We start from the raw sequence: 452,774 nt of genomic DNA on the forward strand, positions 1-452,774 counted from the left end.
CTGGTGTGGCCTCGGGCCGCTGTTTTGGGCGTGCTGAAACGAGAACATGGTCACTCTGCGATCGACGTATGCTTGCACGCGGAAGTATAGGTGTCGCCGGTTAATAGAAGGTTCGCCGGAAGTCTGGATAAATCCGCTTTTCAGCCACCTTTGCCACCATCGAGAATGCGTAGATGGAACAGCTTGCGATTGTTGCGACCGCCCGACCCTGCAACGCTGGCGGCATTCCCATAGGGCCGCTCGATCGGCAAGTTACGGGCAATATCGGGAACGCTGAGCCCGGTTGCGACCATATGAGTGAGCGGCGTCATGTGCAGCCATGCCGGGCGGGCCAGGGCGGAGAGGGCGCCGAGCACCCGGTCGTTCGTGCCGTCGGACGATGCGAGCGGTGCAAGCAGCAGTTCGAGGTCGAGCTCGTCACCGGCCTCCGTGGCGCCGCGGCCATAGAGCAGCATGGGCGTGCATTGCCTCATCACCTGGTCTGCAGTCCGGGTGATCCCGTCCCCTTCCGAGCCTGACCAGAGGGCGGAGAAGTGCTGCTCGCGCAATTCACGGCCGAACAGGGCACAGAGTCGCGTGCCTGCAAGGCGGAAGCAAATGTCGCCGCTTGCCCTCCTTTGAAGAATGAACAAATCCGGCAGCAGCGCACGGATATGCGCCGGGTCGATTTCATCCCGGCGGGGAAGGTCGCGTTCGCCTCGAACTGCGTTCCAGTATTGGAACAGTTCCATTGTCGTTCTGCTGTGCATCAGGGCGATTCACTTCGCTGTTAAGTGGCCGGCTGTGCCGGAGTGATACAGGCGGCGCTTTTCGCTCGATCCTGGAAAAGACGGAGCGAATTCCGTGCCACGCCGAAATTAAGGTTAATGATCGGTTTCGCTTGCTCGCGAGGCTGCCGGCTGGCATTCCGTCGCTATCACTTCACGAAGGGTTGCCTTCGGCACATCGACTGGAGCACCGGATTTGGGCTCGACGGCCGTTCAGTTTTTGCTGGACGGCCTTTTTTTGTTTGCTTATCCCTTTGCGCGGCGTCGCCTGCATCGGTCGAGGCGGCAGAGACACGACCGCCAACGGCGCGTGAGCAGGAAGAGAGTGATGGAACAGGATCAGCCGGTCACGCCGGTCGATGGCGAAAGCACGGTCACCCGCAGCCGGGAACCCGCCTTCAATCTTCCGCAAGGCCTGACCTTCGTCCTGCTGTTCCTGATCGCGATCCACGCGATCAGGACCTACCTACTGCCGGAGACCCTGGATCAGGAAGTGATCCTCAACTTTGCTTTCCTGCCGGCGCGCTACACGATCCCGCTTGGCGAGCAGGGTCTCGTCTGGCTCTGGACTCCCGTGACCTATTCCTTCCTGCACGGCAGTTGGGAGCATCTGATCTTCAACATCTTCTGGATGGTCGCGTTTGGAGCACCGGTCGTGCGGCGGATCGGCGTTGCGCGGCTCGCCGTCTTCTGGTGTCTATCGGCGGCAGCGGCGGTCGCATTGCATGTCGTTTTCCACTGGGGGGAGATGGCGGTGGTCGTCGGCGCCTCCGGTGTCGTCTCCGGCTTCATGGGTGCCGCGGCGCGCTTCGTCTTTTCGCCGAGCGGCCGCATCAGCCGTCAGTTCGCCCATCTCAACCGGCGGCTCTCGCTTGCGGAGACGCTGACAAACCGCTCCGTGCTGGTCTTCACGGGGATTTGGTTCCTGACCAATTTCCTCATCGGACTCGGCCTCTTCTCGATGGGTGGTGCCGGTAGTGTCGCCTGGGAGGCGCATATCGGCGGTTTCCTCTTCGGTTTCCTCCTGTTCGGGTGGTTCGATCCGCGCGACTGAGGCGGATCGCCCCGACCTTCCGCCCACCGCTACAGCGCCGCGCGCCTTATTAGGCGCGCAAAGGTCGCTGTAGCACTTTGAATTGCTCCATGTCTTTGTCCTTAACTCAAGGTCGATTTAAGGAGACATGCAGTAGGCGAGGATGGATTGTTTCAACAAGAGAACCATTGTGATGGTCGTATCTCTCGAAGAGACGGAAGGCGCCGCGCCAAGGCTTGATTTCATTGGAGTACTGACGCACCATTCCCCACGGTCGCCGTACGTCTGACGTGCAGCGGCCGCTGAAAGGCCGGGTATCGATGCGGTTTCGTGTGGAGAGGCATGAGCGCATATCGGGTGCAGGTTCCGGCGGCCGACCATGTGCACGCGACCCAACGGCTGGACGCGGGCGCAGCAACGGTACGGCCAGAACCTCTTCCCGCGAGCCCCGGAATTGTCGAAACGGGAGATGTGCGTATGTCAGTGAAAGCGATCCTCAATGAAAAAGGCTACAACGTTGTAACTGTCACCCCGCAAGTGACGGTGCAGCAGGTGGCGACCTTTTTACATGACAATCATATTGGTGCCGTCGTTGTCCTCGATACGGATGATACCATCGTCGGAATCATGACGGAGCGAGATGTCGTCGCCGCGATCGCCAAACATGGCGCTGCCTGTCTCGACAAGCCTGTATCGTCCGTGATGTGGCAGAACGTCTATTGCTGCCGCGAGGAAATGTCCGTTCAAACCCTGATGGAGATGATGAGCAAGTTGCGCGCGCGCCACCTGCCCGTCGAGCGGGAGGGGCGCCTCGCCGGCATTGTATCGATCGGCGACGTGGTCAAATACCACATTCGCGCGATCGAACGGGAGACCGAGGAAATCAAGGCCTATATTGCCGGGTGAAAGGCGAGGGCGGTGCAACGCCGCCCTCTATCGCACGAGCCGAGCCGCTCGAAATTCCGTCGCTGGGATCAAGCCAAACCGATACGCACTTTTGGGCGACATGCGCTAGATCACGATGATTTTAGGTCGGATCGACCTAAAATCATGAACGTGATCGCTTCTAATAGGTTAGAGCGGGATGCGGGCGGAAAACCGCACACACTTTTCCTCATCCCGCTCTAGCGGGTAAGCGCTTCCTGCATTCGCCTGATCTCGGCGAGCTTGCCCTTTGCCTCCAGATAGCCGCGCTCGATCGCTTCGCCGGCCCGGTGAAACTCGGATAGGCCGATGTCGTTGAGCCTGGGATGTAGTGCGAGATCCGGCGGATCGCCAGCCAGACGAGCGCGCGAAATACGGTCCTGGATGATGTTGAAGGCCTGCACCATGACGCTCGTCATGCCGAGTCGGGCCGAATAGGCGCCGCCAGTCTTGACGGGAGCATCGGGGGCCTCCATGCCGGCATTGTGCTTGACGACCGCGGAGCGGCCATAGAGGTCGTAGTTGAGGTTGACGGCAACGACGAGCTGCTGCTCGTGGGCTCGGCAAACAGAGACGGGGACGGGATTGACGAGCGCGCCGTCCATGAGCATGCGTCCATTCGCCTGGATCGGCTCGAAAATGCCCGGCAGCGCGTATGAGGCACGAATGGAAGTGATCAGCGAGCCTTTTTCCAGCCAGACTTCGTGGCCGCTGTGAACTTCCGTGGCGACCGCGATGAAGGGGCGGTCGAGGTCCTCGATGTTGAAATTCTCCAGATGCTCCTGCATGCGCTTGGTGAGCCGCAGGCCGCCGAAAAGGCCGCCGCCGCCGATCGCGAAATCGAGCAGGCTGGCAATGCGGCGGACGGTGAGGGAACGGGCGAAGGCCTCCAACTCGTCGAGCTTGCCGGCGAGATAGCAGCCGCCGACGAGCGCACCGATCGATGTGCCCGCGATCATGCCGACCTCGATGCCCTCTTCATCGAGCGCTCTCAAAACGCCGATATGCGCCCAGCCGCGCGCCGCGCCGCCGCCGAGTGCTATGGCGATCTTCGGTTTCGCAGGGAGCGAGACTGGCTCTGGGGGAGTGGTTGTCAGCGATGTGCCATTGGGGCCGGACAGGTCGGCGATCTGGTTGTTGCGCGTAAACGTCCAGTTTAGCATCCGGCACCTCCAACACCGCCGAACCGATTACTCGCGCGTCTTGTAGGAGAACCTGTCAAGCCGGCGGTGGTGCCGGCCTTGTACATTCATAGCTGAAAGACTGGCACCAGGATTGAGATTAGCACCGAACCTGTCGCCAATGCGGCTGGCCCAGTAAACATTGGATACAATTTGCAACACATCTCGGCACGCTGCAGTTACCGCAGGAGCCGACTTCACAATCAATGATTAAGCGCCCGTTTAGTTTCTAAAGAATGAATATAACACGGGGATGCCCCATGAAAATCCAGTCGGTTTGGGCTAGCCTTTTTTTTCAGCGTAGATCTGTGCCGGATCGAAATGCCTGTGCTCGTCCGTGATTGTCACTCGCGCCTTACCGTTCTCGACCCCAACGGTCCGGTAGAAGCAGGAACGGCGTCCCGTGTGGCAGGTGGCGTCATGGCCGGCCACGGTAACCTTCAGCCAGATGGCGTCCTGGTCGCAATCGGTCCTGATTTCCTGGACGGCCTGCGTGTTGCCGGAGCTTTCGCCCTTCTTCCACAGGCTGTTGCGCGAGCGGCTGTAATAGTGTGCGATGCCGGTCTCGATCGTCAGTGCCAATGCCTCGGCATTCATATGCGCGACCATCAGCAATTCGCCATCGCGGGCGTCTGTCACGACGGCCGTGACCAATCCCTTCTCGTCGAAGCGGGGGGTAAAGGCCGGGCCCGTTTCCAGTTCGGCCTTGTCTTTTGAGGGGGCGGGAAAAGTCAGCGTCATCGCGAAAGCTCCGCTACAGCGCCGTGCGCCCACTCAGGCGCACGCTATAGGACTTTGGCTGTAATACTTTGAGTGCCGCATATTCTTATCCCCAATCTGTCACGATTTGAGGAACATGCAGCGGCGGTGCTTACTTGAAGCCCCTCAACAGGGTCATGAAACGGGCCTGCTCGGCCGGCTCGGTCTTGAACGCACCGGTAAAGGTGGTCGTCAGCGTAGTCGAGCCGTGCTTCTTGATGCCGCGCATCGCCATGCACAGGTGCTCGGCCTCGATCATCACGGCGACGCCGCGCGGAGCAAGCGTCTCGTCGATGGCCCTGGCGATCTGTGCCGTCATTGCTTCCTGCGTCTGCAGGCGGCGCGCGTAAATGTCGACGACGCGGGCGATCTTGGAGAGGCCCAGGACGCGGCCGTTCGGCAGATAGGCGACATGTGCCTTGCCGATGATCGGCACCATGTGGTGTTCGCAATGCGAATAGAACGGAACGTCCTTCTCGAGCACGATGTCGTCGTAGCCGGAGACTTCCTCGAAGGTCCGGCCGAGCACGTCCTCGGCGACGAGATCGTAGCCGCCGAAAATTTCGCGATAGGATTTGATGACACGCGCCGGCGTGTCCTTGAGACCCTCTCGGGTGGGGTCTTCGCCTGCCCAGCGCAGCAGCACGCGAACAGCTTCCTCGGCTTCTTTCTGCGTCGGCCGACCGCTGGTGTCGTCGAGCAGAGGGAAATTCTTTACTATGGCGTCCATATGGCCTCTTTTGAGCAACGCGGGATTGCTGACGTTTTATCTTTCGGACAACTCGCCATTGGCCATTCGCCTATCCCTGCAGGCTTGGGTTCCGTTGGCGGGCTCCGGGGCTTTCGGGCCCTGGCTTAGCAGTGCACTGGACCGTCCGGCACGGTTTCCCAAACAACAGGCGACACTTATCCTCTTGCGGAACTGTCGCCCCAACACGACATAGCATATAGTATGGTGCCACATGGATGAAAGAGGCCCAACGGAGTGCGCCGTGCTTTTTTCCCCTCTACCGGAGAAAATCATGCGCCGATCACTCAGAACCGCGAAAAATCAGCCGGATCGCGTCAAATGATGGATGACATTTATAACAGCAGGATTCTCGAGTTCGCCGGCAACATTCCCCGCATCGGCATGCTCCCCGATGCCGACGCTGAAGCCGCGGCGCATTCGAAGCTCTGCGGCTCGAAAGTGCGGATCTGGTTGAAGATGGATGGGGACGTCGTGACCGACTTTGCCCATGACGTGAAGGCCTGCGCACTTGGCCAGGCCTCGTCCTCGATCATGGCCCGCCACGTCGTCGGCGCGCATGCGGCGGAAATCCGCAAGGCACGCGAGGATATGCTGGCCATGCTGAAGGCGGACGGCGAGGGGCCCATCGGCCGCTTCGAGGACATGCGCTTCCTGATGCCTGTTCGGGACTACAAGGCGCGCCATGCTTCGACGATGCTGACCTTCGACGCTGTCGTCGATGCGATCGGCCAGATCGAAGCAAAGCGCCTCGCGCCTGCAGTGTGAACGATGTGCGGAAAGCCGCAATCCGACCAGGTTCCCGGAGGCAGCCAGAGCGTCATCGCCGGCAGTGGCCGCAATTGGTCCGGGCCGTTCCGCAAGACGCCCGGCCGGCTCTTCGGCATGGGGGCCATCCGCGCCTACCAACTGACGCTGTCGAGTTTCATCGGCAATTCCTGCCGGCATCTTCCGACCTGTTCGGAATATGGCTATGAGGCGATAGGCCGGCACGGTCTCTGGACCGGGGGATGGCTGACGCTGTTCCGCGTCGTGCGCTGTGGTCCCGGCGGGAGTCATGGATTCGATCCGGTGCCGGATAGGCTTGCGCTGCGGCAGCGATGGTATGCACCATGGCGGCTTTGGCGGCGTTCGTCAGAGGACGCGTGAGCATCATGACGATCCCCATGGAATATCGGCAGGCGTCCGTCGATTTTGACCGCTTCATCCTCGATGCGCGCGACACGGCCGGCCTGCAGACGACCAATCAGGCCTATACGATGGTGCAGGCGGTGCTGCAGACCTTTCGACGCCGGCTCGAGATTTCCGAAGCGCTGATTTTCGCCAACGCACTGCCGCCGGTGCTGCGGGCGATCTTCGTCGCCGATTGGGATCTTGAGGAGCCGACGGTGCCTTTTTCCGGCCGTGTCGCGATGACGCGCGAGGTCCAGGCGTTTCGCGTCAACCACAATGTGTCGCCGGATTCGGCCATCGCGGACGTCGCGGCGGCCCTCCGGCGAAACATTGACGAAGCGAAGTTGGACCGCGTACTTGTGCAACTTCCGCAGGGCGCCGTGGATTTCTGGCGGGCGTGATTTCGAGGCGCGAATGACAAGCTACGTGGCGCTGCTCTATAGCATCATACTGGGCGAGGGGCGGCGCGTCGTGATGGCGGATCTTCGCCAGATGGCGGAGCGGCTCGGCTATCGCTCTCCACGCACGCTTGTCGCCACCGGCAATCTCATCTTCGAGGCACGTGAACAGCCGCTCGCAGATGTCGAATCGGCCCTTGAGAGGGCATTCCTGGAGACATTCGGCCGGCATGTGGACATCATCGTGCGGAGGGCCGATGACTGGCTGAAGCTCGCCGCCGACAATCCATTCGTCGCTGCAAGCGAGGAGGATCCGGCTCGCGTCCACATTCGCGTGATGCGTTCGCCGCTTCGGCCGGATGTGGCCGATGGACTCCGCAGCTATTGCACGAGAGGCGAACGCCTCGAGATCGTCGGCGGTGATCTCTGGGTCGATTTCGGCGGCAAGGCGAGCGAGTCGAAACTGCTCGGCGCCGCAACCCCGAAACGGCTGGGCATCGGGACGTGGCGCAACTGGAACACGGTCAGGGGTTTGCGCGCCATGCTTGACAGTTGAGAGGCTGCCGCGCCTTTACTCGCCAGTCAAAAACCTTTATCAGGCCCGCGTCAATTCACCGGCCCGTCCGGAAAACCATACCACCCGCATTCGTTGGCGGGACTGGATAGGAGATCATGATGTCGCATTCCGTTTCCCTTACATTCCCCGATGGCTCCGTCCGCGAGTTCGCCGCCGGCACGACCGGCCGCGATGTGGCCGAGTCGATCTCGAAGTCGCTGGCCAAGAAGGCTGTCGCGATCGCACTCGACGGCGAGCTTCGTGACCTTTCCGATCCGATAGCTGACGGCAAGATCGAGATCGTCACGCGTGAAGACAAGCGCGCGCTGGAGCTCATCCGCCACGATGCGGCCCACGTGATGGCCGAAGCCGTGCAGGAATTGTGGCCGGGAACGCAGGTGACCATCGGTCCCGTCATCGACAACGGTTTCTACTACGACTTCGCCAAGAACGAGCCCTTCACGCCCGACGACCTGCCGGTCATCGAGAAGAAGATGAAGGAGATCATCGCGCGCAACAACCCTTTCTCCAAGGAGGTTTGGTCGCGCGACAAGGCGAAGGAGGTCTTTGCTGCGAAGGGTGAGAGCTACAAGGTCGAGCTCGTCGACGCGATTCCCGAAGGGCAGGACCTGAAGATCTACTACCAGGGCGACTGGTTCGACCTCTGCCGCGGCCCGCATATGGCGTCCACCGGCCAGATCGGTACGGCCTTCAAGCTGATGAAGGTGGCCGGCGCCTATTGGCGCGGCGACAGCAACAATCCGATGCTGACCCGCATCTACGGTACTGCGTGGCATACGCAGGAAGAGCTCGACCAATATCTGCACGTGCTCGCCGAAGCCGAGAAGCGCGACCATCGCCGTCTTGGGCGCGAGATGGATCTCTTCCATTTCCAGGAGGAAGGTCCTGGCGTCGTCTTCTGGCACGGCAAGGGCTGGCGCGTGTTCCAGAGCCTCGTCGCCTATATGCGCCGCAGGCTTGAAGTCGACTACCAGGAGGTCAACGCGCCCCAGGTCCTCGACAAGTCGCTCTGGGAAACCTCCGGTCACTGGGGCTGGTATCGCGACAACATGTTCAAGGTGACGGTTGCCGGCGACGAAACGGATGACGATCGGGTCTTCGCGCTCAAGCCGATGAACTGCCCAGGGCACATCCAGATCTTCAAGCACGGTCTGAAGTCTTACCGCGAACTGCCTGTGCGGATGGCCGAATTCGGAGCGGTGCATCGTTACGAACCGTCCGGCGCGCTGCACGGCCTGATGCGCGTGCGGGGCTTCACGCAGGATGACGCGCACATCTTCTGCACCGACGAGCAGATGGCGGCCGAATGCCTGAAGATCAACGATCTGATCCTCTCCGTCTATGAGGACTTCGGCTTCAAGGAGATCGTCGTCAAGCTTTCGACGCGGCCCGACAAGCGCGTCGGCTCCGACGCGCTCTGGGATCGCGCCGAAGCGGTGATGACGGACGTGTTGAACACCATCGAGGCCCAATCCGAAGGCCGCATCAAGACTGGCATCCTGCCGGGCGAGGGCGCCTTCTACGGGCCCAAGTTCGAATACACGCTGAAGGATGCGATCGGCCGCGAATGGCAGTGCGGAACGACCCAGGTCGATTTCAATCTGCCGGAACGGTTCGGGGCCTTCTACATCGACAAGGATTCGGAGAAGCGCCAGCCGGTTATGATCCACCGCGCCATTTGTGGTTCGATGGAGCGGTTCCTCGGTATCCTGCTCGAAAACTACGCCGGCCATATGCCGCTCTGGATCTCGCCGCTGCAGGTGGTGGTCGCAACGATCACTTCGGACGCGGACGATTACGGCCGCGAGGTCGCGGCGCGGCTGCGCGAGGCCGGGCTTACCGTCGAGACCGACTTCCGCAACGAGAAGATCAACTACAAGATCCGCGAGCATTCGGTAACGAAGGTCCCGGTAATCGTCGTCTGCGGCAAGCGCGAGGCGGAAGAGCGCTCGGTCAACATCCGGCGCCTCGGCTCCCAGGCGCAGACGGCGATGTCGCTCGAGGAGGCGGTCGCCGCCCTTTCGAGCGAAGCGATGGCACCTGACCTCAAGCGCAAGATGGAACGCAGCGCGCGGGCGGCCTGAGCCCGGCTCTGGCTCTTGAAACAGTTTGCGCACGCCTGGACGGACGTGCGCCAACATGTCGGAACTCGAAAAGGCCGGCCCGGGTTTCCACAAGCGTTCCTGCGTTCATCCCGCCGTTAACCATGGCTCTTAATCGGCCTTACATGATCGGACGCTAAAGAAGGAAGCGCAGCGCATTGCGCGGACATGATGTCTCCTGCAGTCCGAAAGGCATGGCCCTTCAATCCTCGTCCGCAGACACATCATGTCGCTCAATTTCGCCGAACGGCGCATGCGCGCCCAGACGTCCGTCATCGTCGCTGCAACAATCTGCTTTCTTGTAATCGCTTTGTTGCTGACAGGCCTCATGGCCTACGTCGTGGCGGAGATGACCCGCTCGGCAAACGAGATCGATGACGCCAGGGCCAGTCGCGCTGCACAGACGGCCATTGCAGCTTTTACCGACCGGCTGAGCACGACCGTTAGGGACAACGCAGTCTGGGACCAAGCCTACGAGGCAATCATTACTGCCGAGGCCAAGGACTGGGCATATGACAACTGGGGATCGACCTCGGAGGACTACCCGCTCTATGATGGGGCGATTGTCACCAGCCCGGACGGTAGCGTGGTTTCGGCCTACAGGAAGGGTAAGCCCTTCGAGCCGCGCGGCTATTTCGGCGAAGCATTCGCGCGTCAAATCCGGGCCGCCGAAACTGCCGGCCAATCGCCTTTGCTCAACTTTTTCGAGACCGACGATGGCGTCGCGCTGGTCGGATCTCAGGCAGTTCAACCATATCGGTCCGGTGCCGAACTTCCGAAGCTCAGTGTCCTGACCTTCTATAAGCTGCTGACCCCCGACGTTATCGCCGCGCTGTCCAACGAACACGGGCTTGACGGGCTGCGCCTCCAGGCTGGACCGCCATCGGGCCTTCTGAACACTGCCGTCAGGAGCATCGACGGTACGGCGATAGCCTATCTCGCCTGGCCCAGCACGGCCCCGGGAAGCGTTGTCTTCAACAAAGTCTATCCCTATGTGGCCTCTGCCGCCGCTATTCTCGTCGTGTTTCTGGGGGGCGTCCTCTTTGCCGGCGGATCCGAAGCGCGGCGCCTCCATCGCCTGGCGGAAACAGCTCGGTTTCAAGCGAATCACGACAGCCTGAGCGGATTGCTGAACAGGCACGGACTTCTGGACTTCCTGGAACGATCGGAGCCCACGGCTTCTTCGATGCTGTCGCTGTATCTGGTCGATCTCGATGGCTTCAAGGCCGTCAATGACGCCTGGGGCCATGCGGTGGGCGATGCCCTGATCCGCCTCGTCGCGAAGGCGCTGCCGGCCTGCCATCCGGAGATCGTCGCGGCGGCGAGACTGGGTGGCGACGAATTCGCCTTGGTGCAGGTCGGAACGGCGCCGCATGGCGAAATCGAGCGCGCAATACTTGCGCTTCTGGTCGAACCTTTCAAGATAGACGACCGCACGATCGAAGTCGGTGCGAGTATCGGCGCCGCCGTCCGTGCGGATAGTCTGGCATCGTTGGAACTGCTCCGCCGAGCCGATATGGCTCTCTATCGCGCCAAGGAAAATGGCAAGGGGCAGGCGGTTCAATATGACCTGGAACTGGATCGGGAACGCCAGCGTATTGCGGAACTCGAAGGAGATTTGAGGCGCGCCATAACCAGTGGAGCCATCGAGCCGGCCTTTCAGCCGCTCGTCTCAGCGGCCACGGGAGAGATCGTCGGTGTGGAAGCACTGGCCCGTTGGCCGAGCCCGGCCGGAAACATCAGCCCCGAAATATTCATTCCGCTTGCCGAAAAGTCCGGCCTCATCGACGTCCTCGGCGTGCACATGCTGCGGACAGCCATTCGCCATACGAAAAATTGGCCGGGCTTGGCACTTTCGGTCAACGTCTCGCCGATCCAGCTGTGCAATCCCGACTTCGCCGCCCAGGTGATTGCCGTCCTCAAGGAATTCGATTTCGATCCGGGCCGCCTGACGCTGGAAATAACCGAGGGCGTGCTGATGACGAGCCCCGATCAGGCGCGCCGGTCGATCGATCATCTGAAGTGCTTCGGCATCAAGTTCGCTCTCGACGACTTCGGTTGCGGTTATGCGAGTATCGGTGCCTTGCGGCAGTTCGGCTTCGATCGCATGAAGATCGACCGCTCGCTTGTGTCCGGTGTGGAGAATGCCGTCAACGGCATAGAGGTGCTTCGCGCGACGATCTCCTTGGCGACGGCCCTCGATATCCCCGTCACGGCCGAGGGGATCGAGAACGCTCGTCAGGCGGCGATACTTCGGGAGACCGGCTGCGACCAATTGCAAGGCTACCTGGTCGGCAAGCCCATGTCGGCTCGCGACATTTCTATCAGATTGCTTCATGAGGCGTCGGCGGCTTGAACCTGCTGCGCTTAAATTGGTGCCGGCAACGGGACGGATTCGAACTCACCCCTACCTTCCCGCAACGGGAATGCATTGACGCCGAGTGAGCTCGTTGCGGTCAAGCCAGGCTGCAGATGTCGTCAATCCTGGGCGCTGGCGTTCGCGGTCTCGTTGGGCGCGGCATTGCCGTTCAGCAGGACTTCCACATCGGTATTGACGCCGGCCTTCACGGCGAAGTCGCGCTGATAGATCTTGTCCTTGTTGCGCGCCACGGCCGTGTAACTGCCTTCCGCAAGCACCAGCGTTGGGAAGGCGCCGACGCTTTCGCTCACGACGTCGCCCGACGACGTCAGGATCGACCAGGCGGTATCGGCGATCGCCTCGCCGCCCGCTTCCGAGACGAGCTTCAGTGTGAGCTTCGCGGCGCGATGCTGGATGGTTGCTTCGGTCAGCTTGCCGGCCTCCACCTGAATATCGGCGCGGATCACCGCATTGACCGAGCCATAGTCGGAGACGACATGATAGGTGCCGGCGCCGAGCCGGACCACCGTGCTGGGCTTCACGTCGGCGACGATCAGGGCGCGCTCGCCGTCTTCCTTCTCATCGGAGGAGAAGATCGAAAAGCTGAGCTCGGTCGGTGGAATACGCACGTCGCTGCCGGAGACGGCATTCAGCATGACGCCGCCGGCATCGAGCACAAGGATCTGTTTGTCCAAGGCGCCTTGCTCCGGCACGCGAATTTTGCGGGTGGCCGCGGCGCGACCGAAGGCGACGTTGACGAAATATTCGCCGGGCACGAGATTGAAGGCCGTGGAACCGCCTTCCGAGGTGGCCAGCAGCGGGAGTTTTCCGTCGCCGCCGGGAATGGGACTGAAGACCCGCCAGGTCAGGCCCGACTCGACCGGCTGACCGTCCGCCGTCAGCAGGGCCTCGAGCTTCACGTCCTTCAGTTCGCCGTTCTGCGTGGGGTCGCTGACGAGCGGATTGAAACTCGTAAGCTTTGGCATCTTCCGGCTGCCGGAGATCGACGGAAAGCTCTTGAAGGCGTCGGTCGCGTCTTCGGCAAGTGCCCGCTCCGCACCGGAACCGGCGAGGATGATCGCCAAGGCGGTTCTCAGCAGAATACGAGGGCGGATGCGCATGAGGACAGTTGACTTCCTGACTTGATGACTCCACTTGAGACGCCGGTATGGCATTTTCGTGGCTGTCGATCCGGCGGCAAGTTAGTGGAATTCGCTCGATATGAAAACCGAAATTAAGCTCGTCGACTATCTCGCTTCCCGCAGGTCTATTCCAGCCTTCCAGATGGGGTCGCCCGGGCCGGGCAGGGCCGAGGTGGAGGAGATGCTGAGGCTCGCCTCCCGCGTGCCGGACCATGGCAAACTCGCTCCCTGGCGCTTCATCGTCTATCGCGGCGAGGAGAGGGCGAGGATCAGCGCCGAGTTGAAGAGGATGGCGCTTGCCGCCAGGCCGGATCTCTCGGAGGAACTGATCAAGGTCGAGGAGACGCGGCTGACGCGCGCCCCGGTCGTCGTCGCCGTCGTCAGCAAGGCCGCGCCGCATTTCAAGATTCCCGAATGGGAGCAGATGATGTCGGCCGGCGCCGTGTGCCTCAACCTGTTGATGGCAGCAAACGCGCTCGGCTATGCTTCCAACTGGCTGACCGAATGGTATGCCTTCGACGAGAGAGCCTATCCGCTGCTGGGCGTGGCGCCGGGCGAAAGGATCGCCGGGTTCATCCACATCGGCACGGCAATGGTGCCGCCGACCGAGCGGCCGCGGCCGGAACTGGCCGAGATCGTCACCTGGGTCGGGAAAGACGCCTGATGTTCTACGAAACCGCTTCCAATCAGCACGGCTTGCCGCACGACCCCTTCAAGGCGATCGTGTCGCCGCGGCCGATCGGCTGGATTGGCACGCGTGCCACGGACGGCGCGTTGAACCTCGCGCCCTATTCCTTCTTCAATGCGATCAGCGACCGGCCGAAGCTCGTGATGTTTTCATCGAGCGGCTACAAGGATTCGGTGCGCAATATCGAAGCGACAGGTGAATTCACCGCGAGCTTCGCCAGCCGCAACCTGAGCGAGGCGGTCAACATGACCTCGATGGCGGCGCCGCATGGCGACAGCGAGTTCGAGATCGCCGGATTGACGCCGGTCGAGGGGACGCTCGTCAAGGCGCCTTTCGTCGGCGAGGCCTTCGCCGCGCTCGAATGCCGGATGACGGAGATGTTCCAGCCGAAGGGCCTCGATGGCACGGCGTCGGACAGCTATGTCGTCATCGGCGCGGTCGTCGGCATCCATATCCGCGACGAGGCGATCCGCGACGGACGTTTCGACGTGACGGCGGTGAGGCCGCTCGCGCGCCTCGGCTATATGGATTACTGCGATGGCGGCGATGTCTTCCAGATGACGCGTCCGGTCCGCTAGAGCCTTTCCTGGTTAAATTGAAGCATTCTGCCGAGCAGGTTTTCGTCAGGGCAGAGGCGATTGTCGAAGGTCGTACCCGAAGGTACGGCCGAGGCGATCGCCTCTGATCCTGGCGGAAAGATGCCCGGCCCTTCGGGTTGGCTGAAGCGGGCGGCCTGTTTGCTCGGCTGGCTTGGCCGTATGCGTTGGCTACGCCGCGCGCCAGCCGAGCAAACATTCCACTCCGCTTAAGCCAACAGAATGGTTCAATTTAACCAGGAAAGGCTCTAGGTTTCCGGCTGCGCCCGCGCCTCGGCGAGAAGATCGATCTGCAGCGATGAGCGGGCAGCCACGGCCGAGAAGCCGTTTTCCAGGCTGTTTGTCTCTAGCCGTTGCACCGCCGCCTCGTCGACGGCATCGGCGGGCAGCATGTCGTAGGCCGCGATGCCGGCTTCCCAAGCCCGGAGCACCACCGCGGCGCGCCCGGCCCGGACGACAGCCGGCACATCGCCAGTCCCGGTTACGCGCCGGCAACCGCACGCTTCCGCGAGAGCAGAGGCGTCGAATATCAGTGCCGATAGGCGCGGGGAAACGCCTGCCATCGAGTGAGGTGAGAGCACGCTTTCGGCAACCGTGGCATATTCCGCAAGCAGTGCCGTTCGGCCCTCGTGTATTCCTGCGGCTGCTTCGGCGACTTTCAGCATCACTTCGACCTTCTGGATATCGGCCGGTCCCCGGCACGCCGTCAGCACGACGCCGTCGATATCGGCGAGGAGGCTCGAAAGACCCTCGACATCGGTGGCGTCCGCGAGCTCGATCCGCGCGAGAAAAAGGCAGGCCGACTGCCCTTTGCCGGCGTGCCGCACGCTTGGCCGGCTTTGAAGCGTCGTCGCATCGACAACGATCGCTCCGACGGCCTGCAGCACCTTCTCGGTGGGAGGCGGATCGCCCGCCGCAAGATACAGCAGAGGCTTCATGGTTTGTGCGCGGTTAACGGACATGGTGAACCAATCTTAAACCTTTGACCGCTAATATTCGGACATTGGGGCTGTCGGGTGTCTAGTGGGGCATAGGTGATCATACAAGCATTTCTTCGCTGGGTCGAAACGGCGAGAACCGGCGATCGCGCACGCGCGGCCAGCGCGCTTGGGCGAGCCTATGCCCAGGCCGAGATGAACGGCCTCGATCGGCATGCCGCCGAGATGGCAATGACCTTCCTGTTGGACGATCCTTCGCCACGGGTGCGTCTGGCGCTGGTCGAAGCCATGGCCGATTGCCCGACGGCGCCGCGAGCGATCGTCCGGGCGCTGGCCGAGGACCAGCCCGAAATCGCTTTCGCGGCAATCGCCCGTTCGCCGGTGCTTACCGATGTAGATCTCGTCGACCTCGCGGCGCGCGGCACGGCGGAGACGCGTGCGCTGATCGCGGCGCGGGGCGCCGTGTCCTGTTCCGTCGCCGCTGCGATCGCCGAGATCGGCGACGAGGAGGAGGTTTCGGTCCTTCTCGAAAATAGCGGCGCGGTGCTCCTGCAGGGCTCTCTCAGGAGGATCGCGCATCGCCTCGGGCATGCTGCGGCCGTCCGCGACCGGCTGCTCAGTCGCGCCGACCTGCCGAGCGACGCGCGGCATGCGCTTGCCGAGAAGATCGGTGCGGCGCTCTCGGCTTGCGAACTCGTCCAGGCGGTCATCGGTTCGGCTCGCGTGGAGCGGGTCACGCGAGAGGCGTGCGACGCCGCGGCCTTGGCAATGACGGCAGCCGCGTCGCCGAATGACTTGTCCCAGATGGTCGCCCATTTGCGCGAGACAGGGCGCTTGACACCTGCCTTTCTGATGAGGGCACTCTGCGGCGGTGCCACGGAATTCTTTACCCTGGCGGTGGCCGATCTTTCCGGTCTGGCGGAAAAGCGTGTACGCTCGATCCTTTTCGGTGGGCGTGTGCATTCGATCCGCGCACTCTTGCAGAGCGCCGGCCTGGCGCGCGATATCAGCGAAGCCTTCGCTGATGCCGTTCTGTATTTGCAGGCGCAGGCGGGCGAGGGCGCCGCGCCGCTCGCCGCTCTCCTCGAGCGCCTTCGTCGGAACCCGTCCTCGACGTCGGCCTCCGTCGCCGAATTCGTTGAACGATTGGGCTTTGCTGAACAACGGCAGATCGCCCGGGACTATGCCCTGCTTGCTTCGCGCCAGGCAGCCTGATCAGAGGCTCAATCGCCGAACCGACGCGCCACCCAGGAATAGCCGTCTTCCATGTAGTGTACCGGAGCACTGACGATCGCTTGCAGCTTCTCGCGGTCCGGCACCGCGCCGCCGAGCCATGTCAGGGCGCGCTTCGGCAGGCCGGGTTTTTCCTCCTGCTTTGCGGGAGCCGTTGCCGCTTGCTGCGGCGCCGCGTTGATCTCCGGGGTGGCCGTGGGAGCCTGCTCCGGATCGGCGGCCGCCATGTCCGTGCCCGAGGTTTCGCAAACGGCCACGACGACCGGATAGTTCTTGTCGGAGAACTTCGGCAGCTCCTTTTGGGATTCCCTATCGCACTGGGCGATCGACGGCCATGTGCCGTTCACGGTCGAGATGTAGTGGCATTGCGTGACATTGTCATCGCAACCGAGGATGGTCATGACGATCAGGGCGGCTTTCATATCTTAGGTCCGTTTACAAGTCTGTTGTCATTATCTTATGGAGCCTGGATTGTTTCCGAAGTAGGGCAGAATTGCCGCCCAACGAAACAATTTGTTTCGGTCCGTCACTCGGATTGATTGCAAGTCCTCCTGCGCCGTTTGACGTATTGGCGCCGTTCGCCATCGCGGATAGTTTTCGCCCGGGTCGCTCGCGCATGGGCGACAGATTTGCGTTGAGGTTTTGGAATGACCGCCATCACTATTGCCGAGGAGCCGCCGCGCCAGCCGCCTATCCTCCGCCTGCTTGAACTCTCCGATGCCTATGCGGCATCGCTTTATCCGGCCGAAAGCAATCATATGGTCGATGTCTCGGCCCTGGAAATGCCGACGGTGTCCTTCTTTGTCGCGCGATCGGACGGCGAGATCGTCGGCTGCTGTGCGTTGGTGGAAGCCGGCGATGGTACGGCGGAGATCAAGCGGATGTTCGTCGATCCGGAGGCGAGGGGACTGAAAGTCGGCAGGCGGCTTCTTGCCGCGATGGAGGCCAAGGCGGAAAGGCGGGGTCTGACCGCTATCCGGCTCGAAACCGGCATCCACCAGCCGGAGGCGATCGGCCTCTACAAGTCGTCCGGTTATGTGGAGCGGCCGCCGTTCGGCAGCTATCTGGCCGATCCGCTGAGCTTGTTTATGGAGAAACGGGTCGGGTAGGACGCGCGGCACAACTGCCCCTCACCCTAACCCTCTCCCCGCTCGCGGGGAGAGGACTCCCCACCGTTTAGCAAGAGAGTTTCTGCTCGGCCAAGGAAGGATTGAAGGTGGTGCCGGTTTTCAGCATTGCGCATGCGACGTTGAGGAGGCGGTCGGCGACGGATCGCAGGGCACGACCGTGGCTGTGACCTCGGCTTCGAAGGGCGGCGTACTTCAAACGGCTCCGAGAGTCGTGCTGAATGGCGACGCGTGCCCAATGGTACATGGCGTTGGCGAGCCGGTCGTGGCAGGCCTGTCTTCTGATGACGATGCAGCTCTTGCCGGACCGCTTGGTAACGGGCGCGACTCCTGTCAAACTGCGCAAGGCGGCGTGGTCACGTCGCTGCAGGGCATCGAAGGCTTCTGCGAGCAGCGTGGCGAGGACGATCCTTCCCACTCCCGGCAAGGATGCGAGGATCTCCACGTCATGCTGCTTCCTCTGCCCCGGCTCGGTCTCCTCGGTCGGGACAAGGCGGGCAGTCAGGGTATCGAGCCGCTGATGCGCTTGCTTGAGCTGCCGGTTCACGAGGCGAATGCGGGCAATGAGCGTGGCAATGTGGGCGCTGGCGGCTTCGGTCGTCCCGGCGGCGACCTTGACGGGCGGCGTGCGCAGCACGGCGAGCACATGGGTGGCGTCGACGCGGCGGATGCGGTTGCGTTTGAGAAGCTTGGCGATCGTCGCCGCGCGGATCCGCGCGGCTTTGGCCGGCGTCGGCACGGCTTCCCAGAGATCGAGCAGCCACTCGGCCCCGAGGTCGTTTTCGAGCTCGAGCAGCGCAGGAAAGTAGCGCCAGAGCTGCTCGCGCATGCGGTTGGTCAACCGGTTGCGCTCGGCGCCGAGGTCCTCGGCCATGCGCGACCATTCGCGCAATTCGATGACGACAGGATCGGCGGCGGCAAGCAGCCGGAAGCACCGGCGATCGGTGCGCAAGGCCGAGGCCATCACTTCGGCATCGCGGCTGTCGTCCTTGGCGCCGGCCAGGGTGAACCGGTCGCGAAAGCGATCCATTTGTTTCGGGTTGATGGCATGCACCTGGCAGCCGCGCTCGATCAGCGTCTCGACCACGGGCCCGTGCGGCACCTCGATCGCGACCTGGATTTGCCCGGCCTCGGTTGCACCGCTGGTTGCCGTCAGCCAGGCCGCCAGCTCGGCGAGCCCTTCGCCGCCGTGCCTGAAGACCCTTTCGCCGATTTTCCGGCCATCACCATCCGTGAGGAACACATGATGGCTCTCCGACGCCCAGTCGACGCCGGCATAGAATTGTTTCTGATCGGTCATCCCTTCTCCTCGTCCAAGCCTGCGAGCCACCGCGATCTTCGCCGATCCCTGTACTGGCGCTCGGAAACGGATACAGCTCCGGCGCGGACTCCCCACGGGGCATCGATCACGGCCAATCCGACGGGGCACGCGTCCTCTCCAGGTGGTCGGGCCACAGGGGACAATTGGTTGCTCCCGACGAATCGGCTCGGTTCAGGAAGGCTACGCCAATTTCGGCCATCGTCGCGGGTCATGCTTCATTCCGCTACGCTTCACTTCGCACGACACGCGACGACGGCGTGCAACCCAAGAACCGCCGGAAAAAGGTACAGGGGACTTGGGGGCGGAGCGTTGCCGCGAGTCCCTTCGCCCCGCGTGCGGGGAGAAGGTGGCCGGCAGGCCGGATGAGGGGCAAAAAATACGTGCTGGTTCAAGGAGACCGGCGGCAATGACCGCCGCCGCTCTCAAATATCCAGATTCTCCACAAACACGGCGCGCTCCTGGATAAAGCGGAAGCGCGCGTCGGCCTTCGTTCCCATCAGGTTGTCGACGGCCTCGCGCGTCCCCTCGAAATCAACGTCGTCGATCTCGACCTTGAGCAGGGTCCGGTTGGCCGGATCCATGGTCGTTTCCTTGAGCTGTGCCGGAAGCATCTCGCCCAAACCCTTGAACCGGCCGATCTCGACCTTGCCGCGGCCGTTGAATTCGGTGCGCATCAGTTCTTCGCGATGCGCGTCGTCGCGCGCATAGAACGTCCTGGAGCCCTGGCTCAATCGGTAGAGCGGCGGCACGGCGAGGTAGAGATGGCCGCCGCGAATGAGTTCCGGCATCTCCTGATAGAAGAAGGTGATCAAGAGCGAGGCGATGTGGGCACCGTCGACGTCCGCGTCGGTCATGATGATGACTCGCTCGTAGCGAAGATCCTCCTCGCGGTATTTCGACCGCGTACCGCAGCCGAGCGCCTGGACGAGGTCGGTGATCTGCTGGTTGGCGCCGAGCTTTTCGCGGCCGGCACTGGCGACGTTGAGGATCTTGCCGCGCAGGGGCAGGATGGCCTGGTTGGCGCGGTTGCGCGCCTGCTTGGCCGAGCCGCCTGCCGAGTCGCCCTCGACGATGAAGAGTTCAGCGCCTTCCGCGGTGTTCTGCGCGCAGTCGGCGAGCTTGCCTGGCAGGCGCAGCTTGCGCACCGCGGTCTTGCGATTGACTTCCTTTTCCTTGCGTCGGCGGACGCGCTCCTCGGCACGCTCGATCACCCAGTCGAGAAGCTTCGCGGCTTCGCCCGGATTGTCGGCGAGATAGTGGTCGAAAGGGTCGCGCAGGGCGTTCTCGACGATGCGCTGCGCCTCCACGGTCGCAAGCTTGTCCTTCGTCTGGCCGACGAATTCCGGCTCGCGGATGAAGACCGAGAGCATGCCTGCCGCCGAGATCATCACGTCGTCGGTGGTGACGATCGCGGCCCGCTTGTTCTGCGTGAGCTCGGCGTAGTTCTTCAAACCCTTGGTGAGCGCGATGCGCAGGCCCGCCTCGTGCGTGCCGCCTTCCGGCGTCGGGATGGTGTTGCAGTAGGAGTGGATCTGCTGGTCGCCGCCATACCAGGTAACGGCCCATTCGAGCGAGCCGTGGCCGCCGGACTTTTCCGACTTGCCGGCGAAGATCTCGCGCGTGACGGTGAATTCCTTGCCGAGCGTCGCGGCGAGATAATCCTTGAGACCGCCGGGGAAATGGAAGACCGCCTTTTCCGGAGTTTCCGAACCTTCCGGCAAGAGCGACGGATCACAGGACCAGCGGATCTCGACGCCGCCGAACAGATAGGCCTTGGAGCGGGCCATGCGGAACAGCCGCGCCGGCTCAAAGCGGGCATGCGGGCCGAAGATTTGCGGGTCCGGATGGAAGCGGACCTTCGTGCCTCGGCGATTGTGCACCTCGCCGAGCTCTTCGAGCCCACCCTGTGGAATGCCGCGGGAGAAGCGCTGGCGGTAGAGCTTGCGGTTGCGCGCCACCTCGACCTCGACCGAGTCCGACAGCGCGTTGACGACGGACACGCCGACGCCATGCAGGCCGCCCGAGGTCTCGTAAGCCTTGCCGTCGAACTTTCCGCCGGCATGCAGCACCGTCATCACCACTTCGAGGGTCGACTTGTTGGGGAACTTCGGGTGGTTTTCCACGGGAATGCCGCGGCCGTTGTCGGTCACCGTCAGGAAGCCCTCGGCGTCGAGGTATACTTCGATGAAGTTGGCGTGGCCGGCGACGGCCTCGTCCATCGAGTTGTCGATCACCTCGGCAAAGAGGTGGTGCAGCGCCTTCTCGTCCGTTCCGCCGATATACATGCCCGGCCGGCGGCGCACCGGCTCCAGCCCCTCGAGGACCTCGATGGCGGAAGCATCGTAGTCGCTGCCGTCGCTCCCCTTCGGCGTAGGCCGCGGCGCATCGCTGCCGGCGGCAGGCGCTGTCGGCTTGCGCGGCGCGTCGGCCGGCTTCGGCTGCAAGGGCATGGCGGAGAAGAGGTCGCTGCTGTCGTCCATGGAGTGGTTCAGATCATTCCTGTCGTCTCTGTCGGCAAGGCCATAGCAAGAGCAGAGCGCTGCCGCCATCTCTTGCCGCGCGAATCACCGGAATTCTGCCAGACTCTTGCGCAAAGCGCGAACAAAAGGCGAATTTCCGATGTGCCGGATGGGCGAATGGCCCGGCAACGCGACGAATTGCTCGCTTCAGTGTTGCGTAGCGAATGTCCCGGTGGCAAGGCATGGGCCGAACCAGGGAGCCCGTCGGGTGTCTATGTCCACAATTGTTTTTTCCGTCCGACTGCTGGTAGGCGCGGTGCTTTTCTTGAGCGTCGCGGCCTCCGCCATAGCCAAGCCCCTGCAGCCCTACAAGGATGCACTGTTCGGCTATCCCGCAATCCTGCGGGAGGAGGACGGCGGTGATTTCCGCGTCGTCGACTATCAGGAACTGAGGGACATCAACGGGCGCGACCAGATTCCGGAGCGACGTGTGAAGCGGGCCTATCTGTCGCTTGGCGTGAAAAGTTCGCAGGTCAACGAGACTCTCGACCTCGGTGGTCGCTCTCTCGACGTGACGCGCATCGGCCCGGATCGCGGCGCAGCCTTCACGGTAATCTTTGTCCATGGGCGCGGCGGCGACCGGCGCCTCGGCGCCAACGATTTTTCATTTGGCGGCAATTTCAACCGCCTCAAAAATCTGGCGGTCGGCAATGGCGGTGCCTACTATGCGCCGAGCATACGCTCCTTCGATGCGGCCGGCGTCGCCGATATCGCGGCGCTGATCCGCCTTGCCGCCGAGCGATCCGGCGGCCGGCCCGTGGTGCTGTCCTGCGCCTCCATGGGAAGCTTCATCTGCTGGGGCATCGCGCGCGACCAGAGGGCCACGGCAGCGCTGGGCGGCATGATGGTGATGGGCGGCGTCGCCGACCCCGCGTTTGAAGAGAGCGCGGCTTACAAGGCAAGGCTGCCGATGTTCTTCAGCCATGGCAGCAACGACAGCGTCTATCCGGCCGAGGCACAGGTTGCACTCTATCGTTCGGTGCGCAGCAAGAACTATCCCGCTCGCTTCGTGTTGTTTGAGACTGGGTCGCATGGGACGCCGGTGCGCATGACCGACTGGCGGGATGCGTTGAACTGGATTCTTGATCGATAGCCGAGAGCGCGGGCCGCATTTTGGAAAATTAGCATGGAAAAGTTTGAAAGCTGGGGGCGGCTCGACAAGCGGCCTGAAGGCGCCATCTCGCCGGATGACTACGAGGACCGGCTCGGCGCGGTCGCCCCCATGGCCTATCTCCCCTTCGGCAACGGGCGGAGCTATGGCGACGTCTGCCGCACGGATCGCGGCACGCTGGTCGACAGCGCCAGGCACGGCCGCATCCTCACCTTCGATCCGGGAACCGGGGTGATGACCTGCGAGGCCGGTGTCACATTGCGTGAAATTCTCGTGAAGGCGATACCGCACCGCTTCTTCCTGCCCGTGACGCCGGGCACGGGTTTTGTTACCGTCGGCGGGGCCGTCGCCAATGACGTGCACGGCCGGAACCATCATGCCCGCGGCTCCTTCGGCAATCATGTCCGGCGCCTGACGCTGCTGCGCTCGGATGGCCAGCGCCTAGTCTGCTCTGCCGACGAGAATGCCGAGCTCTTTGCCGCCACGATCGGCGGCCTGGGCCTGACGGGACTGATCCTCGACGTGGAACTGCGGCTGATGAAAGTTCCGTCGCCGCATGTCCAACAACACGCGATTCGTTTCGAAAACCTCGACGAATATTTCGCGCTCGTCGATCGCGTCGGCGAAGAGCACGAATATTCCGTCGCCTGGATCGATCAGCTCGCGGGGGGCCGACGTACAGGAAGGGGTGTGCTCTGGGCTGGGGACCATGCGGATGCATCCTGCGAATATCCGGACGTACCCAAGGGGCTGAAGCTCTCATTGCCCCTGTCTCTGCCGTTCAATCCGTTGAATTCCCTGACGCTGAAGGCGCTCAACGAGTACCGCTTTCGCAGGGAGGTGCCGGGGGAAACGGTTTCGACGATAAAGTGGACGTCCTACTTCCATCCGCTCGACCGGCTCGGTGCCTGGCATCGGCTTTACGGGCCGCAGGGTCCTTGCCAGCACCAAAGTGTTTATCCGGTAGAGAATGCCCAGCAGACCACGGTCCGGCTCCTGGAGACTGCCCGCAAACACGGCCACGCCTCTTTCCTGACGACAGTGCATCGTTTCGGAGACACTGCAGCCCGAGGCTTACTTTCCTTCCCTCGGCCGGGTTTCTCGCTGATCTTGGACTTCGCCAATCAAGGTGAAGCGACCGTCAAGTTGCTCGATGCTCTCGACCGGATTGTCGTCGAGGTCGGCGGCGCGGTGAATCCAAGCAAGGATCTCCGCATGGGCCCTGATGTTTTCCAGGCGTCCTTCCCGTCGTGGCGAAAGCTCGAAGCATTGCGCGATCCGGCCCTGGTCTCGGATTTCTGGAAGCGCACCGCGCTCGCGCTCAACTGCTGAGAACGGTCAGCGCCTCATTCCCTTTATGTCCATGTCGAACTCGACCACGTTCGAGTAGATGGGCGTGCCGACGTCCATGCCGTAGGGCGCACGGCGGATGCTGCCGCGGATGGTGAAGGAGATCGAACCCTTGTTCCAATCGGTCAGCGTGACGGCAAAGCGCTCCTTGCGTGTCTTGCCGCGCGCCGTCAGCGCACCCTCGACGGTTGCGCTGTCAGGCCCGGTCTGCGTCACGCTCGTGGAACGGAAGGTCACCGTCTGATAGTTGGCCGTATCGAAGACCGCGCTGGAACGCAGGAAATCCTCGATTCGGCGCTCTCTCGCCCTCACGCTCTCCGGATAGAGCGTGAACTCGACCGACGATCGCCCGACATTGCCGCCGTCTATCCGGAACCTGCCGGAGAACTTCGCGAAGTTGCCGGCGATACCGCCGCCACCTGTCTGCCCGACATTGAATTGGATGCGGGAGGAACTTGCGATGCTGTAGCTGCCGGCTGCGTCGGCGAGCGACGCAGCCTTTGCGGCCACAGGTAGAGCGGCAGCGAGCAAGGCCAATGGAAGGGCTGCCTTCAGTGAGAGAGTGCGTGGAGCGTTCATGAATCATTTCCTTCCGGCAGCGGCTTCATTGCTTCTCGAACATCGGCTGCGTCTGCATCGCTCGGCCGAGAGCCGGCGCCCAGCATGCGTTTCAGCACCGCGTCGCCTCGAATGAATTGGTGGTAAAGCGCTGCTGCAGCGTGGACGACCACCAGGGCGAGCATGGCATAGGCGAGCAATGCGTGGGCAAAGGCCCAGAACGCTTCGGAGCTCTCCGATTGCGGCACGGGCAGGTGCGGAACGACGACGATGTTGAAGTAGAAGCTCGGGATGTTCAACGTCGAGGCGGAAGCGACAGCCCAGCCGGCTAGAGGAGTTGCGAGCCCGAGGATGATGAGCATACGGTGCGCTTCGCCTGCCGCCACATGTTCGAACGGGCGGAGCCCCGGGGCCGGCGGCGGGCTGCGTTCTACCAGCCACCAGATCGCCCTCACGAGCGCCAGGCCCAGAGCGGTGAAGCCGAACGACTTGTGCCATTGGTAGAGCGAAAACTGCAGTGCGGGGTCGATTTCGGTGCGCCGCATGAGGAAGCCGATCAGCATCAGACCGAGGATCAGCAGCGCCATCGTCCAGTGCAGGACGATCGTTACGCTTCCGAAACCACTCTCGCTGTTGCGCAGCATCGAACGACCAATTCGTTTGCCTTGCCGGTGGGCAGTCTGCTGACATGAGACGCCCGAAGCCTGGGTTTTATTCGGAACGTTGCATCCATTCCAGGCGGCATCGGGCATCGATAGCGCAACTCGCCCGCTTTGTCCTGCCGTTGGGTCGGCCCGGAATCTGCGGGCGGGTGCTTTCATTTGCCCGACCGATTTGCTAGGCCGCTTGCCCGAGAGCCCTGATCCCGGAGGAAGTTTCATGACGCCCGATATCCGCCCGCTGGTTGCCGGCAACTGGAAGATGAATGGCACGCGTGCATCGCTGGACCAGATCAAGGCGATGGCCGAAGGCGTCAAGGGCGCACTTTCCGCAAAGGTGGAGACGCTGATCTGCCCGCCGGCGACGCTGCTCTATGTTGCGACCGCGCTTTGCGACGACAGTCCGCTGATGATCGGCGCCCAGGACTGCCACCAGAAACAGTCGGGTGCCCATACCGGCGAGATTTCCGCCGAGATGATCGCCGATTGCTTCGGCACGCACGTCATCGTCGGCCACTCGGAACGCCGCACCGATCATGCCGAGACCGATGCGCTGGTCAGGGCGAAGACGGAAGCCGCGCACGCCGCGGCGCTCGTCGCCATCGTCTGCATCGGCGAGACCGAAGAAGAGCGCAAGAGCGGCAAGACGCTCGACGTGCTGAAGCGCCAGCTCGCCGAAAGCCTGCCAGATGCCGCGACGGCTGAGAACACCGTGATCGCCTATGAGCCGGTCTGGGCGATCGGTACGGGCCTGACGCCGACCGTCGGAGATGTCGAGGAGGCGCATGCCTTCATGCGGCGTGAACTCGTCTCCCGCTTTGGTTCGGAAGGCGGCAAGATGCGGATCCTTTACGGCGGCTCCGTCAAGCCCTCCAATGCCACGGAATTGATGGGCGTCGCCAATGTGGACGGCGCCCTGATCGGCGGCGCCAGCTTGAAAGCGGAAGACTTCCTCGCCATCTACGGGGCCTATGAAGAATTGACTGCGTGACCGGCGCGCGGGTCCGGCGGGGGCTTGGAATAGCCGCCTGCTTGGTATAAAGAGGCGCGAAATTTGGCCGCGGCCCGTTACGTGGCCGCGATCGTTCGATTCGAATGCCCCGCAGAGGGCAGGACTGGAAGCTGATGCAGACCGTACTCCTCGTCATCTATCTCATGGTCGTCGTCGCCCTGATCGGCGTCGTCCTCATTCAGCGTTCCGAAGGTGGCGGTCTCGGTATCGGCGGCGGTTCGGGCTTCATGTCCGCCCGTGGCACGGCCAATGCGCTGACCCGCACGACGGCGGTTCTCGCCGTGCTGTTCTTCGGCCTGGCACTTGCGATGGGTATCCTGGCGCGCTACGAGCCGCAGGCGACCGACATCCTCGAGCGTATTCCGGGCACGAGCTCGAGCGGCGGCGTGCTGGATTCGCTCGGCGGCGGCCAGCCGGCACCGGCCGGTGGCAACACGCAGGCTCCGGCGTCCGGCAATGGCGCCAACAACACGGTTCCGGCTGACGGCGCGGCTCAGCCCGCTCAGGCTCCGGCTGCTCAGCCGGCCGCGCCGGCCAACGGCAATACGGGATCGCAGGTTCCGAGCGGCCAATAAGGTCGAAGTTCAGAAGAACCCGCCGGCGGATGTTTCATCCGCCGGTTTTGTTTTGTGTGAAATCTGCCGCGGCAAAAAACGGAAAAATTCGGGAAGACGAATTTTTTCGGTGGCGGAATCGTTTGTGAAAAGGTATCCGGTGACTCCCATGGCGCGATATGTATTCATCACTGGCGGCGTGGTCTCCTCCCTCGGAAAAGGCATCGCTGCGGCCGCTCTTGGAGCGTTGCTGCAGGCGCGTGGCTACCGCGTGAGGCTGCGCAAGCTCGACCCCTATCTCAACGTCGATCCGGGCACCATGAGCCCGACCCAGCACGGCGAGGTGTTCGTCACCGACGACGGGGCGGAAACCGACCTCGATCTCGGCCACTACGAGCGCTTCACCGGCCGTTCGGCGACCAAGACCGACAACATCACCACCGGCCGGATCTACAAGAACATCATCGACAAGGAACGCCGCGGCGACTATCTCGGCGCGACGGTCCAGGTGATCCCGCACGTCACCAACGAGATCAAGAACTTCGTCACCGAAGGCAATGAAGACTACGATTTCGTCATCTGCGAGATCGGCGGCACCGTCGGCGATATCGAGGCGATGCCCTTCATGGAGGCGATCCGCCAGCTCGGCAACGACCTGCCGCGCGGCACGGCCGTCTATGTCCACCTGACGCTGATGCCCTACATTCCGGCGGCGGGCGAACTGAAGACCAAGCCGACCCAGCATTCGGTCAAGGAACTGCAGGCGCTCGGCATCCATCCCGACATCCTGCTCGTTCGCGCCGATCGCGAAATTCCGGAGGCCGAGCGCCGCAAGCTGTCGCTCTTCTGCAATGTGCGGCAATCGGCCGTGATCCAGGCGCTCGATGTGGCGTCGATCTACGACGTGCCGATCGCCTATCACAAGGAAGGGCTCGACAACGAAGTGCTCGCCGCCTTCGGCATCGAGCCGGCACCGAAGCCGCGTATGGAAGCCTGGGAGAATGTCGCTCACCGGATCCGCACGCCGGAGGGCGAAGTGACGATCGCGATCGTCGGCAAATATACCGGCCTCAAGGATGCCTATAAGTCGCTGATCGAGGCGCTCTATCACGGCGGCATCGCCAACCGCGTCAAGGTCAAGCTCGAATGGATCGAGTCGGAGATCTTCGAGAAGGAGGACCCGGCGCCCTATCTCGAGAAGGTCCACGGCATTCTCGTTCCCGGCGGTTTCGGCGAGCGCGGTTCGGAAGGCAAGATCAATGCGGCGCGCTTTGCCCGCGAACGCAAGGTGCCCTATTTCGGCATCTGCTTCGGCATGCAGATGGCGGTAGTCGAAGCCGCGCGCAACCTCGCCGGTATCGATAAGGCCTCCTCGACGGAGTTCGGCCCCACCAAGGAACCGGTCGTCGGCCTGATGACCGAGTGGGTAAAGGGCAACGAGCTGCAGAAACGCTCGGCCGCCGGCGATCTCGGCGGTACGATGCGCCTCGGCGCCTATCGCGCTGCACTCAAGCAGAACACCAAGATCGCCGACATCTACGGATCGGCCGACATCTCCGAACGCCATCGCCATCGTTACGAGGTCAATGTCGACTACAAGGATCGCCTGGAGTCCTGCGGCCTGGTCTTCTCCGGCATGTCGCCGGACGGCGTGCTGCCGGAGACTGTGGAATACAACGACCATCCGTGGTTCATCGGCGTGCAGTACCATCCGGAGCTGAAGTCCCGCCCGCTGGAGCCGCACCCTCTGTTCGCGAGCTTCATCGAGGCGGCGCTCGAACAGTCGCGGCTCGTGTAGGCTGGCACTGTTCAGCACCCGGCGGCGAAGGCTCTTCCTTTACGTTGCCGGCGAGTGGAGGCGAGGAGCGTGCGTCCTGCCAATCTCCCGTGGGGGAGATGCCCGGCAGGGCAGAGGCGTCGACCGCACGGGGGGGCGAACACGCCCCCACATCGACCATGGACCGGATTATCGAGCTGAGCAGGGCCCAGACTGGGATAAATCAGCAGTTTAGAGGTAGCCGGCAGCACCCCCCTCTGCCCTGCCGGGCATCTCCCCCACAAGGGGGGAGATGGGCAAGACGCACGCTCCACGTCTCCTCGACAACCGTTTGAATGATACTCATCAGCGTTGATCGCCGCCCTACGACCGCCGCGCTTGCAATCGGCCGTCAAAAGTTGCAAACAGCGGCAAACCGGTCATCAGGGAAACCGCCATGAACCTGCCCACGCGCACCGCCCGCCCGCTCGATCATCTCGTGCTGCCGGTGGCGGAACTCGGGCAGGCAAGGCGGCGCCTGGCCGATCTCGGCTTCACGGTTGCCGAGGACGCACGCCATCCCTTCGGCACGGAAAACGCCTGCGTCTTCTTTCCTGACAATACCTATCTGGAGCCGCTCGCCATAGCCTCCCGCGAGGAGTGCGAGGCTGCTGCGCTCGCCGGAAATGCCTTTGTCGCGCGCGACCACGCGTTCCGCTTTCGGCAGGGCCCCGAAGGCCTATCGGCAATCGTGCTCGGGACGCCCGATGCCGCCACCGATCACATCCGCTACCGGTCCTGCGGCATCTCCGGCGGCGAGATGCTGGAATTCTCGCGGCCCATGCGTCTGCCGGACGGACGCGAAGGGCTCCGCTCTTTCCGGTTGGCCTTCGCCGCGGATCTGCGCGCGCCGGATTTCTTCCTGTTCAGTTGCCAGCGTATTCGCGCCCTGCCGGTCGACAGCGCGCTGCACAAGCACGAAAATGGTGTGGTCGGCATTGCCGAAGTCGTTCTTTCGGAGCCCAATCCGACGGACTTCCAGTATCTGCTGCAGGAAGCCGTCGATGAGCGCGAGGTCTCGGCCCATTCCTTCGGGATGGACATCCAAGCCGGCAGCGCCAAGCTGTCGGTCATGAACCCTGCCGGGATGGAGGCCTTCTACGGGCGCCCCGTCAGCGCGACCGAACGCGGCCTGCGCGGCCGTGCCGTGGTGTTCCGCGTCACCGATCTCGAGGCGACCCGCGCGCTGTTTGCGCAGAACGATATCGAATTTGCAGAAATGGGCGGACGCCTCATTGTTCCGGAAGCGCCGGGGCAGGGGGTGATTTTCGCGTTTGGAGTGTGACAATGGAAACGAATGCAAGGGTCGTCGTCGGCGAGGGTATCGGCCAGGTGGTATTCTCGCAGAAGGAGCGGCTGACGCTGATCGCCGGCCCCTGCCAGATGGAGAGCCGCGAGCACGCCTTCATGATGGCCGGCAAGCTCGCCGAGCTCTGCAAGTCGCTCGGTCTCGGCCTTGTCTATAAGTCTTCCTTCGACAAGGCGAACCGCACCTCGCTCTCCGGCAAGCGCGGCATCGGCCTTGAGAAGGCGATGGAGATCTTTGCCGATCTCAAGCGCGAATTCGGCTTTCCGGTGCTGACCGACGTCCATACGGAAGAACAGTGCTCGCAAGTCGCCGGGACCATCGACATCCTGCAGATCCCGGCCTTCCTGTCGCGCCAGACCGACCTGCTCGTCGCGGCGGCGAAAACAGGGCGCGCGATCAACGTGAAGAAGGGCCAGTTTCTCGCGCCCTGGGACATGAAGAACGTGCTCGCCAAGTTCACCATGAGCGGCAATCCGAACGTGCTTCTCTGCGAGCGCGGCGCGTCCTTCGGCTACAACACGCTCGTTTCCGACATGCGCTCGCTGCCAATCATGGCGGGGCTCGGCGCGCCCGTGGTCTTCGACGCGACCCATTCGGTGCAGCAGCCTGGCGGGCAGGGCGGCTCCTCGGGCGGCCAGCGTGAGTTCGTCGAGACCTTGGCGCGTGCGGCTGTCGCTGTCGGCGTCGCCGGCGTCTTCATCGAGACGCATGAGGACCCGGACAGCGCCCCCTCCGACGGCCCGAACATGGTGCCGCTCAAGGACATGCCGCGTCTCCTCGAAAAGCTGCTCGCCTTCGACGCGATATCCAAGGCCTGAAGCCGGCGCATGAAATATTCATGAACTGCGATGCCGCTCGGGACATTGCCACCGGCGCGCCATTGTAATTTCAGGGCCATGAATTAAGACAGGCCCACCATTATCATCGTCCACAAGCAGGGAAGAGATCATGACTGCAATCATCGACATCATCGGCCGCGAGATTCTCGACAGCCGCGGCAACCCGACCGTCGAGGTCGATGTCCATCTCGAAGACGGCAGTTTCGGCCGCGCCGCCGTTCCCTCGGGCGCTTCGACCGGCGCGCATGAAGCAGTCGAACTGCGTGACGGCGGTACCCGCTATCTCGGCAAGGGCGTCGAGCGCGCCGTCGACGCCGTCAACGGCGAGATCTTCGAAGCGATCGGCGGTCTCGACGCCGAGAACCAGATCCAGATCGACAAGACGATGATCGAGCTCGACGGCACGTCGAACAAGTCGCGCCTCGGCGCCAACGCTATTCTCGGCGTGTCGCTTGCCATCGCCAAGGCCGCCGCGGAAGCTGCCGGCCTGCCGCTCTACCGCTATGTCGGCGGCCCGAATGCACATCTCCTGCCGGTTCCGATGATGAACATCATCAATGGCGGCGCCCATGCCGACAACCCGATCGACTTCCAGGAATTCATGATCATGCCGGTTGGCGCCGAGACCCTGAAGGACGCCGTCCGCATGGGTTCGGAAGTTTTCCATACGCTGAAGAAGCAGCTCGCCGCCGAAGGCCACAACACCAATGTCGGCGACGAGGGCGGCTTCGCGCCGGGTCTCGCCTCGGCTCCGGCAGCACTCGACTTCATCATGAAATCGATCGAGAAGGCCGGCTACAAGCCGGGCGAAGATATGTATGTCGCGCTCGACTGCGCCTCGACCGAATTCTTCAAGGACGGCAAGTATGTGCTCGAAGGCGAAGGCCGTACGCTGGAGCCGGGCGCGATGGCCGAATACCTCGCCGAACTCGCTGGAAAGTACCCGATCATCTCGATCGAAGACGGCATGGCCGAAGACGACTGGGACGGCTGGAAGGCGTTGACGGACCTCATCGGCAACAAGTGCCAGCTTGTCGGCGACGACCTGTTCGTCACCAACTCGGCGCGCTTGCGTGACGGCATCAAGATGGGTGTCGCCAACTCGATCCTCGTCAAGGTCAACCAGATCGGTTCGCTTTCCGAAACGCTGGATGCCGTCGAGACGGCGCACAAGGCCCGCTATACCGCCGTCATGTCGCACCGCTCCGGCGAGACCGAAGACTCGACGATCGCCGATCTCGCGGTCGCCACAAATTGCGGTCAGATCAAGACCGGCTCGCTGGCCCGTTCCGACCGGCTCGCCAAGTACAACCAGCTGATCCGCATCGAGGAGCAGCTCGGCCTGCAGGCGGCATATGCGGGCCGCTCGATCCTGCGCGGTTAAGCAAAAGACGTCTGGCTACCGCGCGGCCCCTCATCCCGCTGCCGCGACCTTCTCCCCCTTGCGGGGAGAAGGGAGATGCCGCGCCGCCTCAGTCCCCTCTCCCCGCGAGCGGGGAGCGGGTTAGTCCTCGGGTTAAACCCGAGGAGAGGGGCGATCCGCCACATCTCGATCGACGATTTAGTATCCAAAACCCGCCCGCCTCACGGCCGGCGGGTTTCCCTTTCCTTGCCGTTCATGGTCAACGGTCGGTTAATCAATCGACGCTAGTCTGCCTTGGTATTGCGTAGCAGGGCATTGACGATGTGGACACGGCATCACAAGAAACGGAGACTGGGGCGGCTGGTAGTGCCGGTGATCGCGGTCGCCTTTCTATCCTACTTCGGCTATCATTCGATCCATGGCGGTTACGGCTTGAGGGCGACGGAGGAGTTTGATCGCCAGATCGCCGAGCGGCAGGCACGGCTGGACGAGCTTACTCAGAAGCGGCAAATCCTGGAAAAGGAGGTCGAACTGATGAGTGACGGTTCGTTGGAAAGAGACATGCTGGATGAGAAGGCTCGCCTCGCGCTCAACATGTCGCGCAGCGATGAGATCGTTATTTTTCACCGCCCGGCGAATTAACTGAAATTCAGTTAACTAAAAATAATGATTTAAAATCAGTGCATTACACAGAATGATAGCCATGCAAATATGGCATTGCTGCGGCGCTCTTCTTTCCCTATGGTAGCCCACCAAAGGCTAACCATTGGGAGGAATGAATGGCTCCGCGAAAAACCGCGTCCGTCTCCAGCCGCAAGGCCGCTGCCAAGACGTCCAAGAAGGACTTCGCCGGCGGTACGATCGCCGAATTTTCCAAGGAAGATGAATTGAAGGCCTATCGCGAAATGCTGCTGATCCGGCGTTTCGAGGAGAAGGCCGGCCAGCTTTACGGCATGGGCTTCATCGGCGGCTTCTGTCACCTCTATATCGGTCAGGAGGCGGTCGTCGTCGGCATGCAACTGGCGCTGAAAGAGGGCGACCAGGTCATCACCGGTTACCGCGACCACGGCCATATGCTGGCCTGCGGCATGAGCGCCCGCGGCGTGATGGCCGAGCTTACCGGTCGCCGCGGCGGTCTTTCCAAGGGGAAGGGCGGCTCGATGCACATGTTCTCCAAGGAAAAGCATTTCTATGGCGGTCACGGCATCGTCGGCGCGCAGGTATCGCTCGGCACCGGCCTTGCCTTTGCCAACAGGTATCGCGGCAACGACAATGTCAGCCTCGCCTATTTCGGTGACGGCGCCGCCAACCAGGGACAGGTCTACGAGAGCTTCAACATGGCGGCGCTCTGGAAGCTGCCGGTAATCTACATCGTCGAGAACAACCGATACGCGATGGGCACCTCCGTGTCGCGCGCTTCGGCGCAGACCGATTTCTCGCAGCGCGGCGCTTCCTTCGGCATTCCGGGCTATCAGGTCGACGGCATGGATGTGCGCGCCGTCAAGGCTGCGGCCGACGAGGCTGTCGAACATTGCCGCTCCGGCAAGGGACCGATCATCCTGGAGATGCTGACTTATCGCTATCGCGGCCACTCGATGTCCGATCCGGCGAAATATCGCTCGAAGGATGAAGTGCAGAAGATGCGCTCGGAGCATGATCCGATCGAGCAGGTGAAGGCCCGCCTCGTCGAAAAGGGCTGGGCGAGCGAGGACGAACTGAAGCAGGTCGACAAGGAGGTTCGCGACATCGTCGCCGACAGCGCCGATTTTGCCCAGTCTGATCCGGAGCCGGATGTAGCCGAGCTCTATACCGACATCCTGCTTTGATCCGGGGAGGGACGAATATGCCAGTAGAAATTCTCATGCCTGCCCTTTCCCCGACGATGGAGGAAGGCACGCTCTCCAAGTGGCTGAAGAACGAGGGCGACAAGGTCGCCTCGGGCGACGTCATTGCCGAGATCGAGACCGACAAGGCGACGATGGAAGTCGAAGCCGTCGACGAGGGCACGATCGGCAAGCTGCTGATCGCCGCCGGCACCGAAGGCGTCAAGGTCAATACGCCGATAGCCGTGCTGCTCCAGGACGGCGAAGCCGCCGGCGATATCCCCGCCGCCAAGGCGGAAGCGCCGAAGCCGGCAGCGGCCGAAGCTCCGGCGCCGGCCGCGGCCCCCGTCGCGGCCCAGCCGAAGGCGGAAATCCCGTCCGATCCCGCCATTCCGGCCGGGACGGAAATGGTGACGACCACCGTCCGCGAAGCGCTGCGCGACGCGATGGCCGAGGAAATGCGCGCCAATGACGACGTCTTCGTCATGGGCGAGGAGGTTGCCGAATATCAGGGCGCCTATAAGATCACCCAAGGGTTGCTTCAGGAATTCGGCCCGCGCCGGGTGGTCGACACGCCGATCACCGAGCATGGCTTTGCCGGCATCGGCGTCGGCGCGGCGATGACCGGCCTGCGGCCGATCGTCGAGTTCATGACCTTCAACTTCGCCATGCAGGCGATCGACCATATCATCAACTCCGCCGCCAAGACGCTCTACATGTCCGGCGGCCAGATGGGCGCACCGATCGTCTTCCGCGGTCCGAGCGGTGCTGCGGCCCGCGTCGCCGCCCAGCACTCCCAGTGCTATGCCGCCTGGTACAGCCACATTCCCGGCCTGAAGGTCGTCATGCCCTATACGGCGGCGGACGCGAAGGGCCTCTTGAAGGCCGCCATTCGTGATCCGAACCCGGTGATCTTCCTCGAGAACGAAATCCTCTACGGCCAGTCGTTCGAAGTGCCGAAGCTCGACGATTTCGTCCTGCCGATCGGCAAGGCCCGCATCCACCGCGTCGGCAAGGACGCGACCATCGTCTCCTTCGGCATCGGCATGACCTATGCGGTCAAGGCCGCCGCCGAACTTGAGGCACAGGGCATCGATGTCGAAATCATCGACCTGCGCACCATTCGCCCGATGGACCTGCCGACCGTCATCGAATCCGTCAAGAAGACCGGTCGCTTGGTCACCGTCGAGGAAGGTTACCCGCAGTCCTCCGTCGGCACCGAGATCGCCACCCGCGTCATGCAGCAGGCCTTCGACTATCTCGACGCGCCGATCCTGACCGTCGCCGGCAAGGATGTGCCGATGCCCTATGCGGCCAACCTCGAGAAGCTCGCTCTGCCGAACGTCGCCGAGGTCGTCGAGGCGGTGAAAGCCGTCTGCTACAAATAAGCAGGGGGTGGCAATGGCAACTCTGAAGGAGACCAGGCGTATTGCCTGGTCGCTCTATTGGAAATCGAGTTTACTTTGCTTGCTGACTGGTGCAGTAGCGGGTGCGGTTTTCGGCTTCATTGTGGGGTTTATTGGCGGGTTCGCCGGTGTGCGTTCGGAGATACTTGCGCCGATTTATACGTGGGGCGGTTCGATAGTTGGCCTGCTTGCAGGTTTCGTAGCGTTCAACTTCGTAGTGGCATGGACAATTGGAAAATCGATCGGTGGACAGCAGCTTGAACTAGCCGTCGCCACTTCGTTTCGGGAGGGACAATAATGCCAATCAACATCACAATGCCTGCCCTCTCTCCGACCATGGAAGAAGGCAATCTCGCCAAGTGGCTGGTCAAGGAAGGCGACAAGGTCAAGTCCGGCGACGTCATCGCCGAGATCGAGACCGACAAGGCGACGATGGAAGTCGAAGCCGTCGATGAGGGCACCGTCGCCAAGATCGTCGTCCCGGCCGGTACCGAAGGCGTTAAGGTCAATGCCTTGATCGCGGTTCTGGCCGCCGATGGCGAGGACGTCGCAACGGCGGCGAAGGGCAATGGCGCCGCCGCGCCGGCGTCCGCCGCCAAGGCAGAGGCACCTGCTCCGGCAGCGCCTGCCGCAGCACCTGCGCCGGCCGCGGCCCCGACCGCTCCGGCCGCAGCTTCAGCGCCGGCCGCCGCCGGGGGCGACGGAAAGCGCGTCTTCTCCTCGCCGCTCGCCCGTCGCCTTGCCAAGGAAGCGGGCATCGACCTCTCCGCAGTTGCCGGTACCGGCCCCTACGGCCGCGTCGTCAAGAAGGATGTGGAATCCGCGGTCTCCGGTGGCGCCGCCAAGCCGGCCGCAGCACCGGCTGCCGCTCAGGCACCGGCCGCGGCACCGCTCGCCAAGGGCATGTCGGAAGACGCCGTCCTCAAGCTCTTCGAGCCGGGCTCGTACGAGCTCGTCCCGCATGACGGCATGCGCAAGACGATTGCCAAGCGCCTGCAGGAATCGAAGCAGACGATCCCGCACTTCTACGTCTCCCTCGATTGCCAGCTCGATGCGCTGCTGGCGCTGCGCGCCCAGCTCAACGCCGCTGCACCCGAGAAGGACGGCAAGCCGGTCTACAAGCTCTCGGTCAACGACATGGTGATCAAGGCGCTGGCGCTGGCGTTGCGCGACGTTCCGGATGCGAATGTGTCCTGGACCGACACGAACATGGTCAAGCACAAGCATGCCGATGTCGGCGTTGCCGTGTCGATCCCGGGCGGGCTGATCACGCCGATCATCCGCCAGGCGGAGCTGAAGAGCTTGTCCGCCATCTCCAACGAGATGAAGGACTACGGCAAGCGCGCCAAGGAGCGCAAGCTGAAGCCCGAGGAATACCAGGGTGGCACCACCGCGGTTTCCAACATGGGCATGATGGGCGTCAAGAACTTCGCAGCCGTCGTCAACCCGCCGCATGCGACGATCCTCGCGGTCGGCGCCGGCGAGGAGCGCGTCATCGTCAAGAACAAGGAGATGGTCGTCGCCAACATGATGACCGTCACGCTCTCGACCGACCATCGCTGCGTCGATGGCGCGCTCGGCGCCGAACTGCTCGGTGCCTTCAAGCGCTACATCGAAAACCCGATGGGCATGCTCGTCTGATGCGAACCGGACCGGCATAACGCCGGTCCGTCCTCTCCCTGACATGCGAGTGGGCAGATGAAGACAGTCCTTTGCTATGGTGACAGTCTGACCTGGGGCTATGACGCGAGCGGCGCGGGTCGCCATCCCCTGGAAGATCGCTGGCCGACCTTGCTTCAGAAAGCGCTGGGCGTCGGCGTCAACGTCATCGCCGAGGGGCTAAACGGCCGCACGACCGCTTATGACGATCATCTCGCCGATTGCGACCGCAACGGCGCGCGCGTCCTGCCGACCGTGCTGCACAGCCACGCGCCGCTCGATCTCGTCGTCTTCATGCTCGGCTCCAACGACATGAAGCCGATAATCCATGGCACGGCCTTCGGCGCCGTCAAGGGCATCGAGCGCCTAGTCAATTTGGTTCGCAAGCACGACTGGCCGACGGAAACGGAGGAGGGGCCCAGTATCCTGATCGTCTCGCCTCCACCGATTTGCGAAACGGCCGATAGCGCCTTTGCCGCCATGTTTGCCGGCGGCGTCGAGCAGTCGGCGATGCTGGCGTCGCTTTATCGCGACCTCGCCGACGAGCTCGATTGCGGTTTCTTCGACGCCGGCTCGGTCGCCGGGACGACGCCGCTCGATGGGGTGCATCTCGACGCCGAGAATACCCGCGCGATCGGTCGCGGCGTGGAGCCGGTCGTCCGGATGATGCTCGGGCTTTGACGATGGCGGCTGTCGCAACCCTGAGACCCGCACAACGGAGCGAGGCGGCGGAACTGGCGGTCCTCGTCGATGTCGCCTCGCACGGCTTTGCCTCGTGGCTGTGGTACGGCGGCGTCTTGAGCGGATCGGCGGATACCGCTTTCGAACACGGCCGCAACCGGCTGCGCCAGGATGAGGGCTTGGGGACGTGGCGCGACGCGGTGGTCGCCGTCCTCGAAGAAGAGATCGTTGGCGTTTCGGTGTCCTATGGCATCGATGCGTCGGTGCGGGACATCGAGCCGAAGCATCCGGTGCTCGGGCCGCTGCTTGCCCTTCAGAGCGAGATTGTCGGCCACTGGTTCATCGACAGCCTCGGCGTCTACAGCGCGCATCGCGGCAAGGGGATTGGCCGGGCACTGCTCGGAAACGAATTCATACGCGCCGGCGCGGCGCCGGTGAGCCTGATCACCGAGAGCCACAATGAAAAGGCGCAGGCGCTCTACAAGAGGAACGGCTTCGAAGAGGTGACGCGCGCCGAGGCCGTACCGCTCTTCGAAGACAGCAGGAAACATGACTGGGTGCTCTTCACCCGCAAGGTCGCTTGAAACAAAGGTAGGAAACACATGGCTGAGAATTACGACGTCATCGTTATCGGTTCGGGCCCGGGCGGCTATGTCACCGCCATCCGCTCGGCGCAACTGGGCTTGAAGACGGCGATCGTCGAGCGCGAGCATCTGGGCGGCATCTGCCTCAACTGGGGCTGCATCCCGACCAAGGCGCTGCTGCGCTCCGCCGAAATCCTCGACCATGCCAATCACGCCAAGAATTACGGCCTGACGCTCGAAGGCAAGATGACAGCCAATGTCAAGGATGTCGTCGCCCGCTCGCGCGGCGTTTCGGCGCGGCTGAACGGCGGCGTCGCCTTCCTCATGAAGAAGAACAAGATCGACGTGATCTGGGGCGAGGCGAAGCTGACGAAACCCGGCGAGATCGTTGTCGCCGCGTCGTCGAAGCCGGCCGTCCAGCCGCAGAACCCGGTTCCGAAGGGCGTCAAGGGCGACGGGACCTATACGGCCAAGCACATCATCATCGCGACCGGCGCACGGCCGCGCGCGCTGCCCGGCATCGAGCCGGACGGCAAGCTGATCTGGACCTATTTCGAGGCGATGAAGCCCGAAGAACTGCCGAAGTCGATGGTCGTCATGGGCTCCGGCGCGATCGGCATCGAATTCGCAAGCTTCTACCTCTCGATGGGCGTCGATGTGACCGTCGTCGAGCTCCTGCCGCAGGTAATGCCGGTCGAGGACGCCGAGATTTCCGCCCTGGCCCGCAAGCAGCTCGAGAAGCGCGGCATGAAGATCTTCACGGACGCCAAGGTAACGAAGGTCGAAAAGGGCGCCAACGACGTCACGGCCCATGTCGAGACGAAGGACGGCAAGACAACGCCGATCAAGGCGGACCGTCTGATCTCCGCCGTCGGCGTCCAGGGCAATATCGAAAACCTCGGGCTCGAAGCGCTCGGCATCAAGACCGATCGCGGCTGCATCGTCACCGACGGTTACGGCAAGACCAATGTGGCCGGCGTCTATGCGATCGGCGATGTCGCCGGCCCGCCGATGCTGGCGCACAAGGCCGAGCATGAAGGCGTGATCTGCGTCGAGAAGATCGCCGGCGTTCCTGGCGTCCATGCGCTCGACAAGACCAAGGTCCCGGGCTGCACCTATTGCGACCCGCAGGTTGCCTCCGTCGGCCTCACCGAGGCGAAGGCCAAGGAACTCGGTCGCGATATTCGCGTCGGCCGCTACAGCTTCGGCGCCAACGGCAAGGCGATCGCGCTCGGCGAGGACCAGGGCATGATCAAGACGATCTTCGACAAGAAGACCGGCGAACTGCTCGGTGCCCACATGGTTGGCGCGGAAGTCACCGAACTTATCCAGGGCTTCGTCGTCGCCATGAACCTGGAGACGACCGAGGAAGAGCTGATGCACACGATCTTCCCGCATCCGACGCTCTCCGAAATGATGAAGGAAAGCGTACTCGACGCCTACGGAAAGGTGTTGAACGCTTGATGACGTGCGGCCGCCCGAAACTTGCGCTATATTCACGCATTGCTTGCGTGACATCTTCAGTGCTCGGAGGGTTTCATGAGCGTGAACGGCGTGGGTATTCTGGCGGCAATCATCATCGGCGGTCTCGCCGGCTGGCTGGCGGAGAAATTCATGAACAGCCAGATGGGGCTGTTTATGAACATCATTCTCGGCATCATCGGCGCGGTCGTCCTGAACTTCATCCTGGCGGCATTCGGAATGGCCTATGCCGGCTGGGTTGCCTATCTGATCGTCGGCTTCATCGGAGCCTGCCTGCTGATTGCGGTAGGTCGAGCGGTCCGAGGATAGAGAAGCCTCTACTATTCACTACAGCGCCGCGCATCTGCCAGACGCGCAAAGGTCGCTGTAGCACTTTGAATTGCTGCATGTTTTTATCCTTAAATCGGCTAGGATTTAAGGAAACAGGCAGGACCGGTCAGGCTGCCATGCAAATGACGGCCTGACTTTTCATGTCTGGCTGTTTATATAGATCGAAAAACCAGCGGCCCTCGGCCCGCTTGCTCGATACGACGAAGGAAGACAGATGGTAACGGTTTTCGATGCGGTCTCGGATCGGGCTCAACGCGTTCGCCACCCGGAAAAGGCGCACAGGCCGGATACGGAAGTGCTGCGCAAGCCGGACTGGATCCGAGTCAAGGCACCGACCTCGAAGGGCTATCAGGAGACCCGTTCGATCGTGAAGAGCAACAAGCTCGTCACCGTCTGCGAGGAGGCCGGCTGCCCGAACATCGGCGAATGTTGGGACAAGAAGCACGCCACCTTCATGATCATGGGCGAGATCTGTACGCGTGCCTGCGCCTTCTGCAATGTCTCGACCGGCAAGCCGAACGCGCTTGACCTCGACGAACCCGAGAACGTCGCCAAGGCGGTCAAGCAGATGGGCTTGAGCCACGTCGTCATCACCTCGGTCGACCGTGACGACCTCGACGACGGCGGTGCGGAGCACTTCGAGAAGGTGATCTTCGCGATTCGCGAAGCCTCGCCCTTGACGACGATCGAGATCCTGACACCGGACTTCCTGAGGAAGCCCGGCGCGCTGGAGCGGGTCGTCGCCGCCAAGCCGGATGTCTTCAACCACAATCTCGAAACCGTTCCGTCGAACTATCTGACGGTGCGCCCCGGGGCGCGCTATTTCCATTCGATCCGCCTCTTGCAGCGGGTGAAGGAACTCGATCCGACGATGTTCACCAAATCCGGCATCATGGTCGGCCTCGGCGAGGAGCGGAACGAGGTCTTGCAGCTGATGGACGACCTGCGCACCGCCGATGTCGACTTCCTGACGATCGGCCAGTACCTGCAGCCGACGCGCAAGCACCACAAGGTCGAGAACTTCGTGACGCCCGAGGAGTTCAAGTCCTACGAGACCGTCGCCTACACCAAGGGCTTCCTGATGGTCGCGTCGAGCCCGCTGACCCGCTCGTCGCACCACGCCGGCGACGATTTCGCGCGGCTGCGGGCGGCGCGGGAGAAGAAGTTGCTGGCTGCAGCGGAATAGTCCGCTCGCCATCGTTGCGGGAATGACAGCCGCGGCGCTCGCGCGTCGCGGCTGTCATGTCTTGGAGGCGGAATGGCGAACCACCTGTCCGATATGGCTGAGGCAGCCTCTCATCTCTCGAGGGCGAAGCGGATTCTGGTGATCGGCTGCTCGGGCGGCGGCAAGACGACTTTGGCGCGGTGGCTTTCGGCACGGTTCGATCTGCCATTCGTCTCGATGGACCAGGAGTTCTTCTGGCTACCCGGCTGGGTTTCGAGAGCGCGTGCGGAACAACGGACATTGATTGCGGCCAGGGTCGACGAGCCGCGATGGGTCATGGACGGAACAAACCCGTCGAGCTTCGATCTGAGGATGCCGCGCACGGACGTCGTCGTCTGGGTGCGTATGCCGCGCCTGCTGTGCCTGTGGGGTGCAGCGAGCCGCTGGCTGAAATGGCGTGGGCAGGCGCGACCGGAAATGGCCGACGGTTGCCCCGAACGATTAAGCCCGGACTTCATCCGCTACATTTGGACTTTCGAGCGCAAGTTCGCACCGGCGATCGCCATCGGCCTTGAGGCGTATTCCGTTCCGGTCATTCAGATAAGAAGCCGGGCACAAATGCGTCGGCTCCTTGATCTTCTCGCGCCTCGGCCTTAACTCCAAATCATGCCGCATTTCGAAACCAACCACGTCGTCAAGCACTCGGCCGAAGAGATGTTCAACCTCGTTGCCGATGTCGAGCGCTATCCGGAATTCCTGCCGCTTTGCGAGGCGCTCAGTGTCCGCTCGCGCAAGGAGCGCGACGGCAAGGTGCTGCTGCTTGCCGACATGACGGTCGGCTACAAGGCGATCCGCGAGACGTTTACGACGCAGGTCCTGCTGAAACCCGCCGAGCGGATGATCGACGTCAATTATATCGAGGGGCCATTCAAGTATCTCGATAATGTCTGGCGTTTCGAGCCTGTGAACGACAGCCAGTCGATCGTGCATTTCTACATCGACTACGAATTCAAGAGCCGCATACTCGGCGCCCTGATGGGCTCGATGTTCGATCGCGCTTTCCGCATGTTCTCGGAAGCCTTCGAGAAACGCGCCGACGCGGTCTACGGCGCCTGAGCGATCTCCTTCAGGAGATCGAGCGCCGTTCTCACCGTTGCCAGGCGCACCGCATCGCGACCGATATCGCCGTAGCGCATCTCCCGGTGAAGGAGATTGCCCGATCGCCCTGCGGCAGCCAGGTGGACAAGCCCGACCGGCTTCTCAACCGAGCCGCCGCTTGGGCCCGCAATGCCCGTGACTGCGACCGCGAGATCGGCAGCGGAGTGCGCGATGGCGCCCCGCACCATTTCTATGGCCGTTTCGCGAGAGACCGCGCCATGGGCCGCAAGCGTCGCGGCATCAACGCCGAGCATGTCGATTTTCGCCTCGTTGGAATAGGTGACGAAGCCGCGGTCGACGACCGAGGACGAGCCGCCGATCTCGGTCAGCGCGGCGGCGATCAGGCCGCCGGTACAGGATTCGGCGGTGGCGACCTTCAGCCCCCGCTCGGTGAAATCGGCAATGATGGCCCGCGCCGCCGCTTCGATGTAGGCCGGCCACATCAGGCTTTGGTCCCCGGCGCATAGACGACCGTCGCCGTGGCGATTGCCGCGATACCTTCGCCGCGCCCGACGAAGCCGAGCCTCTCGTTGGTCGTCGCCTTGACCGAGCAGCGGTCGAGCCCGATGTCGAGTATGGCGGCAAGATTTTCGCGCATCTGCTGGCGGTGCGGGCCGACCCTCGGGGCTTCGGCGATCAGCGAAATGTCCGCATTGGTGACGACGCCGCCGCGCTCGCGCACGATTCGCGCCGCGTGCTCCAGGAAGATGCGCGAGGCGGCGCCCTTCCACTGCGGATCGGACGGCGGAAAATGATCGCCGATATCGCCGGCGCCGCAGGTCGCGAGAAGCGCATCGGTCAAGGCGTGCAGGGCGACATCCGCATCGGAATGGCCGGAGAGCTTGCGGTCATGCGGTATGAACACGCCGCAAAGCGTGACGCCGTCGCCCTCGACGAGCTGATGCACGTCATAACCGTTGCCGGCGCGCACATCCGGGATTGCGTGGCGGGTCAGCCTTTCATCGGCCATCGAAATATCCTTTTGAAGGGTGAGCTTCACATTGTCCGGCGACCCTTCGACGAGCACCACCGGGATGCCGGCCCATTCGGCGATGGAAGCGTCGTCGGTAAAGTCGCTCCGGCCGCTGGCATTTGCGGCGCGGTGGGCGGCGAGGATCGCCTCGAGGCGGAAGCATTGCGGCGTCTGGGCGGCATAGAGGCCGCTCCTGGGCACCGTCTGCTCGACAAGGCGGCCGTCTGGCGCCCGTTTCAGCGTGTCGGCGACGGCGGTTGCCGGAAGCACCGCCTCCGCTCCGCCTTCGAGCGCCGTGCGGCAGCGGTCGAGCAGGGCGTGGTCGATGAAGGGACGCACGGCGTCCTGGATCATCGCGTGCCGGACGCCCGCCTTGGCGAGCGCCTCGATACCGGCAAGAACCGAGAGCTGCCGCGTCGCACCGCCGTAAACCACCGACACCGCGATCGGACGCGACATCCGCTCGAGTGCCGCGGCGAGAAGCGCCTCATCGTCCGGATGGATGACGACGACGACCGGTCCGATGCTCGCCCATGTCGCGAAAACGTCAAGCGTATGGGCGATAACGGGGCGATCGCCGATCGTTCGGTACTGCTTTGGCCCTTCCGCCGACTGGCCGGCGCGCTCGCCGCGGCCGGCCGCGACGACGACGACGCCACAGGAGAACTGTTCTTTCGGCTGCATTTTCTGTATGGGGTCCCGCAATTTTCCAATCTTCGCCGTCATGTACCGCGAAGGCCTCGCCATTGCCAGCCATCTGTCCATCGCGCTCAAAGAAGGCCGCGCTTTTCGGGCTATCGACAGGCATGAAATGGAATATCTGAAGCGCGTCGAAGCACCGCAAGGAATTTTGTGGGGCGCGTGGAAATCGCTTGGCAAGCCGAACAACAATGTCTAAAAATAGTGCAAGATACACATGTGCCTGAAAGATATGCATTTGCCACCATCGGCCCTGTCATCGTCTCTCCGCGTCGGGAATGTCGAAATCCGCAATCGGGTGGCGCTCGCTCCGATGTCCGGAGTGACCGATTTGCCTTTCCGCATGCTTGCCTGGCGCTTCGGTGCCGGGTTTGTCGTGACGGAAATGGTGGCGAGCCGCGAACTAGTCGGCAATGCCGCCGAATCCTGGGCGCGGCTGAAAAACTCCGGGATCGATCCCCACATCGTGCAGCTTGCCGGACGGGAGGCTCACTGGATGGCGGAGGCGGCGAAGATCGTCGAAGCCAACGGCGCCGACATCGTCGACATCAACATGGGCTGCCCGGCAAAGAAGGTCACCGGCGGCTATTCCGGATCGGCGCTGATGCGCGACCCGGATCACGCCCTGTCGCTGATCGAGGCGACGGTCAAGGCTGTCCGCGTCCCGGTGACGCTGAAGATGCGTCTCGGCTGGGACGAGAATTCGATCAATGCGCCGCTGATCGCGCGCCGGGCCGAAGAGGCGGGCGTGCAGGCGATCACCATTCATGGCCGCACCCGCATGCAATTCTACAATGGCAACGCGGATTGGGACGCGATCCGCGCGGTTCGCGACGTGATTTCCATTCCCCTGATCGCCAACGGCGACGTCGATACGATCGCCGACGCCATGGAAATCCTGCGCCGCTCCGGTGCCGATGCGGTCATGCTGGGCCGATCGTGCCAGGGACGACCGTGGCATGCGGGCGCGCTGGCCGGTGCCGCGGATGAACCGGCTGCGACGGAAATCGCGGCAATATTTGTCGAGCACTACGCGATGATGCTCGACTTCTACGGGCCGGAAATCGGCCTTCGCCATGCCCGCAAGCATGTCGGCTGGTATCTCGAGCGTTTCGCGCCGGACCTTCTGACCGAGCGGAAAGCGGAGATGCTGACGTCGAAGGACGTGAAACTTGTGAGCGATCGGGTAGCGACGGCGATTGCTCGCTCCGGCCTGGAGCCGGCGAGGGGAGAGATGGCGGCATGACCGAAAAGTCGATGATCCAGGAATCGGCGGAAGCCGCAAGCGACCTCTCGATGGCTGTCCTGAACGCCATACAGAACCCGGTCATTCTCGTTGACGAGAACGGCCATGTCGCCTTCGCGAACTGGGAGGCGGAATCTTTCTTCGGGGCGAGCGCCAGCCATCTCGCTCGCCACGACATCAGCGCCTTCATTCCCTTCGGCAGCCCGCTGCTGACGCTCATCGAACAGGTGCGCGAGCGGCGCGCCCCGGTCAACGAATACCGGGTCGATCTGAGTTCGCCGCGCCTCGGCGCCGACAAGCTCGTCGACCTTTACGTGGCGCCGGTGCTGTCGCAACCGGGATCCGTGGTGATCGTCTTCCAGGAACGCTCGATGGCCGACAAGATCGATCGGCAGCTCACCCATCGGGCCGCGGCGCGCTCGGTGACGGGGCTTGCCTCGATGCTGGCCCACGAAATCAAGAACCCGCTATCCGGCATCAGAGGCGCGGCGCAACTCCTCGAAACTTCGGCCAATGACGAGGACCGGGCGCTGACGCGGCTGATCTGCGACGAGACCGACCGCATCGTCTCGCTCGTCGATCGCATGGAGGTATTTTCGGACGAGCGGCCGGTAGACCGCGTGCCGCTCAACATCCACTCCGTCCTCGACCACGTGAAGGCGGTCGCCAAGGCGGGCTTTGCCCGCAACATCAAGATCTCCGAAAACTATGACCCCTCGCTTCCGTCGGTCTATGCCAACCGCGACCAGCTCGTCCAAGTGTTCCTCAACCTGGTCAAGAACGCCGCCGAGGCGATCGGCGATCGGCCCGAAGGCGAAATCATGCTGACGACCGCCTATCGCCCGGGCATCCGGCTCTCGGTGGCAGGAACGCGCGAAAAGATCTCGCTGCCGCTGGAATTCTGCGTGCACGACAACGGACCGGGCGTGCCCTCCGACCTGCTGCCGCATCTCTTCGACCCGTTCATCACGACGAAAACGAACGGCTCCGGTCTCGGGCTGGCGCTGGTGGCCAAGATCATTGGCGGCCATGGCGGCATCGTCGAATGCGACAGCCAGCATAGCCGCACGACGTTTCGCGTCCTGATGCCGGCCTCAAAGGGGCGGGCGGCAGACGACGTAACACCGATGACAAAAGGAACCACTGCATGACCGGCGCCACGATCCTTGTCGCGGATGACGACGCAGCCATTCGCACCGTGCTCAACCAGGCCCTGAGTCGTGCCGGATACGATGTGCGCATCACCTCGAACGCCGCGACGCTCTGGCGCTGGATCGCTGCCGGCGACGGCGACCTGGTCGTGACCGATGTCGTGATGCCGGACGAGAATGCCTTCGATCTCCTGCCGCGGATCAAGAAGGCGCGTCCCGACCTGCCGGTCCTGGTGATGAGCGCGCAGAACACCTTCATGACCGCCATCAAGGCTTCGGAGAAGGGCGCCTACGACTATCTTCCGAAACCCTTCGACCTGACCGAACTGATCGGCATCATCGGCCGGGCGCTCGCCGAGCCGAAACGCCGGCCCTCGAAGCTGGATGACGATTCGCAGGACGGCATGCCGCTCGTCGGTCGCTCCGCCGCCATGCAGGAAATCTACCGCGTGCTGGCCCGGCTGATGCAGACCGACCTGACGCTGATGATCACCGGCGAATCGGGAACGGGCAAGGAACTGGTCGCCCGCGCGCTACACGACTACGGCAAACGCAGGAACGGTCCGTTCGTCGCCATCAACATGGCGGCGATCCCCCGCGACCTTATCGAATCGGAGTTGTTCGGTCACGAGAAGGGAGCTTTCACCGGCGCACAGACGCGCTCCACCGGCCGCTTCGAGCAGGCTGAGGGCGGCACGCTCTTCCTCGACGAAATCGGCGATATGCCGATGGATGCGCAAACGCGGCTGCTGCGCGTCCTGCAGCAGGGCGAATACACGACCGTCGGCGGCCGCACGCCGATCCGCTCCGACGTGCGCATCGTCGCTGCGACGAATAAGGACCTGAAGCAGTCGATCAACCAGGGTCTCTTCCGCGAGGACCTCTACTACCGCCTGAACGTCGTGCCGCTCCGCCTGCCGCCGCTGCGGGACCGAGCCGAGGATATTCCCGATCTCGTCCGGCATTTCGTCCAGCAGGCCGAAAAGGAGGGGCTCGACGTCAAGCGCTTCGACCAGGAGGCGCTGGAACTGATGAAGGCGCATCCCTGGCCCGGCAACGTCCGCGAGCTCGAGAACCTCGTGCGTCGCCTCACCGCACTTTATCCACAGGATGTGATCACCCGCGAGATCATCGAGAACGAGCTGCGCTCCGAGGTGCCGGACAGCCCGATCGACAAGGCTGCGGCGCGGCCCGGCTCGATGTCGATCTCCCAGGCGGTCGAGGAGAACATGCGGCAGTATTTCGCAAGCTTCGGCGAGGCCCTGCCGCCGACGGGCCTTTATGACCGCGTGCTTGCGGAGATGGAATATCCGTTGATTCTCGCGGCCCTGACGGCGACGCGCGGCAACCAGATAAAGGCTGCCGATCTCCTCGGGCTCAACCGCAACACGCTCCGCAAGAAAATCCGGGAGCTGGGTGTCTCGGTCTATCGGAGTTCACGCACCGCTTGACTGCTTTGCAACACCGTTGCATTTTCGCCACAATGCGTTGATTGAAGGGCTCAGGGCGGCCGATTCGAACCGCACGTGGGCAATGACGGCTCGTGTGACACGGTGAATGCCGACGTCCGTCCGGGCCGGCACGTTCAAGATTTTTGGTCCGGAATTGCAGGCGGGTGCCGGTGTCTTCGGGCGCCGGTTTTAGGGGAAGCTTTTTTCATGGTGGATGGAATGGCCTTGCCATTGGGCACCGAGGAGCGTGTTGCGGCTGCCCAGGATCGGCGAGCCTCCTTCGCGTTCCCGGGTCTGATGCTGGCCACCGGTGCACTGGTCTGCGCCACCCTGTCGCTGCTCGTCCTTCTCGGCCTTACCCCGGTCCGTCCGGAACGAAACATCGTCATCGCCTGCGCCGGCATCAACGGCGTCTTCGTCGTCGGACTGATCTATCTCATTGCCCGCGAAATCATCCGGCTGCTTCGTGCCCGCAGCAAGGGCAGGGCCGCGGCGCGGCTGCATGTGCGCATCGTCGCCCTGTTCTCGATCGTCGCGATCACACCGGCCATCCTCGTCGCGATTTTTGCCAGCATCACCCTCGATGTCGGCCTCGACCGCTGGTTCTCGCTGCGCACCCAGGCGATCGTGCGCTCCTCGCTGAACGTCGCCCAGGCCTATGTGCTGGAGAATGCCAGCTATCTGCAGGGGCAGACGGTGTCGATGGCCAATGACCTCGAGCGCAACCGGCAGCTCTACGCCCTCGACCGCACCGGCTTCACCGAACTGATGACGCGGCAGGCGAGGGGGCGCGGCATGCTCGGTGCATTCCTCGTTCGCGCCGACGGCAGTGCCATCCTCCAGGCCAATATCTCGACCGAGCGGCCCTTGCCCGCCATCCCGCAGGACGCGCTGAAAAGCACGGTCGCCGGACAGCCGACGCTCATCCCTCCGGGGGTGACCAATCTGGTAGGCGCGGTCGTTCCGCTCGAGAATTTCCCCGGAATCTATCTCTATACGCTTCGAAACGTCGATCCCGAAGTCATGCGCTCCATGCGGCTGATGGAGGAGAACACCGCCGAGTACAAGGCACTCGAGGCGGGGCGCACGTCGCTGCAGATCGCCTTTGGCGTCCTCTATATCGGCTTCGCGCTGATCGTGCTCCTGGCGGCGATCTGGACAGCTATCGCCGTTGCCGACCGCATCGTCCGGCCGATCCGGCAGCTGATCGGCGCGGCCGACAGCGTCGCCTCCGGCAATCTCGACGTCGTCGTGCCGGTGCGTGCCGTCGACGGTGACGTCGGCAACCTGTCGCGCACCTTCAACAAGATGGTCAGCGAGATCAGGACGCAGCAGGATCAGATCCTTGTCGCCAAGGACGAGGTCGATCAGCGCCGCCGCTTCATCGAGGCGGTGCTGTCCGGCGTCACGGCAGCCGTGATCGGTGTCGGCCGGGACCGGCGCATCACGATCGCAAATCCCTCGTCGGAGGAATTCCTGCGCAAATCGGCTCCCGGACTGCTCGGAGCGAGCCTGCGCGACGTAGCGCCGGAGATCGAGGAAGTGCTGGTCGAGGCGGAAAGTCGCTATCGCAACGACTACCGCAAGCAGATCAACATCATGCGCGGTGGAACCGAGCGAACCCTCAACGTTCAGGTGACGCGTGAGGAGGGCGAAGGGTCGCTCGGCTCCTACGTCATCACCATCGACGACATCACCGACCTGGTCATTGCCCAGCGGTCGACGGCCTGGGCGGACGTGGCTCGGCGCATCGCGCATGAGATCAAGAACCCGCTGACGCCGATCCAGCTTTCCGCCGAGCGCTTGAAACGGCGCTATGGCAAGCAGATCGACCAGCAGGACAAGGCGGTATTCGACCAGTGCACGGATACGATCGTGCGCCAGGTGGAAGACATCGGCCGGATGGTCGACGAGTTCTCGGCCTTCGCGCGCATGCCGAAACCGACGAAGGAAAAGTCCGACCTGCGTGCAATCCTCAAGGATGCCGTCTTCCTGCGCGAGATGGGCAACAGCCACATCACCTTTATCAGGGATTTCGGCGATGAGGCGCTCGAGGGCCAGTTCGACGGGCGCATGCTCGGCCAGGCCTTCGGCAACATCGTCAAGAATGCGGTGGAGGCGATCGAAGCCGTCCCGGCCGAGGCGGCCCGCGGCGCGCCCAGGATATTGGTGCGCTCCCGCCGCGACGGTGCCACAGGGCGCTTCGTGGTCGATGTGATCGACAACGGCAAGGGGCTGCCGACCGAAAACCGGCACCGGATTCTGGAGCCATACATGACGATGCGCGAGAAAGGCACCGGGCTGGGACTCGCTATCGTCAAGAAGATCATTGAGGACCATGGCGGACAATTGGAATTGCACGATGCACCGGCGGATTTCGACGGCGGCGTCGGGGCGATGATCCGCGTGATCCTGCCGCTCGCCGGCGAAACCGGGGGCGATGAGACTGTGAAGGATAAGGGTAATACCAATGGCGGCTGACATTCTTGTTGTGGACGATGAGGAAGATATCCGCGAGATCGTCTCGGGCATCCTCTCGGACGAGGGCCATGAGACACGGACGGCTTTCGACAGCGACAGCGCGCTCGCGGCCATCAACGACCGCGTGCCGCGGCTCGTCTTCCTGGACATCTGGATGCAGGGCAGCCGGCTGGACGGGCTGGCGCTGCTCGACGAGATCAAGGGCCGTCACCCCGACCTGCCGGTGGTGATGATCTCCGGCCACGGCAACATCGAGACGGCCGTTTCGGCGATCAAGCGCGGCGCCTACGACTTCATCGAGAAGCCGTTCAAGGCCGACCGGCTGATCCTGATTGCCGAGCGGGCCTTGGAAAACTCCAAGCTGAAGCGCGAGGTCTCCGAGTTGAAGAAGAGGTCCGGCGATCCGGTGGAACTGATCGGCACCTCGGTCGCGGTCTCGCAGTTGCGCCAGACGATCGAAAAGGTCGCCCCGACCAACAGCCGCATCATGATCCAGGGACCCTCCGGCTCCGGCAAGGAACTGGTGGCGCGCATGATCCATCGCAAATCGACGCGCGCGACCGGCCCCTTCGTGGCCTTGAATGCGGCCGCCATCACGCCGGACCGCATGGAAATTGCGCTCTTCGGCACCGAGGGCACGTCCGGTCAGCCGCGGCGCACCGGTGCGCTGGAAGAAGCCCATGGCGGCATACTCTATCTCGACGAGGTCGGCGAAATGCCGCGCGAGACGCAGAACAAGATCCTGCGCGTGCTCGTCGATCAGCAGTTCGAGCGTGTCGGTGGTTCGAAGCGCGTCAAGGTGGATGTCCGCATCATTTCCTCGACCGCCTACAACCTCGAAAGCATGATCGCGGATGGCCTCTTCCGGGAGGATCTGTACCACCGGCTGGCCGTCATCCCGGTGCGCGTTCCGGCGCTGGCGGAGCGACGGGAAGATATCCCCTTCCTGGTCGACATGTTCATGCGCCAGGTGAGCGAACACGCCGGCATCCGTCCACGCAAGATCGGCGAAGATGCACTCGCGGTGCTCCAGGCACATGACTGGCCCGGCAATATCCGGCAGTTGCGCAACAACATCGAACGCCTGATGATCCTTGCCCGCAGCGACGGGCCGGATACGCCGATCAGCGCCGACATGCTGCCGAGTGAGGTGGGCGACACGCTGCCGAAGATTTCCGCCAAGGGCGACCAGCACATCATGACGCTGCCGCTGCGCGAGGCTCGCGAAATGTTCGAGCGGGACTATCTGATTGCCCAGATCAATCGCTTCGGCGGAAACATTTCACGCACGGCGGAATTCGTCGGCATGGAGCGCTCGGCCCTGCACCGCAAGCTGAAATCGCTGGGCGTCTAGGAATCTCCATGCCGAGAACCGCCTATGTGAACGGCGCCTATGTGCCGCACTCCGAAGCTGCAATCCATGTAGAAGATCGCGGCTTCCAGTTTGCCGATGGCGTCTACGAGGTCTGCGAAGTGCGTCACGGCGTTATCGTCGATCTCAGCCGCCACCTCGACCGCCTCGACCGGTCGCTCAGCGAACTCAGGATAAGCTGGCCGATGAGCCGGGCGGCGCTCATCCACATCATCCGCGAAGTGCTGCGCCGCAACCGGGTCAGCAATGGGCTCTTCTATCTTCAGGTGACGCGCGGGGTCGCCCGGCGCGATCACGTCTTTCCGGCGAAGGGCACGCCGCCATCGATCGTCGTCACGGCCAAGCGGACGGATGCCGCCGCGATCGCTCGGAAAAATGCCGTAGGCATCGCCGCGATAACCGTACCGGAGAACCGCTGGGACCGGGTCGATATCAAAACGGTGGGGCTTCTCCCGAATGTTCTCGCCCGCCAGAGGGCGAAGGAACTCGGCGCGCAGGAGGCGATCTTCGTCGATGCGGACGGCATGGTCAAAGAAGGGGCGGCGACCAATGTGTGGATCGTCGACGGTGAGGGAATGCTGCGCACCCGCCCGGCCGAACATGGCATCCTGCGCGGCATCACGCGCACGACGCTGATGGACGTGGCGAAGCCGCTCGGCTTGACGATCGAGGAGAGAGCCTTTTCCGTCGAGGAGATGCTCGGCGCCCGGGAGGTGTTCGTCACGGCCGCGACGAGCATCTGCTTTCCGGTCGTTTCGATCGATGGAAAGACGATCGGCAACGGCCATCCGGGAAGCATAGCACAGAATATTCGTGAAGCCTTTTTCGACGTTGCGGAAAAGACGGCGATTTGATACCAAACTTCAAGAGGTGTCGGGGGAAGGCTTCTGTGACACTTCGGATCGCAAATTTGACAAAATGCACCGGCGCCAAAGCCGGCAAATAAGAAAGAAGCGGCGCGATGGCGGAACGTTCTCAAAACTTGCAGGATCTTTTTCTTAATACGGTTCGCAAGCAAAAGATTTCATTGACCATTTTCCTTATCAATGGCGTGAAGCTGACGGGTGTTGTGACATCTTTTGACAATTTCTGTGTCCTGTTGCGCCGTGACGGCCATTCTCAGCTCGTCTACAAGCACGCCATCTCGACCATCATGCCGGGCCAGCCCCTGCAAATGTTCGAGAATGAGGAAGCGGCATCCTGACGGGACCTGAGGATCATTACCAAACGCAATTCGAAATCGCCGTCGTCGATCATTCCGGAGCTTGAGAAGCGCCGCGACGACATGCGCGCGGTCGTTGTCGTGCCGGTCCTGAAGAGGACGGGCAAGCCGGCTGCTGAGTTGACTGCCGCGAGCGGGCGCTCCGACGAAAGCCGGCTGGAAGAGGCGACCGGCCTTGCGCTCGCCATCGATCTCGACGTCGTGCACGGCACGGTCGTTCCCGTCGCGCAGCCGAAACCCGGCACGTTGCTCGGCAGCGGCAAGATCGAGGAGATCGGCCACATCCTGAACGAGAAGGATGCGGGCCTCGTCATCGTCGACCACCCGCTGACGCCGGTGCAGCAGCGCAATCTCGAGAAAGAGTGGAACGCCAAGGTCATCGACCGCACCGGCCTCATTCTGGAGATTTTCGGCCGGCGGGCCTCCACCAAGGAAGGCACGCTTCAGGTCGATCTCGCGCACCTCAACTATCAGAAGGGCCGGCTGGTTCGAAGCTGGACCCACCTCGAGCGCCAGCGCGGCGGTGCGGGCTTCATGGGCGGCCCGGGCGAAACCCAGATCGAGGCCGACCGCCGTCTTCTGCAGGAGAGGATCGTGCGGCTGGAGCGCGAACTGGAACAGGTGCGGCGGACGCGCCAGCTGCATCGTTCGAAGCGCAAGAAGGTGCCGCACCCGATCGTCGCGCTGGTCGGCTACACCAACGCCGGCAAATCGACGCTCTTCAACCGCATGACCGGTGCCGGCGTGCTGGCCGAGGACATGCTCTTTGCGACGCTCGATCCGACGCTCCGGCGGCTGAAGCTGCCGCATGGCCGGATGGTCATTCTGTCCGATACGGTCGGCTTCATCTCCGACCTGCCGACCCACCTCGTCGCGGCCTTCCGCGCGACGCTAGAGGAGGTGCTCGAAGCCGACTTGATTCTCCACGTGCGAGATCTCTCCGACCCGGACAATCAGGCGCAGGCGAGCGACGTGCTGCGCATCCTTGCCGATCTCGGCATCGACGAGAAGGAAGGTTCCGAGCGCATCGTCGAGGTCTGGAACAAGATCGACAGGCTTGCGCCTGAAGTGCGCGAGGCGCTCGTGAAGAAAGCGGCGAGCGCCGACAACACCGTCGCCGTATCGGCGATTACCGGCGAAGGCGTTGACGATCTGCTCGGCGAGATCGGCGGACGGCTGTCCGGTGTCATGACCGAGTGCACTGTCGCGCTGGGATTGGACCAGCTGCAGCTCCTGCCCTGGATCTATGAGCACGCGATCGTCGATGGCCGCGACGATCTCGAAGACGGAAGGATCAGCCTCGACCTGCGCTTGACCGAGGCCGAGGCCGCCGAGCTCGAAAGGCGGCTGGGCAACGGCCCCAAGCCCGTCGAAGAGGATTGGTGAGCGTATTGACGTAACGGCATGCCGTTACGTCAATTGCCTTTCGATCGCCTTTGCCGCCTGCCAGAGTTCTTCCATGCGCTCCAGCGATGCGGCATCAAGGGTCTCGCCACCGGCATGCAGTTCCTGCTCGATATGGCTGAAGCGGCGCCGGAATTTCGTGTTCGTGCCACGCAATGCCATTTCCGGATCGGTGCCGACATGGCGGCCGATATTGACAAGCGCAAAGATCAGATCGCCGAGTTCGTCGGCAACCTTGCGCCGGTCGCCATCATTCAGTGCCTGCCGCAACTCGCCGATTTCCTCCTCGACCTTGTCGAGGATCGGTGCGGGCTCCGACCAGTCAAAGCCGACCTTGGCGGCGCGCTCCTGAAGCTTCAGGGCCTCGACCAGGGCCGGAAAGCTGCGCTGCACGGAACCGAGATGGCCGGAATGCTCCTCCAGCGGCAGGCCGCGCCGCATGCGGCGTCTGTGCCGGTCGGCTTTCTCGGCCTGCTTGATCTCGTCCCACTGCAGCTTGACCGCCTCGGGTGTATCGGCATCGGAGCGGGCAAAGACATGTGGATGGCGGCGGATCATCTTGCGGGTGACGGCTTCGACCACGTCGCCGAAGGAGAACTCGCCGACCTCCTCCGCCATCTGCGCGTGATAGACCACCTGCAGCAGCAGATCGCCGAGCTCGTCGCAAAGATCGTCCATGTCATGACGCTCGATCGCGTCGGCGACCTCGTAGGCTTCCTCAATCGTGTAGGGCTTGATCGTCTCGAAGGTCTGGACGATATCCCAGGGGCAGCCGGTCTTCGGTTCGCGAAGTGCTGCCATGATAGCGATGAGGCGTTGAATATCGCGAGAAGGTTCCATTGGCTCAATTCAGCGGTATGGCGTTGTTGTCCTTGCCCGCCTGATAGGCTTCCGACAGGCGGTTGTAGCGTTCGCGGATGCGGGTGTCCTGGGCCGCGAGCCGCTTCGCCGTTTCCGGGTCGGCATCGCGCATCAGCGCCGCAATCGAGGCCGATTTCCAGAACGCATTTTCCTGGGCATAGCCGCCGGGTTCAAGCCGGAAGACTTCCTTGAGGATCTTCAGGTCGTGAGGGATCGAGAAGCTGTCGCGCGAATCCTCGTGGCTGAAGAAGTAGTAGAAATTGTCGAAGCCGGCCCAGGTGATTGCGGAGAGGCACATGGAGCAGGGCTCGTGCGTCGACAGGAAGATCAGGTCGCGCGTGTCGCGCTTCTCCGCCATTTCATAGAAGCGCTTCAGCGTGTGGACCTCACCGTGCCAGAGCGGATTTTCGGTCTCGTTGTTGGTCTCGGCCAGCACGAGCGAGAGATCGGCCTTGCGCAGGATCGCGGCGCCGAACACCTTGTTGCCGGCCGCGACACCCTTCGCCGTCAAAGGCAATATGTCGTTCTCGATGACCGCCAGCAGGCGCTCGGCCAGTTCGGATTGATTCATGTCTGCAGTCTCCCGCGGATCGCTGCCGGCATTTAACGGAGGTCTTGCCGCAGGCGCAATGGCGCTGCCGATCTGCCCACGCTCTTCCTCCGGAGATATTTGCTCAAAAAGATTGGCTGTCGAGCAAAACAATACGTGGCCGGAAAGCCATAGAAATTTCTGTTTCTTCAATTGTCTGCGGCTATGAGGGATATTCGCCGCAGCCTGTAGAAGGAGCCGCCCTCTCGATATGTCGCAGCAACTGTCCGTTTTTCCGGCATTCTTTCGCGTCGCGCAGAAGCGCGTGGCGGTATTCGGCAATGGGGACGAGGCCTTTGCCAAGGTGCGGCTGCTGCTGAACACCGAGGCGCACATCCGAGCTTATGCGGAACAACCGGAGTCGGCCTTCGAGGCTTTCCTGAAGGAAAAGGGCATCGAGACGGTTCGCGCAGCCTTTGCCGATCATCAGGTCGAAGGCGCCGTACTGGTCTTTGCCGCCACCGGCAATGCGGCTGCCGATCGGGTGATCGTCACTGCGGCACGCGAGCGCAAGATCCCTGCAAACGCCGTCGACCAGCCCGACTATTGCGATTTCCTGACGCCGGCACTCGTCAATCGCGCCCCGGTCGCCGTCGCGATCGGCACGGAAGGGGCAGGCCCGGTTCTGGCGCAGATGATCCGCGCGCAGATCGATCAGTTGCTGTCGCCTTCGCTCGGCATCGTCGCGACCTTGGCCGCAAGCTATCGCGAGGCCGTCGATCGCCTCGTTCCGCGCGGCGTGGCACGCCGCGTCTTCTGGCGGCGCTTCTTTTCGGGGCCGGTCGCCGATCATGTGGCGCTCGGCGATCTCTTTTCCGCCCGTCGCGAGGCGTCGCGGCTGCTGGACTCTGCCGACCGCGTTTCCGGGCATGTCTGGCTGGTTGGTGCCGGTCCGGGTGCTGAGGATCTGCTGACGCTCAGGGCGCAGCGAGTGATGATGGAAGCCGACGCGATCGTTTATGATGCGCTTGTCCCGCAAGCAATCGTCGACATGGGCCGCCGCGACGCCGAGCGGCTTTCGGTCGGCAAGCGCAAGGGCTGCCACACCAAATCTCAGGACGAAATCAACCACTTGCTGGTCAGGCTCGCCAAGGAAGGCAAGCGCGTCGTGCGGCTGAAATCCGGCGATCCGCTGATCTTCGGCCGGGCCGGCGAGGAGATGGCCGCCCTGCGCGAGGCCGGCGTGACCTACGAGATCGTCCCCGGCATTACCTCCGCCTTTGCCGCGGCCGCGGATTTCGAGCTGCCACTGACGCTTCGCGGTGTCGCATCGTCGCTGGTCTTCACGACCGGCCATGATCTTGCCGGGGAAGTGCTTCCCGATTGGGCGCGGCTTGCCGTTTCCGGCGCGACGATTGCGGTCTATATGGGCCGCACGGTGGCCGCTTCGGTTGCCGGTCGGCTGATGCAGGCGGGGTTGCCGGCGGAGACGACCGTCGCCGTCATCGAGAATGCCAGCCGCGCCGAGCGGCGTCTGCTGCACGGCATCCTTCGTGAACTGCCGGATATCGAGAACCGGACGGAGCTCGACGGCCCGGTCATGGTGATCATCGGCGACGCGGTCGCCGGCGCGAACTTCGACCGCTCGGAGCCGCTTGCTGCCGGTCGGCGTCACGGTGCAGATGCAAGTGATACTTCCGGCGCCAAACGCGCCGAACAGATGTTGAATTGAGGACGAGGTGATGGTGAGCAAGGTTTTGACGGCAAATCGCTTGGCGGACGGCATTTCCGTCTGGCTCGATGCCTCCGGCAACTGGGTGGAGTCGCTGCAGGATGCCTTCATCGCCCGTCATGCGGAGGCCGTCGCCGCCCTCGAGGCAACCGGCAAGACAGCCTTCGCCGACAACAAAGTCGTCGACGTCAATGTCGTTGACGTGGAAGAAGTAGACGGCATACTCCGGCCGCTCCGCATGCGCGAGCGGATCCGGGCGGAAGGCCCGTCGATCGCCTACGCTGCCGGTTATCATGGGCTTTCCGGCCCGAAGAATTTTGCTGCCTGAGGACCTGAGCTTCCATGTACCGTTACGACGAATTCGACCACGCCTTCGTTTCCGCACGCGTCGAGCAGTTCCGCGATCAGGTCCAGCGGCGGCTGTCCGGTGAACTTGCCGAGGATGCCTTCAAGCCGCTGCGGCTGATGAACGGTGTCTATCTGCAGCTTCACGCCTACATGCTCCGTGTCGCCATTCCCTACGGCACGCTGTCGAGCCGCCAGATGCGCATGCTCGCCCATATCGCCCGCAAATACGACCGTGGCTACGGGCATTTCACCACCCGCCAGAACATCCAGTACAACTGGCCGCGCCTTTCCGACACGCCGGACATCCTGAACGACCTGGCGAGTGTCGAGATGCACGCGCTTCAGACCTCCGGCAACTGCATTCGCAACGTTACGGCCGATCATTTCGCCGGTGCCGCGGCGGACGAAGTCGCCGATCCGCGTCCCTATGCGGAAATTCTGAGGCAATGGTCGAGCGTCCATCCGGAATTCTCGTTCCTGCCGCGCAAGTTCAAGATCGCCGTCACCGGTGCCGAGCGCGACCGCGCCGCCATCCAGGTGCATGACATCGGCCTTCATCTGAAGAAGGACGAGAACGGCAAGCTCGGCTTTGCCGTCTATGTCGGCGGCGGGCAGGGCCGCACGCCGATGATCGCCAAGAAAATCCGAGACTTCCTGCCGGAAGAGGATCTGCTTTCCTACACGACGGCGATCATGCGCGTTTACAACCTTCATGGTCGACGCGACAACAAGTACAAGGCGCGCATTAAGATCCTCGTGCACGAGACCGGCGCGGAGGAATTGGCGCGTCAGGTCGAGGTTGAATTCGCCACCCTCAAGGATACCGAACTGAAGCTGCCCGACGCCGACATCCAGGCGATCGCCTCCTATTTCGCGCCGCCGGAACTACCGAATCGTGCGGAAGGCTGGGGCAATCTTGCCCGCTGGAAGAAGGCCGACGAGGCCTTCGCTCAGTGGGTCCACCAGAACGTCCAGCCTCACAAGCATCCCGACTACGGCATGGTGACGATTTCGCTGAAGCCGATCGGCGGCATTCCGGGCGACGCGACCGACAGCCAGATGGATCTCGTGGCGGATATCGCCGAGGAATATGCCTTCGACGAGATCCGCGTCAGCCACGAGCAGAACCTGATCCTCCCACACGTGGCGCTGGCCGACCTCGAGCCGGTCTACCGGGCGCTGGTCGCCTCAGGCCTCGCCACCGCCAATGCCGGACTGATCACCGACATCATTGCCTGTCCGGGGCTGGACTATTGCGCGCTTGCCAATGCGCGCTCGATCCCCGTCGCGCAGGAGATTTCCAGCCGCTTCGGCTCGTTCGAGCGGCAGGCCGAAATCGGCGAGCTGAAGATCAAGATTTCCGGCTGCATCAATGCCTGCGGGCACCACCATGTCGGCCATATCGGCCTCTTGGGCGTGGAGAAGAAGGGCGCAGAACTCTATCAGATCACGCTCGGCGGCTCCGGTGACGAGAACACTTCGATCGGCGAGATCATCGGCCGCGGCTTCGAGCCGGAGAAGGTGACGGATGCGGTGGAGACGATCGTCGACACCTATCTCGGCCTGCGCCGCGACAAGTCTGAAACCTTCCTCGAAGCCTATCGCCGCGTCGGGCCGCAGCCTTTCAAGGACGCCCTCTACGGCGGCGGCGCTCAGGAAGCCGCGTGAACGAAGCCGCATAAGGATTTGAGAAGATGACGAAAATCTGGAAAGAAGGCGGCTTCGTGAATGATGACCCCTGGGTCGTCGAGACCGAGGAGGTGAAGGCCGGCACGAACGAGAAGGCGATCCTCGGCCTCGACGCGTTCGTGGAGCAGGCAGCAAACGGTGCTTCGGGTCTCGGAGTCCTGATCGGCCCGGCGGACGACGTGACGCGGCTGGCACCGCATCTGGACCGGATCGCGCTGGTGGCATTGGCCTTTCCCGCCTTCAACGACGGGCGCGCCTTCAGCCATGCCTCGCTCTTGCGCAGCCGTCTGGGCTTCGAAGGCGAAGTCCGCGCGGTCGGCGATGTCTTGATCGACCAGATCCCGCTGATGCTGCGGTGTGGCATCGACAGTTTCGCAGTGACGAATGCGACGGCGATCAACAGGCTCTCGGAAGGGCGCCTGCCGGGCATCGCAAATCACTATCAGCCGACCGCAAAACCCTCGACCGACGCCAAATCCTACAGTTGGCGCCGCGTTTCTTAAAAAAACGCGGTCCGCGACAGTGTGAAGCAAGCCGAAATGTCAGAAAGAGCCTATATTTGGAAGGGAATTCCTTTCAATTTGCCAAGGCTTGGAATATCCGCTCGTAGTTGATAAAAAGCCTCACCATTACAGGACTGAAGCCACGATGAATGCGCCGGCAAAAAAGGAAGAATTCGCGGTACAGATACCGGCGGGTGTTTTCGCCGAAACGGTCACGAGCGTCGAACACTACACGGACCGGCTCTTCCGCTTTCGCATGACGCGCCCGCAGGAGTTCCGCTTCCGCTCCGGCGAGTTCGCGATGATCGGGCTGATGGTCGGCGACAAGCCGGTCTATCGTGCCTATTCGATCGCCAGTCCCGCCTGGGACGAGGAACTGGAGTTCTTCTCGATCAAGGTGCCGGACGGACCGCTGACCTCGCATCTGCAGGGCATCAAGCCCGGCGACCAGGTGCTGATGCGCAAGAAGCCGACCGGCACGCTGGTGCTTGATGCGCTGGTGCCCGGCCGCAGGCTCTACATGTTCTCGACCGGCACCGGCATCGCTCCCTTTGCGAGCCTCATCCGCGACCCGGAGACCTTCGAGAAGTTCGAGGAAGTCATCCTCACCCATACCTGCCGCGATGTGGCCGAACTGAAGTACGGCTTCGATCTCGTCGAGGAAATCCGCAATCACGAGTTCTTGAACGAGATCGTCGGCGACAAGCTGCGCCACTACGCAACGGTGACGCGCGAGGATTATCCCTTCAAGGGCCGGATCACCGACCTGATGACCAACGGCGAGTTCTTCTCCGACCTCGGCCTGCCGCCGCTCGACCCGGCGATCGATCGCGGCATGATCTGCGGCTCGACGGCCATGCTGAAGGACACCAAGGAAATCCTCGAGGCAGCGGGCCTTACAGAAGGCGCCAACAACAAGCCTGCCGAATTCGTCATCGAGCGCGCTTTCGTCGGCTGAGCCGGTAACCGACAAACTGATCGGAAGGGGAGGTGCATCCTGCGATGCGCCTCTTTTTCATTTGCCGGCCGTGCAAGAGGAACAAACGCTACGCGTCCGCCAGATAGTCCATTAGCTGCGACATCGAGGCGGCAGCACCGGCAGGGTCCGCCGTCTCGATCGCGCGCATGACCTTGACGTGGCGCGCCACCGAGCCTTTCATCTTTTCCGGCGAGGCGGAAGCGAACCAGATGCGGCGCGCATGCGTCTGGAGCGGAGCCAGTGCCGCCGTCAGGTAGCGGTTCGGGCAGGCCTCTTCCATCACCTCGTCGAACATCTTGTCTGCGACCAGAAAGCCCTCCAGATCGCCGCGACCGGCGCAGTCCTGCATCAACTGCCTGCAGTCGCTTATCACTTGGCGGGCCTCGGTGCTTGCATGCTCGGCCACAAGCGCCGCTGCCAGGGGTTCGAGCTGTTGACGCGTTTGCATCACATGGACACGATCGTCCGGTCGGATGCGGCTGATCTGCAGCCCGACCCGCGGGCGAACCTCGATCAGCCCCTGCCAGGCGAGTTTCTGGATCGCCTCGCGGACCGGCGTGCGGCCGTGGTTGGCGAGCTCCAGCAGTTGTCGTTCGGTAACGAGTGTTCCCGGCTTCAGCTTCAAGGTGACGATCAGACGTTCGAGCGCCAGATAGGCGAGGTGGGCCTGCGATTGCAATGACATGAACGTCCTCGGATGTGATATATCAGAGATTGACACAGTTTCGAAATCGTGGCAAGTAAGCTGATATATCAGCACCAAGGAGGCTTGCCATGTGGCGCGGCGTATTTCCGGCAGTAACGACAAAATTCACGACTGAGGGCGATCTCGACAAGGCCGAGATGGAGCGCTGCTTCGCGCTGCAGTTCGACGCAGGCGTCGACGGCATGATCGTCTGCGGTTCTCTCGGCGAGAACATGACGCTGGAGGCGGAAGAGAAGGTCGAGATCCTGAAGATTGCAAAGTCGGTCGCCAGCGGCAAGCCGGTGCTGATGACCATCTGTGAAAGCGCCACGCGGCGCGGCGAGGCTGCGGCGAGGGCGGCAGCCAAGGCCGGGGCCGACGGTCTGATGGTTCTGCCAGGCGTGCCCTACAAGTCCTCGCCGGCGGAAACGCTCGCTCACGTCCAGGCGGTCGCCGCCGCCGGCGGGTTGCCGATCATGGTCTACAACAATCCGGTCGCCTATGGCGTCGACGTGACGCTTGCGATGTTCGATGAACTCGCCAGGAACGAACTCGTCGTCGCGATGAAGGAGTCGACCGACGACATCCGCCGCGTCACCGACGTGCTGACCCGCTTCGGGGAGCGTTTCGACTGCTTCACCGGCGTCGACAACCTGGCGCTCGAAAGCCTGCTGATGGGAGCCCACGGCTGGGTCGCCGGCCTTGTCGTCGCCTTCCCGAAGGAGACGGTTGCGATCTGGAAACTCTCCCAGGCCGGTCGTCTGGAAGAGGCGAGGGCGATCTACCGCTGGTTCCGTCCGCTGCTCGATCTCGACGTCTCCACCAACCTCGTCCAGAACATCAAGCTCGCCGAGGTCTTCGCGATCGATTCCAACGATCGCGTCCGCGCCCCGCGCCTGCCGCTCGCCGGCGGAGAGCGTAAGCGGGTCGAAGGTATCATCGAATCCGCGCTTGCCAAGCGGCCGGCGCTGCCGGTGCTCTGAGTGGGGTTGTATACGACAGTGTCTGCCCCTTGTGTGTCGCGAATCAGCGATTGTGTTTCCGTCACGGAGCGCAGGCGCGCCTGCGCTCCGTGACGGCGGCCGAGAGCCCGTCGCCCCTCAGGAGCCTAACCCGTGGATGAGCTGGGGCCCGACCGCCTTCTTTTAGAACCCGAACAGTTGCAAGGGGCAAGGCCCCCGAACCGCAAGGATGGGACGAAAGATGGTCGAAGACGGTCTGGTGGTTGGAATCGATGTTGCCAAGGGATGGCTGGACGTTGCCGTGCTGCAAACCGGCGAGAGCTTTCGCGTCGATAACGACGCGGCCGGCTGGGCGGAGCTTGTTAAGCGGTTGAAGCGCCGCCAGGTACGGGCGGTCGGGCTGGAGCCGAGCGGCGGCTACGAGCGCGGCCCGAAACAGGCGTTGCAAAAGGCTGGCCTACCGGTCAGGAACGTCAACCCGCACAAGCTGCGTCACTTCGCTCGTGCGCTCGGCAGGCTGGCCAAGAACGACCGCCTCGATGCGGCGGTCATCGCCCGCTACACCGCCGACATGCCGACGCGGGAGATGCGCGTCGATCCGTTGCGCGAGCAGCTCGCCGAACTGGTCGGCGCCCGCCGGCAGCTCAGCGACGACAAGGTCAGCCTCAAGAACCAGCTCGATCAGGTGCGCGACCCGGTGGTCCGGCGCATTTTTACCCGCCGCCTGCGCAGCATCGAGGCCAACATCCTGTTGCTGGAGAAGCGCCTGGCCGAGCTCGTCGCCAGCGATGCCGGGCTGGCCGAAAAGGATCGGCTGATCCAGTCCTTCAAGGGTGCCGGGCCGGTTCTCAGCCACACGCTGCTGGCGCTCGCCCCGGAGCTCGGCCAGGCATCAAGGCGCGAGATCGCCGCGCTTGTCGGTCTGGCGCCCTATGACCACGACACCGGCGTCTTCCGCGGCCGGCGCAGCATCTGGGGCGGCCGTGCCGAGGTGCGCGGCGTGCTCTACATGGCGGCCCTGACCGCCTGCCGCGCGAATCCGCTGCTCAAGGCATTCCACCAGCGCCTGCTTGCTGCCGGTAAGAAGCCGAAGGTCGCACTCATAGCCATCGCCCGCAAGATCCTCACCATCCTCGGCGCCATGCTGCGCAACGGCCAATCGTGGCAGCCTACGCTTAGCTAAAAAACACAGTTGCTCATCCCGCTGCCGCGACCTTCTCCCCGCAAGCGGGGAGAAGGGGACTCGCGGGAACGCTGTGCCCCAACAGTCCCCTCTCCCCGCCCTGAGGGGAGAGGGTTAGTCCTCGGGTTAAACCCGAGGAGAGGGGCAATTAAGTCACGGTCTCTGAACTGAAAACGGCCCGCCTGTTCAGGCGGGCCGTTTGCGTTGGCATCTGTCTGCCCAAATCAGTGCAGGATCTGGCTCAGGAACAGCTTGGTGCGTTCGTGCTGCGGATTGTCGAAGAACTCGGCCGGCGAATTCTGTTCGACGATCTGGCCCTGGTCCATGAAGATGACGCGGTTGGCCACCTGGCGCGCGAAGCCCATTTCGTGGGTGACGCAGAGCATCGTCATGCCTTCTTCGGCGAGGCTGACCATGGTGTCGAGCACTTCCTTGACCATTTCCGGGTCGAGCGCCGAGGTCGGCTCATCGAACAGCAGGATCTTCGGCCGCATGCACAGCGAGCGGGCGATCGCGACGCGCTGCTGCTGGCCGCCCGAGAGCTGGCCCGGATATTTGAGGGCTTGCTCGGGGATCTTGACGCGCTTGAGGAAATGCATGGCGATTTCCTCGGCTTCCTTCTTCGGCATCTTGCGCACCCAGATCGGTGCGAGCGTGCAGTTTTCCAGAATCGTCAGATGCGGGAAGAGGTTGAAGTGCTGGAAGACCATGCCCACTTCGCGGCGCACTTCGTCGATCTTCTTCAGGTCGTTGGTGAGCTCGATGCCGTCGACGACGATCTTGCCCTTCTGGTGCTCCTCGAGCCGGTTGATGCAGCGGATCATCGTCGATTTGCCGGACCCCGACGGGCCGGCAATGACGATGCGTTCGCCGCGCATCACTTTGAGATTGATGTCGCGCAGGACGTGGAAGTCACCATACCACTTGTTCATATTGCTGATTTCGATCGCGACATCCGTCGTCGATACGGTCATTTTCGATGCAGCGGCAGTGTTTGCCATATGTTTCCCCTTTTATCGTTGGCTCTTGTCGAGCAGGCGTTCCATGAAGCCTGAATAGCGCGACATGCCGAAGCAGAAAAGCCAGAATACGAAGCCCGCGAAGATCAGGCCGGTGATCGGCGTTACGGCGGTAGCCCAGTTTGCGTCGGTAAAGTTGAAGCGAACGATGCCGAGCAGATCGAACATGCCGATGATCGAGACGAGTGACGTGTCCTTGAACAGGCCGATGAAAGTATTGACGATGCCCGGGATCACCAGCTTCAGCGCCTGCGGCAGGACGATGAGGTTCATTTTCTGCCAATAGCTGAGACCCAGCGAATCGGCGCCCTCATACTGGCCCTTCGGAATGGCCTGCAGACCGCCGCGCACCACTTCCGCCATATAAGCCGAAGCGAAGAACGACACGCCGATGAGCGCCCGCAGGAATTTGTCGAAAGTGACGCCCTGCGGCAGGAACAGCGGCAGCATGACGCTTGCCATGAACAGTACCGTGATCAGCGGAATGCCGCGCACGATCTCGATGAACACCGTGCAGAGCATCTTGATCACCGGCATGTCGGACCGCCGGCCGAGTGCCAGCAGAATGCCCAGCGGCAATGAAACCGCGATACCGACGAAAGACAGGGCAAGTGTGACCATGAGGCCACCCCAGAACGCCGTCTCGACATAGACGAGGCCGAGCCAGCCGCCGGGAAGCAGGATGGTGGCGACGATCGGCAACGCGGCAAACAGAAGGATCGCGTTCAATCCCTTGTAGGGGATCTTGGGGATCAACATCGGCACAAGGAACAGGACGAACAGGATTCCGACCAGAGCCGGGCGCCAGCGTTCCTCGAGCGGATAGCGGCCGAAGACGAATTGTCCGAACTTCGCATTGACGAAGGCCCAGCAGGCGCCGCTCCAGCCGTCCGGCTGCGAACCTCCTTGGGAGAGGGTGGCGCAGACGCCACGACCGCCCCCCGTCCAGGCCGCGTCGATGAAGAGCCACTGAATTGCAGGCGGCACCAGCCATGCCAGGATGAGCAGGCTGATGATCGTCAGAACGGTGTCCTTCGGTGTTGCGAAGAGGTTTTTCCGCAGCCACGAGACAACGCCGCTTTCCAGTGCCGGGGCAGGCGAAGCGTCGACCATGGAGGAGCGGACAAAAGCTGCTTGATTCGTGCTCATGATCTCACCTCTCCACCAGCGCCATGCGGGCGTTGTACCAGTTCATGAACAGCGAGGTGGCGAGGCTCAGGCTGAGATAGACGATGATCCAGATGCTGACGACTTCGATCGCCTGTCCGGTCTGGTTGAGGATCGTGCCGCCAACGGCGACGAGATCCGCATAGCCGACGGCCACCGCGAGCGATGAGTTCTTGGTGAGGTTGAGATACTGGCTGGTCAATGGTGGGATGATGATGCGCATTGCCTGCGGCACGACGACCAGACGGGTCGTCAGCCTCGGACGGATGCCAAGTGCGTGAGCCGCTTCCGTCTGCCCCTTTGAGACCCCCCGGATGCCCGCCCGAACGATCTCTGCAATGAAGGCTGCCGTGTAGAACGAAAGCGCGAGGAAGAGTGATATGAATTCCGGTCCGACGACCGAACCGCCCGTCAGATTGAACTTGCCGGCGATCGGAATGTCGAAAGTCAGCGGAGCTCCGGTTGCAAGGAAAGTTATCAGCGGTAGACCGATGAGCAAGCCGAGTACGATCCACAAAACGGGCAGCCGCTGACCGGTTGCCTCTTGCCGTTGCCGGGCATAGCGGGCGAAGACGACGCTTGCGACGGCGGCGATGATCAATGCGAACAGCGTATATTGGGAGCCCTCTCCGAAGATAGCTCTCGGGAAGGCGACGCCGCGATTGCTGACATAGATGTCCAACGGCAGGGCGAGCGCCTCCCGCGCCTGGGGCAGGATCGCCAGAACGCCGCTATACCAGAAGAAGATAACCAACAGCGGCGGAATGTTGCGGAACACCTCGACGTAGGCGAGCGAGAGTTTGGCGATGATCCAGTTGTGCGACAGACGTCCAATACCGACGATGAAGCCGATGATGGTTGCCGTGATGATACCGGTGACCGCCACCAGCAGTGTGTTGACGAAACCAACGACCAGAGCGCGGCCGTAGCTTGAATCGCTCGTGAAGGCGATCAGTGATTGTCCGACATCGAAGCCCGCCCGGCTGTTCAGAAAGCCATAGCCGGATGCGATGTTCGCGCGCTGCAGGTTCTCGACCGTGTTTTGAACGATCCAATAGACGAGAACCGCCAGAATGATGATGGTGACTGCCTGGTAGAAGATCCCGCGCACCTGTGGATCGTTTATTATCGATCCGGAGGATTTGCTTCTCTCAGGCGCGTTGGTAACGCCAATGGCCATACAATGCCTCTTTCCCCAATCCGCCCTTGTTGGGCGTTCTTATCGTTGCGGCGGAGGGGCGGCATGCCGCCCCTCCGCTGTTTTCGAACCGATCAGCGAACCGGCGGAGCGTACTGGATGCCGCCCTTGTTCCACAGCGCATTCAGGCCGCGCTCGATCTTCAGCGGGCTGCCTGCACCGATGTTGCGGTCGAAGACTTCGCCATAGTTGCCGACGGCCTTGATCACGTTGACCGCCCACTCGTTGGTGAGCCCGAGGTCCGTGCCGATCTTGCTGTCGGCTTCGACGCCGAGGAAGCGCTGAACGTCAGGGTTCGGCGACTTCTTCATTTCCTCGACATTGGCTTGCGTGACGCCGAATTCCTCGGCCTGGATCAGGGCATAGTGAACCCAGGTGACGATATCGAACCACTGGTCGTCGCCTTGGCGGACGGCCGGACCGAGCGGCTCCTTCGAGATGATCTCCGGCAGGATCATGTGATCGTCCGGCTTGGAGAGGGTGAGGCGCAGCGAATAGAGGCCGGACTGGTCGGTCGTGTAGACGTCGCAACGGCCCGCGTCGTAAGCGGCGTTCACTTCCTCGAGCTTCTCGAAGACGACCGGGTTGTACTGCAGGTTGTTGGTCTTGAAGTAGTCGGCGAGGTTCAGCTCGGTCGTCGTGCCGGTCTGGACGCAGACGGCTGCGCCGGAAAGTTCGAGCGCGGACTTCACGTTGAGGCTCTTGCGAACCATGAAGCCCTGGCCGTCATAGTAGTTGACCGGGCGGAAGTTGAAGCCGAGCGCCGTGTCGCGGTTGATGGTCCAGGTCGTGTTGCGGGCGAGCACGTCGACTTCGCCGGACTGCAGCGCCGGGAAACGCTCCTTCGCGGAGGTCGGCGTGTACTTCACCTTGGTGGCATCGCCGAAAACCGCTGCAGCGATCGCCTTGCAATAATCGACGTCGAAACCGCTCCAGTTGCCGGATGCGTCAGGGGCTGCGAAACCGGCGAGACCGGTGTTCACGCCGCACTGGACAAAGCCCTTGGCCTTCACGTCGTCAAGGGTCGCGGCCGATGCCGCCTGTGCGCCAATCCCCATGACAGCAGCGCCAAAAAGAGCTGTCAGAATTCTTCTTGCCATTTTTTGAACCTTTTCGGTTGTTCGTAAGTTCCCGTCTGCACCGTGCGTTCTGTCGGCGCGTGCAGCCTCAGCCACCCTCCTGGCATGAGTGCAATCTATCTCATGCTCAAAATCCATGAGGGTCAAGTGATGTTGCTGATTTTCTGATTTTCCATGTGAAAAACTGAAAATTCGCCAGAACTTTAAGCAGATTCTGCCGGAAATCGTCCGCTTCTGGATAAAAAACCGTCAGATGTACGCATTTGGGAGCTTAACGCCGCGGCGTCGAATTTTTCCTTGACCCCACCCGTGCCGCGTTCGATGAGTTTCCATCGAGTTTTCAACGGCGGATTCGTTAAAATGGCAGACAAAATAAACGCGCGTGGCGAGATCGGCATCAACACCCGCCTCGCGCACACCGGCAACAATCCTTCCGACTTCCATGGATTCGTCAATCCGCCGGTGGTCCACGCCTCCACCGTGCTGTTCCCGAATGCCAAGGCAATGGAAACGCGGGCGCAGAAATACACCTATGGCACGCGCGGCACGCCGACGACCGATGCGCTCTGCGACGCAATCAACGAACTTGAGGGAGCCACCGGAACGATTCTCGTGCCTTCGGGTCTCGCCGCCGTCACGGTGCCCTTTCTCGCCTATCTTTCCTCCGGTGACCACGCCCTGATGGTCGATTCGGTATATTTCCCGACCCGGCATTTCTGCGACACGATGCTGACCCGCCTGGGCGTTACGGTCGAATATTACGATCCGATGATCGGTGCTGCCATTGAGAGCCTGATCAGACCGAACACGCGGCTGGTGCACACGGAGGCGCCGGGCTCGAACACATTCGAGATGCAGGATATCCGGGCCATTGCCGATGCCGCCCACCGCCACGGCTGTGTCGTCACCATGGACAACACCTGGGCCACGCCGCTCTACTTTCGGCCGCTCGACCACGGCGTCGACGTGTCCATCCACGCGGCGACCAAATACCCGTCCGGACACTCGGACGTACTGCTTGGGACCGTTTCCGCCAACGCGACGCATTGGCCGGCCCTGACCGAGGCGATGGTCACGCTCGGCGTCTGCGTCTCGCCGGACGACAGCTACCAGATCCTGCGTGGCCTCAGGACCATGGGCATTCGCCTCGAGCGCCACCAGGAAAGCGCGCTGGCGATTGCCCGTTGGCTCGAAAGTCGTGAAGAGGTGGCGCAGGTGCTGCATCCGGCTCTGCCGAGCTTCCCCGGGCACGAGCTCTGGAAGCGCGACTTTGGCGGGGCGAGCGGCATTTTCTCATTTGTCCTGAAGGCCGAGCCGGAAACAGGCAAGGCGAAGGCGCATGCCTTCCTCGATGCGCTGTCTTTCTTCGGCCTTGGCTATTCCTGGGGCGGCTTTGAGAGCCTCGCGCTCCATGCAAACCTCTCCGATCGCAAGGTCGCCAAGGCTCCGTCCGGAGGCCCGGTCATCCGGCTGCAGATCGGCCTTGAAGATGTTGCCGACCTGCGACGCGACATCGAAGCGGGACTAGCTGCGGCCAACGCCGTCTGAGCGATGAAGAGGCCGTGCGGTGCAGGCGGAGAACGTTTGCCGCCTGCCGCCTATGCCTTCTGGCGGCCCGAGGCGCCATATCCATAGAGCCAGTCGAGATCGGCGGCGAGCGCTTCCGGTCCCTTGAGAGCAAGGACCAAGTCTCGCGCGACCCGTACCGGCCCACGGGCGTGATAGGCGAAACGGTTGAAGGCCGCGCGTTTGCGCACCCGGGAAATCCGAGCCCGGCGCGCCTGCTCGTACCGACCGAACGCGGCCGGAGCGTCGACACATTCGGCAAGACAACACGCCAGTTCGCTGGCATCCTCGATTGCCATCGCTGCACCCTGAGCAGCAAAGGGCGTCATTGCATGGGCGGCGTCGCCGATGAGGACAAGGTCTCGCCCATTGTGCCAAGCCCCCTCGTCGACGGTGCACAGGGGCCAATAGGTGGCTGACGCGGCGCTTTCGATCATTGAATGCAAATCCGGGTGCCAGGTCTCGAAAGCAACGGCAAATTCGCGTCGTCTTTCCCTAGAGTCTTTGCCTGTCCAGACGGCCCCGGCCGGCTTGCCACCAACAATCGCGACGAGATTGAAGCCGTCGATCTCGCGGAGCGGGTAGGCGACCAAATGCGCCTTTGACCCAAGGAAGGCAGTGACGCGATCTGCCGAAAGGTAGGCGGACGCTTCGGCGCGCGGCAGCAACAGCCGCCAGGCGATATTGCCCGAGAACCGGACGGTGCCGGCCCCGGCGATCGCGGTTCTTGCCTGCGACCAGAGACCATCGGCGCCGATGACCACGGAAGGACGGCGTCCGACCGCTTCCCCAACCGCAGCGGCCGGATCACCAGCAATTCGGGTTTCCAGATGGAGACGGCAGTGTGGCTCCGATCGTACGGCGTCCAGGAGGATTTTCTGCAGACTGGCGCGATGCAGCACCCCATAGGGGGCCGCCCAACGGCTCCTCGCTTTGGCACCAGTTGGAACTTCCGCGAGCGATCGCAGCGTGCGTCCGTCGACAAGCGCGATCGAGTCTGGTTCGCTCCACACGTCCTCAAGCGCAGGGAGCAGGCCGAGTTCCATCAGGATGCGCGAGGCGTTCGGCGACACTTGCAGCCCGGCGCCCACTTCGTCCAGGGCGTCCGCCTGCTCGAAAACATCTGCAGGAATCCCGTGCCGCGCAAGGCACAGCGCCATTGTCAGTCCGGCAATGCCGGCGCCAACGATCGCGACCGGTTCAGCCTTTTGCATCGGCGTCGCGCCAGCAGCTCGGGTTGGTCAGGCGGCCTTGGTCTCGAAGAGACAGCCCGGCGGGATTGTCTCGGTCGCCTTCAGGCTCGCATTGTAGCGATAGAGCGTCGAGCAATAGGAGCAGACCTTTTCGTTGTCGTCGCCCATGTCGATGAAGATATGGGGATGATCGAAGGGAACGGATGCGCCGGTGCACATGAATTCCTTGACGCCGATCTCGATGACCTGGTGCCCGCCGTCATTCTGGAAATGGGGGATGCTGTGGCCGGCCATGTCGTACTCCGATGAATGCAAGTCTGGTGTCGATTTTGCCGGCACCATAGTGAGCTTTGGTGCAAATGTGTAGCAACAATCACGACGCGCTTGTGGTTTTTGCCGGGGCGGGGGTTTTCGGCCATACCATTCCCGCCTAGTTTTGCGGCGAAAACGATCGATGTCTGGGAAAACCATGGATTTGACCCCTCCGCCATTCTCGCGCTTCACGCATGACGACCTGGAAATCGCCTATTTCGACGAGGGCGACCCGTCGGGAGATCCGGTGCTGCTCATTCACGGGTTTGCCTCGAGCGCCAACGTCAACTGGGTTTATCCCGGCTGGCTGAAGACGCTCGGCGATGCCGGCTATCGGGTCGTCGCGTTCGACAATCGCGGTCACGGCGCAAGCAGCAAGCCTTATGACGCCTCGGTCTACCATCCGCACCAGATGGCCGGCGACGCCGCCGCCCTTCTCGTCCATCTTGGCATCGGCGAGGCGCATGTCATGGGCTATTCGATGGGCGCGCGCGTCTCGGCATTTCTGGCGTTGCATCACCCGCATCGCGTCCGCTCGCTCGTGTTCGGCGGTCTCGGAATAGGCATGGTGACCGGGGTGGGGGATTGGGATCCGATTGCCGATGCGCTGCTGGCGCCGTCGCTCGAAGACGTGACGCATGCGCGCGGCCGCATGTTCCGCGCCTTTGCCGACCAGACGAAAAGCGACCGTCAAGCACTTGCCGCCTGCATTTCGACCTCGCGCGACCTGCTCTCCGCCGAGGATGTCGGGCGCATCGATGTGCCCGTTCTGATCGGGGTCGGCACCAAGGATGATGTCGCCGGATCGGCGCTGGAACTCGCCGCCCTGATGCCGCAGGCCCGGGCGCTGGATATCCCGGGCCGTGACCATATGCTGGCGGTCGGCGACCGCGTCTTCAAAAAGGCGGTTCTTGAGTTTTTCGGCGAGGTCGGTCGCGCATAGGCTCGTAGCGATCGCCGACTGAAACCCTGCGAGCCCATTTATGTCGTTCGGAAATTGCCCTATATAAGGGGCAGCGCGGGCAATAGATTGACCAGGCTATGTTGACAGGAAGGAGCGCGACTATGGTCGCCAAGACCGAACTTCGCCACACGGAACCGCTGAAAGCGGTCGACCCCATCTGGGACAGCCTGCGCGAAGAGGCGCGCCTGGCAGCCGAGCGCGATCCGATGCTTGCCGCCTTTCTTTATTCGACGGTGGTCAACCAGCATTCGCTGGAAGAGAGCGTGGTCTACCGGATCTGCGAGCGGCTCGACCATCCCGACCTGCAGGCCAATCTGCTCCACCAGACCTTCCTGGAAATGCTCGAGGATTGGCCTGAATGGAGCACGATCCTGCGCGTCGACATCCAGGCCGTCTACGACCGCGACCCGGCCTGCACGCGGTTCCTCGAGCCCGTGCTCTATTTCAAGGGCTTCCACGCGATCCAGACGCACCGGCTCGCCCACTGGCTCTGGACCCGCGGGAGGAAGGATTTCGCCCTCTATCTCCAGAGCCGCTCCTCGAGCGTCTTCCAGACCGACATCAACCCGGCCGCGCGCGTCGGGCGCGGCATCTTCCTCGACCACGCGACGGGTCTCGTCGTTGGCGAAACGGCGGTCATCGGCGACAATGTATCGATCCTGCACGGCGTGACCCTTGGCGGCACCGGCAAGGAGGGCAGCGATCGGCACCCGAAGATCGGCGACGGCGTGCTGATCGGCGCCGGGGCGAAAATCCTCGGCAATATCCATATCGGCCATTGCTCGCGGGTGGCGGCCGGATCGGTCGTGCTGAAGGCGGTTCCGCCGAAGACGACGGTGGCCGGCGTTCCCGCCAAGGTGGTCGGCGAGGCTGGATGCTCCGAGCCCTCGCGGCAGATGGACCAGATCCTGGCGAGCTTCGATATCTGAGGGCGCGCGCGGAAAAATCTCAGCGATAATCCAATGCGTTACGGCTATTCGCTATCATCTTCATGAGTGCGCGCCGGCGTGTGGGTTTACACCTGGCAACGCCGCATGCGAGAAGCGCCGCAAATCAACCGGATACGGAGAAGAGATTTGAAGCCCGAAGAAATCCGCAAGCTTGAGGCCTATTTCAAGCGCACTTTGAATCCCGCGATGGTCGTCAAGGCTCGTCCCAGGAAGGACGAATCCGCGGAGGTTTACCTTGGCGATGAATTCCTTGGCGTCATATTTCGCGACGAGGAAGACGGCGAGCTTTCCTATAGTTTCTCGATGGCAATCCTCGACGTGGACCTGTGATCGGAACGCCGCGCGGTCGATCGACAACTGCGCGCTCCATCATTCACTTAAGCCGGCCCTGAGCAACGGGCCGGCTTTTTCTTATAAAGTCATATTTTTACAGAAAATGGTCGGTCGCGGCCGGATCTTCATCAAGTCGTTGCAAGAATTGTGTTTTATTGCATCGCACACTGAACTTGACTTTTTGTGCAGTGCACCTAGACTGACGCTTGCCCACCGCCCACAAGGAGAAGCTTGATGTTTAATTTCGACGACGCAAACAAGAAAAGCAAGGAAGCACTGGACGTGGCCGTGAAGAGCTACTCGGCGCTGACCAAGGGCTATCAGGCCATTGCGACCGAAGCAGCAGACTACTCGAAGAAGTCCTTCGAAGACGGTATCGCCCATCTCGAAAAGCTGTCGGGTGCCAAGAGCCTCGAAGCAGCCTTCGAACTTCAGACGAACTATCTGAAGTCGAGCTATGAGGCTTTCGTCGCCGAAGCATCGAAGATCGGTGAGATGTATGCGGATCTCGCCAAGGACGCCTACAAGCCCTACGAGGCGCCGGTCGCCAAGGCAACCGCAGCCGTGAAGTCTGCTGCCGCCGCCTGACGATATAGACCATCGCTATCGCAAGAAGGCCGGTCGCGGTTGCCGCGGCCGGCCTTCTTGTTCTCGGCTGCTCCATTTATCGAGCCGCATCGACAGTTTGGGACAAGGCATAATGCCAATCACAATGGCCGAAGAAATTTGATCAATCTTGTGCTTGGCCGTGCGAATATGATTGCAGTGCGTCGGTTCGGTCTTAAAATCCAAGAACGAACCATTAGATAAAGGCAAGCAGGCCGCAGCCACCTTCATGGATTGCGGCTGTCAAGGGAATGAAACAGAATGATCGCCATGCCGGTCCGGATGCAGCAGGGAAGCGAAGGAAACGGAGGCGGCCCCAGTCGTGGCACGTCCGTTATCACACGCACCAAGCCGAAGACCAAGAAGCCGAGTTTGTACCGCGTTCTGCTTTTGAATGACGATTACACGCCGATGGAGTTCGTCGTCCATATCCTGGAACGGTTTTTTCAGAAGGACCGGGAACAAGCGACGGTCATTATGCTTCATGTCCACAACCACGGCGTTGGAGAATGCGGCGTCTTTACCTACGAAGTCGCCGAAACCAAAGTGACGCAGGTAATGGATTTCGCCAGGCAGCATCAGCATCCGTTGCAATGCGTCATGGAAAAGAAATGAGGAACTAACGTGCCAACATTTTCGCCCAGCCTCGAAAAGGCGCTGCATCAGGCACTGACTTTTGCCAACGAGCGCCATCATGAATATGCGACGCTCGAGCACCTGCTGCTGGCATTGATCGATGATGCCGATGCGGCGGCCGTGATGGGCGCATGCAATGTAAATCTGGAAACACTTCGCAAGACCGTGACGGACTATGTCGACAACGAATTGTCCAATCTGATCACCGGCTATGATGAAGACTCCAAGCCCACTGCCGGCTTCCAACGCGTCATCCAGCGTGCCGTCATCCACGTGCAATCCTCCGGCCGTGAAGAGGTGACGGGAGCCAATGTGCTCGTCGCCATCTTCGCCGAGCGCGAGAGCCATGCGGCCTATTTCCTGCAGGAGCAGGAAATGACGCGTTACGATGCGGTGAATTTCATCTCGCACGGCATCGGCAAGCGCCCCGGCAGTTCGGAGTCGCGGCAGGTGCGGGGCGCAGAAGATCAGGAGTCGGAGCAGAAGGCACCGCGCGAGAGCGAGGAAACCGGTCCGAAAAAGCAGCAGGATGCGCTGACGGCTTACTGTGTCAACTTGAACGAAAAGGCCAAGTCCGGAAAGATCGACCCGCTGATCGGCCGGCACGCCGAGGTAAACCGCACCATCCAGGTCCTTTGCCGCAGGTCAAAGAACAACCCGCTCTATGTCGGGGATCCAGGCGTCGGCAAGACGGCGATCGCCGAGGGTCTCGCCAAGCGCATTGTCGAAAAGCAGGTGCCGGAGGCACTTCAGGACGCCACGATCTTTGCCCTCGACATGGGGACGCTGCTCGCCGGTACGCGTTATCGCGGCGATTTCGAAGAGCGCCTGAAGCAGGTCGTCAAGGAACTCGAGGAATACCACGGCGCGGTCCTCTTCATCGACGAGATCCATACGGTGATCGGCGCCGGCGCGACATCGGGCGGTGCGATGGATGCATCCAACCTCCTGAAGCCGGCGCTCTCGTCCGGCTCGATCCGCTGCATCGGTTCGACCACCTACAAGGAGTATCGCCAGTTCTTCGAGAAGGACCGGGCCCTCGTCCGCCGCTTCCAGAAGATCGACGTCAACGAGCCGACGGTTGCCGACGCGATTGAGATTATGCGGGGGCTGAAGCCCTATTTCGAGGAGTATCACCACCTCAAATATTCGAACGAGGCGATCCGGGCGGCCGTCGAGCTTTCGGCCCGCTACATCAATGACCGCAAGCTGCCGGACAAGGCAATCGACGTCATCGACGAATCGGGTGCGGCGCAGATGCTTCTGCCCGTGCACAAACGCCGCAAGCTGATCACCGAAAGAGAGATCGAAGCGACGGTTGCTACCATGGCCCGCATTCCGCCGAAGTCGGTGTCCAAGGACGACGAAGCCGTTCTTGCCAACCTCGAGAAGGAGCTTCGGTCGGTCGTCTATGGGCAGGACCTGGCGATCGAGGCACTCGCCTCGTCGATCAAGCTCGCACGCGCCGGACTGCGCGAACCGAACAAGCCGATCGGCTGCTATGTGTTCTCCGGCCCGACCGGCGTCGGCAAGACGGAAGTGGCGAAACAACTGGCCACGTCGCTCGGCGTCGAACTGCTGCGCTTCGACATGTCGGAGTACATGGAGCGGCACACGGTTTCCCGTCTGCTCGGCGCACCGCCCGGCTATGTCGGCTTCGACCAGGGCGGTCTCCTGACCGATGGCGTCGACCAGCATCCGCACTGCGTGCTGCTGCTCGACGAGATCGAGAAGGCGCACCCGGATCTCTTCAACATCCTCTTGCAGGTGATGGATCACGGTTCGCTGACCGACCATAACGGCAAGAAGATCGACTTCCGCAACGTCATCCTGATCATGACGACCAATGCGGGCGCCTCCGACATGGCCCGGCCGGCGATCGGCTTCGGCTCGTCGAAGCGCGAGGGCGAGGACATCGAGGCTCTGAACAAGCTCTTCACGCCGGAATTCCGCAACCGGCTCGATGCGGTCATTCCGTTCAACTCGCTGCCGACACCGGTCATCCATCAGGTCGTGCAGAAATTCGTCATGCAGCTCGAAACGCAGCTGGCCGAGCGCAACGTCACCTTCGACCTCGCGCCGGAGGCAATCGCCTGGCTTGCGGACAAGGGCTACGACGAGAAGATGGGGGCGCGGCCGCTGGCGCGCGTCATCCAGGAAAACATCAAGAAGCCGCTTGCCGACGAAATCCTCTTCGGCAAGCTCAAGAAGGGCGGCGTCGTCAAGGTGACGATCGGCACGAAGGAGGACGGCACCAAGGGGCTGATCCTCGACGCCGTGCCGGAGACCGCACCGATCAAGCCGAAGGCGGAAGTGTCGCGGCCTGGCGGCAAGAGCGCCAAGTCGAAGAAATCGGAAGAGAAGGAGACCGTTGGCGCCGAGGCGGGTCCGAAACCGAAGCCGAAGAAGGCCGCCAAGGCCGCTTCGGAGGCGGCTCCGCTGAAGGGAAGAACGGTTCCCAAGGTCCCGCGCAAGAAATAGCGCAATCGCGATTTTCGCCTGACGGTGCCGGGTGGCTTCACCCGGCACCGTCTTGTTGAGGGGCGCTCCCCATTCCGCGTGATTTTCATGGATGATGTCGAAGACGAACGCTCAACGCTTGCCTGGTTTCTGACGGGTGCGAGGGGGATTTTCAGCCTTCCCGCCGTCATTCTGATGCTTTCTTTCGTCGGCTTCTGCTCCCTGACGGTCCAGGCGGGCATTCCGCCGGAGCAGGTGGTCTTCATGACCGGCATCGTCTGGGCCTTGCCGGCGAAGGTCATCCTCGTCAGCTCGATCATGAGCGGCGCGAGCCTGGCGACGGCGTTCCTGGCCGTCAGCCTCTCGTCCGTCCGCCTGATGCCGATGGTCGCGGCGCTCGTTCCGGAATTGCGCAGCTCGAAGACGCCGACCTGGCTGCTGCTGCTCCTGTCGCATTTCGTTGCCATTACCGCATGGGTCTTCGCGATGGAGCGCGTGCCAAAGGTGCCGCGAGACCGTCGTGTCGCCTTCTTCGCCGGCTTCGGCATCACCCTGGTTGCGGCGAACATGGTGCTGGTCGGCGTCGTCTATCATCTTGTCGCCGAGTTTCCGCCGCTGGTGGCAGGCTGCCTGTTCTTCCTGACGCCGGTCTACTTCCTCGCCTCGATCTGGCATTCGGCCCGTCATCCCGTCATCTATCTGGCGCTGGCGATCGGCCTCGTTGCCGGGCCGCTGTTTTACTGGATCGCCCCGGAGTTCGACATCCTCTTGGCCGGCGTCGGCGGCGGCACGCTTGCCTGGGGCGCGGAGCGCCTCTGGCGGTCGCGACGGGAGATACGCCCGTGACCTGGACGGACGGATGGTGGGCCTATGCCTTCATCGCGATAGCCGGTTGGCTCGCTACCGATCTCTGGCGCTGGCTTGGAGTGCTCGCCGGCAAGCGGCTCCGCGATGATTCGGAGGCATTGAACTGGGTGAGGGCGGTCGCGACGGCGCTGGTTGCTGCCGTGATCGCCAAGCTTATCCTCTATCCGACCGGAGTCCTGGCGCAATCGCCGCTGTGGCTGCGGGTGGGCGCCGTCACCGTCGGCGCCATCGCCTTCTTTCTCGCGCGGCAGAAGCCGGTGGCGGGTATTGCGACGGCGATCGCCGTTCTCGCCTTCGGACTATGGTGGCTGGGTTTCTGAGGAGGCATGGCGCCTAAAGCGCCCGCCGGATCCTCTCGGCATTCGCTGCCAAAACCTCGCCATCCTCCATCTTTCCGGAATGCGGCTTCAGCGGCATGCCCTCCCGGCGCGGGATCACGTGGAAATGCAGGTGGAAGACGGATTGGCCGGCCGGGGCCTCGTTGAATTGCATGATCGTCACGCCATCCGCGTCGAAGGCCTCCCTGGCCGCGACGGCAATCTTCTGGACCGTCGCGATCAATGCCGGCAGGGTAGCGGGATCCGCATCGAGGATGTTGCGCGATGGCGACTTCGGCAGGACGAGCACATGCCCTTCCGCCTGCGGCATGACGTCCATGAACGCTACCGTCGCTTCGTCTTCGTAGACCCGGTGCGAGGGAATTTCGCCGCGCAGGATCTTGGCGAAAATATTGCTGGTGTCATAGCCGCTCATGTCGTTTCCTCTTGTTGCTTCGCCGCGGAGGTCCGCTGCTGGTCAGTCTTGTTGGCGCTCGCCCTTGCGGAAAGGCCCATGCTCCGTAAGAAATTCGCCGGTCTCTTCCACGTCGCGGCGCTCCTGCTCGAGGTAGTCCGCAACGGCCCTTGCCAAGCCCGCATGGGTAATGAAATGGGCCGAATGGGTCGTCACTGGCATGTAGCCGCGCGCCAGCTTGTGCTCGCCTTGCGCGCCCGCTTCGACGCGCCGCAGGCCCTTCGCGATCGCGAAGTCGATCGCCTGGTGATAGCAGACTTCGAAGTGCAGGAAGGGATGGTCCTCGATGCAACCCCAATGCCGGCCGTAGAGCGCATCGCCGCCGATGAAATTGATCGCCCCGGCGATATACCGGCCGCTACGCCTGGCCATGACCAGCAGAACGTCGTCCGTCATCCGCTCGCCGATCAGCGAATAGAAAGTTCTGGTCAGATAGGGCCGGCCCCATTTGCGCCCGCCGGTATCCATGTAAAAGGCGAAGAACTGGTCCCAAATGGCTTCGGTGAGATCGCTGCCGGTCAGCCAGTCGATGGTGATCCCGTTCTCGACGGCGGCTCGGCGCTCCCTTTTCAGCGCCTTGCGCTTTCGCGACGCGAGCGTGGCGAGAAAGTCGTCATGCGAGCCGTAGCCCTCGTTGATGAAATGGAACTGCTGGTCGGTCCGGTGCAGGAACCCGGCCCGCTCGAAGATCGGCATCTCCTCGGCGGGCACGAATGTGACGTGGGCGGAGGAGACGCCATGGCGGCGCGAGAGTTCCTTGAGACCGGTGGCGAGTGCCTCCCGCACCGGCCGCGGATCACCACTTACGGCGCTGAGCAGGCGCGGGCCGGTCACGGGCGTGAACGGTATCGAACATTGCAGCTTCGGGTAATAGCGGCCGCCGGCGCGCTCGAAGGCGTTCGCCCATCCGTGGTCGAAGACATATTCGCCCTGGCTGTGGTTCTTCATGTAGCAGACGAGGGCACCGCGCAGAAAACCGTCCGCATCCTCCATCAGCAGGTGCTGGCCAAGCCAGCCCGTTTCCGCCGTCGCCGATCCCGACTCTTCGAGCGCCGACAGATAGGCGTGCGACAGGAAGGGATTATAGGGCACACCGGATACGTCCTTCGAGGCGCTTGCGAGCCTGTTCCAGCTCGCCGGCGGGATCGAAGAGAACGAATGCTCTATGCGGATGTTGATCGCGTCTGACATGCGCCTAGGAAATCATGGTCTCCCGTGGATCGAAACCCTCGAAGGTCATCTGGTCGGCGTGGGCAAAAGTGTGCTCCTGGGCCCGGCCGTCGCGCACCGTCCAGGTAATGACGGTACGGCCCAGGGTGCGCTCCTTGGTTATGAAGGGGTTTGGCAGGTCGCCGTAGAAATAGGAGATGAAGTCGAGCCCGAGCTGCATGGCTTCCTCGTGCACGAAGAATTTTTCGGGATCTATGCCGTCGGCGGTAAGGCCGAGGGGGTAGGGGGCATCGAGGGCCTTCAGGTCCTTCAGCAGCCAGTGGTCGAAGCTCATCAGCGCGACGGGCCCCTTGTAATCCTCGAGCGTGTCGAGCACGGCCGCTGCAAACCCTTCGTCGTCGCCCTTGCGCCCCTTGAGTTCGATGACGAGCGGCACCCGTCCGTCGACAAGGCGAAGCATCTGCTTGAGCGTCGGCACCTTGTCCTTCGTGCCGCCGATCGACAAAAGGCCGAGCTCGCCGGCGGTCTTCTCCCGAACGTCCCCTCTGATGCCGCAGAGGCGCTGCAGGTCGTGGTCGTGGAAGACGACCGGCACGCTGTCGGCTGTGAACTGCAGGTCACACTCGATGGCAAAGCCCGCTTCCGCGGCGCGCGAAAAGGCCGAAAGCGTGTTTTCCCACACCTCCCGGTTCATGTCGTGATAGCCGCGGTGGGCGATCGGCTGGGCTTTGAGCCAGGAAATATCCTTCATGGAGCGTCCCCGATCAGGCGATTTCGAGGATGGCGTCGATTTCGACCGCCGCATTGAAGGGCAGGGCAGCCATGCCGACGGCGGCGCGCGCATGCTTGCCGGCTTCGCCGAGCACGTTGGCAAGAAGGTTCGACGCGCCATTGATAACCAGGTGCTGCTCGGTGAATTCGGGAACCGAGGCGACGAATCCGTTGATCTTGACGAGGCGGCGAATACGGCCGAGGTCACCGCCGAGCGCGGCTTTCGCCTGCGCCAGGATGTTGATCGCGCAGAGCTCTGCGGCGCGCTGCGCAGCCGCAACATCGACATCCTTGCCGACATGGCCCGTCACCGCGACCTTGCCGCTTTCTATGGGCAACTGGCCGGAGATGTAGAGCGTCGAGCCGGTGATGGCGTAAGGCACGTAGTTGGCGACCGGCGCGACCGCCTGTGGAATGACGATACCAAGTTCGTTGAGACGCGTTTCGATCTCTGCGGACATGGAGGGCTCCCTTGTTGTCTTTTGTGATAAAATCCTGCATGCGGAAACAGGATCGGGACAGGCGGACCGGATCTGCCTCGCTTCTGCCGAATGTTTGTTTAACCCATTGCCGGCGAGTCCAACAGGAGGAAACGAATGTTTCGAAAAGGCTTCGGTCTTCTCACTCTGGGGAGCGCCTGCCTCGCCGCCGTGACCGTCGCGGGCGCTGCCTATGCGAGTGCATTGGCGCCGCACCGCGCTGTCTATGATCTCGAACTGAAGAATGCTTCCGATCGCTCCGGCATCACCGGCATGTATGGACGCATGGTCTATGAGTTCAACGGATCTGCCTGCGAGGGATATACGGTGAGCTTCCGCTTCGTCACTCAGGTGGACACCGGCGAGGAAGTTCGCCTGACCGACCAGCAGACCACCACCTACGAGGACTTGAAGAACAGGAGCTTCCGCTTCCTCACGCGTTCCTTCACGGACGAGAAGCTCGACAAGGAGGTGCGTGGAAACGCCCATGACGACAAGTCCGGCGTGAAGGTCGAACTCACCGCACCTGACAAGCGCGAAGTGGCGCTGGCCCAGAGCCGCTTTCCCACCGAGCACATGCTGGAGGTGATCGAGCGGGCGAAGCGTGGCGAGACCTTCTTCGAATCCCGTATCTTCGACGGGTCCGACTCGGGCGACAAGACGCTGATCACCTCGACCTTCGTCGGCAAGCCGAGCAAGCCTGCGCCCGACGATGCGGACGCCGGCAAGGCAGGGAAACTGGCAGGCGAAAGCTCCTGGCCGGTGACGATTTCCTATTTCAACGACGAGGCGAGCGGCGACGCGCTGCCCATCTACCGCATGTCCTTCAAGCTTTACGAGAACGGCGTCACGCGCGATCTGACGATGGACTATGGCGACTTCGTGCTCTCCGGCAAACTTGCCGATCTCGAAGTCTTCAACGCGGAAGAGTGCAAATAGCGCATCTCACCCAAGCCGCGCATCGCTCGTTGGCCTACGACCGGCGACAAGCTTTGGGAGCGATAAAAAGAGGCTTCACGTCTTGATTTGTCGAGCAGTTGCGGCTAAGGGGCTGCCATTCCACACGTGAGGCATGGGATTATCCGGGAGACATCCGGATCGTTCCGCCGGTGGGCGCAATCAAGAATGCGCTCTACGCCTTGCGGAGGTTCAACCGGAAAAGGAGAAAAAGGCATGGCATTGCCTGACTTTACCATGCGCCAGCTTCTCGAAGCAGGCGTACACTTCGGTCACCAGACGCACCGCTGGAACCCGAAGATGAAGCCGTACATCTTCGGCGACCGTAACAACGTTCATATCATCGACCTCGCCCAGACCGTGCCGATGCTGTCGCGCGCTCTCCAGGTCGTCAGCGACACCGTCGCCAACGGCGGCCGCGTGCTCTTCGTCGGCACCAAGCGCCAGGCTTCGGAGATCATCGCCGACGCTGCCAAGCGCTCTGCCCAGTACTACGTCAATGCTCGCTGGCTTGGCGGCATGATGACCAACTGGAAGACGATCTCGAACTCGATCCAGCGCCTGCGCAAGCTCGATGAAATCCTGGCGTCCGAAGCCTCCGGCTTCACCAAGAAGGAACGCCTGAACCTCGAGCGCGAGCGCGAGAAGCTGAACCGCGCCCTCGGCGGTATCCGTGACATGGGCGGCACGCCGGACTTGATGTTCATCATCGATACCAACAAGGAATCGATCGCGATCGAAGAAGCCAAGCGCCTTGGCATTCCGGTCGTTGCCGTCATCGACTCCAACTGCGATCCGGACCAGATCGACTATCCGATCCCGGGCAACGACGACGCATCGCGTGCTGTCGCTCTCTACTGCGACCTCATCGCCCGCGCTGCCATCGACGGCATTGCCCGTCAGCAGGGCGCTGCTGGCCGCGACCTCGGCGCATCTGCCGAGGTTCCGGTCGAGCCGGCTCTCGACGAATCGTCCGAAGCCTGATCGGGCGCAGCAGCTTAAGCTGCCGGACCCAGAAATAGCGGGACGAGGCCGTTTGGGATTAAAATCTGAACGGCCTCGTTCTTTTCAGCAAGGGAATGGCTCGGCTGGGGCCACCCTTACCCGCGCAAGCATCGGATGACGGCGTCATAACGATGTCACACTGTAGGGCCATTCCCTGCCAAACCTACTGGCACGGCGCCACGCGCGGTTGGCGCGCCAGCGAAACAGACAAAGAGGCAAGAAGATGACTGTTACTGCCGCAATGGTGAAGGATCTGCGCGAAAAGACCGGCGCAGGCATGATGGATTGCAAGAAAGCCCTTGCCGAAACCAACGGCGATATGGAAGCCGCCATCGACTGGCTGCGCGCCAAGGGCATTGCCAAGGCCGACAAGAAGTCCGGCCGCACGGCTGCCGAGGGCCTCATCGGCATCGCGAGCGCCGGCAACAAGGCCGTCGTTGTCGAAATCAACTCCGAAACCGACTTCGTTGCCCGCAACGATGCCTTCCAGGACCTCGTCCGCGGCATCGCCAATGTCGCGCTCGGCACGGACGGCACTGTAGAAGCCGTTTCCCAGGCGACCTATCCGGCGACCGGCAAGTCCGTCGAGGACTCGGTCAAGGACGCCATCGCAACGATCGGCGAAAACATGACGCTGCGTCGTGCTGCCGCGCTCAAGGTTGAGGACGGCGTGGTCGCGACCTACATCCACAATGCCGCTGGTGACGGTATCGGCAAGCTTGGCGTCCTGGTCGCCCTGAAGTCGACCGGCAACAAGGAAGCGCTGAACGCGATCGGCCGACAGGTTGCGATGCATGTTGCCGCGACCAACCCGCTTGCCGTCCGCCCGAGCGAGATCGACCCGGCGGTCGCCGAGCGTGAACGCAACGTCTTCATCGAACAGTCGCGCGCTTCCGGCAAGCCGGACAACATCATCGAGAAGATGGTCGACGGCCGCATGCGCAAGTTCTTCGAAGAAGTCGCACTTCTGTCGCAGGCCTTCGTCATGAACCCCGACCAGACGGTCGAGGCAGCCATCAAGGAAGCCGAAAAGACCGTCGGTGCGCCGATCGAGGTTGCCGGTATCGCGCGCCTGCTGCTCGGCGAAGGCGTTCAGAAGGAAGAGTCCGATTTCGCGGCGGAAGTTGCAGCAGCCGCAAAGGGTTGATTTCTTCTTTCCGATTGGGAAAAGCTGGGGGCATCGCGTGACAACGCGATGCCCTTCGTGTATCCGGCATGCGTTATTGCGGTGGACCCGCCGGGGCTGTGCCAGTGGCGGTCGATACCACGCAAGACGATTTGCCCTCACGCCGCTGTGCGCGTCTGTCGCGCTTGCGTGCCGATCTGCTCAGGAGTGATGATGTCGGCCAAGCCAATCTATAAGCGTGTTCTTCTCAAAGCCTCCGGCGAAGCCTTGATGGGAAGCCAAGGCTTCGGCATCGATGTGGCCGTGGCCGATCGGATCGCTTCGGACATTGCCGAGGCCCGTGCCATGGGCGTCGAGGTCGGCGTCGTCGTCGGCGGCGGCAACATCTTCCGCGGCGTCGCCGTTGCCTCGAAGGGCGGCGACCGGGTCACCGGCGACCACATGGGCATGCTGGCGACGGTCATCAATGCACTTGCCCTTGCGACCTCGCTGCGCAAGCAGGACATCGATACGGTCGTGCTGTCGGCGATCGCCATGCCGGAGATCTGCGAGAGCTTCTCGCAGCGCGCCACGCTCTACCATCTGTCGCTGGGCCGCGTCGTGATCTTCGCCGGCGGGACCGGAAACCCCTTCTTCACGACGGACTCTGCGGCGGCACTCCGTGCCGCGGAAATGGGCGCCGAGGCGATCTTCAAGGGAACGCAGGTCGACGGCATCTATTCCGCCGATCCGAAAAAGGACCCGCTGGCGACGCGCTTCGATCGGCTCACCCACAGTGAGGTTCTCGAAAAGGGCCTCGCCGTCATGGACGTTGCCGCCGTGGCGCTGGCGCGGGAAAATGCCATTCCGATCGTTGTATTCTCGATCCACGAGAAGGGTGGCTTCGCGGACATATTGACCGGTGGCGGCCGCGCCACCATCGTGTCGGATAGTTGATAATCTGAAGAGGCGCAAACGGCCCTCGAGTTCAAGAATGGGAGTCTGAACCATGAGTGAAGGTGTGGAGCTGAAGGAATTGAAGCGCCGCATGGACGGAGCGATCGCCGCTTTCAAGCACGACATCGCATCGCTGCGTACAGGCCGCGCCTCAGCAAACGTTCTCGATCCGGTGACCGTCGAAGCTTACGGTTCGCGCATGCCGCTGAACCAGGTCGCGAACATTATGGTTCCGGAGCCGCGGATGCTCTCGGTTTCCGTTTGGGACAAGACCATGGTCGGCGCCGTGGATCGGGCAATACGGGAGTCCAACCTGGGCCTCAACCCGATCATCGACGGCCAGAACCTGCGCATTCCGCTGCCGGAACTGAACGAGGAGCGCCGCAAATCCCTGGTCAAGGTCGCGCATGACTATGCCGAAAAGAGCAAAGTCGCCGTGCGCCACGTCCGCCGCGACGGTATGGACGGCCTGAAAAAAGCCGAAAAGGATGGTGACATCGGCCAGGATGAGAGCCGTGCTCAGTCCGAGCGGGTACAAAAGATGACCGACGAAGTGATTTCCGAGATCGACCGCTTGCTCGCGGAGAAGGAAAAGGAAATCATGCAGGTCTGACCGCGGAAAATCGAGTCTCTAGTTTCGGACAGCCCATGCAAGAATTCGTTTCCACAAACGTGCCGGCGCACGTCGCCATCATCATGGACGGCAACGGTCGTTGGGCGAACGCGCGTGGACTGCCCCGCACGATGGGACACCGCAAAGGCGTCGAGGCGGTACGCGGTGCCGTCAAGACGGCCGCCGAACTCGGCATCCGCTATCTGACGCTCTTCGCGTTTTCCTCGGAGAACTGGAGCAGGCCGGAAGACGAGGTCAGCGACCTCATGGGCTTGCTCAAGGCCTTCATCCGGCGGGATCTCGCCGACCTTCATCGCGAGAATGTCCGTATCCGCGTCATCGGTGATCGCGCCAATTTGAGCGGCGACATCCTGCCGCTCCTGATCGAGGCCGAAGAGACGACGAGTGCCAACACCGGGATCACCCTGGTGATCGCATTCAATTACGGCGCACGTGACGAATTGGCGAGAGCGATGCGGCGTCTCGCAGAGGAGGTGGCCACGGGCCGTCTTCGGCCGGACGATATCACCGCCGACCGGATCGCGGCGTCGCTTGACACGGCAGGCATTCCCGACCCCGATCTCATTCTTCGGACGAGCGGCGAGGAGCGTCTTTCCAACTTTCTGCTTTGGCAGGGGGCCTATTCCGAGTTGCTGTTCGTGCCCGAACTCTGGCCGGATTTCACGCGCGACACATTCATCGCCGCAATCGAGAAATACGCCGCCCGCGAACGCCGATTCGGCGGGCTGCCGCAGCCGACACTGGCGGTCGGGTCCTGATGCAGACAGAACTCAAGCTTCGCATCGCATCGGGTTTTGTGCTCGCCGCGGTAACCCTCGGTGCCACCTGGGCAGGTGGCTTTGCCTTCCAGCTTCTCTCCGTCGCGATCGGTCTGCTCGTCTACTATGAATGGTCGACGATCACGAAGCTTGCCGAGCAGGATTTTCAGGGCAATGCCGTGGGGTGGCTTTCGCAGGTCGTCATCGCCGCCTTGGTGCTGATGGACTATATGCCCTATAGCCTGCCGGTGCTGGTCGGCAGCGTTGTCCTCTCCGCGCTTTGGGTGCTCGTCAAGAAGACGAGTCGGTGGCTGCCGGCTGGCGTCGCCTATGCCGGACTGACGGGCATATCGCTGGCGGCCATCCGCGGTGCGGACTATCTGGGGCTGATCGCCATGCTCTTCGTGTTCGCCGTCGTCTGGGGAACGGATATTTTCGCCTATTTCGTCGGGCGGGCGGTCGGTGGCCCGAAACTGGCCCCGGCGATTTCGCCCGGCAAGACCTGGTCGGGGGCGATCGGTGGCGCGGTTTGCGGCGTTCTCGCGGGCGTCGCCGTCTTCATGGCGCATTTCTCGCTCGACGATGTGCGCATCCCGACCGTGGCGCTGCTGCTCTCCGTGGCAAGCCAGATCGGTGACCTGTTCGAATCCTTCGTCAAGCGCCGCTTCGGTGTAAAGGATTCGAGCCGGCTGATCCCGGGGCACGGCGGCGTCATGGATCGGGTCGACGGGTTGATCTTCGCCAGTGCCGCGGCGCTGCTGCTGGTCCTCGTCCAGCTCCTCTTCGGCGGCGGAGGGAACGAAAATTTCGCTTCCGTCCTGTTGGGCCTCTAACCCGGAATACGCCTCACGCTTCTGTCATCGCATCCGGGGCCGCTGGATAGTTTCTTAAATACCGGTAGAAATCAGGGTAAGATCGCGCGGCAATCCGAAGTCTGACGGCGGCAACGCGGATGCGATAGGAATTGATATGAGCCTTCTGCTAGACAATCTGCAATACACCATTCCCACCTTCCTGTTTCTCCTGACCCTGCTGGTCTTCGTCCATGAGATGGGGCACTATCTCGTGGGTCGCTGGTCCGGCATTCGCATCGTTGCCTTCTCCGTCGGCTTCGGCCCGGAACTGTTCGGCTGGACGGATCGCCACGGAACGAGATGGAAGTTCTGCGCAATCCCGCTTGGCGGCTATGTGAAATTCTTCGGCGACGAGGATGCGGCAAGCACGCCCGACTACCGGCGCCTGGAAACGATCAGGCCGGAAGAGCGCGCCCGCACTTTCCTGGGAGCCAAGCTGTGGAAGCGGGCGGCAACTGTCGCGGCTGGCCCAATCGCCAACTTCCTCCTGGCGATCGCCATCTTTGCCGTTCTCTTTTCGATCTACGGCCGTGCCGTCGCCGATCCGGTGGTGGCCTTCGTCGCACCCGGCAGTGCGGCCGAAAAGGCGGGCGTCCTGCCCGGCGACAGATTGATTTCGATCGACGGCAAGAGGATCGCCACCTTCGACGATGTCCGCCGTTACGTCAGCGTTCGCCCCGACCTCCCGATCAAGGTTCGCATCGACCGCGCCGGCGCCGAGGTCGATCTCGACATGGTGCCGCAACGCACCGAATCCGTCGACCCGCTCGGCAACAAGGTCGAGGAAGGAAAGATCGGCATCGGCACGAATCAAGAGGCGGGCAACTTCCGCGTCGAGACTTATGGCCCCCTCGAAGCGGTCGGGCAGGGCGCCTTGCAGAGCTGGCGGATCGTGACCGGGACGTTCGACTATTTGTCGAATCTCTTCGTCGGCCGGATGAATGCCGACCAGGTGGGAGGGCCGATCCGCATCGCGCAGATGTCCGGACAGATGGCAAAACTGGGCATCGCCGAAGTCCTCAACTTCGCTGCCGTCCTTTCGGTTTCGATAGGATTGCTTAACCTCATGCCGGTGCCGGTTCTTGATGGCGGCCACCTGATGTTCTATGCGGTCGAGGCGCTGCGCGGCAAGCCGGTTGGTCCGGCCGCCCAGGAGCTCGCATTCCGGATCGGCTTCGCCATGGTGCTGATGCTCACTGTGTTTGCCGCCTGGAACGACATAAATTGGCTGTTCGGTTAGGACTGCCGGGGTTGAACGAGGGGGATCCGTTCTTTCAGGAAAGCTGTGAACGATCGGGCTTCACAAGCTTGCTTTGCAACGATTTGTTTACGATAACGCAACGCCGTAGTGGCTGTTAAGCCACGGTTCGAATTGAAGTAAACAGAAATTAACGAGCTGGCTTGCTTGTATGGGAAAAGCGGGTAAAACGGCAACCGTGACCGGAGTCGGTACGAAATTGCCGCGGGACGTTGGAAAAAGGTAAGAATTGCAATGAAAGCTGGTTCAAGGTTTTTGAACGCGGTGTCGGCGTTTGCGCTGTCGGCAAGCATGGTTGCGACAGGAACGGGTGCGGCACTGGTTGCCAGCACGTCGGTCGCCCAGGCAGCGGTCATCAGCCGCGTTGAAGTGCGTGGTGCTACGCGTGTCAGCCCGGAAACCGTTCGCGCGAACATCACGATCGTCCCCGGCAAGAGCTTCAGCAATGCGGATATCGACGCGTCGGTGAAGCGCCTCTACGCAACCGGCTATTTCTCCGACGTCAGCATCAGCATCTCCGGCGGCACGCTCGTTGTGAACGTCAGCGAGAACCAACTCGTCAATCAGGTCGTCTTCAACGGCAACCGCAAGATCAAGGACGACAAGCTCCAGGGCGTCGTCCGCACGCAGCCGCTCGGCCCCTACAGCGAAGCGACTGTCGAGACCGACATCCAGGCCATTAAGGACGCCTACGCCGCAATCGGCCGCAGCGACGTCACCGTGACGACGCAGGTCGTGCCGATCGCCGAGGGCCGGGTCAACCTCGCCTTCGTCATCAACGAGGGCGAGCGCACCAAGATCACGCAGATCAATTTCGTGGGCAACGAGGCCTACAGTGACGGTCGTCTGCAGTCGGTGATTGCGACCAAGGAATCCGGGATCTTCTCGTTCCTGACGCGCAAGGACGTCTACAACCCCGACAAGCTGCGCGCCGACGAAGAGCTGCTGCGGCAGTTCTACTACAACCGCGGTTACGCGGACTTCAACATCATCTCGTCCGAAGCGACGCTCAACGAGGCGACCAACGAATACACGGTGACGATCACCGTCGAAGAAGGGCCGCGCTACGACTTCGGCGCAATCAACGTTGAATCGACCGTCGAGGGCGTCAATGCCGAGGAGTTGAAGGGGCTCGTTCAGAGCCGCGAAGGTTCCGTCTACAAGGCCAAGGACATCCAGGACACGATGAGCGAGATCTCCAAGCGTGTCGCATCGGCGGGCTACCCCTTCGCCCGTGTGACGCCGCGCGGCAATCGTGACCTCGCCAACCACACGATCGCCGTCGACTATCTCGTCGACCAGGGCGAGCGTGCCTATGTCGAGCGCATCGAAATCCGCGGCAACACCCGTACGCGCGATTACGTCATTCGTCGCGAATTCGATGTCGGCGAAGGCGATGCCTTCAACCAGGAAATGATTGCACGCGCCAAGCGCCGGCTCGAGGCGCTCGGTTACTTCTCGTCGGTCAATATCACGACGGCGCCGGGCAGCGCGGCTGACCGCGTCATCGTCGTCGTCGACGTGCAGGACCAGTCGACGGGTTCGTTCGGCATCGGCGCCGGCTATGCGGCCGGCAGCGGCGGCGGCTTCCTCGTCGAAGCCTCGATCGAAGAGAAGAACTTCCTCGGACGCGGCCAATATATCCGTCTGGCCGCCGGCAAGGGCGAAGACAGCCAGACCTACAACGTCTCGTTCACGGAACCGTATTTCCTGGGCTACCGCCTGGCTGCAGGTTTCGACCTCTTCAAGAACGAGCACGATTTCGACGACGACAACTACAGCTACAACGACCAGGGCTTCAGTCTGCGCGTCACCGCGCCGATCACCGAGAACCTGTCGACGACGCTGCGCTACAACTACACGGAGCTCGAATATTTCGGCGATCAGGACGAGCTGTCGTCGCCCTATGACCGCGTTGTCGAGGACAGCCCGTGGACGCGTTCGTCGGTATCGCAGTCGGTCACCTACAACACGCTTGATGACGCCCAGCTGCCGCACGAGGGTATCCTCGCATCGGTAACGCAGGAGTTCGCCGGCCTCGGTGGCACGTCCGATTTCTACAAGCTGACGGGTAAGGCCAAGTGGTATTACACGGTGAACGACGAAGCGGACATCATCGCCTCGCTCGCCGGCAGCGCCGGGCACCTGTTCAAGACCTCGGGCTCGATGGAAGTCTTCGACCAGTTCCAGCTGGGCAGCAACGACATCCGCGGCTTCGAGCGCAATGGTATCGGTCCGCGCGTCAACAATGGCGATGCGTTGGGCGGCACGACCTACTTCACGGCTTCCGCCGAAGCGTCGTTCCCGCTGCCGGGTATCCCGCGTGACAGCGGCTTCCGCGGCGCCTTATTCGTCGATGCCGGTACGCTTTATGGCAACGACGTGGCGCTGACAGGCGCGGGCGAATTTGCTGAGGGTACGGATGCCTCCTTGCGCGTCTCCGTCGGCGTCAGCCTGATCTGGGCTTCGCCGTTCGGCCCGCTTCGCGTCGACTACGCAGTGCCGGTTGCAAAGGAAGACTTCGACGAGATCCAGAACTTCAAGTTTGGTATCAATTCGTCGTTCTGATAAGTGCAGTCCAGAACTGCCAAGAAATCGTTCTGGAGTGTCCATGGAACAGAACTGGTTTTTTCCGCCCCATCAGGGGATTCGCCTGGGTGACCTCGCGGATCGGATTGGGGCGGAACTTTCCGATGCGAGCGTGGCCGATCATCCCATCCATGGGGTGGCACCGGTTTATCGCGCCAAGGCCGGCGATGTCTGCTACATGCTGTCGCGCAAGAGCCGCGATGAGTTGGAGAGCTGCCAGGCATCCGCGATCATCTGCGACAAGGCGATCGCATCGATCGTACCGAGCCGCATTCCCGTTCTCCTGACCCAGAAGCCGCACACGGCATTCGCTCTTGCCGGTGCGTTGCTGCATGGGGAGGCGCTGCGTCCCTCGTACAACACCAGCCTGCGCGGCATAGCGCCTGGAGCTTTCATCGATCCGACGGCCCGCCTCGAGCCGGGGGTCGAGGTAGAGCCGACGGCGGTCGTCGGCGCCGGTGCGGAGATCGGCAGCGGTACGCGGATCGCGGCCGGCGCGGTGATCGGGCCGCAGGTTCGGATCGGCAGGGATTGCACGATATCGGCTGGTGCCAGCATCCTCTGTGCGCTGATCGGCAACAATGTCATCATTCATCCCGGTGCGCGCATCGGCCAGGACGGCTTCGGTTATGCGCCTGGTCCAAAGGGCGGGATGATCAAGATCGTTCAGGTCGGCCGGGTGATCATCCAGGATCATGTGGAGATCGGTGCCAATACGACGGTCGATCGCGGCACAATGGACGACACGGTGATCGGCGAGGGCACGAAGATCGACAATCTCGTCCAGATCGGCCACAACGTCCGCATCGGCCGCTATTGCGGCATCGTCAGCCAGGTCGGCATCGCTGGCAGCGCGCGGATCGGCGACGGCGTGATGATCGGCGGCAATGCCGGTGTCAACGGACATACCACGATTGGAGATGGAGCGCAGATCGCCGCGATGAGCGGTGTGGCGAGCGACGTTCCGGCAGGCGAGCGTTACGGCGGAATTCCGGCGCGGCCGATGCGGGACTTTCTGCGGGAAGTCGCGGAAATCGCCATGCGGTCAAGTGAACGGCATAAGAAAAAGGGTGGCAAGGATGAATGACGCTGCGACAGTTCTCGGCACGGCGGACCTTCAGGAGATCCTCAGACTTCTTCCCCATCGCTATCCGTTCCTGCTCGTCGACCGCATCATCGAGATCGACGACGACAATTCGGCGATCGGCATCAAGAACGTGACGGCGAACGAGCCGCATTTTACCGGCCATTTCCCGGAAAAGCCGATCATGCCGGGCGTGCTGCTGATCGAGGGCATGGCGCAGACTGCGGGTGCAATCTGTGCACGCAAGACAGGCATCGGCAGCAACCTCGTCTACTTCATGACGATCGACAACGCGCGGTTCCGCAAGCCCGTGGTGCCCGGCGATCGGGTCGAGTTCCATGTCACGAAGCAGAAGCAGCGGGGCAATATCTGGAAATTTCACTGTGACGCAAAAGTTGACGGGCAACTTGTCGCGGAAGCTGATATCGGCGCGATGATTGTCAGCAAGGAAGACGCCTGAACATGGTTGTATCAAGTGCCAAGATCCATCCGGCGTCCGTTGTCGAAGACGGCGCGGTGATCGGTGAGAACGTCAAAGTCGGCCCGTTTTGCCATATCGGGCCGAATGTCGTTCTGGGCGATGGCGTTGAACTTCTCAGCCATGTGGTCGTGATCGGGCGCACGACGATCGGAAAGGGGACGAAGATCTTCCCCGGTGCGGTGATCGGCGGGGATTCCCAGAGCGTGCATCACAGCGCCGTCGATACGACTCTGGTGATCGGTGAGAACTGCACGATCCGCGAAGGCGTCACGATGAACACGGGCACCGTCGAACATGGTGGAACAACCGTGGTCGGCAACAACAACCTGTTTCTTGCCTATTCGCATGTGGCGCATGATTGCCGGCTTGGAAACAACATCATCCTGTCGAACAACGTGATGCTTGCCGGCCATGTGACCGTCGAGGACCGTGCCATTCTCGGCGGCGGCTCGGCCGTTCATCAGTTCACCCGCGTCGGCAAGCAGGCCTTCATCGGCGGGCTGTCGGCGGTCAGCTACGACGTCATCCCCTATGGCATGCTCAACGGCAATCCGGGCGTGCTGAGCGGTCTCAATGTCGTCGGCATGACGCGCGCCGGCTTCGAGCGTCCGGTCATCCACGCGGTGCGGCGCTGCTACAAGCAGATCTTCGAGGGACCGGAATCGATTCGCGCCAACGCAGCTGCCGTGCGCGACGAATATCTCGATTGCCCGCCGGCGATGGAGATTCTCGACTTCATCGCAGCGGAAAGCGACCGCGCTCTGTCATCGCCTAACCGCGGCGGCAAGGGTTGAAGGCCATGGCCGTTTCGCACCTGCCGCGTACGAGCGGCAGGCTTGCCATCATCGCAGGCGCCGGCGCCCTCCCGCACCATGTGGCGGAGGCCGCCCGCCGGCAGGGAGAAGACCCGTTCATTATTGCGCTGTCGCGGGAGGCTGATGCCGATTGGAGCGGCTTCGACCACGCCACTCTGGCCATTGGTGATTTCGCCGCCATCAGCAAAGCCTTTGCGGCGGAGGGAATCGATCGGGTCGTGCTTTCCGGCGCGGTCCGGCGGCGGCCGGATTGGCGCGACATCCGCCCGACCCTGAAAACGCTGGCAAAAGTACCGAGCGTGCTCAGGACGCTGGTCTCCGGCGGAGACGACGCAGTCTTGCGCATGGCCATGGACCTGATCGAAGCAAGTGGCGCCCGGGTCATCGGCGCGCACGAGGTCGTTCCCGGCCTGCTTGCGGACATTGGCCCCATTGGAGAACACACGTCGACGGACGACGACCTGCGTGACATCGAGGCGGGTATCGCTGCCGCCAACGCCCTGGGGACGCTCGACGTCGGACAGGGGGCCGTCGCCATCGGGGGCAGGGTGGTGGCACTGGAAGGCGCCGAGGGAACCGACGCCATGCTGGCGCGGGTCGCCGAACTGAAGGCGGACGGCCGTGTGTCGAGCCGACGTCGCGGCGTTCTCGTCAAGCTCTGCAAGCCGCAACAGGACGAGCGTGCAGATCTGCCGTCGATCGGTCCCTCGACCGTGGCGGGCGCCGAAGCGGCAGGGCTCGCCGGCATAGCCGTCGAGGCCGGGCGCGCACTCGTCCTCGAACGGCCGGCGGTCATCGAGACGGCGAACCGAAGCGGTCTTTTCGTTCTGGGGATCGAGCGCAATGCTCGTGAGCGGCCGCGATGACAGGGCGGACCTACCGGCTGGCGATCATAGCCGGCGAGGTTTCCGGAGACCTGCTCGGCGCCGATCTGGTGCGCGCTCTTCGGGGGCGGATCGACGGGGCGATTGAACTCGTCGGGGTTGGTGGGGATGCGCTGGAGGCCGAGGGCCTTGTTTCCCTGTTCGATTATTCCGAACTGTCGATCATGGGCTTCTCGCAGGTCCTGGCACGCCTGCCGCAACTTCTCTTGCGCATAAGACAGACCGCCCGCGCCATTGCGGCGGCGCGCCCGGATGCCCTCGTCATCATCGACAGCCCCGATTTTACCCATCGTGTCGCCCGCCAGGTGCGCGCCGCCCTGCCTGATCTGCCGATCATCGACTATGTCTGTCCGAGCGTCTGGGCCTGGAAGCCGGAGCGGGCGCCCCGGATGCTCGGCTATGTCGACCATGTGCTTGCCGTGCTTCCCTTCGAGCCGGAGGTGATGGCAAAGCTCGGCGGGCCGCCGACCACCTATGTCGGCCATCGGCTCGCCTCGGACGCCAATCTGATCGCGGTTCGGGAGCACCGGCGTCAGAGGCAGCAGGTGGAGCAGGTGGAGGGAACCAGGACCTGTCTGCTGCTTCCGGGCTCGCGCGCCAGCGAGATCAGCCGCTTGCTGCCGGTCTTCGACGAAGCCGTCCTGGAAATCGCGGCACGCAATCCGGGCACCCGTTTCCTGCTGCCGACGGTACCGCGGCAGGAGCGGCGCGTGCGAGAGCTGACCGCAGCCTGGAAGGTTCAGCCGGAGATCTCCGTTGAGTCGGAAATGAAATGGCGAGCCTTCAGCGAGGCGGATACGGCGATCGCCGCTTCGGGCACGGTCATCCTCGAATTGGCCCTGGCAGGCGTTCCGGTTGTTTCGACCTATCGTGCGGACTGGCTGGTTACGCTCCTCCATGAAAAGATCCGCATCTGGACGGCGGCACTGCCGAACCTCATTGCCGATTTTCCGGTCGTTCCCGAATATTTCAACAAGTCCATTCGGCCCGGAACGCTCACCCGCTGGTTCGAGAGGCTTTCGCGCGACACGCCGCAGCGCGCCGCCATGCTTGACGGCTTCGCGATCGTGCAACAGCGCATGGCGACCGACAGCCCGCCGGGCGAGAAGGCGGCAGAAATCGTCCTCAGCTATCTCCAAAGCAAAAAGCCCGGCCATTCCTGACCGGGCTTTTTCAAAGGTGGGCTGTTGCGATCAGCGCTTGGAGATCGGCACGTAGTCGCGAAGCGGCGCGCCGACATAGAGCTGGCGCGGTCGGCCGATGCGCTGTTCCGGATCTTCGATCATCTCGTTCCACTGGGCGATCCAGCCGACGGTGCGGGCAAGCGCGAAGAGAACGGTGAACATCGTGGTGGGGAAGCCGAGTGCCTTCAGCGTGATGCCTGAGTAGAAGTCGATGTTCGGATAGAGCTTCTTCTCGATGAAGTACTCGTCGGTCAGCGCGATGCGCTCGAGCTCCATCGCCACTTCGAGGAGCGGATCGTCCTTGTGACCCAGTTCGGCCAGGACCTCGTGCGTCGTCTTCTGCATGATCTTCGCACGTGGATCATAGTGCTTATAGACCCGGTGACCGAAGCCCATCAGGCGGAACGGATCGTTCTTGTCCTTGGCCTTGGCGATATATTCCGGAATGCGATCGACAGTGCCGATCTCGGCGAGCATGTTGAGGGCCGCCTCGTTGGCGCCGCCGTGAGCGGGACCCCACAGGCAGGCAATGCCGGCGGCGATGCAGGCGAACGGGTTGGCACCCGACGAGCCGGCCAGGCGCACCGTCGAGGTCGAGGCGTTCTGCTCGTGGTCGGCGTGCAGGATGAAGATGCGGTCCATGGCGCGTGCCAGAACCGGGTTCACGACATATTCCTCGCAGGGTACGGCGAAGCACATGCGCAGGAAGTTCGCGGCGTAGTCGAGGTCGTTCTTCGGGTAAACGAAAGGCTGGCCGATGTGGTACTTGTAGGCCATTGCCGCGATCGTCGGCATCTTGGCGATCATGCGCAGCGAGGCGACCATGCGCTGATGCGGGTCGGTGATGTCGGTCGAGTCATGATAGAAGGCCGACAGCGCGCCGACGCAGCCGCACATGACGGCCATCGGATGGGCGTCGCGGCGGAAGCCGGTGAAGAACCGCGACATCTGTTCGTGAATCATCGTGTGATGCGTCACGCGATAGTCGAAGTCGTCCTTCTGCGCCTTCGTCGGCAGCTCGCCGTAGAGAAGGAGATAGCAGACTTCCAGGAAGTCGCCGTGATCGGCAAGCTGTTCGATCGGGTAGCCGCGGTGCAGCAGCACGCCCTCGTCGCCGTCGATATAGGTGATCTTCGATTCGCACGATGCCGTCGACGTGAAGCCGGGATCGTAAGTGAACATCTTGGTCTGCTTGTAAAGCGAGCCGATGTCCACCACGTCCGGACCGATGGATCCCGATCTCACTGGCAGGTCAGCTGCTTTTCCATCGATTGAGATTGTCGCGCTAGTTCCTGACATGGGACCCTCCGTCTTTTGGCGCTGTGGCACATCGTCCTATGCCACCAAATTAAGCGTTGCGAATTTGCTATATGATTTAGTTTCGACTGCCAAGCTGTACGAAAGGCAAATTGTGCGATGCGAAAATGTGCATATGGCGGCGCAACAAACACATGTTATGGCAATATATCCGCAAAGATCAATGATCGCTAATCTCGCGGTAAAGCCATGCGCGGTTAGCTCTGCCTATTTTTTCGGCAGCTAGTCTTCCGATTGCAATGCGGTTCCTTTGGTTGCAGGATCGGCGCAGGCAGCCAGAGGGGTAAAGCAGGGCGAAATGCGGGAGGGGCGGGGACCGGCGAGGCTGCGCGACGCGGAGCGCGGCGCATGGCGTCTATCAGGCCCCGTTGTGGTGCTCGATACTCGCGAACCCGTGCAGATCCAGGTGGCTCAAGATCCCCTTGTGCGGCTCGATCGCCGCTTTTCCGCCAGCCAACTTCGAACTTCGGCAGGCTCCATCGCCGATGGTCTACGCGCGAAGTTGCGCGAGGAAGATGATTTCGGCCATGGCTTCGTGTTGATTCCGGTGCTTCTGGCGCTTGGTGCGATCCTTTGGTTTTCCCTGCCGGAAGACGTCGGACCTGCCAAACTCGCAGCGCTGCTTTGCATTTTCGGCATATCTGCATTGTTCTGCCGGGGAGATTTGCGTGCGTGGCGGCCGCTCGCGCTCGCGCCAGCCATCCTCGTCGCCGGCATGCTGCTTGCCGCGATAGAGACGCGCCGTGTCGATACCGTCATCCTCGATGGTTCGGTGACGACGAATCTGCGTGGCACGGTGCTGTCGCGTGAGCCGGACGACAGAGGGCGCTGGCGCTACCTGGTCGAGATCGGCGGGACTTCGGGGCCGAAGCTTCGCAGGCCGCCCGGGAAAGCGACGCTTTTGGCACGCAGTCGGCACGAACCCTTTCCCATCGGTTCCGCCATCGAGGGCAAGGTTCGTCTCTCGCCGCCCTCCGGCCCGGCGCTGCCGGGTCTCAACGATTTCGCATTCGATGCCTATTTCAAAGGTGTGGGCGCCGTCGGCTTCTTCTACGGTGCGCCGCGCAGGCCAGGGGAGGGCGATGGCAGTCTCTCGCTCTCCCTTCAGATGGCCGCCCGCCTGGCGGCTTTGCGCGAAACGGTGGGCAATCGGATTCGTTCGGCGATCGGCGGCGATACCGGCGCCATCGCCGCAGCGCTGGTGACCGGTGAGGAACGCGCCATCAGCCGCGAGACCGTCGAGACATTGCGGGCCGCCGGGCTTTCGCACGTCCTTGCGATCTCCGGGCTTAACATGGTGCTGGCAGCCGGCACCTTCCTCATCGGCGCGCGAACGCTGCTGAGCCTCGTTCCAGGCCTTGCGGCGAGGCGCCCGATCAAGAAGTTTGCCGCCGCCGGCGCGCTCACCATGGTTTTCCTCTATATCCTGATTTCCGGTGGGGCGGTGTCGGCCCTCAGATCCTGGATCATGATCTCGATCATGCTCGTCGCCGTCCTTTTCGACCGCGTCTCCATCAGCCTGCGCAACGTCGCGCTTGCCGCCCTCATCATCATCGCATGGTCGCCCTCGGCCGTGGCCGGGCCCGGCTTTCAGATGTCCTTTGCCGCGACGCTGGCACTCGTCGCCGGCTATGCGCGCTGGCGGGACCATCGGCTGCGGAATGCGGATGCCAAGTCATCTCGACTGGGCCAAGTCTCCGGTCCCGTCGTCGCCACCGTCGCGACGTCGCTCATTGGCGGTCTCGCCACGGCCGTCTATGCGGCAGCGCACTTCCATCGGCTGCCCGCCTACGGGCTCCTCGCCAATGTCCTGACGACGCCGTTGATCGGCATTCTCATCATGCCGTTCGGGCTCTTTGCCATGCTGCTCATGCCCTTCGGGCTGGAACATTACCCCTTGATGGTGATGGGGCAGGGGCTGGATTGGATGCTTGGCGTCGCGCGCTATGTGGCGACGCTCGACGGCGAGTGGGTGACGGGTCGGATCGGCGTCACGGGTTTCTTCCTGCTCGCTTTCGGCGGAGTGTTGCTCTGCGTGCTGAGAACCCGACTCGCCTTCCTCGGCGCGGCACTCATCCTTCTGGGCGGGTCATCGATTGCGCTGGAACGCCAGGCGGTACGGCCATCGATTACGATATCCGAAGACGGCCAGTTGGTCGGGCTGATCGTGGGAGACGCGATCGGCACCAACAAGTCGCGGCCGCCGGAGTTCATCTTCTCGCAATGGCGACGGGCGCTTGCTCTCGACAGCCACGTCGCGCCGGTCGAGACGGCCGCCGGCGGCCGGAGCACCAATGATGTTGAACGCCGCCCGCCGCGGAATTCCGCGGGCACGCAACCGGTCGACGCAAGAGCGAGCGCGGCCGAAGCGGCGACGGCCTTGACCGCTGCGAAGCCGGGAAACTTTTCTTGCCGCAAGGGCGAGTGGTGCGTCGGTCGCAGCCGGGAGGGGTGGGCAGTAGCCGTCGTCGATGTGCCGGAGGTTTTCGCGGTGCTCTGCGGCCGTGTCGATCTGCTGATCGCCGCAACGCGGCGGACGCTGCCGGCCTGTTCGTCAGGCAAGTCGCTGGTCGTGACCGGTGCGACATTGCGACAGACTGGTGCGATCGAGATCTATGCCGATGCGGCGGCGCCTGAGCGCATGCGCATCGTAACGTCGTTCCCGTCGACGCAAAGGCCTTGGCAGCGGCACCGGCGCTATGACTGGCGCAGCGATAGTTTTTCCTCGGAACAGGCTGCGTTCTAGGAGGGATCAGGCATATAGCTTCGGTCTGGCGTTGCCACGCTGTTATTCATGATTATTATACTCCAGATATCCTTGTCATCCGAACCCGGTTTGTCGTAAGGAGCATGCCGGCGAGGAAAGCCTGGCTTGCCCGACGCGCCGAAGCCGATCGGGTCAGCGCACGATTTATGAGGAACGAGATGTCGAATCGGAGCCGACCGACTTTGAACATGCTGCTGGCGGCCACGCTCGCCATTCTCCTTTCCGGTCCGGCCGTGGTCGCCGCCCAGACGGCACCATCGGCGACGGTCGAAGCCCAGGCGGCGGTCCAGATGCCGGCTGAGGCTGCGGGCCAACCGGCCCCCATAACCGCGCCTCCGCCGGCCGAAGGCGGCGCGATCGCCGGCGCTCCGGTCCTTCCGCATGACCTGTCACCGGTCGGCATGTTCCTGGCCGCCGACATGGTCGTCAAAAGCGTGATGATCTCGCTCGCTCTTGCCTCTGTGGCCACCTGGGCGATTTTCTTGGTGAAGACCCTGGAGCTTGCCTTTGCGAAATCGCGGATGAAGCGTGCACTTCGCGTCCTTGCCGCAGCAAGGGGCTTGGCCGAGGTGGAACTCGACCGCAAGGCCGGAGCCGCGGGCCAGATGATCGCTGCCGCTGTCGATGAGGTCGCTCGTTCCGAGGCGGTCCTGGATCATGCCCCCGTAGCAGGCATCAAGGAGCGTGTCGCCTCGCTGCTTGCCCGCATCGAGGTCCGCGCCGGCAAGCGGATGAGCGCAGGCACCGGCATCCTGGCATCGATCGGTTCGGTCGGCCCCTTCGTCGGCCTGTTCGGCACGGTCTGGGGCATCATGAATTCCTTCATCGGCATCAGCAAAGCGCAAACGACCAATCTGGCGATTGTCGCGCCGGGTATCGCCGAAGCCCTGCTGGCAACCGCCATCGGCCTTGTCGCCGCCATCCCGGCAGTGGTGATCTACAATTACTTTGCCCGCTCGGTCGGGGGGTACAAGCTCGTCCTGGCGGATGCCGCCGCAGCGGTTGAAAGGCTGGTGAGCCGCGATCTCGACCATCGTCATGTCCGCAAGGCGCAACCGCGTCGCCAGGACGGCTACGGCGCCGATGCGTCGATCGCCAGGATCGGGTGAGGGCCATGGCTGGGCGTGTATCCGAAGACAGCGGCGATCTCGACGAGAACAGCGAGATCAACGTCACGCCGTTCATCGACGTGATGCTGGTTCTCCTGATCATCTTCATGGTGGCCGCCCCCCTGGCGACCGTCGACATGAAGGTGGATCTGCCGCAATCGGTCGCCGCGCCGACGCCGCGCGACGACAAGCCGGTCTTCGTGACGTTGAAGGCGGACCTCTCGCTCGCGATCGGCAATGAGGAGACGGCACGGGACGCCTTCGTCGCTGAGCTCGAGCGCATCACCAACGGAAGCAAGGAAACCCGCGTCCTGCTTCGCGCCGACCGACTGGTCGACTACGGCGAGTTGATGGCAGTCATGAACCTGATACAGGGAGCGGGCTACGGCAAGATAGCGCTCGTCGGGCTCGAGGCCGCACCCGGCCGCTGACGGCTCTCGCCGTACCAGTCGCCATCATCCAACCGCATCGAGCCGCCAGCCTTGCCCGCTGGCGGCTCTGCTTTTTGCGGTCCGAACGCCGCGGTCGCTTGAAACCGGCGGTGCGGCGAATTATGAGCTTAGGCAAGAGGCTGTCACGCAGCCAGGCTGAGATCGCGCGCAGGTTCCGGGTTGGCGGCGCCGCGCCCATTCGCACATGAGGCAGAATCATGAACTTCGAAGCAGCGCGCATTAAGATGGTGGACAACCAGATCCGAACGACGGATGTGACCTCCCATTCGGTTCTGACTGCCTTCCTCACCGTGCCACGCGAGGAATTCGTGCCGGCGAAGATGAAGGAACTGGCCTATATCGACACCGATATCGAGCTTGTCGGCGGGGCCGCGCCGCGCCACCTCATGGAGCCGTCTCCATTGGCGAAATTGCTGCAACTCGCCCGAATCAGCAAATCGGACAAGGTCCTCGAGATCGGTTCCGGGACGGGGTACGCTTCCGCCTTGCTGTCGCTGATCGCCGGCTCCGTGGTGGCGCTGGAAAGCGATGAGTCGCTGATTGCCGCAGCGACTGAAACGCTGGCGCGTCTCGGCTATGGCAACGCTGCGGTAACAAGCGGCGATCTCACCAAGGGATATGCAGCCGAAGCCCCCTATGACGTGATCTTTATCAACGGTGCGGTCGAAGCTATCCCAGCCCCGCTCTTCGAGCAGCTTCGTGATGGCGGTCGCCTCGTCGCCGTTGAAGGGTTTGGTAACGCCTCGCGTGCAAAACTCTACACGCGTGAATCGGGCAGGACTTCCGAGCGATCCGATTTCAACACGTCCGTGAAGCCGCTGCCTGGCTTCCATCGCGAGCGGTCGTTTATTTTCTGAGGTGCCTCTTATTGAGGCAACTCAGCATGCGCGTGTTAAGGCCAAATTCTGCAATGTTGCCAATCGGCAACGTATCATGTGTTTCTTTTTGAAATACCCCCCTCGAATGCAGTGTACGGTTGTCGTAAGTTCGAATCCGGGGTTCAAAGTGGAAAGAAGCGGTGATTTGCCCGCCGAGGGGCGGCAGGGCGCTTCGTCGCATTTGGATTGAGCGGGTCACCCATGGGGGATTTGATCCGCTGAAAATTGCCGGGCGCGTGCCGCTCGGCTGAACGGAGGGAAGATGGTGTCGATTGTCCGCAAAGCAGCCTTGTGGGCGGCTGTCTCGACCAGTGTATTGCTTGCGCCGCACGCTCTGCTCGCTGAGACGATCTCCGGGGCAATGGCCAAGGCCTACGGGAACAATCCGGATCTCAATGCCGCGCGTGCCGGTCTGCGTGCCACCGACGAAGGCGTTCCGATCGCCAAGTCCGGTTACCGCCCGCAGATTTCTGCCGCGGCGACCGGCACGCTGACACGCGTCGATCAGGAGAGAACGGGGACCCGCGATTTCCATGACGGGCAGGTCGGCATTTCGATCACCCAGACCATTTTCGACGGATTTCAGACCCTGAACAACGTCAGGGCAGCGCAATCGGACGTGTTCTCCGGCCGGGAGACGCTGAAGGCCAACGAGATCCAGATTCTTCTGGCCGCCGCCCAGTCCTATGCGAATATCGCCCGCGACCAGCAGATCGTCGCCATTCGTCGCCAGAACCTGGCCTTCCTCAGGGAGCAATTGAATGCTGCCCAGGCTCGCCTCGATGTCGGCGAGGGGACCCGGACCGACGTGAGCCAGGCTGATGCGGAACTCGCCAACGCCCAGTCGCTGCTCGTCACCGCAATTGCACAGTTGAAGCAGAGCGAAGCGGTCTATGTGCAGATCGTCGGCGACGCCCCGACGGGTATCCGGCAGCCGCGGCCGGCAACGAAGGCCATGCCGAGGTCGCTCGATCAGGCGGTTGCCACCGGCCTGCGGGAGAACCCGCAGATTCTCGCAGCGCAGTACAACGTCGATTCGGCTGGTTTCCAGGTGAAATCGGCCGAGGGCACGATGCTGCCCGGTGTCGTCCTACAGGGATCGGTGACGCGCAACACCGGCAATTCCGGGACAGCGGGTCTTGACGACACCACGGCGAGTGTTACCGCCCGCCTCGAAGTGCCGATCTATCAGGGCGGCGCTGAATACGGTCAGATCCGCCAGGCGAAGGAAGTCCTGGGTCAGCAACGCATTCTCGTCGATTCGGCGCGCGCATCGGTGCAGCAGACGGTCGTTTCCGCCCATGCGCAGCTCGAATCCGCGCTCGCCCGGATCACCGCAAGCCGGTCGCAGATTTCGGCCGCGAACCTTGCTTTGGAAGGCGTCATCGAAGAACGCAAGGTTGGCCAGCGCACCACCCTCGACGTGCTCGACTCGCAACAGGATGTTCTGGATGCCCAGGAAGCGCTTGCCGCCGCTCAGCGCGATGCTGTGGTGGCGAGCTACGCTCTGCTCGCGGCTATGGGCAAGCTGACCGTCAGGGACCAGGGACTGCAAGTGGCCGAGTACCGCCCCGAGCAGCACTACGAAGCCGTCAAGGACAAGTGGTTCGGCCTGCGTACCGTCGACGGGCGCTGAGGTTATCGAGCGTTGCTTTTCTTGAGCTGACGACTTCGGTTCAGGAAATCTGATCATATTGCAAAGAAATATCGCGCGCCCGTGATTGCCACGGGCGCGCGATTTGCTTTCGATGCTGCGGAACCTGCTGCAAAAAAACAAATCTGTGCAAGAATTTCCTCAACTGATTCGCGACATTTGTTTCGTTCGCGGACTCACATAAGGTCTTTCGAAATCGGCACGCGGACCGCTTCCGACACGCGCTTGTCCGCAGCAAACGAGGATTGAAATGGCACAGCTCAATGTCGCACGAGAACCTTCGATGGATGAGATCCTGGCATCCATTCGCAAGATCATCGAGAACAACGAGCCTGAGCTTGCCGGCGCAGGGCAAAGCTTCGAGGACGGTACGGACGACGCGATCGAATTGACGATCGACTCTGAAATCGATGCCGCGATATTCGATTCATCCGACACTCCCTCCCACATGTCGTCATCGAGCGCGGGGCCGGCCAGCATCGGCGCGGAAGTGCCGGCATCCTCTTCGTCGCCGCTTTCCCTTGCCGACGTGGCGGCACGGGTGCGCGCGGCCTCCGAGCGACATGCATCGCACTACGCCACCAAGGAGCCGACCAATGCCGAGCCGACCGGCCCGGTAGTGGACAGCCCGGTGATCACGCAGCGAATGGCGGCAGTTTCGTTTTCGAAAGCCCCCTCGGCTGCCGCCGAATCGGCGCCCGAGGGTGATTCGTCGCGCAGCCTTGCTGAAGAACCTGCGTCGATGTCCGCCGCGCCAGCGGCGCCGGCTCACTTGCCGGCTTTGGAAGCGGCGGAGAAGGGCGACAACGGCGGGGCGATCGTTTCACCGGCCGTCGGCCGTCAGGTGGCGCGTGCTTTTGATGACCTGGCGCACGCCGTGGACTACGGGCCGAGGCGCTCATTCGACGAGATTGCCGAGGCCATGCTTCGTCCGATGCTGCAGGAATGGCTCGACGACAACTTGCCGACGCTGGTCGAGAGACTGGTGCGCGAAGAAATCGAGCGGGTCGCACGCGGTCCCCGTCGCTGATCCGTTGCCGGAGGGCGGCTCGCAGCGCTCGAAAGAGCGACGAGGCGCCGGTCCTGATGCTTGCTTGGCGCCTGAGCTGTCTAGCCCGCTTCTCTCACCGCCTTTAGCGCCGGTGGCGCAACTCGGCCCGCCGGGACGCCTGTTTGGCGCTCCGGCTTCGAAGACGAACGGAGTCGGCGCCACTGTGAGCGGCGGGTCTGGGTTCGGCGATGTCTCCTGTTCTGGTTGCGGAAGGGTTTCAGGCCGGCGGCATCAGCGGGCCGCGGCACGTATTCGGGCGTGTGCCAGTGCAAATTCGTCGGCATAGGGACAGGCGGATGCCATCGCGATTTTGATGCGACGCACCGAGACGCGGACCTGGGCGCCGATCTTTAACAGCTTCAGCCGGATGGTGCCGCAGGTCGCCTCGGCGAGCCGCGTATGGGCAAGGCCAAGGCGGCGCAGGGCGCAGATCAGCACGTAGGCCAACGAGGCGAACCAGAGGCGCAGTTGATTGGCGTGCATGGTGTGGGCGCTGGTGCGGTCGGCGTAGAGATCGAGCTGGCATTCTTTGATGCGGTTCTCCATGTCACCGCGGGCGCAGTAGAGATCCTCGTAAAGCGTCTGTGCCGCCCAGCGCTCTGACTTAAGGGAGGTGACGATGAAGCGCGGATTGGCGCCCAGCAGCGTCCATTCCGCTTTTCCAACGACCCGCCGTCGTCGTGTCCAGCTGTCCTTGGTCGACCACAGGAAGTCGCGGAAGACGCGGGTCGCCTGGGCGCTTGCCTGGGATAACAGGCTTGCTTCCTCCATGGCCGGCGCGATTTGCCTTTCCAGCCGCGGGTTGCGAGCAAGGCCAAAGACATAGTCGACCTTGTTGGTCTCGCACCAGTCCATCAGTTCGTCGCGGGCGAAGCCGGAATCGGCGCGCAGGATGATGCGCACGTTTGGCCAGCTTTGGCGGATCTGCCCGATGATACGATCGATTTCGGCGACCGAGCCTGCGCTGGCGTCGATGTTCGAACGCCGTAGCTTGGCCGAAAGCAGGTGGCGGCCGCAGAAGATGTACAGCGGCAGATAGCAATAGCAGTTGTAATAGCCGTGAAAGAACCGACCCTCCTGGTGACCGTGCAGCGGATCATCGGTGGCGTCGAGATCGAGCACGATTTCCTCAGGCGGGCTGTCGTGCGCGTCCAGGAACAGCTCGATGAACAGCGCTTCCAGCGCTTGCCTGTCGTAAGCGATCTTGTGATAGCGCGTCGGCTGGCCGAGACGGCCGTGCTCCAGCCGGTTCAAGGTGGATTTGCCGGCAAGCACCGCACAGTCTTGCCGCTTCGGCGTCAGCCGCTCCGACAGAAGCGCGAGCACCGGGTCGTGGCGCAGCCTGTCGTGGTCATCGACATCCTCGTAGCCCAGCGCGATCGCCGCAACGCGCTGCCCGACCAGCGTGCGCACGCTGTGGACCGTGCACGTCGGATCGCGGTCATCAACGAAGCAAGCGGCCACCCGGTCGAACAGTCCGATGACCCCATCGACATGGCGAAGCAGCAGGGCGCCGGCATCCGAGGTGATCGCTCCGCCGTCGAAACCAGCTACCACTTTGTGACCGTCGAAGCCTTCAAATTCGAGCTGCTCGGCGATACAGTGTGTTTGCATCGGACCCCCTCAACGAATCTGATAACCCTTTGTAGCAAAAGAAGTTTCTCAGATTCGCGGGCCCGATGCACCTCTTACTTTGAGATATTCAGGCTAGCAAAGCCGCAACCAGAACACCTTTGAGTTGACACGACGGCGCTGCAATCGTTGCGGCTTTTTCCGTGTTTGTGTTGACTTGCGCGGGCCGTTCCGGTTTACAAAACGCTGACATCAATCTCCAAAATTGGTCAAAGAATGCTCGATAAGACCTACGATTCCGCATCCGTCGATCCGCGTATTGCCAAGAAGTGGGACGATGAAAACGCGTTTCGTGCCGGCGCCGGCGTAAAGCCGGGCGCCGAAACCTTCTGCGTCGTGATTCCGCCGCCGAATGTTACCGGCTCCCTGCACATGGGCCACGCCCTCAACAACACGCTGCAGGACGTCATGGTGCGCTTCGAGCGCATGCGCGGCAAGGATGTGCTCTGGCAGCCGGGCATGGACCATGCCGGCATTGCCACGCAGATGGTCGTCGAGCGGCAGCTCGCGCAGCGGAAGTTGCCGGGGCGCCGCGAGATGGGGCGCGAGGCCTTCATCGACAAGGTCTGGGAATGGAAGGGCGAGTCCGGCGGCTTGATCTTCAACCAGTTGAAGCGCCTCGGCGCCTCCTGCGACTGGTCGCGCGAGCGCTTCACCATGGACGAGGGCCTTTCCGAAGCGGTCATCGAGGTCTTCGTCAGCCTGTACAAGGAAGGGCTGATCTATCGCGACACGCGTCTCGTCAATTGGGATCCGAAGCTGCAGACGGCGATTTCCGACATCGAGGTCGAGCAGGTCGAGGTCAACGGCCATCTCTGGCACCTGCGCTATCCGCTCGAAGAGGGCGTCACCTATCAGCATCCGGTCGGTTTCGACGACGACGGCAATGCCACCGAGTGGGAAACCCGCGATTATCTGGTCGTTGCCACGACGCGTCCGGAAACGATGCTCGGCGACACCGGTGTCGCCGTGCACCCCGATGACGCGCGCTACAAGGGGATCGTCGGCCAGCACGTCATCCTGCCGATCGTCGGACGCCGCATACCGATCGTTGCCGATGAATATCCTGACCCGACGACCGGCACAGGCGCGGTGAAGATGACGCCCGCCCACGACTTCAACGACTTCGAGGTCGGCAAGCGCAGAGGGCTTCGTCAGGTCAACGTGTTGACGCCGGACGGCCGGATCGCGATCAAGAACAACGAGGATTTCCTGGAGGGCCTGGATCACCCGGCTGCGCTCCACGGCGCCTGGGATCAACTCGACGGCAAGGACAGGTTCGAGGCGCGGCGGCTGATCGTCGAAATTCTCGAGGCGGCAGGTCTCGTCGACCACATAGAGCCGCACCGGCATACGGTGCCGCACGGTGATCGCGGCGGCGTGCCGATCGAGCCGCGTCTGACCGAACAATGGTATGTCGACGCAAAGACGCTGGCCAAGCCGGCAATCGCCTCGGTCAGGGAAGGACGGACGACCTTCGTCCCCAGGAATTGGGAAAAGACCTACTTCGAGTGGATGGAGAACATCCAGCCCTGGTGCATTTCGCGTCAGCTCTGGTGGGGCCATCAGATCCCGGCCTGGTACGGTCCTGACGGCCAGGTTTTCGTCGAGAAGACCGAGGAAGAGGCGCTGCACGCCGCAATTCAGCACTACATCGCCCATGAAGGGCCGATGAAGGCCTATGTCGAGGACCTGCTCGAGAACTTCAAGCCGGGTGAAATCCTGACGCGTGACGAGGATGTGCTCGACACCTGGTTCTCGTCCGCCCTCTGGCCGTTCTCGACCCTCGGCTGGCCGACGGAGACGCCGGAGCTCGAAAAATACTACCAGACCGATGTCCTGGTCACCGGCTTCGACATCATCTTCTTCTGGGTGGCCCGGATGATGATGATGGGCCTGCACTTCATGAAGGATGCCGACGGCACGCCCGTCGAGCCGTTCCACACCGTCTATGTTCACGCGCTGGTTCGCGACAAGAACGGTCAGAAGATGTCGAAGTCGAAGGGCAACGTCATCGATCCGCTCGAACTGATCGACGAATACGGTGCCGATGCGCTGCGCTTCACGCTGGCGATCATGGCGGCCCAGGGGCGCGACGTGAAGCTCGATCCGGCCCGCATTGCCGGTTATCGCAACTTCGGCACCAAGCTCTGGAACGCCACGCGGTTTGCCGAGATGAACGGCGCCACGAGCAGCGACGGCTTCATTCCGGAAGCCGCCTCGCTGACGGTCAACCGCTGGATCCTCACCGAACTATCGCGCACGATCCGCGACGTCACCGAAGCGGTCGAGGGATATCGCTTCAACGACGCTGCCGGAAGCCTCTACCGCTTCATATGGAACCAGTTCTGCGACTGGTATCTCGAACTGTTGAAGCCGGTCTTCGGCGGCGAGGACGAGGCCGCCAAGCGCGAATCGCAGGCCTGCGTCGCCTATGTGCTGGACGAGACCTACAAGCTGCTGCATCCGTTCATGCCGTTCATGACCGAGGAGCTCTGGGACAAGACCGCCGGACCGGGGCGCGACCGCGCCACGCTCCTGTGCCACGCCGAATGGCCGGCGGCCTTCTACGCGGACGACCTAGCCGCCGACGAAATCAACTGGCTGATCGACCTCGTGTCGGGTATTCGCTCCGTCCGGGCGGAAATGAACGTCCCGCCGGCGGCAATGGCACCCCTGGTCATTGTCGGCGCGAAGGGTTTGACGAGCGAGAGACTCGATCGTCATGGCCCGGCGATCAAGCGGCTGGCGAGGGTCGAGAGCATCGAGCACGCCGCAACGGCGCCGCGCGGCAGCGCGCAGATCGTCATCGGCGAGGCGACGGCCTGCCTTCCGCTCGGCAGCCTCATCGACCTGGCCGCCGAGAAAAACCGCCTCGAGAAAGCGATCGCCAAGGTCGATGTCGAGCGCGAGCGAATTCTCGGCAAACTGGCCAACGAGAAATTCGTCGCCAACGCAAAGCCTGAACTGGTCGAGGCGGAACGGGAGCGACTTGCCGAGCTCAACCTGCAGAAGGACTCGCTCGGCGTCGCGCTAAGCCGCGTTTCGGAAGCAGGTTAGTCCGCTGATGCCTGAATGCTTGTGAAAATCCGCGGCAGCATTGCCGCGGATTTTCTTTATCGCGATGCAACTTCGAATCGCTCCGCTGTTGCGCGATCACGCTTGGAATTGCACGCGTGGGTTTTGATGAAGGCTTTTCCAAGGGAAAGGGGACGGACTGTTTTGCAAAAAGCAATATTGTTGTCGTCACGTCACACGCTGCTCGTTTATTGGAATATTTTTCTTATTTTAGCAATTTTATACTGGAGATAAGGAAACGCATTTTCCCATACTCGGAATATGGCCGAATCGTGAAATCCTTACGTAAATTTGATGACCGAGTTGGTCGGGTTTAGGCCGGGCTTGCGAATTGCCAATCCGGGGATCGTGTCGAATATTCGGGTCCGAGTACGGCGGCGCGAGGTGAACCGCCGCATTCATGAAATACGAGGGGAGGAGCTGAATGGCTCAAAATAGACTGAAGAAGAGCATTCTCGCAGCGGTTGCTGGAGTGCTTGTCGCGTCGGCTGCGCAGGCTGGGGGGCTGGAGCGCAGCGGTTACAATATCGATCTCTTGTTCGATCCGTCGGACTACGCCGCCGAAGCGACGGCGACTTACGTAAATCCGCAGCGAGATCTCAAGAACGTAACCGATATCAATCCTGCCAATGGCATCGGCTCCAATGGATTGGGCGGCGGCAGCACAAGCGTTCGGGATACCGAAGGGTATTGGGCGCCCCGTGTGGGCGTAAAGGCTGGTTTGGGTGACAGTATTGACTGTATGGCGGACTACTCCCAGCCTTGGGGCGCCCACGCCAATCCGGGTAGGAACTGGATGGGTGCCAACGATAATATCGAAACAAAGGTCGAAAGCGATAACTACGCAGCCACCTGCTCGTACAAATGGGATATGGGTCCGGGCTTCGTCCGTCTGATTGGCGGTGCGTTCTACCAGGAAGTCGGCGGTTTCAAGGAGCGCCTCGTTGCGCCAGATTTCGCGGTGCCGGGGAACGGCATCGGCCGTCTCGATCTTGAAGGTACCGGATGGGGCTGGCGCACCGGTGTCGCCTATGAAATCCCCGAATACGCGATGCGCGCAAGCCTCGTGTACAACAGCGCCGTCGACCTGGACGACCTTTCGGGTTCGATCGATCTGAGGCAACTCGGCCTGACCAAATACGAGGTCTCTGGCTCCGCGTCGATGCCGGATTCGCTGGAGCTTAAGGTGCAGTCCGGTATCGCTCCCGGATGGCTGGCATTCGGTTCGGTCAAATGGACCGACTGGAGCCAGTTGCAAGTCCTCAATTTCTGCCCTGCGACTGTAACGCTGGCAACGCCGTGCACGAGCCTTGATCTGCTCTATCGGGACGGCTGGACGGTCACCGGCGGCATTGGCCACAAATTCAACGATCAATGGAGCGGCGCTGTCAGCCTGGCCTGGGACCGGGGCACGAGCACAGGCATCGGTACGCAGACCGATACCTGGACGCTGGGTACGGCCGTTTCGTACACTCCGACGCAGAACATCGAACTGCGGCTTGCCGGTGTTGTCGGCATCATGACCAGCGGGGAGTCCGGTCCGACGACCTACCAGGGACAGGTCTACGGCGACGAGGTTACCTATGACTTCGACAATGATTTCGTCGGGGCGATCTCGACATCGCTAAAAGTCAGGTTCTGATCTCCATCGATCAGCGTCTCAGGGCCCGGTTCTGCCGGGCTCTTTTTTTGCCTGAGCGATCCGTTTCGGCCGCTGCTTATAAGCAATCGCGAATGTGACGATTCAGCAACACATTTATTACTATGCTTTGCTAGTATCCGGCCCGTGTCGAATATGTCCATTTCCCGCCACAAAATGGGAGCAGCGATAATAGCGACAAACGTGCGAGTGCCGTGTTTGCGTTTGAGGTGAACTGAGTTTGTGTACCGCCATGACATCCCCTAGCAACTGGCGCTTGGCGCGTGGTCGGGCCGATATCGATCGCGAGATGGCTGACGCGCGCGGTGCCCGAATGGGCCGACCGGCGTCGCTGCAAGTGAACGCTCGAACGACACGATGCTCCGGACTGGTCGATGTTGTGCGTGGTGGTTGGGTCGGCGTTGCCGGCTGGAACGGAAGAAACTGATTGTGATGCGCGCGGGTGAACTAAAGTCGCTTAGGATGGCGGTACTGGGCATGTCACTGGCGGTGGGCGCCACCGCTGCCGGGCCGGCGCGGGCCTTCGATCCGTCTGCGGGCGTGACGAAGGAGTCGGGTCCGTTCGCGCTCTTCAAGTTCGGCTTTTCCGCCTACAAGAACGGCCGCAAGGACGAGGCGGTCGAGGCCTATCGCTATGCCGCCGAGAAGGGCCACACGGGTTCGCGCTGGGCGCTCGCCAATATGTATGCCTATGGCGACGGCGTCGCCGAGAATGACCTCGAAGCGTTCAAGATCTACAGCGAAATTGCCCAGCAGGGCGTCGAGCCCGGTTCCGAGGACACCGGCTATTTCGTCAACGCGCTGATCGCGCTTGCCGGCTACTACCGGCGCGGTATTCCTGATAGCCCGGTGCAGGCGGACCTGCCGCAGGCGCGACAGCTGTATTTCCAGGCGGCCTCGACCTTCGGCATCGCCGAGGCGCAGTTCCAGTTGGCGCGGATGCTGCTCTCGGGCGAGGGCGGCACCGTCAATGTCCAGCAGGCCAAGAAATGGCTGAACCGGGCGCGTAAGAACGGCCATGCTGGTGCTATGGGCGTCTTTGGCAACGTGATCTTCCAGGAAGGCCAGACCGTGCGCGGGCTTGCCTACATGACGGCGGCGCTCGACCAGTGTTCGCCGAAGGACAGGCCGTGGCTCCAGTCCATGCAGGAACAGGCCTTCTCGCTCGCCACCGAGGACGACCGCCGCGTCGCGATCGCTATGGCGCAGAACATGCATCCGCAGGCCGACGAGTGAGCCTGCCGAGCCGGTTTCTGTGAATCTGTCAGGGCATGCAGCGAGACGGGAAGTCTCGCCTTCCGCTTCTCAAGCCATTCCGCTTAGAAAGCAAACTGGGCAGCGACCGGCACGTGGTCGGATGGCTTTTCCCAGGCGCGCACATGCTTTTCGATCGATGTCGATACGAGCTTGTCGACCGCCTCGGGCGACAGCATCAGATGGTCGATGCGGATGCCGAAATTCTTCTGCCAGCATCCGGCCTGGTAGTCCCAGAAGGAATAGAGCGGCACTTCGTCCGTCGTCGCACGAACGGCGTCGGTAAGGCCGAGATTGCGCAATTGCCGGAAGGCGGCGCGCGTCTCGGGGAGGAACAGTGCATCGTTGCGCCAGACATTCACGTCCCAGCAGTCATGGGCCTCGGGGATGACGTTGTAGTCGCCGGCGAGGATAAGCGGCTCCTCGAGCAACAGCCTCTCCTTTGCGAAGGAAGCGAGCCGCTGCATCCATCCAAGCTTGTAGGGATACTTCTCCGTTCCGACCGGATTGCCATTCGGCAGATAGAGGCAGCAAACGCGTACCGCGCCGCCAGCGACAGAAAAGACGCCCTCGATGAACCGGGACTGCTCGTCCGAATCATCGCCCGGCAACCCGCGGTTGACCTCGTCGGGACGCAGCTTCGAGAGCAGCGCGACGCCGTTGAATCCCTTCTGTCCATGCGTTTCGATATGGTAGCCGAGTGCCTCGATCTCCTCCCTCGGGAAGGCGTCGTCGACCGACTTGATCTCCTGCAGGCAGGCGATATCCGGGTTCGATGCCTTGAGCCAGGCAACGAGACCATCGAGCCGCGCCTTGACGCCGTTGATGTTCCAGGTGGCGATCTTCATGGGCCGCATCCGTCTTTCTTTTAGGTCTTGCGTTGGCGCCGAGTCGTTGTAGCGACTGCGATTTCTTTTGACAAATCCGATGGCGGCAAGATTCGCGTTCGGTGCGATCGCACAGGGAAATGCAGCCGTCGGTAGTGGAATTGATTCCTCATTCGGTCCGTCTATAGTCCCGCGCATGATCGCATTCATCGAGAACTATTGGCCGCATTTCCTGGCGCTCCTGTCCTTCGCGCTGGGGGTGCCGGCGATTATTCATGCGGCCATGACGAAGGACGATGTACGGGCGGCGGCCGGCTGGGTGGGCGTCGTCCTCCTTTCGCCGGTGATCGGCGCAGCCATCTATGCGGTCGCCGGCATCAACCGCATTCGGCGGTCCTCGATCGGCCTGCAGCGCTCGCTGCTGCGCACGAGCGGGCCGGATCCGTTCGTCGCTTCCGATGTCACGGACGAGAACGTTGCGGTTCGGTTCGGGCAGCGATTCGCGGCGATGAAGATTCTTGGCGACCGGGTGTCGCGTTTCTCGATGTCGACCGGCAACCACATCGCCATGCTGGAGGGCGGCGACGCGGTCTATGGGGCGATGCTCGAAGCGATTGCCGGCGCTCGGCGCAGCATCCTCTTCGAAAGCTATATCTTCGATCGCGATCCGATCGGGCTTCGTTTCGCCGATGCGCTGATCGCCGCGGTCAAGCGCGGCGTCAGCGTGCGGGTGCTGATCGACGCCGTCGGCGCTCGCTATTCCGTGCCGAGCATTGTCAGCTACCTGCAGGAAGGCGGCGTCACCACTGCGGTTTTCAACGGCAACATCATCATCGGCCTGAGGCTGCCCTATGCCAATCTCAGGACGCACCGAAAGATCATCGTTGTCGACGGCGCAGTCGCCTTCACCGGCGGCATGAACATCCGGGCCGGATTCACGGCGGAGATCGCAGGCATCGCCGCTTCGTTCGACACCCATTTCCGCGTTACCGGACCGATCGTCGCGGACATCTTCCAGGTGGCGGCCGAAGACTGGCAGTTCGCAAGCGGAGAACTGCTCGCCGGCGAAGCCTGGCGGCTGGGGGAGATCGAGGAGCGAGGCGATGCGCCATCGGTACTGATGCGAGCCGTTCCCTCGGGCCCCGACAGCACCAATGAAACCAACCACAAGATGTTGATGGGAGCCTTCTCGATCGCGCGCAAGCACATCCGGGTGATGTCGCCCTATTTCCTCCCGGACAGGGAATTGATCAGCGCGCTGGTGACCGCGGCGCGAAGAGGCGTCGAAGTCGACATCGTCGTGCCGGCCGTCAACAACCTCACCCTCGTCGATCGCGCCATGACCGCGCAATTCGACCAAGTGCTCGAAGGTCATTGTCGCGTGTGGCGGGCGAAAGGAAGCTTCAACCATTCGAAATTGATCGTCGTCGACGATCTTTGGACCTATGTCGGGTCGAGCAATCTCGATCCACGCTCGCTTCGCCTCAATTTCGAATTCGATGTCGAGGTCCTCGACGATGCCTTTGCGCAGGCGATCAGCGACAAGTTTTGCGCGGTGCGCGAGACGGCCGCCGAGGTGACGCTCGCGAGCCTTGAGGCTGAACCCTTGCTGAACCGCCTGGCGAACCGCCTTCTTTGGCTCGGTTCGCCCTATCTCTAGAACGGGAAGATGAGTGAAGGAGGCTTCTAGACCGAAAAGCTAGTTCCGCAGCCGCAACTGGCGACGGCATTCGGATTCTTGATCTGAAAGGACTGGCCGAGCAGATTGTCGACGAAGTCGATTTCCGAACCGCCCATATACACCAGCGAAAGGCTGTCGATCAGCACTTTGGCATTGCCCTTTTCGAGAACGAGATCGTCGTCGTTCTCCTGATCCACCAGGTCGAACTTGTAGGAGAAGCCCGAGCAGCCGCCGCCCTCGACGGAGACGCGCATCGCCGTCTTGTCGTGTTCGGTCTGAAGTATGGCGGCGATGCGCCGGGCGGCCGCATCCGAAAGGGTCACTGTTTCCTGCATCATGTCTGGCCTCCTGCCGGGGTCAAGAACCGGAGAGATTCGTTTGCGTCCTGGCGTTACAATTGCTGGGCTTGAGAAGCGAGCCTCGGGATCGCCCGTGATGACCGCAGCTATTCCCTCGTCGCTTTCATGCAACGCATACTATAGGTATGAAGGCTGGAATGTCCCGTCAATGGGATGGCATCACAGGTGTGAAATGGCTTTCGAGAGACAGGCCCTGGGCTTCGGTTATGGTGAGCACGCAGGCTTCGCTTCCAATCCCTGGGCGTCGCGCGGCAGGCTCTATCCCGAAGCCTCCAGCCCAACGCGTTCCGACTTCCAGCGCGACCGCGACCGCATCGTCCATACGACCGCGTTCCGCCGCCTGAAGCACAAGACCCAGGTATTCATCGCCGCCGACGGCGACCACTACCGCACCCGGCTCACGCACACGATCGAAGTCGCGCAGATCGCGCGCGCTTTGGCGCGGGCATTGAAGCTCGACGAGGATCTGGCCGAAGGGGTCGCGCTGGTGCATGACTTCGGCCACACGCCGTTCGGACACACCGGCGAGGATGCGCTGCATGAGGTGCTGAAGCCCTATGGTGGTTTCGATCACAATGCCCAGTCGCTCCGTATCGTCACGAAGCTCGAGCGCCGCTATGCCGAATTCGACGGCCTGAATCTCACCTGGGAGAGCCTCGAAGGGTTGGTCAAGCACAACGGGCCGCTGATGACGCCGGAAGGCGAGGGCACCCGCGGTCCGGTGCCGCAGCCGATCCTCGATTATTGCGCCCTCCACGATCTCGAGCTGGCGAGCTTCGCAAGCCTCGAAGCCCAGGTCGCGGCGATCGCCGACGATATCGCCTATAACACCCACGACATCGACGATGGATTGCGAGCCGGCTACCTGACATTCGAGATGCTGGAGGAAGTGCCGTTTCTCGCCCGGCTGATGCGCGAGGTCCATGACCGTTACCCGGGACTCGAAAGCAGCCGCTTCACGCATGAAATCATGCGCCGGCAGATCACCGCCATGGTCGAGGACGTCATTGGCGTCGCCCAGGCACGTCTGCGCCAGGTTCGACCGAAGAGCGCCAGCGACGTGCGCAACGCCGGCACGGTCATCGCGACCTTCTCCGAAGCGATGAGCGAAACGGACCGGCAGATCAAGAACCTGCTGATGACGCGCATCTATCGCCACCCGGAGGTCATGCGCGTGCGGCAGGGGGCGGCGTCGATCGTCACCGACCTCTATCGGGCATTCATGGCCGACCCGCTGTTGATGAAGGAGCACTACTGGATCGACCAGATCGCCGGGATGGCCGAGCCGGCCCGGGCGCGCCATGTCGGAGACTATCTCGCCGGCATGACCGATACCTTCGCGATCAGCGTGCACCGGCGCTTGTTTGACCACACGCCCGATTTGCGGTAGTGACGCGCCGCGCGGAGGCTGCAGGTTCCCCCTGGGACCCGGCCTCCTTTTATAGTTTTGCGCCATTTTCCAGTTGGACTGGAAACAGCGGATGGATCAGATGAACCTCTTCACAGACTTCGAATCAAGAATTAAGAACATTCTGGAATCACTTGATATCGTTCGTGAAAAGCGATCAGACGTTGACTTCGGTCGAGTCAGCATAGAGCCGCCGCGTGATCCGAGCCACGGTGATGTCGCGACCAACGCGGCGATGGTTCTCGCAAAGTCACTGGGCACGAACCCGCGCGCCCTTGCGGATCTCATCGTCGACAAGTTGCGCCAGGATCCTGAGGTGGCGGAGGTTTCGGTTGCCGGGCCGGGCTTCATCAATGTCCGGTTGTCGGTTTCCTACTGGCAGAAGCTGCTTTCGGCGATGGTGAGCGCGGGAACCGACTTCGGGCGCAGCACCGTCGGCGCCGGTCGGAAGGTGAATGTCGAATATGTTTCGGCGAACCCGACGGGGCCGATGCATGTCGGTCATTGCCGTGGCGCCGTCGTCGGCGACGCGCTCGCCAACCTCCTCGCCTTCGCCGGCTATGACGTCGCCAAGGAATACTACATCAACGACGCCGGCTCCCAGATCGACGTGCTCGCCCGTTCCGCATTCCTGCGCTACCGGCAGGCGCTCGGCGAGGAAATCGGCGAGATCCCGGCCGGGCTCTATCCCGGCGACTACCTCGTGCCGGTCGGCGAGGCGCTTGCCGACGAGTTCGGCACGAGCCTCAGGATCATGCCGGAAGACAAATGGATGCCGCTCGTCAAGGAACGCGTGATCGACGCGATGATGGCGATGATCCGCGAAGATCTGGCAGCGCTGAACGTCAACCACGACGTGTTCTTTTCCGAACGGACGCTGCACGACAACGGTGCGGCGCGGATCCGCACGGCCATAAACGACCTGACCTTCAAGGGGCACGTCTACATCGGCACGCTGCCGCCGCCGAAGGGCCAACTGCCGGAGGATTGGGAGGACCGCGAGCAGACGCTCTTCCGCTCGACCGAGGTGGGCGACGACATCGACCGGCCGCTCATCAAGTCCGACGGCAGCTATACTTACTTCGCCGCCGACGTTGCCTATTTCAAGGACAAGTTCGACCGTGGCTTCCAGGAGATGATCTACGTCCTCGGCGCCGATCACGGCGGCTATGTCAAGCGCCTGGAGGCGCTGGCGCGGGCAATATCCGAAGGGACGGCGAAGCTGACGGTGCTGCTGTGCCAGCTCGTCAAGCTCTACCGGAACGGCGAGCCGGTGAAGATGTCGAAGCGTTCGGGCGACTTCGTGACGCTGCGCGACGTGGTCGACGAAGTCGGTCGCGATCCGGTCCGGTTCATGATGCTCTACCGGAAGAATTCCGAGCCTCTCGACTTCGACTTTGCCAAGGTGACGGAACAGTCGAAGGACAATCCGGTCTTCTACGTGCAGTACGCGCATGCGCGCTGCTGCTCGGTGTTCCGCCAGGCGAAGGAAGCTTTTCCCGATCTTGATTTGTCTTCGGTCGATCTTGCCGGCGCAGTCATCGGGGCAATCGTTGATCCTGCCGAGCTGCAGCTCGTCGCCAAGCTCGCAGAATATCCTCGCGTCGTCGAAGCCGCAGCACTCTCGCAGGAGCCTCACCGAATCGCTTTTTACCTGTATGATCTTGCTGCAGCCTTCCACGCACTCTGGAACAAGGGTAAGGAAAATCCGGAATTACGTTTTGTTAACGATAAGAACAGAGAATTAAGCATTGCCAGACTCGGGCTGGTGCATGCTGTCGCCTCGGTATTGAAGTCGGGTCTGTCCGTTACGGGCACATCGGCGCCGGAAGAGATGCGGTAAGTAGTGTCACCATTTCCCCACAATGCGCTGGCATTCAACGCAGCAGTTGTGAGTGGAAACTATGGCAGACAAACAATTCGCACGAAGCGGGCCGGCAGAATTCGATAAATTGGCCGATGACGATCCGTTGAGCGAACTTGCCCGCATTGTCGGTTACGATGCTCGGCCAGCAGTTCAGCAGCTGCAGGAGTTGCAGCGCCACCAGGAGGCGATCCGGCGCGATCCCACCTTTGATCTCGAAGACGAGCTGCTGCGCGCGTTTGACAGCTATGACGCGCCGCGGGCGACGCCGGTCCACCCGGACAGCGGACTCGTCGAGCACCCGGTCGCCGACGCGGCTGCTGGCTCACCTGCCGAGCCCGTGCTGGAAATCCAGGAGCCTGCAGTTGCAGAGCCTTTTGTGCCGGACGCAGAGATCGCCGAAGATGCGCCCCATGAGCCGGTAGCCTTTTCTCCGGCTTCCGATGACGATCAGGTCCCGGCCGATCACGAGCCTGCTGCGGTGCAGGAGGTCGATTCCACCGTTGATCTGGAGCGTGAACTCGAACTGTCGCTCGGCTATGAAGATTTGTCGGCGGAACCGGCGCAACGCGACGATGTGGTGCAATCGGATCTGCAGTCCGAGACGGCGGAGCTGCCGGCTTTCGAAGACTGGCAGGAGCCGCTTGCCTCCAGGCTCGCTGCCGCCGGCAAGGCTGCCGAGCGCGCGGAGATCGCGGAACCGGTTTACCTGGATATGGCCGAACCCGACCTGCCGCAGGAGGCGTCCGTCACCGAGGCGATTGCTGCGCATGTGTCGCCGACCATGCCGTCCGAGCCGGCTGCCTCCGATCACGTCGATCGGCTGCTCGCCGACGTGGAGCGGTTTCCGGTAATCCCGGTCGCCGCTGCTGCAGGCTTGGCGGCCACGGCCGCCTCGGCGCAGGCGGCGCCCGCCGCTTCCGCTCCTGTCGCAAAGAAGAACACCTATCCTTTCACGCCGATGTTCAGCCGCGCGACGCCGGTCGCGTCGACCGCCGGTGCGTCCCAGCAGCGAGCCTTCGCTACCCCTCTGCCGGCTCCGACCGCCGTGCAGGCACCGGTCGCCCCGGTCGCCCCGCCGGAGGTGCTCGCCGAACCGGCCCTTGAGATCGCACAAAACAAGCTTCCGCAGGGTGAGACCGAGCCGAGCTTCGATCTCGACGATTTCGAGCTTGAACTCGCCGACATCGCGCTGGAGATGAATGTATCTGAGGACGATAACGCGGCGGCGGATGTGCCGCCGGTGGTAGGGCATCCCGCTCTGGTGGAGCCGGAGGCTCAGCCATTCCTGCAGGCACTTGCCCCGGTGAGTGAGCCGGAGCCGCGTCGCGAACCGGCGGCGGCGCCCACGGTTGCCCCAGCGCCCACGGTTGCTCCGGCGCCCGCGATCTCCGGGACCGAGGAGGCATCAGCCGAAAGTCCGCTGCCTTTCGACCCCGCCATGATCGGCGAGATGGAGAGCGGCGTCGCGCCGATCGCCGATCTCGATGTCCCGCAGTTGCCGTCGCTGGAGGCCGAGGAGAAGCCGGCCTCCTATCCGGGCGATTTCGACCTGGATATCGACGCGGAAATGGCGCAGCTCTTCAGTACGCCGGCCCCGGTCGCCAAGAGCGCAGTACGTGCCGGCCAGCCCGATCTTGCTCCCGCGGCGCGCGCCGGTTCAGCGGGCGCCGCTCCGCTCGCCTCGCTCGACGACTTCGCAGAATTCGAGAAGGCGATGGAAGAGGACTTCCAGCGTTCGATGTCGGAGCGCCGAAGCGCGGCGCAAGACGTCGAGCGACCGGCGGCAGTGCGGGCAGAGACCGACGACTTTGCCGAGCAGGGCTATGGCCGCCGCTCGCAGCGGACGATGCTGTTGGCCGCAAGTGTTGCCGGTGTCATCATCCTCGGCGGCGCCGCCGTCTACGCCTGGATGGGTGGCAGCAGCGCAGTCCTGTCCGGCGACGGCCCCAGGATCATCCTCGCCGACAAGGATCCGGTCAAGGTCGTTCCCGAACAGAAGGGCGGCAAGTTGGTGCCGAACCAGAACAAAGCCGTCTACGATCGCGTCGCGGGCGATCAGAGCAACGCGCCGCGTCAGGAGGCCCTCGTCTCCTCGACGGAAGAGCCGATGGACGTGGTCCAGAAAACGCTGACACCCGAAACCCTGCCGCTTGAAGGCAGTGACAACGGGGATGCTTTGCCAGGCGTATCTCCTCCGGCAGAGGACGAAGTCGCGCGTCTGACGCCAGATGCGTCTGCGGATGATGTCGCTGCCGAGGAGGAAAGTGCCCCGGCTGTTGCGCCGCGCAAGGTTCGGACCATGATCGTCAAGCCGGATGGCACGCTCGTCCCTCGTGACGAGTCGGCGGCTGAAGCGAGCAACTCGGTTGCTGATGCGAACCAGCCGATCCCCGCCAATGCTTCGGCGGAAGCCGGCGCTGCCGGCTCCCAGGGCAAGGCCGCTGCCGCCGTTGCTGCAGGCGAGCTGCGCGTCGCCGAACAGCCGGCTCCTGCCGAGAGGGTCGCGCTCGCTGCTCCCAGCGAGCCGACCCAAAACGATGTTGCTCCCGTCCGCAGCGTCAAGACGACGGCCGTTGGCGGCGAACCGGTCCCGCAGGCGCGCCCTGCGGCCCAAAAGCCGGCGGCACCGAGTGCGGCGCCTGAAGGTCAGGTTGCAACGGAAACGGCCGCAGCGCAGCCCTCAGCGCCGCTCGCGACCGCATCCGTTCCGGCCGGCAGCTACGTTGTCCAGATTGCCTCCCTGCCTTCCGAGGCCGAGGCGCAGAAGAGCTACAACAGCCTCTCGGCCAAGTTTGCGAACGTCATCGGCGGTCGCGGCGTGGATATCCGCAAGGCGGAGATTGCCGGCAAGGGTACCTATTACCGGGTGAGGATACCGGCCGGCTCGCGGGATGAAGCGAACGCGCTTTGCTCGCGCTACAAGAGCGCCGGCGGCAGCTGCCTCGTGACGAAGTAGTTAGGGCAGGCCAGGTTTAACAAACGAAGCGGGTGCGGCAGGATTGTCGCGCCCGTTTCTTTTCACCAGGCGTTTGCCTGTGCATGGAGCGGCCGGGCGCCGGTTTGCGGCTTCGCGGTTCGGCCGCGGAACACTATGATCCACGTATGAGCGAATCAAAGGCATTCATCTCGGGCTGCAAAGGCCTTTCCCTGACGGCGGAGGAGCGCAGCTTCTTCGCCGGCGAACGCCCCTGGGGCTTCATTCTCTTCGGCCGCAACATCGGTGAGAAAGAACAGATCTGTGATCTCGTCGCGGCCCTGCGCGACAGCGTCGATAATCCGAAAGCGCCGATCCTGATCGATCAGGAGGGCGGCCGCGTCCAGCGCATTCGCCCGCCGCTCGCGCAACAATATCCGAGCGGTGCGGCGATCGGCGAGATTTACCGTCGCGACGTTGAGATGGGGCTGCGTGCCGCATGGCTGCTTGGGCGCCTCCACGCGTTCGATCTCATGCGCTTCGGCATCACGGTGGATTGCCTGCCGGTGCTCGACGTGCCGGTCCCCGGCAGCCATGACGTCATCGGCAACCGGGCCTATGGACACGATCCGGCGACCGTGACGGCGATCGGCCGTGCGGTCGGCGAGGGCCTGAAAGCGGGCGGCATGCTGCCGGTGATGAAGCACATGCCGGGTCACGGCCGCACTTTCGTCGATTCGCATCACAACTTGCCGGTGGTCGACGCATCGCTGGAAGAGCTGAAGCGCGTCGACTTCCAGCCTTTTGCCGCCATGAAGGACGAGGCGATGGCCATGTCGGCCCACATGGTCTTCACGGCGATCGATCCGGACAATCCGGCGACGACATCTGCAAGGCTCGTGCGGGAGATCGTCCGCGACTATATCGGCTTTGACGGCTTGCTGATGTCCGACGATGTTTCCATGAACGCACTTGCAGGAGATATGACCACCCGCGCCCGTGCGATTATCGGGGCAGGGCTTGATCTCGTCTTGCATTGTCACGGGATTATGGAAGAAATGAAGGCCGTCGCCGATGTCGTGCCGGTTCTTTCGCGCGATCGGTTGCGCAGGGCGAAAGCGGCCGAGGCGGCCTTCCGGCAGCCGGATGGTTCGGATGAAGACACAATGCGAGCGGAGTTCAATGCGATGTTCGCGCTCGCCTAGGGCATCCCGCTTTCAGATAAGATTACTGAAAGCGGAAAAGGTGCTCTAGATGCAAACTGCTGGAACGTCCTAAGCGCATTCATATGAACGCGCGGCGCTCTGAGGAAGAAGGCGGCGCCGGCCGCGTTACGGGGGCATGGTAGCGATGGGTTCTGACGAAAGGCAGGGACAGCCTGTGGCAAAGGCGCCGATGGAGCCTTTGTGGCAGGATGAATCCGCCGGTCGCGGCCTGCACGAGGAAGAGCTCGTCGTCGACATCGGCGGCTTCGAGGGTCCGCTCGATCTGCTCCTCCATCTCGCCCGCAGCCAGCGAGTCGATCTTTCGCGCATCTCGGTTCTCGCGCTTGCCGAGCAATACATCGCCTTCATCGAACGCGCTCGCTCCATCCGCATAGAACTCGCCGCCGATTACCTCGTCATGGCGGCGTGGCTTGCCTATCTGAAATCGCGCCTGCTGATCCCCCAGCCGTCGAAGGACGAGGGCCCCTCAGGCGATGAGATGGCTTCCGCCCTCGCATTCCGGCTAAAGCGCCTCGAGGCGATGCGCGACGCCGCGACGCGGCTGGTCAACCGCAGCAGGCTGGGTCGCGACGTCTTCGCGCGTGGCGCACCGGAGCATCTCGTATCGGAGAGAAAGTCCGACTACGACGCTTCGCTTTACGACCTGCTGACGGCCTACGCCACGCTCCGGCAGCGCCAGGCGATAACTCAGGTGACGATCGAGAAGCGCCACGTCTGGTCGCTTTCGGACGCGCGCCTGATCCTGGCGAGAATGGTCGGGAGCCTCGACGACTGGACGGCGCTCGACCATTTCCTCATCCGCTACATGACGAGCCCCAAGGAGCGCGCAACCGCCCTCGCGAGTTCGTTTGCCGCGTCGCTCGAACTGGTGCGGGAGGGGAGGCTGGAAATCCGCCAGGAAAGCGCTTTCGCGCCGATCTACTTGCGGCGCGGACCGAAACCGATCGATGCCGCGAGCTTGGCGGAAATGGAGGCGGCGCGTGGCTGAGGCGCAAAAATACCTGCCCGGGATACCCGTCGATGAGGACGAGTTCGAGGAGGTTCTCATCGATCGGCGGCTCGAGGAGGAGGCGGAGCGGATTGCCGAAGCACTGGTCTTCGCATCGGCGCAGCCGATCTCAGAGGCCTATATCGCCAGCCGGATTCCGCGTGGGATCGATGTCGGAAGGGTCATGTCGCGGCTGAAAGCTTCCTATGCGAGCCGCGGCGTCAATCTCGTGCAGGTCGCCGACCATTGGGCGTTCCGTACCGCGGCCGATCTTTCCTTCGTGGTTGAAACGGATGAGCAGGAAGTCAAGAAGCTCTCCCGCGCCGCTCTCGAAGTGCTGGCGATCATTGCCTATCACCAGCCGGTCACCCGAGCGGAGATTGAGGATATTCGCGGCGTACAGACTTCAAAGGGTACGCTCGATGTTCTGATGGAGGCGGGTTGGGTGCGTTTTCGCGGCCGCAGGCGCACGCCGGGGCGGCCGGTGACTTTCGGCACGACGCGGGATTTCCTCGACCATTTCGGGCTGGAGGAAATCCGCGATCTTCCCGGCATCGAGGAATTGAAAGGTGCCGGTCTGCTGTCCGGCCGCGTTCCCTCCAACCTGCATATCCCGGTGCCCGCCGGCGAGGACGAGCTTTCCGACAACGAGGATCCCATCACCCAGATGGACCTCGAGGAACTGGGCCTCTTGACTCCGAAGCCTGAAGGAGACGATTAAAAATCCTGAGTGGGCGTATCGGCTTTAAAGCCGCTATGCCCGCCGAAAGCCTTCGGTTCAAGGAATGCAGATATGGTTTCAGACACGCTCAACGGCGCCGTTCAGACGACGCGACGGCCCGGCGTGTCGTTTGCGGCAAGCCTCGCATTCGAAAACATCAGCCACCGCTACCATTCCAAGGAGACGATCAGGAACGTCTCGCTGAGTGCCGAAGCCGGCGAAGTGTTGTGTCTGCTCGGCCCCTCGGGCTCGGGCAAAACAACCTTGTTGCGGATTGCGGCCGGTATCGAGATGCAGACCGGCGGCCGGCTTCTGCTGAATGGCCAGGAAATATCGGGTCCGTCCGTGTTTTTGCCGCCGGAAAAGCGCGGCGTCGGGCTGATGTTCCAGGATTTCGCGCTCTTTCCGCACATGACCATTCGCGACAATGTCTGTTTCGGGCTGAGCGATTTGCCGAAGAAGGAGGCTTTGATCCAGGCTGATGCGGCGCTCGACCGCGTGGGCCTGTTTCACTACGCGGATCGATACCCGCATGTGCTTTCCGGCGGCGAGCAGCAGCGGGTGGCGCTCGCCCGGGCGCTCGCGCCGCGGCCGGCGGTGCTGTTGATGGACGAGCCTTTCTCCGGGCTCGATTCCCGCCTCAAGGACTCGATCCGTGCCGACACGCTAGCGATCCTGCGCGAGACGCGGGCAACGGCGATCGTCGTCACCCACGACGCGGAAGAGGCGATGCGCATGGCCGACCGGATTGCGCTGCTGAGGGACGGCTGCCTGGTTCAGGTCGGCACGGCCGACGAACTCTATCGCAAGCCGCGCAATCTCTTTGCCGCCGGATTTTTTTCCGAGATCAACGTCTTCGATGCGCGCGTGCGCGGCGGCCGCGTCGAAACGCCGCTCGGCGGCGTGCCGGCCGGAGAGTACGCGGAGGGGCAGCCCTTGAGCGTGGCGGTGCGGCTCTCCGGTGTTCAACTGAAGCCGGAAGGCGGCGACATCCCGGCCCGCATCCTGTCGCGGCGTTTTCTGGGCGTGGTCGAACTCCTTGAACTCGCCGTGCCGCAGTCGGAACGGACGGTCCGGGCCCGCATCCGCGCCGATCTGTTGCCGCAAGGATTGCGTGACGTCACGCTTTCCGTTAACGAGCGCGACATATTGGTGTTTGAAAAAGACGCCTCGACATCTTAGGTTCGGTCAGAATGACGGCGCGCCTTCGAGCCGCGCCTGAAAAATGACAACGTGATGGCTTTAAATCGATAAAGCCTCGAGGGAGTAAGTGGATGGGTTCGTTTAGCATCTGGCATTGGCTGATCGTCCTGGTGGTCGTGCTGCTGTTGTTTGGCCGCGGCAAGATTCCGGAACTGATGGGCGACGTTGCCAAGGGCATCAAGAACTTCAAGAAGGGCATGACCGACGAGGAAGCCGCCTCGGCCGACAAGACGATCGACGGCAAGACCGTCGAGCACAAGTCCGACGAAGTCCGCTGACGATCGAAAGATGGCGAAACCGGTGCGACGTTAGCTGCGTGCCGGTGAGTCGCATTACGGGATTGTAGGGCGTGTCGGATGCTTGATATCGGCTGGACCGAGCTTGTTGTTATTGCAATCGTCTTGATCGTCGTCGTTGGACCGAAGGACCTGCCGCCCATGCTGCGGGCTTTCGGGAAGACGATGGCTCGGATGCGTGGCATGGCCTCTGATTTCCGCCGTCAGTTCGATGACGCGCTCAGGGAGGCCGATCTCGACGAGGTCCGCAAGACGATCAGCGACGCGCAAAGTCTCAATCCGACCACGGCTTTGCGCGACGCCATGAATCCGCTGCGGCAGCTCGGCAACGAGATCAAATCGGATCTGCAGAAGGCCACGACGCCCGACGCGCCGGCTCAACCGGTAACGCCGGAGCCGCCTGTGGCGCAGTTCGAGCCGGCGAGTGTGCCCGCCGCGGCGCCTGCGAAGCCCGTCGACACGGTGGCAGCCGCGGCAGTCGGCTCTGCCTCCCGGCAGATGGAACGTGCCGAGGCAAATGAGGTGGCGGCCGCCACCGAGGCGACGCCGAAACGCGCCGCCAAGCCCAGGGCAGGAACAGCTGCGCAGAAGACGCCGCGTGCAAAAGAAGTCACGTCAGCTCCGAAGCGCGCCGCGTCTGCGGCACCGAATAAAGCGGCCGCCAGGAAGGCCGCAGCAGGCGAAGGCCCGATTGCTGTCAAGACCGGGACGACAAGCGCTTCCACGCGCAAGAAAAAAGGTGACGCATGAGCGGCGACATCGAGGACAAGCCGCAGCCGTTGATCGAGCATCTGATCGAGCTTCGCGCGCGGCTGATGTGGGCGGTCGGCGCGTTCTTCGTCGCCTTCCTTGTCTGCTTCTATTTCGCCAAGCAGTTGTTCAACCTCCTCGTCCTGCCATTCAAGTGGGCGGTGAGCTGGGCTGGCCTCAGCCATCGCAACGTCGAACTGATCTACACGGCCCCGCAGGAATTCTTCTTCACCCAGATCAAGGTGGCGATGTTCGGCGCGCTGGTGATCGCTTTTCCGGTCATCGCTTCGCAGGTCTACAAATTCGTCGCGCCCGGTCTCTACAAGAACGAGAGAGCCGCCTTTCTGCCGTTCCTGGTTGCCTCTCCGCTCCTTTTCCTGCTTGGCGGGGCGCTGGTTTATTTCTTCTTCACGCCGATGGTCATGTGGTTCTTCCTGGCCATGGAGCAGGGCGGCGGAGAGGGGCAGGTGGCGATTCAACTGCTGCCGAAGGTTTCGGAATATCTGAGCCTGATCATGTCGCTGGTGTTCGCCTTTGGCCTGGTCTTCCAGCTGCCGGTCGTCACCACGCTGTTGGCGCGCGTCGGTTTCGTCACCGCGCAGGGGCTCGCCGAGAAGCGCAAATATGCCATCGTCATCGCTTTCGTCGTCGCCGCCGTGCTGACACCGCCGGATCCGGTCTCCCAGATCGGTCTTGCGCTGCCAGCCATCCTTCTCTACGAGATTTCAATCTATACGGCGCGACTCGTTGAAAGACGGCGGGAAGCTGAGGCACTTGCAGGCGAGTCTGCGTCTTCGCAGGAAGGTTCTTCGGGGACGGTCGGGCCCGCCCAGGGCTGACGTTCTTGCGCCGTGACCTGACCAACGCGTGGGACGACTATGCTCGATATCAAATGGATTCGTGAGAATGCTGGCGTGCTCGACAATGCCCTGGCGAAGCGGGGCGCGGAGCCGCTATCCGCATCGCTGATCGCCCTTGACGAGCGCCGCCGCACGGTCTTGCAGTCGCTCCAGGAGATGCAGTCGCGCCGCAACGCCGCCTCGAAGGAAATCGGCGCGGCCATGGCGCAGAAGAACAGCGAACTGGCCGAAAAACTCAAGGCCGAGGTTGCCGAGCTGAAGGACGCTCTGCCGGCCGCCGAGGAGGAAAGCCGGCGGATGGAAGCCGAACTCACCGATATCCTGTCGCGCATTCCGAACGTTCCACTCGAGGACGTGCCCGTCGGTCCGGACGAGAGCGGCAATGTCGTCAAGCGGCTCGTCGGCAGCAAGCCCACCTGGAACCACAAGCCCCTTGAGCATTTCGAGATCGGCGAGGGCCTGGGGTTCATGGATTTCGAGGGGGCGGCGCGCATTGCCGGCTCGCGTTTCACCATTCTGAAAGGGCAGCTTGCCCGCCTGGAGCGCGCGCTTGGCCAGTTCATGCTGGACCTGCACACGCAGGAGCACGGCTATATCGAGGTGCAGCCGCCGCTGCTTGTTCGTGACGATGCGATGTACGGGACCGGTCAGCTGCCGAAATTCGCGGAAGATCTCTTCCGCACGACGGACGGTCGCTGGTTGATTCCGACCGCGGAGGTTCCGCTGACGAACATGGTGCGCGAGCAGATCCTCGAGGGCGAGAAGCTGCCGCTGCGTTTCACGGCCCTGACGCCGTGTTTCCGCTCGGAAGCAGGTTCGGCCGGGCGCGACACGCGCGGCATGCTGCGCCAGCACCAGTTCAACAAGGTCGAACTGGTGTCGCTCACCGACGCCGAGACTTCGGTCGATGAGCACGAGCGGATGACCGCCTGCGCCGAAGAGGTTCTGAAGCGGCTCGGCCTGCATTACCGCGTCATGACGCTCTGCACCGGCGACATGGGCTTTGGCGCCCGCAAGACCTACGACCTCGAAGTCTGGCTGCCGGGGCAGGATGCCTACCGCGAAATCTCTTCCTGCTCGGTCTGCGGCGACTTCCAGGCACGGCGCATGAACGCGCGCTATCGCAGCAAGGAAGAGAAGGGCACGAAGTTCGTCCACACGCTGAACGGTTCCGGCGTCGCCGTCGGCCGCGCGCTGATCGCCGTCATCGAGAACTATCTGAACGAGGATGGCTCCGTCTCCGTGCCGGAAGTTCTGGTTCCCTACATGGGGGGCCTGCGACGCGTCGAGAAAGCGGCCTGAAGCGCGGGCAAGCGAAAGAGACGGCAATGCGCATTTTGCTGACCAACGACGATGGCATTCATGCCGAAGGGCTCTCCGTCCTCGAACGGATCGCGCTGACGATCTCCGACGACGTCTGGGTCGTCGCACCGGAAGTGGACCAGAGCGGGCTTGCCCATTCGCTGACGCTCTCCGAACCGCTGCGGCTGCGGCAGGTTTCGGAGAGGCATTTCGCACTTCGGGGAACGCCCACCGACTGCGTGATCATGGCGGCGCGGAAGATCCTCGACCGCAAGCCGGATCTCGTTCTTTCCGGTGTCAATATCGGCGCCAATCTTGCGGACGACGTCACCTATTCCGGCACGGTAGCCGGTGCCATAGAGGGCACGCTGCAGGGAATCCGGTCGATCGCCGTCAGCCAGGCGTACCACCATGCCGTCGGTGGTGCCGTTTCGTGGGATGTGGCCGAAACCCATGCGCCTGCTTTGATCCGCACCTTGATGAATGTCGAGCTTCCGGATGGAACTCTTCTCAATGTGAACTTCCCCAACTGCGCGGCGGACGCCGTGGCAGGCGTGGAAGTGACCTCGCAAGGCAAGCTCGAATTCGGCCTCAGCATCGACGAGCGTATCGATGGTCGCGGCTATCCCTATTTCTGGCTCCGCTTCGGCGAGCGCTACGGCGACTTCCGCTCCGGAACGGACATTCATGCCGTGCGCGAAAACAGGATTTCGGTAACCCCGCTTAAACTGGACCTGACCGACTATACCGTCCAGGAGCGCATAGCGCGCGCACTGCGGGAAGGGACTGGCGCTTGAACGGACGCGTTTCGCAGCAGGAAGGCTTTGCAGCGATGGCGCTGCGCCTTCGATCGGCCGGCGTGGTCAATCACGATTTGCTGAAGGCCGTCGAGCAGACCCCGCGCAGCAATTTTTGTCCGCCGCAGCATCAGGACGACGTCTATTCCAAGCGGTTGATACCGCTTGATTGCGGTTCGTTCATGGAGGGCTGCGACTTCGCCGTTCGCCTCCTGCACTGTCTCAATATCAAGCCGGGCCAGCGTATCCTGGAAGTCGGGACAGGCAGCGGCTTCACCGCGGCAGTGATGGGGCGCATCGCCGAACGCATCCTGACGATCGACCGGTATCAGACCTTGGTGAGTTCGGCGCAGAAGAACCTCGAAAAGGCCGGCATCCGCAATGTCGTTGCCAGGCACGCGGACGGTAGTTCCGGGGTGCCGGGCGAGGGAACCTTCGACCGCATTCTCATCACCGCCGCCTTCAACAGCCTGCCTCGCATGTTTTCCGACCACCTCGTCTCCGGTGGTACGCTGCTGGTGCCTATCATGATGAGCGAAACGCAGTGCCGAATCGTACGGGTCAGCCGGACGGGTAGCCGTTTCGATCGCGAGGATCTGTTCGACGCACCCTATCTGCCGATCGTGCCGCAGCTCGCCTCGTTTCTCTGATGCGGCCGCTTCTCAAGACGTCGATTTAACGAATTCTTAACGAAATCCAGTTTCGCGCAAGCTTACGCCCTTAGCCCGGACAGGCACGATGGCTGAAGGCGCGTTTGCGTCGCGCTTGCGCGTTGATCCGCTCCATCGTGTCAGTGACGGAGACGGTGGATGGAGATTGCAAACAGGCTGACTGCAGCAACAACCGGTGACGGTCTGGGCAATCTCGCCGGCCGTCCCGCCGGGCAGGTTGTCTCCGGAAGCAAAGACGATGGCGGGGGCCAGGCGGCGCCGGCAGGATTCTTCGATCCGACGCCGCGTATTTCGCTGTCGGTGGACGCGCTGCTCTATCTCAGCCGGACAAGAAAGGTGCCTGAGAAGCTGCCGCCGTTGACCCGGGACGAATGGAACAACGCGCTTTCACCGCAACTGGCGGCGCGCGAATATCAGGCCTTTGGGAAGCATGCCGAGACTGGCGACTACAGGGCCTACTATAGCGCCTTCATCGACTACTACGATAATCTCCGTTCGGAGGACCAGAACAGTCTGCGCTACTTCGGTACGCGAGAGGCGGCCGTGGCCGGCTTGCGGTCACTTGAGTACGATGCCGAGAGCGGATTGGACATCGGCGGAAATTTCGAAAGGCTCGTCAGCGTCTTCCTGGACCAGGATAAGGCTGTGTCTTCAGGAGGCCCCGCCGATTTGCTGACGCAGGAAGTCCCGTTCGTCGGCTGGGATGTCGGCAGTGTCAGCTATGAGGAGCAACCGCCTGAATCGCGGGCGCTGTCGGAAATCGAACGCCTCTATTCCGAGCTCCTTTGAGCTTCAGCCGCTGCGCTTTCTCATACGGAGCGGATACCGCCGCACGGGCGGGCGGGCATCACATGGTTAGCATTTCGTCAAATCAATGCCGTCCTTAACCGGCCGGTAACTCTAATGCGCTTTAATCATTCCACAGCGAGTTGCGTTCGGAGTGGGTAAGCGTCATGCGTAAGTTTTCATCTCCCAGTGCAGGGAAGTCCTTGGTCCGTCTCAGTGGGGCGATCCTGCTGGCAAGCGTTGCGACGGGTTGCAGCTCCGACGTAAGCCGTTTTAACGGGCTCTTTTCGAGTTCCGACGACATAACCACAAGTTCCATCCCCGGAAACGTGCCGCGTGGCGATGTCTCGAGCGGCCAACTGGCTTCATCCGCCGGTGCTGGCGGCGGGTCCTATGGCCAGGCTTTCCCGAGTTCCGGCCAGAGCGCTTCCTACGATCCGATGAGCACGGCGAGCACGCCGGTCTCCAGCGCCCGCGCCGCCTCCACTCCGGTTAGCGTTCAGCGTACCGCTTTGGCTGAGCCGACGGCCGCGATGCCGCGTCAGCCGCAGCCGCTTCCTGCTGCCCGTCAGCCGCAGCCGGTGCTTGCGAAGGCGGAGCCCTTGCCTTCATCTTCGAGCGGGGCTTCTGGCAAAGGTGGCTGGACGACCGCGAACGCGCCTACGATCATGGTTCGCCCGGGAGATACGGTTGCCGGATTGGCTCGCCGCTTCGGTGTTCCGGAAAAGGAAATCCTCAAGGCGAACGGCTTGAAGTCCGCGAGCCAGGTGGAGCCGGGGCAGCGTCTCGTCGTGCCGACCTTCGGCGGTGCGAGCAGTGCGGCGAAGGCTGCAGCGTCTGGTTCGATCGCCGACTTCGAAGGCGGCAAGAGGCAGCCTTCGCCGTTGCCGGAAGGCCAGCGCGAAATGGCGATCCTTCCTGGCCAGTCTCAATCCCGCGAGAAGAGCGAAGGTCGCAGCGACGTAGCTGCGGGCAAACTCAATAATGCCGGTGCGGGTGACGGCTCGGATGGTGCCTACACCGTCAAGCCTGGGGATTCGCTGAACAAGATTGCGAAGGCCAACGGCGTGTCGGTTGCGGCCCTGAAGCAGGCAAACGGCCTGACAGCGGAATCCATTCGCATCGGCCAGAAGCTGAAGATGCCCGGCGCCGCTGGATCGGCGACCGACGCGGTCGTCACGGCCTCCGTTCCGGCGAAGTCGGAAACGAAGGTGGCATCGCTCGATCAGGGCAAGCCGGCGGAATACAAGCCGCCGGTTGCCAAGGAAAGCGTCTCCGACGTCGCCATCAAGACCGATATCGATCAGGAGTCTCCGAAGTCGACCGGCATTGGCAAATATCGCTGGCCGGTCCGCGGCGCGGTCGTTGCCGGCTATGGCGCCAATGTGGATGGCAATCGCAATGACGGCATCAACATCTCGGTGCCGGAGGGCACGGCGATCAAGGCGGCCGAGAACGGCGTGGTCATCTATTCCGGCAGCAGCCTGAAGGAACTGGGCAATGCCGTGCTGGTTCGCCACGATGACGGGACGGTCACGGTCTATGGCAACGCTTCGCAGCTCAAGGTGCAGCGCGGCGAAAAGGTTCAGCGCGGCCAGACGCTCGCCGCCTCCGGCATGACCGGGAAGGCGAGCCAGCCGCAGGTCCATTTCGAAGTGCGCAAGAATGCAACGCCGGTGAACCCGGCGACATTCCTCGAGTAATCGTCATAATCCGCCGCTCTTCGCGCCCCGATCAGGTCGTTTCGTCCAGTTGACGGCGCAGACGGCCGGCCAGATCCTGAATGAACTGCCAGGCGACGCGGCCGGATCTCGATCCCCGCGTCGTCGCCCATTCGAGGGCTTCCGCATGAAAGGTCTCGGGCTCGACAGGCAGGCGGAAATAGCGCGCATAGCCGTCGACCATGGCCAGATAGTCGTCCTGGCTGCACTTGTAGAAGCCAAGCCATAGCCCGAAACGATCCGAGAGAGAGACTTTTTCCTCCACGGCCTCCGAAGGATTGATGGCCGTCGACTGTTCGTTCTCCATCATATCCCGCGGCAGAAGGTGCCGGCGGTTCGAGGTCGCATAGAGCACGACATTCGCCGGGCGCCCCTCGACGCCGCCGTCGAGAACGGCCTTGAGCGATTTGTAGGACGTATCGTCGTGGTCGAAGGAAAGGTCGTCGCAGAAGATGATGACCGGCATCGGGGCTTGCCGCAGGATGTCCATCAGGGCAGGGAGCGAGGCGATGTCCTCGCGATGCACCTCGACGAGCTTCAGGCCGCTGCCGCTATCGCCCGCCACCTTCGCGTGGACCGCCTTGACCAGCGAAGACTTGCCCATGCCGCGGGCGCCCCAGAGGAGCACATTGTTCGCGGGGTAGCCCTCGGCGAAACGAAGCGTGTTGTCGAAGAGAATGTCGCGGACATGGTCGACACCAGTGATCAGCGAAAGATCGATGCGATTTGGCCTGGCCACCGGTTGCAAATGGCGCGCGGCGGGAGCCCAGACGAAGCAATCGGCCGCGTTCCAGTCGTTGTCCGCGGCCGCCGGTCCGGCAATGCGGTCGAGCGCAGCCGAAAGCTTCTGCATTTCGTTGATCAGAATGTCGAGCTTGCTTTCGCGCATCTCCATGCCTCCCGGAGTCTTGGTCTGCCGCCGTGGCGAGTGTGCACGGCCGCTGCAATTGCTTGATTCATGGACCGCTTTCCCGCGGGCGGTGACGATTTTGTCGGTAGCACGGCGGTTTGCGCTGGAAAAGCCCAGCTCTCCGCCCTCAAGGGGTTCTCCTGTTGCGGAAATTGTGTCAGAGGCAGGAGCAACGGAGAAGGGTGCCGACATTTGTGTCGTGGGATTGCGTCCCTATATTCCCGACGGATTTCGCGCGGGCAGGTAACCGCGTGGGTTGAACTCAAGGAGTGATCGATGTTCATTACCGAAGCTTTTGCGCAGACTGCCGCTCCCGCTGCCGGCGGGGCCGACATTTTGATGTCTATCCTGCCGTTCATCCTGATCTTCGTCGTCATGTACTTCCTGATCATTCGCCCACAGCGTGCGCAGATGAAGCGTCGCGAAGAGCTCTTGAAGAACATCCGCCGCGGCGACCAGGTCGTTACCGGTGGCGGTATTGTCGGCAAGGTGACGAAGGTCGTCGATGACACGGAACTCGAAGTGGAAATTGCCGAAGGCATCAAGGTCCGCGTCGTTCGCAGCGGCGTTTCCGAAGTTCGCGTGAAGGGTGAGCCTGTCAAGGAATAAACTCACCAGCCACGACCACCGGGTCTGGCGATGGAGCATTTCAAGGCATGCCCAAATTCTCGCCGTTGAAGAACACCCTGATCTGGCTGGTCGTTCTGGCCGGTTTTGCCTTTGCATTGCCGAACATCATTCCGAGAGAGCAGCTTGCCGGTTGGCCGGCATGGCTGCCGCATCGGCAGGTGCCGCTCGGGCTCGATCTGCAGGGCGGCTCCGACATCGTTCTGAAAGTCGACCGCGACAGCCTTGTCGCCGACCGCCTGGAGGCCACGATCGCGGCGATTGCCCGGGCGCTGAGGGACGCCGACATCGGCTACACCGGGCTTTCCGGCAGTGGCCAGGAGATTCAATTTCGGCTCCGCGATGCATCGAAATCGGCGGCAGCCCGCGCGGCGCTCGCCGCATTGACCGCGCCGGTTGAAGCGCCTGACGACACTGGAAGCCCGGTCCGCGAGTTGATCGCGGACGAGACCTCGGGGCAGGAGCCGTTAAGGCTTCGCCTGACCGACGAAGGAATCGATTTCCGGCTGTCCGCAGCGCTGACGCAGGCGACCGAGGTCGTGCGCCGCCGCATCGGCGAGGTCGTGGCCGTGGAGCCGGTGATCCGACGCCGCGGCGACGACCGGCTGAGCATCCAGATACCCGGATTGGAGGATCCGCAGCGGCTCAAGGATCTCCTGGGCCAGCGCGGCAACCTCGCATTCCGGTGGCTCGATTCATCGATGCCGCCGCAACAGGCCCTCGATACGCAGCCACCCGCCGCGTCGGAGATTCTTTATTCGCTGGACGATCCGCCGGTTCCCTACCTCGTCGAAAGGCAGGCCCTCGTCTCCACCCCCGACTTTGCCGATGCCCAACCCGGGCTTGATCCGAAGACCGGCGAGCCCGTCGTCGATCTCAAGCTGACGGCCGATTCATCGCAGCGGATCGCGTCGCTGCTGCAATCCGCGTCTCGACGACAATTTGCCATCGTGCTCGATGGACAAGTGGTCTCGACACCTGCGCTTGGAGACGTCATCGAAGGCGATACGGCCCGGCTTTCCGCCGACTTGTCGGAGGAGGGGGCAGAGGATTTCGCCGCATTGCTCAGAGCCGGGCCGCTTCCCGTCTCGCTGACGGTCATCGAAGAGCGCACTGTTGGTCCGGAAGTCGGAACGGATGCCATCGCCACCGGCCTGAAAGCCGGACTGGTCGCGGCAGCCGCGGTCGCCTTCTGCATGATCGGGTTCTACGGCTTCTTCGGCCTCGTCGCGGTGATTGCCGTGATTGTCAATGTCGTGCTGATCATCGCCGTGCTGTCACTTCTTGGGATCACGCTGACCTTGCCGGGGATCGCTGGGATCATTCTGACGATCGGGGTCGCGGTCGACTCGAATGTGCTGATTTACGAAAGACTGCGAGAGGAGGTGCGCAGCAGCAGCGAGCCCTTGCGCAAAGCTCTCGACAACGGTTTTTCGCGCGTACTGACGAGCATCTTCGATGCGAATCTGACGATGCTGATCGCCGGCGCCATGCTTTTCCTGGGCACCGGGGCCATCAGAGGGTTTGCGGCGACGCTTGCGATCGGTAGCGTCACAACCATCCTGACGGCGCACAGCCTGACGCGCCGGCTGATCCGCGGATGGTATCGCCGCCGCCGGCCGAAACACCTGCCGAGGGGAATCCGCACGGGCTTCTTTGCCGAGGCCGACATCCGCTTCATGGCTCTCCGCAACCCCGTCTTCATCCTGATGGCGTCGCTCTCGCTTGCTTCGCTCGTCTTGCTGGTGAGCCTCGGCCTCAATATGGGCGCCGATTTCAAGGGCGGATCGCTCCTGGAGCTCCGGTCGAAGGCAGGCGCCGCCGATGTCGCGGACCTCCGCGCCCGCCTCGACGAACTGAACCTCGCTGAGGTCCAAATTCAGGAACTTGGCTCGGCACGGGATATCCTCCTGCGCATCCCGTCGCAGGAAGCCGGCGACAATGCGGACCAGACAGCGATGGGATTGGTTCGCGCCGAACTCGAAGATGACTATATCTTCCGGCGCGTCGAGGTGGTCGGCCCGGCCGTTTCCGGAGAACTGACGCGCGCCGGAACGCTCGCCGTCGCAGCTGCGATACTTGCCATCATCTTCTATGTCTGGCTGCGCTTCGATTGGAAGTTCGCCGCCGGTGCGGTCATCACCACGCTTAACGACGTGCTGCTGACCATGGGCTTCCTCGTGGTGACCGGCATCGAGTTCAATCTTGCCAGCCTCGCCGCGCTGCTGACCATCGTCTGCTATTCGCTGAACGACACAATGGTGGTCTACGACCGCGTCCGCGAGAATCTGGCGCGCTATCGTCGGATGCCGCTTTCGGTCTTGATCGACACGTCGATCAACCAGACCCTTTCGCGTACCATCCTGACGGCGATAACCACGGCCTTGGCCCTCGTTGCTCTCTATCTGTTCGGCGAGAGCCGCGTCGTGCAGTCCTTCAGCGCGACGCTCCTCTTCGGGGTGGTTATCGGTACGATTTCGTCGATCTATATCGCCGGGCCGGTCCTCATTCTCTTCAACCGCCGAAACAATAGCCTCGACGGGACGTTGGGAGGACGCGGTACGATCCGGCAAGACAAGGCAACGGGTGCAGCCTGATGGCAAAGGGTATCGAAATGCGCGAAGCGCACTTCCCCGGACGTGCGCCGATCGACGCGTATGGCAATGGCGGTTTTCGCTTCGCCGACATGTCGCACCGCGGCTCGGTTCTGCTGTTGCCCTCCGGCGTCTACGCCTGGGACGTCGTCGAGGGCGACCCGTTGGCGATCGAAAAATTCCGGCGCGTTCTGGACGAGGCTCAAGAAATCGAGGTGCTGCTCGTAGGAACCGGTCGCGACATCAGACCGTTGCCGGCAGATTTGAAGGCAACGCTTAAAGCGGCCAACATCGCATCCGATCCGATGAGTACCGGCGCAGCCGTCCGCACCTACAACGTCATGCTGGTGGAATCGCGTGCCGTCGCTGCCGCATTGATTGCGGTTTGACCGCGTATCGAAGGAATCCCAGCTTGCAAGACCTCGATGCCCAGATCCTCGCGCCCCTGCGGGACACCGATCGCGATCGATATCTTGCATGCCTGCTGGCCCCGCGGGAAAAACGGCATTCGCTTGCCTGTCTCTATGCCTTCTATGCCGAGATTGCCCGCATCCGCGACGTGATACGTGAGCCGCTCCCCGGCGAGATCCGGCTGCAATGGTGGCGTGACCTGCTGGAGAGCCGATCCGGGGGCGAGGGCCACCCGCTGGCGGAGGCGCTCCTCAGTTGCATTGACGAGCATCGGCTGCCCGTCGCCGTTCTGCAGAACATGATCGACGCCCGCGTCTTCGACCTCTATGACGACCCGATGGAGGACACGACGGCGCTGGAAGGGTACGCCGGCGAAACCGCGTCGGCACTCATTCAGCTTGCCTCGCTGATTCTCGACCCGATAGATGCCGCGAAGTCGGCGGACGCTGCCGGACATGCCGGCGTTGCGCAGACCATCGCCGGCCTGCTGCTTCTCCTGCCGATCCACTCGCGGCGGGGCCAGGTTTATTTCCCGGCCGACCTCTTGCGGGCGACCGGGCTCGACAGGGAGATGCTGCTGGACGGGCGCGACGACGTGGCGATCGGCAGGGCTGTTCGCGCGTTCTGCGGGCTTGGCCGTGATCACCTCGTCAAGGCTCGCAACAGCCTGGATTCGATCTCTGCGCAGAATTTCTCGGCTTTCCTTCCCGTCGCTCTCGCGGAGCCGGTGTTCGCGCGTGCCGAAGCCGCCGGAGCTCGGATTCTGCGGCACTCGATCCAGCCGCCCCAGTGGCAGCGGCAATGGCGGATGTGGCGCGCAAGCCGCCGCCGCCGCTTTTGACGCGTCTCGTTGTTCAAGCTGGCGCAAGCCTCGAGCGATAGAGATTGGTCCTCACGGAATCCTGTCGTCCGAAAGGGACGGATATATGCTCTGGTTGATTCTCATCGCTGTAATTGCGGTCGTCGGTGCGTTTTATGTCCGGATGAACGCGCGCGCCGAGCACGACGCCAGCAATCCCGACACCGGCTCGGCGATGGTCGAGTTTGGCCGAGCCTTTCCGGACGAGGCCATACGGGCGTTGCATTCGACGGTCGATGGCAAGGCCATTTTTCTTCGACTGCATGACGGCAAGGCCGGCTTCATTCAATCCCACGGCACGCACTATGTGTGCCATGTCATTCATCCGGGAAAGCTGCGGGTGAACAGTTCCGAAAGCGGGCAGGGGCTCATCGTCCATTTCCCCGATTTCGCTTATCTGGACAACAACTTCGAATTCCGAACCGCGGCTGAGGCGGCCGAGGTCTCGCTGTGGCTGCTCGGCAGCTTCAGCCCGAAATCCGAGATCGGCGCGCCGATCGCTGGGAAAGCGGCGACGCAGACGATCGACTGAAGCCGGTAATCAGACCAAATCTGGAGTCGGTCTATTCGGGTCATATCCGGCTGCAGCGAAGTCGTTGGCGCATAGCGGGGCTCAAACAGTTTGACGACGGGCTGTAAGCTCCTCGTCTATGCACCGCCCTTCATACTCGGTAGCGTCAGCCTGCCGGACCGCGCCAACTCCAGGAGGCGGGCGGTGAACGACTGCACCCCACGCCGTCTGGCTCCAAATCCGGTCACCACCCAGAAATGCAGGGGGCTTACGACCGTATGCCCGCCAAGCCTCTCAAGGCTGCCGCAGTTCAGAAACGAGGCCCCATAGGGCTCGCGCATGAGTGCGACGCCGCTCCCCGCTGCCGCGGCTTGAAGACCGAGATCGTAGTCGGGAAAGCACCGGTCCTGGGGACGAAGGTGATAGCGGCACCCGTGCTCCGCGAGCCACAGCCGCCATGCGTCCGGATAGGCATCGTGGATCAGCGGAAGTGCCAGAAGGTTGTCGACCGAGAAGCAGTCTCCCAAGTCAGCCGCAATCCCAGGCGATGCCACGGGAAAGAGCCTTTCCTCGAACAGCGCCGTCGCCGATCCATCCTTCCAGGGGCCCCGGCCGTAGCGAATGGCGACGTCAATCTCGTCCAGCGGGACGAATCGATGGTCGAGGTCGAGATCGATGCGCAGGTCGGGTGGAGAGCCTTCCAGCACGGCGAGGTTGGGAAGCAGGCACAGCCGCGCGAAGGACGGCAGCACGCTGACGCGAATCGCTTCGGGCAGTTTGCTTTCCCGCCATTCTGCGCCGCCGCTACCGATCGTATCGAGCCCCTGTTGCAGCAGGCGTACAAGATGCTGCCCCTGTGTCGTGAGACGAACACCTCTCCCGTGCCGCTCGAACAGGGGCATCCCGGCCCACTGTTCGACGGCGGCAACCCTGCGGCTGACGGCGCCATGGGTGATGTCGAGGTCATCGGCGGCGCGGGAGAACGAGCCGGTGCGCTCGGAAGCAAGCACGGCGCGCAGAGCATCCAGGGATGGAAGATTGCGCCAATATGAGCTGTGATCCATTCTCACACTTCATGTCCGTGTGGTGGTCTATGTCAAGGCATGACGTTGTTCTATTCAGTCGCTATGACCAAGTCCACCTTTCCCCTGATTCCCACCCTCTCGGTCGCTACGACGATTTTCGTCTGGGCGGCCGCCTTTCCCGCGATTACCCTGACCCCCAAGGAGATCGATCCCTTGCCGCTGGCATCGGTGCGGTTTGCCATCGCGGCGTCATTTGCCGTGATCTGGCTGGCATCGGCGCGCCCCCGCATGATGCCGCTGGCCGATCTCGCCCTTTGCATCGCCTGCGGCATCGTTTCTGGCGTGGGCTACAGCGTGTTTCTCAATCTCGGCCAGGAGACAGTCTCTGCTGGAGCAGCCGGCTTCCTTGTCAAGACGGAGTCGCTTTGGATGGCCGCATTCGCAGTGTTCTTGCTCAAGGAGCGGTTCACCGCATGGGCATGGGCCGGCATGCTGGCCTGCGTCGTCGGCGTCGGCCTGATTGCTGCCGCCCAGCCCGGCGGCATCACGTTGGGGACAGGAGCACCCCTGGTTCTGGCCGCAGCCTTGTGCTCGGCGGCGGGCTTCACCCTGCAACGCGGACTGGCACTGCGTCATGGCGCGTTGTACGTAGCGGCCGTCACCTTCATCGTGGCGGCGCTCGCCCTGTCTCCGTGGCTGCCGCAGGCCGCGACGCAGATGCAGACGGCATCCACCGCGACGGTCGCATGGGCCATCTTTCTCGGGGTTTTCCCGACGGCGATCGGCCTTGCATGCTGGGTCTATGCGCTCGGATACTTCGGAGTCGCCCGCTCAGGCAATTTGCTCTACCTGGTCGCGCCCCTCGCCATGCTGATCGCATGGGCCATCGCCGGGGAAACGCCGGCTCTTGTGACGGTGATCGGCGGGCTGCTGATTCTGTCAGGGGTAATCGTCGTCAATTCTCTCGGCCGGAAGCAGGCGGCGCGCATCGATTCGACCGACAAGAGGGAGGCGGTTCCGGTAGAGGGCTGATTTACGCTGTTTCGTGAGCCAGCCACGCGGCGCAGTCCTTGAGCGCCCGTGCTGACGTCGCCTGCTTCTTGGCCACTGCCTTCTCCTTGCCGCGGAAGCGCTTCGCACCTTCCGGCTTGGTGAGGGCGCCCGCCTCCAGTGGCGGAAACAGCCCGAAATTGATGTTCATCGGCTGGAACGAGCGCTTGCCGGGTTCGTCGTCGGAAACGATGTGCCCGCCGGTGATGTGATTGAGGAGCGCGCCGAAGGCCGTCGTGGCCGGCGGCAGCGACGGTTTTTCACCCTTGCGCTCGGCTGCGGCAAACCGCCCGGCGAGAAGGCCGATGCTGGCACTCTCCACATAGCCCTCACAGCCGGTGATCTGCCCGGCAAAGCGCAGGCCAGGCCGGGATTTCAGCGTCAGCGAGCCGTCGAGCAGGATCGGCGAGTTGATGTAGGTGTTGCGGTGCAGGCCGCCGAGCCTGGCGAATTCGGCGTTCTCGAGCCCCGGGATCATCCGGAAAACGTCCGTCTGGGCGCCGTACTTCAGTTTGGTCTGGAAGCCCACCATGTTGTAGAGCGTGCCCAGCGCATTGTCCTGGCGCAGTTGGACGACGGCATAGGGCTTGACCGAGGGATTGTGGGCATTGGTCAGCCCCATCGGCTTCATCGGGCCGTGGCGCAGCGTCTCGCGGCCGCGCTCCGCCATCACCTCGATCGGCAGGCAGCCATCGAAATAGGGCGTGCCTTCCCATTCCTTGAAGCCGGTCTTGTCGCTGGCGATCAGCGCATCGACGAAGGCGTTGTACTGCACCTCGGTCATCGGGCAGTTGATGTAGTCCTTGCCCGTGCCGCCGGGGCCGACCTTGTCGTAGCGCGACTGATGCCAGCATACGTCCATGTCGATCGTCTCGGTGTAGACGATCGGCGCTATGGCATCGAAGAAGGCAAGCGCGTCGGCGCCGGTCTCGCGGCGGATCGCTTCGGCGAGCGCGGGGGCGGTGAGCGGACCGGTGGCGACGATCGCCAGGTCCCACTCCCGCGGCGGCAGGTCGTCTATTTCCTCGCGGACGACGGAGATCAGCGGGTGGCTTTCGATCTGGGCGCCGACCGCCTGCGAGAAGCCGTCCCGGTCGACGGCCAGCGCGCCACCGGCCGGCACCTGGTTGTGATCGGCGGCCCGCATGATCAGCGAGCCTGCAAGGCGCATTTCCGCATGCAGCACGCCAACCGCATTGCTGGTCGCATCGTCGGAACGGAAGGAGTTGGAGCAGACGAGTTCGGCGAGGCCGTCGGTCTTGTGCGCGTCCGTGCCGCGCACCCCGCGCATTTCGTGCAGGATGACCGGGACGCCTGCCTCGGCGATCTGCCAGGCGGCCTCCGAGCCGGCAAGCCCGCCGCCTACGACATGAATGGGTGAATAGGGAGAGGTCGTCTTGTCCATGCGCGGCTTCCTACCACAGCCATTCCGCGCTTCCAACAAAAACGGCGCCCTTGGGCGCCGTCTTTGAAGTCCAGGCTTCGTTCCGATTAACGGAAGGAACGGGCCGCAATGTTGCGGATATCGTAGCGGGTGATGCCGATATCGCTCAGCGCGTGGTTCGAAAGGCCGCCGAGTTCGGCGACAGTGCGGCGGTAGTTGATCCAGCTCTTTGCAATGCGAATGGGGTTCATGGTCGTTCCTCAGATCAGTTGGGCGCGACAGTGATTTGTCTGCGTCGTTGAGGTTCTTATACGCCTGTCTAATTGCAAGGTGGAGTGCAAAGAAAATGCATCTGCTATGCATTTGTGCACTGCATCGATGATTTGCTGGGCAGGGGGAAGAGGAAGCCCGAAAATGCATCAATGTCACAAGGGCAGATCAAAGGTCCCAAACGCCGTGCGGGGCCGGCCTTGTTTCACCGCGGTTTCCCGTCGCCTTCGCTTTCGCGAAGCGGAAACCGGCTAGGCGGAATTGTGGGCCGATTTCGCAGTGCAACAAAGCGACGCCGCCCCGTCTCTTCAAATTAGGGATCTCCGCAAGTCATGACCTCCACCAGAGGTGGAGGTTTGAAACGCTGCGCTTGAACCGCTAGAAGCGGTTTTGCTATAAGTTAGTAGCTACGGTTAAAGAGGTCGGCAAAGTCGGAAGCTTTGTCGGCCTTTTCTTGATTACGGATATAGCGTCTGACGACCTGCTCATCATAGCCAGCCGTTGAGACGAAGTACCCACGCGCCCAAAAGTGATAGCCTTTGTAGCGCCGCTTGCGGGCATATTTGTTGGCCACGTAAAGGGCTGTCTTGCCCTTCAGGAAGCCCACAATGTGCGACACCGAGTACTTCGGCGGGATCGAGATCAGCATATGCACATGGTCGGGCATAAGGTGCCCTTCCTCGATCCGGCAATCCTTTTGCAGAGCAAGCCGATGCAAAAGGTCACCCAATTCACGGCGCAAGTCACCGTAAAGACGTTTCGTTCGGTATTTACTTGAAAAGACCACATGGTATTTGCAGTCCCACGTCGCGTGTGATTGCGATCGTTCATCCATAAAACCTCCGTTCTATGTCTCGGCCAGCCTAGCGGTCCAAGCACGGAGGTCTCTCAATCACAATGTAGAACGCGTCCAGTCCTCCACCGGAGGTGGAGGTTTATTTTGCTTACAACGAAAAACGCCCGCCGGCGGGGCCGGCGGGCGTTTTGAAACTGTACCTGTCGTGTCGCTTACTTGACTGCCTGGCGAGCGACGTACGGGATGTCGGAGCGGCCGATGCCGAGGTCGTTCAGCTCGCGGTCGCTCATGCGGCCGAGTTCGCTGCAGGTCTGACGATACTTGCGCCAGTTGTTGAAAGAACGTGCGAGGTTCATGATCCTATTCCTTTCAGGGTCGTTTGCCAGCGCTCTATCTCTCATGCTGGCCGTCATCTTATGGCTCTGAATATAATCGTTTTGAGCGCGGAAAACAGAGACGATGCTGCATCGCACCCATGCAAGCCTTGCAAGCCTCGGTCGGCCAGTAATCCAGTCTGAATCCATGGGCAGGCGGCGCAGGTCGAACTGTCCCCAGGGGCTAGGAGACAAGGATTGAAATGCTGCTGGAACGGCGCAAAAAACAACGCCCACTGGGGGAGGAGGTCCAGCGGGCGTTGCCTGTTCTGATTGGCAACCGGGAGGAGGAGTTGTCGCCAATCCGTATCGGGAGCGCTGGGAGGAGGAGTGCGCTGCCGACCGATGCTCTGAAGATAAGCCCGGACCCCTAATTTGTGTAGGGATACTGCGGAATGGCACATATGCGCTGGATGCATGGCTGAGGGCTCGCGCCCACAAAGAATGCTTCAAAACCGGGCAATTTGCTCAGCGCCGCTCACGAAACAGGGAAGGGTATTTCGCACCTGCGAAAACGAACGACGCCCGCCGAGGGAGGAGATCCGGCGGGCGTCATAAGAATGATTGGCAACCGGGAGGAGGAGTGTTGCCAATCCTATCGAAACAGCGCTGGGAGGAGGAGTGCGCTGTTTCGAATTCCGTCGAGCTTTCGGCTCGGGTCTTTCGGAAGTCTGGGCGGAGACCAATCCGCGGGCCCTTTGGTTCTTCACCGCCGACGCCTTTTGATGTCTTGAATATAGTGCGGCCGAGCGGACTTGTGCAGTGCGATATCGGCATGGAAGATGTGCATCTCGCGCAGATCGGTTGTTGCGATCGGCATATGAGGACGCGTCGCGGTACCCAAGCGTAGAAGTGGCGAGCATCGCCGCGGCCACACCCCGCCCGATCGGCGACGATGGTGCCCGGTGAGGGACTCGAACCCCCATGCTCTCGCGCTTGGACCTAAACCAAGTGTGTCTACCAATTCCACCAACCGGGCAACGGAGGGGGCTTGCGAAGCCTGTAGAACAATGACGGGCATTTTGGCAAGTCTTGCGTGGCGGCGGCGGGCGGCGGCTCGGAGCGGGGCGTGCGGTTCTGCCGCTTTGTCGATATGTGACGCCGCCGGCGCCGCCGGGAACTCCAGGCGACTCCCGCATCGGAAATACTTGCCATTCGGCGGCCATCGGGTGTATTTGGCGCCCGTGACACACCGCGAAATGTGCGATGGCTTCGTGACGCCTTGTCGAGAGCGACCTGGCGGTCGTGGTTAAGTGATTGAATTCACTGTCCTCTGGTAGGCCGGCATTGCGTGGCGAAGGCGAGAAGCCGCAGGTCTCGCGCGTCGGACCGGCACGATATCGCGGCCATATGTCGGTATTCGACGGTGAGGAGGGCAGGCAAAATGCCATTTTGCTTGCAAAACGGTCGCGGAATTGCGTAAAGCCACTCCCGGCAAATGGATCGGCTCAAGTGCTCGCCAGGCCTTTCGGGGCAAGAGCACTCTCAACGTGAAGTGAAGGTTTGAACATGCAGGTTATCGAAACGCTCGCTGAAGGGCTGAAGCGCGAACTCAAGGTCGTAATCCCGGCCGATGAAATGCAAACTCGGATGAACGAGCGCCTGGCCGACGTGAAGGACCGCGTCCGCATCAACGGCTTCCGCCCCGGCAAGGTGCCGGTTGCGCACCTGAAGAAGGTCTACGGCAAGTCGATCATGGCCGAACTCGTCAACGAGATCGTCCGGGACAAGCCGACTGAAATCTTGACGAGCCGCGGCGAGAAGTCGGCCACCCAGCCTGAGGTCGCCATGACCGAGGACGAGGCCGAAGCCGACAAGATCCTCAAGGCCGAAGCCGATTTCGAATTCACGCTCGCCTATGAGATCATCCCGGCGATCGAGCTCAAGGATGCGACCGGCATCAAGGTCACCCGCGAAGTCGTCGAGATCGCCGAGGACGAAGTCAACGAACAGATCCTGCGCATCGCCGAAAGCGCCCGCACCTATGAATCGAAGAAGGGCAAGGCCGCCAACGGCGATCGCGTCACTATCGATTATCTCGGCAAGGTGGACGGCGTCGCCTTCGACGGCGGCAAGGACGAGGACGCCGAACTGGTGCTCGGCTCCAACCGCTTCATCCCCGGCTTTGAAGAACAGCTCGTCGGCGTCAAGGCCGGCGACGAGAAGACCATCACGGTTACCTTCCCGGCCGATTATCCGGCCGCCAACCTCGCCGGCAAGGAAGCGACCTTCGACATCACCGTGAAGGATGTCGCAGCAGCCGCTCCGATCGAGATCAACGACGAGCTCGCAACCAAGCTCGGCCTCGAATCGGCCGACAAGCTGAAGGAAATCGTCCGCGGCCAGATCGAAAGCCAGTACGGCTCGGTCACCCGCCAGAAGGTCAAGCGCCAGCTTCTCGACCAGCTCGACGAGCTCTATCAGTTCGAAACGCCCGAGCGCCTCGTCAACGCCGAATTCGAGAACATCTGGCGCCAGATCAACACCGACCTCGAGCAGGCCGGCAAGACCTTCGCCGATGAGGATACGACGGAAGAAGAGGCCCGCGCCGAGTACCGCAAGCTCGCCGAGCGCCGCGTTCGTCTCGGCCTCGTTCTCTCCGAGATCGGCGAGAAGGCCGGCGTCCAGGTGAGCGACGACGAAATGCAGCGCTCGCTGTTCGAGCAGCTGCGTCAGTTCCCCGGCCAGGAAAAGCAGATCCTCGACTACTTCAAGAACACGCCTGGCGCGGCCGCTTCGCTGCGCGCCCCGCTCTTCGAGGAGAAGGTCGTCGACCACCTGCTTTCGGAAGTCGCGGTGACCGACAAGACGGTGTCCAAGGACGAACTGATGGCCGAGGACGAAGCCGAAGACAAGCCGGCAAAGAAGGCGCCGGCCAAGAAGAAGGCGGCCGCGAAGGCCGAAGCTGGCGAAGGCGAAGAAGCCGCAGCTCCGAAGAAGAAGGCTCCGGCCAAGAAGAAGGCCGCGGACGACAGCGCCGAGTAATCGGCACGCTCCAGACATTCAAGGCCGCCTCCGGGCGGCCTTTTCATATCGGCAAAAGGAACGCCGCCGAGGTCGGCGGCCCGGACCGCAAGGCGGCGGCCAGAGCGCAAGCGCTGTTCTGGCTCCATCTTCCGGTTCTTCGTTTCTGCGACACCTGCGCACTCTTCCCGGAGAGACGATGACGCTGTAGGGTGGCCGAACGCGTGCCCGACCATCCCACCGGAGGCTCCGTATGGCCGAGGTCTTGTTGTTCCACCACGCACAGGGGCTGACCCCGGGTGTGCGCGCGTTCGCCGACGACTTGCGGGCCACCGGTCACGTCGTGCACACGCCGGACCTGTTCGACGGACGCACGTTCCGGAGCATCGATGAGGGTCTTGCCTACATCGGTGAGATCGGATTCGACGACATGCGGGAGCGCGGCGTCCGCGTCGCCGACCAACTGCCATCCGAGCTCATTTATGCCGGGTTCTCGTTCGGTGTGCTGCCGGCGCAGAAGCTGGCACAGACACGGCCCGGAGCCCGCGGAGCCCTGCTCTTCTACTCTTGCCTGCCGATCAGCGGCGAGTGGGCCTTCGGACCCTGGCCAGACGGCGTCGCGGTCCAGATTCACGGTATGGACAACGACCCGATCTTCGTCGGCGAGGGCGACATCGACGCCGCCCGCGAGATCGTGGAGAAGGTGGAGGACGGGGAGCTTTTCCTGTATCCCGGCGATCAGCACTACTTCGCCGACAGCTCGCTCCCGTCATATGACGCGGATGCGACGGCACTGCTCACCATCCGCGTGCTTGAGTTCCTGGACCGCGTTTGATCCATGCCGGCGTCTTGGTTCGAGCTCAGTCCGAAAGGTAGGTCCCGCGACTGCGCTTACGCCAGAACTACACGGTTTTGATCTCGCCCATCCGGTTCCAGGCGTCGAGCCCGGCAATCTTGTAGGCCTCCGCAAGCGTCGGATAGTTGAACGTGTTCTCGACGAAATATTCGACCGTCCCCTTCAGGTTCAGGACCGCCTGGCCGATATGGACGAGTTCGGTGGCGCCTTCGCCGATGATGTGCACGCCAAGGAGGCGCCGGGTCTTCAGCGAGAAGATCATCTTCAGGAGGCCCGCATCGAGCCCCATGATGTGGCCACGCGATGTTTCGCGGAACCGGGCGATGCCGCACTCATAGGGGATGCCGCGTTCCTTCACTTCTTCTTCGGAAAGCCCGCAGGTGGAGATTTCAGGCACCGCGTAAATGCCGTAGGGGAAATACTTCTGCGGCTCCTTGGCGATGGCGCCGACGGCGACGCGCGCTGCGACGCGGCCCTGTTCCATCGACGTCGAGGCGAGACTCGGAAAGCCCACCACGTCACCGGCGGCATAGATGTTCGGAACGGTCGTCTGGAATGTTTCCGGATTGACGCTCAAGCGCCCGCGGCTGTCCGCTTCGAGACCGGCAGCCGGGAGGTTGAGCGCTTCGGTGGCTCCCATGCGGCCGGCGGCAAACAGCACCATATCGGTCGTGATCCTGCGGCCATTGTCGAGTGTAAGCGCAACCTTACCGTCATCGAGCCGCTCCACCTTCTCGGCTTTCTGGCCGAGATTGAGCTTCATGTTGCGGTCGCGCAGCTGATAGGTGAAGTCCTCGACGATCTCCTTGTCGATGAAGTCGAGCATCGTCGGCTTGGGGTCGATCACCGTCACCTGCGTGTCGAGCGCGCTGAAGATCGTCGCATATTCGATGCCGACGACCCCGGCGCCGATGACTACCAACGATCGCGGCAGGTCCTGGATATCGAGGAGCTCGTCGCTGTCGAGAACGGTCTTCTCGTCGAACGGAATATAATCCGGCCGAAAGGGCTTCGTGCCGACGGCAAGCAGGACGCTGGTGCCGGAAACGTGCAGGCTCTCGCCGTCGTCCTTGACAACTTCGAGCGTGGTCGGATCGATGAAGCTCGCCTTGCCGCGGATGTGCTGCACCCGGTTTCGCGCGAACTGGTGCTCCAACACCTCGACTTCATGGTTCAGCGTGATGATCAGGCGCTGGCGCAAATCCTCGGCGCTGATCTCCTGCTTCACCCGGTAGGAGCGCCCGTAGAATCCGCGCTCGCGCCAGCCGGAGAGGTTGAGCGCCGTCTCGCGCAGCGTCTTCGAGGGAATCGTACCGGTGTGGACGGATACGCCACCGACGCGTTTGCCCTGCTCGATGACGAGCACTTTCTTGCCGAGCTTGGCCGCCTGGATTGCGCCTCTGCGGCCGGCCGGGCCACTGCCGACGACGATAAGATCGAACTGGTTCATGAACGTTCCCCTGAGCCCAAGCGAGAATCGTTTTTGCGATGCGGCAAAAATCGCGCAGGGACACCTATATCGTCAATCGGACGATTTGATGAAGTGGCAATGCCGCAATGATCTGTCCTGGATGCGTCCGATGCCAAATATCGCTATGCTGCCCGCGTTCGGCGACGAGAAAAGAGGAGGACGGATGGGCATGGCGCTCGAATGGATGAAGGGTCCGGCGGATATCTCGCCGGCCGCGCACGGTGATGATGGCGCGCCAGCGGTTGAAGGAACGGCGGGCAATCGGCCGGGCGTCGTGGCGGCCGCCGTCTACCAGAACGGGCGGCGCCTTCGCGACATCCATATCGAAGAGGCGGGAGAGTGGCGAAACCGCGAGAACGTTGTAATCTGGATCGGTCTGCACGAACCGGACCCGGCCCTGTTGCGGCAGGTGCAGAAGGAGTTCGACCTGCACGACCTGGCGATCGAGGATGCCGGCAAGGCGCATCAGCGTCCGAAGCTTGAAATCTACGGTGACGCGATCTTCGTCGTGGCCCGCACCGCCCATATGGTCGAGGAGGAGATCGCCTTCGGAGAAACCCACCTCTTCGTGGGGCGCGGCTACGTCGTTTCCGTTCGTCACGGCGCGTCGACGTCCTACATGGCGGTGAGGCAGCGTTGCGAGTCGTCGCCGGCCGCCTTGGCTCATGGCGAGAATTACATCCTCTATTCGATCCTCGACTTCATCGTCGACAACTACATGCCTGTGGTGGAGGCGATCCACACGGAGGTGGAGGAGCTGGAAGATCGTCTGCTGCGCTCCCGGTTGGACAAGGCACATATCGAGCGGCTCTATCTGATGCGGCGCAATCTGCTCAAGCTGCGCAATGCGGTCGTCCCGCTGGTCGATGTCTGCCGCCGCCACGAGCATCTCGAACTGCCGGGCATGGACGCGGCCATGGAGCCGCTTTTTCGAGATGTCACCGATCACGTTCGCCGCGTCCAGGAGGACATCGACGCACTGCGCGAAGTGCTGGCCTTCACCTTCGAGGCAAGCCTGATGATCGGCCAGTCCGAGCAGACGGAAATCTCCCGCAAACTCGCCTCCTGGGCGGCGATCCTGGCGGTGCCCACGGCGATCGCCGGAATCTACGGCATGAACTTCGACGATATGCCGGAGCTCAGGTTCCGCTATGGCTATTTCGTCGTATTGGCGGTGATCTTCGGGCTGTGCGCGATGCTCTACCGGTTCTTCCGGCGGGCGCGCTGGCTTTAGTCAGGGGAGCCACTGCAGGTCCTCGTTCAATGCCTGGTACGCCTCCGCGATCAGACTTCGTGCGCCGCTAGTTTGATCCGTCTCAAAGAGTCCGTTTCTACCGGCCAGCGACGTGCTAAGCTTGTTACATGACGGCGGCCGACCAATACAGTTTTCGCAAAGCGACGTTGGATGATCTCCCGTTGCTTACAGCATGGCAATCGAACCCGCATGTCCGCGCATGGTGGGACTCGGATGAGCCGTACGATGCAGCAGACTTGGCTGATCCTCGGGTAGCGCGTTGGATTGTTTCAACCGCCGAACGCCCCTTTGCTTTCATGCAGGACTATACCGTCCACGGCTGGGAAGATCACCATTTTGCCAAGCTTCCCAGTGGATCGCGGGGAATCGATCAATACATAGGAGACCCCGAAATGATCGGTGTTGGGCACGGATCAGCATTTATCGGGGCGAGAATGAGGGCTCTCTTCGATGTGGGTGTATCCGTTATCGCGACCGATCCTCACCCGGCCAATGAACGGGCGATTGCCGTCTACAAGAAACTGGGTTTCGAACCGTTCGGATCACCTCAAGAGACACAGTGGGGCTTGGTTTTGCCAATGCTTGCGAGGCGGTAAGCGGCACACTGCGGCTTCGTCCGAATCTGAGATATGGCCGACCGCGCAGTACCTATCCGCTCGGTGGCTGAAACCAAGCGTGACCGTTTATGAGTATGAGCCTAGAACAGTCGCAGTCCCTTCATGCTGACGTGTCCGTCCTTGCCGATGATCACGTGGTCGTGGACGGTGATGCCGAGCGGTTTGGCCGCTTCGGCGATCAGCTTGGTCATTTCGATATCGGCACGCGATGGCGTCGGGTCGCCGGATGGATGATTGTGCGCCAGGATCAACGCGGTCGCGGAGAGTTCCAGGGCACGCTTGACCACCTCGCGGGGATAGACGGGCGTATGGTCGATCGTTCCCTGCTGCTGCACCTCGTCCGCAATCAGTGCATTGCGCTTGTCGAGAAACAGGATCCGGAACTGTTCCTTCGTTTCATGCGCCATTGCGGCGTGACAATAGTCGATCACGGCGCTCCAGGATGACAGGACCTGCTTGTTGCGGAGTTCGCTTTTCAGCGTCCGTTGCGCGGCGGTCGCGATCAGCTTCAGGTCCAGCGCGACAGCTTCGCCGACGCCCTTGACCTCCTGCAACAGATGCTGCGGCGCGCCGAACACCCCGGAAAGCGTACCGAAGCGGGCAAGAAGCTCCTTGGCGATCGGTTTCGTGTCGCGGCGGGGAATGAGGCGGAACAGGATGAGTTCGAGAATATCGTAATCGGCGAGCGCCGCATCGCCCTGTTCCCGATAGCGGGCCCTCAGCCGATCACGGTGACCGTGATAGTGCGCCTCGCCGGTGCCGCCGAGCGTCGCCACCGTGTCGAGTTTCCGTGTCTTCTGCTGCGCGAAGAACTGCCGCTCGTCGGCAGTCTCGCTGTCGTCCGGTTCGGGAAAAGGGGGAGGCTTCGTCACGCGTTGCCCAATGCGCTGACACCGGGCATGAAAAGGCCGGCCGGTGAAAGCGTGAACACTTCGCAGCCGTTCGCCGTAACGCCGACCGTGTGTTCGTACTGCGCCGAGAGCGACCGGTCGCGCGTCACGGCCGTCCAGCCGTCCGAGAGCACTTTCACATGCGGCCGGCCGAGATTGATCATCGGCTCGATCGTGAAGATCATGCCTTCCTTTAGTTCCGGCCCCTCACTGGCGTTGCCGTAGTGGAGGATGTTCGGGGCATCGTGGAACAGGCGGCCGACGCCGTGCCCGCAGAAGTCCCGGACGACCGAGCAGCGCTCCGATTCCGCATAGATCTGGATGGCCTCGCCGATCGCGCCGGTGCGGGCGCCGGGCCGAACCGCCGCGATACCGCGCATCAGGCATTCATGGGTGACTTCGAGCAGCCGTTCGGCGGCGCGCTTGATCTCGCCGACCGGGTACATCCGGCTGGAGTCGCCATGCCAGCCATCGACGACATAGGTGACGTCGATGTTGACGATATCGCCGTCGCGCAGGGGCTTGTCGTTCGGTATGCCATGGCAGACGACGTGATTGATCGAGGTGCAGGACGACTTGGTATAGCCGCGATAGTTCAGGGTCGCGGGCAGCGCATCGTTGTCCATGCCGAATTCGAAGACGAACCGATCGATCTCTTCCGTCGTCACGCCGGGGCGTACCCGCGATACCAGTTCGTCCAGGCAGCGTGCCGTCACCTGACAGGCCTTGCGCATGCCTTCGAATCCATCCGGCCCGTAGAGACGAATGACGCCGGTGTTCTTGTAAGGGGCAGCGCCGGCCTCGATATAAGTTACCATTCCAAGACTTTCGATGTTTCAGGCGGTTTTCTTAAATCAGCAACGACCGGTTCGTCCACTATCATCGCTCCGGCCGGCACGATCTCGAAGGGCGATATCGCACATCGGATCGCATAGGCTTCGACGCCGCGTTGAGCGGCTCGCTCGAATGCCCGAGCATAAACCGGATCGAGGTCGCGGCATATCCGCAAGGCGCTGCAGTCGTCTCTTTGAACAAGATACAGCATGATCGCCCGATGTCCCGCCTCGACCATGTCACCGAGTTCGTCGAGATGCTTGGCGCCGCGCTCAGTCGGGCTGTCCGGAAATTCCGCCAAGGCCTCGGCGCGGCTGAAATGGACGTTCTTCACCTCGACATAGGCGAGGCCCTTTTGGGGATCGCTGAGCAGAATGTCGATTCTTGAATTGCGCCCATATTTCTGCTCGCGGCGGAGCGTTTCGTACGTATGTAGATCGCTGACCAGTGCGGCGGCGATCGCTTCCTCGGCGATCCGGTTCGGCAGCCCGGTATTGATGCCGACAAGCGTGCCGTTCGCCTCGACGATTTCCAGCATGTGTCGATATTTGCGCGTCGGCGAGTCATGCTCGGACAGCCAGATTGCCGATCCGGGCGCCGTCAGGCCGCGCATCGAACCGGTGTTCGGGCAAGAGCCGGTGATCCGCGTCCCGTCGGCAAGGTCTGCATCGAACAGGAAGCGCTTGTAACGCTGGAGAAGCGTCGCTGGAACGAGCGGACGGGAAAAATTCACGATGCGTCCCGTATCTCAGGCGCGCACGCGCACGTAGGAGCCCGGCGCTTCCTCGATCGAGTTGAGCGGCCCACCCGCCTTGCGGGCCGGAACGCGCCGCTTGTCGAGCTTTTCGGTCCAGTCCTGCCAGTGCGGCCACCAGGAACCCGGCGTCTCCTTTGCCTTCTCGAACCACGCCTCCAGATCGCCCTTCGGGGGCCCGCCCGTCCAGAACTGATATTTGCTCTTGTCCGGCGGGTTGACGACGCCGGCGATGTGGCCGGAGCCCGATAGAACGAAGGTGACCTTGCCGCCGAAGAGCCCGCTGCCGAGGAAGACGGACTTCGCAGGCGCGATGTGATCTTCCTTGGTGGCCAGGTTGTAGATGGGGATCGTCACGTCGCCGAGCGACATCTTGCGGCCGGCAAGGACCATCTCACCCTTCGCGAGCTTGTTCTCGAGATAGCAATTGCGCAGATAGAAGGAGTGGTTGGCGGCGGGCATCCGCGTCGAATCGGAGTTCCAGTAGAGCAGGTCGAAGGGCAGGGGGTCCTGGCCCTTCAGGTAGTTGTTGACGAAATACGGCCAGATCAGTTCGGAGGCACGAAGCATGTTGAACGCGGTCGCCATTTTCGAGCCCTCGAGGTAGCCCGTCGTGCTCATCTTGGCTTCGATCTGCTCGATTTGGTCGTCATCGACAAAGACCTTGAGGTCGCCTGCATAGGTGAAATCCACCTGGGTCGTGAAGAGTGTCGCCGAGCGGATCCGGTCGTCGCCCTCGGCGGCATGGAGCGCCAGCGTGGCGGCGAGCAGGGTACCGCCGACGCAATAGCCGATCGCATTGACCTCCCGCTCGCCGGTTGCCTGTTCGATCGTGTCGAGCGCGAAACCGACACCTTCGCGCGCATAGGCCTCCCAGCCCTTCTGGGCGTGGCGCTCATCCGGATTGACCCAGGAAATGACGAAGACCGTGTGGCCCTGATCCACAGCCCATTTGATGAAGGATTTCTGCGGGTTGAGATCGAGCACGTAGTACTTGTTGATCCACGGCGGGCAGATCAGCAACGGTCGCTTCAGCACCGTTTCGGTGCTCGCCTCATACTGAATGACCTGGCAAATCTCGGATTGCGCGATCACCTTGCCCGGGGTGATCGCAATGTTCTCGCCGATGGCAAACTTGCTGGTATCCGTTTGCCTGAGCCGGAGTTCGCCGCGCCCGGCGGCGATGTCCTCGGCGAGCATCTTCATGCCCTTGACGAGATTGGCGCCGCTCGTAGCCACGGTCTCCCGGTAGAGTTGCGGATTGGTGGTGATGAAGTTGCTCGGGGAGAGCGCGCTGGAAATCTGGCGGACGTAGAAGGCGGCCTTGTGGCGGGTATGATCGTCGAGCCCCTCGGCCTCCTCGACCATGTGCTCCGCCCAGTCGGATGTGACGAAATAGGCCTGGCGAACGAAGTCGAAGAACGGGTTCTTCACCCAGTCCTCGTCCGCAAAGCGCTTGTCGTTGCGTTGGAGGCTCTCCGATTCGGCGACGTTGTCGCCGGCCATCCGGTGCAATGTCCGCGACCAGATGTCGAAGAAGCTCCCCATCAGGTGCGTCTGTGCTTCCAGCGTCCGGCGCGGATCGGAAAGCCAGTATTCGGAGACTTTGGAGAGAGTCTTGACCATGTCGGAGACAGGTTCTGCGAAGGTGTCTTTTTTCTCGCCGGTCTCCCGCGGCGCCAGCCATGCGGACGCAGCCTTTCCCATCTGCTCGGCCGCGCGGGCCAGGTTGACGGCCAGGTTCTGGGGGTCCTTGACGATGTAGGGTTCGACCGATTTGGGATCGAAGCCCGGGTAGCCGCCCTTGCCCGTGGTGTCCTCGGCCTTGTCTGATGTCACCCGGCGTCCTCCACAGCACGTTGTTTGTTTTGTATTTTTACATTCTGCCCGAAAATGATTACAAGGGCTAGCGCATCGTCGCCCCTTAAAAACAGAGGTCATCGCCAGCATGCTCGTCGTCGGAAACCAGCGTTCGCTTTCCCGGATTTCCGGGTTGATCCTTGCAGGCCTGCTTGCCGGATGCAATTCGACGGCCGATCTCGCCACCTACCCTTCGGTCTATGGGCAGAAACCTGCCGCCATGCAGCAGATGACCGACGAAGAGGCTGTAAACATGCAGGGGCGGCTGACGGCACTTGCCGCGCAGCGTAAATCCGGCGCCATCTCCGAAGCGGAGTATCAGCGCCGTCTGAAGGAATTGCAGTTGCTCGCCGAACAGCATGGGGCCGAAGCGCTGAAACAGATCGAGAATTAGCGCTTGCCTTTCTCGTGATTTGGCCGCAAAGCGTTGAGTAGCCGCACTGACGGCCATTCACCCCGCGCATGTTGAGCGATTGCCGAAAAGGCCCGTGAAAGCGCGCGCCAAATGAGGTCTGGAGATGGAAGAGTTTCACAAAGTCCGGCGTTTGCCGCCCTATGTTTTCGAACAGGTCAACCGTTTGAAAGCAAGCGCGCGAGCCGCCGGTGCTGACATCATCGACCTCGGCATGGGCAATCCGGATCTTCCCACTCCGCAGTCGATCGTCGACAAGCTTTGCGAGGTCGTCCAGGACCCGCGCACGCATCGTTATTCGTCGTCGAAGGGCATTCCCGGGCTGCGTCGCGCCCAGGCCGCCTATTATGCCCGCCGCTTCGGCGTCAAGCTCAATCCCGAGACGCAGGTCGTCGCCACGCTTGGTTCGAAGGAAGGCTTCGCCAACATGGCCCAGGCGATCACCGCTCCGGGCGATGTCGTTTTGTGCCCGAACCCGACCTATCCGATCCACGCCTTCGGCTTCCTGATGGCCGGCGGCGTTATCCGCTCGATCTCGGTGGAGCCCGACGAGAGCTTCTTCCCGCCGCTCGAGCGCGCCGTGAAGCACTCGATCCCGAAACCCCTGGCGCTGATCCTCAACTATCCGTCCAATCCGACGGCCCAGGTCGCGACGCTTGATTTCTACAAGGACGTCATCGCCTTCGCGAAGAAGCACGACATCATCGTGCTGTCGGACCTTGCCTATTCGGAAATCTATTTCGACGACGTGCCGCCGCCCTCGGTCCTGGAAGTGCCGGGCGCGATCGACGTCACGGTTGAATTCACCTCGATGTCGAAGACCTTCTCGATGCCTGGCTGGCGCATGGGCTTTGCGGTCGGCAACGAGCGGCTGATTGCGGCGCTGACGCGGGTGAAATCCTACCTCGACTACGGCGCCTTCACGCCGATCCAGGTGGCCGCGACCCAGGCGCTGAACGGCGACGGCAGCGACATCGCCGAGGTCCGCAACATCTACAAGCGCCGCCGCGACGTGATGGTCGACAGCTTCGGCAAGGCCGGCTTCGAAGTGCCGCCGCCGCCGGCGACGATGTTCGCCTGGGCGAAGATCCCGGAAAAATTCCGCCACCTCGGTTCTCTGGAATTCTCCAAGCTGCTGGTCGAGAAGGCGGATGTCGCGGTGGCCCCAGGCATCGGTTTCGGCGAGCAGGGCGACGACTATGTCCGCCTGGCGCTGGTCGAGAACGAGCACCGCATCCGCCAGGCGGCGCGCAACATCAAGCGCTTCCTGTCGACGGCGGATGAGACGATGCACAATGTCGTCTCGTTGAATGCGCATCGGTAAGATCAGAGCCGACCTTCGCACACAATGGCCCCGCCAGTCCGGCGGGGCGCCTTCTACATGTTAGGAACTTGCTATGGCAGATGCCCTCAAAATCGGCATTGCGGGCTTGGGGACGGTTGGTGCCTCGCTCGTGCGGATTCTCCAGGAACGTCATGAGATGCTGGCAACGACGTGCGGAAGGCCGATCGAGCTTGTTGCCGTGGCGGCAAGGGACCGCAGCAAGGACCGCGGCGTCGATCTGGCGAAGGCCGCCTGGTTCGAGGATGCGGTGGCGCTCGCTTCCGAGGCGGACATCGATGTCTTCGTCGAGTTGATGGGCGGCGCCGGCGATCCGGCCTATTCCTCGGTCAAGGCGGCCCTCAAGCGCGGCATCCATGTGGTTACCGCCAACAAGGCGCTGCTTGCCAAGCACGGCATCGAACTCGCCGCCATCGCCGAGGAGCAGGGCGCGCTGCTCAACTACGAGGCGGCGGTCGCGGGCGGTATCCCGGTCATCAAGGCGCTCCGCGAGTCCCTGACGGGCAATACCGTTTCGCGCGTCTACGGGATCATGAACGGCACCTGCAACTACATCCTGACCAAGATGGAGAGGGAAGGGCTGACCTTCGAGGCTTGCCTGAAGGAAGCGCAGCGTCTTGGCTACGCCGAAGCGGACCCGGCCTTCGATATCGAGGGCAACGACACCGCGCACAAGCTCTCGATCCTGACCAGCCTCGCCTTCGGCACGGCGATCGCCGCCGACGATATTTACCTGGAAGGCATCACCAATATTTCGATCGAGGACATCCAGGCGGCTGCCGACCTTGGCTACCGCATCAAGCTGCTCGGCGTGGCGCAGCGCACCGAGAGCGGTATCGAGCAGCGCGTCCATCCGACGATGGTGCCCTATGATTCCGTCATCGCACAGGTCGACGGCGTGACGAACGCGGTCGCGGTCGAGTCGGACATTCTGGGCGAATTGCTGATGGTCGGCCCCGGTGCCGGCGGCAATGCGACGGCCTCGGCCGTGCTTGGCGATATCGCCGATATCGCCAAGAGCCGACCGGGCGCCCAGCACGTCCCGGCCTTCGGGCGGCCGACCACGGCGCTGTTGCCTTACAAGCAGGCCCGGATGCAGAGCCACGAGGGCGGATATTTCATCCGTCTGAAAGTGGTCGATCGCACGGGCGTGTTCGCCAACATAGCCGGCCATATGGCACAGAACGACATCTCGCTCGAATCGATCATGCAGCATTCCAAGCACTATGCGGATCCTGCCGAACCGAAGACGATCATCCTGGTCACGCATGCCACGCACGAAGCCTCGGTGCGCAAGGCGATCGTCTCGATCAAGGGCGAGGGTTATCTCGTCGGTGAACCGCAGGTCATCCGCATCGAGCGGCCCAAGGACTGGTGATCGCGCATTTGCATTAAATCTGTTGAGAAACCGCTCTGGCATGCCTGTCGCGGGCCGGAGCGCCCGGCCTGCCGGTTTTTCCGCCTCGAAATCTTCGCTAAGAACGGAGGGACTTCGGGCGGACAGGCAACATGAACCTATTGGCGGATCCGATAGAGCGGGCATTTCTCGGCGTCGAACGCTCGATCAGCGGTCAGCGTTGGGTCTCGCGCTTGGACCAGGCCGGGCAGAATCGGGCCTTGGCGATCAGCCAGGTGCATGGCTATTCGGAGCTCATCGCACGGGTGCTGGCAGGCCGCGGTGTCGGGCTGGACGACGCGGCTCAATTTCTCGACCCGACGCTGCGCGCGCTGATGCCCGATCCGGACGTTCTGACCGATTGCCGCAAGGCGGCGGAGCGGCTCGCCCACGCCATTCGGCACGGCGAGAAAGTCGCGATCTTCGGCGACTACGACGTCGACGGCGCAGCGTCCTCTGCACTGATGCTGCGCTTCCTGCGTCATTTCGACATCCGGGCCGAGATCTATATTCCCGACCGCATCTTCGAGGGCTACGGGCCCAATCCGCAGGCGATCGAACAGCTGATCGAGAACGGTGCCGGACTGATCGTCTCCGTCGACTGCGGTTCGACCAGCCATGAATCGCTCGCCGTCGCTGCCGAACGTGGCGTAGACGTGGTCGTCATCGATCATCACCAGGTGGGGGCGACGCTTCCGCCCTGCCATGCTCTTGTCAATCCCAATCGCGAGGATGACTTGTCGGGCCAGGGGCATCTCTGCGCTGCCGGTGTCGTCTATCTGGTGCTCGTCAACACGTTGCGGGTGCTGCGCCTGGCGGGCGTGCCGCGCGCCGCCTCATTCGATCTGCTGGCGCTGCTCGACCTGGTCGCGCTGGCAACGGTCTGCGACGTCGTCCCGCTGAAGGGGCTGAACCGTGCCTATGTGGTCAAGGGGCTGATCGCCGCACGGCATATGGGGAACAATGGGTTGGCGGCGCTTCTTCGCAAGGCGGCGATCGGCGGCCCGGTCACGCCCTATCATCTCGGCTTCCTGATCGGGCCGCGCATCAATGCGGGTGGCCGGATCGGCGATGCCGCGCTCGGTAGTCGGCTGTTGACCCTCGACGACGCCACGGCAGCCGAGGTGATCGCCAGCCAGCTCGATGAGCTCAATCGCGAGCGGCAGGCGATGGAGGCGGCGATGCTTGCCGAGGCCGAGGCGGAAGTGCTGGCGGAATACGGCACGGGCGAGGGTGCCACCGTCATAATCACCGCCAGGGAAAACTGGCACCCCGGCATCGTCGGTCTCATTGCGGCACGCATCAAGGAGAAATTCCGCCGGCCGGCCTTCGCCATCGCCTTCGATCCGAACGGCCGGGGTACGGGTTCCGGTCGATCGATCCCCGGCTTCGATATGGGTCGGCTCGTTCGCGCCGCCGTCGATGACGGCCTTCTCGTCAAGGGGGGCGGCCACGCCATGGCCGCCGGCCTGACTGTCGAGCGAGCCAAGCTCGGGCGATTGCGCCAGTTCTTCGAGGAGCGCGCCGAGAGCGCAGTGCGCGACCTCGTCGCCGTTGAGACGCTCAAGCTCGACGGCGCGCTGGCCGCGGCCGGGGCGACGCTCGACCTCGTCGACCTTCTTGACCAGGCCGGTCCCTATGGCTCGGCCCATCCGCAGCCGGTCTTCGCCTTTCCCCAGCATCGGCTGCGCGACAGCCGCCAGGTCGGCGCCAACCATATCAAGGTGACGCTCGAGGGCCACGACGGCAGTAGGGTCGACGGCATCGCCTTCCGGGCGACGGAAACGCCGCTCGGCGATTTCCTGCTCGGCAGTCGCGGCTCGACGGTCCATGTCGCCGGATCGGTTTCGGCGGATCTCTGGCAGGGTACGCGCCGGGTTCAACTGCGTGTGACGGACGCGGCGAAGGCCGGCTGATGACGGCGAGCCCGTGAAAACACGTTCAAGCCTTGCCTGATCCTACTGCATGTCTCCTTAAACCGACCTCGATTTAAGGACAAAACATGCAGCAATTCAAAGTGTTACAGCGCCCTTTGCGCGTCTGATAAGACGCGCGGCGCTGTAAGGTGCTTGCGATTACCCGGCGCCGGGGGGCCGCAACTATTGAAAAGCGAATCCCCCGGGTGCTCCGCTCTGCGGCACGATCGTCGGGTCGGAGAAGTTGCGGTAACCGAGCAACGGAACGTCGCATTTCAGATCAAATCGCCCAACGGGACCCCTGCGGACACAATCGTTCAACGTCCGGTACGGATGGCCCGCTATCTGATGCGATCCGGGCTCGGATTCGATACTGCCTGTTATGGTCGTGCATGAGGCAAGCGACGCAATGATAAAGACGCAAGCCATCATCAATGTCGAAGCGTGATATGTCATGGATCGCCCCTGTTTGCTGCCGGCCGGGCTCAAGCCAGCGGCTTGGGGCCGGGGCAGGAGAAAGACTGTTTCTCGCCGGTGAAAATTCATATAGCCGGCTTCTAATAAAGCGAATTCGAAAATATAAGGATAGGCCCGTCGGGATCGAAACGCAAACGGCGCGAGCACGCTCTGCCGACCTGACAATAGCATAGAGCAGGGCAGTGCAATTGTTTGATTTTGCTTAGTAATGGCACGCCCAACGGGACTCGAACCCGTGTTTCCGCCGTGAAAGGGCGGCGTCCTAGACCGCTAGACGATGGGCGCCTCTGCACGGTCTTTGAACCGCGCGAGTCAAGTTTGCAGAACCTTTGTGCCCGGATCGATGCACGGCGCTGCAAGACGAGGTGGCTTATAGTGGGGGCTTTGGATTCCTGCAAGTGACCGAGCGTGACCAAGGCCGATTTTTCTTGGAAAACGGCCGGGGAGACGAGGACGGGCAAGTCGGCGAGGAACTTGGTACGCCCAACGGGACTCGAACCCGTGTTACCGCCGTGAGAGGGCGGCGTCCTGACCGCTAGACGATGGGCGCCTGACCCGAAGCAACATACTATGAAAAAGATGAAATGGGAAAGAGGAGGAATGGCACGCCCAAGGGCACTGCCATTCGCTTGATTTTGCCAGGCTTTCTTGGATGAAGGCTGCGCCTGCTCGCCCTAAGCTGCAGCCTGGCGCGAGGCCATCGCCAACGGGCAAGCGGAAGCAATGCCGTTGTTGAGCCCTTTCTTTAGCGGCATCTCAGAGGTGAGATGCGTCGGCCCGGCATTGCCCCTAGCGAGGAGCGAGCCAAGGCAGTAATATCACCCTTTGCCCGGCGGGACACGGCTATGGCAACGCTTAGCCTCATTTCGGTCTGCCTCTGCTTGCTGCTTGAGTCCCCCGATGGAGGGCACGCAGCCAATGCTGATCGAGTCGGCCCGCACGACATGCTCGAAACGCGCGCTTCGGGACAGGCATTGCGTCGCAGCATAGTCGATACGGCGCCGCTCAACGAGATCACGACGATTGCGACACCTGAGACGCCCGGCCTTCCGAGTGCGGGACATCTGTTCGGCGTTGCGCCGGCCCAATACGAAGCCATGAAGCCTCAGTTCGGGCAGGCAGCGGATGCGGTGGCGCTGGGGCAGGCCGCGGAAGCGTCGATCGACGAGGCAGGTGCGTTGGCTGGGCGCGAACGCGTCAGGAGTGCCGCACCGGAGGAAAAGCTCCTCGCGGCGAGCCAGGAAGTCGATGCACCCGGCGGCGTGCAACTGGCTGGCGGCAAGCTGGAGGAAATTCTCCGCCGTGCGTTGTTGGCGGCGCGAAGAGACCTTGAGGCGATGCGGCGAGTCGCCGAAAAACAGCGCCAAAGAGCCGAAGCACTCGCGCGCGATCTGACGATGATGCTGCAGGTCGTCGAAGAGTTGGAGGCCAAAGCCGCTGGTGCGATGCGGTCAAAGGCTGCCGCGCTCAGGGCGCGAGACGCCGCGGAAGCGGCCCTGGCGTACGAGAGACGGGCGCTTGAGGAAGCGCGGCATAAGCTTGGAGCCTTCGAGCGCGATCTCGCCGTGGCCCGCCAATCGCCCGCTGCCTTGGAGGCCGATGCCGACTTGGCAGCGGCGGAGAAAGCCGCCGTGCGCGCTCGCCAGGCAGCCGAGGCTGCGGCGAAGCGGGCTGGCGAAGAGCTCGCATTGGAACGCGAGAAGGTAAAGTCGCTCGCCCGGGAGCTCGACACGGTTCGCCGGAAGCACGAAGCGGCGACGAAGGATAGGGGCAATCCCGCCGTGGCCCCATCGGCTGCCGTCATCGAGCCGGATGCCGATTTGGCAGCGGCGGAGAAAGCCGCCGTGCGCGCTCGCCAAGCAGCCGAGGCTGCGGCGAAGCGGGCTGGCGAAGAGCTCGCATTGGAACGCGAGAAGGTAGAGTCGCTCGCCCGGGAGCTTGACACGGTTCGCCGGGAGCGCGCCGCAGCGATGAAGGATAGGGGCAGTCCCGCCGTGGCCCCATCGGCCGCTGTCCTCGAGCCGGATGCCGACTTGGCAGCAGCGGAGAAAGCCGCCGTGCGCGCTCGCCAGGCAGCGGAGGCTGCGGCGAAGCGGGCTGGCGAAGAGCTCGCATTGGAACGCGAGAAGGTAGAGTCGCTCGCCCGGGAGCTTGACACGGTTCGCCGGGAGCGCGCCGCAGCGATGAAGGATAGGGGCAGTCCCGCCGTGGCCCCATCGGCCGCTGTCCTCGAGCCGGATGCCGACTTGGCAGCAGCGGAGAAAGCCGCCGTCGTGCTGGCTGGCCAGATGGCCGAGGCTGCAGCAAAGCGGGCTGGCGAAGAGCTCGCATTGGAACGCGAGAAGGTAAAGTCGCTCGCTCGGGAACTCGACACGGTTCGCCGGGAGCAGGAAGCAGCGATGAAGGATAGGGGCAATCCCGCGGTGGCGCCTTCGGTCGCTGTCCTCGAGCCGGATGCCGACCTGGCAGCGGCGGAGAAAGCCGCCGTAGTGCTGGCTGGCCAGATGGCCGAGGCCGCAGCAAAGCGGGCTGGTGAAGAGCTTGCATTGGAACGAGAGAAGGTAAGATCGCTCGCTAGCGATCTCGACGCGGTTCGCCAGGAACGGGACGCGGCAAAGAAGCAATTGACCGGAATATTGGCGGCGCAGCAGCGTGCGTCGGAGGACGCAGGCGATCGGGCCGGTGGCCGTGTCCGTGCAGCGCCGCGGAAAGAAGTTGAAATCCGCAAGACCCGTGTCGAGCGCCGGGCGACGGGTGTCGAGCGTGCACCCAAGCCGCTGCCCGAGGCGCTTCTCCCTAGGCGGCTCCTGCCTGGCCTTTGGTGAAAAAGGGAAGTCGAAGTGTTTCCAGCGCCGATGAGGATTACGGCGATGCGCACATACATGGCTGCTACATTTCTCGTTGCAGTTGCGTTGGGGATCGCCCCGGTACTTGAACGCGCCGTCGCGGCGGGCGGCAAAGCTGGCGGCTCGTCGGTGAACAGTGCGGGGGGCGGAGTGACGGCCGGGGTCTCGGCCGGCGCAACGGCCGGACCAAACAGTGGACCTGGCAGCAACACCGGCGGCAAGAGTCATGGCGGTAAGAGTCATGGAAAATCGACCGGAAGCGGAGTTGGGAGTGGCAAGGTTGGCAAATCTTCAGGAAGCAGTGCAGGAGGCGGAGCAAAGGCCGGCGCATTTGCGAAATCTCGCAGTTGGGTCGGCGGCAACGCTGGCCATACGAGGGGCGGCAAACCGGCGGGCTCCGGTGGAGGGATAGCGACGTCGAAAGGCAAGGGAGCGCCTCCGAGCGGCGCCTTGACTGGTCTTGCCCCAGGCCCTGGATCTCCAAAAAGGAGCGGCATTCCAAAGAGTGCCCGTGCGGGAGCGATTGCCGGCATTGCTTCCGCGACAGGCGTACAGCCACCCATCCGCCTGCCTTCTACGCTGTGGCCGCTAAAGGGGTCTGGCGAGCGCGGCGAATACCAACAAGGCCTTTTGGGCGATGCCGTGACGGACCCGATGACAACGGGAGCGATTACGGATGGACCAGGCGCCGTGATTCGCACCTGCCTCCAGGCGATCACGTCGGCTGCATTGCCCCTTGGTGCCGTGCGCATACGCGCCGCCGGCGCCGGTCCTGCCGTCTCGACACGCGATGGCGGGCTCACGGCCCCGATTGCGGTGCGCATAGAATATGCAGGACGCGGCGCCATCGAAGTCCGTCAGGCGCGGGTGAGGTGCCATCTCGACCCGAACGGTACGGTCGTCGCCGTGACTTAGAGCGGGATGAGGAAAAGTGTACGCGGTTTTCCGCCCGCATCCCGCTCTAACCCATTAGAATCGATCACGTTTATGACTTGGGTCGATTCGACCCAAGTCATCGTGATCTAAGCGAAGCGGTCGTCCCGCAACGCGTCCCTGCCGACTGCGACGCGTCGAGACCTTGCCACGGAGTATCCTCCTTCCATCCGTCAAAAGGCGCACTGCTATTTTGCTGCACAGACACGCTAGAATAGCCGGTCACATTCTTGGAAAAGGACTACAGGCCATGAACACGATCGGAATGCTCAGCGCCGCCGTGCTTTTTCTCGCCGGTCCGGCCTTCGCGGCCGATTTGCTGCCGGAACCGGTAACGCCGGTCAGCCACGGCATTTCTCCGGCCGACCAGCCGACCGTCGACCGTTGCAACGAGGCGATCGCCCAATGGGCCGCGCCATACAATCCGGCTGCCATCGAGACCAGCCTCGCCGAGCCGGTACGCGCGGGCGATGCCGGTGCGCGGACCGCCACGCTCGACGTCAAGATCGACTACCTGCGCCAGGGTGGCGTCGAGCCGCGTTCGGCGACCATCGCCTGCACGGTAGCATCCGACGGCGAGGTGAATGTCGCTGTCATCAAGGAAGGGTAAGACGGGAAACGCCGCAGCGACGTGCGTCTGCGGCTCCTCTGTAGTGGGCGGTTGGTGCCGCCTGGGCTCGGACCGGGTCAGGCGGTGCGCGTGGATCACCATGCGGCGCCAATGCCGATCAGACGCAGGGCAGCCGAACAAGTATTGGAAAAATTTAGAGAATGGCACGCCCAACGGGACTCGAACCCGTGTTACCGCCGTGAAAGGGCGGCGTCCTAACCGCTAGACGATGGGCGCCCAGCACGGTGTTAAACCGTGCCAGTCAGCAGCTTGTGCACACTGCAAGACGAGGTGGCTTATAGAGAGGGCTTGGCGTTCACGCAAGTCGTCTGAAGCAATATTTTTGATTTTTCTGCGGAAATTTAAGAGCATCACCTTAGGCGCCTGTCGCGCATAAGCATAGACGCGCCTTGGGCTGAAATGCCGAAGTATCTGCAAGTATTAGCTAAGGAGAGTGGCACGCCCAACGGGACTCGAACCCGTGTTACCGCCGTGAAAGGGCGGCGTCCTAACCGCTAGACGATGGGCGCCCAGCTTGCGGCGACCTTTTTGTGTCGGAAAGACGCGAGGCGCTGCAAGACGAGGTGGCTTATAGAGAGCACTTCGGATTCCCGCAAGCGGCAAATCGCACTTTTTCTCAGAAAAATTGACATCGCCGCCGGCGACCTTCAGCCGTTGCGACGGCGGCAGCGCCAGTTCCAATCACGCTGCCGGCCGATGTCGATATGAACCGATTCGGTATGGCAATACGTACCGACACCGCCGCGGCCAGGCAGGCTCCTGAGATAGTCGGCGAGGTCCCACTTGCTGACGCCCTTGACCTGAATGTCGGCCGCTTCGCAGCGCGTGTGAAGCGATTGGCGTTTCCGGTTGACCTTGATCGGGCGAAGGCCCGATGTGACCATCACCTTCTGGCCGTAATGCCGCTCCACGTTTTTCAGCATCTCCATGAGTGCCGGTTTGAAACAGCCGGTTTCCACGCTCTCCGTCTGCAAGATGAGTCCGCTTGGTGCGAGGCGGGCAAGGCCCGAGAGATTGGCGACCTCGACAGGCGCGTCATCCTCTTCACCCGCGTGGTCGGCGTGGTCCATGTTGAACAGCGGATTGAGCTTGACGCCCGGCAGCGCCGTGTAGGCGAGCGAGGCGACCTGCGGCTCAGGCGCGTTGCCGGTCGTGATGGTCCGCTTCGCTGTGGCATCCGCGTCGCTTTCGTCGCTGCTCCGCAGATTCGGCTTGCGTTTTTTGGCGGCAAAGAGACTTGCGAGCGTCCAACTCTTGGCCGTCTGCTGCGGGTTCTTCTCGTCGCGCTCGGGCGAGGTGGGCTGAGCGGGGTCCGCCAAAGGCGGCGCCACCTGCCCGGTCGATGCGACTTCGACCGCCTGCAAGGGAGCGGATGTCTCGCCGGCACGCGCCGCCTGCGGGCTCGTCGGCAAGGGCACTGCGGAAGGAAGGTCTGCCGCGCTGGTAGTGCTCGCTGTGCCAGGCTGCGCGCCCGTCGGAGTCGCGTTGCTCGCGCCTTCCTGGTCCGGCAAGACGGGCGGAGTGGCCGGCTGAGCGCGACCGAAAAGGCTGTTGCTCGTCGCGTTCACTCCCGAACGGGCAGCAGCGCCGGACGGTGCTCCGGAGGGCTCATCGGCGCTTGCAGGCACGCTGCCAGTAACGGTCGACTGCCCGTAAATGCTCGACGACGTGGCGTTGAGGCCGGTGCTCTGCATCGTCAGGCCCTGTTGCAAAGCGGCCGTATCCGCATGGCCAGCGGAATCCTCTGTTTCCTGTTGAGCGGTTTTGCCTGCGCCGGACGCGGCGGGCTGGTCATCGGGAAGCCCGCCGTCCGAGTTCGGCGTCGCGGCGCTCGATGAAGCAGCGGCTTGCTGCGTTTCGACCAGATTGGCGCCGTTGCCGTCCGCGACCGCCGAGACGCATCCGCTTAGCGTAAGGAGTGATATTGAGAACGCCGCGGCGCGCCCGACCGAAAGGAGCGCGCATCTCGAGTCCAACTGTTGCAACGTCTTATCCCCGCTCTCCGCGCATGCCTGGGATTCACCCATCGACATGCATCAAGTCTCAGTTCCGAAACATTGCCCAGAACAGACAACTTTTCTCTCGCGGCGAGAAATTCTCCCGCCACGGGAAGGTCAGGCCAAGTAAAGGGCTACGATGCCGCAATTTGATTGCGAAGCATAACCCCGTTTCAACTATGGCGCGGAAATTAGTAGATGCCGCGCAATTTGTAAACTGGCGCTAACCCTTCCGACTTCACAAAAGATATGCAAAGGCCCGGCGCGTTGGCCGGGCCTTGAGATCGCGATCGCCAGCCGCTGCGGCTGATCTTCAAACTCGGTCCTGCGCGCCGTGCCGAACCGGCCTACAGCGGCTGCGCATTCAGACGCGCGAGGTTCGCTGTATCACATTGACGTGCCGCATGATTTCGTTCCGGAGTACGTCTCCGATCACGGAAATCATGCGATACCAGTCGCACCTTCCAATCTTGAGAGGTCCGGGTTGCGCGAGGCTTACCAGGCGCCGGTGTTGCCCATGGAGGCCCAGGGCTCCTGTGCCGAGAGGTGCTCTCCCTTCTGCAAGATCTCGATCGAAATGCCGTCGGGCGAGCGGACAAAGGCCATGTGACCGTCGCGGGGCGGTCGGTTGATCGTCACGCCATTATCCATCAGGTGCTTGCAAAAGGCGTAGATGTCATCGACCTCATAGGCGAGGTGACCAAAATTGCGTCCACCGGTATAGTCCTCGGTGTCCCAGTTGTAGGTGAGTTCAAGGCAAGGCGATACCTCTGCTTTGGCACGGTCGAGGTCACCAGGTGCCGCGAGGAAGACGAGCGTGAAGCGGCCTTTCTCGTTCTCGTATCGGCGAATTTCCTGGAGGCCGAACAGCGTGCAATAGAAATGGAGAGCCTGGTCGAGGTCCTTTACACGAACCATCGTGTGCAGATAGCGCATTGGATTGTCCCTGTTTTGCCGAAGATGGCGTATACTTAAGCGACAGCAAGCCAGAGGCAAGCCTGCGGCCCCATAAATGACCCCGGCCAATTTATGTCGAGGGACTTGCGCATGCGCAGCGGGACGATGTTATTCTGGTCCATAAGAATCAGTTAACCGTATCGAGAGTTGCGCGTAACGAGGGGCTGGGAGAATGGCGGACAGAACATCTTCAAAAGGCGTCATCGAGAATGACGGCCTTGGCAATGACGCTCTTGATCTCGTTGAGATCACCGGTGTCATCAAGTGGTTCGACGTCGCCAAGGGCTTCGGCTTCATCGTTCCCGACAACGGCATGCAGGATGTCCTGCTGCACGTCACCTGCCTGAGGCGCGACGGCTACCAGACCGTGCTGGAAGGCGCGCGTGTCGTCGCACTTATTCAAAAGCGCGAGCGCGGTTACCAGGCCTTCCGCATTCTCTCCATGGATCAGTCGACGGCGGTTCACCCCTCGCAACTCCCGCCGGTGCGCACCCATGTCCAGGTGACGCCGACGAGTGGGCTGGAACGGGTGCTTGTCAAGTGGTTCAACCGGACCAAGGGCTTCGGCTTCCTGACGCGCGGCGAGGGGACCGAGGACATCTTCGTGCATATGGAAACCCTCCGCCGTTTTGGCCTGACGGAACTGCGCCCCGGCCAGGTGGTGCTGTGCCGCTTCGGTGACGGAGAGAAGGGGTTGATGGCTGCTGAGATCCATCCGGACGGCCCGACACCGACCAATCGGTCACATTGATGCGCATGCTTCGTGGCCTCGTTGCGAGAAGCGCCATTGCGGCGCTTTTTTTGTTGTCGCTGTCCGTCTTGTCGCTCGCCGCGGACGTCGCCTTCGAAACGGACAGGATTAGGCTCCTCACCGGCGGGGGGCAGGCCCATGACCTCACCGTCGAACTGGCAATCGCACCGGAGCAGCGCGAGCATGGTCTGATGTTTCGCCGTCAGATGGCGCCGGATCACGGCATGCTGTTCGATTTCGGCGAGACGCGGCGGGTGATGATGTGGATGAGGAACACCTATCTGCCCCTCGACATGCTTTTCATCGCCGAGGACGGCACCATCCGCACCATTCATGAGAACGCCGTTCCTCTGTCCGATGCGATCATCGATTCGAAGGAGGCGGTCGCCTTCGTGCTCGAGCTCAACGCCGGAACGGTGAAACGGCTCGGCATAAGGCCGGCCGACCGGATCACCGGCGCACGCATTCCGGCCGGGGCGCGCTGAGCCGGGTCCTGCAGCATGACCAAATTTGCTGTTGCAGGTGGCAGGCGAAGCGTGTATCTCCGCCTTCGTCGGCTCGGAGTGTAGCGCAGTCTGGTAGCGCATCTGGTTTGGGACCAGAGGGTCGGGAGTTCGAATCTCTCCACTCCGACCACTTAACCATTTGATTTAAAAATACAATTTATGTCGGCAGCGGGCATCCCCGCCAGCTGCTGCACCCACTTGAAAAAGCTGCATTTTCCTGTCGGAAGTCATTCCGTTTTAAATCATTCTGCGCTAAGGGAAGATGAAGCATGGGGCAGAAACTGCCTCGCAGCGCATGGTGTTGCGGATGGAAAGCGATCCGGGCAAGACCATGATCACAGTCCGAGAGACGGGAGCCGTTTGAAAGCAATGTCCGCGAAGATCTATCGTCCCGCGAAGACAGCCATGCAGTCCGGCAAGGCCAAGACGCATCTGTGGGTGCTGGAGTTCGATCAGGAGAAGCCGCGCACCATCGATCCGATCATGGGGTACACGAGTTCCGGCGACATGCGGCAGCAGTTGCGGCTGACCTTCGAGAGCGCTGAGCAGGCGATCGCCTATGCCGAACGCAACGGCATCGATTACCGCGTCATCGCGCCGAAGGACGCGACGCGCAAGAGTGTGTCCTATTCGGACAATTTCCGTTTCAACCGGATGCAGCCCTGGACCCACTGAGGTCCGCGGCAAGGCCGGGCGACCGGCCCGACGGCCCCTTAGCTCAGCTGGATAGAGCACCTGCCTTCTAAGCAGGTTGTCGCAGGTTCGAGTCCTGCAGGGGTCGCCATCTATCTCTTTGATTTGACAGCAACATCGCTGAAAAACGCCACGGCTTTTGCTTTTCGCCTGGAAGCCCTGGTGCGGTAGTCTAAAACCTTTCTGAAGACGGCAGTTTCCGAAAAAAATGTCGAACTTGGGCACCTCTCAAAACCGCAAAATGTTGGCATTTATACTGACGTGAACAAAATGAAGTGGTAGCCGAAGCAAGAGCCGGCGTTGCCCCAAACCTGCTGCTTTATCTTCCGGATGCAGCTCTTCCCCAGCGCCGCCAGCCACCTGGATAGGCGGCCAGGGAGTGTAAGAATCGGAAACACTTTGTGACTAAGTCACTCCGAATACTACGTTTTTCTGTCTTGTCAGGCGAATGGTCATCACGGATATTGGCGGCCTATGAGAGGTACGCGATCATGATCAGAATGATTTGTGACCCGGCCGAGCTGGCGGGCGAGGACATCACGGGCAAATACATTCTGCGGAAGCTGAACTATCACTGGTTCGCCTACGGCAAGGCCGCCATCGTCACCGCGTGCAAGGGGGCCATTCTGCACCTCGACCGCGAAGAGACTGTTTATTCGGAAAGGTGGGGCCGCCGTGCCTATACCGGCACCGGAAAACGTTATCCAGGCGGCATCTGCCCGATCTCGGCCGTCGCCTGCATCTGTGACACGCCAGACGATGTCAACGCTGTCATCCAGCTGGATGTCGAAGCGCAGGAGGAATTCTATCAACTGATCGCCAAGGCTGAAGCCAGAGTTCATGCTCTGGCCGCCTCCTCGCAGAACAGCTTCTTTCTGGCGGCCGCCGAATAAGGTTTGGCGAGCGCGACTGCGTCCTTTTATTGCCCATTCTCAAAAGAGCCAGGACATTTTCATCCACGTCGCCTCACGCGCCGCAGCGGGCGAGAACTACGGCATGCTCGCCGGCGCGGGGAAGCTCACCTCAAATTGCTCTTCGGAAACAGCACGCGATCGGGTTTTGCATTCATTCGCGCCAACATTTCCTTGATCAAGCGCGTCTTGGTGCGCCCCGCTTCCTTCGGCGGCACGAGGTAGCGCACGATGGCCTCGAGCCAGGTATTTTCGCTGACGCGAAAATGGACCACCGGGTGCTCCTTCACTTCGAGTTCGTCCACAGGCGTTTTCGATAGGATGTGCTTATAGACCTTCACCTTCTGGCTCATGATGTCGCCGATCTGCTCTTCCACGACCTCTCTCATCGTTTGCGCCACGAATTCCAGATCGCTTTCATAGGCGAGTTGGAACTTGATTTCGTTCCAGACATAGGGAAACAGCGGCCAGGAATAGTTGAAGACCGGCGTGTTAAACACGGTGGAGTTCGGAAACTTGATGATGCGTCCGCTCGGATGATCGGTCCAAAGATGTTCGCCGCCGAATTCCCATAACGTCGTGTCGAGATAGCTGACATCCACGACATCGCCATGGGCATCGCCGATGCGAATGCGGTCGCCTACGCGATAAGGCGCCCTGGCCAGAATGTAAATCCAGGCAATGAAACTGGAGATCGGCATTTGCAGCGCAAAGCCGAGAACCAATGAAATCAGGCCGAGCGAAACAACCGCGGCGTACCAGTTCACAAATAGAACTGAAATCGCCACGAAGACGATGGCGACGACGACGACCAATCGAAAAATACGTTTCAGGTTGAAACGCGAAACACGATTGGGAATTCGGCCGATGAGAAAGACTTCGATAACATTCGCCACGGTCAGCAAAACGAAAATCAGAAGGCCGCCCTTGACGTAGTTCAGCACGCGAACGCGCAAAGGCGCGTCAAACCATTCCAAACGCCAATTGATCAGGACTTGGATGCCAAATAGCAGCAGGGCGGCGGCAGCGAAGCCGACCGTCCACCAGAGCTCCCCCTTGCGAAGGCTGAAGCGGAATTTTTCCTCGGGCTTTTTCGCCTTCTGCTGCATGCTTTTTGGATCAGCAGTTTGTTGCGCGGCCCGTTCGAGCCGGGAAAGGTTCTCCTGTTCCTTGTCGCGTCGTTCCATGGGTTCAACCCGATGTGGCGATCCATCCCACCCCGGGCCTTCTCGTTCCTCGACGGCTGCATTCCAGTGACGCCTTGCCATCTTGCCAGGCTTGATGGACAGTCCTTGGGGGCAAGTCCGTCGTCGTCTCGCGGGCCGATGTTTGCTCGAAATTCGTTCACACGGTCTAAGACAGCGAGTAATTTATAATATCCAACATCGAACACCAAGTTTGGGCAGGCGTTCCATCCGAGATTGGCATGAGCGCATGATGTAGTGGGAGGAACTGGCGTTCACACCCGCTCGTGTGAGCGAGGCCAAAATTCGAGTCAAATTCTATACGCGCATCAGGCCGCCTCGAGCCGGCTGAACCGAACCGGGATGAGTTGCCGCGTCTCGAACTGTCCTGCCGAATCCTTGTCGATGACCGTCAGCAACTGTTCTTCAGCGCCGACAGGCAGAACCAGGCGGCCCATTGGCTTGAGCTGCTCGAGCAAAGCGGGCGGTGCCTCCTCGGCCGCCGCGGTGACCAGGATCTTGTCGAATGGGGCTCGGTCGGGCCAGCCGCGAGACCCGTCGCCGACACGAATGCCGACATTTGATAGGCCGAGGCGATGCAGTAGAGCCTCGGCATGGGTGGCGAATTCCTCGATGATTTCGACGCTCCAAACCTGGCCGGCGAGTTCCGCGAGGATTGCGGTTTGGTAGCCGAGGCCGGTGCCGATCTCGAGCACGGCCTCATCCGGTTGGGGAGCAAGGAGATCGGTCATGAGGGCGACCATGAAGGGCTGCGACACGGTTTTGTCGAAGCCGATCGGCAGGGGCGTGTCCTGGTAGGCAAACGGCGCGGCTTGGGCGGGCACGAAGAGATGCCGGGGCACCCGCAGCATCGCTGCCATCACCCGTTCATCGAGCGCCGACTTGCCCAGTTCTTCGCTGGCAAGGTCGGCATAGATTGCGATCACCTCGACCATGTGCCTGCGCAGGACCGCCAGATGCTCTTCATTCATTGGCTTCATGAGGTGGGCTCTCCTCAGCCAGTTGGCCGCAGATAGGCCTCTCAACATTAAAGGCGCGCGGGTAGATAGCAAGTTCAAAAGGCGAACAGTGCTTAGCGTCCGGCGCCTCCTGCTCGGCTTCTTCGAGTTCGTCCGCGGCTGTGTCGTTCTAATCCGCTCAAGGCGAGTGAAGGGAGACACTTCTATTGGGCGACTCAAGAAAGCGGATGATGTCGCCGATCATGCGGACGTCCCAAAGATCGTTGTGTCCAGAACCGTCATAGACCAGCATCTGCTTGGGCTCCGGAGCGATTTGATAGAGAGCCTCACCCGAAGATAGCGGGATGATGGCGTCCCGGCGACCATGGATAAACAGCTTCGGCTGCTTCAGCTTCGCCATCCTTAGATCCGAGCGGAACGGATCCTTGATGAGAAGGGCGACCGGAAGGAACGGGTAGTGCGCCTGCGCGAGCGAAAGGACCGATTGGAAGGCAGACACGAGGATGACGGCGAAGGCCGGTCTTTCCCCGGCCGTATTCACAGCGACGCCACTTCCCAGCGACTGGCCCAGTACCACGATCTCGTCGTCGGAGCGCGTCGAAAGCCAATCGTACGCAGCAATGCCGTCGGTCAGTAGCCCGTCTTCGCTCGGCGTCCCGGTCGATCCTGGATAGCCGCGGTAGGAGATCGCGAGCAGACCGATGCCGCGCGCGGCCAGCGCCTGAGCGAAAAAGCCATAGTTGCTGACCCGATCGGCGTTTCCGAGAAAGAACAACACCGACGGCTGGCCGGGTTCGCCCTGGCTGTACAGTCCATGAAGCGTCTCTCCGTCTGGCGTACGGATGGAGACGTTCTCGCCCCAGCTCGCGTGCTCCGGAGGCGCTGCCGCGCTTGCGCCGGGGTAGAGGATGGCGCGCTGCGACAGATACATCAGCCCGACAAGCGAAATGTAGGCGGAGACCACCGCCAGGGGAATGACCAACAGGAGTTTCGTGGCACTCACAGCATCATGTCCGCCCGTGCGCGTCCGCCCAATATTCAGAACCCGTCTACGCCGTCCTCCATCGTGAACTAATTTTCGGCGGGCCAGTCGGGCAGCAGGGTAATGCCAAATTTCCGAGAAGCCGACTGGAGGCGGTCAACTTCCTCCTGTGTCGGTGGCACGATCGCTTCGCCTTGACGGAATTCGTGGCCGGCTTCCTCCAGGAACTTATCGAAGATCGCGGGCGTATCAATCAGGATATAGCGTGCCGACCCGCCGCTCACATTCATCAGTTGATGCGGCACGCCGCGCTGGAGAAAGATGCTTTGGCCAGCGGTCAGTTGGCGTGGCTCTCCGGCGACCACGGCGGTCAGCTCGCCCTCGATGACGTAGATGGTTTCATCGTCGTCGGCGTGAACGTGAATCGGCGTCTTCGTGTTTCCCTCGCTGATGTTTTCGAGGAGGCAGAACTGACCATTGGTTTGCCTGCCGGACAGCAGGGGCTTCATGATCACGCCAGCCAGAACAAACGCTTTCGTTTCCGTGCTGCCCATAGCGGCCATCCTTGTTCGAGTTGCGAAATTTCGTTCAGCCAGAAGCCGCATGGCTGGGAGTCTGGCCGGAATGGAGAGAAGCTTATCGTCAAGGACGAGATCGGCGTGGCGCGCTGCTGGTGGTCGTTGCCGGTTCGATTGCGGGCGGGCCCAGCCCCCCGGCCGGTGTTACATTGCCCCGCCGGTCACCGGGTTGACCTTCGGCTTTTCGCTGCTGTCCTTCGCGCCGGAAGGTTGAACCAGCGGGGGCGCAATGGAATCCTTGTCCACATGCCTCCGTCGCTCGGCAGGCGGGTGCACGTCTTTGGGGTTTTTCTGCTCGGGTTCGGCATTCGTATTTTTGATGGCCATCGGATTTCTCCTTCGCAAGCGAAACGAAGAGAAGTCCGTGAGGTTCCGCTTACGGGTTGCCTTGCTCCTTCTTTGCCGGCGCTCGCCGCTCGAGGAGTTGCTGGAAGATGTCCGCCTGTCGCTCCGTTGCGGCACGGATGGCAACCAGGTGATCGAGCATCCCGCCGAAGGCAACCAGGACCAGCCCGCCGGCAATTGTCGCGATCGCCCAGGGAAGAACGGCAAGCAGGGTCCTGACATCGGGCGAGGGCATCAGCATTGTCGCCAGCACGACGAGCGTGCCGATGACGATAGCGCCTCCGAGAAATTCGAGAAACTTTCCCATCCTTGGCTCCCCTACTGCATGTCTCGTTGGATCGACGTCGACTTAAGGACAAAGACATGCCGCAATTCAAAGCGCTCCAGCGACCTTTGCGCGCCTGTAAGGCCCGCGGCGCTGTAGGTCGTTGCCCAGCCCGACTCGCTGCACCCGCATCCGCTGCATGATTCCTCAATTGCGCTACAATTCAAAGTGCTGCGGCGCTCGGGTTCCGCGTCCGCCCGGAAGTGCTGGCTGTCGAGGAGCTTTGGCTGCGCAGACCACTGCCCGGCCATGCGCCAGAAAAAAACCCGGCAGGGCCGGGGTTCAAGATCGGGAAGCAATAGGAGACTCAGAATTTGACGCCGACGCCCACTGTGAACTGATGCTGGTCGAGATCGACATCGACGCCGCCGACGTCCTTGTCGCCGAAATCATTGTAGCGATACTCGGCGCGGCCGAACATGCTGTTGGTGAAGGCGTAGTCGATGCCGCCGCCGATCGTCCAGCCGTTGAAGGTCTCCTTCTCCTTCGGCGCCCCGGCCACGTCGACGAATCCGCGCGTCACCGCCCAGCCGCCGGTGCCATAAAGAAGAGCCTTCTCGTTGAGCGTATAACCGACCCGCCCGCGAACCGATCCGGAGACATCGGTGCCGACCTCCGTGCTCGCACCGAAGACCGTGAAGCTCTTGTCGTTCCAGTTGTAGCTGACGTCTCCCTCGACCCCGACGACCCAGTCGCCCATCTGATAATTGTAGCCGGCGAAGGCACCGAAAAGTCCGCCGCTGAAATCTTCCGAGGCGCTGGCGCCGGGAACGCTGAGATCGCTGTTCAGCCATCCGCCACCGCCCTGCAGGCCGACATAGCCGCCGGTCCAAACGAAGGTGGGCGTCGTCTCGAGGATGGCCGGGGCCGGTTCCGGAGCTTCGGTGATGTCTGCCGCGTAGGTTGGGCCGGCGGCCAGGGAGGCGCCGAACATTGCAACAAGCACGTTTCTGATCATCACAGATGCCTCCTGTTGTCCGACCATCAGAGTAGCAACTAATCGGGAACAAGTCTGCGAAAAATGGCGCTTTTCGGACTCACTTGCGCGTGCGGCGAAAAAAACAGGCCGGCGGATTTCGTCCAGCCGGCCCGCCCGAAAAGTCGCGGAAAAGGGGAACGTCTCTCGCGGGGCTTGGAGGCCACGAGAAGAGACCGATTGCTTCCCGATAATGCCCGAACGCGGTTTTCCGCGTTGACAGACCGCGCATGAAATTTGACATTATGCGCATGTCAGCGAAAACCGAAAAGAGCGCTCCGATTGAAGTGGTCGTGGTGGTTCTGCCCGAATCCTCCATCATGTCGCTCGCCTCCGTGCTCGATCCGATGCGTGCCGCGAACCGCGTCGCCGGCCGGCCGGTGTTTCGCTGGCGCCTTCTCTCCGGCGACGGCGAGGCGGTGAAGTTGACCTGCGACATTCCGATCCCGGTCGACGGCCGGTTTTCGCCGCCGCTTGACGGTGATCTTCTCCTCGTTATCGGCGGCTTCAATCTTTACCGGCACGCCGGCAAACGATTTCTCGCCGCCCTGCAGGAATGCGCCCGCCATTTCGACATCGTCGCCGGCATCGAGTCGGGCTGCTGGCTGCTTGGCCGGTCCGGATTGCTGAATGGCCGCAAGGCGACGGCCCATTGGGAGGAACTCGAGGACTTCAGTCAGACGTTTCCCGGGCTGACGGTGATCGGCGATCGCTTCGTGACGGACGGCAAATACTGGACCTCGGGCGGCGCTTCGCCAACCTTCGACATGATGCTGCATCTGATTGCCGAGCGGCTGGGGCCGGCCTTGGCGCTCGACGTCGCGAGCATCTTCGTCTACGACCAGATGCACAGCCCGACCGATGTTCAGCCTTTCGTTTCGCTCGGGCGTATCGAGGCGCGCGATCCCGAGCTTGCCGGAGCCATAAGGCTGATGGAGCGCACCCTGGAGCGGCCGATGACGGTCGCGGCACTGGCGCGGCGGCTCGCCATCTCGCAGCGCAAGCTCGAATTGCTCTTCGCAAGAGCCCTGTCGATCAGCCCGGGCGCGTACTATCTGCGACTGAGATTGCAGGTCGCCCATCGGCTTGTGCGCGATTCCGGCATCCCGATGCGCGATATCGCACTGCGCTGCGGCTTCGACAGCCTGTCGGCCTTCTCACGGGCCTATCGACGTGAATATGGGGCGAGTCCATTGAAGATGCGCGGCGCCAACCGCGCTGCGAGCAGTCGAGCAGAGAGCAGCTCCTTATCGCCAGCGTGACGTGATTCACTTTCGGGCGTGTGGCCCTGCAGAACCGGCCAGCGCGCAGGCCTCTTCGAATTCCTTGACGGTTTCCGGCGCGTTGTCCTCCGGCAGCACCGCGTCGGCGACCTCTTCCGCCGCCGCCTCATCCTCGTAGACGTAGGACTGGATGTAGTAGGCGATGTTACCCTTCCACACCTTGCGACCGTCGATCTGCTGGCAGGCGATGGCGGTCTCGAAATCCGTCTGAAGGTCATCGACGCTGGCCGTGGCCGAAGCGCCACCGGAAGGTGCCACGAGCGAGGCAATCAGCAAGGCGGTGAACATGGCGGCAGGCCTCCCGATGGGTCGACAAGGAAACTGCCGGTCCGTTTCCTTGGTCTCACTTGATAGAGGGCGAATCTGCTCCGAACGAAAGGGGTATTCTCGCAATATTGATTTTTGTTGGTTCGCCGATGTGTTTAAGCCACAGTCTTGCCCCACCGCGCCGCGGCGTGCGCGACCAGAAGGGCAGAGCCCTCCGCTGAACTCAGCGAAGGGCCCTGGGTTCTTACCGGACGACCTGAACGACTGTGTAGGTCTTCGGATCGACGATAACACGCTGCTGATTGACGACCGCATACGCATAGGCCGGATTCTCCGGAATAGGCGTCAGGACAACCGTGCGCGGCAACGGTCGGCCGACGGCGATCTGCTCCTTGATCATGACGGTGTCGGCCGGCATCGGCTGCTGCTGCACATAGGTCGTAACCTGTTGCGGCGGCGGTGCGATCACCGCACCGGCAACCAGCCCAACGGCGCCACCGATGGCAGCACCGACCGGGCCGCCCACAATGGCGCCAGTAACAGCGCCACCCGCGGCACCCGTTACCGCGCCTTGATTGCTGTCATTCGCAATGGCGGGTGCGGCAAAGATGCCGGTCGCGATCGCTGTGGCAATGATGATCTTGACATTCATCTGTCGTACTCCCTTGCTATACGTAGGGTACAACGCCACGAAATTTGATTTGTTCCTAAATTCGACTTTCACGTTTCATGCTATGTCTGATGATAACGTAATGTTTCATCAATGAAATCTTGTGAATACTGATTGAGGCCCGTGACATCCGTACGTTACACTCAGCGGCTGTACCGCGCCCATTCGTGTGCCAGTGGCCGCCGAGTTTCGGCGAGGCTATCGCGGGGATATCGGCTTTCGCGCGAGTTCAATTGCTGAGGGTTCGGTTTCGGCCCATTCGGCGACCGCGATCGCGGAGCCGAGTATGAGGACTGGCAGAGCGAGCGCGCCGAAGAACTTGAGCATCGGAAGCCACCGCGTGCGCTTGCCTTTCGGATCGTGAACCATCTTCTTTCCGCCATATCGCATCTGAAGAACGGAGGAGATGGAAGCAGAAAACCTTCGACCGGTCAGTCTCTTTGGGAACACGCTCTTCGGCGTTCCCGCCAATGCTTCGGTTCCGGCGCAAGCTTCTGACCTTGCGGTGCGCGGCTGCTGGGCAAGCGCCCGTGGCTGGTGGAGGGTCAGTTCGGACTGTTCCATTGCATTGCAGCGCGCGAGCCCTGGCTCAGGGCTCGCGCGCTGGCGATCTGTCATTCAAGAATCAGGCGGCGAACTGGTTCATGGTGTTGTGCTCACCACCCGCCTTGAGGGCGGCCTCGCCGGCGAAATAATCCTTGTGGTCGTCGCCGATGTCGGAGCCGGCCATGTTCTGGTGCTTCACGCAGGCGATGCCCTGGCGGATCTCCTTGCGCTGCACGTTGGCGACGTAGCCGAGCATGCCCTGGTCGCCGAAGTACTCCTTGGCAAGATTGTCGGTGGAAAGCGCGGCGGTGTGGTAGGTCGGCAAGGTGATGAGGTGATGGAAGATGCCGGCCCGTTTCGAGGCGTCGCGCTGGAAGGTGCGGATGCGCTCGTCGGCTTCGCGCGCCAGTTCGCTGCCGTCGTACTCCTCGCTCATCAGCCGCGCCCTGTCGAAGCCGGAGACGTCCTTGCCGTCCTTCTGCCAGGCGTCGAAGATCTGCTGGCGGAAATTCAGCGTCCAGTTGAACGAGGGAGAGTTGTTGTAGACGAGCTTCGCATCCGGGATGACGTCGCGGATCCGGTCCATCATTCCGGCGATCTGCTCGACATGCGGCTTCTCCGTCTCGATCCACAGAAGGTCGGCGCCGTTCCTGATTGCGTTGATGCAATCCAGGACACAGCGATCAGCACCCGTGCCTTCGCGGAACTGGTAGAGATTTGACCTCAGCCGCTTCGGACGCAGGACCCTCGACCCTCTGGTGATCAGGACGTCTCCATTGGACGGCTTTTGATCCGTGACGTCCTCGCAATCCAGGAACGAGTTGTATTGATCGCCGATGTCACCTTCGCTGGCGCTGAAGGCGATCTGCTTGGTGAGGCCCGCACCGAGCGAGTCGGTTCGCGCGACGATGATGCCGTCGTCGACGCCGAGTTCGAGAAACGCGTAGCGGCATGCCCGGATCTTGGCGACGAACTCCTCGTGAGGAACGGTCACCTTGCCGTCCTGGTGGCCGCATTGCTTCTCGTCGGAAACCTGGTTCTCGATCTGCAGCGCGCAGGCGCCGGCTTCGATCATCTTCTTGGCGAGCAAATACGTCGCTTCGGCATTGCCGAAGCCGGCATCTATATCGGCGATGATCGGGATGACGTGCGTCTGGTGGTTGTTGACCGCCTGGGTAAGCTGCTGTTCGCGCGCCCTGTCACCGGCCGATCGGGCCTTGTCGATCTCCCGGAACAATGTGCCGAGCTCGCGCGCATCGGCCTGGCGAAGGAAGGTGTAAAGCTCCTCGACCAGCGCCGGAACGCTGGTCTTCTCATGCATGGACTGGTCCGGAAGCGGACCGAACTCGGAGCGAAGCGCTGCAACCATCCAACCGGAAAGGTAAAGGTACCGCCGTTCCGTCGAGCCGAAGTGCTTCTTCAGGGAGATGACCTTCTGCTGTGCGATGAAGCCGTGCCAGCAACCGAGCGACTGGGTGTACTTGCCCGGATCCTTATCGTAGGCGGCCATGTCCCGGCGCATGATGGAAGCCGTGTAGCGCGCGATGTCCAGTCCGGTCCTGAAGCGGTTCTGCAGACGCATGCGGGCAACCGATTCAGCGGTTATGCCGCTCCAGTTGCCGTTGCCCTTGATCAGGCGGGATGCTTCATCGAGATAAGCTTCATAGGACATGATTTCCTCCGGGAATGAATGTTGCGTATGCGAAGGCATAGGCGCTCTTCCTCGGGAGCAGAAGCGGCTGCAGTGTCGAGTTGTCAAACTTTACAAGCCAATTTTGTAATGTTGTAATGAGGTATGGAAAAGCTCGGAATATATCTCGGCCCACGCCTAAGGCGCTTGAGGAAAGATCTCGGTCTCACACAGGCCCACATGGCGGCCGACCTCGATGTTTCGCCGTCCTACATCGCCTTGATGGAGCGCAACCAGAGACCTGTGACCGCGGAGGTGCTGCTGCGGCTTGCCAAGGCGTACAAGATCGACCTCTCGTCCTTGGCGGAGGAAAGCGGTTCCGACCTGATTGCCCGTCTCCAGGCGGCGATGAAGGATCCGATCTTTGCGGAGATAGACGTATCACCCCTGGAACTGGCCGACGTGCTGAGCAGCTTTCCCGGCTTCACGGAAGCCATGCTTCGCCTGTACACGGCTTACAAGGAGGAGCAATTCGCACTGGCTGATCAACGCCAGGGTTCCGCCGATTGGGGCGTGGACGGCGCCAGCGATCCCGTGGCGGCTGTGCGCGGCTTCCTCGCAGCCAGGCGAAATTGTTTTCCGGGCCTCGATGTCGCAGCGGAGAAGCTGTCGGCCGCGATCGCGGAGGCAGGCGGGCTACCCGGTTATTTCAGGCAGCGTCACAATCTCCATGTTCGGCGCCTGCCGGGAGAGGTCATGACGGGATCCGTCCGCCGGCTCGACCGGCACCGGCGTGAGATCCTGCTCGATGACAGTCTGGACGCGGCAAGCCAGAACTTCCAGCTTGCGCAGCAGCTAGCCTATATCGAGTTCGACGGCGACATCCGCAAGGCTGTGAGCGAGGGCAATCTGGTTACGGAAAGCGCGCGGCGGCTTGCCCACCGGGCGATTGCCGCCTATTGCGCCGGGGCGATCGTGATGCCGTACACGGCGTTTGCCAAGGCTGTTGAAGCGCGACGCTACGACGTCGAGGCCATCGCGCGCCAGTTCGGGACGAGTTTCGAACAGACTGCCCACCGCCTGACGACGCTGCAGAAACCCGGACAGGAGCGGGTTCCGTTCTTCTTCATCCGGGTCGACGCAGCGGGCAATGTATCGAAGCGCCTGGACAGCGCCAATTTCCCGTTCGCCCGGCACGGCGGCGGCTGTCCGCTCTGGACCCTGCATCAGGTCTTCACCACGCCCAGAGCGGTTGTCACACAGTGGCTCGAACTGCCGGATGGGCAGCGGTTCTTCTCGATCGCCCGGACCGTGAGTTCCGGCGGGGGAGCGTTCGGCGTGCCGCGCGTGACCCGCGCGGTCGCGCTGGTCTGCGAAGCTGGCTACGCCGAGCGCATGGTCTATTACCGGCACGACGTCCAGCCGGTCACCCCGACTCCGATAGGGATCGCCTGTCGTCTCTGTCACCGCACGAATTGCACGTCCCGGTCGGAGCCGCCGATTGGACGCCATATTTCGCCAGATGATTATCGCAGGACCGATACTCCGTTCGGTTTCTCCGATTAGAGCGGGATGCGCTCACATACGTTCGCGCCGCCGCCCTAAGCCGTTGTTTTTTCCGCATTTTTGCGACATCAGGTGATTCCACCTGACTGCAAAATGCTCTAGGCAAATTCGAGGCCCATTCGGGCAAGATCATCCCAGAGGCTTTCCGCAAAGCCGCGCAGCACGATGATCTCGAAGGCTTCCGAGTCGACACGGGTAATGTGGGCTGCGATATGGCCGATCAGCGTCACCGCGGACTGCCCGACCGGGAAAACGGACGGATCAAGATCGAGCGCCGTGCCTTTCGAAAGCGCACGGGACGCCATCTTTCCCTCGATCCGGATGCGCACGCGGCCGTGGCTCTGATCCACCCCGGTGGCGCCCGGTTCGAGCGCGGCAAAAAGGCTCTTCATCTCCTGACGCGGCATCGGCTCGTCGCCGACAATGAACCACTGGCCGGGTGAAACCGGGCGCACGGCGTACTGGCCCGTTTTGGCAAGGCTGCCGAGGCAGGGCACCATATCCTCTTCTCGCGGTCGGGCGAGCACATGAATGATTGTCCCTTCCGGCAGAGGGGAAAGCCTGAGCGAGGCAGATGAAACCGCCTGCTTGGCAGCAAGCGCCGGGCGAAGGATTGGTCGGAATTCAGACATGGAGCCTCTCATTCTGAGGGTCGAGGAAAACCGGGTTGCACAAGCGCGCGGGGATGGACTCGCCGTGAAGGCCACTCCACACGACGACCTCTTCACCGTGACGGCTGGCACCGTGCTTGACCAGCGCCAGCGCGATGGTCGATCCGACGTGTGGCGAATAGGCGCTGGAGGTCACATAGCCCTCGTCGTTTTCGAGCGTGGCCGCCGCTCCCTTGGCGAGAAGATGCGAGCCGCTTCTGAACGATTGTTTCGGGTCGAGCGGCCTGACGCCCACCAGTTGCGGCCGGTCGGGGGCAGCCAGCCCCTCGCGCTGAAGCATCGCCTTGCCGATGAAATCGGACTTGGTCGCCGAGACCATCTTCCCGAATCCGAGATCGCTCGGCACGACCGTGCCGTTGATCTCGTTGTGTGTCACATGGCCCTTCTCGATGCGCAGGACACTCAGCGTCTCGACCCCGTAGGGCATGATGCCGTCGTCTCTTCCCGCTTCCATCAGCGCATCGGCGACGCTTTCGCCGTAGCCGGCCGGAACAGCAAGCTCGTAGGCGAGTTCGCCCGAGAAGGAAATCCGGAACAGACAACCGTGCAGTGCGCCGCCGAACAGCGAAACCTCCTTCGCCGCGAGGAAGGGGAAGGCTGCGTTGGAGATATCCTCGTCGGCGATCTTCTGCAGGATCGTGCGTGCCTTCGGCCCGGCAACCGCCATCTGCGCCCACTGGTCGGTGATCGAGGCGAGGCGGACGTCCAGGTCCGGCCAGAGTGCCTGTGCGCAGAATTCGAGATGGTTCATGACGCCGGCCGCGTAGGCCGTCGTCGTCGTCATGAAGAAACGGTTTTCCTCGAGACGGCTTGTCGTGCCGTCGTCATAGATCATGCCGTCTTCGCGCAGCATCAGTCCGTAACGCGCCTTGCCGACCGGCAGCTTGAGGAAGGCGTTGCAATAGACCCGATTGAGGAATTCGGCGGCGTCGCGGCCCGAAATCTCGATCTTGCCAAGCATCGAGACGTCGCAGAGGCCGGCATTCTTCCGCACGTTCAGCACTTCCCGGTCGACACTTTCCCGCCAGGTCCGTTCGCCGCTGCGCGCAAACCAGGAGGAACGGTACCAGAGACCGGTTTCCACGAAGACGGCGCCGTGCTTCTTTGCCCAGTCGTGCAGCGGCGACTTGCGGACCGGCTGAAAATGATGGCCGTGGTGCGGGCCCGTCAGCGCGCCGAAGGAGACCGGCGTATAGAAGGGCCGGAAGGTCGTCGTCCCGACTTCGGCGGGCGAGACGCCGCGTGCCTTCGCGATCAACCCGATCGCATTGACGTTCGAAAGCTTGCCCTGGTCGGTGGCCATGCCGTTGGTGGTGTAGCGTTTGGCAAGCTCGACATGGCTGTAGCCTTCGCGCACGGCAAGGCCGATATCCTTGAGATGCACGTCGTTCTGGAAATCGACGAAAGCTTTGCCCTTGACGCCCGGGATTGACCACAGGGGCTTTGAGGAGTCTGCGCCGTCGTCGCCTTCGACCTTCGGAATGGCGACTGGCGGGCAAGTGAAGCCAAGTTCTTCGACGATAGCTGTTGCCTTGACCGCCCCCTCTCCGAGACAGGAGGCGAGATCGGTCGTCGCTGCGGCGGCGCCGGCGAGGTCGATGCCTGCCAAACCCTCGGGAGCAAGGAATGCGGCCATTTCTGCCGACCAATTTGGCTTGCCGCCCCGGTGGCAGGCGAGATGGATGATCGGGCTGAAGCCGCCGGCCATGGCGAGTGCGTCGACGGCGATCCTCTCGGAGCGCCCGTCGCGCCGGACTTCGATCGCCGAGATCGCCTTTCGGCCCTTCGTCCCGCAAACGACTGCCTCGCGCATCAGGCGCGCCTTGCCGCGATACTCCACGCCGGCAGCCGGCCGGCTGTCGACGATGGCAACGACGTCGACACCGGCGGCCTCGAGATCGAGCGCCAGCGCATAGCCACTGTCGTTGGTGGTGAAGATTGCGGTCGCCTTGCCAGGCGCGACGCCATAACGGTTGAGATAGGTTCGCATGGCGCTGGCCATCATCACGCCGGGCCGGTCGTTGCCGCCGAAGACGAGCGGCCGCTCTTCCGCGCCGGTCGCAAGCAGGGCGTGTTTCGCGACGATGCGCCACAGCCGCTCGACCGGCAGGTGGCTGGCGGGTTCTCGGACATGTTTCTGCACGCGCTCGACGGCACCGAAGACATTGCCGTCGTACCAGCCGAAGGCGGTCGTTCTGGTCATCACCCGGACGTTCGGCATCGACTGCAGTTCGGCGCTCGCATCGTGCGCGAAATCGGCGGCCGGCTTGCCGCCGATCGTCGCCGTATCGAAGAGCAGCGAACCGCCGGGAAGCGAGCCTTCGTCGACGAGAATGACCCGTGCGCCCGCCCGCCCGGCGGTCAGCGCCGCGGCAAGGCCGGTCGGTCCCGCGCCGATGACGAGCAGGTCGCAATGCGCCCAGTTCTTCTCATAGGTGTCGGGATCCGCTTCGTAGCTCGCCTTGCCGAGGCCGGCGGCCCTGCGGATGAACGGCTCGTAAAGCTTCTCCCAGAAGGCTGCCGGCCACATGAAGGTCTTGTAGTAAAAACCGGCACCGAGGAAGGGTGACAGGAAGCCGTTCAGCGCGCCGACGTCGAAGTCGAGCGAGGGCCAGCGGTTCTGGCTCTGCGCTTCCAGGCCTTCGTAGAGTTCCTGCACGGTGGCCCGCGTGTTCGGCTCGGTGCGGCCACAGCGGCCGACGGTAACAAGCGCGTTCGGCTCGGCGGCGCCCGCCGTCAGGATGCCGCGCGGCCGGTGATATTTGAAGCTGCGGCCGACCAGCATCTCTCCACTGGCAAGCAGCGCGGAGGCGAGCGTGTCGCCTTCGAACCCCTGCATCGACCGGCCGTCGAAGGTAAAGGAAAGTGGCGAATTGCGATCGACAAGACCGCGCTTCGGCAGACGATAGGACGTCATGGTCGCGCCTCCGATCGAGAGCCGTCGGCCGCATCGCGGCTCGCAGCAACCTCATGTGTCAGGGTGTCCCGAGTGAGAACGAGCCAACGGCGGCAACCGGACGTGTGATGCCAGTACTCCTGATAGGCGCCGCGCGGGTTGTCGCGAAGGTAGACGTAGTCGAACCAATCGGAAGCGTCCGCGTCCGCCGCTGGACGCGTCAGGGCCGCGCCCTTGATGGTGAATTCTTCCTTTGGTCTTTGCCCGCAATGGGGGCAGGGCACGAGGCTTGCCATTTTCGGAATTTCCTTGGTCGCGAAATCAGTGAAGGTTGGGCTGGGCGCCCTGGCCCTTTTCGTCGATGAGATAGCCGCGCTGGAACCGGTCGAGGCGGAAGACGGCGGCGGTCTCCTGTGGCGCGCCGCGGGCGATCAGATGCGCGAAGCAGTAACCGGAGGCGGGCGTCGCCTTGAAGCCACCGTAACACCAGCCGGCGTTCAGGTAGAGATTGTCGATATGGGTGCGGTCGATGATCGGCGAACCGTCCATGCTCATGTCCATGATGCCGCCCCAGGAGCGCAGCACGCGGACGCGCGACAGTGCCGGGATCATCGCCTTGCCGGCTTCGGCCACATGCTCGACCGTCGCGAGGTTGCCGCGCTGGGCATAGGAATTGTAGCCGTCGATGTCTCCGCCGAAGACGAGACCGCCCTTGTCCGACTGCGAGACGTAGAAATGCCCCGCGCCGAAAGTGACGACGCCGTCGATGAAGGGCTTCAGCCCCTCCGACACGAAGGCCTGCAACACATGGCTTTCGATCGGCAGGCGGATGTCCGCCATCTCGGCGACCCGCGAGGAGTTGCCGGCGGCGGCGAGTGCCAGCTTGCCGCAGCCAATGAAGCCCCGGCTGGTCTCGACGCCGGTAACGCGTCCGTTCTCCCGCCGGATCCCGGTCACTTCGCAGTTCTGGATGATGTCGACGCCGCGGCTGTCGGCGCCGCGCGCATAACCCCAGGCCACCGCATCGTGGCGCACCGTGCCGCCGCGGCGCTGCAGCAAGCCGCCTCGGATCGGGAAGCGCGCATTGTCGAAATCGAGAAAAGGCAGCATCTTGCGCACGGCGGCCCGATCGAGGAGTTCGGCGTCCACCCCGTGCAACCGCATCGCATTGCCGCGTCGCGTGTAGGCATCGCGCTGGGCGTCGGAATGAAAGAGGTTGAGAACGCCGCGCTGCGAGACCATGGCGTTGAAGTTGAAATCCTGTTCCAGCCCCTCCCAGAGCTTCATCGAGAGTTCATAAAACGGATTGTTGCCGGGGAGCAGGTAGTTGGAGCGGATGATCGTCGTGTTGCGGCCGACATTGCCCGAACCGACATAATTCTTTTCCAGCACCGCCACATTGGTGATGCCGAATTCCTTTGCGAGATAGTAGGCCGTCGCAAGGCCATGACCACCGCCGCCGACGATGATCACGTCGTAATGCGGCTTCGGCTCAGGCTGGCGCCAGGCCGGCATCCAGTTCCTGTTACCTCGCAGGCCATTGAGAAGGATCGAAAGGGCCGAGTAGCGCATGGATGCTGCTCCAACAGAAAATCCGCGAGGGAAGTTAGCATCTCAACCGCCCGGCCCATTGCAAATATAGGACCAATTGATATAAGAATGGGCCATGGCGTCTTCCGACAGAAAGAACATTCAGAAAGTCGGCTTTCTGCTGGTTCGAAACTTCGCGCTGATGAGCTACGCCTCGGCGACGGAGCCACTGCGGGCGGCCAATCTTCTCGCCGGCCGACCCCTCTACCAAGTCGTTCCCCTCGCGCAGGGGGAAGGGATCGTCACTTCATCCTCCGGCGTGTCGATTAGCTGTGGGGATCTGGAGGCCGAGGGAGAGACCTGCCATACCGTCTTCGTCTGCGCCGGCGGTGAGCCAACCGACTGGGCGGACACGCCCGCATCGCACACGACGCTCAGAAGGCTATCGCGCCTTGGTGTCCGGATCGGCGGCATATCGAGCGGCGCCTTCGTGCTGGCCGCCGCGGGGCTGCTCGACAACCGCGACTTCACAATTCACTGGGAGCACGCGCCGGTACTGCAGGAGGCCTTCCCGCGCCTTACCCCCCGACAGGCGCGCTTCGTGCTCGATGGCGGAGTTGCCACCTGTGGCGGCGGGGTGGCGCCCCTCGACATGATGCATGCGATGATCGCAGAACGGCTCGGCACCGATTTCGCCCGTCGCGTCAGCGACTGGTATCTGCACGCGGCCGTCGCCGAGCCGGCGGCGCCGCAGCGCGGTTCGGTGGCAGAGCGGTTCGGAACCAATCATCCTGCCCTGCTTGCCGTACTCGAGAAGATGGAAACGGCGATCGAGCGGCCACTCGACCGGGCCGCAATGGCACGTCTGGCCGGGGTCAGCCCGCGGCATCTCGATCGGCTCTTCAAAGAGCATCGCCGCGCCGGCTTTCTCGACACCTATCGCGAAATTCGGCTGCGTCACGCCCGCCGGCTTCTGCAGCAGAGTCCGCTCTCCATTCCGGAGATCGCCTATGCCACCGGATTTTCCAGCCCGGCGCATTTCTCGAACGCGTTCAAGCGCTTGTTCTCGGAGACGCCGGGAAGCCTGCGTCGCCATAGCCGAGCCTAAGGTCTGGCAAAAGCTGCACCGATCTTCCGGTCGCCGCGAGTCCTCGCGTCTGTACGCCGTTGAAGATCGAGCGCGGTGAATAACGTTTCGAGAGGCGCAGGCGCTCCCGAGCGCCGACTTCCGACCGCCGCCTGTCGCCGAGCGGTGGAACCCTCCTTGATCACCATCTTGACGACATCCGACGTCCGCGCCGGACGGGACGGATGTCTTTGTTGGCGAGAGAAGCACGGCCGGCCATTCGCAAGGGTTTTCGCGAGTGTGAATATTGCCTAACAAGAAAAAAATATTCTCCACAGTTGATTGCAGTCGCGGCGCATGGTACCGGTACTGCATGCAAACGGAGGGACTGCGCGATGTGCGGCATTGTTGGTTTGTTTCTGAAGGACAGCAGGCTTGAGCCACAGCTTGGTCAGCTGCTTTCGGACATGCTGATCACCATGACGGACCGAGGCCCAGACTCGGCCGGGATCGCCATCTACGGTTCGGCTGCCGAGGGGAGGGCGAAGGTAACCATCCAGTCCGCGAAACCTGGTATCGATTTCGCAGACCTTGAGCAGGATCTTGCCGAGGCGGGTCTGCCGGCACGAGTCGTTCTCAAGAGCACCCATGCGGTCATCGCGATTGCGGCGTCCAGGCTCGCGGACGTTCGTTCGGTGCTTGCTGCCATTCGCCCGGATGTCCGTATCATGGGTTCCGGCGACAGCGTCGAGATCTACAAGGAAGTGGGCCTGCCGAAGGACGTCGTCGCCCGCTTCGACGTTCGCGCCATGGGCGGATCGCATGGTATCGGGCACACCCGCATGGCAACGGAGTCGGCGGTCACGACGCTCGGCGCGCACCCGTTCTCGACCGGCTCGGATCAGTGCCTTGTGCACAACGGTTCGCTGTCGAACCACAACAATCTGCGCCGCGAACTGATCCGCGAGGGAATGACCTTCGAGACGCAGAACGACTCGGAAGTCGCCGCCGCCTACCTGACGGCGGAAATGGCCAAGGGCAAGGATCTCGGCCAGGCGCTGACCAGCGCGCTCGACGATCTCGACGGCTTCTTCACCTTCGTCGTCGGCACCAAATCCGGGTTCGGCGTCGTGCGTGATCCGATCGCCTGCAAGCCGGCGGTAATGGCCGAGACGGACCGGTATGTCGCCTTCGGTTCCGAATACCGGGCGCTCGTCAACCTGCCGGGCATCGACAGCGCGAGCGTCTGGGAGCCGGAGCCTGCCACCGTTTATTTCTGGGATCACCAGAAAGCCGCCTGACGGGTCTCTCCCGCGCCTTTTCCAAGGATTGTTCAAGTATGCCTGTCATTGATCTCGCCACCACACCGCTGCGTGACCTCAATAAGGCCCTCCATAGCATTCAGCAGGGCTCGAACGACGTCACCTACGAAATCGCCAATCCCCGCGGCAGCCATGCAGTCGCCGTCGGCATCGCCGGCCCCGTCACCGTCGAAGTGAACGGTTCGGTCGGCTACTACTGCGCCGGCATGAATGACGGCGGAACCGTTACCGTTCATGGCTCGGCGGGCCCAGGCGTCGCGGAAAACATGATGTCCGGCACGGTCGTCATTGAAGGCGATGCCTCGCAATATGCCGGTGCGACCGGACGCGGCGGCCTGCTGGTGATCAAGGGCAACGCGGCATCGCGCTGCGGCATCTCGATGAAGGGCATCGACATCGTCGTTCATGGCAATATCGGTCATATGTCAGCCTTTATGGGCCAGTCCGGCCACCTCGTCGTGCTCGGTGACGCCGGCGATGCGCTGGGTGACAGCCTTTATGAGGCCAAGCTTTTCGTGCGCGGCGCCGTCAAGAGCCTCGGCGCCGATTGCATCGAGAAGGAGATGCGCCCGGAGCATCTGCAAAAGCTCGCCGAGCTCTTTGAAAAGGCCGGCGTCAACGATGTCCGGCCGGAAGAGTTCAAGCGCTACGGCTCGGCCCGCAAGCTCTACAACTTCAACATCGACAACGCCGACGCGTACTGAGGCGAGGGACCGTCATGAGCTATCACAACCCCTATACCCCGCCGCGCAAGTCCGCGACCTTCGACGACCATACGCTGGCGGAAATCCGCCGTGCCGCTGCGACCGGCATCTATGATATTCGCGGCGCCGGCACCAAGCGCAAGGTGCCGCATTTCGACGATCTTCTCTTCCTCGGCGCTTCGATCTCCCGCTACCCGCTCGAGGGCTATCGCGAGAAATGCGACACTTCGGTCGTTCTCGGCACGCGCCACGCCAGGAAACCGATCCATCTGAAGATCCCGATCACCATCGCCGGCATGAGCTTCGGGGCACTGTCCGGCCCCGCCAAGGAAGCGCTCGGACGCGGCGCGTCAATCTCCGGTACGTCGACGACCACCGGCGACGGCGGCATGACGGACGAGGAGCGCGGCCATTCCCAGACGCTGGTCTATCAATACCTGCCGTCGCGCTACGGGATGAACCCCAAGGATCTGCGCCGGGCGGACGCCATCGAGGTCGTGGTCGGGCAGGGCGCAAAGCCGGGTGGCGGCGGCATGCTGCTCGGCCAGAAGATCTCCGACCGCGTCGCCAACATGCGCAACCTGCCGAAGGGCATCGACCAGCGTTCGGCCTGCCGTCATCCCGACTGGACCGGACCGGATGATCTGGAAATCAAGATCCTCGAACTTCGCGAGATCACCGACTGGGAAAAGCCGATCTACGTCAAGGTCGGCGGTGCGCGGCCCTATTACGACACGGCCCTTGCGGTGAAGGCCGGTGCCGACGTCGTCGTGCTCGACGGCATGCAGGGCGGCACCGCGGCGACGCAGGACGTCTTCATTGAGAATGTCGGCATGCCGACGCTTGCCTGCATCCGGCCGGCCGTTCAGGCGCTGCAGGATCTCGGCATGCACCGCAAGGTACAACTCATCGTTTCCGGCGGCATTCGCTCCGGGGCGGACGTCGCCAAGGCGCTGGCGCTCGGGGCCGATGCGGTGGCCATCGGTACGGCGGCGCTGGTCGCCATCGGCGACAACGACCCTCACTGGGAAGAGGAATACCAGAAGCTCGGCACGACGGCCGGCGCCTATGACGACTGGCACGAAGGCGAGGACCCGGCCGGCATCACGACGCAGGACCCCGAACTGATGCAGCGCCTCGACCCGATCGCCGCCGGCCGCAGGCTCGCCAACTACTTGAAGGTGATGACGCTGGAAGCCCAGACGATCGCGCGGGCCTGCGGCAAGAACCACCTGCACAACCTCGAGCCGGAGGATCTTTGCGCCCTGACGATGGAAGCCGCGGCCATGGCGCAGGTGCCGCTCGCGGGAACGAACTGGTACCCCGGCAAGGGCGGCTTCTGAAAGGCAGGAATGACGGGCCGCATTTGGGAGGGTGCGGCCTGTTTCGGAATTTAAGTGTCTGAATCCAAAAAAGGGGAACGACGTGACACTGGATCTCTCCACATTCGCCGCCGAAAAGGGCGTCAAGTATTTCATGATCAGCTATACCGACCTCTTCGGCGGGCAACGCGCCAAGCTGGTCCCCGCTGAAGCGATCGCCGACATGCAGAGGGACGGGGCGGGCTTCGCGGGCTTTGCCACCTGGCTCGACCTTACACCTGCCCATCCGGATCTCTTCGCCGTCCCGGATGCTGCCTCGGTCATTCAGCTTCCCTGGAAGAAGGACGTCGCCTGGGTCGCGGCCGATTGCTTCATGGAGGAAAAGCCGGTCGAACAGGCGCCGCGCATCGTTCTTAAGAAGCTGATCGCCGAAGCCGCCCGGGAAGGGCTCCGGATCAAGACCGGTGTCGAGCCGGAATTCTTCCTGATCTCGCCGGACGGTTCGAAGATCTCCGACACGTTCGATACGGCGGAAAAGCCCTGCTACGATCAGCAGGCCGTCATGCGCCGCTACGACGTGATCGCCGAGATTTGCGACTATATGCTCGAACTCGGCTGGAAGCCGTACCAGAACGACCACGAGGATGCGAACGGCCAGTTCGAGATGAACTGGGAATATGACGACGCGCTCAAGACGGCCGACAAGCACTCCTTCTTCAAGTTCATGGTGAAATCCGTCGCCGAGAAGCACGGTCTCAGGGCGACCTTCATGCCGAAACCGTTCAAGGGCCTGACAGGCAACGGCTGCCATTGCCATATCTCGGTCTGGGATCTCGAGGGCGAGGTCAACGCTTTTGCCGACAAGAGGGCCGAGTTCGGCCTCTCGGCGCAGGGGCGGCACTTCCTCGGCGGCATCATGAGACATGCCAGCGCACTTGCTGCCGTCACCAATCCAACGGTCAATTCCTATAAGCGGATCAACGCGCCGCGCACCCTTTCGGGCGCGACCTGGGCACCGAACTCGGTGACCTGGACCGGCAACAACCGCACCCACATGGTGCGCGTCCCCGGCCCCGGCCGCTTCGAGCTGCGCCTGCCGGACGGCGCCGTCAATCCTTACCTGCTGCAAGCGATCGTCATCGCGGCGGGGCTCTCGGGCATCCGTTCCAAGGCGGATCCCGGCCACCACTACGACATCGACATGTACAAGGACGGCCATAAGGTGACCGATGCGCCGAAGCTGCCGCTCAACCTGCTCGATGCACTCAGAGAATACAGCAGGGACGAGGAACTGCAGGAAGCCCTGGGAAGGGAGTTCTCGGCCGCCTACCTCAAACTCAAGCAAGGCGAGTGGAGCACCTATTGCTCGCAGTTCACCGACTGGGAGCACCAAACCACACTCGACGTCTAAGGATCTAACCCAACCGTGCTGCCGCCTTACGTCGTGTCTCGGCACGGCGATTCCTCAGGTCGATAGAGAGATCACCGCATGACGACCTACGTCCTGACCGTTGCCTGCAAGTCCACCCGCGGCATCGTCGCCGCGATTTCGGGATTTCTGGCGGAAATGGGCTGCAACATCACCGACAGCTCGCAGTTCGACGACCTCGGCACCGGCAGGTTTTTCATGCGCGTCGGCTTCATCTCGGAAAAGGGAGCGACGCGCCAGGACCTTGCTTCGGGATTGAAGCCGATTGCCGAAAAGTTCGAGATGGAGACGACCCTTCACGACCAGGCGGAACGCATGAAGGTGCTGCTGATGGTCTCCCGCTTCGGCCACTGCCTGAACGACCTCCTCTACCGCTGGCGCATCGGCGCGCTGCCCATCGACATCATCGGGGTCGTTTCGAACCACTTCGAGTACCAGAAGGTCGTCGTCAACCATGACATACCGTTCCACCACATTCCGGTGACGAAGGAAAACAAACCGCAGGCCGAAGCCAGGATCATGGAGCTGGCGGAAAGCACCGGCACGGAACTGATCGTGCTCGCACGCTACATGCAGGTTCTATCGGACCGGATGTGCGAGACGATGTCCGGCAAGATCATCAATATTCACCACTCCTTCCTGCCGAGCTTCAAGGGCGCCAATCCGTACAAGCAGGCCTATCAGCGCGGCGTGAAGCTGATCGGTGCCACGGCGCATTACGTGACGGCCGATCTCGACGAAGGTCCGATCATCGAGCAGGATACGGTTCGGATCACCCATGCCCAGAGCCCGGAAGACTATGTCTCGCTTGGCCGGGATGTCGAAGCGCAGGTGCTTGCGCGGGCCATTCACGCCCATATCCACCGCCGGGTCTTCCTCAACGGAGCGCGCACGATCGTGTTTCCACCAAGTCCCGGCTCCTATGCCTCGGAAAGAATGGGCTGATGGTCGAAGCCGGCGCCTTTGGGCTTTCCTGAACGGTGGCACCGGCCGCCGGGATATGTCCTGTTGTTGCAATAGGACATGTTTTCCGTACGCCCAGCAATCTCGCTGTTCCGATGCTGCAGGCACCACAAGAGATGCGCCGAACGAGCCGGCCATGGAAGGGGTCGGAACGATTGTGGAAGGATGCAAAGAAATTTACCATCGGTAAAACAATGGTGGTGACTCGGCATGGCCAAGGAAGAGACGAAAAAGCGCGGCAACTCGAGGAAGACCGGCAAGGCGATGGCGGCCGTGGCGGGCGCTCCCAAGACGGCGGCAGGGTTGGCGCGCGTTGCGCCGCTGACCCAGGATCCGCATGCCATCCGCGACACCCGGGAGAAAGTGCTGGAGGTAGCGATTGGCCACGAGGTGCGTGCCTTTCGCAAGAAACTCGGCATCACCGTGTCCGACGTTGCCGCCGCGACCGATATTTCGGTCGGCATGCTGTCGAAGATCGAAAACGGCAACACATCGCCGTCGCTGACAACCCTGCAGACCTTGGCTCGTGCGCTCGGAGTACCAATAACCTCCTTCTTCCGCGGCTTTGAGGAAGAGCACAGCGCCGTGTTCGTCAAGGCGGGCGAGGGGGTTGACGTCGAGCGACGCGGCACCCGCGCCGGCCACCAGTACAACCTCCTCGGCCACATCGGATCGAACACCGCTGGAGTTGTCGTCGAGCCTTATCTCATCACCCTCACCGAAGACTCCGATGTGTTTCCGACGTTTCAGCATGGGGGCTTGGAGTTCCTCTACATGCTGGAAGGCGAGGTGGTCTATCGGCATGGGAACAACCTTTACCGCATGACCCCTGGCGACAGCCTTTTCTTCGATGCAGACGCCCCGCATGGCCCGGAAGAATTGACGCGCTTGCCGATCCGGTACCTCTCGATCATCTCCTACCCGAGCGGCCGCGGCGAGGAGTGAAGACAACGAGGCGGAGTATGGCTCATGCCTGTCTGGTTCTCGGCGCACTCGACAATATATTCGGAGAATGTCGGCGACGGGGCTTGCCTTCGCCGCTCACCGCAAAGGCGGAATGTGAGGCTTCGCCTTCAAAGCGCTGATTCCGTTGAATTTTTTGGTGAGCGCGCAGGGATTCGAACCCTGGACCTACTGATTAAAAGTCAGTTGCTCTACCGGCTGAGCTACGCGCTCCCATGCCCGGCTCGTGAAGCCTGGCGGAGTGGGCGGACATATGCACGCGCGCTTTGTGCCGGTCAACCGAAAAATTGCGCGAGATCGGGATTCCAAGCCGGTTCCGGGCCAAGGGGAAGGAGGCCGCTTGTGCCGGTGTTTGCAGGCAGGCAAGGCCCGTCGCCAGCATCGCCGCCCACCGCGGCGTCATACCGGTGCGGCAAAATGATCGCCGAAAGGTGATTGGTGTCGCTGTATACATGGCGATAAGAAAGCCACCAGCCGAGTGCCGGAGTTCTGAAATTGTCGATTGCCGATGTCTCCATCTGGACCGCCGTTCTTGCCGGCGCTCTGTCGTTTCTTTCGCCCTGCGTCCTGCCGCTGGTGCCGCCCTATCTCTGCTACATGGCCGGCGTTTCGGTCGATCAGTTCCGCAGCGGGGATGCAGCGGCGGCCGGCAGCACGCGACGCGCCGTTCTGCCGGCGGCATTGCTTTTCACGCTCGGCTTTGCGACGGTCTTCGTGGCGCTCGGGGCAGGGGCGTCGTCGATCGGGCTTCTGCTCCGGCAGTATATCGATCTGCTGTCGCGAATCGGCGGCATCATCATCATCGTCATGGGGCTGCATTTCCTCGGTGTCTTCAGAATCGGGCTGCTGGCCCGCGAGGCGCGTTTTCATGGCGGCGGCAAGCCGGCGACGCTGTCGGGCGCCTATATCATGGGGCTTGCCTTCGCCTTCGGCTGGACGCCCTGCATCGGCCCGGTGCTCGGCACCATCCTCGGCGTCGCCGCGGCGCGTGAGACCGTTAGCGACGGGGCGATGCTGCTTGCCATCTATTCGCTCGGCCTTGCCGTGCCGTTCTGGATCGCCGCCGGCTTTTCCGGCGCCTTCATGCGCTTCCTGATGCGTTTCCGCCGGCATCTCGGTCTCGTCGAGAAGCTGATGGGCGCGCTTCTCGTTCTCGCAGGCCTTGCCTTCCTCTTCGGGTTCATCAGCTCGGTGGCGATCTGGTTCCAGCAGACCTTCCCGATCCTGTCGCAAATCGGCTAGAGCATTTTGCAGTCAGGTGGAATCACCTGACGTCGCACAAATGCGGCACAAACAAAGGGTTAGGGCGGTGGCGCGAGCGCGTGAGCGCATTCCGCTCTAAGCAAGGCCAGCAGCCGGACCGGAGGAGAAGGATGGCGGACATTGCAGGCCTGGTGCTGCCGTTCTTCGGGCTCATCTTTCTCGGCTACCTGACGGCCCGTTTCGTCGAGCATCCCGGCGAGGCGATGGGTTGGCTGAACACCTTCATCGTCTATCTGGCGCTTCCGGCCCTCTTCTTCAAACTGGTGTCGCGCACGCCGGTCGAAGAGCTGACGCGCGCCGACTTCATCCTCACCAGCGTCGGGACGACCTATGTCGTCTTCGCGCTGATCTTTGTCATCGGCCTGTTTCTGCGCCGCAGCACGATCGCCGAGGCGACCATCCAGGGGTTTGCCGGCGCCTATGGCAATATCGGCTATATGGGGCCAGGTCTGGCTCTGCTTGCCTTCGGCGAAGCCGCGGCTGTGCCGGTGGCGCTGATCTTCTGCTTCGAGAATGCGGCGCATTTCACCGTTGCTCCGGCGATGATGGCGCTTGCCGGCGGACGCAAGCAGAAGCCGCTATTCCTCGTCCTCGGTATTGCCCGCCGGATCGCGCTTCATCCGTTCATCCTGTCGACCTTCGCCGGCGTGGCGGCCGCCTTCCTGGCGCTCGAGCCGCCGGCGCCGCTGCAGCGATTGATCGATTACCTCGCACAGGCCGCCGCTCCCTGCGCGCTGTTCGCCATGGGCGTGACCCTGGCACTACGGCCGCTGAAGCGCATTCCCGTGGAGATCGGCTACATCGTTCCGGCGAAGCTCGTGCTGCATCCGGTGCTCAGGTATCTGGCGCTGAGCTCGGTCGGCGCCTACGACCCCGTCTGGATGCAGACGGCGGTGCTGCTCGGCGCCCTGCCGACGGCGACGAACGTCTTCGTCATCGGACATCAATATGGCATCTGGCAGGAGCGCGCCTCCGCGACGATCCTGATCACCACACTGTTCTCGGTCGCGACGGTGACCGGCTTGCTTTATCTGATGCGATCAGGCGCGCTGCCGGCCGATCTTTTCCCGTAAGCTTTCCTTGAGAGACCGCATCGCGCTGCCGGGGTGGATGCCTTCGCGCATCAGCAGGCCACGCAGCGGGCCGGCGGAGGAGAGGAATTGCAGACCCACGGCCCTGAGCGCCTGGATCGGCAGGAAATCCGAAAGCAGCGAGCGGTTGAGCAGGTCGACGCTTGCAGTCCGGCTGACGATGTCCACGCGGCGGCGGCCGTCGAACCGGTCTCCTACATCCGCCGCCAGGCGTTCGCCGGTCGGTCGGCCGACGAGTTCGACGAGCGTCATCACGTCACGAAGGCTGAGATTGAGACCCTGCGCGCCGATCGGCGGGAATGCATGCGCCGCTTCGCCGACAAGCGCGGCACGTCCCTTGCCGAAGCGCCGTGCGATCATGCCGGAGAGGGGAAAGGACTGCGGCGTTCCTTCCGCCGTCACCTTGCCGAGAATCGATTGCATCCGGTCCTCTATCCTGCGTGACAGGACGTCCGTCGGTAGTTTCAGCGTCTCCTCCGCGTCGCGCGGCCTTTGCACCCAAACGAGGCTGGAGCGGTTGCCTGGCAGGGGAACCTGCGTAAACGGACCGCTCTCCGTGTGAAACTCCGTCGAGACCTCCTGATGCGAAAGCTCGTGGCCGAAGTTCAGCACGACCGCCGTTTGTGGATAGGACCAGCTGAACGTCTCGATCCCCGCCGCCTCGCGAACCGCAGAGCGTCGACCGTCGGCGCCGACGACGAGATCGGCGGAGATCGTCCGCCCGTCCTCAAGCCCGATCCGTACCTCGCCGTCGCCGAAGTCGAAGGTCATCGCCGGGGCGGTGATCCGCTCGAGCGTCGTCAAGCTCGCTTCGTGCTTTTCCAGGATTTCAAGGAACGGAGCATTCGGTATATTGTAACCGAAGGCCTCGAGCCCGACCTCGGCGGCACGGAAATTGACGGGCGGCGCCCGCAAGAGCCTCGTTGTTCCATCGATGATGCGAATGGCGACGAGCGGCGCCGTCAGCGGCTCGACGTCGTCCCAGAGGCCAAGTCCCTTAAGATAGTCGATCGATTGGTCCATGAGGGCGGTGGTACGCCCGTCGGCGATGACGGGCTTCGGCCCGACCAGCGCGACCCGATGGCCGTCGCGGGCGAGCGCCATCGCCGCCAGCGAGCCGGCAAGTCCTGCGCCGATGATGGCAATGTCGTAGTGTTGCATGGCCGGCGCCTTCCGGGCGGGTTGTCCGCCTCCAAGTCAATGTCTTGGTTTTGTTCTAGCCGCTTAGCCTATTGAAATAAATGGGTTGAATCAGCGCAGGCGTGGTCGCCGCATGTCCACAGAACAATTCCGCTTGTGGGTTGACGAAGGTGAATTTTGCTGGCGATGCCTCGCAAAGGGTGCATATTAACCCGCCGGAGTGCCGTCGATCGCGGGTCAGCGGCGGTCTGGCGATGGCGCGAAAAGACGAAACGAAGGGAACAGGCGGCATTCGCAGATGAAATTCTTCAACTACAGACGCGTTCCCTACGCCGAAATCCGCGCTTTCTCCGTGCATATTCTCACGGCCTCCGGCTCGTTCCTGGCCTTCCTCGGCGTGGTGGCGGCGGCCGAGCATCGCTTCGTCGACATGTTCTGGTGGCTCGGGCTGGCGCTGCTGGTCGACGGTATCGATGGCCCGATCGCGCGCAAGGTGCAGGTCAAGGAAGTGCTGCCGAACTGGTCGGGCGATACGCTCGACAATGTCATCGACTACGTGACCTATGTGCTGCTTCCCGCCTTCGCGCTCTACCAGAGCGGCATGATCGGTGAACCCTGGTCCTTCGTGGCGGCCGGCGCCATCGTCGTGTCGAGCGCCATCTATTATGCCGACATGGGCATGAAGACGGACGAGTATTTCTTCTCGGGTTTCCCGGTCGTCTGGAACATGGTCGTCTTCACGCTATTTGTCATACAGGCGAGCGAAGTGACTGCATCCATTGTGGTTTTCTTGTCCGTCGTGCTGACCTTCCTGCCCATCAACTTCCTGCATCCGGTGCGCGTCAAAAGGCTGAGGTCCCTCAATCTCGGCGTCTTCCTGGTCTGGTCGGCGCTCGGCATGTATGCCTTGCTCCTGCATTTCGAGACGCCGCCCTGGGTGGTGCTCGGCGTGGTGGCGACGGGAATCTATCTCTATGTCGTCGGTTTTGTTCTGCAGCTGTTCCCCAATCTCGGGCGCGCATAGGAGTTTGCTCATGCCACAGGCGATTGTCGTTCGCGAACTCGGCGGACCTGAAGTTCTGAAGTTGGAGGGCGTCACGCTCGCGGCGCCCGGACCCGGCGAAGTGCAGATCCGGCAGGTCGCCATCGGCCTCAATTTCATCGACGTCTATTTCCGGACCGGCCTCTACAAATCGGCGACCGGTCTGCCCTTCATCCCGGGCAAGGAGGGTGCCGGCATCGTCACCGCGGTCGGGGATGGGGTGAGCATGTTTTCTGTCGGCGATCGCGTTGCCTATGCTTCGGCCGACGGCGCCTATGCGAGTGAACGCAATGTCGACGCCTCGCAACTGGTCAAGGTTCCGGACGGGATCAGCCTCGAGACGGCGGCGGCGATGATGCTGAAGGGGATGACGGCGCAATATCTGCTCAATCAGACCTTCCAGGTCGGGCCCGAGACCACCTTGCTCTTCCACGCGGCCGCCGGCGGCGTCGGGCTGATTGCCGGGCAGTGGGCGAAGGCGCTGGGCGCGACGGTGATCGGCACGGCCGGATCGCAGGAGAAGATCGATCTGGCGCTCGCCCACGGCTACGACCATGTGATCAACTACCGGACCGAGAATTTCGTCTCGCGCGTCAGGGAGCTGACCGGCGGACGGGGCGTCGACGTCGTCTACGACTCGGTCGGCCGTGATACCTACCCGGCCTCGCTCGACTGCCTGAAGCCGCGCGGCCTGTGGGTCAGTTTCGGCAATTCTTCCGGGCCGGTGGATGCCTTCAATATCGGCATCCTGGCGCAGAAGGGGGCGCTCTACGCAACCCGCCCGACGCTTTTCACCTATGTGGCCACCCGGCCGGCGCTGGAGGCATGTGCAAATTCCCTGTTTGATGTTGTGCAAAGCAACAAAGTGCGTATCAATATCAATCAGACCTATCCGCTCGCCGAGGCCGGCCGAGCGCACACGGATCTCGAAACAAGAAAAACAAGCGGAACGACACTGTTGATTCCCTGACCTAATCCGAAGGCATCAGGGATTCGAAAGAGGGGAAAAGAGGGCAGCGTGCCTGTTAAGGGACCAATTGCGAGCGGCCCATTGCTGGCTGTGAGCAACCTGACGAAATTGTTCGGCTCGTTCGCGGCCTGCAATGCGATCAATCTGCACATAGAACCCGGAGAAATTCACGCGCTCCTCGGCGAGAACGGGGCGGGGAAATCGACCCTGGTCAAGATGCTGTTCGGCGTGCTTTCGCCGACCGCCGGTGAGATCTCCTGGATGGGCGACAATGTCCGCATCGGGAGCCCCGGTGACGCGCGCAAGCTCGGCATCGGCATGGTCTTCCAGCACTTCTCGCTTTTCGAGGCGCTGACGGTCGCCGAGAACATCGCGCTTTCGATGGATCGCAGCATTTCGCTTGCCCGTGTTGCCGAAGAGGCTTCGCGCCTGTCGCATGTCTACGGCCTGCCGCTCGATCCCAATGCGCATGTCGCCGATCTTTCCGTCGGTGAACGGCAGCGCATCGAGATCGTCCGCGCTCTGCTTCAGAATCCGCAGTTGATCATTCTCGACGAGCCGACCTCGGTGCTGACCCCGCAGGAAGCCGACCGGCTGTTCGAGACGCTGTTGAAGCTGAAGGCGGAGGGGCGCTCCGTCCTCTATATCAGCCACCGCCTCGAAGAGGTGCAGCGCATTTGCGACCGCGCCACGGTGTTGCGGCACGGCAAGGTCACCGGCGCCTGCGATCCGCGCGCCGAGACGCCGGCCTCGCTGGCCCGCATGATGGTCGGCAACGACGTGGCCGTGGTGACGCCCGAGGGCACGAACACCAAAGGCGACGTGCAACTCGAGGCACGCCATCTTTCCGTTGCGGCGCGCACGCCTTTCGCGGTTTCCCTCAAGAATATCTGCCTCAAGGTCAAGGCCGGAGAGGTGCTGGCGATCGCCGGCGTTGCCGGCAATGGCCAGGGCGAGCTTTTCGATGCTCTCTCCGGCGAGTACCCGGTGGCCGACGACAATGCCGTGCAGATCCGCCAGAAGCCGGTCGGAACCAAAAACATCAACGCACGACGCCTGATGGGCGCCGGTTTCGTCCCGGAGGAGCGACATGGGCATGCGGCGGTTTCCGCGCTCTCCCTCTCCGACAATCTGGTCCTGGCGCGCAACCAGTCCGACAAGCGCGCTTTTCTTGGCGGTGGTTTCCTGAAGATCATCCGCCAGGGGGCGGTCAAAGCTGCAACCAAACGCATTTCCGAGGCGATGGACGTCCGCAAGAGCGGCGAGGACCCGCCGGCCGGTTCGCTTTCGGGCGGCAACCTGCAGAAGTTCATCGTCGGCCGCGAACTCGACCGGCAGCCGGCCGTGCTTGTCGTCAACCAGCCCACCTGGGGCGTTGACGCCGGAGCGGCGAGCCGGATCCGCCAGGCGCTCGTCGATCTCGCCAAGGCGGGCTCCGCCGTGCTGGTGATCAGCCAGGACCTCGACGAGATATTCGAGGTGGCGACCGAAATCGCCGTGATCAGCGAGGGGCGGCTTTCCGACCCCTATCCGGCCCGGGAACTCTCGCGCGAGAAGATCGGCCTGCTGATGGGCGGCATGTACGGCAAGACGGAAGGCGCTGCACATGCGCATTGAGCTCGAAAGGCGGCCCAAGGTCTCCGCGCTGTTTTCCATCCTGTCGCCGTTCATCGCCTTTGCGCTGACAATCGTCTTCGGCGGCATCATGTTCGCGCTGCTCGGCAAGAACCCGGTGGCGGCGCTCTACAGCTTCTTCGTGGAGCCGCTGAGCGAGGTCTGGTCGCTGCATGAGCTGGCGATCAAGGCCGCGCCGCTGATCCTGATCGGCGTCGGGCTTTCCGTCTGCTTCCGCTCCAACAACTGGAACATCGGTGCGGAAGGCCAGTTCATCATGGGGGCGATCGCCGGCTCGATCCTGCCGGTCGTCTTCTACGACTGGCAGTCACCGCTCGTACTGCCGCTGATGCTGGTGCTCGGCATGATCGGTGGTGCGCTCTTCGCGGCGATCCCGGCCTTCCTGAAGGCCCATATGAACACCAACGAGATCCTGACGAGCCTGATGCTGGTCTATGTCGCCCAGCTTTTTCTCGACTGGCTCGTGCGCGGCCCCTGGCGCAACCCTGAGGGCATGAACTTTCCGGAAACCCGGACGTTCGGTGCAGAGGCGATCCTTCCCGAATTGATCGCCTCGGGGCGCACCCACTGGGGATTTGCCTTCGCGATCATTGCGGCGCTCGCGGTCTGGTTCATGATGCGCTACACGCTGCGGGGCTTCGAGATCACCGTCCTCGGCCAGTCCGAGCGGGCAGGGCGCTTCGCCGGTTTCTCGTCGCGCAAGATGATCTGGTTCTCGATGCTGTTTTCCGGAGCTCTTGCCGGGCTTGCCGGCATTTCGGAGGTCAGCGGCGCGATCCAGCAGTTGCGGCCGGTGATTTCGCCCGGCTACGGATTCACGGCTATCATTGTTGCATTCCTCGGCCGCCTCAATCCGCTCGGGATCATCGCCGCCGGCCTCGTCCTGGCGCTCACCTATCTCGGCGGCGAGGCGGCGCAGCTTTCGATCGGCGTCTCCGACAAGGTGACGCGCGTCTTCCAGGGGCTGCTGTTGTTCTTCGTGCTGTCCTGCGACACGCTCATTCATTACCGCATCCGGCTTGTGAGAGAGAGATTCGCGGCGCTCAAGACGGACGAGGCGCACTGATGGGTATCGTCGAAGCAATCCTGCTAAGTGTCATCACGGCGGCGACGCCGCTCGTCCTTGCCGCAGCCGGCGAGCTCGTTGCCGAGCGGTCGGGCGTACTCAATCTCGGCGTCGAAGGCATGATGATCATGGGCGCGGTCTGCGCCTTCGCCGCCACGCAGCTCAGCGGGTCGCCCTATATCGGCGTGCTCGCCGGGATCGCCGCCGGCGCGTCGTTCTCGCTGCTGTTCGGTTTCCTGACGCTGACGCTCGTCGCCAACCAGGTGGCGACCGGCCTGGCGCTGACGCTGCTCGGTCTTGGCGTCTCCGGCATGCTGGGCGAGAGCTTTTTGGGCATGCAGGGCATCAAGCTGCAGCCGATCGCGATCCCGCTCTTGTCACAGGTGCCGTTTGTCGGGCCGCTCATCTTCCGGCAGGACGCGATCTTCTATCTGTCGATCGCGGTGGTCGCGGGGATCCACTGGTTTCTCTTCAGGACGCGGTCGGGGTTGAAGCTCCGCGCCGTCGGCGACAGCCACGGTTCCGCGCATGCCCTGGGCGTCGACGTCATCCGGACCCGCTACCTGGCGGTGCTTTTCGGAGGCGCCTGCGCCGGGCTTGCCGGCGCGCAACTGTCACTGGTCTACACGCCGCAATGGGTCGAGAACATGTCGGCGGGTCGCGGCTGGATCGCGCTCGCCCTCGTGGTGTTCGCCTCCTGGCGTCCCTGGCGGGTGGTTGCCGGCGGCTATCTGTTCGGCGCCGTGTCGATCAGCCAGCTTCACGCCCAGGCCTTCGGCATCGGCATTCCCTCGCAGTTTCTTTCGTCGCTTCCCTATGTGGCGACAATTGTCGTACTCATTCTCATATCGCACAACCGGCGCATGACCCTGATCAATACGCCGGCATCGCTCGGCAAACCGTTTGTGCCGGACCGGTGAACAACAACAACCAGACGGAATTCTCAAACCGACAGAGGTCAAAAATGAAAAAACTACTCCTCGCCCTCGCAACCACGACTGCGGTGATCGGCTTTGCCGCAGCCGCAGGCGCCCAGGAAAAGGCCAAGATCTGCTTCGTCTACGTGGGCTCGAAGACCGATGGCGGCTGGACGCAGGCGCACGACATCGGCCGCCAGCAGGTCGAAAAGGAACTGGGGGAAAAGGTCGAGACGCAGTTCCTCGAGAACGTTCCCGAAGGCCCGGATGCGGAACGCGCCATCGAGCGTCTGGCGCGGTCCGGCTGCGGCCTGATCTTCACCACGTCCTTCGGCTTCATGGATGCGACGGTCAAGATCGCCCAGAAATTCCCGGACGTGAAGTTCGAGCACGCGACCGGCTACAAGACGGCGGCGAACGTTGCGACCTACAACAGCCGTTTCTATGAGGGCCGCTACATTCAGGGGCAGATCGCCGCCAAGATGTCTCAGAAGGGCGTTGCCGGCTACATCGCCTCCTTCCCGATCCCGGAAGTGGTGATGGGCATCAACTCATTCGTCATCGGCGCCCGCTCGGTCAACCCGGACTTCAAGATCAAGGTCGTGTGGGCCAACACCTGGTTCGACCCGGGCAAGGAAGCGGATGCTGCCAAGGCGCTCATCGACCAGGGCGTCGACATCCTGACCCAGCACACCGACACCACCGCTCCGATGCAGGTCGCGGCCGAACGCGGCATCAAGGCCTTTGGCCAGGCATCCGACATGATCGCCGCCGGCCCGCAGACGCAGCTGACGGCCATCGTCGATACCTGGGGCGCCTATTACGTCAAGCGCGTCCAGGCCTTCCTCGATGGGAAGTGGGAAACGACCTCGAGCTGGGACGGCCTGAAGGACGGCATCCTGACGATGGCGCCCTACACCAACATGCCCGACGACGTGAAGGCGATGGCCGAAGCGACGGAAGCCAAGATCAAATCCGGCGAGCTGAAGCCGTTCACCGGTCCGCTCAACAAGCAGGACGGCACGGCATGGCTGAAAGAAGGCGAAGCCTCCGATGATGCCACGCTCCTCGGCATGAACTTCTACGTCGAAGGTGTCGACGACAAGTTGCCGAAATAAGCGGGAAGGGCATTCGCCTTCGAATTCCTGCAAACCCCACGCCACGGCGTGGGGTTTGTTATTGGGGTCCTCGAATCTCGTATCGGATCGTGCCAATGGGCGTCCGTGGTCCGTCGCCGGACTTTCGGGAATCGCATATTCGATCTACTGTAAATACAAGCGTCTGCTCTCGTAACGAGAAGCAGCGCCGGCACATAAAACAGCGCCTGCCCGCAGCAAGGAGGCACTCTTGGAGGTGGACGGGTTGAACAAGAGCCTGCTTGATACGGTGATATCGAGGACGCCGAAACGGACGAGCCATGCGCAGGTCGTGGATCAACTCGGCAAGGCGATCGTTTCGGGCGAATTTCCGGTCGGCAGCATCCTGCCTGGAGATCCCGAACTGGCTCTTCGCTTCCGGGTGTCGCGCACTGTCTTGCGCGAGGCGATGAAGACGCTTGCGGCAAAGGGCATGGTTGTTCCCCGGGCTCGCATCGGAACACGCGTGACGCCCAGGAAAGAGTGGAACCTCTTCGACGCCGATATCCTCACCTGGCATTTCGCCTGCGGGGTGGATGAGGACTTTCTCCACCACTTGAGCGAAGTGCGGCTCGCATTCGAGACGCACGCCGCCGCCTTGGCGGCGCGAAACGCGACCGACGCCGAAATTGCCACGATGATGCGGCTCGCGGTCGCCATGGGTGACGCCAGCCACACGGCTGAAACGCTCGCGGTGGCCGACCTGAAATTCCATCTCTCCGTTCTCGAAGCCTCCGGCAATCCATTCCTCAGAACTGTCGGCGGACTGATCGAGGCGGCCTTGGTCGGCGTGTTCAAATTGAGTTCGCCGACGGATGACAAGGGCGGCATAGACGAGGTGGCTCGCAATCACATCCGCATCGTCGAGGAGATCGGCAGGAGGGACGAGGTTGGCGCCCGGCAGGCGATGGAGCATGTGATCAGATACGGGCGGGACCGAATCCACAAAGCCTTCAATCCCGACGAGGGCGTCAAGATCTGAGATCGCCCGCGGCGCGGTGCAACCGCCGCTACGCCCTCCTACGTCACGGACCGTCAATCTGACCTTGCCCGCACCGTCGTGCTGGCCTATCTGAGACAGCAGTCGTTCCTCATCTGACGACCTTCCTTGAGCGGTGAACGGAGCCTATGTCCGAGCTTTTTGTCATTTTTCTTCTGCTTTTGATCAATGCCTTCTTTGCGCTCTCGGAAATGGCAATCGTTTCGGCAAGCAAGCCCTTGCTGCGTCAGATGGTAAAGCAGGGAAACCATCGCGCCGAAGTCGCCCTGCGGCTTGCCGAGGAGCCTGGAAAGTTCCTGTCCACGGTTCAGGTCGGCATTACCCTTGTCGGCATCCTGGCCGGCGCCTATGGCGGCGCGACGATCGCCGCGAAGCTCGCACCAACCTTGGACGAGGTGGCCTGGATCAACCCCTATGGCAACACCGTTGCCGTCGCCCTCGTCGTCACGTTCATCACCTTCCTGTCGGTTGTGATTGGCGAACTCATCCCTAAGCAACTGGCGCTCAGGAATTCGGAAGGCCTGGCGATTTTCGTGGCGCGGCCGATGACCTTGCTTTCGCGAATAGCCGCGCCGGTCGTTTATCTCTTCGAGACCGCCGCTCGCCTGGCGATGCGCCTGATGGGCATGAAGGCCGAGGACGCCGATCATGTCACCGAAGAGGAGGTGCATGCGATCATGGCTTCAGGTGTGGAGAGCGGCGCGATCGAGAAGAGCGAGCACGAGATGCTGCGGCGCATCATCCGGCTCGACGACAGAAACGTCAAATCGATCATGACGCATCGCACCGAGGTCAGCTTCATCGACGTAAACGACAGCTTGGAGACGATCGGCCGCAAGATCAGGCAGTTCGGCCATTCGCGCTATCCGGTCATCGACGGCCCGGCGGGCGATGTGGTTGGAGCGGTGCTGGCAAAGGAAATCCTCAACGCTCCGATCGCCGCGCCGTTCGATATCCGCAAATATGTCCGCGAGATCCTGACGCTTCCGGAAACGGCGACCTGCCTCAAGGCTCTCGAAGCCTTCAAGGCCTCCAGCGTCAACATGGCGATGATCGTCGACGAGTATGGCAGCACGGAAGGCATCATCACGACGGCGGACATCCTCGAGGCGATCGTCGGCGTCATCCCGTCCAATTACGACGATATCGAACACGCCCATATCCGGGCACGCGAGGACGGCAGCTATCTCGTCGACGGGCGCACGCCGATCGACGAGATCCACCTGCAGATCGGCATCGAAGGCATCGATAACGACGGAGACTTCGAGACGATAGCCGGTTTCCTGGTGCAGCAGTTGCGCAAGACGCCGGAGGAAGGCGACTGCGCCGAGGCGCACGGATATCGCTTCGAGGTACTCGACATGGACGGTCGCCGCATCGACAAGATCCTTGTCAGCCGCCGCGCCGAAGAACATTCGGCCTGATCGGAGCAAAAGATTGGGCGACAGCCGGCCTTTCCGCCTCAATTAATCGAGATGCCGAAAGTCGGATAGCAATCTGCTGGACGCAGCGATGTCAGGTCGGATCCCGAAGCTTGAGAACGATGCAAGAGTCTCCGGGCGCCGCGGCGGGTGTTTGCGGCGGGCGAACGATCAGACCGTCCGACTGTGCGAAGACCTTGGTCATCGACGAGTCCTGGCGTGCGAAGGGGTGCGCGATGAGCGAGCCATCCGGTTCGCGGGAGAGGCGCGCCCGAACGTAGTCCTGGCGGCGGTCGTTGGCGGGCAGGGGTGCAGCGAGGCTTGCCGCTACCAGCCGTGAGCGGTCGGGAAGATGTGCGAGCTTGCGCGTCAGGGGCTCCAGGAAGAGCAGGGCGCAGACGAGGCTCGAGACCGGATTGCCGGGCAGGCCGAGCACCGGCATGCCGGCGAGGTCGCCGACCATCAGCGGCTTTCCCGGCCGCATCGCGATGCGCCAGAAGTCGAGCGTCATGCCGCAGGCGACGAGCGTCGATTGGACGAGATCATGGTCGCCGACCGAGGCTCCGCCGAGCGTGACGAGCACGTCGGCTTGCTCCGCCTGGGCTCGATTGACTGCAGAGGCAATCGCCGTCCGGTCGTCGCGGACGATGCCGAGATCCAGTATGTCCGCGCCGTTTTCGCGAGCGATCGCCGCGACACCGAAGCTGTTCGAGGCAATGATCTGGTCGGCCCCGGGCGAACTGCCGGGCGGCAGCAACTCGTCACCCGTTGCAAGAATTGCGATCTTCGGACGCAGGAAGACCGGCAGGGTCGGGTGATTCATGCTGGCCGCAAGCGTCAACCGGCCGGCATCGAGCACGTTTCCGGCAGAGAGCGTGACTTCACCCTGCTCGAAGTCCTGGCCCGCCAGGCGGATATGGCGTCCCTTCGCCGGTGCGAACAGGGTGCGGATACGACCACCCTCGAGGCGCTCGGTGTCTTCCTGCAGGATGACCGTGTCGGCGCCGGCCGCCAGCGGCGCGCCGGTGAAGATGCGCACTGCCTCGCCCGGTCCTACCTGGCCGCCAAACCGGCGTCCCGCCGCCGATTGCCCTATCACGGTCAGTTCGGCGCCGACATTGGAGATATCGTCGTGACGAACGGCGTAGCCGTCCATGGCGGAATTGTCGAAGGGAGGATGGGTGAGCCGCGCGCCTGTGTCCTCGGCAAGCACACGGCCGAGGCAATCGTGGAGCGCAAGCCGCTCCGTCTGCTGCCTTGGCCGACCCTGGGCAAGAACCCGTGTGAGTGCCTCTTCGACCGAGAGCAGCGACATCAATCCTGGTCTCCGCCGCGGCGGTAGTCGCCGGATTTTCCGCCCGACTTGCTGACGAGGCGAATGCCGCCGATCTCCATCTCGCGGTCCGCAGCCTTTGCCATGTCATATATCGTCAGGCAGGCAATGCTGACTGCCGTCAGCGCCTCCATCTCGACGCCTGTCCGCCCCTTGAGCTTCGCCATAGCCTCTATACGCAAGCCGGGCAGGGCGTCGTCGGGTACGATGTCGACGGAGACCTTGGTCAGCATCAGCGGGTGGCAGAGCGGAATGAGGTTGGACGTCTGCTTGGCGGCCATGATGCCCGCGAGCCGGGCCGTGCCGATCACGTCGCCCTTCTTGGCGTTGCCTTCGAGGATCAGGGCCAACGTCTCCGGCCGCATCCGCACGAAGCCTTCTGCGGCGGCGACGCGCTCCGTCTCCGCCTTGTCGCCGACATCGACCATATGGGCTTCGCCGGCGCTGTCGATGTGGGTGAGGCGCGGGCCGCTCATCACTCTGCGGCCACGGCGCTTGCCGATCCGGTCAGCAGCGCGCGGGTAGCCGCCTCCACGTCGTCTTTCCGCATCAGGCTTTCGCCGACGAGGAAAGTCGTTATTCCGGTCTTTTCGAGCCGCCGGCAGTCCGCGTGTGTGAAGATACCGCTTTCGCCGACCAGCAGGCGATCCGCCGGCACCATCGGGGCGAGCCGTTCGGAAACGGCCAGGTCGACCTCGAACGTCCTCAAGTTGCGGTTGTTGATGCCGATGAGGGGAGACGACAGCCGCAGCGCCCGCTCCATTTCCTCGGCGTCATGCACTTCGACGAGCACGTCCATGCCGAGCGCCCCTGCGGCATCTTCCAGCCGGTGCGCGTCGTCGTCAGTCAGCGATGCCATGATCAGCAGGATGCAGTCTGCCCCCCAGGCGCGCGCTTCGAAGACCTGGTAGGTGTCGAACATGAAGTCCTTGCGCAGCGCCGGCAACGAACAGGCGGCCCGCGCCGCGGTCAGAAATTCGGGCGCGCCTTGAAAGCTCGGCGTATCCGTCAGCACCGAGAGGCAAGCGGCCCCGCCCGCCGCATAGGCCTTCGCCAGCGCCGGCGGGTCGAAGTCCGGGCGAATCAATCCTTTCGAGGGGCTGGCCTTCTTGATTTCGGCGATCAGCCCGAACTCGCTTTTCTGGCGGCGCGCCGCAAGCGCGGCGTGAAAGCCGCGCGGCGACGATTGATCGGCGATTCGCGCCCGCAGCTCGTCGAGCGAAACGCGCGATTTCGCAGCGGCGATCTCTTCACGCTTGTAGGCCTCGATCTTGCGCAGAATGTCCGTCATGTCCTCTCCTCAGGCGGCGTTGGAGACGGTGATGAGCCGCTGCAGCGCGGCCTTGGCCGCGCCGCTCGAAAGGGCCTCGCGGCCGATCGCCATGCCTTCGGCGAGATCCGTGGCGCGTCCGGCTATCATCAACGATGCGGCGGCGTTCGCAAGGGAAATGTCCCGGTAGGCATTTTCCTCTCCGTCGAGGACCGCCTGCAAGGCGGCGGCGTTGTGCGCACCGTCGCCGCCCTTCAAGGCGTCGAGAGTCGTGCGCGCGAGGCCGAAGGATTCAGGCGTCAACTCGAAGCTGCGGATCTTGCCATCCTTCAGCTCGGCAACCTTCGTGACCCCCGTCGTGGTGATTTCGTCCAGGCCTTCACCGTGGACGACCCAGATGCTCTCGGAGCCGAGATCGCGCAGGACCTCCGCCAGCGGATCGACCCATTGCGGCGCGAAGACGCCGACGAGCTGCCTTTTGACGCCGGCCGGATTGGAGAGAGGACCCAAGAGATTGAAGATCGTCCTCGTGCCGAGCTCGACCCGGGTCGGTCCCACATGGCGCATCGCCGAATGGTGCTGCTGGGCGAACATGAAGCCGACGCCCGCCTCGCGGATGCAACGGGCAATCGCCTCCGGGCCGATATCGAGTTTGACGCCGAGGCAGGAGAGCGCATCGGCCGTCCCGGATTTCGAGCTGAGCGCCCGATTGCCGTGCTTGGCAACCGGCACGCCCGCGCCGGCGACGATCAGCGATGCCAGCGTCGAGATGTTGTAGGTGCCGGCACCATCGCCGCCGGTTCCGACGATGTCGATCGCGTCCTCCGGCGCCTCGACCGGCAACATCCGTGCCCGCATCGCCCCGACCGCGCCGACGATCTCGTCGACGGTTTCGCCGCGCACGCGGAGCGCCATGAGGAAGCCGCCGATCTGCGACGGAGTGGCGGCGCCCGACATGATGATCTCGAAGGCGGCCCGGGCGTCTTCGCGGCTGAGTGCCTCGCGCGCTGCGACTTTGGCGACGAACGGCTTCAAATCATTCATGCGTTGTTTCCTCGTCCGTCAGCGTTGCGCCAATGCCTGCTCGGCAAGCGTCTGGTTGATGGATACGCCATAGACCGATTGCAGCGTTGCGACCATCTGATCGAGAATGTCGTCGCCGCTGGCGCGGGCGATCGCTTCGATCTGGCGGCTGTCGTTGTCGAGGGCGTTGGCGGGCGCACTGTCGTCGACGGCCGTCACCTGCATGAGGATCTGGCCTTCGCTGCCCATGCCGGCGGCATTGGCGACATGCCCGTTCGGTCCGCCGAAGGCAGCCGCGATGGCGGCCTCACTCAAGGCGGCGTCCTGCGTGGACCGGCTCAATCCGGTCTTCGTTTCGACGACAAGGCCGAGTTCGCCCGCGATGTCGGCGAGCTTCGCGCCCTTCTTGACCCGATCCTTCAATTCGGCCGCCTTGGCTGCAAGCGCCACCCGCTGCTGCTCGGCCGTCCAGTCGGCAGCCACCTCGTCGCGAACCTCGTCGAGCGTTCGGTCGCGGGCAGGGATCACCTCTTCGAGGTCGAACCAGGCATAGCCGTCGCGGCCGATATGGACGGCCAGCGTCTCGAGGCCGACCTCGGCCTTGAACACGTCCTGGAGAAGGGCGCGCTGCTCCGGAAGGCCGGTCACATCGTCGCCATTCTGGTCCTTGCCGGTGGCATCGATCGCGTCGACCGTTGCGAGCTTGAGCTTCAGCTGGTCGGCGACCTCCTTGACGGTCGCGCCGGCAGCTCTTTCGTCCTCGATCTTGTCATGCAGCCCGACGAGCTGATCGCGTGCCACGGAAAGCGCGATGTCCTTGCGCAACTCCTCCTTGACTTCATCGAAGCTGCGAACAGTTTCCTGGCGAATATTCGTCACGCGCAGGATGACGGGGCCGAAGGCGCCTTCGACGACGGGCGTAACGCCGCCATCCGACGCGACAGCGAAGGCGGCTTCGGCGGCTTTCTGATCCGGCATCCGCTCCTTGGTGAAATCGCCGAGGAGAACATCCGCCGCGCTCTTGCCCTCGGCCTTGACGAGATCGTCGAAAGAGGTGCCGGCAGAAAGCTTGGCGGCGCCCGCGTCGGCCGCTTCGCGAGACGGGAAGGCGAGCTGCTCGATTGTTCTCGTTGCCGCGGTGCGGAAGCTCTCTTTGCGCTTTTCGTAGTCGGCGCGCAACTCTTCGTCGGTGACCGCGTCGTTCACAACCAGATCCTCGGGTTCGAGCTTGATATAGCTGAACTTCCGATATTCCGGCGCGCGATAATTCGCCTTGTGGCTTTCGAACCAGGGAGCGAGGACATCGTCGCCCGGCGCCTTGACCGCATCGATATTTGCATTCGAGAGCAGCAGGTAGTCGATGGTACGCGTTTCATGACGGTACTTGCCGACGGCATCGACCAGGATCGCCGGCGCCGCGAACCCGTCCGAGAGCGCGTCGACGATCTGCGAGCGAACCGCCACCTGGCTGCGGTTCTTGATGTAGTCCTGCTCGGTCAATCCGGCATTGCGCAGCACGCTCGAGAAGGTCATCCGATCGAATTGGCCGTTGGCGCCGTGAAAGGCGGGATCCTCGCCGATCAGCCTGGCGAGCCGGTCTTCGGAGAGGCCGAGATTCATGTCTTCGGCAAGCTGATCGAGAGCGGCGCCTGCGACGAGCTGCGAATACACCTGCGCCTCCACGCCGAACGCGCGGGCCTGCTGCCGCGTCAGCGGCGTTCCGAGCTGCCGCGAAAGCAGGCTCAATTGGCGCTCATAGGCAAGCCGATAGTCGCTGGTGGAGACCTTCACGTCGCCGACCGTCACCACCGCATCGGACGTGCCGGTAACCATCAAGGTCTGACCGCCCCACACCATGAAGGAGAGGATGAGAATGGCCAGGAGGCCTTTGACGATCCGCGTCTGGGCGGCGTTTCTCAGGGAGTCGAGCATGGGGGGCAGAAACCTCGTTGCAGTATAACGGCATTACGCCGAATGATTTCGTTCCTTAGAACAAACCAAATGGGAATTGAAGGCCGATCCGCCTGAAATCGCCATGCCGCGGAAAGCCGGACCGGAAGACGCGCGGTCCGGCGGAACTCGCGGAGTTGTCGGGCGGTTTCTCGGAGGCGTCCATCGAACAACAAGTCGGGGATCGGCGCGAACAGGAAAGCGGATGTCGGATTCCTTAGCCGGCAATTGAAATTGATCTGCAAAATTGCCAGTTTCAGGCTGGTCTCTCTATGGCCAAGGAGAGAGATTCGTGTCTTCGATAGTGACAGAAACTTGATGCCCGGCGGCTGCTGCGGAATATCCATGCCATGCAATCCACCATCGTAATGGTCAATCTCTTCGGAGCCGTCGCGCTGCTCCTGTTCGGTCTTTCACTGGTGAAGGAGGGGGTGACGCGCGCCTTCGGATCGCGGTTGCGGGCCGGTCTGGCACGGGGAACGAATGGTTCGCTGCGCGCCTTCGCAACAGGACTCGTCGCCACGCTTGCCCTGCAAAGCTCCACGGCCACGGCCCTGATGACCGCATCCTTCGTCGAGAAGGGCCTGGTGCGGTCGCGCATGGCGCAGATCGTGCTGCTGGGCGCCAACATTGGCACGGCCATCACGGCCTGGATCGTTGCAATCGGCATCGGCTGGCTGGCGCCCCTGTTCATTCTGGCGGGCGTCATGATGCACCGAATGAGCCAGTCGAGCGCGCGCCAGGGGGGCGGCTTTGCACTGGTCGGCATCGGCCTGATGCTTCTGTCGCTCGAACTGCTCGGCACGGCGACGGAGCCGATGCGCGAGTCCGAGGCCCTGGCGGCCTTTCTGGGCATGCTCGACAACGCCTGGCCGGTCGCCATGCTGATTGCGGCTGGCCTGGCTTTCGCCTCGTCGTCGAGCCTCGCCATCGTCATGCTCGTCCTGTCGTTGTCATCCGCTGGCGTTCTCTCCACGGGGCTGACCGTTGCCCTGGTGCTCGGCGCCAATCTGGGCGGCGCAATCCCACCGGTCATCGCGACGCTGGCCGCGGCGCCCGGTGCCCGCCGCGTCACGATCGGCAATCTGGTCGTGCGCGGCGTCGGATGTCTGATCGCACTTCCACTGGCCGGTCTCTACGCGGACATGCTGCAGAGCCTGCCGCTGCCGCGACAGAAGCTGCCTGTCGATGTCCATCTTCTTTTCAACCTGGCCGTCGCGTTGATCGCCTGGCCCTTTTCGGGCCTGCTGTCCCGGATGATGAACCGCCTGGTTCCGGATGAAGAGGTGAGCGAGACAGGGCCGCGCTATCTTGACGACGCGGCGCTCGATACGCCCGTCATGGCGCTTTCCGGCGCGACGCGGGAGGTGCTTCGGGTCGGAGACCTGATCGAGGCCATGCTGCTGCGCACGTCGGCCGCCTTCAACAAGAATGACCTCGGTGAACTCAACGACATCGGCAAGATGGAAAAGCAGGTCGATCTGCTGCAGCAGGAGGTGAAGATTTTCCTGTCGCGGTTGGGGCGAGACGGGCTCAGCGAGGAGGACGGACGCCGTTCGATCGTCATCATCGACTATGCGATCAATCTCGAGCACATGGGCGATATCATCGAGAAGGGTATTTGCGAGCAGATCCGCAAGAAAGTGACGAACGGCCTGAAGTTTTCCGACGAAGGCTATCACGAACTGAAGAACCTGTTCGATCTCACCCTCGACAACTTGCGGATCGCCCAGACGATTTTCGTCTCCCGCAACGCGGACCTCGCCCGGCACCTCATCGAGGTCAAGGTCGATGTGCGCCATATGGAAAAACGCTCCGCCGAACGACATCTGGAGCGCCTCCGCGACGGCCTGCTTGAAAGCCTGCAGACGAGTTCGCTGCATCTCGACATGCTGCGGGATCTGAAGCGCATCAACGCGCACGTTGCCTCTGTCGCCTATCCGATCGTCGAAGAGAGCGGTCTTTTGACGGAGAGCCGGTTGCGGCCACAGGCATGATGTCGAGCGGCACGAACGCCGGGTGGGGCGGGCGGGCGTCCCGAGATTTAAAAGCTGCCACCGCCCTTAAACCGGGTTAACGGGACGTGATTGTGCGATATATGCTTTTCGCAATAGCTTGCTGACGGCACACGTCGAATCGGGCGACGGGGCATGCGTACGAATACCCGAAGAATACCAAGGAGATCAGAGTATGGAACGGACTTGCCTGGCGATCATCCTGGCGGCGGGCGAAAGCACGCGGATGAAATCGGCCATGTCGAAGGTGCTGCATCCGGTGGCGGGCAGGCCGATGATTGCGCATGTCGTCGACGCCCTGGCAAGCGCATCCATTACCGACGTGGCCCTGGTTGTCGGCCGCGACGCGGAAGCGGTGTCGACTGCCGCCAGCACAGGCTCTGTTACCGTTTCCTCCTTCCTGCAAAAGGAACGGCTTGGTACGGCGCATGCCGTTCTTGCCGCGCGCGCGGCGATCGAGAAGGGCTATGACGACGTCCTGGTCGTCTTCGGCGATACGCCGCTGATCACCGCCGCGCCGCTCACGGCCGCGCGCGAACGGTTGGCGGAAGGCAACGATGTGGTCGTCATCGGCTTCGAAACCGCGGATCCGACCGGCTACGGCCGCCTGATCGTCAAGGACGGGGAACTGCTCGCCATCCGGGAACACAAGGACGCGTCCGAGGAGGAGCGCCGCATCACCTATTGCAACGGCGGCCTGATGGCGATCAGCGGCAGCAAGGCGCTCGACCTCCTCGGCCGCATCGGCAACGCCAACGTCAAGGGCGAATACTACCTGACCGACCTCGTCGAGATCGTCCGCTCGCTCGGCGGCCGGGCGATCGCCGTCGAGGCGCCGGAGGAAGAACTCACCGGCTGCAATACACGGGCCGAACTCGCCTACATCGAACGTCTTTGGCAGCAACGCCGCCGCCAGGAACTGATGCTTGCCGGGGTTTCCATGGTCGCGCCGGAGACGGTCTTCCTCGCCTGGGACACCGAACTTGCCGAGGATGTCCTGGTGGAGCCGAACGTCGTCTTCGGTCCCGGGGTGCGCGTCGAGAGTGGCGCCGTCATCCATGCGTTCTCGCATGTCGAGGGCGCCCATGTCCGCGCAGGGGCGACGGTCGGCCCCTTCGCCCGTCTTCGTCCGGGCGCCGATCTCGGCCCCAAGTCGAAGGTCGGCAACTTCTGCGAGGTGAAGAAAGCGGAAATCGGCGCGGGTGCCAAGGTGAACCACCTTACCTATATCGGCGATGCATTCGTCGGCGCCGGCTCGAACATCGGTGCGGGCACCATCACCTGCAACTATGACGGCGTGAACAAGCACGTCACGCGGATCGGCGAAAATACCTTCATCGGCTCGAACGCGTCGCTCGTCGCTCCCGTTTCGATCGGCAGCGGGGCGCTCGTCGCCTCTGGCAGCGTGATCACCGAGGACGTGCCGGCCGATGCCGTTGCGTTCGGCCGGGCGCGGCAGGAGATCAAGCCCGGCCGCGCTCCCATTTTAAGGCAGCGCTATGAGGCTGAAAAAGCAGCGAGGAAGAAGGTCAAAGCGGCCGAGTAGTCTCGTTAATCATTGAAACTGAAAGTGAAATCGAAGCGGATTGTTTCCCGTGATAATTTCGCTACCAAGGCTGCGACATTGGCGACGGGGTCGCTGCATTTGAGCTGGCACGCCAGGACCGGCGTGCGACGGACGCGGAGAGTGACATGTGCGGGATTGTGGGTATCGTCGGGCAGCAGCCGGTTTCGGAGCGGCTGGTCGATGCGTTGAAACGCCTGGAGTACCGGGGCTATGATTCGGCCGGCGTCGCGACAATCGATGGTGGAGCGCTGGACCGCCGACGCGCCGAGGGAAAGCTCGTCAATCTTGAGGCGAGGCTGAAAGAGGAGCCGCTGGCCGGTAGCATCGGCATCGCCCATACGCGCTGGGCAACCCACGGGGCGCCGACCGAACGGAATGCCCATCCGCACTTCACCGACGGCGTCGCCGTCGTTCACAACGGCATCATCGAGAATTTTTCCGAGTTGAAGGACGAACTGGCCGAGGCCGGGGCCGAATTCCAGACCGAGACCGACACGGAAGTCGTCGCGCAGCTCTTGGCGAGATTTCGTCGGGACGGTATGGGTCGGCGCGAGGCGATGCATGCGATGCTGAAGCGGGTGCGGGGCGCCTATGCCCTTGCCGTTCTCTTCCAGGACGATCCGTCGACCATCATGGCGGCCCGCAACGGTCCGCCGCTAGCGATCGGCCACGGCAATGGCGAGATGTTCCTGGGCTCCGACGCCATTGCGCTGGCGCCCTTCACCAACGAAATCACCTATCTCGTCGACGGTGACTGGGCGGTGATCGGCAAGTCCGGCGTCCATATCTTCGACATGGATGGCAAGGTCATCACCCGCCCGCGCCAGGTATCCACGGCTGCGGCCTACATGGTCGACAAAGGCAACCATCGCCATTTCATGGAGAAGGAAATCTACGAGCAGCCGGAGGTCATCTCCCACGCCCTCAGCCACTACATCAACTTCATCGACCATCGGGTGCTGCCGGTTTCGGACGCGATCGACTTCGCCAAGGTGCCGAGCCTTGCCATCTCCGCCTGCGGCACCGCCTATCTGGCCGGGCTGATCGGCAAATACTGGTTTGAGCGCTATGCGCGCTTGCCGGTCGAAATCGATGTCGCTTCCGAATTCCGCTACCGCGAAATCCCGCTCTCGCCGCAATCGGCGGCTCTGTTCATCTCGCAATCCGGCGAGACCGCCGATACGCTGGCTTCCCTGCGTTACTGCAAGGAACACGGCTTGAAGATCGGCGCCGTCGTCAACACGCGCGAATCGACAATAGCGCGTGAGTCCGACGCCGTTTTCCCGATTCTTGCCGGTCCTGAGATCGGCGTGGCGTCGACCAAGGCGTTCACCTGCCAGCTCGCCGTCCTGGCTGCGCTCGCGGTCGGCGCCGGCAGGGCCCGCGGCACCGTCAGCGAAGAGGAAGAACAGGCGCTGGTGAGAAGCCTTGCCGAAATGCCGCGTGTGATGGGGCAGGTGCTCAACAGCATCCAGCCGAAGATCGAATTCCTGGCGCGCGAATTGTCGAAGTGCCGCGACGTGCTTTACCTCGGCCGTGGCACGAGCTTTCCGCTCGCCATGGAAGGCGCCCTGAAGCTCAAGGAAATTTCCTACATCCACGCGGAAGGCTATGCCGCGGGCGAATTGAAACACGGTCCGATCGCGCTCATCGACGAGAACATGCCGGTCATCGTGATTGCGCCGCATGACCGGTTCTTCGACAAGACCGTCTCCAACATGCAGGAAGTCGCGGCCCGCGGCGGACGGATCATCCTGATCACCGACGAGAAGGGCGCCGCCGCGTCGAAGCTCGATACCATGCACACGATCGTGCTTCCGAACGTCGACGAGATCGTCGCGCCGATGATCTTCTCGCTGCCGGTGCAACTGCTCGCCTATCATACGGCGGTCTTCATGGGCACCGACGTCGATCAGCCGCGCAACCTGGCCAAGTCGGTCACCGTCGAATGATCATCCGGCCGGAAACCGCTGGCGATCACGCAGGGATTCACAGCGTGACGGCGGCTGCTTTCGCGGGACAACCCTACAGCGACCAGACCGAGCCGCTGATCATCGATCGCCTGCGCGTGGCCGGAGCCCTCACGCTCTCCCTCGTCGCCGTCGAGGGGGAAGAGGTGATCGGCCACATCGCCTTCTCGCCGGTGACGATAACCCCCGTTGCCGCGGGCTGGTATGGGCTCGGTCCCGTCGCCGTGGGTCCGGACAGACAGGGTCGGGGCATCGGCAGCGCACTGGTTCGGGAAGGCCTTGAAAAGTTGCGCGAGCTTGGTGCGGCCGGCTGTGTCCTGGCCGGCAATCCGGCCTTCTACCAAAGATTCGGTTTCCGCAACGATCCGGCTCTTGTCTTTCCCGGTTGTGCGCCGCAATATTTCATGGTTCTGGCCTTGTCGGAAGCGCGGGTTTCCGGCACGGTCGCCTATCATCCGGCGTTTTTCGGGCCGGTGTGACGATCCATGGCACTTCAATGACGGACGGTTCTTCCAAAAGCGGCATCATCGCAGCCCGGCTGCGCAACTACTTTCTCACGGGCCTGATCATCTGTGCCCCCGTGGCCATCACGGTCTGGCTGGTTCGCTCTTTCATCGAATGGGCGGATAGCTGGGTGAAGCCTTACCTGCCGAGCTTCTATAACCCCGACACCTATTCGCCGGTGGCCATCCCGGGATTCGGCCTCCTCGTCGCAATCGTCGTCATCACGCTCGTCGGTTTTCTGACGGCGAGCATCATCGGGCGATCGATCATCAACTTCGGCGAGTCGCTGCTCAACCGGACGCCGCTGGTGCGGACGATCTACAAATCGCTGAAGCAGATCTTCCAGACGGTGCTGCAGGACCAATCCTCGTCCTTCAAGAAGGCCGGGCTGATCGAATATCCGAGCCCCGGGCTTTGGTCGCTGGTCTTCATCGCGACCGATGCGAAGGGCGAGATCGCCGCGAAGTTCGACGAGCGCGGCATGGATATGGTGGCTGTGTTCCTGCCGCCGACGCCGTTGCCGACGGCCGGATTCCTGCTGTTCGTGCCGCGCGACAAGATCGTCCCGTTGCAGATGAGCGCCGAGGATGCGGCCAAGCTGCTGATCTCCGGCGGCCTCGTTACGCCGGATCACAAGCCGATCGCCAATGCACCACCGCGCACGATCACGCAGCAGAAAAGGGCCTGACGCACGCTACCGGACCGCAGTCTAGCCGGCCCGCAGGAAACGAATCGCTTCGTCTCGCCGGTGAAGATAGAGCAAGGTCCTCAGGGCTTGGCCGCGCTCCGTCGTCAAGTCCGGATCGCGCTCGATGAGATAGGCGGCGTCTTTGCGGGCGATCTCCAGAAGATCCGCATGCGCCTCGAGACTGGCGATGCGAAATCCGGGCGTGCCGGATTGCCGCGTGCCGAGCAGTTCGCCTTCGCCGCGCAGTTTCAGGTCCTCTTCGGCGATCACGAAGCCGTCCTCGGTCTCGCGCAGGATCGAAAGGCGCGCCCGGCCGGCCTCGCTCAGCGGTCCCTTGTATAGCAGGATGCAGGTCGAGGCCTCGTCGCCGCGCCCGACGCGGCCGCGCAACTGGTGCAGCTGCGCGAGCCCGAAGCGCTCGGCATGCTCGATCACCATGATCGTCGCATCGGGAACATCGACGCCAACCTCCACCACCGTCGTCGCCACCAGCACGCGAATTTCGCCGTTCTTGAAGGCGAGCATCACTGCGTCCTTTTCCGGCCCTGGCATGCGGCCATGAACGAGTCCGACGTCCTGGCCGAAACGCTGCACCAGGCGCTGGTAGCGCTCGTCGGCCGACATCGTGTCGGTTTCTTCGGATTCCTCGACCAGCGGGCAGATCCAGTAGGCCTTCTTGCCCTGACTGAGAGCTGCATCGAGCCGGTCGACGATTTCGTCGGTACGCTCGGTCGGAACGGTGACGGTCTGGATCGGCTTTCGCCCGGCCGGTTTTTCCGTCAGCTTCGAGACGTCCATGTCGCCGAAGGCGGCCAGCACCAGGGTGCGCGGGATCGGCGTCGCCGTCATGACCAGCATGTGCGGGGAAATGCCCTTGGCGGTGAGCCGCAGACGCTGGTGGACGCCGAAGCGATGCTGTTCGTCGACGACGGCAAGCACGAGCTGCCGGTAGTTGACCGCATCCTGGAAGAGGGCGTGAGTGCCGATGACCATCTGCGTCTCGCCTGAGGCGATGCGCTCGAGGATTGCGTCGCGCTCCTTACCCTTAGTCCTGCCGGTCAATACGTCGATCGTGACGCCTGCCGGCGCCGCCATCTTCTGAAGCGTCGCGTGGTGCTGCCTTGCGAGAATCTCGGTTGGCGCCATCAGCACGGCTTGGCCGCCGGATTCGATGGCGGCAAGCATCGACATCAACGCTATGGCCGTCTTGCCGGAGCCGACGTCGCCCTGCAACAGACGCAGCATGCGTTCGGTGCCGGACATGTCGGCAAGAATGTCCCCGACGGCGGCCGACTGGCTGGCCGTGAGCGAGAAGGGCAGGGCGGCGATGACCGGTCCACTCAGCTTGCCTGTCGCGTGAACCGGCGTCCCGGCGACCTTGCGTAAGCGCTGGCGCACCAAAGACAGCGAAAGCTGGCCGGCGAGAAATTCGTCATAGGCGAGCCGCCGGCGCGCCGGGGCCTGCGGAGCGATATCGGTTTCGTCGCGCGGTTCGTGCAGGCGATGAAAACACTCCCTGGCGCTCGCAAAGCCTTGCTGACGCTGCAGCGTCTGGTCCAGCCATTCGGGAAGATCGGGGACCCGCGCCACCGCCGCCTCGATCGATTTGCGCAGCGGCCGCAGTGTGAGGCCCGCGGTCAGGCCGTAGACCGGTTCGACGAGCGGCAGGCTTTCGGCTTCCGCCGCGCGAACCATATAGTCCGGATGCACCATCGAGGCGCGTCCGTTGAACCAGTCCACCTTGCCGCTGACGATGACGGTCTCGTCGATCGGCAGCGCCTTTTCCAGCCAGTTTCCCTTGACCCGGAAGAAGGTCAGCGCCAACTCGCCGGTGTCGTCGTGCAGGAAGACGCGGTAGGGCACATTCGGTCGGCCGCGTGGTGACGGCTGGTGCCGGTCGACACGGCCGGTGATGGTGACGATCGAGCCCTGCGGCGCGTTGGCGATGCCGGGCTGCTGGCGTCGGTCGATCAGCGAATGGGGCGCGTGAAACACCAGATCGATCACGCGGCAGTCGTCGATCGACTCGCGTCCGAGCAGGCGGGCGTATAGCTCGCCGGTCCTGGGGCCGATGCCGGGCAGGCTATCGAGGGGAGCAAACAGCGGATCGAGCAGGGCAGGGCGCATGGTCATGAAATTGCGACAAGAAATCCGGCATTGGCAAGGCTGACAAGCCGCTTTCCAGCGTTTATAGAGCCCGAGAACACGATCCGCCATGGCGGCGGGTGGCAGGAAGGACGTTCCATGACCGGCATTTCGCGCACGAGCGCCGATCTTGATCCGCGCCGGCGCCGGATACTCTTCCGCGCCTGGCATCGCGGCATTCGTGAGATGGACCTGATTCTCGGGCAATTCGCCGAGGCGGAGCTCGCCACCCTTTCCGATAGGGAACTGGATGAGCTGGAAACGATCATGCGCGAGGAAGACAACGACCTCGTTCGCTGGATCACCGGCGAAAAGCCGCTGCCAGGGCGCTATGCGACGGCGCTGTTTGCGCGCATAGCCGCCTACCGCCCGGATTTCGACCCCGTTCAGCAAGAGGCGGAATGAGTTCGGCGATGATCCCTGGTCTTGATTCGAAGAAGATTTTTGCTTCCGCCCGGGAAGTGACGATCGGCCCCGTCCCCTCCGGCGCCGAAGCGCTGATCCTCGCCGATCTGGCGCGCGCCGGCGCGCCGGTCGCCTATTTTCTGTCCGACGGCCAGCGGATCGCCGATCTCGAGCAGGTGCTCGGTTTCGTGGCGCCCGACATCCCGGTCCTGACCTTGCCGGGTTGGGACTGTCTGCCCTATGACCGCGTTTCACCGAGTGCCGATACATCGGCGCGAAGGCTTGCGGCGCTCAGCGCCTTGATCGCGCACCGCCACAAGCCGCACCCGGCGATCGTACTGGTAACCGTCAATGCGGCCCTGCAGAAGATCTCGCCTCAGGACGTGATTGAGAGCCTTGCCTTCTCGGCGCGGCCGGGCAATCAGGTTCGCATGGACGATCTTGCCGCACAGCTGGAGCGAAACGGGTTCGAGCGGGTGCCGACCGTGCGGGAGGTCGGCGAGTTTGCGGTGCGCGGCGGCATCCTCGATGTCTATGTGCCGGGCAGCGGCGAGCCGCTCAGGCTGGATTTCTTCGGCGATACGCTGGAGACGATCCGCTCCTTCGATCCGGCGAGCCAGCGCACGACCGGGCAGGTGCGCTCGCTCGATCTCAACCCGATGAGCGAAGTGTCGCTGACGCCGGAGACGATCAGTCATTTCCGCAAGCAGTATCTTTCGCTCTTCGGCGCGGCGACGCGCGACGACGCGCTCTATCAGGCGGTCTCCGAGGGCCGTCGCTACGCCGGCATGGAGCATTGGCTGCCGCTCTTCTACGATCGACTGGAAACGATCTTCGATTATCTCGAAGGCTTCCGCATCGTCACCGATCATCTGGCGCGCGAAGCGGCGGCGGAGCGCTCGAAGCTCATTCTCGACTATTATGAGGCGCGCCATGCCTCCGCGTCTCCTAGCAAGTCGCAGATATCCCAGGGCACGCCCTACAAGCCGGTGCCGCCGGAACTGCTTTATCTGAGTGCGCAGGGTTTCAGCGCCGGCCTGACCGAGCGCCATGCCGTCCGTCTGTCGCCGTTCTCCGAACATGAGGGCGAAGCGCGCCAGGTGATGACCGTAGAGGCTCGGCAGGGGGTGCGCTGGGCAAAGACCGCGGGGGAGACCGAGGAAGGTGACGGCGCTCGCGCCAATGTCTTCGACCAGGCCGTGAAGCACATCGCCGAGAGACGGGCGAAGGGCGCCAAGGTCGTCATTTCCGGCTGGACGGAGGGTTCGCTCGACCGCCTGCTCCAGGTGCTCGCCGAGCACGGCCTCGCCAATATCCGCCCGGTGAAGGCTCTCGCCGATCTGCGCTCGCTGAAGCCGGGCGAGGCGGCGTCCGCGGTCTTGAGCCTCGAATCCGGCTTCGAGACCGGCGACCTCGTGGTCATCGGCGAGCAGGACATCCTCGGCGATCGGATGGTGCGCCGTTCGAAGCGCCGTAAGCGCGGCGCCGATTTCATTGCCGAGGTGACCGGGCTCGACGAGGGCAGCTACGTCGTGCATGCCGAGCACGGCATCGGCCGCTTCGTCGGCCTGCGCACGATCGAGGCCGCCGGCGCGCCGCATGACTGCCTGGAACTCGTCTATGCCGAGGATGCGAAGCTGTTCCTGCCGGTGGAAAACATCGAGCTTCTGTCGCGCTACGGGTCCGAGGGCACCGATGCGATCCTCGACAAGCTCGGCGGCGTCGCCTGGCAGGCGCGCAAGGCGAAGCTCAAGAAACGGCTGCTCGACATGGCGGGCGGCCTCATTCGCATCGCTGCCGAGCGTCATACCCGGCACGCGCCGGCCCTGGTCGCGCAGGACGGCGTCTATGACGAGTTCGCCGCGCGTTTCCCCTATGAGGAGACCGAGGATCAGTTGAACTCGATCGAGGCGGTCCGCGACGATCTCGGTGGCGGCAGGCCGATGGATCGCCTCGTTTGCGGCGACGTCGGTTTCGGCAAGACCGAGGTGGCGTTGCGTGCCGCCTTCATAGCGGCGATGAACGGCGTCCAGGTTGCCGTCGTCGTGCCGACGACCTTGTTGGCGCGGCAGCATTTCAAGACGTTTTCGGATCGTTTCCGCGGGCTGCCGATCCGCATCCAGCAAGCCTCCCGCCTCGTGGGCTCGAAGGATCTGGCGCTGACGAAGAAGGAAGTGGCGGACGGCAAGACGGACATCGTCGTCGGCACCCATGCGCTTCTCGGTTCCTCGATCAAGTTCGCCAATCTCGGCCTGCTGATCATCGACGAGGAGCAGCATTTCGGCGTCAAGCACAAGGAGCGCCTGAAGGAACTGAAGACCGACGTCCATGTTCTGACGCTCTCGGCGACGCCCATTCCGCGCACCCTGCAGCTGGCGCTCACCGGCGTTCGCGAATTGTCGCTGATCACCACGCCGCCGGTCGACCGCATGGCGGTGCGCACCTTCATCTCGCCTTTCGACGCATTGGTGATCCGAGAGACGCTGATGCGCGAGCATTATCGCGGCGGCCAGAGCTTCTATGTCTGCCCGCGACTGAGCGATCTTTCCGAGATCCACGATTTCCTGAAATCCGACGTGCCGGAGCTTAAGGTTGCCGTAGCGCATGGCCAGATGCCGGCAACCGAACTCGAAGACATCATGAATGCCTTCTACGAAGGCCGCTACGACGTGCTTCTGTCGACGACGATCGTCGAGTCGGGGCTCGACGTGCCGACCGCCAACACCTTGGTCGTGCATCGCGCCGACATGTTCGGCCTCGCCCAGCTCTATCAGCTTCGCGGCCGGGTCGGACGCTCCAAGGTGCGCGCCTTCGCGCTCTTCACGCTGCCGGTCAACAAGACGCTGACCGGCCCGGCGGAGCGACGCCTCAAGGTGCTGCAGTCGCTTGACACGCTTGGCGCCGGCTTCCAGCTCGCCAGCCACGACCTCGACATCCGCGGCGCCGGCAACCTGCTCGGCGGGGAGCAATCCGGCCACATCAAGGAGGTCGGCTTCGAACTTTACCAGCAGATGCTGGAAGAAGCGGTAGCCGAGCTGAAGGGCGAAGAGGAAATCCACGATACCGGCTGGTCGCCGCAGATATCGGTCGGCACGCCGGTGATGATTCCGGAACACTATGTGCCCGACCTCAATCTGCGGCTCGGCCTCTATCGTCGCCTCGGCGAACTGACCGATCTCAAGGAGATCGACGGCTTCGGCGCCGAACTGATCGACCGCTTCGGGCCGCTTCCGATCGAGGTGCAGCATCTGTTGAAGATCGTCTATATCAAGGCGCTGTGCCGCACGGCCAATGTCGAGAAGCTCGATGCTGGACCGAAGGGGGTCGTCGTCCAGTTCCGCAACAGAGAGTTTCCGAACCCTGCCGCCCTTGTCGGCCATATCGCCAAGCAGGGGACGCTCGCCAAGATAAGGCCGGACCAGAGCATCTTCTTCCAGCGCGAACTCGCCACGCCGGACAAGCGTCTCTCCGGCGCGGCCATGGTGATGACCCAGCTTGCAACGCTCGCCAAGGCGGCGTGAAAAACGGCGCCGGGGGTATCGGCGCCGTTCCTCAAATCAATTGATCGGATCAGTGGGCCGGGCGGCCCGCCTTCATCTGTGCGATTTCGCGCAGCGCATTGGTCAGCACTTCGACCGATTGCGCCCCCATCACCGCATATTGCTCTTCGATGATGAAGCAGGGAACGCCGGTTACGCCGATTTCCCGGGCCATGTCGATTTCCTGCCTGACGGCGTCCTTGTCGGCATCCGAGGAAAAAAGCGCGGCAATGACCGGCCGGTCCAGGCCCGCCTGTTCGGCAATGTCGAGCAGAACGGCGTGATCGCCCACGTTCCTCCCTTCCTCGAAATTCGCCTTGAAGAGCAGCCGTACGGTCTCGGCCTGAGCAGCCGTGCCGCTGGTAGCCGCCCAGCGGATGAGGCGATGCGCGTCGAGCGTGTTCGGGCTGATTTCGACGGCATCGAAATTGAAGGCAATGCCGGCCTCTCTGCCGAGATCCTCGAGCATCTGATGCGCGCGGTCGACGGCATCCTGCCCGCCGAGCTTTGCGGCAAGGTGGCGTTTGTGATCGACGCCTTCCGGCGGCAGATCGGGATTGAGCTGATAGGGGCGCCACTGGATGGCGACATCGACCTCGCCTGCGACATTGGCGATCGCCTGGTCGAGCCGGTTCTTGCCGAGATAACACCACGGGCAGACGACGTCCGAGACGATATCGATATTGACGGTTTCCATGGTGGCGGCCTTTCTGTTTCCCTACTGCATGTCTCCTTGAATCGCCGTCGATTTAAGGACAAAAACATGCAGCAATTCAAAGTTCTACAGCGACCTTTGCACGTCTGATAAGACGCACGGCGCTGTAGCAGCCACATAGGCCGACCGGCCGCTTGTTTCAATGCGTTACCAAAAAGGAACCAGGATACCCCGCTTACTGCACCCGCTCGTCCCACCAGGTCGGCAGTTGATAGCCGTAGAGCGGCACGGCCGAGGGGCGGCCGATATGCTTCCAGCGGGCGATCCATTGTTCGTCGAGGTGATAAAGCGGCACGACATAGGCGTTGCTGACCAGCAGCCGATCATGGGCGCGTACGGCGGCGGTGAAGTCCTCGGGCGTGCGCGCCTGTAGGATGTTGTTGATCAGCTTGTCGACGTCCTTGTCGGCAACGCCGGCGAAGTTGGAGCTGCCTTGGCGATCACGCGAAACGGACCCCCAATAGGATATCTGCTCGGCGCCCGGCGATAGCGACGATGGATAGGACTTGATGATCACGTCGTAGTCGAAGGATTGGCTGCGCAGCTGGTATTGGGAATCGTCGACGGTGCGAACCGTTGCGACGATGCCGAGCGGCGCGAGGAAGCGCTGGTAGGCCAGCGCGATCTTCTCCTGGCCGGCATTCTGGCTCATGATCTCGAAGGCGAGCGGCGTGCCCTTGGCGTCGACCATCTTGCCGTCCTTGATCGAATAGCCGGCCTCGCGAAGCAGCGTCACCGCTTCCCGCAATACGTTGCGGTCGCGGCCGGAGCCGTCCGTGACCGGCAGCCGATAGGTCCCGTCGAGGATGGCCGGGTTGATCTTCTCCCTGACGTCTCCCAGCAGACCGAGTTCACGGTCGTCGGCCGCGGCGCCCAGGAAGGAGAGCGACGAGTTCTGCCAGTAGCTCTGGGTGCGGGTATAGGCGCCGTCGAACAGGTTCTTGTTGACCCATTCGAAATCGAAGACGAGGGCGAGGCCCTGCCGGAGCTTGACGTTGTTGAACATCGGCCTGCGGGTGTTGAAGACGAAGCCCAGCATGCCGGAGGGCGTTTTCTGCTTGAAGCTCTCCTTGATCACGTCGCCGGTGCGAACGGCGGGAAAATCGTAGCCGCGAGCCCATTTGGTGGCGCTGCCTTCCGGATAGAGGTCGACCTCGCCCTTCTTGAAGGCTTCGAAAAGCGTGTTCTCCTGGAGGAAATATTCGACCGAAATCTCGTCGTAGTTGTCGACGCCGATCTTCGACGGCAGTTCCTTGCCCCAATAGTCGGGATTGCGGCGATAGATGATCCGCTCGCCCGGTCTCACTTCAGCGACGCGGTAGGGGCCGGAACCGAGCGGCGGCTCGAGCGTCGTCCGGTCGAACGCCTCGACATTGATGGCGTGCTTCGGCATCACCGGCGAAAGCGCCAGCAATAGCGGGAATTCGCGGTCGGCATCCTCCTTCAAGGTGAAACGAACGCTGCGGTCGCCGACCTTCTCCATCTTGGCGACCTTCGACAACCGATTGCTGAAAGGTGCGCGTCCCTTGTCGCGCAGCAGTTCGAATGTGAAGATCACGTCCTCGACAGTCACCGGCTGGCCGTCGGCCCAGCGCGCCTTGGGATTGAGATTGAACTGGATGAAGGTGCGATCGTCGTCCCACTCGACCGATTCCGCGAGCAGCCCGTACATGGTGAAAGGTTCGTCCTGGGAGCGCTGCATCAGCGATTCGTAGACCAGGTTTCCGAACCCCGGATCCCACATTCCCCGTGCGGTCGTGCGCATGCTCTTCAGGATGAAGGGATTGAGGCTGTCGAAGGTGCCGACCACGCCATAGGAGACCTTGCCGCCCTTCTTGACGTCCGGATTGACGTAGGGGAAGTGTTTGAAATCGGCCGGTAGGGCCGGCTCGCCATGCATGGAGATGGCGTGCAAGGGTGCGGCGGCGGCTTCATTGGCCAATAGGCTGGTCGCCAGAAGCATGACCAGGCCGGATAGAACTGCGCGCAACTTCACCTCCCGTAGGATTGGACGGTCCGATTCCCGGCACGTTACCAATGCGCAGGGATATTTCCAACAAGGCAGCGGGGAGACCGCTGTGCGGAGCCGCCGTGATCATCGCAGCCTTGCGATGCCTTGCGCGCCTCGCAGCCGATTTCCGGCGTCGTCGAGCTAAAAAATGCAAGGAAACACTGGATAAACGGCACAAGCCAATGTAACAGGTGTTTCCGGAATCGGGGCCATTCAAAAGCCTCATTTGGCCAACAGGACAACGGCGGCTGACGATACTCACCAGCGGAACGGCTGTTCCGTGGCCGGTTTTCAGGAGACGGAATTACAATGATCTTCAAGTCGAACTTCACCAAACGGGCGGGAATGGCAGCGCTGGCGCTCTCCGTAGCGGCAGCCGGCGCGCCGGGCATCGCATCTGCACAGCAGGGCAAGCCCCCGCAGGGTTGGTTCAAGGTTTGCACGAAGCAGGAAGACAACGACGTTTGCATCGTCCAGAACCTGCTCACCGCCAACAATGGTCAGCTCATCACCGCCGTCGGCCTCATCACCGTCTCCGGCAAGGTCAACCGCAAGGTCCTGCAGGTTTCCGTCCCCTCCGCGCGCATGATCCCGCCGGGCGTCCAGATGCAGATCGACGGCGCCAAGGGCGTCAAGCTCGACTACGCCATCTGCATGCCGGACAAGTGCGTTGCCGAGGCGCCGCTCTCCGACGCGCTCATCGCCAACCTGAAGAAGGGCAATGAAGTCATCTTCACGTCGGTCAATTTCCAGCGCGCCCCCAACCCGATCAAGATGACGCTGGAAGGCTTCACGGGTGTATTCGACGGCGAGCCGATCGAACAGTCGCAGCTCGAAGAGCGTCAGCGCCTGCTGCAGGAAGAAATGCAGAAGAAGGCGGAAGACGCCCGCAAGAAGCTGGAAGAGGCACAGAAGGCTGCGAAGCAGCAGTAATCGCTTCGCTTCCAAGATTGAAGAGCGCCCGGTGATCAGCCGGGCGTTTCTCGTTGGGGAGCCCGCGGCGGATAAGAAAAGGTGCGAACGGTTTCCCATCCGCACCTTGCGCATTCAATTTTCCGTCTGACTTCGGTTCAGTCGGAACCTCGATCGCCTAATGGCGATAGTCGGCCCTCGGCCGGTAATGCCCCGCATCCGCCTTTTCGAACAGGACATCGACCTGGGTGTGGCGGATCGGCTGGTCGCTTTCGTCCGACACGAGGTTCTGTTCCGAGACATAGGCGACATATTCGCTTTCGTCGTTCTCGGCGAACAGATGATAGAAGGGCTGGTCCTTGCTCGGCCTGATCTCCTGGGGAATCGAGTTCCACCATTCCTCGGTGTTCGCATATTCCGGATCGACGTCGAAGATGACGCCTCGAAACGGAAAGAACCGATGGCGAACGATCTGCCCGATCTCGAATTTCGCGTTTCTCTGTTTCATGACGCAACACATCCTTTCAGACCATATCTGGGTTGTCGCATGTGGAACATCAATAGGCGCGCAAACCTCCCGACTAAGCACCCCTGCTGTCGCATTTGAGAAAAGGCGGGCTTCCATCGAAACCCGCCTTTCACTCTCATCCCGATTGGACCAGCCGCATCGACCCCGCCATCAGGCGGAGTAGTACATGTCGTACTCGACCGGATGCGGGGTCATCTCGAAGCGCATGACTTCCTGCATCTTGAGTTCGATGAACGAGTCGATCTGGTCGTCGTCGAAGACGCCGCCGGCGGTCAGGAACTTGCGGTCCTTGTCGAGGCTTTCGAGGGCTTCGCGCAGGCTGCCGCAAACCGTCGGGATCTTCTTCAGTTCCTTCGGCGGCAGGTCGTAGAGGTCCTTGTCCATTGCCTTGCCGGGATGCAGCTTGTTCTTGATGCCGTCGAGGCCGGCCATCAGCATCGCGGCGAAGGCGAGGTAGGGGTTGGCGGTCGGATCCGGGAAGCGGACTTCGACGCGCTTTGCCTTCGGGTTGCTGCCGAACGGAATACGGCAGGAGGCCGAGCGGTTGCGGGCCGAATAGGCGAGCAGAACCGGCGCCTCGTAGCCCGGGACGAGACGCTTGTAGGAGTTCGTCGACGGGTTGGTGAAGGCATTCAGCGCCTTGGCGTGCTTGATGATGCCGCCGATGAAGTAGAGGCAGGTTTCGGACAACCCGGCATATTCGTCACCAGCGAAGGTCGGCTTGCCGTCCTTCCAGATCGACAGATGAACGTGCATGCCCGAACCGTTGTCGCCGAAAACCGGCTTCGGCATGAAGGTCGCGGTCTTGCCGTAGGCATTGGCAACCTGGTGCACGACGTATTTGTAGATCTGCATCTTGTCGGCGTTGCGGACGAGCGCGTCGAACTTGACGCCGAGCTCGTGCTGGGCGGCAGCCACCTCGTGGTGGTGCTTTTCGACCGTGACGCCCATTTCGGCAAGCACCGTCAGCATTTCGGAGCGCATGTCCTGGCAGCTGTCGACCGGCGGAACAGGGAAGTATCCGCCCTTGATGCGCGGACGGTGACCGAGGTTGCCGGTCTCGTAGTCCGTGTCGTCGTTCGAGGGCAGTTCGGAGCTGTCGAGCTTGAAGCCGGTGTTGTACGGGTCGGCCTTGTACTTGACGTCGTCGAACACGAAGAATTCGGCCTCGGGGCCGACGAAGACGGTGTCGCCGATGCCCGACGCCTTGAGGTAGGCCTCGGCCTTCTTCGCCGTGCCGCGCGGATCGCGATTGTAGGCTTCGCCGGAAACCGGATCGAGAATATCGCAGACGATGACCATGGTGGACTGTGCGAAGAACGGGTCCATATGGGCCGTTTCCGGATCGGGCATCAGCACCATGTCGGACTCGTTGATGGCCTTCCAGCCGGCGATCGAAGAACCGTCGAACATCACGCCGTCGGCGAACATGTCCTCGTCGACCACGGCGATGTCCATCGTCACGTGCTGCAGCTTGCCCTTCGGATCGGTAAAGCGCAGGTCGACAAACTTGATGTCGTTGTCCTTGATCTGCTTCAGAATTTCACTGGCAGTCGTCATTGTTTGCAATTCCCTGTGTGAGATGACGCAGTTGGAAAATCGGGGCCGGGCGGTCCCCAGGATCGGATGGGGGGTATCGGACGGGTCAGTCAATCAAATGGCGTCGAGGCCGGTTTCGCCGGTGCGGATTCGGATCACTTCCTCCACATTGGACACGAAAATCTTTCCATCGCCGATGCGGCCGGTTTGGGCGGCATTGCGGATGGCCTCGATGACGGCTTCCGCATTCTCGTCCGCCAGCACGACTTCCACCTTCACCTTCGGCAGGAAATCGACGACGTATTCGGCGCCCCGGTAGAGCTCCGTGTGTCCCTTCTGCCGCCCGAAGCCCTTGGCTTCCGTGACGGTAATACCCTGCAGGCCGACTTCCTGAAGGGCTTCCTTCACTTCGTCGAGCTTGAAGGGCTTAATGATCGCTTCGATCTTTTTCATGAGAAAATTTCTCTCCGCTTCTCCCTGTAAAGCCGGGTCTTACCCGCTCGCGTTCCAGTATGCATGTAGCGTGCCAATTTTATAGGGGGATGATGTGACGAGTGGGAAATTTCACCCGATCACGTCGAGCCCGTCCGGCACCACCTTCCGATCAGCACTGCTACTCTGCCTATTTTTTATGAGGATTCATCAGCCAGAACGCACTTTCCCCAGGCGATCGCCACGGTTTCATGCGCGAAGCCTGTTATTTGAGCACCAATAATAGGCAAATGCATAATAAGTCATCATATGGCATTGTCCGGATGCGCCTCTTGTCTGTCAGGCTGGAGCGCGCTTAGATCAGTGCCATGCACGATGCGCTTCAAGATATGCTGGTAACGCCGAACGAGATGGCGGCGATCGACAAGGACGCAGCCGATTCCGGCATCGACAGCTTCTCGTTGATGCGCTCGGCGGGGATGGCGGTGTCGGCCGCCGCCCTCCGGCTGTTTCCGACCGCTTCGCGCTTCGTCGTCCTCTGCGGCCCGGGCAACAATGGCGGAGATGGCTATATCGCCGCGGAAGCCTTGGCGGAAAGCGGCGCGCAGGTTGCGTTGTTCTCGCTGGGGGACCCCAGCAAGCTCCGGGGTGACGGGGCCAAGGCCCGCAGCGCCTGCCGGCTTGCGGTCGTGGATATCGGAACGTACGAGCCTAAATCGGGTGATGTCGTCGTCGACGCGCTGTTCGGGGCAGGGCTGGCGCGCGATTTGCCGAATTCAGCGCAAGACGTCGTCAGAAGGGTGGACGCGAGCCGGATACCGGTACTGGCGGTCGATCTGCCTTCCGGCATCGACGGCCGCACCGGGGAGGTGCGCGGCGCAAGCTTCACCGCCGCGCATACGGTCACTTTCATAGCGCCGAAGTCCGGGCATGTGCTGATGCCGGGACGTGCGCTGAGCGGCGCGCTCGAGGTCTTCGATATCGGCATCCCGGCTCGGTTGGTGGCGGCGCGGGCAAGCGACCTGCGGATCAACGGGCCGGCCATCTGGAAACAATATGCCGGTGGTCTCGAAGCGGGCACGCATAAATACAAGCGCGGTCACCTTGCCGTCCTTTCGGGAGGGCCGGCGTCCACGGGTGCGGCGCGGTTGTCGGCAGCGGTCGGTCTGGTCGGCGGGGCAGGGCTCGTCACGCTCGGCTCCCCGCCGGAGGCAATGGCCGTCAACGCTTCGCACCTGACGGCCATCATGCTCAAGGAAATCGGCAGTGCCGCCGATCTCGGCGAATGGCTGCAGGACAAGCGAGTCATTGCCTTCGTGCTTGGCCCGGGATTCGGCGTCGGCAAGAAGGCGAGGGACTTCGCCCTGATGCTTTGCGACCGAGCCCTGGTTCTCGATGCCGACGGGATGAGTTCCTTTCAGCAGGCAAGGGAGGAACTGTTTGAAAAGATCGCAGCAAGTGGCGGCCAGGTCGTCATGACGCCGCACGAAGGTGAGTTTGCGCGTCTCTTTCCGGAGGTCGCCGCGGATGCTTCGCTTTCCAAGATCGAAAAGGCACAGGCCGCGGCGAGCCTCAGCCATGCGGTTATCGTCTACAAGGGACCCGACACCGTCGTGGCGGCGCCTTCGGGCCGCGCCGTCGTCAATGTGAATGCGCCGCCCTGGCTTGCCACTGCGGGGTCGGGCGACGTGTTGGCCGGGATCATCGGAGCGCATCTCGCGCAGGGCTTTCCAGCCTTCGAAGCGGCCGCCGCCGCGGTCTGGCGGCACGGCGAGGCGGGGAACCGCGCCGGCCGTTCTGCGACGGCCGAAACGCTTGCCCAAAGCATTCCGCCGCTCACCTGAAGCGGCGGCTGCGGTGTCAGCCGCGCGTCCCCTTGGCGATCGGTTCCTGATAGGTAAAGCCCATGTCCCAGGGGAAATAAATCCAGGTATCCTGACTCACTTCGGTCACGAACGTGTCGACCAGCGGGCGGCCCTTCGGCTTGGCGTAGACGGCCGCGAAATGCGCCTTGGGCAGCATGGCGCGGACTTCGGCGGCCGTCTTGCCGGTGTCGGTGAGGTCGTCGACGATCAGCACGCCTTCGCCACCGTCCTTGGCGATCTCCGGCGCGATGCCCTTGAGCACCTTCATCTGCCCCTGCGTATCGTAGTCGTGATAGGAGGCGATGCAGACGGTCTCGATCATGCGGATATTGAGTTCCCGGCTGATGATCGCCGCCGGCACCAGGCCGCCACGGGTGATGCAGACCATGGCGCGCCATTCCTGCCCGTTGTCAGCGAGCCGCCAGGCAAGCGCCCGCGCGTCGCGGTGGAACTGGTCCCAGGATACGGGAAAGGCTTTTTCGGGAAGAGACATGTGACGCGCTCCGATAGATGCTCGTGTAGGGTTGGGAAGCGTTCGTGCGGCGCTCCCGCGTTGGCGAATGCAATAGCGGCAAGGAAGCCCGCAGCGCAAGAGCTTGCAAATGCCGGCATCTGACCGGGATGTGGACCGCGCCTAGCCGCCCTGGCGGGAGCGCGAGATCGCTTCGATCATGGCGATGACATCGGCTTCGGCGGCAGCAAGCTCCGCTTCGTCGCGGCCGCGGATGACGATATCGGTCGAGAAGGTCTTGCCGTCGAATTTCGGATAGGACCCGATGTTCGTTTCGGGATGGTGTTTTTGCACCTCGGTCAGGGGCGTGCCGATATCCCCTTCGCCGAAGGGCGAGCGCACCGTTCGCGACAGGACCGGAGTTCCGGTCTCAAGGCTGGGCAGCAGGCCGTCGAGCATCGCCTGGAACACCTGCGGTACCCCGGCCATGACGTAGACATTGCCCATCCTGAAGCCGGGGGCGGTCGACACCGGGTTGGCGATGTGGTCGGCCCCGACCGGCATCCGCGCCATCCGCTTGCGGGCCTCGGTAAACTCCATGCCGCGCCGCTCATACATCGCGCCCAGCAAATGCATCGCCTTGGGATCGTGGACGCACGCGACGCCGAACGCCTTCGACATCGCGTCGGCGGTGATGTCGTCGTGCGTCGGGCCGATGCCGCCGGAGGTGAAGACATGGTCGTAGCGGCCGCGCAGCGCATTGACGGCCTCGACGATCGCTTCCTCGTCGTCGGCGACGATCCGAACCTCGCGCAGATCGATACCGACCATCGTCAGCATGTCGGCAAGGTGGCCGATGTTCTTATCCTTGGTCCGGCCGGAGAGAAGCTCGTCGCCGATGGCGAGCATGGCAGCGGTGACAACACTGGGCCTGGTCATTTTGCGCTCCGGAATGGTTCGGATCGTTCAACACGATCTGCTTACTGTTGAAAAAGACTGAACAGTCTGTCGACCGGTCCCGTTCTGGCAACAGCATGCGATTTGATAAATCTTGCCGGCCGCGGCGATCAAGCGGAATTGCCGGACATCGAAGGAGATTTTCTTTGGCCAAGGTTTTGGTTCTTTATTACTCGGCGTACGGCCATATCGAAAAGATGGCCTACGCGGTTGCGGAGGGGGCCGAGTCGGCCGGCGCCGAGGTGTCGGTAAAGCGCGTCCCGGAACTCGTGTCGGAAGAGGTCGCCAAGGCTTCCCACTACAAGATCGACCAGCCGGCACCGGTCGCGACGGTTGAGGAACTGGGCGACTACGATGCGATCATCTTCGGCGCCGGCACGCGCTACGGCACGGTTGCCTCGCAGTTGCGCAATTTCATCGACCAGACCGGCAGCCTCTGGGCGAAGGGCAAATTGGTCGGCAAGGTCGGGTCGGCCTTCACCTCTTCGGCAACCCAGCATGGCGGCCAGGAATCGACCATCCTCGGCCTTATCCCCACAATGCTGCATCATGGCATGGTCGTCGTCGGCCTGCCTTACGCCTTCCAGGGGCAAATGGGCATTGACGAGATCAAGGGCGGCTCGCCCTATGGCGCATCGACCATCACCGGTGGCGACGGCTCGCGCCAGCCGTCCGAAATCGAGCTCGACGCGGCCCGCTTCCAGGGCGCGCATGTCGCGCGGATCGCCGCCAAGCTCGCCGACTGATCCAAATCGAACTAGCTAGTGCCCGTCCACAAACGGTAAACTGCTGAAATTATTGGGTGAATCGCGATATCTGCGCGGGCAAAGCCCGGCGGTTTCAGGTATACTTTAGATCAAGCTACTGATTCTAAAGACAAACCCGTAACCGCCGGAGCCGACAATGCGCCAAGAACGCACCGTCCAAGCCAGCATATTTGATCTTTTCGCCGAACACGAGATCGGTCGTGAACTGAAGGCGATGTCGGAATGGCTGGATGAGCATGGCGAGTTGCTCGGGCTGGTGGCGGGGGACCTGCGCCGGCATGGTCTCAGACAGACCGGCCGCGAGGGGCTACCAGCCGAGGCTGTGCTGCGCTGCGCGCTGCTCAAGCAGCATCGCCAGTTGAGTTACCAGGAACTGGCCTTCCATCTCGAAGACTCCGCCTCGTTCCGGGCGTTTGCCCGGCTGCCGTGGGGCTGGAACCCGAAGAAGTCGGTCTTGCACAAGACGATCAGCGCGATCCGGGCGCAAACCTTTGAAGAGATCAACGGGGTGCTGCTGGCGAGCGCCCGGCAGGAGAAGCTGGAAAGTGGCAAGGTCGTGCGCGTGGACAGCACCGTCACCGCCGCACCGATACATGAACCGAGCGACAGCAGCCTGTTATGGGACGCTGTCCGGGTGACGGTGCGGCTGTTGCAGCAGGCCGAGGCGCTGGGTAGCGCCATCCCATGGCACGACCATCGCCGCGCGGCAAAGAAGCGGGCTCGGGCGATCGAATATACCCGCGGCCGCCCCAAACGAATCAGGCACTATCGCGAACTGCTCAAGATCACGCACACGACTTTGAGTTATCTGCAGCAGGCCAGTGAACAGGTGCCGCTGACGGCGGGCCCGGCCGGCGCACTGTGGCAGGCCCAACTCCGCCATTACCGGCCGCTGATCGAGCGGATCATCGCCCAGACCGAACAGCGGGTCCTGGTCGGGGAGCCGGTCCCTGCCGGCGAGAAGCTGGTGAGCCTGTTCGAGCCGCATGCCGACATCATCGTCAAGGGCAGCCGCGACGTCGACTACGGCCACAAACTCAATCTGACCACCGGCAGAAGCGGACTGATCCTCGACCTCGTCATCGAAGCCGGCAATCCGACCGACAGCGAGCGCTTGCTGCCGATGCTGGAACGCCACATCGCCTTTTACGGCGAGCCGCCGCGTCAGGCGGCGGCCGACGGCGGCTATGCCAGCCGCGAAAACCTGAGCGGAGCCAAAGCCCGCGGCATCCGCGACATGGCCTTCCACAAGAAGCGCGGCCTCAGCATCGAAGACATGGTCAGCAGCCGCTGGGTCTATCGCAAGCTGCGCAACTTCCGCGCCGGCATCGAGGCCGGCATCTCTTGCCTGAAACGCGCTTATGGCTTGGGGCGCTGCACCTGGCGTGGGCTCGACCACTTCAAGGCTTATGTCTGGTCCTCGGTGGTCGCTTACAATCTCGCCCTCTTCGCCCGCCTCAGGCCGACCTGACGCTCCTGATCCGGTGGCGTTCAGAGCAAGGCCGGCGAGCGTCGGCCGATACCCCATGACCCATTGCCGCCAGATCGCTCTTCGGGCCATAACCTGCGCCGCCTTGTGCCATCACGCGTCCCAAGAAACGATGTCAGCCGGCAAACAACCTTGCAAAACCGCAGAAAAACAGGCGTTTATGGATGGGCACTAGCTAGTTCCATGCGAACGCGGCCCCCGCTCGGGTGCCGCGTTTTTCATTGAAATCGCTCAGCAATTGACGCCGGGGCTGGCGGCCGCGGAGCATCCTTCAAAAATGGCACAACTCTAGCCAATTTGTGTTAACATCGCGCCGTCCAGCGTGGACACGCCACAGGCAAGGAGGAGCAAAGCGGCCGTGCGGCAACGGCCCAACCGGGGGCAGGATTGTCCCTGGAAATCCACGGGAGTGAAGAATGGCGCGGATCATCTATTCGATCGTTCAACACGACGGAGGCTGGGCCTACAAGGCAGCCGACGCGTATTCAGAGTCCTTTCCCAGTCGCGAGATGGCGCTGGCGGCCGCAAAAGCAGCGGCGGCGGAACAGCAGGTCGGCGGCGACGATGAGGAAATCAGCTTCCAGGATGAGCAGGGAAACTGGCATTTCGAACACGCCGATGGAGGAGATCGACCTGAAGCAACGGTCGAGGATGGCTGAAAGTGTCATAGGGGCCTTTGCCTGCGGACCGATGTTTCGCCCCTGATCCAGGCCGTCCACGGACGCGAGCAACAGCGCGACGGAGGATATCTATGCACTACAGCGTTCAGATCTTCACCTGGACCGCTCGGGAGGGCGTTCACCAGGTCGGATCGGTCATCGAAGTCGATGCCCCCAACCCGAAGGCGGCCGCCGTGTCGCTGCTCGGGTTACGGCTCGAAGACAAAGGCGAATCGTCAAAATTGGCAGTCCGGGTCTGGCGCGGCGAAGACGCCCAGAAGGCCGATTGCGATTATTTCTTCTATCACTGAGGCGGCCGCGCACGGCGCTGTTTCCGTGAATGACGCAGGCCCCTGCATTCGCACATCAGGCGGATGTCGGCGTCCACGACGCCGCGTGCCTTCTCAGGAGCGATGTAGGGGAAGCATGCAGTTGGCATCACGCGCCCTCACATCGGGAAGATGGTGTCTCGGCGCGGTTTTCGCACAAGCATGCCTATCCATCCCGTTCGCTGCCCCGGCGCGTCGCGGGCGCGCAGTTCGGCCTGGCGCGCCTCGATGGCGCTGGCGAAGTCATTCTTCATCGCGTCGATGAGGCGGCGCTTCTCGGCGAGATCATCGCCGTCCACCAGAGCCTGCTGGGTCATGCTGGCCTCCTCACGGCGAGGGAGCGGTCGACGAAAGAGCGTCCCGCCGCCAGAAGCAGGTGTTCGTCCCTGGTGCCGGCCTGATACTCTTCGATCAGCATCCGGCCATATCGCTGCGCCTGGGCACTCCTGCGCGGCCACCGATACTCGTCGCACAGCCGGTCGTAGACGCGCTGAAGCGCGTCGAGGTCTTCCGGCAACAAAGCTGTGCTGCTGGACGCTCGCAATGGACGCACGCCGATACCCTCTGCCATCGATGCCAGGACAGTCTTGAGGTCGATACATTGCCAGCAACCCGCAAGGATTAAACCCCTGCCGAATCAGGGGTTTGGACGAATTATGCGCGAGGCTTGCCGCAGGAACCGCATTCGGCGCGCGCTGACGTGTAGAGCAAAAAATGCGATCGCAGCCCTTCCAATCGGTTCCGTCGCAAAGTATTGCAAGCATTGCATGCGGACGTGGCGAAACTGGTAGACGCAAGGGACTTAAAATCCCTCGGCCTTAGGCTGTACGGGTTCGATCCCCGTCGTCCGCACCAAGGATTAAGGAAGACCCTGCGGTCGCAGAGAAGGTCCTTCGAACATCGGGCTGTGTAGCAGCCTGTTCAATAGGCTTAATTGACGTTCAGTTCATACATTGAGGATACAACCAGCAGTGGGCAAGAGAGTGACCACGAAGGTTAGGGTATGGCTGAACATTTATCTCAGTCTGAGGCAGATGCGTTGATGGCGATGGAGAAGCATGCGGAGGCCGGTGCTACGTATCGCTTCCCGGCAAAAGGCGAGCGGCTGTCGATACCGCTTCTCGCCGCCGATGAAAAAGAGAATTTTCATGTTGACATCAACCGCAGGAGCATCGCGCTCTACAAGTGCACCTTCAACGGGCGCGCCAGAGGCAACCTGATCTTGGCACGGCTTGATTTGAATGGCTCTCCTCACAGAAACCCTGATGGCGAGGAAATCGATTGTCCTCACCTTCATCTTTATCGGGAGGGTTACGGCGACAAGTGGGCCTACCCACTACCTGACGGAATTTTCTCTGACCTCGCCAATCTGAAGACTGTATGCCAAGATTTCCTGGCTTATTTTAAGGTCGTATCGCCACCTCAAATCACATCGGATTTGCTCGCATGACCAAGTCCATACCGGAACTAGTCGAAGGTTACCGCAACTGGCTTTCTGATAAGACCCAGGTTCGTGAACTCACCCAAGGGTGGCACGAAATCACCACTCCTTTCGTTGACCATCACAACGATATGATTCAGCTCTACGCCCGTAGAAAGGGAGATCAGATTGTACTTACAGATGACGGCTACACGATCAACGATCTAGCCGACTCTGGTTGTGATATTGACAGTAGCCCCAAGCGCAAAGCCCTTCTCGCCACAACATTGAATGGCTTCGGCATTCATCGCGCCGGTCGTACTTTGGAAGTGATGACGACCGATGCTGAATTTGCCTTCAAGAAGCACTCGCTGTTGCAGGCGATCCTTGCGGTCAGCGATATGTTCATGTTGGCTCAATCTCAGGTCCACAATCTTTTTGTTGAAGACGTTTACGGGTGGCTAGACGAAAACGACATTCGCTACACTCCGCGAGCGAAGTTTTCGGGCCAAACTGGCTTTGACCATGTGTTTGAAGCGGTCATTCCAAAGTCCAGAAACGCGCCAGAGCGACTACTAAAAACCATCGCAAACCCGTCTCGCGACAGAGTCGAAGCGGCAATATTCGCATGGTCTGATACTCGGGCAGCTCGCCCCGAAGGCGCAAAGCTATATACTTTCATTAATGATCAGCGACAACTGTCAAGCGGTGCGCTCGATGCTCTAGGTGCTTACGATATTACGTCTGTTCGTTGGTCCGAGCGCGACGACTTCCTAGAAGCTCTGGCTGCTTGACCCAAGTCCAGTCTGCTGGGGGAATATGCTTGTAAAATCAACTCTCCGTCTCTCTTGTCCGGACCATGCTCGTTATCTGACGACCGGGCCTCCGTCTACTGCCCCGCAATCTTGAACGGCTGGTCGACGCTGGCGCTCTTGCCGCTGTTGATGTCGTTAAAGCGGAAGCGCAGCACATAGTCGCCGGCGGGCGCTCCGGAAACGTCGACGGTGAGCGTGGCATAAATCTCCTGGTTGCGCAGGTAGCCGGTGAAGGTGAAGTCGCCGAAGGCCTTGCGGGTCGCCAGCACATCGCCCTTGGGGCTGACGATGTCGAGATCGACGGTGAAGCGCGTCTCGAGCTTGCCCTTGGTGCTTGCGTCCTTCCAGGTGAGTCCAACCGGCTCGACATAGGAGACGAGCGTTTCGCCCGACTTGAAGACGGAATCCTGCTTCGGTTCGTACATGGCGTAGCCGGCCGGTTCGGCCGTGACGAAAACCGCCTTGCCGATCGTGAAGGGAAGGGTCTGTGCGAAGGCGCTGACCGCCTGGCGCAGCGTTTCTCGCGCGCCAGCTGCATCGCCGGAGTCTGCCTGTTTTTCCGCCTTCGCCGCAGCGTCCGAAAGCGGGCCGGCCGCAGCTTCTGAAACGGCAAGGGCCGGAGCACTCAGTGCCAGCATCGCAAGCATGGGCAGGTAGTTCGCCATCGCAGGTCCCCAGCATCCCGACTGCCGAAAACTGTCGGCATTTGGCATCCGCAAGTCAAGACGAAGGGGACTGCGGAAACCGCAGCAGATCGGCGTAGAGCGACCTTTCCCGAACGTTGCGGAGCACTGGAAAACCCAGCCTGTCAAATCGATGGTTTCAATCCCGACAATGTGCGATAGCGACAGCGATCAAAAACGAACGGATGATGGCATCAGATGAAGCAGGATGTTGAACAGGCGGCCGCGGCCATGCGCGAGATTTTTCCGGCGACGCCGCTGCAGCTCAACGACCATCTGAGCGCGCGCTACGGCGCCACGGTCTATCTGAAGCGCGAGGATCTCTCGCCGGTGCGCTCCTACAAGATCCGCGGCGCCTTCAACTTCTCCCGCAAGGCGCTTGCGGCCGGTGCTTCGGGCAAGAGCTTCGTCTGCGCCTCGGCCGGAAACCATGCGCAGGGCTTTGCCTTCGTCTGCCGGCACTTTGGCGTTCCGGGTATCGTCTTCATGCCGGTGACGACGCCGCAGCAGAAGATCGACAAGACCCGCATCTTCGGCGGCGAGTACATTACGATCCGCCTCGTCGGCGATATCTTCGACCAGTGCTACCAGGCCGCGCGCGACCATGTCGAGGCGATCGCCGGCATCATGGTGCCGCCATTCGATCATGCCGATATCATCGAGGGGCAGGCGACCGTCGCGGCGGAAATCGTCGAGCAATTGCCGGAAGGTGCGGTCCCCGACCTCGTCGTGCTGCCCGTCGGCGGCGGCGGACTGGCGGCCGGGGTGACCGGCTATTTCGGCGATGCCCTGACGGCCGACCGTTTCATCTTTTGCGAGCCGGAGGGCGCGCCGAGCCTGAGGCGTAGCCTCGAGGCGGGCAGCGTCGTGACGCTTGAGCAGGTCGACAATTTCGTCGACGGCGCGGCGGTGGGCCGGATCGGCGATCTCAATTTCGCGGCGCTCAGCGGCTTCGAGCCGGGACAGGTGATGCTTCTCGCCGAAAACGCGATCTGCCTGACGATCACCGAAATGCTGAACGTCGAGGGTGTGGTTCTCGAGCCGGCCGGTGCGTTGTCCATCACAGCGCTGGAAGTGCTCGGTCGCGAGGGGCTGGAAGGCAAGACGGTGGTTGCCGTCGTTTCCGGCGGCAATTTCGACTTCGAGCGCCTCCCCGACGTGAAGGAACGGGCCATGCGCCACGCGGGCCTGAAGAAATACTTCATCCTGCGCATGGCGCAGCGACCGGGCGCCCTGCGCGATTTCCTCAATCTGCTGGGCGACGAGGATGACATCGCCCGGTTCGAATATCTCAAGAAATCGGCGCGCAACTTCGGTTCCGTGCTGATCGGCATCGAGACCAAGCATGCGGAAAACTTCCCGCTGCTGAAGCAGCGCTTCGACGCTGCGGGGCTCAGGTATCAGGACATTACCGAGAACGAGATTCTCGCCAATCTGGTTATCTGACGGCCGCTGATGTCTGCCTACGCAGTTCGGCCAACTTTGGCTTTGACAGAGGCTGCCACCACGGCTAACCATGAGACATGGCATCGTTTCTCTCGAAATTGTTCGGCTTCTCCGGTGGCCCCGAAAAGCAGGCCGAGCCCGTTGCGGGCAAGACCGAGACCTATGCGGATTGCCTGATCCGGGCCACGCCGATGCGCGAAGGCGCGCAATTCCGGCTGGCCGGCAGCATCGAAAAGACGATGCCGGACGGCGGCACGAAAGTGCGCAATTTCATTCGCGCCGATCTCTTCACCACCGAGCAGGACGCCATCGATTCGGCCCTCCGCAAGGGGCGGCAGATCATCGATGAGCAGCGCGCGGCGCTCTTCTCCGACGAGGCCCAGTCCCGGTCGGTGTAAGCGGAACTATCTGTTCTGCAGCAATCGGTTGGAGAAATCTCTTAATTTTTAAATCGAGGTTCTTGGGGTGCTAGCCCCCTCTGGCCTGCCGGCCATCTCCCCCACAAGGGGGGAGACTATGTGCGGCTCGACTCTTGCCCCGACGGTGTCGTGTCTGCAAGCGGAACGGTTCGATTGAAGCGCAGAGCGGGCCCACATCTATTCTCCCCCTTGTGGGACCCTTGTGGGGGAGATGGCCGGCAGGCCAGAGGGGAGTAGCCAGTTGCACCCGCTATAGCCTGATGCGAAAACGAGCGAAGCCATCGGCGCCGTCGCCGGCGTCTTCAACGGTGACGGCCTTGACCTCGGCCAGAAACTGCCTTGCCTTCGGGCTGCTGTCGAAGACGACGCTGGTGTCCTTGAGCGGTGCAAACTTCCAGTTGGCGTCGGCCGAAGGGTTGATCGTCCCTTGCTCCACGATGTAGCGCACGATGACGTCGCGATTGGTATCGGGGGCGACGAAGACGACCTTGTCGGCGGCGATTTCAGGAAAATGCCCGCCGCCGCCGGCGCGGTAGTTGTTGGTCGCCACGACGAATTTCTGCGCGGAATCAATCGCCTTGCCGTCGAACTTGAGGTCGCGGATGCGGCTGGCCGTGGCGTTCACGAGATTGCCGTCCTTGTCGTATTTCGCCGGCTGCGAAAGATCGATCTGATAGGTGACGCCGTCGATCACGTCGAAATTGTAGGATGGGAAGTCGCCGTTGATCAGGTTGGCGTCAGTTGATCCCGGGGCGATCTGGTTGAAGATGCCGGCCGACATTTCGAGCCAGTTGCGCACCTGCTCGCCGGCGATGACGACCGCCTGCACGGTATTGGGATAGAGGTAGAGATCGGCAACGTTCTTGATGGCGATGTCGCCGGCGGCAACGTCAGTATAGTAGTCGGCACCGCCGCGGCCGCCGGCCTTGAAGGGGGCGGCCGCCGAAAGCACCGGCAAGTCCTTGTGTTCGGTGTCCTTCAGCATATCGCGGATGTACCAGGTCTGCGCCTGGCTGACGATCTGCACAGAGGGGTCGTCGGCGACGAGCGCGAAATAGGAGTAAAGTGGCGCGGAGGTCTTGCCGACGGGCGTGCGGACATAGGCGAGCGTCGCCTCGTGGTCCTTCTGCGCCGCCGCCAGAACCTCCGCCTTGTCGCCGACCTCGGCGATGACCTTCTTCTCCTCCCGGCGGTAGATCGGCCGTGCTTCGCTCGTTGAGCTGACCACCCGCCATGCGCCGCCGTCGCGCTCGACAAGCAGGTCGATCAGGCCCAGATGGGAGCCCCAGAAGCCGCCCATCACGCCGGGCTTGCCGGAGATCAGCCCCGTCTTGTTGTCGACGCCGGCAGTCGCCTCGAATTTCGGCCCCGGGAAGTCGAGATGGCTGTGGCCGGTGACGATCGCGTCGATACCATTGATCGCCGCCAGCGGTACCGAGGCGTTTTCGAGGTTCTCGGCATAGGCCTGCTGTCCGATGCCGGAGTGGGAGAGGGCGATGACGATTTCGGCGCCTTCCTCGCGCATCTGCGGCACCCAGGCCTCCGCGGCCTTGACGATATCGCGTGCGCTTGCCTTTCCTTCGAGGTTCTTGGCGTCCCAGGTCATGATCTGCGGCGGTACGAATCCGATCAGCCCGATGCGGATTGGGTGCTTCTGGCCGGCACCGTCCTTCACCTTGCGGTCGAGAATGACGTAGGGCTTGAGGAAAAGCTGGTCCTGACGCGGCCCGGCGGCGAGCGCTCCCTTGGTCAGGTTGGCGCAGACGATCGGAAAGTTCGCGCCGTCAAGCACATTGAACATGAAATCCAGGCCGTAGTTGAACTCGTGGTTTCCGAGCGTGCCGCAATCGTAGCCGAGCACGTTCATGGCGGCGATGATCGGGTGAATGTCACCCGCCTTCATGCCGCGCTTGTAGGCAATGTAATCGCCCATCGGGTTGCCCTGCAGGAAGTCGCCATTGTCGACGAGTATGGCGTTGGTCGCCTCGGCGCGGATCGCATCGATGATCGAGGCGGTACGTGCGAGGCCGAGTGTGTCGTTCGGCTTGTCGGCGTAGTAGTCGTAGGGAAACACATGCACGTGCAGGTCGGTCGTTTCCATGATCCTGAGATGGGCCTGATTGGCGGCAGCTCTCACGGAAAAAGGATGCAGGACGGCGAGGGCGGAGGAGGCAGCCAGGCCGCCGAGCAGGGCGCGGCGGGAAATGGGATGCAGTGCGGTCGTCGATGGCATGGCGGTCTCCGTATTGGACAGATCAGGACGTGCAAGCGCCGCCATGGCGGTCGTCTGCGCAACCTGACCGCGCGACTATGACCGACTGCCGCCGAACCGCAAGGGGCGGATTCTTGCCTCGTCTTGCCCGCATAGGTCGCTCGGTAAAGCTTTATTCAAGTTCTAGCGTTAAGGAGCGATTCAAGTGAAAACGAAAGTCTCCGACGCGCATGCCATACGCCAATCTCATGCTCCTGCTTGCCGAGGCCTTGGTCTATGTCGCGTCGATGATCGGGCTGCTGCATTTGCGCTCCCGTCTGGGGCTCGGCGTTTTCGTGGCGGCCCTCGGCGTCATGCATTTCATCGAGACCTATCTTGCCGCCGTCTTCTATGTTCAGCTGCCATTCGGAGTGATTTCTCCCGGCTCGGCCGTGTTCTTTTCCGGCAAGCTCATGATGATTCTCCTCCTGTATGTGAAGGAGGACGCGGCGACCGTCCGGCAGCCGATCTACGGGTTGCTTGCCGGCAACTTTCTGACCGTGGCGCTCAGCCTGCTTTTGAGGCGGCATGAGACGGTGTCGATCGTGCCCGGCCGTTTCGCCGATATCGCCTTTATCGACGAAATGGGCTGGCTGATGGTCTGGGGTACGACGCTCCTCTATTTTGACTCCCTGATCATCATCCTGCTCTACGAGAAGCTCGGTCGATGGTTTCGGCGCTTCGTGACGATCCGCTTCCTGATCTGCGGCGTGGTCGTGCTGACATTCGACCAACTCGGCTTCTATGCCGCGCTCCGCTTCGTCAACGGTGCGCCGGCCGAGGTGTTCTGGGGCGGCTGGATGGCGAAGATGCTGGCGGCACCATTTTATGCGATCGCCATCGGCTTTTATCTCAACGCCTCGCGCCATACCTTCCTGGCGATCTCGAACCGGCCGCTCGGCGACATCTTCAACGATCTCACCTTTCGCGAGCGTTACGAGGATCTGCTGTCGCGTTCGGGTCACGATACGCTGACGGGTGCGCTGGACCGTGGCCGCTTCGAGGCGGAGGGGCAGCGGATCATGCGCGACGCGGTGGCCCAAAGTGCCCCGGTCAGCCTGATGATCATCGATGTCGACCGTTTCAAGAGCGTCAACGATCGGTTCGGCCATATGGAAGGCGATCGCGTGCTGCAGAAACTGGCCGAAACCGTAAAGACCAAGCTTCAGCCCGAGGATCGCCTGTTTCGCTATGGCGGCGAGGAGTTTGTCGTGCTCTGCCCGGGTCTCCCTTATGCCGGCGTTCAGTCACGGGCCGAGGACATACGGATTGCCGTCTCCGACGGCGTCAAGACACCGAACGGTTATCCGGTTACCGCCAGCATCGGCGTTTCATCCACGCTTGCCGACGGCGCCGGCATCCAGGAACTGCTGGCGCAGGCGGATATTCGGCTCTATGCCGCCAAAAACACCGGCCGCAACCGCGTCGTCGGGCGCTGATCCGCGCAGCGCGTCAAATCCCGACATTCGGGCGGTCGATGATCTCGCGCAGCGAGAAGCTCGAATTGATCTTCACCACATGCGGCAGCGCCGACAGCCAGTCGCGGTGAATGCGCTCATAGTCTTCCAGATCACGTGCTGCGACGCGCAGGATGTAGTCGTATTCCCCGGACATCAGGTAGCAGACGAGCACATTGGGACAGAGCTTCACCGCCGATTCGAATTCGGCCAGCGTCTTGGCGAACTGGCCGGAGAGCGAAATATGCACGATGACCATGATCTTGTAGTCGAGCGCCTTGTGCGCGATGCGGGCATGGTAGCCGGCGATCGTGCCGCTTTTTTCGAGGATGTCGACGCGCCGCGAACAGGCGGATGCCGACAGGCCGACCTTCGCGGCGAGATCGGCGTTGGAGATCCTGCCGTCCTGCTGCAGAACGCGCAGAATCGAACGATCAATGGCATCCAGCTGGCCCATTTGTGATTTCCCCTAAAAATCGCTATCTTCGTGCAACAAACCACGAAAGCAGTGCGCCGATGGGCGCGACTTCGCAAGGACATTCTCGGCGCCATCTGTTTTGCTTGTCTGATCATCAATGTTGCGCAAGCGCACAGACAGGAGAGGAACGCAAGGATGCGTGTCGGTTGCCCGAAGGAAATCAAAAACCATGAATACAGGGTCGGCCTGACGCCCGGTTCGGTGCGGGAATACGTTGCCCATGGCCACGAGGTGATCGTCGAAACGAAAGCCGGAACGGGGATCGGCGCGGATGACGACGCCTATCGCGCCGCGGGAGCGAGGATCGTTCCGACGGCCAAGGACGTGTTCGAGAAATCGGACATGGTGGTCAAGGTCAAGGAGCCGCAGCCTTCCGAATGGGCGCAGCTGCGCGACGGCCAAATTCTCTACACCTATCTTCATCTGGCGCCGGATCCCGAGCAGACCAAGGGACTGCTGAACTCGGGCGTTACCGCGGTCGCCTATGAAACGGTAACGGATGAGCGCGGCGGCCTGCCGCTGCTTGCACCGATGTCTGAAGTGGCCGGTAGGCTTGCCATCCAGGCAGGCGCTACCTCGCTTCAGAAGGCCAATGGCGGCCGTGGCATCCTGCTCGGCGGCGTGCCCGGCGTGCTTCCCGCCAAGGTGGCGATCATCGGTGGCGGCGTCGTCGGACTGCATTCCGCGAAAATGGCTGTCGGTCTTGGCGCCGACGTTTCGATCATCGACCGCTCGATCCCGCGCCTGCGCCAGCTCGACGACATCTTCAACGGCCGCGTCCATACCCGCTATTCGACGATCGACGCCCTGGAGGAGGAAGTGTTTTCCGCCGACCTCGTGATCGGCGCCGTGCTGATACCCGGTGCGGCCGCGCCCAAGCTCGTCACGCGGGAAATGCTGTCGGGCATGAAGAAGGGTGCGGTGATCGTCGACGTTGCGATCGACCAGGGCGGTTGCTTCGAGACCTCGCACGCGACGACCCATTCCGAGCCGACCTATGAGGTGGATGGTATCGTGCACTACTGCGTCGCCAACATGCCTGGCGCCGTGCCGATCACCTCGGCCCATGCGCTCAACAACGCGACGCTCTACTACGGCCTGCAACTTGCCGATCGTGGCCTCAAGGCGATAGCCGAGGACCGGCATTTGCGAGCCGGCCTCAACGTTCACAGGGGTCGGGTGACGAACGCACCCGTCGCCGAAGCGCTCGGCTATGATTCCTACGCGCCGGAGAGCGTCCTCAACGTCGCCTGAGCGGAGAGCTCAAGCTGGCCCGGCGCTAAAGGGCGCCGGGCTGCCTCAGGCCGCCTCGATGCGGCACTGGTAGCAATTGTACTTGGCGGAGCGCACATGCACATAGGCGACATCCGGCCGTGCCAATAGCTCTTCTGCCCGCTGCTCGAGATTCTCCGCAGGCACCACGCCACCGGTTCCGTAGACAATGCGCTCGTCGGCGCTGTATCCGCGAAGCAGGTAATCTCTGCTGGATGTGAGGATGGGCGGAAGCAAGGATCTGTCGGCCGCCGGGCATGCATCCGCATGCATGAAGATCGGCCCCGTTTCAGCGTAAGGCTGGGCTGACGAAAACGGCCGATAGGCAAGGATCAGGTAAGCCTCGCCTTCCTCGACATTGCGCAGGCAGTGTCGGCACGGAACGCCGTCGCCGTCCGAGACGCGCCGTTCCGGCAGGTTGCCAAAGGCATCCCCGCCACCTTGCCGCAGCCGTTCCGCATCCATCTCAGGCATCGCGACGTATCGCAGCGTCATGGGGTCTCTCCTCATCGTTTTCGACGAGGAGAATGGCGCCTTGCGCTTGCTTGCGACACCCGAAACTTGCCGGAGCGGCCCGTTCAGAGCTTCTTTGCGAAGGTGAGCAGCTCGTCGTCGCTTAAAGGCCGAATGATCGCCTCCCGCGTCGCGACCGGGGAAAAGCCGAACTGCTGATAGAGCTGCAGGGCGCGCGGATGATCGAGGCTGTTGGTGGTCACCGTCACCTTGCGCGGGTCCATCGCCCAGGCGGCGAACAGCGTCTGCAGCAGGAACCATTTGCCGAGGCCGAGGCCGAGGGCATGTTCCATGAGTCCGAAATGGGTGAGGTCGATGACGTCGCCATCCCGCTGCTGCAGCTCGAAGAAACCGGCGGGAGCACCGTTGACGTAGAGAACCGTCAGCGTCGTGCGCCTGTCGTGCAGCACCGCCGCAAGGTCTTCGTCGTTCATCCGCAGCCGCTCCGCCCAGTGCCAGCGTCTCCCGACGCGCAGATAGAGGAAGCGATAGTAGGGCAGCGGGATGTCGGACACCCGCAGGATCGCGGTGTGTATATTGACGGGCACCGGCAGGCTTTGCTTCGGCGGCGACGTCATCTCGAGTTCAGTCACATGTGCCGTGATCGCAGCGGGCTTCGATCCTTGCATGGCTATCACTCTCTACCGATGGCGACCGGGGTATCCAGCCGGCCGCCCCATTCCGACCAGGAACCATCATAGAGCGTATTGTCCGTATGTCCCAATGATTGAAGTGCAAGCGTGATGATTGCGGCGGTCACGCCCGATCCGCAGGTCGTCACGACCGGCTTCGTCAGGTCGACGCCGGCATTCGCAAAGGTTTGGCGCAAAGCGTCGAGGTCTTTGAGCTTGCCGCCTTCGGAGAAAACGCCGGAGGGAAGGCTTCTGGCGCCGGGCATATGGCCTGACCGCATGCCGGCGCGTGGTTCCGGCTCCTCCCCGCTGAAGCGGCCGGCGCCGCGCGCATCGGCCACCTGGGCGAGGCGGTTCTCGACGATATCCTTCATGCGCTCGAAGGAGGTGACGGCCCGCGCGTTAAAGCTTGCATGGAAGGTCTGCGGCGCGGGGCTCGGGACCTCGGCGGTCGTCGGTCTGCCGTCCGCCTTCCAGCCGTCCATGCCGCCGTCAAGAACGAAGACATTCTTCGCGCCCATGATGCGGAACATCCACCAGACCCGGGGCGCCGTGAAGATACCCGGTCCGTCATAGACGATAATCGTGTCGTTCTCGCTGATGCCCATCGCCCCGACGGCTCTCGCAAAGCCCTCCGGCGAGGGGAGGGTGTGCGGCAAACCGCTTGCCTGGTCGGCGATCGCATCCTGGTCGAAGAAGACCGCTCCGGGGATATGCGCGGCCCTGTATTCCGCCTTGGGATCGCGCTGTTGCGCCGGCAGGTACCAGGCGGCGTCGACGATCCTGATGCCCGGATCGCCGAGATGCTGCTCGAGCCAGTCCGGGGCAACGACGAAGGCGCTTCTTTTGTTGTTATCGTTGGTCATTGTCGTTCCTCGATGGCTTAAGGGGCGGCAGGGTTTTCGGCCGTTCCGAAACGTATCCGGAAGCGCCGGTTCTCCTTACCTTTCTTTTCGATCTTGGCGATGTGAATAGCGCCGACTTCCTGCGTCTCCGAAACGTGTGTGCCGCCGCATGGCTGGCTGTCGATGGAGGAACTTTCGCCGATGCACACCAGGCTCACCCGGCCCATGCCGCTAGGCGGCCGGACATTCTTCGATTTGACGATACCCGGATTGGCGGCGAGTTCCTCGTCGGTGATCCATTGCACGTAGACCGGATGATTCGCTTCGACGAGCTTCATCAGCGCCGCCGTTACCTCGTCCTTGTCGATCGTTTCGCTCATGTCGAAATCGACACGGCTCTCTTCCTCGCCGACCGCGGCGCCGGTGATCGGGTAGGGGCAGACGACGGAGAGCAGGTGGCATGCCGTATGCATCCGCATCAGCCGGTACCGGCGCGGCCAGTCGATGTGGAGGACGAGTTTCTCGCCGATCGCCGGCCGTGCCTGTCCATCGGCGGGGACATGCACGATGACGTCCTTGCTTGCGCCATGCCGTGTGTTCGCGATTGCGATCCGGCTGCCGTCCTCGCGCTCCAAGAAACCCGTGTCGCCCGGTTGTCCGCCGGAGGTCGCATAGAAACAGGTCTGGTCGAGTTCGATCCCGCCGTCTTCCAGGATTGCCGTGACGCTTGCTTCGCAGGTCGAGAGGTAGAAATCCTCCCGGAAAAGGGCGGTCACGGTGCTGGTCATGAAGACTATCCGATTGGTTCGTATGGAACGGTGATGTTGGAGCTTTTGTTCAGCCAGGCCGGGACGGGCAGGCCTTTCGAGGCAAGGAAGTCCGGATTGAAGAGTTTCGACTGATAGCGGTTACCATAGTCGCAAAGGATCGTCACGATCGTATGTCCGGGGCCGAGCTCTCGCGCCAGTCGAACCGCGCCGGCGATATTGATGCCGCTCGAACCGCCGACGCAGAGGCCCTCCTTTTCGATCAGATCGAACACATAGGGCACCGCTTCCGAATCGGGAATCTGGTAGGCGAAATCGGGCGTGAAGCCCTCGAGATTGGCGGTAACGCGGCCCTGGCCGATGCCCTCGGTGATCGAGCTTCCGCTCGCCTTCAGTTCGCCATGGGCGTAGTAGTTGTAGAGCGCCGCCCCTTCCGGATCGGCAATGCCGATCTTGACGGCAGGGTTCTTGGCGCGCAGGCCCTCTGCCACGCCGGCAATCGTCCCGCCGGAGCCGACTGCGCAAATGAAGCCGTCGACCTTGCCGTCCGTGTCGCGCCAGATCTCCGGCGCGGTCGTTTGGACATGCGCCTCGCGGTTCGCGACATTGTCGAACTGGTTCGCCCAGATGGCGCCGTTCGGCTCGGTCTTGGCGAGTTCGGCCGCCAGCCGGCCGGAAATCTTCACGTAGTTGTTGGGGTTCTTGTAGGGCACGGCCGGAACTTCGACGAGCTCCGCTCCGAGAAGGCGCAGCGCGTCCTTCTTTTCCTGGCTCTGCGTTTCGGGAATGACGATGACGGTGCGATATCCAAGCGCACTGCCGACGACTGCCAGCCCGATGCCGGTGTTGCCGGCCGTTCCTTCGACGATCACGCCGCCGGGGCGCAACTGACCGGCCTTCTCGGCCTCGCGAATGATCCAGAGCGCTGCCCGGTCCTTCACCGATTGCCCGGGATTGAGGAATTCCGCCTTGCCGAGGATGGTGCAGCCGGTGGCTTCGGAAACGGCATTGAGCCGGATCAGCGGCGTATTGCCGATGGCTTCGAGCACGGACGGATAGACACTCATCTTAGAAAACCTCACGCTGGACGGAACGAACGCCGGGCCTCAGCCAACCATTAACCTCGACGAACGGCAAGCGATAAACCTTTGGAGTAAGAGCAGGATCGCCGAAATATTGGCGTGTTTTCGGCGCAGGCTGATCAATAGGCAAGAAATAGCGTTTCGCCGCTTTCCTGTCCCGGGCAAAAATCGTCTCCGCCATCAATTGACGGCTGGAGGAGGAAGCGTGCGGGCAGGATTTGCCGTCGGAGAGGAGCGGGCTCGGACGCGCCGAGCCGTGGGAAGCGCACACTTCCCCGAACGACGAGCGAGGACGAAATGATGACTGCATTTACCGCCAGGCCGGAGCATGGATGGGCATGGGTCACCGGGGCGAGTTCGGGAATAGGGCGCGCCGTGGCGCTACGGCTGGTGGAGGAAGGTTACTCGGTCGTTGTGACTGCGCGCAGCCATGACAAACTGGTCGCTCTCCAACATGAGGCGGAAGGGCCGGGAAAGATCGTCGTGCTCGACGGCGACGTCACCGATCCGCGCGACATGGAACGGTTGCTGACCGCGGTCGAATACGAGCATGGCCGGGTGGTGCTGGCGATCCTCAATGCGGGTGTCGCCATACCGGTGCGCGGCGACGATCTTCACCTTGACGCATTTGACAAGAGCTTCGCGGTCAACCTGCACGGCGTCGTCAACTGTCTCGTGCCCCTGGTCGAGCATATGAAGGCGAACGGACATGGGCAGATCGCCATCATGTCGTCGGTGGCAGGCTATGGCGGGCTGCCCATGAGCGCAGCCTACGGCGCCACCAAGGCGGCGCTGATCAACATGACCGAGAGCCTGAAATTCGACCTCGACCGGATCGGCATCCGGCTCCAGCTGATCTGTCCTGGCTTCGTCGCGACGCGTGGCTCGGTGAAGAGCAATCTCCCGCGCCCGGCTCTCGTCAGCGCCGAGGCGGCGGCGGAATGGATTTGCACGGGACTGAAGTCGAGACATTTCGAGATCACCTTCCCGAAACGCTTCACCTATGCCGTCAAGTTGCTGCGGTTGCTGCCCTATGGCGCCTATTTCGCCCTTCTCGACTGGCTCGTCTCCGGCCCGGGCCCGCATGGTGCCGCTCCGAAGCACAAGCAGTCGCCGTCCGACAAGCGACCGCGTCAGGCGGTGTGAAGCACCAACACCGCGCCGAAGATGAGAATCAGGCCGGCCCAGCCGATCGGCTTCAGCTTCTCTCCGAAGAAGAGCCGGCCGCAGATCGCCGTGCCGAAAATTCCGGTGCCGCCTAGCACGGCATAGGCGATTGCCAGTTCCATGCCCCGGACGGCTTCGGCCAGCAGAGCAAAGGCGGCAAGCACAAGCAGGATCGAAAGTGCACCCCAGCCGCGCTTCACGAACCCGTTCGACTTCGTCGAAGCGAGATTCGCGGCAACGTCGAGGATGCCGGCCATGACGGCGAAGGCGAAAGAGAGGCCCGATGCACTCATGCCGCCGCCTCGTCCGCCGTTTCCCCGTCGGGTCTCCCGGCGTTGACAAGCAGGATGCCCGCCACGGCCATCGACAGGCCGAGAATTTCGCGGCCGCTCAGCACATGGTTGAAGACGAATACCGAGACGAGGGTGATGAGTGCGACGCCCGAACCTTCCCAGATCGCATAGGCGACGCCGACCGGGATCGTCTTCACGGCCCTTGCGAGGAACACGTAGGAGAGCGCAATCGACGCATACATGACGGCGTGGCCGACATAGGCGGTCGACATCGAGGCCGCCTTCATGACGGTCAATCCGACCACCTCGGTCGCAATCGCGAGCCCAAGGAAAAGCCACGCCAAGCGCATAAGTCACCTTTATGAAATTGGGTGAGGCGACAAATGAAAAGAGCCACTCGGGCTCTCGCCGCGAATGGCTCTTCGAAACTGGCTCCCCGGGCCGGATTCGAACCGGCGACCTATCGATTAACAGTCGAGTGCTCTACCGCTGAGCTACCAGGGATCATCTGCGCCGCAGAAGTGAGGCTGCTAATACAAATGCTTTCTCGATTTGCCAAGCGGTTTTTCAAAAAAAATCTCGGGAGCCGGTTGCGGGCCTGTGGAGAAAGCACCAACTGTTGGGGTGTTGGTTGAAAGAGGCATAATGACGAACGACGGCAAGAAGAGGTATTTCGGCATCGATCCACAAACCCGTCAAATCGTGCTCGGCACGTGGCGTATCCCGTTGCCCGATTCGCCGCTGCTGCGCATCCTGATCGGCTCCCTGCTCGTCGTTTGTGGCTTGCTCGGTTTTCTGCCGGTCCTCGGCTTCTGGATGGTTCCGCTCGGCCTGCTCGTCCTGTCGCATGACATTCCTGCGGTGCGCCGGGCGCGCCGCAAGCTCGCCGTCTGGTGGGCCCGTCGGCGCGGCACGGAGAATTCCTCGGGGAAGTGAGCGGCTTGTCGCCGCGGCGACGACGGCATGGTCAAATCGGCGCTGATCCAAGAATCGGAACATTGAGCCCTACAGAGTGCCACGGCGCCTTTTGTGCCGCGCTGTCGTAAGGCCGTCGCATGACCTTGCAGATGGTCAGCGACGAGGGGCTTGTGTGCCTATGATGTAGGCGCTGTTTGAAATTCAAATCGGAACCAGCGAGCAGAGAAAGAGCGACACCCATAGCCCAACGGGTGCCGCTCAACAGAGTTTCCATCGCCCTTGTAAGGGTAACTGCTATTAACCCGGATTTCGTGGATTAGTTCCGCCTCCCACAGTGGGAAAACGTTCGGGCAGGGCCCCTATACCTTGATACCGCCGACATGCCGGACGGCGGAAAGAAGGCGCCTGTCTCGGTACGGCCACTCTGAGCATTGGAATATGTCTGACGGGAGGAGTGTCCCACGCATATGGCAGCAACAATCTGCCCATGCGAAGGCGGACGTCTAAGGAGAATGACTATGAAAAAGCTTCCGAGAACCATCGCGGCATCCGTGCTCGGACTGTCAATGGCGGCGGCCCTCCCGATAATCTCGTCGATTGTCATGCATGATGGCGGCACCGCCCAGGCGTACGGCACTCCCGGTCCGGCTCCCGCCCCGGGACAGGACGGCGGCAGTCACAGCGGTGGTGGTGACACCGGCACAGGCGGAGGTGGTACTGGTGGCGGCAGTGGCGGTGGCACTGGTGACGGCGCGGGCAGGACCGGCACGGGCAACTGAGCTGATAAACGCAAGTCCCCAAATCCCGCCCATCCGAAAGGATCGGCGGGCTTTTCATATTGCATACCATGTCGCGTCGAGTCGCCGTGGCTCTCGAACCTGATTGCAACATGACGCGACATGAAATCAGCCGACTTTCCGGAGTCGGTTCAGGCATCTAGCTGATTTCATCGAAGAAATTTTTGGAGGCCTCGCCCGGAATTGAACCGGGGTACAAGGATTTGCAGTCCTCTGCGTCACCACTCCGCCACGAGGCCTCTCATGCTCGGAAAATCGAGCGATGGCGGGCGTTTAGCCCGTCCAACTTATTTTTGCAAGACCAGATGCCTGAAAAACCTCCTGGAGATTTCCGAACTGATGTTTCAGACCGTTCTTCCACAGCCTGTTTCGCGAGCTCAAAGACATGTAGCACACCGTCCCAAGCAACGTCGCACCCAGACAGGTGCGACGAAATCAAACCTGGGCCGTCTGCATTGTTTCCTCGGCAGTCGTGTTGGCGCATTCGATATTCGTATCTGTCTTGTCGCCGGCGGCCTGATGTAGATCGCCGCCGTTGGCCTGACTGAACCTGAGCGGTAGACCCTCCGCCTCGAACGTCTTCACGCGCTGGTCGTAGTTTGGCGAAATCGTACCCAGCACGCGATCCCAGAACGAGAAATAATTGCCGTAGTTGTATCGAAATCCGGAATGATGCTGATCGTGGAAGGTCGTGCACAGCAACGGGGACGGGTAGCGCGCCGAAGACGAGGCGAAGTACTCGAACCCACAGTGGCCGAACATGCCGTTGAAATGTTCGAACAGCCTTTGGCCGATGAGAATCGCCGGCGGAAACGGCACGATGAAGACGATTACGGCTGAGAACCCCTGCAATAGAAAATTGTCGAGAACGTCCTCGGAGTAGGTGCTCCAGATCGTTGGTGCGACGCTCTTGTGATGAAGTGCGTGCAACGGATAGAGCCACTTCGTGTGCAGCAGCCGGTGCATGAAGTAGAACCAGGTGTCGGAGAGGAACATGCACAGGACAAAGAGCGGCACGGCCGCCCACCAGGTGAAGGCCCAGGGCGCCGGCGCCCAACCTTTTTGCTGGGCGTAGAGGCCGATGGTCAACGGCAGGCAAGCGCTGAACATCGAAGCCAGGCTCTGGCGGATTTCCGCTTTGCGACGTTTGTCGGAACCGCGCCCCTTCTGAATCTTTCGCTCAGGATTGCGGTCGTTGACCCAGGTAAGACCATAGCCAAGGGCGAAATAGGTAACGACTGTCGTGGCGTAGAATCCGAACAGGAACAGAAGGTAGAAGAGTTCGTCCGACATCGGCACCTGAGCCCTCCGAGCCAGTTTCGCGCCGGCGGAACATGCCATGCCGTTTCGGCAATTCAAAGTGGAAATGCGCGGATCGGATAGCGTGACGTCTTCCTGCTGCCAAGCGCGGAGGATCTCGCCCGCACCGCCGCTGATCGCTGCATGTCTCCTTAAATCGACCTTGATGTAAGGACGAAGACATGCAGCAATTCAAAGTACAGCGACCCTTTGCGCGCCTGATAGGGCGCGCGGCGCTGTAGGCGGAATACCTCCGGGCTGGACGAAACGACCGCTCATGCAAGCGGCCAAGACCACTACCAAACTGCGTCTAATGATAGCGCCGGATCAGGCCGACGAGCTTGCCCTGAATCTTCACCCGGTCGGGTCCGAATATCCGCGTTTCATAAGCCGGATTCGCTGCCTCCAGTGCGATCGACGCGCCCTTGCGGCGGAATCGCTTCAAGGTTGCCTCCTCGTCGTCGATCAGGGCCACGACAATGTCTCCCGGGCTGGCGGTGTTTGCGTTTCGGATGATCACCGTATCGCCATCGAGAATGCCGGCCTCGATCATCGAATCGCCCTTAATTTCGAGCGCATAGTGCTCGCCGTTGCCGATCATCTCGACCGGCACGGAAATTTCGTGCGTGTTGTTCTGGATCGCCGAAATCGGCACGCCCGCAGCGATCCGCCCCATGACCGGCACCGTCATGGACGTGTTTTCGGCCGGCGCCGGCACCGGCTTCGGCGCAGCCGGAGGCTTGCCCAGGCTGCCTTCGATGACGCTCGGCGAAAAGCCGCGTCGCGGCTGCGAGGGTGCGGAATAGGCTTCCGGCAGCTTGATGACCTCGAGCGCACGGGCCCGATTGGGTAGCCGGCGAATGAACCCGCGCTCCTCGAGCGCCGTTATCAACCGGTGGATGCCGGACTTCGACGCGAGATCGAGCGCGTCTTTCATCTCGTCGAAGGACGGCGGCACCCCGGATTCCTTCATCCGTTCATGAATGAACAGCAGCAATTCCTGTTGCTTGCGGGTCAGCATGCGCGTCACTCCAGATTCGCGAAACAAATCAAGAACAGAAACTATCCGTTCCATATGTGTTCCGCAAGCACTTAATATTCGGTGAATTTGAGCCGAGCGTTGAAGTCCGTCGGGGCAACAGAGGGGTGGCTCCGCTTGACGCCGGAAAACGGAGGACGCCGCGCATTCGGCGCAGCGTCGCGCGCCGGCCGAGCCTCGTGGCTCGGCTCGACTTTGCCCTTACGCCGGCCCTACAGCGCCGCGCGCCCGATCGGACGCACGAAGTCGCTGCAGCGCTTTTTAGTAGGCGAGGCGCAGCCCGCCGGGGCTGAGAACGTCGAAATCAGGTTCAGGATAGGGGCCGTACCACTGGGTGTAGGTTGTGTTGCCCGTTGAGCCCGTCGAAGCGCATCCTGAAAGAGTGAGAAGCGTGATTGCAGTGACGGCGATCAGAAATTTGAGAGGCATGTTGTTCTCCGCTTGCGGGAGTTGCCGATATGCAATGATGCCAGGCGCTAAGTCTCTCTCAAATCACGCTCTTTGGCAAGCGAGAGGCAATGCGAGAAGACCGCTTTTCTCGGTGAGAAAATACCGCGCGGTCAACGTCCAGGCCTCGAATCCCGGGGCTTTTTTGCTTCACGTCTGAACCTGCGAACGGTCTGAACAGAATACAGTTTCTAGTGGTGGGCGGCCCACCCATGTCTTAGGAACGATCTGTTACCTATGTCTCCGGGCTGGACAAATGGAAATTTGGTGGAGTCGAAGGGAGTCGAACCCTCGACCTCCGCAGTGCGATTGCGGCGCTCTCCCAACTGAGCTACGACCCCGGCAGCTTACGTATATAAGCGGATTTGGGCGGCTACGCCAGTCCATCTTGTGCCGGACGCGTTGGCCGAAGTTCTTCACTCACCCAGGATTTTCCGAAGCGTCGCTGCATCCTCGAGGAAGGCGGCCGGCTCGTCGTTGGCGACGAACTCCAGCATCGCAAGTCTCCGCCCTTTCCAGCGCGACTGCGGAAGGCTGGCGAGGATGGTTCGCCAGTAGTCCGCCGCCGACGCCAGGGGAAAACGGTTGCGGTCCCGATCCCAGGCGAAGACGTGGAGATGGGAGACATGCTGGCCGATCCGTGCGACCTCGGCGATCGCTTCGCCGAGCGGCAGCCCGGGGCGCGGCTGCCAATAGAGATAGGCATTGTCGTGGGCGATCGACTCGATCAGCTCGCATGCGGACTCGGTCGTGTCCGTCAGCGATTGCGGGTGATATTCCAGCGAAACGCTGATGCCATGCCGCCCCGCTTCGGCAGCCATGTCGCGGATCGAATCGGCCGTCGCGCGTCTTTCGCCGGCGCTATAGTCTTTGGAATCGCGCCGGCGGGTGCCGGCCCAGATGCGGATATTCGAAGCGCCGAGCGCGATCGCACTCTCGACTGCATGCCTGAATTCGGACGGATCATCTGTCGGCGGCGCCACATAGGAGCCGTAGGATATCGCCAGTCCAGCCCTTTCGCAGAGGCGTCCGACAATCCGGGCAACGGATGTGTCCCCGGGAGGAACATGTGCGTCGCCCGCCCATTCGATTGCTGCAAGGCGCGCTTCTCGGGCGAGATCGACAATACTTTCCGGGGGCAAGCCGCGGAAGGTGACGGTGCAGAGCCCCGGTTCGAAATCGCTCATGCCATGCGCTCCAGCTCGTGCTTGCGGATTTCGAACAGCAGCGGCCGCCCCGCGAGAAAACGTTCGATTTCGTCGACGGCCATTTCGCCGAGGCGCGTCCTTTCGAGGCCGACTGCGCCGGCAATGTGCGGCGTCAGGAAGACGTTCGGCAAACCATAAAGAGGCGACGTTTCTTCCGGCACCTCGGGATGTGTCACGTCGATGATGGCATCGATCGCGCCTGTCCCGAGCTTGTCGATGAGGGCGGCCTCGTCGACGAGCGCGCCGCGCGCCGTGTTGATCAGGGTTGCACCCTCCTTCATCAGCGACAGGCGCCGTGCGTCGATCATGTGCCTGGTCTCGGGCAGAGAAGGCGCATGCAGCGAAACGATGTCCGAGTTGGCCATCAGCGCATCGAGATCGGCTTTTTCCGCGCCGAGGCCGGAAGCGCTTTCTCGGCCGACCAGCGGATCGTAGAGCAGCACCCGATAGTCGAATGGCCGAAGCAGTTCGATCACCCGCCTCCCGATCCGCGAGGCGCCGATGATACCGACTGTGCGGCGATAGTTTCCAATCGCCTGTCCCTGCAGCAGTTGGGTCCGCTGGCGTCCTCTGTCGGCTGCGTAAAGCGCGCGGAATCGAAAGACGTTCTTGCCCGCAAAAATGATCGCCGCGAGCGTGAACTCCGCAACAGGCACGGCATTTGCCTCGGCCGCATGGCTTACGGTTATTCCTGCATCGAACACAGTGGTATCGATCAGGCCCTTGACCGTTCCGGCGGCATGGACAACGAGGCGAAGGCGCGGTGCCGCCGCAAGAGCGGCTGCGTCGAATCGCGGCGCGCCCCAGCCGGTAACCAGGATTTCCGCTTCGGCCAGCAAGCGATTCGCTCGGCTGTCGGCGAACCCGGTCATTGGTCGCGGATCGAGAATGCGAGAGAGGCTATCGATCCGCGCGAGAAGGTCCGGCGTCAGGACGTGCTGCGTCCTTTCGGGCTGCATTGCAAAGGCGATCGCCGGGCGGCTCATGGCATTCGTCCCGGCGCATTCATGGCGCTGACGGTCACGCCTTGCTCCGCGACGGCACGCAACTCGGCGAGATCAGGCGCAGCCGGCGGATGTTCCCAGTCGCTCGAAACGGCAGAGGTATCGCGAAGCGCCAGTACGGCACAGCGAAGAACGGTCTCACCCGCCGGTATCGTTGCCCGCAGTTGCGCCACCAGGGTCTTTGCAGCAATGAGGTTGGTATTTGGCGGCGCCTTCTGCGCCAGACCTTGGCGTGCGACCGTCGAGCCGAGATCGCGGATTCCGCTGAAATCCTCTTCACCGATGGCATAGGCAGCGCCGGTCAACGCGTAAAGCGCGTCGAGTTCGAAGTCCCGTCTGGCAATGGCAAAACCGCCCTCGGCCGTTTCAAGCGGCCTTGGAGTGACGATCCGGTGCACCCGCACATGCCAGGGGGCGGCCGGCAGCAGCCAGCTTTCAACAACAACATCCGGCCAAGGCGACCACTTGGAATAAAGCACAGTGCCGGCAATCCGGACATCTTGGTTGGTCTCGCGCACCCGGTAGTGAATACCGTCATCACTGAAGGCCAGCATGGAATCGAACGCCGCGCCGGCAAAGCCCCGTTCGTCGCTCTCGATGCTGAAGCCATACCGCGTCGAATAGGCGAATTTCGCGTATTTTTCCGAACCGAACCGCATCTGGCGGTTCTCCTGTCCCGAGGAAAGCGCCACGACGTCGCCTTTGCAAGGCATCGTCACCATGCCCGGATGGGGAAGCGCAACCGTGCCGGGGGGCCGTGCGGGTGGCGTTTCCGCAGACGTCCAGAACGGATGGTCTTCTTTCACGGCGAGCGGCAGGAAGGCCTTGAACGCCCAATAGGGCGAACCCGCCGAATTGTAGTTTTCCGACATCAGGAGGTTCGGATAGCCGTAGCCGATCGACAGCACGCCGTCGCGGTGCGTCATCGGCTTGTCCGCCCACCATCTGATATGGCGAAGGCAAAGGCCCTTGATCTCGCCCCAGGGCAGCGCCTCGAGATCGGCAAAGGCCAGCGCCGACCAGAAGCCGGCACAGGCGAAGCGGTAGGTGAGGCTGCGCCCAAAGGGCAGGGTCGCCCCATCCTCGGCGAACCAGTGACGAAAATCCCTGGCGAAGGCGAGGGCGCGCTCGCGATAGCGCTTCGAATAATCATCATCGACAAGGCGCGAATAGATAAGGCCATAGAAGTGCATGGCAAAGGGGATGTAGTGATCGACCCGTCGGACATTGCCGTCGCGATACCAGCCATCGGCAATGTAGAAATCGTCGAGCTCGGAGAGATAGGCGTTCGTGAGGCTGCGGTCGTAATTGACGCCGAGGCGGTCGAGCGCGATGTCGACGAGAATGCGGAAGAACTTCCAATTGTTGTCGGCATAGTCGAATTTCCGCGCGTGGAGCAGATAGGTGACGAGATTGTCTCTCGCCCGGCCGTTCAGCGGATCCCACAGTTTTTCGGGGATCAGGGCGAGAGCGAAACCGATGGCAGCGAGCTCGACCATGCGCTGGTCGCGATTGTTGACCCAGCCCCAGAATTCCGGATGGTTCGGATCGGTGCCGTTCGCGATGCCATCGGCATAACGCTGCCAATGGCGAAAATCGCCGCCGCCTGCGGCAAGCGGCGCAAGGCCCCAAAGGGGCCTCGCAAAGCCTTCGAGATCGGCAGCCGCCCGATCGAAGTGGGCGCCGGCTGCATCAAGGCGGACCCGTGCATTCCCCTTGGAAAAATACGGCAGCAGCGGATCGAAGAGGTCCTGCAAGGCGTGCTGCATGTCGCTGCGCGTTTTCAGAGGATTGGCGGCGAGCGGATTGGCACTGGCAGGGTCATAGGTCATGGGTGCTGTCTCTCGTCCAAGCTTCCGCCGGTCACCGGGGTCACCGCGTGAGACACATGCCGGGCCGGTGCATCACGGTGCTGAAGACGGAAATGCATCATGCCGATCGCTTCGCGACCGAGAGCCACGCGGTCGACGCGCATCGTCGCAAGCCGTGGGTTGGCCATCTCCGCGCAGGGCAGGTCGTCGAAGCCGACGATGGCGAAATCCTCGGGCACGCGCCGGCCGATCTCGGTGACCGCTTCGAGCACGCCGACGGCGATAAAGTCGTTCATGCAGAATGCTGCGGAGAATCCACCGTCCTCGGCAAGCGCGGCGAGGGTCGCCGCATGCGCCTCGACGCTGGAATTGCCCTCGAAGGGCAGGCGGATGACGCGCCCTTCGGTCCCATCAACCGAAGCGACTGCCGCCTCGAAGCCGCGGATGCGCTCGCGGATCGTGTTTCGGTGCGATCCGGTCAGGTGAAGGATGCGGCGATGGCCAGCCTTTAGTATCCGCTGCGTCGCCGCGTAGGCTCCGTGGAAGTTCGAGGGAGAGATGCCGTCGAAGCGCATTTGCGGATCGCTGCCATTGACCAGAACGACAGGGGCGCGACTTTCTTCGAGCCATCTGCAAAGTGCGTCGGCGGGATCGATCCCGACCAGAAAGAGCCCCTCTGCGCCAACGGCCTGGAGGTGCTCGCACACGGTCTCCGGCGTCGCCTTCGCCTCTCTGACAAGGCGGACATCGAAGGACATCCCGACTTTGGCCGCCTCGGACCGCAGGCCCTCGACAATGCCTTCATAGAAGACGCTCAGTCCGCCGGTCATGCCATGGCTCGCGATCAGGGCCAGGGTGCCCGGTATCGCCGTCGAGGCAGCTTTCGTTGGATAGCCGAGGTCGCTCGCAACCTGCAGGATCTGCCGGCGCACGTCCTCGCTGATGCCCGGTTCGTTCGCAAGAACGCGCGAGACGGTGGAGACGGAAACCCCGGCATGGGCAGCGATGTCGGCTTGGCGCAAGCGTTTGGATGTGTCGATCATAGCGCAAGCATTGCGCAAACAATGCAAATTTGCAAGTGATAAACAAATTCTTGCAAAAAACCGTTTCTTGCATAAGCTTCTGCGGAGTTCGGTTCCGCCGCGCGCTGGAGGAGAGCGCGAGGCAAACAACGACAGGAGGAACAGCATGCTTTTCAATCGACGCACATTCCTGCTCGGATCGGCAGGCGCGGCCGCCGGCCTTGCGCTTGGCGCGACCTCACCACTCGCGGCTGAAAACGTGCAGCTGCGCGCCATGTGGTGGGGATCCAATGACCGCTCGAAGCGGACCTTGAGTGTTGCCAAGCTGTTCCAGGAGAAGAACCCGGACATTTCGATCGTCGGCGAAAGCCTGAGCGGCGACGGCTACTGGACCAAACTCGCGACCCAGATGGCCGGCCGCGCCATCGCCGACGTTTTCCAGCTCGAGCCGAGCACGATTTCCGATTACTCGAAGCGCGGCGCCTGCCTCCCCCTCGATCCTTTCATTCCCTCGACATTGGACGTGGGTGCCTTCGGCAAGGATGTGCTGAAGCTGACGACGGTGGACGGAAAGCTGTGGGGCATCGGGCTCGGGCTCAACGCCTTCGCGTTGTTCTATGACGCCGACGCCTTTGCGAAGGCTGGAATAGTGCCGCCAGGGGTCGATACCACCTGGAAGGAATACGCCGACATCGCGATCGAGATTACCAAGGCCGCCGGCAAGAAGAACGTTTGGGGCGGTCCGTACGGGGCCCGTTATGCCTATGTCTTCGACGCGTGGCTCAGGCAGCGTGGAAGCAGCCTCTACACCGAGAGCGGCCTCGGCTTCGGCGTCGACGAAGCCAAGGAGTGGTATGCCTACTGGGAGGACCTGCGCAAGCGCGGCGGCACCGTCGGCGCCGATATCCAGACCCTCGATCAGAACACGATCGACACAAATTGCCTGTCGCTCGGCTATTCGGCCATGGGCATGGCCTATTCGAACCAGATGGTTGGCTATCAGCTGATCATGAAGAGCAAGCTCGGCATCGGCATGTTGCCGCGCGCCGAGAAGGGCGGCCCCTCCGGCCATTACTACCGGCCGGCATTGATCTGGAGCATCGGCGCGACGACCGAGCATGGTGAAGAAGCCGCGAAGTTTATCAACTTCTTTGTCAACGACCCGGAAGCCGGCAAGATTCTCGGCGTCGAGCGCGGCGTGCCGATGTCGCCCAAGGTGCGCGAGGCGATCCTGCCGTCGCTCAACCCCACGGAAGCGGAAACGGTGAAATACATCAACGCGCTCAAGGACCAGGTGGGCAGCTACCCGGCGCCCGCACCGCTCGGATCGACGGAGTTCGACCAGCGGGTGCTTCGTCCGATCGCCGATGAACTGGCCTTCGAACGGATTTCGATCGCCGACGCGGCGACGCGCCTGGTCGAAGAGGGCAAGGCAACGGTTCGCGCCGGCTGATCCCGGCAAGCGATCAGGGCTGCAGGCGGCTCAGGAACTGGGCGAAGACCATCGTGCCTTCCGGCCATGGCCCGTGGCCGGATTCGGCATTGATGTGGCCCGCTTCGCCGGCATCGACGAGAAGCGATCCCCAGGCATTGGCAATGTCGCCCGCCTGTTCGTACGAGCCGAACGGATCGTTGCGGCTGGCGATCACCAGCGATGGAAAGGGTAGGGGCTCGCGCGGATAGGGCCCGAAGGTCATTAGATGCTTCGGTCGGATGTTCGGGTTGGCGACATCGGGCGGGGCGACAAGAAAGCCGCCCGCGATCTTCTTCTTGCAATGCGGAAGCGCGTGAACGGCCGTGGCGATGCCAAGCGAATGGGCGACGATCACCACCGGTTTCGTTGCGGCATTGGCCTCTTCGATCATCCGCGCCACCCAATCTTCGCGCACCGGCTTCGACCACTCCGCCTGCACGACGCGGCGCGCGGTCGACAGTTTCCGCTCCCATCGGCTTTGCCAATGGTCCGGCCCGGAATTGGTATAGCCGGGAACGATCAGGATATGCGCTTCTGAAACCTTCATGATCGCCGCGATTTGGAGACGAAAAGAGCCGAAGTCAAGGCACAGGCGACAAGGGTTGCGTTTTCTGTATAATCGGAGACGGCGGTCGCGGTTCGCAACGGCCTTTTTCGCCGCCGCTTGCGAATCCATGGCTGCTCTGGTTCGTTGAGGAGTGTGAGCCATGACAACCTTCCATGTCCTCTCGGGAGCGAACGAAAGCGCCGTTCCCGAGATACGAAAGATTGGCATTGCAGATGTGTTCGATGCGCTGCGTCTCGGGTTCGAGGATTTCCGCGAGAAGCCTTCGCATTATGTTTTTCTGTGTCTCATCTATCCTGTTGCCGGTGTTGTGCTGATGACCTGGAGCGCGGGGGCGAACATGCTGCCGTTGCTCTATCCGCTCGCATCCGGCTTTGCCCTCATCGGGCCTGTCGCGGCTATCGGTCTCTATGAGATCAGCCGGCGCCGCGAACTCGGCATGGACGCGTCCTGGCCGCATGCGCTGCGGCTGCACCGCAATCCGGCAATTCCGTCGATCCTGGCGGTGGCCGCCCTGTTGTTCGTCATTTTCGTCGTCTGGCTCCTGGTCGCCCAGGGCCTCTACATAACGATGTTCGGCGCAACGCCACCGAACTCCATTGCCGAATTCTGGAATGGCGTCATCGGTACCGATCAGGGCTGGAACCTGATCCTCGTCGGCAACGCGGTCGGCTTCATCTTCGCGGTGATCGTGCTGTCGATCAGCGTCATCGCCTTCCCGCTGCTGCTCGACAGGGACGTCGGTGCCATGACGGCGGTCGAGACCTCGATACGGGCAACCCTCGCCAATCCGGTGCCGGTCGCCCTGTGGGGCCTCATCATTGCCGCCGGTCTGGTGATTGGCTCGATTCCGGTGTTCGTCGGCTTGGCGGTGATCATGCCGATCTTCGGCCACGCCACCTGGCATCTCTATCGGAAACTGGTGGAACCGGCGCGGCCGATTCGCTAGACGGCAAGCGGGGCGGCCGGCCATTGGCCGGCCGTCGGCTTACCGGAAAAACTTGTAGTAGGACGAGATTTGCGCCGCCGTGTTGGATGACAGCTTGAGCTTGATGCCGATCCTGTCGCCGCGGCACCAGCGCACCATCCCGGTGAGGAAGCCCAGCTCCTCGCTGCGGATCGTCACTTCCTGGCCCGTCCGGGCGCCGATGTCGAACAGCAGCTGAAAACAGATCCCTTCGTCGGAAAGGTCCTTCACGACGCCATTGCTCGAACCGGTGCTGCAACTGACCGTGCCGGTTATCTTCGTGTCCGTGCGCGCCGACGCGCGCTGCACGCTCTCCCTAAACGCCATGGCTTCCTCTGACCTGATTGTTACGGGTTGAGATTCCATGAGAGCGTTGAAAGACCGGCTAACAAAATGGCCCGCATTTGAAACAAGCGCTCAAATACGGGCCGATTCCATGCTGACGACGCTCTCGTGCCGCCAGCGGCACTCGGAGAAGCGGCTCAGACCGTGCCGAAAACCCGGCGGAAAATCGTGTCGACGTGCTTGGTGTGATAGCCGAGGTCGAACTTCTCGCGGATATCCTCTTCGGAAAGCGCCGCACGGACTTCCTGATCCGCCAAGAGTTCCTCGAGGAAGTCCTTCCCTTCCTCCCAGACCTTCATGGCGTTCCGCTGCACGAGGCGATAGGCGTCCTCGCGGGAAACGCCGGCCTGGGTGAGGGCGAGAAGCACGCGCTGCGAATGAACAAGCCCGCGGAACTTGTTCATGTTCTTCATCATGTTCTCCGGATAGACGAGGAGCTTGTCGACGACGCCGGTCAGCCGCGCCAGCGCGAAATCGAGCGTCACCGTTGCATCCGGTCCGATCATCCGCTCGACCGAGGAATGCGAAATATCGCGCTCGTGCCAGAGGGCAACGTTTTCCATCGCCGGAACGACGAAAGCGCGGACCATGCGGGCAAGGCCCGTCAGGTTTTCCGTCAGCACCGGATTGCGCTTGTGGGGCATCGCCGAGGAGCCCTTCTGGCCGGGCGAGAAATATTCCTCTGCTTCGAGCACCTCGGTTCGCTGCAGGTGGCGAATTTCCGTCGCAAGACGTTCGATCGAAGAGGCGATGACCCCGAGCGTGGCGAAGTACATGGCATGGCGGTCGCGCGGGATCACCTGGGTGGAGACCGGCTCCGGCTTCAGGCCGAGTGCTTCGGCCACATGTTCCTCGACCCGCGGATCAATGTTGGCGAAGGTACCGACGGCGCCCGAAATCGCGCAGGTCGCAATCTCTTCCCGGGCGGCGAGAAGGCGCTCTTTGCAGCGGTCGAATTCAGCATAGGCGAGTGCGAGCTTGACACCGAAAGTCGTCGGCTCCGCATGGATGCCGTGGGAGCGGCCGATCGTCACCGTGTCCTTATGTTCGAAAGCGCGGCGCTTCAGCGCCTCGAGTAGCCTGTCGAGGTCGGCGAGCAGGAGATCGGTGGCACGGACGAGCTGCACGTTGAAGCAGGTGTCGAGCACGTCGGACGACGTCATGCCCTGGTGCACGAAGCGGCTGTCCGGTCCGACGAATTCTGCAAGATGGGTAAGGAACGCAATGACGTCGTGCTTGGTGACCGCTTCGATTTCGTCGATGCGCGCCACATCGAACTCAGCCGCGCCGCCCTTTTCCCAGATTGTCTTGGCCGCGTCCTTGGGGATCACGCCGATTTCGGCGAGCGCATCGCAGGCGTGCGCCTCGATCTCGAACCAGATGCGGAACTTCGTTTCTGGCGACCAGATGGCCACCATTTCCGGCCGGGAGTAACGGGGGATCATGGGCTCTATGCTTTCATCGTCAGTGGAGGATGGCTGTGCCTCTACCAAAGATGGGACGGAAGCTCAACGCTATTGCGGTCGCGCCAGCCCCAGGCTCGCCAACACGAGAGCGACGGCCCCGAGGGGCAGGTACAGCCTGACACCCAGCACCAGGAACTGATAGTAAGCGGAGAGCGACGTGAACAGCGCCTGGTAGAACCAGATGCGCGAGCCGGTCGCCGCATGCCACTGCGAATAGAAGATACGATAATCGAGGGCAAATAGCAGCGCCGTTACCCCGACGGTTCCGGCAATCAGGCACAGGAGATAGGCAGCAAAGCGTGTTTCAACGGCGCGATCCTGCGCCATGCAGCGCCCGGCGAAGAGCGAGAGCGGCCAGGCGATGAAGCCGCCCGAGGCGAAGAGAAGCAGGATGCTTTCCAGGTGAAACGTCGCGTCATGCTCGCGCAGCCAGAGCGCGTACCAGGCCGAGAACGCCATCGTCAGACCCCAGGCAGGACCGCCGAGCAATGTTTCCCGCCACGACGGGATGGCACGAAGGAAGCGCCCACGTCTCTGATAACCGGTGGGAGCGACGACGCGCCTGCGCGAGGCCGGCTGTTCCTTCATCGTCCGGGCCAGGTCGGCACCGCGATCCAGCGGCCGTCGGTCGTACCCTCGAAGCCGAGGGATTTGACTAGGACCATGACGACGTGGACTTGCGAGCCGTCGTCATTGACATGAGTCACCACGCCGCCGATGCGGTAGCCGGTCGGGCAGTGGCGGCTCTCCGGAATGCGGCCATCATCCTGCAAGACCTCGGACACGGGCTGTCCGGCTTTCTCCGTCATCACCAGGCGGAAGCCTTTGACCTCTTTCAGGAGATCCTTGCAGATCCCCTCGGGTTCGAAACGCTTCTCCTCGAGTTCGAGCTCGTAAGTCTTTCGAAACGCCGCGTCGGCGGGAAATGCATCGTATTTCAGCCTGTGATCAGCTGCGTCGGGCTCCGTCACAGGATTATAGGCAGCGAGCAGTCCAGGCGTGTCGAGAAGCCGGTAGGCGTCGATCAACGGCGCCGCCCGCCGCCGCGCATCATGGCGAGCTTTCGCCAAGGCGCCGCCGTCCTCCTCGACGCGCGCCCGCACGGGCGCACCTGGCAGAAACGTGTCGGTCTGGGTGTCGAGGATGTATATCGCTGAATAGGGAAAGCCGGAGCCATCCTGAATGCCGTGTTCCTCGAAGGCAAAGACCTTGCCGTCCGAGGAAAAGCCGATCGGCTGGAAACTGGCATAGTCGCCGGCGATCGCTGGCGACGCGGCGCTCACCGTTGCGATCAGGACTGCAGTCGCGACCGCCGCCCGCATGCTCATCAGCGACCCTTCTCGGCCGGCGTGCGGATCGCCTCGATGGCGGCGCGGTAGGCTTCGACGGAGCCGCCCTTGAAGATGGCGGAGCCTGCGACCAGCACATTGGCCCCGGCACCGGTGACGACACCGGCGGTTTCCGGCGCGATACCGCCGTCCACCTCGATCTCGATCGGCCGGTCGCCGACCATTGCCTTGATGCGGCGGATCTTCTCTTCCATCACCGAGATGAACTTCTGGCCGCCGAAGCCCGGATTGACCGTCATCACCAGAATGAGATCGAGGCTGTCCAGGACATATTCGAGCGCGCTTTCGGGCGTCGCGGGATTGAGCGAAACGCCGGCCTTCTTGCCGAGTGCCTTCACGGTCTGCAAGGAACGGTGCAGATGCGGGCCAGCTTCGGCATGGACGGTGAGGATGTCGCAGCCGGCCTTGGCAAAGGCTTCGAGAAAGGAATCGGCCGGCGCGATCATCAGGTGGCAATCGAATGTCGCGTCCGTGTAGGAACGCAGCGACTTGATGACGTCGGGACCGAAGGTGATGTTCGGCACGAAATGCCCGTCCATGACGTCGAGATGGATCCAGTCGGCGCCGGCATCGACGACATCGCGGACCTCCTGGCCGAGCTTGGAGAAATTGGCCGCCAGGATCGATGGGGCAATGCGAATGGGGTGGGTCATGAACAGCCTCCGGTCTTTGCCGCGCCCATAGCATCCCGCGACCGTGCAAACAACATGCGAGGGCGGGCCTCAGTTATCTGGCAATGCCGACCAGGCGGGCTTGAGGTCGCCCGCGGCCGCCGCGGCATCATGCACGCCCCGCGCGATTGCCCTTGCCATGGTTGCCGCCGCCGCGGCGCTCAAGTCGATGAAATCCTCCAGCAGGAGTTTCTTGCCGCTGGCGCCCGTCGAGAGCGCAAACACCAGATCGCCGTCGAGCGGCGTATGGGACGGCCACAGCGCCCGGGAGAAGCCGTCATGGGCGGCAATCGCCAGACGTTTCGCCTCGGCCTTCGAGAGAGCCGCGTCGGTGGCGATGACGGCAATGGTCGTATTGGCGGCTGCGGCCGCCGCCTCGCGAAACTTGAGCCGTGGCTGCGCCGCATCCTGCGGCCAGGGAGAAGGCATCCCGAGCCCGCCGAATTCGCCATCCAGCTCAAAGGGTGCCGCCCAGAAATGGCGTGTCTCGCCGATGGTTGCCGAGCCGAGCGCGTTGACGGCGACAAGCGCGCCGACGGTGATGCCGTTCGCAAGGATCGTCGAGGCGGAACCGAGGCCGCCCTTGAGGGTGGCGGTGAGTGCTCCGGTTCCGGCTCCGGCACTGCCGGTCGTGAAGGCGCCGGCCTGAGCACGTGCCGCGGCGTAGCCGAGGTCGCGGTAGGGCGAAAATTGTCCCCAGTTCTTTTCGCCGCCATTCATCAGATCGAACAGGATCGCCGCCGGAACGATCGGAATCCGATGCGGGCCGACGGGAAAGCCGCGGCCCATTTCGCGAAGGGCTGCCTGAACGCCCGAGGCCGCGTCCAGGCCGAAGGCGGAGCCGCCGGATAGGACGATCGCGTCCACGGTCTGGACCGTATTGTGCGGGGCCAGCAGGTCGGTCTCGCGCGTACCCGGTGCGCCGCCGAGAACCTGGACCGCCGCCGTAGCCGGCGGATCGCAAAGCACCGCCGTGACGCCGGATTTCAGCCGGTGATCCTCGGCGTTGCCGACCAGGATCCCCGCGACGTCGGTGATCAGATTGGTCGGTCCCTTGCGCATCACTCAGCCTTGCCTGTTTCCGTGGCGGCCGCGAAACGGCCGTCCCGCCATTGCATCAGAGTGTAGGGGCTCCCGGCCCGTTCGTGCGTAATGTCAAAGCGGACCGGCCCGAGGGCGGTCGCATAAGGCCCCTTCGAAAGAGCGTCCAGGACAGCCTTATCATCTTTCTCCGCTTGATCCTTCGCCTGCTCGAGAAGCGACACCGCTGCAAAGGCCGGAAGAACGTAACCATCCGGTTCAATGCCAGCGGCACGCATTGCCGTGACGACCGGCGCCGCCTCGCTCGACCGGGCCGCGTCGGGGATGGTGACGGCCAGAACGCCATTCTCCAGCGGCACGTCGAGATCAGCGGCGTTCAGCGTATCGCCGCCAAGCAGAGTTATCGGAACATTCTCTGCCTTTGCGTCGCGGGCGATGACGGCGGTATCGTTGCGGTCGCCCCCGGTGAACACATGCGTTGCGCCGCTTTTCGCCAGGCGTCGAACGAGGCTCACCTGCTGTTCCTGGGCCGGGCGGTAGGTGTCGGTGAAAACCGGGGTGAGGCCGATCTCGGCAAGGGCGTTGCGGACGCTTTCGACGAGTTCGCGGCTATGGATCGTTCCGTCGTCGATGAGCGCCAGCGGCTTGTCCCTCCAGTTGGTCACGATCGCATCAGTGATCGCCGCGGCCTCGGCTTTGCCGCTCGGTGCCAGGCGAAAGAGCGGCCATTTCTTCTTGATGGCGTCCTCCATGAGAATATCCGAGCGGACGCTGAGGGTGATCGCGGCAATGCCGGCCTCGGCGAGGGCAGGCAGCGCCGCTTCCAGGCTCTCGGTGCAGAGAAAGCCGATCGCCGCCTCGGCGCCGCTGGCAAGCAGCGCCTTCGTCAACGCCTCGCCGCCGGCCGGATCGCAGCTCTCTGCGATCGGTACGATCTCGCTTCCCCGATCGGCAGCCTGGAAGGCGGCGCCATCGGTGATCTGTTTGCCGAGCGCCGCGAAGGGGCCATCGGCGGGCGCGACGACGGCAATCTTCAGGCCGGCCGCAAACGCGGGAGAGGTCAGCGTCAGCGCAGCGACAAGAAGGCTCGTACCAATTGATTTCAGCATGTTTTTTCCCGCTATCGCACGCCATGTTTTAAGGGAGTGGCAGAACTCGTCAAAGGAAAAAGATGGGCCTGGAAACGACGATCGCCCCAGTGCGTCATCGGCGTCGCGCATTGGCAAGAATCTCGATCGGCCTAGTTTCATATTTTTCGCGACAGTCTATGTATGTGCGAGATACCGATCCGGAGCGTGATGTGTTGGAGAAGACCCGGCTGGACCCGATAACCTATCGCGATACGATGAGCCGCTTGTCCCATCACGTGCAGTTGATCACGGCGGCGGATGGTGCCGAGCGGCGCGGCGTAACCATTACCGCGTCCTGCTCGGTGTCGGACGATCCGCCGACGATTCTCGCCTGCCTCAATGCCGCGAATTCGCGCAACGACATCTTTTTGCGCGGCGACAGCTTTGCGCTGAACGTCCTCGGTAGCCAGCATCTCGCCTTGGCACATGCCTTCTCCGGACGTGACCAGCTTGATATGGAGCGCCGCTTTGCACTCGGCCGTTGGACTGAGCTGGCGACCGGATCGCCGATTCTCGTCGACGCTATCGCCGCCTTCGATTGCCGTCTGCTCGAAGTGAAGATCATGGCCACCCATGCAATCCTCTTCGGCGAAGTGGTGGACGTGCGAATCGGCGAAAAGGCACCGCCGCTCATTTATGTGGACCGGGGATACCGCACGCTATAATTTTCCTCGAGAGAGGAGCGAATATGGCGAAACACGAGACAGGCCGGATGCCCCAGTCCATCGACGAGACGATGGCGCTGCTCAAGTCGCAGAACTATCTCGCCGGTACCGCTCTCGCGACCGTTCTTTTCCTGGCACTCAGGATGAAGCGACCGCTGTTTCTCGAAGGGGAGGCGGGAGTCGGCAAGACCGAGATCGCCAAGGTGCTCGCCCGTTCGCTCGATCGACCGCTGATCCGTCTGCAATGCTACGAGGGGCTCGACGTCGCATCTGCCGTCTATGAATGGAACTACCCAGCGCAAATGCTGGAAATCCGCCTTTCGGAGGCAGCCGGCATGGTCGACCGGCAAAAGGTCGAAAGCGGCATCTTCTCGGAGCGGTTCCTCATCCGCCGTCCGGTGCTGCAGGCCATCTCGGCGAATGGCGGCCGCGCCCCGGTATTCCTGATAGACGAGCTCGACCGCACCGACGAAGCCTTCGAAGCATTCCTCCTCGAGGTACTTTCCGATTTCCAGGTGACCATTCCAGAGCTTGGAACGATCCGGGCGGACGAGCCGCCGATCGTCATCATTACCACCAACCGGACTCGCGAAATCCACGACGCCTTGAAGCGTCGCTGCCTCTATCATTGGGTCGATTATCCCAATGCCGCGCAGGAACTGGAGATCATCCGGCGCAAGGTGCCCGGCTGCAACGCGGCGCTCTCCCGAGAGATCGTCGCCTATGTCCAGAAACTCAGGACGGTCGATCTCTTCAAGAACCCCGGTGTCGCCGAGACAATCGACTGGGCGACAGCGCTGACCGAGCTCGACGCGCTGGCGCTCGACCCGGAGACGCTGGCCGACACGCTCGGCACGCTCCTGAAGTATCAGGATGACATTGCCCGGATAGAGGGTGCCGAGGGGCGAAAATTGCTGGAAGAGGTCAAGCGCGACCTCATGGCCGCCGAGCTCACATCATGACCGCCAGGTCCCCTGCAGACGGCCTCTACCAACACCGGGCGAGCGGACGATTTGCGGACAACATCGTGTTCTTCTCTCGGGCTCTCCGGCGGGCAGGCATGCGGATCGGTCCTGGTGCGATTGCGGACGCGATAGAGGCGGTCGGCGCAATCGGCATTGGATCGCGCCGCGAGTTCTACGCCGCGCTTCAATGCACGCTGGTGAAGCGGCATGAGGACCAGGCGCTCTTTGACGAGGCGTTTCGATTGTTCTGGCGCAAGCGCGATCTCGTCCGGAAGATGATCGCGCTGCTGTCGCCCGTCGCTCCTGCACGCGCCAGTGAAAATCAGCCGCGGCGAGCGGGCGCGGCACGTCTCGGCGAAGCGCTCCTCAGCGGGCGGCATGACGATCGACCGCCCGGAGAGAAGCAGGCAATCGAGATCGATGCGCGCTACACCGCTTCCGGTCGGGAGCTCTTTCGCAAGGCGGATTTTGCGCAGATGACCGCCGCAGAAATCGGCGAGGCGCGGCGGGCGATCTCGTCGTTGCTTTTGCCGCTCGACCGGGTGAGGACACGGCGCTTCCGCCCTTCCCATCGGCCAGCCCGGATCGATCCGCGCGCCACCATGCGCGATGCCATGCGGTTCGGCGGCGAGCTCATCCTGCCGCGTTTCCGGGAGCCGCGCCTCGTTCACCCGCCGCTCGTGGCGCTTGCGGATATTTCGGGCTCGATGACCCAGTACACGCGGGTGTTCCTGCATTTCCTGCACGCGCTGACAGAGCAGCGACACCGCGTCCAGACCTTTCTTTTCGGCACGAGGCTGACGAACGTCACCCGGCAGATGCGCAACCGCGATCCCGACGAAGCGCTTGACGAATGCGTCGCCGCGGTCAAGGACTGGTCAGGCGGTACGCGCATCGGTGAAACCCTGCATGAGTTCAATCGTCGCTGGTCTCGGCGCGTCCAGGGGCAGGGCGCCATTGTCCTGTTGATCACCGACGGCCTCGAGCGCGACGACGCGGTGCAGCTCGAGATCGAGATGGATCGCCTGCATCGCTCCTGCCGCCGGCTGATCTGGCTCAATCCGCTGCTCCGCTTCGAGGGTTTCGAGGCGCGGGCGCGCGGTGTCAGGGCGATGCTGCCGCACGTCGATGAATTTCGAACGGTGCACAATCTGGAATCCGTCGCCGAACTGGTGAAGTCGCTGTCGGGGGAAGCGAGCCGCGACGCCGACCCACGACGCTTTCTTCACCCCCAGCGCGCGGCCGATGAAGCTCACGACAATGTGGGTTGAAACGCGACCGGATCGTCATGATCTAAGAGGGCGAGGCGGAGTGCCATGATGACGAATGAAGCAAAGATTCTCGATCCCTTGGAGATTGCCGAGGCATGGCATAGGCAAGGCCGGGCCGTGGCCTTGGCGACGGTCATCGAGACCTGGGGGTCTGCACCGCGCCCCGTCGGCAGTCATCTGGTGATTGACGGCGAGGGCGCCTTCGAAGGGTCGGTGTCGGGCGGTTGCGTCGAAGGTGCCGTCATCGGCGAAGCAGCCGATGTCATCGCCTCAGGCGTTCCAAGGGTCCTCGAATTCGGCGTCGCCGACGAAACGGCATGGCGTGTCGGCCTTTCCTGCGGCGGTCGGATCCGGGTTTTTCTAGAGCGAATTGACGGCTGACCATGCAACTGTCTACCCTTGAGAAGCTGAACGAAGCGCGCGCGGCACGGCGGGCGGCCGTGGTCGTCAATGATCTTTCGAGCGGCCGCGCCCAAGTCTTCATCGAGGGCGAGGGTTTCCCGGCCGAATGGGAGGCGGGGATCTCCGAAACGCTTCGTTCGGGCCGCCCCAGTCTTGCGACGCTCGCTGAGCGATCCGTCTTTATCAACACCTATCTGCCGCCGCCGCGCTTGGTGGTCATCGGCGCCGTCCATATCTCGCAGGCGCTGGCGCGACTGGCGCCGGTCGCAGGGTTCGATATGTCCATCATAGACCCGCGCACCGCATTCGCGACGGCCGAGCGCTTCCACGGCGTCGAGCTTCTTGCCGATTGGCCGGAAGATGTCCTGCCGATGCGACCGCTCGACCCCTATACGGCACTGGCTGCGGTTACCCACGATCCGAAGATCGACGATTATCCAATCCGAGCCGCCCTGGACGCAGGTTGCTTCTATGTCGGCGCGCTCGGCAGCCGTAAGACTCATGCGAGCCGCGTGGAGAGACTGCGGTCGGCCGGGGTGCCGGAAGAGGCGATCGGCCGGATCAAGGCGCCGATCGGCCTGAACATCGGCGCTGCGAGCCCCGCGGAAATCGCCATTGCCGTCCTTGCCGAAATCATCGGCGCGCTGCGTCACCGCGATCGTGGAGAACAGGGGCGTGCGGCATGAGGTTTGGTCCAGTGCCGCTTGCCGAAGCGGAAGGCGCCATTCTGGCCCACGCCGTAAAGACTGGGGAAGGTAAGCTCGCCAAGGGTCGTCGTCTGAGCGCGAATGATCTGGCGATGCTTGCCGATGCCGGCATGGGAGAGGTGGTCGTTGCCAGACTCGAACCCGACGATTTGCCGGAAGACGAGGCCGCGGCTCGGATTGCATCCGCGATTTCCCCGGATCGTCTTCGTTTCTCGTCCGCCGCAACCGGCCGCGTCAATGTGTATGCGACGGTGTCGGGTCTCTTCGTCGCCAATCGCGCGACGGTCGACCGCGTGAACCGCATTGATCCCGCGATCACGCTTGCCTGTCTTGCCGACCATGTCGCCGTCGATGCGGGTGATATGGTGGCGACGATCAAGATCATCCCGCTGGCGGTGCCGGGAAAGTTCGTCGAGCAAGCGGCGGCGGTGCTTCGCGCGGAGCCCGCCTTTGACGTGAAGCCCTTCGTGCCGAAACGTGCGGCCCTCATCGCAACCGAGTTGCCTTCGCTGAAGCGCCAGGTGATGGACAAGACGCGGGCCGTGCTGGCGGGGCGGCTTGCACAAGCTGGCAGCAGTCTGGATACCGAGCGTCGCGTCGCTCACACCGAGACGGCCGTCGCGGCAGAGATTGCCGAACTCCGGTCTACCCACGACCTGCTGATCATCTTCGGCGCGTCCGCCGTCGCTGACCCTGAGGATGTCGTGCCGGCCGCTATCCGGCGCGCCGGCGGGACCGTCGAGCACGTCGGCATGCCCGTTGACCCGGGCAATCTGCTCGTACTTGGCCGATTCGGCGACATCCCCGTCGTCGGCGCACCCGGATGTGCCCGCAGCCCGAGAGAAAATGGCTTCGACTGGATCCTCGATCGTCTGCTCGCCGGTGAGTGGCCGAGTCCGACCGATATCGCCGGGCTTGGCGTCGGTGGACTGCTGAAAGAAATCCCGACACGGCCGCAGCCGCGGGAAGTCGCCGTCAGGCCGCAGCCCGGCCCAGTCGCGATCGTCGTACTGGCGGCAGGTCGGGCAAGCCGTATGGGGCCCGCAGGGAAGCACAAGCTTCTTGCCGAGTTCGACGGCATCCCGCTTGTCCGCCGTTCGGTCGAGACGGCCCTTTCTGTCGGCAAGGGCAAGGTCGTCGTGGTTACCGGGTATCGGGAGGCGGAGATCCGGGCCGCCTTATCCGGCCTTTCGGTCGCGCTCGTCTCGAATCCCGATTACGAGAGCGGCATGGCGTCGTCACTTGTCGCGGGTCTGACCGCGGTGGACGAAGGGGCGGGCGGCATGCTGGTGATGCTCGCCGATATGCCCGGCCTTACAGATGGGCACCTGTCAAAGATGATAGACGCTTTCGGCGCCGAATCCGGCCGCGCCGTCGTCCGCGCAGTGACGGAAGGCCAGCGCGGAAATCCGGTCATCCTGCCGAAATCCACCTTTGCCGCCGTCCGGCAACTCGTAGGCGACGTCGGGGCGAGACACATCGTCGAGCGCTGTGGCCTTCCGGTGATCGATGTCGAACTGGGTGCCGCGGCGCGTCTCGATGTGGATACGCCCGAGGCGATCCTGGCCGCCGGGGGAATATTGAAGGGCTGACACGATGGACAATGCTGCGATCGAGGAGATGTTCGAGACCCTGGGGCCGATCACCATTCGCCGCATGTTCGGCGGCAAGGGAATCTATTGCGATGGCGTCATCCTCGCGGTCGAGGTCAACGGAGAAATCCTTCTGAAAGGCGATGCCGAAACGGCTCCGGCACTCGAGGAAGCGGGCGCACGGCAATGGGCCTATGACGGCAAGGGCAAGCCAGTGAAAATGCCCTATTGGAGCATCCCCGATTCGGCCTACGACGATCCGGATGAGATGGCCCGCTGGGTGAAGTTGGCCTATACGGCCGCGCTCAGGGCGAAGAAATGACGGGCCATGAGAGTACCTTATCCGAGCGCGCTGACCGCGTCCGCAGCGAAGCGGGACAATGGCTGGGGCAGGGCGGTAAGATCGAACCAGCCTATATCGGACAGTTTGTCCGGCTCGGTGAGGCGCGCTTCGCCCGAAAAATCATCGGTCGCGTAGATCAGTGAGATCCAGTGCTGGCCATCGGCCTCGATCATCTGCTCGCTGACACAGAGAAACCGCGACGAATGGATCGACAGGCCGCTTTCCTCTTCGGCCTCCCGGCGAGCGGCATCCTCGGCACGCTCCATATGGTCGACCTTGCCGCCGACGATGCTCCAGTGGCCGGCCTCCGGTGCCTTCAGGCGCCGGCAGAGAAGGATCTTGCCTTCCCGCAGGATTGCAAGCCCGCAGCCGAGACCAGGAAAATCGATGCCCGGGAAGGCCATGGCGCTTGAGGTCAGGCCTTGCCGACGATCAGCATGAAGGCCGGGATCTCGTCGCCGAAGCCGACCGGCGTCGGGCCATCGTCATGATCGCGACGATTGCGGTGGCGACGGTCGCGATTGTCGTCATTGGCGGCGTTCTGCGCCCGACCGAGGCGATCGTTGCGGCTCGCATGTCCCTGCTTGTGGTCGGCACTACGTTCCGGTTTCACGGCCTCTGCCCTTTCTGCGACGGGTTCGAATTCGGTCACATTATCGATACGGGCCGCATCGGATTTATGATCGCCACGCGCCCGGCCGGAGCGTTCCACATCTTTTTTGCGATCCTTGCGGCCGTCGCGGCCTCGCTCGCGCCGGCCGTCATGGCTTTCCATCGGCTCGGGCAGTTGCGAAAGATCGCCGTTCAGCCACTCGACCGTCTGGCCGATCAGCTTCTCGATGGCATCGGAGAATTTCGTGTCGCGCTTCGTCACGATCGTGAAGGAAGCGCCGGAACGCCCGGCCCGGCCGGTGCGGCCGATGCGGTGCACGTAGTCTTCGGCGTGGATCGGCACGTCGAAATTGAAGACGTGGCTGACGTCCGGAATGTCGAGCCCGCGCGCCGCGACATCCGAAGCAACGAGCAACTGGATATTGCCGTCCTTGAAATTGGCCAGCATCGCCATGCGAGAGCGCTGGTCCATGTCGCCGTGCAGCGCGCCGACCGAGAAGCCATGGCGATCGAGCGAGCGGAAGAGCTCGGCGACGTCCTTCTTACGGTTGCAGAAGATGATCGCGTTCTTGAGTTCGCCCTGGGCGCGGATCAAATCCCGCAGCACGGCGCGCTTTTCGTAGTCCTTTCCATGCGCGGCGACGAAGCGCTGCGTCACGGTATTTGCCGTCGAGGCGGGGCGGGCGACTTCGACGCGCTCCGGATTCTGCAGGAACCGGTCGGCGAGCTTCTGGATTTCCGGCGGCATCGTTGCCGAGAAGAACAGCGTCTGCCGGGTGAAGGGAATGAGCTTGGCGATCCGCTCGATATCCGGAATGAAGCCCATGTCGAGCATGCGGTCGGCTTCGTCGATGACGAGGATTTCCACTCCGGTCATCAGCAGTTTGCCGCGCTCGAAATGATCGAGCAGGCGTCCGGGCGTGCAGATCAGGACATCGGCGCCGCGCTCGAGTTTGCGGTCCTGCTCATCGAAGGAGACGCCGCCGATCAAAAGCGCGATGTTGAGCTTGTGATTCTTGCCGTACTTGTCGAAGTTCTCTGCCACCTGCGCCGCAAGCTCGCGGGTCGGCTCCAGGATCAAGGTGCGCGGCATGCGCGCACGCGCACGGCCCTTTTCCAGCAGCGTCAACATCGGCAGAACGAAGGATGCCGTCTTGCCCGTGCCGGTTTGCGCAATGCCCAGGATGTCGCGACGCTGAAGAGCCGGCGGAATGGCGCCTGCTTGGATCGGTGTCGGCGTTGCATAGCCCGCGTCGGTAACTGCGGAGAGAACTTTTTGGCTCAGGCCAAGGTCAGCAAAATTGGTCAAAGGGGAATCTGTTTCCGTTCCGGTTCGCTAGAACACTGATCGATCGATGGAAAATCACCATCCTGTGGCGGCGCTCTTAAGACGAAAGGCGCCTAAAGTCAAGAAATCCAGCACGTTGACGCGTCGCACGGTAAATAACTGCGAATCTATCGCTTTTCCCGTCAACTGCCGGCGTTGGTTGAAGAGGATGCTGTCAGTTCAGATAGCCGGCGAGTTTCGTGCCGGCGCGCAGGAACCGCATCGGATCCACCGCCAGGCCGCCCACGCGAACTTCATAATGCAGATGGGGGCCGGTCGACCGCCCAGTGCTTCCGGATTGGGCGACGACCTGGTCGGCCTCGACTCGGTCGCCGACATGTACGAGGACAACGGCGAGATGCGCGTAGCGCGTCGAGACACCGTTGCCGTGGTCGATCTCGACCATGTTGCCGTATCCGCCCGCCGGCCCTGCCGCTGTCACGGTTCCCGCTGCGGTCGAGCGAATGCGAGTGCCGGTCGCGGCGCGGAAGTCGATTCCGGCGTGGAGCGCCAATCGCCCCAGAAAGGGATCCAGCCGATTTCCGAAACTGCTCGTGATGTCACTTGCCGGCGCCGGACTTTCGAGGGGGAGTTTTCGCGCAGCGTCGCGGGTCTCTTCCAGGTCGACAAGCGCATTGTCGAGTGTGGTGAGGGATTGTTCGAAAGGATCCTGGCTCTGTGGTTCGACATAGGGTCCGCCGATCGCCGTTCCGTCGGCCGGAACGGCAGGCGCGGAAGCCTCTGCGGTCTTCGAAACCGGGAGGACAAAGCCTGTGCGTTCGACGATCGTCCTGATCGCGTCGGAGGTCCTTTGCGCATTGCTTGTCAACTGCCGAACATGCGCCAGTTGATCGCGCTCAATGCCTTTCAGCGAGAGGGTAACTTTTGAAAAGATGCGATCCGTCCGATCGGAAGCGGTCTCCCTTGGGTCGCTTGCCTGCGCTTCCGGCGCATAGCCGAGCGCAGATGCATGCGCCGGCGGTTCGGCGCTTGCCTTTGCGATGCCCATGATCTCTTCGATCGCCTGGATGCCGTCCTTTGCGTCGGTCCGCTTTTCGTAGGCGAGAGGTTCGGCATCCGGCAATGCGGCCGCGTCCCCGCTAGCCGTCGGCGGCTCAGCGCTCTCGGCCAGCGTCCCCAGCCTGCCGCTGCGTGAAGAAAGCTCCAACTGCTGCTGCAGGAGTTTGTCGACCTTTTCCTCGACGATCTGCTGATCCAGCAACTGTCGGCTCGTCACCCGATCGACCTGAGCGCGCAGCGCCGTGATTCGGTCCTCGTATTCATGCTGCATGCGCGCCTGCCGGGCGATCGTACCGCCGATCAGGTCGTCGCGAAGCACGAGATAGGTGGACGCGGCGAGATAACCGATGCCGAACACGCCGATAAGCGATGCCGCAGCCGCAGCCATCCAGGGACGGACCGTCATGTGACGAACCCTGTCGCCGCTGGCGAGAATCAGGACGTGACTTTGCCGACGTTTTCCGAAGCTCCGGTTTTCCGGACGAATAGACACCACGTCACCCCCGCCAGATGCGACCCAACTTGCGCTTGCCCCGAGGTGATTACACTTTATTAGGGTTAATAAAGCGTGAGGGCGCCGCCCGTCAGATGTTCCTGGAGGCGGTCATCGACCGGTAAAATGATGGCGTCAGGCCGGCTTCGGCCCGCGCGATGTCGTTGAAGGGTGCCTTCAGCGGTCCACGGAAGTTTGCCCGCACGAGGGCCTGGAAGGTCGCGGCCGGATCCTTCTTCTGTCGGGCGCACAGGAAGCGGAACCACTTTGCTCCAACGGCGACATGGCCCTTCTCGTCTTCATAGATGACGTCGAGAACTGCAGCACTTTCATCGTCGCCGGTTTCGCGCATCTTCGCCTGCAGTGCCGGCGTGACGTCCAGGCCGCGCGCCTCCAGGATGAGCGGCACCACGGCAAGCCGGGCGGTCAGATCGTTGCGCGTGTCGTGGGCGGCCTGCCACAGACCGTCGTGGGCCGGCAGGTCGCCATAATCGGCGCCCAGATCGTTAAGCCTTTGCCGCACCAACCGAAAATGCTTGGCCTCCTCGAAAGCCACCTGCATCCATCCGTCGAAAAAGGATTGCGGCACCGGCTCCGTGGCGAAGCGGGCGACGATGTCGAACGCGAGATCGACGGCATTCAATTCGATATGGGCAATCGCATGGAGGAGGGCGATTCGGCCCTTCAAGGAACCGAGGGATCGCCGCTTGACCTGCGTCGGCGGCGTGAGAATGGGCCTTTCCGGCCGGCCCGGCCGTGCCGGAACGGGCCGATCGAGCGGCGAGCGCAAGGAGAGCGTTCGCGCCTGCCAGCGACGCGCAGCCTCCTGCGCGAGCTCGGTTTTGACCGCCAGGTCACTGGCGCGTATCGCTTCGACGGCGGCGCCGCGCAGACTGTGGAATTGCGGAAGCACAGGCCTTTCGCTCAGTCGGTGCGCAAAGTTTTCGCCGCGGCGAGAACTTCCTCCGTGTGCCCCGCCACTTTGACCTTTTCCCAGATCCGATTGACGATGCCATCTGGATCGATGAGGAAGGTCGTGCGTTCGACACCCATGTATTTGCGTCCATACATGCTCTTTTCCGCCCAGACGCCATAGGCGTTGACCACTGTCTTGTCCTCGTCCGCCCCGAGCGCGACGCTGAGGTCGTGCTTCTTGGCGAAGCGGTCATGGCTCTTGACCGAGTCGGGCGAGATGCCGATCAGCGCCACACCGGCCGAAGTGAATTCTTCCGAAAGGCTCGAGAAGGAAATTGCTTCCACGGTGCAGGTCTTCGTGTCGTCCTTGGGATAGAAGAACAACACCACCGGCTTGCCGCGAAGAGCAGACAGTGAAATCGAGCCGCCGCCGTCGCGAGCGAGTTCGAAATCCGGGGCAGGATCGCCGGGTCGCAATGGTGCCATGATTAAGCCTTTCTTACGCCAAGTTTTGTCGACATTTCGCACATAGGGGATACCCAAGATCGTCGCGGTCCGTCCAGCAGGTTTGTGGCTGCCTTGACAGCTACCCGACGGCTTTCATGGCTATGAGCCATGATGAATGCCACGTCGCAAGACAGAGGCACCCCGGCACCATGGGTCTTTCAGACGCACAGCGCCGTCGTGCTTTCAACTGCTGCATGTATTTATCTTTGGGTCGATGCCGATCTGGGAGAACCTGCGGTAGGCTGTGGCGCGCTTTCCACAGCAACCCACAGCGAAGCGTGGTGACTTGGTTCGGCGACTTGTGATCTACAGATAGGAGCGACCCGGGCGGCATGACGTTGGTCGGGACAGGAAGAGTGCAATGCAGCTAGCAGGTGGAGGAAACCCGCGCCGATGAGTGATATCCGCGGCGAAAGGGTTTGCTTTCGCAAGGAAGATATCGTCGCGCTGGACGCGCTGCCCTCGGCCCAGGCCCATGATCCGGTCATCGTGCACACGCCCTTGTCCGGAGGCGGCTTGCGTCTGCTTGGCAAGATTCTGCTTTGCTGCTCACTTGTGGCCTTCGTCATCGTTGCCACGCTCATCGCCGTCATCGAAAGCGGCCTCGTTGACGGCCCCCTGAACGCCCGCGCCCGCGCAGCGCTCAACAGTGCCCTTGGAGCCAACTACGACGCCGACGTCGAAAGCACCGTGGTCCGCCTCACCGGTCGCGGCGCGCTCGCGCTCAAGGCGCGCGGCGTCACGCTGAACGACACCGCCTCCGGGCGCCCGGTTGCCAAGCTCGCGGCCGTCTCCATTGCGCTCGATCCCTTTGCCCTGATGACCGGCCGCATCGCCGTGTCGCGGCTGGAAGCGGAAGGTGGCGAACTCGATACCGGGCTCCTGCCGCGTGGCAAGCCGATTGACTTGACAGCGATTCGCATCGCCGACACCGGCACGGCGCTTGAAAAACTGTTCACGCATATCGATGCCATGTCGCGGTTGACGGCGCGAAGTGCCACAAGAACCGTTCAGCTTTCGGACCTCTCCCTGTCGGTGACCGGGGCACGCGGGCGGATCGTTCCGGTCGATGTGAGGATGCTGGCCTTCAGCCGCGATACCAATGGCTCCATTCAGGTCGATGGCTCGATTGCCATCGACGGCAAGGAAGCGCAGCTCGAAGCCCGAGCCTTCGGGCCAGGCGACAGCATCGGCGGCATCGAGGCAGTCTTTAGATCCCTGCCGCTTTCGCCGTTCCTGTACCACGGCAAATCGGACAGCGAGGAGGCCTTCGGGATCGACGCCGGCGCCGAGGTCAGTCTCAGGGCAACGCGCGCTGCGAAGGGCACGCAGCCGGCTTTGGCAGTCGGCGTCAGGACATCTGCAGGGACATTTCACGCCGGAGGACTCGTCTCTGCGCTCAGGCCGTCGGAATTGAACGTCTCTTACGATTTTGACCGGGCGTCGGTGGAGATATTGCCGTCAGCGGTCAAGATCGGGCGTTCGAACTTTCCTTTCACCGGCGCCCTGATCGACCTCGACAAGGTCGCGGAGGGAAGCCAAGGGGGCTTTGCGGTCGATCTGCTGTTGAAAGACGCAAGCTCCGATCCCGAAGACATGCAGGAGCGGCCGCTATCCTTCGACGCCAAGGCGAATGGCCGATTCGAGGCCGGCAGCCACCGGCTGATCTTCGACCAGCTGGTGATATCGAGCCCGCTGGGGTCCATGGCGGGCTCACTCGCGGTCGCCTTCGGCAACACGTCGCCGCAGATCAATTTCGCTGCGGTCAGTGACCGCATGCAACCCGCCGCGGTCAAGCAATTGTGGCCCTGGTGGGTAGCCAAGGGTGCCCGACGATGGGCGATCGGCAATCTCTTCGGCGGGACGGTGTCGGATGCGCGCATAGAGGTCTCGATCCCGGAGGGGAGAATTGCCAACAGCGGTGGCGAGTTGAAGCTCAACGAGGACGAACTCAATATCAACTTTGCCATCGACAACACCCGCATCAATATCGCCGGCGAGATTCCGCCGCTGCGCGATACTGCCGGGCATTTCGAATTGAGTGGCGAGCGCATGACCGTCGACGTGCGCGGCGGCGCAGCCTTCTTCCCCTCCGGTCGCACCGTAGCCCTGAACGGCGGCAACTTCGTCATTCCGGATGTCTACAGCAAGCCGTTGATGGCGGAAATGAAGATCGAGGTCGGTGGAGAAGCCGACTCGATAGCCGAACTCGTCAGCTACAAGCCGATCCGGGCCCTGCAGAAAACGCCTTTCGTACCGGAGGATTTCACCGGCCCGATGACCGCGTTGGTCGGTGCCCGTTTCGGCCTGATCTCCAACCAGAAACCGCCGCCACCCTTGTGGCAGGCGGAGATGCAGTTGCAGAAGGTGTCGATAAACCGGCCGGTTTCCGGCCGCGCGATCGCGGACCTGTCGGGAAGGATGCGGATCGATAACACCGAGGCGGTTCTCGACGCCGATGCCCTGATCGACGGCGCAAAAATGCGCATCGCGCTGACCGAGCCGGTGGATGCCAAGGCGGATGTGAAGCGGACACGCGAGATTTCGGGAACTCTCGACGACGCGGCACGCCGCAAGATCGCTCCTGCCTTGTCCGGGATCGTCAGCGGACCGGTCGGCGTGGAAGTGTCCCTTTCGGATGACGGCAGCCAGTCTGTGAAGGCCGATCTCGGCAAGGCGGTTCTGTCGCTGCCGTGGATCGGCTGGAACAAAGGCGCCGGCATTGCGGCCAATGCCGAATTCACGGTGAAGAAAAGCGATGCCGTCACGGAGATAGACGACTTCCGCATCCAGGGCGATGGATTCGGCGCGGCCGGAGATCTCCGCGTCGACGACGACGGGCTCGCTTTGGCCCGGTTGCGGGATGTCCGCCTTGCGAGTGGCGATGATTTCGCGGTGACGGTCGAGCGGGCGAGGGGCGGTCATGTGGTTGCGCTCACCGGTTCGTCTGCCGATATCAGACTGCCGCTGGCGCGAGCGAAGGGCCAGTCCGGCTCCGGCGACGACGGCAATGTGAAGATCAGCGCCCGGCTCGACCGCGTCGTCGGCTTCAACGGCGAGGTCTTTTCGAATGTGAGCTTCCTTCACTCGGCCCGTGGTCAAGAGATAGACGATATCGACCTGTCGGCTGTAACGGCGAGCGGGCAGGCGGTGGTCGCCAGACTGGTGAAGGCGGGGCCGGACAACACGCTGGAACTGACGACGAGCGATGCGGGCGCTCTGGCCCGCTTTACCGACATCTACCGCAACATGCGCGGCGGCCTGCTGAACCTGCGCCTCCGCGATCGGGGCGCCGGATCCTGGCGCGGCACCGTGGATCTGCGGAAATTTTCCCTAATCGGCGAACAGAAGCTGCAGTCGATGGTCTCGACGCCGGCCGGCCAGGACGGCCGCAGCCTCAATCAGGCGGTACGCAGGGACATCGACGTCAGCACCGCCCGGTTCGAGCGTGGCTTCGCCCAACTCCTGTTGGATCGTGGCGTCATCCGCGTCGATAGCGGCGTGCTGCGCGGCATCGACGTCGGCGCCACGTTCCAGGGCACGGTCCGCGACAGCAACGGCCGCATGGACATGACCGGGACCTTCATGCCGGCCTATGGCATCAATCGCTTGTTCGGCGAGTTGCCGCTGATCGGCGTCCTGCTCGGTAACGGTCGCGACCGTGGCCTTCTCGGCATTACCTTCAAGCTGACCGGCCCCTTCAACCAGCCGCATCTGGCGATCAATCCGCTGTCGCTCATCGCCCCGGGTGTCTTCCGCAGCATTTTCGAGTTTCAATAAAAAAGGCCGGCGTAGCGGCCGGCCTTGGGTATTGTGCTGCAAATGGCTGTTCAGACAGGCCGCACCAGGATGTGCTTCTTCTTGCCGAGCGACAGCTTGATAACGCCATCGCCGGTGACATCGGCGCTGCCGACCACCCGGCGTTCGTCGTTGATCTGCTCGTCGTTGATGCGAACGCCACCGCCCTGGACGTGGCGGCGCGCCTCGCCGTTCGATGCCGCAAGGCCGGCACGCACCACCAGCGTCAGAAGACCCAGACCCGTTTCAAGCTCCGGAGCGGGCACCTCGATCGACGGCAGGTCCTCCGCAAGCGCACCTTCCTCGAAGGTCTTGCGGGCGGTTTCCGCTGCATTCTCCGCGGCTGCCCGACCGTGCAGCGTGGCAGTAATTTCCGTCGCCAGGATCTTCTTCACTTCGTTGATCTCGGAGCCGCCAAGCTTCGACAGCCGCTCGATTTCCGGCATCGGCAAAGTCGTGTAGAGCTTCAGGAAGCGCGTGACGTCGGCATCCTCGGTGTTGCGCCAGTATTGCCAGAAATCATAAGTGCCGAGCATATCCGGATTGAGCCAGATGGCGCCGTTCACCGACTTGCCCATCTTGGCGCCGGAGGCCGTCGTCAGCAGCGGCGAGGTCAGCGCATAAAGTTGCGGCGTTCCCATCCGGTGGCCGAGATCGATGCCGTTGATGATGTTGCCCCACTGGTCCGAACCGCCCATCTGCAGACGGCAGTCGTAACGTTTGTTGAGCTCGACGAAATCGTAGGCCTGCAGGATCATGTAGTTGAATTCGAGGAACGACAGCGACTGCTCGCGATCGAGGCGCGTCTTGACGCTGTCGAAGGAAAGCATGCGATTGACCGAGAAGTGACGGCCGACGTCGCGCAGGAACTCGAGATAGTTGATACCCAGCAGCCAATCGGCGTTGTTGATCATCAACGCATCCCTCGGCCCCTCGCCATAGCTGAGGTAGTTCGAGAAGACCGTCTTGATGCTGGCGATGTTGGCAGCGATGGTTTCCGGCGTCATCAACTGCCGTGCCTCGTCCTTGAAGGACGGGTCGCCAACCATACCGGTGCCTCCGCCCATAAGGGAGATGGCCCGGTGCCCCGTCGCCTGAAGCCAGTGCAGCATCATGATCTGGATAAGTCCGCCTGCGTGAAGGCTCGGCGCCGTCGGATCGAAGCCGATATAGGCAGTCACGGTTTCCTTCCGGAACAATTCATCGAGGCCGGTATCATCCGATGTCTGTTGGATGAAACCGCGCTCGTGAAGGGTGCGGAGGAAATCGGACTTGAACTCGGACATACGCTGTCTCTTTCGGCTCTTGGGATGTGTGCGGCCGGCGTTTACCACTGTTTTGGCGAAAGTGCACGTTTTTGCTTGGGCGGTGTTTTGATATGACCGGTGGAAACGGAAAGGCGAGGACATCGATGGGCAAGGTGTTGACGGCGATCGGCCTGATGAGCGGCACGAGCATGGATGGGATCGATGTCGCCCTTATCGAGACCGACGGCGAGACGATCGTTCGAAGAGGACCGTCAGCCGGATATGCCTATGAGCCGCGTTTCCGGGACCGTCTGAAGCAGGGACTCGAAGATGCCAAGTCGATCCGCAAAAGGGACGAGCGGCCCGGTGCACTGGCGGAACTCGAGCGAGATCTGACGTTGCGGCACGCAGAGTCTGTTAAGGTATTCCTTTACGAAAACAATCTGTTGCGGAACAATATTGATGTAATAGGTTTCCATGGACAGACGGTCCTGCACCGGCCCGATGAGGCCTTGACCGTGCAGATCGGCGATGGAGAACTGCTGGCGCGGGAAACGCTGATCGACGTCGTCTTCGACATGCGCGCGAACGACATGGTCCATGGCGGCCAGGGAGCGCCTCTGATCCCGGCCTATCACGCCGCCTTGGCGCGTGGCTTGTCCGAAAGCTCGGAGATCGAAACGCCCGTTGCCTTTGTGAATATCGGCGGCATTTCGAATATCACCTTCATCGGGGCGGGTGATGGAATCGTTGCTTATGACAGCGGGCCGGGAAACACGTTGATCGACCAGTGGGTGGAAGCCCAGGCGGGCATTCCCTATGACCAGGGCGGCATGATTGCGAGCGAAGGCTCGGTGCTGCCGGAGCTTGCCGAACGCTACCTCGCTCATCCCTTCTTCTCGTCGGAAAAGCGTCGCTCGCTCGACCGCAACGACTTTTCGCCGCCCGCCGCTACCGACGCCAGCCTGGAAGACGGCGCCCGCACCTTGGCGCATGTGACGGCGGCCGCCATCTTGCAATCCGCACGCCATCTTCCAAAAAATCCGGCGACTTACATCGTCTGCGGCGGCGGCCGCCTCAATCCCGTCATCATGGGGGACCTGGGCTCGCTTGCCGAGGCAGCAGGCGGGCGGGTGCTGGCCGCTGAGGCGCTGGGTCTGAACGGCGATTCGATGGAAGCAGAAGCCTGGGCCTACTTGGCCGTAAGATCGTTGCGCGGGCTGCCCTTGAGTTATCCCGGCACGACAGGCGTCAGGCGGCCGGTAAGCGGCGGGCGGCGGGCGGCCAGGCCGAAAGATGCATTGGGGGCACAAGGCTGAAGCATTGTTTAATGGAATCTTCGTGCGCAATCGCTAAGGTCCAGTGGTCGTAGTTTCGCGGACTGTTGATCTGCGTCTGGGAGTTTCGGATTCTGTCGATGGGTGGTGCGATTTCCCTGCTGGCGGTGAATTTCATCATCGCCCAGATATTCGTGGTGGCCTTTCTCATCATCGCGGCAAAAAGCCGGGTAAGAGGTCCGGCGATCTGGTGTGCGGCCGCCTTCGCCGTCGCCTCGCTCTCGGCCATCTTCGAAACCGTGCTGCCGTTCACGCCCGTGCCCAAGCTCTTTGCCATCGGGGCATTTGCAAGCGTTTTAGCCGGTTTCATCCTGCTTCGTGTCGGGCTCGGGCTCTTTTATCGAGTGCCGGCGCGCCTCACTGTCCTTGCAGTCTTCTTCCTCGGTTCGGTTATCCTCGATCTGCTGATCTACGACCTGCCGCGCGGGACGCTCAAGCACGCCTGCTTCTACCAGTTGCCGTTCTTCGTCATCCAGGCCTGGTCGGCATCGACGGTCCTGAGGTCCGAGCGCCGGTCCCCCGCGGATTGGATTCTGTGTGGCCTCTTGGTTCTGACCTCGATCTACCACCTGGCGAAAATCTACGCCGCTGTTGCCGCCGGAGCGGGCACGACGGCGCCGGACTACCTCGCAAGCCCGTTCGCGCTGATTTCGCAGGCGCTCGGCGCGATGCTGATCGTGGCGACCGGCATTGCGATGCTCGGGGTGATGGTCAAGGACATCATCGACGAGGCCCGAGCGAGCTCGGAACTTGACGCTCTTTCGGGGCTCTACAATCGCCGCGGCTTTGTCGATCGCCTCACGCCCGTTTTGGAAACTGCCGGCGCGGACGGGCCGGGTACCCTTATTCTCGCCGACCTGGACCGTTTCAAGCTGGTCAACGATACCTATGGACACCATGCGGGTGATGGGGTCATCCGACAGTTTTCGCGGGTGTTGGTCGAGCTCATGCCGAGCCGTGCGGTGGCGGCGCGCTTGGGCGGCGAGGAGTTTGCCGTATTTCTACCGCGCCTCGGCTTGTCGGAAGCCCGCGTGCTTGCCCACGGGATGCGCGCGGCGCTGGCATCGACGCGAATCGATGGATTGCCTGATAGCGTCAAGATAACGGCGAGCTTCGGGGTTGCCTCCATCGGCCCCAGGGAATCGCTGGAAGCAGCCATGCAACGCGCCGACAAGGCACTCTATGCCGCCAAAGCCGACGGCAGGAACCGCGTCGAGTGCGCCGAGCCGCCGGTGCTCGTGCTGCCCGCCGCCTCCCGGCGGGTGGGGCGGTCTTGAATGCACAGCGACCCGGAAACCGATTGCGATCTCCGGGTCGGCTGAAAGTATGAAACTGGGGAGTTTAGCGGATACGCTTGGCCGCGGGCTCCGGTACCAGCTCACCATTGAGGCGGCGGTCGAGGTAGTCCTCGCATTCCGTCATCAGGGTTTCGACCTGGCCGTTGAAGAAATGGTTCGCGCCCGCAACCATCCTGTGCGTGATCAGGATGCCCTTCTGCGCCTTCAGCTTTTCGACGAGGCCGTTCACATCCTTCTCGGGCGCGACTTTGTCGGCGTCGCCATTGATGATGAGGCCAGACGACGGGCAGGGTGCCAGGAACGAGAAATCATAGATGTTGGGCTGCGGCGCAACCGCCATGAAACCTTCGATTTCCGGCCGGCGCATCAGGAGCTGCATGCCGATCCAGGCGCCGAACGAATAGCCGGCGACCCAGCAGCTCTTCGAGTCGGGATGCAGGCTCTGCACCCAGTCGAGCGCCGAGGCCGCATCGGACAGCTCGCCCGCACCATGATCGAATTCGCCCTGGCTGCGGCCGATGCCGCGGAAATTGAACCGCAAGGTCGTGAAGCCGCGTTTCTGGAACATGTAGAAGAGCTGGTAGACGATCTGGTTGTTCATCGTGCCGCCAAACTGCGGATGCGGGTGCAGGATGATCGCGATCGGTGCGCTCTTCTGCTTCGAAGGCTGATAGCGGCCTTCGAGGCGACCGGCCGGTCCGTTGAAGATGATTTCGGGCATTGGTTCTCCGGGAACGTTTCTGGCTCAAATCGTCGTTCTTGATACCGATCTGTCTTGACGAAAGCAGTCAGCTTTTCTAGAACGCACTTTAGAACCGTTCAAAACTTCGATGCGGGCACTCCGCCGCGTTCGTCCGTCTCATAAGACAAGCGGCGCGGACAATACAAGAAAAATGCAACGGCATCGATGCAAGGGATTGAACCGTCAACTCTAGCGAAGGACGCAATGCCGGAATCGCGCATATATATGGACTGGAATGCAACAGCGCCGCTTTTGTCCGAAGCGCGTGATGCTTTCCTGTCGGCGCTCGATGCAGTCGGCAACCCTTCGTCCGTGCATGGCGAGGGACGGGCGGTTCGGGGCCTGATCGAGAGCGCGCGCCGTGACGTCGCGGCGCTTTGCGGCGCCCAGTCCGCCTCGGTGATATTCACCAGCGGTGCCACGGAAGCGGCCAACATGGTTTTGACGCCGGATTTCCGCATGGGGCGCACGCCGCTGAAACTCGGCAAGCTCTATGTCTCCGCGATCGAGCATCCGGCGGTGCGCGAGGGCGGACGTTTCGCCCGGGAGAACGTTTGCGAAGTTCCCGTCACAGGCGATGGCGTCGTCGATTGCGCAGCGCTGGAGGCATTGCTGTCGGCACATGATCGGCAATCCGGCCTGCCCATGGTGGCGGTGATGCTCGCCAACAACGAGACGGGTATCGTCCAGCCGATCGCTGACGTTTCCGCGATCGTGCGTGCCCATGGCGGGTTGCTGGTCGTCGATGCCGTCCAGGCCGCTGGGCGCCTGCCGCTGTCCGTCGAGAGCCTGGGCGCCGATTTCCTCATCGTCTCGTCGCACAAGATCGGCGGGCCGAAAGGGGCCGGGGCGCTCGTCGCCCGTGGCGAGGTGATAATGCCTCAGCCGCTGATCCGCGGCGGCGGTCAGGAAAAGGGCCATCGCTCGGGCACCGAGAACGCGCCTGCGCTCGTCGGCTTCGGGGCGGCGGCCCGGATGGCCGCCGACAATCTGGAGGCTCGCACGGTGGCGATCGCCGTACTGCGAGACCGGCTCGAGGCGCAGATGATCGAAAGTGCACCGGATGTAGTGATTCATGGTCTGAATGCCTTGCGGATCGCCAATACGTCCTTCTTCACCCTTCCGGGCCTCAAGGCGGAGACCGGCCAGATTGCCTTTGATCTCGAAGGCGTGGCCCTCTCGGCAGGCTCTGCGTGCTCTTCCGGCAAGGTCGGACAGAGTCATGTGCTGACGGCGATGGGTTATGATCCGCGACAGGGCGCCTTGCGTCTTTCGATTGGCGCTTCCACGACGCAAGCGGAGATCGAACGCTGTGCGGCCGTGTTCGCGAAAGTGGCGGCAAGACGCCGCTCGACCGGGCAGGCCGCGTGAATGCGGAAAGCCTTGAACGAAATTGCGGAAAAGCAATTTTCCGCTTGGCAAATGGGGTGAAAACCGCCTTTTAGCCATTACATAAGCGGTGCGCGCCTATTGCACCGCGTTGACAAGCCGCCGGACCTTGGATCCGACGAGATTGGAGAACGACATGCCTGCCGTGCAGGAAACCATTGATCAGGTCCGCCAGATCGACGTGGACCAGTACAAATACGGTTTCGAAACGACGATCGAGATGGACAAGGCGCCGAAAGGCCTGTCCGAGGACATCATCCGCTTGATCTCCGCCAAGAAGAACGAGCCGGAATGGATGCTCGAATGGCGGCTGGAAGCCTATCAGCGTTGGCTCACCATGGATGAGCCGAGCTGGGCGCGTGTCCGCTATCCGAAGATCGACTTCAACGAGATCCACTACTATGCCGCTCCGAAAGGCACGACCGGGCCGAAATCACTCGACGAGGTCGATCCGGAGTTGCTCAAGGTCTATGAGAAGCTCGGCATTCCGCTGAAGGAGCAGGAAATCCTGGCCGGCGTCGAGAAGACGAAGATCGCCGTCGATGCGGTGTTCGACTCTGTTTCGGTCGTCACGACCTTCAAGGAAGAGCTGAAGAAGGCCGGCGTGATCTTCATGTCGATCTCCGAGGCGATGCGGGAGCATCCGGATCTGGTGCGGAAATATCTCGGCACCGTCGTGCCGCAGTCGGATAACTTCTACGCGACGCTGAACTCCGCCGTCTTCACCGATGGTTCCTTCGTCTACGTGCCGAAGGGGGTCCGGTGCCCGATGGAGCTTTCGACCTACTTCCGGATCAACGAGAAGAACACCGGCCAGTTCGAGCGCACGCTGATCATTGCCGACGAAGGCGCCTATGTCTCCTACCTGGAAGGCTGCACGGCGCCGCAGCGCGACGAGAACCAGCTTCACGCCGCCGTCGTCGAGCTGATCGCGCTTGATGACGCCGAGATCAAGTATTCGACGGTGCAGAACTGGTATCCGGGCGACAAGCACGGCAAGGGCGGCATCTATAACTTCGTCACCAAGCGGGGCGATTGCCGCGGCAAGAACTCGAAGATTTCCTGGACGCAGGTCGAGACCGGCTCGGCGATCACTTGGAAATATCCGTCCTGCATCCTGCGCGGCGACGGTTCGCGCGGTGAATTCTACTCGATTGCCGTTTCCAACGGCCACCAGCAGGTCGACTCCGGGACCAAGATGATCCACCTCGGCAAGAACACGTCGAGCCGCATCATCTCGAAGGGTATTGCCGCCGGCGTTTCGGACAACACCTATCGCGGCCAGGTGTCGGCGCACCGCAAGGCGGAGAACGCCCGCAACTTCACCCAGTGCGACTCGCTCTTGATCGGTGACAAGTGTGGCGCGCATACGGTGCCCTATATCGAGGCGAAGAATTCGACCGCGCAGTTCGAGCATGAGGCGACGACGTCGAAGATCTCCGAGGACCAGCTGTTCTACTGCCTGCAGCGCGGCATTCCGGAAGAGGCGGCGATCGCGCTGATCGTCAACGGCTTCGTCAAGGAAGTCATCCAGGAACTGCCGATGGAATTCGCCGTAGAGGCGCAGAAGCTGATCGGCATCTCGCTGGAAGGCTCGGTAGGCTGAGGCCTGGCACTGATTATTGAACCGGCGCGCTTGACCTGCGCGCGAGAACTATTCGTTTCCCAAGAGGACGATTTGAAATGCTTGAAATCAAGAACCTGCACGCCCGCATTGCCGAAGACGGCACCGAGATCATCCGCGGCCTGGACCTGACCGTGAAGGCTGGCGAAGTCGCCGCCATCATGGGACCGAACGGCTCCGGCAAGTCGACGCTCTCCTATATCCTCTCGGGACGCGAAGATTACGAAGTCACCGAGGGCGACATCCTTTATAACGGCGAGAGCATTCTCGAGCTCGACGCTTCGGAGCGTGCGGCCAAGGGCATCTTCCTTGCCTTCCAGTACCCCGTCGAAATCCCGGGTGTCGCCACCATGCAGTTCCTCAAGGTGGCGATGAACGAGCAGCGCAAATATCGCGGCGAAGACGAGCTGACGACGCCGGATTTCATGCGCCGCGTCAAGGAAGCCGCCGCCGAGCTGAAGATCGCGCCGGAAATGCTGCGTCGGCCGCTGAATGTCGGCTTCTCCGGCGGTGAAAAGAAGCGCGCCGAAATCCTGCAGATGGCGTTGCTGGAGCCGAAGCTTTGCGTGCTTGACGAGACCGACTCAGGCCTCGATATCGATGCGCTGAAGATCGTCGCCGATGGTGTCAACGCACTGCGCTCGCCGGATCGGGCCGTCGTCGTGATCACCCACTATCAGCGGCTGCTCGACTACATCGTCCCGGATACGGTCCACGTCCTTTACAAGGGCCAGGTCGTCAAGTCGGGCGACAAGACGCTGGCGCATGAGCTCGAAGCCAAGGGCTATGCCGACATCATCGAGGCGGCAGCCTGACGCCTGTTGAAGGAGTTTCGAATGAATATGCAACAGGCGATCAAGATGACGGCAGCCGAAACGGCGCTCGTCGATGCCTATACCGCCCAGATCGGCGATCTGCCGGGTGACGGGGCGGTGCTGTCGCTGCGCGACACGCTGGTTTACGAGCTGAAGACGGCCGGCCTGCCGACGCGGCGCGTCGAGTCCTGGCACTATACGGACCTCAGAACGCTGCTGCGTGCCGTGCCCTCCGCCGATCCGTCCGCTTTTGCCGACCGGGTCGAGCCGATCGTTGCCGGCGCCACTGTGCTTTCGGTGCGCAATGGCGAGGCCGATCTCAAGAGCCTTCCCGAGGGGGTAACGGCACGCTCCTATACGGAGAGCCTGATCGATGGCTCGGCGGTTGCCGGTCTTGCCGTACTCGGCTCAGACGATGCCATCGGCCGCATCAATGGCGGTCTGGTCCGCGGCGGCCTGGAAATCGCCGTTGCGGAAGGTGTTGAGCTGGAAGCGCCGCTGGAGATCCAGGTCGCGCAAAGCCACGGCCAGGCCCATACGCGCTTTCCCGTATCTTTCGGTGCGGGCTCCAAGGCGACCGTGCTCGAGCGGCATCTGTCGACCAACGGGGATGCGAGCTTCGTCTCCTCGGTGAGCGACGTGACGCTTGCCGAAGGCGCCGATGTCATCTGGATCATCCTGCAACAGCAGGGGCCGGCCGACACTCATCTCGGCCAGATCCGTTTCGATCTCGCCAAGGACGCCAAGCTGCACGTCTTCGTCATCAATGCGGGCGGCAAGCTGGTCCGCCAGGAACTGCATGGGCGCGCCAGCGGCGAGGGTGCTGATTTGACGCTGCGAGGCATCAACCTGCTCGGCGGCGAGAGCCACACGGACGTGACCTTCACGCTGAGCCACGATGTGCCGCACACGACCTCGAGCGAGATCATCCGCAACGTGGTTTTTGACCGGGCCAAGGGTGTCTTTCAGGGCAAGATCCTGGTCGCCCAGGACGCTCAGAAGACCGACGCGAAGATGTCGTGCAATACGTTGCTCTTGTCCGACGACGCGGACTTCTCGGCAAAGCCTGAGCTCGAGATCTTCGCCGACGACGTGCAGTGCGGCCACGGCGCCACGGTCATCGATATCGATCATACGCAACTGTTCTACCTGCTTTCTCGCGGCATTCCGGAAAACAAGGCGCGCGCAATGCTCGTCAACGCCTTCGTTGCCGAGATCGTCGAAGAGCTGGAAGACGATGAGGCGCTGGTCGAGGCGCTCGAAGGCGTGATCTCGACCTGGCTCGAAAAACACGCCTGATTGGACAGGACCATGGAACACACTGTGCCGGTGCCGGCCTATGACGTCGAAACCATCAGAAAGGATTTCCCGATCCTTTCACGGACGGTCTATGGCAAGCCGCTTGTTTATCTCGACAACGGCGCATCGGCGCAGAAGCCGCAGCTCGTCATCGATGCGATTGCGCACGCCTATTCCAATGAATATGCCAACGTCCATCGCGGCTTGCATTTCCTCTCCAATGCCGCGACGGATGCCTATGAGGGCGCCCGCGAAAAGGTGCGCCGCTTCCTGAACGCGCCGTCGGTCGACAACATCGTCTTCACCAAATCCTCGACCGAGGCGATCAACACGGTCGCCTACGGCTACGGCATGCCGCATCTCGGCGAGGGCGACGAGATCGTCATTTCGATCATGGAGCACCACTCCAACATCGTGCCCTGGCACTTCATCCGTGAACGGCAGGGCGCCAAGCTTGTCTGGGCACCGGTCGATAATGATGGCGCGTTCCACATCGAGGACTTCGTCAAGTGCCTGACCGAGCGGACGAAGCTCATCGCCATCACGCATATGTCGAATGCGCTCGGCACAGTCGTTCCCGTCAAGGACATCTGCCGCATCGCCCGCGAGCGCGGTATTCCGGTGCTCGTCGATGGCAGCCAGGGCGCGGTTCACATGCCAGTCGACGTCCAGGACATCGACTGCGACTGGTACGTGATGACCGGCCACAAGCTCTACGGCCCGTCCGGAGTCGGCGTGCTTTACGGCAAGACCGATCGGCTCAAAGAGATGCGGCCGTTCATGGGCGGCGGCGAGATGATCGAGGAAGTGACCGAAGATCGCGTCACCTATAACGATCCGCCGCACCGCTTCGAGGCCGGCACGCCGCCGATCGTCCAGGCGATCGGGCTCGGCTATGCGCTGGACTATATGGAAAAGGTCGGCCGCGAGGCAATCAGGGCGCACGAGGCGGACCTGACGGCCTATGCCCGGGAGCGCCTGTCCTCCGTCAATTCGCTCCGCGTCTTCGGCGATGCGCCGGGAAAGGGGAGCATTTTCGCCTTCGAGATCGCCGGCATTCATGCCCATGACGTCTCGATGGTGATCGACCGGGCCGGCATTGCTGTGAGGGCAGGCACCCATTGTGCCCAGCCGCTCTTGAAACGTTTCGGCGTCACCTCCACATGCCGTGCGTCCTCGGTCTTTACAATACCCGGGCCGAGGTCGACGCTCTGGCGGAGGCGCTCGAACACGCCCGCAAGTTCTTTGCCTAGGAGGCAGACATGAGTCTCGGGGAAGCGCAAGAAAAGATCAACGTCCGCGAGGGCATCGTGCACTCGGCCATTCCCGCCGAGGAACTGGCACGCCTCAGCGACGACATCATCGCCGCGCTGAAGACAGTCTACGACCCGGAGATTCCGGCTGATATCTTCGAACTCGGTCTCATCTACAAGATCGACATCGAGGACGATCGCATGGTGAAGATCGACATGACGCTGACTGCCCCCGGCTGCCCCGTTGCCGGCGAGATGCCGGGTTGGGTGGAAAACGCCGTCGGCGCCGTCGAGGGTGTTTCCGGCGTCGAGGTGACGATGACCTTCGATCCGCCATGGACGCCGGACCGCATGTCGGAAGAGGCGCAGGTGGCGCTCGGCTGGTATTAGAGCGGGATGAGGAAAAGTGTGCGCGGTTTTCCGCCCGCATTCCGCTCGATCAAACCAGGTAAGGGCCGTATATTGATCCGTTAACATACGGGCACTACATTCAATTCTGGAAAGCGCCGGGCCTTTAACCCGGTGATCTGAAGGAGATGGAGCCGATGGGCTTTGCCGTAATGAGTCTGACCGATGCCGCCGCCGGCCGCGTGCGGTCGATCGTCGAGAATGCCCGTGGCGATGCCAAGGGCATCCGGCTGAGCATCAAGAAGGGTGGCTGCGCCGGCATGGAATATGCCGTCGACCTGGTGACCGACGCGAATGCCAAGGACGATCTGATCGAACATCAGGGCGCCAGGGTCTGGGTCGCGCCCGAAGCTGTGCTTTACCTGCTCGGCACCCAGATGGATTTCGAAGTCACCGCCCTGCGCTCCGGCTTCACCTTCAAGAACCCGAACCAGACATCGGCTTGCGGTTGCGGCGAATCGGTCGAATTGAAGCCCGCCGACCTGGCGGCCCTTGCGGCCGAGGGCAACCCGGTGGTCCGCGCGAATTAATTTCGCACGCTCTAACAGCGAAAAATGCAAAAAGGCCCGGTTTTCGCCGGGCCTTTGCATTTGAGCGGCATGTGTGGGGCGTGCTCAAGAAACGCCCCATTCTTTTACTCCGCGGCTTCCGCGTAGCTCTCGATCGGCGGGCAGGTGCAGATGAGATTGCGGTCGCCAAAGACATTGTCGACCCGATTGACCGGCGACCAGTATTTGTCGACGCGGAAGGCGCCGGGCGGGAAGCAGGCCTGCTCGCGCGAATAGGGGCGATCCCAGTCGCCGACGAGGTCTTCCACCGTGTGCGGCGCGTTCTTCAGCGGATTGTTGACCTTGTCCATCCGGCCTTCCTCGATGGCGCGGGCTTCCTCGCGGATCGCCAGCATCGCATCGCAGAAGCGGTCGATTTCGGCTTTCGTTTCCGATTCGGTCGGCTCGATCATCAGCGTGCCGGCCACCGGCCAGCTCATCGTCGGCGCATGGAAGCCGCAGTCGATCAGCCGCTTGGCGATATCGTCGACCGTCACGCCGGCGCTTTCGGCGAGCGGCCGCGTATCGATGATGCACTCATGCGCAACGCGCCCCTTGGCCGACTTGTAGAGCACGTCATAGGCACCCTTCAGCCGCTCGGCGATATAGTTGGCGTTGAGGATGGCCACCTTGGTCGCCTGGGTCAGGCCCTCGCCGCCCATCATCAGGCAGTAGCTCCAGGAGATCGGCAGGATCGAGGCCGAGCCGAAGGGCGCCGCCGAAACGGCACCGCCCTGACGGTGCGTTTCCGGGTGGCCGGGCAGGAACGGCGCGAGATGCGCCTTGACGCCGATCGGGCCCATGCCGGGGCCGCCGCCGCCATGCGGAATGCAGAAGGTCTTGTGAAGGTTCAGGTGGCTGACATCCGAGCCGATGTCGCCCGGGCGGGAAAGTCCGACCATGGCATTCATGTTGGCGCCATCCAGATAGACCTGGCCGCCATGCTTGTGGACGATCTCGCAGACCTCGCGCACGTTTTCCTCGAACACGCCATGGGTCGAGGGATAGGTGATCATGCAGCAGGAGAGCGTGTCGGCATATTGCTCGGCCTTGGCGCGGAAATCGTCCATGTCGATCTCGCCGATATCGCTCACCTTGACGACGACCACCTTCATCCCGGCCATGTGCGCCGACGCCGGGTTGGTTCCGTGCGCGGAGGTCGGGATCAGGCAGACGTCCCGATGGCCATTGCCTTTGGCGATGTGATAGGCGCGGATCACCAGAAGCCCGGCATATTCGCCCTGCGCGCCCGAGTTCGGCTGCATCGAGATCGCGTCATAGCCGGTGATCGCGCAGAGCTTTTCGGACAGATCCTCGATCAGATGCTGGTAGCCAAGCGCCTGGTCGGCCGGCACGAAGGGATGGATTTCGGAAAATTCCGGCCAGGAGATCGGCAGCATTTCCGCCGTTGCATTGAGCTTCATCGTGCAGGAGCCGAGAGGGATCATCGCCCGGTCGAGCGCCAGGTCGCGGTCGGCGAGGCGGCGGATATAGCGCGTCATCTCGCTTTCGGCGCGGTTCATGTGGAAGATCGGATGGGTGAGATAGTCGCTGGTGCGCAACAACTCTTCCGGCAGCCGGTAGTTCGGCTCGAACTCCTCGACCTTGAAGTCGCCGCCGAAGGCGCGCCAGACGGCCTCGAGCGTAACCGGCCGCGAACGTTCGTCGAGGCTGATGCCGATCTTGGTGTTGCCGATCTTGCGAAGGTTCACCTCCTCGGCCACCGCGGTCTTCAGGATGATGCCCTGCAGCTTGCCGACTTCGACCGTGATCGTGTCGAAGTACACATCCGGCTCAACCGTATAGCCGAGCTTTTCCAGGCCCATCGCCAGGCGCACCGTCTTCTGGTGGACGCTCTGCGCAATTGCCTTGATGCCCTTCGGGCCGTGGAAGACGGCATACATCGACGCCATCACCGCAAGCAGTACCTGCGCGGTGCAGATGTTCGACGTGGCCTTCTCGCGGCGGATGTGCTGTTCGCGCGTCTGCAGCGAAAGCCGATAGGCCCGGTTGCCGCGGGCGTCCACGGACACGCCGACAAGCCGTCCCGGCATCGAACGCTTGTGGGCATCCTTGACCGCCATATAGGCAGCGTGCGGGCCGCCATAGCCGACCGGAACGCCGAAACGCTGCGTCGAGCCGATGGCAATGTCGGCGCCCATCTCTCCCGGTGATTTTAGCAGAGCAAGCGCCAGCGGATCGGCGGCGACGGCCGCGATCGCGCCCTGTTCGTGCAACTTGGCGATCAGCTCGGAGAAATCGCGGACATGGCCGTAGGTGCCCGGATACTGGAAGATCGCGCCGAAGACGCCGGCGGCATCCAGATCCGAGAAGGGGTCGCCGATGACGAGCTGCCAGCCGAGCGGCTCGGCGCGGGTCTGCAATAGCGCTATTGTCTGCGGATGGCAATTCTCGTCGACGAAGAAGGCCTTCGCCTTGGACTTGGCGACTCGCTCGGCCATCGCCATCGCTTCGGCCGCGGCCGTCCCCTCGTCGAGCAGCGAGGCGTTCGCGACATCGAGCCCGGTCAGGTCACAGACCATCGTCTGATAGTTGAGCAGCGCTTCGAGACGGCCCTGGCTGATCTCCGGCTGGTAGGGCGTATAGGCCGTGTACCAGGCCGGGTTTTCCAGGATGTTTCGCTGGATCACCGGCGGCGTGATCGTGCCGTAGTAACCCTGGCCGATCAGCGAAACGAGTTTTTCGTTGCGATTGGCGGTTTCGCGCAGCTTGTCGAGCGCTTCGCGCTCGGTCATCGGCGCGCCCCAGGCAAGCGGCGTCTTCTGGCGGATGGAAGCCGGAACGGTATCGTCGATCAGCGCATCGAGGCTCGGATAGCCGACGATTTTCAGCATCTCTTCCATTTCAGCCGGCGAAGGACCGATATGGCGCCGGTTGGCGAAATCGTAGGGCTTGTAGTCGGTAAAGGTGAAATCCTTGGGCATGCTCATCAGCCGACAAGCTCCTTGTAGGCCGCTTCATCGAGAAGGTTGTCAGCGGAGCGCGGATCGGCAAGCTTCAGCTTGAAGAACCAGGCGGCCCCCTGCGGATCGCTGTTGACGAGCGACGGGTCGTCGACGATCGCCTGGTTGATCTCGACGATCTCGCCGTCGAGCGGACAATAGACGTCGGAGGCGGCCTTCACCGATTCGACGGTGGCGGCCGAATCGCCCTTGGAGAAGGTCGCGCCGGCTTCCGGCAGTTCCACGAAGACGAGATCGCCAAGCTGGCCGGCAGCGTGTTCGGTGATGCCGACCGTCGCAACGCCGCCCTCGACCTTCAGCCACTCGTGTTCCTCGGTAAATTTCAGCATGCGCGCTTCTCCTGATCAGCGTTTGTAGGTTTGTTTGACGAAGGGCAGGGCGGACACCGTGACAGGCAGGTATTTGCCGCGCACCTCCGCAAAAATCTGTGTGCCGTTCCCTGCATGGGCGGTTTCGACATAACCCATGGCGACCGGGCCATCGATGCTCGGTCCGAAGCCGCCGGATGTCACGGAGCCGATCGGCACCGTGCCGTCCGCATCGGCGAAAAGCGTGGCGCCGCCACGGACGGGGGCGCGTCCTTCCGGCCTCAGGCCGACGCGGCGGCGGCTCGTTCCGCCTGCAAATTCTGCGAGGATGCGGTCGGCACCGGGGAAGCCGCCGGCGCGCTCGCCGCCGGCACGGCGGCTCTTCTGGATCGCCCATTCGAGCGCCGCCTCGACCGGCGTCGTACCGGTATCGATATCGTTGCCATAGAGACAGAGACCCGCCTCGAGGCGAAGCGAATCACGCGCGCCGAGACCGATGGCCAGCACGTCCGGATGCTCGAGCAGGCGCTGCGTGACGTCGACCGCCGACGCGGTGGGAATGGAGATTTCGAAACCGTCCTCGCCCGTATAGCCGGAGCGCGAAATGATGCAGGTGACGTCGTGGAGATCCGCCTCCGCCACGTCCATGAAGCGCATCGAGGCGACATCCGCCCAGAGTTCGCAAAGCACCGCTTCGGCGTGGGGGCCCTGAAGCGCGATGAGGGCGCGGTCGTCGAGCAGCGTGACATCGCAGCTGTCGCCAAGCCCTTCCTTCAAATGCGCGAAATCGGCGTCCTTGCAGGCGGCGTTGACGACGAGGAAGAGATGGTCGCCGCGATTGGCAATCATCAGGTCGTCGAGAATGCCGCCGTCCGGATTGGTGAAGAGCCCGTAGCGCTGGCGACCTTCGGCAAGACCCAGCACGTCGACCGGCACGAGCCTTTCGAGCGCCAGGGCGGCATCGGCGATCCGGCCGGATTTCGGACGGATGATGATCTGGCCCATGTGCGACACATCGAAGAGGCCCGCCGCGGCACGCGTGTGCAGATGTTCCTTGAGCACGCCGTCTGCGTATTGAACCGGCATTTCATAGCCAGCGAACGGCACCATGCGGCCACCGAGCGAAAGGTGCAGGGCATGCAACGGCGTATGAATCAAGCGGGAGTTGCTTTCCAAGTCCGGCCTCCAGGTCTGGCGCTTGGCGCGCCGGCTCACACTACCGGCGTCAAACGCCGACAAATTCGAGCCCCCTCTGTCCGTTTGCCTGAGATTGTTATCCCTTCGGCGAGCGTAACCGCTTCTCTCCAGAGTCCTACCGGCACCTTGCTGGTCCTTTGGCCTGAGAGTTTCCGGGGCGGTTGCTCCTTCGGCACCGGATTGAACCGGTTTCTCCCAACAAGATCGTCTCCAGATAACGGCGAAGGCGGGATTTTGGCAAGGGCGAATGTCGCGACCGAACATATTTTTGTCGCCATGGCTTCATCGTCGCTCTCGTGCTGCCTGCGGCAAATCGGCCTTTGCATTTGCCGTCGGTTGTGGCTAACCAAGAGACGGCTACTGCATGTCTCCTTAGACCGATCTCGATCTAAGGACAAAGACATGCAGAAACTCAAAGTGCTACAGCGACCTTTGCGCGTCTGACAAGACGCGCGGCGCTGTAGGAGGCGATGTTGATCGGACAACGGGACAGATGGCGAATCGCGGTGCGGCTGCTAGCCGCCATCGGGCTCGTTTTCCTGTCTTTCGCCCACAAGCCCGCCCTTGCTCTCGGCGCAGAGGCGGCGCTCGCAGCCGAGTATCGACTTCCCGACGGTTCCTTCGCGGAGATTTGCTTCGGCGCCGAGGGTGTCGACCACCAGGGCAGCAAATCGCCTGCGATCGCTCCGATTTGCGACGCCTGCCGCCTCGCAGCCTCGGTGCTCATCCCTCAACCGCCGCAGGCAAGTGTGCCGGCCGACAACGGCAACTGGCGCGCCGAGCCACCTGCCTTCGAAGTTCAGTTCGCGCTGGCGCCTATGCGGCTCTTGCCGCCTCCGCGCGGGCCGCCAATCCTGTCGTAACGCTCTCCAAAGACTCGACGTTCATCACGCCGCTCGGCGGCATTGACCACGAAGCCCGTGTCTTAGGGTGTGTGGTTCGGAGATTTACGACATGATCAAGACCAGACTTACTTTCATTACGGCCGGCCTGACGCTCGCAGCAGCCGGCATGGCCCACGCACATGCAAGCTTCGAGCTTGACAGCACGCCGAACGAAGAGACCTTCAAGGCAATCCTGCAGGTGCCGCATGGTTGCGACGGCAAGGCGACGACCGAGGTGCAGGTGAAGTTGCCGGAAGGCTTCGTTTTCGCAAAGCCACAACCGAAACCCGGCTGGGAGCTGGAAATCATCAAGGGCGACTACCAGAAGACCTATGACAACCACGGAACCAAGGTTTCCTCCGGTCCGGTCGAGATCCGCTGGAAGGGCGGCAATCTGCCGGACGACTATTACGACACCTTCGTCATCCGCGGCAAAGTCTCGGGCTTCGACGAGGAAACGGTGCTTGCCTTCCCGACCACGCAGCTTTGCGGCACTGAGGCAAAGATCGTCTGGGATGAGGTGCCGGCCGCCGGCGAGAATGCCCACGCGCTCGAACATCCGGCACCGACCGTAACGGTGACGCCGGCAAGCGACGAACAGGCCCATGGCGGGCATGGCACTCATCAGGCCGCGGCCGGTCCGGTCGAAGTCGGTGATCTCGAAATCTCGGGCGGTTCGGTCAAGGCGATGCTGCCGGGCGCAAAGGTCGGCGGCGGCGGCTTTGTCGTCAAGAATACCGGCAGCGCCGACGACCGGCTGCTCGCCGTGGAAAGCCCGGCGGCCGGCCGCGTCGAACTGCATGAAATGACGATGGAGAACGACGTCATGAAAATGCGCAAGCTCGAGGACGGCATCGTTATCCCGGCGGGCGAGACGGTGGAATTGAAGAGCGGCGGCTTGCACCTGATGTTCATTGAGGTGCCGAAGTCCTTCGCCGAGGGCGACGCCGTGCCCGTCACACTCACCTTCAAGAAGGCTGGGAAGGTCGACTATGTCCTGCCGGTCGGGTCTGCCGGCGGTGAAGCGGCCGGCCACAAGCACAAGTAAGCCCTTTGCCGGGTGGAGCGGGTTTGGTCGGACCCGCTCCAGTCATGCTTCCTGGATGAACGCATCGAGCATGGCTGCGATTTCATCGCCGCTCTCGCCTTCATCGGGAGGCGCTTCATCCTGCTCATCGCCCCCGCGATTGTCGCTTTGCTCCGCCTGCATGAATTCGAGGTATCGGCGCAATGTCTCCGCCTCGCTCTCCTGAGGCGGACGCTGTTCAGCGCTGATCAGCATCAGCGCCAGGGGAAGGGCACCCTTCGTCCTGAGAACCGCAGGGGCAAGGGCCGACTGCTCCTGCGGCCGCGCCGAGAGCAGTGTAATGGCTTCATCGGCGGGACCATCGCCGCGCACACGCGCGGACGGCTTGAGGGCATCCGCCGCATAAGCTGCCGTTGTGGCGGAAACGGTTACGACCTGTGTCACGCTGTTCGCCCTGAAATACGCTCCTCCCTTCTCTCTGCCACGCTTTGATTTGCGACCCGGTGAAGCCGGGCGGTCGGATTTTAGTTGAATGCGAGCGTTTTTCGGGCTCGGGCGCGCTCTGGGCTATCTGGCCAGGCGAACCGTCCTCTTTCGGCGGTCTATGCCGACGGTTGAGCGAGATGTACAATCACAGCCTGACGAAGAGAAGCGGGCGCAGACCCTGCGCCCCTGAAGAGCATCGGTGAACTCGGTCAGGAAGGACGGGACCATGCGTGCTTTGCTGTTGCTGATAGCACTTTCTACACTCGCTGCGTGCGCCCAAACGGGAAGATCCCCCAGTTACAGCCCGTATATGCCCGGACAAGGCGACTACTATCCGGGCATCATTCCACCGACGCAGTTCTAGAAGGGTCCAGGCTCTGCGTTGCGGAACGCGGCAGAGCGCCTGCTGCTCGCAACATAGGGGAGAGGGCAGACAGGGGAATTGATCCCTGGCGAAGGCCGGAATATCAATGGCCGTCAATCCTTTAGGAAAGGGGCCGAGATCCATGCGCAGGATCCTATTGTTGCTCGTACTCGCAACGCTCACGGCATGCTCGCAAACCGTCCACGTCGGCGGAGAAGGCGAGTATTACCAGGGCATCGTCCCGCCGCGGTGAGCGCGGGATCATCTCCAAGTTTGAAGCAACTGCCGCTCGGCAAGAACAGGAAGGGCGCTCGACCCTTTCGGGGAGCGCCCTTCCAACCCGGAAGACGCGAAAGCGCCCGACAAGAATGTCGGCGCATGGTCCTCGATACGGGTGGTGACCGGTAGATGGGGACGACCAGCGGGATTTCAAGGGATCACGCCGACAGCGCAGTCAGAAACGCTTCTTCAGGAAATAGCGCGGAATGGCGCCCGCCCCGCCCTCGAGTTCGCCGAAGAGTTCGAAGCCGAGCTTTTCATAGAAGGGACGGGCCTGGAATTCGAATGTGTCCAGCCACAGGCCGATATAGCCCCGCGCCCTGGCGATCTTCTCCGCCTCTTCCATCATTCGCCGGCCGAGGCCGTGGCCGCGATATTCTTCCGGAATGGCCAAATACCTGACGAACGCCCAACCGTAGCCGTCGGTCGCATAGAGCCCGCCGATCGCGACGCGCGTTTGCGGATCACGGATGACGACGGCAAAGCCGTTCTGGTCGACCATGCCGCTATTGGCATTGTTGTAGGCATCGAGCGTCGCGACGATGGCGCTGATATCGTCAGGGTCGGGGTTATCGGGAATGATGTCGAGGATGGGAGCGGACAAGACGATGCAATCCCGACTGTCTGGAGGGACTGATCCAGCGTTCACCATACACCACGCGGGTGTCCGATGAGAAGCTCGGACAATTAGTAGGCCATGCGCACACCGCCGGGCGTCGCGGCGCTGAAATCGGGAACGGGGTTTGGCCCATACCATTGGGCGTAGGTCGTATTGCCTGCGCCGCCGGTGCTGGCGCATCCCGATAGAGCCACGGCCGCCAATGCGGCGGCGATCAGATACTTCAGGCGCATGGATTCTCCGATTCTGATTCGTTTAGCGGCAATCACGTTGCGGGATTCGCTGATGCCAGTCCATTGCTTAAAGGTTCCGGCTTTGGTGTCTTTAAGCACTTTCCATCAATTCTTCTTTTGTTCCCTATCGCATTCCAGCCCGAGGTTTTCCCTCGGGCCGGCGTCTGTGGAGGGCGGGGGGTTGGCGCCGCCGCCGCGCGTGCGTGCTGCTGCTAGATCAACTCAGCTGCACCCGCTCGTCGCACCACACGTGTCGCACTTCTCGCAAGTCCCATTCCGGACCATCGTGAAGTTCTGGCACTCGGAGCACATGTTGCCGGTGTAGCCCTGCATGATGGAGCGGGCGCGGCGTTCGGCTTCGACCTTCTTGGCTTCCGACTTGGCGGAGGCGGCTTCCGCGGCGGCCCTGTCGGAGAAGAGAGCGGTCACTTCCTGTTCGACTTCTTCGGCGATCTCCTCGGCAAGCTCGGCGGCGCGCTCCTCATAGTCGCGCTTGAAGGCGACGACTTCCGAGGTTGCGGCGGCTGTTGCCGGCTCCAGCTTGCGGACGGCGTTGCCGGCGATCGCGGTGACCGTGGCGCCGCCCGAGGCGCGGGTCGGAGCGCCGGTGGAGGCCCCCTTCGGCTCCGAGCGGTCGGCCGTGCCGCCGACGACCGTCGGCTTGTAGCCGCGCGTCCAGCCGGTCGAGACGAGGTTGGTCTTGCCTTCCTGGATGCCGCGGCCGAGCGCCGTGTTGCTGAAATCGGAGGTGTCGACATGGGCGAGGTCGTGACGGCCGAGATAGGAAACGGCGAGCTCGCGGAACACGTAGTCGAGGATCGACGTGGCGTTCTTGATCGCGTCGTTGCCCTGGACCATGCCGGCCGGCTCGAACTTGGTGAAGGTGAAGGCCTCCACATATTCCTCGAGCGGCACGCCATATTGGAGACCGAGCGAGATGGCGATGGCGAAGTTGTTCATCATCGCCCGGAAGGCCGCACCTTCCTTGTGCATGTCGATGAAGATTTCGCCCAAGCGGCCGTCGCCGAATTCGCCGGTGCGCAGATACACCTTGTGGCCGCCGACGATCGCCTTCTGGGTATAGCCCTGGCGGCGGTTCGGTAGTTTTTCGCGGGCGCGGATGACCTTTTCGATGACGCGCTCGACAATCTTCTCGGTGACCGCGACCGCCTGGGCGGCGGCCGGCGCCTGCAACAGCTCCTCGATCGCCTCCTCGTCCTCCTCGTCCTCGATCAGCGAGGCGTTCAGCGGCTGCGACAGCTTGGAGCCATCGCGATAGAGGGCGTTGGCCTTCAGCGCCAGCTTCCAGGAAAGCATGTAGGCGTTCTTGCAATCCTCGACGGTCGCCTCGTTCGGCATGTTGATCGTCTTGGAGATGGCGCCCGAGATGAACGGCTGGGCGGCCGCCATCATGCGGATGTGGCTTTCGACCGAAAGGTAGCGCTTACCGATCTTGCCGCAGGGGTTGGCGCAATCGAAGACCGGCAAATGCTCGGCCTTCAGGAAGGGCGCGCCCTCGAGCGTCATGGCGCCGCAGACGTGAATGTTGGCAGCTTCGATGTCCTTCCTGGAGAAGCCGAGATGCTCGAGCAGATTGAAGTCCATCGAGGCGAGCTGCTCGTCGCTGACCTTCAGCGTGCCCTTGAGGAAGTCGGCGCCGAGCGTCCACTGATTGAAGACGAACTTGATATCGAAGGCGGACTTCAGCGCCGCATTGACGGCATCGACCTTCTCATCGGTGAAGCCCTTTGCCTTCAGCGTCGTCGGATTGATGGCCGGTGCCTGGTTGAGGTTGCCGTGGCCGACCGCATAGGCCTCGATTTCGGCGATCTGGCTCTCCGAATAGCCGAGCGTGCGCAGCGCCTCCGGAACGGCCCGGTTGATGATCTTGAAGTAGCCGCCGCCGGCGAGCTTCTTGAACTTCACCAGCGCGAAATCGGGCTCGATGCCGGTGGTGTCGCAATCCATGACGAGGCCGATCGTGCCGGTCGGCGCGATCACGGTCGCCTGGGCGTTGCGGTAGCCGTGCTTTTCGCCAAGTTCGACGGCCTCGTCCCAGGCGCTCTTGGCGTGGGCGATCAGCTCCTGATCCGGGCAATCGGCATGGATGAGCGCGACCGGGTTGACCGACAGGCCCTCATAGCCGGTGGTCTCGCCATGGGCGGCGCGGCGGTGGTTGCGCATGACGCGCAGCATGTTCTCACGGTTCGGCGCAAAGCCGGGGAAGGGGCCGAGCTTGGCCGAGATCTCGGCCGAGGTTGCGTAGGCAACGCCGGTCATGATCGCGGTCAGCGCGCCGGCGATGGCGCGGCCTTCGGCCGAGTCATAGGGGATGCCGGACGACATCAGCAGGCCGCCGATATTGGCGTAGCCGAGGCCGAGCGTGCGGTACTCATAGGAGAGCTCGGCGATCTCGCGCGACGGGAACTGCGCCATCATCACCGAGACTTCGAGAACGACCGTCCAGAGGCGAACGGCATGCTCGTAATCGGCGATGTTGATCCGCTTGGTGGCGGCATCCTTGAACTGCATCAGGTTCAAGGAAGCGAGGTTGCAGGCCGTGTCGTCGAGGAACATGTATTCCGAGCACGGGTTGGAGGCGCGGATCGGGCCGGCCGCCGGGCAGGTGTGCCAGTCGTTCATCGTCGTGTTGAAGTGCAGGCCCGGATCGGCTGAGGCCCAGGCCGCGTAGGAGATCGACTCCCAGAGATCGCGGGCCTTCAGCGTCTTCATGACGCGGCCGTCCTTGCGGGCCGTCAGGTTCCATTCGTCATCCGCTTCGACGGCGCGCAGGAAGTCGTCCTTGATCGAGACGGAGTTGTTGGAGTTCTGGCCGGAGACGGTCAGGTAGGCTTCCGAATCCCAGTCCGTGTCATAGGTCTTGAACTGGATGTCCTTGTAGCCCTGGCGGGCGAACTGGATGACGCGCTTGACGTAGTTTTCCGGCACCAGCGCCTGCTTGGCGGCGCGGATCTCGCGCTTCAGGGCCGGGTTCTGCTTCGGGTCGAAGCAGGCGTCGTCGCTGCCGTCGCAATTGACGCAGGCCTTCATGATCGCCTTCAGGTGCTTGGCGACGATCTTCGAGCCCGTGACGAGAGCCGCGACCTTCTGCTCTTCCTTGACCTTCCAGTTGATGTATTCCTCGATATCCGGATGGTCGATGTCGACGACCACCATCTTGGCGGCGCGGCGCGTCGTGCCGCCCGACTTGATGGCGCCGGCGGCGCGGTCGCCGATCTTCAGGAAGCTCATCAGGCCGGAGGACTTGCCGCCGCCCGAGAGCTTTTCGCCTTCGGCGCGCAGATGCGAGAAGTTGGAGCCAGTGCCCGAGCCGTATTTGAAGAGGCGCGCCTCGCGCACCCAGAGGTCCATGATGCCGCCCTCATTGACGAGGTCGTCGCCGACCGACTGGATGAAGCAGGCATGCGGCTGCGGGTGCTCATAGGCCGACTTCGACTTGGTCAGCTTGCCGGTGAAGGGGTCGACATAGAAATGGCCCTGGCCGGGGCCGTCGATGCCATAGGCCCAGTGCAGGCCGGTGTTGAACCATTGCGGCGAATTCGGCGCGACGCGCTGGGTGGCGAGCATATAGGCAAGCTCGTCGCGGAAGGCGCTGGCGTCCTCTTCCGTTTCGAAATAGCCGCCCTTCCAGCCCCAGTAGGCCCAGGTGCCGGCGAGGCGATCGAAAACCTGCCGGGCGTCGGTTTCGGAACCGTATTGCTCGTCCTTCGGCAGCGCCTTCAGTGCTTCGGTGTCGGGAACCGAGCGCCACAGGAAGGAGGGCACGTCGTTCTCCTCAACGCGCTTCAGCTTGGCCGGCACGCCCGCCTTGCGGAAATATTTCTGGGCGAGAATGTCGGCGGCGACCTGGGAGAATTGCGCCGGCACGTCGATATCGGCAAGGCGGAAGACGATCGACCCGTCCGGATTCTTGATCTCGCTCGTCGCCTTGCGGAATTCTATCTCGGCATAGGCGGATTGCCCTGCCTTCGTGAACCGACGTTCGATCTTCATTGTCCCGTCCTTTTGCCATGCGCCAAGGCGCAGTTAACCCCGCCCGGCCGCGAGGTCTCCCGCAGCCAGCTTCAGCTTCCGTTCGCTAGAGGAAACCCAAACCAGGGTCTCCAGTATCTTGTGGTGATGCTGGCTGCAAACACTAAATATAGTATTAACAGGTTCTTTACGCCAGCCTGAATGTCGTTTCGGCGGCCCAAAAAATCGCGCAAAATTCCCGCTGCGGCCCACGCGGGGATCATCCGCTTCAGCCACCTGCCAGAACCGACGATTTGGGGGATGAACCGGTCACTTCATTTCCCGGTCCGCCGCCGTCGCAACGTGAAATCCATTAACCGTGAATCGCCTTTGGGCGTCAAGGGGTGGTTTGTGACGGAATTTTGAGCGCTATATCTTGTGTGGATCGACTGTGGAAAACGGGGACATCTACCAATCCGTTGAAAATCAGGGGGTTCGGGTGGCTGCCTTGCAACAGGCGGCAACGCCGGACAGAAAATGAGAGTTTTCACGGGTAAAAAAACAGGTAGGGGGCATTCCGAAATTCTACTGACAATTGCGAAACGCGCCGGAATGTGAAGCGCTCGCTCTCCTGATTCGAATGACTACATGTGGTGGCCGTGAGGTCGGCCTCCGAAGCACGATGCCACCTCGCGAATTGCTGCGCACATCGACGCGGACCTGGTCCTGTTTCGCGCGCTAGCTCACCCGCTTCTGCAGTTCCCGGGCGCCATTCGGCGCATTGACCTTGCCCGAGCTGATGAAGAAGGCGAAGACGTCGCGGGGCGCCTTCTCCGCCTTCCGGTTCGGCGCGCTCTTTTCCAGCCCATCCGGCTCGCCGCCCGCTGCAAAGGTCTTGAGCCTTTCGGCCCAGAGGTCGAGGCCGACCGGCGGATAGCAGGTCTTGACGTCGTCGCTGCCCTTCTGCAGCCGGGCATAGACGAAATCCGCGGTGACGTCGGCAATCATCGGGTAGTCCTCGTGCTCGGCGAGAACCGCCGCCACTTTGTGCTTATCGAGGAGCGCGACGAACTCCGGCACCTGGAAGGAAGGGTGGCGGACTTCGACGACGTGCCGGAGCTTCAAGCCGTCCTGCTTTTCCGGCAGCAGCTTCAGAAAGCCCTCGAAGTCCTGCGGATCGAACTTCTTGGTCGGGGCGAACTGCCACAGGATGGGACCGAGCCGGTCGCCAAGTTCCGTCAGGCCCTGCGTCAGGAATCGCTCCATGGATTCGCCGGCCTCCGCCAGCACCTTGCGATTCGTCACGAAGCGGCTGGCCTTCAGGGAGAATATGAAGCCGTCCGGCACCTCTGCTGCCCATTTGGCGAAGGTGGCCGGCTTCTGCGAGCTGTAATAGGTGCCGTTGACCTCGATGGCGCGCAGTTCCTTGCCGGCGAATTCAAGCTGCCGCTTCTTCGGAAGGTCGGAGGGATAGAAGCTTTCCTCCCAGGGCTCGAAATTCCAGCCGCCGATGCCGACACGGATCTTTCCTGCTTCTGCCATCATTTCCTCCTCGAGGGCCGCAACGCGCCCGTACTCCCGTCTCATTTGTCGCGCAGGTTCGCCCGTCGAGATGCAGGCGAGCGCAAGACTTGGTCGATCCTAAAAAGGAACCGCCACCCGATTACTCGGCCGCGACGACTTTCCTCACTGTCCGGCGCTCCAGAAGCTCCTTCAGGAACTGACCGGTATAGGAGCGAGGTTCCTTCACCACGTCTTCCGGCGTTCCCTTCGCGATGACCTCGCCGCCGCCGTCACCGCCTTCTGGCCCGAAGTCGATGACCCAGTCGGCCGTCTTGATGACCTCGAGATTGTGCTCGATCACCACCACCGAGTTGCCCTGGTTGACGAGTTCATGCAGAACTTCAAGTAGCTTGGCTACGTCGTGGAAATGCAAGCCGGTTGTCGGCTCATCGAGGATGTAGAGCGTGCGTCCGGTCGAGCGCTTCGACAGTTCCTTGGCGAGCTTGACGCGCTGGGCTTCGCCGCCCGACAGGGTATTCGCCTGCTGGCCGATCTTGATATAGCCGAGCCCGACCTGGTTCAGCGTCACCAGCTTGTCGCGGACGGCCGGAACGGCCGAGAAGAATTCGACACCTTCCTCGACCGTCATGTCGAGAACGTCGGCGATCGACTTGCCCTTGAAATGCACGTCGAGCGTTTCGCGGTTGTAGCGCTTGCCGTGGCAGACGTCGCAGGTGACATAGACATCCGGCAGGAAGTGCATCTCGATCTTGATGACGCCGTCGCCCTGGCAGGCTTCGCAGCGGCCGCCCTTGACATTGAACGAGAAGCGGCCCGGCTGGTAGCCGCGGGTCTTCGCCTCCGGCAGTCCGGCGAACCAGTCGCGAATCGGCGTGAAGGCGCCGGTATAGGTCGCCGGGTTCGAGCGCGGCGTCCGGCCGATCGGCGACTGGTCGATGTCGATCACCTTGTCGATATGCTCGAAGCCATCGATCCGGTCGTGGTCGGCGGGGTTCTCGCGCGCCCCCATGACCCGGCGGGCGGCCGCCTTGTAGAGCGTCTCGATCAGGAAGGTCGACTTGCCGCCCCCCGAAACGCCGGTGACGGCGGTGAAGACGCCAAGCGGGATCGACGCGGTCACGTTCTTCAGATTGTTAGCCCGCGCGCCTACGACGGTGATTTCCTTCTTCTTTTTCGGTTTACGTCGTTCGCCTGGAACGGCGACGGAGAGTTCGCCGGAGAGATATTTCCCGGTCAGCGACTTAGGGTTGTCCATGATGTCGGAGGGCGTGCCCTCGGCGACGATCTCGCCGCCGTGAATGCCGGCGGCCGGGCCGATGTCGACGACATGGTCCGCCGTCAGGATCGCATCCTCGTCATGCTCGACGACGATGACGGTGTTGCCGATGTCGCGCAGATGCCGAAGCGTTTCGAGCAGGCGGGCATTGTCGCGTTGGTGCAGGCCGATCGACGGCTCGTCGAGCACGTAGAGCACGCCGGTCAACCCGGAGCCGATCTGCGAGGCCAGGCGGATCCGCTGGCTCTCGCCGCCGGAAAGCGTACCGGAATTGCGCGACAGGCTCAGATATTCGAGGCCGACATCGTTCAGGAAACGCAGCCGCTCGCGGATCTCCTTGAGGATGCGCACGGCGATTTCGTTCTGCTTGGTGCTGAGCCTTTCGGGAAGCGTTTCGAACCAGTCGCGCGCGGCGCGGATCGACATCTCGGTGAGCTCGCCGATATGCGACTTGTCGATCTTGACGGCCAGCGCCTCCGGTTTCAGCCGGTAGCCGGCGCAGGCGGGGCAGGGCGCCGCCGACATGAAGCGCTCGATCTCCTCGCGCGCCCAGGCGCTGTCGGTCTCCTTCCAGCGCCGCTCGAGGTTGGGCACGATGCCTTCGAAGGTCTTCGTCGTGTTATAGGAGCGGGCGCCGTCCTGATAATGGAAGGTGATCTTCTCTTCCGTGCCGTGCAGGATCGCCTTCTGCGCCGCCTCGGAGAGCTCGCTCCAGCGAGTGCCGAGCTTGAAGTCGAAGACCTTGCCGAGCGCCTCGAGCGTCTGGTTGTAGTAGGGCGAGGTCGATTTCGCCCAAGGCGCGATCGCGCCGTCCCGCAAGGTGCGGTTCGGCTCGGGGACGATCAGCGCCTCGTCGATCTTCTGCTGGCTGCCGAGGCCGTCGCAGGTGGTGCAGGCGCCGAAGGGATTGTTGAAGGAGAACAGCCGCGGTTCGATTTCCGGAATGGTGAAGCCGGAAACCGGGCAGGCGAATTTCTCCGAGAACAGCACCCGCTCATGCGTTTCGTTCAGCGACTTGTTGGCGGAGCCGCCGGCGGCCGTCTCTTCCGGCGGCAGCGGCTTATCGGCGAATTCGGCGATTGCCAGACCGTCGGCGAGCGTCAGGCAGGTTTCCAGGCTGTCCGCAAGCCGGGTGGCAAGATCGGCCCGCACGACCACGCGGTCGACGACGACATCGATGTCATGCTTGTATTTCTTGTCGAGCGCCGGCACATCGGCAATCTCATAGAACTGGCCGTCGACCTTGACGCGCTGGAAGCCCTTTTTCATCAGCTCGGCGAGTTCCTTCTTGTACTCGCCCTTACGGCCGCGCACGAGCGGCGCAAGGATATAGAGTCGCGTGCTCTCGCCGAACTCCAGGACGCGGTCGACCATCTGGCTGACAGTCTGGCTCTCGATCGGCAGGCCCGTCGCGGGCGAATAGGGCACGCCGACGCGCGCGAAGAGCAGGCGCAGATAGTCGTAGATCTCGGTGACCGTGCCGACCGTCGAGCGCGGGTTGCGCGAGGTCGTCTTCTGCTCGATCGAGATCGCCGGCGACAGCCCGTCGATCTGGTCGACGTCCGGCTTCTGCATCATCTCCAGGAACTGCCGGGCATAGGCCGATAGGCTCTCGACATAGCGGCGCTGGCCCTCGGCATAGATCGTGTCGAAGGCGAGCGAAGACTTGCCCGAGCCCGAAAGGCCGGTCATCACGATCAGCTTGTTGCGCGGCAGGTCGAGGTCGATGCCTTTGAGGTTATGCTCGCGCGCGCCGCGAATGGAGAGGGTCTTGAGTTCGCTCATCGGAAGCCAGTTTTGCATGTCGGTTGAAAGCCTCCTATGTAATGACGAGAACGCCCATGTCGAGGCGCAATCGGCAAAGAGGCGGCTCAATTGCGATTCGGTTGACAGGATAATACGGGAATATTAGAACAAAGAAAGAACAAACATAAGCCAAAGCCTGCCAAATGAGCTGTGGATTATGTAGGATGCGGGGCGTATCGGCGGCGGCTGGCCGCTAAGATGCGCGCTCTTGAGATATTTGAAAGCCGGGCCGGCGGTTCGGCGGAAACACGGGAAAAGCGATATGGCTGGTAGCGTCAACAAGGTGATCTTGATCGGGAATGTCGGGGCCGACCCGGAAATCCGGCGCACGCAGGACGGCCGGCCGATCGCCAACCTGAGGATCGCCACTTCGGAGACCTGGCGCGACCGCAACAGCGGCGAACGCCGTGAAAAGACGGAATGGCACAATGTCGTCGTCTTCAGCGAAGGCCTCTGCAAGGTCGTCGAGCAATATGTGAAGAAGGGCGCCAAGCTCTATATCGAAGGCCAGTTGCAGACGCGCAAATGGCAGGACCAGAACGGCAATGACCGTTACACGACGGAAGTCGTGCTGCAAGGGTTCAGCTCGACGCTGACGATGCTCGATGGTCGCGGCGAGGGCGGCGGAGCCGGTCGCGGCGGCAGCGATTACGGCGGTGGCGGCGGTTACGAGGATTATGATCAGCCGCGGCAATCCTCCGGCGGCGGACGCTCCGGCGGCCAGTCGAACCAGGGCGGCGGCAATTTCTCACGCGATCTCGACGACGACATTCCGTTCTGATCGGCAGGATCGAGAACCCCGAAGAACGTTCGGCCCGCCTCTGAGCGGGCCGTTGCGCGTTTAGACCTGGAATGCCGAGCGGACGCCATCGACGACGAACTGCACGGCCAGCGCCGCGAGGATCACGCCGAGGAGGCGGGTCAGGATCGCCCGACCGGTGACGCCGAGAAAGCGGTCGATCCGATCAGCGATCACCAGGGCCAGAAAGAGCAGTGCCATCGAGGCGGCGATGACGATGAGAAGTTGCGCGCGACCTATGACCGAGGGAAGGGAACTACCGAGAAGGATGGTTGCCGAGATCGCTCCGGGACCCGCGATCAGCGGCAGGGCGAGGGGGAAGACGGCAATATTGTGAATGTGGTCCTTCGTTACCGCCGTTTCGCCGGTTTTTTCCTTTCGCTCCTGGCGCCGCTCGAAGATCATCTCGAAGGAGATCCAGAAGAGAAGCAGGCCGCCGGCGATGCGGAAGGCGCCGATCGAGATGCCCAGCAGTCCGAGAATGCCGTCGCCGAAGAGGGCAAAAGCAGCGAGAATGAAGAAGGCGATCAACGAGCCGCGCGTGGCAACCTGGAAGCGCTCCTGCCGGTTCAATCCGACCGTGAGGCTCAGGAAGATTGGCGCGAGACCCGGCGGATCGAGTGTGACGAGCAGCGTCGTCAGCGCATTGACCAACAGATCGACATTGAACATCCGTTCCCCCTCCGGATCCTCCAGGGCAGTTCCCTGGTCGCGCTGCATTCTTAGGTAACCCATGCGCGCTTGGGAAGGGCCGACTAGTCAATCGCCGCGCGATAGCATACACCGGGCGCGGGCGGGCACGCCGGATGTGTTCGATGTTTGCGCAAAAGCCTTTCCGATTTATGGGTGCGTGCCCTAGAAAAGCCCGTTACACCGGCAAAAGGCTGTTCAAAACCATTGGCCAAAATTGGCGCTCGAAGCGGCATTCGGCTATAAGAACTGACTGATTCTGAACAAAGATCGTGATCGACATTGACTGAGCAAAGCACTCCCGGCGGCGGAAAGACTCCGCCAGGCATCGAGCCGATTTCCATCATCGAGGAAATGCAGCGGTCCTATCTCGATTACGCCATGAGCGTCATCGTTTCCCGCGCGCTTCCCGATGTACGCGACGGCTTGAAACCCGTTCACCGCCGCATCCTCTACGGGATGAGCGAACTCGGCATCGATTGGAATAAGAAATACGTCAAATGCGCCCGTGTTACCGGTGACGTGATGGGTAAATACCATCCGCACGGCAACATGGCGATCTACGATGCGCTGGCGCGCATGGCGCAGGATTGGTCGCTCAGATTGCCGCTGATCGACGGCCAGGGCAATTTCGGCTCCGTCGACGGCGATCCGCCGGCGGCCGAGCGCTATACCGAGTGCCGGCTTCAGAAGGCGGCCCATTCGCTGCTCGACGACCTCGACAAGGAAACGGTCGATTTCCGCGACAACTACGACGGCACGCTGCAGGAGCCGGTCGTCGTTCCGGCGAAGTTCCCGAACCTGCTCGTCAACGGCGCGGGCGGCATTGCCGTCGGCATGGCGACCAACATCCCGCCCCACAATCTGAGCGAAGTCATCAATGGCTGCATCGCGCTGATCGACGATCCGGCGATCGAATTGCCGGAGCTGATGCAGATCGTTCCGGGCCCCGACTTCCCGACTGGCGCGCTGATCCTCGGTCGCGCCGGCATTCGCCAGGCCTATGAGACGGGCAGGGGCTCCGTGATCATGCGCGGCCGCGCCCATATCGAGCCGATGCGCGGCGACCGCGAGCAGATCATCATCACCGAGATTCCCTATCAGGTGAACAAGGCGACGATGATCGAGAAGATGGCCGAACTGGTGCGCGACAAGCGCATCGAGGGCATCTCGGACCTGCGCGATGAGTCCGACCGGCAGGGCTATCGCGTCGTCATCGAGCTGAAGCGCGATGCCAATGCCGAGGTCATCCTCAACCAGCTCTATCGCTATACGCCGCTGCAGACCTCCTTCGGCTGCAACATGGTGGCGCTGAACGGCGGCAAGCCCGAGCAGCTGACGCTGCTCGACATGCTGCGTGCTTTCGTCGCCTTCCGCGAGGAAGTCGTTAGCCGGAGAACCAAATACCTGCTGCGCAAGGCACGCGAGCGGGCCCACGTCCTGGTCGGCCTTGCCATTGCCGTCGCCAATATCGACGAGGTGATCAAGCTCATCCGCCATGCGCCCGATCCGCAGACTGCCCGCGAGCAATTGATGGAGCGTCGCTGGCCGGCCCATGACGTCGATGCGCTGATCCGGCTGATCGACGATCCGCGCCACCGAATCAACGACGACGGCACCTACAACCTCTCGGAAGAGCAGGCACGCGCCATTCTCGACCTGCGCCTGCAGCGCCTGACCGCGCTCGGCCGCGATGAAATCGGCGACGAACTCAACAAGATCGGCGAGGAGATCCGCGACTATCTGGAAATCCTTTCCTCGCGGCTGCGCATCATGCAGATCGTCAAGGACGAGCTCGCAGCCGTCCGCGACGAGTTCGGCACGCCGCGCCGCACCGAGATCGCCGAGGGCGGTCCGGACATGGACGACGAGGACCTGATCGCCCAGGAAGACATGGTCGTCACCGTGTCGCACCTCGGCTATATCAAGCGCGTACCGTTGACCACCTACCGGGCCCAGCGGCGCGGCGGCAAGGGCCGTTCCGGCATGTCGACGCGGGACGAGGATTTCGTTACCCGGCTATTCGTCGCCAACACCCATACGCCGGTTCTGTTCTTCTCCTCGCGCGGCATCGTCTACAAGGAAAAGGTCTGGCGGTTGCCGATCGGCACGCCGCAGTCGCGCGGCAAGGCGCTGATCAACATGCTGCCGCTCGAACACGGCGAACGCATCACGACGATCATGCCGCTGCCCGAGGACGAAGCGACCTGGGAAAACCTGGATGTGATGTTCTCGACGACGCGCGGCACGGTGCGCCGCAACAAGCTTTCCGACTTCGTCCAGGTCAACCGCAATGGCAAGATCGCGATGAAGCTCGAGGAGGAGGGCGACGAGATCCTCTCGGTCGAGACCTGCACGGAGTTCGACGACGTGGTGCTGACGACGGCGGTCGGCCAGTGCATTCGCTTCCCGGTTTCCGACGTGCGCGTCTTTGCGGGCCGCAATTCGATCGGCGTGCGCGGCATTTCGCTCGGCGATGGCGACCGGATCATCTCCATGGCGATCCTCGCTCACATCGAAGCAGAACCGTGGGAGCGCGCTGCCTATCTGAAACGGTCGGCGGCCGAACGCCGCGCCACAACCGGCGAGGATGAAGAGATCGTGCTTGTCGGCGAGGAAGTCGCCAATGGTGGCGAGCTCTCCAACGAGCGCTACGAGGAATTGAAGGCGCGTGAGCAATTCGTGCTGACGCTCTCCGAAAGGGGCTTCGGCAAGCGCTCCTCCTCCTACGACTTCCGGACCTCCGGCCGTGGCGGCAAGGGCATTCGTGCCACGGACACGTCGAAGACCGCAGAAATCGGCGAGCTCGTCGCAGCCTTCCCGGTCGAGCACAACGACCAGATCATGCTGGTTTCCGATGGTGGCCAGCTCATCCGCGTACCGGTCGACGGCATTCGCCTGGCGAGCCGCGCTACCAAGGGGGTCACGATCTTCTCGACCGCCAAGGACGAAAAGGTCGTCTCGGTGGAACGGATCAGCGAACCGGACGGCGAGGACGAGATCGAGGAGATCGTCACGGCCGGCGAGGCCATCGCGGCCGAGCCGCCAGCCGACGCCGAGGAGTGAGCGCGGTAACAGCAACAAGAAGCCCGCCGGATCGGCGGGCTTTTTCGTGAGCGCAAAAGTCAAGACCGGATGGCGCCGCTGTGGCAGGTCAGTTCTTGAAGACGATGCAGGCGCCGCCGCTGCGGCGAATGGTGGCGCACAGCTTGTCCGCCTCCGTGCGGGTCTGGCGGCCGATTCGCGCGGCATAGCGTATTCTGCCGCCGAAGCTGCCATTGCGTTCCCGCACAACAAGCGCCTTTTCGCTGCTGATCGGCGCCGGCAGGCGTTTGACGGAACTGAGGAACAGGCGGTGCGCCACGGATTTCCGATAGTGAGCTGCCAATTGGACGCCCCAAGGGGCCCAGGGGGCCTCATCGACGATCACGATATCGCGCAGTCGCCGGGAGCTGGCGAGCGCAAAGCAGCCATCCAGGAAGTTCTTGTTCTTGTCGAGCGCAAGGTCGAGTGATTTGGGCGGGTTGTCGCGCCAGTCCTCCACGGCGTGGGCAGTGATCGCCAGGACGTATTCGCGCGTCTCATAGGGCAGCCAATCGATCTCCAGAAACCGCTCCAGCCCGGCTTCGCCGGCATTGTAGGCGGCAGCTGCGAAACCGAGATTGCCGTAGCGCAGCTTTAGCTCGCTTAGATACTCGGCTGATTTGCCGAGGGCGGCCACGGCGTCGAAGCTGTTGGACAGGCCGCGCAGCTTCGCCGTTCCGGGCATGAATTGAGCGATCCCTTCGGCGCCCTTGGGGCTGACGGCGTCCGGTTGGAACAGGCTTTCGCGCCAGATCAGCCGTGCGAAGAAGGGCGGAGGCAGGCCGTTTGCCTCGGCATAGTGTTCGATGATGCCGCATACGTCCCGGGCGAAATTCTCTCGGCTGATACAGAGGGGAACCGGCGGCTTCGCCGTGGAAACACCGGAGTAAACGCATTTGCGCGCGACCGGAGCGTCGGTTCGGGCGTTCCCGATACCGGCAAGGGCGATTGTGAACAGCAGCGTAGCCCCGGCAGCGCACGCCAGACGTCCCATTCGGTTGCCCCAGATGTGGCATCGGCCCGCTCTGCTCGGTTTGACCATACGGCTCCTCGGCGATGAACGCGTGATCACAAATAGCATTTTCGCTGACGACGAGAAACAGGGCAGACGCGGCAACCGGCAGCGTCGCAACCACGGCCGGCACGGAACAAAAAAAGAGGGCCACAAGCGAACTTGGGCCCTGTCAGTTGTGAAGGTTGGAAACCTCCAGAGGGGAACAGCTGATGCGACGGCCGGGGAGGAGGAAGCCGCCAGGTGCACCAACCAAAAGCTATATGGGGAACGCCGCGCGACCGTTCAATGGCTCCGCAACAGATTTTCGCAACTGAAGGCTGTGCGTGTTTGCGGGCAAAAAAAGAGGGCCGCAAGAAAACTTGGGCCCTTGTAGTTGTGAAGGTAATTAAAACCTCCAGAGGGGAACAGCTGCTGCGGTGGCACTGGGAGGAGAAGCCACCAAAGATGCATCAGCTGGGTTTGGTATGCTGCTTTTTTGGGCGAGGAGCAATCATTTAATATGCATGACAGCCATGCCGTCCGCGCATTCCTGCATATTTTTGCATCGCACAAAAAGGCTTGCTCTGCGCCGATGCTTCGGGCGCAAAAATACTTCCTCAAAAAACAAGGGCTTAACGGTGGGATTGGCAACTGCCCATAAATCGAGCAATCGCGCTGGGCGTCAGAAATTCCAGTTGCGGGCCTTGGCGACAATATAGTCGCGGAAGACCTTCAGCTTCGCGGCGTTCTTCATTTCGTCCGGATAGCAGAAATAGGTATCGAAAGAAGGGATGTCGGCACTGATCGGCAACTGAATCAGGCCCGGGTCCCGGCCGACGATATAGTCGGGAAGCATGGCAATGCCGATCCCAAGCAGGCAAGCGCGCTTGATCGAGGTCTGGCTGTTGATCTGCAAGTGCGAGACGCGCGGATTGTCCGGATCCCTCCCGGCGATCTCCAGCCAGTTGACGTCAAGCAGATAGTTGGGTGCCGGTTCGCCGAAGGTGATGATGCGATGATTGTCGAGGTCCTGGATCGACTGCGGCTCGCCGTTCTTGTTGATGTAGGAGGGCGCGGCATAGATGTGCATGTGCACCGTGAACAGCTTGCGCTGGATCAGGTCCGACTGCTGCGGCTGGCGCAGGCGGATGGCGCAGTCGGCGTGTCGCATGTTCACGTCGAGCTCTTCATTGTCGAGAATGAGCTGGACCTGGACATCCGGGTAGAGCGCCATGAATTCCTGGATCTTGTCGGTCAACCAGCCCTGGCCGAGACCGACGGTCGTGGTGATGCGCAGCTTGCCGCTTGGCTTGTCGGTAGTCTCGCTCAACTGCGCCTTGACGCTTTCGAGCTTCATCAGCACTTCGTGCGCCGTCCGGTAGAGCATTTCGCCCTGTTCGGTCAGAATCAACCCGCGCGCATGGCGATGAAACAGCTTGATGCCGACATCCTGCTCGAGCGCGCTGACCTGCCGGCTGATGGCGGATTGCGAGAGGTGGAGTTTGTCTGCCGCATGCGTGAACGAGCCGGCCTCTGCCGCCGCATGAAATATGCGCAGTTTATCCCAGTCTAGCGACATGAAATCCCCCATAAAGGACCGTTCGGGGGACAAGGGCATGTCCTCCGCGCGTCACCGATGCGTCTGTTCCCACACGGGGCCGCGCTTCTCCAACGTCAGCCCCGTTTTGCAGCTTCTATTCGGCTGCAATTGCGACGGGCATATGACCCGCCAGATATTTCTCCGCCTCGAGCGCCGCCATGCAGCCCATGCCGGCGGCGGTGACCGCCTGGCGATAGATGTCGTCGGTCACGTCGCCGGCCGCAAACACCCCGGCCACATCGGTTGCGGTCGAGTCCGGCGCCGTCCAGAGATAGCCGTTCGGCTTCTGGCGCAGCTTGCCCTTGAAGAGCTCTACGGCCGGCGCATGACCAATGGCCACGAAGACGCCATCGGTCGCCATTTCGGAAACAGCGCCGGTCTTCGTATTGCGAAGCTTCACGCCGTTGACCGAGGCGGGCATCGGCGGCTTTGCCGGTGTGCCGAGATATTCGACGACTTCATGATCCCAGACGATCTTGACGTTCGGCTTGGCGAACAGGCGTTCCTGCAGAATCTTTTCCGCCCGGAAGGCGTCGCGCCGATGGACGACCGTGACCGACTTGGCGAGGTTCGAGAGATAAAGCGCCTCCTCGACGGCGGAATTGCCGCCACCGACGACGATGACGTCCTTGTTGCGATAGAAAAAGCCGTCGCAGGTGGCGCAGGCGGAAACGCCGAAGCCCATGAAAGTCGGCTCGGTCTCGATCCCAAGCCACTTGGCCTTGGCGCCGGTCGCGATGATGAGCGCGTCGGTCGTCCATTCCGTGCCGCTGTCCGTCTTGAGGCGGAACGGCCGCACGGAAAGGTCGACGTCGGTGACGATGTCGTTGACGATCTCCGTGCCGACATGGATCGCCTGCTTCAGCATCTGCTCCATCATCCAGGGGCCCTGGACCGGATCCGCATAGCCCGGATAGTTCTCCACATCCGTGGTGATCATCAGCTGGCCGCCTTGCTCCATGCCGGCAATGAGCACGGGCGAAAGCATGGCGCGGGCCGTATAGATCGCTGCGGTGTAGCCGGCAGGGCCGGAGCCGATGATCAGCACTTTTGTGTGGCGGGCGGTCATGCTTTGGTCCTTAATTTGCCGGACGAACGACTGGTCGAGTCCGGCTGGGGTCGAAAATATCGCCCTAGTTTAGGTATTCACAGCGCGCTCTTTCAAGGGCACTGCTGCTGATACACACAAGTGCTTGCGGCCGCACCATGAAATTGACACCAGATCGGGCATTTTTGCATCGCTTTTGCTGGAAAGTCAGCCAATCCGGTGCCTGTCGGCGGCGAGGTCGCGCGACCGCCGGCGGTGGTAGAAAGGTTTTTGTGCACGCAAGTCGCGGCACTCTCGTTCAGGGATAGCGTTACGTGCTACCCACAGCATGAGAAATATCGCCCCGGCGAGACCGGCTGGCGGCGGACAAGAGGAACCCCGTGAACCGGGGTCCATGGAAACGGGGATGTTGGCAAAATGGTCCTACGCGTCGACCTCGATGCAATCGACATGAAAATCCTGCGCGAGCTGCAGGGCAATGGCCGAATGACAAATGTGGAATTGGCCGAACGCGTGGGCATCTCGGCGCCGCCATGCCTGCGCCGCGTTCGCAAACTCGAGGAAGCCGGCGTCATCCGCGGCTACCGCGCGCTTCTGAATGCCTCCGCGCTCGGCTATGACCTCGTTGCCTTCTGCATGGTTGGGCTAAAGCACCAGTCGGACGCCAATCTCAAGGCATTTGCCGCCCGCACCGCCTCATGGCCGCTCGTTCGCGAGGCCTGGATGGTCTCGGGTGAATCGGACTTTCTGCTTCAGTGCGTGGCCGAGAACCTTGCGGCCTTTCAGGATTTCGTTATTGAAGAGCTCACTGCGACCGACAATGTCGATACAGTACGGACGATGCTGACGATCCGCCAAGTGAAGGACGCCTGCCAGGTGGAGATCTAGCGATGCATCGCCATTGCCATTCAATCGGGGCGAACTGGGCAGCAGAAACCTGACGCTCGCGACACGAGCCCCCTTCGCACCACGCACGCGGCCGGTCAGAAGATCTCAATGACGCCAAAGCTCCCGCTCTCCGCCTTCATCATCTGCCTGAACGAGGAGGCCTATCTCGGCAATTGCATCGAGAGCCTCTCGCAATGCGCCGAAATCGTCATCGTCGATTCCGGCTCGACCGACGGCACGGCGGCGCTGGTGCAATCCTATATCGACAAGGGCTGGCCCATCCGGTTCATGTACGAACCGTGGCGGGGCTATGCCGGGCAGAAGCAATTCGCCCTGGAGCAGTGCGGTCAGCCCTGGTGTTTCAACATCGATGCAGACGAGCGGTTAGACGAGGCGCTGAAGGCTCTGCTGCCTTCGCTTCTGAACGCTCCGGCAGATATCGTCGGCTGGCGGGTGGCGCGTCGCCCCTATCTGATCGGCTACGGCTATACGCCCGAAAACGTGCGTGAGCGGCGCAATCTTCGTCTCATCCGCAACGGTTGCGGCCGCTACGACCTTGACCAGAAGGTGCACGAAGGAATTATTCCGGACGGCAAGGCGGGCGCGGCCCGAACCGGCAGCCTGCTGCATTACAGGCCGCTGATCATCGACGAGCAGATCCTCAAGGAAAACAAGTATTCGACGCTGAAAGCGGATCAGCAGTTCGCGGAGGGCAGGGCGCTGCGGCCGCACAAGATGCTGTTTGGCCCGCCGCTCTATTTCTACCGGCTTTATTTCCGCAACGGGCTGTGGCGCTGCGGCTTTCCAGGCTTCATCGAAGCGATGACCGGGGCGGTCTATGCGTTCCTGACCGCGGCTAAGGTCTATCAACGGCATGCGCTGAAAAACCGGCCGAATGTCGACGATGCGCTTTCCCGCTAGAGCATTTTGCAGGCAGGTGGAATCACCTGCCGTCGCACAAATGCGGCAAAAACAAAGAGATAGGGCGGTCGGCGCGAACGCAGGTAAGCGCATCCCGCTCTAATGCCCGGAAAAGGTGACCTATGAAAGTCATGCATATTCATTTCGGCAAGGAAGGCGGTGCAGAGCGGTTCTTCGTGAATCTGGTCAACGCCTTGCACGACAGGGGCGTCGAGCAGCGTGTGCTGATCCGCCCCGGGCGCAGCTGGCGCGGCGAAATCGAGGGTAGCGCACGGATTTACGAGGGTGTCTTTCGACGGGTCTCGTTGTCGCGATTCTTCTTGGGCTGGCGGATGTCGCGCATCCTCCGGGAGTTCCGGCCCGATGTCATCATGGCCTGGCAACTGCGCGCCAGCCGCTTCATGCCTCCTTACAAGGATGCCTTCCGCATTTCTCGTCTCGGTGACTATCCGGAGCACCTTGGCTACTACACCAATGTTGAGACGTTGGTGTGCATCACGCCGGACATCGCCGCCAAGGTGCGCGAATTCGGCTGGCGCCGCGGCGTCGAGGTAATCGCGAACTTCACGCGTGCCACGCCCGTCGCGCCGATCGCGCGCGCTGAGATGAGAACGCCCGCCGAAGCCTTCGTGGTCGTCGGCATGGGGCGTTTCGTCAAGCGCAAGGGGTTCGACGGGCTGCTTCGCGCCATCCAGAAGGTCGAGGGTACCTATCTTTGGCTGCTCGGCGACGGACCCGAGCGGGAGGAGTTGGAGCGGTTGACCGACAATCTCGGCATACGAGATCGTGTCCGCTTTCCCGGGTGGCAGACCAATGCCTATGGTTACCTCGCCGCTGGCGACGCCTTCGCGATCAACTCGTCGCATGAGCCTCTTGGCAATGTGTGCTTCGAAGGCTGGGGTGCCGGCAAGCCGACCGTTGCGGCGCGAGCCGAAGGGCCTTCCTGGGTGATGACCGATGAGCGCGATGCCCTGATGGTGGACTGTGGCGACGACGAGGGCCTTGCAAGCGCGATCCGCAGGCTGCGCGACGATCCGGGATTGCGGGAAAAGCTGAGCGCCGGCGGTCGGGAAACGCTGCAGACGCGCTTTTCCGAGAAGGCCATTACCGACGCCTATCTCGAACTCTTCGCAAAGGGTGCTGCGCAGCGATGAAAGTCATGCACTTCCACTTCGGCAAGGATGGCGGCGCCGAGCGCTTTTTCGTCCATCTCGTCAATGCCCTTGCCGAACGCGGTGTCGAGCAGACCTCGGTCATCCGGCCCGACCGACAGTGGCGCTCCGAAATCGAAGGTGCGACCAGGATAACGGAAAGTAATTTCCGGAACCTGTCGCTCGATCGTCTGCTCCTGCCGCGCAAGGTGATGCATATGGCGCGGCGCGATAGGCCGAACGCGCTGATGGCCTGGGCACCGCGCGCCAGCCAACTGATGCCGGCCTACAGAGGGTGCATCAAGATTTCCCGGCTCGGCGACTATCCGCCACGCCTCGACTATTTTCGCAACACGGATTGCATCGTCTGCAATACGCCCGGGATCGCCGAACACGTCCGCAAGCTTGGCTGGAAGCGGGACATCGAGGTCATTTCCAACTTCACCAGCACCGAGCGTGTTGAACCGATCAGCCGAACGACGCTCGACACGCCGGAGGACGCACCCGTCGTCATGTCGATGGGCCGGTTCGTGGAACGGAAGGGTTTCCACACGCTGATCGAGGCGGTCGCCAAAGTGCCCGGCGTTTACCTCTGGCTGCTGGGCGATGGTGAGGAGCGCGAGAACCTCGAAAAGCTCGCAACCGATTTGGGTGCCGCGAACCGGGTCCGCTTCGCCGGTTGGCAGAAGGACACAAGACCGTTCCTAGCGGCGGCCGACATCTTCGTCATGGCTTCGAGCCACGAACCGCTTGGCAATGTCATCCTGGAAGCGTGGGCGCAGGGAACGCCCGTCGTCTCAAGTCGCTCCGAAGGCCCGCAATGGTTCATGCGCGATAACGAAAACGGTCTGATGGTCGACATCGGCGATACCGATGGCTTCGCGCGCGCGATCGAGCGCATCGCCAACGACCGCACCTTGGGAGCCGCACTCGCCGAACGGGGACACGAGACGCTGGTCGGCCAGTTCTCCAAGCAGGCGATCACCGATGCCTATCTGAGGCTGTTCGCCTCGAAGCGGTAACCCGCCGGTCAGCGCATCAGCCTGTCGTAGATCGCGCCGATTGCCTGAGCTTCGCCGTCGATGGCGAAATTCCTCGACGCGCGCGACAGACCGTTGGCAGCGGCAGCGGCAAGCCGCGGCAGGTCATCCATGAATGCGGCCGCACCATCGACCATCGCCTCAAGATTCCCCGCCGGAATGATAAGCCCTGTTTCGTGCGGCCCCTCCGCAATCAATTCGGAGAAAGCCCCGACGTCGCTTGCCACGACCGGCACGCCGCTCGCCATTGCCTCGAGCGGTGTCAGGCCAAAACCCTCCCAGCGCTGCGGTGCGACGAACAGATCGAGGGCGCGGTACCAATCGGGAATATTCGTGTGTTCGCCGACGAACAATATGCGGTCGGCGAGTCCCGCCTTGGCGACGCGGTCCTTCAATTCAGCCTCGAAGGCGAGGTGAGGGCCGGTGGCGCGTCCGGCGACGATCGCGCCCCATTCGGGTCGGCTGGGCAAAAGGGCAATCATGCTGTCGACAAAGAGGTCGGTCCCCTTCTGATGTCGAACACGGCCGAAACAACCGGCATATTTCCTGGACGGATCGAGATCGAGCGCCCGTTTCGCCGTCGCCTTGTCGACAGGCGGCCGGAACCGATGCGTATCGATCCCATGCAGGATCACGGTGCTCGGAACCTCCAGATAGGCGGCGGTCTTCGCGCTGGTGGCGATCACCGCGTCCATCCGGCTGATCAGGAACTTGCTCCACCCGGTATGCCGCCGCTGCGAGGCGGAGGTGAAGACGATCCGGATCTTCATCCGCAGCAGATCGCGCAGGAGAATAGCCGGCAGCATTTCGACATTGCGGCGCGCATGCCAGACGCGACAGCGGCGGCCTGCCGGCTTCTGCCAGAGGTGGATCAGATCGCGAAACCGGACGGACGGCAGACTCTTGGGAAGCCCGGACCCGAGCACCGCGATCTTCTGTCCAAGGTTGCGCTGAACGGGAATGAGCTGGATGATCGTCGAAGTGACACCGGAGAGACGGCGCTTGAAATTGGGCGCAATGATCTCGATGTCCCGGATATCGGCCACGTGAGCGCGCTCCTTGCGCCTCTAGCTTCAGGTTCTTTGGGGAAGAGAGGGGCGGAACGAATGCCGCGCCCTGAAGGGAATGGGCGAGGTCCAATCACCCCGCCGCGTTTCCGTGTTTCTGCTGTCGGCCTCGGGCGATCAGCCCCACTGAACGGCGAGGATTTCGTAGGCCTTGGAGCCGCCCGGTGCATTCACCTCGATCGAGTCGCCAACCTCCTTGCCGATCAGCGCGCGGGCGATCGGCGAGGAGATCGAGATTCGGCCGGCCTTGACGTCGGCTTCCTGGTCGCCAACGATCTGGTAGGTCTTTTCCTCCTCGGTGTCCTCGTCGACGAGTTTGACCCTGGCGCCGAACTTGATCTTCGAGCCGGACATCTTCGAAAGATCGATGACCTCCGCCCGGGCGATCAGATCCTCGAGCTCGGAAACACGGCCCTCGTTGTGGCTCTGCGCCTCCTTGGCGGCATGGTATTCGGCATTTTCCGACAGGTCCCCATGGGCACGTGCTTCGGCGATCGCCTCGATGATTCGCGGGCGTTCTTCCTGTTGGCGCCAGCGCAGCTCCTCCTGCAGATTGGCGAATCCACCCTGGGTCATCGGAACCTTGTCGACCATTTCATTGTCCTTTATCAAGCGCGCGGCGCCGCCTTTCGGCGGCGCCGACGCAAAAGAAAACGGTCCCCGGAGCAAAGCACCGGAACCGTCCGAAAACATCTGAACCGTTCTTATAACAGAAACGGAAGCGCGAAAGCCAGATTTTTCGCGCCGGTTCACGGTCTGGCGAGGGCCATGCTCGGCCCCGAGCTTCTTCGAAAAAGCGGGCACCTGAAAAACCCTCTTTACCTCAAGAGCGCTTGAGGTTGTATCAGTCCTGGTTCCATGAACAAGCGATCGGAACCAATCCATGAGTGTAGTCGAAGAGAACCCGAGGACCTCCAGCGTGACGATGCAGAGGGATGGTGAGGGCCGCTGGAGCGAATTGCTAACGAGAGACCATCTCGCGGCAACCGTGACGTTGTGCCTTGGCGTCGCGCTCTTTGCCTTCAACGAGTTCTTCATTTCGACGGCCTTGCCGACGGCGGTCGAGGAATTCGGTGGGGCGGCCCTGTTGTCCTGGGCCTTCACGCTCTATCTCGTCTTCGCCATTATCGGCGGCGCCTTGGCCGCCAATCAGAAAGCAAGATTCGGTGCGCGCAATACGCTTGTCGCCGCGGCACTTGTCTTCGCCACGGGCACGGTCATCGCGACGCTCGCAACCGGCATGCCGCAAGTGCTTGCCGGCAGGCTGCTGCAGGGATTGGGCGAGGGCATCATTGCCGGTGTTTGCTACGCCCTGATACCAGAGCTTTTTCCGCCGCGCCTCGTTCCCAAGGTGTTCGGGGCGGAAGCCATCGTCTGGGCCTCTGCCGCCTTTGCCGGCCCGCTGATCTCCGGACTGCTGACGGAATACTGGTCGTGGCGCGCCGCTTTCTTTGTCAACATACCAGCCGTGGCGGTCTTCCTGGCGCTCGTCGTCACGATCGTCCGCCAGCCGAAGGACCGCAAGGGAGCGGCAGGGGCAATTCCCTTGCTGCGAGTACTCGCCTTCGGTGTCGGCATCTTGTTGATCTCAATCTCCAATACTGCCGGCAACGGCTATGTGACGGCGGCTTTTCTGATGATGGCAATCGCCGTTTTCATGACGGCGGTCCAATCCGATCGCAGATCGCCGAACTCCATTCTGCCGTTCGGGGCCTTCTCGATGCGAACCGCGCTCGGCACCGGTCTCTGGGTCGTCCTGTTGATGCCGCTGGCCCAGGCGTCCGGTTCCGTTTATCTCGTCTATTCAATGCAGCAATCGTGGGACTTCGGACCGACAGCCGCCGGCTTTTCCAGCGCCTTGATGGCCATGTCCTGGAGTGCAACGGCAATATTCGTCGCCAGCCTGCCCTCGCACGCAGTGCGCATTCGGCTGATGTGGGCGGGGCCGCTGATCCTTTGCCTTGGTCTCATCGGACTGACGCTCGCCGTCGGCAGCGGCGAATACGGTCTGGTGTTCGTTGGGCAGGTCGCAATCGGGGCCGGCTTCGGGATCAGTTGGGGAACACTCAGCCAATTTCTGATGGACGTGTCGACCAGAGAAGAACGCGACAAGACGTCGGCGTTGCTGCCGACGCTGCAATCGGCCGGTTACGCGATAGGCGCCGCCCTTTTCGGCGTGACCGCCAATACTTTCGGCCTCGATGAGGACGTCAGCGAGCAGGTCTTGTCCTTGTCGCTGACCATCGTGTTTGCTCTGGCCTGCGTCATTGCCGCCGCATCGCTCTTTTTCGCGATCCGAACTCTTCGCTTGACGCGGCGGGCACCTCGCGCCGCGCAGCTCAAGTAAGGGCTGCGGCCCCGTCCAGGGGAACGGCGTTCTCACGCTGGTGGCGGAACACGCCCGGGCGGCGCCTACTGCATGTCTCCTTAAATCGTCCTCGATTCAAGGACGAAGACATGCAGCAATTCCAAGGGCTACAGCGACCTTTGCGCGCCTGATAAGGCGCGCGGCGCTGTAGCAATCAAGGCAAACTGCTCGCAGCCGCGGCCCTCGGATGGCGCAACGGTCGCGAGCAACTTGCCCTCGCGGGAGCGGACCTCCACCGTCAACGATCCGTAGTCGATATCGCGGCCGATCTTGTCGGCAATGCGCCGGGCGTAAAAGAGCGCCGAACCATCGTCGAAATGGGCGATACCCTCCTCGTCGATGAAGCGTCCATCAACCCAGTGGAGATCAAAGAAATAGTGCCGCACGTCGTTGCCCCAGTCCTGCGCCTTGCCGGTTGATTTCGGCTTCGCTGCTCATGGGATCAGAGAACCACGTCGCACCCGAATGGGGCCTGAACCAGACGTTCAGGTTGTATTCAGCGGCGTTACTGAACTTCGACGTACGATGGCGCACCCGGCATTCCGGGTGCGCCAAGACCTTCCGTCAAGCGTCGAAATAGCTCTGCAGCGGACGGACTTCGAGGTTGCCCGCCTTCAGCGCCTTGATGGCGTGAGCCGCAGCTTCAGCTCCGGCCATGGTCGTGTAGTAGGGGACCTTCTGCATCAGGGTCGCACGGCGGAGCGACTTCGAGTCGGAGATCGCCTTGTTGCCGTCCGTGGTGTTGATGACAAGCTGGACCTGGCGGTTGCGAATGGCGTCCTCGACGTGCGGCCGCCCCTCGAGCACCTTGTTGATCTTGGTGGCGGTGATGCCGTGCTCGCCCAGGAACCGTGCCGTGCCGCCGGTCGCCACGACCTTGAAACCGATATCCGCGAGAACGCGGATGGCCGGCAGCACCCGTACCTTGTCCTCGTCACGTACAGAGACGAAGACCGTTCCGTCGCGCGGCAAGTCGACGCCGGCGCCCAGCTGGGACTTGGCGAAGGCCAGCGCATAGTCGGTGTCGAGGCCGATCACTTCGCCGGTGGAGCGCATTTCCGGACCGAGCAGCGTGTCGACGCCCGGGAAGCGGGCAAACGGGAACACGGCTTCCTTGACGGCAATATGCTTGAGGTTGCGCGGATCCGGCTTCTTGCCATAGGCGGCGATCGCATCGTCCAGGTTTTCACCGGCCATCACGCGAGCGGCAATCTTGGCAATCGGCGCGCCGATCGTCTTGGCGACGAAGGGAACCGTGCGGGACGCGCGCGGATTGACTTCGAGGACATAGATCGTGCCGTCCTTGATGGCGAACTGCACGTTCATCAAGCCGCCGACGTTCAGCGCCTTGGCAAGTGCCGCCGTCTGGCGCTCGAGCTCGTCGACGAGGTTCTTGTCGAGCGAGTGTACCGGCAGCGAGCAGGCCGAGTCGCCGGAGTGAATGCCGGCCTCCTCGATATGCTCCATGATACCGGAGACAAAGACATCCTTCCCGTCGCACAGGCAATCGACGTCCACTTCGATCGCATTGGTCAGGTAGCTGTCGAAGAGCAGCGGGTTCTTGCCGAGCAGCGTGTTGATCTGGCCGGTCTTGTCATTCGGATAGCGCTGCTTGATGTCTTCCGGCACCAGCCCCGGGACCGTATCGAGCAGGTAGGTCTGCAGCATGCCTTCCGAGTGGATGATCTGCATGGCGCGGCCGCCGAGAACGTAGGACGGGCGCACGACCAGCGGGAAGCCGATTTCGGCGGCGACGAGCCGCGCCTGCTCGACGGAGTAGGCGATGCCGTTGCGCGGCTGGTTGAGATCGAGCTTCATCAAGAGCTTCTGGAAGCGGTCGCGGTCCTCGGCAAGGTCGATCGCGTCGGGTGCGGTGCCGAGGATCGGGATGCCGTTCTTCTCCAGCGCCTCGGCAAGCTTCAGCGGCGTCTGGCCGCCGAACTGCACGATGACGCCGTGCAGCGTGCCGTTTTCCTGTTCGGCGCGCATGATCTCGATCACGTCTTCCGCCGTCAGGGGCTCGAAATAGAGCCGGTCGGAGGTATCATAGTCGGTCGAAACGGTTTCCGGGTTGCAGTTGATCATGATCGCTTCGTAGCCGGCGTCCTTTAGCGCGAAGGCCGCGTGGCAGCAGCAATAGTCGAACTCGATGCCCTGGCCGATCCGGTTCGGGCCGCCACCCAGTATGACGACCTTCTTGCGATCGGAGACCTGCGCCTCGGAACGCGCGGCGCCGACGAACGGCGTCTCATAGGTCGAATACATGTAGGCGGTCGGCGAGGCGAATTCGGCGGCACAGGTGTCGATGCGCTTATAGACCGGGCGGACGTTCAGCGCGTTGCGCAATTCCGCCACTTCCTTCGGGCGCTTGCCGGTCAAGGTCGCAAGCCGTGCGTCCGAGAAGCCCATCGCCTTCAGCATCCGGAGGTTTTCCGCATCCTGCGGCAGGCCGTGTTCGCGGATGCGGGCCTCCATGTCGACGATCGCCTTCAACTGGGCGATGAACCAGGGATCGATCTTGCAGGCCTCGTGCACTTCCGCTTCCGTCATGCCGAGGCGCAGCGCCTGGGCGACCATCCGCAAGCGGTCGGGGGTCGGCGTGCCGATCGCGGCACGGATGGCGTTGCGGCCGTCGCCGTTCTCGTCGAAATCCGGGACCTCGATCTCATCGAGACCGGTCAATCCCGTTTCGAGCCCGCGAAGCGCCTTCTGCAGCGATTCCGCAAAGGTCCGGCCGATCGCCATGACTTCGCCGACCGACTTCATTGCGGTGGTCAGCGTGGGCTCGGCGCCTGGGAATTTTTCGAAGGCAAAGCGCGGGATCTTGGTGACGACATAGTCGATCGACGGTTCGAACGAGGCCGGCGTGGCTCCACCGGTGATATCGTTCTCCAGTTCGTCGAGCGTATAGCCGATGGCAAGCTTGGCGGCGATCTTGGCGATTGGGAAACCGGTGGCCTTGGAGGCGAGTGCCGAAGAGCGCGAGACGCGCGGGTTCATCTCGATGACAACCAAGCGGCCGTTTTCCGGATTGACGGCGAATTGGACGTTCGATCCGCCGGTCTCGACGCCGATCTCGCGCAAGACCGCGATCGAGGCGTTGCGCATGATCTGATATTCCTTGTCGGTCAGCGTCAGCGCCGGCGCGACGGTGATGGAATCGCCCGTATGGACGCCCATCGGGTCGATGTTCTCGATCGAGCAGATGATGATGCAATTGTCCGCCTTGTCGCGGACGACTTCCATTTCATATTCCTTCCAGCCGAGCACCGACTCCTCGATCAGGACTTCCGTCGTCGGCGACGCGTCGAGACCGCTGCCGACGATCTCGAAGAATTCCGACCGGTTGTAGGCGATGCCGCCGCCCGTGCCGCCGAGCGTGAAGGAGGGCCGGATGATTGCCGGCAGGCCGACATCGTCGAGCGCCTGCGCGGCGATCGCCATCGCGTGGTTCACATAGCGCTGCTTGCGGTCGCCTTCGCCGAGGTTCCACTTGTTCTCGAGTTCGTCGAGCGCCGAGTCGAGGTCGTTCCCGGAAAATTTCGCCTTGAGCGCGGCGCGTTCCGCCTCATGTGCCTTGCGGTCCAGGTCCTTGATGTCGGTGGCATTCGCCAGCCGCGACTTCGGCGTTTCGAGCCCGATCTTGGCCATCGCCTCACGGAAGAGGGCGCGGTCCTCGGCCTTGTCGATCGCCTCGGGCTTGGCGCCGATCATCTCGACATTGTAGCGGTCGAGAACGCCCATCCGCCGCAGCGAAAGCGCCGTGTTCAACGCCGTCTGTCCGCCCATGGTCGGCAGCAGCGCGTCGGGACGTTCCTTGGCGATGATCTTGGCGACGACCTCGGGGGTGATCGGCTCGACATAGGTCGCGTCGGCAAGCCCGGGGTCGGTCATGATCGTTGCCGGGTTGGAATTGACGAGGATGACCCGGTAGCCTTCCTCCTTGAGCGCCTTGCAAGCCTGGGTGCCGGAGTAATCGAACTCGCATGCCTGGCCGATCACGATCGGTCCCGCGCCGATGATGAGGATCGATTTGATATCTTGGCGCTTCGGCATGGTTGTCATCCGTTTTCTGGTTGCGCGAAAAACCGGCCGAGGTGGGAGATCACCGGCCGGGTGCGCAATGAATGGTGTTTTCAGGCTAGAAGCGGCTTATAGGCAAATGTCTCTGCCAGCGGAACCCCGAAAATTCCGGAATCGACAATAAACCGAAGATATTCGCTTCTCGCCCGCGACCCATTCGGAAGGCGCAGTCACCAGCACTCCATGCACCGTGCCGCGCGTCGCAGATAGGAAGTCGAAAGCGCAGAGACATCATCGGCCGCCCGGACGCGGACAGGTCGGAAATAGCGCAGAAAATGACCCGCCCGATGAAACCGCCCGGTGGCGATTGCGTTTTACATGGGTCGTCGCGCGGGCATATAACTGTTCAACGCGCCAAGGTAGAAGCGACGTCTCCGGAGGACAGATCATGGAATGGAAGGGCCGCCGCCAGTCCAGCAACGTCGAGGATCAGCGGGGAGCAAGCCCCGGCGGCCTTGGAGGCGGCCCCTTCGGCCGCGGCGGAGGATTCCGCATTCCGACCGGCGGGGGCGGCATGCGTCGCGCCGGCGGTGGCTTGAGCTTCGGCACGATCATCTTCCTCGTTATCCTCTATTTCATCCTCAAGGCCATGGGCATCGACATGCTCCAGGTGCTCGAGGGTGGCCCGGTGAACATGCCTGGCTTCGAGCAGAGTGACGGATCGCAGGCGCCGCGCGGCTCGGCCGAGGAAGAGGAAATGAAGGCGTTCATGGCGACCGTGCTTGCCGAAACCGAAGATACCTGGAACGGCATCTTCCAGGCCGGCGGCGAACAATACGAGGAGCCCAAACTGGTGCTCTTCAACGGTGCCGTCCAGTCGGCCTGTGGATTTGCCCAGGCGGCGTCGGGTCCCTTCTATTGCCCGGGCGATCGCAAGGTTTATCTTGACATGAGCTTCTTCGAGGAGCTCGCACAGAAATTCGATGCGGCCGGCGATTTCGCGCAAGCCTATGTCCTGGCGCACGAGGTTGGCCACCACGTTCAGAACTTGGTCGGTGTCCTGCCGAAGTTCAATCAAATGCGTCAGCGTATGAGCGAGGCCGAGGCGAACCAGATGTCGATCCGCGTCGAATTGCAGGCCGATTGCTTTGCCGGGATTTGGGGCAAATACACCGAACAGAAGGGCTTGCTTGAGCGTGGCGACCTCGAAGAGGCACTCAATGCGGCCACCCAGATCGGTGACGACACACTGCAGAAGCGCATGCAGGGCTACGTCGTGCCGGAGAGCTTCAACCACGGAACCTCGGAGCAGCGGATGAAGTGGTTCAAGCGGGGCTTCGACAGCGGCAGGATGTCGGACTGCGACACTTTCTCCGGATCGGTTTGATTCTCGGTCGGGCCGGGCAAAACCCGGCCCGTTACGCACCGTTATCGCCGATTTTCGCTGTCCATATGGACAAGTTGTGCCTCGGGATAGCGCGCGCCGGCGGCAGCGTCCTTCGGAACGGCGCGCTCTATTGCGGCGAGATCCCCGGCATCCAGGCGTACCGCCTGTGAGCCGAGCGCCTCGGACAGACGGTCGCGACGCCGGGCACCGACGAGCGGCACGATATCCCCGCCCTGAGCGGCGACCCAGGCGATGGCGATCTGCGCCACCGTGGCGCCTTTGTCAGCCGCAACGCGTCTCAAGGCTTCGACCAAGGCGAGGTTCTGTTCGAGATTGCCTTCCTGGAAACGGGGGCTCATGGCGCGGAAGTCGCCGCTCCTGGCTGCGTCCTTCTGCCAGTGACCGCTGATCAGGCCGCGCGACAGCACGCCATAGGCGGTGATGCCTATCCCGAGTTCTCGACACGTGGGGAGGATCTGGTCCTCAATCCCTCGCGAGATCAGCGAATATTCGATCTGCAGGTCGCTGATCGGGTGGACGGCGGCGGCACGGCGGATCGTCTCTGCTCCGACCTCGGAGAGGCCGATGTGACGCACATAGCCCGCTTTGACCATGTCCGCGATTGCACCGATCGTCTCTTCGATCGGCACATCCGGGTCGAGACGGGAGGGACGATAGATATCGATATGGTCGACGCCGAGGCGCTGCAGGCTGTAGGCCAGGAAGTTCCGCACCGCCTTTGGCCGCCCATCGTAGCCGGACCAGCCGCCGGCCGCATCGCGCAGCGCACCGAACTTCACGCTCAGTTGTAGCTTGTCCCGGGGCCTTCCGGCGAGAGCTTCGCGGATCAGCATCTCGTTGTGACCCATGCCGTAGAAATCGCCCGTGTCGAGCAGCGTGATGCCGGCCTCGATGGCGGCATGAATGGTGGCAATGCTTTCCGCCCGATCGGCCGGACCGTACATCCCCGACATCCCCATGCAGCCGAGGCCGATCGCCGCAACCTCTGGACCGGACGTGCCTAGCGAAACCATCTGCATCTCACTTCTCCTTGCGTGAGGCCCTACGGCCGTTTCGTTCGCTGTAACGTTTTACTCCCGATCGATCTGTGCGATAATCCGTCATTCATGACACAGCTTGTACGGATTGCCGCACAATGAATGATCTTCCCCTTGCCGATCTCGACGCCTTCGCGGCCGTGGCGCGCGAACGCAGCTTTCGTACGGCCGCAAAGAAACGAGGCGTGTCGGCGTCCGCTCTCAGCGAGGCGCTGCGGCGGCTCGAATCCCGGCTGGGCGTGCGGCTGCTCAACCGCACGACGCGCAGCGTCACGGTAACCGAGGCGGGCAGGCGCCTCGTCGAGCGGCTGGCGCCGGCGCTCGGCGAGATCGCTGGCGCTCTCGATCAGGCGGCCAGCGAAATCGACAACCCGGCTGGAACCTTGCGGTTGAACGTCCCGACAATCGTTGCGCGCGAGATCCTGCCCCCCATCGTCGGTCCTTTTCTCCAGGCTCGCCCGGCGATCACCCTGGAGGTAACCGCGGAGGACGGCTTCATCGATGTTCTGGCGGCGGGCTTCGACGCAGGCGTGCGTTACGAGGAGCGTCTCGAAAAGGACATGATCGCCATCCCGATCGGGCCGCGCGTGCAGCGTTATGCCACGGCGGCCGCCCCGGCCTATCTTGCCCGCCGCGGCGTGCCGCAGCATCCGCGCGATATCCTCGATCACGCCACAATCCGCCATCGGTTTCAGAACGGCATCGCATTGCCCTGGGAATTCGGCGAGGGCGAGACGACAATCACCGTGGCGCCACCGGCTACCGTGCTCGCCAATACAATCGATCTCGAGATCAGCGCTGCCGTTGCCGGGCTCGGGATCATCCGGACCTTTGAAGAATTCCTCGTGCCGGAAATCAAAGCCGGGCGCCTTGTTCCTATTCTGGAAGAATGGGTAACCAGCTTCCCGGGACCCTATCTCTACTACGCGGGCCGGCGACACATGCCGCCGCCGCTGCGCGCTTTCGTCGATTTCCTGAAGGTACGGCAGCGACCCTTGTCGCGATGAACGCAGGTTGAGCAGGGAAACTCATTCGCTATCGTGATCATTCCGATAAGCACCTTTGAAATGTTCTTGGATTGTTTCGCTCCAGACGATGCGATAAACCTTATTTGGTGACGTCGTTCTTGTTCTGTCTCCGCTGCGACGGACAGCGGGGAGGGGAGCTTCATGCTCGACAGGAAATTCGTGCGACGCGGCCTGTTCCTCGTCTTCTTGATCCTGCTTCTCGACATCATGGGCATTGCCATCATCGTCCCCGTGCTGCCCAGCTACCTTCAGGAACTGACCGGGGCGAATGTCGGCGAGGCGGCTATCGAGGGCGGCTGGCTGCTGCTCGTCTATTCGGGCATGCAGTTTCTATTTGCGCCGGTGATCGGCAATTTGAGCGACCGGTTCGGACGGCGGCCGATCCTGCTGGCCTCGGTCTTGACGTTCGCGATCGACAACCTGATCTGCGCGCTGGCGACGAGCTATTGGATGCTGTTTGTCGGCCGCATTCTCGCCGGCATCAGCGGCGCCAGCTTTGGCACTGCCTCCGCCTTCATCGCCGACGTCAGCGACGATACAAACCGTGCCAGGAACTTCGGGTTGATCGGCATCGCTTTCGGCACCGGCTTCGCGCTCGGTCCTGTGATCGGCGGCCTTCTTGGCGAGTTGGGTCCACGCGTCCCATTTTACGGCGCGGCCGCGCTCTCCTTCGCCAACTTCGCGATCGGCCTGTTCCTTCTCCCCGAGACGCTTCAACCGGCAAATCGGCGCCGCTTCGAGTGGCATCGGGCAAACCCGCTCGGCGCGCTGAAGCAGATGCGCAACTATCCCGGAATCGGCTGGGTGGGTCTCGTCTTCTTCCTCTACTGGCTCGCCCATGCCGTCTATCCGGCGGTCTGGTCCTTCGTTTCGTCCTATCGCTACGGCTGGAGCGAGGGGCAGATCGGATTGTCACTCGGCATTTTCGGCGTTGGCGGAGCGCTGGTGATGGCGGTCGTCCTGCCGCGTGTCGTGTCGAAATTCGGTGAGCGAAGGACGGCGACGCTCGGTCTCGTCTTTACGGCGCTTGGCATGGCCGGCTACGCGGCTGCCTGGCAGGGCTGGATGGTTTATGTCGTGATCGTCGCGACGGCGCTCGAAAGTCTCGCCGATCCGCCATTGCGCAGCATCGCGTCGGTCCACGTGCCGCCCTCGGCGCAAGGCGAACTGCAGGGAGCTCTTACCAGCATTTCGAGTATAACGACGATCCTCGGGCCGCTTCTGTTCACGCAGATTTTCGCCCTCTTCACGAGCCTGGCAGCCGGTTACGCGTTCTCCGGCGCGCCTTACGCGGTGGCGGCGTGCCTGATCGTCGCAAGCCTGTCCGTATTCCTGCTGCGAGTGCGGCACGTCGGCGCATTTCAGGTCACCGAGCCGACTTCGGTGAACGGTCCTCGGGAACAGTTTGCGCCACGATCGCAAGCGCCGGCGGATTGATCAATTTTCTTGATAGTCCGATGAAAAATTAAGCAGATTCGCCGTTGTCGCTAGCGCCCGTCCCGGTGGTGCTGTAATTCGGCTTACTCCTAGAATTTGATGCCCACTGCGCCGCAGAGCGAGGATTATTCCATGCTGACCGCGAACCGAGAGCTTGTGTCTGCACAAACCGACAATTCGTGGGGCACCCACTTCCGGGCCAGCGTTTACCTCGGCGTACCCTTCATCGGTGCGCAGCTTGCGCAGCTCGCCATCAATACCACCGACGTGCTGATGGTCGGCAGGCTCGGAGCGGTCCAGCTTGCCGCGATCATCCTCGCCACACAGTTCTTTTTCACCATCTTCATATTCGGCAGCGGCTTCGCAAATGCCGTGGTGCCCATGGTCGCGCAGGCGCAGGGGCGGGGCGACAGAGTGTCGGTCCGCCGCTCCGTGCGCATGGGCATGTGGGTGGTCCTGCTCTATGGGCTCGTGACCGCGCCGATCCTCTGGATGGCCGAGCCGATCCTGCTTCTTGCCGGCCAGAAGCCGGAAGTTTCGGCTCTCGCTGCGGAATATCTGCACATCGCGCAATGGGCGATCTTTCCGAGCCTGATCTTCATGGTGCTGCTGGCGTTTCTGAGCGGCCTGGAGCGGGCCGGGATCATACTTTACGTGACGCTCGCGACCCTGGTTCTCAACGCCGTGCTCTGCTATCTGCTGATCTACGGCCATTTCGGCTTTCCGGCGCTTGGTATATTCGGTGCCGCGGTCGCTGCTCTCGGCGTGGCGCTGCTTGGTGCGGCGCTGACGATCGGCTACATACGCAGCCAGCCGGAACTCGATCGGCATGAGCTTTTTGTGCGCTTCTGGCGCCCGGACTGGCCGGCTTTCCGCGAGGTCATCTATCTCGGCGTTCCGATTTCGCTGACGATCCTTGCGGAAGTGAGCCTCTTCACCGTCGCTTCGCTGCTGATGGGAACGATCGGCACCATCGAACTCGCGGCGCATGGCATCGCGCTCCAGTTCGCGTCGATCGCCTTCATGATTCCGCTCGGCCTTGCCCAGGCGGGCACGGTTCGCGTCGGCCTTGCCTATGGCAGCGGCGATCTCCTCGGCGTCCGGCGCGCCGCCGTCGCCGTGCTCGCCCTCGGTTCTTGGTTCGCAGCCGTGGGCAGCACGATCTTCGCACTGCTTCCCTATCAACTCGCGACCCTCTATCTCGACACCGGCCGGCCCGACGCCGCCGAGGTGCTTGCCTTCGCCGGTCCGCTGATCGTCATTGCTGGCGCGTTCCAACTGGTCGATGGGCTCCAGGCGATCGCCGCCGGCATGCTGCGCGGACTGAAGGACACGACCGTGCCGATGATCCTGGCGATGATTTCCTATTGGCCGATCGGTTTCGTCTGCGCCTGGGCCTTCGCCTTTCCGCTAGAATTCGGCGGCGTCGGCGTCTGGTTCGGCTTCGCGCTGGGGCTGGCGGCGGCCGCCCTGCTGCTCAACTGGCGCTTCTTCCGCCTCATCCACTCGATGCGCAGACCTGCTGCCGTGTGATCACGATGATTTAAGGTCGGATCGACCTAAAATCATGAACGTGATCGATTCTAATAGGTTAGAGCGGGAGACGGGCGGAAAACCGCACACACTTTTCCTCATCCCGCTCTAGCAATCGAGCGATGCACGAACTGGGCAAAAGAATAGCCGGACGGGCAGGGGATGCCGTCCGGCTCATAGTGAGCGGTCCCACCAGGGGAAGAAATGGAACCGCTTGTGAAACTTCCTGGCAGAAGTTTCCTGGAGGCATTTCATCTCAGGGCGTTGGCGACGTTCTTGCCGTCGCGGTCGCCTTCACTTTTTCCTCAGCCCATCCGTTGCTGCCGACAGGACCGTCACGCGGTCACGGGTCTCGTTGCGAAGCGCTTGCATGGTCGCAAAAATCATTGCGAAAAACATCGCCATCGAAAATATCGCAAGTCCCATGGCCGTCTCCTTTCACCTGCTACAACGGCATGCCATTCAGAAAAGTTCCATTCACTTGTTGTTTCAGGCTACAACTTCCGGTGTGAAGTCATCTTGAACGCTGGGTTCATCTAGCATTCATCCTTGGGGCGCTGCTGTTTCCGGTGGAACAGGGCGAGGTGGATCGCGCCACCCTTGCGATTGGCCACGGTCCGTGACAAAAGGCTTCACCAAACGGAAACAGGCGCGATGACCACGGCTTTCTATCCCGGCTCCTTTGATCCGATGACGAACGGTCATCTTGATGTGCTCGTTCAGGCGCTTAACGTCGCGTCGAAGGTGATCGTCGCGATCGGCATTCACCCCGGCAAGACGCCGCTCTTTTCCTTCGACGAACGGGCAGGTCTGATCCGTCGCTCGCTCAGTGAATCCCTGCCGCAAAGGGCGGGGGACATCGCCGTCGTCGCCTTCGACAACCTGGTCGTCGATGCCGCCCGTCAGCATGGAGCAAGCCTTCTGGTGCGTGGGTTGCGGGACGGCACGGATCTCGATTACGAGATGCAGATGGCCGGCATGAACAGGCAAATGGCCCCCGATATCCAGACACTGTTTCTGCCCGCGGGGACAGCATCCCGGCCCATTACGGCCACATTGGTCCGGCAGATCGCAGCCATGGGCGGCAACGTCAGCGCCTTTGTTCCCGGGCCGGTCTTTCAGGCGCTGCAGGCGAAGCACAAAGCCTGAGCTTCCACCACGCAAGGAGAACGCATGAAAATCCTCCAATTCGCTTTTGCAGGCGCCCTGGCGCTCGCCACCCTCACGGGAGGCGCTCAGGCCCAGTCGAGCGACAATTTCCTGACGATCGAGCTCAAGGACGGCCCCGTCGTCATCGAGCTGCGCCCGGACATCGCGCCGAAGCACGTGCAGCAGATCAAGGAACTGGCCGCCGCCGGCGAATACGACAACGTCGCCTTCCATCGGGTAATCAAAGGTTTCATGGCACAGACCGGCGACGTCCAGTATGGCGACATGAAAGACGGCTTTCAGCCGGAGTCTGCCGGCACGGGCGGCTCTTCGAAGCCGGACCTCAAGGCCGAGTTCTCGGATGTTCCCTTCGAGCGCGGCACCATCGGCATGGCGCGCTCGCAGAGCCCGGACAGCGCCAACTCGCAATTCTTCATCATGTTCGCTCCGGGCGATTTCCTGAACGGCCAATACACGGTCGTTGGCAAGGTCGTCGAAGGCATGGAGAATGTCGACAACATCAAGCTTGGCGACGACGCCAACAACGGCGCCGTCACGGACCCTGACCGCATGATCAGCGTCAAGGTCGGCAAATAGGATCAGACAGAAGGAGAAAAACCATGGCCGAGATCAAAGATCCGGAAAACACGATCATCATGGAGACCACCAAGGGCAGGGTGGTGATCGAGCTTCGGCCGGACGTGGCTCCGGGCCATGTCGCCCGAATCAAGGAACTGTCGCGCGAGGGCGCCTATGACGGCGTCGTGTTCCATCGCGTGATCGAGGACTTCATGGCGCAGACCGGCGACGTGCAGTACGGCAAGACCGGCGGCGAGCACTTCAACCCGGCGCGCGCCGGCATGGGCGGCTCCTCCAAGCCGGACCTCAAGGCCGAGTTCTCCGAGGTTTCGCATGTGCGCGGCACCTGCTCGATGGCCCGCAGCCAGATGCCGAACTCTGCGAACTCCCAGTTCTTCATCTGCTTTACCGACGCCCCCTGGCTCAACAAGCAGTACTCCGTCTGGGGTCAGGTCATCGAAGGCATGGACATCATCGACCAGATCAAGCGCGGTGAACCGGTGCGCGATCCCGACTCGATCGTCTCCATGCGGGTTGCCGCGGACGCCTGATTTGCGCTAATGCACAGACCCGCCCCGGTCGCGCTTAAGCCACCGGGGCGGGTTTGCTTTTGTTCGATACCCCTATGCGCGTAGACCTGTTCGATTTCGACCTGCCGGAGACTTCCATCGCGCTGAGGCCCGCGAGCCCGCGCGACAGCGCCCGCATGCTCGTCGTGCGACCGCAACGCGAGCCGGCTCTTTCCGACTTCGGTGTGCTCGATCTGCCGTCGTTCCTGAGCCCCGGCGATGCGCTCGTCTTCAACGATACGAAGGTCATTCCGGCGCAGCTCGAGGGCATTCGCCGGCGCGGCGAGGACGTCGCCACGCAGGTCTCGCTGACGCTGCACATGCGCGTCGCCCCCGACCGCTGGAAGGCTTTCGCGCGGCCGGCCCGACGGCTGAAGCCCGGCGACCGGATCAGCTTCGGCCATGGAGGCAATGCCTGCCTGCTGGGTTCGCTCGATGCGACGGTCGAAGAAAAGGGCGAGGCAGGGGAGGTCACTCTTCGCTTCGAGCTTTCCGGTCCGGTGCTCGACGAGGCGATCATGTCGGTCGGGCATATTCCGCTGCCGCCTTACATTGCTTCCAAGCGTTCCGAAGATGCGCGCGACCGCGCCGACTATCAGACCGTCTATGCCCGCGAGGAGGGAGCCGTCGCGGCTCCGACGGCGGGTCTGCACTTCACCGACCGGCTGTTCGGCAAGCTTGACGAGGCCGGCATCGAGCGGCACTTCGTCACGCTGCACGTCGGGGCGGGAACTTTCCTGCCGGTCAAGGCCGACGATACCGATGACCACGTGATGCACGAGGAGATCGGCCATGTCGACGCGGTGACCGCCGAAAAGCTGAATGCGGTGCGGGCGCGCGGCGGACGCATCGTCTGCGTCGGCACGACGTCGCTTCGGCTGATCGAAAGCGCTGCGACAGAGGACGGAAAGATCCATCCCTGGTCGGGTACGACCGGGATCTTCATCACCCCGGGCTATCGCTTCCGCGCCGTCGACATGCTGATGACCAATTTCCACCTGCCGAAATCGACGCTGTTCATGCTGGTTTCTGCCTTCGCCGGATTGGAAACGATGCGCGGCGCCTATACCCATGCGATCGCAGCCGGTTACCGCTTCTACTCCTATGGCGATGCAAGCCTGCTCTTCCGGAAAGACCAATGACCGAGACGTTTCAATTCAAGCTGCTTGCAACTGACGGCAAGGCGCGCCGCGGTGAGGTTTCGATGCCGCGCGGGACAATCCGGACGCCGGCTTTCATGCCGGTCGGAACAGTCGGTACGGTCAAGGCGATGTATCTCGATCAGGTGCGTGAACTCGGCGCCGACATCATTCTCGGCAACACCTACCATTTGATGCTGCGTCCCGGTGCCGAACGCGTTGCGCGGCTCGGCGGTCTGCACAACTTCATTCGCTGGGAAAGACCGATCCTGACCGACAGCGGCGGCTTCCAGGTGATGTCGCTATCGAGCCTGCGCAAGCTCAACGAACAGGGCGTGACCTTCAAGAGCCATGTCGACGGCGCGCTCTATCATATGTCGCCGGAACGCTCGATCGAGATCCAGGGGCTGCTCGACAGCGACATACAGATGCAGCTCGACGAGTGCGTCGCGCTGCCGGCGGAGCCGGGCGAAATCGAGCGCGCGATGGAAATGTCGATCCGCTGGGCGGAGCGCTGCAAGGTCGCCTTCGGCGACCAGCCGGGCAAGGCGATGTTCGGCATCGTGCAGGGCGGCGACATTCCGAAGCTGCGCGAACGCTCCGCCTTGGCGCTCAAGGAGCTCGACCTGAAGGGCTATGCGGTGGGCGGGCTCGCCGTCGGCGAGCCGCAGGAGGTGATGCTCGACATGCTCGATGTCACGTGCCCGGTCTTGCCGGCGGAGAAGCCGCGTTACCTGATGGGCGTCGGAACGCCGGACGATATCCTGAAATCGGTCGCGCACGGGATCGACATGTTCGATTGCGTCATGCCGACGCGCTCCGGTCGCCATGGGTTGGCCTTCACGCGCTACGGCCGGATCAACCTGCGCAATGCGCGCCATGCCGAAGACATGCGGCCGCTCGACGAGCAGTCCTCGTGCCCGGCGACGCGGGATTACTCTCGCGCCTATCTGCATCACCTGATCCGTTCCAACGAATCGCTCGGCGGCATGCTTTTGAGCTGGAACAATCTCGCCTATTACCAGGAATTGATGGCCGGCATCCGCAAGGCGATCGAAGAAGGGCGCTATGCAGACTTCATGGCAGAGACCCAGGAAGGCTGGCAGCGCGGTGACCTTGCGCCGGTGTAAGTCGAAACCGTCAAATAGTCAGAGGGCGGGACCCGGGGCGGTCTGTACCATCACCACGCCATTGATTTTGTAGCTGCCGTCCGGCTGAGGGACGAGCTCGTAGATTGCCGTCCAATCCTTGCCGTCCGATCCGAAGATCAGCACTTCCTGAATCACTTCGTTGCCAACCAGCTTCGACCGTCCAAAGGCGAAATTGCCCGGGCGATAGAGGTGCTGGTAGCTCTTCTTGACCATCTCGAAAAAGACAAGCTGGTCCGGAAACTTTTCCCGGATTCCGGGGGAGGCGAAGGAGTAGGCAGTTTCCGGGTCGTCGTCGAGAAATGCCTTGATCTGGGCGCGGATGACGGATCTCGCGGTATCCACAGGGTCCGCAAGCGCGCGTCCGGCGCCAAGCGCGAGCACCAGACAGAGAGCGACGACCACTCTTGTCATGGACGCCTCCATAGATCACGATGATCGATTCTAATGCGTTAGAGCGGGATGCGGGCGGAAAACCGCACACACTTTTCCTCATCCCGCTCATTGTTATCGAAGCATATGCCCGGCAGTCTCGTTGATAAGCACCACCCTTCGGCTGATAGGGTAGTCGCGCGCCGGAAACATCAAGAGCGATGCCGATATTTCAGCAATTTACGCCGCATCTCTCAAGTCTCACGCGAACGGTCACAATCTCGTGACCGGGGCCGCCCGCCTTCGGCGGAATCTAGCCGCGCTTGGAGACCGCCCGTTCGGCGTTGCGTTGGCGCGCACCATGGCATGCCGTGTATTTCTTCCCGGATCCGCAAGGACAGGGATCGTTGCTCCGGCGCTGCAGGCGGCTGATCAATGGCAGCAACAGCGCGGAAGGGATCAGGGAGGTGATCACAATTGCCAGCTTGGCCGAGATGCCCGGAATGATGAGCCGACGGCCGGATCTGAAGCCGCGCCAGGCGCGCTCGGCGACGTATTGCGAATCGACCTTGGGCAGTACCTTGAAAAGGGTTGCCCGATTGGCTCCCGATCGCTCGAGGAATTCGGTCGATACGGGCCCGGGCGCGACGCAGGTCACGGTGACGCCGGTGCGGCGGAGTTCCTGGTGAAGGGCCTCCGAGAACGATCGCACGAAGCCCTTGCTGGCATAATACAGAGCCATGTAGGGGCCTGGTGTGAAGCTCGCGACGGAGCCGAGATTCATGACGCCGCCGCGGCCGCGGCTGACCATACCCGGGAGAAAGCGAAGCGTAAGGTCGGTGAGGGCGCGTATGTTCAGATCGATCATGCCGAGTTGGTCACCGATGGACAACAGCGTTGCGCTGCCGCGAAGGCCATAGCCGGCGCTGTTGACGAGGACATCGCAGAACAGGCCGCGTTCGGACAGGAACGATTCGAGCTGACGTGCCGCGTCATCGGCCAGGAGATCCAAGGCGAAAGTGAATACCTCGCTGCCGGCCTTCGGCATATCGGCGGCAGCGACCGCAAGACCGTCCGGCGAGCGCGCCACCAGCACAACGGTTGCGCCGTCCCGGGCGGCAACGCTGGCAATCGCCTTGCCGATGCCGCGAGAGCCGCCCACCACGACGACGGCTGGGCGAAGCTGGGCTTCCGTCATCATGCCGCACCGGGGACAGCGCCCGCAACGGCGACGGTTTCCGTTTGACCGGATACCTCGGCAGCGATTTCGCCATTCAGGATTCTTTCGAACCGCTCCAACGCCCGCGCCACATTGGCGCCGTCCATGACCCGGTGATCATAGTGGATGCGCACCGTTACCGTGCCTTGATCGTCGATCGGGCCATAATTGAAGATCGTCGTCAGGGGTGTCAGCGGATTGAGAGATTCGGCGCCGAGCCCTGAATAGACGGACAACTGGAAGGTTCCGAAATGGCGGCCGCGCGGACGACCCAGATTGAGACCGAGCCACATAAGCAGCCACCGGATCGGCGCCGGCAGCCGGGCGATCTTCAGGGCGCGCCGGAACTCCTTCACCTCCATGACGGGACGCGTCCGCGCCGCTTCGATCAGGGCGGCGAGTTCGGCGATCGAGCGGCGCTCGGGGGCCTTGATCAGGCTCAGAAGCACGGCCCGCTCGCCGCCAAGCTCGCGCTCGTGGGCGACGGAAGCAATGCTTTCCGGATACTCGTAAAGTTGAGGCCTCGGCAATTTGACATAGGCCTGCCGCAGTTCGGGGGTTTCGAGAGAAAGAAGCGCATATCCCTTGAGGAACAGGACAGTCCAGGACGGTCTGCTCTGTTGTGACATCCGGGCCTGGAGGAGCGGGCCGAGATGCATCTGTCGCTGCACGGTTACCCGCGGCACACGGATCGAAAACCGCATCAGATCGCCGACGAGGCGTCGCGGCCCCGAAAGCTTGAGAGCTCGGCCTCGCATCGGGACACCTCTAGTAGAGAAAGGGAATGATCCGCTTGGTTCTTTCCATGTAGGCGCGGTATTGCGGGCCGAATGTTTCCAGCATCATGCGCTCCTCCTTGTCCACCCTCAGAAAAAACAGGATCGCGAAACCGACCAGTCCGGCGAAGCCCATGACCCAGTTCGACAGCAGGAAGGCCTGCCCGACACCCATGAGCATGAACGAAGTGTACATTGGGTGGCGAACAAGGGCATAGGGCCCGCCGCTGATCAGCTCATGGCGATCGCGGATCTCCAGCGTGATGGACCAGTTGCGGCCAAGCTCCTTATGGGTCCGGCGAAACACCCACATGGCGGCAGCGAAGACGAGGGTTCCAATGGCCACAGCCCACCCGCTGGCCGGATAATCGGCTGCCTCGGGAATCCCGGTCACGACATAGAATCCCGGTACGATTCCGAGGCCAACCAGGGCCGCAGCCAGCCCGATCGTCTCCGAAGCCGAGCGGCGGTTGCTGACGACCTCCACGCGCTTGGCGCGGCGCTCGTAGGGACGGCGAATAAAGTACCAGCCGACGATGCCAAGCACCCAAATAATTTGCCCAATAGAAGCAATCGACATGCATATCCTAGCTTAAAAGGCTCATCCGCGATCATGCCGCCGGCCGAAGCGGCCAGGGCCGCTGCATGTTTCCTCAAATGGTAGAGCCGACGGGGACCTTTGCGCGTCCGAGAAATCGCGCGGCGCTGCAGGAGCCGATCGCGCTAGCCCCCGTTCATCTCACGGAGCGTTGTAATGAATTCCTGCGACCTTAGCCAGATGCCTGGAGTCTTATATCCCATGGAACGGGCAATCTCGGCGACGAAGGCATTGCAGTTGTAGACTGTCGCCTGCCAGACGCGCGACTTTGCCTTCAGCTTTCGTATGAAGCCGACGACCTCGTTATACTCCGCCTCGGTCAGCATGATGCGCCAACTGGCCGACCTGTATTCCTCTTCCAGGTCGCCGTCGCTCGCTCCGGTCTCGGCCGGCACGGGAAAGAAGTGGCCAAGGACGTAGGGGCCGGTATCGTTGGTGGCTGGCGCCAGACCTGCGACTTCCGGGTTGATCATTGCCCCCGCAGCATTGGTGCGACCGAAAACTGCGTAAGTGTGCCCGTAGCTCAGTGCATAGCGCGAGCGGAATTCGATGAAGTAGCCTTGCTGTCGGGATTGGGATACCAGCTTGGCCGGTCCGCCAATCTTCTGGCTGCTCGACACATAGGCTGGTTGGGCACTTTTGTCTTGCGTCTGGCACGCTGTCGCGGCGAATGCGAGCAAGATCACAGGTAGGATACGGCTTGCTGCAGATGTCATCACGTCACTTCGCTCTGTCGCCGAACTCAATATTAGCAGAACTTGGGCCGGCTCGGGCCACTCAGTGGCGTCTTCGACCGTCAGCCCTGGGGTGTTCGGTCTTCAAGGCGCCCCGCGGGGAGGGTCTTAGAAACTCCCCACGGGGCAAATTCAGCTGTTACTTATAAACGGGAGCGGGCTCTACTGCCGGCTCTGCAGCTGGCGGCGGTGCCTTCCCTTTACCCTTGCCAATCGTGTCACAAGCGGTCAGCCCGGTGACAGAAAGCAATGCGATCATAACGATTAGAATTCTGCTCATTCAGAAGTCCTTTCCTCAATAGTCGGAATGGTTTATCGAAGGCAACACTCCAAGTAATAGTGGCGATTCTCGTCTTAGCCTAGTGCAAGAAGGACACAGTTGGCGTCAGGTTTGTCGGTCCGGAACTGTTCAACGGGTTCTTCAACACACATGGCTTGATTATTTATACCAAATATGCGCGCAAATACCATCAGATGATCAATACCGGGGTCCCCACGGGGGTCCGACTGTAGAGATCAACGATGTCGTCGTTCGTCAAACGGATGCAACCGCTCGATACTGCCTGACCGATCGTCCAGGGTTCGTTCGTGCCGTGCAGACGAAACATGGTGTCGTTCCCGCCACGATAGAGGTAGAGGGCGGATGCACCAAGCGGATTGTGTAACCCGCCTGAGACGCCCCCCGCATACTGACGCAGGTGAGGCTTGCGGCGCATCATGCTTTCGGTGGGTGTCCACGACGGCCACTCAGCCTTTCGGCCGATCGTCGCCTTGCCCTTGAGCGTACGCCCTTCCTCTCCGACGCCGATGCCGTAGCGAACCGCCCAGCCGCCGCCTTGGACGTAGTAGAGATAGCGTTCTTCGGTGTTGACGACGATCGTTCCCGGTGCCTCGCCGCCGTGATAGGCCACTTCCTGCCTGCGGTAGCGCGGGTCGATACGCGTCCTGGAGGCGATGGGGCTTTCAATTGTTCGCCCGATCGAACTACATCCGGTGGCCACCAGAGCCAGACTACCCAACACGAGCATGCGACGCGTAACGTGGTTCTTGTCCATCTTCACCTACTGAGAAAATTCGTGAGTCCCCGTTCTGCGTGTTTAACACCGCTGCGGGCGCTGTGCCAAGCCTCGCATCTCAGGCGGGCACCACGAGGTGAATTTGACGTTCAGAATCAGGGGAGTGCAGGCCCGATTCGAGACGCTATGAAGGGTCGCCGCGGAGGATCGGCGCACCGATTCGCGTCGGGTTGTCCCTCTCGGCGCCCGAATCTTTGGCCTGAGGAGGTCGACTCGCGAACGGTTATGACCGACTGACGCGATCGAGCCATCGCGCCGCCGGCTTCGGGGATAGATTAAACCCTTGCGGCAACCACCCGCGTCTGCTCGACTGGGAGTGGGAAGAGCTAAGAAGGATCGACAGCATGACACTGCGCTTCGACGGCAAGATCGCCATCGTTACCGGCGGCGGGTCGGGAATCGGCGCCGCCATATCCCGGCAATTGAGCGGCGAGGGGGCGGAAGTTGTCGTTGCCGATCTCAATCCCGAAGCCGCCGAGGGGATCGTCGACGAAATCCGCGCCAAGGGAGGTCGAGCCCGCCACTTTACGGTCGATGTCGCCGACGCAGGCGCTGTCGAGCAGTTGGTCGGCTTCGCGCTCAGTGAATGCGGGGGGCTGAACCTGGCCGTCAACAACGCCGGCATCGAAGGCGTGCGAAAGCCGACCGGAGACTATCCGCTCGACAACTGGGAGCGCGTGATCGACGTGAACCTGACCGGTACCTTCCATTGCATGAAATACGAGATCGCAGCCATGCTTGGGCGGGGAGGTGGCGCGATCGTCAACGTGACGTCGATTCTTGCCTCCGTCGGCCTGCCAACCGCATCGGCCTATACCGCGGCCAAGCATGGGGTTGTCGGCCTGACCAAATCGGCAGCAATCGAATATGCGCGCATGGGAATCCGCATCAACACCGTCGGTCCCGGCTGGATCGAAACGCCGCTTCTGTCGGAATATGCCGAGCTGGCGAAGACCCGCCGGCTCGAGGCCCTGCAGCCGATGGGCCGGCGAGGAACACCGGAGGAGGTGGCGGCGCTCGCCTGTTTTCTCTTGTCCGACGAGGCGAGTTTCATCACCGGCAGCTACCATCTGGTGGACGGCGCCTACACGGCTCACTGAGGCGAACCGAATCGCACCTTCTCTCCGCCATCAGCAACACCGCCAGTGCACAACACAGCAGGCCAAGGGAGGATGGTAGCCCCTGATGTCCTATGAGCTGCATGACAAGCCCCGTCGCGGGCGAGCCCACGATGCCGCCGACGCCCCATACGAACGCGAAGGCCGCGTTACCGGCGATCAGGGCTTGACCGCTGAAGCGCTCCCCGAGTTGGATGAGCGACATGGTGTAGATCCCGAACGAGACCCCGCCCCAGACGAAAACGAGCGGCCAGATGAGCCACGCGTTGAAGATCGACGGCAGCAGCAGGCAGCCGGCCAGCGAAGCCAGGGCGCAGAACAACATGGTCCGCGTCGAGCCAAACTGTTCGGCCACGCGTCCGAGCGCAATCTGCAGCACGGCATTGCCGACGATGAAACAGGTGATCAGCGAAGCGATGCGCGCCTCGGCGCTGCCGAGCGCCGCGCCATAGACCGCGAACAAGGAGAGCAGGGTCTGCTCGAAGGCGGCAGCAGTGAAAACCGCGAACAACAGGAGCGGCGCCAGGGCGAAGAAGCCCCTGACCGACGTTGCCTCGCCTTCCTGCGGCATCTTCGGCAGGCGCGGCACGACCGCAAGCACGATCAGGCCACAGACAAGGAAGGCGACGATGCCGATCATGAAGGGCGGCCAACCCTCTGTACCGACCAGGCCCAGCGACAGCGGGCCGATGGAGAAGCCACCCGAAACGATCGATGAATAGAGGCCCATGATGCGGCCCCGGCGTGGCGCGGGGGCGATCGTGATCAGCCAGGTTTCGCTGATCACGTAAAGCGGGTTGGCGAAAATGCCAAGCAGCAAGCGCAGCGGCATCCAGGCCCAGACGTCCTGTGTCAAGGCAATGGCGATCAGGGTGAGGGGAGCCAGGGTCGAACACAGGATCGCCAGTCGCGCCGCGCCCAAGCGCCGCGCCAGCACCGGAATGAAGGGCGCGGAGACGATGAAACCGAGCGGCGTCATCGCCGCCGACAAACCGATCAGGCCGGGCGTCGTTCCCCGTCGCTCCAGGATGAAGCTGAGCAGCGGATAGGTCAGTCCCTGCGCCAGGGCGAACACCGTGACGGTCGCGATGATGCCCGCCATCGCGGCCCAGGGGATACGATCCTCTCGCGGTGATGTCGTGGCGTGCAAGGGCAGGCGAACCACTGCGGCACGCCGAAACTGACGATCCGGTGTCATTGCAGCATTCACCTTACAAAGGGTTTGATACTTGCCAGAAGGGCTTGGCGATCTCTGCCTCCGCCTGCCGTCTCGTCAGGCCGATATCGGCGATCAAATGGGGGTCGTCCTTCAACCCTTGCTCGAGTTCCCAGCGAAAGCGTGTCCGTCGGCGCCAGGTCGCGGCAATGCTTCGCAGCGTCGCCAGGCGGGGGTGCCGGCGCGACGGCTCGGCCGGCCCTACGGGGGGAGTAACGTTCATCGCAACCTCCATGTGGTTCGGGGCTCCGGGGACCCTCGATCTCAAAGAGGTCGAATTCTGCGAGATCCGAACGGCGTCGTACTTAAGCCCTTCCAAAAAGTTCTCAAAAACATCCAAACGGGCTATAGCTGCGCCCTATGCAGGGATCGCGCTTTGCCTTTGGTCCGTTCGTGCTTGATCCGGGTGCGGGAACGCTCCTTCGGAACGACGATCCCGTTGCCGTTGGCTATCGCGGGCTAAAGCTGCTCGCAGCGCTCGTCGGACGGGCCGGCGAAATCCTCGGCAAGGCGGAGTTGATGGACGCGGCGTGGCCGGGCACGGCCGTCGAAGAAGGCAACCTCACAGTCCAGATCGCGCAACTGCGGAAGCTGCTTGGTCCGGCCGCCGACGGCGGTGAATGGATCTCGACGGTTCCGCGTGTTGGCTACCGCTTCACGGGGACAATCGAACAGCTCGGCGAGCGAAAACCTTTGCCGCTGCCCGACAAACCGTCGATCGCTGTGCTACCCTTTGTGAATCTCAGCAACGATCCCGATCAGGAATCCTTCGCGGATGGGTTGACCGAAGACCTGATCACCGACCTTTCCAGGAGCCCCGGGCTGTTCGTCATCGCACGCAACTCGACCTTTGCCTACAAGGGAAAGGCGATGGACGTGCGCGGGATCGCACGGGACCTTGGCGTGCGCTACCTGCTGGAAGGCAGCGCAAGACGCGCCGCGGCTCGCGTGCGCATCAACGCCCAGTTGGTCGACGCGACGAGCGGCGATCATCTATGGGCGGAACGCTTCGACCGCAGCCTGGAAGATATCTTTGCCGTTCAGGACGAGGTCACCGGCAAGATCGTGGAGGTGTTGCTCGGCCGGCTGCGCGCAGCGCCGCCGCGCAATCGGCCCAAAAATCTCGAGGCTTATGATCTCTGCGTGAGGGCGCGCAAGCTGATGGATGATTCACCGCAGACGGCGCGCGAAGCGCATCTGATGCTCACGCGCGCGGTTGCGCTCGAACCGGAATACGCCGAGGCCTATCGCTGGCTTGCCATAAATCACTGGATGGGATGGGTGCATTCCGGCGGCCCCACTGAATCTTCCCGTACTGTTGCTTTGGAACTGGCGCGCAAAGCCGTAGCGATCGATCCAAACGATGCCGGCTGCCGCTGGGTTCTGGCTTACCTGCTTGCCTATGAGCGCAGCTTCGCGGCGGCGGATGCGGAATTCGCCAAGGCGATCGAGATAGACCCGAACGAGGCCGACGCCTGGGCGGCATTATCCGACATCGCGGTCTTGGCGGGCCACGTCGAAGAGGGTCTTGAGCACATTCGCAAGGCGTTCCGGCTGAACCCGTTTCCGGCAAGCTGGTACTATCTGACGCTCGGCCAGGCGCAATATGCGGCCGGCGAATACGAGGCCGCCGTCGAGACACTGCGCAGCGACGAGACTTACCGTACAAGCTCGCGCCGTTTTCTGGCCGCAAGCCTTGCGCAACTTGGCCGGCTCGACGAGGCGCGCGCAGAGGCCGAACTGTTCCTCGTCGGCAACCCGTATTTCACGATCCGCCACTGGGCCGCGACGGAACCATTCCGCGACGCTCGGACGCTTGAGCATTTCGTTGATGGCTTCCGCAAGGCCGGTCTACCGGAGTGACGCGCCGTCGCAATTCCTCAAGGCGGCTCTGGCAAGCAAAGGCCGGCAGCGGGGCGACTGGCATGTCGCACTTGGAAATAGAATGTACCCAGCAACACACGATGTGGCGGCAAGGTTGCAATGTCCGCCATTGCGCAAAGTTAAAATGTCACTTTGGATACGTCTTCAGCCATTTAGAAATACGACACTCGGCATGTCCACTTGCGCTGAGGCAAGCCCCCGACCGGACCGGCTGGGCCGGGTTGCAAGGGAAGGGAGGGGGCGGGTGAGACGCACCTATCGGCTTTAGCTTTGAGACTATGAATGCAGCCGATTATTCCGCCGCATCAAGGTGGGAAAGCGCCTGCTGCCGCCGGGCGATGACTGCGGGATCGTTCATGAAATCCGTCCGCTTACCCGGCTTTCGCCCCCGCGGCTTGTAGCCTATCTTCTCGCTGTTGGTCTTCACCGCCGGCTTCGTCTGCTGCTCCTGACGTTCCTTGATGTAGGCCAGGACATCACCGAGCCGCTTGTTCTCGGTGATCGCCGCATGCGTCACCCGCTGGTTTTTGTCGAACACCTGGTAGGGCAGGGAATGCCCCTTCCAGCGCACATCCAGCCGGCCGTCCGCATAGGCATAGGTCTCGACATAGCGACCGACCAGCCCGCGCGTCACCTCGGTCTCCTCCAGCATGATCCGCTGGCGCTCGTAGGAGAACGTCAGTTGCGTGCCGACATAACGCTGCTCACGTTTGCACAGGACGTCGCGCAGCCGATCCGGGGCAAGGTTCAGCGGCCGATGCAGATCATCAGATCGGGCAGGGGTAATGGCAAACTGCCGGTTATAGCGCTCCATGAACCGAGGCAGGAAAGCGTTGCCGTCGTCCATGCCGCAGATGCCCTCCAGGCGCAGATCCTTGATCAACCGATCCTGTAGCGTCCGGTTCATCCGCTCGACACGGCCCTTCGCCTGGCTTGAGTTTGCGCAAAGAATCTCGATGTTTAGCTCTGAAAGCGCGCGGCCGAACTGGGTCATGCCGTGGCCGCCCTTGGCATCCTTCTTCGCCACCCGGAACACCGAATGCTTGTCGGAATAGAAGGCGACCGGAGCACCATGCGCCTTCAGATAGAGTTCCAGTGCCTCGAAATACGTGAACGCACTTTCCGATCGTACGAACCGCAGCTGCATCAGCTTGCCGGTCGCATCGTCGATGAACACCAGCAGCGAACATGGCGGCCCGCGATCCTCAAACCAACGATGCTCGGATCCGTCGATCTGCACCAGTTCGCCATAGGCCTCGCGCCGCAACCGCGGCTGATGAAAGGTCCGCCGCTGCTTGCGCGACAGCCACAGGCCGGCCTCCGACATCCATTGGCGCAAGGTCTCGCGCGACACCGTCAGGCCGTCGCGCTCGGCGAGCTTCTCAGCGGCTAATGTCGGTCCGAAGTCCACATAGCACTCGCGTACGAGCGTCACGGCATAATCGCGCACGCCGTCACAAATCCGATTGTTCGATGGCCGGCCGATCGCCTTGTGCCGGATCGACGCCGCACCGCCAGCGCTGATCCGATCCAACAGACGACGCACCTGGCGGGTACTCAGGTCCAGCACATGTGCCGCCGACACCAACGTCATACGCCCGGCGATCACCTTCGACAAAATCTCGATCCGCTGCAGGTCGCGCTCGCTCATCGCAATCATCCCATCCGCAATCTCCCAGGTCATCAAAACCCGGGGAGAGTGACATTCCAACTTTGCAGGAACAGGACACTTTAACTTTGCGGCTACACACGATGTCACAGCTATTTAAAGATGAGACAAAGTAATCAACTTAGAAACGCGACATCATCCTATTCATTATTACTGCGTTTGCAAGTATATTTACAAAGTACGAAGACGCGAGCCGCCGACCGGGTGGAGCTGGTCAGGGTTGCGCAGCCCGGTCGGCGGCGGATGGCTCCAGCTGCAAAATAAACTTCAGCTTGGACACCCCCGGTCACTCCGCCGCTTTCAGCTGCGCAAGGGCTTGTTGCCGCTTTGCGATGACCACCGGATCCTTGGTAAAATCCGTCTTCCGGCCAGGCTTCGTGCCGCGCTTTTGGTAGCCATTGCTCTGGCTGCCGTCGCGAATGCCGAACATATGATCCGTCTGGCCGGTGCGGCGCGGTCCGCCCTTGCTGCGCTGTTGCTCGCGTCCGGCCTGCATCTCGGCCACCAGCGCCAGCACGTCATCAAGGCGCTTGTTCTCAACCACCTCAGGGCGGTGCACCGAGCGCAACGTGTCGAAGGTTCTGTAGGGCAGGGACGTCCCCTCATGGGTGACCTCGAGGCGACCATCGGGATAGTCGCAGACAATGACCTTCTTGCCGGCGAGCGCCGTGGCGAGGTCGGTCGGATCGAGGATGAACATCACCTTGTCATAGCGCAGCGTCAGCGACTGCGACAGCTTGCGGATCTCCTTGCGGCACATGGCGCCATCGAGGTTCTCATGCGCGGCAAACGGCCGATGCATGTCCTTCGGATTGCGCGGCGCCTTGCCGAAGCGACGATTGAAGTCGGCCATGAACTCCGGCGCATAGGCATTGGCCGCCGCGATCGTGTCGATGCCGCGCAGCCGCAGTTCCTTGACAAGCCGATCCTGCAGCGTCTGGTTTGCACGCTCGACGCGGCCTTTCTTTCAAGTCCAGGACTGCAGTTCGTACTGACACTCAAGTGCGTATAGAGTTCGAGGTCACGCACCCGTTCCATCCGTGGCGCGGCCAGCGCTTCGTGTTGTCGACACGCAAGCAGAACTGGGGCGAGGATCGCGTCATGTTCTACGACGCGGATGGGCGGCTTCGCTCGCTGCTTGCGTCATGGACGGACGTCGCTGCACCCGATGTTTTCATTCAGATCGCGGCCGGTAGGTCGTTCGTGCGTCCAGATGATCTGGCAACCCTAGCCGCATTGATCGAGCAAATCGAGCGCAGCCATGGCGGCTGAATGCGTGTCAGGCAATTTATGCCGATTATGTAAATCTAATTATGCCGAATCATACGGGCGCTCACAGCGATAATTGCCTCTACATTGTAGTTATATGCAGCATAAACAGCCATATCGCCCGGCGTCGTTAGGTTGACACGTTCTCTATCGAGGCGTAATTTGATTTACACCACTAGGAAGAGGTTATGCCATGCCCAACGAGACCAAACGTGAGCGACTGCGCGAGCTCGGAGCACTCAATGCGCGGCCCGAAGCCGTCCGTGCACCCTGGTTTCGTGAGTCCACCTTCTTCGATCCTCTCGATCTCGTGCAGGTGAAGTACGAGATGCTGCGTCACGTCCAGGAGGATGGCGTCAACAAGGCCGATGCCGCCGCGCTTTTCGGTCTGTCGCGGCCAACCTACTATCAGGCCGAGGCCGCGTTCGAACGCGACGGCATTGCCGGCCTGCTGCCGCGCACCCGAGGGCCAAAGTCGGCCCACAAACTCACCGACGAGGTCATGCAGCTCATCGAGCAGAACCAGCATGCGGGCGCCCCGCTGCAGGCGCGCTCCCTGGCAGAACTGCTGCATTCGACGCTCGGCATCAGTGTCCATCCCCGCAGCATCGAACGCGCGATCGCCCGTAAAAAAAAACGGTGAGCCCCATGCACGCACCCCGGTGCTACCGCGCAGCTGCAAGGATTTCTACGAGACGCTGCGCACCGCCGTCCTTTGCGGTCAGGCCTGCGCCAAGGACATGGGCGCCATCGTTTTCCACGGCCTTTGGCAAGGGCTGGCGGTGCTGATCGCGCAGCCTCCCCCGCCGACGCATCGGCGGCTGGAATCACGGCCTACGGCTTCGGTCGCAGTGCACGATCGCCAGCTCGTGCACATGCTCGCCAACATGGTGCTGGCAGCAGAGACCCGAGGGAACCATGTCTACTGACATCGCCATAAAGGTTGACGCCGACCATCTGCGGCGTGATGCATTCCTCTACGTGCGTCAGTCCTCGCTTCGTCAGGTGTTCGAGAACACCGAGAGCACCAAGCGGCAATACGCCCTGCGCGATCGCGCCGTGGCGCTGGGCTGGCCGATCGAACGTGTCCACGTCATCGATAGCGACCTCGGCCTCTCCGGCGCGCAGTCGCAGGACCGCGACGGCTTCCAGCACCTGGTGAGCGAAGTGGCGATGGGACATGCAGGGATCGTGCTGGGGCTGGAAGTGTCGCGCCTGGCACGCAACAATGCCGACTGGCACCGTCTCCTTGAGCTGGCCGCCTTGTCGCGCACGCTCATCATGGACGAGGACGGCGTCTATGATCCGGCCTATTTCAACGACCGCATGCTGCTCGGCCTGAAGGGCACGATGAGCGAGGCCGAACTGCACATCCTGAAGTCGCGGCTGCAAGGCGGCATTCTCAACAAGGCGCGCCGCGGCGAACTCGAGATGCCGCTGCCGATCGGGTTGGTCTACACCCCTGACGCGCGGGTCGTGCTCGATCCCGACCGACAGATCCAGGACACGGTGCGGCTCCTGTTCGATACTTTCCGCCAGACCGGCTCGGCCTGCGCCGTCGTGCGCCGCCTGCGGGGCGAGAAGATCCTCTTTCCGCGGCGTATCCGTCGCGGCATCGGCAAGGGCGACGTCCTGTGGAACGAGATCGACCATTCCCGCGTGCTCCAGATCTTGCACAACCCGCGCTATGCCGGCGCCTTCGCCTATGGACGCACGCGCACCGCCTACAATGCCAAGCTGAAGCCCGTGCAACTGCGCGTGGCGAGATCCGACTGGCAGGTACTGATTCCCGACGCCCACGACGGCTACATTTCCTGGGCCGAATACGAACGCAATCAGGCAGCCCTGGAACAGAACGCCACCGGTTTTTCACCCGGCCTGCGTGGACGCATGCCCCGCCAGGGCAGCGGCCTGTTGCAGGGACGGCTGCTGTGCGGCCGCTGCGGTGCACGCATGCGGGTCCATTACGAGCCGTTCGAGGGGCGGCTGCGCCCATATTACGTCTGCAACGAAGCCGTCGTGCGACACGCCGGCAAACACTGCCAATGGGTGCGCGGTGCTCCGGTCGACGAGGCGGTGAGCGCGCTACTGCTGGAGGTAATGGCGCCGGCAGCGATCGATGTCGCGCTTGCCGTGCAGCAGGAGATCACCCAGCGCGTGGAGCAGGCCGCGGCGCTGCGCGGCACGCAGCTGCAACGCGCCCGCTATGAGGCTGAACTGGCCCGCCGGCGCTACCTGAAGGTCGATCCGGACAACCGCCTGGTCGCCGACGCGCTGGAAGCCGACTGGAACGCACGGCTGCGCGACCTCGACGCACTCCAGCGCGAGCACGAGCGCCAGAACGAGGCCGACCACTCGCTGCTGGACGAGCCAGCGCAGCAGCGCATCAGGGCGCTGACCGCCGATTTCCCGCGCATCTGGAACGACGAGCGCACCGGTGCCGTCGAACGCAAGCGCATGCTCGGCCTTCTCATCGAAGACGTGACGCTGCTCGTCGACGATGAGGTCAACATCAACATCCGTTGGCGCGGCGGGCGCACGCAGAGCCTGTCGGTGGCCAGACCTCGGCCTATGTCGGTGATACGCAAGACGCCGGCACAGGTCGTGGCGTTGATCAACGAGCTGCTGGAGGCCACCAACGACCGGCAGATCGCCGCTCGTCTCAACGAACTCGGGCATCGCAACTGGCGCGGCGAACCCTTCACGCCGAAGAAGGTCATGCTCGTGCGCCGCACCTATGGTTTGAAGAGCCGGTACGAACGGCTGCGCGAGGGCGGCATGCTCACCGGCGAGGAAGTAGCCCAGCAGCTCGGCGTATGCGAATCGACCGTTCACCAACTCGGGCGCAAAGGCACTCTCAAGCGTCATCGATACGCCAGCAACCATCGATACTTGTACGAACCGCCGGGCAACGTCAGACTCGAAAAAGGCGCCGGCAGTCGATATGGTGGCCGTCAACCCAGATTAATTGTCGCTCAACCACTCCAACAAGGTGCATCGTGATGTCCGCTCCTTTGCCTGCGGGGTATTGGCGCAGATGATGTCGATGTTGAGCTCATAAAGAGCCCGCCCGAACTGCGTCAGGCCGCTGGTTCTGTCCTTCTTGGAAGCATGGGTGGTGCGGAAGATGCCATGCTTGTCGCTGTAGAAGGCGATCGGCTTGCCCCATTGCTGCAAGTAGGCCTTCGTCGCGTGCAGATAGTCGAAGGTGTTCTCCGATCCGGCAAACCGCAGATGCAAGAGCTTGCCGGTGGCATCGTCGATATAGACGAGCAGGGCGCATTTGGGACCGCGGTTCTCGAACCACCAATGCAGCGAGCCATCGATCTGCACGAGTTCGCCGAAACAATCGCGCCGGCCGCGCGGCTGGAAGACCCGCTTCTTGCGCTCGCGTCGCGACACCCAGAGGCCGGCTTCCATCATCCACTGCCGCAGCGTCTCCTTGCTGACGGCAATCCGGTGGCGTTCGATGAGCTTCTCGGCCGCCAAGGTCGGTCCGAAATCCGCATAATGCTCCCGCACCAGGTCGAGCACCAGGTTGCGGAAATCCTCGCTGTGACGCCGGTTGCTCGGACGGCCGCGCTTCTTCGAGACGAGACCGTCGGCGCCGGCCTTGTCATAGGCCTGCAACAGCCGGTGCACCTGACTGCGGCTGAGACGAAGCAACGCGGCCGCCTCGACGACGGTCAGGCTGCGGCCGCGAATCCGCTGGATCAGTTCAAGACGATGCAATTCCTTCTGCGACATGGTGATCAAACAAGACATGACGACTCCGAACGCTCATGGTCTCAACCACGCTTCACGTCGCCAGTCTTCCTTCCAAACGTTGACGTTTGACCAGCATCCCAAGAGGCGACGACTGTCGCATCTCTAACTGGCTCATATGTCGCATCTCTAAAATGCCGTTACACACGAAAATCGCATAAGATAGATTATGGAACTAATCTATGTGGTTGCATATTGAGATATTACAACATAATCAAAGACTTGCCGTAAGATTCTAAGACCAGACGTTATGCCTCTTCCACGGTTGGCATATCGATCTCGAACTCCAGCCGCATCATGTCGTAAGCCGGCTCGACATGATCCGGCGTCTCGTCGCGCACAACATCATAATCCAGCGGCACGTGCATATGCGTCAGCACGGCGCGCTTCGGCTGCAGGCGTTCGATCCAGCCGAGCGATTGCACCAGCGACAGATGGCTCGGATGAAATTTGTACTGCAACGTATCGATGACCAGCAGATCGAGCCCCTCGAGCTTGCCGACGGTTTCGGTCGGAAAGTCGCTGACGTCGCTGCAATAGGCAAAATTGCCGACGCGGAAGCCCAGCGAATGAATGTTGCCGTGGAACTGCATCAATGGCTGGAATTCGATCGGTCCGCCGGCGCCGCGAACGCTAACCAGTGGAAGGTCCTCTGGAATGACGTGCGGCTCGACGATCGGCGGATAGCCGCTTCCAGGCGGCGATTCCAGGCAGTAACGGAAGCCGTCGCGAATCCGGCCCATGGTAAACGCGTCCGCCCAGATCGGCACACGCTTGCGATTTTCGATGACGAAGCCGCGCAGATCGTCGATCCCGTGTAGATGATCCGCATGCGCGTGGGTGTAAAGCACGGCATCGATATGGCGCACATTGGCAGCCACCATCTGGCTGCGGAAATCGGGACCGGTATCGATGACCACGGTCGTCCTGCCGCCGTCCGGCGCAATCTGCTCCACGAGCAGAGCGGCTCTCGAACGCCGATTGCGTGGGTTTGACGGATCGCAGGCGCCCCAATCGCCGGTGATGCGCGGCACCCCGGGCGAAGAGCCGCAGCCCAGGATGGTGAAGACCCGTTGGAACGCCATGTCATAGCCTCGGCATCTTGGCAAAGACACGCAAGGCGTTTTCCGTGGTGATTTCCGCAATCTCCTCCATGGAGACGCCAATGGATTCGGCCAGCACCTCGGCCGTGTGCGCAACATAGGCCGGTTCGTTACGCTTGCCGCGGAAAGGCTTCGGCGCCAGATAAGGCGCGTCCGTCTCGACAATCAGCCGATCGCGTGGAACCGTTTTGGCGATATCCCTCAGTTCCTGCGATTTCGGAAAGGTGAGAATTCCGGAAAAGGAGACATAGCCGCCGAGCTCGACGCCGACACGCGCCAGTTCCGCTCCCGAGGAAAAGCAATGCAGAAGGAAAGGGAAGGCACCCTTCCCCGCTTCCTCCGTCAGGATCGCAGCCATCTCCTCGTCCGCCGACCGGCTGTGAATGACGAGCGGCAAGCCGGTTTCGCGCGCCGCCGCTATGTGGCGATGCAAGCCTTCCACCTGTGCCTCGCGCGGCGCGTTGTCATAGAAATAGTCGAGGCCTGCTTCGCCGATTGCAACGACCTTGGGATGTGCCGACAGGCGCACGAGATCCGCCGTCGTGATATCCAGCTCTTCGTCGGCATTGTGCGGATGCGTGCCGACCGAGCAGAAGACGTTCTCGTATGTCTCGGCGATCGCCAATATCGTCTCGAACCGCTTTACCCGGGTCGAGATCGTCACCATCTGGGTCACGCCTGCCTGCCGGGCGCGCTCGATGATGGCGTCGCGTTCGGCGTCGAAGTCCGGAAAATCCAGATGGCAGTGCGTGTCGATCAGCATCGGTTCGCTCTCGCTTACGCTTCCGGCGCGATGTAGCGCGGGAAGACCGGCTTCGGCGCCTCGAGCGGCGTGCCTGACACAAGGCGGCCAGACTTGCCGAGATGGACGAAATCGCGTTTTTCCGCAGGAACCGCCACCAGATCCAGGAGCTTGCCCGCCGAATCCGGCATGAACGGCTGCAGAAGAATGGCGATCTGGCGCACGACCTCTGCCGTCACGTAGAGCACGGTCGCCATGCGTTCCGGATCGGTCTTCTTCAGCGCCCAGGGTTCCTGGCCGGCGAAATAGCGGTCCGTCTCCGAGACCACTGCGATAATGGCGGCGAGCGCACGGTGGATGAGCTGCCTGCCCATTTCCTCGCGCGTCGTCTCGATGAGCGCATCGGCGGCGGCGAGCATCGCTTCGTCCTCCTCCGTCAGCGGTCCGCAGGCAGGAATCTGGCCGTCGCAGTTCTTGACGATCATCGACAGCGAGCGGCTGGCGAGATTGCCGATGCCGTTGGCGAGGTCGGAGTTGATACGCGTCGCGATCCCCTCCTCGCTGTAGCTGCCGTCCTGACCGAAGGAGACCTCCCGCAGGAAGAAATAGCGGATCTGATCGAGGCCGAAATGCTCGACGAGGTTGAACGGGTCCACCACGTTGCCGAGCGATTTCGACATCTTCTCGCCCTTGTTGAGCAGGAAGCCGTGCGCGAAGACGCGCTTTGGCAGCGGCAGGCCGGCCGACATCAGGAAGGCCGGCCAGTAGACGGCATGGAAGCGGATGATGTCCTTGCCGATGACGTGGATGTTTGCCGGCCAGAACTTGGCCCGCGGCCCCGATGGATCGGTCAGATAGCCGGTCGCGGTCAGGTAATTCGTCAGCGCATCCACCCAGACATACATCACATGGGCCGGATCGTTCGGAACCCGGATGCCCCAGTCGAACGTCGTGCGCGAGACCGACAGATCCTTCAGACCGGACTTGACGAAGGAGATGACCTCGTTGCGCCGCTCGGACGGACCGATGAAATCCGGGTTGTCCTCGTAGTGCTTCAGGAGCTTGTCCTGATAGGCCGACAGGCGGAAGAAGTAGCTCTCCTCCTCCACCCACTCGACCGGCGTTCCCTGGGGCCCGTAGCGCACGCCGTCGTCGCGCAGTTCCGTCTCGTTTTCCTGGTAGTAGGCCTCGTCGCGGACGGAGTACCAGCCGGCATAGGAATCCTTGTAAAGATCGCCTGCCTCGCCCATGCGGATCCAGATCGCCTGCGATGCCTCGTGGTGGCGCTTCTCCGTCGTGCGGATGAAGTCGTCGTTCGATGCGTTGAGCACCTCAGCCATCTTTTCGAACTCGGCCGAGTTGCGGTCGGCAAGCTCCTGCGGCGAGACGCCTTCCTTCCGCGCCGTCTGCTGCATCTTCTGGCCGTGTTCGTCCGTTCCGGTCAGGAAGAAGACCTCGCGGCCGTCCAGCCTCTGGTAGCGCGCCATGGCGTCCGTCGCGATCAACTCATAGGCATGGCCGATATGCGGCTTGCCGTTGGGGTAAGAAATCGCAGTGGTGATGTAGAACGGCGACGTGTCTCTCATGGCGGGCTTCAATTTACCTCGGATCGGATACTACGGCTGCTCTTACCGCATCGCCTTTAGGTAGGGAACCGCTGCGCCCAGAAAAAGCCGGAGCTCGCCAACGCCGCCTTTCCCGAGAAGACCGTTGACATCCGCGCCGAGCTGGAACAAAACAAAAACACGAAGAGGGGAAATCCGTGTTGAACGATCTGAACGACAGATTCGAGAAGGCATCGGCTGCCTACGCGGTCGAACACTCCATCGTGCGTGATCCGGATTGGTACATTCTGAAGCTGCAGGAAGAACTGGGCGAACTCACCCAAGCATGGAACAAGGCGAGCGGCCGGGGCCGAAAACACGGTGCGCCGATCGAGGACCTGCGACGGTCGCTGGCGGATGAGACCGCCGATCTTCTCGGCCATGTCCTGCTATTCGCCCACAACAACGACATCGATCTTGCCGCGGCGATCGAGCGGAAGTGGAAATTCAGACCCGCCCTATAGGGCGTCCTTCAGGTCGTCGAGCAGTGACAGGATCGTCTGCTTGCGATCGAGATTGTACGCCTCGCTCAAGGTCAGGCGCTCGGTAAGGCTGCCGGAGAGCGTGGCGAACCGCTCGGCCCGGCCAATGTCGCCGGCAATGGCCGCCTCGCGCGCCAGGCGCATCACGCGTCCCATGAAGAGCGACGAGAAGAAATCGTAGATCGTTTCGCTGTCCTTCGCCGAAAGGATATCGGCGAGCTTGTGCACCTGCTTGCGAACGGCCGGCCCCTGCCCTGCAAGGACATCCTCGAAGGCGGCAGCGATATCGAGGCCGCCATAGTTGATCAGCTTCAGCGCCTCCGAGACGCTGCCGCTCGCCGCCGCGATAATTCCCTCGGCGTTTGGACCGGTCAGGTCGAAACCGAGATGGGCGAGCGCCAGGCGCATGGGCTCCGGCTCGAGCGGCTTCAGCCGCAGCGGCAGGCAGCGCGAACGGATCGTCGGCAGCAGTTTTCCCGGCGCGTGCGTCAGCACGAGGAACAGCGAGCGGCGCGGCGGCTCCTCGAGTATCTTCAGAATAGCGTTGGCCGCATTCCGGTTGAGGTCGTCGGCCGGATCGATGATGACGATGCGCCAGTTCCCCGTCCCCGACGTCTGCCCGAAAAACTTTCCGGCGCGCCGCACCTCGTCCACGGTGATCGCCCCCTTCGCCCTGCCGGTCTTCTCGTCGACGGGGCGCGCGAGGTGCAGCAGGTTGTGTGACGCACCGGAGGCAAGCTGGCGCGTCACGAGCGACGCCGGATCGGGGTCGCCGAGGTGCTCCGGCGCCTCTGCCGGCTCAGGATGGCTGAGCACATGATTGGCGAAGCGAAAGGCGAGCGTCGCCTTGCCGATGCCTTCCGGCCCTTCGATGAGGATCGCGTGGTGGCCCTTGCCAGACCTGTAGCTCTGGGCAAGGAAGGCTTCGGCTTCACGATGGCCGAAGAGCTTGCTGTTTTCCACGGGAGCGACCGCCCCCTCCAGAACGCCCGGACGTTCCATCGTCATGACGCCGCTTCCACCCTGGACGATTGCGGTTCGCCATCGCCCGGCAGCAGCGCCTCCACGAGCCTCAGCACCTCTGCCGCGATCACCTCCGGCGGAAGGGTCGCGTCGACGACGCGGCAACGCTCGGGATCGGCTTCGGCAATATCGAGGAAGGCTTCTCGGCGCTTCTCGTGCGTCTCCAGCTGTTCCTTCTCGAAGCGGTCGGGATCCACGTTGAGGGAACGTCGCCGGGCCCGTTCCAGTCCGGCCTCTGCAGGCAGATCGAAGATGATCGTCCGATCGGGAACGACGCCGTTGACGGCGACGCGCTCCAGGGTTTCGACGAAGCCGGGTTCAAGATTGCCGGTGACGCCCTGGTAGACGCGGGAGGAATCCATGAAGCGATCGCAGAGCACGATCCTCCCCTGCTGCAAAGCGGGACGGATGACTTCCTCGACATGGTCGCTGCGCGCCGCCGCGAAGAGAATCGCCTCCATGCGAACACCGAAGGATTCCGCCGCACCCGACAGCAAGACATGGCGCACCGCCTCCGCCCCGAGCGAGCCGCCAGGCTCACGGGTGGTCAGCACGTCATAGCCTCGGCCGCTGAGCGAATCGGCAAGAAGGCGCATCTGGGTCGACTTTCCCGCCCCTTCCCCACCCTCGAATGTTACGAACAAACCCTTTGTCGGCGACACAAGTTCTTCCAGATCGGCGTGCATATTGTTTCTGTTTAGCCGATTGATCTGGCGGAAGGAACCGCCAAGCGGCGCATTTGTCACAGCCAGAAGAACAGAAGTTCCTGCAGGGCATCGAGGGCGCGGCTGCTGAGCGTCCCGGAGCCGACTGCCTCGGCCGTCTTGACCGGAACTTCCCTCAAAAGCTTGTCGCCGTTCCAGAGCTTGACGACGCCCACTAGCTGACCGGCCGCCACTGGCGCCGTCAGCGGCCATTTATAGACGATCCTGGCCGTCAGCCGTTCCGGATTGTTGACCGGAAGCAACACATCGACGGGGCCGCCCGCGACGAGCGCGACATGCGACGCCGCGCCGCCATAGATGCTCGCTTCGCCGATCGTTTCGCCGTTGGCGAAGATTCGCCTCTTCTCGAAGTTCGTCATTGCCCAGTCGAGCACGCGGCGGCTTTCCTCCGTCCTCTCCTTGTCGGTTTCGAGGCCGCCCATCGCCAGATAGACCCGGCGGTCGCCGCGCTGCATCGAGGCGGCCAGCGAGAAGCCAAAGCCCTCGGCAAACCCCGTCGCCAATCCGTCAACGCCGACATTGGCGGCAATCAGCGGGTTCTTGTTGCGCTGCAGGATCTTGTTCCACTCGAACTCCGGCTGTGCGTAGAGGCGATAGAAATTCGCATGCGCCTCGCGCAGATGCCGCGACAACGTGACGAGTTCACGCATGGTGACCCTGTTTCCCGGGTCCGGGAGCCCCGTCGCGTTCTTGAAGGTCGCAACCGGCATGCCAAGGTCGCGCGCGCGTGCGTTCATGCGTTGCGCGAAGGCCGCCTCGCTGCCGGCCATGCCTTCGGCGAGGATGATGCAGGCGTCGTTTGCCAACTGGACGGTTGCGCCCTGAATGAGGTCGGCCACGCGAACCTGCGACTTGATCGCGGCGAACATCGTGGACGTCCCCGAGGGCGCCCCGCCCGTTCGCCAGGCATGTTCGGAAACCGGGAAAACCGCCTCCTGCGTCAGCTCACCTTTCTCCAGCGCCTCGAAGACCACCTCCATCGCCATCAGCTTGGCAAGCGAGGCCGGCGGCACGGGCTCGTCTTCGCCGCGCGCGAAGAGCACGGTCCCGGTTTCCGCATCGATGAGATAGATTTGCTTCGCCTTCGTATCGAAGGCTGGCGTTTGCGCCGCCGCCTCGCCCTGAACGATCGCCGCCAGGATGCCCACGATCGCGAACCACTTCATGCGCATGAGAAACTCCGGTTTCTACACGGGCATAGCAGTGCAGACACCCCCGTTCAACCGGCGTCGATAGGATCAGATGGCGCCTTCATGCCGCTTTGCATAGGCAAGGATCGATTCCGGCGTCAGCGGATTGGAATCGACCATGATCGCTTCGAAGGGCGACTCCTTGTCGCTGACCCGCACTTCGACATAGGCGGCAGCATAAGCCATGCTGCCGTCCGGCAGCGGGATCAATTCGGGCCTCTCGGTCGGGATCGGCCCGATCTCCGGCAGCAGCACGAATTCGGTCATGGCGCGCGGCGTCGGCAAGGCTTGCGCCGGCGCGGCAAGCGCATTCACCGGGACGCCTGTATCAAGCCTCGACTTGGCCGGAACAGTGACAGTGCCGAGGTCTTGAACCTGATTGCGCAGCGGCTCGTTCGAGGCGACCATGACACCCGTCGCGATTTGTCCTTCCGGCCTTACACCGGGGCTCCGATCGCCTTTGGTGACGTAGGACGCCATGAGATAGGGCATGTCATTGCCCTCGAGCGGGGCGCGGCCGACATATTGCACGCGAACCTTGGCGCTTCCCTTGCGCTTCATGTCCAGCATGTCCGCTGTCTTCGAGGATACATCGATGATCCGGCCATATTCATAGGGACCGCGATCGTTGACGCGCACGATGACCGACGTTCCGTTCTCCATGTTTGTGACGCGGGCATAGCTCGGCAGCGGGAAAGTCGGGTGCGCGGCCGAGAGGTGATACTTGTCGTAAACTTCGCCGTTCGCCGTCAGACGGCCATGGAAGGCCGACCCGTACCAGGAGGCCATTCCGGACTTGTTGTAGCCGAAATCCTCTTTCGGCTGATACCATTTGCCCTTGACCTGATAGGCCTTGCCCACCTGGTAACGGCCACCACCCTTTGGAATGTTGCGTCCTGTGGCGACCCGGGGGCTGGCTTTGACGCCATAGACGGATTCGGCGAAGTATTCCTTGCTTCGCGATTTGCTCGTCTTGACACTGGAAGCCGATCCGCAGGCGGCAAGCGCCGCGCACAGTAATGGAACGGCAGCGAGCCGTATTCCCCCCGCAAGGTATGCCGCTTTTCTATCGGATGTCATTTGTCCCACAAGATTATTCGCAGTGCCGCACTCGAAATGACCGCTCTAGCCCCCGCGGACATTTCGGCGTTCCGAAACGGAACAATCAAAGTAATCATGACAACAACAAGGCGAAATTGCGAATTGGATGGCGAAGGCGGGCTGGAAATCTCGCGCTATGGTTTAAGAAGGGTAAATATCGATCAGAGAAAAGCCGTGTCCGAATTGATTCTCGAACTCGATCGATATGCGCCTCGCACTCACGAGAAGAACACTTATCGCTAACAAACGACGGATTTTGAGAGATGAAATTTCCTTTGAAAACGGTCTTGATTCTTGCCCTGCCTGCGCTGGCTTTATCAGACGCGGCTCGGGCGGAAACGATTGAGCTGTCGAAGATCGATCGCAAGACTGAGCTCCACATTCAGCGCGGCAACACGAAGCAGAGCGTTCAGTGTTTCGCTTACATACTGAAGGACTTCCAGGACCGAAAAATCCGCAAGTCAGACATCTACGTTACATTCGACGATCCGAACATCGACGGCATTGGCGTCGGCATAGCCGAGACGGACGAGAACTACACTTGCGAAGCCGGCGAACTCCGCGCCTGGGAAGCGGGCGAGTACCGGGCCGTGAAGAGATTCTAGTACGAGATCGTTATGTCGTCGCTCCGAACTCGCGGCGATCACCGGACCGGCGAGCCATGCCGTGCCCGGGAGGCAGGCCAATGCCGCCGGCAGGTTGACGCCGCCATCAGGCAGGCTATAAAACCTTCCAAGTGACGAATTGGTAGCAATCCGGTAGCAAAGGCGAAAACCACCGCTCTGCCACAACACGGATACCTTGTAAATTCAGTCGCTTGGAGGAGTGTCCGAGTGGTTTAAGGAACCGGTCTTGAAAACCGGCGTGCGTGAAAGCGTACCGTGGGTTCGAATCCCACCTCCTCCGCCAAAAGCGAAAAGTGTTACCCATGTCTCCGGTACAAAACGTCACCTATCTCTCGGGCCGGGCAGCGGGATTGTCGTTGATGTCGCTCCCTTCAAGCCCATGTCCTAATTTGTTGCACATCGACACAAGTATTCAAACGGCGGGCTCCATCGGCCGCGAGATGTCGCCGCCCATGCGGAGAGCGCGGACGTGTCCGGATTCGACCAGATCGCTATCGACAATGTTTGCGAGAGCAAGACGGCTTTGGATGAGTTTCTGACCGCCGACATCCTCGTCCTCGGTGTTCCCTTCTACAATTCGGTGCCAAGTTCGCTCAAGGCCATCATTTCCGCTCTCCTAGTGATGAGCAATCGTTTCGCGCCGGAGAAATATGGTCGCTGGAACAGCAACACTAGACGACATTTTGGCGACCCGGAGCTGCGGATCGCGCGACGCTGGCGCGTGCGGCGCATTCCGGAAGGCGAGCAACGTCGAGTGAGAGCGAGAGTTGGCGCGCGATGGCCGCCTAACATTGTCAGGCGGCCTCTGCGCGAAAGAGATGCCGCAATAGACTGCAACGCGTTGGAATCGTCGCGTGCTTGTCAGGTTGAGGAAAGCGGCAGCATCTCGAATGCGCTTCCCGCGCGCCTATTTAGTCGAAGCGGATCCAGAGCCCGCCGCAACTTATATCCCGGCATACCATTCATAACCGCGGTCTTCCCAGAACCCGCCACTACCGCCATAAAGTTGGCCGAGGTCGGCGACCGCTTCGATGCGGGTCAGATATTTCGCCTGCTTGTAACCGAGCTGCCGCTCGACCCTGAGTCTCAGCGGGGCACCATGCGCCACTTCCAGGTCGCGGTCGTTCATCGCGTAGGCGAGGATCGTCTGCGGATGGAAGGCATCAACCAGATCGATACTCTCGTAGTACCAGCCGCTGCCGTCCAAGGTCTTTTCGTATTCGTCGGCGCAATGGAAGACGATGTAGCGCGCCTCGGGCTTCAGTCCGACCGATTGCAGCAAGGCGCCGAGCGGCAAGCCCGTCCATTTGCCGATCGCGCTCCAGCCTTCGACGCAGTCATGCCTGGTGATCTGCGTGCGCGATGACATCGCCTTCAACTGCGCGAGCGAGAACTGCGCCGACCTCCAGTCTCCAGGTCGAGAACTGCCGGCTCATCCAGTCGAGATATCGCGGATTGTCCGGCATGCTGGTGCCGTTCGAGCGAAAGACCGGCGAGAGATCCGCTTCGCCGAATTCACGGGCCAGCGCGTCATCGCCGAGCAGGAAGCGCTGCGCCGTCATGGTGAGACCCTCGGCGATCTTCAAAATCGATCTCGTCCGGTCGCTTTCGACCAATGCGTCGCAGCCGCTCAAGCCCAGCGCGGAAGCGGTCAGGGTCGAACCGATCAGGAAGCGGCGGCGGGTCATGAGGCGGCTCATTGTCTGTCTCCCTGTTCGATGGCGTAGTAGCCGGTGATCATCGAACGCAGATTGTTGAAGACACCCGACAGGATCACCATGGCGACATGCACCACGACGAAGGCGACGAGCGAGAAGGCAGTCAGGAAATGGAGAGTGCGCGCCGATTGCCGTCCGCCGAAGACATCGAGCAGCCAGGGCGCCACGGCATTGAAGCCCGGCGACATGGTGAGCCCCGTCGCGATCATCAACGGCAGCAGCAGGAAGATCACCACGAGATAGGTCAGCTTCTGCAGCGTGTTGTAATGCCGTGCCTCCGGTCCCTTCGGAAAGCGCAGCCGCGCATGGTTGACGGCTTCATGGGCCAGATGAGCGAGCGTCAATTCATTGGCGGTCGGAGCGAAATCCCGGCGGAAATGTCGGCTGAGCAGCCCATGGACGAGATAGACAAGGCCGTTGAGGACGAAGAGCCAGGCAAAAAAGAAGTGCCAATGTCGGCCGGTCGACAGGTCTTGATAGCTTGGAAGGGTGAGCCAGCTTGGAAAACCCCGCGCCGTCGCCGCGCCGTCGACATTCGAGAGCCCAAGGAAGCCGGTCGTATCGAAGGTGAGTGAACCGATGTGCGTCAGTCCCTTTACCTCGTTGCCGTCTTCGACCGCCTCCGTGGAGATGAAGGACGGATCGTTGTCGGCGCCATACTGGCCCCAATAGAGCGCCGGATGAGCATTGAATATCTGCAGACCACTGAACAGCAGCACGGTGAGGCAAAGCACGTTCATCCAATGCGACAGGCGTACAGCAAGGCTGTGGCGGTAGATGAGCCTGCGGCCGGTTTCCCTACCGGCATCGATCGTCGCCATGATTGTTCTCCGGATGAATGGAAGTTTCGCGAGGAGAAGACGCGGCCGCCGCGGATAAAGTTTCAGCGGCCGCGCAGATGCAAAAGCGCTTACTTCATGGCGTCGCAGGCCTTCATCATGTCGGCCTTTTTCATCGCGTCCTTTTCCATGCCGGCCTTGTGCATGCAGTCCGTCTTGGTGCTCGACTTCATGGCATCCTTCGACATCGCGCTGTTCTGCATATTGTCCGTCTTCATCGCATCGGACTTCATGGCGTCCTCAGCCGACGCTGCACCGGCGAGGGAAAGGCCGACGACGAACATGCAGGCTGCAAGGCTGGAAAGAAGCTTGGTCATGGAATTCTCCTGGAACGGTATTGTCGTGTCCGCCGGCTGCCTGCCGATGGCTCACAGCTACCCGTTCGAGAGAGCGTCGACATGCGTTACAGCCTCACACGCATGTGATAGATCCGTGATGCCAAACATTTCTTGATCTGCCCTGTAACCGATTGGCTGCTTCTTCGAATGAACTCTCTGACAACATGACGACCGCTCATTCGGAAGAAGCCCTGAAAGCATTGATGCTTCTGTCCCTTGACGGGGACGAGGCGGCCTATCGGCGTTTGCTGACGGCTTTGCGCGCGCTGCTTGTCGGTTACTACGGCCGCCGGATGGCTGCGGCGACGAAAGCGGATATGGAAGACCTGGTCCAGGAGACGTTGCTGGCACTGCATTTTCGCCGGTCCACCTATGACCGGGAAAGACCGTTCACGACCTGGTTCTTCTCGATCGCCCGCTACAAGCTGATCGACCATCATCGCGGCCGCGGGCGGCGCAGACTGGCCGAGACCGAGCTTGGCGAAGAGACCGAAAGCGACTTCAGCGAAGATACGCTAACCGCTCGCATGGATGTCGAGCGGTTGCTCGACGGGTTGCCGCCGAAACAGCAGGAGCTGATCCGGCAGGTGAAACTGGAGGGCCAGTCGGTCGCCGACACCGCAAACCGCACCGGCCAGTCTGAATCGGCGGTGAAAGTCAGCATCCACCGGGCGCTCAAGGCGCTCGGAGAGAGATTGCGAGGCGCATCGTGAGAAAGACGGACGACATCATCGAAAGCCTGGTCAGCGATCTGAAGCCGGTGCCGCGCCATGCGCTACGGCGCCGCTTCGTGCTCGGCATATTGCCCGCCCTCGGGCTCTCCCTGCTTTTGATGCTGGCCATTCTCGGGCTGCGGGTCGATATGCCCGAAGTGCTGATGCTGCCGGTCTTCTGGATCAAGTCGACCTATAATGCACTGATCGCCTCGGCGGCTGTCCTCGCCGTCTACCGGCTTTCCCGCCCCGAAGGTACTGAGGGACGATTCTTCGTTCGAATCGCCTCGATCTTCGCCGCCATGGCCGTGGCCGCAGCCGTCCAGCTCATGACGGCGCCAATCGAGAGCTACCCGCAGCTGATCCTCGGCTCCTCGGCGCTCCATTGCCCGCTGCTCATCTTCGGCTTCGCGATGCCCGTTTATGCCGGCACGACTTGGGCACTACGCAGCGCGGCACCCACGGACCTGCGGCTAACGGGGTTCGTTGCCGGGATTGCTGCGGGGGCAGCCGGCGCCTGGGTCTACTCCTGGTTCTGCACCGAAAACGGCATGCCGTTCGTGCTAATCTGGTACTCCCTGGGTATCCTGCTGACCGGCGCGCTCGGCGTCTTCACCGGTCCTCGCCTGCTTCGTTGGTAGTTTCGGCCACCGTCCGCCCGAGCCAGAACTCATCCAAACGCTACCAGGGGACTCTTGCCGACCCACAAGCTCGCCGCCACGTCATGACGAACGGTTTCAGAGCCGGGGCCGACTAGCTGTTTTGAACCTGTTCGATCGCCTGCGCCAGAAATTCCAGCATGCGGACGCGGATGTCGGATTCCGATTGAGCCACTCCGGCCGCGTCGAAATCGGCTTTGATCTTGCGCACGAGGTCGTCGTGGCCGGCATCGGCGATATGGGCGGCAATGAGGTCTCGTGCATAGGTTTCCGGATCCGACTTGTTCAGGAGGCCGGCGGCCCAGAGGCCGAGCATCCTGTTGCGGCGCGCCAAGGCCTTGAACCTCAACTCTTCGTCCAGCGCGAACTTCGCCTCGAAGGCCTTCTCGCGGTCCTGCATTGTCGTCATCAATCGATCTCCTCAAACTCCTGCCGAAGCATTCTCGCATAATCCGGTACGCCGGTGAATGAGCAAGGTGCCTTTTCGTCTTTTGGGGACTTTCATGGTACCCTAATCTAAATCGGGGGACGGAAAGATACGCCGATTGTGAAATGCGTTCTTTTCGGATATGGACCCGCTGAGAAAATTCCAAATGCGCGACCCAAGAGCGCCAACAAGCACAGAGACAAGTCCATGAATCGTCGCCGCCGTATCTACGAGGGCAAGGCCAAGATCCTTTATGAGGGTCCGGAACCGGGCACGCTGATCCAGTTCTTCAAGGATGATGCGACCGCCTTCAACAAGAAGAAGCATGACGTCATCGACGGCAAGGGCGTGCTCAACAACCGGATTTCCGAGTACATCTTCACCCATCTGAACAAGATCGGCATTCCGACGCATTTCATTCGTCGCCTCAACATGCGCGAGCAACTGATCAAGGAAGTGGAGATCATTCCGCTCGAGATCGTCGTGCGCAACGTTGCCGCCGGTTCGCTCGCAAAACGTCTCGGCATCGAGGAAGGCACCGTGCTGCCGCGCTCGATCATCGAGTTCTACTATAAGGCCGATGCGCTCGACGACCCGATGGTGTCGGAAGAGCACATCACCGCCTTCGGCTGGGCAAGCCCGCAGGAACTCGACGATATCATGGCGCTCGCCATCCGCATCAACGACTTCCTGTCCGGCCTCTTCCTCGGCGTCGGCATCCAGCTCGTCGACTTCAAGATCGAATGCGGCCGCCTCTACGAAGGCGACATGATGCGCATCATTCTCGCCGACGAGATTTCGCCGGACAGCTGCCGCCTGTGGGACGTCGAGACCAAGGAAAAGATGGACAAGGATCGGTTCCGCCGCGATATGGGCGGGCTGGTCGAGGCCTATCAGGAAGTAGCCCGCCGTCTCGGCATCATCAACGAGAACGAGCCGCCGCGCGGTTCCGGCCCGGTGCTGGTCAAGTAACGGTGCTGTCGGGTAATTTTCAGGGAAAAGCAAAGTGATCAAGGCACGCGTAACCGTGACGCTGAAGAATGGCGTTCTCGATCCCCAGGGCAAGGCAATCGAAGGGGCGCTTGGCGCGCTTGGCTTCGACGGCATCGGCCAGGTTCGGCAGGGCAAGGTCTTCGACCTGCAGCTCGAGACGGCAGACAAGGCGAAGGCCGAAGCGGAACTCAAGGCCATGTGCGAAAAGCTGCTCGCCAACACCGTGATTGAAAACTACAGCATTTCGCTCGCCTGAGGGCGGGGCATTCTGCGCCGGGGCCTCGCACGGCCGATCCGTTCGGTCCCCCGGCGTCTTCAATGCACTGATAATCGCCTCACGGCGCAAGTGCCGCGGGCCAAGGCAAGGTAAATCACGCCATGAAGTCAGCCGTCGTTCAACTTCCGGGCCTCAACCGCGATCGCGACATGATCGCGGCGCTCACGAAGATCTCCGGCAAGGCCCCAGTCACCGTCTGGCAGACCGAGACGGAAATTCCGGATGTCGACCTGATCGTCATTCCCGGCGGCTTTTCCTATGGCGACTATTTGCGCTGCGGAGCGATCGCCGCGCGCATGCCGGTGATGCAGGCAATCAAGGCCAAGGCGGAGCAAGGCGTGCGCGTTCTGGGGGTCTGCAACGGCTTCCAGATCCTCGTCGAAGCGGGCCTCTTGCCCGGCGCACTGATGCGCAATGCCTCCCTGAAGTTCGTCTGCCGCGAGGTGAAACTCGAGGTCGTCAACGCCGATACGGACTTCACCCGTGCCTATGCCAAGGGCCAGGTGATCCGCAGCCCCGTCGCGCACCATGACGGCAACTACTTCGCCGACGCCGAAACATTGAAGGCGGTCGAAGGCAATGGCCAGGTCGTCTTCCGCTATGCCGAGGAGACCAATCCGAACGGCTCGATCAACGATATCGCCGGCGTGATGAACGACAAGGGCAATGTCCTCGGCATGATGCCGCATCCGGAGAACCTGATCGAGGTGGCCCATGGCGGCTCGGATGGCCGCGGCATCTTCGCCTCGGCGCTCGATGTAATCGCTGCTTAACCTTATCGCTGCTAGAAGGCGGCATCCATCGTCCCCCGTGCGAGGCCGCCCCATGTCATCCATGAACCGCAACTATTTGATCGCGCTTGGCTGCGCCGCAAGCCTCCTGCTCGTCGCCGGCTGCCAAGCCAACCGGGCGGCCTCGCCGGCCGCAAGCTCCGCCGCCTTGCCGACCATGGAGCGCGTCGCGCTCGGCGCCAATGGCTGCTGGTTCAAGTCGGGCGACCCGGCCTTCAAGGCCTATCGTCTCGCACCCGAACTCAATTCCTTCTCCGGGCGCCCGCGCATCCTTCTCGTGCCACGCAAATCGCCCGAGGCACGCCCCCTCGCCGTCATCCAGGCCGAAGGGCACCCTGCCCGGCTGCAGGCTTTCGGCCCGCTCCTCAGCGAGCCGGTGGGCACACGCATCACGACGGATGTCCGCCGCTGGGCGGCGGGCGACGAAGGCTGCAATTGATCTCGGGCCGCTGCGTTCTTCACGAACGCTGACGGCTACGGGCTGTCGTAGCCTTCGACAATTGCCAAATCCATCACCGACTTGCCCTGCCTGAGCGCCATGGCTTTGGCATATTCGGGCGAGTGATAGCACTCCAGCGCTGCGCTATAGGTGGGGAACTCAATCACGACGATGCGCGAGCGCAGCTTTCCTTCGGGCATCTCACATTGACCGCCGCGGGTGAGAAAGCGGGCGCCGTATTTTCTAAACGCGGTTGCATTCTCCGCTTTGTAAGCCTCGTACCCCTCTGGATCGATAACATCGAGCGAGCCCACCCAGTATCCCTTCGCCATCGCTTCCTCCCCCATTCCCCTAATGAATATTCGATTGAAAGCGGCATGGATTACGCGGGTGGAACAATACCATTCCGGCGGGCCAAGAAACATGGCCCGGCCGCGGCAACCACGGCTGGGTTAACCCAGGCAATGCTGTTCGCCATGGGCCCAACGTCTCTCGGACGTTTGCAGTCGCCTCAACGTCAGAGCCGCGAGCGCCAGAAAGGAACGGCGGCCTCTCGGCGTGCCTCCGCTTCGGTAACGCCGATGTCGCAGAGCTCATGGGCTCCCAGAGTGGCGAGAGCCAATCGGCTGCGTCTCCGGGCGGCCAGTTCACAGTAACTCTGCCATAGCCGAGCCAATAGGCTGGCGCCGCGATGCTCCGGCCCCCGCGTCACCGAAATCTGCTCGCTCTGCGGCGACGATCGAATTGCATCAATTGTGCCCATTGCATTTAACCTTGACCGCCATTTTATTTGATGAAATTGTAATAATTGACATGGCAATTGAGGCAATATAGATAATTGTCACTATGACAACTTGGCTTCCCGACATACAGCAGGGGCACGGCCCGCTTTACGCGCGGATCGCCGACCAGATCGAACGGGCGATCGGCAATGGGGCGCTGCCCGTCGGCACCAAGCTGCCGCCGCAACGCAATCTCGCCTTCGATATCGGAGTGACGATCGGCACGATCGGCCGTGCCTACAACATCGTGCGGGAGCGTGGCCTTGTCAGCGGTGAGGTCGGCCGCGGTACCTACGTCCTCGACCATCCGGAAAGCAGGCCGCCCGAGCAGGCGGATCCGCTCACCACCTCGCTTGCCGGCACCCGGCCAATCGTCGCGCCGCCCGGCAAGTTGCGCTTTGACAGCACGGCGGCGCCGGATATCGGCCAGGGCGACATTTTGGCGAGATTGCTTGGTGACATTAGCCGCGAGCATCACGCGGACATTGCAAGCTATGCCCGCAATTTTCCGGATCATTGGTTCGAAGCGGGCGCGCAATGGCTGGCGAGCGGCAACTTTCGCCCCACCCCGGAATGCATCGTACCGACGCTCGGCGCGCACGCGGCCGTGATTGCCGTGATTTCGGCCGTCACCTCGCCGGGCGACCGCATCGCCTTCGAAGCACTGACCTATTCGCAGGTGAGCCGCAGCGCCGGGCTGATCGGGCGGCGTATTGCCCTCCTGGCAAGCGACGCGCACGGTTTGATCCCGGAGGATTTCGAGCGGGTCTGCGCGCAGCAACACCCGAAGCTCGCGTTCCTGATGCCCAGTGCGCAGAATCCGACGGTGGCAATCATGCCGCTCGACCGGCGCCGGGCGGTCGCCGAGATCGCCCGCAAGTACGGCGTATGGCTGGTTGAAGACAATCTCTACGGTTCAATGACCGGGGATCCGATTCCGCTGCTGGCCGAACTCGCGCCGGAGCGGACCTTCCTCGTCGGCGGCCTTTCGAAGTCCGTTGCCGCCGGTGTGCGCGGCGGCTGGGTGGCCTGCCCGCCGCATTTCAGCCAGCGCATCCGCATCGCCCACAAGATGATCAGCGGCGGTCTCCCCTTCCTGCTCGCCGAACTCTGCGCGCGCTTGGTCCTTTCGGGGGCTGCATCCTCATTGCGCAGCCGCGGCGTCGAGGAAATCGGCGAGCGTGTTGCAATGGCACGCGACATCTTCGCCGGGTTCGAGTTCAACCACCATCCGAAGGTCCCGTTCCTCTGGCTGAAGCTCCCGGAGCCCTGGCTGTCGGGAACCTTCAAACAGGCGGCGCTGCAAGAAGGCGTGCTGATCGACGACGAGGACGAATTCAAAGCCGGACGATCCGACCGTGTCTTCCACCGCATCCGCATCGGCTTCTCCTCGCCGGCCAAGCGCGATGATGTGCAGGCAGGATTTGAGGTCCTCAGACGTCTGCTCGATAGCGGCCGAACCGGCTACGACAGCTTCGACTGATTTCCTGCCAGACGACTTTCGCCCAAGCGACGACGGTCTATAGTTGTTCGTGTGCTGCGTTGAGTCGATTCGTCTTTCCAAAGGATTTGGCATGCTCTTTTCAACGTGGCCGGGCGCCCGGAACGCATACTTTCGTTCCTCCGCGGCGCTAGCACTGCTGATTGGTCTCGCAGTCACGCACGCCCACGCGGAAGAGCCCATTTTCGACGAGATGCGGTTCGGGGCCACGACGTCGATCGGCGACGGCGAGAACAAGGAAGACGGCGTCTTCCCGTCCTTCACCGTGTTTTTCGACCCGCTCGGCGCGGACAGTGCCACCGGCATTGTCGAAACGGTCCTGCGCCCACGCGTCCATGCTGGAGCCTCGATCGCAACCGCCTCGAACGGCGTCAACCAGGTCTATGCCGGCCTCAGCTGGGACGTCGACATCACCGAACGCTTCTTCATCGAAGTCGGCGCGGGTGCGACGGTTCATGACGGCGATCTGAACGACGATGGTACGAGCGGACCAAAGCTCGGCTGTCGCCTGATGTTTCGCGAGTATGCCGCGGCCGGCTTTCGCTTTGACGATCACTGGAACCTTTCGGCCACTTTGGAACACTCCTCCAATGCCGATCTTTGCAACGGCCCCAACGACGGCCTGACGCGTGCCGGCCTGATGCTCGGCTACAAGTTCTAGGACGGCTGGAAACGCGCATTCCAGCGCCTTTCGGCGATATTGGGCGACTGTTGATCGCCCTATTTTTCTGTCGCGCCGCGGCGCAGCTTAGGCTAAGAAGCCGCAAAGCGCCCCCTGTGTCTGTTGCGGTTCGCACGCGCCGTGTCCCTGTCGGAAGGGTTGCGCGCCGCTCGAAGGATTTGACGGTCGACGATGACGATTTCCAACACCCGCCCCATCACCCCGGACCTCATCGCCTCGCACGGGCTGAAGCCCGACGAGTACGAGCGGATCCTGAATCTCATCGGCCGCGAGCCGACCTTTACCGAACTCGGCATCTTCTCGGCGATGTGGAACGAACACTGCTCCTACAAGTCCTCGAAGAAATGGCTCCGCATGCTGCCGACCAAGGGACCGCGCGTCATTCAGGGCCCGGGCGAGAACGCCGGTGTAGTCGATATCGATGACGGCGACTGCGTGGTCTTCAAGATGGAGAGCCACAACCATCCCTCCTATATCGAGCCGTATCAGGGCGCGGCGACCGGCGTCGGCGGCATCCTGCGCGACGTCTTCACCATGGGTGCGCGCCCCATTGCCGCGATGAACGCGCTTCGCTTCGGTTCGCCGGACCATCCGAAGACCCGTCACCTCGTTTCCGGCGTCGTCGCCGGGGTCGGCGGCTACGGCAACTCATTCGGCGTTCCCACCGTCGGCGGCGAGGTCGAGTTCGACGCGCGCTACAACGGCAATATCCTCGTCAACGCCTTTGCGGCAGGCCTCGCGAAGAGCGATGCGATCTTCTACTCGAAGGCGGAAGGCGTCGGCCTCCCCGTCGTCTATCTCGGCGCCAAGACCGGCCGCGACGGCGTCGGCGGCGCCACCATGGCGTCGGCCGAGTTCGACGAGTCGATCGAGGAGAAGCGCCCGACCGTGCAGGTCGGCGACCCCTTCACCGAAAAGTGCCTCCTCGAAGCCTGCCTCGAACTGATGCAGACCGGCGCCGTCATCGCAATCCAGGACATGGGTGCGGCCGGCCTCACCTGCTCCGCCGTCGAGATGGGCGCCAAGGGCGATCTCGGCATCGAACTCGACCTCGACAAGGTGCCGGTGCGCGAGGAGCACATGACCGCCTACGAGATGATGCTTTCGGAGAGCCAGGAGCGCATGCTGATGGTGCTGCGCCCGGAAAAGGAAGAGGAAGCCAAGGCTATCTTCGTCAAATGGGGGCTCGATTTTGCGATCGTCGGCAAGACGACCGACGACCTGCGCTTCCGCATCCTGCATCAGGGCGATGAAGTGGCGAACCTGCCGATCAAGGAACTCGGCGACGAGGCGCCGGAATATGATCGCCCCTGGACCCCGGCCAAGACGCCCTCGCCGCTTGCCACCAACGACATTCCCCAGGCCGACGTCGCCGAGGCGCTTCTGAAGCTTGTGGGTTCCGCCAACAATTCCTCGCGCCGCTGGGTCTACGAGCAATACGACACGCTGATCCAGGGCAATTCGCTGCAACTGCCGGGCGGCGACGCCGGCGTCGTCCGCGTCGAGGGCCACGCGACGAAGGCGCTCGCCTTCTCCTCCGACGTCACGCCGCGCTATGTCGAGGCCGATCCTTATGAAGGCGGCAAGCAGGCCGTCGCCGAGTGCTGGCGCAACCTTACCGCCACTGGTGCGCTGCCGCTTGCCGCGACGGACAACCTGAACTTCGGCAACCCCGAACGTCCGGAAATCATGAGCCAGTTCGTTCACGCGATCAAAGGCATCGGCGAGGCTTGCCGCGCGCTCGATTTCCCGATCGTCTCCGGCAACGTCTCGCTCTACAACGAGACGAATGGCCAGGGAATCCTGCCGACCCCGACGATCGGCGGCGTGGGCCTGATCAGCGATTGGGCGAGGATGGCGCGCATCCGTTTTGCGGCAGCCGATGAGGCGATCCTGCTTGCCGGCGCGCCGGAAGGGATGGGCAGCCATATCGCCCAGTCTGTCTATATGCGCGATATCCACGGCCGCACCGATGGTCCGGCGCCGCATGTCGATCTGGCGCACGAGCGCAAGATTGGCGACTTCGTTCGCGACCTGATCGCGGACGGACTTGTCACCGCCGTGCACGACTGCTCGTCGGGTGGGCTGGCGCTCGCCGTCGCCGAGATGGCGATCGCCTCCGGCATCGGCGCGACGATTGCGGCTCCGGAGAACGATCCGATTGCGGCCTTCTACGGTGAGGACCAGGGCCGCTATGTCGTGACGGTCGCTGCCGACAAGATCGATGCGGTTGCTGCACGGGCGGCGGTTGCCGGCATCGACCTGCCGGTTATCGGCAAGACCGGCGGCGATTCGGTGAAACTCGGCGATGCGAATACAGTCTCGGTGAACGAACTGCGTTCCGCCCACGAAGCCTGGTTCCCCACCTATATGGGCGGCGATCTCGCACCGGACAATTGACGGTAGACGGGGCGCGAGAGAGGCAAATCACCATTTGCCTTCCGCCCCTGAATCGTGGTTCCCTTGATCTCACGGGCGGTGGCAGCATTCCTGTCGCCGCAGAAAAATAACAAGGGAGTTCGCATATCATGCCCATGACACCAGGCGACATCGAAGACATGATCAAGGCCGGAATTCCCGGTGCCAAGGTCACGATCCGCGATTTGGCCGGTGACGGCGACCACTATGCCGCCGAAGTCGTGGCCGAAGCGTTTCGTGGCAAGACCCGCGTGCAGCAGCACCAGATGGTCTACAACGCTCTCAAAGGAAATATGGGCGGCATTCTTCATGCGCTCGCCCTGCAGACCAGCGCGCCGGAGTAGCTGCGTATGGCGGATCTGATCAAGGAACTCGTCAGCGGCGTAGTCGACAGCGCGCTGAAGGAAATTCTAAAAAAGGCGGGTGCGAGAACAAGCGCAACGCGACGCACGAAGCGCCGTACAAGAAAATCGTCGACGGGCGGCGGTATCCTTGCGGACATCATCGAGGCGGCGATCCGCAAGCCGGCAAAGAAACAAGTGAGCCGGCGCCGCACCGCGGCTTCGCGCAGCAAAGTGCGCCGCCGCACCGCCTGAGGTGGTTCGAAAGCCAAATTTTGAGGACCATCAATATTTAACGAGATTGGTGGTGAAAACCGCGCCCATGCATGCTATTTAAGCTGCAAAGGCGACATCCGGTCCTTGAAGCCGGCCAGGAAGGAAGACAACATGAGCGGAATTCACGATTTCATCGACAACGAAGTCAAGACGAACGACGTCGTTCTCTTTATGAAGGGCACGCCGCAGTTTCCGCAGTGTGGTTTCTCCGGCCAGGTGGTGCAGATCCTCGACTACATCGGCGTCGACTACAAGGGCATCAACGTGCTCGCCGATGCGGACCTGCGCCAGGGCATCAAGGACTACTCCAACTGGCCGACCATTCCGCAGCTCTACGTGAAGGGCGAGTTCGTCGGCGGTTGCGACATCGTGCGCGAGATGTTCCAGGCGGGCGAGTTGCAGGAGCATCTTGAAGGACAGGGAATTTCCGTAAAGGGCGCTGCCTGATACCGTCCATACCGAACAGATTTCGGAAAAGGCGGGCCGACCGCCTTTTTTGATTCCGGGACTATATGCCTCTCGGCTAATTTTCGATGTGCTCCATCACCAGGCGGAAAAATTCCCCGCTCGGAACGCGCTTTCGACGGTCGTGCATCGACAGCCTCTGAACTTGCCCTCAATGAGGGCGATCGACGGATCGCATTGCCCTATTCTAGGGCGTGCGTTCACGCAGCAAGCATATTCCGAGCAGCAAGCGGTGCGGCTCGACCGAAAACCGAAATTTTAAAGACAGATCAACATATTGAAGAATGTGCTGCGCCTTCCACATTAAGGCGGCCAGCTCTGGACCGGCTGCTTTGCTGACGGTCAGTGGGATTCATGAAATGACCAAGCCGATAGATAAAACCGCCATGCTTTCCGGCCTGAGCAAGGCTCAGTTCATCGCCCTGATGGCGATGCTGATGTCCATCAACGCGATTTCCATCGACATCATGCTGCCGGGGCTGCAGGAGATCGGTGCGAGCCTTGGGGTCGCCGATGAGAACGACCGGCAATATATCTTGTCCGCCTATCTGTTCGGCATGGGTTTCGCGCAGCTTTTCTTCGGGCCGCTTTCCGACCGGCTCGGGCGGAAGGCGCCGCTGCTCGGCGGCCTGGCACTTTATGCCTTGAGCGCACTGGCTATTGTTTTCGTTCCTACCTTCGCGACACTTCTTTTCTTCCGGTTCGTTCAAGGCGTCGGCGCGGCGGCAATTCGGGTCGTGGCAGTCTCCGTCGTGCGCGACATCTATGGCGGCCGCCAGATGGCGGAGATCATGTCACTGGTCATGATGGTGTTCATGATCGTTCCGGTCATCGCCCCGAGCATCGGCCAATTGATCATGCTCTTCGCGGAATGGCACATGATCTTTGTCGTGATCGCGCTCTACGCGCTTGCCGCCTCGGCGCCCGTCGCTGTGCGGTTGAAGGAGACCCTGGCTCCAGAAAATCGGCGTCCCCTCACGGCGGCTGCGGTCCTGGACGGCTTCCGTATCGTGCTGACCAACCGGATCGCCCTCTTCTACACCCTGGCGACATCCGTGATCTTCGGCGCGCTCTTCGGCTTCGTCAATTCGGCCCAGCAGGTGCTCGTCGGCATCTACGGCCTCGGCGTGTGGTTTCCAGTCGCCTTTGCGGGTTTCGCCGGTCTGATGGCGGTCGCCTCCTTCGCCAATTCTCGTCTCGTGCAGCGGTTCGGCATGCGGGCCCTATCGCATGCCGCCCTGCTCGGCTTCACCCTGGCGAGCTTCGTCTGGATGTCGGCGTCGCTGGCCGGGCCATTGCCGTTGCCCATCTTCGTGGTCCTCTATGCCGCGGCGATGTTCCAGTTCGGCGTGATCTTCGCAAACTTCAACGCCATGGCCATGGAGCCGCTCGGGCATGTGGCCGGTACGGCCTCGTCCGTTCTCGGCTTTGTGCAAACGATCAGCGGCGCGGCCATCGGCGCCTTTATCGGCCAAGCTTTCGACGGCACCGTGACGCCGCTCGCCATCGGCTTTTTCACCGTCGCCGTCCTCGCCCTTGTCTTTGTCCTCATTGCAGAGGGTGGCCGGCTTTTCAAACCGCACAATCCTGCCGGCTAGCCGGATGCCCGGTGCGGCACGACGGCCGGATTGTTCCTCCCAAATCTGCCTCTTGTGGATATTCCAATGACTTCCATTTCAGAAAACACCCCCAACGCTGCACAACAAGCGGAAGCTGCCGACACTGTTTCGGGTGCTGCGCGCATCGGCATGGGCCTCGTCGAGTTCATCGTGAGCATTGCCGTGATGACGGCGAGCGTCGCCCTTGCGATCGACAGCATGCTGCCGGCCCTTTCGAGCATCGGGCAGTCGTTCGGTGTCGCCAATGCCAATGACGCGCAGCTCGTCATCGGCATCTTCTTCCTCGGATTCGGCTTCTCGCAGATTTTCTTCGGCAGCCTTTCGGACGCTTTCGGCCGCCGTGTCGTGCTGCTCGGCGGCCTGGCCTTCTTCACCTTTTCGAGCTTTGCCGCTTCGCAGGCGGCGAGCTTCGAAGCGCTGCTTGTGCTCCGTTTCATCCAGGGCATCGGTGCCGCTGCCGTGCGGATCACGACCATGGCGATCGTTCGCGACTGTTTCGGCGGTCGCGAGATGGCGCGCGTCATGTCCTATGTGATGATCGTCTTCATGATCGTGCCGATCGTCGCCCCGTCGCTTGGACAGCTCGTCATCCTCTATGCCGATTGGCACTGGATCTTCATCCTGATTGGGCTGATCGGCCTGGCCCTGTTCTTCCTCGCCCTGACGCGCATGTCGGAGTCGCTCCCGGCCGAAGAGCGTCTGCCGCTCTCGGTCGGCGCTATCCTTTCAGGATTTCGCACGGTGCTGACGAACCGCATCACCTGCGGCTACATGATCGGCCTGACGCTGTTCACGGCGGTCATCTGCGCCTACATCGTCAGCGTGCAGCAGGTTTTCGGCGAGATCTACGGCCTTGCCGATTGGCTGCCGATCGCCTTTGCCGGGACGGCCGGCGGCATCGCCGTCGCAAACTTTGCCAATGGCTTTTTCGTCCGCAGCTTCGGCATGCGTCGCATCTCCCACGTCGCGCTGATCCTGTTCACGCTGCTTGCAGCCGTGGGCTACGTCCTGTCGTTGGCCGGCACTCCGGCCTTCGTCGTCAGCTACCTGATGTTCTCCGTCCTGCTGATGTTCTTCGCGGTGATCGCCACCAACTTCACGGCGATCAGCCTGGAGCCGATGGGCCATCTCGCCGGAACGGCGACGGCGATCACCGGCTTCATCTCGACGACGGCCGGCGCCCTTATCGGCAGCGCCGTCGGCCAACTCTTCAACGGCACGCTGCAGCCCTTGTTCGGCGGGTACGCCCTCTTCGGGCTACTGACCATTGCCGCGACGCTCTGGGCGGAAAACGGAAAGCTCTTCACGCATCCGGGCGACCAGGCCGCAGAGCACGATCACGGCGGTGGCCACATATAAGAGGAAGCCCGCCCGGTTGTCCGGGCGGGCTTCTGTCCATTGATGAATATTGCGGAGCGCTGATCAGACCGTGAAGACCTCGCGCCGCAGCGCCTCCCAGCTTTCCTTGTCCGTGGCGAGCAGCAGCCCGCCATTGGTATGCGCCGGCAGATAGCGCGATCCGTCGAAGCGGGCCGCATAGGCGCCGGCCTCTTCGGCGATCAGAGTGCCGGCGAGATGGTCCCACGGCATGAGCTTCTGGTACATCAGGAAGTGCAGATGACCGGCGGCGAAGATGCGGTATTCATGCGCCGCGCAGCGGTAGCTGGTGGCGATCCTCACCTTGGCCATATTGCCCATGACGACCCGGCGGTCGTCTTCCTTGTAGAATCCGGTCGACGCGCCGCCAACCATGCTTTCGATCGGCACGCCGGCGGTGACCGAGAGCTTCTCCTGCGACCCATTCGGCCGACACATCCAGGCGCCAGAGCCCTTCTCGGCGATCACCCAGTCATTGCCAAGCGGATCGTAGATGATGCCGGCAACCGTCTCGCCCTTGGCAACGACACTCGCCATCACGCCGAAGAGCGGCAGGCCGGCGGCGAAATTGAACGTCCCGTCGATCGGATCGACGACGACGGCAAGGTCGGCATCCGCCAGCTTGTCGAGGAGGGCGGGGTCGGCGGCGACCGACTCTTCGCCGATGAAGACTGCTCCCGGCGCGACCGCATCGATCTTCGACTTGATCAGCCGCTCGGCGGCCTCGTCGCCTTCGGTCACCAGATCGATCGCCTCGGACTTCATCCGCACATCGCCCGATTCCAGGTTCCGGAAGCGCGGCAGGATCTCCTTCACCGCCGCCTCCTGCAGAAGATTGGCAAGGGCGGCGATGTCGACGGACTGGCTCATTCTTTGGGCTCCGGAGAAAGGGACTGGAAATCGAAAAGCTTCGGGTCGAGGAGATGCGATGGATTCACATGGCCGAGCGCCCGCAGCATCGTGTCCTTGCGGCCGGGCATGCGCCGCTCGATATCGGCAAGCATCGCTTTCATCGCGTTGCGCTCGAGACCGTCCTGCGAGCCGCAAAGATCGCAGGGGATGATCGGAAACTCCATCGCCGCGGCGAATTTCGCGAGGTCGTCCTCGGCGGCATAGGTGAGCGGCCGCAGCACCGTCAGATCGCCTTCGTCATTGAGAAGTTTCGCCGGCATGGACGCGAGCCGGCCGCCATGGAAGAAATTCATGAAGAAGGTTTCGAGAATATCTTCGCGATGATGCCCGAGCACCAGCGCGTCGCACCCCTCCTCCCGCGCGATGCGGTAGAGGTTGCCGCGTCTCAGCCGGGAACAGAGCGAACAGTAGGTGGCGCCGGTCGGCACCTTTTCCTTCACGATCGAATAGGTGTCGCGGTACTCGATCCGGTGCCTGACGCCGATCGAGGCGAGATAGTCCGGCAGGATATGTTTTGGGAAGTTCGGCTGGCCCTGGTCGAGATTGCAGGCAATGAGCTCGACCGGCAGAAGCCCGCGCCATTTGAGGTCCATCAGCAGCGCCAGCAGGCTGTAACTGTCCTTGCCTCCCGAAACGCCGACGAGCCAGCGCTTCGACCCCTTCAGCATGCCGAAACCGTCAAAAGCCTGACGCACCTGGCGCAGCAGGCGTTTCCTCAGCTTGTTGAAGGAAACGGAGGACGGCATTCGCGCAAACAGCCGATGGTCGCCGGTGTCGAAGGCGTTATCCTCCGCATCGACGGCGACGTCCATCATCTCGCGCTGGGACGATCGTGAGAGTTCCATGGCGGTAGCCTCGGATTCTGCGGGCGAAAAAGGTCCGCCCAAAGGCCTGAACCACTTGCCCGGTCTGGTGTCGGATATCAAGGGGAAAGGGGCCGGCAAAGCCCTTCATGCCAGAAATCTAACATTCAAGAAGGTGCCGGCAGGCGGATGAGGGGCAGCGTCCTCCTCCGTTCTCACGGGCCGAAGACCGACCAGCCGGTGCGGGCGGCAAGCATTTCGAGCGCAAGGGATCCCAGCAACGAATTGCCGTTCTCGTTAAGGCCCGGCGACCAGACGGCAATGGAGGCCTTGCCGGGTGCGACAGCCATGATGCCGCCACCGACGCCGCTCTTGCCGGGCAAGCCGACGCGATAGGCGAAATCGCCGGATCCGTCGTAATGGCCGCAGGTCAGCATCAGCGCATTGATGCGCCGGGCCCGCTGGCGCGACACGACCGAATGGCCGGTCAGCGGATTGGTGCCGCCGGCGGCGAGGAAAAGCCCGGCCTTGGCGAGCTGGCTGCAGGTCATCGCCAGCGCGCAATGATGGAAATAGACGCCGAGGACGTGCTCGACCGGATGATCGAGGCGTCCGAAGGAGCGCATGAAACTCGCGAGCGCGAAATTGCGGAAGCCGGTGACGGTCTCGGAGCGGGCCACCTCGTGGTCGATGACGATATTCTCGTCGTCGGCGAGATAGCGGACGAAGCGCACGATTTCGCCGATCAACTCCTTCGGCGTATGGCCGGCGAGGATCAGGTCGCTGATCGTGATCGCCCCGGCATTGATGAACGGATTACGCGGCTTGCCGCCTTCATGCTCGAGCTGCACGATCGAGTTGAAGGCCGAACCGGACGGCTCGCGCCCGACCCGGTGCCAGATATTCTCGCCATGCTTGCCGAGCGCCAGCGTCAGCGTGAACACCTTGGAAATGCTCTGGATCGAGAACGGCACCTCCGCATCGCCGACGCGATGCACCTCGCCGCCCGTCGTGACGATCGCCATGCCGAAATGCTGCGGATTAACGCGGGCAAGCTGAGGTATGTAATCGGCAACCTTGCCCTCGCCCAAGCGCGGCGTCAGCTCGCGATAGATGTCGTCGAGGATCAGTTGCAGATCCTGTGGCGCTTTCTGCTCCGGCATACGGCACTCCTCGATCTCGATCGGGAAAGGATGGGCGGCTCAACGCGCATCCCAGTTCAAGCCCGGTGGGTTCGTTCCGACATTCACGTACAAAAAAACCGCCCGTCTCCGGGCGGTTTTCGTAATTGACAGGCCTGACCCGGATTAACGCGAATAGAATTCGACGACCAGGTGCGGCTCCATGACGACCGGATACGGAACGTCGGTCAGGGCCGGAACGCGGACGAACGTCGCGACCATCTTGTTGTGGTCGGCTTCGATGTAGTCCGGAACGTCACGCTCGGCGAGCTGAACCGATTCGAGGACCGAAACGAGCTGCTTGGACTTTTCCTTAACCTCGATGACGTCGCCCGCCTTGCAACGGTAGGAACCGATGTTGACGCGAACGCCGTTGACCTTGACGTGGCCATGGTTGACGAACTGGCGGGCGGCAAAGACGGTCGGGACGAACTTGGCGCGGTAGACGATCGCGTCGAGCCGCGACTCGAGCAGGCCGATCAGGTTTTCCGGGGTGTCGCCCTTGCGGCGGGAAGCTTCGGCGAAGATGGCGCGGAACTGCTTTTCACGGATGTCGCCGTAGTAACCCTTCAGCTTCTGCTTGGCGCGCAGCTGCACACCGAAGTCGGAAAGCTTGGACTTGCGGCGCTGACCGTGCTGGCCGGGGCCGTATTCACGACGGTTCACCGGGGACTTCGGACGGCCCCAGATGTTTTCGCCCATACGGCGGTCAATTTTGTACTTGGACGATTCGCGCTTGCTCATCGCATTTCCTTTCAAATAGTTGCACCGGTTTGTCGCCAAACCGGATCAAGGAAACACGCCCTCCTCTGAACCCATTTTCGGGGTTCTGACAGGCTTCTCACGAGCACGCTGCCGGAGAAACCACGGGACATGTCAAATGAAACACCGAGCATTGCTGCCCGGCGTTGGGGCGGCTTTAGTGGTTCCAGCCGGCCTTGTCAAACGAAATCGCGGCGCCTGCAACAGTTCAGGCGGGATCGCCCCTCTCAGCCGCCTCCAGGGAGACGAGCAGTTTCCTTAGGAGTGCTGCCAGTGCGGCGCGCTCCTCTTTGCCAAGCCCATCGAGATAGCGGGCTTCGCTCGCCATGTCGGCGCGAAACGCCGATTCCGCAAGCGCTATCCCCTTCTCGCTCAGCCCGACGACGCTGCTGCGGCCGTCGGATACCGAGCGCTCGCGGATAATCAGCCCCGCCTTCTGCAGACGATCGAGCCGGTGCGTGAGTCCGCCCGACGAAATCATCAACAGCGTATAGAGGTCGGTCGGTGTCAGCCGATAGGGTGGCCCGGACCGCCTCAGCGTCGAGATCACGTCGAACTCGCCGCGGTCGAGGCCGAACGAGGCGAAGGTCTCCTCGATCGAAGGCCGCACGAGATTCGACAGGCGGTAGGCGCGCCCGAGGATCGCCATCGGCTCGGTATCGAGGTCCGGCAACTCACGTGCCCACTGCGCCCGCAATCGGTCGACATGGTCCCTTTCCTCTTTCCCATCCTGCATCGCTCACCTCGGGTCTGCCAATATATCTTGACGAGAAGATAATTTCCGATAATATCTTCTCGTGAAGATAAATCATTCCTCGCATGAAGCCAACCGGACCGAGATGGAGGCCAGCATGTTTCATGTCATTCCTCGTTCTGAGCAGAAGCAAAGCCCCAACCGAACGATCCTTTTCGAAGGCGGGCGATATGGAGCACCGATTTCGCTCTTCCTGATGGATGCCGAGCCGGGTCAGGGACCGGCGCTTCATGTCCATCCCTATCCAGAGACCTGGATCGTCCACTCCGGCGAAGCGGAGTTCACCGTCGGCGAGCAGACGATCAAGGGTGAGGCCGGCGATATCATCGTCGTCGACCCGGAGACACCGCACCGGTTCGTCAATACTGGTACGACGCGGCTGGAGATGACCTGTATCCACGCCTCCGACCACGTCATTCAAACCTGGCTCTAGTTCAGGTGCGCAAGGGGGCCACAGCGTGTGCCGGCTGCATGTATGTGCACAGGGAGGAAGTCTCTGACGAGCGACAGAATCACTCCGCCGCGGTAGCCGCCTGATTCGCCGCATCAGGCCCGTTCGCGTCACCTGGTGCAGTTTCCGCCGCAAGATCGGGAAAGGCGACGATGCGCTTGCCGGAGAAATCCGCATGCACGACGATCAGTCCCTGCTCCTCGAAATAGCCGAGCAGACGACGCGCACGACGCGCCGAGTGCGTACCGTAGGCGCGCGCGATCATCGTGTCCGAAGGGCACGGCAGGCCACGAACGGCCGCCTGTGCCATCATCAGGAAGACGGCCTGCAGGTCTTCCGTTACCCGATCGGCCAGTCGAAGCGCGGCGGCCCAGGCCTCGGTCGCCGCCGTTTCTGAATCGACGCCCGACCGGGCGACTGCCATTTTACGCCGGAAGACACCCAGAGACGGTGCGGAACCGGGCACGCGGCGAATGCGGCAGCGGACGAGGAAATCTTGGTAAAGTTCAGCGTCCGGCCGGAACGCCGCCTCGGGATTTGCAAGAATCTCGGCGAACAGTCCATCGAGCATGGCTTCGCGTTTCTCCGCCGAAATCTCCGGCTGTGCCGGCTTGAGTTCCAACGGCGCCACGGGCTCCGGACGCGGCCGCGCCAACTCCGCGAGGATATCGCTGGCCGGGCGCGGCTGAGGCACCGCACGCCGGACAACGGGCCGGCTGAGCTCTTCCGGGTCCGGCGTGAAGATCAGGTCCTCGACGTCCTGCGGCGCTTCCGGCAGCGGCATCAGCTTCGGGCTCGTCGAGCGCGCCGAAGTCTCGACGGATCCGATCGTCACCTTCAGCGGCCGGCGGGAAAGCGCCGGGCCGAGTGCCACGAAGGAGCCGCGCTTCAGGTCGCGGAACATTTCGGCCGTGCGCCGGTCCATGCCGAGCAGATCGGCGGCGCGCTGCATGTCGATATCGAGGAAGGTGCGCCCCATCAGGAAGTTGGAGGCTTCCGCCGCGACGTTCTTGGCAAGCTTCGCCAGGCGCTGCGTCGCGATCACGCCGGCAAGCCCGCGCTTGCGGCCGCGGCACATCAGGTTGGTCATCGCGCCGAGCGAGATCTTGCGCGCCTCTTCCGACACGTCGCCACCGACGGAAGGCGCGAACATCTGCGCCTCGTCCACGACGACCAGAACCGGATACCAATAGTCACGATCCGCATCGAACATCGCATTCAGGAACACACCGGCGCTGCGCATCTGCTGCTCGATGTCCAGGCCTTCTAGCGAAAGTACGCAGGAAACGCGGTGTTGGCGGATACGCGTCGCAATGCCGGCCAGCTCGGCGTCGGTACGCTCTCCCTCGACCACCACATGGCCGAATTTGTCGGCGAGCGTCACGAAATCGCCTTCCGGGTCGATGATGCATTGCTGCACCCAGGGTGCGGACTGTTCGAGCAGGCGGCGCAACAGATGCGACTTCCCGGAACCGGAATTACCCTGCACCAGGAGACGCGTCGCCAGAAGCTCCTCGATATCGAGCGAGGCCGAAGTCCCTTCGGACGTCGTTCCCATGTCGATGCCGACTTTCATTCCCACCTCTTCGTCACGGATTGATTCGCGATCCGCCGGGGAGCGCCAAACAGGCGACACCTAGCACGGTTTTGCCCCTCGTCAGGACTGCTATTCCGACAACTCACAGGAATACCTTTGGCTCCGGAGACAGCGAAAATGCTTCGCAGGAAGATCGCGCGTTAAAGTTGAAAGTAGCTGAGACTGGTCCTATGTCTCTGACACCGCCTCACAGCAGGCTCCCGTAGGATTCGTTCATTTCCAATGTCCCAGCGCGAAACCGAGAACCACTTTCAATTCGACAAGCATATGCGCGAGACGGGCGAACACGCCTACCGCGTCATCTCGCGGGCCGAAGCGCGGCGCTCCTGGCTCAGCCTGGCTCTTGCGATCGCGATTGTGCTCGCAGTGGCCGCCTTTATTCTGCCCACAGCCTTCTGACGCCTATGCGGAACGCACGGTAAGTCCAAAGCCCTGCATCAGGCGTCGCGTGGCGAAATCGGGCTTCCCGGAGGTGAAAATCGCCGGGTCCTCGCCGTTCAATGGCTCGAAACCGTTTGGCAGCGGCACGAGCGAGCGCGCCCGGCGCGCGATCGCCTCAGCCGGATCCAGCCAGTCGACCGGCCAGGGCGCCAGCCGCCGGAAGACGTTCTCCATGAAAGGATAATGCGTGCAGGCGAGCACGACGATATCGGTCTTCCTGCCGTCCATCTCGACGAAGCATGGGGCGATCTCCGCCAGCACTATCTCGTCCTCGAGCTTCTCGCCCCGAATATAGGCCTCTGCCATGCGCGCCAGGTTCTCCGAACCGACCAGCCGCACATGGCATTGGGAGGCGAAGGACTGGATGAGATCGCGCGTATAGGCGCGCTTCACCGTGCCGGGCGTTGCCAGGACCGAGACCAACCCTGAACGCGTCCGCTCCGCCGCGGGTTTGATTGCCGGCACCGTGCCGACGAAGGTCATCTGCGGATAGGCGGCGCGCAAGTCTGCTCCAACCAGCGTGAAGGCCGTGTTGCAGGCGATGATGCAGATTTCCGGGTCGTGCTCTCTGAGCAAGTCGCCGAAGAGGGCGATCACCCGCTCCTTTAGTGCCCCCTCCTCCCAGCCGCCATAGGGAAAGCCCGCATCGTCGGCGACATAGATGAAGTGCCGCTCCGGCATCAGCACGCGCGCCTCACGCAGCACCGTCAGGCCGCCGATGCCGCTGTCGAAGACGAGAATGGGTTTGAGGTCAGTCGTCGTCACTGCCGCCCTGCACTTTCCTGCTGCGGGCCGGCGCCCCTGAGCCGCGCGGATTTTCGCGCGTGAACCGGTCGAGCGATGAGATGACGCCGCGCAGCACCTGGATTTCGGATTCGCTGAAGGATGGCCTGGTCAGGACAGCGCGAAGATTTTCCACCAATTTCGGCCTTTTGTCGGCGGAGCGAAAATAATTGCGCGCATCGAGCGCGTCTTCGAGATGATCGAACAGCCCCTGGAGATGCTCCTTGGTTGCCGGCCGCTGCTCAATCGCCTGGAACGACGTTTGATCCTCCGACTCCATGCCCGTCTTCATCCACTCATAGGACATCAGCAGCACGGCCTGGGCGAGATTGAGCGAAGCGAATGCCGGATTGACCGGGAATGTGACGATCTCGTCGGCCAACGCCACTTCTTCATTCGTCAATCCCGTGCGCTCGCGGCCGAAGATGATGCCTATCGCCTCTCCGACCTTGAAGCGCTGCCGCAGCGTGCGAGCGGCGACGATCGGCGAACGCACCGGCTTGTAACCGTCACGGTCGCGAGCCGTTGTCGCGTAGACGAAGTTGAGGTCCGCAATCGCCTCCTCGAGCGAATTGTAGAGCTTGGCGCCGTCGATCACGTGGTCGGCGCGGCTCGCGGCCGAGCGTGCCTTTTCATTCGGCCAGCCGTCGCGCGGATTGACGAGACGCAGCTCCGACAGCCCGAAATTCGCCATGGCGCGCGCCACCATGCCGATATTTTCGCCGAGCTGCGGATAGGCGAGAATGATCGCCGGACCTTCGGTCAAAAGTTCGCGCTCGCTGTTGGTGCCTGCCATTAGGATACTCTGCCTCTATTTGCCGCTTCCCTCGCACAAAAGCCTTGCAAGATAAAGCCGGAACGCCGAAGTCGGCAGCGGACCGCTTCACTCAAAGTTTCGGCCAAGCAAGCTTTGCCTTATGGGTTCACAGTGCTATAGGGCACTGGATTTTCCCACCGTCGGAATGCCGCACGCGGTGCTCCGCAAGCTACGAGGCATATTCATGGCAAAGATCAAGGTCGCCAATCCGGTCGTCGAACTCGACGGCGATGAGATGACCCGCATCATCTGGCAGTTCATCAAGGACAAGCTGATCCATCCCTACCTCGACCTTGATCTCGAATACTACGACCTCAGCGTCGAGAACCGTGATGCGACCGAAGACCAGGTGACGATCGATGCCGCAAACGCCATCAAGGAGCATGGGGTTGGCGTCAAGTGCGCCACGATCACCCCGGATGAAGCCCGCGTCGAGGAATTCAGCCTGAAGAAGATGTGGAAGTCGCCGAACGGCACGATCCGCAACATTTTGGGCGGCGTCATCTTCCGCGAACCGATCATCTGCAAGAACGTGCCGCGCCTCGTTCCCGGCTGGACCAAGCCGATCATCGTCGGCCGCCACGCCTTCGGCGACCAGTACCGCGCCACCGACTTCAAGTTCCCGGGCAAGGGCAAGTTGACGATGAAGTTCGTCGGCGAAGACGGCAAGGAGATCGAATACGACGTCTTCGACGCACCGTCGGCCGGCGTTGCCATGGGCATGTACAACCTCGACGATTCGATCACCGAATTCGCCCGCGCCTCCTTCAACTACGGCCTGCAGCGCAAGGTTCCGGTCTACCTCTCGACCAAGAACACCATCCTCAAGGTCTATGACGGCCGCTTCAAGGACATCTTCCAGAAGGTGTTCGACGAGGAGTTCGCCGAGCAGTTCAAGGCGGCGAAGCTCTGGTACGAGCACCGCCTGATCGACGACATGGTCGCCTCCGCCCTGAAGTGGTCGGGCGGCTATGTCTGGGCCTGCAAGAACTACGACGGCGACGTGCAGTCGGACATCGTCGCCCAGGGCTTCGGCTCGCTCGGCCTGATGACCTCTGTGCTGATGACGCCGGACGGCAAGACGGTCGAAGCGGAAGCGGCGCACGGCACGGTGACCCGCCACTACCGTCAGCACCAGAAGGGCGAGGAAACCTCGACCAACTCGATCGCCTCGATCTTCGCCTGGACCCGCGGCCTTGCGCACCGCGCCAAGCTCGACGGCAATTCCGAACTCGCGAAGTTCTCCGACACGCTCGAGCGCGTCTGCGTCGAAACGGTCGAGGCCGGCTTTATGACCAAGGACCTGGCGCTGCTGATCGGTCCCGACCAGCCGTGGCTCTCGACCACCGGCTTCCTCGACAAGATCGACGAGAACCTCAAGAAGGCCATGGCCGCCTGATCGGCTCCAACATTAAAACGACGAAACCCGGCCTCGCGCCGGGTTTCTTGTATCCAAGCCACAGAACGTCTTGGCTGCCACGTCACTTCAGCGGCAGATAGATTTCCGAAAGCAATTCCGTTGGAGCCACTTCGCGTGGATTGTTGAGATTTTTCTCGAACATGACGCTGTCGCGGATTTCCCGGCCGGAGTTTGGCAGCCAGGTCCCATAGAGCCATTGATAGGCCTTCGGCATGTCGGCGTAGGGGCCCTTGTGCCGCAACACCGCATAATCTCCGCCGTCGATCTTTTGTCGGGTGAGCGGAGCCTCCGCCGCCCCCTCGTCCCTTGTCGTCACGCAGGCGAAGGATCGGAGCCTGTCTGTCTCCACCAGTTCCGGGTCATCCAGATAGATGCCGATCATTTCCATATCCGGCCTGAACAGGCCGCGCGCGAAAAGCGTGCCGTAGAGCGTTTCGAATGCCTGGCCGATGCCCATGTAAGAGCCGGAATGGGCCACGCCCATGAGCGTCAGCGGATCTATCGTCCGTAATGCAACGTCGTACATGACATTATTTCCTTCCATCGAAGCGGTTTCAAAGGCCGTGTGGCTCCCCTCTCTCCTGTAGCGCGCCGGCGGAAGGCCATAGACGGCCTTGAAGGTGCGGTTGAAGGATTGAACATTCGGGTAGCCAGAGCGTCGTGCAATCGCTTCGACTGCAAGGTCGGTCTGGACGAGTTGTGCCGCCGCCCGCTGCAGACGCAATCGCTTGACGGTTGCCGCCAAGGTCTCGCCATGCACCACCCGGTAGATGCGGTGCCAGTGGTGCGGCGACAGGCAGGCAATCTCCGACAATCGGTCGAGATCCAGTTCTTCATCGAGATGCCCGTAAATATAGGCCGCGACGCGATGAAGCCGCCTCTCATATGTCGCCCATGCACTGCCCGTCATGTCGAACCTTTCACACTACGCTCGAACACTTTCAAACCACGTATCGAATTGACAAATCCTGCTGAACCGAAGATCGCGCACCCGCTTGTGCGGTGTGGCGACTCAGATAGGCTCAGAATGCCCGGCACGTACGATCCCGCCAACGTGGCGGATCTCGAAAGTCTCGCCGATGCCCGATTCCCTCGTTCCGAAAACCGTCAGTGTCCTCACCGAAGGATATGGCCTTGCCCGCCTGAAGGTGGATGCCTTGGCGGGCCTGACGGTTGCCATCGTTGCCCTGCCGCTATCCATGGCAATCGCCATCGCCTCCGGCGTCACGCCGGATCGCGGACTCTATACCGCGATCGTCGGTGGCTTCCTCGTCTCGCTTCTCGGCGGCAGCCGCGTGCAGATCGGCGGCCCGGCCGGTGCCTTCATCGTTCTCGTCGCCGCGACCGGCGCCCGGCACGGCCTCGACGGCCTGCTGCTCGCGACCGCCATGGCCGGCGTCATGCTCGTTGCGGCCGGCTATCTGCGCCTCGGGCAATACATCAAGTTCATTCCCTACCCGGTCACCGTCGGCTTCACGGCGGGGATCGCCGTTATCATCTTCGCAAGCCAGTTGCGCGACCTTTTCGGCCTGACGCTTCCGGGCAGCGAACCGGGACCGATCGTCGAAAAGATCGGAGCACTCGGCCGGGCCGCCGATACCCTCAATGGGGCAGCGGTGCTGACGGCCGCCCTGACCATCGGCATCATTCTGGCACTGCGCCGGCTACGGCCCCATTGGCCGGGCATGCTGATCGCCGTCGCCGCCGCATCCATCCTCGTCGCCGTCCTGCACCTGCCGACCGAAACCATCGGCACGCGCTTCGGCGGTATCCCGCGCGGGCTGCCGCTTCCGACCTTGCCGCCGCTCTCCTTCGAGAAAGCCGCCGCGGTCTTCCCCGATGCAGTTTCCTTCGCCCTTCTCGGCGCGATCGAATCCCTGCTTTCCGCCGTGGTCGCCGACGGCATGACGGGACGCCGACATCGCTCCAGCATGGAGTTGATCGCCCAGGGCATCGCCAATCTATGTTCGGCGCTCTTCGGCGGCATCTGCGTCACCGGCACCATTGCCCGGACGGCGACGAACGTGCGTGCCGGCGGCACCAGTCCTGTCTCCGGCATGCTGCATGCAATCTTCCTGCTGCTCTTCATGCTGCTCGCCGCGCCGCTCGCGAGCTTCATCCCGCTCGCCTCGCTCGCGGGCGTGCTCGCCATCGTCGCCTGGAACATGATCGAGAAGCCGGCCTTCATGGCACTCCTGCGATCCTCTTACGGCGACGCAGTCGTGTTGCTTGCCACCTTCCTTATCGTCGTCTTCCGCGACCTGACGGAAGGGATCGTCGTCGGATTCGCGCTGGGCGCGGTGCTGTTCATCAATCGGATGGCGAAGAGCATCTCGGTCGGTGAAACGAAGCCGCTGGAGATGCTGCAGGTGATGAGTGGCGAGGAAGAGCATCCGCTCATTGCCGATGACCCGGATACGGTGATTTATCGGATCTCGGGGATCTTTTTCTTCGGCTCGGCGGCGACCGTCGCCTCGGTGCTCGACCGGATCGCCGATCAGCGCCGCAACTTCATTCTGGACTGCTCCGAGGTGCCCTTCATGGATTCGACCGCCGCCAACGTCATCGAGGGGACGCTGCGGAAGGCCGAGCGGACCGGGGTGCGCTTCATCATCACCGGTGCCAATACGCAGGTTCGTCGCGCTCTCTATCAGCACCACGTTCGGCCGCCGCGCGTTCTGATGCGTGCTTCGGTCCAGGCGGCGCTGGAAACCATCCGCAGCGAGAATATTGCATAAAAAAGGGCGCTGCAGCGCCCTTTTTCTTCATTTGCATCAGCGCCGTTCACCCGGCAAGCGCCACAGCGACCGCTTCGATCGCCTCGGCGGCGCGGCCGCCGTCCGGACCGCCAGCCTGCGCCATGTCCGGCCGCCCGCCGCCACCCTTGCCGCCAAGCGCGGCGGAGGCGACGCGCACGAGATCGACAGCGCTGACCTTGGAGGTGAGATCGTCGGTCACGGCCACCACGGCGCTCGCCTTGCCGTCGCCCGACACGCCGACGAAGGCGACAACGCCGGAGCCCAGCGTCTTCTTGCCGTCATCGGCGAGGCTCTTCAGGTCCTTCGGTTCGACGCCGGATACGACCTTGCCGAGGAAGCGGACGCCGCCGATCTCACGGGCCGCATCTCCCGAACCATTCTCACCGTCGCCGACCAGCGCGAGTTTCTTCTTGGCTTCGGTGAGTTCCCGTTCGAGCTTGCGGCGTTCATCGAGCAGCGCCTCGACCCGCCCGAGAACGTCGGCGGGCTGGACCTTGAGGGCAGACGCCAACGACTTGACGCGCTCGTCCTGCTCGTTGAGGTAGGCTCGAGCCGCCTCGCCGGTGAGCGCTTCGAGGCGACGCACCCCGGCGCCGACCGCGCTTTCCGAAACGACGCGTACGAGGCCGATGTCGCCGGTCGCAGAGACGTGCGTGCCGCCGCAGAGCTCGACCGAATAGGGCCTGCCGGCCTTCGAGCCGCGAATGCCCTGGCCCATAGAAACGACGCGGACCTCGTCGCCGTATTTCTCGCCAAAGAGCGCCATGGCGCCCTCGGCGATCGCATCGTCGACGCTCATCAGTCGCGTCGTCACGGGCGTGTTCTGGACGATGACCTCGTTCGCCATTTCCTCGACGATCCTCAGTTCCTCGGCCGACATCGGCTTCGGATGAGAAACGTCGAAACGCAGCCGTTCAGGCGCGACGAGCGAGCCCTTCTGTGCCACGTGGGTACCGAGCACCTCACGCAGCGCCTCATGCAGCAGATGCGTGGCCGAATGGTTGGCGCGCAGCCGCAAACGCCGGGCATGATCTACGGTAAGCGCGGCTGCCTCGCCCGTCTTGACGATGCCTTCCGTGACGGTTCCGTAATGGACGAAGAGCCCTTCGCCGCGCTTCTGCGTATCGGTGACCGCGACCTTGCCGGTTTCCGTGGCGATGACGCCCGTATCGCCCATCTGACCGCCGGATTCCCCGTAGAAGGGCGTCTGGTTGAGGATCAACTGGACACTCTCGCCCTTGCTGGCGGATTCGACGACCGCGCCATCACGGACGATCGCCTGGATCACACCCTCAGCCGATTCCGTGTCGTAGCCGAGGAAATCGGTGGCGCCGTGCTTTTCCTTGAGCTCGAACCAGATCGTCTCAGTGGCTGCTTCGCCGGAGCCGGCCCAGTTGGCCCGGGCTTCGGCCTTCTGCCGCTGCATGGCGGTCGAAAACGCGTCCGTATCGACGGTGATGCCCTTGGTGCGCAGCGCGTCCTGCGTCAGGTCGAGCGGGAAACCGTAGGTATCGTAGAGCTTGAAAGCCGTTTCGCCGTCGAACTGGTCGCCTTCCGAAAGTCCGGCCGAAGCGTCGGCAAGCAGACTCAGGCCGCGCTCCAGGGTCTTGCGGAAACGCGTCTCCTCGAGCTTCAGCGTTTCGGAGATCAGCGCTTCGGCACGAACCAGTTCCGGATAGGCGCGGCCCATCTGGCCGACGAGCGCCGGCAGCAGCTTCCACATCAGCGGCTCCTGTGCGCCGAGGAGCTGCGCATGACGCATGGCGCGGCGCATGATGCGGCGCAGCACATAGCCTCGTCCCTCATTGGAAGGCAGCACCCCGTCGGCGATCAGGAAGGCCGAGGAACGCAGATGGTCGGCGATGACGCGGTGGCTCGCACGACGGTCGCCCTCGGCCTTGACGCCGGTCGCTTCCTCGGAGGCTGCGATCAGAGCGCGGAAGAGGTCGATATCATAGTTGTCGTGCTGGCCCTGCAGCACGGCGGCGAGCCGCTCCAGACCCATGCCGGTGTCGATCGACGGGCGCGGCAGGTTGACCCGCTCTTCCTTGGTGATCTGTTCGTACTGCATGAAGACGAGATTCCAGATCTCGATGAAGCGGTCGCCGTCTTCGTCGGCAGAGCCGGGCGGCCCGCCCCAGATCTGCTCGCCGTGATCGTAGAAGATTTCCGAGCATGGACCGCAGGGACCGGTATCGCCCATCGCCCAGAAGTTGTCGCTGGTCGGAATGCGGATGATCCGGTCGTCGCTGAACCCGGCGATCTTCTTCCAGAGACCGAAGGCTTCGTCATCGGTGTGATAGACGGTGACGAGCAGGCGCTTGGCATCCAGCCCGTACTCCTTGGTGATCAGGTTCCAGGCGAGTTCGATCGCCCGCTCCTTGAAATAGTCGCCGAAGGAGAAGTTGCCGAGCATCTCGAAGAAGGTGTGGTGCCGGGCCGTATAGCCGACATTATCGAGATCGTTGTGCTTGCCGCCGGCACGCACGCATTTCTGCGCCGTTGCGGCGGTCGAGTAGGGACGTTGCTCGAGGCCGGTGAAGACGTTCTTGAACTGCACCATGCCCGCATTGGTGAACATCAAGGTCGGGTCGTTGCGCGGCACCAGAGGGCTCGACGGCACGATGTCGTGACCGTTCTTGCGGAAATAGTCGAGAAACATCGACCGGATTTCATTCACGCCGCTCATCTTGCGTCCTATCTGTGCACATGCCGGCTGCAACCACGCATTTTCCGCGCTTTGCGCCGCTATCCTTCAACCCTGCGCCTATCACGCATAGCCGCCTCCCCGATGACGCCGCCATCGGAACCACAGGCTTTTATCGTCCGCATATCATGCTGTCCAGACGGCAGCAAAAACCGGCCGATCAGAGCGATGGCCGGTTGATGCCGCATCCAAACTCAAGCCGCTCTTAAGAGCTGACCACTCCTACATGTCGGCCGCTTCGTCGCCTTCGCTCTCCGGTCCACCGTTTTCCAGGAACTTGTCGGCGATCAAGCCGGCATTCTGCCGCAAGGCCATCTCGATCTCGCGCAGAAGGTCGGGATTGTCACGCAGGAAAAGTTTCGCGTTCTCCCGGCCCTGGCCGAGGCGCTGGCTGTTGTAGGAGAACCAGGCGCCGGATTTCTCGACGATGCCGGCCTTGACGCCGAGGTCGATCAGTTCACCGGTCTTGGAAACGCCCTCGCCATACATGATGTCGAATTCGACCTGCTTGAAGGGCGGCGCCATCTTGTTCTTGACGACCTTGACGCGCGTCTGGTTGCCGACGACTTCCTCGCGCTCCTTGACCGAGCCGATGCGGCGGATGTCGAGGCGAACCGAGGCGTAGAATTTCAGCGCGTTGCCGCCCGTCGTCGTTTCCGGCGAACCGAACATCACGCCGATCTTCATGCGGATCTGGTTGATGAAGATCACCATGCAATTGGACTTGGAGATCGATGCCGTCAGCTTGCGCAGCGCCTGGCTCATCAGGCGGGCCTGCATGCCCGGCAGGCTGTCGCCCATCTCGCCTTCGATTTCGGCGCGCGGCACGAGCGCTGCAACCGAGTCGACGACGAGCACGTCGATTGCACCGGAGCGAACCAGCGTGTCGGTGATTTCGAGCGCCTGTTCACCGGTATCGGGCTGCGAGATCAGCAGGTTTTCGAGGTCGACGCCCAGTTTGCGCGCATAAACCGGATCGAGCGCATGTTCGGCGTCGACGAAACCGCAGATGCCGCCCTTTTTTTGCGCTTCGGCAATGGTTTGCAGCGCCAGCGTCGTCTTGCCCGAGCTTTCCGGACCATAGATTTCAATGATGCGCCCTTTCGGCAGACCGCCGATGCCGAGCGCGATATCGAGGCCGAGCGAGCCGGTCGAAACAGTTTCGATCTCGATTACGCTGTCCTTCGAGCCGAGCTTCATGATCGATCCCTTGCCGAACGAACGTTCGATCTGGGAGAGAGCCGCTTCAAGTGCCTTGCTTTTGTCCACCGATTTGTCCTCTACGAGCCGCAAAGAGTTTTGTGCCATTGGGTCCACCTTTAGGTTATTGGAGCTATCGAGGCAATGAAGCCGCCGCAGGAGATTTTGTACATGTTTTGTTCTGTTTTGGCAATGGCACTTCAAGCATTTGAATTATAATGGATATCTTCGGAGTGTTCGATTCCTGTTCACGGGATATTGTACACCATTTCCACATGTTGCGCGGCAGTTCAGTCCGGCTGCTCGCCATCGTGCCGATTCGCCGATAGAGGTGTTCAGATGACGAAGCGGCAGATCACCGTTCTGGGCGGCGCCCATCTCGACCGGCGCGGCCGCATCGGTGGCATGACGGTGCCTGGAGCGAGCAACCCGGGAACGTGGTTCGAGGAAGCCGGCGGCGGAGGCTTCAACGCGGCGAGAAACCTCGCGCGTCTTGGCCATCGGGTGCGGATGATCAGCCCGCGCGGTGGTGATCGCGCCGGCGAGATGGTTGCAGCCGCGGCGACGGCTGCGGGCGTCATCGATTGCCCGTTCACTTTTCTGGATCGGAACACACCCAGCTATACGGCGATCCTCGAAAACGATGGCAACCTGGTGATCGCGCTTGCCGACATGGATCTCTACGCGTTGTTCTCGCCGCGCCGCCTGCAGCAGCGCGCCACGCGCGAGCGCCTCGCAGCGAGCGATCTCGTGCTGATGGACGCCAACCTGCCGCCAGAGACACTGACGGCGCTCGTCGACGCAACCGCAGGATCGAACCGCATCCTCGCGGGCATCGCCGTTTCCCCGGCCAAGGTCGTCCGCTACCGCCAAAGCCTGGCCGGGCTCGATTTCCTCTTCATGAACGAGGCAGAGGCCCGTGCGCTGACCGGCGCCGAGGCTGCTGCCGTCGAAGAATGGCCGTCGCTGCTGCGTTCTCAGGGGCTTTCCGGCGGCGTGGTCACCCGCGGCGGCAAGGCTGCGGTAGCCTTCGACCGCAACAGCAACTGCCTCGCAGTGCCGCCCGCCCTGCCCGCGCTTGCCGACGTGACGGGTGCCGGAGACGCGCTCGCATCGGGCTTTCTCGCGGCCCGGCTTGGCGGCACCGGTCTCGCCGGGTGCCTGCGGCACGGCATCGCCGCGGCAGTCATAACGCTTCACTCACCATTCGCCGTCGCCGTGGAGATGTCGGCGGGCAATCTTGCCCGGGTGCTGGCTCTTGTGCCGGAGCCACAAATGCTGTCATGAAAACTCCAGGCGGCCTGCAGAAAAGTGCACGGCAGTTTTCCGGCTCGCACCGCTCCCAATCATCAGAAGCGAATGACCATGATAAAACCCACCTCGCCCTTCTTGCCGATCGAATACTCCGATGAAGTCGCGGCCGCCAAGGCACGCGGCGCGCCGCTCGTGGCGCTGGAATCGACGATCATCACGCACGGCATGCCCTATCCGGGCAATCTCGACATGGCGCGCAGCGTCGAGGCGATCATCCGCGACCAGGGGGCAGTTCCGGCCACAATCGCGGTCATCCACGGCGTCCTGCATATCGGCCTTGATGACAAGAAGCTGGAGGCGCTTGCGAAGACCCAGGGAGCCATGAAGTTGTCGCGCGCCGATCTTGCCTTTGCCCTTGCCGAGCGCCGCACCGGCGCCACGACGGTCGCAGCAACGATGATTGCGGCTGCCCGCGCCGGCATCAGCGTTTTCGCGACCGGCGGCATCGGCGGCGTCCACCGCGGCGCCGAATTGAGCTTCGACATATCCGCCGATCTGGACGAACTCGCCCGAACCGCCGTGATCGTCGTTTGCGCCGGCGCCAAAGCCATTCTCGACATTCCGAAGACACTGGAAGTGCTTGAAACCAGGGGCGTCCCGGTCGTCACCTATGACAGCGAAACCTTCCCCGCCTTCTGGTCGCGCGATTCCGGCATCAAGAGCCCGCTGATGCTGAACAGTCCCGCGGCAATCGCCAATTTCCAGCGGATGCGCGAATTGCTCGGCGTCGAGGGCGGCATGCTGCTCGCCAATCCGGTTCCGGAGGAAAGCGAAATCCCGCGTGAGGAGATGGAAATCTATATCGCAAGGGCGCTGGACAATGCGGCGAACGACGAGGTCTCGGGCAAGGCGGTGACGCCCTATCTGCTCGACAACCTCTACCACATGACCGAGGGTCGAAGCCTCGAGACCAACATCGCGCTCGTCGAGAACAACGCCCGCCTTGCTGCCGAAATCGCCGTCGCCTTGGCACAGGTGAAATAGATCAGGCGTGCGCCCGGCGCAGAAAGCGCCGGGCCATCCGGGGTTACGGCCAGACCTCAGGAATCCAGCATTTCGCGGACGGCGACCGCCAATTGCTTCAACGAGAACGGTTTCGGCAGGAAGCCGAACTTGGCATCGGCCGGCAGGTTGCGGGCAAAGGCGTCCTCCGCATAGCCCGACACGAAGATGAACTTCAGGTTCGGGTATTTCTTCCTGAGTTCGCGCAACAGCGTCGGCCCGTCCATTTCCGGCATCACCACGTCCGAAACGACGATATCGACCGCGCCGTCGAGCTCTTCCATGATATCGAGCGCTTCGATGCCCGACCCCGCCTCATGAACCGTATAGCCGCGCGTCTCGAGCATCCGCTTGCCGCCGCGGCGGACCGCTTCCTCATCCTCGACGAGCAAGACCACCGCAGAATCGCCGGTGAGATCCGCAGGCTCGCTCTGTGCCGCAGCTGCTGCGCCCGGTTCGCTTGCCGGCGCCGGAGTGGCAACGGCAGTCGCCTCACGCGAAGCGGGCTCCTCACGCGTCTCTGCGGTTTCCACATAACGTGGCAGCAGGATACGGAAAGTCGTGCCTTTGCCGACCTCCGAGTCCGGATAGATATAGCCACCCGACTGCTTGACGATGCCATAGACCATCGACAGCCCGAGGCCCGTACCCTTGCCGACCTCCTTCGTGGTGAAGAACGGTTCGAAGATCTTGTCCATGATCTCCGCCGGGATACCCGTGCCCTGGTCGGACACCTCCACCATGACGAAGTCGTCCTCCGGCAATTCCCGACGTCCGAGCGGCGCGACGTCTCCCGCCGGCAGGTTTCGTGTCCTGAGCGTGATCGTTCCGCCGTCGGGCATGGCGTCGCGGGCATTGACGGCAAGGTTGAGCAACACCTGTTCGAACTGGCCGAGATCGGTCCTCACCGGCCAGAGGTCGCGGCCATAGTCCACCTCCACCTTGACATTGGTGCCGGTCATCCGATCGACGAGCATCCGGAGGTCGCCGATGACATCGGTGAGATTGAGAACGGTCGGGCGCATGGTCTGCTTGCGCGAAAAGGCGAGCAATTGCCGCACCAGGACGGCGGCGCGGTTGGCGTTCCGCTTGATTTCCATCAGGTCGGCAAATGTCGCGTCCGCCGGCCGCGCCGAAAGCAGTAGATGGTCGGCAGAAAGCAATATGGCCGTCAGGACGTTGTTGAAGTCATGCGCGATGCCGCCGGCGAGCGTCCCGACCGCATTCATCTTCTGCGTCTGCGCCATCTGGTTCTCGAGCGCCTTCTGCTCGGTGATCTCAAGCGCATAGACGATCGCCGCCTCTTCCGGTGCCTGGTCGCTCTGGTCGATGACGGCATTCACGTAGAAACGGAAGTGGCGTCCTTCATCGGCCGGATGCAGCGAATCGATCGGCGCTATGTCGCCTTGCCGGTCCTTGGCAGCGGCGAGCGCCTCTTCGAGTTGGCCCCGCTCGGCGGCGTGCATGACCGCGTCGATCATGAGGCCGCGCTCGACGTCGTCCTGCGAAACGAGGCCGGCGAAGAGCTTCAGGAACGGGGCGTTGGTTCTGAGTATTCGGCCGTCGCCGTCCACCGAGGCTATGGCCATCGGCGTGTTGTTGAAGAAGCGCGTGAAGCGCATCGCCGCATTCGAGGCCGACTGATCACCGTCGTCGCCCTCGCGAGACATGACGATGGTCCTGCTTTCCCCGGGCGCACCGTCGCGGGTCGAGGAAACGCGATGGATCAGTCTTGCCGGCAGGCTCTGACCGTTCCCCTTGCGCAGGTCGAGATCCAGAACCTTGGTCTTCTTCAGACCGGGCTCGGCCTGCACGGATTGAATGAGCGCAAGTCCCTCGCCGGCGACGAGATCGGCAATGCTGATCGTCCCCGGCTGGAACTTGGTGAGATCGATCCCCAGCCAATCGGCAAGCGTGGCGTTGATGTAGAAGATTTCGCCCTTGCGTCCGGCGGAGAAAAAGCCCGCCGGCGCATGGTCGAGATAGTCGATGGCGTTCTGCAGTTCCTTGAAGAAACGCTCCTGGTCGTCGCGCTCGGCGGTGATATCGGCGATCTGCCACAGATAGAGCGGGTTGCTGTTGGCATCCTCCAGCGGCAGCACCCGCGCCTTCAGTCGAAACCAATGCGCTCCCGAGCCGGTCATCGCGCCATTTGCCAGCGGCTTCAGGAGGCGGAATTCCTCGTGCCCCTGCTTGCCCTCGTGCAGGCCGTTGGTCAGCCGGTAGATCGCCTCCGTCGCCTCTCTGTTGCGCGACAGGATGGTTTCCAGCGATTGGACGCCGGCGGCCCCTTTCGCGCCGGTCAGGGCGCCATAGGCCGCGTTCGCATAAACGATGCGCCCCTTGCGATCGGTGACCACGGTGCCGTCCTCATGGGCATCGAGAAAGGCGCGCGCCAGTTCATCCGGCCGCGACTGCGGCATGACCTCGATGAAACCGATCACCGACGAGACCAGGAAGAATATCCCGACCATCGCCAGCACGCCGAGGATGCCGAGGACGATTTCGTTCTCCAGCTGGTTCTTGAAGACGACGAAGGCCGCGGCAGACGCGGTCAATACGATCGCCAGCACGATGATCCTGAACACGGTACCCGGCCGCACACCTCGGTCAACCACCGGCATCTGGTAATCACCTGACTGCCGCAATTTCGTCATCGGGTCCTCACCTGCTGGCGGGGTCGTCCGCCGCTATACCGGCACCCCGCTGACTTGCCGCGCCGCGCATCCTGCAGGCGCACAAGGGCCGCCGTAATCCTTTGAATTGCCGCATAATTTATCCCCAAAACCGGCCCGGTTTAAGGTCCTATGCAGTTGCCGGCACCCGACAAGGCGTTGCGAGACTCGAATATGCCGCATCCGCTTCGTCGAACTGGAATCATCTTTAACAATCAGAGATAACAGCAGAAAGCGTCTCAGAGGAAGCGCAGCGGTCAATTCACAGGGAATGTCGGACGCAAGCTTGTCCCGGCCCGAAAAAAGCCGTCAAATGTTGCAATTCGACCGGGAAAAGGAGTTCAGCCCATGATGGAAACGTTGGTCGGGGACAACGGTAGCCGATTCATCATCGCCGCCGGAGCTGTCGCCATCGGCCTCCTGTGCCTCGTGGCGGTGCTCTGGATCATGCGAAACAGACCCTCGTCTCCCTTCGTACGCGGCGGCAAGAACCGACAGCCGCGTCTTGCTGTGCTCGATGCCGCCGCCGTCGACACGCGCCGGCGCCTCGTCCTCGTCCGCCGCGACGACGTCGAGCATCTGATCATGATCGGCGGCCCCACGGATATCGTCATCGAAAGCCGTATCGTGCCCGATGACGCGGCGGGACCAAGCCCCGTCCGCGCGACGACGGAGCAACAACCGCCGAAGGCCACGGTTTCGCCGGAACATTCCGCTGCAGGATCTCAGCCGATCCCGAGCCCCGCACGTGTAGAAACTGCAAAAATCGAACCCATACGGCCGGTGGCAACGGAGGAGTTGCCGCGCGCGGTACCCCGGGCACCAGAGCCAGCACCGAAGTCCGAGGCGACGCCGCCCCAGCGTCCTATTGCAGTCGAACCGCCGCCGCGGCCGCAACCCGTCGCCACCACCCCCCTGGCCGCACCGGCCATTTCTCCGGTACTCATCTCGGAGCCTCCCCAGGCAACCCTCAGTGGCCTTCGCGACCGCGTTCTTCCTGTAAACCAACCGCCACGCGACGAACGCTTTCCACAACCGGTGGCAGTGACGGCGGAACCGCCCCGATCCGTTCAGAGTCCACCCGCGCCGGCCCGGCCGGCCGAACCGGTCGCCGTAGACAAGTCGGCGGAATTCGAACGATTCCTCGATGCCGAAATCAGCGGCGATCTCCAGCGGCTTTCTCCGACGGTGGCTCCGAGACACGAAGTCCGCCCGGCGGCAGCCGCAAGCGCCCGTCAGGAACCGGTACTCGGCCCGGCATCAGACGACGCGCGCAAGGAAGAGACGATCGAGGAAGAGATGAGCCGCATGCTCGCCGACATTTCCGCTGGTCGCAAGCCCTGACCTGCGGAGCACGAATGCCTGCTGCTTTCAGGATTGTGTCCCAATAAGGCAAAGAAAAACGGCGCGGACAAGCCGCGCCGTTTTTGTAAGTCTGGAGACCGAAACTATTCGTCGCGATAGACCTTCTCGCGACGTTCGTGACGCTCCTGGGCTTCGATCGACAGTGTCGCGATCGGCCGGGCGTCCAGGCGCTTCAAGCCGATCGGCTCACCGGTTTCCTCGCAATAGCCGTAGGTACCTTCATCGAGGCGCTGCAAGGCGGCATCGATCTTGGCGATGAGCTTCCTCTGACGATCCCGGGCGCGCAATTCGATCGCCCGGTCTGTTTCTGAGGAGGCTCGGTCTGCGAGATCTGGATGATTTGCGCTCTCCTCAGCGAGGTGATCCAGCGTCTCGCGGGCTTCGCGAAGGATATCGTTTTTCCAGGCATTCAGCTTTGCACGAAAATATGCCCGGTGATTGGCATTCATGAAATCCTCGTCCTCGGAGAGGACATAGGTACTAAGATCGATCTTCTCACTCAACGCGATTCTCCTGAAGAACATCTCATTGCGGCGGTGTATAGACCTATGAAGGGTCCGATTCAAGCCTCGCGGACGACACCTACGCTTATTTTAACAATGCTTGCATTCCAGGCTAACTGGCGAATATTTCATCAAAAATACACACGAAACGCTCCCTATAATATTCGCGGTGCCGCGCGACAACAAGCATCCGCCCCTCACCGTCCCCACATTCCGAATTGCGACATCCGGTATTCGACATGCCCCATCGCAATGGCATCGGGACTGTCGGATGAAAACAGTGGAGAACGGCTTGATCTTTATGCCCGCAGGGAGACAAGTTACCGGCGCGGCGGTATCCGGCGAACGACAGAGCTTCCCGGTGTCCCGGCGGCATCAGATTCGGATGGATATATGCAAGACAGTGCTCCGGCCTTCCGCCTCATCCTCCTGCGTCACGCCCGGTCCGGCTGGGCCCTGCCTGGACAAAGGGATTTCGACCGTACGCTTGACGAGACCGGCTATGCCGAGGCGGAACTGATTGCGCAAAGTGCTGCGGATCACGGGATATCCCCGGATCTCATCCTGTGCTCGACCGCAATGCGCTGCCGCCAGACCGCCGAACCGTTCCGCCGCACGCTCGGCGAAGATATCGACGTCCGCTACGTCGACCAGCTCTATGCCGGGCCTGCAGGGGTCTACACCGATCTGGTCGAGGCGCATGCCGATCAGGCGTCTCTGATGCTGATCGGGCACAATCCAATGATAGAGGATGTTTTCCGTCACTTCCTCGGCGAGCAGCAATCCGCCACGGCATTGGCGAACGGCTATCCGCCCGCCGGATTGGCGGTCATCGATTTTTCTGCCCCTTCCGCAGTCGGCCGCATCTCGGCCGCGACGCTTTCGACATTGCTGCTCCCGGAGCCAGGCGAAGTCGCTAAGCGATGAACCTCGCCGCCTGAATCGCGAAACGCTCGATGGCATCCATCATTGCGTAGACGGAAACAGTTCCTATATCGCGAGACAGGTGGATGCCCGTAACCCCCTACAGCGCCGCGCGCCTCATCAGGTAAGGTCGCTGTAGCACTTTGAATTGCTGCATGCCTTCGTCCTTAAATCGAGGTCGATTCAAGGAGACATGCAGGAGGGTACCGGCAGTAACGCCGGATCGATGCAACAATCCGCAAGGGGCGGTGACATTTGGCGTCCTTACTGACGAGCTTCAAAGACGGCGCACTGATCGCCATCGACAACCTCGCCGATCGTGCGGCCGGGCTCGTCAGCCCCTCCCTCCGGCTCGGCGTGACCGGGCTGTCGCGCGCAGGCAAGACCGTTTTCATCTCTTCCCTCGTGCACAACCTGCTGAACGGCGGACGCCTGCCGCTTTTCGAGCCGACCCGCTCCGGGCGAGTATCGAAGGTGAGGCTTGAGCCCCAGCCGGACGACGCTGTCCCGCGCTTCCAATACGAGGATCATATCGCCGCTCTCGTGCGCGACCGCGTCTGGCCGGATTCGACGAGGGCGATCTCGCAACTGCGCATCACCCTCGACTACGAAAGCGCAAGCGGGTGGAACCGGATGTTCTCCGCCGGGCGCCTGTCGATCGATATCGTCGACTATCCGGGTGAGTGGTTGCTGGATCTGCCGCTGCTCGCCATGGATTTCCGGCAATTCAGCGAGACGACGGTCAAGCGGGCGCGGATCGGAGCACGGGCGGCGCTGTCTCGCGACTGGCTGGCCCTTGCCTCCGCGAGCGGAGGAGAGATGGCGGCCGACGAGGGCACCGCCCGGCGCCTGGCGGAAAGCTTCACCACCTATCTCAGAGCCTGCAAGGAGGACGACCATTCGCTCTCCACCCTGCCGCCGGGCCGTTTCCTGATGCCGGGCGATCTCGAGGGGTCGCCCGCCCTCACCTTCTCTCCGCTCCCGAACCTGCCCGAGGGCCGGGCGCCGAAGGGATCGCTCTGGGCGATGATGGAACGGCGATACGAAGCCTACAAGACGCATGTGGTGAGCCCATTCTTCCGCGAGCACTTCGCCAGACTCGATCGCCAGATCGTGCTCGTCGACGCGCTGCAAGCCATCAACCGCGGACCGGAGGCATTGCGCGACCTGGAGCAGGCGCTGGCCGACGTGCTTGCCTGCTTTCGGCCGGGCACCAATTCCTGGCTCTCCTCCTTTCTCACCCGCCGGATAGATCGAGTGCTGATCGCCGCCACGAAGGCCGATCACCTTCACCATGAGAGCCATGATCGGCTTGAGCGGATCGCCACGCGGCTCGTCGGCCGTGCCGCAGATCGTATCGGCATGAGCGGTGCCGGCCTCGAAGTCATGGCGCTCGCCTCGGTGCGGGCGACGCGCGAGGCAACGGTCAACCATGACGGACATCCACTGCCGGTCATTGTCGGCACGCCGATCGCCGGGGAGCGGATCAATGGAGACGTCTTCGACGGAGAGAGAAAAACAGCGATATTTCCCGGCGACTTACCGGAAGATCCTGAAGTTCTTTTCGAGGGTATCGCCGGCGGTGGCATCCCGGCCCAAACCGAACATTCGATGCCGGAGTTGAATTTCGTGCGCTTCCGTCCCCCGCATCTCGAGGAGACGCGCGGCGGATTGAAGCTCTCCGTCCCCCACATCCGGCTCGACCGAGCCATGCAGTTCCTGCTTGGAGACCGACTTGCATGACCGATGATCCCAAGCATCGCCCCCGCAAGCCCGCCGTCTTCCCGATGGAACCCGAAACGCCTTCGGCACAGCGCGCGCAAACGCCACGGCGCCCGCCGGCAAGTTTCAGCGACAAGGTCCTATTGACGCCCGACGCAGAGGACCCGTTCATGGCGACGACTGCCGCCGTCGAGGCGCTCGATCCCCCCGAGGCGCGGCCCCGCCGACATCGCCTCTCTTTCGGCAAGGTTGCCGCAGCGGCTTTCGCCATTGTCCTGTCACTCGCCACGGGGCTGTGGATCGACCACCTTGTGCGCGATCTCTTCTCCCGCGCCGATTGGCTCGGCTATGCGGCGATCGGCGTGGTGGCGATCGGCACCCTCGCCTTTCTGGTCGTCGTCGGCCGTGAACTCGCCGGTATGATGCAACTGACGGCCATCCAGAAACTGAAATCGGAGGTCGCCGAAGCTGCCACGCTCGGCAACAGCAAGGCCGCACGCGCCACGACTGCGCGACTGGTTCACCTGCTTGCCGCCAATCCCCGCACCGCCAAGGGCCGGGCGCGGCTTGCTGAAACCGAGGGCGAGATCATCGACGCCCCGCATCTCCTCGAACTGACGGAGCGCGAGCTCCTGGCCCCGCTCGACCGCGATGCCCGCCGAATCATCCTGGCCGCGTCGAAGCGCGTCTCGATCGTCACTGCCGTCAGCCCTCGTGCGCTCGTCGATCTCGGCTACGTCCTCTACGAATCGGCGCGAATGATTCGAGCAATGGCCGAGCTCTACGGCGGACCGCCCGGCACGCTCGGCCTCATGCGGCTGATGCGCGATGTGATCGCCCATCTGGCGGTCACGGGTTCCATCGCGGTCGGCGACAGCCTGATTCAGCAGGTCCTCGGCCACGGTCTGGCGTCCAAACTCTCCGCCCGCCTCGGCGAGGGCGTGATCAACGGCCTCATGACCGCGCGTATCGGCATTGCCGCCATGGACTTGTGCCGGCCCATGCCGTTCCGCGCTTTGAAGCGTCCGGGTATAGGCGATTTCCTGGCTGATCTGACGCCCGGCGCTTCGAAATCCGGCGGCTCCAACGGCGTGTGACCAGTGCTTTCGGAGTGGCGCGGAAACCCTCCATTAACCATTTTAGCGCAAATGTGGTTGCCAGATTTCGACGTTGACCCATCAAGGATCGATCATGTTCCCGCGCCCTTCTTTGATTGTTCGCGGCGTTGCCGCCATCGCGCTTGCAGCCACTGCCGGTATCGCGACGCCTGCATCGTCCGGTGCTCGCGATAAAGCCTTCTTCGAGAAGGTCGCCGGCCAATGGAAAGGTCCCGGTGAAATCGTCGCCGGCAAATACAAGGGCACCAAATTCACCTGCGACCTGACGGGCGAGCCGGCCTTGGGCAAGGATGCCGGGATAAAGCTCGACGGCTTCTGCCGCGTCGGCGTGTTCAAGCAGCCGATGTCGGCGATGATCACCCAGAAGGGCGGCAGCTATACCGGAAAATTCCTCGATGGCGCCGACGGCAAGGGCTTGGACGTCGTTTCCGGCAATGTCGCCAATGACAAGGTCGTCGTTGGAATCAACCGCAAGAAATTGAACGGTGCGATGATTGCCCGCCTGCAGAACGCTGAGACCATGAATATCACGATCTCCGTCAAGGTCGAGGAGACGATGGTGCCGGTCATCGGCGTCAGCCTCAACAGGCAGATGGACAACATCGCCGTCGGCTCGATCAAGTAGCTGCATCGATCCGCTCCTACAGCGCCGCGCGTCCAATCGGACGCGCTAACGTCGCCGCTGTAGGCTTTGAAATGCTGCATGATTGGCAGGCCGGCAGCTACAACAGGTTGAGGAAGCCTGCGACCCTGGCAAGACACAGCCGGCGCGCGGGTCCTTCAGTAGCGTAGAAGTCATGACCGGCGTCGGGGACCGTATAGCTTCGCACAGCCGAGCCCGTTGCCCAGCAATCCGGGGGTCGGTTCGGATCGTTCTCGCCAAAAACGACCAAAGCCGGCTTCGGCATCGTCGAGGCCTTGACCTCGCGCAGTCTTGTCGAGGATATGCAAATCAGCCGATCGACGGTCAAGCCGTGAAGCACGCTGTGCCATAGGACGGTGCCGCCGGCGCTATAGCCCAAGGCAACATCGGCAAATTCCGCAAGGCCAACCAGACGTTCGGCTGCCCGGATAAATCCATCCTTTTCAACAAGCTTGCGATGTAAGCGTTCGCCCGTATGGTTGACGCCAAGCAGATCGCAGAGGCTCACGGTGCGGGCGACCGATTGCTGCACACCAGGCAGACAGCGCGACAGGCAATGGGCTGACGGCCGACCGTGGATGTCGGTGACGATCAGCAAACGCATCGCAGCCGTCCGGATATGGATTGGGAGGCCATCATTCGCGGATCCGCCACCAGTCGGCCGTCTCGTCGGCGACCTCGATTCCGGCCACATCCGCATCGGCCAGCCACGCGCCGACCGTCCTGCCAGCTACTTCGAGGTCGGCCGCAAAATCGGCAAGCGGCATCAGCACGAACCCGCGTTCGGTCATGCGTGGATGCGGCAATTGCAGCTTGTCGTTGGCCAGGATCACTCCGTCGAAGGTCAGGAGATCGATGTCGATCGTACGCGGCCCCCAGCGCTCCTTGCGGACGCGCTTCAATGTCCTCTCGATCTCGAGGCAGGTTTCAAGCAACGCTTCCGGATCGCGCGTGGTTTCGACCGCCGCGCAGGCATTGAAGAACCAGTTCTGGTCCGTCTTGCCCCAGGGCGGTGTCCGGTAAAGCCGCGAAACCGCCGCGACCCGGCAGTCCGGCCGTGCGTCAAGGGCCCGCAGGGCGTCCGCCATGGCGCGGCGCGGATCGCCGATATTGCCACCCAGCCCCAGAGTGGCGCGCCGCCACGTCTTACCCGACGACATGCTCGACCGTGACTTCCACGTAGTCCAGAACGCCTGGGACCGGAGCGTTGGGCTTGCGGATGGACACCTTGGCCCGGCGTATCTGCCGGAAGCGTGCGCACAAGGTCTTGGCGACCTCGAGGGCAAGAGCCTCGATCAGGTAGCGTCTGCGTCCGGTGACGATCCTTTCGATCTCCGCGAAAGCGATGCCGTAATGCACGGTGTCGTCGATGCAGTCTTCGGCAAGTGCCGTGCCCTGCTCCACCTCGAGCTCGGCGTCCACGAAGAAACGCTGGCCGAGGAATTCTTCCTCGTCGAGCACGCCATGGCGGGCAAAGAAGGCGCAATTCTTCAGGGTAATCGTATAGGTCGCAGTCATGGCTTCATGTCCCGTCGGCTGTTCTTTGCGATGAGCATAGCATCCGCGATCGCCAGTGCATCCCTGTTGATTGCGACATCGTGCACCCGAAAGACCGCAGCACCGGCCGCTCGGAGAAGCCCCGTCGTCACCGCGGTAGCGGCGTCGCGGTCTTTCGCCTCGCGGCCGGTAACGGCGCCGAGGAAACGCTTGCGCGACGTACCGACCAGGTACGGTTGGCCGAACCGGTGCAATTCCGCGAAACGCGCCATGAGTTCGAGGTTTTCGTCCGCGTCCTTGGCGAAACCATAACCAGGGTCCAGGACGATTCGGTCGCGCGTGACGCCTGCCTCGCCGGCAATCTGCAACGACCGGCTCAGGAAATGGAACTGATCCTCGACGACGTCATCGAGCTTCTGACGGTCGCGCCCCGTATGCATGATGCAAAGTCCGGCACCCGTCTCGGCAGCGACCTCAGCGATCGCCGGTTCGCGCTGCAGGCCGTGCACGTCGTTGACGATATGGGCACCAGCTTCCACCGCCAGACGCGCCGTTTCGGCGCGGTAGGTGTCGACCGAGATAATGGCATCCGTCTCGCGGACCAGTCTCTCGATGACCGGCAGAATGCGCGCCTGCTCCTCCGCGGCGTCGACTGGATCCGCGTCGGGGCGGGTCGACTCCCCGCCGATGTCCAGGATCGCCGCCCCGTCAGCGAGGGCGCGCGTCGCGGCCGCGACTGCCGCCGTGGCATCGGCAAAGCGGCCGCCATCGGAAAAGGAATCCGGTGTGACATTGATGATCGCCATCAGGACACCGCGCGGCCCCAGTTCCAACGCGCGCCCATGCGCCAACTGCCAACGAAATTTTTGAAATGGATCGTAAGTCATCTTCGGCGGTCCGCGGCTTTGAGCGACGCCATCCTCGTCGGCGTTGTGGAAAGTGGGCGCCTTTGAAAGCAAAGGGTTAGCACGACTCTTTCACGCAGCTTGCGATTTGTCGACGTCGGAATGGGCCGATTTCTGTTGCGCTCGCCCCGGCTATGCCCCAAGCTTGCGCCAACTTCAATCCAAGAGTGCCGACCGATGTTCCGAGTTCGTAATCCGCTGAGAGCCGCCCTGATTGCATTTCTTGTCGGCCTGCCGCTCAGCAATGCCTCGGGCGAGACTTTGATCAGCAAGAGCGTCACCTATTTCTCGATCGGCGGACGCACGGCGGCGGAACTTGACCGGGCCCTTGCCGCCAGCGGTCCGCTGATGAAGAACACCGGCACGCGCCACCCCGGCGCCACGCGAATCAAGTTCGGCGGCACGATAACCTATGTCAGCCGGCGCGGGCGCTGCGCCGTCGGAACGGCACGCGTGACGCTCAGCACGCGCATCATCTTGCCGCGCTGGAAGTACCGCCCGCAGGCAAGCCGCGACCTCGCTCTCGTCTGGGACACGCTGGCCGCCGACATCAAACGTCACGAAGAGCGCCATGCCGAGATCGCACGCAACCACGCCCGTCACATGGAACGGGCCTTTCTTGGCTTGAAGCCGGAAGCGGATTGCGAGCTTATGCAGGCTCGGGTGGCCGAGTTGAGCGCCGCGGAAGTCGCAAGCCACGACAAGGACCAGGCCCGCTTTGACCGAACGGAAGCGGCGAACTTCGACCGCCGCATGATACGCCTGCTGCAATATCGCCTGGACTCGCTGAAGAAGGCAGAGCGTTAGGCGGGGCGATTACCAGCTCCGTGCTGCCCATGTCCCTTGGGAACCATCGCCCCAAAGAACAATGTGATTTCACCCCCAATCCCCTGGCAAGGGAAGGCGAAAAACCCACAGTATTTTATTGGCGGATTCTAACGATAGCCGCTGATAAACGACTCAGCTATATTAACATCATGAAACGAGTGGCGGGGTTAAAGTTCAACCGCTCGACGGACTGGCCATTTATTTTCGGATCGACAGTAAAAACGTCGCATTTCCATCGTTGACTTAGTGCTTGATAGGGTTCGCTTCATCGCTTGCGGGTGCTTCAAAGCCCCGGGTGATAAGCAAAACAGGTTCTCCTGGCGTGTCTTGGTGCAGCAGGTGCTCCCTCCCTCATCTGTATGCGATACGCCCTCCTTGCCTCGCTCGTCGCCACGACCAGCGAGGCATTTTTTTTGCGATATCTTCGATAGCCCGGAGGAGGATCTGCTGTTAAAGCGGGTCGCGATTTTTAGGATTCAGGATTGAACGAAGCCGCTGACGCGGCATTTGGGGCATCTGATTTGCATGGTGTGCCCCTGTTTTGAAGGATTGGGCTGTTTGGCCCAACCTTTGAACAGGAGAGTATCATGAGTGAGATGAGCCCGCTGCGGCGACGGATGATCGAGGACATGACGATCCGCAATTTGTCGCCGGCGACGCAGCGATCGTATTTGCATGCAGTGACGAAGTTTTCGCGCTATTTCGGTCGGTCGCCGGACCGGTTGGGGCTGGAGGATGTGCGTGCCTTTCAGGTGCATCTGGTGTCGTCGGGGCTATCATGGCCGGCCTTGAACCAGACGGTTTGCGCCCTTCGCTTCTTCTTCGGCGTCACGCTTGGACATGCGGAGATACCGGAGCGCATTGCCTATGCCCGAACGCCCGCCAAGTTGCCGACGATATTGAACGGCGATGAGATCGTGCGGTTTTTGGAAGCGGTCCCGAGCCTGAAGACACGAACGGCGCTGACGACGGCTTATGCGGCTGGTTTGCGCGCCACCGAGACGGTCAGTCTCAAGGTCAGCAACATCGACGGCGAGCGCGGCGTCATCCGCATCGAGCATGGCAAAGGCGGCAAGGACCGCAACGTGATGCTGTCGGCGCAGTTGCTTCATATCCTTCGGGTCTATTGGAAGCTGGTGCGACCGCAGGTCTGGTTGTTTCCGGGACGTGACGAGAGCAAACCCATCGATGTCCAGGTTCTGCATTCTGCCTGCCGTTCGGCACGTGCCGCAGCCGGCATCGACAAGCGGATATCGGTGCACACGTTGCGCCACAGCTTTGCCACCCATCTCTTGGAGAGCGGCACCGACATTCGTATCATCCAGGTCCTGCTCGGCCACAACAATCTGTCGACCACGGCGCGTTACACGAAAGTGTCCAACACACTCATCCGCGCCACGACCAGTCCGCTCGACCGGCTGACGCTGGAGGTGGTGCCGACAGGCTGAGGACATTCCGCCATGGCGGCGGGATTGGAGGTGGCGGACATTTTTCGCCGCCACGGGGAAGGATATCGTCAATCGCATGACACGCATCTCGGGCGGGTTGAGCGCCGGGTGATGAGCGCGGTCGAGATGTGTCGGACCGCGCGGCTGGGCGGCCATGTCCAGCAATGCCGGAATTGTGAGGCGCTCCGCATCGCCTACAATTCCTGCCGTAACCGGCATTGCCCAAAGTGTCAGGGACAGGCCAGCCGCGATTGGCTTGCCGCCCGGCAGGCCGACCTGCTGCCGGTCAGCTATTTCCACGTCGTCTTCACCGTGCCGCAAGCGATCGCCGCGATTGCCTTCCAGAACAAGCAGGTGGTCTATGCTGTCCTGTTTCGCGCCGTCGCCGAGACACTCCGCAGACTTGCCGCTGACCCCAGACATCTGGGTGCTGAACTCGGCTTTATCGCCGTGCTGCATTCCTGGGGGCAGAACCTCCATTATCACCCACACATCCACTGCATCGTGCCGGGCGGCGGATTGTCGTTCGATCAAACCCGCTGGGTGGCTTGTCGGAGGAACTTCTTCCTGCCCGTGCGGGTGCTGTCGCGCCTGTTCCGGCGACTGTTTCTCGAATACCTGAAGCAGGCTCATGACGAAGGCCAGCTTCAGTTCTTCGGCAGCATCGCGAGCCTGGCCGATCCAGCTGCATTCACGCGCATGATCAGAGAAGCGCGGCGCGTCAATTGGATCGTCTATGCCAAGCCGCCCTTTGCCGGACCCCAACAGGTGCTGGCCTATCTCGGCCGCTACACCCATCGCATCGCCATCTCCAATTCCCGCCTCGTCAGCATGGATGGTGGTCAGGTCACATTCCGCTGGAAGGATTATCGCAGGGGTGGCAGGCAGAAGCGGATGACGCTCGATGCCCACGAGTTCATTCGTCGCTTCCTGCTGCATACGGTTCCGGACGGCTTCCATCGCATCCGTCACTTTGGCTTGCTTGCCAACGGACAGCGGCAGCAGAAGCTGGAGGCATGCCGCAATCTCCTCAATGTCCCGCAGCCGGAAGAGCCGGTCGAAGACCTGGATACGGTCGAGGCCCCGCCATTTGCACACCGCTGTCCCTGTTGCGGCGGAAGGATGAACATCCTCGGCACCTGGAAGCCGCGTCAACCAGCCTGTCGACCAGCATGGAACGATAGCTCATGACCCTATCAGACCTGGCATCACTCCAACAATCAACGTCGGCAGATCGAAGGGCCGCGAGCGAATGGCTTTGGCCAAGCATGCCGGCGCAACACAAAACGCAGCATCGCCGAAGCCTCGTTCGGCACAGATCAACCAAAAACACCGCCAGACACATCTCAATTGGCGACAAGAACCTTCTTCTCAGCCGCTCTTCCAGCCCCGCCTGGGCTCGCCCCAGCCAAACGCCATCCACCGCTTCGGTTAAATCCCCATAGTGCCAAACAACCCGCGCCTTCGCTCAATCCGGCTTCAATGAGGTCCGATCAGCGAATGCTGCATCCAAAGCGGCCGGACCTCACAGAACCCTCCAGATTCCCGAATCGGGGTTGGCTGTGATTCCCTCGCTTTGACGGGAGGGACACCATGGGCAAATCACATCCGCTTGCTTTGCGTAGTCGTGTCATTGCGTTTGTCGAGGACGGTCACAGCCATCGGGCCGCGGCCCGGCACTTCCGGGTGTCGCCGCGTTTCGTGAACAATCTGGTGAAGCTCAAACGCGCGACCGGATCGCTGGCGCCACGGCGGCAAGGCCATCTGGGTGGCGGCAAGCTGAACGCGCATGGCGAGTGGGTCCGCGAGCGCCTGGCGCAGAATGGCGACCTGACGCTGGACGAACTGTGCCTGGAACTCGCCGGGCGCGGCGTCATCGTGCACCGCTCCAATGTTGGCCGTCTTCTCCACCGCCTCGACCTCAGCCATAAAAAAAAGCCTGCAGGCAAGTGAGCAGCAGCGCCCAGAGATCGCGCGGGCGCGTGAGCTCTGGACCCGGCGACGCCGGCGCTTCTTCAACAAGGCATTGGCGCGACTGGTCTTTATCGACGAGACCTCGACCAATACCAAGCTGACCAAGCGCTCAGGCTGGGCACCAAAAGGGCAACGCTATCGCGCCCACGCCCCCTTCGGTTCGTGGAAGACGCAGACCTTCATCGCCGGCCTGCGATCACATGGCGTGGTCGCGCCCTTTATCGTCAACGCGCCGATGAACCGGCGCATCTTCGAGACCTGGATCGAAACGCAACTCGCCCCGACGCTGTCGCCCGGAGACGTCGTCATTCTCGACAATGTCGGCTTCCACAAGAGCGAGCGGGCCGAACAAATGGTCAAGGCGAAAGGCGCATGGCTGCTCTTCCTGCCACCCTATTCGCCCGACCTCAACCCGATCGAAATGGCCTTCTCCAAGCTCAAGGCGCTGCTGCGCAAGCGGGCCGCCCGCAGTTTCGACGCCATCGCCGATGCACTCGGCGATATCTGCAATCTCTTCTCCGTCACAGAATGCCGGAACTACTTCAATGCGGCCGGATATGAGGCCGATTGAACGCGACACGCTTTAGGTCTGACACGTCAGGCCTGGCGCTCGGGCACATGCACGACCAAGCCATCGAGGGCCTCGCCGATCTTGATCTGACAGGAGAGCCGCGAGGTCGGCCGCACGTCATAGGCAAAATCCAGCATGTCTTCTTCCATTGCTTCCGGAGCACCGACGGCCGCCGCCCAGGCGTCGTCGACATAGACATGACAGGTGGCGCAGGCACAGGCTCCGCCGCATTCGGCTTCGATGCCGGGCACGGAATTGCGAACCGCATTTTCCATGACCGTGGAGCCATTCTCGACATCGAGGTCGTGGCGCGTGCCGTCAAAGGCTACGATCGTAAGTTTTGTCATTTCTCTTTCCGGAATGAATGGAGGAAATCCGTCCGCGAGCGCCTGCCGCGGGCGGTTGGCGCCGCCGGCCCGAATTCTGAGCAGTTTCTTCCAACAAATTGGCTGGTCAGTCAACACGAGCCCGCGCCGGGCCGCGGGACGTCTCCCCAAAATCATGATAATCGCGCTTTGAGCCCCGTTCGGGCGGCTCCGGGGATCAGCGGCACAGCTTGAGGATAAAAAGCTCGCATTCGAGCACGGCCGCCCCGAGGGCCGCCCGCAGCGTCCAGTCGGTCGGCCGCTGCTCCATATCGGCGGCAGCCTCGGCAACACGAGCAGCTCCAACCGCCAGAGCTGCCCCCTTCAACCGATGGGCCGACTGGCCGCATGCATCGGCTTCCGCGTCATGGATTTCGGCCATTGTTTGGCGCGCCTGGCGGGCAAAGAGCTGAAGCACCTCGATTTCGAGGCTTTTGTCCCCCATCGTTTGCTCGGAAAGCTGGGCAAAATCGATAGGCTGCCTCCCGGCAGGAGATGAATTTGCCGGACCATCCGGCGTTTCGAAGGCTATTTTGAGCGCCGACATGAGCCGATTTCCTTAATTGACGATACATCTTGTCCTGATCGACAATGCATCGCGCAACCGCACCGTTTTCAGACATCCATCATCCGTCCGCCGCGCTGCCATCGGCTTAAGAGCCATCGTGACGGCACGTGAAATCTGAGGACATGGTTAACGATTGCTAAACAGGCTGATTTCCTTGGTTTTTCGGCGCGCGGCATCGCTGCGCCATTAACAATTCATTAGGATTCTAACGAATGCGGATTGCACTTAATTGTAAGAACCGGGCTAATGTGTCACTACGATACGATTAGGAACAGGTCTGCATATGAAAATGGCAACTGTTCTGGTGGATAAGCTGCGCGCCCGGTGTCCTGAGACGAGAGCTGCGGTTATTCCATCGAGGCGATGCAATGGTGACCGGTAGGAGTGTCGCGCAGATGTCTTGCGCGTAGCTTGCGGGTCACCGCCCTGGTTGAGGGAGTCTTGCGGCCCGGCATCGGCGCCGGTGAGACGGCCATGAGCGGGCAATAGTAGTGAGGCGTATCCCTATGGCGACGAAGAAGAGCAACGAATCGATCGACGAAAAGGCCTTCCAGGCTCTGGAAGCAGCCCTGAAGATCGACTTTGACGACCTGAAGTCGGCCTTGAACGACAAGAGTTCCTTGGATGATCCGGAGGAAAAGGTGTCCGAGCCCAGCAAGAAGGCCGCATCCGAGCATAAGCGCGCCGTGAAGGAGCAACCGGAAGCACAGAAAGCCCGGACGATCGAGACGCCTCGCAACCTGGCGCCGGAGCCCGCCCCGAAGCAGCCAGCGCTCTCCCCGGCCAATGACGATACGCGCAGATCTCCCACGGCAATGCTCCGCTCCCTCGAAGTCCGGTCCAGCCGGGCGGCTATCCGCGTCGCGGCGCTGATTTCGCTGGTGTGGGCGCTTGCCGGGGTGGCGATCGGCCACCTCCTCTACGCGCCGCAGATCTGGCAGATCCGCTCGCTCGGCGATCTGGCCGCCACGCCCGGCGCGATCGGCATCCTGATCGGCATCGCCTTGCCGGTCATGCTCTTCTTCTCCTTTGCGATCATGATCGCGCGCGCTCAGGAACTGCGCAATGCGGCCCGCTCGATGGCCGAGGTCGCCTTGCGGCTGGCCGAACCGGAAACCGCGGCGGCTGACCGTGTCATGGCCGTGGGCCAGGCGGTTCGGCGCGAAGTGTCGGCCATGAACGAGGGGATCGAACGCACAATCGCGCGGGCGACCGAGCTCGAAGCTCTCGTCCACTCGGAAGTCAGTGCGCTTGAACGCAGCTACAGCGAAAACGAATTGCGCGTTCGCACCCTGGTTCAGGAACTGGGGCTGGAGCGCGAAGCCATCGTCGGTCATTCCGAACGGATCCGCTCGGCGATTGCCGGTGCTCATGGCAAGCTGAAGGACGACCTCGAGCTCGCAAGCGAAGATATCGCCTCGCGCATCGCGGTCTCGGGCGAGGCCTTCGCATCGCTGATCGACACGCGCGCAGCCGCCCTCAGCGAGAGGTCGGACCATGCGCTGCAGACGCTTGGCACCATGCTGGATACCCGCACGGATGCGCTGCTTTCCGGCCTGACGAATGCCGGCGTGACACTCAACAAGGAATTCGACGTCCGGCTCGATGCCCTCAGCGAGAACCTGACGAAGCGCGGCGAACACTTGCTCAGCCAGTTCGAGACCCGTGCCTCGACACTCGATACGAACACCGAGAAGCTCAACACCGCCCTGAACGAGCGCGCCCGCCAGCTCAACGAAACCTTGATCGCGCGGACCCGCGACCTCAATGAGAGCCTGAGCGTCGGCCAGCAGGCGATTGCCGGCGGCCTCGAAGACATGCTTTCCTCGCTCAACGTGGCACTGGACGAAAAGGGCGCGAGCTTCCGTCAGAGCCTCAAGACGAGCGCCGACGACGCGATCATGGACCTTGATCTGCGCGGCGGCTTCTTCGAGGAAAAGCTTCAGACGACCGTCGGGCACCTGGCGACCGCCTTCGATGCGCGGTTCCACGAATTCGCCAGCGCCTTCGACAAGCGGGCGAGCCTGCTCGACACCAAGTTGATGGAAAGCCTGCACAGGATCAATGAAACCGTGTCCGGCGGTTCGGATGCGATCGGCACTGCCTTGGACAGCAGCGTCGAGAAAATCGGTTCGGCGCTTTCCGATCAGTCCCTGACGCTCGCCACCGCGCTCGGAACAACGCAGGACTTCATCGAGGAAACAATCGGTAGCCGCACCTTGGAGCTCAGCAACCTCATCGGCAACGCTCACAGCCGTATCGAGGGCGTGCTTTCGGACAAGACCACGTCGCTGATGAGCGCCCTGACGGAAGCACAGGAACGGATCGAAGGCGGCTTTGGCCAGCGCGCCGATGCGCTCGCCCATGCGCTGACGACGAGCGAGCAGAGCCTGACGGAAGGCATGGATTCGCGCACCTCTGCCTTCATCGACGGTTTGCAGACCGCCCATAGCCGCATCGAGCAAACGCTCACGGGCTCCACGGACGAGATCACCAGCGCCATCGCCGCCAGCCAGCATCGGCTGGACAATACGCTCTCGGAGCGCACCGCCGCGCTGTCTGCCGCCCTCACCTCCGGCGCGACTGCGCTCGAAGACGCTGTCGGCGGCACGACCGACCGGCTGGAACGCGTCCTCTCCGAACGTGGCGAGACGATCTCTGCGGCCCTGACCGGACAGACGACGAGGCTGGAAGGAGTCCTGTCGGAGCGCAGCCAGGCGATCACCGACACCCTGGCCAGCCAGACGGCCGCCCTCGACGGCGTGCTCACCGAGCGCTCCGCGCAAATCAACTCGACCATGTCGGCGCGCGCCAGCGAGATGGCAGACTCGCTCAGCCGTCATGCCGAAGACGTCGCCGACAGCCTGACCTTCCGCGCAATGGCCGTGGCCGAAACGATGACGGACCGCGTCGGCGAGATCGAGAACAAGCTTTCGCAGAGCGTCTCCGAGGTCGCCGAGAATCTCGGCGGTCGCGTCAGCCAGATCGCCGACACCCTTACCGATACGAGCGCACGCATCGCCGAGGATCTCAGCAGCCGCGTCGGAAAGATCTCCGACTCGCTGGCGGGAACCAGCGCCGAGATCGCGGAAGCGCTCACGGCCCGCACCTCCGAAGCTACGGCGTCGCTTGCCGGCAAGGCGGCCGAAATCGAGCAGACGCTGTCCGGCAAGGCCGACCAACTGCGTGACACGCTGACGACGACGCATGAGCAGATCCGCTCGACGCTCGACAATCGCATCAAGGCGATCGATCTTGCCGTCGGCCAGGGTCGCGAACAGTTGGAAGAGCTGCTGTCCGACCAATCGATGGCGATTGCCACGACGCTTGCCACCAGCGCCAGCATGCTCGAAATGTCGCTCGAGGAGCGGCAGGCTTCGATCGCCGGCGCGATCGAGCGCAGCACAGAATCGCTCACCACCCGGACATCCGAAGCCGTCGCGTCGCTTGCCGGCAAGGCGGCCGAGATCGACCAGACGCTTTCCGGTAAGGCGGCGCAGCTGCGTTCGACGCTCGACGAACAGGTCAACACGATCAACCTTGCCGTCGGCCAGGGGCGTGAGCGTTTGGAAGAGCTGCTGTCCGATCAATCGATGGCGATGGCGACGACGCTGGCGACCAGCGCCAGCATGCTCGAAATGTCGCTCGAGGAGCGGCAGGCCTCGATCGCCGGCGCGATCGACCGCGGCACCGAAGCGCTCGATGCGCGCATGCGCTCGACGACGGGCAACATTGCCGAGCGCCTCGCCGAGACGGCCGACCAGATCAGCCTCGCCGCCGACACGCTCACCAATCGTGTCGACATTTCGCTGAACGGTATCGACAACCGCCTCGACGAAACCGGCGCAAGGATCGAATCGAGCTTCGCTTCGCTCGAAGACCGCGTTCGCGGCGGCGTCAGCAACGTCAGCGCCATTGTCGACGACACCGGCGGCCGGTTGGAAACGACGCTCGGCTCGCTCGAAGATCGCATCCGTGACAGCGTCAGCAACGTCAGAGCCATCGTCGACGACACCGGCGGCCGCATTGAAACGACACTCGGGTCTCTTGAGGATCGCATCCGCGACAGCGTCGGCAGCGTCAACGCCATCGTCGACACGGCCGGGCAGCGGATTACGGAAAGCCTCGCGGAACGCGCTGGCGAAATCGACAGGATCAGCGAGACCGCGGCGGCCCGTATCACCTCCGCCATGGACGACGGAACCGGCCGGATCGCCTCCGCGATGGAGGCCGGTGCGGGCCGCATCGAGGAGCGCCTCGGGACAATGGACCGCGCCCTCACCATCGGTCTCGAAAACGTCAACCGCACGATCGAAGGCAAGGCGGCGGCGCTCGTCACGAGCCTGCGCGGCGCCGTCAGCGATGCCGCCCAGGAGATCGACGCGGAGGCGGCGCGCTCCACAGAGCTGCTCTCTAAGGCCGGTGCTGATTTCGCCAGCGCCTTGGCTGCCCGCAACGCCGAATTCGCGAATTCGATCGAATCGACTGCCTCGGCGACGGCGACCCGCCATGCCGACCTTGCCCGGATAGTCACGGAGGCCGCCGACTCCGCCTCGGCCCGGCTCGCCTCGACCAGGGATCAGATCGCCAGCCATACGGCGAGCATCCAGCAGAGCCTGACGGAGGCGGAGAAAGCGCTTGATGCACGCGGCCAGTCGATCCGCAGCACACTCGACGACAGCACCCGCGAATTGAATTCCATGCTCGCGGGCCGCTCGCTCGAACTCACCCGTCTTCTCGACGAGCAGGCGCGTCCGGTCATCGAGCAATACGCGGCCACGGGCAAGGAAGCCGCCGGACGCATCGCCGCCCTCACCCAGGAAAGCGCCGACCGACTGCGTGCGGAGAACGCCGCCCTCGTCAACGCCATCACGGAGCGGACCAGCGAAACGCTCGATGCAATCTCGCTGCGGGCGGAGGAAACCGCCAAGGCGATGAAGATGGTCGAGAACCGCCTGCAGTCGACTGCCATGGGGCTGATCGACCAGCTCTCGACCAACAATTCCGCCATCGCATCGGTCATCGAACAGGCGACTGGCAGCCTCGGGGACATGGACCAGCGCCTGGAGGCAGCCGCAGCGAAGGTTTCGGAATCCACACGGCATGCGTCCGACATGCTGTCCAGTTCCACCCGCCTCATCGAAGGCCGCGTCGACAAGCTCTCGGATATCGCCTCATCGACGCTCTCGCAGATCGGCGGCATCGTTGGCCGCTTCGAGGATCACTCCAAGGTGCTCGGCCAGGCCTCCAATCTGCTGGCCGCCGCCCAGTCGAACCTTGTCAGCACGCTCGAAGAGCGCCAGGACGCCCTGCGTACGCTTTCGGTTGGTCTTGTCCAGCGTTCGGAGGAGATCGAGCGCACCATGCGCGCGCTCGAGGGCTTCGTCGACGGCGCCTTCCAACGCGCCGAAGAGCGCTCCGGCCAGGTCGCCGGCAACCTACGCAATGGCATCCAGTCGTCCTTCGCCGATGTCGGCCGGCTTCTGTCGAACACCGAGCAACGTGCCGCGGAAGCGGCCGAGGCGATGCGCAACACTCTTGCCGAGGCAGGCGGTGAAGCTGCCGCCTCCGTGGAGGGTGTGTTCGCCCACGCCGAAGAGCGGTCGCGCCAGATCGCCGAGACGCTGCGCTCCGGCGTCGAAACCTCGATCGCCGGTGCGAACGAGACGCTGTCCGAGATCGAGGGCCGTGCTGTCAGCGCCTCCGAGGCGCTGCGTCAGGCCGTCGCCAAGGCCGGCGACGAGGCGAGCCAGGCGCTCGAAGGTGCCTTCTCCAGTGCCGAGCAACGCGCCAAGGACGCAGCATCCCGCCTGCGCGGCAGCATCGGCGCTTCGGTCTCCGACGTCGAGCGGATGCTGGCGGAGAGCGGCAAGAAGTCGGATGGCGTCGCAACGCAGCTGCGCGAGGCGGTTCGTCAGGCGATCGATGAAGCGATCAGCCGCTTCAGCGGCGCGACCGACGACATTCGTCGTTCCGCCGGCGAGATCCGCAAGGAACTCGACATGACCCGCGAGGAGCTGAAGCGCGGCGCCTTCGACCTGCCGGAAGAGGCCAAGGAGAATGCCTCGGTGATGCGGCGCGCCGTTGCCGAGCAGATCAAGGCGCTGCAGGAGCTCTCCGAAATTATCGGCAAGTCTTCGACGCAGCTCGAGGTCGCCCAGCCGGTTCGCCAGCAGCCGGCGCTGGCGGCCCCCACCCCCGCCGCTCAAGCGCCCGTCGTGCCACCACAGCCGGTGGTCAAGCAACAGCCGGCGGTCGAGCAGCAGCCTGCGCCCGCGCCGGCCCTGCGTGGCAGCCTGGGACTGGAACAGGCGACGCGGCCCCTGCAGCCCGCCCGTCCCTCGGCCGCCGAAGAGCGCGTCGAGGAAGGCGGCGGCTGGATGCGAGACCTGCTGCGCGCCGCCTCCCGCGAGGAAGAGCCGCAGGCCGCGCGCCCGCGGCCGGCCGAGAGCCAGCCCGTGGCGCGTCCCGGAGACAGCCGCAATCCGCGCCACGTGGTGGAATCGTTGAACTCGCTCTCGGTGGATATCGCCCGGGCGATCGACCACGACGCGTCGGTCGAGCTGTGGCGCCGCTACCAGCGCGGCGAGCGGGACGTCTTCACCCGCCGGCTCTATACGCTGAAGGGGCAGCAGACCTTCGACGAGATCAAGCGGAAATACGATCGCGAGCCCGAATTCCGCACCGCGGTCGACCGCTACATCGCCGACTTCGAAAAGCTGCTGGCCGATGTCGCCCGCAACGATCCCGACAAGCGCATCACCCAGACCTACCTGACGTCCGACACCGGCAAGGTCTACACCATGCTCGCCCACGCAGCCGGCCGCTTCAGCTGATTGCTGACTATAGGTGTTAGCTGGGAACGGCCTCGTCGAAAGACGGGGCCGTTCTGCATTTGAACGAACGCGGCCCCGACAACCGGATCATCTACGTTTCCAGCAGGAGCTTCGGCGGAAAGACGCAGCGTAGGAACGGAACATGACGCTTTGCCCCATCATGGGAGGGCCAGGTGCCGATCCCGGAGAGAAGCGCGGGCCGCGAAACGATGTCAAACGCCGCACAAGCCGGACGCAGCCAATGATCGCCTACTTTCTGTAGAGCGGCGATTTCGGCTGGAAAGCGGACTTTGCCGGTCGGTGCTCGTCACCCGCCGTCGTCCAAAACCGCTTGCATTGTCGAACCGGATTGTCTACATTGCAACCAGTTGTTAATTGCAATCACTAGGAGTCGGATCGATGAAGCTCTACTCTGCGCCCGGTTTCACCAGCTTGGCCGACCATATCGCGATGCTGGAGGCTGGAATTCAGTTCGACTTGGTCAAGGTCGACCTCGAGTCCAAACAGATTGAAGGGGGCGGCCGTTACACGGACATCAACCCGACGGGCTATGTGCCTGCCCTTATGTTCGACGATGGTGAAGTGCTGACCGAGAATGTCGCGATCCTGGCATGGATCGCCGATCGCGAACCGGAGCTCGCACCGCATGGTCATCGGGGCCGGTACCGCCTGATCGAGATGTTGAGCCTCATCGCGACCGAGATTCACAAGCGCTTTCCCACCTACTTGTCGCTTCCGGAGGATGTCAGGGAGCCGACCGGTCAGCAAATATTGCACTGGTTTGGCGTTGTCGCGGGCCGATTGGATCGGGGCTACCTTTTCGGAGAGACCTTTACGGTCGCGGATGCCTATCTCTTCCAATTGGCGTGGGGTGCCGCGCAACTCGGGTTCCGTCTGCCCGAACCGTTTGGCGATTACATCGCACGGATCGAACAGCGGCCTGCGGTGCAAGCGGCGCTGCGCCGCGAGGGCCTCGCATGAGTGAGCCAGTGATCCGCACTGATGGGATCGAGCTCGCGACTCAGAGCTTCGGCAATCCAACCCATCCACCGCTACTTCTCATCATGGGCGGGATGGCATCCATGCTGTGGTGGCCGGACGAATTCTGCCATCGGCTTGCCGAGCGGGGCCATTTCGTCATCCGCTACGACCAGCGCGATTCCGGTCTTTCGACGAAATATCCCCCAGGTCAGCCGGGCTACACCTTCGACGACGCCGTCGATGATGTTTTCCGCGTCCTCGACGGCTACGGGATTTCGAAAGCCCATATCGTCGGCTTTTCCCTGGGCGGCATGGTGGGCCAGGTCGCTGCGCTGAAGAGTCCGCAGCGCATGCTTTCCGTGACGGCGATCAGCACCTCGCCGGTCGGAGTGGACACGTCCGACCTACCGGCCAGCGGCGAGGCTTGGATGGAACATATGTCCGTCGAGGCGGACTGGTCGGACCGGGCGGACGCGGTCACGTATCTGGTCGAGGACGCGCGCCTGACTGCGGGGACGGCGCATCCGTTCGACGAAGCCGGGACCCGCGCCTTCATCGAACGGGATTTTGACCGGTCCGGAGGCTATCTCAGCGCCACGAACCACAGCATCCTCTTTGAGACCGGCGAGAGGTGGCAGGGCCGGCTGAACCAAATAAATGTGCCTCTTCTCGTCCTTCACGGCACAGCCGATCCGGTTTTTCCAGTTGAGCACGGCCAGGCACTCGCGCGAGCGGTAGCGAATGCGAACTTCGTGAAAATCGACGGTGGCGGCCATGAAATTCATCCCGGAGATTGGGAAGAGATCATTTCTGCTATCGACGAACATGTCGGGCAACGAACTCCCATCGAGTGAGAGACGAGACCAAGTGAGGATGGAGATATTGAATCGAGCCGCTGCCTTGTCGGGAAAAGCCTTTTTTTGAATGCCTCCTGGGCCTTCGTCGGCCTTCGGGTGACGGGGACGCGGCGTCAGCCGCACAAAGCCGACTTCGGCCCGTGGCGCGCCCACCGTGCGCTCCTGCATGACAATCCCGAACATCGCTTCGATCCTTCGCTTCAGTGCCGGCAGATCAGGCCAAAATGCAAAAAGCCCCGGACGAACCGGGGCCTCTGTCGTTGAACCAATCGGTTATCGCCGATCAATGTTCCTTGTTGGCGTAGACCGACTTCTTCGTGAGATAGACTAGGCCGGTCAAGATCAGCAGGAACACCATGACCATGAAGCCGGTGCGCTTGCGGTCTTCGAGATGCGGCTCTGCTGCCCACATCAGGAATGCCGAGACGTCCCTGGCGTACTGGTCGACGGTTTGCGGCGCACCGTCGTCATAGGTGACCTGGTCGTCGGAGAGCGGTTTGGCCATCGCCAGCGCCGAGGCGCTGACAAAATACGGGTTGTAGTGCGTGCCTTCGGCGACCTGAACGCCTTCCGGCGGCTCCTGATAGCCGGTCAGCAGCGCGTGGATATAATCCGGACCGCCTTCCTGGTAGGGCCAGAAGATGTCGAAGACGAACTGCGGGAAGCCGCGCTCGATGCCGCGCGCCTTGGCGATCAGCGAGAAGTCCGGTGGTGCGGCGCCGTTGTTGGCAGCCGCCGCGGCTTCCTTGTTCGGGAAGGGCGACGGGAAGTGGTCGGACGGAACGGCCTTGCGCGCGAACATCTCGCCGTCACCGTTCGGGCCGTCCTGCACTTCGTAGTTGGCCGCAAAGGCCTTCACCTGGGCGTCCGAATAGCCGAGACCATGCTCGAGCGTGCGGAATGCGACGAGCTCCATCGAATGGCAGGCAGAACAGACTTCGGTGTAGACCTTGAGACCGCGCTGCAGCTGTCCCTTGTCGTAGTGGCCGAAGAGGCCGGCGAAGGTCCAGTCCTGCTGCTCCGGCTTGTGCAGCGGATAGTGCGGCGTGGCGCCGGCGGCGTGCTCTTCGCCGCCTGCTTCCTCGCCCTGGGCCAAAGCCGCTCCCAGACCGAGACCGGCGACGACAGCGAGTGACAGAATGCCTGTAACAAGCTTTTTCATTGTTGTGAGTTCCTTATCAATCGCTGTTCCGGTCAGGCGTGCGCGGTCTTCGGCTGCGCCTTGGCATTCTGCTTCTCCAGCACCGCCTCGGTGATGGAGTTCGGAATGCGCTTCGGCGTTTCGATCAGGCCGAGAACCGGCATGATGACGAGGAAGAAACCGAAGTAGTACAGCGTGCCGAGCTGCGACATCACGACATAGAGGCCTTCTGCCGGACGGGAGCCGAGCCAGCCGAGCATGATGGCGTTGGCGACGAAGATCCAGAAGAACAGCTTGTACCAGGGGCGGTAGACGGCCGAGCGGACCTTGGACGTGTCGAGCCAGGGCAGGAAGAACAGAACGATGATCGAACCGAACATCACCAGAACGCCACCGAGCTTGGAGTCGATCGGGCCGATGTTGAAGGTGATGGCGCGCAGCATCGCGTAGAACGGCAGGTAATACCATTCCGGAACGATGTGAGCCGGGGTCTTCAGCGCGTCAGCCGGGATGTAGTTGTCCGGGTGGCCGAGATAGTTCGGCATGTAGAAGACGAACCAGGCATAGACGATCAGGAAGACCGAGACGCCGAGCGCATCCTTCAGCGTCGCATAGGGCGTGAAGGCCACGGTATCGGTCTTCGACTTCACCTCGACACCGGTCGGGTTGGTCTGGCCGACGACATGCAGCGCCCAGATATGCAGGACGACGACGCCGGCAATCATGAACGGCAGCAGGTAATGAAGCGAGAAGAAGCGGTTCAGCGTCGGCTGGTCGACGGCGAAGCCGCCAAGCAGGAACTGCTGGATCCACTCACCGACCAGCGGGAAGGCCGAGAAGAAGCCGGTGATAACCGTCGCACCCCAGAAGGACATCTGGCCCCAGGGCAGAACGTAGCCCATGAAGCCGGTCGCCATCATCAGCAGATAGATGACGACGCCGAGAATCCAGAGGATCTCACGCGGTGCCTTGTAGGAGCCGTAGTAGAGGCCACGGGCAATGTGCAGATAGACGGCGATGAAGAAGAAGGACGCACCGTTGGCGTGCAGGTAGCGCAGCAGCCAGCCATGGTTGACGTCGCGCATGATCTTTTCGACCGACTTGAACGCAACCGTCGCTTCGGCGGCATAGTGCATCGCCAGCACGACGCCGGTCAGGATCTGGACGATCAGCATCACCGACAGCATCGCGCCGAAGGTATAGGCGTAGTTCAGGTTGCGCGGCACCGGATAGGAGACGAACGAGTCGTGAACGAGGCGCGGCAGCGGAAGACGGGAATCAACCCACTTCTCTATGCCTGTCGTTGGCGTGTAGGTTGAATGTTCAGCACTCATTATCAGTAGTCCCCTCAACCGATCTTGATAACTGTGTCGGAAACGAACGAGAAGGTCGGCACGGCGAGGTTTTCCGGAGCCGGGCCTTTGCGGATGCGGCCGGCCGTATCGTAGTGCGACCCGTGGCAGGGACAGAACCAACCGCCGAAATCACCGGCCTGGCCGAGCGGGACGCAACCGAGATGCGTGCAGGAGCCGATCATCACGATCCAGTTTTCCTTGCCCTCGCCGGCAGAGCGGTCGAGATCGGTCGCCTGCGCATCGGTGGTGAGATTGGCATTGCGCGCCACCGGGTCCTTGAGCTCATCGAGCGGCACGGCCTTCGCGTCTTCGACTTCCTTGTCGGTGCGGTTGCGGATGAAGACCGGCTTTCCGCGCCACTTCGCCGTCAGCGACATGCCGGGCTGCAGGCTCGAAACGTCGACCTCGATCGAAGCCAGCGCGAGCGTCGATGCATCCGGTCGCATCTGGTCGATGAACGGCCAGGCCGCCGCGCCAGCCCCGACAACGCCGGCCATGCCGGTGGCCAGATACAGGAAATCGCGGCGAGTGGGCTCGCCCAAGGTCTCGCTTGAAGTGTCGTGTTCGCTCACGGCTAAACCATCCTCTCACGCAATGTGCGGAAACCGCATCCGCCCCCGGCGCGTTTCCTGTTCCTTCCCAGGTCTCGGAGCGCGCCCTGTCCTCATGCTGGCACCGACCGGACCTGCTGCAGCGGGCTCCGGCGGGCGTCAGAATCCAGAGAATCCTGCACGCAGAATCCCCAACAATCCGGCGCGTTCTATGCTCGATCGCGAATTATGTCCAGCCTTCACAAGAGGAGGTGGGCAGATTGTCGCGGGGGAAAGAGGCAGCCAATGAGCACAAGGGCTTGGCACGATCGAGGCGCGCGTGGCGGCGCCCTATTCCGCCGCCTCTTCCTGCGCGATGAAACCGCCGGACTGGCGCGCCCAAAGGTCGGCATAGAGGCCACCGCGCGCGATCAGTTCGGCGTGGCTGCCGTCCTCGACGATACGTCCGCGGTCCATCACGACCAGACGGTCAAGGGCGGCGATCGTCGACAATCTGTGGGCGATTGCGAGCACCGTCTTGCCCTGCATCAGACGCTCCAGATTGGTCTGGATCGCCGCCTCCACCTCCGAGTCGAGCGCCGAGGTGGCTTCGTCGAGAACGAGGATTGGCGCATCCTTCAGCATCACCCGGGCGATCGCGATCCTCTGCCGCTGACCGCCGGAAAGCTTGACGCCGCGTTCGCCGACATGGGCATCGAAGCCCTTGCGGCCGCGTTGGTCCTGCAGGTCGATAATGAAGTCGTAGGCTTCCGCCTTGCACGCCGCTTCGACCAGCTGTTCGTCCGTCGCACCGGGCCGGCCGAAAAGAATATTGTCGCGGATCGACCGATGCAGAAGCGAGGTGTCCTGGCTGACCATGCAGATCTGGGCGCGGAGCGATTCCTGCCGGACCGTGGCGATATCCTGCCCGTCGATCAGAATGCGACCGCCTTCGAGGTCGTAGAAGCGCAGCAGCAGATTGACGAGGGTCGACTTGCCGGCGCCCGAACGGCCGACGATACCGACCTTTTCGCCGGGGCGGATGGTTAGAGAGAAATCATCGATGACGCCGCCGCCCTTGCCGTAGTGAAACGACACCTCGTCGAAACGGATCTCCGGACGGTTGACGGTGAGATCGGGTGCGCCGGGCCGATCGACAAGGCCGATCGACTGCGAGACGAGCTCCGCCGAATTCTGGATCGTGCCGATATTGCGCATGATGGCATTGAACTGCGACATCATCCGACCGAGCAGCATGTTGAGGCGCAGCACCAGCGCGAGCGTGAAGGCAACGGCACCGGAACTGACGGACCCTGCAAGCCACAGATGGACCGAATAGACCGCGATCGCAGCGATCATCAGCCCGGAAAGCAGGGCCTGGGAGGCCCGCACGCCCGTCAGCAGCCGGGTAAACGGGATGACTGCACCCTGGAAGCGGTCGAAACCGGCGCGGATATAGCGATCGTTCTCCTCGTCGCTGCCGAAGAGCTTGAGCGTCTGGATATTCGAATAGGCATCGACCATGCGGCCGTTGAGCATCGATGCCATCTCTGCGGTGTCGCGGGCGTGCTTGCGGACGCGCGGGACGAAATAGCGGGCGAGCGCAAGGAAGACCACGATCCAGAAGGCCACCATCGCCGCCAGCCGCCAGTCGAGCTGGGCGATCAGCGCCATGGTCGACGCCGTATAGATGACGATGAACCAGATGACCTGCAGCAAGGAGACGATCAGGTCGCTCGTCGCCTGGGCGCCCGACCAGACCTTGGTGACGATGCGGCCGGAAAAGTCGTTCTGGAAGAAGGTGAGCGATTGCCGGGCCACATGGACATAGGACTGCCAGCGCACCAGGTTGAGGAAGCCCGTGATGATCGCCTGCTCCTCGACCAGCGCCGCCAGCGCCACGGCCAGGAAGCGGAACACCAGGACCGTCAGCAGCATGAAGGCCAGTTCCGGACCGTTGGCGGCGATCAGTCCGCTCCAGCCATCCTGCGGCCGGACGGTATCGAGCACGTCGACGAGCCGACCGACGAAATAGAACAATCCCGCCTCGAGCATCGCGACCAGCCCGCCGAGCGCCGCCATGGCGAGGAACGGCCCCTTCGCCTGGCTAGCATAGAACCAGGCGAAGCCCCAGAGCGACCTCGGCGGCTGCAGCCGGTCGCGCGGCGCGAAGGGTTTGATCCAATTCTCGAAGATGGTGACGATGGCGCGCAGCATTGTTCAGATAATAGGGGGCTGAGACCGGACGGCAATCGGTTTCCGCCGGCCAGTCGATTACAAATGCGTAAGCTTCCGCATTGAAGAGAACGCCCGAGGCGACGGATTACTCCGCCGCCTCCTCTTTTTCGACATCGTCGGCGATGAAGCCGCCCGACTGGCGCGACCAGAGGTCGGCGTAGAGCCCGCCCTTTGCAACGAGCTCCGCATGCGAGCCGGTCTCGACGATTCGCCCGGCTTCGAGCACGACCAGGCGATCCATTTCGGTCAGCGTCGAAAGCCGGTGGGCGATGGCGATCACCGTCTTGCCGGCCATCAGGGCGAAGAGATTTTCCTGGATAGCCGCCTCCACCTCGGAATCGAGCGCCGAAGTTGCCTCGTCGAGAATGAGGATCGGCGCGTCCTTGAGGAAGACGCGAGCGATCGCAATCCTCTGCCGCTGGCCGCCGGACAGCTTCACGCCGCGCTCGCCGACCTGCGCATCCAGCGCCTGCCTGCCAAGATTGTCCTCGAGCGTCTGGATGAACTCCCAGGCGTTCGCCTTCTTGGCGGCGGCGAGGACCTGCGCATCGGTTGCCTCCGGGTGTCCATAGGCGATGTTGTCGCGAATGGACCGGTGCAGGAGCGACGTATCCTGCGTGACGACGCCGATCTGCGAGCGCAGGCTGTCCTGGGTGACGGCGGAAATATCCTTCCCGTCGATCCGGATCACGCCTTCCTCCAGGTCGTAGAAACGCAGCAGCAGGTTCATCAGCGTTGTCTTGCCGGCACCCGAGCGACCGACGAGGCCAATCTTCTCGCCGGGCCGGATGTCGAGCGACAGCCGGTCGATGACACCTTTCGCCTTGCCGTAGTGAAAGCGGATGTCCTCGAAGCGGATCGCCCCCTTCTCAGCCGTCAGCGCCACTGCACTCGGCTCATCGACGATGTCATGCGCCTTCGTCATCATCCCCATGCCGTCATAGACCGTGCCGATATTCTCGAACAGCGCCGAGACTTCCCACATGATCCACTGCGACATGCCGTTGATGCGCATGGCAAGGCCGATCGCAACGGCAATCGCGCCGACCGAGATGGCGCTGGTGAGCCAGAGGTAGATCCCGAGCGCACCGACGGCGAAGAGTGCGATACAGTTGTTCGTATAGACGCATATGTGGAACAGCGTGACCTTGCGCATTTGCCGGTAGACGGTGTCGAGAAACTCCTCCATGCCGGCCCGCGCATAGGTCTCCTCCCGGCCCGCGTGCGAGAAGAGCTTCACCGTGCTGATATTCGTGTAGCTGTCGACGATGCGCCCCGTCATCATCGAGCGGGCATCCGCCTGTTCCTTGGAAATCTTCTGCAGGCGCGGCACGAAAGTGGTTACGATCACGATATAGATGACCAGCCAGACGGCTAGCGGCGCGACCAGGCGCCAGTCGGCCGCCGCCACAACGATCAGCATCGTCGTGAAATAGCTCACCACATAGACGAAGACGTCGAGGATCTTCATCACCGTTTCGCGAACAGCGAGCGATGTCTGCATGACCTTCGTGGCCACCCGTCCGGCGAACTCGTTGGCGAAGAACGTCATGCTCTGCCTGAGCAGATAGCGGTGCATCTGCCAGCGGGCGATCATCGGATAATTGCCGAGCAGAACCTGGTGCATGATGAAGGAATCGAGTGCCACAAGCGCCGGCAAGCCGATGAGGATCAATGCCCCCATCCAGGCAAGCCTCTCCCCCTCGGCGGCGAGGAAGGTTTCACGCTGGGCGCTGGACAGCCAATCGACGACATTGCCGAGGAATTGGAACAGCGCCACTTCGCCGATCGCGATCAGCATCGTGCAGACCGCCATGACGATCAGCCACGGCGCCGCAGGCCGCGTATAGTGCCAGCAGAAGGCAAAGAGACCCTTCGGTGGAAGCCTTGGGTCTTCCAGCGGGTAGGGATTGAGGCGGGATTCAAACCAGCCAAACATCAGTTAGCTCCTTCAGATATTTTGAAGGAAGGCGGGTCGCCCCGCATTCTTTATCTTTGAAAAAGTAGGACCCCGAGGGGACGCCGAAAATCGGGCTGCGACTTCCGGGGACCGGAGCACGCGTCATTCGATCTACAGAAGGAAGGGCGCGGACCGGTCAGGCCTGGAACGGCCAGGCTACTCGCGGGAGGCGTGTCAACATCAGAACGGTCATGCATGCCTCCGTCGGTTCGCGTTGAAGAGGACTGACCTTTACCCTCATTCGCGCCATTGCGCCAGATTGTCGCAGCTACTTTCTTGCCTATTTTTTCACCGGCGACCGATTTGTTGCCGATACGGCACAGATTAGCAAAGGGAAATTCAGCCATGCGGAACACCCTTCCCCGCTCCCGGTCCACCGGTAGATCGCCAGGCGATTTGATGCCATACGGGCTCGCAGATTGTCGCGTCCCGCCATCTTCCATCTTCGGTACAGGCTCATGAACGAACTCCGCATCGCCCTTTACCAGCCGGATATTCCGGGCAATACCGGAACGATCCTTCGTCTGGCGGCCTGCCTGGGGCTTGCCGTCGACATCATCGAGCCGGCGGGCTTCGACCTTTCCGACCGCAACCTCAAGCGCGCCGGCATGGATTACATCGCGGCCGTCACCCTGACCCGCCATGTCAACTGGGAGCGCTTCGAGACATGGCGGGCGGAAAGCGGCCGACGGCTGGTGCTCGCCTCCACCAAGGCCGCCGAGCCTTATACGCGCTTCGAGTTTAGGGCCGACGACATTCTTCTCTTCGGCCGGGAAAGCGCCGGCGTGCCGGATCACGTCCACGACCGCGCCGACGCCCGCATCCTCATCCCGATGGCGCCCGGCCAACGGTCGCTCAACATTGCCATGGCGAGCGCCATGATCGTCGGCGAGGCGATCCGGCAGACCGGCGCCTTTTGAGACGGGCTCGGGCTGCGTCATGCGGCGATCTCGCTGTAGGGCGTGGCCTTGCGGGCATGTTTCAGGGTGCGCGCCCACCAGGTGAGCCGATCCATCATCAGGAACAGCGGCGCACGCAGCTCTTCGGGCTTGTAGAGATTGCCGGCCGCGTCGAATTTCGACCAGGCCTTCGGAAGTGCTACGCCATCCCTGAGCGTCACCGCGTGCAGTTCGCCGAAAACCTGGCGCAATTGCTCGACGGCACGGATACCGCCCGAGGCGCCGCCATAGGAGACAAGGGCCACCGGCTTGGCGTGCCAGGGCTCATAGACCGCGTCGATCATCTCCTTCAGCGCCGCCGGATAGCCGTGATTGTATTCCGGTGTGATGACGATGAAGGCGTCCGCCTCGGCGACCTTCCGTTCCATCCACTCGCCCATCTCGGCCGGTTTCTCGCCGCGCGTGCTTCTCAGCCGCAACGGGTCGATGATCGTCAGGCTGAAGACATCGGATGTCGAAAGCTCGCGGATGAGCCAGCTGGCGACGGTATCGCAGAACCGGCCCTGCCGCGCGCTGCCGTAGATCAAGGCGAGGGTCATCTTCTCTGTCATGCGGGTATCAGCTCCTGGTTGTCGGTTACAGAGAGCTCATGCTATAGAACCTCAAGCTTAGTTGAGGTCAATAGCACCGATGAAAAAAGACAATGGCAGTGATTTCAAGCGCGAGCTGACCGTCGGCGAGGTCGCCGAACGCAGCGGCATCGCCGTCTCGACGCTGCACTTCTACGAGACCAAGGGACTGATCCGCAGCAACCGCAGCCGCGGCAACCAGCGGCGCTATCCGCGCGCGGTGCTGAGACGTGTCGCCGTCATCAAGGTCGCGCAGCGCACCGGGATCCCGCTTGCGGAAATTCAATCCGCCCTGTCGGTGCTTCCCGACGAACGGCCGTTGACCGTGGAGGACTGGAGCCGGCTTTCGGAGACCTGGCGCCAGCAACTCGACGATCGCATCGCCAAGCTGACGTCGCTGCGCGATCAATTGACCGGCTGCATCGGCTGCGGCTGCCTTTCGATGCGCGACTGCCCTTTGCGCAATCCCTATGACGTGCTTGGCTCCGAAGGTGCTGGGCCGCGCCTGATGGATCCTTTCGAAAACATCGATGATGGGGAAGGCACGCTCGCTTGAGCGATGGTAGAACTTGTCCGCCCATCCCGGCCTTGGCGAGACTATTGCAAAGCTTCGCGGAAGGGATCGCCTTGAACCGGAATACAATCGCTCAGTCAGCGCTCGGCAGGCGCCGCATCGTAAATTCGATCTCGTCGCCCTCGAGTTGGCGCCAGCTCTCGACTTCCGTCCAATAGGCCGCCTTCGGCCAGGCCTCGAACCATTCGCGCGCCTTGGCCCGGGCCGCACTCCTTTCGAGGCGGAAGGTCTCACGCACGAACAGACTGTCGCCCCGTGCCGGGTGCTCCCGGCGGTGCCGGGCGATCTGGCGCCGCAAGCCATCGAGCGGCGGTCCTGGGGGTATCTTCGCCATGGCCGTACCTCTGATCATAAAGATAGGATGGGGCGCGCGCCTTGGCCAGTCCGACAGCCTTGCCAGACATCACCGGGACCAAAATCGCCCGGGGCACTCCGTTGCGGTAGACTGTCACGGAGACAGAGCTGCCGTTGCCATTCCGCCGAAAATATGGACTGTGGCGACGGCGACAGAATCGGCGGCTCCCTCTGCGGGATGCCGAAAGTTGGAACCTGGATCCCCATGGAAAGACCGCAATTGCCGCAGGAACTGCCTGCCGACATCGAAGACAAGAAGGCGGAGGCGAAGGCCTGGTTCGAGAGCCTGCGCGATTCGATCTGCGCCGCATTCGAGACGATCGAGGACGATCTGACCGGGCCGCTGTCGGATCGCCCGCCCGGCCGCTTCGTCGGCAAGGACTGGCTGCGCGAGGAAGGCGCCGGCGGCGGCGGCCGCATGTCGATGATGGAGGGCCGCGTCTTCGAAAAGGTCGGCGTCCATACGTCGACGGTTTTCGGCGAGTTTTCCCCCGAGTTCCGCAACCAGATCCCCGGCGCAAGCGACGATCCGCGCTTCTGGGCGTCCGGCATTTCGCTGATCGCCCATCCGGTCAATCCCAACGTGCCCGCCGTGCATATGAATACGCGGATGGTCGTGACCACGAGCAACTGGTTCGGCGGCGGCGCGGACCTAACCCCCGTTCTCGACCGCCGGCGTCTCATGTCCGATCCAGACACCGCGGTCTTCCACCGGGCGATGGAGATCACCTGCAACCGGCATCCGGTCGCCGATCATGCGAAGTTCAAGGAATGGTGCGACGAGTATTTCTTCCTCAAGCACCGGAACGAGCCGCGCGGCACCGGCGGCATTTTCTACGACTGGCTGCACTCGCCCGAGGATATGGGTGGATGGCAGGCCGATTTCGCCTTCACCCGCGACGTCGGCAAGGCATTCGCCATCGTCTATCCGAAGATCGTCAGGACGAATTTCAACACGCCGTGGACCGAGGCTGACCGCGACGAGCAGCTCGTGCGTCGCGGCCGCTATGTAGAATTCAACCTTCTCTATGACCGCGGCACCATCTTCGGCCTCAAGACCGGCGGCAATGTCGAGTCGATCCTCTCGTCCCTGCCCCCCGTCGTGCGCTGGCCCTGACTAAGTCTCCGGCTCAGCGAAAACGCGAACAAATGTCAGCTTGCGGCGTTTTCTCTGGAACGAGGGAGTGTCGTCGCATGGTATTCAAGAAGCGCACATTTTTCGGCCAGGAGCCCGAGAGAGAAACCCCTGAACATCCGGCCGAACTGGAGCGCCAGGTTGCACACTGGCTCGCCGTCGCGCCCGGGCTCGATGCGGCCGACGTCACGGTGACCTGTAGCGGCAACACGGTCCTGCTCGGCGGCACCGTCGCCACGGAAGCCGAAGTTGTCCGAGCCGCGGAAGCGGCGAGCTCCGTGTCAGGCGTCGCCGAAGTGATCAATCGTATCGGGATCTCGAAGGTCGGCAGAGGCTGACTGAGGCGTCAGACCGTCACGCAATTCTCGTGAGTTGTGTCTGGGCCACCTTTGCCCCTCATCTGCCTGGCGGCGTCTTCTCCCCGTCACGACGGGGAGAAGAGAACCAGCCGCAACGTCGGCAATTCACTCAGCGGCGTGGGAGAGATTGATGGCTCGGCAGCGACATTCGCTCTTCTCCCCGCTCGCGGGGAGAAGATGCCGGCAGGCAGATGAGGGGCAAACACGGCGGCCCCATGATGGCCAAGATCAAATCGACCGGAGCGTCCAGCTGACGATATCCGCTGCCACCTGAGCGAAGGCGGCATCGAGGGCTGCGACAAAGGCCGGATTGCCCGCACCCTGGACCGGCGCGACGGCACGGAAAGCCTGCTGCCTGCGGACCGTACCGTTGCGATCATCCAATATTTTGGCGAAAATTTCGACGACCGCCGTATCCGGACCATCCGTTGATATCTCGAAGGCACGGAGTTCGGTGACAAGCTGATAGTCGATGGCCAGTCCCTGGCCCGGCTTTCCGACGCCGCGAACCCGGCCGGTGTTGTCGAAAGTCTGGACAAGCCGATCCTGGACGAGGCGCGGCAGGCTGTCGCCCCATTGGGCTTGCGCAAGAAATTGAAGTTCCGATTTCGACAGCCGGACGACGATCTGGTCGCTGCCAAGCGTCTTCAGGGCCGTCGGCTCCGGCACCAGTATCTGGCGGTTCGTCGCGGCCGGCCGCTCGACGACCGGCGTCGATGCCAGGCTGAACGTGTCATTGGCGGCCTGGCGCGTCCCACAGCCCGCCAGCAGCGCCGTCAATGAAAGAACCATGGCAAACCGGGCCGCCCCCGCTGCACGCCACGATACCAGACCCGGAAAACCCATACGCAAATTATCCCCAAACAACGCGCTGTCCGGCGCCCAGCCCCCACGCAACCAGCCCGCGACCGATGATCAGCGAATCACCGCCGCGTGCGGCCATCATATTGCTTAACCGTCTCACCGCCGAATAGCAGGCGCTGTGGATTTCGATCGAAATTGGAAATCGTACTCTGCAGGCTTTGCACCGTTCGCCGCGTTTCCGTGACAAGCGTCTCCACGTCCCGCAGGCCCGAATTGGAGAAGCGCTTCAGGTTGTCGGCAATGGGACCGATCTGTGCGTTGAGGTTGTCGGCCATGCGGCGGAACGATTCGAGCGTCGAGCGTGCCTCGGCCGACAGCGACGGTGCATTCGCATCGCCGAGGAAGCCGTCGACCTTTACCAGAATGCTGTCGACCCGGTTCGATGCCGCGTTCAGCTTGTTCGACATCTCCGTGAAATCGGTGATCGTCTGGTCGATGTCCTCCTGGCGGGCGGATATCTTGTTGGCGAATTCGGACACCTGGGCGGCGACCTTGCGCGCATCGGCGCTCGCTGCGGAAATGTCGTTGACGACCAGCCCGACTTTCTGCGTATCGACGGCGGCCACCAGCGCATCGACACGCTTCAATGTCTCCTGCGCGTTCTTGCCGAATTGGTCATAGGTGTCGACGGTGCGCCTGAACCCGGCAATTGCCTCCGAGACCCCGCCGGACGCCGCCTTGAGATCGTTGCTGACGTCTTCGACATTGCTGACGATCGTGTCGATCTTCTTCGGATCGACCGACTTGATCAGCCGGTCGGCGCTTGCCAGCGTGTCATCGAGCTTCTTCGACGCCGCACTGACGGATCCCGACAACTCCTGAACGCTCTTCAGGAACTGATCGATCGCGTCGGAATTGTCCGCAAGCGCCTTGGAGAAGCGTTGCGCATTGCCGATTGTCGCGGTCAGCGGGCCGCGAACTTCCGTGACGAAGCCCTGAATGTCGCCGATGGCGCTGTTCGCCCGATCAAGGATCTGGTCGGCGGTCGCAAGGAGGCTGGTGACGCTCGATTGGTCGGCAAGGATGCGCGCCTGCGTGCCGTTTTCGAGTGCGCTCTTGAGGATGTTCTCGTCACCCTTTCGCCCGCCGCTGAGCTCGATATAGGCCGCGCCCGTCAGGCCCTGGATTTCCAGCGTCGCCTTTGTCGACTTCAGCACCGGCGCATCGGCCGATACCTCGGTGATGGCGATCGAGTAGCGCGGATCGTTGGCGTCGATCGCAAGGCTGCGCACGCTGCCGACATTGATGCCGTTGAACCGTACCGGTGAGCCGACCGACAGGCCGTTGGCAGAGCCCGGAATGTTGACGACGAGTTCGACCATCTCGCCGCTTCGGCCATATTGCGACATCCAATAGACGAAGCCGAATGCGGCGGCGATCACGAACACCGTGAAAAAGCCGACAATGGCATAGTTCGCTTTAGTTTCCATCGGCCCCGACTACCTCTGCGGCCTCGCCGCCATTTCATCCTGCTTCGACACAGCGTGCGTCGTCTCTTTTATCACCTTTGCCGGATCAGTCGTGCTCGCGCACGATCGCCCTCGCCCGCTTGCCGCGGAAATAGGACTTCACCCACGGCTCGTCGCAGGCAAGCATGTCCTCGATCGTTCCCTCGACCAGGACGCGTTTCTGACCAAGCACGGCAATCCGGTCGCAAACCGAGAACAGGCTGTCCAGATCGTGAGTCACCATATACACGGTCAATCCCAGCGTGTCCCGCAGCTTGGCGATCAACTCGTCGAACTCCGCCGCGCCGATCGGATCGAGGCCGGAGGTCGGCTCGTCGAGGAAGACGAGATCCGGATCGAGCGCCAAAGCCCTTGCAAGCGCGGCACGCTTGATCATACCGCCGGAAAGCTCCGAAGGGTATTTTTCGGCCGCTTCCGGCGCCAGGCCCACCAGTTCGATCTTCAGGCGCGCGAGTTCATCCATCAGATCTTGCGGCAGATCGAGATATTCCCGCATCGGCACCTGGATGTTCTCCCGCACCGTCAGCGCGGAAAACAGCGCGCCATGCTGGAAGAGAACGCCAAGCCGCATGTCGAGCGCGATGCGTTCCTCATCGCTTACCTTGTCGTATTCCGCGCCGAGGATCTCGATCGTGCCGGAGCGCTTCGGCAGCAGCCGCAGGACCGTGCGCATCAGGACCGACTTGCCGGTGCCGGAAGCGCCGACGAAGCCGAGGATTTCGCCGCGCAGCACATCGAGATTGAGTTTGTCGAGAACGATGTTGTCGCCGAAACCGACCGTCAGGTCGCGAACGGAAAGGATGGTCTCGCGCCTCGCCGCCTGTTCCGGTTGCTTTTCCATGACCGCCTGAACCATCTTTCCGCCCGCCTCAGAAATCGATCGCCGCGTAGAACATCGCGAACAATCCGTCGATGAGGATGACGACGAAGATCGATTTGACGACCGACGATGTCACGCGCCGGCCGAGCGATTCCGCGCTGCCGCCGACCTTCAGGCCCTCGACCGCCGCAACGACCCCGATGATGAGCGCCATGAACGGCGCCTTGATCATGCCGGCCGCCACCGAGGAGAAATCGACGGCCTCCTGCAATCGGGCGACGAAAGTCGCGACGGTGATGCCCGAATAGGTCCAGGCGACGAGCGCCGCCCCGACGAGGGCGGCGAAGTTCGCGATGATCGTCAAAAGCGGCAGCGCGATCGTCAGTGCCACAAGGCGCGGAAAGACGAGCACGCCGACCGGGCTCAAGCCCATGACCTTCAGCGCGTCGACCTCCTCGCGCATCTTCATCGAGCCGATCTCGGCCGTGATTGCGCTGCCCGAGCGGCCGGCAATCATGATCGCCGTCAACAGCACGCCGATTTCGCGCAGTTGCAGGATACCGACGAGGTCGACGACGAAGATCTCCGCCCCGAAGGACCGGAGCTGAAAGGCCCCCTGCTGCGCGATGATGGCGCCGATCAGGAACGACATCAGCGTGATGATGGGGGTGGCCATCACACCCATGCGGTCGATCTGGTGGACGATCGCGGCAGGCGACACGCCGGCGTGACGCCCGAGCTTCATCTGCGCGCCGCGGACGGCCGAGCCGAGGATATACATGGCGGCAACCGTATCGGTCCAAATCGACACCGTCACTTCACCGATCGGCGCAAACAGCCGCTGGAAAAGCGGGTCCTTGCGCTTCGAGCGCTCCGGCTGCCGCAATTCTCCCGGCAGCGCGCGCACGAGTTCGACATAGCGATCGCCGCCATGGGCGAAGTGAATCTCGCCTCCGGCTTCGCTGCCGATCCCGTTCATGAAGCGCCGGATAATCCAGGCGCCGGCCGTGTCCATCGCCGTGATCCCGGAAAAATCGAACTCATTCCGGCCGCCGCCCGGCTTTCCCAGCCGCTTGAGCTTGGCGGCCATGGCCTCTGCGGTCTGATGCCGCCAGTCGCCACTGAACATGTAACGTCGGTCGGTCCCCCCGTCCGCCCCGGCGAGGACGACATCGGCAGCGTTCTGGGAGGGCGCGCGCGTCACGTGATCTTGGTCTTTCGTTCACTCTTCGGTAATCTCTTAAACCAGATTCGATCCCAGGACAAAATCACCCAGAAATTCAAAGTCGTACGGCAGGCTTTGTGCGACCGAAAAGACACAGCGTACGGGGACGACCGTGGTGAGCGGCAAGCCTGCGGCGGCTGTGGGAGAACAACATGCCGATTTCGCTTGCAGCCGCCGTCGATCACTTCCCGATTGCCGTCACCTTCACCATCTCCCGCGGCTCGAAGACGACGGCGAGCGTCGTCACCTGCACGATCAGCGACGGGACGGCATCGGGCCAGGGCGAATGCGTCCCCTATGCTCGCTACGGCGAATCGGTCGAATCGGTGCTGGGCGAAATCGAAGCCGTTCGACCGCTGATCGAAGCCGGCATGACGCGGCCGGAATTGCAGCAGGCGATGAAACCGGGAGCGGCCCGCAACGCGGTCGATTGCGCGCTCTGGGATCTAGAGGCAAAGCGGGCGAATAAATCGGCCGCCACGCTTGCCGGGATAGCCGATCCGGTCGCCTTGACGACGGCCTTTACGATCTCGCTCTCAGAACCTGAAGAGATGATGGCGCAGGCCGCGAAATACGCCCATCGCGCCCTGCTGAAGGTCAAGGTCGGGACGGCGGACGACACATCCCGGATCCGCGCCGTGCGGAAAGGCGCACCGGCAAGCCACATCATCCTCGATGCCAATGAGGGCTGGACACCGGAAAACCTCGCCTTCCACTTTGCCGCCTGCGCCGAAGCCGGCATCGCGCTGATCGAACAACCTCTGCCGGCGGGGCGTGACGAGGCGTTGGCGCATGTGGCCCGCTCCGTTCCCGTCTGCGCGGATGAAAGCGTGCACGCGACCGCCGACCTCAAGGCGCTCGTCGGGCGCTACGATGCGGTGAACATCAAGCTCGACAAGACCGGCGGGCTGACCGAAGCGCTGCGCATGCGCGACGAGGCCCGCGCCCTCGGCCTGAAGGTCATGGTCGGCTGCATGGTCGGCAGTTCGCTTGCCATGGCCCCGGCGATGCTCGTCGCGCAGGGAGCCGATTTCGTCGATCTCGACGGCGCGCTGCTGCTTGCGGAAGACCGCAGCCCGGGCCTGCGCTACGAGGCCTCGCTCGTCTTTCCACCCGAGCCGAGCCTATGGGGCTGAAGGTACCATCCGGCAAAGGCGAAGCAGCACCCGGTTAGTGCCACGACCGACATCGAATAGAAGCCGGCGACGCCAAACCAGGCGTAGAAATAGCCGGACACAAACGTGAAGATCGCCGTGAAGATGCCCGTGTAGAAGAAATAGAGGCCCTGGGCGGAGGCTTCCTGCTCCTCGGCGACGCGTTCGACCAGCTTGTGCTGCATGCCGGTATGCATGATCGCATAGGTAAAGGCGTGGAAGCACTGGAGGACGAAATAGCCCGAAAAGCCTAAATCCATCGGGAAGATCAGCCAGCGCACCACCGCCAGCAGACAGCCGGAAAAAATCATCGTCCAGACGCTGAAGCGCCTGACGATTGCCTTGGCGAAGAAGAACATCAGTACTTCCGCTGCCACGCCGGCGCTCCACAGGGCGCCGATCTGCGTGCCGCTGTAGCCGATCTGCTGCCAGTAGATGGCCGAGAACGCGAACAACATCGCGTGGCTGCTGTTGACCAGCGTGACGCCGATCAGAAGCAGTTGCAGATCGGTCTGCCGCAGCGATCGTGGCGGCGGTTCGGTGATCGCCGTGATCGGCGATGGCCGACGCGGACGGCCGATGCGCGGCGCTGCGAAGGCCATCACGACGGTCAAGCCGAAACCGGCCGCCATGGCCGGCAGCACCATTGCTCCGCCGATGAGGCCGATCATCCAGCCGCCGAGCATCGTCGCGCCGATAAAGGCGATCGACCCCCAGACGCGCATCAGCGCGTAGTCGAAACCCCAGCGACGCACGCCCGACAGCGCAAGCGCCTCGACGATCGGCAGGTAAGGCGAATAGGCGGCCGATTGCAGCGCATAGATCACCAGCACCGGCCAGAAGTCCTTCGCGAAGAAGAGGACGAATGCCAAGGCAAGTGAAAGACAGCCCGACCAGATCAACACGATCGTGCGCTCGCCGAGGCGGTCCGCCAGCACGCCTGCCACGGGCGCCGTGATGACGCGGATGAACATCGGTACGGCGAGCACCACGCCGATCTCGAAATCGCTCATCGACAAGCTGCTGAGCCACACCGGAAAATACGGCATGGCGAATCCGTTGACGATCAGCGGCGCGCAGAAGAGCAGCGCGATGCGGAGCGCGAAGTGACGCGGCGGAGGCCCCAGAAGCGGGGGCGCTGGTGCGGGAATCATGGGAGGACCTAATGGCTGTGCGCCTGCTCTAGCACGACTGGCCGCCGGCCCTCCAGCCGCTAGTTTTAGCCACTTGGAGCAAGAATCGCGATTTCAGGCCGCCTGCGGCGCAGAAAGGCTCGCCGGCAACTCATCCGCAGAGGTCTCCACTGCTGCCATGCCGCCGCGCAGGCTATGCCAGGTGATCAGTTCCATCCTGCCGTCGAAGTGCTCGGCGATCGCCGTGCAACTCTCGACCCAATCGCCCGTGTTGATGTAGCGGATTTCGTCAATGTCCTCGATCACTGCATGGTGGATATGGCCGCAGATCACGCCCTGGGCGTGATGTCGGCGGGCTTCGTCCGCCACGACTTTCTGGAACTCGCCGATGAAATTCACCGCATGTTTGACCTGCAGCTTCGCCCAGGACGAAAACGACCAATAGGGCATGCCGAGGCGGCGGCGGATCGCGGCAAGCCCGATATTGATGGCGATTGCGGTGTCGTAGGCCCAATCGCCGAGATAGGCGAGCACCCGCGCATTGCGTACGACGACATCGAACTCGTCGCCGTGCAGGACAAGGTAGTTGCGCCCGTCGGCACCCTGATGCATATGGCGCTGCGCAACTTCGATGCCGCCGAAATGCACGCCCGGGAAATCCCGCATGAACTCGTCGTGGTTACCGGGAATGTAGATGATCCGCGTACCTTTGCGGGCCTTGCGCAGCAGCTTCTGGACGACGTCGTTGCAGTTTTGCGGCCAGTACCAGCTGCGCTTCAGCCGCCAGCCGTCGACGATATCGCCGACGAGGATGACCGTCTCCGCCTCGTGATGGCGCAGGAAGTCGAGCAGGTAGTCCGTCTTGGCCGCCTTCGAGCCCAGATGAACGTCGGAAATGAACAGCGTCCGCAATTTCCGAACCGGATTCTGTTGAGACCCCGATGCCGCTGTCATGCGATCCTCGCCTTCCTTGACCTTTCTGCCGTCCCGTCAAAACCAGACTCGTGTTTCAGGAAGATGACACCGGCATTCAACGAGCTGCTGTCGGACGTAGGAAAAGCGATGTCGTGAAACTGTACGCGGGCCGGAAATCATGCCAAAAGGCCCCGATATAGAAAGAGGGATGTACAGGCATGACCACGGGCGACAAAGCGAAACCTCAATCGACTCCGGCAAGCGGAGACATCGACCAGCAGGCACTTTTCTTCCACCGCTACCCTCGCCCCGGCAAGCTCGAGATCCAGCCCACCAAGCCGCTCGGCAACCAGCGCGACCTGGCGCTGGCCTACTCGCCCGGCGTCGCCGCGCCCTGCCTCGCCATCAAGGATGACCCGGAGAGCGCCGCCGATTTCACCGCGCGTTCGAACCTCGTCGCCGTGGTCTCGAACGGCACGGCCGTCCTCGGCCTCGGCAATATCGGCCCGCTTGCCTCCAAGCCGGTGATGGAAGGAAAGGCCGTTCTCTTCAAGAAGTTCGCCGGCATCGACGTTTTCGATATCGAGATCGATGCTCCGACAGTCGAACGCATGGTCGACGTGGTTTCCGCCCTCGAACCGACCTTCGGCGGCATCAATCTCGAGGACATCAAGGCGCCGGAGTGCTTTGAAGTCGAGCGGCAGCTGCGCGAGAAGATGGAGATCCCGGTCTTCCACGACGACCAGCATGGAACGGCGATCATCGTCG

421 protein-coding genes, 13 tRNA genes, 4 pseudogenes and 1 riboswitch (2 of these 439 only partly in view) are annotated in these 452,774 nt (G+C 62.4%); of the genes and pseudogenes, 245 read left to right on the plus strand and 193 right to left on the minus strand.

The annotated features are described in order from the left end of the window. Positions 1-48: the 5' portion of a PilZ domain-containing protein gene (locus NGR_RS17510; RefSeq protein ID WP_012707808.1), read on the minus strand. It extends 564 nt beyond the left edge of the window; only the first 48 of its 612 coding nucleotides appear in the window; its start codon is at positions 46-48; the stop codon falls past the left edge of the window. A gap of 92 nt (positions 49-140) precedes the next feature. Further along, positions 141-749 carry a PAS domain-containing protein gene (locus tag NGR_RS17515; RefSeq protein WP_164924281.1) on the minus strand — a complete coding sequence of 203 codons (609 nt, stop codon included), beginning with the start codon at positions 747-749 and terminating at the stop codon, positions 141-143. A 346-nt stretch (positions 750-1,095) separates the two neighbouring features. Between NGR_RS17515 and NGR_RS17520 the strand changes: the two genes are divergently transcribed. Both NGR_RS17520 and NGR_RS17525 read left to right on the plus strand, forming a co-directional pair. Next, positions 1,096-1,821, plus strand: coding sequence for a rhomboid family intramembrane serine protease (locus NGR_RS17520; protein WP_012707811.1), 726 nt, complete (start codon positions 1,096-1,098; stop codon positions 1,819-1,821). A gap of 456 nt (positions 1,822-2,277) precedes the next feature. Then, a complete protein-coding gene (locus tag NGR_RS17525; RefSeq protein ID WP_012707812.1) occupies positions 2,278-2,706 on the plus strand; it encodes a CBS domain-containing protein in 429 nt (142 codons plus the stop codon). A gap of 218 nt (positions 2,707-2,924) precedes the next feature. Here the strand turns inward: NGR_RS17525 and NGR_RS17530 are convergent, their stop codons facing one another. The 3 genes from NGR_RS17530 to folE form a co-directional block, all read right to left on the minus strand. Continuing rightward, positions 2,925-3,887, minus strand: a complete 963-nt coding sequence (locus NGR_RS17530; protein ID WP_012707813.1) for a patatin-like phospholipase family protein — start codon at positions 3,885-3,887, stop codon at positions 2,925-2,927. 300 nt (positions 3,888-4,187) lie between these two features. Next, positions 4,188-4,646 carry a phosphoribosyl-AMP cyclohydrolase gene (gene hisI, locus NGR_RS17535; RefSeq protein ID WP_012707814.1) on the minus strand — a complete coding sequence of 153 codons (459 nt, stop codon included), beginning with the start codon at positions 4,644-4,646 and terminating at the stop codon, positions 4,188-4,190. A gap of 130 nt (positions 4,647-4,776) precedes the next feature. Then, a complete protein-coding gene (gene folE / locus NGR_RS17540) occupies positions 4,777-5,394 on the minus strand; it encodes a GTP cyclohydrolase I FolE (protein ID WP_012707815.1) in 618 nt (205 codons plus the stop codon). Between the two features lie 339 nt (positions 5,395-5,733). Here folE and NGR_RS17545 point away from each other — a divergent pair, with 339 nt between their 5' ends. The 6 genes from NGR_RS17545 to NGR_RS17570 all read left to right on the plus strand — a co-directional run bounded on the left by NGR_RS17545 (position 5,734) and on the right by NGR_RS17570 (position 12,018). After that, positions 5,734-6,180 carry an iron-sulfur cluster assembly scaffold protein gene (locus tag NGR_RS17545; protein ID WP_012707816.1) on the plus strand — a complete coding sequence of 149 codons (447 nt, stop codon included), beginning with the start codon at positions 5,734-5,736 and terminating at the stop codon, positions 6,178-6,180. A 3-nt stretch (positions 6,181-6,183) separates the two neighbouring features. After that, positions 6,184-6,561, plus strand: coding sequence for a membrane protein insertion efficiency factor YidD (gene yidD / locus NGR_RS17550; RefSeq protein WP_164924282.1), 378 nt, complete (start codon positions 6,184-6,186; stop codon positions 6,559-6,561). Continuing rightward, positions 6,558-6,986 carry a DUF2267 domain-containing protein gene (locus NGR_RS17555; RefSeq protein ID WP_193377899.1) on the plus strand — a complete coding sequence of 143 codons (429 nt, stop codon included), beginning with the start codon at positions 6,558-6,560 and terminating at the stop codon, positions 6,984-6,986. The genes yidD and NGR_RS17555 overlap by 4 nt, the downstream gene beginning before the upstream one ends. A gap of 13 nt (positions 6,987-6,999) precedes the next feature. Next, positions 7,000-7,539, plus strand: a complete 540-nt coding sequence (locus tag NGR_RS17560; protein WP_164924284.1) for a DUF1697 domain-containing protein — start codon at positions 7,000-7,002, stop codon at positions 7,537-7,539. Between the two features lie 119 nt (positions 7,540-7,658). Next, positions 7,659-9,644 carry a threonine--tRNA ligase gene (gene thrS / locus NGR_RS17565; protein ID WP_012707819.1) on the plus strand — a complete coding sequence of 662 codons (1,986 nt, stop codon included), beginning with the start codon at positions 7,659-7,661 and terminating at the stop codon, positions 9,642-9,644. 244 nt (positions 9,645-9,888) lie between these two features. After that, positions 9,889-12,018, plus strand: a complete 2,130-nt coding sequence (locus NGR_RS17570) for a bifunctional diguanylate cyclase/phosphodiesterase (protein ID WP_012707820.1) — start codon at positions 9,889-9,891, stop codon at positions 12,016-12,018. 122 nt (positions 12,019-12,140) lie between these two features. Here the strand turns inward: NGR_RS17570 and NGR_RS17575 are convergent, their stop codons facing one another. Continuing rightward, positions 12,141-13,142, minus strand: a complete 1,002-nt coding sequence (locus NGR_RS17575; RefSeq protein WP_012707821.1) for a hypothetical protein — start codon at positions 13,140-13,142, stop codon at positions 12,141-12,143. 100 nt (positions 13,143-13,242) lie between these two features. Between NGR_RS17575 and NGR_RS17580 the strand changes: the two genes are divergently transcribed. Both NGR_RS17580 and NGR_RS17585 read left to right on the plus strand, forming a co-directional pair. Then, on the plus strand, positions 13,243-13,827 hold the full coding sequence (locus tag NGR_RS17580) for a nitroreductase family protein (RefSeq protein ID WP_012707822.1): 585 nt from the start codon (positions 13,243-13,245) through the stop codon (positions 13,825-13,827). Continuing rightward, entirely contained in the window at positions 13,827-14,429 is a 603-nt protein-coding gene (locus NGR_RS17585; protein ID WP_012707823.1) for a flavin reductase family protein, read from the plus strand. The genes NGR_RS17580 and NGR_RS17585 overlap by 1 nt, the downstream gene beginning before the upstream one ends. Before the next feature lie 266 nt (positions 14,430-14,695). Here the strand turns inward: NGR_RS17585 and NGR_RS17595 are convergent, their stop codons facing one another. Beyond that, positions 14,696-15,409 (minus strand): aldolase, encoded by a 714-nt coding sequence (locus NGR_RS17595; RefSeq protein WP_012707824.1) that lies wholly within the window; start codon positions 15,407-15,409, stop codon positions 14,696-14,698. Positions 15,410-15,481: 72 nt separating this feature from the next. Here NGR_RS17595 and NGR_RS17600 point away from each other — a divergent pair, with 72 nt between their 5' ends. Next, positions 15,482-16,600, plus strand: coding sequence for a DUF2336 domain-containing protein (locus NGR_RS17600; RefSeq protein ID WP_012707825.1), 1,119 nt, complete (start codon positions 15,482-15,484; stop codon positions 16,598-16,600). Between the two features lie 8 nt (positions 16,601-16,608). Here the strand turns inward: NGR_RS17600 and NGR_RS17605 are convergent, their stop codons facing one another. Next, the gene (locus tag NGR_RS17605; RefSeq protein ID WP_012707826.1) at positions 16,609-17,040 is read right to left on the minus strand and encodes a hypothetical protein; all 432 of its coding nucleotides are present in this window, start codon (positions 17,038-17,040) and stop codon (positions 16,609-16,611) included. Between the two features lie 225 nt (positions 17,041-17,265). On the opposite strand from NGR_RS17605, the gene NGR_RS17610 reads away from it, so the two are divergent. Then, entirely contained in the window at positions 17,266-17,727 is a 462-nt protein-coding gene (locus NGR_RS17610; protein ID WP_012707827.1) for a GNAT family N-acetyltransferase, read from the plus strand. A gap of 67 nt (positions 17,728-17,794) precedes the next feature. On the opposite strand, the gene NGR_RS17615 is transcribed toward NGR_RS17610, so the two are convergent. Both NGR_RS17615 and parE read right to left on the minus strand, forming a co-directional pair. Then, complete coding sequence (locus tag NGR_RS17615) at positions 17,795-19,045, minus strand: IS110 family transposase (RefSeq protein WP_012707828.1); 1,251 nt, start codon at positions 19,043-19,045, stop codon at positions 17,795-17,797. A gap of 443 nt (positions 19,046-19,488) precedes the next feature. Further along, complete coding sequence (gene parE / locus NGR_RS17620) at positions 19,489-21,546, minus strand: DNA topoisomerase IV subunit B (protein WP_012707829.1); 2,058 nt, start codon at positions 21,544-21,546, stop codon at positions 19,489-19,491. A 253-nt stretch (positions 21,547-21,799) separates the two neighbouring features. Here parE and NGR_RS17625 point away from each other — a divergent pair, with 253 nt between their 5' ends. After that, on the plus strand, positions 21,800-22,678 hold the full coding sequence (locus NGR_RS17625) for an alpha/beta hydrolase (RefSeq protein ID WP_164924285.1): 879 nt from the start codon (positions 21,800-21,802) through the stop codon (positions 22,676-22,678). A 27-nt stretch (positions 22,679-22,705) separates the two neighbouring features. After that, a complete protein-coding gene (locus NGR_RS17630) occupies positions 22,706-24,028 on the plus strand; it encodes an FAD-binding oxidoreductase (protein ID WP_432654031.1) in 1,323 nt (440 codons plus the stop codon). 6 nt (positions 24,029-24,034) lie between these two features. On the opposite strand, the gene NGR_RS17635 is transcribed toward NGR_RS17630, so the two are convergent. Together NGR_RS17635 and NGR_RS17640 are read right to left on the minus strand one after the other, a co-directional pair. Beyond that, positions 24,035-24,625 (minus strand): YceI family protein, encoded by a 591-nt coding sequence (locus NGR_RS17635; RefSeq protein ID WP_012707832.1) that lies wholly within the window; start codon positions 24,623-24,625, stop codon positions 24,035-24,037. Continuing rightward, positions 24,622-25,248 carry a cytochrome b gene (locus NGR_RS17640; protein WP_164924610.1) on the minus strand — a complete coding sequence of 209 codons (627 nt, stop codon included), beginning with the start codon at positions 25,246-25,248 and terminating at the stop codon, positions 24,622-24,624. The genes NGR_RS17635 and NGR_RS17640 overlap by 4 nt, the downstream gene beginning before the upstream one ends. A 235-nt stretch (positions 25,249-25,483) precedes the next feature. On the opposite strand from NGR_RS17640, the gene tpiA reads away from it, so the two are divergent. From tpiA to NGR_RS17730, 18 genes are all read left to right on the plus strand, one after another. Further along, positions 25,484-26,254 (plus strand): triose-phosphate isomerase, encoded by a 771-nt coding sequence (gene tpiA, locus NGR_RS17645; RefSeq protein WP_012707834.1) that lies wholly within the window; start codon positions 25,484-25,486, stop codon positions 26,252-26,254. A gap of 134 nt (positions 26,255-26,388) precedes the next feature. Next, the gene (gene secG / locus NGR_RS17650; RefSeq protein ID WP_164924286.1) at positions 26,389-26,850 is read left to right on the plus strand and encodes a preprotein translocase subunit SecG; all 462 of its coding nucleotides are present in this window, start codon (positions 26,389-26,391) and stop codon (positions 26,848-26,850) included. A gap of 139 nt (positions 26,851-26,989) precedes the next feature. Next, positions 26,990-28,627, plus strand: a complete 1,638-nt coding sequence (locus NGR_RS17655; RefSeq protein WP_164924611.1) for a CTP synthase — start codon at positions 26,990-26,992, stop codon at positions 28,625-28,627. A gap of 415 nt (positions 28,628-29,042) precedes the next feature. Continuing rightward, positions 29,043-29,930: a VOC family protein gene (locus tag NGR_RS17660; protein WP_012707836.1), complete on the plus strand. Its 888-nt coding sequence runs from the start codon at positions 29,043-29,045 to the stop codon at positions 29,928-29,930. Between the two features lie 2 nt (positions 29,931-29,932). Further along, positions 29,933-30,772 carry a 3-deoxy-8-phosphooctulonate synthase gene (gene kdsA, locus NGR_RS17665; protein ID WP_012707837.1) on the plus strand — a complete coding sequence of 280 codons (840 nt, stop codon included), beginning with the start codon at positions 29,933-29,935 and terminating at the stop codon, positions 30,770-30,772. A gap of 130 nt (positions 30,773-30,902) precedes the next feature. Beyond that, positions 30,903-32,177 carry a phosphopyruvate hydratase gene (gene eno / locus NGR_RS17670; protein WP_012707838.1) on the plus strand — a complete coding sequence of 425 codons (1,275 nt, stop codon included), beginning with the start codon at positions 30,903-30,905 and terminating at the stop codon, positions 32,175-32,177. A 300-nt stretch (positions 32,178-32,477) separates the two neighbouring features. Next, positions 32,478-32,798: an FtsB family cell division protein gene (locus NGR_RS17675; protein WP_012707839.1), complete on the plus strand. Its 321-nt coding sequence runs from the start codon at positions 32,478-32,480 to the stop codon at positions 32,796-32,798. 137 nt (positions 32,799-32,935) lie between these two features. Beyond that, positions 32,936-33,982 (plus strand): pyruvate dehydrogenase (acetyl-transferring) E1 component subunit alpha, encoded by a 1,047-nt coding sequence (gene pdhA / locus NGR_RS17680; RefSeq protein WP_012707840.1) that lies wholly within the window; start codon positions 32,936-32,938, stop codon positions 33,980-33,982. Between the two features lie 17 nt (positions 33,983-33,999). After that, positions 34,000-35,367, plus strand: a complete 1,368-nt coding sequence (locus NGR_RS17685) for a pyruvate dehydrogenase complex E1 component subunit beta (protein WP_012707841.1) — start codon at positions 34,000-34,002, stop codon at positions 35,365-35,367. 13 nt (positions 35,368-35,380) lie between these two features. Continuing rightward, positions 35,381-35,683 carry a hypothetical protein gene (locus NGR_RS17690; RefSeq protein WP_012707842.1) on the plus strand — a complete coding sequence of 101 codons (303 nt, stop codon included), beginning with the start codon at positions 35,381-35,383 and terminating at the stop codon, positions 35,681-35,683. Then, entirely contained in the window at positions 35,683-37,026 is a 1,344-nt protein-coding gene (locus tag NGR_RS17695) for a pyruvate dehydrogenase complex dihydrolipoamide acetyltransferase (protein WP_012707843.1), read from the plus strand. Before NGR_RS17690 ends, NGR_RS17695 begins: the two co-directional genes overlap by 1 nt. A gap of 57 nt (positions 37,027-37,083) precedes the next feature. Next, the gene (locus NGR_RS17700) at positions 37,084-37,725 is read left to right on the plus strand and encodes an SGNH/GDSL hydrolase family protein (protein ID WP_012707844.1); all 642 of its coding nucleotides are present in this window, start codon (positions 37,084-37,086) and stop codon (positions 37,723-37,725) included. Between the two features lie 2 nt (positions 37,726-37,727). Next, complete coding sequence (locus NGR_RS17705) at positions 37,728-38,309, plus strand: GNAT family N-acetyltransferase (protein WP_012707845.1); 582 nt, start codon at positions 37,728-37,730, stop codon at positions 38,307-38,309. Positions 38,310-38,327: 18 nt separating this feature from the next. Next, on the plus strand, positions 38,328-39,773 hold the full coding sequence (lpdA, locus tag NGR_RS17710; protein ID WP_012707846.1) for a dihydrolipoyl dehydrogenase: 1,446 nt from the start codon (positions 38,328-38,330) through the stop codon (positions 39,771-39,773). A 75-nt stretch (positions 39,774-39,848) separates the two neighbouring features. Then, positions 39,849-40,100: a GlsB/YeaQ/YmgE family stress response membrane protein gene (locus NGR_RS17715; protein ID WP_012707847.1), complete on the plus strand. Its 252-nt coding sequence runs from the start codon at positions 39,849-39,851 to the stop codon at positions 40,098-40,100. A 235-nt stretch (positions 40,101-40,335) separates the two neighbouring features. Further along, the gene (gene lipA, locus NGR_RS17720; RefSeq protein ID WP_012707848.1) at positions 40,336-41,307 is read left to right on the plus strand and encodes a lipoyl synthase; all 972 of its coding nucleotides are present in this window, start codon (positions 40,336-40,338) and stop codon (positions 41,305-41,307) included. 72 nt (positions 41,308-41,379) lie between these two features. Then, positions 41,380-41,943 carry an ATPase AAA gene (locus NGR_RS17725; protein ID WP_012707849.1) on the plus strand — a complete coding sequence of 188 codons (564 nt, stop codon included), beginning with the start codon at positions 41,380-41,382 and terminating at the stop codon, positions 41,941-41,943. A 9-nt stretch (positions 41,944-41,952) separates the two neighbouring features. Continuing rightward, entirely contained in the window at positions 41,953-42,402 is a 450-nt protein-coding gene (locus tag NGR_RS17730) for a type II toxin-antitoxin system RatA family toxin (RefSeq protein ID WP_012707850.1), read from the plus strand. Here the strand turns inward: NGR_RS17730 and NGR_RS17735 are convergent. Both NGR_RS17735 and NGR_RS17740 read right to left on the minus strand, forming a co-directional pair. Continuing rightward, on the minus strand, positions 42,390-42,887 hold the full coding sequence (locus NGR_RS17735) for a CinA family protein (RefSeq protein ID WP_012707851.1): 498 nt from the start codon (positions 42,885-42,887) through the stop codon (positions 42,390-42,392). The two genes, NGR_RS17730 and NGR_RS17735, sit on opposite strands and share 13 nt — an antisense overlap. Further along, positions 42,887-44,101, minus strand: coding sequence for a bifunctional 2-C-methyl-D-erythritol 4-phosphate cytidylyltransferase/2-C-methyl-D-erythritol 2,4-cyclodiphosphate synthase (locus NGR_RS17740; RefSeq protein ID WP_193377901.1), 1,215 nt, complete (start codon positions 44,099-44,101; stop codon positions 42,887-42,889). Before NGR_RS17740 ends, NGR_RS17735 begins: the two co-directional genes overlap by 1 nt. Before the next feature lie 40 nt (positions 44,102-44,141). On the opposite strand from NGR_RS17740, the gene NGR_RS17745 reads away from it, so the two are divergent. From NGR_RS17745 to hflX, 9 genes are all read left to right on the plus strand, one after another. Continuing rightward, positions 44,142-44,315 (plus strand): hypothetical protein, encoded by a 174-nt coding sequence (locus NGR_RS17745; RefSeq protein WP_164924287.1) that lies wholly within the window; start codon positions 44,142-44,144, stop codon positions 44,313-44,315. Positions 44,316-44,333: 18 nt separating this feature from the next. Beyond that, entirely contained in the window at positions 44,334-45,362 is a 1,029-nt protein-coding gene (gene dusB, locus NGR_RS17750; protein WP_012707853.1) for a tRNA dihydrouridine synthase DusB, read from the plus strand. After that, positions 45,359-46,513, plus strand: coding sequence for a two-component system sensor histidine kinase NtrB (locus NGR_RS17755; protein WP_012707854.1), 1,155 nt, complete (start codon positions 45,359-45,361; stop codon positions 46,511-46,513). The genes dusB and NGR_RS17755 overlap by 4 nt, the downstream gene beginning before the upstream one ends. Next, entirely contained in the window at positions 46,510-47,964 is a 1,455-nt protein-coding gene (gene ntrC / locus NGR_RS17760; protein WP_012707855.1) for a nitrogen regulation protein NR(I), read from the plus strand. The genes NGR_RS17755 and ntrC overlap by 4 nt, the downstream gene beginning before the upstream one ends. A 207-nt stretch (positions 47,965-48,171) precedes the next feature. Next, on the plus strand, positions 48,172-50,445 hold the full coding sequence (locus NGR_RS17765) for a sensor histidine kinase NtrY-like (protein WP_012707856.1): 2,274 nt from the start codon (positions 48,172-48,174) through the stop codon (positions 50,443-50,445). Further along, positions 50,435-51,799: a two-component system response regulator NtrX gene (gene ntrX, locus NGR_RS17770; RefSeq protein ID WP_012707857.1), complete on the plus strand. Its 1,365-nt coding sequence runs from the start codon at positions 50,435-50,437 to the stop codon at positions 51,797-51,799. The genes NGR_RS17765 and ntrX overlap by 11 nt, the downstream gene beginning before the upstream one ends. An 8-nt stretch (positions 51,800-51,807) precedes the next feature. Further along, the gene (locus tag NGR_RS17775; RefSeq protein WP_012707858.1) at positions 51,808-52,671 is read left to right on the plus strand and encodes a D-amino-acid transaminase; all 864 of its coding nucleotides are present in this window, start codon (positions 51,808-51,810) and stop codon (positions 52,669-52,671) included. A 107-nt stretch (positions 52,672-52,778) separates the two neighbouring features. Next, the gene (hfq, locus tag NGR_RS17780; RefSeq protein ID WP_003535434.1) at positions 52,779-53,021 is read left to right on the plus strand and encodes an RNA chaperone Hfq; all 243 of its coding nucleotides are present in this window, start codon (positions 52,779-52,781) and stop codon (positions 53,019-53,021) included. Between the two features lie 81 nt (positions 53,022-53,102). Continuing rightward, complete coding sequence (gene hflX, locus NGR_RS17785) at positions 53,103-54,425, plus strand: GTPase HflX (protein WP_012707859.1); 1,323 nt, start codon at positions 53,103-53,105, stop codon at positions 54,423-54,425. Positions 54,426-54,449: 24 nt separating this feature from the next. Here the strand turns inward: hflX and mazG are convergent, their stop codons facing one another. After that, positions 54,450-55,283 (minus strand): nucleoside triphosphate pyrophosphohydrolase, encoded by an 834-nt coding sequence (gene mazG, locus NGR_RS17790; protein ID WP_012707860.1) that lies wholly within the window; start codon positions 55,281-55,283, stop codon positions 54,450-54,452. A 4-nt stretch (positions 55,284-55,287) separates the two neighbouring features. Beyond that, a complete protein-coding gene (locus tag NGR_RS17795; RefSeq protein WP_012707861.1) occupies positions 55,288-55,875 on the minus strand; it encodes a deaminase in 588 nt (195 codons plus the stop codon). A gap of 229 nt (positions 55,876-56,104) precedes the next feature. Between NGR_RS17795 and cysG the strand changes: the two genes are divergently transcribed. The 5 genes from cysG (at position 56,105) to NGR_RS17820 (ending at position 61,063) form a co-directional block, all read left to right on the plus strand. Then, the gene (gene cysG / locus NGR_RS17800) at positions 56,105-57,565 is read left to right on the plus strand and encodes a siroheme synthase CysG (RefSeq protein ID WP_012707862.1); all 1,461 of its coding nucleotides are present in this window, start codon (positions 56,105-56,107) and stop codon (positions 57,563-57,565) included. 10 nt (positions 57,566-57,575) lie between these two features. Continuing rightward, entirely contained in the window at positions 57,576-57,893 is a 318-nt protein-coding gene (locus NGR_RS17805; protein WP_012707863.1) for a DUF2849 domain-containing protein, read from the plus strand. A 14-nt stretch (positions 57,894-57,907) separates the two neighbouring features. Beyond that, positions 57,908-59,581 (plus strand): nitrite/sulfite reductase, encoded by a 1,674-nt coding sequence (locus NGR_RS17810; protein WP_012707864.1) that lies wholly within the window; start codon positions 57,908-57,910, stop codon positions 59,579-59,581. Positions 59,582-59,607: 26 nt separating this feature from the next. Further along, on the plus strand, positions 59,608-60,105 hold the full coding sequence (locus NGR_RS17815; RefSeq protein WP_012707865.1) for a DUF934 domain-containing protein: 498 nt from the start codon (positions 59,608-59,610) through the stop codon (positions 60,103-60,105). A gap of 145 nt (positions 60,106-60,250) precedes the next feature. Continuing rightward, positions 60,251-61,063, plus strand: coding sequence for a ferredoxin--NADP reductase (locus NGR_RS17820; protein ID WP_012707866.1), 813 nt, complete (start codon positions 60,251-60,253; stop codon positions 61,061-61,063). Between the two features lie 88 nt (positions 61,064-61,151). On the opposite strand, the gene NGR_RS17825 is transcribed toward NGR_RS17820, so the two are convergent. Further along, entirely contained in the window at positions 61,152-61,769 is a 618-nt protein-coding gene (locus NGR_RS17825; RefSeq protein WP_012707867.1) for a GntR family transcriptional regulator, read from the minus strand. Positions 61,770-61,858: 89 nt separating this feature from the next. Here NGR_RS17825 and NGR_RS17830 point away from each other — a divergent pair, with 89 nt between their 5' ends. Both NGR_RS17830 and NGR_RS17835 read left to right on the plus strand, forming a co-directional pair. Continuing rightward, positions 61,859-62,752 carry a dihydrodipicolinate synthase family protein gene (locus NGR_RS17830; RefSeq protein ID WP_012707868.1) on the plus strand — a complete coding sequence of 298 codons (894 nt, stop codon included), beginning with the start codon at positions 61,859-61,861 and terminating at the stop codon, positions 62,750-62,752. Between the two features lie 220 nt (positions 62,753-62,972). Continuing rightward, positions 62,973-63,914: an IS110 family transposase gene (locus tag NGR_RS17835; RefSeq protein ID WP_012707869.1), complete on the plus strand. Its 942-nt coding sequence runs from the start codon at positions 62,973-62,975 to the stop codon at positions 63,912-63,914. A 224-nt stretch (positions 63,915-64,138) separates the two neighbouring features. Here the strand turns inward: NGR_RS17835 and NGR_RS17840 are convergent, their stop codons facing one another. From NGR_RS17840 to NGR_RS17855, 4 genes are all read right to left on the minus strand, one after another. After that, complete coding sequence (locus NGR_RS17840) at positions 64,139-64,915, minus strand: amino acid ABC transporter ATP-binding protein (protein WP_012707870.1); 777 nt, start codon at positions 64,913-64,915, stop codon at positions 64,139-64,141. A gap of 12 nt (positions 64,916-64,927) precedes the next feature. Next, on the minus strand, positions 64,928-66,082 hold the full coding sequence (locus NGR_RS17845; protein ID WP_012707871.1) for an amino acid ABC transporter permease: 1,155 nt from the start codon (positions 66,080-66,082) through the stop codon (positions 64,928-64,930). 4 nt (positions 66,083-66,086) lie between these two features. Next, positions 66,087-67,280 carry an amino acid ABC transporter permease gene (locus tag NGR_RS17850; protein ID WP_012707872.1) on the minus strand — a complete coding sequence of 398 codons (1,194 nt, stop codon included), beginning with the start codon at positions 67,278-67,280 and terminating at the stop codon, positions 66,087-66,089. 92 nt (positions 67,281-67,372) lie between these two features. Next, the gene (locus NGR_RS17855) at positions 67,373-68,398 is read right to left on the minus strand and encodes an amino acid ABC transporter substrate-binding protein (protein ID WP_012707873.1); all 1,026 of its coding nucleotides are present in this window, start codon (positions 68,396-68,398) and stop codon (positions 67,373-67,375) included. Between the two features lie 339 nt (positions 68,399-68,737). Here NGR_RS17855 and NGR_RS17860 point away from each other — a divergent pair, with 339 nt between their 5' ends. Next, positions 68,738-69,925, plus strand: coding sequence for a cystathionine beta-lyase (locus tag NGR_RS17860; RefSeq protein WP_012707874.1), 1,188 nt, complete (start codon positions 68,738-68,740; stop codon positions 69,923-69,925). A gap of 50 nt (positions 69,926-69,975) precedes the next feature. On the opposite strand, the gene NGR_RS17865 is transcribed toward NGR_RS17860, so the two are convergent. Both NGR_RS17865 and NGR_RS17870 read right to left on the minus strand, forming a co-directional pair. Next, a complete protein-coding gene (locus tag NGR_RS17865) occupies positions 69,976-71,157 on the minus strand; it encodes an FAD-dependent monooxygenase (RefSeq protein WP_012707875.1) in 1,182 nt (393 codons plus the stop codon). 27 nt (positions 71,158-71,184) lie between these two features. Further along, positions 71,185-71,430, minus strand: a complete 246-nt coding sequence (locus NGR_RS17870) for a zinc-finger domain-containing protein (protein WP_164924288.1) — start codon at positions 71,428-71,430, stop codon at positions 71,185-71,187. 175 nt (positions 71,431-71,605) lie between these two features. On the opposite strand from NGR_RS17870, the gene NGR_RS17875 reads away from it, so the two are divergent. The 8 genes from NGR_RS17875 to NGR_RS17910 all read left to right on the plus strand — a co-directional run bounded on the left by NGR_RS17875 (position 71,606) and on the right by NGR_RS17910 (position 78,584). Further along, positions 71,606-72,391: an alpha/beta fold hydrolase gene (locus NGR_RS17875; RefSeq protein WP_164924289.1), complete on the plus strand. Its 786-nt coding sequence runs from the start codon at positions 71,606-71,608 to the stop codon at positions 72,389-72,391. 122 nt (positions 72,392-72,513) lie between these two features. Continuing rightward, entirely contained in the window at positions 72,514-73,341 is an 828-nt protein-coding gene (gene cysE / locus NGR_RS17880; protein WP_012707878.1) for a serine O-acetyltransferase, read from the plus strand. A gap of 147 nt (positions 73,342-73,488) precedes the next feature. Beyond that, positions 73,489-73,692, plus strand: coding sequence for a DUF3126 family protein (locus tag NGR_RS17885; protein ID WP_037393466.1), 204 nt, complete (start codon positions 73,489-73,491; stop codon positions 73,690-73,692). A gap of 237 nt (positions 73,693-73,929) precedes the next feature. After that, on the plus strand, positions 73,930-74,283 hold the full coding sequence (locus NGR_RS17890) for a phasin family protein (RefSeq protein WP_012707880.1): 354 nt from the start codon (positions 73,930-73,932) through the stop codon (positions 74,281-74,283). 279 nt (positions 74,284-74,562) lie between these two features. Continuing rightward, positions 74,563-74,916, plus strand: coding sequence for an ATP-dependent Clp protease adapter ClpS (gene clpS, locus NGR_RS17895; RefSeq protein WP_012707881.1), 354 nt, complete (start codon positions 74,563-74,565; stop codon positions 74,914-74,916). Positions 74,917-74,925: 9 nt separating this feature from the next. Continuing rightward, complete coding sequence (clpA, locus tag NGR_RS17900; RefSeq protein WP_012707882.1) at positions 74,926-77,418, plus strand: ATP-dependent Clp protease ATP-binding subunit ClpA; 2,493 nt, start codon at positions 74,926-74,928, stop codon at positions 77,416-77,418. An 87-nt stretch (positions 77,419-77,505) separates the two neighbouring features. Further along, entirely contained in the window at positions 77,506-78,243 is a 738-nt protein-coding gene (locus tag NGR_RS17905) for an AzlC family ABC transporter permease (RefSeq protein WP_012707883.1), read from the plus strand. Further along, the gene (locus tag NGR_RS17910; protein ID WP_432654029.1) at positions 78,240-78,584 is read left to right on the plus strand and encodes an AzlD domain-containing protein; all 345 of its coding nucleotides are present in this window, start codon (positions 78,240-78,242) and stop codon (positions 78,582-78,584) included. The genes NGR_RS17905 and NGR_RS17910 overlap by 4 nt, the downstream gene beginning before the upstream one ends. 13 nt (positions 78,585-78,597) lie before the next feature. Here the strand turns inward: NGR_RS17910 and NGR_RS17915 are convergent, their stop codons facing one another. From NGR_RS17915 to NGR_RS17930, 4 genes are read right to left on the minus strand one after another with little or no spacing between them, the layout of a single operon-like run. Next, complete coding sequence (locus tag NGR_RS17915; protein WP_012707885.1) at positions 78,598-79,017, minus strand: HIT family protein; 420 nt, start codon at positions 79,015-79,017, stop codon at positions 78,598-78,600. A gap of 42 nt (positions 79,018-79,059) precedes the next feature. Beyond that, positions 79,060-80,247 carry a GNAT family N-acetyltransferase gene (locus tag NGR_RS17920; RefSeq protein WP_164924290.1) on the minus strand — a complete coding sequence of 396 codons (1,188 nt, stop codon included), beginning with the start codon at positions 80,245-80,247 and terminating at the stop codon, positions 79,060-79,062. Between the two features lie 4 nt (positions 80,248-80,251). After that, entirely contained in the window at positions 80,252-80,977 is a 726-nt protein-coding gene (locus tag NGR_RS17925) for a glycerophosphodiester phosphodiesterase (RefSeq protein WP_012707887.1), read from the minus strand. Positions 80,978-80,990: 13 nt separating this feature from the next. After that, complete coding sequence (locus NGR_RS17930; protein WP_012707888.1) at positions 80,991-81,458, minus strand: RidA family protein; 468 nt, start codon at positions 81,456-81,458, stop codon at positions 80,991-80,993. Positions 81,459-81,593: 135 nt separating this feature from the next. Between NGR_RS17930 and NGR_RS17935 the strand changes: the two genes are divergently transcribed. From NGR_RS17935 to lpxB, 14 genes are all read left to right on the plus strand, one after another. Then, a complete protein-coding gene (locus NGR_RS17935; RefSeq protein ID WP_012707889.1) occupies positions 81,594-82,415 on the plus strand; it encodes a cell envelope integrity EipB family protein in 822 nt (273 codons plus the stop codon). A gap of 234 nt (positions 82,416-82,649) precedes the next feature. After that, the gene (gene rpsB, locus NGR_RS17940) at positions 82,650-83,417 is read left to right on the plus strand and encodes a 30S ribosomal protein S2 (RefSeq protein WP_012707890.1); all 768 of its coding nucleotides are present in this window, start codon (positions 82,650-82,652) and stop codon (positions 83,415-83,417) included. Positions 83,418-83,661: 244 nt separating this feature from the next. Further along, positions 83,662-84,585, plus strand: a complete 924-nt coding sequence (gene tsf / locus NGR_RS17945; protein ID WP_012707891.1) for a translation elongation factor Ts — start codon at positions 83,662-83,664, stop codon at positions 84,583-84,585. A gap of 192 nt (positions 84,586-84,777) precedes the next feature. Beyond that, on the plus strand, positions 84,778-85,500 hold the full coding sequence (gene pyrH / locus NGR_RS17950; RefSeq protein WP_164924291.1) for a UMP kinase: 723 nt from the start codon (positions 84,778-84,780) through the stop codon (positions 85,498-85,500). Between the two features lie 52 nt (positions 85,501-85,552). After that, complete coding sequence (gene frr / locus NGR_RS17955; RefSeq protein WP_012707893.1) at positions 85,553-86,113, plus strand: ribosome recycling factor; 561 nt, start codon at positions 85,553-85,555, stop codon at positions 86,111-86,113. A 35-nt stretch (positions 86,114-86,148) separates the two neighbouring features. Next, complete coding sequence (locus NGR_RS17960) at positions 86,149-86,892, plus strand: isoprenyl transferase (RefSeq protein ID WP_012707894.1); 744 nt, start codon at positions 86,149-86,151, stop codon at positions 86,890-86,892. Next, entirely contained in the window at positions 86,892-87,725 is an 834-nt protein-coding gene (locus NGR_RS17965) for a phosphatidate cytidylyltransferase (RefSeq protein ID WP_012707895.1), read from the plus strand. The genes NGR_RS17960 and NGR_RS17965 overlap by 1 nt, the downstream gene beginning before the upstream one ends. Positions 87,726-87,861: 136 nt before the next feature. After that, positions 87,862-88,986, plus strand: a complete 1,125-nt coding sequence (gene rseP, locus NGR_RS17970) for an RIP metalloprotease RseP (RefSeq protein WP_012707896.1) — start codon at positions 87,862-87,864, stop codon at positions 88,984-88,986. Positions 88,987-89,238: 252 nt separating this feature from the next. Then, a complete protein-coding gene (gene bamA / locus NGR_RS17975) occupies positions 89,239-91,572 on the plus strand; it encodes an outer membrane protein assembly factor BamA (protein WP_012707897.1) in 2,334 nt (777 codons plus the stop codon). A 43-nt stretch (positions 91,573-91,615) separates the two neighbouring features. After that, positions 91,616-92,680, plus strand: a complete 1,065-nt coding sequence (gene lpxD, locus NGR_RS17980; protein WP_012707898.1) for a UDP-3-O-(3-hydroxymyristoyl)glucosamine N-acyltransferase — start codon at positions 91,616-91,618, stop codon at positions 92,678-92,680. Continuing rightward, positions 92,673-93,137, plus strand: a complete 465-nt coding sequence (gene fabZ, locus NGR_RS17985; RefSeq protein WP_012707899.1) for a 3-hydroxyacyl-ACP dehydratase FabZ — start codon at positions 92,673-92,675, stop codon at positions 93,135-93,137. The genes lpxD and fabZ overlap by 8 nt, the downstream gene beginning before the upstream one ends. Positions 93,138-93,139: 2 nt before the next feature. After that, positions 93,140-93,952 (plus strand): acyl-ACP--UDP-N-acetylglucosamine O-acyltransferase, encoded by an 813-nt coding sequence (gene lpxA, locus NGR_RS17990; protein WP_012707900.1) that lies wholly within the window; start codon positions 93,140-93,142, stop codon positions 93,950-93,952. A gap of 5 nt (positions 93,953-93,957) precedes the next feature. After that, entirely contained in the window at positions 93,958-94,839 is an 882-nt protein-coding gene (locus NGR_RS17995) for an LpxI family protein (protein WP_012707901.1), read from the plus strand. After that, positions 94,836-96,020, plus strand: a complete 1,185-nt coding sequence (gene lpxB, locus NGR_RS18000) for a lipid-A-disaccharide synthase (protein ID WP_012707902.1) — start codon at positions 94,836-94,838, stop codon at positions 96,018-96,020. The genes NGR_RS17995 and lpxB overlap by 4 nt, the downstream gene beginning before the upstream one ends. 30 nt (positions 96,021-96,050) lie before the next feature. On the opposite strand, the gene gltA is transcribed toward lpxB, so the two are convergent. Beyond that, positions 96,051-97,340: a citrate synthase gene (gene gltA, locus NGR_RS18005; protein WP_012707903.1), complete on the minus strand. Its 1,290-nt coding sequence runs from the start codon at positions 97,338-97,340 to the stop codon at positions 96,051-96,053. A 316-nt stretch (positions 97,341-97,656) separates the two neighbouring features. Between gltA and NGR_RS18010 the strand changes: the two genes are divergently transcribed. The 6 genes from NGR_RS18010 to NGR_RS18035 all read left to right on the plus strand — a co-directional run bounded on the left by NGR_RS18010 (position 97,657) and on the right by NGR_RS18035 (position 105,248). After that, the gene (locus tag NGR_RS18010; RefSeq protein ID WP_012707904.1) at positions 97,657-100,104 is read left to right on the plus strand and encodes a ComEC/Rec2 family competence protein; all 2,448 of its coding nucleotides are present in this window, start codon (positions 97,657-97,659) and stop codon (positions 100,102-100,104) included. Positions 100,105-100,283: 179 nt separating this feature from the next. Continuing rightward, positions 100,284-101,234, plus strand: coding sequence for a tonB-system energizer ExbB (gene exbB, locus NGR_RS18015; RefSeq protein WP_012707905.1), 951 nt, complete (start codon positions 100,284-100,286; stop codon positions 101,232-101,234). A 5-nt stretch (positions 101,235-101,239) separates the two neighbouring features. Next, the gene (gene exbD, locus NGR_RS18020; protein ID WP_012707906.1) at positions 101,240-101,665 is read left to right on the plus strand and encodes a TonB system transport protein ExbD; all 426 of its coding nucleotides are present in this window, start codon (positions 101,240-101,242) and stop codon (positions 101,663-101,665) included. Positions 101,666-101,883: 218 nt separating this feature from the next. Next, positions 101,884-102,543, plus strand: coding sequence for a protein-L-isoaspartate O-methyltransferase family protein (locus NGR_RS18025; RefSeq protein ID WP_012707907.1), 660 nt, complete (start codon positions 101,884-101,886; stop codon positions 102,541-102,543). A 283-nt stretch (positions 102,544-102,826) separates the two neighbouring features. Next, positions 102,827-104,200, plus strand: coding sequence for an outer membrane channel protein TolC (gene tolC / locus NGR_RS18030; RefSeq protein ID WP_164924292.1), 1,374 nt, complete (start codon positions 102,827-102,829; stop codon positions 104,198-104,200). Positions 104,201-104,468: 268 nt separating this feature from the next. Continuing rightward, entirely contained in the window at positions 104,469-105,248 is a 780-nt protein-coding gene (locus NGR_RS18035; protein ID WP_012707910.1) for a PopZ family protein, read from the plus strand. 252 nt (positions 105,249-105,500) lie between these two features. Here the strand turns inward: NGR_RS18035 and NGR_RS18040 are convergent, their stop codons facing one another. Further along, positions 105,501-106,883 carry an IS1380-like element ISRsp7 family transposase gene (locus tag NGR_RS18040; RefSeq protein WP_012706579.1) on the minus strand — a complete coding sequence of 461 codons (1,383 nt, stop codon included), beginning with the start codon at positions 106,881-106,883 and terminating at the stop codon, positions 105,501-105,503. A gap of 234 nt (positions 106,884-107,117) precedes the next feature. Between NGR_RS18040 and NGR_RS18045 the strand changes: the two genes are divergently transcribed. The 3 genes from NGR_RS18045 (at position 107,118) to exoR (ending at position 112,875) form a co-directional block, all read left to right on the plus strand. After that, positions 107,118-109,961 (plus strand): valine--tRNA ligase, encoded by a 2,844-nt coding sequence (locus NGR_RS18045; RefSeq protein ID WP_012707913.1) that lies wholly within the window; start codon positions 107,118-107,120, stop codon positions 109,959-109,961. Between the two features lie 442 nt (positions 109,962-110,403). After that, complete coding sequence (locus NGR_RS18050; protein ID WP_012707915.1) at positions 110,404-111,621, plus strand: OmpP1/FadL family transporter; 1,218 nt, start codon at positions 110,404-110,406, stop codon at positions 111,619-111,621. Between the two features lie 450 nt (positions 111,622-112,071). Next, a complete protein-coding gene (gene exoR, locus NGR_RS18055) occupies positions 112,072-112,875 on the plus strand; it encodes an exopolysaccharide production regulator ExoR (protein ID WP_164924293.1) in 804 nt (267 codons plus the stop codon). Between the two features lie 83 nt (positions 112,876-112,958). Here exoR and xth read toward each other — a convergent pair whose 3' ends face one another. Then, entirely contained in the window at positions 112,959-113,741 is a 783-nt protein-coding gene (xth, locus tag NGR_RS18060; RefSeq protein ID WP_164924294.1) for an exodeoxyribonuclease III, read from the minus strand. Positions 113,742-113,916: 175 nt separating this feature from the next. Here xth and NGR_RS18065 point away from each other — a divergent pair, with 175 nt between their 5' ends. Beyond that, positions 113,917-115,380 (plus strand): phospholipase D-like domain-containing protein, encoded by a 1,464-nt coding sequence (locus tag NGR_RS18065; protein WP_164924295.1) that lies wholly within the window; start codon positions 113,917-113,919, stop codon positions 115,378-115,380. Positions 115,381-115,406: 26 nt separating this feature from the next. Here the strand turns inward: NGR_RS18065 and erpA are convergent, their stop codons facing one another. Further along, positions 115,407-115,739, minus strand: a complete 333-nt coding sequence (gene erpA, locus NGR_RS18070) for an iron-sulfur cluster insertion protein ErpA (RefSeq protein WP_012707919.1) — start codon at positions 115,737-115,739, stop codon at positions 115,407-115,409. A 193-nt stretch (positions 115,740-115,932) separates the two neighbouring features. Here erpA and NGR_RS18075 point away from each other — a divergent pair, with 193 nt between their 5' ends. The 15 genes from NGR_RS18075 (at position 115,933) to NGR_RS18145 (ending at position 133,252) form a co-directional block, all read left to right on the plus strand. Next, entirely contained in the window at positions 115,933-117,150 is a 1,218-nt protein-coding gene (locus NGR_RS18075; protein ID WP_164924296.1) for a deoxyguanosinetriphosphate triphosphohydrolase, read from the plus strand. Positions 117,151-117,250: 100 nt separating this feature from the next. Further along, complete coding sequence (argS, locus tag NGR_RS18080; protein WP_164924615.1) at positions 117,251-119,011, plus strand: arginine--tRNA ligase; 1,761 nt, start codon at positions 117,251-117,253, stop codon at positions 119,009-119,011. A 61-nt stretch (positions 119,012-119,072) separates the two neighbouring features. After that, positions 119,073-121,991 (plus strand): SPOR domain-containing protein, encoded by a 2,919-nt coding sequence (locus NGR_RS18085; RefSeq protein ID WP_012707922.1) that lies wholly within the window; start codon positions 119,073-119,075, stop codon positions 121,989-121,991. Between the two features lie 146 nt (positions 121,992-122,137). Beyond that, complete coding sequence (gene nagZ, locus NGR_RS18090) at positions 122,138-123,154, plus strand: beta-N-acetylhexosaminidase (protein WP_012707923.1); 1,017 nt, start codon at positions 122,138-122,140, stop codon at positions 123,152-123,154. A gap of 145 nt (positions 123,155-123,299) precedes the next feature. Beyond that, positions 123,300-124,163 (plus strand): segregation and condensation protein A, encoded by an 864-nt coding sequence (locus NGR_RS18095; protein WP_164924297.1) that lies wholly within the window; start codon positions 123,300-123,302, stop codon positions 124,161-124,163. Next, positions 124,156-124,884: an SMC-Scp complex subunit ScpB gene (gene scpB, locus NGR_RS18100; protein ID WP_012707925.1), complete on the plus strand. Its 729-nt coding sequence runs from the start codon at positions 124,156-124,158 to the stop codon at positions 124,882-124,884. Before NGR_RS18095 ends, scpB begins: the two co-directional genes overlap by 8 nt. Before the next feature lie 72 nt (positions 124,885-124,956). Continuing rightward, positions 124,957-126,066 carry an ABC transporter ATP-binding protein gene (locus NGR_RS18105; protein WP_012707926.1) on the plus strand — a complete coding sequence of 370 codons (1,110 nt, stop codon included), beginning with the start codon at positions 124,957-124,959 and terminating at the stop codon, positions 126,064-126,066. Positions 126,067-126,158: 92 nt separating this feature from the next. Further along, positions 126,159-126,365 carry a twin-arginine translocase TatA/TatE family subunit gene (locus NGR_RS18110; protein ID WP_012707927.1) on the plus strand — a complete coding sequence of 69 codons (207 nt, stop codon included), beginning with the start codon at positions 126,159-126,161 and terminating at the stop codon, positions 126,363-126,365. A gap of 78 nt (positions 126,366-126,443) precedes the next feature. Then, entirely contained in the window at positions 126,444-127,133 is a 690-nt protein-coding gene (tatB, locus tag NGR_RS18115) for a Sec-independent protein translocase protein TatB (RefSeq protein ID WP_012707928.1), read from the plus strand. Further along, positions 127,130-127,972, plus strand: a complete 843-nt coding sequence (gene tatC / locus NGR_RS18120) for a twin-arginine translocase subunit TatC (RefSeq protein ID WP_012707929.1) — start codon at positions 127,130-127,132, stop codon at positions 127,970-127,972. The genes tatB and tatC overlap by 4 nt, the downstream gene beginning before the upstream one ends. A 39-nt stretch (positions 127,973-128,011) precedes the next feature. Beyond that, entirely contained in the window at positions 128,012-129,295 is a 1,284-nt protein-coding gene (serS, locus tag NGR_RS18125) for a serine--tRNA ligase (RefSeq protein WP_012707930.1), read from the plus strand. Between the two features lie 26 nt (positions 129,296-129,321). Continuing rightward, positions 129,322-130,092 carry a 5'/3'-nucleotidase SurE gene (surE, locus tag NGR_RS18130; protein WP_012707931.1) on the plus strand — a complete coding sequence of 257 codons (771 nt, stop codon included), beginning with the start codon at positions 129,322-129,324 and terminating at the stop codon, positions 130,090-130,092. Next, positions 130,089-130,742, plus strand: coding sequence for a protein-L-isoaspartate(D-aspartate) O-methyltransferase (locus NGR_RS18135; RefSeq protein WP_012707932.1), 654 nt, complete (start codon positions 130,089-130,091; stop codon positions 130,740-130,742). Before surE ends, NGR_RS18135 begins: the two co-directional genes overlap by 4 nt. 159 nt (positions 130,743-130,901) lie before the next feature. Then, positions 130,902-131,552: a biotin biosynthesis protein BioC gene (locus NGR_RS18140; RefSeq protein WP_012707933.1), complete on the plus strand. Its 651-nt coding sequence runs from the start codon at positions 130,902-130,904 to the stop codon at positions 131,550-131,552. 164 nt (positions 131,553-131,716) lie between these two features. Next, positions 131,717-133,252, plus strand: a complete 1,536-nt coding sequence (locus tag NGR_RS18145; RefSeq protein WP_012707934.1) for a LysM peptidoglycan-binding domain-containing M23 family metallopeptidase — start codon at positions 131,717-131,719, stop codon at positions 133,250-133,252. Positions 133,253-133,283: 31 nt separating this feature from the next. On the opposite strand, the gene NGR_RS18150 is transcribed toward NGR_RS18145, so the two are convergent. Then, positions 133,284-134,159: an ATP-binding protein gene (locus NGR_RS18150; protein WP_012707935.1), complete on the minus strand. Its 876-nt coding sequence runs from the start codon at positions 134,157-134,159 to the stop codon at positions 133,284-133,286. Between the two features lie 297 nt (positions 134,160-134,456). Here NGR_RS18150 and yajC point away from each other — a divergent pair, with 297 nt between their 5' ends. From yajC to NGR_RS18175, 5 genes are all read left to right on the plus strand, one after another. Beyond that, the gene (gene yajC, locus NGR_RS18155) at positions 134,457-134,789 is read left to right on the plus strand and encodes a preprotein translocase subunit YajC (protein ID WP_012707936.1); all 333 of its coding nucleotides are present in this window, start codon (positions 134,457-134,459) and stop codon (positions 134,787-134,789) included. 47 nt (positions 134,790-134,836) lie between these two features. After that, positions 134,837-137,404 carry a protein translocase subunit SecDF gene (secDF, locus tag NGR_RS18160; protein ID WP_012707937.1) on the plus strand — a complete coding sequence of 856 codons (2,568 nt, stop codon included), beginning with the start codon at positions 134,837-134,839 and terminating at the stop codon, positions 137,402-137,404. Then, a complete protein-coding gene (locus tag NGR_RS18165; RefSeq protein WP_164924298.1) occupies positions 137,404-137,790 on the plus strand; it encodes an Mth938-like domain-containing protein in 387 nt (128 codons plus the stop codon). The genes secDF and NGR_RS18165 overlap by 1 nt, the downstream gene beginning before the upstream one ends. Before the next feature lie 23 nt (positions 137,791-137,813). Beyond that, the gene (locus NGR_RS18170; RefSeq protein ID WP_012707939.1) at positions 137,814-138,653 is read left to right on the plus strand and encodes a phytoene/squalene synthase family protein; all 840 of its coding nucleotides are present in this window, start codon (positions 137,814-137,816) and stop codon (positions 138,651-138,653) included. An 85-nt stretch (positions 138,654-138,738) separates the two neighbouring features. Then, positions 138,739-139,203: a hypothetical protein gene (locus NGR_RS18175; protein WP_012707940.1), complete on the plus strand. Its 465-nt coding sequence runs from the start codon at positions 138,739-138,741 to the stop codon at positions 139,201-139,203. Positions 139,204-139,319: 116 nt separating this feature from the next. Here NGR_RS18175 and NGR_RS18180 read toward each other — a convergent pair whose 3' ends face one another. After that, the gene (locus tag NGR_RS18180) at positions 139,320-140,246 is read right to left on the minus strand and encodes a LysR substrate-binding domain-containing protein (RefSeq protein WP_012707941.1); all 927 of its coding nucleotides are present in this window, start codon (positions 140,244-140,246) and stop codon (positions 139,320-139,322) included. Positions 140,247-140,309: 63 nt separating this feature from the next. Here NGR_RS18180 and NGR_RS18185 point away from each other — a divergent pair, with 63 nt between their 5' ends. Continuing rightward, positions 140,310-141,239, plus strand: a complete 930-nt coding sequence (locus NGR_RS18185) for a DMT family transporter (protein ID WP_240545199.1) — start codon at positions 140,310-140,312, stop codon at positions 141,237-141,239. A gap of 1 nt (position 141,240) precedes the next feature. Here NGR_RS18185 and trmFO read toward each other — a convergent pair whose 3' ends face one another. The 5 genes from trmFO to NGR_RS18210 form a co-directional block, all read right to left on the minus strand. After that, positions 141,241-142,662 carry a methylenetetrahydrofolate--tRNA-(uracil(54)-C(5))-methyltransferase (FADH(2)-oxidizing) TrmFO gene (gene trmFO, locus NGR_RS18190; RefSeq protein ID WP_164924300.1) on the minus strand — a complete coding sequence of 474 codons (1,422 nt, stop codon included), beginning with the start codon at positions 142,660-142,662 and terminating at the stop codon, positions 141,241-141,243. Between the two features lie 86 nt (positions 142,663-142,748). Next, positions 142,749-142,892 carry a DUF1127 domain-containing protein gene (locus NGR_RS18195; RefSeq protein ID WP_014764283.1) on the minus strand — a complete coding sequence of 48 codons (144 nt, stop codon included), beginning with the start codon at positions 142,890-142,892 and terminating at the stop codon, positions 142,749-142,751. 419 nt (positions 142,893-143,311) lie between these two features. Next, complete coding sequence (tnpA, locus tag NGR_RS18200; RefSeq protein ID WP_012706922.1) at positions 143,312-143,746, minus strand: IS200/IS605 family transposase; 435 nt, start codon at positions 143,744-143,746, stop codon at positions 143,312-143,314. Between the two features lie 173 nt (positions 143,747-143,919). After that, a complete protein-coding gene (locus tag NGR_RS18205) occupies positions 143,920-144,063 on the minus strand; it encodes a DUF1127 domain-containing protein (protein ID WP_014328243.1) in 144 nt (47 codons plus the stop codon). Positions 144,064-144,977: 914 nt separating this feature from the next. Further along, positions 144,978-145,060, minus strand: a tRNA-Leu gene (locus NGR_RS18210). A 530-nt stretch (positions 145,061-145,590) separates the two neighbouring features. Between NGR_RS18210 and tig the strand changes: the two genes are divergently transcribed. Together tig and NGR_RS18220 are read left to right on the plus strand one after the other, a co-directional pair. Continuing rightward, on the plus strand, positions 145,591-147,066 hold the full coding sequence (gene tig, locus NGR_RS18215) for a trigger factor (protein WP_012707945.1): 1,476 nt from the start codon (positions 145,591-145,593) through the stop codon (positions 147,064-147,066). Between the two features lie 232 nt (positions 147,067-147,298). After that, positions 147,299-147,880 carry a dienelactone hydrolase family protein gene (locus NGR_RS18220; protein ID WP_012707946.1) on the plus strand — a complete coding sequence of 194 codons (582 nt, stop codon included), beginning with the start codon at positions 147,299-147,301 and terminating at the stop codon, positions 147,878-147,880. 67 nt (positions 147,881-147,947) lie between these two features. On the opposite strand, the gene sthA is transcribed toward NGR_RS18220, so the two are convergent. Next, positions 147,948-149,351 carry a Si-specific NAD(P)(+) transhydrogenase gene (gene sthA / locus NGR_RS18225; RefSeq protein WP_012707947.1) on the minus strand — a complete coding sequence of 468 codons (1,404 nt, stop codon included), beginning with the start codon at positions 149,349-149,351 and terminating at the stop codon, positions 147,948-147,950. 190 nt (positions 149,352-149,541) lie between these two features. On the opposite strand from sthA, the gene NGR_RS18230 reads away from it, so the two are divergent. Together NGR_RS18230 and NGR_RS18235 are read left to right on the plus strand one after the other, a co-directional pair. Then, positions 149,542-150,606, plus strand: a complete 1,065-nt coding sequence (locus NGR_RS18230) for a magnesium and cobalt transport protein CorA (RefSeq protein WP_164924616.1) — start codon at positions 149,542-149,544, stop codon at positions 150,604-150,606. A gap of 128 nt (positions 150,607-150,734) precedes the next feature. Then, entirely contained in the window at positions 150,735-151,223 is a 489-nt protein-coding gene (locus tag NGR_RS18235; RefSeq protein WP_164924301.1) for a GNAT family N-acetyltransferase, read from the plus strand. A gap of 101 nt (positions 151,224-151,324) precedes the next feature. Here the strand turns inward: NGR_RS18235 and radC are convergent, their stop codons facing one another. From radC to phaC, 4 genes are read right to left on the minus strand one after another with little or no spacing between them, the layout of a single operon-like run. Then, positions 151,325-152,116: a RadC family protein gene (gene radC, locus NGR_RS18240; RefSeq protein WP_012707950.1), complete on the minus strand. Its 792-nt coding sequence runs from the start codon at positions 152,114-152,116 to the stop codon at positions 151,325-151,327. Further along, positions 152,113-152,952 (minus strand): type I methionyl aminopeptidase, encoded by an 840-nt coding sequence (gene map / locus NGR_RS18245; RefSeq protein WP_012707951.1) that lies wholly within the window; start codon positions 152,950-152,952, stop codon positions 152,113-152,115. Before map ends, radC begins: the two co-directional genes overlap by 4 nt. Then, a complete protein-coding gene (gene sfsA, locus NGR_RS18250; protein WP_164924302.1) occupies positions 152,946-153,701 on the minus strand; it encodes a DNA/RNA nuclease SfsA in 756 nt (251 codons plus the stop codon). Before sfsA ends, map begins: the two co-directional genes overlap by 7 nt. Before the next feature lie 15 nt (positions 153,702-153,716). Further along, on the minus strand, positions 153,717-155,561 hold the full coding sequence (phaC, locus tag NGR_RS18255) for a poly(3-hydroxyalkanoate) polymerase subunit PhaC (RefSeq protein ID WP_012707953.1): 1,845 nt from the start codon (positions 155,559-155,561) through the stop codon (positions 153,717-153,719). Positions 155,562-155,670: 109 nt separating this feature from the next. Here phaC and NGR_RS18260 point away from each other — a divergent pair, with 109 nt between their 5' ends. The 4 genes from NGR_RS18260 (at position 155,671) to recJ (ending at position 160,648) form a co-directional block, all read left to right on the plus strand. Next, entirely contained in the window at positions 155,671-155,976 is a 306-nt protein-coding gene (locus NGR_RS18260) for an SHOCT domain-containing protein (protein WP_164924303.1), read from the plus strand. Between the two features lie 124 nt (positions 155,977-156,100). Then, on the plus strand, positions 156,101-157,318 hold the full coding sequence (locus NGR_RS18265; protein ID WP_012707954.1) for an LL-diaminopimelate aminotransferase: 1,218 nt from the start codon (positions 156,101-156,103) through the stop codon (positions 157,316-157,318). Between the two features lie 73 nt (positions 157,319-157,391). Then, a complete protein-coding gene (locus tag NGR_RS18270; protein WP_012707955.1) occupies positions 157,392-158,714 on the plus strand; it encodes a homoserine dehydrogenase in 1,323 nt (440 codons plus the stop codon). 131 nt (positions 158,715-158,845) lie between these two features. After that, positions 158,846-160,648 carry a single-stranded-DNA-specific exonuclease RecJ gene (gene recJ, locus NGR_RS18275; protein ID WP_012707956.1) on the plus strand — a complete coding sequence of 601 codons (1,803 nt, stop codon included), beginning with the start codon at positions 158,846-158,848 and terminating at the stop codon, positions 160,646-160,648. 686 nt (positions 160,649-161,334) lie between these two features. Here the strand turns inward: recJ and NGR_RS18280 are convergent. Together NGR_RS18280 and NGR_RS18285 are read right to left on the minus strand one after the other, a co-directional pair. Then, a tRNA-Glu gene (locus NGR_RS18280) sits at positions 161,335-161,410 on the minus strand. A gap of 190 nt (positions 161,411-161,600) precedes the next feature. Continuing rightward, positions 161,601-161,675 (minus strand) — tRNA-Glu (locus NGR_RS18285). Between the two features lie 295 nt (positions 161,676-161,970). On the opposite strand from NGR_RS18285, the gene NGR_RS18290 reads away from it, so the two are divergent. From NGR_RS18290 to NGR_RS18300, 3 genes are all read left to right on the plus strand, one after another. Further along, positions 161,971-163,950: a hypothetical protein gene (locus NGR_RS18290; protein WP_012707958.1), complete on the plus strand. Its 1,980-nt coding sequence runs from the start codon at positions 161,971-161,973 to the stop codon at positions 163,948-163,950. A 675-nt stretch (positions 163,951-164,625) separates the two neighbouring features. Next, a complete protein-coding gene (locus NGR_RS33160) occupies positions 164,626-164,886 on the plus strand; it encodes a hypothetical protein (protein ID WP_240545200.1) in 261 nt (86 codons plus the stop codon). Between the two features lie 268 nt (positions 164,887-165,154). After that, positions 165,155-165,514, plus strand: coding sequence for a hypothetical protein (locus NGR_RS18300; protein WP_164924304.1), 360 nt, complete (start codon positions 165,155-165,157; stop codon positions 165,512-165,514). 162 nt (positions 165,515-165,676) lie between these two features. On the opposite strand, the gene NGR_RS18305 is transcribed toward NGR_RS18300, so the two are convergent. The 4 genes from NGR_RS18305 to NGR_RS18320 all read right to left on the minus strand — a co-directional run bounded on the left by NGR_RS18305 (position 165,677) and on the right by NGR_RS18320 (position 168,468). Beyond that, positions 165,677-165,751 (minus strand) — tRNA-Glu (locus NGR_RS18305). Positions 165,752-165,969: 218 nt separating this feature from the next. Next, positions 165,970-166,044 (minus strand) — tRNA-Glu (locus NGR_RS18310). Between the two features lie 138 nt (positions 166,045-166,182). After that, complete coding sequence (locus NGR_RS18315; protein WP_164924305.1) at positions 166,183-167,520, minus strand: D-Ala-D-Ala carboxypeptidase family metallohydrolase; 1,338 nt, start codon at positions 167,518-167,520, stop codon at positions 166,183-166,185. A gap of 507 nt (positions 167,521-168,027) precedes the next feature. Next, entirely contained in the window at positions 168,028-168,468 is a 441-nt protein-coding gene (locus tag NGR_RS18320) for a VOC family protein (RefSeq protein ID WP_012707961.1), read from the minus strand. 193 nt (positions 168,469-168,661) lie between these two features. Between NGR_RS18320 and NGR_RS18325 the strand changes: the two genes are divergently transcribed. From NGR_RS18325 to NGR_RS18350, 6 genes are all read left to right on the plus strand, one after another. After that, the gene (locus NGR_RS18325) at positions 168,662-169,240 is read left to right on the plus strand and encodes a cold-shock protein (RefSeq protein ID WP_012707962.1); all 579 of its coding nucleotides are present in this window, start codon (positions 168,662-168,664) and stop codon (positions 169,238-169,240) included. After that, positions 169,240-169,725, plus strand: a complete 486-nt coding sequence (locus NGR_RS18330; protein WP_012707963.1) for a DUF192 domain-containing protein — start codon at positions 169,240-169,242, stop codon at positions 169,723-169,725. The genes NGR_RS18325 and NGR_RS18330 overlap by 1 nt, the downstream gene beginning before the upstream one ends. A 74-nt stretch (positions 169,726-169,799) precedes the next feature. Continuing rightward, a tRNA-Pro gene (locus NGR_RS18335) sits at positions 169,800-169,876 on the plus strand. Positions 169,877-170,115: 239 nt separating this feature from the next. Further along, entirely contained in the window at positions 170,116-170,421 is a 306-nt protein-coding gene (locus NGR_RS18340; protein ID WP_164924306.1) for an ETC complex I subunit, read from the plus strand. Positions 170,422-170,453: 32 nt separating this feature from the next. Then, a tRNA-Arg gene (locus NGR_RS18345) sits at positions 170,454-170,530 on the plus strand. A gap of 400 nt (positions 170,531-170,930) precedes the next feature. Continuing rightward, a complete protein-coding gene (locus NGR_RS18350; protein ID WP_012707965.1) occupies positions 170,931-171,332 on the plus strand; it encodes a hypothetical protein in 402 nt (133 codons plus the stop codon). A gap of 125 nt (positions 171,333-171,457) precedes the next feature. Here NGR_RS18350 and NGR_RS18355 read toward each other — a convergent pair whose 3' ends face one another. From NGR_RS18355 to NGR_RS18385, 7 genes are all read right to left on the minus strand, one after another. Further along, positions 171,458-172,537 carry a mechanosensitive ion channel family protein gene (locus NGR_RS18355; RefSeq protein WP_012707966.1) on the minus strand — a complete coding sequence of 360 codons (1,080 nt, stop codon included), beginning with the start codon at positions 172,535-172,537 and terminating at the stop codon, positions 171,458-171,460. Positions 172,538-172,863: 326 nt separating this feature from the next. Beyond that, positions 172,864-173,535, minus strand: a complete 672-nt coding sequence (locus tag NGR_RS18360) for a protein-L-isoaspartate(D-aspartate) O-methyltransferase (RefSeq protein WP_012707967.1) — start codon at positions 173,533-173,535, stop codon at positions 172,864-172,866. 157 nt (positions 173,536-173,692) lie between these two features. Further along, positions 173,693-174,517 (minus strand): alpha/beta hydrolase, encoded by an 825-nt coding sequence (locus tag NGR_RS18365; protein WP_164924307.1) that lies wholly within the window; start codon positions 174,515-174,517, stop codon positions 173,693-173,695. 68 nt (positions 174,518-174,585) lie between these two features. Next, positions 174,586-175,050, minus strand: a complete 465-nt coding sequence (locus NGR_RS18370) for a cupin domain-containing protein (protein ID WP_012707969.1) — start codon at positions 175,048-175,050, stop codon at positions 174,586-174,588. Positions 175,051-175,218: 168 nt separating this feature from the next. Further along, positions 175,219-175,401: a hypothetical protein gene (locus NGR_RS18375; protein ID WP_012707970.1), complete on the minus strand. Its 183-nt coding sequence runs from the start codon at positions 175,399-175,401 to the stop codon at positions 175,219-175,221. A 49-nt stretch (positions 175,402-175,450) separates the two neighbouring features. Next, positions 175,451-175,726, minus strand: coding sequence for a hypothetical protein (locus tag NGR_RS18380; protein ID WP_012707971.1), 276 nt, complete (start codon positions 175,724-175,726; stop codon positions 175,451-175,453). Between the two features lie 325 nt (positions 175,727-176,051). After that, positions 176,052-176,702, minus strand: coding sequence for an outer membrane protein (locus NGR_RS18385; RefSeq protein ID WP_012707973.1), 651 nt, complete (start codon positions 176,700-176,702; stop codon positions 176,052-176,054). 263 nt (positions 176,703-176,965) lie between these two features. On the opposite strand from NGR_RS18385, the gene NGR_RS18390 reads away from it, so the two are divergent. Continuing rightward, positions 176,966-177,982: a GlxA family transcriptional regulator gene (locus tag NGR_RS18390; protein ID WP_432654032.1), complete on the plus strand. Its 1,017-nt coding sequence runs from the start codon at positions 176,966-176,968 to the stop codon at positions 177,980-177,982. Between the two features lie 6 nt (positions 177,983-177,988). Here NGR_RS18390 and NGR_RS18395 read toward each other — a convergent pair whose 3' ends face one another. From NGR_RS18395 to NGR_RS18405, 3 genes are all read right to left on the minus strand, one after another. Next, on the minus strand, positions 177,989-178,291 hold the full coding sequence (locus NGR_RS18395) for a hypothetical protein (RefSeq protein WP_164924309.1): 303 nt from the start codon (positions 178,289-178,291) through the stop codon (positions 177,989-177,991). Between the two features lie 223 nt (positions 178,292-178,514). Then, complete coding sequence (locus tag NGR_RS18400; protein WP_012707976.1) at positions 178,515-178,922, minus strand: DUF1236 domain-containing protein; 408 nt, start codon at positions 178,920-178,922, stop codon at positions 178,515-178,517. Between the two features lie 643 nt (positions 178,923-179,565). Next, the gene (locus tag NGR_RS18405; protein ID WP_164924310.1) at positions 179,566-181,158 is read right to left on the minus strand and encodes an isocitrate lyase; all 1,593 of its coding nucleotides are present in this window, start codon (positions 181,156-181,158) and stop codon (positions 179,566-179,568) included. Between the two features lie 123 nt (positions 181,159-181,281). On the opposite strand from NGR_RS18405, the gene NGR_RS18410 reads away from it, so the two are divergent. After that, a complete protein-coding gene (locus NGR_RS18410) occupies positions 181,282-182,682 on the plus strand; it encodes a helix-turn-helix domain-containing protein (protein ID WP_012707979.1) in 1,401 nt (466 codons plus the stop codon). 98 nt (positions 182,683-182,780) lie between these two features. Here NGR_RS18410 and soxG read toward each other — a convergent pair whose 3' ends face one another. From soxG to NGR_RS18430, 4 genes are read right to left on the minus strand one after another with little or no spacing between them, the layout of a single operon-like run. After that, a complete protein-coding gene (gene soxG / locus NGR_RS18415; protein ID WP_012707980.1) occupies positions 182,781-183,314 on the minus strand; it encodes a sarcosine oxidase subunit gamma family protein in 534 nt (177 codons plus the stop codon). After that, positions 183,307-186,270 carry a sarcosine oxidase subunit alpha gene (locus NGR_RS18420; RefSeq protein ID WP_012707981.1) on the minus strand — a complete coding sequence of 988 codons (2,964 nt, stop codon included), beginning with the start codon at positions 186,268-186,270 and terminating at the stop codon, positions 183,307-183,309. The genes soxG and NGR_RS18420 overlap by 8 nt, the downstream gene beginning before the upstream one ends. Then, positions 186,267-186,545, minus strand: coding sequence for a sarcosine oxidase subunit delta (locus tag NGR_RS18425; protein ID WP_012707982.1), 279 nt, complete (start codon positions 186,543-186,545; stop codon positions 186,267-186,269). The genes NGR_RS18420 and NGR_RS18425 overlap by 4 nt, the downstream gene beginning before the upstream one ends. Positions 186,546-186,570: 25 nt before the next feature. Then, positions 186,571-187,821: a sarcosine oxidase subunit beta family protein gene (locus tag NGR_RS18430; protein WP_012707983.1), complete on the minus strand. Its 1,251-nt coding sequence runs from the start codon at positions 187,819-187,821 to the stop codon at positions 186,571-186,573. 94 nt (positions 187,822-187,915) lie between these two features. On the opposite strand from NGR_RS18430, the gene NGR_RS18435 reads away from it, so the two are divergent. The 7 genes from NGR_RS18435 (at position 187,916) to NGR_RS18465 (ending at position 195,530) form a co-directional block, all read left to right on the plus strand. Next, complete coding sequence (locus NGR_RS18435; protein ID WP_012707984.1) at positions 187,916-188,887, plus strand: GlxA family transcriptional regulator; 972 nt, start codon at positions 187,916-187,918, stop codon at positions 188,885-188,887. Between the two features lie 353 nt (positions 188,888-189,240). Continuing rightward, a complete protein-coding gene (locus NGR_RS18440; protein WP_012707985.1) occupies positions 189,241-190,146 on the plus strand; it encodes a class II glutamine amidotransferase in 906 nt (301 codons plus the stop codon). 38 nt (positions 190,147-190,184) lie between these two features. Then, positions 190,185-190,871, plus strand: coding sequence for a GXGXG domain-containing protein (locus NGR_RS18445; RefSeq protein WP_012707986.1), 687 nt, complete (start codon positions 190,185-190,187; stop codon positions 190,869-190,871). Positions 190,872-190,885: 14 nt separating this feature from the next. After that, positions 190,886-192,214, plus strand: coding sequence for an FMN-binding glutamate synthase family protein (locus tag NGR_RS18450; RefSeq protein WP_012707987.1), 1,329 nt, complete (start codon positions 190,886-190,888; stop codon positions 192,212-192,214). Between the two features lie 82 nt (positions 192,215-192,296). Continuing rightward, entirely contained in the window at positions 192,297-193,604 is a 1,308-nt protein-coding gene (glnT, locus tag NGR_RS18455) for a type III glutamate--ammonia ligase (RefSeq protein ID WP_012707988.1), read from the plus strand. A gap of 78 nt (positions 193,605-193,682) precedes the next feature. Beyond that, entirely contained in the window at positions 193,683-194,567 is an 885-nt protein-coding gene (gene purU, locus NGR_RS18460) for a formyltetrahydrofolate deformylase (RefSeq protein WP_012707989.1), read from the plus strand. 228 nt (positions 194,568-194,795) lie between these two features. After that, a complete protein-coding gene (locus tag NGR_RS18465; protein WP_012707990.1) occupies positions 194,796-195,530 on the plus strand; it encodes a helix-turn-helix domain-containing protein in 735 nt (244 codons plus the stop codon). A 155-nt stretch (positions 195,531-195,685) separates the two neighbouring features. On the opposite strand, the gene NGR_RS18470 is transcribed toward NGR_RS18465, so the two are convergent. After that, a tRNA-Lys gene (locus NGR_RS18470) sits at positions 195,686-195,761 on the minus strand. 62 nt (positions 195,762-195,823) lie between these two features. Beyond that, a complete protein-coding gene (locus tag NGR_RS18475; RefSeq protein ID WP_012707991.1) occupies positions 195,824-196,066 on the minus strand; it encodes a hypothetical protein in 243 nt (80 codons plus the stop codon). On the opposite strand from NGR_RS18475, the gene NGR_RS18480 reads away from it, so the two are divergent. Together NGR_RS18480 and NGR_RS18485 are read left to right on the plus strand one after the other, a co-directional pair. Continuing rightward, positions 196,044-196,790 carry a cytochrome c biogenesis CcdA family protein gene (locus tag NGR_RS18480; protein ID WP_012707992.1) on the plus strand — a complete coding sequence of 249 codons (747 nt, stop codon included), beginning with the start codon at positions 196,044-196,046 and terminating at the stop codon, positions 196,788-196,790. The genes NGR_RS18475 and NGR_RS18480 overlap by 23 nt on opposite strands. 131 nt (positions 196,791-196,921) lie before the next feature. After that, positions 196,922-197,884 carry an AEC family transporter gene (locus tag NGR_RS18485; RefSeq protein ID WP_012707993.1) on the plus strand — a complete coding sequence of 321 codons (963 nt, stop codon included), beginning with the start codon at positions 196,922-196,924 and terminating at the stop codon, positions 197,882-197,884. Here NGR_RS18485 and NGR_RS18490 read toward each other — a convergent pair. Beyond that, positions 197,852-199,063, minus strand: a complete 1,212-nt coding sequence (locus tag NGR_RS18490; protein ID WP_012707994.1) for a UbiH/UbiF family hydroxylase — start codon at positions 199,061-199,063, stop codon at positions 197,852-197,854. The two genes, NGR_RS18485 and NGR_RS18490, sit on opposite strands and share 33 nt — an antisense overlap. Before the next feature lie 277 nt (positions 199,064-199,340). Between NGR_RS18490 and pcsA the strand changes: the two genes are divergently transcribed. The 8 genes from pcsA (at position 199,341) to NGR_RS18530 (ending at position 208,232) form a co-directional block, all read left to right on the plus strand. Continuing rightward, positions 199,341-200,066 (plus strand): phosphatidylcholine synthase, encoded by a 726-nt coding sequence (pcsA, locus tag NGR_RS18495; protein ID WP_012707995.1) that lies wholly within the window; start codon positions 199,341-199,343, stop codon positions 200,064-200,066. 10 nt (positions 200,067-200,076) lie between these two features. Beyond that, complete coding sequence (locus NGR_RS18500; RefSeq protein ID WP_012707996.1) at positions 200,077-201,054, plus strand: quinone oxidoreductase family protein; 978 nt, start codon at positions 200,077-200,079, stop codon at positions 201,052-201,054. A 48-nt stretch (positions 201,055-201,102) separates the two neighbouring features. Beyond that, positions 201,103-202,671 carry an ABC transporter ATP-binding protein gene (locus tag NGR_RS18505; protein ID WP_012707997.1) on the plus strand — a complete coding sequence of 523 codons (1,569 nt, stop codon included), beginning with the start codon at positions 201,103-201,105 and terminating at the stop codon, positions 202,669-202,671. Then, positions 202,661-203,755: an ABC transporter permease gene (locus tag NGR_RS18510; RefSeq protein ID WP_012707998.1), complete on the plus strand. Its 1,095-nt coding sequence runs from the start codon at positions 202,661-202,663 to the stop codon at positions 203,753-203,755. The genes NGR_RS18505 and NGR_RS18510 overlap by 11 nt, the downstream gene beginning before the upstream one ends. Beyond that, the gene (locus NGR_RS18515) at positions 203,755-204,675 is read left to right on the plus strand and encodes an ABC transporter permease (RefSeq protein ID WP_012707999.1); all 921 of its coding nucleotides are present in this window, start codon (positions 203,755-203,757) and stop codon (positions 204,673-204,675) included. Before NGR_RS18510 ends, NGR_RS18515 begins: the two co-directional genes overlap by 1 nt. Before the next feature lie 44 nt (positions 204,676-204,719). Next, positions 204,720-205,790 carry a BMP family ABC transporter substrate-binding protein gene (locus NGR_RS18520; protein ID WP_012708000.1) on the plus strand — a complete coding sequence of 357 codons (1,071 nt, stop codon included), beginning with the start codon at positions 204,720-204,722 and terminating at the stop codon, positions 205,788-205,790. Positions 205,791-206,034: 244 nt separating this feature from the next. After that, complete coding sequence (locus tag NGR_RS18525; RefSeq protein WP_012708001.1) at positions 206,035-206,790, plus strand: FadR/GntR family transcriptional regulator; 756 nt, start codon at positions 206,035-206,037, stop codon at positions 206,788-206,790. 146 nt (positions 206,791-206,936) lie between these two features. Beyond that, a complete protein-coding gene (locus NGR_RS18530) occupies positions 206,937-208,232 on the plus strand; it encodes a hemolysin family protein (RefSeq protein ID WP_012708002.1) in 1,296 nt (431 codons plus the stop codon). Between the two features lie 91 nt (positions 208,233-208,323). Here NGR_RS18530 and NGR_RS18535 read toward each other — a convergent pair whose 3' ends face one another. Genes NGR_RS18535 through NGR_RS18555 form a run of 5 tightly spaced genes read right to left on the minus strand, consistent with a single transcriptional unit; the run spans position 208,324 to position 213,787 of the window. Continuing rightward, entirely contained in the window at positions 208,324-209,544 is a 1,221-nt protein-coding gene (locus tag NGR_RS18535; RefSeq protein ID WP_164924311.1) for a molybdopterin molybdotransferase MoeA, read from the minus strand. Beyond that, positions 209,544-210,038, minus strand: a complete 495-nt coding sequence (gene moaC, locus NGR_RS18540) for a cyclic pyranopterin monophosphate synthase MoaC (RefSeq protein WP_164924312.1) — start codon at positions 210,036-210,038, stop codon at positions 209,544-209,546. Before moaC ends, NGR_RS18535 begins: the two co-directional genes overlap by 1 nt. Next, a complete protein-coding gene (gene trpC / locus NGR_RS18545) occupies positions 210,038-210,853 on the minus strand; it encodes an indole-3-glycerol phosphate synthase TrpC (RefSeq protein WP_012708005.1) in 816 nt (271 codons plus the stop codon). The genes moaC and trpC overlap by 1 nt, the downstream gene beginning before the upstream one ends. 9 nt (positions 210,854-210,862) lie before the next feature. After that, positions 210,863-211,876, minus strand: a complete 1,014-nt coding sequence (gene trpD, locus NGR_RS18550) for an anthranilate phosphoribosyltransferase (RefSeq protein ID WP_012708006.1) — start codon at positions 211,874-211,876, stop codon at positions 210,863-210,865. An 18-nt stretch (positions 211,877-211,894) separates the two neighbouring features. After that, a complete protein-coding gene (locus NGR_RS18555; protein WP_012708007.1) occupies positions 211,895-213,787 on the minus strand; it encodes a peptidylprolyl isomerase in 1,893 nt (630 codons plus the stop codon). Between the two features lie 368 nt (positions 213,788-214,155). Here NGR_RS18555 and NGR_RS18560 point away from each other — a divergent pair, with 368 nt between their 5' ends. The 5 genes from NGR_RS18560 to NGR_RS18580 all read left to right on the plus strand — a co-directional run bounded on the left by NGR_RS18560 (position 214,156) and on the right by NGR_RS18580 (position 220,549). Next, entirely contained in the window at positions 214,156-215,802 is a 1,647-nt protein-coding gene (locus NGR_RS18560; RefSeq protein ID WP_012708009.1) for a Na/Pi cotransporter family protein, read from the plus strand. Between the two features lie 193 nt (positions 215,803-215,995). Next, the gene (gene glmU, locus NGR_RS18565) at positions 215,996-217,366 is read left to right on the plus strand and encodes a bifunctional UDP-N-acetylglucosamine diphosphorylase/glucosamine-1-phosphate N-acetyltransferase GlmU (RefSeq protein WP_012708010.1); all 1,371 of its coding nucleotides are present in this window, start codon (positions 215,996-215,998) and stop codon (positions 217,364-217,366) included. 146 nt (positions 217,367-217,512) lie between these two features. Beyond that, positions 217,513-219,339, plus strand: a complete 1,827-nt coding sequence (gene glmS, locus NGR_RS18570; RefSeq protein WP_012708011.1) for a glutamine--fructose-6-phosphate transaminase (isomerizing) — start codon at positions 217,513-217,515, stop codon at positions 219,337-219,339. After that, complete coding sequence (locus NGR_RS18575; RefSeq protein ID WP_164924313.1) at positions 219,336-219,836, plus strand: GNAT family N-acetyltransferase; 501 nt, start codon at positions 219,336-219,338, stop codon at positions 219,834-219,836. Before glmS ends, NGR_RS18575 begins: the two co-directional genes overlap by 4 nt. Positions 219,837-219,853: 17 nt before the next feature. Continuing rightward, a complete protein-coding gene (locus NGR_RS18580) occupies positions 219,854-220,549 on the plus strand; it encodes a DUF502 domain-containing protein (RefSeq protein WP_012708013.1) in 696 nt (231 codons plus the stop codon). Between the two features lie 21 nt (positions 220,550-220,570). Here NGR_RS18580 and recG read toward each other — a convergent pair whose 3' ends face one another. Continuing rightward, positions 220,571-222,676, minus strand: a complete 2,106-nt coding sequence (recG, locus tag NGR_RS18585) for an ATP-dependent DNA helicase RecG (RefSeq protein ID WP_164924618.1) — start codon at positions 222,674-222,676, stop codon at positions 220,571-220,573. 117 nt (positions 222,677-222,793) lie between these two features. Between recG and NGR_RS18590 the strand changes: the two genes are divergently transcribed. Further along, positions 222,794-223,099: a succinate dehydrogenase assembly factor 2 gene (locus tag NGR_RS18590; RefSeq protein ID WP_164924314.1), complete on the plus strand. Its 306-nt coding sequence runs from the start codon at positions 222,794-222,796 to the stop codon at positions 223,097-223,099. Between the two features lie 8 nt (positions 223,100-223,107). Beyond that, positions 223,108-226,620, plus strand: a complete 3,513-nt coding sequence (gene mfd / locus NGR_RS18595; protein ID WP_012708015.1) for a transcription-repair coupling factor — start codon at positions 223,108-223,110, stop codon at positions 226,618-226,620. A 49-nt stretch (positions 226,621-226,669) separates the two neighbouring features. Here mfd and NGR_RS18600 read toward each other — a convergent pair whose 3' ends face one another. Both NGR_RS18600 and NGR_RS18605 read right to left on the minus strand, forming a co-directional pair. Further along, positions 226,670-227,335, minus strand: coding sequence for a DsbA family oxidoreductase (locus NGR_RS18600; RefSeq protein WP_012708016.1), 666 nt, complete (start codon positions 227,333-227,335; stop codon positions 226,670-226,672). A gap of 193 nt (positions 227,336-227,528) precedes the next feature. Beyond that, positions 227,529-229,343 carry an extracellular solute-binding protein gene (locus NGR_RS18605; RefSeq protein ID WP_012708017.1) on the minus strand — a complete coding sequence of 605 codons (1,815 nt, stop codon included), beginning with the start codon at positions 229,341-229,343 and terminating at the stop codon, positions 227,529-227,531. A gap of 330 nt (positions 229,344-229,673) precedes the next feature. Between NGR_RS18605 and NGR_RS18610 the strand changes: the two genes are divergently transcribed. Further along, complete coding sequence (locus tag NGR_RS18610) at positions 229,674-230,297, plus strand: invasion associated locus B family protein (RefSeq protein WP_012708018.1); 624 nt, start codon at positions 229,674-229,676, stop codon at positions 230,295-230,297. Positions 230,298-230,454: 157 nt separating this feature from the next. Here the strand turns inward: NGR_RS18610 and hspQ are convergent, their stop codons facing one another. From hspQ to NGR_RS18625, 3 genes are all read right to left on the minus strand, one after another. Then, on the minus strand, positions 230,455-230,784 hold the full coding sequence (gene hspQ, locus NGR_RS18615; RefSeq protein ID WP_012708019.1) for a heat shock protein HspQ: 330 nt from the start codon (positions 230,782-230,784) through the stop codon (positions 230,455-230,457). 171 nt (positions 230,785-230,955) lie between these two features. Beyond that, the gene (gene glnA / locus NGR_RS18620; RefSeq protein WP_012708020.1) at positions 230,956-232,365 is read right to left on the minus strand and encodes a type I glutamate--ammonia ligase; all 1,410 of its coding nucleotides are present in this window, start codon (positions 232,363-232,365) and stop codon (positions 230,956-230,958) included. Positions 232,366-232,458: 93 nt separating this feature from the next. After that, positions 232,459-232,797 (minus strand): P-II family nitrogen regulator, encoded by a 339-nt coding sequence (locus tag NGR_RS18625; RefSeq protein ID WP_003528058.1) that lies wholly within the window; start codon positions 232,795-232,797, stop codon positions 232,459-232,461. A gap of 347 nt (positions 232,798-233,144) precedes the next feature. Here NGR_RS18625 and NGR_RS18630 point away from each other — a divergent pair, with 347 nt between their 5' ends. Then, the gene (locus NGR_RS18630; protein WP_012708021.1) at positions 233,145-234,620 is read left to right on the plus strand and encodes a bifunctional ADP-dependent NAD(P)H-hydrate dehydratase/NAD(P)H-hydrate epimerase; all 1,476 of its coding nucleotides are present in this window, start codon (positions 233,145-233,147) and stop codon (positions 234,618-234,620) included. A 16-nt stretch (positions 234,621-234,636) separates the two neighbouring features. Here NGR_RS18630 and gpt read toward each other — a convergent pair whose 3' ends face one another. Both gpt and NGR_RS18640 read right to left on the minus strand, forming a co-directional pair. Beyond that, positions 234,637-235,134 (minus strand): xanthine phosphoribosyltransferase, encoded by a 498-nt coding sequence (gpt, locus tag NGR_RS18635; RefSeq protein ID WP_012708022.1) that lies wholly within the window; start codon positions 235,132-235,134, stop codon positions 234,637-234,639. Positions 235,135-235,275: 141 nt separating this feature from the next. Continuing rightward, on the minus strand, positions 235,276-236,031 hold the full coding sequence (locus NGR_RS18640; protein WP_012708023.1) for a competence/damage-inducible protein A: 756 nt from the start codon (positions 236,029-236,031) through the stop codon (positions 235,276-235,278). 164 nt (positions 236,032-236,195) lie between these two features. Between NGR_RS18640 and wrbA the strand changes: the two genes are divergently transcribed. From wrbA to NGR_RS18660, 4 genes are all read left to right on the plus strand, one after another. After that, positions 236,196-236,795 carry an NAD(P)H:quinone oxidoreductase type IV gene (gene wrbA, locus NGR_RS18645; RefSeq protein ID WP_012708024.1) on the plus strand — a complete coding sequence of 200 codons (600 nt, stop codon included), beginning with the start codon at positions 236,196-236,198 and terminating at the stop codon, positions 236,793-236,795. Between the two features lie 157 nt (positions 236,796-236,952). Then, complete coding sequence (locus tag NGR_RS18650) at positions 236,953-238,287, plus strand: ISNCY-like element ISRsp17 family transposase (RefSeq protein ID WP_012707505.1); 1,335 nt, start codon at positions 236,953-236,955, stop codon at positions 238,285-238,287. 434 nt (positions 238,288-238,721) lie between these two features. Then, positions 238,722-238,964 (plus strand): DUF2188 domain-containing protein, encoded by a 243-nt coding sequence (locus tag NGR_RS18655; RefSeq protein ID WP_018239726.1) that lies wholly within the window; start codon positions 238,722-238,724, stop codon positions 238,962-238,964. A gap of 92 nt (positions 238,965-239,056) precedes the next feature. Continuing rightward, positions 239,057-239,275, plus strand: a complete 219-nt coding sequence (locus NGR_RS18660; protein ID WP_012708026.1) for a hypothetical protein — start codon at positions 239,057-239,059, stop codon at positions 239,273-239,275. 137 nt (positions 239,276-239,412) lie between these two features. On the opposite strand, the gene NGR_RS18665 is transcribed toward NGR_RS18660, so the two are convergent. Then, positions 239,413-239,610, minus strand: coding sequence for a hypothetical protein (locus NGR_RS18665; RefSeq protein WP_164924315.1), 198 nt, complete (start codon positions 239,608-239,610; stop codon positions 239,413-239,415). After that, complete coding sequence (locus tag NGR_RS18670; RefSeq protein WP_165447168.1) at positions 239,607-239,846, minus strand: hypothetical protein; 240 nt, start codon at positions 239,844-239,846, stop codon at positions 239,607-239,609. Before NGR_RS18670 ends, NGR_RS18665 begins: the two co-directional genes overlap by 4 nt. A gap of 216 nt (positions 239,847-240,062) precedes the next feature. Between NGR_RS18670 and NGR_RS18675 the strand changes: the two genes are divergently transcribed. The 3 genes from NGR_RS18675 to NGR_RS18685 all read left to right on the plus strand — a co-directional run bounded on the left by NGR_RS18675 (position 240,063) and on the right by NGR_RS18685 (position 241,507). After that, positions 240,063-240,148 (plus strand) — tRNA-Leu (locus tag NGR_RS18675). A gap of 148 nt (positions 240,149-240,296) precedes the next feature. Beyond that, the gene (locus NGR_RS18680) at positions 240,297-240,743 is read left to right on the plus strand and encodes a DUF6978 family protein (protein WP_012708028.1); all 447 of its coding nucleotides are present in this window, start codon (positions 240,297-240,299) and stop codon (positions 240,741-240,743) included. Then, positions 240,740-241,507: a DUF1828 domain-containing protein gene (locus NGR_RS18685; RefSeq protein WP_012708029.1), complete on the plus strand. Its 768-nt coding sequence runs from the start codon at positions 240,740-240,742 to the stop codon at positions 241,505-241,507. The genes NGR_RS18680 and NGR_RS18685 overlap by 4 nt, the downstream gene beginning before the upstream one ends. A gap of 95 nt (positions 241,508-241,602) precedes the next feature. Here the strand turns inward: NGR_RS18685 and NGR_RS18690 are convergent, their stop codons facing one another. Beyond that, entirely contained in the window at positions 241,603-242,193 is a 591-nt protein-coding gene (locus tag NGR_RS18690) for a hypothetical protein (RefSeq protein ID WP_164924317.1), read from the minus strand. Positions 242,194-242,409: 216 nt separating this feature from the next. On the opposite strand from NGR_RS18690, the gene ilvA reads away from it, so the two are divergent. Beyond that, positions 242,410-243,657: a threonine ammonia-lyase gene (gene ilvA, locus NGR_RS18695; protein WP_012708031.1), complete on the plus strand. Its 1,248-nt coding sequence runs from the start codon at positions 242,410-242,412 to the stop codon at positions 243,655-243,657. 77 nt (positions 243,658-243,734) lie between these two features. Beyond that, positions 243,735-244,055, plus strand: coding sequence for an HlyU family transcriptional regulator (locus NGR_RS18700; RefSeq protein WP_012708032.1), 321 nt, complete (start codon positions 243,735-243,737; stop codon positions 244,053-244,055). A 271-nt stretch (positions 244,056-244,326) separates the two neighbouring features. Here NGR_RS18700 and NGR_RS18705 read toward each other — a convergent pair whose 3' ends face one another. Beyond that, positions 244,327-246,309, minus strand: coding sequence for a bifunctional 2',3'-cyclic-nucleotide 2'-phosphodiesterase/3'-nucleotidase (locus NGR_RS18705; RefSeq protein WP_012708033.1), 1,983 nt, complete (start codon positions 246,307-246,309; stop codon positions 244,327-244,329). 209 nt (positions 246,310-246,518) lie between these two features. Here NGR_RS18705 and NGR_RS18710 point away from each other — a divergent pair, with 209 nt between their 5' ends. Next, positions 246,519-247,766, plus strand: coding sequence for a GGDEF domain-containing protein (locus NGR_RS18710; protein ID WP_164924318.1), 1,248 nt, complete (start codon positions 246,519-246,521; stop codon positions 247,764-247,766). Between the two features lie 13 nt (positions 247,767-247,779). Here the strand turns inward: NGR_RS18710 and NGR_RS18715 are convergent, their stop codons facing one another. Continuing rightward, positions 247,780-248,241: an Lrp/AsnC family transcriptional regulator gene (locus NGR_RS18715; RefSeq protein WP_012708035.1), complete on the minus strand. Its 462-nt coding sequence runs from the start codon at positions 248,239-248,241 to the stop codon at positions 247,780-247,782. 156 nt (positions 248,242-248,397) lie between these two features. Between NGR_RS18715 and ald the strand changes: the two genes are divergently transcribed. Continuing rightward, positions 248,398-249,516 carry an alanine dehydrogenase gene (gene ald, locus NGR_RS18720; RefSeq protein WP_012708036.1) on the plus strand — a complete coding sequence of 373 codons (1,119 nt, stop codon included), beginning with the start codon at positions 248,398-248,400 and terminating at the stop codon, positions 249,514-249,516. A gap of 45 nt (positions 249,517-249,561) precedes the next feature. Here ald and NGR_RS18725 read toward each other — a convergent pair whose 3' ends face one another. The 6 genes from NGR_RS18725 to NGR_RS18750 form a co-directional block, all read right to left on the minus strand. Beyond that, positions 249,562-250,029, minus strand: coding sequence for a DUF1203 domain-containing protein (locus NGR_RS18725; protein ID WP_012708037.1), 468 nt, complete (start codon positions 250,027-250,029; stop codon positions 249,562-249,564). 83 nt (positions 250,030-250,112) lie between these two features. Further along, positions 250,113-250,676, minus strand: a complete 564-nt coding sequence (locus tag NGR_RS18730) for a GNAT family N-acetyltransferase (RefSeq protein ID WP_012708038.1) — start codon at positions 250,674-250,676, stop codon at positions 250,113-250,115. A gap of 5 nt (positions 250,677-250,681) precedes the next feature. Next, the gene (gene sseA, locus NGR_RS18735; RefSeq protein ID WP_012708039.1) at positions 250,682-251,545 is read right to left on the minus strand and encodes a 3-mercaptopyruvate sulfurtransferase; all 864 of its coding nucleotides are present in this window, start codon (positions 251,543-251,545) and stop codon (positions 250,682-250,684) included. Between the two features lie 17 nt (positions 251,546-251,562). Beyond that, entirely contained in the window at positions 251,563-252,312 is a 750-nt protein-coding gene (locus NGR_RS18740) for an alanyl-tRNA editing protein (protein ID WP_012708040.1), read from the minus strand. Positions 252,313-252,317: 5 nt separating this feature from the next. Continuing rightward, the gene (locus tag NGR_RS18745) at positions 252,318-253,358 is read right to left on the minus strand and encodes a cysteine synthase A (protein WP_012708041.1); all 1,041 of its coding nucleotides are present in this window, start codon (positions 253,356-253,358) and stop codon (positions 252,318-252,320) included. A gap of 1 nt (position 253,359) precedes the next feature. Then, positions 253,360-253,554: a hypothetical protein gene (locus NGR_RS18750; RefSeq protein WP_164924319.1), complete on the minus strand. Its 195-nt coding sequence runs from the start codon at positions 253,552-253,554 to the stop codon at positions 253,360-253,362. A gap of 116 nt (positions 253,555-253,670) precedes the next feature. Between NGR_RS18750 and NGR_RS18755 the strand changes: the two genes are divergently transcribed. Continuing rightward, on the plus strand, positions 253,671-254,519 hold the full coding sequence (locus NGR_RS18755; RefSeq protein ID WP_164924320.1) for an SDR family NAD(P)-dependent oxidoreductase: 849 nt from the start codon (positions 253,671-253,673) through the stop codon (positions 254,517-254,519). On the opposite strand, the gene NGR_RS18760 is transcribed toward NGR_RS18755, so the two are convergent. The 3 genes from NGR_RS18760 to NGR_RS18770 all read right to left on the minus strand — a co-directional run bounded on the left by NGR_RS18760 (position 254,507) and on the right by NGR_RS18770 (position 255,337). Continuing rightward, entirely contained in the window at positions 254,507-254,833 is a 327-nt protein-coding gene (locus NGR_RS18760) for an SMR family transporter (RefSeq protein ID WP_012708044.1), read from the minus strand. The genes NGR_RS18755 and NGR_RS18760 overlap by 13 nt on opposite strands. After that, positions 254,830-255,183, minus strand: coding sequence for an SMR family transporter (locus tag NGR_RS18765; protein ID WP_012708045.1), 354 nt, complete (start codon positions 255,181-255,183; stop codon positions 254,830-254,832). The genes NGR_RS18760 and NGR_RS18765 overlap by 4 nt, the downstream gene beginning before the upstream one ends. A gap of 79 nt (positions 255,184-255,262) precedes the next feature. Then, positions 255,263-255,337: transfer RNA gene (locus NGR_RS18770), tRNA-Asn, on the minus strand. 141 nt (positions 255,338-255,478) lie between these two features. On the opposite strand from NGR_RS18770, the gene NGR_RS18775 reads away from it, so the two are divergent. Then, on the plus strand, positions 255,479-255,769 hold the full coding sequence (locus NGR_RS18775; protein WP_012708046.1) for a hypothetical protein: 291 nt from the start codon (positions 255,479-255,481) through the stop codon (positions 255,767-255,769). A 944-nt stretch (positions 255,770-256,713) separates the two neighbouring features. On the opposite strand, the gene NGR_RS18780 is transcribed toward NGR_RS18775, so the two are convergent. The 9 genes from NGR_RS18780 to NGR_RS18815 form a co-directional block, all read right to left on the minus strand. Continuing rightward, positions 256,714-256,787 (minus strand) — tRNA-Cys (locus NGR_RS18780). A gap of 196 nt (positions 256,788-256,983) precedes the next feature. Further along, entirely contained in the window at positions 256,984-257,841 is an 858-nt protein-coding gene (locus NGR_RS18785) for a sterol desaturase family protein (RefSeq protein ID WP_164924321.1), read from the minus strand. Positions 257,842-258,157: 316 nt separating this feature from the next. Next, a complete protein-coding gene (gene lexA, locus NGR_RS18790; protein ID WP_164924322.1) occupies positions 258,158-258,868 on the minus strand; it encodes a transcriptional repressor LexA in 711 nt (236 codons plus the stop codon). A 279-nt stretch (positions 258,869-259,147) separates the two neighbouring features. Beyond that, positions 259,148-259,315, minus strand: a complete 168-nt coding sequence (locus NGR_RS32390; protein ID WP_165447154.1) for a hypothetical protein — start codon at positions 259,313-259,315, stop codon at positions 259,148-259,150. Between the two features lie 283 nt (positions 259,316-259,598). After that, positions 259,599-259,674 (minus strand) — tRNA-Ala (locus NGR_RS18795). A gap of 75 nt (positions 259,675-259,749) precedes the next feature. Further along, positions 259,750-260,520 carry a sugar phosphate isomerase/epimerase family protein gene (locus NGR_RS18800; protein ID WP_012708049.1) on the minus strand — a complete coding sequence of 257 codons (771 nt, stop codon included), beginning with the start codon at positions 260,518-260,520 and terminating at the stop codon, positions 259,750-259,752. Next, positions 260,517-261,527 (minus strand): hydroxyacid dehydrogenase, encoded by a 1,011-nt coding sequence (locus NGR_RS18805; RefSeq protein WP_012708050.1) that lies wholly within the window; start codon positions 261,525-261,527, stop codon positions 260,517-260,519. Before NGR_RS18805 ends, NGR_RS18800 begins: the two co-directional genes overlap by 4 nt. Continuing rightward, on the minus strand, positions 261,524-263,377 hold the full coding sequence (locus NGR_RS18810) for a DUF2264 domain-containing protein (RefSeq protein ID WP_012708051.1): 1,854 nt from the start codon (positions 263,375-263,377) through the stop codon (positions 261,524-261,526). The genes NGR_RS18805 and NGR_RS18810 overlap by 4 nt, the downstream gene beginning before the upstream one ends. Then, positions 263,374-264,399 carry a LacI family DNA-binding transcriptional regulator gene (locus NGR_RS18815; RefSeq protein WP_012708052.1) on the minus strand — a complete coding sequence of 342 codons (1,026 nt, stop codon included), beginning with the start codon at positions 264,397-264,399 and terminating at the stop codon, positions 263,374-263,376. Before NGR_RS18815 ends, NGR_RS18810 begins: the two co-directional genes overlap by 4 nt. A 145-nt stretch (positions 264,400-264,544) precedes the next feature. On the opposite strand from NGR_RS18815, the gene NGR_RS18820 reads away from it, so the two are divergent. Continuing rightward, positions 264,545-265,831 (plus strand): ABC transporter substrate-binding protein, encoded by a 1,287-nt coding sequence (locus tag NGR_RS18820; protein WP_164924323.1) that lies wholly within the window; start codon positions 264,545-264,547, stop codon positions 265,829-265,831. 13 nt (positions 265,832-265,844) lie between these two features. Here the strand turns inward: NGR_RS18820 and NGR_RS18825 are convergent, their stop codons facing one another. Then, a complete protein-coding gene (locus NGR_RS18825; RefSeq protein ID WP_164924324.1) occupies positions 265,845-266,399 on the minus strand; it encodes an RBBP9/YdeN family alpha/beta hydrolase in 555 nt (184 codons plus the stop codon). 160 nt (positions 266,400-266,559) lie between these two features. Between NGR_RS18825 and NGR_RS18830 the strand changes: the two genes are divergently transcribed. Further along, a complete protein-coding gene (locus NGR_RS18830; RefSeq protein ID WP_012708055.1) occupies positions 266,560-267,366 on the plus strand; it encodes a DUF2189 domain-containing protein in 807 nt (268 codons plus the stop codon). A 39-nt stretch (positions 267,367-267,405) separates the two neighbouring features. Here the strand turns inward: NGR_RS18830 and NGR_RS18835 are convergent, their stop codons facing one another. The 7 genes from NGR_RS18835 to NGR_RS18865 all read right to left on the minus strand — a co-directional run bounded on the left by NGR_RS18835 (position 267,406) and on the right by NGR_RS18865 (position 273,365). Beyond that, positions 267,406-267,711: a PilZ domain-containing protein gene (locus NGR_RS18835; protein WP_012708056.1), complete on the minus strand. Its 306-nt coding sequence runs from the start codon at positions 267,709-267,711 to the stop codon at positions 267,406-267,408. A gap of 155 nt (positions 267,712-267,866) precedes the next feature. Further along, complete coding sequence (gene purB / locus NGR_RS18840) at positions 267,867-269,174, minus strand: adenylosuccinate lyase (protein ID WP_012708057.1); 1,308 nt, start codon at positions 269,172-269,174, stop codon at positions 267,867-267,869. A gap of 69 nt (positions 269,175-269,243) precedes the next feature. Further along, on the minus strand, positions 269,244-269,783 hold the full coding sequence (locus NGR_RS18845; protein WP_193377903.1) for a hypothetical protein: 540 nt from the start codon (positions 269,781-269,783) through the stop codon (positions 269,244-269,246). Continuing rightward, the gene (locus tag NGR_RS18850) at positions 269,780-270,517 is read right to left on the minus strand and encodes a DUF2259 domain-containing protein (protein ID WP_164924620.1); all 738 of its coding nucleotides are present in this window, start codon (positions 270,515-270,517) and stop codon (positions 269,780-269,782) included. The genes NGR_RS18845 and NGR_RS18850 overlap by 4 nt, the downstream gene beginning before the upstream one ends. A gap of 5 nt (positions 270,518-270,522) precedes the next feature. Then, positions 270,523-271,197: a ribulose-phosphate 3-epimerase gene (gene rpe, locus NGR_RS18855; protein ID WP_012708060.1), complete on the minus strand. Its 675-nt coding sequence runs from the start codon at positions 271,195-271,197 to the stop codon at positions 270,523-270,525. A 69-nt stretch (positions 271,198-271,266) separates the two neighbouring features. Then, the gene (locus NGR_RS18860) at positions 271,267-272,280 is read right to left on the minus strand and encodes a P1 family peptidase (protein WP_164924325.1); all 1,014 of its coding nucleotides are present in this window, start codon (positions 272,278-272,280) and stop codon (positions 271,267-271,269) included. Next, a complete protein-coding gene (locus tag NGR_RS18865) occupies positions 272,277-273,365 on the minus strand; it encodes a branched-chain amino acid ABC transporter substrate-binding protein (RefSeq protein ID WP_012708062.1) in 1,089 nt (362 codons plus the stop codon). Before NGR_RS18865 ends, NGR_RS18860 begins: the two co-directional genes overlap by 4 nt. A gap of 158 nt (positions 273,366-273,523) precedes the next feature. Between NGR_RS18865 and NGR_RS18870 the strand changes: the two genes are divergently transcribed. Genes NGR_RS18870 through NGR_RS18900 form a run of 7 tightly spaced genes read left to right on the plus strand, consistent with a single transcriptional unit; the run spans position 273,524 to position 279,310 of the window. Beyond that, positions 273,524-274,051 (plus strand): flavin reductase family protein, encoded by a 528-nt coding sequence (locus NGR_RS18870; RefSeq protein ID WP_164924621.1) that lies wholly within the window; start codon positions 273,524-273,526, stop codon positions 274,049-274,051. A gap of 23 nt (positions 274,052-274,074) precedes the next feature. Then, positions 274,075-275,013, plus strand: coding sequence for an AAA family ATPase (locus NGR_RS18875; protein ID WP_012708064.1), 939 nt, complete (start codon positions 274,075-274,077; stop codon positions 275,011-275,013). Then, the gene (locus tag NGR_RS18880) at positions 275,010-276,287 is read left to right on the plus strand and encodes a vWA domain-containing protein (protein ID WP_012708065.1); all 1,278 of its coding nucleotides are present in this window, start codon (positions 275,010-275,012) and stop codon (positions 276,285-276,287) included. Before NGR_RS18875 ends, NGR_RS18880 begins: the two co-directional genes overlap by 4 nt. A 48-nt stretch (positions 276,288-276,335) precedes the next feature. Then, positions 276,336-276,668, plus strand: a complete 333-nt coding sequence (locus tag NGR_RS18885) for an XdhC family protein (RefSeq protein WP_164924326.1) — start codon at positions 276,336-276,338, stop codon at positions 276,666-276,668. Between the two features lie 2 nt (positions 276,669-276,670). Next, positions 276,671-277,375, plus strand: coding sequence for an XdhC family protein (locus NGR_RS18890; protein ID WP_012708067.1), 705 nt, complete (start codon positions 276,671-276,673; stop codon positions 277,373-277,375). Continuing rightward, the gene (locus tag NGR_RS18895) at positions 277,372-278,988 is read left to right on the plus strand and encodes an NTP transferase domain-containing protein (RefSeq protein WP_012708068.1); all 1,617 of its coding nucleotides are present in this window, start codon (positions 277,372-277,374) and stop codon (positions 278,986-278,988) included. The genes NGR_RS18890 and NGR_RS18895 overlap by 4 nt, the downstream gene beginning before the upstream one ends. A gap of 4 nt (positions 278,989-278,992) precedes the next feature. Continuing rightward, positions 278,993-279,310 (plus strand): TfoX/Sxy family protein, encoded by a 318-nt coding sequence (locus NGR_RS18900; RefSeq protein WP_012708069.1) that lies wholly within the window; start codon positions 278,993-278,995, stop codon positions 279,308-279,310. 17 nt (positions 279,311-279,327) lie between these two features. Here the strand turns inward: NGR_RS18900 and NGR_RS18905 are convergent, their stop codons facing one another. From NGR_RS18905 to NGR_RS18925, 5 genes are all read right to left on the minus strand, one after another. Beyond that, on the minus strand, positions 279,328-279,735 hold the full coding sequence (locus NGR_RS18905) for an NUDIX hydrolase (RefSeq protein WP_012708070.1): 408 nt from the start codon (positions 279,733-279,735) through the stop codon (positions 279,328-279,330). A gap of 11 nt (positions 279,736-279,746) precedes the next feature. Further along, complete coding sequence (locus NGR_RS18910) at positions 279,747-281,252, minus strand: DEAD/DEAH box helicase (RefSeq protein ID WP_012708071.1); 1,506 nt, start codon at positions 281,250-281,252, stop codon at positions 279,747-279,749. A gap of 193 nt (positions 281,253-281,445) precedes the next feature. Beyond that, positions 281,446-282,783, minus strand: coding sequence for a M23 family metallopeptidase (locus tag NGR_RS18915; protein WP_012708072.1), 1,338 nt, complete (start codon positions 282,781-282,783; stop codon positions 281,446-281,448). A 91-nt stretch (positions 282,784-282,874) separates the two neighbouring features. Further along, positions 282,875-283,696: a ferritin-like domain-containing protein gene (locus NGR_RS18920; RefSeq protein WP_012708073.1), complete on the minus strand. Its 822-nt coding sequence runs from the start codon at positions 283,694-283,696 to the stop codon at positions 282,875-282,877. 11 nt (positions 283,697-283,707) lie between these two features. Continuing rightward, positions 283,708-284,184: a peroxiredoxin gene (locus NGR_RS18925; RefSeq protein WP_012708074.1), complete on the minus strand. Its 477-nt coding sequence runs from the start codon at positions 284,182-284,184 to the stop codon at positions 283,708-283,710. Positions 284,185-284,598: 414 nt separating this feature from the next. On the opposite strand from NGR_RS18925, the gene NGR_RS18930 reads away from it, so the two are divergent. After that, on the plus strand, positions 284,599-287,985 hold the full coding sequence (locus NGR_RS18930) for a DUF3971 domain-containing protein (RefSeq protein WP_012708075.1): 3,387 nt from the start codon (positions 284,599-284,601) through the stop codon (positions 287,983-287,985). A gap of 50 nt (positions 287,986-288,035) precedes the next feature. Here the strand turns inward: NGR_RS18930 and tyrS are convergent, their stop codons facing one another. Next, positions 288,036-289,289 carry a tyrosine--tRNA ligase gene (tyrS, locus tag NGR_RS18935; protein ID WP_012708076.1) on the minus strand — a complete coding sequence of 418 codons (1,254 nt, stop codon included), beginning with the start codon at positions 289,287-289,289 and terminating at the stop codon, positions 288,036-288,038. Between the two features lie 125 nt (positions 289,290-289,414). Between tyrS and NGR_RS18940 the strand changes: the two genes are divergently transcribed. Both NGR_RS18940 and NGR_RS18945 read left to right on the plus strand, forming a co-directional pair. Next, positions 289,415-290,569, plus strand: coding sequence for an anhydro-N-acetylmuramic acid kinase (locus tag NGR_RS18940; protein ID WP_012708077.1), 1,155 nt, complete (start codon positions 289,415-289,417; stop codon positions 290,567-290,569). Between the two features lie 98 nt (positions 290,570-290,667). After that, positions 290,668-291,864 (plus strand): GGDEF domain-containing protein, encoded by a 1,197-nt coding sequence (locus NGR_RS18945; RefSeq protein WP_012708078.1) that lies wholly within the window; start codon positions 290,668-290,670, stop codon positions 291,862-291,864. 64 nt (positions 291,865-291,928) lie between these two features. Here NGR_RS18945 and NGR_RS18950 read toward each other — a convergent pair whose 3' ends face one another. After that, a complete protein-coding gene (locus tag NGR_RS18950; RefSeq protein WP_012708079.1) occupies positions 291,929-292,606 on the minus strand; it encodes an alpha/beta hydrolase in 678 nt (225 codons plus the stop codon). A 225-nt stretch (positions 292,607-292,831) separates the two neighbouring features. Between NGR_RS18950 and NGR_RS18955 the strand changes: the two genes are divergently transcribed. The 7 genes and pseudogenes from NGR_RS18955 to sufA all read left to right on the plus strand — a co-directional run bounded on the left by NGR_RS18955 (position 292,832) and on the right by sufA (position 299,945). Next, the gene (locus NGR_RS18955; protein ID WP_012708080.1) at positions 292,832-293,998 is read left to right on the plus strand and encodes a cysteine desulfurase family protein; all 1,167 of its coding nucleotides are present in this window, start codon (positions 292,832-292,834) and stop codon (positions 293,996-293,998) included. Between the two features lie 154 nt (positions 293,999-294,152). Then, complete coding sequence (sufB, locus tag NGR_RS18960; RefSeq protein WP_012708081.1) at positions 294,153-295,622, plus strand: Fe-S cluster assembly protein SufB; 1,470 nt, start codon at positions 294,153-294,155, stop codon at positions 295,620-295,622. 77 nt (positions 295,623-295,699) lie between these two features. Continuing rightward, positions 295,700-296,455 (plus strand): Fe-S cluster assembly ATPase SufC, encoded by a 756-nt coding sequence (gene sufC, locus NGR_RS18965; protein WP_012708082.1) that lies wholly within the window; start codon positions 295,700-295,702, stop codon positions 296,453-296,455. Positions 296,456-296,476: 21 nt separating this feature from the next. Next, a complete protein-coding gene (sufD, locus tag NGR_RS18970; protein WP_012708083.1) occupies positions 296,477-297,754 on the plus strand; it encodes a Fe-S cluster assembly protein SufD in 1,278 nt (425 codons plus the stop codon). A gap of 12 nt (positions 297,755-297,766) precedes the next feature. After that, positions 297,767-299,007 (plus strand): annotated as a pseudogene (locus NGR_RS18975) (cysteine desulfurase). A 9-nt stretch (positions 299,008-299,016) separates the two neighbouring features. Next, the gene (locus NGR_RS18980) at positions 299,017-299,397 is read left to right on the plus strand and encodes an SUF system Fe-S cluster assembly protein (protein WP_012708085.1); all 381 of its coding nucleotides are present in this window, start codon (positions 299,017-299,019) and stop codon (positions 299,395-299,397) included. A 155-nt stretch (positions 299,398-299,552) separates the two neighbouring features. Next, positions 299,553-299,945 (plus strand): Fe-S cluster assembly scaffold SufA, encoded by a 393-nt coding sequence (gene sufA, locus NGR_RS18985; RefSeq protein ID WP_012708086.1) that lies wholly within the window; start codon positions 299,553-299,555, stop codon positions 299,943-299,945. A gap of 104 nt (positions 299,946-300,049) precedes the next feature. On the opposite strand, the gene gcvP is transcribed toward sufA, so the two are convergent. The 3 genes from gcvP to gcvT are packed head-to-tail and all read right to left on the minus strand — an operon-like array spanning position 300,050 to position 304,431. After that, positions 300,050-302,914, minus strand: coding sequence for an aminomethyl-transferring glycine dehydrogenase (gene gcvP / locus NGR_RS18990; RefSeq protein ID WP_164924327.1), 2,865 nt, complete (start codon positions 302,912-302,914; stop codon positions 300,050-300,052). Then, a complete protein-coding gene (gcvH, locus tag NGR_RS18995; protein ID WP_012708088.1) occupies positions 302,914-303,276 on the minus strand; it encodes a glycine cleavage system protein GcvH in 363 nt (120 codons plus the stop codon). The genes gcvP and gcvH overlap by 1 nt, the downstream gene beginning before the upstream one ends. 15 nt (positions 303,277-303,291) lie before the next feature. Continuing rightward, a complete protein-coding gene (gene gcvT, locus NGR_RS19000; protein ID WP_164924328.1) occupies positions 303,292-304,431 on the minus strand; it encodes a glycine cleavage system aminomethyltransferase GcvT in 1,140 nt (379 codons plus the stop codon). Positions 304,432-304,572: 141 nt separating this feature from the next. Further along, positions 304,573-304,660, minus strand: a riboswitch (glycine riboswitch). Between the two features lie 265 nt (positions 304,661-304,925). Between gcvT and NGR_RS19005 the strand changes: the two genes are divergently transcribed. Both NGR_RS19005 and NGR_RS19010 read left to right on the plus strand, forming a co-directional pair. After that, positions 304,926-305,315, plus strand: a complete 390-nt coding sequence (locus NGR_RS19005) for a hypothetical protein (protein WP_012708090.1) — start codon at positions 304,926-304,928, stop codon at positions 305,313-305,315. A gap of 91 nt (positions 305,316-305,406) precedes the next feature. After that, complete coding sequence (locus tag NGR_RS19010) at positions 305,407-306,384, plus strand: DUF1775 domain-containing protein (RefSeq protein ID WP_012708091.1); 978 nt, start codon at positions 305,407-305,409, stop codon at positions 306,382-306,384. A gap of 42 nt (positions 306,385-306,426) precedes the next feature. Here NGR_RS19010 and NGR_RS19015 read toward each other — a convergent pair whose 3' ends face one another. The 6 genes from NGR_RS19015 to uvrA form a co-directional block, all read right to left on the minus strand. Next, complete coding sequence (locus NGR_RS19015) at positions 306,427-306,807, minus strand: hypothetical protein (protein ID WP_164924329.1); 381 nt, start codon at positions 306,805-306,807, stop codon at positions 306,427-306,429. 860 nt (positions 306,808-307,667) lie between these two features. Next, on the minus strand, positions 307,668-308,096 hold the full coding sequence (locus NGR_RS19020; RefSeq protein ID WP_164924330.1) for a GNAT family N-acetyltransferase: 429 nt from the start codon (positions 308,094-308,096) through the stop codon (positions 307,668-307,670). An 83-nt stretch (positions 308,097-308,179) separates the two neighbouring features. Further along, a complete protein-coding gene (locus tag NGR_RS19025) occupies positions 308,180-308,443 on the minus strand; it encodes a hypothetical protein (protein WP_012708094.1) in 264 nt (87 codons plus the stop codon). A gap of 123 nt (positions 308,444-308,566) precedes the next feature. After that, positions 308,567-312,358: a vitamin B12-dependent ribonucleotide reductase gene (locus NGR_RS19030; RefSeq protein WP_012708095.1), complete on the minus strand. Its 3,792-nt coding sequence runs from the start codon at positions 312,356-312,358 to the stop codon at positions 308,567-308,569. Between the two features lie 696 nt (positions 312,359-313,054). Further along, the gene (locus tag NGR_RS19035) at positions 313,055-313,858 is read right to left on the minus strand and encodes a DUF72 domain-containing protein (protein WP_012708096.1); all 804 of its coding nucleotides are present in this window, start codon (positions 313,856-313,858) and stop codon (positions 313,055-313,057) included. A gap of 121 nt (positions 313,859-313,979) precedes the next feature. Next, positions 313,980-316,901 carry an excinuclease ABC subunit UvrA gene (gene uvrA / locus NGR_RS19040; RefSeq protein WP_012708097.1) on the minus strand — a complete coding sequence of 974 codons (2,922 nt, stop codon included), beginning with the start codon at positions 316,899-316,901 and terminating at the stop codon, positions 313,980-313,982. Between the two features lie 283 nt (positions 316,902-317,184). On the opposite strand from uvrA, the gene NGR_RS19045 reads away from it, so the two are divergent. Then, positions 317,185-317,703, plus strand: coding sequence for a single-stranded DNA-binding protein (locus NGR_RS19045; RefSeq protein WP_012708098.1), 519 nt, complete (start codon positions 317,185-317,187; stop codon positions 317,701-317,703). A gap of 60 nt (positions 317,704-317,763) precedes the next feature. Here the strand turns inward: NGR_RS19045 and NGR_RS19050 are convergent, their stop codons facing one another. Further along, complete coding sequence (locus NGR_RS19050; protein WP_012708099.1) at positions 317,764-318,393, minus strand: MarC family protein; 630 nt, start codon at positions 318,391-318,393, stop codon at positions 317,764-317,766. Between the two features lie 300 nt (positions 318,394-318,693). Between NGR_RS19050 and gyrA the strand changes: the two genes are divergently transcribed. Continuing rightward, positions 318,694-321,477: a DNA gyrase subunit A gene (gyrA, locus tag NGR_RS19055; RefSeq protein ID WP_012708100.1), complete on the plus strand. Its 2,784-nt coding sequence runs from the start codon at positions 318,694-318,696 to the stop codon at positions 321,475-321,477. A gap of 88 nt (positions 321,478-321,565) precedes the next feature. Here gyrA and NGR_RS19060 read toward each other — a convergent pair whose 3' ends face one another. The 3 genes from NGR_RS19060 to trxB all read right to left on the minus strand — a co-directional run bounded on the left by NGR_RS19060 (position 321,566) and on the right by trxB (position 325,158). Further along, positions 321,566-322,489: a lytic transglycosylase domain-containing protein gene (locus tag NGR_RS19060; RefSeq protein ID WP_012708101.1), complete on the minus strand. Its 924-nt coding sequence runs from the start codon at positions 322,487-322,489 to the stop codon at positions 321,566-321,568. Positions 322,490-323,171: 682 nt separating this feature from the next. Continuing rightward, positions 323,172-324,068, minus strand: a complete 897-nt coding sequence (locus NGR_RS19065; RefSeq protein WP_012708103.1) for a LysR family transcriptional regulator VtlR — start codon at positions 324,066-324,068, stop codon at positions 323,172-323,174. 115 nt (positions 324,069-324,183) lie between these two features. Next, the gene (trxB, locus tag NGR_RS19070) at positions 324,184-325,158 is read right to left on the minus strand and encodes a thioredoxin-disulfide reductase (protein WP_012708104.1); all 975 of its coding nucleotides are present in this window, start codon (positions 325,156-325,158) and stop codon (positions 324,184-324,186) included. Between the two features lie 396 nt (positions 325,159-325,554). On the opposite strand from trxB, the gene NGR_RS19075 reads away from it, so the two are divergent. From NGR_RS19075 to NGR_RS19090, 4 genes are all read left to right on the plus strand, one after another. Continuing rightward, the gene (locus NGR_RS19075; protein ID WP_012708105.1) at positions 325,555-326,025 is read left to right on the plus strand and encodes an Lrp/AsnC family transcriptional regulator; all 471 of its coding nucleotides are present in this window, start codon (positions 325,555-325,557) and stop codon (positions 326,023-326,025) included. Positions 326,026-326,133: 108 nt separating this feature from the next. Then, on the plus strand, positions 326,134-326,946 hold the full coding sequence (locus tag NGR_RS19080) for a glycosyltransferase family 2 protein (protein ID WP_012708106.1): 813 nt from the start codon (positions 326,134-326,136) through the stop codon (positions 326,944-326,946). A gap of 122 nt (positions 326,947-327,068) precedes the next feature. Further along, positions 327,069-328,100, plus strand: coding sequence for a glycosyltransferase (locus tag NGR_RS19085; RefSeq protein WP_012708107.1), 1,032 nt, complete (start codon positions 327,069-327,071; stop codon positions 328,098-328,100). After that, positions 328,097-329,119, plus strand: coding sequence for a glycosyltransferase (locus NGR_RS19090; RefSeq protein WP_164924332.1), 1,023 nt, complete (start codon positions 328,097-328,099; stop codon positions 329,117-329,119). The genes NGR_RS19085 and NGR_RS19090 overlap by 4 nt, the downstream gene beginning before the upstream one ends. An 8-nt stretch (positions 329,120-329,127) precedes the next feature. On the opposite strand, the gene NGR_RS19095 is transcribed toward NGR_RS19090, so the two are convergent. Next, a complete protein-coding gene (locus NGR_RS19095; protein ID WP_012708109.1) occupies positions 329,128-330,183 on the minus strand; it encodes a glycosyltransferase family 4 protein in 1,056 nt (351 codons plus the stop codon). 138 nt (positions 330,184-330,321) lie between these two features. Beyond that, the gene (gene greA / locus NGR_RS19100; protein ID WP_014764680.1) at positions 330,322-330,798 is read right to left on the minus strand and encodes a transcription elongation factor GreA; all 477 of its coding nucleotides are present in this window, start codon (positions 330,796-330,798) and stop codon (positions 330,322-330,324) included. A 289-nt stretch (positions 330,799-331,087) separates the two neighbouring features. Between greA and NGR_RS19105 the strand changes: the two genes are divergently transcribed. Then, entirely contained in the window at positions 331,088-332,551 is a 1,464-nt protein-coding gene (locus NGR_RS19105; RefSeq protein WP_012708111.1) for an MFS transporter, read from the plus strand. A gap of 128 nt (positions 332,552-332,679) precedes the next feature. Here NGR_RS19105 and NGR_RS19110 read toward each other — a convergent pair whose 3' ends face one another. Next, a complete protein-coding gene (locus tag NGR_RS19110) occupies positions 332,680-332,958 on the minus strand; it encodes a DUF6894 family protein (protein WP_012708112.1) in 279 nt (92 codons plus the stop codon). A 178-nt stretch (positions 332,959-333,136) separates the two neighbouring features. Continuing rightward, positions 333,137-336,628, minus strand: a complete 3,492-nt coding sequence (gene carB, locus NGR_RS19115) for a carbamoyl-phosphate synthase large subunit (protein WP_012708113.1) — start codon at positions 336,626-336,628, stop codon at positions 333,137-333,139. A gap of 415 nt (positions 336,629-337,043) precedes the next feature. Here carB and ypfJ point away from each other — a divergent pair, with 415 nt between their 5' ends. Next, a complete protein-coding gene (gene ypfJ / locus NGR_RS19120) occupies positions 337,044-337,982 on the plus strand; it encodes a KPN_02809 family neutral zinc metallopeptidase (protein ID WP_012708114.1) in 939 nt (312 codons plus the stop codon). 41 nt (positions 337,983-338,023) lie between these two features. Here the strand turns inward: ypfJ and NGR_RS19125 are convergent, their stop codons facing one another. After that, positions 338,024-339,022 (minus strand): aldo/keto reductase, encoded by a 999-nt coding sequence (locus NGR_RS19125; protein ID WP_012708115.1) that lies wholly within the window; start codon positions 339,020-339,022, stop codon positions 338,024-338,026. A 116-nt stretch (positions 339,023-339,138) separates the two neighbouring features. Here NGR_RS19125 and NGR_RS19130 point away from each other — a divergent pair, with 116 nt between their 5' ends. The 3 genes from NGR_RS19130 (at position 339,139) to NGR_RS19140 (ending at position 343,038) form a co-directional block, all read left to right on the plus strand. Continuing rightward, the gene (locus tag NGR_RS19130; protein ID WP_012708116.1) at positions 339,139-340,047 is read left to right on the plus strand and encodes a LysR family transcriptional regulator; all 909 of its coding nucleotides are present in this window, start codon (positions 339,139-339,141) and stop codon (positions 340,045-340,047) included. A gap of 162 nt (positions 340,048-340,209) precedes the next feature. After that, positions 340,210-341,505 (plus strand): TCR/Tet family MFS transporter, encoded by a 1,296-nt coding sequence (locus NGR_RS19135; RefSeq protein ID WP_012708117.1) that lies wholly within the window; start codon positions 340,210-340,212, stop codon positions 341,503-341,505. A 132-nt stretch (positions 341,506-341,637) separates the two neighbouring features. Beyond that, positions 341,638-343,038, plus strand: coding sequence for an MATE family efflux transporter (locus NGR_RS19140; RefSeq protein ID WP_012708118.1), 1,401 nt, complete (start codon positions 341,638-341,640; stop codon positions 343,036-343,038). Between the two features lie 294 nt (positions 343,039-343,332). Here NGR_RS19140 and NGR_RS33570 read toward each other — a convergent pair whose 3' ends face one another. Beyond that, a complete protein-coding gene (locus tag NGR_RS33570; RefSeq protein ID WP_282096854.1) occupies positions 343,333-343,464 on the minus strand; it encodes a hypothetical protein in 132 nt (43 codons plus the stop codon). 228 nt (positions 343,465-343,692) lie between these two features. Here NGR_RS33570 and coaD point away from each other — a divergent pair, with 228 nt between their 5' ends. The 5 genes from coaD (at position 343,693) to tgt (ending at position 347,604) form a co-directional block, all read left to right on the plus strand. Beyond that, positions 343,693-344,187, plus strand: coding sequence for a pantetheine-phosphate adenylyltransferase (gene coaD, locus NGR_RS19145; RefSeq protein WP_012708119.1), 495 nt, complete (start codon positions 343,693-343,695; stop codon positions 344,185-344,187). 24 nt (positions 344,188-344,211) lie between these two features. Then, positions 344,212-344,784, plus strand: a complete 573-nt coding sequence (locus tag NGR_RS19150; RefSeq protein WP_012708120.1) for a peptidylprolyl isomerase — start codon at positions 344,212-344,214, stop codon at positions 344,782-344,784. A gap of 23 nt (positions 344,785-344,807) precedes the next feature. After that, positions 344,808-345,317 carry a peptidylprolyl isomerase gene (locus NGR_RS19155; protein ID WP_012708121.1) on the plus strand — a complete coding sequence of 170 codons (510 nt, stop codon included), beginning with the start codon at positions 344,808-344,810 and terminating at the stop codon, positions 345,315-345,317. Between the two features lie 74 nt (positions 345,318-345,391). Next, on the plus strand, positions 345,392-346,477 hold the full coding sequence (gene queA / locus NGR_RS19160) for a tRNA preQ1(34) S-adenosylmethionine ribosyltransferase-isomerase QueA (RefSeq protein WP_164924333.1): 1,086 nt from the start codon (positions 345,392-345,394) through the stop codon (positions 346,475-346,477). Continuing rightward, positions 346,474-347,604: a tRNA guanosine(34) transglycosylase Tgt gene (gene tgt, locus NGR_RS19165; RefSeq protein ID WP_012708123.1), complete on the plus strand. Its 1,131-nt coding sequence runs from the start codon at positions 346,474-346,476 to the stop codon at positions 347,602-347,604. Before queA ends, tgt begins: the two co-directional genes overlap by 4 nt. Positions 347,605-347,622: 18 nt before the next feature. On the opposite strand, the gene NGR_RS19170 is transcribed toward tgt, so the two are convergent. The 7 genes from NGR_RS19170 to NGR_RS19200 form a co-directional block, all read right to left on the minus strand. After that, positions 347,623-348,036, minus strand: a complete 414-nt coding sequence (locus tag NGR_RS19170) for a DUF4864 domain-containing protein (protein ID WP_012708124.1) — start codon at positions 348,034-348,036, stop codon at positions 347,623-347,625. Between the two features lie 271 nt (positions 348,037-348,307). Next, positions 348,308-349,195: an SDR family NAD(P)-dependent oxidoreductase gene (locus tag NGR_RS19175; protein ID WP_164924334.1), complete on the minus strand. Its 888-nt coding sequence runs from the start codon at positions 349,193-349,195 to the stop codon at positions 348,308-348,310. Beyond that, positions 349,192-349,971 (minus strand): hypothetical protein, encoded by a 780-nt coding sequence (locus tag NGR_RS19180; protein ID WP_012708126.1) that lies wholly within the window; start codon positions 349,969-349,971, stop codon positions 349,192-349,194. The genes NGR_RS19175 and NGR_RS19180 overlap by 4 nt, the downstream gene beginning before the upstream one ends. A 10-nt stretch (positions 349,972-349,981) precedes the next feature. Then, the gene (locus NGR_RS19185) at positions 349,982-350,569 is read right to left on the minus strand and encodes a protein-S-isoprenylcysteine O-methyltransferase (RefSeq protein ID WP_012708127.1); all 588 of its coding nucleotides are present in this window, start codon (positions 350,567-350,569) and stop codon (positions 349,982-349,984) included. Positions 350,570-350,712: 143 nt separating this feature from the next. Then, positions 350,713-351,303: a hypothetical protein gene (locus NGR_RS19190; RefSeq protein WP_012708128.1), complete on the minus strand. Its 591-nt coding sequence runs from the start codon at positions 351,301-351,303 to the stop codon at positions 350,713-350,715. A 157-nt stretch (positions 351,304-351,460) separates the two neighbouring features. After that, positions 351,461-351,601 carry a hypothetical protein gene (locus NGR_RS33165; protein WP_018239837.1) on the minus strand — a complete coding sequence of 47 codons (141 nt, stop codon included), beginning with the start codon at positions 351,599-351,601 and terminating at the stop codon, positions 351,461-351,463. A gap of 190 nt (positions 351,602-351,791) precedes the next feature. Next, the gene (locus NGR_RS19200) at positions 351,792-352,376 is read right to left on the minus strand and encodes a L,D-transpeptidase (protein WP_012708129.1); all 585 of its coding nucleotides are present in this window, start codon (positions 352,374-352,376) and stop codon (positions 351,792-351,794) included. 365 nt (positions 352,377-352,741) lie between these two features. Between NGR_RS19200 and NGR_RS19205 the strand changes: the two genes are divergently transcribed. After that, the gene (locus NGR_RS19205; protein WP_012708130.1) at positions 352,742-353,497 is read left to right on the plus strand and encodes an SDR family NAD(P)-dependent oxidoreductase; all 756 of its coding nucleotides are present in this window, start codon (positions 352,742-352,744) and stop codon (positions 353,495-353,497) included. Here the strand turns inward: NGR_RS19205 and NGR_RS19210 are convergent. Then, complete coding sequence (locus NGR_RS19210) at positions 353,451-354,713, minus strand: MFS transporter (protein ID WP_012708131.1); 1,263 nt, start codon at positions 354,711-354,713, stop codon at positions 353,451-353,453. The genes NGR_RS19205 and NGR_RS19210 overlap by 47 nt on opposite strands. A gap of 13 nt (positions 354,714-354,726) precedes the next feature. Beyond that, entirely contained in the window at positions 354,727-354,954 is a 228-nt protein-coding gene (locus NGR_RS19215) for a DUF1127 domain-containing protein (protein WP_164924335.1), read from the minus strand. A 137-nt stretch (positions 354,955-355,091) separates the two neighbouring features. Between NGR_RS19215 and NGR_RS19220 the strand changes: the two genes are divergently transcribed. Continuing rightward, positions 355,092-356,594, plus strand: a complete 1,503-nt coding sequence (locus NGR_RS19220) for a winged helix-turn-helix domain-containing tetratricopeptide repeat protein (protein WP_012708133.1) — start codon at positions 355,092-355,094, stop codon at positions 356,592-356,594. A gap of 313 nt (positions 356,595-356,907) precedes the next feature. On the opposite strand, the gene NGR_RS19225 is transcribed toward NGR_RS19220, so the two are convergent. Both NGR_RS19225 and NGR_RS19230 read right to left on the minus strand, forming a co-directional pair. Then, positions 356,908-358,299, minus strand: coding sequence for an ISNCY family transposase (locus NGR_RS19225; RefSeq protein ID WP_015887593.1), 1,392 nt, complete (start codon positions 358,297-358,299; stop codon positions 356,908-356,910). 271 nt (positions 358,300-358,570) lie between these two features. Further along, positions 358,571-359,248: pseudogene (locus NGR_RS19230) on the minus strand (ISNCY family transposase); the annotation flags it as partial. A gap of 44 nt (positions 359,249-359,292) precedes the next feature. On the opposite strand from NGR_RS19230, the gene NGR_RS19235 reads away from it, so the two are divergent. The 4 genes from NGR_RS19235 (at position 359,293) to NGR_RS19250 (ending at position 362,556) form a co-directional block, all read left to right on the plus strand. Further along, on the plus strand, positions 359,293-359,556 hold the full coding sequence (locus tag NGR_RS19235) for a DUF5372 family protein (RefSeq protein ID WP_348774936.1): 264 nt from the start codon (positions 359,293-359,295) through the stop codon (positions 359,554-359,556). 190 nt (positions 359,557-359,746) lie between these two features. Further along, positions 359,747-360,196, plus strand: a complete 450-nt coding sequence (locus tag NGR_RS33170; RefSeq protein ID WP_010875068.1) for a helix-turn-helix domain-containing protein — start codon at positions 359,747-359,749, stop codon at positions 360,194-360,196. A gap of 19 nt (positions 360,197-360,215) precedes the next feature. Further along, positions 360,216-360,482 (plus strand): transposase, encoded by a 267-nt coding sequence (locus tag NGR_RS33175; RefSeq protein WP_010875069.1) that lies wholly within the window; start codon positions 360,216-360,218, stop codon positions 360,480-360,482. Next, the gene (locus NGR_RS19250; RefSeq protein WP_010875070.1) at positions 360,472-362,556 is read left to right on the plus strand and encodes a recombinase family protein; all 2,085 of its coding nucleotides are present in this window, start codon (positions 360,472-360,474) and stop codon (positions 362,554-362,556) included. The genes NGR_RS33175 and NGR_RS19250 overlap by 11 nt, the downstream gene beginning before the upstream one ends. Here NGR_RS19250 and NGR_RS19255 read toward each other — a convergent pair. The 4 genes and pseudogenes from NGR_RS19255 to metG all read right to left on the minus strand — a co-directional run. Further along, positions 362,551-363,318: pseudogene (locus NGR_RS19255) on the minus strand (ISNCY family transposase); the annotation flags it as partial. The gene NGR_RS19250 and the pseudogene NGR_RS19255 sit on opposite strands and share 6 nt — an antisense overlap. A gap of 248 nt (positions 363,319-363,566) precedes the next feature. Beyond that, positions 363,567-364,403 carry an MBL fold metallo-hydrolase gene (locus tag NGR_RS19260; protein ID WP_012708137.1) on the minus strand — a complete coding sequence of 279 codons (837 nt, stop codon included), beginning with the start codon at positions 364,401-364,403 and terminating at the stop codon, positions 363,567-363,569. Between the two features lies 1 nt (position 364,404). Then, on the minus strand, positions 364,405-365,184 hold the full coding sequence (locus tag NGR_RS19265; protein ID WP_012708138.1) for a TatD family hydrolase: 780 nt from the start codon (positions 365,182-365,184) through the stop codon (positions 364,405-364,407). A 14-nt stretch (positions 365,185-365,198) separates the two neighbouring features. Continuing rightward, a complete protein-coding gene (gene metG / locus NGR_RS19270; RefSeq protein WP_012708139.1) occupies positions 365,199-366,749 on the minus strand; it encodes a methionine--tRNA ligase in 1,551 nt (516 codons plus the stop codon). 176 nt (positions 366,750-366,925) lie between these two features. Between metG and NGR_RS19275 the strand changes: the two genes are divergently transcribed. Continuing rightward, positions 366,926-367,231: a MazG nucleotide pyrophosphohydrolase domain-containing protein gene (locus tag NGR_RS19275; protein ID WP_164924336.1), complete on the plus strand. Its 306-nt coding sequence runs from the start codon at positions 366,926-366,928 to the stop codon at positions 367,229-367,231. Here the strand turns inward: NGR_RS19275 and NGR_RS19280 are convergent. From NGR_RS19280 to NGR_RS19295, 4 genes are all read right to left on the minus strand, one after another. Continuing rightward, complete coding sequence (locus NGR_RS19280; protein WP_012708141.1) at positions 367,226-368,257, minus strand: DNA polymerase III subunit delta'; 1,032 nt, start codon at positions 368,255-368,257, stop codon at positions 367,226-367,228. The two genes, NGR_RS19275 and NGR_RS19280, sit on opposite strands and share 6 nt — an antisense overlap. After that, positions 368,254-368,958: a dTMP kinase gene (gene tmk, locus NGR_RS19285; RefSeq protein ID WP_012708142.1), complete on the minus strand. Its 705-nt coding sequence runs from the start codon at positions 368,956-368,958 to the stop codon at positions 368,254-368,256. The genes NGR_RS19280 and tmk overlap by 4 nt, the downstream gene beginning before the upstream one ends. Positions 368,959-369,014: 56 nt before the next feature. Next, positions 369,015-370,169 carry a D-alanyl-D-alanine carboxypeptidase family protein gene (locus tag NGR_RS19290; RefSeq protein ID WP_012708143.1) on the minus strand — a complete coding sequence of 385 codons (1,155 nt, stop codon included), beginning with the start codon at positions 370,167-370,169 and terminating at the stop codon, positions 369,015-369,017. Between the two features lie 66 nt (positions 370,170-370,235). Next, a complete protein-coding gene (locus NGR_RS19295) occupies positions 370,236-371,267 on the minus strand; it encodes a septal ring lytic transglycosylase RlpA family protein (RefSeq protein ID WP_164924337.1) in 1,032 nt (343 codons plus the stop codon). Positions 371,268-371,563: 296 nt separating this feature from the next. Here NGR_RS19295 and NGR_RS19300 point away from each other — a divergent pair, with 296 nt between their 5' ends. Both NGR_RS19300 and NGR_RS19305 read left to right on the plus strand, forming a co-directional pair. Continuing rightward, a complete protein-coding gene (locus tag NGR_RS19300) occupies positions 371,564-371,893 on the plus strand; it encodes a hypothetical protein (RefSeq protein WP_012708145.1) in 330 nt (109 codons plus the stop codon). Between the two features lie 214 nt (positions 371,894-372,107). After that, a tRNA-Ser gene (locus tag NGR_RS19305) sits at positions 372,108-372,197 on the plus strand. A 660-nt stretch (positions 372,198-372,857) separates the two neighbouring features. On the opposite strand, the pseudogene NGR_RS19310 reads toward NGR_RS19305, so the two are convergent. The 3 genes and pseudogenes from NGR_RS19310 to NGR_RS19320 form a co-directional block, all read right to left on the minus strand. After that, a pseudogene (locus tag NGR_RS19310) lies at positions 372,858-373,614 on the minus strand (molybdopterin-dependent oxidoreductase). Next, complete coding sequence (locus NGR_RS19315; protein ID WP_012708148.1) at positions 373,611-374,453, minus strand: cytochrome b/b6 domain-containing protein; 843 nt, start codon at positions 374,451-374,453, stop codon at positions 373,611-373,613. The pseudogene NGR_RS19310 and the gene NGR_RS19315 overlap by 4 nt, the downstream one beginning before the upstream one ends. 89 nt (positions 374,454-374,542) lie before the next feature. Further along, positions 374,543-374,788, minus strand: coding sequence for a pentapeptide MXKDX repeat protein (locus NGR_RS19320; protein WP_012708149.1), 246 nt, complete (start codon positions 374,786-374,788; stop codon positions 374,543-374,545). A 185-nt stretch (positions 374,789-374,973) separates the two neighbouring features. Between NGR_RS19320 and NGR_RS19325 the strand changes: the two genes are divergently transcribed. Further along, a complete protein-coding gene (locus tag NGR_RS19325; RefSeq protein WP_164924338.1) occupies positions 374,974-375,522 on the plus strand; it encodes a sigma-70 family RNA polymerase sigma factor in 549 nt (182 codons plus the stop codon). Next, positions 375,519-376,163, plus strand: coding sequence for an NrsF family protein (locus tag NGR_RS19330; protein ID WP_012708151.1), 645 nt, complete (start codon positions 375,519-375,521; stop codon positions 376,161-376,163). Before NGR_RS19325 ends, NGR_RS19330 begins: the two co-directional genes overlap by 4 nt. A gap of 112 nt (positions 376,164-376,275) precedes the next feature. Here NGR_RS19330 and NGR_RS19335 read toward each other — a convergent pair whose 3' ends face one another. Further along, positions 376,276-376,590, minus strand: coding sequence for a DUF1476 domain-containing protein (locus tag NGR_RS19335; protein ID WP_012708152.1), 315 nt, complete (start codon positions 376,588-376,590; stop codon positions 376,276-376,278). A gap of 225 nt (positions 376,591-376,815) precedes the next feature. On the opposite strand from NGR_RS19335, the gene purC reads away from it, so the two are divergent. The 4 genes from purC (at position 376,816) to NGR_RS19355 (ending at position 379,108) form a co-directional block, all read left to right on the plus strand. Beyond that, positions 376,816-377,580, plus strand: a complete 765-nt coding sequence (gene purC / locus NGR_RS19340) for a phosphoribosylaminoimidazolesuccinocarboxamide synthase (protein ID WP_012708153.1) — start codon at positions 376,816-376,818, stop codon at positions 377,578-377,580. Between the two features lie 34 nt (positions 377,581-377,614). Further along, positions 377,615-377,857 carry a phosphoribosylformylglycinamidine synthase subunit PurS gene (purS, locus tag NGR_RS19345; protein ID WP_012708154.1) on the plus strand — a complete coding sequence of 81 codons (243 nt, stop codon included), beginning with the start codon at positions 377,615-377,617 and terminating at the stop codon, positions 377,855-377,857. Between the two features lie 122 nt (positions 377,858-377,979). Continuing rightward, the gene (gene purQ / locus NGR_RS19350; RefSeq protein ID WP_012708155.1) at positions 377,980-378,651 is read left to right on the plus strand and encodes a phosphoribosylformylglycinamidine synthase subunit PurQ; all 672 of its coding nucleotides are present in this window, start codon (positions 377,980-377,982) and stop codon (positions 378,649-378,651) included. 52 nt (positions 378,652-378,703) lie between these two features. After that, complete coding sequence (locus NGR_RS19355) at positions 378,704-379,108, plus strand: hypothetical protein (protein ID WP_012708156.1); 405 nt, start codon at positions 378,704-378,706, stop codon at positions 379,106-379,108. Positions 379,109-379,143: 35 nt separating this feature from the next. On the opposite strand, the gene NGR_RS19360 is transcribed toward NGR_RS19355, so the two are convergent. Both NGR_RS19360 and NGR_RS33575 read right to left on the minus strand, forming a co-directional pair. After that, positions 379,144-379,440 (minus strand): DUF1330 domain-containing protein, encoded by a 297-nt coding sequence (locus NGR_RS19360; protein WP_012708157.1) that lies wholly within the window; start codon positions 379,438-379,440, stop codon positions 379,144-379,146. A gap of 185 nt (positions 379,441-379,625) precedes the next feature. Beyond that, the gene (locus tag NGR_RS33575; RefSeq protein WP_193377904.1) at positions 379,626-379,871 is read right to left on the minus strand and encodes a DUF1127 domain-containing protein; all 246 of its coding nucleotides are present in this window, start codon (positions 379,869-379,871) and stop codon (positions 379,626-379,628) included. An 83-nt stretch (positions 379,872-379,954) separates the two neighbouring features. Here NGR_RS33575 and NGR_RS19370 point away from each other — a divergent pair, with 83 nt between their 5' ends. From NGR_RS19370 to NGR_RS19405, 8 genes are all read left to right on the plus strand, one after another. Further along, positions 379,955-381,373 carry a PLP-dependent aminotransferase family protein gene (locus NGR_RS19370; protein ID WP_012708158.1) on the plus strand — a complete coding sequence of 473 codons (1,419 nt, stop codon included), beginning with the start codon at positions 379,955-379,957 and terminating at the stop codon, positions 381,371-381,373. A gap of 91 nt (positions 381,374-381,464) precedes the next feature. Then, the gene (locus NGR_RS19375) at positions 381,465-382,052 is read left to right on the plus strand and encodes an acyloxyacyl hydrolase (protein ID WP_012708159.1); all 588 of its coding nucleotides are present in this window, start codon (positions 381,465-381,467) and stop codon (positions 382,050-382,052) included. A gap of 192 nt (positions 382,053-382,244) precedes the next feature. Continuing rightward, positions 382,245-384,473, plus strand: a complete 2,229-nt coding sequence (gene purL / locus NGR_RS19380; RefSeq protein WP_012708160.1) for a phosphoribosylformylglycinamidine synthase subunit PurL — start codon at positions 382,245-382,247, stop codon at positions 384,471-384,473. A gap of 128 nt (positions 384,474-384,601) precedes the next feature. After that, positions 384,602-384,835 (plus strand): BolA/IbaG family iron-sulfur metabolism protein, encoded by a 234-nt coding sequence (locus tag NGR_RS19385; RefSeq protein WP_014328481.1) that lies wholly within the window; start codon positions 384,602-384,604, stop codon positions 384,833-384,835. Positions 384,836-384,841: 6 nt separating this feature from the next. Then, positions 384,842-385,087 (plus strand): hypothetical protein, encoded by a 246-nt coding sequence (locus NGR_RS19390; RefSeq protein WP_012708162.1) that lies wholly within the window; start codon positions 384,842-384,844, stop codon positions 385,085-385,087. A 132-nt stretch (positions 385,088-385,219) separates the two neighbouring features. After that, a complete protein-coding gene (gene grxD / locus NGR_RS19395) occupies positions 385,220-385,555 on the plus strand; it encodes a Grx4 family monothiol glutaredoxin (RefSeq protein WP_012708163.1) in 336 nt (111 codons plus the stop codon). 377 nt (positions 385,556-385,932) lie between these two features. After that, on the plus strand, positions 385,933-387,171 hold the full coding sequence (locus NGR_RS19400) for a multidrug effflux MFS transporter (RefSeq protein ID WP_012708165.1): 1,239 nt from the start codon (positions 385,933-385,935) through the stop codon (positions 387,169-387,171). 150 nt (positions 387,172-387,321) lie between these two features. Continuing rightward, the gene (locus NGR_RS19405; protein ID WP_164924623.1) at positions 387,322-388,551 is read left to right on the plus strand and encodes a multidrug effflux MFS transporter; all 1,230 of its coding nucleotides are present in this window, start codon (positions 387,322-387,324) and stop codon (positions 388,549-388,551) included. A gap of 63 nt (positions 388,552-388,614) precedes the next feature. On the opposite strand, the gene NGR_RS19410 is transcribed toward NGR_RS19405, so the two are convergent. The 5 genes from NGR_RS19410 to NGR_RS19430 form a co-directional block, all read right to left on the minus strand. Beyond that, positions 388,615-389,439, minus strand: a complete 825-nt coding sequence (locus tag NGR_RS19410) for an inositol monophosphatase family protein (protein ID WP_012708167.1) — start codon at positions 389,437-389,439, stop codon at positions 388,615-388,617. After that, complete coding sequence (gene ttcA, locus NGR_RS19415) at positions 389,436-390,326, minus strand: tRNA 2-thiocytidine(32) synthetase TtcA (protein ID WP_012708168.1); 891 nt, start codon at positions 390,324-390,326, stop codon at positions 389,436-389,438. Before ttcA ends, NGR_RS19410 begins: the two co-directional genes overlap by 4 nt. 173 nt (positions 390,327-390,499) lie before the next feature. Further along, entirely contained in the window at positions 390,500-391,447 is a 948-nt protein-coding gene (locus NGR_RS19420; protein ID WP_012708169.1) for a glutaminase, read from the minus strand. Between the two features lie 144 nt (positions 391,448-391,591). Continuing rightward, positions 391,592-392,209 (minus strand): 30S ribosomal protein S4, encoded by a 618-nt coding sequence (gene rpsD, locus NGR_RS19425; protein WP_012708170.1) that lies wholly within the window; start codon positions 392,207-392,209, stop codon positions 391,592-391,594. A 226-nt stretch (positions 392,210-392,435) separates the two neighbouring features. Continuing rightward, complete coding sequence (locus tag NGR_RS19430; RefSeq protein ID WP_012708171.1) at positions 392,436-392,963, minus strand: MarR family winged helix-turn-helix transcriptional regulator; 528 nt, start codon at positions 392,961-392,963, stop codon at positions 392,436-392,438. A 115-nt stretch (positions 392,964-393,078) separates the two neighbouring features. On the opposite strand from NGR_RS19430, the gene NGR_RS19435 reads away from it, so the two are divergent. Continuing rightward, entirely contained in the window at positions 393,079-393,414 is a 336-nt protein-coding gene (locus NGR_RS19435) for a cupin domain-containing protein (protein ID WP_164924339.1), read from the plus strand. Positions 393,415-393,493: 79 nt separating this feature from the next. On the opposite strand, the gene NGR_RS19440 is transcribed toward NGR_RS19435, so the two are convergent. Further along, on the minus strand, positions 393,494-395,008 hold the full coding sequence (locus NGR_RS19440) for an ATP-binding protein (RefSeq protein ID WP_012708173.1): 1,515 nt from the start codon (positions 395,006-395,008) through the stop codon (positions 393,494-393,496). Positions 395,009-395,251: 243 nt separating this feature from the next. Between NGR_RS19440 and NGR_RS19445 the strand changes: the two genes are divergently transcribed. Next, the gene (locus tag NGR_RS19445) at positions 395,252-395,428 is read left to right on the plus strand and encodes a hypothetical protein (protein ID WP_012708174.1); all 177 of its coding nucleotides are present in this window, start codon (positions 395,252-395,254) and stop codon (positions 395,426-395,428) included. 3 nt (positions 395,429-395,431) lie between these two features. Here NGR_RS19445 and murI read toward each other — a convergent pair whose 3' ends face one another. Beyond that, a complete protein-coding gene (gene murI / locus NGR_RS19450; protein ID WP_012708175.1) occupies positions 395,432-396,235 on the minus strand; it encodes a glutamate racemase in 804 nt (267 codons plus the stop codon). Further along, complete coding sequence (locus tag NGR_RS19455; protein WP_012708176.1) at positions 396,222-397,049, minus strand: RNA methyltransferase; 828 nt, start codon at positions 397,047-397,049, stop codon at positions 396,222-396,224. Before NGR_RS19455 ends, murI begins: the two co-directional genes overlap by 14 nt. Before the next feature lie 205 nt (positions 397,050-397,254). Between NGR_RS19455 and NGR_RS19460 the strand changes: the two genes are divergently transcribed. Continuing rightward, positions 397,255-398,469, plus strand: a complete 1,215-nt coding sequence (locus NGR_RS19460) for an NADP-dependent isocitrate dehydrogenase (protein WP_012708177.1) — start codon at positions 397,255-397,257, stop codon at positions 398,467-398,469. 82 nt (positions 398,470-398,551) lie between these two features. On the opposite strand, the gene NGR_RS19465 is transcribed toward NGR_RS19460, so the two are convergent. Further along, the gene (locus NGR_RS19465) at positions 398,552-399,400 is read right to left on the minus strand and encodes an AraC family transcriptional regulator (RefSeq protein ID WP_012708178.1); all 849 of its coding nucleotides are present in this window, start codon (positions 399,398-399,400) and stop codon (positions 398,552-398,554) included. Positions 399,401-399,569: 169 nt separating this feature from the next. On the opposite strand from NGR_RS19465, the gene NGR_RS19470 reads away from it, so the two are divergent. After that, the gene (locus tag NGR_RS19470; RefSeq protein WP_012708179.1) at positions 399,570-401,228 is read left to right on the plus strand and encodes a SulP family inorganic anion transporter; all 1,659 of its coding nucleotides are present in this window, start codon (positions 399,570-399,572) and stop codon (positions 401,226-401,228) included. Between the two features lie 46 nt (positions 401,229-401,274). Here the strand turns inward: NGR_RS19470 and alaS are convergent, their stop codons facing one another. Both alaS and recA read right to left on the minus strand, forming a co-directional pair. Next, positions 401,275-403,938: an alanine--tRNA ligase gene (gene alaS, locus NGR_RS19475; RefSeq protein ID WP_012708180.1), complete on the minus strand. Its 2,664-nt coding sequence runs from the start codon at positions 403,936-403,938 to the stop codon at positions 401,275-401,277. 240 nt (positions 403,939-404,178) lie between these two features. Next, positions 404,179-405,264 carry a recombinase RecA gene (gene recA / locus NGR_RS19480; protein WP_012708181.1) on the minus strand — a complete coding sequence of 362 codons (1,086 nt, stop codon included), beginning with the start codon at positions 405,262-405,264 and terminating at the stop codon, positions 404,179-404,181. Between the two features lie 231 nt (positions 405,265-405,495). Between recA and NGR_RS19485 the strand changes: the two genes are divergently transcribed. Further along, positions 405,496-406,443, plus strand: a complete 948-nt coding sequence (locus NGR_RS19485) for a carbohydrate kinase family protein (protein ID WP_012708182.1) — start codon at positions 405,496-405,498, stop codon at positions 406,441-406,443. Between the two features lie 78 nt (positions 406,444-406,521). Beyond that, complete coding sequence (locus NGR_RS19490; protein WP_012708183.1) at positions 406,522-407,454, plus strand: pseudouridine-5'-phosphate glycosidase; 933 nt, start codon at positions 406,522-406,524, stop codon at positions 407,452-407,454. 56 nt (positions 407,455-407,510) lie between these two features. On the opposite strand, the gene cckA is transcribed toward NGR_RS19490, so the two are convergent. After that, positions 407,511-410,129, minus strand: a complete 2,619-nt coding sequence (gene cckA / locus NGR_RS19495; protein WP_164924340.1) for a cell cycle histidine kinase CckA — start codon at positions 410,127-410,129, stop codon at positions 407,511-407,513. Positions 410,130-410,495: 366 nt separating this feature from the next. On the opposite strand from cckA, the gene NGR_RS19500 reads away from it, so the two are divergent. Continuing rightward, positions 410,496-411,491 carry a flagellar biosynthetic protein FliO gene (locus NGR_RS19500; RefSeq protein WP_012708185.1) on the plus strand — a complete coding sequence of 332 codons (996 nt, stop codon included), beginning with the start codon at positions 410,496-410,498 and terminating at the stop codon, positions 411,489-411,491. Positions 411,492-411,595: 104 nt separating this feature from the next. Here NGR_RS19500 and dksA read toward each other — a convergent pair whose 3' ends face one another. Next, the gene (gene dksA, locus NGR_RS19505; protein ID WP_012708186.1) at positions 411,596-412,015 is read right to left on the minus strand and encodes an RNA polymerase-binding protein DksA; all 420 of its coding nucleotides are present in this window, start codon (positions 412,013-412,015) and stop codon (positions 411,596-411,598) included. Positions 412,016-412,408: 393 nt separating this feature from the next. Between dksA and NGR_RS19510 the strand changes: the two genes are divergently transcribed. From NGR_RS19510 to NGR_RS19525, 4 genes are all read left to right on the plus strand, one after another. Further along, on the plus strand, positions 412,409-412,942 hold the full coding sequence (locus NGR_RS19510; protein WP_164924341.1) for a SixA phosphatase family protein: 534 nt from the start codon (positions 412,409-412,411) through the stop codon (positions 412,940-412,942). Between the two features lie 252 nt (positions 412,943-413,194). Beyond that, the gene (locus NGR_RS19515) at positions 413,195-414,682 is read left to right on the plus strand and encodes a YcjX family protein (RefSeq protein WP_012708188.1); all 1,488 of its coding nucleotides are present in this window, start codon (positions 413,195-413,197) and stop codon (positions 414,680-414,682) included. Continuing rightward, entirely contained in the window at positions 414,679-415,758 is a 1,080-nt protein-coding gene (locus NGR_RS19520) for a YcjF family protein (RefSeq protein WP_164924342.1), read from the plus strand. The genes NGR_RS19515 and NGR_RS19520 overlap by 4 nt, the downstream gene beginning before the upstream one ends. Before the next feature lie 94 nt (positions 415,759-415,852). Beyond that, positions 415,853-416,404 carry a hypothetical protein gene (locus tag NGR_RS19525; protein WP_012708190.1) on the plus strand — a complete coding sequence of 184 codons (552 nt, stop codon included), beginning with the start codon at positions 415,853-415,855 and terminating at the stop codon, positions 416,402-416,404. A 97-nt stretch (positions 416,405-416,501) separates the two neighbouring features. On the opposite strand, the gene NGR_RS19530 is transcribed toward NGR_RS19525, so the two are convergent. Genes NGR_RS19530 through folP form a run of 4 tightly spaced genes read right to left on the minus strand, consistent with a single transcriptional unit; the run spans position 416,502 to position 418,806 of the window. Next, a complete protein-coding gene (locus tag NGR_RS19530) occupies positions 416,502-417,026 on the minus strand; it encodes a hypothetical protein (RefSeq protein ID WP_012708191.1) in 525 nt (174 codons plus the stop codon). A gap of 31 nt (positions 417,027-417,057) precedes the next feature. Beyond that, positions 417,058-417,582: a 2-amino-4-hydroxy-6-hydroxymethyldihydropteridine diphosphokinase gene (gene folK, locus NGR_RS19535; protein ID WP_012708192.1), complete on the minus strand. Its 525-nt coding sequence runs from the start codon at positions 417,580-417,582 to the stop codon at positions 417,058-417,060. Next, a complete protein-coding gene (gene folB, locus NGR_RS19540; protein WP_012708193.1) occupies positions 417,569-417,940 on the minus strand; it encodes a dihydroneopterin aldolase in 372 nt (123 codons plus the stop codon). The genes folK and folB overlap by 14 nt, the downstream gene beginning before the upstream one ends. After that, complete coding sequence (gene folP / locus NGR_RS19545) at positions 417,937-418,806, minus strand: dihydropteroate synthase (RefSeq protein WP_012708194.1); 870 nt, start codon at positions 418,804-418,806, stop codon at positions 417,937-417,939. Before folP ends, folB begins: the two co-directional genes overlap by 4 nt. Before the next feature lie 195 nt (positions 418,807-419,001). Here folP and NGR_RS19550 point away from each other — a divergent pair, with 195 nt between their 5' ends. From NGR_RS19550 to NGR_RS19565, 5 genes are all read left to right on the plus strand, one after another. Continuing rightward, the gene (locus NGR_RS19550) at positions 419,002-419,631 is read left to right on the plus strand and encodes a DUF922 domain-containing Zn-dependent protease (RefSeq protein WP_012708195.1); all 630 of its coding nucleotides are present in this window, start codon (positions 419,002-419,004) and stop codon (positions 419,629-419,631) included. Positions 419,632-420,239: 608 nt separating this feature from the next. Next, positions 420,240-421,100, plus strand: a complete 861-nt coding sequence (locus tag NGR_RS19555; protein ID WP_012708196.1) for a tyrosine-type recombinase/integrase — start codon at positions 420,240-420,242, stop codon at positions 421,098-421,100. Positions 421,101-421,112: 12 nt separating this feature from the next. Then, the gene (locus NGR_RS19560; protein ID WP_015888209.1) at positions 421,113-422,291 is read left to right on the plus strand and encodes an IS91 family transposase; all 1,179 of its coding nucleotides are present in this window, start codon (positions 421,113-421,115) and stop codon (positions 422,289-422,291) included. Between the two features lie 402 nt (positions 422,292-422,693). Next, positions 422,694-423,053, plus strand: a complete 360-nt coding sequence (locus tag NGR_RS33180) for a helix-turn-helix domain-containing protein (RefSeq protein ID WP_015886710.1) — start codon at positions 422,694-422,696, stop codon at positions 423,051-423,053. After that, positions 422,992-423,645 (plus strand): IS630 family transposase, encoded by a 654-nt coding sequence (locus NGR_RS19565; protein WP_012708199.1) that lies wholly within the window; start codon positions 422,992-422,994, stop codon positions 423,643-423,645. Before NGR_RS33180 ends, NGR_RS19565 begins: the two co-directional genes overlap by 62 nt. A 26-nt stretch (positions 423,646-423,671) precedes the next feature. Here the strand turns inward: NGR_RS19565 and NGR_RS19570 are convergent, their stop codons facing one another. Together NGR_RS19570 and NGR_RS19575 are read right to left on the minus strand one after the other, a co-directional pair. Next, positions 423,672-423,992: a 2Fe-2S iron-sulfur cluster-binding protein gene (locus tag NGR_RS19570; protein ID WP_012708200.1), complete on the minus strand. Its 321-nt coding sequence runs from the start codon at positions 423,990-423,992 to the stop codon at positions 423,672-423,674. A 196-nt stretch (positions 423,993-424,188) separates the two neighbouring features. Beyond that, positions 424,189-424,557, minus strand: a complete 369-nt coding sequence (locus tag NGR_RS19575; protein ID WP_012708201.1) for an Hpt domain-containing protein — start codon at positions 424,555-424,557, stop codon at positions 424,189-424,191. 527 nt (positions 424,558-425,084) lie between these two features. On the opposite strand from NGR_RS19575, the gene NGR_RS19580 reads away from it, so the two are divergent. The 3 genes from NGR_RS19580 to NGR_RS19590 all read left to right on the plus strand — a co-directional run bounded on the left by NGR_RS19580 (position 425,085) and on the right by NGR_RS19590 (position 433,249). Continuing rightward, positions 425,085-431,414 (plus strand): kinesin, encoded by a 6,330-nt coding sequence (locus NGR_RS19580; RefSeq protein WP_012708202.1) that lies wholly within the window; start codon positions 425,085-425,087, stop codon positions 431,412-431,414. A 399-nt stretch (positions 431,415-431,813) separates the two neighbouring features. Next, positions 431,814-432,395: a glutathione S-transferase N-terminal domain-containing protein gene (locus tag NGR_RS19585; protein ID WP_012708203.1), complete on the plus strand. Its 582-nt coding sequence runs from the start codon at positions 431,814-431,816 to the stop codon at positions 432,393-432,395. Then, complete coding sequence (locus tag NGR_RS19590) at positions 432,392-433,249, plus strand: alpha/beta fold hydrolase (protein WP_164924343.1); 858 nt, start codon at positions 432,392-432,394, stop codon at positions 433,247-433,249. The genes NGR_RS19585 and NGR_RS19590 overlap by 4 nt, the downstream gene beginning before the upstream one ends. Before the next feature lie 286 nt (positions 433,250-433,535). Here NGR_RS19590 and NGR_RS19600 read toward each other — a convergent pair whose 3' ends face one another. The 5 genes from NGR_RS19600 to NGR_RS19620 all read right to left on the minus strand — a co-directional run bounded on the left by NGR_RS19600 (position 433,536) and on the right by NGR_RS19620 (position 440,455). Further along, the gene (locus NGR_RS19600; protein ID WP_012708205.1) at positions 433,536-434,414 is read right to left on the minus strand and encodes a cytochrome c1; all 879 of its coding nucleotides are present in this window, start codon (positions 434,412-434,414) and stop codon (positions 433,536-433,538) included. 32 nt (positions 434,415-434,446) lie between these two features. After that, positions 434,447-435,727 carry a cytochrome b gene (locus tag NGR_RS19605; protein ID WP_012708206.1) on the minus strand — a complete coding sequence of 427 codons (1,281 nt, stop codon included), beginning with the start codon at positions 435,725-435,727 and terminating at the stop codon, positions 434,447-434,449. A gap of 14 nt (positions 435,728-435,741) precedes the next feature. Beyond that, positions 435,742-436,320 (minus strand): ubiquinol-cytochrome c reductase iron-sulfur subunit, encoded by a 579-nt coding sequence (petA, locus tag NGR_RS19610; protein ID WP_012708207.1) that lies wholly within the window; start codon positions 436,318-436,320, stop codon positions 435,742-435,744. Positions 436,321-436,629: 309 nt separating this feature from the next. Beyond that, positions 436,630-438,495 (minus strand): ABC transporter ATP-binding protein, encoded by a 1,866-nt coding sequence (locus tag NGR_RS19615; RefSeq protein ID WP_012708208.1) that lies wholly within the window; start codon positions 438,493-438,495, stop codon positions 436,630-436,632. 106 nt (positions 438,496-438,601) lie between these two features. Further along, on the minus strand, positions 438,602-440,455 hold the full coding sequence (locus NGR_RS19620; protein ID WP_012708209.1) for an ABC transporter ATP-binding protein: 1,854 nt from the start codon (positions 440,453-440,455) through the stop codon (positions 438,602-438,604). Positions 440,456-440,934: 479 nt separating this feature from the next. On the opposite strand from NGR_RS19620, the gene NGR_RS19625 reads away from it, so the two are divergent. Next, entirely contained in the window at positions 440,935-441,396 is a 462-nt protein-coding gene (locus NGR_RS19625) for a tRNA (cytidine(34)-2'-O)-methyltransferase (RefSeq protein ID WP_012708210.1), read from the plus strand. Positions 441,397-441,413: 17 nt separating this feature from the next. Here the strand turns inward: NGR_RS19625 and NGR_RS19630 are convergent, their stop codons facing one another. Beyond that, entirely contained in the window at positions 441,414-441,986 is a 573-nt protein-coding gene (locus tag NGR_RS19630) for an NADPH-dependent FMN reductase (RefSeq protein ID WP_012708211.1), read from the minus strand. 79 nt (positions 441,987-442,065) lie between these two features. On the opposite strand from NGR_RS19630, the gene soxR reads away from it, so the two are divergent. Next, on the plus strand, positions 442,066-442,560 hold the full coding sequence (soxR, locus tag NGR_RS19635) for a redox-sensitive transcriptional activator SoxR (RefSeq protein WP_012708212.1): 495 nt from the start codon (positions 442,066-442,068) through the stop codon (positions 442,558-442,560). A gap of 91 nt (positions 442,561-442,651) precedes the next feature. Here soxR and NGR_RS19640 read toward each other — a convergent pair whose 3' ends face one another. Then, positions 442,652-442,912 carry a hypothetical protein gene (locus NGR_RS19640; RefSeq protein WP_164924344.1) on the minus strand — a complete coding sequence of 87 codons (261 nt, stop codon included), beginning with the start codon at positions 442,910-442,912 and terminating at the stop codon, positions 442,652-442,654. A gap of 225 nt (positions 442,913-443,137) precedes the next feature. Here NGR_RS19640 and hemF point away from each other — a divergent pair, with 225 nt between their 5' ends. Beyond that, positions 443,138-444,049 (plus strand): oxygen-dependent coproporphyrinogen oxidase, encoded by a 912-nt coding sequence (gene hemF, locus NGR_RS19645; protein ID WP_164924345.1) that lies wholly within the window; start codon positions 443,138-443,140, stop codon positions 444,047-444,049. 77 nt (positions 444,050-444,126) lie between these two features. Beyond that, on the plus strand, positions 444,127-444,405 hold the full coding sequence (locus tag NGR_RS19650) for a BON domain-containing protein (RefSeq protein WP_012708214.1): 279 nt from the start codon (positions 444,127-444,129) through the stop codon (positions 444,403-444,405). A gap of 249 nt (positions 444,406-444,654) precedes the next feature. On the opposite strand, the gene NGR_RS19655 is transcribed toward NGR_RS19650, so the two are convergent. The 4 genes from NGR_RS19655 to NGR_RS19670 form a co-directional block, all read right to left on the minus strand. Continuing rightward, a complete protein-coding gene (locus NGR_RS19655) occupies positions 444,655-445,272 on the minus strand; it encodes an ABC-type transport auxiliary lipoprotein family protein (RefSeq protein ID WP_012708215.1) in 618 nt (205 codons plus the stop codon). Positions 445,273-445,349: 77 nt separating this feature from the next. After that, complete coding sequence (locus NGR_RS19660) at positions 445,350-446,720, minus strand: MlaD family protein (protein WP_012708216.1); 1,371 nt, start codon at positions 446,718-446,720, stop codon at positions 445,350-445,352. Between the two features lie 85 nt (positions 446,721-446,805). Beyond that, positions 446,806-447,615 (minus strand): ABC transporter ATP-binding protein, encoded by an 810-nt coding sequence (locus tag NGR_RS19665; protein ID WP_012708217.1) that lies wholly within the window; start codon positions 447,613-447,615, stop codon positions 446,806-446,808. Positions 447,616-447,628: 13 nt separating this feature from the next. After that, positions 447,629-448,783, minus strand: coding sequence for an ABC transporter permease (locus NGR_RS19670; protein WP_164924346.1), 1,155 nt, complete (start codon positions 448,781-448,783; stop codon positions 447,629-447,631). 173 nt (positions 448,784-448,956) lie between these two features. On the opposite strand from NGR_RS19670, the gene dgcA reads away from it, so the two are divergent. After that, on the plus strand, positions 448,957-449,940 hold the full coding sequence (gene dgcA / locus NGR_RS19675; protein ID WP_012708219.1) for an N-acetyl-D-Glu racemase DgcA: 984 nt from the start codon (positions 448,957-448,959) through the stop codon (positions 449,938-449,940). On the opposite strand, the gene NGR_RS19680 is transcribed toward dgcA, so the two are convergent. Both NGR_RS19680 and NGR_RS19685 read right to left on the minus strand, forming a co-directional pair. Further along, positions 449,892-451,112: an MFS transporter gene (locus tag NGR_RS19680; protein WP_012708220.1), complete on the minus strand. Its 1,221-nt coding sequence runs from the start codon at positions 451,110-451,112 to the stop codon at positions 449,892-449,894. The two genes, dgcA and NGR_RS19680, sit on opposite strands and share 49 nt — an antisense overlap. Positions 451,113-451,205: 93 nt before the next feature. Beyond that, positions 451,206-452,045, minus strand: coding sequence for a UDP-2,3-diacylglucosamine diphosphatase (locus NGR_RS19685; RefSeq protein ID WP_012708221.1), 840 nt, complete (start codon positions 452,043-452,045; stop codon positions 451,206-451,208). A 179-nt stretch (positions 452,046-452,224) separates the two neighbouring features. Between NGR_RS19685 and NGR_RS19690 the strand changes: the two genes are divergently transcribed. Further along, on the plus strand, positions 452,225-452,774 hold the start of the coding sequence (locus NGR_RS19690; protein ID WP_012708222.1) for an NADP-dependent malic enzyme. 1,763 nt of this gene lie beyond the right edge of the window; 550 of the gene's 2,313 nt are visible here — the first part of the coding sequence; the start codon lies at positions 452,225-452,227; its stop codon lies off the right edge, out of view.

It is taken from the genome of Sinorhizobium fredii NGR234, from assembly GCF_000018545.1.
Lineage (GTDB): Bacteria > Pseudomonadota > Alphaproteobacteria > Rhizobiales > Rhizobiaceae > Sinorhizobium > Sinorhizobium fredii_A.

What these genes read in the sequence shown, in the direction of transcription:
- purL (WP_012708160.1), top strand. Translation starts at nt 382,245, where the DNA reads ATGACGATTTCCAACACCCGCCCCATCACCCCGGACCTCATCGCCTCG.
- NGR_RS33575 (WP_193377904.1), bottom strand. Translation starts at nt 379,871, where the DNA reads ATGGGCACAATTGATGCAATTCGATCGTCGCCGCAGAGCGAGCAGATT.
- recJ (WP_012707956.1), top strand. Translation starts at nt 158,846, where the DNA reads ATGAACCTATTGGCGGATCCGATAGAGCGGGCATTTCTCGGCGTCGAA.
- NGR_RS18510 (WP_012707998.1), top strand. Translation starts at nt 202,661, where the DNA reads ATGCGCATTGAGCTCGAAAGGCGGCCCAAGGTCTCCGCGCTGTTTTCC.
- NGR_RS17925 (WP_012707887.1), bottom strand. Translation starts at nt 80,977, where the DNA reads ATGAAGGATATTTCCTGGCTCAAAGCCCAGCCGATCGCCCACCGCGGC.
- NGR_RS19485 (WP_012708182.1), top strand. Translation starts at nt 405,496, where the DNA reads ATGACGAAGCGGCAGATCACCGTTCTGGGCGGCGCCCATCTCGACCGG.
- NGR_RS33570 (WP_282096854.1), bottom strand. Translation starts at nt 343,464, where the DNA reads ATGGGACTTGCGATATTTTCGATGGCGATGTTTTTCGCAATGATTTTT.
- NGR_RS18715 (WP_012708035.1), bottom strand. Translation starts at nt 248,241, where the DNA reads ATGGGCCAGCTGGATGCCATTGATCGTTCGATTCTGCGCGTTCTGCAG.
- NGR_RS18420 (WP_012707981.1), bottom strand. Translation starts at nt 186,270, where the DNA reads ATGACGTCCTATCGTCTGCCGAAGCGCGGTCTTGTCGATCGCAATTCG.
- NGR_RS18325 (WP_012707962.1), top strand. Translation starts at nt 168,662, where the DNA reads ATGGCGGACAGAACATCTTCAAAAGGCGTCATCGAGAATGACGGCCTT.
- NGR_RS19180 (WP_012708126.1), bottom strand. Translation starts at nt 349,971, where the DNA reads ATGCGAGGCCGAGCTCTCAAGCTTTCGGGGCCGCGACGCCTCGTCGGC.
- NGR_RS17740 (WP_193377901.1), bottom strand. Translation starts at nt 44,101, where the DNA reads ATGCAGCCGAAAGAACAGTTCTCCTGTGGCGTCGTCGTCGTCGCGGCC.
- NGR_RS18705 (WP_012708033.1), bottom strand. Translation starts at nt 246,309, where the DNA reads ATGCCATCGACGACCGCACTGCATCCCATTTCCCGCCGCGCCCTGCTC.
- secG (WP_164924286.1), top strand. Translation starts at nt 26,389, where the DNA reads ATGCAGACCGTACTCCTCGTCATCTATCTCATGGTCGTCGTCGCCCTG.
- NGR_RS18400 (WP_012707976.1), bottom strand. Translation starts at nt 178,922, where the DNA reads ATGAATGTCAAGATCATCATTGCCACAGCGATCGCGACCGGCATCTTT.
- NGR_RS19680 (WP_012708220.1), bottom strand. Translation starts at nt 451,112, where the DNA reads ATGATTCCCGCACCAGCGCCCCCGCTTCTGGGGCCTCCGCCGCGTCAC.
- NGR_RS18535 (WP_164924311.1), bottom strand. Translation starts at nt 209,544, where the DNA reads ATGTCGCTGCTCTCGGTCGAAGAGGCACTCACACGGGTTCTTGCCCAG.
- NGR_RS17855 (WP_012707873.1), bottom strand. Translation starts at nt 68,398, where the DNA reads ATGGCAAGAAGAATTCTGACAGCTCTTTTTGGCGCTGCTGTCATGGGG.
- purB (WP_012708057.1), bottom strand. Translation starts at nt 269,174, where the DNA reads ATGATCCCCCGTTACTCCCGGCCGGAAATGGTGGCCATCTGGTCGCCA.
- NGR_RS19525 (WP_012708190.1), top strand. Translation starts at nt 415,853, where the DNA reads ATGTTCCCGCGCCCTTCTTTGATTGTTCGCGGCGTTGCCGCCATCGCG.
- NGR_RS18895 (WP_012708068.1), top strand. Translation starts at nt 277,372, where the DNA reads ATGAGGTTTGGTCCAGTGCCGCTTGCCGAAGCGGAAGGCGCCATTCTG.
- NGR_RS18660 (WP_012708026.1), top strand. Translation starts at nt 239,057, where the DNA reads ATGCACTACAGCGTTCAGATCTTCACCTGGACCGCTCGGGAGGGCGTT.
- NGR_RS19215 (WP_164924335.1), bottom strand. Translation starts at nt 354,954, where the DNA reads ATGAACGTTACTCCCCCCGTAGGGCCGGCCGAGCCGTCGCGCCGGCAC.
- xth (WP_164924294.1), bottom strand. Translation starts at nt 113,741, where the DNA reads ATGAAGATCGCCACCTGGAACATCAACGGCGTCAAGGCGCGGCTCGAT.
- NGR_RS17725 (WP_012707849.1), top strand. Translation starts at nt 41,380, where the DNA reads ATGGCGAACCACCTGTCCGATATGGCTGAGGCAGCCTCTCATCTCTCG.
- NGR_RS18320 (WP_012707961.1), bottom strand. Translation starts at nt 168,468, where the DNA reads ATGCGCTATCTGCACACGATGGTTCGTGTAAAGGACCTCGACCAGGCT.
- NGR_RS18850 (WP_164924620.1), bottom strand. Translation starts at nt 270,517, where the DNA reads ATGCGGGCGGCGGTCGCGACTGCAGTCCTGATCGCAACGGTGAGCGCC.
- NGR_RS17735 (WP_012707851.1), bottom strand. Translation starts at nt 42,887, where the DNA reads ATGTGGCCGGCCTACATCGAAGCGGCGGCGCGGGCCATCATTGCCGAT.
- NGR_RS19210 (WP_012708131.1), bottom strand. Translation starts at nt 354,713, where the DNA reads ATGACACCGGATCGTCAGTTTCGGCGTGCCGCAGTGGTTCGCCTGCCC.
- alaS (WP_012708180.1), bottom strand. Translation starts at nt 403,938, where the DNA reads ATGAGCGGCGTGAATGAAATCCGGTCGATGTTTCTCGACTATTTCCGC.
- NGR_RS17585 (WP_012707823.1), top strand. Translation starts at nt 13,827, where the DNA reads ATGTTCTACGAAACCGCTTCCAATCAGCACGGCTTGCCGCACGACCCC.
- sufA (WP_012708086.1), top strand. Translation starts at nt 299,553, where the DNA reads ATGGGCTTTGCCGTAATGAGTCTGACCGATGCCGCCGCCGGCCGCGTG.
- sufB (WP_012708081.1), top strand. Translation starts at nt 294,153, where the DNA reads ATGCCTGCCGTGCAGGAAACCATTGATCAGGTCCGCCAGATCGACGTG.
- lpdA (WP_012707846.1), top strand. Translation starts at nt 38,328, where the DNA reads ATGGCTGAGAATTACGACGTCATCGTTATCGGTTCGGGCCCGGGCGGC.
- NGR_RS19465 (WP_012708178.1), bottom strand. Translation starts at nt 399,400, where the DNA reads ATGACGGGCAGTGCATGGGCGACATATGAGAGGCGGCTTCATCGCGTC.
- tig (WP_012707945.1), top strand. Translation starts at nt 145,591, where the DNA reads ATGCAGGTTATCGAAACGCTCGCTGAAGGGCTGAAGCGCGAACTCAAG.
- NGR_RS19205 (WP_012708130.1), top strand. Translation starts at nt 352,742, where the DNA reads ATGACACTGCGCTTCGACGGCAAGATCGCCATCGTTACCGGCGGCGGG.
- NGR_RS18425 (WP_012707982.1), bottom strand. Translation starts at nt 186,545, where the DNA reads ATGGCAAGCCTCGTGCCCTGCCCCCATTGCGGGCAAAGACCAAAGGAA.
- NGR_RS18140 (WP_012707933.1), top strand. Translation starts at nt 130,902, where the DNA reads ATGGAGATTGCAAACAGGCTGACTGCAGCAACAACCGGTGACGGTCTG.
- hemF (WP_164924345.1), top strand. Translation starts at nt 443,138, where the DNA reads ATGGAAAGACCGCAATTGCCGCAGGAACTGCCTGCCGACATCGAAGAC.
- serS (WP_012707930.1), top strand. Translation starts at nt 128,012, where the DNA reads ATGCTCGATATCAAATGGATTCGTGAGAATGCTGGCGTGCTCGACAAT.
- NGR_RS18555 (WP_012708007.1), bottom strand. Translation starts at nt 213,787, where the DNA reads ATGCTCGACTCCCTGAGAAACGCCGCCCAGACGCGGATCGTCAAAGGC.
- cysG (WP_012707862.1), top strand. Translation starts at nt 56,105, where the DNA reads ATGTCGCAGCAACTGTCCGTTTTTCCGGCATTCTTTCGCGTCGCGCAG.
- NGR_RS19660 (WP_012708216.1), bottom strand. Translation starts at nt 446,720, where the DNA reads ATGGAAACTAAAGCGAACTATGCCATTGTCGGCTTTTTCACGGTGTTC.
- NGR_RS19600 (WP_012708205.1), bottom strand. Translation starts at nt 434,414, where the DNA reads ATGAAAAAGCTTGTTACAGGCATTCTGTCACTCGCTGTCGTCGCCGGT.
- NGR_RS33180 (WP_015886710.1), top strand. Translation starts at nt 422,694, where the DNA reads ATGGGCAAATCACATCCGCTTGCTTTGCGTAGTCGTGTCATTGCGTTT.
- NGR_RS18885 (WP_164924326.1), top strand. Translation starts at nt 276,336, where the DNA reads ATGACGAATGAAGCAAAGATTCTCGATCCCTTGGAGATTGCCGAGGCA.
- glmS (WP_012708011.1), top strand. Translation starts at nt 217,513, where the DNA reads ATGTGCGGGATTGTGGGTATCGTCGGGCAGCAGCCGGTTTCGGAGCGG.
- NGR_RS18725 (WP_012708037.1), bottom strand. Translation starts at nt 250,029, where the DNA reads ATGACGCTGCGATACGTCGCGATGCCTGAGATGGATGCGGAACGGCTG.
- NGR_RS18805 (WP_012708050.1), bottom strand. Translation starts at nt 261,527, where the DNA reads ATGAGCCGCCCGGCGATCGCCTTTGCAATGCAGCCCGAAAGGACGCAG.
- NGR_RS19560 (WP_015888209.1), top strand. Translation starts at nt 421,113, where the DNA reads ATGGCGGCGGGATTGGAGGTGGCGGACATTTTTCGCCGCCACGGGGAA.
- lipA (WP_012707848.1), top strand. Translation starts at nt 40,336, where the DNA reads ATGGTAACGGTTTTCGATGCGGTCTCGGATCGGGCTCAACGCGTTCGC.
- NGR_RS18930 (WP_012708075.1), top strand. Translation starts at nt 284,599, where the DNA reads ATGAGTGATATCCGCGGCGAAAGGGTTTGCTTTCGCAAGGAAGATATC.
- NGR_RS18755 (WP_164924320.1), top strand. Translation starts at nt 253,671, where the DNA reads ATGATGACTGCATTTACCGCCAGGCCGGAGCATGGATGGGCATGGGTC.
- NGR_RS18375 (WP_012707970.1), bottom strand. Translation starts at nt 175,401, where the DNA reads ATGGCCATCAAAAATACGAATGCCGAACCCGAGCAGAAAAACCCCAAA.
- NGR_RS18680 (WP_012708028.1), top strand. Translation starts at nt 240,297, where the DNA reads ATGGCTGAACATTTATCTCAGTCTGAGGCAGATGCGTTGATGGCGATG.
- NGR_RS18580 (WP_012708013.1), top strand. Translation starts at nt 219,854, where the DNA reads ATGACGGACGGTTCTTCCAAAAGCGGCATCATCGCAGCCCGGCTGCGC.
- lpxD (WP_012707898.1), top strand. Translation starts at nt 91,616, where the DNA reads ATGGAACAGAACTGGTTTTTTCCGCCCCATCAGGGGATTCGCCTGGGT.
- NGR_RS18065 (WP_164924295.1), top strand. Translation starts at nt 113,917, where the DNA reads ATGATCGCATTCATCGAGAACTATTGGCCGCATTTCCTGGCGCTCCTG.
- uvrA (WP_012708097.1), bottom strand. Translation starts at nt 316,901, where the DNA reads ATGAGCGAACTCAAGACCCTCTCCATTCGCGGCGCGCGCGAGCATAAC.
- nagZ (WP_012707923.1), top strand. Translation starts at nt 122,138, where the DNA reads ATGAGCGAATCAAAGGCATTCATCTCGGGCTGCAAAGGCCTTTCCCTG.
- moaC (WP_164924312.1), bottom strand. Translation starts at nt 210,038, where the DNA reads ATGAGCGGCCCGCGCCTCACCCACATCGACAGCGCCGGCGAAGCCCAT.
- NGR_RS19440 (WP_012708173.1), bottom strand. Translation starts at nt 395,008, where the DNA reads ATGAAAGTCGGCATCGACATGGGAACGACGTCCGAAGGGACTTCGGCC.
- NGR_RS19565 (WP_012708199.1), top strand. Translation starts at nt 422,992, where the DNA reads ATGTTGGCCGTCTTCTCCACCGCCTCGACCTCAGCCATAAAAAAAAGC.
- NGR_RS17830 (WP_012707868.1), top strand. Translation starts at nt 61,859, where the DNA reads ATGTGGCGCGGCGTATTTCCGGCAGTAACGACAAAATTCACGACTGAG.
- NGR_RS17560 (WP_164924284.1), top strand. Translation starts at nt 7,000, where the DNA reads ATGACAAGCTACGTGGCGCTGCTCTATAGCATCATACTGGGCGAGGGG.
- NGR_RS19035 (WP_012708096.1), bottom strand. Translation starts at nt 313,858, where the DNA reads ATGGCAGAAGCAGGAAAGATCCGTGTCGGCATCGGCGGCTGGAATTTC.
- NGR_RS17595 (WP_012707824.1), bottom strand. Translation starts at nt 15,409, where the DNA reads ATGTCCGTTAACCGCGCACAAACCATGAAGCCTCTGCTGTATCTTGCG.
- sufD (WP_012708083.1), top strand. Translation starts at nt 296,477, where the DNA reads ATGAATATGCAACAGGCGATCAAGATGACGGCAGCCGAAACGGCGCTC.
- NGR_RS19370 (WP_012708158.1), top strand. Translation starts at nt 379,955, where the DNA reads ATGACAACTTGGCTTCCCGACATACAGCAGGGGCACGGCCCGCTTTAC.
- NGR_RS19250 (WP_010875070.1), top strand. Translation starts at nt 360,472, where the DNA reads ATGTCTACTGACATCGCCATAAAGGTTGACGCCGACCATCTGCGGCGT.
- folE (WP_012707815.1), bottom strand. Translation starts at nt 5,394, where the DNA reads ATGGACGCCATAGTAAAGAATTTCCCTCTGCTCGACGACACCAGCGGT.
- NGR_RS19175 (WP_164924334.1), bottom strand. Translation starts at nt 349,195, where the DNA reads ATGATGACGGAAGCCCAGCTTCGCCCAGCCGTCGTCGTGGTGGGCGGC.
- NGR_RS17820 (WP_012707866.1), top strand. Translation starts at nt 60,251, where the DNA reads ATGAATGCGCCGGCAAAAAAGGAAGAATTCGCGGTACAGATACCGGCG.
- NGR_RS18785 (WP_164924321.1), bottom strand. Translation starts at nt 257,841, where the DNA reads ATGTCGGACGAACTCTTCTACCTTCTGTTCCTGTTCGGATTCTACGCC.
- NGR_RS19030 (WP_012708095.1), bottom strand. Translation starts at nt 312,358, where the DNA reads ATGAAGATCGAACGTCGGTTCACGAAGGCAGGGCAATCCGCCTATGCC.
- NGR_RS19335 (WP_012708152.1), bottom strand. Translation starts at nt 376,590, where the DNA reads ATGACGACAATGCAGGACCGCGAGAAGGCCTTCGAGGCGAAGTTCGCG.
- NGR_RS19605 (WP_012708206.1), bottom strand. Translation starts at nt 435,727, where the DNA reads ATGAGTGCTGAACATTCAACCTACACGCCAACGACAGGCATAGAGAAG.
- NGR_RS18380 (WP_012707971.1), bottom strand. Translation starts at nt 175,726, where the DNA reads ATGGGAAAGTTTCTCGAATTTCTCGGAGGCGCTATCGTCATCGGCACG.
- lexA (WP_164924322.1), bottom strand. Translation starts at nt 258,868, where the DNA reads ATGCTGACCCGCAAGCAACAGGAATTGCTGCTGTTCATTCATGAACGG.
- hspQ (WP_012708019.1), bottom strand. Translation starts at nt 230,784, where the DNA reads ATGAAACAGAGAAACGCGAAATTCGAGATCGGGCAGATCGTTCGCCAT.
- coaD (WP_012708119.1), top strand. Translation starts at nt 343,693, where the DNA reads ATGACCACGGCTTTCTATCCCGGCTCCTTTGATCCGATGACGAACGGT.
- NGR_RS18940 (WP_012708077.1), top strand. Translation starts at nt 289,415, where the DNA reads ATGGGCAAGGTGTTGACGGCGATCGGCCTGATGAGCGGCACGAGCATG.
- NGR_RS18435 (WP_012707984.1), top strand. Translation starts at nt 187,916, where the DNA reads ATGGCGTCTTCCGACAGAAAGAACATTCAGAAAGTCGGCTTTCTGCTG.
- NGR_RS18440 (WP_012707985.1), top strand. Translation starts at nt 189,241, where the DNA reads ATGTGCGGCATTGTTGGTTTGTTTCTGAAGGACAGCAGGCTTGAGCCA.
- NGR_RS18410 (WP_012707979.1), top strand. Translation starts at nt 181,282, where the DNA reads ATGGAAAAGCTCGGAATATATCTCGGCCCACGCCTAAGGCGCTTGAGG.
- gpt (WP_012708022.1), bottom strand. Translation starts at nt 235,134, where the DNA reads ATGTCTCTTCCCGAAAAAGCCTTTCCCGTATCCTGGGACCAGTTCCAC.
- NGR_RS19155 (WP_012708121.1), top strand. Translation starts at nt 344,808, where the DNA reads ATGGCCGAGATCAAAGATCCGGAAAACACGATCATCATGGAGACCACC.
- NGR_RS19390 (WP_012708162.1), top strand. Translation starts at nt 384,842, where the DNA reads ATGGCGGATCTGATCAAGGAACTCGTCAGCGGCGTAGTCGACAGCGCG.
- NGR_RS17700 (WP_012707844.1), top strand. Translation starts at nt 37,084, where the DNA reads ATGAAGACAGTCCTTTGCTATGGTGACAGTCTGACCTGGGGCTATGAC.
- NGR_RS18150 (WP_012707935.1), bottom strand. Translation starts at nt 134,159, where the DNA reads ATGCGCGAAAGCAAGCTCGACATTCTGATCAACGAAATGCAGAAGCTT.
- pcsA (WP_012707995.1), top strand. Translation starts at nt 199,341, where the DNA reads ATGAAATTCTTCAACTACAGACGCGTTCCCTACGCCGAAATCCGCGCT.
- NGR_RS18465 (WP_012707990.1), top strand. Translation starts at nt 194,796, where the DNA reads ATGGCCAAGGAAGAGACGAAAAAGCGCGGCAACTCGAGGAAGACCGGC.
- NGR_RS18095 (WP_164924297.1), top strand. Translation starts at nt 123,300, where the DNA reads ATGGGTTCTGACGAAAGGCAGGGACAGCCTGTGGCAAAGGCGCCGATG.
- NGR_RS19520 (WP_164924342.1), top strand. Translation starts at nt 414,679, where the DNA reads ATGACCGATGATCCCAAGCATCGCCCCCGCAAGCCCGCCGTCTTCCCG.
- NGR_RS19065 (WP_012708103.1), bottom strand. Translation starts at nt 324,068, where the DNA reads ATGTCGCTAGACTGGGATAAACTGCGCATATTTCATGCGGCGGCAGAG.
- ypfJ (WP_012708114.1), top strand. Translation starts at nt 337,044, where the DNA reads ATGGAATGGAAGGGCCGCCGCCAGTCCAGCAACGTCGAGGATCAGCGG.
- NGR_RS18740 (WP_012708040.1), bottom strand. Translation starts at nt 252,312, where the DNA reads ATGACCAGCACCGTGACCGCCCTTTTCCGGGAGGATTTCTACCTCTCG.
- NGR_RS19050 (WP_012708099.1), bottom strand. Translation starts at nt 318,393, where the DNA reads ATGTTCAATGTCGATCTGTTGGTCAATGCGCTGACGACGCTGCTCGTC.
- hisI (WP_012707814.1), bottom strand. Translation starts at nt 4,646, where the DNA reads ATGACGCTGACTTTTCCCGCCCCCTCAAAAGACAAGGCCGAACTGGAA.
- NGR_RS18360 (WP_012707967.1), bottom strand. Translation starts at nt 173,535, where the DNA reads ATGAAGCCAATGAATGAAGAGCATCTGGCGGTCCTGCGCAGGCACATG.
- NGR_RS17825 (WP_012707867.1), bottom strand. Translation starts at nt 61,769, where the DNA reads ATGTCATTGCAATCGCAGGCCCACCTCGCCTATCTGGCGCTCGAACGT.
- metG (WP_012708139.1), bottom strand. Translation starts at nt 366,749, where the DNA reads ATGAGAGACACGTCGCCGTTCTACATCACCACTGCGATTTCTTACCCC.
- NGR_RS19590 (WP_164924343.1), top strand. Translation starts at nt 432,392, where the DNA reads ATGAGTGAGCCAGTGATCCGCACTGATGGGATCGAGCTCGCGACTCAG.
- argS (WP_164924615.1), top strand. Translation starts at nt 117,251, where the DNA reads ATGAACCTCTTCACAGACTTCGAATCAAGAATTAAGAACATTCTGGAA.
- erpA (WP_012707919.1), bottom strand. Translation starts at nt 115,739, where the DNA reads ATGATGCAGGAAACAGTGACCCTTTCGGATGCGGCCGCCCGGCGCATC.
- soxR (WP_012708212.1), top strand. Translation starts at nt 442,066, where the DNA reads ATGAAAAAAGACAATGGCAGTGATTTCAAGCGCGAGCTGACCGTCGGC.
- NGR_RS18385 (WP_012707973.1), bottom strand. Translation starts at nt 176,702, where the DNA reads ATGATCAGAAACGTGCTTGTTGCAATGTTCGGCGCCTCCCTGGCCGCC.
- NGR_RS17905 (WP_012707883.1), top strand. Translation starts at nt 77,506, where the DNA reads ATGGATGATGTCGAAGACGAACGCTCAACGCTTGCCTGGTTTCTGACG.
- NGR_RS18650 (WP_012707505.1), top strand. Translation starts at nt 236,953, where the DNA reads ATGCGCCAAGAACGCACCGTCCAAGCCAGCATATTTGATCTTTTCGCC.
- NGR_RS18745 (WP_012708041.1), bottom strand. Translation starts at nt 253,358, where the DNA reads ATGAGTGTCTATCCGTCCGTGCTCGAAGCCATCGGCAATACGCCGCTG.
- kdsA (WP_012707837.1), top strand. Translation starts at nt 29,933, where the DNA reads ATGGAAACGAATGCAAGGGTCGTCGTCGGCGAGGGTATCGGCCAGGTG.
- fabZ (WP_012707899.1), top strand. Translation starts at nt 92,673, where the DNA reads ATGAATGACGCTGCGACAGTTCTCGGCACGGCGGACCTTCAGGAGATC.
- NGR_RS17520 (WP_012707811.1), top strand. Translation starts at nt 1,096, where the DNA reads ATGGAACAGGATCAGCCGGTCACGCCGGTCGATGGCGAAAGCACGGTC.
- NGR_RS18655 (WP_018239726.1), top strand. Translation starts at nt 238,722, where the DNA reads ATGGCGCGGATCATCTATTCGATCGTTCAACACGACGGAGGCTGGGCC.
- NGR_RS19225 (WP_015887593.1), bottom strand. Translation starts at nt 358,299, where the DNA reads ATGACCTGGGAGATTGCGGATGGGATGATTGCGATGAGCGAGCGCGAC.
- mfd (WP_012708015.1), top strand. Translation starts at nt 223,108, where the DNA reads ATGATCCCTGGTCTTGATTCGAAGAAGATTTTTGCTTCCGCCCGGGAA.
- NGR_RS18035 (WP_012707910.1), top strand. Translation starts at nt 104,469, where the DNA reads ATGGCACAGCTCAATGTCGCACGAGAACCTTCGATGGATGAGATCCTG.
- NGR_RS19430 (WP_012708171.1), bottom strand. Translation starts at nt 392,963, where the DNA reads ATGCAGGATGGGAAAGAGGAAAGGGACCATGTCGACCGATTGCGGGCG.
- NGR_RS17835 (WP_012707869.1), top strand. Translation starts at nt 62,973, where the DNA reads ATGGTCGAAGACGGTCTGGTGGTTGGAATCGATGTTGCCAAGGGATGG.
- dgcA (WP_012708219.1), top strand. Translation starts at nt 448,957, where the DNA reads ATGCCGATTTCGCTTGCAGCCGCCGTCGATCACTTCCCGATTGCCGTC.
- NGR_RS17580 (WP_012707822.1), top strand. Translation starts at nt 13,243, where the DNA reads ATGAAAACCGAAATTAAGCTCGTCGACTATCTCGCTTCCCGCAGGTCT.
- NGR_RS19315 (WP_012708148.1), bottom strand. Translation starts at nt 374,453, where the DNA reads ATGGCGACGATCGATGCCGGTAGGGAAACCGGCCGCAGGCTCATCTAC.
- NGR_RS18185 (WP_240545199.1), top strand. Translation starts at nt 140,310, where the DNA reads ATGACCAAGTCCACCTTTCCCCTGATTCCCACCCTCTCGGTCGCTACG.
- yidD (WP_164924282.1), top strand. Translation starts at nt 6,184, where the DNA reads ATGTGCGGAAAGCCGCAATCCGACCAGGTTCCCGGAGGCAGCCAGAGC.
- NGR_RS19405 (WP_164924623.1), top strand. Translation starts at nt 387,322, where the DNA reads ATGGGCCTCGTCGAGTTCATCGTGAGCATTGCCGTGATGACGGCGAGC.
- sthA (WP_012707947.1), bottom strand. Translation starts at nt 149,351, where the DNA reads ATGAACCAGTTCGATCTTATCGTCGTCGGCAGTGGCCCGGCCGGCCGC.
- NGR_RS17530 (WP_012707813.1), bottom strand. Translation starts at nt 3,887, where the DNA reads ATGCTAAACTGGACGTTTACGCGCAACAACCAGATCGCCGACCTGTCC.
- gcvP (WP_164924327.1), bottom strand. Translation starts at nt 302,914, where the DNA reads ATGAGCATGCCCAAGGATTTCACCTTTACCGACTACAAGCCCTACGAT.
- NGR_RS19185 (WP_012708127.1), bottom strand. Translation starts at nt 350,569, where the DNA reads ATGTCGATTGCTTCTATTGGGCAAATTATTTGGGTGCTTGGCATCGTC.
- NGR_RS18980 (WP_012708085.1), top strand. Translation starts at nt 299,017, where the DNA reads ATGAGTCTCGGGGAAGCGCAAGAAAAGATCAACGTCCGCGAGGGCATC.
- NGR_RS18205 (WP_014328243.1), bottom strand. Translation starts at nt 144,063, where the DNA reads ATGAACCTCGCACGTTCTTTCAACAACTGGCGCAAGTATCGTCAGACC.
- NGR_RS18110 (WP_012707927.1), top strand. Translation starts at nt 126,159, where the DNA reads ATGGGTTCGTTTAGCATCTGGCATTGGCTGATCGTCCTGGTGGTCGTG.
- NGR_RS18445 (WP_012707986.1), top strand. Translation starts at nt 190,185, where the DNA reads ATGCCTGTCATTGATCTCGCCACCACACCGCTGCGTGACCTCAATAAG.
- NGR_RS19580 (WP_012708202.1), top strand. Translation starts at nt 425,085, where the DNA reads ATGGCGACGAAGAAGAGCAACGAATCGATCGACGAAAAGGCCTTCCAG.
- folK (WP_012708192.1), bottom strand. Translation starts at nt 417,582, where the DNA reads ATGTCGTCGGGTAAGACGTGGCGGCGCGCCACTCTGGGGCTGGGTGGC.
- NGR_RS17615 (WP_012707828.1), bottom strand. Translation starts at nt 19,045, where the DNA reads ATGACCGATCAGAAACAATTCTATGCCGGCGTCGACTGGGCGTCGGAG.
- NGR_RS17795 (WP_012707861.1), bottom strand. Translation starts at nt 55,875, where the DNA reads ATGAATCAATCCGAACTGGCCGAGCGCCTGCTGGCGGTCATCGAGAAC.
- eno (WP_012707838.1), top strand. Translation starts at nt 30,903, where the DNA reads ATGACTGCAATCATCGACATCATCGGCCGCGAGATTCTCGACAGCCGC.
- NGR_RS18270 (WP_012707955.1), top strand. Translation starts at nt 157,392, where the DNA reads ATGGCAGATGCCCTCAAAATCGGCATTGCGGGCTTGGGGACGGTTGGT.
- NGR_RS19615 (WP_012708208.1), bottom strand. Translation starts at nt 438,495, where the DNA reads ATGCTGCGCGCCATCGTCACCATCTTCGAGAATTGGATCAAACCCTTC.
- NGR_RS19570 (WP_012708200.1), bottom strand. Translation starts at nt 423,992, where the DNA reads ATGACAAAACTTACGATCGTAGCCTTTGACGGCACGCGCCACGACCTC.
- rseP (WP_012707896.1), top strand. Translation starts at nt 87,862, where the DNA reads ATGAGCCTTCTGCTAGACAATCTGCAATACACCATTCCCACCTTCCTG.
- NGR_RS18340 (WP_164924306.1), top strand. Translation starts at nt 170,116, where the DNA reads ATGTCCGCGAAGATCTATCGTCCCGCGAAGACAGCCATGCAGTCCGGC.
- soxG (WP_012707980.1), bottom strand. Translation starts at nt 183,314, where the DNA reads ATGTCTGAATTCCGACCAATCCTTCGCCCGGCGCTTGCTGCCAAGCAG.
- NGR_RS19140 (WP_012708118.1), top strand. Translation starts at nt 341,638, where the DNA reads ATGCTGACCGCGAACCGAGAGCTTGTGTCTGCACAAACCGACAATTCG.
- NGR_RS17850 (WP_012707872.1), bottom strand. Translation starts at nt 67,280, where the DNA reads ATGGCCATTGGCGTTACCAACGCGCCTGAGAGAAGCAAATCCTCCGGA.
- lpxB (WP_012707902.1), top strand. Translation starts at nt 94,836, where the DNA reads ATGACAGGGCGGACCTACCGGCTGGCGATCATAGCCGGCGAGGTTTCC.
- NGR_RS18690 (WP_164924317.1), bottom strand. Translation starts at nt 242,193, where the DNA reads ATGGCGAACTACCTGCCCATGCTTGCGATGCTGGCACTGAGTGCTCCG.
- ttcA (WP_012708168.1), bottom strand. Translation starts at nt 390,326, where the DNA reads ATGGAACTCTCACGATCGTCCCAGCGCGAGATGATGGACGTCGCCGTC.
- NGR_RS18630 (WP_012708021.1), top strand. Translation starts at nt 233,145, where the DNA reads ATGCACGATGCGCTTCAAGATATGCTGGTAACGCCGAACGAGATGGCG.
- tgt (WP_012708123.1), top strand. Translation starts at nt 346,474, where the DNA reads ATGACCGAGACGTTTCAATTCAAGCTGCTTGCAACTGACGGCAAGGCG.
- NGR_RS18890 (WP_012708067.1), top strand. Translation starts at nt 276,671, where the DNA reads ATGCAACTGTCTACCCTTGAGAAGCTGAACGAAGCGCGCGCGGCACGG.
- exbD (WP_012707906.1), top strand. Translation starts at nt 101,240, where the DNA reads ATGGCTGGGCGTGTATCCGAAGACAGCGGCGATCTCGACGAGAACAGC.
- NGR_RS19170 (WP_012708124.1), bottom strand. Translation starts at nt 348,036, where the DNA reads ATGACAAGAGTGGTCGTCGCTCTCTGTCTGGTGCTCGCGCTTGGCGCC.
- NGR_RS18815 (WP_012708052.1), bottom strand. Translation starts at nt 264,399, where the DNA reads ATGATCGACACATCCAAACGCTTGCGCCAAGCCGACATCGCTGCCCAT.
- NGR_RS17775 (WP_012707858.1), top strand. Translation starts at nt 51,808, where the DNA reads ATGCCGAGAACCGCCTATGTGAACGGCGCCTATGTGCCGCACTCCGAA.
- NGR_RS18105 (WP_012707926.1), top strand. Translation starts at nt 124,957, where the DNA reads ATGGTTTCAGACACGCTCAACGGCGCCGTTCAGACGACGCGACGGCCC.
- NGR_RS17765 (WP_012707856.1), top strand. Translation starts at nt 48,172, where the DNA reads ATGGTGGATGGAATGGCCTTGCCATTGGGCACCGAGGAGCGTGTTGCG.
- NGR_RS18045 (WP_012707913.1), top strand. Translation starts at nt 107,118, where the DNA reads ATGCTCGATAAGACCTACGATTCCGCATCCGTCGATCCGCGTATTGCC.
- NGR_RS18750 (WP_164924319.1), bottom strand. Translation starts at nt 253,554, where the DNA reads ATGGCGGAGACGATTTTTGCCCGGGACAGGAAAGCGGCGAAACGCTAT.
- glnA (WP_012708020.1), bottom strand. Translation starts at nt 232,365, where the DNA reads ATGACGACTGCCAGTGAAATTCTGAAGCAGATCAAGGACAACGACATC.
- NGR_RS18010 (WP_012707904.1), top strand. Translation starts at nt 97,657, where the DNA reads ATGCGGGAGGGGCGGGGACCGGCGAGGCTGCGCGACGCGGAGCGCGGC.
- NGR_RS18085 (WP_012707922.1), top strand. Translation starts at nt 119,073, where the DNA reads ATGGCAGACAAACAATTCGCACGAAGCGGGCCGGCAGAATTCGATAAA.
- NGR_RS17960 (WP_012707894.1), top strand. Translation starts at nt 86,149, where the DNA reads ATGCAAGAATTCGTTTCCACAAACGTGCCGGCGCACGTCGCCATCATC.
- NGR_RS19260 (WP_012708137.1), bottom strand. Translation starts at nt 364,403, where the DNA reads ATGGCGTTCCAACGGGTCTTCACCATCCTGGGCTGCGGCTCTTCGCCC.
- NGR_RS17935 (WP_012707889.1), top strand. Translation starts at nt 81,594, where the DNA reads ATGTTTCGAAAAGGCTTCGGTCTTCTCACTCTGGGGAGCGCCTGCCTC.
- NGR_RS18175 (WP_012707940.1), top strand. Translation starts at nt 138,739, where the DNA reads ATGCTCTGGTTGATTCTCATCGCTGTAATTGCGGTCGTCGGTGCGTTT.
- NGR_RS19075 (WP_012708105.1), top strand. Translation starts at nt 325,555, where the DNA reads ATGGTCCTACGCGTCGACCTCGATGCAATCGACATGAAAATCCTGCGC.
- tmk (WP_012708142.1), bottom strand. Translation starts at nt 368,958, where the DNA reads ATGCACGCCGATCTGGAAGAACTTGTGTCGCCGACAAAGGGTTTGTTC.
- NGR_RS18575 (WP_164924313.1), top strand. Translation starts at nt 219,336, where the DNA reads ATGATCATCCGGCCGGAAACCGCTGGCGATCACGCAGGGATTCACAGC.
- folB (WP_012708193.1), bottom strand. Translation starts at nt 417,940, where the DNA reads ATGACTGCGACCTATACGATTACCCTGAAGAATTGCGCCTTCTTTGCC.
- NGR_RS19045 (WP_012708098.1), top strand. Translation starts at nt 317,185, where the DNA reads ATGGCTGGTAGCGTCAACAAGGTGATCTTGATCGGGAATGTCGGGGCC.
- ntrC (WP_012707855.1), top strand. Translation starts at nt 46,510, where the DNA reads ATGACCGGCGCCACGATCCTTGTCGCGGATGACGACGCAGCCATTCGC.
- NGR_RS17545 (WP_012707816.1), top strand. Translation starts at nt 5,734, where the DNA reads ATGATGGATGACATTTATAACAGCAGGATTCTCGAGTTCGCCGGCAAC.
- cckA (WP_164924340.1), bottom strand. Translation starts at nt 410,129, where the DNA reads ATGACGAAATTGCGGCAGTCAGGTGATTACCAGATGCCGGTGGTTGAC.
- NGR_RS18610 (WP_012708018.1), top strand. Translation starts at nt 229,674, where the DNA reads ATGATCTTCAAGTCGAACTTCACCAAACGGGCGGGAATGGCAGCGCTG.
- NGR_RS19500 (WP_012708185.1), top strand. Translation starts at nt 410,496, where the DNA reads ATGATGGAAACGTTGGTCGGGGACAACGGTAGCCGATTCATCATCGCC.
- NGR_RS18300 (WP_164924304.1), top strand. Translation starts at nt 165,155, where the DNA reads ATGAACACGATCGGAATGCTCAGCGCCGCCGTGCTTTTTCTCGCCGGT.
- NGR_RS17930 (WP_012707888.1), bottom strand. Translation starts at nt 81,458, where the DNA reads ATGTCCGCAGAGATCGAAACGCGTCTCAACGAACTTGGTATCGTCATT.
- NGR_RS19130 (WP_012708116.1), top strand. Translation starts at nt 339,139, where the DNA reads ATGAATGATCTTCCCCTTGCCGATCTCGACGCCTTCGCGGCCGTGGCG.
- NGR_RS18475 (WP_012707991.1), bottom strand. Translation starts at nt 196,066, where the DNA reads ATGGAGACATCGGCAATCGACAATTTCAGAACTCCGGCACTCGGCTGG.
- NGR_RS18625 (WP_003528058.1), bottom strand. Translation starts at nt 232,797, where the DNA reads ATGAAAAAGATCGAAGCGATCATTAAGCCCTTCAAGCTCGACGAAGTG.
- NGR_RS17810 (WP_012707864.1), top strand. Translation starts at nt 57,908, where the DNA reads ATGTACCGTTACGACGAATTCGACCACGCCTTCGTTTCCGCACGCGTC.
- hfq (WP_003535434.1), top strand. Translation starts at nt 52,779, where the DNA reads ATGGCGGAACGTTCTCAAAACTTGCAGGATCTTTTTCTTAATACGGTT.
- yajC (WP_012707936.1), top strand. Translation starts at nt 134,457, where the DNA reads ATGTTCATTACCGAAGCTTTTGCGCAGACTGCCGCTCCCGCTGCCGGC.
- NGR_RS18640 (WP_012708023.1), bottom strand. Translation starts at nt 236,031, where the DNA reads ATGACCAGGCCCAGTGTTGTCACCGCTGCCATGCTCGCCATCGGCGAC.
- NGR_RS19550 (WP_012708195.1), top strand. Translation starts at nt 419,002, where the DNA reads ATGTTCCGAGTTCGTAATCCGCTGAGAGCCGCCCTGATTGCATTTCTT.
- NGR_RS18590 (WP_164924314.1), top strand. Translation starts at nt 222,794, where the DNA reads ATGACCGGCATTTCGCGCACGAGCGCCGATCTTGATCCGCGCCGGCGC.
- gcvH (WP_012708088.1), bottom strand. Translation starts at nt 303,276, where the DNA reads ATGCTGAAATTTACCGAGGAACACGAGTGGCTGAAGGTCGAGGGCGGC.
- NGR_RS18800 (WP_012708049.1), bottom strand. Translation starts at nt 260,520, where the DNA reads ATGAGCGATTTCGAACCGGGGCTCTGCACCGTCACCTTCCGCGGCTTG.
- NGR_RS17570 (WP_012707820.1), top strand. Translation starts at nt 9,889, where the DNA reads ATGTCGCTCAATTTCGCCGAACGGCGCATGCGCGCCCAGACGTCCGTC.
- hflX (WP_012707859.1), top strand. Translation starts at nt 53,103, where the DNA reads ATGCGCGCGGTCGTTGTCGTGCCGGTCCTGAAGAGGACGGGCAAGCCG.
- NGR_RS18520 (WP_012708000.1), top strand. Translation starts at nt 204,720, where the DNA reads ATGAAAAAACTACTCCTCGCCCTCGCAACCACGACTGCGGTGATCGGC.
- NGR_RS17805 (WP_012707863.1), top strand. Translation starts at nt 57,576, where the DNA reads ATGGTGAGCAAGGTTTTGACGGCAAATCGCTTGGCGGACGGCATTTCC.
- NGR_RS18950 (WP_012708079.1), bottom strand. Translation starts at nt 292,606, where the DNA reads ATGCCCGAAATCATCTTCAACGGACCGGCCGGTCGCCTCGAAGGCCGC.
- NGR_RS18665 (WP_164924315.1), bottom strand. Translation starts at nt 239,610, where the DNA reads ATGACCCAGCAGGCTCTGGTGGACGGCGATGATCTCGCCGAGAAGCGC.
- NGR_RS17575 (WP_012707821.1), bottom strand. Translation starts at nt 13,142, where the DNA reads ATGCGCATCCGCCCTCGTATTCTGCTGAGAACCGCCTTGGCGATCATC.
- NGR_RS17685 (WP_012707841.1), top strand. Translation starts at nt 34,000, where the DNA reads ATGCCAGTAGAAATTCTCATGCCTGCCCTTTCCCCGACGATGGAGGAA.
- NGR_RS18955 (WP_012708080.1), top strand. Translation starts at nt 292,832, where the DNA reads ATGCCGGAATCGCGCATATATATGGACTGGAATGCAACAGCGCCGCTT.
- NGR_RS18485 (WP_012707993.1), top strand. Translation starts at nt 196,922, where the DNA reads ATGGCGGACATTGCAGGCCTGGTGCTGCCGTTCTTCGGGCTCATCTTT.
- NGR_RS19060 (WP_012708101.1), bottom strand. Translation starts at nt 322,489, where the DNA reads ATGGGACGTCTGGCGTGCGCTGCCGGGGCTACGCTGCTGTTCACAATC.
- NGR_RS19470 (WP_012708179.1), top strand. Translation starts at nt 399,570, where the DNA reads ATGCCCGATTCCCTCGTTCCGAAAACCGTCAGTGTCCTCACCGAAGGA.
- glmU (WP_012708010.1), top strand. Translation starts at nt 215,996, where the DNA reads ATGGAACGGACTTGCCTGGCGATCATCCTGGCGGCGGGCGAAAGCACG.
- NGR_RS19355 (WP_012708156.1), top strand. Translation starts at nt 378,704, where the DNA reads ATGTCATCCATGAACCGCAACTATTTGATCGCGCTTGGCTGCGCCGCA.
- NGR_RS18370 (WP_012707969.1), bottom strand. Translation starts at nt 175,050, where the DNA reads ATGGGCAGCACGGAAACGAAAGCGTTTGTTCTGGCTGGCGTGATCATG.
- NGR_RS19640 (WP_164924344.1), bottom strand. Translation starts at nt 442,912, where the DNA reads ATGGCGAAGATACCCCCAGGACCGCCGCTCGATGGCTTGCGGCGCCAG.
- NGR_RS18145 (WP_012707934.1), top strand. Translation starts at nt 131,717, where the DNA reads ATGCGTAAGTTTTCATCTCCCAGTGCAGGGAAGTCCTTGGTCCGTCTC.
- NGR_RS19105 (WP_012708111.1), top strand. Translation starts at nt 331,088, where the DNA reads ATGAGTGTAGTCGAAGAGAACCCGAGGACCTCCAGCGTGACGATGCAG.
- NGR_RS18710 (WP_164924318.1), top strand. Translation starts at nt 246,519, where the DNA reads ATGCCATACGCCAATCTCATGCTCCTGCTTGCCGAGGCCTTGGTCTAT.
- NGR_RS19655 (WP_012708215.1), bottom strand. Translation starts at nt 445,272, where the DNA reads ATGGGTTTTCCGGGTCTGGTATCGTGGCGTGCAGCGGGGGCGGCCCGG.
- NGR_RS17730 (WP_012707850.1), top strand. Translation starts at nt 41,953, where the DNA reads ATGCCGCATTTCGAAACCAACCACGTCGTCAAGCACTCGGCCGAAGAG.
- ntrX (WP_012707857.1), top strand. Translation starts at nt 50,435, where the DNA reads ATGGCGGCTGACATTCTTGTTGTGGACGATGAGGAAGATATCCGCGAG.
- recG (WP_164924618.1), bottom strand. Translation starts at nt 222,676, where the DNA reads ATGCGCCCTGCCCTGCTCGATCCGCTGTTTGCTCCCCTCGATAGCCTG.
- trmFO (WP_164924300.1), bottom strand. Translation starts at nt 142,662, where the DNA reads ATGGACAAGACGACCTCTCCCTATTCACCCATTCATGTCGTAGGCGGC.
- NGR_RS33165 (WP_018239837.1), bottom strand. Translation starts at nt 351,601, where the DNA reads ATGAGCAGAATTCTAATCGTTATGATCGCATTGCTTTCTGTCACCGGG.
- trxB (WP_012708104.1), bottom strand. Translation starts at nt 325,158, where the DNA reads ATGACCGCCCGCCACACAAAAGTGCTGATCATCGGCTCCGGCCCTGCC.
- frr (WP_012707893.1), top strand. Translation starts at nt 85,553, where the DNA reads ATGAGTGAAGGTGTGGAGCTGAAGGAATTGAAGCGCCGCATGGACGGA.
- cysE (WP_012707878.1), top strand. Translation starts at nt 72,514, where the DNA reads ATGGTCGCCAAGACCGAACTTCGCCACACGGAACCGCTGAAAGCGGTC.
- NGR_RS18405 (WP_164924310.1), bottom strand. Translation starts at nt 181,158, where the DNA reads ATGTCCTATGAAGCTTATCTCGATGAAGCATCCCGCCTGATCAAGGGC.
- NGR_RS17840 (WP_012707870.1), bottom strand. Translation starts at nt 64,915, where the DNA reads ATGGCAAACACTGCCGCTGCATCGAAAATGACCGTATCGACGACGGAT.
- NGR_RS18350 (WP_012707965.1), top strand. Translation starts at nt 170,931, where the DNA reads ATGATCAGAATGATTTGTGACCCGGCCGAGCTGGCGGGCGAGGACATC.
- tolC (WP_164924292.1), top strand. Translation starts at nt 102,827, where the DNA reads ATGGTGTCGATTGTCCGCAAAGCAGCCTTGTGGGCGGCTGTCTCGACC.
- ald (WP_012708036.1), top strand. Translation starts at nt 248,398, where the DNA reads ATGCGTGTCGGTTGCCCGAAGGAAATCAAAAACCATGAATACAGGGTC.
- rpsD (WP_012708170.1), bottom strand. Translation starts at nt 392,209, where the DNA reads ATGAGCAAGCGCGAATCGTCCAAGTACAAAATTGACCGCCGTATGGGC.
- NGR_RS17815 (WP_012707865.1), top strand. Translation starts at nt 59,608, where the DNA reads ATGACGAAAATCTGGAAAGAAGGCGGCTTCGTGAATGATGACCCCTGG.
- exoR (WP_164924293.1), top strand. Translation starts at nt 112,072, where the DNA reads ATGCGCGCGGGTGAACTAAAGTCGCTTAGGATGGCGGTACTGGGCATG.
- NGR_RS19625 (WP_012708210.1), top strand. Translation starts at nt 440,935, where the DNA reads ATGAACGAACTCCGCATCGCCCTTTACCAGCCGGATATTCCGGGCAAT.
- NGR_RS19320 (WP_012708149.1), bottom strand. Translation starts at nt 374,788, where the DNA reads ATGACCAAGCTTCTTTCCAGCCTTGCAGCCTGCATGTTCGTCGTCGGC.
- NGR_RS18220 (WP_012707946.1), top strand. Translation starts at nt 147,299, where the DNA reads ATGGCCGAGGTCTTGTTGTTCCACCACGCACAGGGGCTGACCCCGGGT.
- NGR_RS18925 (WP_012708074.1), bottom strand. Translation starts at nt 284,184, where the DNA reads ATGGCACCATTGCGACCCGGCGATCCTGCCCCGGATTTCGAACTCGCT.
- NGR_RS32390 (WP_165447154.1), bottom strand. Translation starts at nt 259,315, where the DNA reads ATGCCTCTCAAATTTCTGATCGCCGTCACTGCAATCACGCTTCTCACT.
- NGR_RS18530 (WP_012708002.1), top strand. Translation starts at nt 206,937, where the DNA reads ATGTCCGAGCTTTTTGTCATTTTTCTTCTGCTTTTGATCAATGCCTTC.
- NGR_RS19385 (WP_014328481.1), top strand. Translation starts at nt 384,602, where the DNA reads ATGCCCATGACACCAGGCGACATCGAAGACATGATCAAGGCCGGAATT.
- tatB (WP_012707928.1), top strand. Translation starts at nt 126,444, where the DNA reads ATGCTTGATATCGGCTGGACCGAGCTTGTTGTTATTGCAATCGTCTTG.
- queA (WP_164924333.1), top strand. Translation starts at nt 345,392, where the DNA reads ATGCGCGTAGACCTGTTCGATTTCGACCTGCCGGAGACTTCCATCGCG.
- NGR_RS19445 (WP_012708174.1), top strand. Translation starts at nt 395,252, where the DNA reads ATGTCCCAGCGCGAAACCGAGAACCACTTTCAATTCGACAAGCATATG.
- bamA (WP_012707897.1), top strand. Translation starts at nt 89,239, where the DNA reads ATGAAAGCTGGTTCAAGGTTTTTGAACGCGGTGTCGGCGTTTGCGCTG.
- NGR_RS19490 (WP_012708183.1), top strand. Translation starts at nt 406,522, where the DNA reads ATGATAAAACCCACCTCGCCCTTCTTGCCGATCGAATACTCCGATGAA.
- secDF (WP_012707937.1), top strand. Translation starts at nt 134,837, where the DNA reads ATGCCCAAATTCTCGCCGTTGAAGAACACCCTGATCTGGCTGGTCGTT.
- NGR_RS17860 (WP_012707874.1), top strand. Translation starts at nt 68,738, where the DNA reads ATGGCAGACAAAATAAACGCGCGTGGCGAGATCGGCATCAACACCCGC.
- carB (WP_012708113.1), bottom strand. Translation starts at nt 336,628, where the DNA reads ATGCCGAAGCGCCAAGATATCAAATCGATCCTCATCATCGGCGCGGGA.
- NGR_RS17870 (WP_164924288.1), bottom strand. Translation starts at nt 71,430, where the DNA reads ATGGCCGGCCACAGCATCCCCCATTTCCAGAATGACGGCGGGCACCAG.
- pyrH (WP_164924291.1), top strand. Translation starts at nt 84,778, where the DNA reads ATGTCGGCCAAGCCAATCTATAAGCGTGTTCTTCTCAAAGCCTCCGGC.
- NGR_RS19010 (WP_012708091.1), top strand. Translation starts at nt 305,407, where the DNA reads ATGATCAAGACCAGACTTACTTTCATTACGGCCGGCCTGACGCTCGCA.
- NGR_RS19265 (WP_012708138.1), bottom strand. Translation starts at nt 365,184, where the DNA reads ATGCTGATCGACACGCACTGCCATCTGGATTTTCCGGACTTCGACGCC.
- NGR_RS18050 (WP_012707915.1), top strand. Translation starts at nt 110,404, where the DNA reads ATGGCTCAAAATAGACTGAAGAAGAGCATTCTCGCAGCGGTTGCTGGA.
- NGR_RS17660 (WP_012707836.1), top strand. Translation starts at nt 29,043, where the DNA reads ATGAACCTGCCCACGCGCACCGCCCGCCCGCTCGATCATCTCGTGCTG.
- NGR_RS18450 (WP_012707987.1), top strand. Translation starts at nt 190,886, where the DNA reads ATGAGCTATCACAACCCCTATACCCCGCCGCGCAAGTCCGCGACCTTC.
- NGR_RS18265 (WP_012707954.1), top strand. Translation starts at nt 156,101, where the DNA reads ATGGAAGAGTTTCACAAAGTCCGGCGTTTGCCGCCCTATGTTTTCGAA.
- NGR_RS18875 (WP_012708064.1), top strand. Translation starts at nt 274,075, where the DNA reads ATGGCGAAACACGAGACAGGCCGGATGCCCCAGTCCATCGACGAGACG.
- tpiA (WP_012707834.1), top strand. Translation starts at nt 25,484, where the DNA reads ATGACGCCCGATATCCGCCCGCTGGTTGCCGGCAACTGGAAGATGAAT.
- surE (WP_012707931.1), top strand. Translation starts at nt 129,322, where the DNA reads ATGCGCATTTTGCTGACCAACGACGATGGCATTCATGCCGAAGGGCTC.
- NGR_RS18290 (WP_012707958.1), top strand. Translation starts at nt 161,971, where the DNA reads ATGGCAACGCTTAGCCTCATTTCGGTCTGCCTCTGCTTGCTGCTTGAG.
- NGR_RS17610 (WP_012707827.1), top strand. Translation starts at nt 17,266, where the DNA reads ATGACCGCCATCACTATTGCCGAGGAGCCGCCGCGCCAGCCGCCTATC.
- NGR_RS19460 (WP_012708177.1), top strand. Translation starts at nt 397,255, where the DNA reads ATGGCAAAGATCAAGGTCGCCAATCCGGTCGTCGAACTCGACGGCGAT.
- NGR_RS19190 (WP_012708128.1), bottom strand. Translation starts at nt 351,303, where the DNA reads ATGACATCTGCAGCAAGCCGTATCCTACCTGTGATCTTGCTCGCATTC.
- NGR_RS19555 (WP_012708196.1), top strand. Translation starts at nt 420,240, where the DNA reads ATGAGTGAGATGAGCCCGCTGCGGCGACGGATGATCGAGGACATGACG.
- thrS (WP_012707819.1), top strand. Translation starts at nt 7,659, where the DNA reads ATGTCGCATTCCGTTTCCCTTACATTCCCCGATGGCTCCGTCCGCGAG.
- NGR_RS18075 (WP_164924296.1), top strand. Translation starts at nt 115,933, where the DNA reads ATGGCTTTCGAGAGACAGGCCCTGGGCTTCGGTTATGGTGAGCACGCA.
- NGR_RS18490 (WP_012707994.1), bottom strand. Translation starts at nt 199,063, where the DNA reads ATGCAACACTACGACATTGCCATCATCGGCGCAGGACTTGCCGGCTCG.
- NGR_RS18235 (WP_164924301.1), top strand. Translation starts at nt 150,735, where the DNA reads ATGACGGCGGCCGACCAATACAGTTTTCGCAAAGCGACGTTGGATGAT.
- tyrS (WP_012708076.1), bottom strand. Translation starts at nt 289,289, where the DNA reads ATGTCCGAGTTCAAGTCCGATTTCCTCCGCACCCTTCACGAGCGCGGT.
- NGR_RS18845 (WP_193377903.1), bottom strand. Translation starts at nt 269,783, where the DNA reads ATGAAGGAACAGCCGGCCTCGCGCAGGCGCGTCGTCGCTCCCACCGGT.
- NGR_RS18260 (WP_164924303.1), top strand. Translation starts at nt 155,671, where the DNA reads ATGCTCGTCGTCGGAAACCAGCGTTCGCTTTCCCGGATTTCCGGGTTG.
- NGR_RS18880 (WP_012708065.1), top strand. Translation starts at nt 275,010, where the DNA reads ATGACCGCCAGGTCCCCTGCAGACGGCCTCTACCAACACCGGGCGAGC.
- NGR_RS18900 (WP_012708069.1), top strand. Translation starts at nt 278,993, where the DNA reads ATGGACAATGCTGCGATCGAGGAGATGTTCGAGACCCTGGGGCCGATC.
- gltA (WP_012707903.1), bottom strand. Translation starts at nt 97,340, where the DNA reads ATGTCAGGAACTAGCGCGACAATCTCAATCGATGGAAAAGCAGCTGAC.
- NGR_RS19135 (WP_012708117.1), top strand. Translation starts at nt 340,210, where the DNA reads ATGCTCGACAGGAAATTCGTGCGACGCGGCCTGTTCCTCGTCTTCTTG.
- NGR_RS18395 (WP_164924309.1), bottom strand. Translation starts at nt 178,291, where the DNA reads ATGTTCACCGCCTTGCTGATTGCCTCGCTCGTGGCACCTTCCGGTGGC.
- NGR_RS18500 (WP_012707996.1), top strand. Translation starts at nt 200,077, where the DNA reads ATGCCACAGGCGATTGTCGTTCGCGAACTCGGCGGACCTGAAGTTCTG.
- tnpA (WP_012706922.1), bottom strand. Translation starts at nt 143,746, where the DNA reads ATGGATGAACGATCGCAATCACACGCGACGTGGGACTGCAAATACCAT.
- NGR_RS18945 (WP_012708078.1), top strand. Translation starts at nt 290,668, where the DNA reads ATGGGTGGTGCGATTTCCCTGCTGGCGGTGAATTTCATCATCGCCCAG.
- NGR_RS19585 (WP_012708203.1), top strand. Translation starts at nt 431,814, where the DNA reads ATGAAGCTCTACTCTGCGCCCGGTTTCACCAGCTTGGCCGACCATATC.
- trpD (WP_012708006.1), bottom strand. Translation starts at nt 211,876, where the DNA reads ATGAATGATTTGAAGCCGTTCGTCGCCAAAGTCGCAGCGCGCGAGGCA.
- NGR_RS17920 (WP_164924290.1), bottom strand. Translation starts at nt 80,247, where the DNA reads ATGTCAGACGCGATCAACATCCGCATAGAGCATTCGTTCTCTTCGATC.
- sufC (WP_012708082.1), top strand. Translation starts at nt 295,700, where the DNA reads ATGCTTGAAATCAAGAACCTGCACGCCCGCATTGCCGAAGACGGCACC.
- NGR_RS18515 (WP_012707999.1), top strand. Translation starts at nt 203,755, where the DNA reads ATGGGTATCGTCGAAGCAATCCTGCTAAGTGTCATCACGGCGGCGACG.
- NGR_RS17865 (WP_012707875.1), bottom strand. Translation starts at nt 71,157, where the DNA reads ATGCAAAAGGCTGAACCGGTCGCGATCGTTGGCGCCGGCATTGCCGGA.
- NGR_RS19510 (WP_164924341.1), top strand. Translation starts at nt 412,409, where the DNA reads ATGCAAGACAGTGCTCCGGCCTTCCGCCTCATCCTCCTGCGTCACGCC.
- NGR_RS18230 (WP_164924616.1), top strand. Translation starts at nt 149,542, where the DNA reads ATGGCGCTCGAATGGATGAAGGGTCCGGCGGATATCTCGCCGGCCGCG.
- NGR_RS18600 (WP_012708016.1), bottom strand. Translation starts at nt 227,335, where the DNA reads ATGGAAACCGTCAATATCGATATCGTCTCGGACGTCGTCTGCCCGTGG.
- NGR_RS18180 (WP_012707941.1), bottom strand. Translation starts at nt 140,246, where the DNA reads ATGGATCACAGCTCATATTGGCGCAATCTTCCATCCCTGGATGCTCTG.
- exbB (WP_012707905.1), top strand. Translation starts at nt 100,284, where the DNA reads ATGTCGAATCGGAGCCGACCGACTTTGAACATGCTGCTGGCGGCCACG.
- NGR_RS19220 (WP_012708133.1), top strand. Translation starts at nt 355,092, where the DNA reads ATGCAGGGATCGCGCTTTGCCTTTGGTCCGTTCGTGCTTGATCCGGGT.
- NGR_RS19360 (WP_012708157.1), bottom strand. Translation starts at nt 379,440, where the DNA reads ATGGCGAAGGGATACTGGGTGGGCTCGCTCGATGTTATCGATCCAGAG.
- NGR_RS17690 (WP_012707842.1), top strand. Translation starts at nt 35,381, where the DNA reads ATGGCAACTCTGAAGGAGACCAGGCGTATTGCCTGGTCGCTCTATTGG.
- NGR_RS17515 (WP_164924281.1), bottom strand. Translation starts at nt 749, where the DNA reads ATGCACAGCAGAACGACAATGGAACTGTTCCAATACTGGAACGCAGTT.
- NGR_RS19080 (WP_012708106.1), top strand. Translation starts at nt 326,134, where the DNA reads ATGACGCCAAAGCTCCCGCTCTCCGCCTTCATCATCTGCCTGAACGAG.
- purU (WP_012707989.1), top strand. Translation starts at nt 193,683, where the DNA reads ATGACGACCTACGTCCTGACCGTTGCCTGCAAGTCCACCCGCGGCATC.
- NGR_RS19665 (WP_012708217.1), bottom strand. Translation starts at nt 447,615, where the DNA reads ATGGTTCAGGCGGTCATGGAAAAGCAACCGGAACAGGCGGCGAGGCGC.
- NGR_RS17890 (WP_012707880.1), top strand. Translation starts at nt 73,930, where the DNA reads ATGTTTAATTTCGACGACGCAAACAAGAAAAGCAAGGAAGCACTGGAC.
- NGR_RS19290 (WP_012708143.1), bottom strand. Translation starts at nt 370,169, where the DNA reads ATGCGCATGAAGTGGTTCGCGATCGTGGGCATCCTGGCGGCGATCGTT.
- NGR_RS33160 (WP_240545200.1), top strand. Translation starts at nt 164,626, where the DNA reads ATGACAACGGGAGCGATTACGGATGGACCAGGCGCCGTGATTCGCACC.
- tsf (WP_012707891.1), top strand. Translation starts at nt 83,662, where the DNA reads ATGACTGTTACTGCCGCAATGGTGAAGGATCTGCGCGAAAAGACCGGC.
- NGR_RS17675 (WP_012707839.1), top strand. Translation starts at nt 32,478, where the DNA reads ATGTGGACACGGCATCACAAGAAACGGAGACTGGGGCGGCTGGTAGTG.
- map (WP_012707951.1), bottom strand. Translation starts at nt 152,952, where the DNA reads ATGGTAACTTATATCGAGGCCGGCGCTGCCCCTTACAAGAACACCGGC.
- NGR_RS17695 (WP_012707843.1), top strand. Translation starts at nt 35,683, where the DNA reads ATGCCAATCAACATCACAATGCCTGCCCTCTCTCCGACCATGGAAGAA.
- NGR_RS19295 (WP_164924337.1), bottom strand. Translation starts at nt 371,267, where the DNA reads ATGACATCCGATAGAAAAGCGGCATACCTTGCGGGGGGAATACGGCTC.
- NGR_RS17625 (WP_164924285.1), top strand. Translation starts at nt 21,800, where the DNA reads ATGTCCACAATTGTTTTTTCCGTCCGACTGCTGGTAGGCGCGGTGCTT.
- NGR_RS18730 (WP_012708038.1), bottom strand. Translation starts at nt 250,676, where the DNA reads ATGCAAGGATCGAAGCCCGCTGCGATCACGGCACATGTGACTGAACTC.
- rpsB (WP_012707890.1), top strand. Translation starts at nt 82,650, where the DNA reads ATGGCATTGCCTGACTTTACCATGCGCCAGCTTCTCGAAGCAGGCGTA.
- greA (WP_014764680.1), bottom strand. Translation starts at nt 330,798, where the DNA reads ATGGTCGACAAGGTTCCGATGACCCAGGGTGGATTCGCCAATCTGCAG.
- NGR_RS19375 (WP_012708159.1), top strand. Translation starts at nt 381,465, where the DNA reads ATGCTCTTTTCAACGTGGCCGGGCGCCCGGAACGCATACTTTCGTTCC.
- NGR_RS18865 (WP_012708062.1), bottom strand. Translation starts at nt 273,365, where the DNA reads ATGCTGAAATCAATTGGTACGAGCCTTCTTGTCGCTGCGCTGACGCTG.
- NGR_RS17745 (WP_164924287.1), top strand. Translation starts at nt 44,142, where the DNA reads ATGTACCGCGAAGGCCTCGCCATTGCCAGCCATCTGTCCATCGCGCTC.
- NGR_RS18390 (WP_432654032.1), top strand. Translation starts at nt 176,966, where the DNA reads ATGCGCATGTCAGCGAAAACCGAAAAGAGCGCTCCGATTGAAGTGGTC.
- purC (WP_012708153.1), top strand. Translation starts at nt 376,816, where the DNA reads ATGAATCGTCGCCGCCGTATCTACGAGGGCAAGGCCAAGATCCTTTAT.
- NGR_RS19420 (WP_012708169.1), bottom strand. Translation starts at nt 391,447, where the DNA reads ATGCCGGAGCAGAAAGCGCCACAGGATCTGCAACTGATCCTCGACGAC.
- NGR_RS18025 (WP_012707907.1), top strand. Translation starts at nt 101,884, where the DNA reads ATGAACTTCGAAGCAGCGCGCATTAAGATGGTGGACAACCAGATCCGA.
- NGR_RS18040 (WP_012706579.1), bottom strand. Translation starts at nt 106,883, where the DNA reads ATGCAAACACACTGTATCGCCGAGCAGCTCGAATTTGAAGGCTTCGAC.
- NGR_RS19085 (WP_012708107.1), top strand. Translation starts at nt 327,069, where the DNA reads ATGAAAGTCATGCATATTCATTTCGGCAAGGAAGGCGGTGCAGAGCGG.
- trpC (WP_012708005.1), bottom strand. Translation starts at nt 210,853, where the DNA reads ATGACGGACATTCTGCGCAAGATCGAGGCCTACAAGCGTGAAGAGATC.
- lpxA (WP_012707900.1), top strand. Translation starts at nt 93,140, where the DNA reads ATGGTTGTATCAAGTGCCAAGATCCATCCGGCGTCCGTTGTCGAAGAC.
- clpS (WP_012707881.1), top strand. Translation starts at nt 74,563, where the DNA reads ATGATCGCCATGCCGGTCCGGATGCAGCAGGGAAGCGAAGGAAACGGA.
- NGR_RS18700 (WP_012708032.1), top strand. Translation starts at nt 243,735, where the DNA reads ATGGCATCGTTTCTCTCGAAATTGTTCGGCTTCTCCGGTGGCCCCGAA.
- NGR_RS18760 (WP_012708044.1), bottom strand. Translation starts at nt 254,833, where the DNA reads ATGAGTGCATCGGGCCTCTCTTTCGCCTTCGCCGTCATGGCCGGCATC.
- NGR_RS17755 (WP_012707854.1), top strand. Translation starts at nt 45,359, where the DNA reads ATGACCGAAAAGTCGATGATCCAGGAATCGGCGGAAGCCGCAAGCGAC.
- NGR_RS18905 (WP_012708070.1), bottom strand. Translation starts at nt 279,735, where the DNA reads ATGGCCTTCCCGGGCATCGATTTTCCTGGTCTCGGCTGCGGGCTTGCA.
- NGR_RS18775 (WP_012708046.1), top strand. Translation starts at nt 255,479, where the DNA reads ATGACGAACGACGGCAAGAAGAGGTATTTCGGCATCGATCCACAAACC.
- NGR_RS17705 (WP_012707845.1), top strand. Translation starts at nt 37,728, where the DNA reads ATGGCGGCTGTCGCAACCCTGAGACCCGCACAACGGAGCGAGGCGGCG.
- NGR_RS19650 (WP_012708214.1), top strand. Translation starts at nt 444,127, where the DNA reads ATGGTATTCAAGAAGCGCACATTTTTCGGCCAGGAGCCCGAGAGAGAA.
- NGR_RS19620 (WP_012708209.1), bottom strand. Translation starts at nt 440,455, where the DNA reads ATGTTTGGCTGGTTTGAATCCCGCCTCAATCCCTACCCGCTGGAAGAC.
- NGR_RS17640 (WP_164924610.1), bottom strand. Translation starts at nt 25,248, where the DNA reads ATGCTGCGCAACAGCGAGAGTGGTTTCGGAAGCGTAACGATCGTCCTG.
- NGR_RS18685 (WP_012708029.1), top strand. Translation starts at nt 240,740, where the DNA reads ATGACCAAGTCCATACCGGAACTAGTCGAAGGTTACCGCAACTGGCTT.
- NGR_RS18330 (WP_012707963.1), top strand. Translation starts at nt 169,240, where the DNA reads ATGCGCATGCTTCGTGGCCTCGTTGCGAGAAGCGCCATTGCGGCGCTT.
- ilvA (WP_012708031.1), top strand. Translation starts at nt 242,410, where the DNA reads ATGAAGCAGGATGTTGAACAGGCGGCCGCGGCCATGCGCGAGATTTTT.
- NGR_RS19280 (WP_012708141.1), bottom strand. Translation starts at nt 368,257, where the DNA reads ATGACGATGGAACGTCCGGGCGTTCTGGAGGGGGCGGTCGCTCCCGTG.
- NGR_RS18820 (WP_164924323.1), top strand. Translation starts at nt 264,545, where the DNA reads ATGCTTTTCAATCGACGCACATTCCTGCTCGGATCGGCAGGCGCGGCC.
- NGR_RS19125 (WP_012708115.1), bottom strand. Translation starts at nt 339,022, where the DNA reads ATGCAGATGGTTTCGCTAGGCACGTCCGGTCCAGAGGTTGCGGCGATC.
- NGR_RS19400 (WP_012708165.1), top strand. Translation starts at nt 385,933, where the DNA reads ATGACCAAGCCGATAGATAAAACCGCCATGCTTTCCGGCCTGAGCAAG.
- folP (WP_012708194.1), bottom strand. Translation starts at nt 418,806, where the DNA reads ATGACTTACGATCCATTTCAAAAATTTCGTTGGCAGTTGGCGCATGGG.
- NGR_RS17605 (WP_012707826.1), bottom strand. Translation starts at nt 17,040, where the DNA reads ATGAAAGCCGCCCTGATCGTCATGACCATCCTCGGTTGCGATGACAAT.
- grxD (WP_012708163.1), top strand. Translation starts at nt 385,220, where the DNA reads ATGAGCGGAATTCACGATTTCATCGACAACGAAGTCAAGACGAACGAC.
- parE (WP_012707829.1), bottom strand. Translation starts at nt 21,546, where the DNA reads ATGGACGACAGCAGCGACCTCTTCTCCGCCATGCCCTTGCAGCCGAAG.
- sseA (WP_012708039.1), bottom strand. Translation starts at nt 251,545, where the DNA reads ATGACCAACGATAACAACAAAAGAAGCGCCTTCGTCGTTGCCCCGGAC.
- tatC (WP_012707929.1), top strand. Translation starts at nt 127,130, where the DNA reads ATGAGCGGCGACATCGAGGACAAGCCGCAGCCGTTGATCGAGCATCTG.
- NGR_RS17875 (WP_164924289.1), top strand. Translation starts at nt 71,606, where the DNA reads ATGGATTTGACCCCTCCGCCATTCTCGCGCTTCACGCATGACGACCTG.
- NGR_RS18165 (WP_164924298.1), top strand. Translation starts at nt 137,404, where the DNA reads ATGGCAAAGGGTATCGAAATGCGCGAAGCGCACTTCCCCGGACGTGCG.
- NGR_RS19325 (WP_164924338.1), top strand. Translation starts at nt 374,974, where the DNA reads ATGACGACCGCTCATTCGGAAGAAGCCCTGAAAGCATTGATGCTTCTG.
- rpe (WP_012708060.1), bottom strand. Translation starts at nt 271,197, where the DNA reads ATGACCCACCCCATTCGCATTGCCCCATCGATCCTGGCGGCCAATTTC.
- NGR_RS18430 (WP_012707983.1), bottom strand. Translation starts at nt 187,821, where the DNA reads ATGCGCTACTCGGCCCTTTCGATCCTTCTCAATGGCCTGCGAGGTAAC.
- pdhA (WP_012707840.1), top strand. Translation starts at nt 32,936, where the DNA reads ATGGCTCCGCGAAAAACCGCGTCCGTCTCCAGCCGCAAGGCCGCTGCC.
- NGR_RS19685 (WP_012708221.1), bottom strand. Translation starts at nt 452,045, where the DNA reads ATGACAGCGGCATCGGGGTCTCAACAGAATCCGGTTCGGAAATTGCGG.
- NGR_RS19435 (WP_164924339.1), top strand. Translation starts at nt 393,079, where the DNA reads ATGTTTCATGTCATTCCTCGTTCTGAGCAGAAGCAAAGCCCCAACCGA.
- NGR_RS17915 (WP_012707885.1), bottom strand. Translation starts at nt 79,017, where the DNA reads ATGAGCGGCTATGACACCAGCAATATTTTCGCCAAGATCCTGCGCGGC.
- NGR_RS18560 (WP_012708009.1), top strand. Translation starts at nt 214,156, where the DNA reads ATGCAATCCACCATCGTAATGGTCAATCTCTTCGGAGCCGTCGCGCTG.
- NGR_RS17845 (WP_012707871.1), bottom strand. Translation starts at nt 66,082, where the DNA reads ATGAGCACGAATCAAGCAGCTTTTGTCCGCTCCTCCATGGTCGACGCT.
- NGR_RS33170 (WP_010875068.1), top strand. Translation starts at nt 359,747, where the DNA reads ATGCCCAACGAGACCAAACGTGAGCGACTGCGCGAGCTCGGAGCACTC.
- NGR_RS19200 (WP_012708129.1), bottom strand. Translation starts at nt 352,376, where the DNA reads ATGGACAAGAACCACGTTACGCGTCGCATGCTCGTGTTGGGTAGTCTG.
- NGR_RS18765 (WP_012708045.1), bottom strand. Translation starts at nt 255,183, where the DNA reads ATGCGCTTGGCGTGGCTTTTCCTTGGGCTCGCGATTGCGACCGAGGTG.
- NGR_RS18870 (WP_164924621.1), top strand. Translation starts at nt 273,524, where the DNA reads ATGTATGTGCGAGATACCGATCCGGAGCGTGATGTGTTGGAGAAGACC.
- NGR_RS19410 (WP_012708167.1), bottom strand. Translation starts at nt 389,439, where the DNA reads ATGAGCCAGTCCGTCGACATCGCCGCCCTTGCCAATCTTCTGCAGGAG.
- NGR_RS18810 (WP_012708051.1), bottom strand. Translation starts at nt 263,377, where the DNA reads ATGACCTATGACCCTGCCAGTGCCAATCCGCTCGCCGCCAATCCTCTG.
- NGR_RS18830 (WP_012708055.1), top strand. Translation starts at nt 266,560, where the DNA reads ATGACAACCTTCCATGTCCTCTCGGGAGCGAACGAAAGCGCCGTTCCC.
- NGR_RS17635 (WP_012707832.1), bottom strand. Translation starts at nt 24,625, where the DNA reads ATGAACGCTCCACGCACTCTCTCACTGAAGGCAGCCCTTCCATTGGCC.
- NGR_RS18195 (WP_014764283.1), bottom strand. Translation starts at nt 142,892, where the DNA reads ATGAACCCCATTCGCATTGCAAAGAGCTGGATCAACTACCGCCGCACT.
- NGR_RS19090 (WP_164924332.1), top strand. Translation starts at nt 328,097, where the DNA reads ATGAAAGTCATGCACTTCCACTTCGGCAAGGATGGCGGCGCCGAGCGC.
- NGR_RS19575 (WP_012708201.1), bottom strand. Translation starts at nt 424,557, where the DNA reads ATGTCGGCGCTCAAAATAGCCTTCGAAACGCCGGATGGTCCGGCAAAT.
- NGR_RS19630 (WP_012708211.1), bottom strand. Translation starts at nt 441,986, where the DNA reads ATGACAGAGAAGATGACCCTCGCCTTGATCTACGGCAGCGCGCGGCAG.
- NGR_RS18825 (WP_164924324.1), bottom strand. Translation starts at nt 266,399, where the DNA reads ATGAAGGTTTCAGAAGCGCATATCCTGATCGTTCCCGGCTATACCAAT.
- dusB (WP_012707853.1), top strand. Translation starts at nt 44,334, where the DNA reads ATGTGCCTGAAAGATATGCATTTGCCACCATCGGCCCTGTCATCGTCT.
- NGR_RS17995 (WP_012707901.1), top strand. Translation starts at nt 93,958, where the DNA reads ATGGCCGTTTCGCACCTGCCGCGTACGAGCGGCAGGCTTGCCATCATC.
- NGR_RS18835 (WP_012708056.1), bottom strand. Translation starts at nt 267,711, where the DNA reads ATGGCGTTTAGGGAGAGCGTGCAGCGCGCGTCGGCGCGCACGGACACG.
- NGR_RS19455 (WP_012708176.1), bottom strand. Translation starts at nt 397,049, where the DNA reads ATGGCAGGCACCAACAGCGAGCGCGAACTTTTGACCGAAGGTCCGGCG.
- NGR_RS18355 (WP_012707966.1), bottom strand. Translation starts at nt 172,537, where the DNA reads ATGGAACGACGCGACAAGGAACAGGAGAACCTTTCCCGGCTCGAACGG.
- NGR_RS19150 (WP_012708120.1), top strand. Translation starts at nt 344,212, where the DNA reads ATGAAAATCCTCCAATTCGCTTTTGCAGGCGCCCTGGCGCTCGCCACC.
- purQ (WP_012708155.1), top strand. Translation starts at nt 377,980, where the DNA reads ATGAAGTCAGCCGTCGTTCAACTTCCGGGCCTCAACCGCGATCGCGAC.
- NGR_RS19530 (WP_012708191.1), bottom strand. Translation starts at nt 417,026, where the DNA reads ATGCGTTTGCTGATCGTCACCGACATCCACGGTCGGCCGTCAGCCCAT.
- NGR_RS17715 (WP_012707847.1), top strand. Translation starts at nt 39,849, where the DNA reads ATGAGCGTGAACGGCGTGGGTATTCTGGCGGCAATCATCATCGGCGGT.
- NGR_RS17965 (WP_012707895.1), top strand. Translation starts at nt 86,892, where the DNA reads ATGCAGACAGAACTCAAGCTTCGCATCGCATCGGGTTTTGTGCTCGCC.
- mazG (WP_012707860.1), bottom strand. Translation starts at nt 55,283, where the DNA reads ATGGAACCTTCTCGCGATATTCAACGCCTCATCGCTATCATGGCAGCA.
- recA (WP_012708181.1), bottom strand. Translation starts at nt 405,264, where the DNA reads ATGGCACAAAACTCTTTGCGGCTCGTAGAGGACAAATCGGTGGACAAA.
- NGR_RS17525 (WP_012707812.1), top strand. Translation starts at nt 2,278, where the DNA reads ATGTCAGTGAAAGCGATCCTCAATGAAAAAGGCTACAACGTTGTAACT.